This window comes from Phaeobacter inhibens DSM 16374 (assembly GCF_000473105.1).
Classification (GTDB): Bacteria; Pseudomonadota; Alphaproteobacteria; order Rhodobacterales; family Rhodobacteraceae; genus Phaeobacter; species Phaeobacter inhibens.
On record NZ_KI421498.1, the window covers coordinates 281,741 to 735,964 of the forward strand.

440 protein-coding genes and 6 tRNA genes (2 of these 446 only partly in view) are annotated in these 454,224 nt (G+C 60.5%); 233 read left to right on the forward strand and 213 right to left on the reverse strand.

The features are described 5' to 3' along the window. A protein-coding gene (locus INHI_RS0104935; RefSeq protein WP_027246932.1) for an FAD-binding dehydrogenase crosses the window boundary here: on the reverse strand, nt 1-1,610 show its 5' portion. 61 nt of this gene lie to the left of the window's left edge; only the first 1,610 of its 1,671 coding nucleotides appear in the window; the start codon lies at nt 1,608-1,610; its stop codon lies off the left edge, out of view. Nucleotides 1,611-1,722: 112 nt separating this feature from the next. Then, nucleotides 1,723-3,498 (reverse strand): SLC13 family permease, encoded by a 1,776-nt coding sequence (locus INHI_RS0104940; RefSeq protein WP_014880483.1) that lies wholly within the window; start codon nt 3,496-3,498, stop codon nt 1,723-1,725. Nucleotides 3,499-3,688: 190 nt separating this feature from the next. On the opposite strand from INHI_RS0104940, the gene INHI_RS0104945 reads away from it, so the two are divergent. Next, nucleotides 3,689-4,429, forward strand: a complete 741-nt coding sequence (locus tag INHI_RS0104945; protein WP_024096685.1) for a YebC/PmpR family DNA-binding transcriptional regulator — start codon at nt 3,689-3,691, stop codon at nt 4,427-4,429. Between the two features lie 108 nt (nt 4,430-4,537). Beyond that, on the forward strand, nt 4,538-5,008 hold the full coding sequence (locus INHI_RS0104950; protein WP_027246933.1) for a GNAT family N-acetyltransferase: 471 nt from the start codon (nt 4,538-4,540) through the stop codon (nt 5,006-5,008). A gap of 10 nt (nt 5,009-5,018) precedes the next feature. Here the strand turns inward: INHI_RS0104950 and INHI_RS0104955 are convergent, their stop codons facing one another. After that, complete coding sequence (locus INHI_RS0104955) at nt 5,019-5,939, reverse strand: COG3904 family protein (RefSeq protein WP_027246934.1); 921 nt, start codon at nt 5,937-5,939, stop codon at nt 5,019-5,021. Nucleotides 5,940-5,956: 17 nt separating this feature from the next. After that, nucleotides 5,957-6,841 (reverse strand): LysR family transcriptional regulator ArgP, encoded by an 885-nt coding sequence (locus INHI_RS0104960; protein ID WP_027246935.1) that lies wholly within the window; start codon nt 6,839-6,841, stop codon nt 5,957-5,959. Nucleotides 6,842-6,955: 114 nt separating this feature from the next. Here INHI_RS0104960 and INHI_RS0104965 point away from each other — a divergent pair, with 114 nt between their 5' ends. The 3 genes from INHI_RS0104965 (at nt 6,956) to INHI_RS0104975 (ending at nt 9,781) form a co-directional block, all read left to right on the forward strand. After that, on the forward strand, nt 6,956-7,561 hold the full coding sequence (locus tag INHI_RS0104965) for a LysE/ArgO family amino acid transporter (protein WP_014880478.1): 606 nt from the start codon (nt 6,956-6,958) through the stop codon (nt 7,559-7,561). 120 nt (nt 7,562-7,681) lie between these two features. Next, entirely contained in the window at nt 7,682-8,620 is a 939-nt protein-coding gene (locus tag INHI_RS0104970; RefSeq protein WP_081497220.1) for a DMT family transporter, read from the forward strand. 66 nt (nt 8,621-8,686) lie between these two features. Beyond that, the gene (locus tag INHI_RS0104975; protein WP_014880476.1) at nt 8,687-9,781 is read left to right on the forward strand and encodes a DUF1036 domain-containing protein; all 1,095 of its coding nucleotides are present in this window, start codon (nt 8,687-8,689) and stop codon (nt 9,779-9,781) included. 36 nt (nt 9,782-9,817) lie between these two features. Here the strand turns inward: INHI_RS0104975 and betI are convergent, their stop codons facing one another. Then, a complete protein-coding gene (betI, locus tag INHI_RS0104980; RefSeq protein ID WP_027246936.1) occupies nt 9,818-10,393 on the reverse strand; it encodes a choline-binding transcriptional repressor BetI in 576 nt (191 codons plus the stop codon). 160 nt (nt 10,394-10,553) lie between these two features. Here betI and INHI_RS0104985 point away from each other — a divergent pair, with 160 nt between their 5' ends. From INHI_RS0104985 to INHI_RS20335, 6 genes are all read left to right on the forward strand, one after another. Then, nucleotides 10,554-11,762 carry a choline transporter gene (locus INHI_RS0104985; protein ID WP_027246937.1) on the forward strand — a complete coding sequence of 403 codons (1,209 nt, stop codon included), beginning with the start codon at nt 10,554-10,556 and terminating at the stop codon, nt 11,760-11,762. A gap of 181 nt (nt 11,763-11,943) precedes the next feature. Then, nucleotides 11,944-13,452, forward strand: coding sequence for a choline-sulfatase (betC, locus tag INHI_RS0104990; protein ID WP_027246938.1), 1,509 nt, complete (start codon nt 11,944-11,946; stop codon nt 13,450-13,452). A gap of 66 nt (nt 13,453-13,518) precedes the next feature. Further along, nucleotides 13,519-14,976, forward strand: a complete 1,458-nt coding sequence (gene betB, locus INHI_RS0104995; protein ID WP_027246939.1) for a betaine-aldehyde dehydrogenase — start codon at nt 13,519-13,521, stop codon at nt 14,974-14,976. A 210-nt stretch (nt 14,977-15,186) separates the two neighbouring features. Continuing rightward, nucleotides 15,187-16,842 (forward strand): choline dehydrogenase, encoded by a 1,656-nt coding sequence (betA, locus tag INHI_RS0105000; protein WP_027246940.1) that lies wholly within the window; start codon nt 15,187-15,189, stop codon nt 16,840-16,842. A gap of 180 nt (nt 16,843-17,022) precedes the next feature. After that, a complete protein-coding gene (locus tag INHI_RS0105005; protein WP_014875165.1) occupies nt 17,023-17,262 on the forward strand; it encodes an HP1242/YdcH family protein in 240 nt (79 codons plus the stop codon). 344 nt (nt 17,263-17,606) lie between these two features. Continuing rightward, complete coding sequence (locus INHI_RS20335; RefSeq protein ID WP_014880472.1) at nt 17,607-17,795, forward strand: hypothetical protein; 189 nt, start codon at nt 17,607-17,609, stop codon at nt 17,793-17,795. A 101-nt stretch (nt 17,796-17,896) separates the two neighbouring features. On the opposite strand, the gene INHI_RS0105015 is transcribed toward INHI_RS20335, so the two are convergent. The 3 genes from INHI_RS0105015 to INHI_RS0105025 form a co-directional block, all read right to left on the reverse strand. Next, the gene (locus INHI_RS0105015; protein ID WP_014875164.1) at nt 17,897-19,285 is read right to left on the reverse strand and encodes a helix-turn-helix domain-containing protein; all 1,389 of its coding nucleotides are present in this window, start codon (nt 19,283-19,285) and stop codon (nt 17,897-17,899) included. Between the two features lie 131 nt (nt 19,286-19,416). Next, the gene (locus INHI_RS0105020; protein WP_014880470.1) at nt 19,417-20,628 is read right to left on the reverse strand and encodes a multidrug effflux MFS transporter; all 1,212 of its coding nucleotides are present in this window, start codon (nt 20,626-20,628) and stop codon (nt 19,417-19,419) included. Nucleotides 20,629-20,675: 47 nt separating this feature from the next. Beyond that, the gene (locus tag INHI_RS0105025) at nt 20,676-21,905 is read right to left on the reverse strand and encodes a M10 family metallopeptidase (protein ID WP_254656848.1); all 1,230 of its coding nucleotides are present in this window, start codon (nt 21,903-21,905) and stop codon (nt 20,676-20,678) included. Between the two features lie 217 nt (nt 21,906-22,122). Here INHI_RS0105025 and INHI_RS0105030 point away from each other — a divergent pair, with 217 nt between their 5' ends. From INHI_RS0105030 to INHI_RS0105060, 7 genes are all read left to right on the forward strand, one after another. Beyond that, a complete protein-coding gene (locus tag INHI_RS0105030) occupies nt 22,123-23,655 on the forward strand; it encodes an acyl-CoA carboxylase subunit beta (protein WP_014875161.1) in 1,533 nt (510 codons plus the stop codon). 416 nt (nt 23,656-24,071) lie between these two features. Further along, on the forward strand, nt 24,072-24,455 hold the full coding sequence (locus INHI_RS0105035) for a DUF6497 family protein (RefSeq protein ID WP_254656849.1): 384 nt from the start codon (nt 24,072-24,074) through the stop codon (nt 24,453-24,455). Nucleotides 24,456-24,738: 283 nt separating this feature from the next. Next, nucleotides 24,739-24,879 carry a hypothetical protein gene (locus INHI_RS21185; protein ID WP_014880466.1) on the forward strand — a complete coding sequence of 47 codons (141 nt, stop codon included), beginning with the start codon at nt 24,739-24,741 and terminating at the stop codon, nt 24,877-24,879. Between the two features lie 69 nt (nt 24,880-24,948). Continuing rightward, nucleotides 24,949-25,305: an SH3 domain-containing protein gene (locus tag INHI_RS0105045; protein ID WP_027246943.1), complete on the forward strand. Its 357-nt coding sequence runs from the start codon at nt 24,949-24,951 to the stop codon at nt 25,303-25,305. A gap of 552 nt (nt 25,306-25,857) precedes the next feature. Next, nucleotides 25,858-26,061 carry a hypothetical protein gene (locus INHI_RS0105050; protein WP_014875158.1) on the forward strand — a complete coding sequence of 68 codons (204 nt, stop codon included), beginning with the start codon at nt 25,858-25,860 and terminating at the stop codon, nt 26,059-26,061. Between the two features lie 201 nt (nt 26,062-26,262). Next, a complete protein-coding gene (locus INHI_RS0105055) occupies nt 26,263-28,308 on the forward strand; it encodes an acetyl-CoA carboxylase biotin carboxylase subunit (RefSeq protein WP_027246944.1) in 2,046 nt (681 codons plus the stop codon). Nucleotides 28,309-28,317: 9 nt separating this feature from the next. Beyond that, the gene (locus INHI_RS0105060; protein WP_247655942.1) at nt 28,318-28,842 is read left to right on the forward strand and encodes a hypothetical protein; all 525 of its coding nucleotides are present in this window, start codon (nt 28,318-28,320) and stop codon (nt 28,840-28,842) included. Between the two features lie 88 nt (nt 28,843-28,930). Here the strand turns inward: INHI_RS0105060 and INHI_RS0105065 are convergent, their stop codons facing one another. Further along, nucleotides 28,931-29,536, reverse strand: coding sequence for a DUF4174 domain-containing protein (locus INHI_RS0105065; RefSeq protein ID WP_014880464.1), 606 nt, complete (start codon nt 29,534-29,536; stop codon nt 28,931-28,933). A gap of 202 nt (nt 29,537-29,738) precedes the next feature. Between INHI_RS0105065 and INHI_RS0105070 the strand changes: the two genes are divergently transcribed. The 7 genes from INHI_RS0105070 to INHI_RS0105100 all read left to right on the forward strand — a co-directional run bounded on the left by INHI_RS0105070 (nt 29,739) and on the right by INHI_RS0105100 (nt 36,482). Then, a complete protein-coding gene (locus INHI_RS0105070) occupies nt 29,739-30,674 on the forward strand; it encodes a hypothetical protein (RefSeq protein WP_027246945.1) in 936 nt (311 codons plus the stop codon). Further along, nucleotides 30,637-32,760 carry a methylmalonyl-CoA mutase gene (gene scpA / locus INHI_RS0105075; RefSeq protein ID WP_027246946.1) on the forward strand — a complete coding sequence of 708 codons (2,124 nt, stop codon included), beginning with the start codon at nt 30,637-30,639 and terminating at the stop codon, nt 32,758-32,760. The genes INHI_RS0105070 and scpA overlap by 38 nt, the downstream gene beginning before the upstream one ends. Before the next feature lie 337 nt (nt 32,761-33,097). Then, the gene (locus INHI_RS0105080; RefSeq protein ID WP_027246947.1) at nt 33,098-33,700 is read left to right on the forward strand and encodes a VOC family protein; all 603 of its coding nucleotides are present in this window, start codon (nt 33,098-33,100) and stop codon (nt 33,698-33,700) included. Next, entirely contained in the window at nt 33,697-34,221 is a 525-nt protein-coding gene (locus INHI_RS0105085; RefSeq protein WP_027246948.1) for a GNAT family N-acetyltransferase, read from the forward strand. The genes INHI_RS0105080 and INHI_RS0105085 overlap by 4 nt, the downstream gene beginning before the upstream one ends. 9 nt (nt 34,222-34,230) lie before the next feature. Beyond that, entirely contained in the window at nt 34,231-34,929 is a 699-nt protein-coding gene (locus INHI_RS0105090) for a molecular chaperone DjiA (RefSeq protein WP_027246949.1), read from the forward strand. Then, the gene (locus INHI_RS0105095) at nt 34,910-35,905 is read left to right on the forward strand and encodes an endonuclease/exonuclease/phosphatase family protein (protein WP_027246950.1); all 996 of its coding nucleotides are present in this window, start codon (nt 34,910-34,912) and stop codon (nt 35,903-35,905) included. The genes INHI_RS0105090 and INHI_RS0105095 overlap by 20 nt, the downstream gene beginning before the upstream one ends. A gap of 136 nt (nt 35,906-36,041) precedes the next feature. Continuing rightward, entirely contained in the window at nt 36,042-36,482 is a 441-nt protein-coding gene (locus INHI_RS0105100; protein WP_014880457.1) for a hypothetical protein, read from the forward strand. A 71-nt stretch (nt 36,483-36,553) separates the two neighbouring features. On the opposite strand, the gene INHI_RS0105105 is transcribed toward INHI_RS0105100, so the two are convergent. From INHI_RS0105105 to INHI_RS0105115, 3 genes are read right to left on the reverse strand one after another with little or no spacing between them, the layout of a single operon-like run. Beyond that, nucleotides 36,554-38,098 carry a Ppx/GppA family phosphatase gene (locus INHI_RS0105105; RefSeq protein ID WP_014880456.1) on the reverse strand — a complete coding sequence of 515 codons (1,545 nt, stop codon included), beginning with the start codon at nt 38,096-38,098 and terminating at the stop codon, nt 36,554-36,556. Nucleotides 38,099-38,145: 47 nt separating this feature from the next. Next, nucleotides 38,146-38,916 carry a P-loop NTPase family protein gene (locus INHI_RS0105110; protein WP_014880455.1) on the reverse strand — a complete coding sequence of 257 codons (771 nt, stop codon included), beginning with the start codon at nt 38,914-38,916 and terminating at the stop codon, nt 38,146-38,148. Nucleotides 38,917-38,924: 8 nt separating this feature from the next. Continuing rightward, complete coding sequence (locus tag INHI_RS0105115; RefSeq protein ID WP_027246951.1) at nt 38,925-39,992, reverse strand: AI-2E family transporter; 1,068 nt, start codon at nt 39,990-39,992, stop codon at nt 38,925-38,927. A gap of 208 nt (nt 39,993-40,200) precedes the next feature. Here INHI_RS0105115 and proS point away from each other — a divergent pair, with 208 nt between their 5' ends. The 3 genes from proS to INHI_RS0105130 all read left to right on the forward strand — a co-directional run bounded on the left by proS (nt 40,201) and on the right by INHI_RS0105130 (nt 43,725). After that, nucleotides 40,201-41,556 (forward strand): proline--tRNA ligase, encoded by a 1,356-nt coding sequence (proS, locus tag INHI_RS0105120; RefSeq protein WP_014880453.1) that lies wholly within the window; start codon nt 40,201-40,203, stop codon nt 41,554-41,556. A gap of 170 nt (nt 41,557-41,726) precedes the next feature. Continuing rightward, complete coding sequence (locus INHI_RS0105125) at nt 41,727-43,019, forward strand: lipoprotein-releasing ABC transporter permease subunit (protein ID WP_014875144.1); 1,293 nt, start codon at nt 41,727-41,729, stop codon at nt 43,017-43,019. Then, a complete protein-coding gene (locus INHI_RS0105130; RefSeq protein WP_051338944.1) occupies nt 43,012-43,725 on the forward strand; it encodes an ABC transporter ATP-binding protein in 714 nt (237 codons plus the stop codon). Before INHI_RS0105125 ends, INHI_RS0105130 begins: the two co-directional genes overlap by 8 nt. Before the next feature lie 10 nt (nt 43,726-43,735). Here INHI_RS0105130 and INHI_RS0105135 read toward each other — a convergent pair whose 3' ends face one another. From INHI_RS0105135 to parE, 5 genes are all read right to left on the reverse strand, one after another. Beyond that, on the reverse strand, nt 43,736-44,422 hold the full coding sequence (locus INHI_RS0105135) for a hypothetical protein (RefSeq protein WP_027246953.1): 687 nt from the start codon (nt 44,420-44,422) through the stop codon (nt 43,736-43,738). 62 nt (nt 44,423-44,484) lie between these two features. After that, entirely contained in the window at nt 44,485-46,551 is a 2,067-nt protein-coding gene (locus tag INHI_RS0105140) for a molybdopterin-dependent oxidoreductase (RefSeq protein ID WP_027246954.1), read from the reverse strand. 101 nt (nt 46,552-46,652) lie between these two features. Beyond that, nucleotides 46,653-47,405 (reverse strand): hypothetical protein, encoded by a 753-nt coding sequence (locus INHI_RS0105145; RefSeq protein WP_027246955.1) that lies wholly within the window; start codon nt 47,403-47,405, stop codon nt 46,653-46,655. 601 nt (nt 47,406-48,006) lie between these two features. Beyond that, a complete protein-coding gene (locus INHI_RS0105150) occupies nt 48,007-49,020 on the reverse strand; it encodes a hypothetical protein (RefSeq protein WP_027246956.1) in 1,014 nt (337 codons plus the stop codon). Beyond that, nucleotides 49,017-50,975 carry a DNA topoisomerase IV subunit B gene (parE, locus tag INHI_RS0105155; RefSeq protein WP_027246957.1) on the reverse strand — a complete coding sequence of 653 codons (1,959 nt, stop codon included), beginning with the start codon at nt 50,973-50,975 and terminating at the stop codon, nt 49,017-49,019. Before parE ends, INHI_RS0105150 begins: the two co-directional genes overlap by 4 nt. A gap of 232 nt (nt 50,976-51,207) precedes the next feature. On the opposite strand from parE, the gene INHI_RS0105160 reads away from it, so the two are divergent. Beyond that, a complete protein-coding gene (locus tag INHI_RS0105160; protein WP_027246958.1) occupies nt 51,208-52,626 on the forward strand; it encodes a pyridoxal phosphate-dependent decarboxylase family protein in 1,419 nt (472 codons plus the stop codon). 102 nt (nt 52,627-52,728) lie between these two features. Further along, on the forward strand, nt 52,729-53,337 hold the full coding sequence (locus INHI_RS0105165) for a peroxidase-related enzyme (protein ID WP_014880444.1): 609 nt from the start codon (nt 52,729-52,731) through the stop codon (nt 53,335-53,337). Between the two features lie 39 nt (nt 53,338-53,376). Here INHI_RS0105165 and INHI_RS0105170 read toward each other — a convergent pair whose 3' ends face one another. After that, nucleotides 53,377-54,111 (reverse strand): DUF2461 domain-containing protein, encoded by a 735-nt coding sequence (locus tag INHI_RS0105170; RefSeq protein WP_027246959.1) that lies wholly within the window; start codon nt 54,109-54,111, stop codon nt 53,377-53,379. A 169-nt stretch (nt 54,112-54,280) separates the two neighbouring features. On the opposite strand from INHI_RS0105170, the gene INHI_RS0105175 reads away from it, so the two are divergent. After that, a complete protein-coding gene (locus INHI_RS0105175; RefSeq protein WP_014875134.1) occupies nt 54,281-55,675 on the forward strand; it encodes an MATE family efflux transporter in 1,395 nt (464 codons plus the stop codon). Nucleotides 55,676-55,941: 266 nt separating this feature from the next. Here INHI_RS0105175 and INHI_RS0105180 read toward each other — a convergent pair whose 3' ends face one another. Then, nucleotides 55,942-56,793 carry a helix-turn-helix domain-containing protein gene (locus INHI_RS0105180; RefSeq protein WP_254656850.1) on the reverse strand — a complete coding sequence of 284 codons (852 nt, stop codon included), beginning with the start codon at nt 56,791-56,793 and terminating at the stop codon, nt 55,942-55,944. Between the two features lie 51 nt (nt 56,794-56,844). Here INHI_RS0105180 and INHI_RS0105185 point away from each other — a divergent pair, with 51 nt between their 5' ends. From INHI_RS0105185 to INHI_RS0105215, 7 genes are all read left to right on the forward strand, one after another. After that, nucleotides 56,845-58,824 carry a CocE/NonD family hydrolase gene (locus INHI_RS0105185; RefSeq protein ID WP_027246962.1) on the forward strand — a complete coding sequence of 660 codons (1,980 nt, stop codon included), beginning with the start codon at nt 56,845-56,847 and terminating at the stop codon, nt 58,822-58,824. Nucleotides 58,825-59,098: 274 nt separating this feature from the next. After that, nucleotides 59,099-60,397, forward strand: coding sequence for an ABC transporter substrate-binding protein (locus INHI_RS0105190; RefSeq protein WP_254656851.1), 1,299 nt, complete (start codon nt 59,099-59,101; stop codon nt 60,395-60,397). Nucleotides 60,398-60,414: 17 nt separating this feature from the next. Continuing rightward, nucleotides 60,415-61,353, forward strand: coding sequence for an ABC transporter permease (locus INHI_RS0105195; RefSeq protein ID WP_027246964.1), 939 nt, complete (start codon nt 60,415-60,417; stop codon nt 61,351-61,353). A 13-nt stretch (nt 61,354-61,366) separates the two neighbouring features. Then, on the forward strand, nt 61,367-62,248 hold the full coding sequence (locus INHI_RS0105200) for an ABC transporter permease (protein WP_036766921.1): 882 nt from the start codon (nt 61,367-61,369) through the stop codon (nt 62,246-62,248). Continuing rightward, nucleotides 62,245-63,222, forward strand: a complete 978-nt coding sequence (locus tag INHI_RS0105205; protein WP_027246966.1) for an ABC transporter ATP-binding protein — start codon at nt 62,245-62,247, stop codon at nt 63,220-63,222. The genes INHI_RS0105200 and INHI_RS0105205 overlap by 4 nt, the downstream gene beginning before the upstream one ends. After that, the gene (locus INHI_RS0105210) at nt 63,219-64,148 is read left to right on the forward strand and encodes an oligopeptide/dipeptide ABC transporter ATP-binding protein (protein WP_027246967.1); all 930 of its coding nucleotides are present in this window, start codon (nt 63,219-63,221) and stop codon (nt 64,146-64,148) included. The genes INHI_RS0105205 and INHI_RS0105210 overlap by 4 nt, the downstream gene beginning before the upstream one ends. A 10-nt stretch (nt 64,149-64,158) precedes the next feature. After that, on the forward strand, nt 64,159-65,802 hold the full coding sequence (locus INHI_RS0105215) for an amidohydrolase (RefSeq protein ID WP_027246968.1): 1,644 nt from the start codon (nt 64,159-64,161) through the stop codon (nt 65,800-65,802). 223 nt (nt 65,803-66,025) lie between these two features. Here INHI_RS0105215 and INHI_RS0105220 read toward each other — a convergent pair whose 3' ends face one another. From INHI_RS0105220 to INHI_RS0105230, 3 genes are all read right to left on the reverse strand, one after another. Beyond that, complete coding sequence (locus INHI_RS0105220) at nt 66,026-67,246, reverse strand: NADH:flavin oxidoreductase/NADH oxidase family protein (protein ID WP_027246969.1); 1,221 nt, start codon at nt 67,244-67,246, stop codon at nt 66,026-66,028. 2 nt (nt 67,247-67,248) lie between these two features. Continuing rightward, entirely contained in the window at nt 67,249-67,548 is a 300-nt protein-coding gene (locus tag INHI_RS0105225; RefSeq protein WP_027246970.1) for an ArsR/SmtB family transcription factor, read from the reverse strand. 421 nt (nt 67,549-67,969) lie between these two features. Continuing rightward, nucleotides 67,970-68,974 carry a LysR family transcriptional regulator gene (locus INHI_RS0105230; protein WP_027246971.1) on the reverse strand — a complete coding sequence of 335 codons (1,005 nt, stop codon included), beginning with the start codon at nt 68,972-68,974 and terminating at the stop codon, nt 67,970-67,972. Nucleotides 68,975-69,108: 134 nt separating this feature from the next. On the opposite strand from INHI_RS0105230, the gene INHI_RS0105235 reads away from it, so the two are divergent. From INHI_RS0105235 to INHI_RS0105245, 3 genes are all read left to right on the forward strand, one after another. After that, a complete protein-coding gene (locus INHI_RS0105235) occupies nt 69,109-69,591 on the forward strand; it encodes a luciferase domain-containing protein (RefSeq protein WP_027246972.1) in 483 nt (160 codons plus the stop codon). A 30-nt stretch (nt 69,592-69,621) separates the two neighbouring features. Further along, entirely contained in the window at nt 69,622-70,701 is a 1,080-nt protein-coding gene (locus INHI_RS0105240) for an ABC transporter substrate-binding protein (RefSeq protein WP_027246973.1), read from the forward strand. A 69-nt stretch (nt 70,702-70,770) separates the two neighbouring features. Beyond that, a complete protein-coding gene (locus tag INHI_RS0105245) occupies nt 70,771-71,373 on the forward strand; it encodes a short chain dehydrogenase (protein ID WP_027246974.1) in 603 nt (200 codons plus the stop codon). 256 nt (nt 71,374-71,629) lie between these two features. On the opposite strand, the gene INHI_RS0105250 is transcribed toward INHI_RS0105245, so the two are convergent. From INHI_RS0105250 to INHI_RS0105260, 3 genes are all read right to left on the reverse strand, one after another. Further along, nucleotides 71,630-72,496 (reverse strand): delta-class carbonic anhydrase, encoded by an 867-nt coding sequence (locus tag INHI_RS0105250; protein ID WP_027246975.1) that lies wholly within the window; start codon nt 72,494-72,496, stop codon nt 71,630-71,632. A 248-nt stretch (nt 72,497-72,744) separates the two neighbouring features. Next, nucleotides 72,745-73,167 (reverse strand): hypothetical protein, encoded by a 423-nt coding sequence (locus INHI_RS0105255; protein WP_014875119.1) that lies wholly within the window; start codon nt 73,165-73,167, stop codon nt 72,745-72,747. Between the two features lie 14 nt (nt 73,168-73,181). After that, nucleotides 73,182-74,384 (reverse strand): pyridoxal phosphate-dependent aminotransferase, encoded by a 1,203-nt coding sequence (locus INHI_RS0105260; RefSeq protein WP_027246976.1) that lies wholly within the window; start codon nt 74,382-74,384, stop codon nt 73,182-73,184. A 109-nt stretch (nt 74,385-74,493) separates the two neighbouring features. Here INHI_RS0105260 and INHI_RS0105265 point away from each other — a divergent pair, with 109 nt between their 5' ends. The 3 genes from INHI_RS0105265 (at nt 74,494) to INHI_RS0105275 (ending at nt 75,717) form a co-directional block, all read left to right on the forward strand. Beyond that, nucleotides 74,494-74,889 carry a helix-turn-helix domain-containing protein gene (locus tag INHI_RS0105265; protein WP_014875117.1) on the forward strand — a complete coding sequence of 132 codons (396 nt, stop codon included), beginning with the start codon at nt 74,494-74,496 and terminating at the stop codon, nt 74,887-74,889. Next, nucleotides 74,886-75,146 carry a succinate dehydrogenase assembly factor 2 gene (locus INHI_RS0105270; protein WP_014875116.1) on the forward strand — a complete coding sequence of 87 codons (261 nt, stop codon included), beginning with the start codon at nt 74,886-74,888 and terminating at the stop codon, nt 75,144-75,146. Before INHI_RS0105265 ends, INHI_RS0105270 begins: the two co-directional genes overlap by 4 nt. Before the next feature lie 73 nt (nt 75,147-75,219). After that, nucleotides 75,220-75,717 carry a MarR family winged helix-turn-helix transcriptional regulator gene (locus tag INHI_RS0105275; RefSeq protein ID WP_014875115.1) on the forward strand — a complete coding sequence of 166 codons (498 nt, stop codon included), beginning with the start codon at nt 75,220-75,222 and terminating at the stop codon, nt 75,715-75,717. 513 nt (nt 75,718-76,230) lie between these two features. Here the strand turns inward: INHI_RS0105275 and INHI_RS0105280 are convergent. The 3 genes from INHI_RS0105280 to INHI_RS0105290 all read right to left on the reverse strand — a co-directional run bounded on the left by INHI_RS0105280 (nt 76,231) and on the right by INHI_RS0105290 (nt 79,158). Next, a complete protein-coding gene (locus INHI_RS0105280; RefSeq protein ID WP_014875114.1) occupies nt 76,231-76,659 on the reverse strand; it encodes a VOC family protein in 429 nt (142 codons plus the stop codon). Nucleotides 76,660-76,790: 131 nt separating this feature from the next. Then, nucleotides 76,791-78,215 carry a hypothetical protein gene (locus tag INHI_RS0105285; RefSeq protein WP_027246977.1) on the reverse strand — a complete coding sequence of 475 codons (1,425 nt, stop codon included), beginning with the start codon at nt 78,213-78,215 and terminating at the stop codon, nt 76,791-76,793. 4 nt (nt 78,216-78,219) lie between these two features. After that, a complete protein-coding gene (locus INHI_RS0105290; protein ID WP_027246978.1) occupies nt 78,220-79,158 on the reverse strand; it encodes a hypothetical protein in 939 nt (312 codons plus the stop codon). 300 nt (nt 79,159-79,458) lie between these two features. Here INHI_RS0105290 and INHI_RS0105300 point away from each other — a divergent pair, with 300 nt between their 5' ends. Continuing rightward, on the forward strand, nt 79,459-80,292 hold the full coding sequence (locus tag INHI_RS0105300; protein WP_027246979.1) for a thymidylate synthase: 834 nt from the start codon (nt 79,459-79,461) through the stop codon (nt 80,290-80,292). Nucleotides 80,293-80,304: 12 nt separating this feature from the next. After that, nucleotides 80,305-80,781, forward strand: a complete 477-nt coding sequence (locus INHI_RS0105305; RefSeq protein WP_014875110.1) for a dihydrofolate reductase — start codon at nt 80,305-80,307, stop codon at nt 80,779-80,781. Between the two features lie 99 nt (nt 80,782-80,880). On the opposite strand, the gene INHI_RS0105310 is transcribed toward INHI_RS0105305, so the two are convergent. The 5 genes from INHI_RS0105310 to INHI_RS0105330 form a co-directional block, all read right to left on the reverse strand. After that, complete coding sequence (locus INHI_RS0105310) at nt 80,881-82,038, reverse strand: M24 family metallopeptidase (protein WP_027246980.1); 1,158 nt, start codon at nt 82,036-82,038, stop codon at nt 80,881-80,883. A gap of 92 nt (nt 82,039-82,130) precedes the next feature. Continuing rightward, nucleotides 82,131-82,925: a maleate cis-trans isomerase family protein gene (locus INHI_RS0105315; RefSeq protein WP_027246981.1), complete on the reverse strand. Its 795-nt coding sequence runs from the start codon at nt 82,923-82,925 to the stop codon at nt 82,131-82,133. 324 nt (nt 82,926-83,249) lie between these two features. Beyond that, complete coding sequence (locus tag INHI_RS0105320; protein WP_027246982.1) at nt 83,250-83,672, reverse strand: carboxymuconolactone decarboxylase family protein; 423 nt, start codon at nt 83,670-83,672, stop codon at nt 83,250-83,252. Between the two features lie 13 nt (nt 83,673-83,685). Further along, nucleotides 83,686-83,979, reverse strand: coding sequence for a DUF1330 domain-containing protein (locus INHI_RS0105325; RefSeq protein WP_027246983.1), 294 nt, complete (start codon nt 83,977-83,979; stop codon nt 83,686-83,688). After that, nucleotides 83,972-84,682, reverse strand: a complete 711-nt coding sequence (locus INHI_RS0105330) for a GntR family transcriptional regulator (RefSeq protein WP_036766925.1) — start codon at nt 84,680-84,682, stop codon at nt 83,972-83,974. Before INHI_RS0105330 ends, INHI_RS0105325 begins: the two co-directional genes overlap by 8 nt. 102 nt (nt 84,683-84,784) lie before the next feature. Here INHI_RS0105330 and INHI_RS0105335 point away from each other — a divergent pair, with 102 nt between their 5' ends. Genes INHI_RS0105335 through INHI_RS0105355 form a run of 5 tightly spaced genes read left to right on the forward strand, consistent with a single transcriptional unit; the run spans nt 84,785 to nt 89,616 of the window. After that, nucleotides 84,785-85,387 carry an amino acid synthesis family protein gene (locus INHI_RS0105335; protein WP_027246985.1) on the forward strand — a complete coding sequence of 201 codons (603 nt, stop codon included), beginning with the start codon at nt 84,785-84,787 and terminating at the stop codon, nt 85,385-85,387. After that, the gene (locus INHI_RS0105340; RefSeq protein WP_027246986.1) at nt 85,359-86,177 is read left to right on the forward strand and encodes an alpha/beta fold hydrolase; all 819 of its coding nucleotides are present in this window, start codon (nt 85,359-85,361) and stop codon (nt 86,175-86,177) included. The genes INHI_RS0105335 and INHI_RS0105340 overlap by 29 nt, the downstream gene beginning before the upstream one ends. Next, entirely contained in the window at nt 86,164-87,087 is a 924-nt protein-coding gene (locus tag INHI_RS0105345) for a flavin reductase (RefSeq protein ID WP_027246987.1), read from the forward strand. Before INHI_RS0105340 ends, INHI_RS0105345 begins: the two co-directional genes overlap by 14 nt. A 13-nt stretch (nt 87,088-87,100) precedes the next feature. Continuing rightward, nucleotides 87,101-88,138 carry an LLM class flavin-dependent oxidoreductase gene (locus INHI_RS0105350; RefSeq protein ID WP_027246988.1) on the forward strand — a complete coding sequence of 346 codons (1,038 nt, stop codon included), beginning with the start codon at nt 87,101-87,103 and terminating at the stop codon, nt 88,136-88,138. An 11-nt stretch (nt 88,139-88,149) separates the two neighbouring features. Next, nucleotides 88,150-89,616, forward strand: a complete 1,467-nt coding sequence (locus INHI_RS0105355) for an aldehyde dehydrogenase (RefSeq protein ID WP_027246989.1) — start codon at nt 88,150-88,152, stop codon at nt 89,614-89,616. Between the two features lie 97 nt (nt 89,617-89,713). Here the strand turns inward: INHI_RS0105355 and INHI_RS0105360 are convergent, their stop codons facing one another. Next, the gene (locus tag INHI_RS0105360) at nt 89,714-89,920 is read right to left on the reverse strand and encodes a cold-shock protein (protein WP_014875099.1); all 207 of its coding nucleotides are present in this window, start codon (nt 89,918-89,920) and stop codon (nt 89,714-89,716) included. 220 nt (nt 89,921-90,140) lie between these two features. On the opposite strand from INHI_RS0105360, the gene INHI_RS0105365 reads away from it, so the two are divergent. Further along, nucleotides 90,141-90,461: an arsenate reductase family protein gene (locus INHI_RS0105365; RefSeq protein WP_027246990.1), complete on the forward strand. Its 321-nt coding sequence runs from the start codon at nt 90,141-90,143 to the stop codon at nt 90,459-90,461. Nucleotides 90,462-90,501: 40 nt separating this feature from the next. Continuing rightward, complete coding sequence (locus tag INHI_RS0105370) at nt 90,502-90,870, forward strand: hypothetical protein (RefSeq protein WP_027246991.1); 369 nt, start codon at nt 90,502-90,504, stop codon at nt 90,868-90,870. Between the two features lie 77 nt (nt 90,871-90,947). Here the strand turns inward: INHI_RS0105370 and INHI_RS0105375 are convergent, their stop codons facing one another. The 6 genes from INHI_RS0105375 to INHI_RS0105400 form a co-directional block, all read right to left on the reverse strand. Next, entirely contained in the window at nt 90,948-91,484 is a 537-nt protein-coding gene (locus INHI_RS0105375) for a DoxX family protein (protein WP_014875096.1), read from the reverse strand. A gap of 3 nt (nt 91,485-91,487) precedes the next feature. Beyond that, complete coding sequence (locus INHI_RS0105380; protein WP_027246992.1) at nt 91,488-92,243, reverse strand: HvfC/BufC N-terminal domain-containing protein; 756 nt, start codon at nt 92,241-92,243, stop codon at nt 91,488-91,490. Continuing rightward, complete coding sequence (gene bufB / locus INHI_RS0105385) at nt 92,240-93,088, reverse strand: MNIO family bufferin maturase (RefSeq protein ID WP_014880418.1); 849 nt, start codon at nt 93,086-93,088, stop codon at nt 92,240-92,242. Before bufB ends, INHI_RS0105380 begins: the two co-directional genes overlap by 4 nt. A 68-nt stretch (nt 93,089-93,156) precedes the next feature. Further along, nucleotides 93,157-93,462: a BufA1 family periplasmic bufferin-type metallophore gene (locus INHI_RS0105390; protein ID WP_014880417.1), complete on the reverse strand. Its 306-nt coding sequence runs from the start codon at nt 93,460-93,462 to the stop codon at nt 93,157-93,159. Nucleotides 93,463-93,696: 234 nt separating this feature from the next. Further along, nucleotides 93,697-95,643 (reverse strand): threonine--tRNA ligase, encoded by a 1,947-nt coding sequence (gene thrS, locus INHI_RS0105395; RefSeq protein ID WP_027246993.1) that lies wholly within the window; start codon nt 95,641-95,643, stop codon nt 93,697-93,699. 172 nt (nt 95,644-95,815) lie between these two features. Continuing rightward, nucleotides 95,816-96,820, reverse strand: a complete 1,005-nt coding sequence (locus INHI_RS0105400; RefSeq protein WP_027246994.1) for an Lnb N-terminal periplasmic domain-containing protein — start codon at nt 96,818-96,820, stop codon at nt 95,816-95,818. A 243-nt stretch (nt 96,821-97,063) separates the two neighbouring features. Here INHI_RS0105400 and INHI_RS0105405 point away from each other — a divergent pair, with 243 nt between their 5' ends. From INHI_RS0105405 to INHI_RS0105415, 3 genes are all read left to right on the forward strand, one after another. Further along, nucleotides 97,064-97,843 (forward strand): alpha/beta hydrolase, encoded by a 780-nt coding sequence (locus INHI_RS0105405; RefSeq protein WP_027246995.1) that lies wholly within the window; start codon nt 97,064-97,066, stop codon nt 97,841-97,843. A 104-nt stretch (nt 97,844-97,947) separates the two neighbouring features. Beyond that, the gene (locus INHI_RS0105410) at nt 97,948-98,391 is read left to right on the forward strand and encodes a VOC family protein (protein WP_027246996.1); all 444 of its coding nucleotides are present in this window, start codon (nt 97,948-97,950) and stop codon (nt 98,389-98,391) included. A gap of 6 nt (nt 98,392-98,397) precedes the next feature. Further along, nucleotides 98,398-99,273: an alpha/beta fold hydrolase gene (locus INHI_RS0105415; RefSeq protein WP_027246997.1), complete on the forward strand. Its 876-nt coding sequence runs from the start codon at nt 98,398-98,400 to the stop codon at nt 99,271-99,273. Nucleotides 99,274-99,293: 20 nt separating this feature from the next. Here INHI_RS0105415 and INHI_RS0105420 read toward each other — a convergent pair whose 3' ends face one another. Beyond that, a complete protein-coding gene (locus INHI_RS0105420) occupies nt 99,294-99,866 on the reverse strand; it encodes a DUF6151 family protein (protein WP_027246998.1) in 573 nt (190 codons plus the stop codon). 65 nt (nt 99,867-99,931) lie between these two features. Then, nucleotides 99,932-101,206 carry a polyhydroxyalkanoate depolymerase gene (gene phaZ, locus INHI_RS0105425; protein WP_027246999.1) on the reverse strand — a complete coding sequence of 425 codons (1,275 nt, stop codon included), beginning with the start codon at nt 101,204-101,206 and terminating at the stop codon, nt 99,932-99,934. 145 nt (nt 101,207-101,351) lie between these two features. Between phaZ and phaC the strand changes: the two genes are divergently transcribed. The 8 genes from phaC (at nt 101,352) to INHI_RS0105465 (ending at nt 110,843) form a co-directional block, all read left to right on the forward strand. Next, the gene (phaC, locus tag INHI_RS0105430) at nt 101,352-103,181 is read left to right on the forward strand and encodes a class I poly(R)-hydroxyalkanoic acid synthase (RefSeq protein ID WP_027247000.1); all 1,830 of its coding nucleotides are present in this window, start codon (nt 101,352-101,354) and stop codon (nt 103,179-103,181) included. Nucleotides 103,182-103,313: 132 nt separating this feature from the next. Then, the gene (locus INHI_RS0105435) at nt 103,314-103,757 is read left to right on the forward strand and encodes a hypothetical protein (protein ID WP_014875084.1); all 444 of its coding nucleotides are present in this window, start codon (nt 103,314-103,316) and stop codon (nt 103,755-103,757) included. A gap of 272 nt (nt 103,758-104,029) precedes the next feature. Next, a complete protein-coding gene (gene phaR / locus INHI_RS0105440; protein ID WP_027247001.1) occupies nt 104,030-104,590 on the forward strand; it encodes a polyhydroxyalkanoate synthesis repressor PhaR in 561 nt (186 codons plus the stop codon). Between the two features lie 209 nt (nt 104,591-104,799). Continuing rightward, nucleotides 104,800-105,810: an XdhC family protein gene (locus INHI_RS0105445; protein ID WP_027247002.1), complete on the forward strand. Its 1,011-nt coding sequence runs from the start codon at nt 104,800-104,802 to the stop codon at nt 105,808-105,810. Continuing rightward, entirely contained in the window at nt 105,807-106,811 is a 1,005-nt protein-coding gene (locus INHI_RS0105450) for a molybdopterin-binding protein (protein ID WP_027247003.1), read from the forward strand. The genes INHI_RS0105445 and INHI_RS0105450 overlap by 4 nt, the downstream gene beginning before the upstream one ends. A gap of 118 nt (nt 106,812-106,929) precedes the next feature. Beyond that, nucleotides 106,930-107,415, forward strand: a complete 486-nt coding sequence (locus tag INHI_RS0105455; RefSeq protein WP_027247004.1) for a (2Fe-2S)-binding protein — start codon at nt 106,930-106,932, stop codon at nt 107,413-107,415. Nucleotides 107,416-107,604: 189 nt separating this feature from the next. Further along, entirely contained in the window at nt 107,605-109,968 is a 2,364-nt protein-coding gene (locus tag INHI_RS0105460; RefSeq protein ID WP_027247005.1) for a xanthine dehydrogenase family protein molybdopterin-binding subunit, read from the forward strand. An 86-nt stretch (nt 109,969-110,054) separates the two neighbouring features. Beyond that, entirely contained in the window at nt 110,055-110,843 is a 789-nt protein-coding gene (locus tag INHI_RS0105465) for an FAD binding domain-containing protein (protein WP_027247006.1), read from the forward strand. Nucleotides 110,844-110,911: 68 nt separating this feature from the next. Here the strand turns inward: INHI_RS0105465 and INHI_RS21370 are convergent, their stop codons facing one another. Together INHI_RS21370 and infC are read right to left on the reverse strand one after the other, a co-directional pair. Continuing rightward, nucleotides 110,912-111,553 carry a methyl-accepting chemotaxis protein gene (locus tag INHI_RS21370; protein ID WP_027247007.1) on the reverse strand — a complete coding sequence of 214 codons (642 nt, stop codon included), beginning with the start codon at nt 111,551-111,553 and terminating at the stop codon, nt 110,912-110,914. A 200-nt stretch (nt 111,554-111,753) separates the two neighbouring features. Further along, the gene (gene infC / locus INHI_RS0105475; RefSeq protein ID WP_014875076.1) at nt 111,754-112,407 is read right to left on the reverse strand and encodes a translation initiation factor IF-3; all 654 of its coding nucleotides are present in this window, start codon (nt 112,405-112,407) and stop codon (nt 111,754-111,756) included. 205 nt (nt 112,408-112,612) lie between these two features. On the opposite strand from infC, the gene INHI_RS0105480 reads away from it, so the two are divergent. After that, nucleotides 112,613-113,392, forward strand: a complete 780-nt coding sequence (locus tag INHI_RS0105480; RefSeq protein WP_036766929.1) for a hypothetical protein — start codon at nt 112,613-112,615, stop codon at nt 113,390-113,392. A gap of 187 nt (nt 113,393-113,579) precedes the next feature. Here the strand turns inward: INHI_RS0105480 and INHI_RS0105485 are convergent, their stop codons facing one another. The 8 genes from INHI_RS0105485 to cobA all read right to left on the reverse strand — a co-directional run bounded on the left by INHI_RS0105485 (nt 113,580) and on the right by cobA (nt 121,051). Then, entirely contained in the window at nt 113,580-114,233 is a 654-nt protein-coding gene (locus INHI_RS0105485; RefSeq protein WP_027247010.1) for a metal-binding protein ZinT, read from the reverse strand. Nucleotides 114,234-114,525: 292 nt separating this feature from the next. After that, on the reverse strand, nt 114,526-115,818 hold the full coding sequence (locus INHI_RS0105490) for an MFS transporter (RefSeq protein ID WP_027247011.1): 1,293 nt from the start codon (nt 115,816-115,818) through the stop codon (nt 114,526-114,528). A gap of 224 nt (nt 115,819-116,042) precedes the next feature. Beyond that, entirely contained in the window at nt 116,043-116,930 is an 888-nt protein-coding gene (locus INHI_RS0105495) for a ferredoxin--NADP reductase (RefSeq protein WP_211233568.1), read from the reverse strand. A 136-nt stretch (nt 116,931-117,066) separates the two neighbouring features. Further along, entirely contained in the window at nt 117,067-117,465 is a 399-nt protein-coding gene (locus tag INHI_RS0105500; RefSeq protein ID WP_027247013.1) for a DUF934 domain-containing protein, read from the reverse strand. A 3-nt stretch (nt 117,466-117,468) separates the two neighbouring features. Beyond that, a complete protein-coding gene (locus tag INHI_RS0105505) occupies nt 117,469-118,248 on the reverse strand; it encodes a phosphoadenylyl-sulfate reductase (protein WP_027247014.1) in 780 nt (259 codons plus the stop codon). A gap of 4 nt (nt 118,249-118,252) precedes the next feature. Then, a complete protein-coding gene (locus INHI_RS0105510) occupies nt 118,253-119,917 on the reverse strand; it encodes a nitrite/sulfite reductase (protein ID WP_027247015.1) in 1,665 nt (554 codons plus the stop codon). Then, nucleotides 119,910-120,218 (reverse strand): DUF2849 domain-containing protein, encoded by a 309-nt coding sequence (locus INHI_RS0105515; protein ID WP_014880397.1) that lies wholly within the window; start codon nt 120,216-120,218, stop codon nt 119,910-119,912. Before INHI_RS0105515 ends, INHI_RS0105510 begins: the two co-directional genes overlap by 8 nt. Beyond that, nucleotides 120,218-121,051, reverse strand: a complete 834-nt coding sequence (cobA, locus tag INHI_RS0105520) for a uroporphyrinogen-III C-methyltransferase (RefSeq protein WP_027247016.1) — start codon at nt 121,049-121,051, stop codon at nt 120,218-120,220. Before cobA ends, INHI_RS0105515 begins: the two co-directional genes overlap by 1 nt. 146 nt (nt 121,052-121,197) lie before the next feature. Between cobA and INHI_RS0105525 the strand changes: the two genes are divergently transcribed. Further along, nucleotides 121,198-121,677, forward strand: coding sequence for an Lrp/AsnC family transcriptional regulator (locus tag INHI_RS0105525; protein ID WP_014875065.1), 480 nt, complete (start codon nt 121,198-121,200; stop codon nt 121,675-121,677). Nucleotides 121,678-121,880: 203 nt separating this feature from the next. Next, the gene (locus tag INHI_RS0105530) at nt 121,881-123,080 is read left to right on the forward strand and encodes an MFS transporter (protein WP_027247017.1); all 1,200 of its coding nucleotides are present in this window, start codon (nt 121,881-121,883) and stop codon (nt 123,078-123,080) included. Nucleotides 123,081-123,130: 50 nt separating this feature from the next. Here the strand turns inward: INHI_RS0105530 and INHI_RS0105535 are convergent, their stop codons facing one another. Then, the gene (locus tag INHI_RS0105535) at nt 123,131-124,315 is read right to left on the reverse strand and encodes a cytochrome P450 (RefSeq protein WP_027247018.1); all 1,185 of its coding nucleotides are present in this window, start codon (nt 124,313-124,315) and stop codon (nt 123,131-123,133) included. Between the two features lie 61 nt (nt 124,316-124,376). On the opposite strand from INHI_RS0105535, the gene INHI_RS0105540 reads away from it, so the two are divergent. The 5 genes from INHI_RS0105540 to INHI_RS0105565 all read left to right on the forward strand — a co-directional run bounded on the left by INHI_RS0105540 (nt 124,377) and on the right by INHI_RS0105565 (nt 131,266). Further along, nucleotides 124,377-126,167 (forward strand): sensor histidine kinase, encoded by a 1,791-nt coding sequence (locus tag INHI_RS0105540; protein ID WP_036766932.1) that lies wholly within the window; start codon nt 124,377-124,379, stop codon nt 126,165-126,167. Beyond that, the gene (locus INHI_RS0105545; protein WP_027247020.1) at nt 126,164-127,393 is read left to right on the forward strand and encodes a sigma-54-dependent transcriptional regulator; all 1,230 of its coding nucleotides are present in this window, start codon (nt 126,164-126,166) and stop codon (nt 127,391-127,393) included. Before INHI_RS0105540 ends, INHI_RS0105545 begins: the two co-directional genes overlap by 4 nt. Nucleotides 127,394-128,075: 682 nt before the next feature. Further along, nucleotides 128,076-129,077, forward strand: coding sequence for a DctP family TRAP transporter solute-binding subunit (locus INHI_RS0105555; RefSeq protein ID WP_027247021.1), 1,002 nt, complete (start codon nt 128,076-128,078; stop codon nt 129,075-129,077). Between the two features lie 108 nt (nt 129,078-129,185). Next, nucleotides 129,186-129,863, forward strand: coding sequence for a TRAP transporter small permease (locus INHI_RS0105560; protein WP_014875059.1), 678 nt, complete (start codon nt 129,186-129,188; stop codon nt 129,861-129,863). Next, nucleotides 129,863-131,266: a TRAP transporter large permease gene (locus INHI_RS0105565; RefSeq protein WP_027247022.1), complete on the forward strand. Its 1,404-nt coding sequence runs from the start codon at nt 129,863-129,865 to the stop codon at nt 131,264-131,266. The genes INHI_RS0105560 and INHI_RS0105565 overlap by 1 nt, the downstream gene beginning before the upstream one ends. Before the next feature lie 200 nt (nt 131,267-131,466). On the opposite strand, the gene tpiA is transcribed toward INHI_RS0105565, so the two are convergent. The 4 genes from tpiA to INHI_RS0105585 form a co-directional block, all read right to left on the reverse strand. Continuing rightward, the gene (gene tpiA, locus INHI_RS0105570) at nt 131,467-132,219 is read right to left on the reverse strand and encodes a triose-phosphate isomerase (protein ID WP_027247023.1); all 753 of its coding nucleotides are present in this window, start codon (nt 132,217-132,219) and stop codon (nt 131,467-131,469) included. Nucleotides 132,220-132,482: 263 nt separating this feature from the next. Continuing rightward, on the reverse strand, nt 132,483-132,842 hold the full coding sequence (locus INHI_RS0105575; protein WP_014875056.1) for a HesB/IscA family protein: 360 nt from the start codon (nt 132,840-132,842) through the stop codon (nt 132,483-132,485). A gap of 68 nt (nt 132,843-132,910) precedes the next feature. Then, nucleotides 132,911-134,170, reverse strand: coding sequence for a glycerophosphodiester phosphodiesterase family protein (locus INHI_RS0105580; RefSeq protein ID WP_027247024.1), 1,260 nt, complete (start codon nt 134,168-134,170; stop codon nt 132,911-132,913). A gap of 343 nt (nt 134,171-134,513) precedes the next feature. Beyond that, nucleotides 134,514-134,876, reverse strand: coding sequence for an SUF system Fe-S cluster assembly protein (locus tag INHI_RS0105585; RefSeq protein ID WP_014875054.1), 363 nt, complete (start codon nt 134,874-134,876; stop codon nt 134,514-134,516). 233 nt (nt 134,877-135,109) lie between these two features. Here INHI_RS0105585 and INHI_RS0105590 point away from each other — a divergent pair, with 233 nt between their 5' ends. Then, entirely contained in the window at nt 135,110-136,321 is a 1,212-nt protein-coding gene (locus INHI_RS0105590) for a GTP-binding protein (protein ID WP_027247025.1), read from the forward strand. A 26-nt stretch (nt 136,322-136,347) separates the two neighbouring features. After that, nucleotides 136,348-136,992 carry a DUF1826 domain-containing protein gene (locus INHI_RS0105595; protein ID WP_254656852.1) on the forward strand — a complete coding sequence of 215 codons (645 nt, stop codon included), beginning with the start codon at nt 136,348-136,350 and terminating at the stop codon, nt 136,990-136,992. Between the two features lie 89 nt (nt 136,993-137,081). Here the strand turns inward: INHI_RS0105595 and INHI_RS0105600 are convergent, their stop codons facing one another. Both INHI_RS0105600 and INHI_RS0105605 read right to left on the reverse strand, forming a co-directional pair. Further along, entirely contained in the window at nt 137,082-137,360 is a 279-nt protein-coding gene (locus INHI_RS0105600; RefSeq protein ID WP_027247027.1) for an NfeD family protein, read from the reverse strand. Continuing rightward, nucleotides 137,357-138,250 (reverse strand): SPFH domain-containing protein, encoded by an 894-nt coding sequence (locus INHI_RS0105605; RefSeq protein ID WP_014875050.1) that lies wholly within the window; start codon nt 138,248-138,250, stop codon nt 137,357-137,359. The genes INHI_RS0105600 and INHI_RS0105605 overlap by 4 nt, the downstream gene beginning before the upstream one ends. 347 nt (nt 138,251-138,597) lie before the next feature. On the opposite strand from INHI_RS0105605, the gene tgt reads away from it, so the two are divergent. The 5 genes from tgt (at nt 138,598) to lon (ending at nt 144,086) form a co-directional block, all read left to right on the forward strand. Then, nucleotides 138,598-139,728 (forward strand): tRNA guanosine(34) transglycosylase Tgt, encoded by a 1,131-nt coding sequence (gene tgt / locus INHI_RS0105615; protein WP_027247028.1) that lies wholly within the window; start codon nt 138,598-138,600, stop codon nt 139,726-139,728. After that, a complete protein-coding gene (locus INHI_RS21045; protein ID WP_123585427.1) occupies nt 139,725-140,501 on the forward strand; it encodes a hypothetical protein in 777 nt (258 codons plus the stop codon). The genes tgt and INHI_RS21045 overlap by 4 nt, the downstream gene beginning before the upstream one ends. Before the next feature lie 98 nt (nt 140,502-140,599). Continuing rightward, nucleotides 140,600-140,950, forward strand: a complete 351-nt coding sequence (locus INHI_RS0105625; RefSeq protein ID WP_254656853.1) for a hypothetical protein — start codon at nt 140,600-140,602, stop codon at nt 140,948-140,950. A gap of 275 nt (nt 140,951-141,225) precedes the next feature. Next, a complete protein-coding gene (locus tag INHI_RS21050) occupies nt 141,226-141,378 on the forward strand; it encodes a hypothetical protein (RefSeq protein ID WP_155805565.1) in 153 nt (50 codons plus the stop codon). A gap of 293 nt (nt 141,379-141,671) precedes the next feature. After that, nucleotides 141,672-144,086 carry an endopeptidase La gene (gene lon / locus INHI_RS0105635; RefSeq protein WP_014875047.1) on the forward strand — a complete coding sequence of 805 codons (2,415 nt, stop codon included), beginning with the start codon at nt 141,672-141,674 and terminating at the stop codon, nt 144,084-144,086. A gap of 219 nt (nt 144,087-144,305) precedes the next feature. Here lon and INHI_RS0105640 read toward each other — a convergent pair whose 3' ends face one another. Next, nucleotides 144,306-144,713 carry a hypothetical protein gene (locus tag INHI_RS0105640; RefSeq protein ID WP_014875046.1) on the reverse strand — a complete coding sequence of 136 codons (408 nt, stop codon included), beginning with the start codon at nt 144,711-144,713 and terminating at the stop codon, nt 144,306-144,308. A 66-nt stretch (nt 144,714-144,779) separates the two neighbouring features. Next, entirely contained in the window at nt 144,780-145,202 is a 423-nt protein-coding gene (locus tag INHI_RS0105645) for a MarR family winged helix-turn-helix transcriptional regulator (RefSeq protein WP_027247030.1), read from the reverse strand. Nucleotides 145,203-145,285: 83 nt separating this feature from the next. Between INHI_RS0105645 and INHI_RS0105650 the strand changes: the two genes are divergently transcribed. Further along, entirely contained in the window at nt 145,286-146,323 is a 1,038-nt protein-coding gene (locus INHI_RS0105650) for a bifunctional GNAT family N-acetyltransferase/class I SAM-dependent methyltransferase (RefSeq protein WP_027247031.1), read from the forward strand. 190 nt (nt 146,324-146,513) lie between these two features. On the opposite strand, the gene INHI_RS0105655 is transcribed toward INHI_RS0105650, so the two are convergent. Beyond that, nucleotides 146,514-146,786, reverse strand: a complete 273-nt coding sequence (locus INHI_RS0105655; protein WP_014880377.1) for a YrhK family protein — start codon at nt 146,784-146,786, stop codon at nt 146,514-146,516. Between the two features lie 246 nt (nt 146,787-147,032). Then, on the reverse strand, nt 147,033-148,088 hold the full coding sequence (locus INHI_RS0105660) for a Glu/Leu/Phe/Val family dehydrogenase (RefSeq protein ID WP_027247032.1): 1,056 nt from the start codon (nt 148,086-148,088) through the stop codon (nt 147,033-147,035). 129 nt (nt 148,089-148,217) lie between these two features. On the opposite strand from INHI_RS0105660, the gene INHI_RS0105665 reads away from it, so the two are divergent. From INHI_RS0105665 to INHI_RS0105710, 8 genes are all read left to right on the forward strand, one after another. Beyond that, nucleotides 148,218-148,673, forward strand: a complete 456-nt coding sequence (locus tag INHI_RS0105665) for an Lrp/AsnC family transcriptional regulator (RefSeq protein ID WP_014880375.1) — start codon at nt 148,218-148,220, stop codon at nt 148,671-148,673. Between the two features lie 133 nt (nt 148,674-148,806). Beyond that, a tRNA-Val gene (locus INHI_RS0105670) sits at nt 148,807-148,881 on the forward strand. Nucleotides 148,882-149,002: 121 nt separating this feature from the next. Further along, the gene (locus INHI_RS0105680; RefSeq protein WP_027247033.1) at nt 149,003-149,584 is read left to right on the forward strand and encodes a histidine phosphatase family protein; all 582 of its coding nucleotides are present in this window, start codon (nt 149,003-149,005) and stop codon (nt 149,582-149,584) included. 76 nt (nt 149,585-149,660) lie between these two features. Continuing rightward, nucleotides 149,661-149,736: transfer RNA gene (locus tag INHI_RS0105685), tRNA-Val, on the forward strand. Nucleotides 149,737-149,975: 239 nt separating this feature from the next. Further along, nucleotides 149,976-150,347 (forward strand): hypothetical protein, encoded by a 372-nt coding sequence (locus INHI_RS0105690; RefSeq protein WP_027247034.1) that lies wholly within the window; start codon nt 149,976-149,978, stop codon nt 150,345-150,347. 331 nt (nt 150,348-150,678) lie between these two features. Beyond that, nucleotides 150,679-150,755, forward strand: a tRNA-Asp gene (locus INHI_RS0105700). Nucleotides 150,756-150,805: 50 nt separating this feature from the next. Next, nucleotides 150,806-150,882 (forward strand) — tRNA-Asp (locus INHI_RS0105705). 87 nt (nt 150,883-150,969) lie between these two features. Then, nucleotides 150,970-151,046 (forward strand) — tRNA-Asp (locus INHI_RS0105710). Nucleotides 151,047-151,181: 135 nt separating this feature from the next. On the opposite strand, the gene INHI_RS0105715 is transcribed toward INHI_RS0105710, so the two are convergent. Further along, complete coding sequence (locus INHI_RS0105715) at nt 151,182-152,573, reverse strand: M20/M25/M40 family metallo-hydrolase (RefSeq protein WP_014875038.1); 1,392 nt, start codon at nt 152,571-152,573, stop codon at nt 151,182-151,184. Nucleotides 152,574-152,887: 314 nt separating this feature from the next. Between INHI_RS0105715 and hemA the strand changes: the two genes are divergently transcribed. From hemA to ispG, 3 genes are all read left to right on the forward strand, one after another. After that, nucleotides 152,888-154,111 (forward strand): 5-aminolevulinate synthase, encoded by a 1,224-nt coding sequence (gene hemA / locus INHI_RS0105720; RefSeq protein WP_027247036.1) that lies wholly within the window; start codon nt 152,888-152,890, stop codon nt 154,109-154,111. A gap of 131 nt (nt 154,112-154,242) precedes the next feature. Continuing rightward, the gene (locus INHI_RS0105725) at nt 154,243-155,466 is read left to right on the forward strand and encodes a helix-turn-helix domain-containing protein (RefSeq protein WP_014875036.1); all 1,224 of its coding nucleotides are present in this window, start codon (nt 154,243-154,245) and stop codon (nt 155,464-155,466) included. A gap of 201 nt (nt 155,467-155,667) precedes the next feature. Continuing rightward, complete coding sequence (gene ispG / locus INHI_RS0105730) at nt 155,668-156,789, forward strand: flavodoxin-dependent (E)-4-hydroxy-3-methylbut-2-enyl-diphosphate synthase (RefSeq protein ID WP_014880366.1); 1,122 nt, start codon at nt 155,668-155,670, stop codon at nt 156,787-156,789. A 182-nt stretch (nt 156,790-156,971) separates the two neighbouring features. Here the strand turns inward: ispG and INHI_RS0105735 are convergent, their stop codons facing one another. Further along, nucleotides 156,972-157,745, reverse strand: coding sequence for a DsbA family protein (locus INHI_RS0105735; RefSeq protein ID WP_014880365.1), 774 nt, complete (start codon nt 157,743-157,745; stop codon nt 156,972-156,974). After that, entirely contained in the window at nt 157,742-159,130 is a 1,389-nt protein-coding gene (locus INHI_RS0105740; RefSeq protein ID WP_027247037.1) for a M48 family metalloprotease, read from the reverse strand. The genes INHI_RS0105735 and INHI_RS0105740 overlap by 4 nt, the downstream gene beginning before the upstream one ends. Here INHI_RS0105740 and INHI_RS0105745 point away from each other — a divergent pair. The 6 genes from INHI_RS0105745 (at nt 159,129) to INHI_RS0105770 (ending at nt 168,155) form a co-directional block, all read left to right on the forward strand. Then, nucleotides 159,129-160,277: a pyridoxal phosphate-dependent aminotransferase gene (locus INHI_RS0105745; protein ID WP_014880363.1), complete on the forward strand. Its 1,149-nt coding sequence runs from the start codon at nt 159,129-159,131 to the stop codon at nt 160,275-160,277. The genes INHI_RS0105740 and INHI_RS0105745 overlap by 2 nt on opposite strands. A gap of 177 nt (nt 160,278-160,454) precedes the next feature. Then, entirely contained in the window at nt 160,455-161,765 is a 1,311-nt protein-coding gene (locus INHI_RS0105750; RefSeq protein WP_027247038.1) for an N-acetylmuramoyl-L-alanine amidase, read from the forward strand. A 224-nt stretch (nt 161,766-161,989) separates the two neighbouring features. After that, the gene (locus INHI_RS0105755; RefSeq protein WP_027247039.1) at nt 161,990-164,491 is read left to right on the forward strand and encodes a penicillin-binding protein 1A; all 2,502 of its coding nucleotides are present in this window, start codon (nt 161,990-161,992) and stop codon (nt 164,489-164,491) included. A 177-nt stretch (nt 164,492-164,668) separates the two neighbouring features. Beyond that, the gene (gene prfB / locus INHI_RS0105760) at nt 164,669-165,793 is read left to right on the forward strand and encodes a peptide chain release factor 2 (protein WP_014875029.1); all 1,125 of its coding nucleotides are present in this window, start codon (nt 164,669-164,671) and stop codon (nt 165,791-165,793) included. Nucleotides 165,794-165,936: 143 nt separating this feature from the next. Further along, nucleotides 165,937-167,361 carry an amidase gene (locus INHI_RS0105765; protein WP_027247040.1) on the forward strand — a complete coding sequence of 475 codons (1,425 nt, stop codon included), beginning with the start codon at nt 165,937-165,939 and terminating at the stop codon, nt 167,359-167,361. 23 nt (nt 167,362-167,384) lie between these two features. Further along, a complete protein-coding gene (locus INHI_RS0105770) occupies nt 167,385-168,155 on the forward strand; it encodes a DUF2189 domain-containing protein (RefSeq protein ID WP_027247041.1) in 771 nt (256 codons plus the stop codon). An 18-nt stretch (nt 168,156-168,173) separates the two neighbouring features. Here the strand turns inward: INHI_RS0105770 and INHI_RS0105775 are convergent, their stop codons facing one another. After that, a complete protein-coding gene (locus tag INHI_RS0105775; protein WP_014880358.1) occupies nt 168,174-168,980 on the reverse strand; it encodes a helix-turn-helix domain-containing protein in 807 nt (268 codons plus the stop codon). Between the two features lie 219 nt (nt 168,981-169,199). On the opposite strand from INHI_RS0105775, the gene INHI_RS0105780 reads away from it, so the two are divergent. Beyond that, the gene (locus INHI_RS0105780; protein WP_014880357.1) at nt 169,200-169,682 is read left to right on the forward strand and encodes a hypothetical protein; all 483 of its coding nucleotides are present in this window, start codon (nt 169,200-169,202) and stop codon (nt 169,680-169,682) included. 127 nt (nt 169,683-169,809) lie between these two features. Here the strand turns inward: INHI_RS0105780 and ilvN are convergent, their stop codons facing one another. The 4 genes from ilvN to INHI_RS0105800 all read right to left on the reverse strand — a co-directional run bounded on the left by ilvN (nt 169,810) and on the right by INHI_RS0105800 (nt 174,806). After that, nucleotides 169,810-170,370, reverse strand: coding sequence for an acetolactate synthase small subunit (gene ilvN, locus INHI_RS0105785; protein WP_014875024.1), 561 nt, complete (start codon nt 170,368-170,370; stop codon nt 169,810-169,812). Between the two features lie 66 nt (nt 170,371-170,436). Continuing rightward, complete coding sequence (locus INHI_RS0105790; RefSeq protein ID WP_014875023.1) at nt 170,437-172,188, reverse strand: acetolactate synthase 3 large subunit; 1,752 nt, start codon at nt 172,186-172,188, stop codon at nt 170,437-170,439. Nucleotides 172,189-172,652: 464 nt separating this feature from the next. Continuing rightward, entirely contained in the window at nt 172,653-173,297 is a 645-nt protein-coding gene (locus INHI_RS0105795) for a response regulator transcription factor (RefSeq protein ID WP_027247042.1), read from the reverse strand. A 75-nt stretch (nt 173,298-173,372) separates the two neighbouring features. Further along, complete coding sequence (locus INHI_RS0105800) at nt 173,373-174,806, reverse strand: cache domain-containing protein (protein ID WP_027247043.1); 1,434 nt, start codon at nt 174,804-174,806, stop codon at nt 173,373-173,375. Nucleotides 174,807-175,057: 251 nt separating this feature from the next. Between INHI_RS0105800 and INHI_RS0105805 the strand changes: the two genes are divergently transcribed. From INHI_RS0105805 to INHI_RS0105815, 3 genes are all read left to right on the forward strand, one after another. After that, complete coding sequence (locus INHI_RS0105805; RefSeq protein ID WP_014875020.1) at nt 175,058-176,140, forward strand: TRAP transporter substrate-binding protein; 1,083 nt, start codon at nt 175,058-175,060, stop codon at nt 176,138-176,140. 181 nt (nt 176,141-176,321) lie between these two features. Then, nucleotides 176,322-177,248 carry a TRAP transporter small permease subunit gene (locus INHI_RS0105810; RefSeq protein ID WP_014875019.1) on the forward strand — a complete coding sequence of 309 codons (927 nt, stop codon included), beginning with the start codon at nt 176,322-176,324 and terminating at the stop codon, nt 177,246-177,248. Between the two features lie 16 nt (nt 177,249-177,264). Next, a complete protein-coding gene (locus tag INHI_RS0105815; protein WP_014880354.1) occupies nt 177,265-179,622 on the forward strand; it encodes a TRAP transporter large permease in 2,358 nt (785 codons plus the stop codon). Between the two features lie 149 nt (nt 179,623-179,771). Here the strand turns inward: INHI_RS0105815 and INHI_RS0105820 are convergent, their stop codons facing one another. The 7 genes from INHI_RS0105820 to INHI_RS21055 form a co-directional block, all read right to left on the reverse strand. Continuing rightward, the gene (locus INHI_RS0105820) at nt 179,772-180,155 is read right to left on the reverse strand and encodes a VOC family protein (RefSeq protein ID WP_014875017.1); all 384 of its coding nucleotides are present in this window, start codon (nt 180,153-180,155) and stop codon (nt 179,772-179,774) included. Between the two features lie 4 nt (nt 180,156-180,159). Then, entirely contained in the window at nt 180,160-180,981 is an 822-nt protein-coding gene (locus INHI_RS0105825; protein ID WP_014875016.1) for an arginyltransferase, read from the reverse strand. Between the two features lie 214 nt (nt 180,982-181,195). Next, complete coding sequence (locus INHI_RS0105830; protein WP_014875015.1) at nt 181,196-181,627, reverse strand: RDD family protein; 432 nt, start codon at nt 181,625-181,627, stop codon at nt 181,196-181,198. A 125-nt stretch (nt 181,628-181,752) separates the two neighbouring features. Beyond that, nucleotides 181,753-182,223: a DUF2852 domain-containing protein gene (locus INHI_RS0105835; protein WP_014875014.1), complete on the reverse strand. Its 471-nt coding sequence runs from the start codon at nt 182,221-182,223 to the stop codon at nt 181,753-181,755. A 595-nt stretch (nt 182,224-182,818) separates the two neighbouring features. Further along, on the reverse strand, nt 182,819-184,075 hold the full coding sequence (locus INHI_RS20340) for a three-Cys-motif partner protein TcmP (RefSeq protein ID WP_036766938.1): 1,257 nt from the start codon (nt 184,073-184,075) through the stop codon (nt 182,819-182,821). A gap of 68 nt (nt 184,076-184,143) precedes the next feature. After that, nucleotides 184,144-184,920, reverse strand: a complete 777-nt coding sequence (locus tag INHI_RS0105850; RefSeq protein ID WP_027247045.1) for a DUF5131 family protein — start codon at nt 184,918-184,920, stop codon at nt 184,144-184,146. 132 nt (nt 184,921-185,052) lie between these two features. Further along, nucleotides 185,053-185,274 (reverse strand): hypothetical protein, encoded by a 222-nt coding sequence (locus tag INHI_RS21055; RefSeq protein ID WP_155805568.1) that lies wholly within the window; start codon nt 185,272-185,274, stop codon nt 185,053-185,055. A 413-nt stretch (nt 185,275-185,687) separates the two neighbouring features. Between INHI_RS21055 and INHI_RS20860 the strand changes: the two genes are divergently transcribed. Then, on the forward strand, nt 185,688-186,086 hold the full coding sequence (locus INHI_RS20860) for a thermonuclease family protein (RefSeq protein WP_254656902.1): 399 nt from the start codon (nt 185,688-185,690) through the stop codon (nt 186,084-186,086). A 39-nt stretch (nt 186,087-186,125) separates the two neighbouring features. On the opposite strand, the gene INHI_RS20865 is transcribed toward INHI_RS20860, so the two are convergent. The 45 genes from INHI_RS20865 to INHI_RS0106080 all read right to left on the reverse strand — a co-directional run bounded on the left by INHI_RS20865 (nt 186,126) and on the right by INHI_RS0106080 (nt 217,312). Further along, nucleotides 186,126-187,106 carry a phage late control D family protein gene (locus tag INHI_RS20865; protein WP_027247046.1) on the reverse strand — a complete coding sequence of 327 codons (981 nt, stop codon included), beginning with the start codon at nt 187,104-187,106 and terminating at the stop codon, nt 186,126-186,128. After that, a complete protein-coding gene (locus INHI_RS0105865; RefSeq protein WP_027247047.1) occupies nt 187,103-187,312 on the reverse strand; it encodes a tail protein X in 210 nt (69 codons plus the stop codon). Before INHI_RS0105865 ends, INHI_RS20865 begins: the two co-directional genes overlap by 4 nt. After that, nucleotides 187,312-187,737, reverse strand: coding sequence for a phage tail protein (locus tag INHI_RS0105870; RefSeq protein WP_051338946.1), 426 nt, complete (start codon nt 187,735-187,737; stop codon nt 187,312-187,314). The genes INHI_RS0105865 and INHI_RS0105870 overlap by 1 nt, the downstream gene beginning before the upstream one ends. Beyond that, nucleotides 187,737-190,574 carry a phage tail tape measure protein gene (locus tag INHI_RS0105875; protein ID WP_027247049.1) on the reverse strand — a complete coding sequence of 946 codons (2,838 nt, stop codon included), beginning with the start codon at nt 190,572-190,574 and terminating at the stop codon, nt 187,737-187,739. The genes INHI_RS0105870 and INHI_RS0105875 overlap by 1 nt, the downstream gene beginning before the upstream one ends. A 21-nt stretch (nt 190,575-190,595) precedes the next feature. Next, on the reverse strand, nt 190,596-190,724 hold the full coding sequence (locus INHI_RS20870) for a GpE family phage tail protein (RefSeq protein WP_081698684.1): 129 nt from the start codon (nt 190,722-190,724) through the stop codon (nt 190,596-190,598). 26 nt (nt 190,725-190,750) lie between these two features. Next, nucleotides 190,751-191,071, reverse strand: coding sequence for a phage tail assembly protein (locus INHI_RS20345; protein ID WP_036766940.1), 321 nt, complete (start codon nt 191,069-191,071; stop codon nt 190,751-190,753). 84 nt (nt 191,072-191,155) lie between these two features. Continuing rightward, the gene (locus INHI_RS0105890; protein ID WP_027247050.1) at nt 191,156-191,656 is read right to left on the reverse strand and encodes a phage major tail tube protein; all 501 of its coding nucleotides are present in this window, start codon (nt 191,654-191,656) and stop codon (nt 191,156-191,158) included. Nucleotides 191,657-191,668: 12 nt separating this feature from the next. Then, entirely contained in the window at nt 191,669-192,850 is a 1,182-nt protein-coding gene (locus tag INHI_RS0105895) for a phage tail sheath C-terminal domain-containing protein (protein WP_027247051.1), read from the reverse strand. A gap of 44 nt (nt 192,851-192,894) precedes the next feature. After that, complete coding sequence (locus INHI_RS0105900; protein WP_027247052.1) at nt 192,895-193,371, reverse strand: hypothetical protein; 477 nt, start codon at nt 193,369-193,371, stop codon at nt 192,895-192,897. A gap of 10 nt (nt 193,372-193,381) precedes the next feature. Further along, the gene (locus tag INHI_RS0105905; protein ID WP_027247053.1) at nt 193,382-194,275 is read right to left on the reverse strand and encodes a hypothetical protein; all 894 of its coding nucleotides are present in this window, start codon (nt 194,273-194,275) and stop codon (nt 193,382-193,384) included. Further along, on the reverse strand, nt 194,272-194,598 hold the full coding sequence (locus tag INHI_RS0105910; RefSeq protein WP_027247054.1) for a hypothetical protein: 327 nt from the start codon (nt 194,596-194,598) through the stop codon (nt 194,272-194,274). Before INHI_RS0105910 ends, INHI_RS0105905 begins: the two co-directional genes overlap by 4 nt. A 4-nt stretch (nt 194,599-194,602) precedes the next feature. Continuing rightward, entirely contained in the window at nt 194,603-195,217 is a 615-nt protein-coding gene (locus INHI_RS20350; RefSeq protein ID WP_051338947.1) for a phage tail-collar fiber domain-containing protein, read from the reverse strand. Next, nucleotides 195,217-195,921, reverse strand: coding sequence for a phage tail protein I (locus INHI_RS20700; RefSeq protein ID WP_051338948.1), 705 nt, complete (start codon nt 195,919-195,921; stop codon nt 195,217-195,219). The genes INHI_RS20350 and INHI_RS20700 overlap by 1 nt, the downstream gene beginning before the upstream one ends. Next, nucleotides 195,914-196,921, reverse strand: a complete 1,008-nt coding sequence (locus INHI_RS0105925; protein ID WP_027247055.1) for a baseplate assembly protein — start codon at nt 196,919-196,921, stop codon at nt 195,914-195,916. The genes INHI_RS20700 and INHI_RS0105925 overlap by 8 nt, the downstream gene beginning before the upstream one ends. Next, nucleotides 196,918-197,250, reverse strand: a complete 333-nt coding sequence (locus INHI_RS0105930) for a GPW/gp25 family protein (RefSeq protein ID WP_254656854.1) — start codon at nt 197,248-197,250, stop codon at nt 196,918-196,920. The genes INHI_RS0105925 and INHI_RS0105930 overlap by 4 nt, the downstream gene beginning before the upstream one ends. A 5-nt stretch (nt 197,251-197,255) precedes the next feature. After that, the gene (locus INHI_RS0105935) at nt 197,256-197,441 is read right to left on the reverse strand and encodes a hypothetical protein (protein WP_027247057.1); all 186 of its coding nucleotides are present in this window, start codon (nt 197,439-197,441) and stop codon (nt 197,256-197,258) included. Between the two features lies 1 nt (nt 197,442). Continuing rightward, entirely contained in the window at nt 197,443-197,733 is a 291-nt protein-coding gene (locus INHI_RS0105940; RefSeq protein ID WP_027247058.1) for a PAAR domain-containing protein, read from the reverse strand. Continuing rightward, nucleotides 197,733-198,131: a phage baseplate assembly protein V gene (locus INHI_RS20360; RefSeq protein ID WP_051338949.1), complete on the reverse strand. Its 399-nt coding sequence runs from the start codon at nt 198,129-198,131 to the stop codon at nt 197,733-197,735. Before INHI_RS20360 ends, INHI_RS0105940 begins: the two co-directional genes overlap by 1 nt. Continuing rightward, nucleotides 198,124-198,681 carry a hypothetical protein gene (locus INHI_RS0105950; protein ID WP_027247059.1) on the reverse strand — a complete coding sequence of 186 codons (558 nt, stop codon included), beginning with the start codon at nt 198,679-198,681 and terminating at the stop codon, nt 198,124-198,126. Before INHI_RS0105950 ends, INHI_RS20360 begins: the two co-directional genes overlap by 8 nt. After that, the gene (locus INHI_RS20705; protein ID WP_051338950.1) at nt 198,678-199,124 is read right to left on the reverse strand and encodes a phage virion morphogenesis protein; all 447 of its coding nucleotides are present in this window, start codon (nt 199,122-199,124) and stop codon (nt 198,678-198,680) included. Before INHI_RS20705 ends, INHI_RS0105950 begins: the two co-directional genes overlap by 4 nt. A 3-nt stretch (nt 199,125-199,127) precedes the next feature. After that, a complete protein-coding gene (locus INHI_RS0105960) occupies nt 199,128-199,571 on the reverse strand; it encodes a gp436 family protein (protein WP_027247060.1) in 444 nt (147 codons plus the stop codon). Nucleotides 199,572-199,667: 96 nt separating this feature from the next. Then, entirely contained in the window at nt 199,668-200,057 is a 390-nt protein-coding gene (locus INHI_RS0105965; RefSeq protein WP_027247061.1) for an HI1506-related protein, read from the reverse strand. A gap of 14 nt (nt 200,058-200,071) precedes the next feature. Beyond that, the gene (locus INHI_RS0105970) at nt 200,072-200,986 is read right to left on the reverse strand and encodes a Mu-like prophage major head subunit gpT family protein (RefSeq protein ID WP_027247062.1); all 915 of its coding nucleotides are present in this window, start codon (nt 200,984-200,986) and stop codon (nt 200,072-200,074) included. Between the two features lie 2 nt (nt 200,987-200,988). After that, nucleotides 200,989-201,972 carry a phage protease gene (locus tag INHI_RS0105975; protein WP_036766942.1) on the reverse strand — a complete coding sequence of 328 codons (984 nt, stop codon included), beginning with the start codon at nt 201,970-201,972 and terminating at the stop codon, nt 200,989-200,991. 337 nt (nt 201,973-202,309) lie between these two features. Further along, nucleotides 202,310-203,518: a phage head morphogenesis protein gene (locus INHI_RS20875; protein ID WP_081698686.1), complete on the reverse strand. Its 1,209-nt coding sequence runs from the start codon at nt 203,516-203,518 to the stop codon at nt 202,310-202,312. Further along, entirely contained in the window at nt 203,511-205,082 is a 1,572-nt protein-coding gene (locus INHI_RS0105985; protein WP_036766943.1) for a DUF935 domain-containing protein, read from the reverse strand. Before INHI_RS0105985 ends, INHI_RS20875 begins: the two co-directional genes overlap by 8 nt. Next, complete coding sequence (locus INHI_RS0105990; protein ID WP_027247065.1) at nt 205,082-206,524, reverse strand: phage terminase large subunit family protein; 1,443 nt, start codon at nt 206,522-206,524, stop codon at nt 205,082-205,084. The genes INHI_RS0105985 and INHI_RS0105990 overlap by 1 nt, the downstream gene beginning before the upstream one ends. Further along, nucleotides 206,514-206,720 carry a hypothetical protein gene (locus INHI_RS0105995; protein WP_027247066.1) on the reverse strand — a complete coding sequence of 69 codons (207 nt, stop codon included), beginning with the start codon at nt 206,718-206,720 and terminating at the stop codon, nt 206,514-206,516. Before INHI_RS0105995 ends, INHI_RS0105990 begins: the two co-directional genes overlap by 11 nt. After that, nucleotides 206,720-207,256, reverse strand: coding sequence for a phage protein Gp27 family protein (locus tag INHI_RS0106000; RefSeq protein ID WP_027247067.1), 537 nt, complete (start codon nt 207,254-207,256; stop codon nt 206,720-206,722). Before INHI_RS0106000 ends, INHI_RS0105995 begins: the two co-directional genes overlap by 1 nt. A gap of 2 nt (nt 207,257-207,258) precedes the next feature. Next, nucleotides 207,259-207,558 carry a VpaChn25_0724 family phage protein gene (locus tag INHI_RS0106005; RefSeq protein ID WP_027247068.1) on the reverse strand — a complete coding sequence of 100 codons (300 nt, stop codon included), beginning with the start codon at nt 207,556-207,558 and terminating at the stop codon, nt 207,259-207,261. Between the two features lie 6 nt (nt 207,559-207,564). Then, complete coding sequence (locus INHI_RS0106010) at nt 207,565-207,903, reverse strand: DUF2730 family protein (protein ID WP_036766944.1); 339 nt, start codon at nt 207,901-207,903, stop codon at nt 207,565-207,567. After that, nucleotides 207,900-208,469 carry a holin family protein gene (locus INHI_RS0106015; protein WP_027247070.1) on the reverse strand — a complete coding sequence of 190 codons (570 nt, stop codon included), beginning with the start codon at nt 208,467-208,469 and terminating at the stop codon, nt 207,900-207,902. The genes INHI_RS0106010 and INHI_RS0106015 overlap by 4 nt, the downstream gene beginning before the upstream one ends. A 67-nt stretch (nt 208,470-208,536) precedes the next feature. Next, nucleotides 208,537-209,148 (reverse strand): holin-associated N-acetylmuramidase, encoded by a 612-nt coding sequence (locus tag INHI_RS0106020; protein WP_027247071.1) that lies wholly within the window; start codon nt 209,146-209,148, stop codon nt 208,537-208,539. A gap of 85 nt (nt 209,149-209,233) precedes the next feature. Further along, nucleotides 209,234-209,620, reverse strand: a complete 387-nt coding sequence (locus tag INHI_RS0106025; RefSeq protein WP_027247072.1) for a hypothetical protein — start codon at nt 209,618-209,620, stop codon at nt 209,234-209,236. Next, nucleotides 209,617-210,072: a gp16 family protein gene (locus INHI_RS0106030; protein ID WP_027247073.1), complete on the reverse strand. Its 456-nt coding sequence runs from the start codon at nt 210,070-210,072 to the stop codon at nt 209,617-209,619. Before INHI_RS0106030 ends, INHI_RS0106025 begins: the two co-directional genes overlap by 4 nt. After that, nucleotides 210,072-210,323: a hypothetical protein gene (locus INHI_RS0106035; RefSeq protein ID WP_036766945.1), complete on the reverse strand. Its 252-nt coding sequence runs from the start codon at nt 210,321-210,323 to the stop codon at nt 210,072-210,074. The genes INHI_RS0106030 and INHI_RS0106035 overlap by 1 nt, the downstream gene beginning before the upstream one ends. 11 nt (nt 210,324-210,334) lie before the next feature. Continuing rightward, nucleotides 210,335-211,000: a DUF3164 family protein gene (locus INHI_RS0106040; RefSeq protein WP_027247075.1), complete on the reverse strand. Its 666-nt coding sequence runs from the start codon at nt 210,998-211,000 to the stop codon at nt 210,335-210,337. Nucleotides 211,001-211,039: 39 nt separating this feature from the next. Then, nucleotides 211,040-211,180 (reverse strand): hypothetical protein, encoded by a 141-nt coding sequence (locus INHI_RS0106045; protein WP_155805571.1) that lies wholly within the window; start codon nt 211,178-211,180, stop codon nt 211,040-211,042. A 50-nt stretch (nt 211,181-211,230) separates the two neighbouring features. Then, entirely contained in the window at nt 211,231-211,608 is a 378-nt protein-coding gene (locus INHI_RS0106050; RefSeq protein ID WP_036766946.1) for a hypothetical protein, read from the reverse strand. Beyond that, on the reverse strand, nt 211,608-212,471 hold the full coding sequence (locus INHI_RS0106055) for a hypothetical protein (RefSeq protein ID WP_155805574.1): 864 nt from the start codon (nt 212,469-212,471) through the stop codon (nt 211,608-211,610). Before INHI_RS0106055 ends, INHI_RS0106050 begins: the two co-directional genes overlap by 1 nt. A gap of 5 nt (nt 212,472-212,476) precedes the next feature. Next, nucleotides 212,477-213,223, reverse strand: coding sequence for an AAA family ATPase (locus INHI_RS20375; protein WP_051338951.1), 747 nt, complete (start codon nt 213,221-213,223; stop codon nt 212,477-212,479). Between the two features lie 57 nt (nt 213,224-213,280). Beyond that, on the reverse strand, nt 213,281-215,419 hold the full coding sequence (locus INHI_RS0106065; RefSeq protein WP_027247079.1) for a transposase domain-containing protein: 2,139 nt from the start codon (nt 215,417-215,419) through the stop codon (nt 213,281-213,283). Further along, nucleotides 215,416-216,264, reverse strand: coding sequence for a ParB/RepB/Spo0J family partition protein (locus INHI_RS0106070; protein ID WP_027247080.1), 849 nt, complete (start codon nt 216,262-216,264; stop codon nt 215,416-215,418). Before INHI_RS0106070 ends, INHI_RS0106065 begins: the two co-directional genes overlap by 4 nt. Before the next feature lie 107 nt (nt 216,265-216,371). Next, a complete protein-coding gene (locus INHI_RS0106075) occupies nt 216,372-216,947 on the reverse strand; it encodes a hypothetical protein (RefSeq protein WP_155805577.1) in 576 nt (191 codons plus the stop codon). Beyond that, on the reverse strand, nt 216,944-217,312 hold the full coding sequence (locus INHI_RS0106080) for a hypothetical protein (RefSeq protein ID WP_027247082.1): 369 nt from the start codon (nt 217,310-217,312) through the stop codon (nt 216,944-216,946). The genes INHI_RS0106075 and INHI_RS0106080 overlap by 4 nt, the downstream gene beginning before the upstream one ends. A gap of 160 nt (nt 217,313-217,472) precedes the next feature. Here INHI_RS0106080 and INHI_RS0106085 point away from each other — a divergent pair, with 160 nt between their 5' ends. The 6 genes from INHI_RS0106085 (at nt 217,473) to INHI_RS0106120 (ending at nt 223,427) form a co-directional block, all read left to right on the forward strand. Then, entirely contained in the window at nt 217,473-217,817 is a 345-nt protein-coding gene (locus tag INHI_RS0106085; protein ID WP_027247083.1) for a helix-turn-helix domain-containing protein, read from the forward strand. Nucleotides 217,818-218,046: 229 nt separating this feature from the next. Then, entirely contained in the window at nt 218,047-218,649 is a 603-nt protein-coding gene (locus tag INHI_RS0106090; RefSeq protein WP_302621423.1) for an autoinducer binding domain-containing protein, read from the forward strand. Between the two features lie 61 nt (nt 218,650-218,710). Then, on the forward strand, nt 218,711-219,418 hold the full coding sequence (locus INHI_RS0106095; RefSeq protein WP_027247085.1) for an acyl-homoserine-lactone synthase: 708 nt from the start codon (nt 218,711-218,713) through the stop codon (nt 219,416-219,418). Nucleotides 219,419-219,741: 323 nt separating this feature from the next. Continuing rightward, nucleotides 219,742-220,371 carry an ApaLI family restriction endonuclease gene (locus INHI_RS20710; protein WP_081698687.1) on the forward strand — a complete coding sequence of 210 codons (630 nt, stop codon included), beginning with the start codon at nt 219,742-219,744 and terminating at the stop codon, nt 220,369-220,371. Continuing rightward, the gene (locus INHI_RS0106110; protein WP_027247086.1) at nt 220,361-221,572 is read left to right on the forward strand and encodes a DNA-methyltransferase; all 1,212 of its coding nucleotides are present in this window, start codon (nt 220,361-220,363) and stop codon (nt 221,570-221,572) included. The genes INHI_RS20710 and INHI_RS0106110 overlap by 11 nt, the downstream gene beginning before the upstream one ends. Nucleotides 221,573-223,178: 1,606 nt before the next feature. Beyond that, a complete protein-coding gene (locus tag INHI_RS0106120; protein WP_027247087.1) occupies nt 223,179-223,427 on the forward strand; it encodes a hypothetical protein in 249 nt (82 codons plus the stop codon). A gap of 126 nt (nt 223,428-223,553) precedes the next feature. Here INHI_RS0106120 and INHI_RS0106125 read toward each other — a convergent pair whose 3' ends face one another. Both INHI_RS0106125 and INHI_RS0106135 read right to left on the reverse strand, forming a co-directional pair. Continuing rightward, complete coding sequence (locus INHI_RS0106125) at nt 223,554-224,495, reverse strand: hypothetical protein (protein WP_027247088.1); 942 nt, start codon at nt 224,493-224,495, stop codon at nt 223,554-223,556. Between the two features lie 519 nt (nt 224,496-225,014). Continuing rightward, entirely contained in the window at nt 225,015-225,917 is a 903-nt protein-coding gene (locus INHI_RS0106135; protein WP_027247090.1) for a LysR family transcriptional regulator, read from the reverse strand. Between the two features lie 96 nt (nt 225,918-226,013). On the opposite strand from INHI_RS0106135, the gene INHI_RS0106140 reads away from it, so the two are divergent. The 4 genes from INHI_RS0106140 to INHI_RS0106155 all read left to right on the forward strand — a co-directional run bounded on the left by INHI_RS0106140 (nt 226,014) and on the right by INHI_RS0106155 (nt 229,580). After that, entirely contained in the window at nt 226,014-226,793 is a 780-nt protein-coding gene (locus INHI_RS0106140) for a CmcJ/NvfI family oxidoreductase (RefSeq protein ID WP_027247091.1), read from the forward strand. A gap of 66 nt (nt 226,794-226,859) precedes the next feature. Beyond that, on the forward strand, nt 226,860-227,648 hold the full coding sequence (locus tag INHI_RS0106145) for an SDR family NAD(P)-dependent oxidoreductase (RefSeq protein ID WP_027247092.1): 789 nt from the start codon (nt 226,860-226,862) through the stop codon (nt 227,646-227,648). 100 nt (nt 227,649-227,748) lie between these two features. Beyond that, the gene (locus INHI_RS0106150) at nt 227,749-228,594 is read left to right on the forward strand and encodes an enoyl-CoA hydratase/isomerase family protein (protein WP_027247093.1); all 846 of its coding nucleotides are present in this window, start codon (nt 227,749-227,751) and stop codon (nt 228,592-228,594) included. Nucleotides 228,595-228,668: 74 nt separating this feature from the next. After that, on the forward strand, nt 228,669-229,580 hold the full coding sequence (locus INHI_RS0106155; RefSeq protein ID WP_027247094.1) for a 2OG-Fe(II) oxygenase family protein: 912 nt from the start codon (nt 228,669-228,671) through the stop codon (nt 229,578-229,580). A gap of 393 nt (nt 229,581-229,973) precedes the next feature. On the opposite strand, the gene INHI_RS0106160 is transcribed toward INHI_RS0106155, so the two are convergent. Continuing rightward, nucleotides 229,974-230,345 (reverse strand): DUF1353 domain-containing protein, encoded by a 372-nt coding sequence (locus INHI_RS0106160; RefSeq protein ID WP_027247095.1) that lies wholly within the window; start codon nt 230,343-230,345, stop codon nt 229,974-229,976. Between the two features lie 89 nt (nt 230,346-230,434). Here INHI_RS0106160 and INHI_RS0106170 point away from each other — a divergent pair. Further along, nucleotides 230,435-231,564 (forward strand): IS3 family transposase gene (locus INHI_RS0106170; RefSeq protein ID WP_155805531.1). Its coding sequence is split into 2 segments (ribosomal slippage): nt 230,435-230,669 and nt 230,669-231,564, totalling 1,131 coding nucleotides; the frame shifts between segments, so codons are not numbered across the junction. Here INHI_RS0106170 and INHI_RS21250 read toward each other — a convergent pair. Beyond that, entirely contained in the window at nt 231,561-232,070 is a 510-nt protein-coding gene (locus tag INHI_RS21250) for a hypothetical protein (protein WP_211233564.1), read from the reverse strand. The two genes, INHI_RS0106170 and INHI_RS21250, sit on opposite strands and share 4 nt — an antisense overlap. A 477-nt stretch (nt 232,071-232,547) precedes the next feature. On the opposite strand from INHI_RS21250, the gene INHI_RS0106185 reads away from it, so the two are divergent. The 6 genes from INHI_RS0106185 (at nt 232,548) to INHI_RS20880 (ending at nt 238,588) form a co-directional block, all read left to right on the forward strand. Continuing rightward, a complete protein-coding gene (locus INHI_RS0106185) occupies nt 232,548-233,423 on the forward strand; it encodes a hypothetical protein (protein WP_254656855.1) in 876 nt (291 codons plus the stop codon). A 178-nt stretch (nt 233,424-233,601) separates the two neighbouring features. Continuing rightward, on the forward strand, nt 233,602-234,954 hold the full coding sequence (gene rfbH, locus INHI_RS20385) for a lipopolysaccharide biosynthesis protein RfbH (protein ID WP_254656856.1): 1,353 nt from the start codon (nt 233,602-233,604) through the stop codon (nt 234,952-234,954). Continuing rightward, nucleotides 234,951-235,778 carry a glucose-1-phosphate cytidylyltransferase gene (gene rfbF, locus INHI_RS20390; protein ID WP_036766948.1) on the forward strand — a complete coding sequence of 276 codons (828 nt, stop codon included), beginning with the start codon at nt 234,951-234,953 and terminating at the stop codon, nt 235,776-235,778. The genes rfbH and rfbF overlap by 4 nt, the downstream gene beginning before the upstream one ends. Nucleotides 235,779-235,792: 14 nt before the next feature. Beyond that, nucleotides 235,793-236,896 (forward strand): CDP-glucose 4,6-dehydratase, encoded by a 1,104-nt coding sequence (gene rfbG, locus INHI_RS0106200; RefSeq protein WP_027247099.1) that lies wholly within the window; start codon nt 235,793-235,795, stop codon nt 236,894-236,896. Next, a complete protein-coding gene (locus tag INHI_RS0106205; protein WP_076615885.1) occupies nt 236,893-237,798 on the forward strand; it encodes an NAD-dependent epimerase/dehydratase family protein in 906 nt (301 codons plus the stop codon). Before rfbG ends, INHI_RS0106205 begins: the two co-directional genes overlap by 4 nt. A 493-nt stretch (nt 237,799-238,291) precedes the next feature. Beyond that, a complete protein-coding gene (locus INHI_RS20880) occupies nt 238,292-238,588 on the forward strand; it encodes an RNA polymerase factor sigma-54 (protein WP_081698688.1) in 297 nt (98 codons plus the stop codon). Here the strand turns inward: INHI_RS20880 and INHI_RS20395 are convergent. From INHI_RS20395 to INHI_RS20400, 6 genes are all read right to left on the reverse strand, one after another. Further along, nucleotides 238,496-239,911, reverse strand: coding sequence for an FAD-binding oxidoreductase (locus INHI_RS20395; protein ID WP_051338952.1), 1,416 nt, complete (start codon nt 239,909-239,911; stop codon nt 238,496-238,498). The genes INHI_RS20880 and INHI_RS20395 overlap by 93 nt on opposite strands. Nucleotides 239,912-239,938: 27 nt before the next feature. Continuing rightward, entirely contained in the window at nt 239,939-240,742 is an 804-nt protein-coding gene (locus INHI_RS0106215; protein ID WP_051338953.1) for an ABC transporter permease, read from the reverse strand. Further along, on the reverse strand, nt 240,739-241,566 hold the full coding sequence (locus INHI_RS0106220) for an ABC transporter permease (RefSeq protein WP_027247102.1): 828 nt from the start codon (nt 241,564-241,566) through the stop codon (nt 240,739-240,741). Before INHI_RS0106220 ends, INHI_RS0106215 begins: the two co-directional genes overlap by 4 nt. Before the next feature lie 22 nt (nt 241,567-241,588). Beyond that, nucleotides 241,589-242,692, reverse strand: coding sequence for an ABC transporter substrate-binding protein (locus INHI_RS0106225; RefSeq protein ID WP_027247103.1), 1,104 nt, complete (start codon nt 242,690-242,692; stop codon nt 241,589-241,591). Nucleotides 242,693-242,752: 60 nt separating this feature from the next. Next, complete coding sequence (locus INHI_RS0106230; RefSeq protein ID WP_367834105.1) at nt 242,753-243,865, reverse strand: ABC transporter ATP-binding protein; 1,113 nt, start codon at nt 243,863-243,865, stop codon at nt 242,753-242,755. Between the two features lie 87 nt (nt 243,866-243,952). Then, on the reverse strand, nt 243,953-244,882 hold the full coding sequence (locus INHI_RS20400) for a LysR substrate-binding domain-containing protein (RefSeq protein ID WP_162148081.1): 930 nt from the start codon (nt 244,880-244,882) through the stop codon (nt 243,953-243,955). Nucleotides 244,883-245,059: 177 nt separating this feature from the next. On the opposite strand from INHI_RS20400, the gene INHI_RS0106240 reads away from it, so the two are divergent. From INHI_RS0106240 to INHI_RS0106265, 6 genes are all read left to right on the forward strand, one after another. Further along, nucleotides 245,060-246,808, forward strand: coding sequence for an amidohydrolase (locus INHI_RS0106240; RefSeq protein ID WP_027247105.1), 1,749 nt, complete (start codon nt 245,060-245,062; stop codon nt 246,806-246,808). Continuing rightward, nucleotides 246,808-247,737: a CobW family GTP-binding protein gene (locus tag INHI_RS20405; protein ID WP_051338955.1), complete on the forward strand. Its 930-nt coding sequence runs from the start codon at nt 246,808-246,810 to the stop codon at nt 247,735-247,737. Before INHI_RS0106240 ends, INHI_RS20405 begins: the two co-directional genes overlap by 1 nt. 664 nt (nt 247,738-248,401) lie before the next feature. Beyond that, nucleotides 248,402-251,218, forward strand: a complete 2,817-nt coding sequence (glnE, locus tag INHI_RS0106250) for a bifunctional [glutamate--ammonia ligase]-adenylyl-L-tyrosine phosphorylase/[glutamate--ammonia-ligase] adenylyltransferase (RefSeq protein WP_027247106.1) — start codon at nt 248,402-248,404, stop codon at nt 251,216-251,218. Further along, complete coding sequence (locus tag INHI_RS0106255) at nt 251,208-251,498, forward strand: hypothetical protein (RefSeq protein ID WP_014880346.1); 291 nt, start codon at nt 251,208-251,210, stop codon at nt 251,496-251,498. Before glnE ends, INHI_RS0106255 begins: the two co-directional genes overlap by 11 nt. 121 nt (nt 251,499-251,619) lie before the next feature. Continuing rightward, complete coding sequence (locus tag INHI_RS0106260) at nt 251,620-252,834, forward strand: RSP_2647 family RNA methyltransferase (RefSeq protein WP_027247107.1); 1,215 nt, start codon at nt 251,620-251,622, stop codon at nt 252,832-252,834. A 21-nt stretch (nt 252,835-252,855) separates the two neighbouring features. Continuing rightward, complete coding sequence (locus INHI_RS0106265; RefSeq protein WP_014880344.1) at nt 252,856-253,398, forward strand: RSP_2648 family PIN domain-containing protein; 543 nt, start codon at nt 252,856-252,858, stop codon at nt 253,396-253,398. A gap of 8 nt (nt 253,399-253,406) precedes the next feature. On the opposite strand, the gene INHI_RS0106270 is transcribed toward INHI_RS0106265, so the two are convergent. From INHI_RS0106270 to mazG, 3 genes are all read right to left on the reverse strand, one after another. Further along, nucleotides 253,407-254,402: an LLM class flavin-dependent oxidoreductase gene (locus INHI_RS0106270; RefSeq protein WP_014880343.1), complete on the reverse strand. Its 996-nt coding sequence runs from the start codon at nt 254,400-254,402 to the stop codon at nt 253,407-253,409. Nucleotides 254,403-254,586: 184 nt separating this feature from the next. Continuing rightward, the gene (locus INHI_RS0106275; protein ID WP_027247108.1) at nt 254,587-255,279 is read right to left on the reverse strand and encodes a M48 family metallopeptidase; all 693 of its coding nucleotides are present in this window, start codon (nt 255,277-255,279) and stop codon (nt 254,587-254,589) included. Nucleotides 255,280-255,325: 46 nt separating this feature from the next. After that, entirely contained in the window at nt 255,326-256,162 is an 837-nt protein-coding gene (gene mazG, locus INHI_RS0106280) for a nucleoside triphosphate pyrophosphohydrolase (protein WP_027247109.1), read from the reverse strand. 64 nt (nt 256,163-256,226) lie between these two features. Between mazG and INHI_RS0106285 the strand changes: the two genes are divergently transcribed. From INHI_RS0106285 to INHI_RS0106300, 4 genes are read left to right on the forward strand one after another with little or no spacing between them, the layout of a single operon-like run. Continuing rightward, entirely contained in the window at nt 256,227-257,420 is a 1,194-nt protein-coding gene (locus tag INHI_RS0106285) for a M20 aminoacylase family protein (protein ID WP_027247110.1), read from the forward strand. Nucleotides 257,421-257,479: 59 nt separating this feature from the next. Next, on the forward strand, nt 257,480-258,448 hold the full coding sequence (gene speB, locus INHI_RS0106290) for an agmatinase (protein ID WP_027247111.1): 969 nt from the start codon (nt 257,480-257,482) through the stop codon (nt 258,446-258,448). Continuing rightward, nucleotides 258,441-259,388 carry an agmatinase gene (gene speB / locus INHI_RS0106295; protein WP_027247112.1) on the forward strand — a complete coding sequence of 316 codons (948 nt, stop codon included), beginning with the start codon at nt 258,441-258,443 and terminating at the stop codon, nt 259,386-259,388. The genes speB (INHI_RS0106290) and speB (INHI_RS0106295) overlap by 8 nt, the downstream gene beginning before the upstream one ends. Before the next feature lie 44 nt (nt 259,389-259,432). Beyond that, nucleotides 259,433-259,855, forward strand: a complete 423-nt coding sequence (locus INHI_RS0106300) for a DUF1499 domain-containing protein (RefSeq protein ID WP_014874976.1) — start codon at nt 259,433-259,435, stop codon at nt 259,853-259,855. 42 nt (nt 259,856-259,897) lie between these two features. Here the strand turns inward: INHI_RS0106300 and INHI_RS0106305 are convergent, their stop codons facing one another. Beyond that, nucleotides 259,898-260,296, reverse strand: a complete 399-nt coding sequence (locus tag INHI_RS0106305; protein ID WP_014880338.1) for a hypothetical protein — start codon at nt 260,294-260,296, stop codon at nt 259,898-259,900. A gap of 62 nt (nt 260,297-260,358) precedes the next feature. Between INHI_RS0106305 and prfA the strand changes: the two genes are divergently transcribed. The 3 genes from prfA to INHI_RS0106320 all read left to right on the forward strand — a co-directional run bounded on the left by prfA (nt 260,359) and on the right by INHI_RS0106320 (nt 263,212). Then, nucleotides 260,359-261,414 (forward strand): peptide chain release factor 1, encoded by a 1,056-nt coding sequence (gene prfA / locus INHI_RS0106310; RefSeq protein ID WP_027247113.1) that lies wholly within the window; start codon nt 260,359-260,361, stop codon nt 261,412-261,414. Continuing rightward, nucleotides 261,411-262,268, forward strand: a complete 858-nt coding sequence (gene prmC / locus INHI_RS0106315) for a peptide chain release factor N(5)-glutamine methyltransferase (protein WP_027247114.1) — start codon at nt 261,411-261,413, stop codon at nt 262,266-262,268. Before prfA ends, prmC begins: the two co-directional genes overlap by 4 nt. A 224-nt stretch (nt 262,269-262,492) precedes the next feature. After that, nucleotides 262,493-263,212, forward strand: a complete 720-nt coding sequence (locus INHI_RS0106320; RefSeq protein WP_027247115.1) for a DUF4167 domain-containing protein — start codon at nt 262,493-262,495, stop codon at nt 263,210-263,212. A 141-nt stretch (nt 263,213-263,353) separates the two neighbouring features. On the opposite strand, the gene rsmA is transcribed toward INHI_RS0106320, so the two are convergent. The 6 genes from rsmA to lptF all read right to left on the reverse strand — a co-directional run bounded on the left by rsmA (nt 263,354) and on the right by lptF (nt 270,980). Next, nucleotides 263,354-264,199, reverse strand: coding sequence for a 16S rRNA (adenine(1518)-N(6)/adenine(1519)-N(6))-dimethyltransferase RsmA (rsmA, locus tag INHI_RS0106330; protein ID WP_014874971.1), 846 nt, complete (start codon nt 264,197-264,199; stop codon nt 263,354-263,356). A gap of 123 nt (nt 264,200-264,322) precedes the next feature. Then, nucleotides 264,323-265,300: a 4-hydroxythreonine-4-phosphate dehydrogenase PdxA gene (gene pdxA, locus INHI_RS0106335; protein ID WP_014880335.1), complete on the reverse strand. Its 978-nt coding sequence runs from the start codon at nt 265,298-265,300 to the stop codon at nt 264,323-264,325. After that, a complete protein-coding gene (locus INHI_RS0106340; RefSeq protein ID WP_027247116.1) occupies nt 265,297-266,562 on the reverse strand; it encodes a peptidylprolyl isomerase in 1,266 nt (421 codons plus the stop codon). Before INHI_RS0106340 ends, pdxA begins: the two co-directional genes overlap by 4 nt. Next, nucleotides 266,547-268,736 (reverse strand): LPS-assembly protein LptD, encoded by a 2,190-nt coding sequence (locus INHI_RS0106345; RefSeq protein WP_027247117.1) that lies wholly within the window; start codon nt 268,734-268,736, stop codon nt 266,547-266,549. Before INHI_RS0106345 ends, INHI_RS0106340 begins: the two co-directional genes overlap by 16 nt. A gap of 1 nt (nt 268,737) precedes the next feature. Further along, a complete protein-coding gene (gene lptG, locus INHI_RS0106350) occupies nt 268,738-269,841 on the reverse strand; it encodes an LPS export ABC transporter permease LptG (protein WP_027247118.1) in 1,104 nt (367 codons plus the stop codon). Further along, on the reverse strand, nt 269,838-270,980 hold the full coding sequence (gene lptF, locus INHI_RS0106355) for an LPS export ABC transporter permease LptF (protein WP_027247119.1): 1,143 nt from the start codon (nt 270,978-270,980) through the stop codon (nt 269,838-269,840). Before lptF ends, lptG begins: the two co-directional genes overlap by 4 nt. A 226-nt stretch (nt 270,981-271,206) precedes the next feature. On the opposite strand from lptF, the gene INHI_RS0106360 reads away from it, so the two are divergent. Both INHI_RS0106360 and INHI_RS0106365 read left to right on the forward strand, forming a co-directional pair. After that, complete coding sequence (locus INHI_RS0106360; protein WP_027247120.1) at nt 271,207-272,682, forward strand: leucyl aminopeptidase; 1,476 nt, start codon at nt 271,207-271,209, stop codon at nt 272,680-272,682. A gap of 20 nt (nt 272,683-272,702) precedes the next feature. Next, the gene (locus INHI_RS0106365; protein WP_027247121.1) at nt 272,703-273,167 is read left to right on the forward strand and encodes a DNA polymerase III subunit chi; all 465 of its coding nucleotides are present in this window, start codon (nt 272,703-272,705) and stop codon (nt 273,165-273,167) included. A gap of 33 nt (nt 273,168-273,200) precedes the next feature. Here INHI_RS0106365 and INHI_RS0106370 read toward each other — a convergent pair whose 3' ends face one another. The 3 genes from INHI_RS0106370 to INHI_RS0106380 form a co-directional block, all read right to left on the reverse strand. After that, the gene (locus INHI_RS0106370) at nt 273,201-273,782 is read right to left on the reverse strand and encodes a retropepsin-like aspartic protease family protein (protein WP_014874963.1); all 582 of its coding nucleotides are present in this window, start codon (nt 273,780-273,782) and stop codon (nt 273,201-273,203) included. 67 nt (nt 273,783-273,849) lie between these two features. Next, nucleotides 273,850-274,470, reverse strand: coding sequence for a MarC family protein (locus INHI_RS0106375; RefSeq protein ID WP_014874962.1), 621 nt, complete (start codon nt 274,468-274,470; stop codon nt 273,850-273,852). Then, on the reverse strand, nt 274,470-276,323 hold the full coding sequence (locus INHI_RS0106380) for an ABC-F family ATP-binding cassette domain-containing protein (protein WP_027247123.1): 1,854 nt from the start codon (nt 276,321-276,323) through the stop codon (nt 274,470-274,472). The genes INHI_RS0106375 and INHI_RS0106380 overlap by 1 nt, the downstream gene beginning before the upstream one ends. Before the next feature lie 243 nt (nt 276,324-276,566). Between INHI_RS0106380 and ndk the strand changes: the two genes are divergently transcribed. After that, nucleotides 276,567-276,989 carry a nucleoside-diphosphate kinase gene (ndk, locus tag INHI_RS0106385; RefSeq protein ID WP_014874960.1) on the forward strand — a complete coding sequence of 141 codons (423 nt, stop codon included), beginning with the start codon at nt 276,567-276,569 and terminating at the stop codon, nt 276,987-276,989. Nucleotides 276,990-277,093: 104 nt separating this feature from the next. Here ndk and INHI_RS0106390 read toward each other — a convergent pair whose 3' ends face one another. The 3 genes from INHI_RS0106390 to INHI_RS0106400 all read right to left on the reverse strand — a co-directional run bounded on the left by INHI_RS0106390 (nt 277,094) and on the right by INHI_RS0106400 (nt 278,180). Continuing rightward, the gene (locus INHI_RS0106390; RefSeq protein ID WP_027247124.1) at nt 277,094-277,618 is read right to left on the reverse strand and encodes a DUF4112 domain-containing protein; all 525 of its coding nucleotides are present in this window, start codon (nt 277,616-277,618) and stop codon (nt 277,094-277,096) included. Next, nucleotides 277,611-277,781, reverse strand: coding sequence for a YqaE/Pmp3 family membrane protein (locus tag INHI_RS20885; protein ID WP_014874958.1), 171 nt, complete (start codon nt 277,779-277,781; stop codon nt 277,611-277,613). Before INHI_RS20885 ends, INHI_RS0106390 begins: the two co-directional genes overlap by 8 nt. Before the next feature lie 69 nt (nt 277,782-277,850). Further along, nucleotides 277,851-278,180, reverse strand: a complete 330-nt coding sequence (locus INHI_RS0106400) for a TfoX/Sxy family protein (RefSeq protein ID WP_014880327.1) — start codon at nt 278,178-278,180, stop codon at nt 277,851-277,853. 239 nt (nt 278,181-278,419) lie between these two features. Here INHI_RS0106400 and INHI_RS0106405 point away from each other — a divergent pair, with 239 nt between their 5' ends. Beyond that, nucleotides 278,420-279,769, forward strand: a complete 1,350-nt coding sequence (locus tag INHI_RS0106405; RefSeq protein ID WP_027247125.1) for a sugar phosphate nucleotidyltransferase — start codon at nt 278,420-278,422, stop codon at nt 279,767-279,769. 93 nt (nt 279,770-279,862) lie between these two features. Here the strand turns inward: INHI_RS0106405 and INHI_RS0106410 are convergent, their stop codons facing one another. The 3 genes from INHI_RS0106410 to INHI_RS0106420 form a co-directional block, all read right to left on the reverse strand. Next, nucleotides 279,863-281,617, reverse strand: a complete 1,755-nt coding sequence (locus INHI_RS0106410; protein ID WP_014880325.1) for a SulP family inorganic anion transporter — start codon at nt 281,615-281,617, stop codon at nt 279,863-279,865. A gap of 121 nt (nt 281,618-281,738) precedes the next feature. After that, the gene (locus INHI_RS0106415) at nt 281,739-281,951 is read right to left on the reverse strand and encodes a YgaP family membrane protein (RefSeq protein ID WP_014880324.1); all 213 of its coding nucleotides are present in this window, start codon (nt 281,949-281,951) and stop codon (nt 281,739-281,741) included. 112 nt (nt 281,952-282,063) lie between these two features. Beyond that, the gene (locus INHI_RS0106420) at nt 282,064-282,732 is read right to left on the reverse strand and encodes a Crp/Fnr family transcriptional regulator (RefSeq protein WP_027247126.1); all 669 of its coding nucleotides are present in this window, start codon (nt 282,730-282,732) and stop codon (nt 282,064-282,066) included. 297 nt (nt 282,733-283,029) lie between these two features. On the opposite strand from INHI_RS0106420, the gene INHI_RS0106425 reads away from it, so the two are divergent. The 3 genes from INHI_RS0106425 to INHI_RS20890 are packed head-to-tail and all read left to right on the forward strand — an operon-like array spanning nt 283,030 to nt 285,640. Further along, complete coding sequence (locus tag INHI_RS0106425) at nt 283,030-284,454, forward strand: cytochrome ubiquinol oxidase subunit I (protein WP_027247127.1); 1,425 nt, start codon at nt 283,030-283,032, stop codon at nt 284,452-284,454. 14 nt (nt 284,455-284,468) lie between these two features. Then, nucleotides 284,469-285,473 carry a cytochrome d ubiquinol oxidase subunit II gene (cydB, locus tag INHI_RS0106430; RefSeq protein WP_027247128.1) on the forward strand — a complete coding sequence of 335 codons (1,005 nt, stop codon included), beginning with the start codon at nt 284,469-284,471 and terminating at the stop codon, nt 285,471-285,473. Continuing rightward, nucleotides 285,473-285,640, forward strand: a complete 168-nt coding sequence (locus tag INHI_RS20890) for a DUF2474 family protein (RefSeq protein WP_014880320.1) — start codon at nt 285,473-285,475, stop codon at nt 285,638-285,640. The genes cydB and INHI_RS20890 overlap by 1 nt, the downstream gene beginning before the upstream one ends. Nucleotides 285,641-285,806: 166 nt before the next feature. On the opposite strand, the gene INHI_RS0106440 is transcribed toward INHI_RS20890, so the two are convergent. Beyond that, nucleotides 285,807-286,421, reverse strand: a complete 615-nt coding sequence (locus INHI_RS0106440; protein ID WP_014874950.1) for a response regulator transcription factor — start codon at nt 286,419-286,421, stop codon at nt 285,807-285,809. 262 nt (nt 286,422-286,683) lie between these two features. Between INHI_RS0106440 and INHI_RS20415 the strand changes: the two genes are divergently transcribed. Both INHI_RS20415 and INHI_RS0106450 read left to right on the forward strand, forming a co-directional pair. After that, nucleotides 286,684-287,316, forward strand: coding sequence for a putative pterin-binding protein (locus INHI_RS20415; RefSeq protein WP_036766950.1), 633 nt, complete (start codon nt 286,684-286,686; stop codon nt 287,314-287,316). A 50-nt stretch (nt 287,317-287,366) separates the two neighbouring features. Further along, nucleotides 287,367-290,006, forward strand: coding sequence for a hybrid sensor histidine kinase/response regulator (locus tag INHI_RS0106450; protein WP_036767243.1), 2,640 nt, complete (start codon nt 287,367-287,369; stop codon nt 290,004-290,006). Between the two features lie 241 nt (nt 290,007-290,247). Here INHI_RS0106450 and INHI_RS20895 read toward each other — a convergent pair whose 3' ends face one another. Then, nucleotides 290,248-290,421, reverse strand: a complete 174-nt coding sequence (locus INHI_RS20895) for a DUF1328 domain-containing protein (protein WP_014880317.1) — start codon at nt 290,419-290,421, stop codon at nt 290,248-290,250. A gap of 20 nt (nt 290,422-290,441) precedes the next feature. Then, nucleotides 290,442-290,909 carry a hypothetical protein gene (locus INHI_RS0106460; RefSeq protein WP_254656859.1) on the reverse strand — a complete coding sequence of 156 codons (468 nt, stop codon included), beginning with the start codon at nt 290,907-290,909 and terminating at the stop codon, nt 290,442-290,444. An 89-nt stretch (nt 290,910-290,998) separates the two neighbouring features. On the opposite strand from INHI_RS0106460, the gene INHI_RS0106465 reads away from it, so the two are divergent. The 4 genes from INHI_RS0106465 (at nt 290,999) to INHI_RS0106480 (ending at nt 294,818) form a co-directional block, all read left to right on the forward strand. Continuing rightward, entirely contained in the window at nt 290,999-291,730 is a 732-nt protein-coding gene (locus INHI_RS0106465) for a Crp/Fnr family transcriptional regulator (protein WP_027247132.1), read from the forward strand. A gap of 156 nt (nt 291,731-291,886) precedes the next feature. After that, nucleotides 291,887-292,918, forward strand: coding sequence for a tRNA dihydrouridine(20/20a) synthase DusA (gene dusA / locus INHI_RS0106470; protein WP_051338987.1), 1,032 nt, complete (start codon nt 291,887-291,889; stop codon nt 292,916-292,918). Between the two features lie 213 nt (nt 292,919-293,131). Next, nucleotides 293,132-293,998, forward strand: coding sequence for a sulfite exporter TauE/SafE family protein (locus INHI_RS0106475; RefSeq protein WP_036766951.1), 867 nt, complete (start codon nt 293,132-293,134; stop codon nt 293,996-293,998). A gap of 25 nt (nt 293,999-294,023) precedes the next feature. Further along, nucleotides 294,024-294,818 (forward strand): phytanoyl-CoA dioxygenase family protein, encoded by a 795-nt coding sequence (locus INHI_RS0106480; protein ID WP_027247135.1) that lies wholly within the window; start codon nt 294,024-294,026, stop codon nt 294,816-294,818. A 162-nt stretch (nt 294,819-294,980) separates the two neighbouring features. Here INHI_RS0106480 and INHI_RS0106485 read toward each other — a convergent pair whose 3' ends face one another. Genes INHI_RS0106485 through ccmI form a run of 3 tightly spaced genes read right to left on the reverse strand, consistent with a single transcriptional unit; the run spans nt 294,981 to nt 296,946 of the window. After that, nucleotides 294,981-295,214 (reverse strand): DUF1289 domain-containing protein, encoded by a 234-nt coding sequence (locus tag INHI_RS0106485; protein ID WP_027247136.1) that lies wholly within the window; start codon nt 295,212-295,214, stop codon nt 294,981-294,983. 5 nt (nt 295,215-295,219) lie between these two features. Further along, complete coding sequence (gene ruvX, locus INHI_RS0106490; protein ID WP_027247137.1) at nt 295,220-295,693, reverse strand: Holliday junction resolvase RuvX; 474 nt, start codon at nt 295,691-295,693, stop codon at nt 295,220-295,222. Next, nucleotides 295,690-296,946, reverse strand: coding sequence for a c-type cytochrome biogenesis protein CcmI (gene ccmI, locus INHI_RS0106495; protein WP_014880282.1), 1,257 nt, complete (start codon nt 296,944-296,946; stop codon nt 295,690-295,692). The genes ruvX and ccmI overlap by 4 nt, the downstream gene beginning before the upstream one ends. 233 nt (nt 296,947-297,179) lie before the next feature. Between ccmI and INHI_RS0106500 the strand changes: the two genes are divergently transcribed. The 9 genes from INHI_RS0106500 to INHI_RS0106540 all read left to right on the forward strand — a co-directional run bounded on the left by INHI_RS0106500 (nt 297,180) and on the right by INHI_RS0106540 (nt 305,231). Then, the gene (locus INHI_RS0106500) at nt 297,180-298,424 is read left to right on the forward strand and encodes a sarcosine oxidase subunit beta family protein (protein ID WP_014880281.1); all 1,245 of its coding nucleotides are present in this window, start codon (nt 297,180-297,182) and stop codon (nt 298,422-298,424) included. A gap of 85 nt (nt 298,425-298,509) precedes the next feature. Continuing rightward, nucleotides 298,510-298,839: a sarcosine oxidase subunit delta gene (locus INHI_RS0106505; protein ID WP_027247138.1), complete on the forward strand. Its 330-nt coding sequence runs from the start codon at nt 298,510-298,512 to the stop codon at nt 298,837-298,839. Between the two features lie 58 nt (nt 298,840-298,897). Further along, nucleotides 298,898-301,930, forward strand: coding sequence for a sarcosine oxidase subunit alpha family protein (locus INHI_RS0106510; protein WP_027247139.1), 3,033 nt, complete (start codon nt 298,898-298,900; stop codon nt 301,928-301,930). Next, nucleotides 301,923-302,495: a sarcosine oxidase subunit gamma gene (locus INHI_RS0106515; protein WP_027247140.1), complete on the forward strand. Its 573-nt coding sequence runs from the start codon at nt 301,923-301,925 to the stop codon at nt 302,493-302,495. The genes INHI_RS0106510 and INHI_RS0106515 overlap by 8 nt, the downstream gene beginning before the upstream one ends. 177 nt (nt 302,496-302,672) lie before the next feature. Continuing rightward, the gene (locus INHI_RS0106520) at nt 302,673-303,128 is read left to right on the forward strand and encodes a hypothetical protein (RefSeq protein WP_014874934.1); all 456 of its coding nucleotides are present in this window, start codon (nt 302,673-302,675) and stop codon (nt 303,126-303,128) included. A gap of 110 nt (nt 303,129-303,238) precedes the next feature. Further along, nucleotides 303,239-303,661: a hypothetical protein gene (locus tag INHI_RS0106525; protein WP_027247141.1), complete on the forward strand. Its 423-nt coding sequence runs from the start codon at nt 303,239-303,241 to the stop codon at nt 303,659-303,661. Between the two features lie 176 nt (nt 303,662-303,837). Continuing rightward, nucleotides 303,838-304,437, forward strand: coding sequence for a superoxide dismutase (locus INHI_RS0106530; RefSeq protein WP_014874932.1), 600 nt, complete (start codon nt 303,838-303,840; stop codon nt 304,435-304,437). Nucleotides 304,438-304,578: 141 nt separating this feature from the next. Beyond that, the gene (locus tag INHI_RS0106535) at nt 304,579-304,779 is read left to right on the forward strand and encodes a hypothetical protein (RefSeq protein ID WP_014880275.1); all 201 of its coding nucleotides are present in this window, start codon (nt 304,579-304,581) and stop codon (nt 304,777-304,779) included. Next, nucleotides 304,779-305,231 (forward strand): host attachment family protein, encoded by a 453-nt coding sequence (locus INHI_RS0106540; protein ID WP_014874930.1) that lies wholly within the window; start codon nt 304,779-304,781, stop codon nt 305,229-305,231. The genes INHI_RS0106535 and INHI_RS0106540 overlap by 1 nt, the downstream gene beginning before the upstream one ends. A 112-nt stretch (nt 305,232-305,343) precedes the next feature. Here the strand turns inward: INHI_RS0106540 and INHI_RS0106545 are convergent, their stop codons facing one another. Beyond that, on the reverse strand, nt 305,344-305,886 hold the full coding sequence (locus INHI_RS0106545) for an LOG family protein (RefSeq protein WP_027247142.1): 543 nt from the start codon (nt 305,884-305,886) through the stop codon (nt 305,344-305,346). A 165-nt stretch (nt 305,887-306,051) separates the two neighbouring features. On the opposite strand from INHI_RS0106545, the gene INHI_RS0106550 reads away from it, so the two are divergent. Both INHI_RS0106550 and INHI_RS0106555 read left to right on the forward strand, forming a co-directional pair. Then, a complete protein-coding gene (locus tag INHI_RS0106550) occupies nt 306,052-307,854 on the forward strand; it encodes a LysM peptidoglycan-binding domain-containing protein (RefSeq protein WP_027247143.1) in 1,803 nt (600 codons plus the stop codon). 135 nt (nt 307,855-307,989) lie between these two features. Beyond that, on the forward strand, nt 307,990-309,798 hold the full coding sequence (locus tag INHI_RS0106555) for an ABCB family ABC transporter ATP-binding protein/permease (RefSeq protein ID WP_027247144.1): 1,809 nt from the start codon (nt 307,990-307,992) through the stop codon (nt 309,796-309,798). 47 nt (nt 309,799-309,845) lie between these two features. Here INHI_RS0106555 and INHI_RS0106560 read toward each other — a convergent pair whose 3' ends face one another. The 3 genes from INHI_RS0106560 to INHI_RS0106570 form a co-directional block, all read right to left on the reverse strand. Beyond that, a complete protein-coding gene (locus INHI_RS0106560; protein WP_027247145.1) occupies nt 309,846-310,073 on the reverse strand; it encodes a hypothetical protein in 228 nt (75 codons plus the stop codon). A 90-nt stretch (nt 310,074-310,163) separates the two neighbouring features. Next, nucleotides 310,164-313,970, reverse strand: a complete 3,807-nt coding sequence (locus tag INHI_RS0106565; RefSeq protein ID WP_027247146.1) for an efflux RND transporter permease subunit — start codon at nt 313,968-313,970, stop codon at nt 310,164-310,166. Then, nucleotides 313,967-315,259: an efflux RND transporter periplasmic adaptor subunit gene (locus tag INHI_RS0106570; protein WP_027247147.1), complete on the reverse strand. Its 1,293-nt coding sequence runs from the start codon at nt 315,257-315,259 to the stop codon at nt 313,967-313,969. Before INHI_RS0106570 ends, INHI_RS0106565 begins: the two co-directional genes overlap by 4 nt. A gap of 297 nt (nt 315,260-315,556) precedes the next feature. Here INHI_RS0106570 and INHI_RS0106575 point away from each other — a divergent pair, with 297 nt between their 5' ends. The 5 genes from INHI_RS0106575 to INHI_RS0106595 all read left to right on the forward strand — a co-directional run bounded on the left by INHI_RS0106575 (nt 315,557) and on the right by INHI_RS0106595 (nt 321,162). Further along, nucleotides 315,557-316,228, forward strand: coding sequence for a tetratricopeptide repeat protein (locus INHI_RS0106575; RefSeq protein WP_014880268.1), 672 nt, complete (start codon nt 315,557-315,559; stop codon nt 316,226-316,228). 55 nt (nt 316,229-316,283) lie between these two features. Further along, on the forward strand, nt 316,284-317,606 hold the full coding sequence (locus tag INHI_RS0106580) for a PQQ-like beta-propeller repeat protein (protein ID WP_027247148.1): 1,323 nt from the start codon (nt 316,284-316,286) through the stop codon (nt 317,604-317,606). 99 nt (nt 317,607-317,705) lie between these two features. Then, nucleotides 317,706-319,166: a ribosome biogenesis GTPase Der gene (der, locus tag INHI_RS0106585; protein ID WP_027247149.1), complete on the forward strand. Its 1,461-nt coding sequence runs from the start codon at nt 317,706-317,708 to the stop codon at nt 319,164-319,166. Nucleotides 319,167-319,468: 302 nt separating this feature from the next. Then, entirely contained in the window at nt 319,469-320,482 is a 1,014-nt protein-coding gene (locus INHI_RS0106590; protein WP_027247150.1) for a fatty acid desaturase, read from the forward strand. After that, complete coding sequence (locus INHI_RS0106595) at nt 320,479-321,162, forward strand: helix-hairpin-helix domain-containing protein (RefSeq protein WP_027247151.1); 684 nt, start codon at nt 320,479-320,481, stop codon at nt 321,160-321,162. The genes INHI_RS0106590 and INHI_RS0106595 overlap by 4 nt, the downstream gene beginning before the upstream one ends. 90 nt (nt 321,163-321,252) lie before the next feature. Here the strand turns inward: INHI_RS0106595 and serS are convergent, their stop codons facing one another. Continuing rightward, a complete protein-coding gene (serS, locus tag INHI_RS0106600; protein ID WP_027247152.1) occupies nt 321,253-322,545 on the reverse strand; it encodes a serine--tRNA ligase in 1,293 nt (430 codons plus the stop codon). 109 nt (nt 322,546-322,654) lie between these two features. Continuing rightward, complete coding sequence (locus INHI_RS20715; protein ID WP_051338956.1) at nt 322,655-324,121, reverse strand: pentapeptide repeat-containing protein; 1,467 nt, start codon at nt 324,119-324,121, stop codon at nt 322,655-322,657. 179 nt (nt 324,122-324,300) lie between these two features. Between INHI_RS20715 and yajC the strand changes: the two genes are divergently transcribed. The 9 genes from yajC to INHI_RS0106655 all read left to right on the forward strand — a co-directional run bounded on the left by yajC (nt 324,301) and on the right by INHI_RS0106655 (nt 330,627). Continuing rightward, nucleotides 324,301-324,585 carry a preprotein translocase subunit YajC gene (gene yajC / locus INHI_RS0106610; RefSeq protein ID WP_027247153.1) on the forward strand — a complete coding sequence of 95 codons (285 nt, stop codon included), beginning with the start codon at nt 324,301-324,303 and terminating at the stop codon, nt 324,583-324,585. A 34-nt stretch (nt 324,586-324,619) separates the two neighbouring features. Continuing rightward, nucleotides 324,620-326,281, forward strand: a complete 1,662-nt coding sequence (secD, locus tag INHI_RS0106615) for a protein translocase subunit SecD (protein ID WP_027247154.1) — start codon at nt 324,620-324,622, stop codon at nt 326,279-326,281. 1 nt (nt 326,282) lies between these two features. Next, entirely contained in the window at nt 326,283-327,251 is a 969-nt protein-coding gene (gene secF, locus INHI_RS0106620) for a protein translocase subunit SecF (protein WP_014874914.1), read from the forward strand. 168 nt (nt 327,252-327,419) lie between these two features. Continuing rightward, nucleotides 327,420-327,773 (forward strand): Mth938-like domain-containing protein, encoded by a 354-nt coding sequence (locus INHI_RS0106630; RefSeq protein ID WP_014880259.1) that lies wholly within the window; start codon nt 327,420-327,422, stop codon nt 327,771-327,773. 95 nt (nt 327,774-327,868) lie between these two features. Further along, a complete protein-coding gene (gene ccmA / locus INHI_RS0106635; RefSeq protein WP_027247155.1) occupies nt 327,869-328,495 on the forward strand; it encodes a heme ABC exporter ATP-binding protein CcmA in 627 nt (208 codons plus the stop codon). Then, nucleotides 328,492-329,148, forward strand: a complete 657-nt coding sequence (gene ccmB, locus INHI_RS0106640; RefSeq protein WP_014874911.1) for a heme exporter protein CcmB — start codon at nt 328,492-328,494, stop codon at nt 329,146-329,148. Before ccmA ends, ccmB begins: the two co-directional genes overlap by 4 nt. 45 nt (nt 329,149-329,193) lie before the next feature. Further along, the gene (locus INHI_RS0106645) at nt 329,194-329,925 is read left to right on the forward strand and encodes a heme ABC transporter permease (RefSeq protein WP_014874910.1); all 732 of its coding nucleotides are present in this window, start codon (nt 329,194-329,196) and stop codon (nt 329,923-329,925) included. Continuing rightward, entirely contained in the window at nt 329,922-330,095 is a 174-nt protein-coding gene (ccmD, locus tag INHI_RS0106650) for a heme exporter protein CcmD (RefSeq protein ID WP_415837535.1), read from the forward strand. The genes INHI_RS0106645 and ccmD overlap by 4 nt, the downstream gene beginning before the upstream one ends. Then, a complete protein-coding gene (locus INHI_RS0106655) occupies nt 330,088-330,627 on the forward strand; it encodes a DsbE family thiol:disulfide interchange protein (RefSeq protein WP_027247157.1) in 540 nt (179 codons plus the stop codon). The genes ccmD and INHI_RS0106655 overlap by 8 nt, the downstream gene beginning before the upstream one ends. 75 nt (nt 330,628-330,702) lie before the next feature. Here the strand turns inward: INHI_RS0106655 and INHI_RS20425 are convergent, their stop codons facing one another. Both INHI_RS20425 and acnA read right to left on the reverse strand, forming a co-directional pair. After that, nucleotides 330,703-331,002 (reverse strand): putative quinol monooxygenase, encoded by a 300-nt coding sequence (locus tag INHI_RS20425; RefSeq protein WP_254656860.1) that lies wholly within the window; start codon nt 331,000-331,002, stop codon nt 330,703-330,705. A 274-nt stretch (nt 331,003-331,276) separates the two neighbouring features. After that, on the reverse strand, nt 331,277-333,964 hold the full coding sequence (gene acnA, locus INHI_RS0106665) for an aconitate hydratase AcnA (protein ID WP_027247159.1): 2,688 nt from the start codon (nt 333,962-333,964) through the stop codon (nt 331,277-331,279). A gap of 246 nt (nt 333,965-334,210) precedes the next feature. Here acnA and INHI_RS0106670 point away from each other — a divergent pair, with 246 nt between their 5' ends. Further along, nucleotides 334,211-334,942 (forward strand): DUF1223 domain-containing protein, encoded by a 732-nt coding sequence (locus tag INHI_RS0106670; protein WP_014880252.1) that lies wholly within the window; start codon nt 334,211-334,213, stop codon nt 334,940-334,942. A gap of 14 nt (nt 334,943-334,956) precedes the next feature. On the opposite strand, the gene INHI_RS0106675 is transcribed toward INHI_RS0106670, so the two are convergent. The 5 genes from INHI_RS0106675 to INHI_RS0106695 all read right to left on the reverse strand — a co-directional run bounded on the left by INHI_RS0106675 (nt 334,957) and on the right by INHI_RS0106695 (nt 341,148). Continuing rightward, complete coding sequence (locus tag INHI_RS0106675) at nt 334,957-335,892, reverse strand: lysophospholipid acyltransferase family protein (RefSeq protein WP_014880251.1); 936 nt, start codon at nt 335,890-335,892, stop codon at nt 334,957-334,959. Between the two features lie 357 nt (nt 335,893-336,249). Further along, nucleotides 336,250-337,443: a flagellar motor switch protein FliG gene (locus INHI_RS0106680; RefSeq protein ID WP_014874903.1), complete on the reverse strand. Its 1,194-nt coding sequence runs from the start codon at nt 337,441-337,443 to the stop codon at nt 336,250-336,252. 76 nt (nt 337,444-337,519) lie between these two features. After that, nucleotides 337,520-338,125, reverse strand: a complete 606-nt coding sequence (locus INHI_RS0106685; RefSeq protein ID WP_036766953.1) for a tetratricopeptide repeat protein — start codon at nt 338,123-338,125, stop codon at nt 337,520-337,522. A 187-nt stretch (nt 338,126-338,312) separates the two neighbouring features. Next, nucleotides 338,313-339,617 carry an adenylosuccinate lyase gene (gene purB / locus INHI_RS0106690; RefSeq protein WP_014880249.1) on the reverse strand — a complete coding sequence of 435 codons (1,305 nt, stop codon included), beginning with the start codon at nt 339,615-339,617 and terminating at the stop codon, nt 338,313-338,315. A gap of 274 nt (nt 339,618-339,891) precedes the next feature. Continuing rightward, a complete protein-coding gene (locus INHI_RS0106695) occupies nt 339,892-341,148 on the reverse strand; it encodes a bifunctional alpha/beta hydrolase/OsmC family protein (RefSeq protein ID WP_027247161.1) in 1,257 nt (418 codons plus the stop codon). A gap of 95 nt (nt 341,149-341,243) precedes the next feature. On the opposite strand from INHI_RS0106695, the gene INHI_RS0106700 reads away from it, so the two are divergent. Further along, the gene (locus INHI_RS0106700; protein ID WP_014880247.1) at nt 341,244-341,804 is read left to right on the forward strand and encodes an NUDIX hydrolase; all 561 of its coding nucleotides are present in this window, start codon (nt 341,244-341,246) and stop codon (nt 341,802-341,804) included. A 78-nt stretch (nt 341,805-341,882) separates the two neighbouring features. Here INHI_RS0106700 and dddP read toward each other — a convergent pair whose 3' ends face one another. Beyond that, on the reverse strand, nt 341,883-343,235 hold the full coding sequence (dddP, locus tag INHI_RS0106705) for a dimethylsulfonioproprionate lyase DddP (RefSeq protein WP_027247162.1): 1,353 nt from the start codon (nt 343,233-343,235) through the stop codon (nt 341,883-341,885). 187 nt (nt 343,236-343,422) lie between these two features. Between dddP and INHI_RS0106710 the strand changes: the two genes are divergently transcribed. Then, the gene (locus tag INHI_RS0106710) at nt 343,423-344,181 is read left to right on the forward strand and encodes a heme-dependent oxidative N-demethylase family protein (RefSeq protein ID WP_027247163.1); all 759 of its coding nucleotides are present in this window, start codon (nt 343,423-343,425) and stop codon (nt 344,179-344,181) included. Nucleotides 344,182-344,224: 43 nt separating this feature from the next. Here the strand turns inward: INHI_RS0106710 and INHI_RS20720 are convergent, their stop codons facing one another. From INHI_RS20720 to INHI_RS0106725, 3 genes are all read right to left on the reverse strand, one after another. Beyond that, the gene (locus INHI_RS20720; RefSeq protein WP_027247164.1) at nt 344,225-345,250 is read right to left on the reverse strand and encodes a hypothetical protein; all 1,026 of its coding nucleotides are present in this window, start codon (nt 345,248-345,250) and stop codon (nt 344,225-344,227) included. Between the two features lie 534 nt (nt 345,251-345,784). After that, a complete protein-coding gene (gene glnA, locus INHI_RS0106720; protein ID WP_027247165.1) occupies nt 345,785-347,191 on the reverse strand; it encodes a type I glutamate--ammonia ligase in 1,407 nt (468 codons plus the stop codon). 93 nt (nt 347,192-347,284) lie between these two features. Then, nucleotides 347,285-347,623, reverse strand: coding sequence for a P-II family nitrogen regulator (locus INHI_RS0106725; RefSeq protein ID WP_014874894.1), 339 nt, complete (start codon nt 347,621-347,623; stop codon nt 347,285-347,287). Nucleotides 347,624-347,815: 192 nt separating this feature from the next. Here INHI_RS0106725 and INHI_RS0106730 point away from each other — a divergent pair, with 192 nt between their 5' ends. Both INHI_RS0106730 and INHI_RS0106735 read left to right on the forward strand, forming a co-directional pair. After that, complete coding sequence (locus tag INHI_RS0106730; protein ID WP_027247166.1) at nt 347,816-349,486, forward strand: bifunctional ADP-dependent NAD(P)H-hydrate dehydratase/NAD(P)H-hydrate epimerase; 1,671 nt, start codon at nt 347,816-347,818, stop codon at nt 349,484-349,486. Nucleotides 349,487-349,601: 115 nt separating this feature from the next. Then, nucleotides 349,602-349,686 (forward strand) — tRNA-Leu (locus tag INHI_RS0106735). A 164-nt stretch (nt 349,687-349,850) separates the two neighbouring features. On the opposite strand, the gene INHI_RS0106740 is transcribed toward INHI_RS0106735, so the two are convergent. Beyond that, entirely contained in the window at nt 349,851-352,055 is a 2,205-nt protein-coding gene (locus INHI_RS0106740; RefSeq protein WP_027247167.1) for a methyl-accepting chemotaxis protein, read from the reverse strand. A gap of 405 nt (nt 352,056-352,460) precedes the next feature. Here INHI_RS0106740 and INHI_RS0106745 point away from each other — a divergent pair, with 405 nt between their 5' ends. Both INHI_RS0106745 and tig read left to right on the forward strand, forming a co-directional pair. Next, on the forward strand, nt 352,461-353,591 hold the full coding sequence (locus INHI_RS0106745; protein ID WP_027247168.1) for a porin: 1,131 nt from the start codon (nt 352,461-352,463) through the stop codon (nt 353,589-353,591). Nucleotides 353,592-353,862: 271 nt separating this feature from the next. Beyond that, complete coding sequence (tig, locus tag INHI_RS0106750) at nt 353,863-355,194, forward strand: trigger factor (RefSeq protein WP_027247169.1); 1,332 nt, start codon at nt 353,863-353,865, stop codon at nt 355,192-355,194. 213 nt (nt 355,195-355,407) lie between these two features. Here the strand turns inward: tig and INHI_RS0106755 are convergent, their stop codons facing one another. The 8 genes from INHI_RS0106755 to INHI_RS0106790 all read right to left on the reverse strand — a co-directional run bounded on the left by INHI_RS0106755 (nt 355,408) and on the right by INHI_RS0106790 (nt 361,917). Next, on the reverse strand, nt 355,408-356,676 hold the full coding sequence (locus INHI_RS0106755) for a calcium-binding protein (RefSeq protein ID WP_014880190.1): 1,269 nt from the start codon (nt 356,674-356,676) through the stop codon (nt 355,408-355,410). 298 nt (nt 356,677-356,974) lie between these two features. After that, on the reverse strand, nt 356,975-358,933 hold the full coding sequence (locus tag INHI_RS0106760) for a bifunctional 2',3'-cyclic-nucleotide 2'-phosphodiesterase/3'-nucleotidase (RefSeq protein ID WP_027247170.1): 1,959 nt from the start codon (nt 358,931-358,933) through the stop codon (nt 356,975-356,977). A 149-nt stretch (nt 358,934-359,082) separates the two neighbouring features. Further along, complete coding sequence (locus tag INHI_RS0106765) at nt 359,083-359,553, reverse strand: transglycosylase SLT domain-containing protein (protein ID WP_014874887.1); 471 nt, start codon at nt 359,551-359,553, stop codon at nt 359,083-359,085. A gap of 314 nt (nt 359,554-359,867) precedes the next feature. Then, nucleotides 359,868-360,050, reverse strand: a complete 183-nt coding sequence (locus INHI_RS0106770) for a hypothetical protein (protein ID WP_027247172.1) — start codon at nt 360,048-360,050, stop codon at nt 359,868-359,870. Between the two features lie 230 nt (nt 360,051-360,280). Continuing rightward, the gene (rplI, locus tag INHI_RS0106775) at nt 360,281-360,898 is read right to left on the reverse strand and encodes a 50S ribosomal protein L9 (RefSeq protein WP_014874886.1); all 618 of its coding nucleotides are present in this window, start codon (nt 360,896-360,898) and stop codon (nt 360,281-360,283) included. A gap of 12 nt (nt 360,899-360,910) precedes the next feature. Continuing rightward, complete coding sequence (gene rpsR / locus INHI_RS0106780) at nt 360,911-361,138, reverse strand: 30S ribosomal protein S18 (protein WP_005982441.1); 228 nt, start codon at nt 361,136-361,138, stop codon at nt 360,911-360,913. 28 nt (nt 361,139-361,166) lie between these two features. Continuing rightward, a complete protein-coding gene (gene rpsF / locus INHI_RS0106785; RefSeq protein WP_014874885.1) occupies nt 361,167-361,520 on the reverse strand; it encodes a 30S ribosomal protein S6 in 354 nt (117 codons plus the stop codon). Nucleotides 361,521-361,584: 64 nt separating this feature from the next. Next, a complete protein-coding gene (locus INHI_RS0106790; RefSeq protein ID WP_027247173.1) occupies nt 361,585-361,917 on the reverse strand; it encodes a hypothetical protein in 333 nt (110 codons plus the stop codon). A gap of 237 nt (nt 361,918-362,154) precedes the next feature. Here INHI_RS0106790 and INHI_RS0106795 point away from each other — a divergent pair, with 237 nt between their 5' ends. From INHI_RS0106795 to INHI_RS0106805, 3 genes are all read left to right on the forward strand, one after another. Beyond that, nucleotides 362,155-362,751, forward strand: coding sequence for an MBL fold metallo-hydrolase (locus INHI_RS0106795; protein WP_027247174.1), 597 nt, complete (start codon nt 362,155-362,157; stop codon nt 362,749-362,751). A 225-nt stretch (nt 362,752-362,976) separates the two neighbouring features. Further along, nucleotides 362,977-363,552: a YceI family protein gene (locus INHI_RS0106800; RefSeq protein ID WP_014874883.1), complete on the forward strand. Its 576-nt coding sequence runs from the start codon at nt 362,977-362,979 to the stop codon at nt 363,550-363,552. Nucleotides 363,553-363,742: 190 nt separating this feature from the next. After that, a complete protein-coding gene (locus INHI_RS0106805) occupies nt 363,743-364,501 on the forward strand; it encodes a hypothetical protein (RefSeq protein ID WP_027247175.1) in 759 nt (252 codons plus the stop codon). Nucleotides 364,502-364,587: 86 nt separating this feature from the next. On the opposite strand, the gene INHI_RS0106810 is transcribed toward INHI_RS0106805, so the two are convergent. After that, complete coding sequence (locus INHI_RS0106810) at nt 364,588-365,883, reverse strand: cytochrome b/b6 domain-containing protein (protein WP_027247176.1); 1,296 nt, start codon at nt 365,881-365,883, stop codon at nt 364,588-364,590. Between the two features lie 185 nt (nt 365,884-366,068). On the opposite strand from INHI_RS0106810, the gene fabD reads away from it, so the two are divergent. The 4 genes from fabD (at nt 366,069) to INHI_RS0106835 (ending at nt 369,602) form a co-directional block, all read left to right on the forward strand. Further along, nucleotides 366,069-367,001: an ACP S-malonyltransferase gene (gene fabD / locus INHI_RS0106815; protein ID WP_027247177.1), complete on the forward strand. Its 933-nt coding sequence runs from the start codon at nt 366,069-366,071 to the stop codon at nt 366,999-367,001. Between the two features lie 86 nt (nt 367,002-367,087). Then, nucleotides 367,088-367,825, forward strand: a complete 738-nt coding sequence (fabG, locus tag INHI_RS0106820; RefSeq protein WP_027247178.1) for a 3-oxoacyl-[acyl-carrier-protein] reductase — start codon at nt 367,088-367,090, stop codon at nt 367,823-367,825. A gap of 635 nt (nt 367,826-368,460) precedes the next feature. After that, nucleotides 368,461-368,694: an acyl carrier protein gene (locus INHI_RS0106830; protein WP_005982462.1), complete on the forward strand. Its 234-nt coding sequence runs from the start codon at nt 368,461-368,463 to the stop codon at nt 368,692-368,694. A 164-nt stretch (nt 368,695-368,858) separates the two neighbouring features. Beyond that, entirely contained in the window at nt 368,859-369,602 is a 744-nt protein-coding gene (locus INHI_RS0106835) for a 1-(5-phosphoribosyl)-5-[(5-phosphoribosylamino)methylideneamino]imidazole-4-carboxamide isomerase (protein ID WP_014874878.1), read from the forward strand. 219 nt (nt 369,603-369,821) lie between these two features. On the opposite strand, the gene INHI_RS0106840 is transcribed toward INHI_RS0106835, so the two are convergent. Next, nucleotides 369,822-370,742: a PilZ domain-containing protein gene (locus tag INHI_RS0106840; protein WP_254656904.1), complete on the reverse strand. Its 921-nt coding sequence runs from the start codon at nt 370,740-370,742 to the stop codon at nt 369,822-369,824. A 351-nt stretch (nt 370,743-371,093) separates the two neighbouring features. Here INHI_RS0106840 and fabF point away from each other — a divergent pair, with 351 nt between their 5' ends. From fabF to cysE, 21 genes are all read left to right on the forward strand, one after another. Next, nucleotides 371,094-372,359, forward strand: coding sequence for a beta-ketoacyl-ACP synthase II (gene fabF, locus INHI_RS0106845; RefSeq protein WP_014874876.1), 1,266 nt, complete (start codon nt 371,094-371,096; stop codon nt 372,357-372,359). Continuing rightward, a complete protein-coding gene (mltG, locus tag INHI_RS0106850) occupies nt 372,359-373,513 on the forward strand; it encodes an endolytic transglycosylase MltG (RefSeq protein ID WP_027247180.1) in 1,155 nt (384 codons plus the stop codon). The genes fabF and mltG overlap by 1 nt, the downstream gene beginning before the upstream one ends. Nucleotides 373,514-373,804: 291 nt before the next feature. Then, nucleotides 373,805-374,146 carry a hypothetical protein gene (locus INHI_RS0106855; protein ID WP_036767253.1) on the forward strand — a complete coding sequence of 114 codons (342 nt, stop codon included), beginning with the start codon at nt 373,805-373,807 and terminating at the stop codon, nt 374,144-374,146. Then, the gene (locus tag INHI_RS0106860) at nt 374,118-375,410 is read left to right on the forward strand and encodes a DNA-packaging protein (RefSeq protein WP_036766957.1); all 1,293 of its coding nucleotides are present in this window, start codon (nt 374,118-374,120) and stop codon (nt 375,408-375,410) included. Before INHI_RS0106855 ends, INHI_RS0106860 begins: the two co-directional genes overlap by 29 nt. A gap of 202 nt (nt 375,411-375,612) precedes the next feature. Beyond that, nucleotides 375,613-376,806, forward strand: coding sequence for a phage portal protein (locus tag INHI_RS0106865; RefSeq protein WP_027247183.1), 1,194 nt, complete (start codon nt 375,613-375,615; stop codon nt 376,804-376,806). After that, complete coding sequence (locus tag INHI_RS0106870) at nt 376,799-377,017, forward strand: GTA head formation protein, RCAP_rcc01685 family (RefSeq protein ID WP_014874871.1); 219 nt, start codon at nt 376,799-376,801, stop codon at nt 377,015-377,017. Before INHI_RS0106865 ends, INHI_RS0106870 begins: the two co-directional genes overlap by 8 nt. 35 nt (nt 377,018-377,052) lie before the next feature. Next, nucleotides 377,053-377,670, forward strand: coding sequence for an HK97 family phage prohead protease (locus tag INHI_RS0106875; protein ID WP_027247184.1), 618 nt, complete (start codon nt 377,053-377,055; stop codon nt 377,668-377,670). 48 nt (nt 377,671-377,718) lie between these two features. Continuing rightward, nucleotides 377,719-378,903 (forward strand): phage major capsid protein, encoded by a 1,185-nt coding sequence (locus INHI_RS0106880; protein ID WP_027247185.1) that lies wholly within the window; start codon nt 377,719-377,721, stop codon nt 378,901-378,903. 179 nt (nt 378,904-379,082) lie between these two features. Further along, on the forward strand, nt 379,083-379,730 hold the full coding sequence (locus INHI_RS20435; RefSeq protein WP_199537633.1) for a head-tail connector protein: 648 nt from the start codon (nt 379,083-379,085) through the stop codon (nt 379,728-379,730). Then, nucleotides 379,727-380,098: a head-tail adaptor protein gene (locus INHI_RS0106890; RefSeq protein WP_014874867.1), complete on the forward strand. Its 372-nt coding sequence runs from the start codon at nt 379,727-379,729 to the stop codon at nt 380,096-380,098. Before INHI_RS20435 ends, INHI_RS0106890 begins: the two co-directional genes overlap by 4 nt. Then, the gene (locus INHI_RS0106895) at nt 380,095-380,502 is read left to right on the forward strand and encodes a DUF3168 domain-containing protein (RefSeq protein WP_014874866.1); all 408 of its coding nucleotides are present in this window, start codon (nt 380,095-380,097) and stop codon (nt 380,500-380,502) included. The genes INHI_RS0106890 and INHI_RS0106895 overlap by 4 nt, the downstream gene beginning before the upstream one ends. Nucleotides 380,503-380,603: 101 nt before the next feature. Continuing rightward, nucleotides 380,604-381,017 carry a phage major tail protein, TP901-1 family gene (locus tag INHI_RS0106900; RefSeq protein WP_014874865.1) on the forward strand — a complete coding sequence of 138 codons (414 nt, stop codon included), beginning with the start codon at nt 380,604-380,606 and terminating at the stop codon, nt 381,015-381,017. 13 nt (nt 381,018-381,030) lie between these two features. Beyond that, nucleotides 381,031-381,435 (forward strand): gene transfer agent family protein, encoded by a 405-nt coding sequence (locus tag INHI_RS0106905; RefSeq protein WP_027247186.1) that lies wholly within the window; start codon nt 381,031-381,033, stop codon nt 381,433-381,435. Beyond that, on the forward strand, nt 381,432-381,689 hold the full coding sequence (locus INHI_RS0106910) for a rcc01693 family protein (RefSeq protein ID WP_027247187.1): 258 nt from the start codon (nt 381,432-381,434) through the stop codon (nt 381,687-381,689). Before INHI_RS0106905 ends, INHI_RS0106910 begins: the two co-directional genes overlap by 4 nt. After that, entirely contained in the window at nt 381,682-382,338 is a 657-nt protein-coding gene (locus INHI_RS0106915) for an RcGTA-type gene transfer agent tail tape measure protein (protein WP_027247188.1), read from the forward strand. The genes INHI_RS0106910 and INHI_RS0106915 overlap by 8 nt, the downstream gene beginning before the upstream one ends. A 15-nt stretch (nt 382,339-382,353) precedes the next feature. Beyond that, nucleotides 382,354-382,986, forward strand: coding sequence for a DUF2460 domain-containing protein (locus INHI_RS0106920; RefSeq protein ID WP_027247189.1), 633 nt, complete (start codon nt 382,354-382,356; stop codon nt 382,984-382,986). Continuing rightward, entirely contained in the window at nt 382,986-383,936 is a 951-nt protein-coding gene (locus INHI_RS0106925) for a phage/gene transfer agent baseplate hub protein (protein WP_027247190.1), read from the forward strand. The genes INHI_RS0106920 and INHI_RS0106925 overlap by 1 nt, the downstream gene beginning before the upstream one ends. After that, a complete protein-coding gene (locus INHI_RS0106930) occupies nt 383,933-384,403 on the forward strand; it encodes an NlpC/P60 family protein (protein WP_027247191.1) in 471 nt (156 codons plus the stop codon). The genes INHI_RS0106925 and INHI_RS0106930 overlap by 4 nt, the downstream gene beginning before the upstream one ends. Continuing rightward, nucleotides 384,403-388,383 (forward strand): baseplate multidomain protein megatron, encoded by a 3,981-nt coding sequence (locus tag INHI_RS0106935; RefSeq protein ID WP_027247192.1) that lies wholly within the window; start codon nt 384,403-384,405, stop codon nt 388,381-388,383. Before INHI_RS0106930 ends, INHI_RS0106935 begins: the two co-directional genes overlap by 1 nt. 12 nt (nt 388,384-388,395) lie before the next feature. Continuing rightward, the gene (locus tag INHI_RS0106940) at nt 388,396-388,692 is read left to right on the forward strand and encodes a DUF7742 family protein (protein ID WP_014880159.1); all 297 of its coding nucleotides are present in this window, start codon (nt 388,396-388,398) and stop codon (nt 388,690-388,692) included. A 292-nt stretch (nt 388,693-388,984) separates the two neighbouring features. After that, nucleotides 388,985-389,800 carry a serine O-acetyltransferase gene (cysE, locus tag INHI_RS0106945; protein ID WP_014880158.1) on the forward strand — a complete coding sequence of 272 codons (816 nt, stop codon included), beginning with the start codon at nt 388,985-388,987 and terminating at the stop codon, nt 389,798-389,800. Nucleotides 389,801-390,361: 561 nt separating this feature from the next. On the opposite strand, the gene INHI_RS0106950 is transcribed toward cysE, so the two are convergent. Next, nucleotides 390,362-391,234 carry a LysR family transcriptional regulator gene (locus tag INHI_RS0106950; protein WP_036766960.1) on the reverse strand — a complete coding sequence of 291 codons (873 nt, stop codon included), beginning with the start codon at nt 391,232-391,234 and terminating at the stop codon, nt 390,362-390,364. A 49-nt stretch (nt 391,235-391,283) separates the two neighbouring features. On the opposite strand from INHI_RS0106950, the gene INHI_RS20440 reads away from it, so the two are divergent. Beyond that, nucleotides 391,284-392,468: an aminotransferase-like domain-containing protein gene (locus tag INHI_RS20440; RefSeq protein WP_051338957.1), complete on the forward strand. Its 1,185-nt coding sequence runs from the start codon at nt 391,284-391,286 to the stop codon at nt 392,466-392,468. Further along, a complete protein-coding gene (locus tag INHI_RS0106960; RefSeq protein ID WP_027247194.1) occupies nt 392,465-393,370 on the forward strand; it encodes an AEC family transporter in 906 nt (301 codons plus the stop codon). Before INHI_RS20440 ends, INHI_RS0106960 begins: the two co-directional genes overlap by 4 nt. Before the next feature lie 309 nt (nt 393,371-393,679). Here INHI_RS0106960 and INHI_RS0106965 read toward each other — a convergent pair whose 3' ends face one another. The 5 genes from INHI_RS0106965 to INHI_RS0106985 form a co-directional block, all read right to left on the reverse strand. Next, nucleotides 393,680-394,999 (reverse strand): pyruvate dehydrogenase complex dihydrolipoamide acetyltransferase, encoded by a 1,320-nt coding sequence (locus INHI_RS0106965; RefSeq protein ID WP_027247195.1) that lies wholly within the window; start codon nt 394,997-394,999, stop codon nt 393,680-393,682. 291 nt (nt 395,000-395,290) lie between these two features. Continuing rightward, complete coding sequence (locus tag INHI_RS0106970) at nt 395,291-396,676, reverse strand: pyruvate dehydrogenase complex E1 component subunit beta (protein WP_014874853.1); 1,386 nt, start codon at nt 396,674-396,676, stop codon at nt 395,291-395,293. 16 nt (nt 396,677-396,692) lie between these two features. Then, nucleotides 396,693-397,706 (reverse strand): pyruvate dehydrogenase (acetyl-transferring) E1 component subunit alpha, encoded by a 1,014-nt coding sequence (pdhA, locus tag INHI_RS0106975; protein ID WP_027247196.1) that lies wholly within the window; start codon nt 397,704-397,706, stop codon nt 396,693-396,695. Nucleotides 397,707-397,994: 288 nt separating this feature from the next. Continuing rightward, nucleotides 397,995-398,294 (reverse strand): FtsB family cell division protein, encoded by a 300-nt coding sequence (locus INHI_RS0106980; RefSeq protein WP_014880143.1) that lies wholly within the window; start codon nt 398,292-398,294, stop codon nt 397,995-397,997. 256 nt (nt 398,295-398,550) lie between these two features. Continuing rightward, entirely contained in the window at nt 398,551-399,741 is a 1,191-nt protein-coding gene (locus tag INHI_RS0106985) for a phosphoglycerate kinase (RefSeq protein ID WP_027247197.1), read from the reverse strand. Nucleotides 399,742-399,922: 181 nt separating this feature from the next. On the opposite strand from INHI_RS0106985, the gene INHI_RS0106990 reads away from it, so the two are divergent. The 3 genes from INHI_RS0106990 to INHI_RS0107000 all read left to right on the forward strand — a co-directional run bounded on the left by INHI_RS0106990 (nt 399,923) and on the right by INHI_RS0107000 (nt 402,195). Continuing rightward, a complete protein-coding gene (locus INHI_RS0106990; protein WP_014874849.1) occupies nt 399,923-400,429 on the forward strand; it encodes a peptidylprolyl isomerase in 507 nt (168 codons plus the stop codon). Beyond that, a complete protein-coding gene (locus INHI_RS0106995) occupies nt 400,422-400,973 on the forward strand; it encodes a peptidylprolyl isomerase (protein WP_014874848.1) in 552 nt (183 codons plus the stop codon). The genes INHI_RS0106990 and INHI_RS0106995 overlap by 8 nt, the downstream gene beginning before the upstream one ends. Nucleotides 400,974-401,196: 223 nt before the next feature. Next, the gene (locus INHI_RS0107000; protein ID WP_051338958.1) at nt 401,197-402,195 is read left to right on the forward strand and encodes a DUF3179 domain-containing protein; all 999 of its coding nucleotides are present in this window, start codon (nt 401,197-401,199) and stop codon (nt 402,193-402,195) included. Between the two features lie 87 nt (nt 402,196-402,282). Here the strand turns inward: INHI_RS0107000 and INHI_RS0107005 are convergent, their stop codons facing one another. From INHI_RS0107005 to INHI_RS0107035, 6 genes are all read right to left on the reverse strand, one after another. Then, nucleotides 402,283-403,779 carry a calcium-binding protein gene (locus tag INHI_RS0107005; protein WP_027247199.1) on the reverse strand — a complete coding sequence of 499 codons (1,497 nt, stop codon included), beginning with the start codon at nt 403,777-403,779 and terminating at the stop codon, nt 402,283-402,285. A 241-nt stretch (nt 403,780-404,020) separates the two neighbouring features. Further along, nucleotides 404,021-405,265 carry a calcium-binding protein gene (locus INHI_RS0107010; protein WP_014880139.1) on the reverse strand — a complete coding sequence of 415 codons (1,245 nt, stop codon included), beginning with the start codon at nt 405,263-405,265 and terminating at the stop codon, nt 404,021-404,023. Between the two features lie 242 nt (nt 405,266-405,507). Then, a complete protein-coding gene (locus tag INHI_RS0107015; protein ID WP_027247200.1) occupies nt 405,508-406,050 on the reverse strand; it encodes a bactofilin family protein in 543 nt (180 codons plus the stop codon). Continuing rightward, nucleotides 406,040-407,371, reverse strand: coding sequence for a M23 family metallopeptidase (locus INHI_RS0107020; protein WP_014874843.1), 1,332 nt, complete (start codon nt 407,369-407,371; stop codon nt 406,040-406,042). Before INHI_RS0107020 ends, INHI_RS0107015 begins: the two co-directional genes overlap by 11 nt. A 405-nt stretch (nt 407,372-407,776) precedes the next feature. Then, the gene (locus tag INHI_RS0107030; protein WP_036766963.1) at nt 407,777-408,658 is read right to left on the reverse strand and encodes a ferritin-like domain-containing protein; all 882 of its coding nucleotides are present in this window, start codon (nt 408,656-408,658) and stop codon (nt 407,777-407,779) included. A gap of 141 nt (nt 408,659-408,799) precedes the next feature. Then, nucleotides 408,800-409,261, reverse strand: a complete 462-nt coding sequence (locus tag INHI_RS0107035; RefSeq protein ID WP_014874841.1) for a peroxiredoxin — start codon at nt 409,259-409,261, stop codon at nt 408,800-408,802. Nucleotides 409,262-409,448: 187 nt separating this feature from the next. On the opposite strand from INHI_RS0107035, the gene INHI_RS0107040 reads away from it, so the two are divergent. From INHI_RS0107040 to uvrA, 7 genes are all read left to right on the forward strand, one after another. Continuing rightward, a complete protein-coding gene (locus INHI_RS0107040) occupies nt 409,449-413,108 on the forward strand; it encodes a YhdP family protein (protein WP_415837514.1) in 3,660 nt (1,219 codons plus the stop codon). A gap of 102 nt (nt 413,109-413,210) precedes the next feature. Beyond that, entirely contained in the window at nt 413,211-414,281 is a 1,071-nt protein-coding gene (gene queA / locus INHI_RS0107045; RefSeq protein WP_027247203.1) for a tRNA preQ1(34) S-adenosylmethionine ribosyltransferase-isomerase QueA, read from the forward strand. 247 nt (nt 414,282-414,528) lie between these two features. Beyond that, entirely contained in the window at nt 414,529-415,803 is a 1,275-nt protein-coding gene (locus tag INHI_RS0107050; RefSeq protein WP_014880134.1) for an MFS transporter, read from the forward strand. A 137-nt stretch (nt 415,804-415,940) separates the two neighbouring features. Next, nucleotides 415,941-416,519, forward strand: coding sequence for a DUF924 family protein (locus INHI_RS0107055; RefSeq protein ID WP_014874837.1), 579 nt, complete (start codon nt 415,941-415,943; stop codon nt 416,517-416,519). Between the two features lie 191 nt (nt 416,520-416,710). Next, nucleotides 416,711-418,105 (forward strand): dihydrolipoyl dehydrogenase, encoded by a 1,395-nt coding sequence (lpdA, locus tag INHI_RS0107060; RefSeq protein WP_027247204.1) that lies wholly within the window; start codon nt 416,711-416,713, stop codon nt 418,103-418,105. 126 nt (nt 418,106-418,231) lie between these two features. Next, nucleotides 418,232-419,482, forward strand: coding sequence for an MFS transporter (locus INHI_RS0107065; protein ID WP_027247205.1), 1,251 nt, complete (start codon nt 418,232-418,234; stop codon nt 419,480-419,482). Nucleotides 419,483-419,592: 110 nt separating this feature from the next. After that, nucleotides 419,593-422,493 (forward strand): excinuclease ABC subunit UvrA, encoded by a 2,901-nt coding sequence (gene uvrA / locus INHI_RS0107070; protein WP_027247206.1) that lies wholly within the window; start codon nt 419,593-419,595, stop codon nt 422,491-422,493. A gap of 804 nt (nt 422,494-423,297) precedes the next feature. Here the strand turns inward: uvrA and mmsB are convergent. Genes mmsB through INHI_RS0107085 form a run of 3 tightly spaced genes read right to left on the reverse strand, consistent with a single transcriptional unit; the run spans nt 423,298 to nt 426,369 of the window. Beyond that, nucleotides 423,298-424,173, reverse strand: a complete 876-nt coding sequence (gene mmsB, locus INHI_RS0107075; RefSeq protein WP_027247207.1) for a 3-hydroxyisobutyrate dehydrogenase — start codon at nt 424,171-424,173, stop codon at nt 423,298-423,300. Next, on the reverse strand, nt 424,170-425,216 hold the full coding sequence (locus INHI_RS0107080; protein ID WP_027247208.1) for an enoyl-CoA hydratase/isomerase family protein: 1,047 nt from the start codon (nt 425,214-425,216) through the stop codon (nt 424,170-424,172). Before INHI_RS0107080 ends, mmsB begins: the two co-directional genes overlap by 4 nt. 7 nt (nt 425,217-425,223) lie before the next feature. Beyond that, a complete protein-coding gene (locus INHI_RS0107085) occupies nt 425,224-426,369 on the reverse strand; it encodes an acyl-CoA dehydrogenase family protein (protein WP_014880128.1) in 1,146 nt (381 codons plus the stop codon). A gap of 307 nt (nt 426,370-426,676) precedes the next feature. Here INHI_RS0107085 and INHI_RS0107090 point away from each other — a divergent pair, with 307 nt between their 5' ends. Beyond that, nucleotides 426,677-428,434 (forward strand): O-linked N-acetylglucosamine transferase, SPINDLY family protein, encoded by a 1,758-nt coding sequence (locus tag INHI_RS0107090; protein WP_027247209.1) that lies wholly within the window; start codon nt 426,677-426,679, stop codon nt 428,432-428,434. Between the two features lie 257 nt (nt 428,435-428,691). Here the strand turns inward: INHI_RS0107090 and INHI_RS0107095 are convergent, their stop codons facing one another. From INHI_RS0107095 to INHI_RS0107105, 3 genes are all read right to left on the reverse strand, one after another. Next, nucleotides 428,692-429,291, reverse strand: a complete 600-nt coding sequence (locus tag INHI_RS0107095; protein WP_014874829.1) for a L,D-transpeptidase — start codon at nt 429,289-429,291, stop codon at nt 428,692-428,694. 223 nt (nt 429,292-429,514) lie between these two features. Beyond that, on the reverse strand, nt 429,515-430,543 hold the full coding sequence (locus INHI_RS0107100) for a fatty acid desaturase (RefSeq protein ID WP_014874828.1): 1,029 nt from the start codon (nt 430,541-430,543) through the stop codon (nt 429,515-429,517). A 212-nt stretch (nt 430,544-430,755) separates the two neighbouring features. Beyond that, on the reverse strand, nt 430,756-432,255 hold the full coding sequence (locus INHI_RS0107105; protein WP_027247210.1) for a CoA-acylating methylmalonate-semialdehyde dehydrogenase: 1,500 nt from the start codon (nt 432,253-432,255) through the stop codon (nt 430,756-430,758). Nucleotides 432,256-432,387: 132 nt separating this feature from the next. Between INHI_RS0107105 and INHI_RS0107110 the strand changes: the two genes are divergently transcribed. From INHI_RS0107110 to coaD, 3 genes are all read left to right on the forward strand, one after another. After that, entirely contained in the window at nt 432,388-433,284 is an 897-nt protein-coding gene (locus tag INHI_RS0107110) for a LysR family transcriptional regulator (protein WP_014880124.1), read from the forward strand. A gap of 56 nt (nt 433,285-433,340) precedes the next feature. Next, nucleotides 433,341-433,775, forward strand: coding sequence for a CBS domain-containing protein (locus INHI_RS0107115; protein ID WP_014874825.1), 435 nt, complete (start codon nt 433,341-433,343; stop codon nt 433,773-433,775). Between the two features lie 142 nt (nt 433,776-433,917). Then, complete coding sequence (gene coaD, locus INHI_RS0107120) at nt 433,918-434,412, forward strand: pantetheine-phosphate adenylyltransferase (protein ID WP_027247211.1); 495 nt, start codon at nt 433,918-433,920, stop codon at nt 434,410-434,412. Between the two features lie 157 nt (nt 434,413-434,569). Here the strand turns inward: coaD and INHI_RS21190 are convergent, their stop codons facing one another. Both INHI_RS21190 and gap read right to left on the reverse strand, forming a co-directional pair. Then, complete coding sequence (locus INHI_RS21190; protein ID WP_027247212.1) at nt 434,570-434,713, reverse strand: hypothetical protein; 144 nt, start codon at nt 434,711-434,713, stop codon at nt 434,570-434,572. Between the two features lie 89 nt (nt 434,714-434,802). Further along, the gene (gene gap, locus INHI_RS0107130) at nt 434,803-435,804 is read right to left on the reverse strand and encodes a type I glyceraldehyde-3-phosphate dehydrogenase (protein ID WP_027247213.1); all 1,002 of its coding nucleotides are present in this window, start codon (nt 435,802-435,804) and stop codon (nt 434,803-434,805) included. 280 nt (nt 435,805-436,084) lie between these two features. Here gap and INHI_RS0107135 point away from each other — a divergent pair, with 280 nt between their 5' ends. Next, nucleotides 436,085-437,056 carry a DUF808 domain-containing protein gene (locus INHI_RS0107135; protein ID WP_027247214.1) on the forward strand — a complete coding sequence of 324 codons (972 nt, stop codon included), beginning with the start codon at nt 436,085-436,087 and terminating at the stop codon, nt 437,054-437,056. A 419-nt stretch (nt 437,057-437,475) separates the two neighbouring features. Here the strand turns inward: INHI_RS0107135 and INHI_RS0107140 are convergent, their stop codons facing one another. Both INHI_RS0107140 and INHI_RS0107145 read right to left on the reverse strand, forming a co-directional pair. Then, on the reverse strand, nt 437,476-438,063 hold the full coding sequence (locus tag INHI_RS0107140; RefSeq protein ID WP_027247215.1) for a YceI family protein: 588 nt from the start codon (nt 438,061-438,063) through the stop codon (nt 437,476-437,478). Between the two features lie 40 nt (nt 438,064-438,103). Then, nucleotides 438,104-438,934 (reverse strand): nuclear transport factor 2 family protein, encoded by an 831-nt coding sequence (locus tag INHI_RS0107145; RefSeq protein WP_027247216.1) that lies wholly within the window; start codon nt 438,932-438,934, stop codon nt 438,104-438,106. Between the two features lie 105 nt (nt 438,935-439,039). Here INHI_RS0107145 and INHI_RS0107150 point away from each other — a divergent pair, with 105 nt between their 5' ends. Then, on the forward strand, nt 439,040-439,414 hold the full coding sequence (locus INHI_RS0107150) for a winged helix-turn-helix transcriptional regulator (RefSeq protein ID WP_027247217.1): 375 nt from the start codon (nt 439,040-439,042) through the stop codon (nt 439,412-439,414). A 28-nt stretch (nt 439,415-439,442) separates the two neighbouring features. Here INHI_RS0107150 and INHI_RS20445 read toward each other — a convergent pair whose 3' ends face one another. Together INHI_RS20445 and INHI_RS0107160 are read right to left on the reverse strand one after the other, a co-directional pair. After that, nucleotides 439,443-440,615, reverse strand: a complete 1,173-nt coding sequence (locus tag INHI_RS20445) for an aldehyde dehydrogenase family protein (protein WP_102870027.1) — start codon at nt 440,613-440,615, stop codon at nt 439,443-439,445. Between the two features lie 196 nt (nt 440,616-440,811). Continuing rightward, a complete protein-coding gene (locus tag INHI_RS0107160; RefSeq protein WP_027247218.1) occupies nt 440,812-441,192 on the reverse strand; it encodes a nuclear transport factor 2 family protein in 381 nt (126 codons plus the stop codon). A 139-nt stretch (nt 441,193-441,331) separates the two neighbouring features. Between INHI_RS0107160 and INHI_RS0107165 the strand changes: the two genes are divergently transcribed. The 7 genes from INHI_RS0107165 (at nt 441,332) to INHI_RS0107195 (ending at nt 448,209) form a co-directional block, all read left to right on the forward strand. Next, nucleotides 441,332-442,279, forward strand: coding sequence for a helix-turn-helix transcriptional regulator (locus INHI_RS0107165; protein ID WP_027247219.1), 948 nt, complete (start codon nt 441,332-441,334; stop codon nt 442,277-442,279). Between the two features lie 181 nt (nt 442,280-442,460). Further along, nucleotides 442,461-443,741 carry an ABC transporter substrate-binding protein gene (locus INHI_RS0107170; RefSeq protein ID WP_027247220.1) on the forward strand — a complete coding sequence of 427 codons (1,281 nt, stop codon included), beginning with the start codon at nt 442,461-442,463 and terminating at the stop codon, nt 443,739-443,741. 3 nt (nt 443,742-443,744) lie between these two features. Beyond that, nucleotides 443,745-444,458 carry an ABC transporter ATP-binding protein gene (locus tag INHI_RS0107175; RefSeq protein WP_027247221.1) on the forward strand — a complete coding sequence of 238 codons (714 nt, stop codon included), beginning with the start codon at nt 443,745-443,747 and terminating at the stop codon, nt 444,456-444,458. After that, nucleotides 444,455-445,159: an ABC transporter ATP-binding protein gene (locus INHI_RS0107180; RefSeq protein WP_027247222.1), complete on the forward strand. Its 705-nt coding sequence runs from the start codon at nt 444,455-444,457 to the stop codon at nt 445,157-445,159. Before INHI_RS0107175 ends, INHI_RS0107180 begins: the two co-directional genes overlap by 4 nt. Next, nucleotides 445,156-446,025, forward strand: a complete 870-nt coding sequence (locus INHI_RS0107185) for a branched-chain amino acid ABC transporter permease (protein WP_027247223.1) — start codon at nt 445,156-445,158, stop codon at nt 446,023-446,025. The genes INHI_RS0107180 and INHI_RS0107185 overlap by 4 nt, the downstream gene beginning before the upstream one ends. Continuing rightward, the gene (locus tag INHI_RS20450) at nt 446,022-446,957 is read left to right on the forward strand and encodes a branched-chain amino acid ABC transporter permease (RefSeq protein ID WP_051338959.1); all 936 of its coding nucleotides are present in this window, start codon (nt 446,022-446,024) and stop codon (nt 446,955-446,957) included. The genes INHI_RS0107185 and INHI_RS20450 overlap by 4 nt, the downstream gene beginning before the upstream one ends. A 139-nt stretch (nt 446,958-447,096) precedes the next feature. Then, on the forward strand, nt 447,097-448,209 hold the full coding sequence (locus INHI_RS0107195) for a class II histone deacetylase (protein WP_036766965.1): 1,113 nt from the start codon (nt 447,097-447,099) through the stop codon (nt 448,207-448,209). A 506-nt stretch (nt 448,210-448,715) separates the two neighbouring features. On the opposite strand, the gene tkt is transcribed toward INHI_RS0107195, so the two are convergent. After that, nucleotides 448,716-450,737 (reverse strand): transketolase, encoded by a 2,022-nt coding sequence (tkt, locus tag INHI_RS0107200; RefSeq protein WP_027247225.1) that lies wholly within the window; start codon nt 450,735-450,737, stop codon nt 448,716-448,718. Between the two features lie 284 nt (nt 450,738-451,021). Between tkt and INHI_RS0107205 the strand changes: the two genes are divergently transcribed. Next, the gene (locus tag INHI_RS0107205; RefSeq protein WP_014880120.1) at nt 451,022-452,050 is read left to right on the forward strand and encodes a coiled-coil domain-containing protein; all 1,029 of its coding nucleotides are present in this window, start codon (nt 451,022-451,024) and stop codon (nt 452,048-452,050) included. Continuing rightward, a complete protein-coding gene (locus INHI_RS0107210; RefSeq protein ID WP_014874818.1) occupies nt 452,050-452,448 on the forward strand; it encodes a cell division protein ZapA in 399 nt (132 codons plus the stop codon). Before INHI_RS0107205 ends, INHI_RS0107210 begins: the two co-directional genes overlap by 1 nt. Nucleotides 452,449-452,524: 76 nt before the next feature. Here the strand turns inward: INHI_RS0107210 and INHI_RS0107215 are convergent, their stop codons facing one another. Further along, nucleotides 452,525-453,001: a TetR/AcrR family transcriptional regulator gene (locus tag INHI_RS0107215; protein ID WP_027247226.1), complete on the reverse strand. Its 477-nt coding sequence runs from the start codon at nt 452,999-453,001 to the stop codon at nt 452,525-452,527. 133 nt (nt 453,002-453,134) lie between these two features. Between INHI_RS0107215 and INHI_RS0107220 the strand changes: the two genes are divergently transcribed. After that, nucleotides 453,135-453,815: a DUF1295 domain-containing protein gene (locus INHI_RS0107220; protein WP_014880118.1), complete on the forward strand. Its 681-nt coding sequence runs from the start codon at nt 453,135-453,137 to the stop codon at nt 453,813-453,815. Between the two features lie 114 nt (nt 453,816-453,929). Here the strand turns inward: INHI_RS0107220 and grxD are convergent, their stop codons facing one another. Continuing rightward, nucleotides 453,930-454,224: the 3' portion of a Grx4 family monothiol glutaredoxin gene (gene grxD, locus INHI_RS0107225; RefSeq protein WP_014874815.1), read on the reverse strand. The gene runs 68 nt beyond the window's last position; only the last 295 of its 363 coding nucleotides appear in the window; its start codon lies off the right edge, out of view — the gene reads right to left on this strand; the stop codon is at nt 453,930-453,932.

Sequence of the window (454,224 nt, forward strand, 5' to 3'; positions counted from 1 at the left end):
CTGCCCTCCAGCGCGTTGTAGCCGTGATAGCCGCCACCGCCAAAGCCTGCGACCTCTCCAGCGGCAAACAGCCCGGGTACAGCCGTGCCATCCGCGCCAATCAGCTGCCCGTCGAGATCGGTCTGCAAGCCGCCCAATGACTTGCGCGTCAGAATGTTCAGCCGCACTGCAATCAGCGGCCCATTGGCGCGGTCCAGCAGGCGATGCGGTTTGGCGGTGCGGATCAGCCGGTCGCCCCGGTAGTTGCGCGCGGCATTGATCGCAATCAGCTGCGCGTCCTTGGCAAAGGGATTGTCGGCCTGTGCATCGCGCGCTTCGATCTGACGCCGCAGATGGGTTTCCTCCAGCGGCAGCTCACCCAGTTCATTCATGCCTGCGACCAGTTCGCTCAGCGTATCGGCGACCACAAAATCCGCACCATGTTTCTTGAAAGCCTCAACCGGGGCCGGGGCCTTGCCCCGCGACAACAGCCGCGCCCGCAACACCTCGCCCCATTTGCCAGAGGTCAGATCCGGGTTCTGCTCGGACCCCGACAGGGCAAATTCCTTTTGAATGATTTTCTGGCTCAGGATGAACCAGCTGTAATCCTGCCCGGTCTTGAGGATCTCGCGCAGGGTACCCAGCGTATCGAACCCCGGCAGATAAGGGGCGGGCAGACGGTCACCTCTGGCGTCAAACCACATGGACGATGGCCCCGGCAGGATGCGGATGCCGTGGTTGGGCCAGATCGGATCCCAGTTGCGCAGCCCTTCCGTGTAGTGCCACATCCGGTCGGCATTGATGACATGACCGCCTGCGGCCTCTGTAATGGGGATCATCCGCCCATCCACGTGAAAGGGCACACCGGCCACCATGCGGCGCGGCGCAGGCCCCAGCCGATCCACCGGCCAGTTCTTACGCACCGCATCCAGATTGCCGCCAATCCCGCCCGAAGCCACCAGCACCGACGGCGCATAGACCTCAAACTCGCCAATCTCCTGCCGGTTGGTGCGCGCGCCCTGTTGGGCATCGTCAGAGGCCAGAACCTCGCCCGACACACCTTTGACGATGCCGCCCTGGGTGATGATATGGCTGACCTGATGGCGAAACCTCGGCTGGATCAGACCCGCCTCGATATTGGCCTGCACCCGTTCGGCAAAGGGGGCGACCACGCCGGGCCCGGTGCCCCAGGTCAGGTGAAAGCGCGGCACCGAATTGCCGTGCCCTTCAGCATCACCACCGCCCCGTTCAGCCCAGCCGACCACCGGAAACCAGCGCATCCCCAGTCCATGCAGCCAGGCGCGCATCTCGCCGCTGGCAAAGTCCAGATAGGCCCGCGCCCAGCGTTGCGGCCAGTGATCCTCGGGGCGGTCAAACTGGGCGCTGCCAAACCAGTCGCGTCGCGCCAGATCGGGACAGTCGCGAATGCCCATGCGGCGCTGTTCCGGCGTGTCGATCATGAACAGCCCGCCAAGGCTCCAATGGGCCTGCCCGCCCAGGAAATGCGCAGGCTCCTGATCCAGCAGGATCACCCGTTTGCCCCGGTCGCCCAGTTCGGCTGCCGCCACCAGTCCGGCCAGCCCGGCCCCGACGATGATGACATCTGCGCTGTTGTCCGTCGGCTGTCCCATGGCGTGCCTCCGCTGTTGCTCCCGGTTGTGGGATCAGCCTAAGCGTGCAGAGGGCGTTTGCGCAAACCCTGCGCGCCCTGCCGTTGGGTCATATCCGCGTTGATCCGCGGGTTCAGAGCGGCCAGAACAGCAGGATTGACGGAATGGAGACCGCGATGATCAGCACCTCCAGCGGCAGGCCAATGCGCCAGTAGTCGCCAAAATGATAGCCCCCCGGACCCAGAACCAGCGTATTGTTCTTATGCCCGATAGGGGTCAGGAACGCCGCCGAGGCCGCCACCGCCACCGCCATCAGAAACGGATCCGGCGACACGCCAAGGCTGGTGGCCATCTGGATCCCGACAGGGGCCGCCACAATGGCCGTGGCGGTGTTGTTCAGCACATCCGACAGCGTCATGGTCACCACCATCAGCACGGTCAGAATGGCCCAGGCGGGCATGCCTGCGGTCAACGTCAGCAGGCTTTCGGCGATCAGAGCCGTGCCTCCGGCGCTGTCCAGTGCCGCCCCCAAGGGGATCATTGAGCCGAGCAACACAACCACCGGCCATTCGATATGGTCGTATAATTCGGCCAGCGGCAGGATCTTGGTCAGCACATAGGCCACCACCACCAGTCCCAGCGCAATCGGCAGGTAGATAATCCCCAGCGAGGCCGCGAGCACCGCGCCTGCAAAGAGGCCAATCGCCAGCCAGGTCTTGTCATTGGCGGTCACCGACAGACCGCGCTCCGCCAGCGGCAGGCAGCCCAGCCATTCGGTGACATCGGCGCCGCGATCGCGCGGACACAGCAGCAGCAGGATATCCCCGGCCTCAATCTGTTCCTGCCGGATATGCCGGGTCAGGCGGCGGCCCTGCCGTGCCAGCCCCATCAGCACGGTATTCTGCCGCCAGGCCAGCCCCAGCGCCTGCGCGCTGCGCCCCTTTATGCGGGCGGTTTCTGGCACCACCACCTCGACCAGCTCCAGCCCATCGCCCGCCGCGCCCAGTTTTTCCTGCCGTGCCGCATCGGCAAAATCGAGCGAGGCCGCGGTGCGGAATTCATCCAGCGCTTCCGGTGTGGCCTCCAGCACCAGCGCGTCACCGGCGCGCAGCATTTGACCCGCCGCGCGCCCATACAGGCGCTTGCCGTCACGGATCAGACCCAGGATCGCCACATCGGCCTTCTCGGCCTCTTTGTCGAATTCGCCCAGCCGCTGGCCGATCATGTCAGAACCTTCCGGCACGGTCAGCTCGGCTATGTACTGCGACAACTGCGCCTCAGACGCGCCCGCCGCATTCTGGCGCAGCGGGATCAGACGCCAGCCGATCAGCGCCACAAACAGCAACCCCGCCAGCGCCGCGATGCCGCCCACCGGGGCAAAATCGAACATCCCGAACGGCTCACCCAGGGTTTCGGCCCGGATCGAGGCAATGATGATATTGGGCGGCGTGCCGATCAGCGTGGCCATCCCGCCCAGAATGGTGGCAAAGGACAGCGGCATCAGGCTCATCCCCGGCGTGCGTCCCGCCTTGCGCGCGGTCTGGATGTCCACCGGCATCAGCAGCGCCAGTGCGGCCACATTGTTCATGAACGCTGACAGAACCGCGCCGATCCCGCCCATCAGCGTGATATGTGCGCCCAGACTACGGCTGCTGTCCACCAAAGTGCGGGTGATCAGAAACACCGCCCCCGAGCGCACCAGCCCGGCCGAGACCACCAGCACCAATGCCACCACCAATGTAGCGGGATGACCAAATCCGGCAAAGGCGTCATTGGCTGGCACCACGCCCAGAACAACCGCCACCATCAACGCGGAAAACGCTACGATATCATAGCGATACCTACCCCACAGCAGCAGGCCAAACACAGCGGCAAAGAGGGCGAACAAAACGATCTGGTCAAATGTCATGGCGCCACTCTAGCCGCTGGGGCGGGCGGGGCAACCGCCACATTGAGGTGATGGAGCACAGCCGAAGAGAGGTGCGCGCATGTGATCGGTTAGTGATGTGGGGGGCAGGGCGCATATGGGGCGCTTGAAAGCCCCCCGGTGTCGGGGCTATATGGGCGCCAGATCGAAATTGAAGCAGCAAGGATGCACCATGGCAGGCCATTCCAAATGGGCGAATATCCAGCACCGCAAGGGCCGTCAGGACGCCGCGCGGTCGAAATTGTTCTCGAAACTCTCCAAGGAAATCACCGTCGCCGCCAAAATGGGCGACCCCGATCCTGAGAAAAACCCGCGTCTGCGTCTGGCGGTAAAAGAAGCCAAGAGCCAATCCGTGCCCAAGGATGTGATTGATCGCGCGATCAAGAAATCCACTGCCGGTGAAGGCGACGATTACGAAGAAATCCGCTATGAGGGCTATGGCCCGAATGGCGTGGCCGTCATCGTCGAAGCCATGACCGACAACCGCAACCGCACCGCCTCCACCGTGCGCTCCACCTTCTCCAAGAACGGTGGCAACCTCGGGGAAACCGGCTCCGTCGGTTTCATGTTCGACCGCAAGGGGGAAGTGACCTATCCGGCGACGGTCGGTGATGCGGACACCGTGATGATGGCCGCGATTGAGGCGGGCGCCGAGGATGTTGATAGCTCCGAAGATGGCCATATCATTTACTGCGCCGACACCGACCTCAACGAGGTGTCCAACGCGCTGGAAGGTGAGCTGGGCGAGTCCGACTCGACCAAGCTGGTGTGGAAGCCCACCACCACCACGGAACTGGATCTCGAAGGCATGCAGAAGCTGATGAAACTGGTGGATGCGTTGGAGGACGATGATGACGTGCAGCGCGTGACCACCAACTTTGAAGCCTCGGATGAGGTGATGGAGCAGCTGTAATACGCTGCCCCAGACTGAACAGGGCTAAGACCCTCAGGCCCGCCGGATTGGCGGGCCTTTTTCGTCTGCACAATGGCTGCAGGCCCTATGCTGTAGAAGGATAAAGTCATGAATATCAGACCTTTCCGTCCCGAAGATGCCGCAGCGCTGGCGCAGATCTTTCATGCTGCCGTGCATGGGGTAAGCGCGCGGGACTACAGCCCGGAGCAATGCGCCGCCTGGAGCCCGCAACCGGCCCCGGCAGAGGCATGGCAGGGCCGCGCAGATGACGGGCGATCTGTCTTTGTCGCAGTAGACGACACGGATCAGCCGCAGGGCTTCATTGAGCTGGAGCGTGACGGTCACATCGATTGCTTCTATTGCCATCCGAAAGTTGCAGGCACCGGCGTAGGTCTTGCGCTTTATCAGCAGCTGGAAATCCGGGCGCAGGATCTGGGGCTGAGCAGCCTGTTTGTCGAGGCGAGCGAGGCGGCGAAGCGATTTTTCGTCCGGCAGGGGTTCACCGACGAGGGGCGCCGCGAGATTGAACGCCGCGGTGTCGCCCTGCACAATTACCGCATGACCAAGATCCTGAGCTGACCGCAGGATGTCAGGGCTGGGTCAACACGCCTTCGCGCCGCAACTCATCTCTGTCCGGCATCCACAGGTCACTGCTCGCGGTGGCAAACAGCTGGTCGGCAAACCCTGCGCTGATGCCCTGTTCGATCAGGAAGGCCCGGTCGCGGGCCTGTTCTCGTTTCAGATCCACCTGAGGCAACCCGCCGGGAAAATCCAGCGCATAGGCATGAAACCCAAGGGCGCCCTCAGTCGCGAGCCTCCGCTGTCGCCCTGCGGCAAAGATCAGCGTGCAGGCCGAGGCACATGTACCCTCCGCCACCGTATCCAGCGCGCGCTCACGGATCAGCCGGGCCACGCCGCGGGCCTCATAGATCAGGCCGCCGGGACCGCTCAGGGCGACCTCGCGCAGGGCGGGTGCGTCTTCCATCATCGCCTCTATGCGGCGGGTCAGCCCATGCGGAATCTCACCCGCAAAAATCAATCTCCGGCCATCCGGGGTGATCGACAAGTCATAAAGCGCCTCGCGCGCCAGCCGTTCCTGTTCGGCATAATCCGGCTCCACCGGGGCAGTGGCGATCAGGATCGCGTCCCACCACAAGGTCACCGTGGCAAAACCGGCAAAGAGAATGGCCAGATATCCGCCCCAGACCGGCGCCAGATGTCCGGTGTCGCGGATATGAGCATCCGCACTGCGGAGGAAACACCGCGCCTGCCACAGCAGCAGCAGCGCGTCGATCAGAACCAGCGCATAGAGCAACCGCATCGGCAGCACCACGACCGTATTCAACAGTACCCATGTCAGCAGCACCACGATCCTTGGCAGAACCAGCTGCCATAGAAAGCTGCGCCCCAGTGTCAGAATGCGCAACCGCTTTGGCGAGGTGCGGGCGGGGTCGGTTCTCAGGTTGGATAACCTGCCGTTCGTTTTGCTGGTGTCGTGATCCTCTGGCACTGCCGTGCCCCCGGTGGTTAGATCGGCGTCAGATGCCGACGCGCTGATATGAGCACGGCACGGGTCACATCGGCAAGGGCGGGGGCCAATACCCGGCTCACCTGCCAGGTCAATGGCACATCCAGCGGGGTGTCCGGGATCAGCGGGCAGAGCTGCTCTGCCGTCAGATAAGGTGCGGCCAGCTGTTCGGGGTTCATCCCCCAGCCCACGCCTGCCAAGGCGGCATCGACAAAGGCCTGACTGGACGGCAGGAAATGGGCGGGCGGTGCAATCCCGCTGCCGACATGTGCGCTGAGCCAGCGCCCCTGCAGCTGATCCTTGGCATTAAATATGAGACAGGGCGCGCGCGTTGCGGCCTCTTGTGTCACGCCGTTGGCAAACCAGCGCTCCCGAAACCTTGGTGAGGCCGTCGCAATATAGCGCAGCGCCCCTAATGGGTGGGCATCGCAGCCGGTCACCGGCTTGGCATGGGCGGTCACCGCCGCCGAAACCTCGCCCCGGCGGAGCCAGTCGGCGCTGTGATCCTGATCGTCGATCACCAGATCAAACAGCAGCCCGTCGCAGGCGGCCATCACCGGAACAAACCAGGTCGCCAGACTGTCCGCATTGATCGCCACCCGCAGGCGCGATGCACCGCGCGCGCGCTCCAGCCGCAGATCCTCTGACACAGCCGCTTCCAGCAAGGCCACATCCTCGGCGTGTTTGGCAATGCGAAGCCCAGCCTCGGTGCCAAGGCACGGGCTGCCACGCTGCACCAAGCTGCTGCCGATCCGATCCTCCAGCGCCTTGATCCGCTGCGAGATCGCTGAGGGCGTGACCAGCAGCGCCTGCGCCGCCGCCTCAAAGGAGCCAAGCCGCAGGACCGCCGAGAGCGCGGCAAGGTGATTGGGGTCGAATTTCATTAGCTCTGCTTAATTGAGGTTATTCGGATTAATTTGCGTACAGCACTCAGGCGGCGTAGTCAAAGTCGCAGATGCGGAGACCGATCCGCGCAGAGACCACCAAAGGATATCCCCATGCCCCCCAGCCTGATCGCCGGTTTCTTTCTTGGCCTCAGCCTCATTATGGCCATTGGCGCGCAAAACGCCTTTGTGCTGCGGCAGGGGCTGCGGCGACAGCATGTGTTTTGGATCTGTTTCACCTGTGCCAGCTCTGATGCGCTGCTGATCACTGCCGGTGTTTTGGGCTTCGGCTCTCTCGCGCTGGCGGTGCCCTGGTTCGAGCTGGCGATGCGACTGGGCGGGGCGGCGTTTCTGCTGTGGTATGGTGCGCGCAGTCTGATGGCCGCCTGGCGGGGCGGGGCGCATCTGGACAGTGCCGACGGGCAGGGGGCGCCGGTAACGCTCTGGCCGATGCTGGCAACGGTGCTGGCGCTGACTTGGCTCAATCCGCATGTCTATCTGGATACCGTGGTGTTGCTCGGCTCAATCTCGGCGCAATATCCGCAGCCGCTGGTGTTCGGCTTTGGGGCTGCCGTATCCAGCTTCGTCTTCTTCTTCACGCTGGGTTATGGCGCCAGCTTTCTGGCCCCGGTCTTTGCCCGGCCTCGGGCCTGGCAGGTGCTGGATGTGCTGGTTGGCCTAACCATGTGGGCCATCGCGCTCAAACTATTGCTGATGTAGGGTCTGCCGCGATGAAGATCTGCGCGTTACCCGACCAAACCAATGCAGATGGCCCATGCCTGAAGATATTTCATATGTGAAGGGTTGTTCTGCAGCGGTCCCGGTGGTCTCATGCCCGCCATGACCTCAACATCGCAAAACTCTCCATCGCCTGCACAAAGCACTGCCGCCAACCAGCCCTTGCGAGGCGTGTTCTGGATGCTGATGACGGGCTTCTGCTTTGTTGCGGTGACGGCGCTGGTCAAATATCTCGGCGATCGTGTCCCACCAGCAGAATCCGCCTTCCTGCGGTATCTGCTGGGGCTGGTGTTTCTGCTGCCGATGATTGGCGCGCTGCGCCGCAGCCAGCTGACACCGCGCCTCTGGGGGCTGTTTGCCATGCGGGGGTTTGTCCATACCCTGGGGGTGATCCTGTGGTTTTTTGCGATGACCCAGATCCCCTTGGCAGAGGTCACGGCAATGAATTACCTCTCGCCGATCTATGTCTCCATCGGGGCGGCGCTGTTTCTGGGGGAACGCATGGCGTTGCGCCGGGTCGGGGCCATTCTGGTGGCGCTGATTGGCGCGCTGATCATCCTGCGGCCCGGGTTTCGCGAGGTGGAGGCGGGCCATATCGCCATGCTATTCACCGCACTGGCCTTTGGCGCGTCTTATCTTCTGGCAAAAACCACCGTGGATGGCACCAGCCCGGTGGTGGTCGTGGCGATGCTCTCGATCTGGGTGACGGTGTTTCTGGCGCCGTTCGCCGCCGCGGTGTGGGTGACACCCACCCTGTGGGAGCTGGCGATCCTGTTTGCGGTCGCCTGTTTTGCCACCGCCGGACATTACACAATGACACTGGCCTTCGCGTCGGCGCCGGTAACGGTCACTCAACCGGTAACGTTTTTGCAATTGCTTTGGGCAACACTGCTGGGGGCGCTGGTCTTTGGTGAGGCGGTCGATATCTGGGTGGTGGCCGGGGGCTGCCTGATCCTGGCGGCTGTCAGCTTCATCACCTGGCGCGAGGCGGTGCTGAAGCGACGGGCGCTGACACCGGCCAGCCTCGCCACAAAAGTCTGATTTCGCAAAACCGTCACATAGCGCTGCTAGGGACCTCGAACGGATTCGGTAACAAAGGTGAAACACATGCGCGCCCGACTGATCTTGGCGTTTCTGCTGGCACCGCTGGGGCTGGCACTGCCTGCCCAGGGGGAGGCCGCGGGTCCGGACGGTCCAAGCTACGCAGGGCTGGAGATCTGCAACGACACCGCTGTGCCCCAATCCGTCAGCCTGGCCTACCGCGATGACGGGCGGTGGATGTCCCATGGCTGGTGGGCGCTGCCACCTGAAACCTGTGAACGGGTACTCGATGACCCGCTTAAGAACCGGTTCTACTATTTCCGCAGCGAGGCGGAGAACTGGCAGTTTCTGGATGAGCGGATTTCATTCTGCACAGCACCGGGCGAATTCACGATCTACGGCGACCGGGATTGCGCGATCCGTGGCTATGACAGCGCATTTTTCGCCAAGATCGACACCGATGTTCCTGCCCCCCCGTCCAACAGCGGTCAGCCCGTAGTGGCCTATGTGGCCCGGCTGAGCCATCATTCCCGTCCGAAGACCGGCGGTGCTGGCCCACTCAGCACGGTGCTATCGGGGGCGGGCGCGACGGCAGACAGCGCCTTTGATCAGGATGTGACCTTTCAGGGCTGCGAGGAGCGTGGCGATGGTCGGGTGATTTGCAAATTGGTCATGGGGGCAGGGCAGCTTTGCGTGACGAACGACGGGATGACGGATCCGGCCATCATCGACCGACTACAGGCGCTGGACCCCGGCACGCCCCTACGGGTGTCGGGAAAGAGCCTGACATCCGGCGATCGCGTGACCTTCGCCAGCCTGAACGCCCTGACCAAGCGTGAGGAAACCCGGCACGATCTGATGCTGGATGATCTGGCTGGCCAATGGGTCTCGCAGGCCGATGCTTATGACCTCTTTGTCATCGAAGGGGCGGCGCGGCGCAATTTCTACGGATCGGTCGAAACCATGACTGAGCTGTTGTCGGTACAGACCGCCTGCGATGACGCCACAGGGGCGGGTCCCTATCTGGTCGCCCAGGCCGAGGATGGTGGCCCCACCCATTGCTACCGGATCATCTCCCTGACAGAGAACGAGCTGGTGCTGTCATACATGCCGCGCGGGACTGAGCTGCGCTATCAGCGCCACGATCTGCCACTGAACTGAGTGGCGCGCGCTCCAGCTGTGCGGGGGAAGGGGGCGCTAGTTCAACGCCAGATCCACCACCCGATGCGCAGCGCGGCGGGCCTGGGCGGAATCCAGTGGCGTCTCGGACTGGGCGGCCTGGAGCCAGACCCCGTCCATATAGCACTGCAGGGCGTGACGGGCCGTCTCCACCCGGTCCGGCGGCAACAAGCCGTTCAACTCTGCCAGAAAATGGCTGCGCACCCGGCTGCGATTGATTCTGTGCAGCCGCGACAGACGCGGCGAATAGGGGGCGCTGGCCCAGAACTGCATCCAGAGACTGCATTGCGCGACGCTGAATAATTCATCGTCAAAATTGGCATCCATCACCGCATAAAGCCGCTCTTTCGGGCTCTTCGCGGTGGCATATCCCCGGATCATTGCCTCGCGCAACTTGTTTAGGAGATGGCGCATCGTGGCTTCCATGAGCCCTTCCTTGGAGCCGAAGTAATAGTTGATCGAGGCCGCCGAGGCCCCGGCCTCCCTCGCGATTTCTGCCATGGTAACAACACCATAACCACGTCGATGAACGGCGACGATGGTGGCTTCGATCAGCTCTTCATTGCGGATGTCGCGAATTCTTTTTCTACCCATTCTTCAGTCTTGCGTCAGGTCGCTCTGCGTTTCAACTCCTGTTATGCGCATTCCGGATCTTGAACGGCCATTTAAAAATAGGTTTAGAGATGACCTTTTTTCTGCTATGCCTCTCCCACACGTCAAAAGGGCGATCAACGCCCATCCAAGGGAGGGACGTATGACAACAATCATCTCAGCCGGGATCTTGCTGGCCTTTGCGCTGGTGATTTTCTGCGTGATCAAATGGTGGAACATGCGCATTGTCGGGGTCACCCCGGTGCCATTGTTCACCTTCATCGCAATCCTCTTCACCTCGGGTCTGGATGTGGGGCTTATCATGTTCCCGCTGGCCTTTGACTACCCGCTTTATGCGGATACCGCAGCAGAACCTGCCTATGCGTTCACCAATCCGCTGGCGCTTGAGTTCGGCTTCTGGGGCTTTCTGATCTGGGCTTTCTACTTCCTGACCTCATTCTACTTCTGCGCCATCGAACCGCGGGTGAAGTTCTTTGAGATCGGTATCGTGAAGCTGCTGAACAACTTGGTAATCATCACCACTTGTGCCTTCACCGGTGCGCTGTTCCTCATCTACATGCCTTATTATATCGCCGAAGTTGGCGACGGTGAGACGGTCATCCCGGCCTTCTACGTGATCTGCTTCCTGGTGATCCTGGCGGCGGCCTATTCCTCGACCGACATCAAATACGTCCGTATCCTGTCGGTGGGTTCGACCTTCCTGTTCTTCGCGCTGATCCTCGGCATGTGGGCTTATGCAGGTATGGGGCTTGGCGAATTCGTCTCGACTGCTGGCAATATCGGCGGCTACTTCGGCAATATCCATAAATTCATCCTGCCGCTGACCGAATACCATGAATTCTACCTGTTCTGGTGGTTTGCATGGTCGATCATGATTGGCCAGTTCACCTCGCGCTTTGTTGGCGGTCTGACCACATGGCAGCTGCTCGCCGCACTTCTGGTGTTCCCGTCGATCCCGCTCGCGGTGTGGTTCTCGGTGCTGTATTTCTACCACCTCAATACCATCCCGACCGCTGGTCTGATCAACTGGTCCATGACTGTCGTTGGCATCCTCTTCGTGATCAACTCGTTTGACTCGCTGATCCGCCTTTACACCGACAACATGAACCTCAGCGCCGAACGTCTGGGCAAGCTGCCTTATGTGCTTGGCAATGCGGTGGCGCTTTTTGCCCTGACGCTGGCCTTCCAGAGCCAGTGGTTGCAAATCCAGTGGGTCGGCACCGTGGTGATCGGCATCTACATCGCCTGCCTGATCTACATCTTCGTGAAGAAGCGTAGCGAAGTTGCGGCGATCACCACGTCGCCTGAGGAAAACACCCTCGATTTCGATCGTATCAAAACAGCCCACTAAAGACCGGGCGCCCCGGCCCGCCAGATGGCAGGGCCGGGGCCTTTAGCGGCATCGCCGCATTCAGACATCTGACAGGATTGGTTCTTTGTGTCGCGCGCCTCTGGCCCCGTAAAACACCACCTGTTGCAAGCTATCACCGGGCCCAAGGCCGCATTGCAAAGACAGAGGAGACGTTGGAAAGATGACCGCCCCGAATATCCTGATCGTGATGGTTGACCAGTTGAACGGCACACTGTTCCCCGATGGTCCCGCTGATTTCCTGCATGCGCCCAACCTCAAAAAACTGGCGGCCCGCTCCACCCGTTTCAAGAACGCCTATACCGCCTCGCCTCTCTGCGCGCCGGGCCGTGCCTCTTTCATGTCCGGTCAATTGCCGTCGCGCACCGGCGTCTATGACAATGCCGCTGAGTTCCGCAGTGATATCCCGACCTACGCCCACCACCTGCGCCGCGCGGGCTACTACACCTGCCTGTCCGGCAAAATGCACTTCGTCGGTCCCGACCAGATGCACGGGTTTGAGGACCGCCTGACCACCGATATCTACCCGGCCGATTTCGGCTGGACGCCGGATTATCGCAAACCGGGAGAGCGGATTGACTGGTGGTATCACAATATGGGATCGGTCACCGGCGCAGGCATCGCCGAGATTTCCAACCAGATGGAATATGACGATGAGGTCGCTTATCACGCCAAGGCCAAGCTTTATGATCTGTCGCGTGGCAAGGATGATCGCCCCTGGGCCCTGACCGTCAGCTTTACCCACCCGCATGACCCCTATGTGGCGCGCCGCAAATACTGGGATCTCTACGAGGATTGCGAGCATCTGCTGCCAGAGGTTCCGGCGATGGACTATGCCGACCACGACAACCACTCCAAACGGATCTTTGACGCCAACGACTGGCGCAGCTTTGATATCTCGGAAGTGGATATCAAACGCTCCCGCCGCGCCTATTTCGCCAATATCTCCTACCTTGATCACAAGATTGGCGAGATCCTTGAGGTGCTGGAAACCACCCGGCAAGAGGCGATTATCCTCTTTGTCTCTGATCACGGCGACATGCTGGGGGAGCGGGGATTGTGGTTCAAGATGAGCTTTTACGAAGGCTCCTCCCGCGTGCCGCTGATGATCTCGGCTCCAAATCTGCCTGCCGGGCTGATCGAGACGCCGGTGTCCACATTGGACGTGACCCCAACGCTGGGCGCGCTGGCCGGTGTAGATATGGCAGAGATCGAGCCCTGGACAGATGGGCAAAACCTGCTGCCGCTGGCGATGGGCACAGAGCGCACCGAACCTGTTGCCGTGGAATACGCCGGGGAGGCCTCTTATGCGCCGCTGGTGTCGTTGCGGTATGGCAAATGGAAATACAACCGCTGCGCGCTGGACCCCGATCAGCTGTTCGATCTGGAGGCGGATCCGCAGGAGCTCGACAATCTGGCCGGCGACCCGGCCCATGCAGGCACGCTGCAGACCTTACGCGCCAAGTCCGAGGCCCGCTGGGATCTGGGCCGCTTTGACGCAGAGGTCCGCGCCAGCCAGGCCCGCCGCTGGGTCGTCTACGGGGCGCTGCGCCAAGGCGGCTATTACCCCTGGGACTACCAGCCGCTGCAAAAAGCATCCGAACGCTACATGCGCAACCACATGGATCTGAACGACGTTGAGGACGGCAACCGCTTTCCTCGCGGCGAATAGACCACTCACACACACTCCTACGCCAGTTCTTCTGGCCCTAAATATCCCCGCCGGAGGCATAAAATCATGACACACCCCGCACAGCCCAAAGCCAGCCATTTCATCAATGGCGAATACGTCGAAGACACCGCCGGCACGCCGATCCCGGTGATCTATGCTGCCACTGGTGAGCAGATCACCACCGTCTACGCGGCCACCCCGGCAATCGTCGAACAAGCGCTCTCCACCGCCAAAGCAGCCCAGAAAGAATGGGCCAAGATGACCGGCACCGAGCGGGGCCGCGTGCTGCGCCGCGCCGCTGACATCATGCGCGAGCGCAACCACGATCTGTCGGTTCTGGAAACCTATGACACCGGCAAGCCGCTGCAGGAAACCCTTGTGGCCGACGCCACCTCCGGCGCTGACGCGCTGGAGTATTTCGGCGGTCTGGCAGCGAGCCTCACCGGCGAGCATATCCCGCTGGGTGAGGATTGGGTCTATACCAAACGTGAAGCCCTTGGCCTCTGTGTTGGCATCGGTGCGTGGAACTACCCCACGCAGATCGCCTGCTGGAAAGGCGCGCCAGCCTTGGCCTGCGGCAACTCCATGGTGTTCAAACCCTCCGAGACCACCCCGCTCTGCGCGCTGAAAGTCGCGGAAATCCTGATCGAGGCCGGCGCCCCGGCGGGCGTCTTCAACGTTGTTCAGGGCATGGGCGAGGTTGGCGGTGCGCTGGTCACCGACCCCCGCGTCGACAAGGTGTCGCTGACCGGCTCGGTGCCGACCGGCAAGAAAGTCTATGCGGCGGCGGCTGAGGGCATGAAGCACGTCACCATGGAACTGGGCGGCAAGTCGCCGCTGATCATCTTTGACGACGCCGACATCGACAACGCCGTGGGTGGCGCCATCAACGGCAACTTCTACTCCTCCGGTCAGGTCTGCTCCAACGGCACCCGCGTGTTCGTGCAGAAGGGCATCAAGGAGAAGTTCCTGGCCCGGCTGGCGGAGCGCACCGGCAACGCCATCCTCGGCGACCCGATGGATGAGGCGACCAGCTTTGGCCCCATGGTGACCGAGAACCAGATGAACATCGTCTTGGGCTACATCGAGAAGGGCAAGGAAGAAGGCGCGCGTCTGATCTGCGGCGGCAGGCGTGCAGACATGGACGGCTATTTCATTGAGCCGACCGTCTTTGCCGATGTGACTGACGATATGACCATCGCGCGCGAAGAAATCTTTGGCCCGGTCATGTCCGTCCTCGATTTCGACACCGAAGAAGAAGTTGTCGCCCGCGCCAATGACACCGAATTCGGTCTGTCCGCCGGTGTGTTCACCAAGGATTTCACCCGCGCTCACAGGGTGATCGGCAATCTTGAGGCCGGCAGCTGCTTCATCAACTCCTACAACGACGCGCCGGTTGAGGCGCCGTTTGGCGGTGTGAAGGCGTCTGGTGTGGGCCGCGAAAACTCGAAAGAGGCGATCAAGCATTTCAGCCAGGTGAAATCCGTCTACGTCCGCATGGGTGACGTCGAGGCGGCCTTCTGATTGCCCTTTTGGGCAACGCCCACCCACCCGCCCCGTTGCCCAAAAGGGCAAGAGGAAAGGGTTTGCTGAGAGGTCGCTGAGGGCGCTTTGCGTCCTCAGCAGACCAGAACAATGATGAGGCAGATTCGGGATGCCTCAAGGACAAGCCGCGCCAGGGCGCGGTGCCACAGGCATCCTTGACCCAGCCCGAATCCGCAATGGAGAGACGCAATGAACGCGGATTATGTGATTGTTGGCGCCGGATCAGCCGGCTGTGCCATGGCTTACCGGCTGTCAGAGGCCGGTAAATCGGTGCTGGTTATTGAACACGGGGGCACAGATGCGGGCCCCTTCATCCAGATGCCCGGCGCGCTGAGCTATCCGATGAATATGTCGATGTACGACTGGGGCTATAGATCCCAGCCCGAACCGCATCTGGGCGGGCGTGAACTGGTCTGCCCGCGCGGCAAGGTGGTTGGCGGGTCGTCGTCGATCAACGGGATGGTCTATGTGCGCGGCCATGCAGGCGACTACAACCACTGGGCCGAGTCGGGGGCCGCGGGCTGGTCCTATGCCGACGTGCTGCCCTATTTCAAACGCATGGAAACCTGGGATGATCGCGGTCATGGTGGCGATCCTGATTGGCGCGGCACCGACGGCCCGCTGCATGTGACCCGCGGCCCCCGCGATAACCCGCTGCACGCGGCCTTCGTCAAGGCGGGGGAGCAGGCCGGCTATCCGGTGAGCAAGGACTACAACGGCGAACAGCAAGAGGGCTTTGGCCCAATGGAAATGACCGTCTACAAAGGTCAGCGCTGGTCCGCCGCAAACGCCTATCTGAAACCGGCGCTGAAGCGCGACAATTGCGAGATGATCCGCGCCCTGGCGCGCAAGGTGGTCATTGAGGACGGTCGCGCCGTCGGGGTTGAGGTCGAGCGTGGCGGCAAGATCGAAGTCATCCGGGCAAATGCCGAGGTCATTCTTGCGGCGTCTTCGCTGAATTCGCCCAAACTGCTGATGCTGTCGGGCATTGGTCCGGCAAAACACCTGGCCGAGCATGGTATTGATGTGGTGGTTGACCGCCCCGGCGTCGGGCAGAACCTGCAGGACCATCTGGAATTCTATTTCCAGTTCGCCTCGAAACAGCCGATTACCCTGTTCAAATACTGGAACCTCTTTGGCAAGGCACTGGTGGGCGCGCAGTGGCTGTTCACCAAAACCGGTCTTGGCGCCTCCAACCAGTTCGAAAGCGCCGCTTTCATCCGCTCTGACAAGGGGGTGGATTATCCGGATATCCAGTACCACTTCCTGCCGATTGCCGTCCGCTATGACGGGCAGGCGGCGGCCGAGGGGCACGGGTTTCAGGCGCATGTCGGCCCGATGCGCTCGGACTCGCGCGGGGAGGTCACGCTGGCCTCTGCCGATCCCAATGATGCGCCGAAGATCCTGTTCAACTACATGTCCACGGAGAAGGACTGGGAAGACTTCCGCAAATGTATCCGCCTGACCCGTGAGGTTTTTGCGCAGGATGCAATGAAACCCTTCGTGAAGCATGAGATCCAGCCCGGCGACGCGCTGCAATCGGATGAGGAGCTGAACGGCTTCATCCGCGAACATGTTGAGAGCGCCTATCACCCCTGCGGCACTTGCAAGATGGGCGCAGTAGAGGATCCGATGGCGGTGGTTGATCCGGAATGCCGTGTCATCGGTGTTGAGGGGCTGCGCGTTGCCGACAGCTCGATCTTCCCCCGCATTACCAATGGCAACCTCAACGGCCCCTCAATCATGACCGGAGAGAAGGCCTCTGATCATATTCTGGGTCGCCGCCTGCCGTCTTCCAATGCGGAACCGTGGTTCAACCCGAATTGGGAAGGTTCACAACGCTGACCCCTATGTCGCGATCCCGGTATTGCGACTGCCGTTAATCACGATCCCTGAAACGCCCGCTGCACACCGTTGCGCGGGCGTCTTTTTTTAGCGCTGTCGCCGCGGGTTTGATCCGCGTCAAGGTGGCTGACGACCCGTCGCCCTACGCTCTGTCTGACGCTAAGAAAAAGGAGCGAACAGATGTCCAATACCCCGCATGAGCTGGCCGAAGAATTTCCCGATAAAACAGCGCAGATCAGCCAGCTGAAACAATCCGACGCGCATTTTGCCAAACTCTCGGACGAGTATCACGCGGTGAACCGCGCAGTGCATCGCGCCGAAACCAATGTGGAACCGGTCAGCGCTGAGGCGGAGACCGGCCTGCGCAAGCAACGCGCAGCACTGAAGGATGAGATTTGGGGCATTCTGTCCAAAGCATGAAGCCTATCGGAAGAACCGATTGGAAGGGCGCCTGAGGCGCCCTTTTGCTTTTGATCCTGCAAAACAGGCAATTCTGCAGGCGCCTTTTACCGGAAATTCAAAGCTGGTGCAGAGCATGGATCGGGCAGGAAACGGACCCAGCGCGCCACGATTGCACGGCTTGTGGAAACAATACGGCACTAGGGGCGGACTGTTTTCGCTAGGCCGCGAGTATTAACCAAATTTCATCAAATTTGAGGCAAAATAGGGCGATCTCCCGCACTTTCGTATAGTCTGAGTACAGCAAACGAATGTGCCCCGGCGCGGATCATTGCCGGAGCGGGTAGAGTTGAGGGAGATGCCAGATGGAACAGAGCTGCCAGACTGCTTTCGCTGAGGACATGTATGGAACCGCTGGGTCTGACAGCGATGCGGAAATTCTGGCGGCTGTGCGCCGGGTCCTGACCGCCGAAGAGATCAGCCATCCGGATGTTGTTGAGCCTCCTCGAAAAACCTCCCTTGTGTCCACGCTGCTAAACCGGCTGCGTAGCTGATCTGCCGGTTCGGGCGCAGACCGCTGCGCCCCCGGTGACCAAGGATTCTACAAAATCCTTGGCAACTTCCTTAGCAAGAAAATTGCGCGATGGGCGATGGGTCAGCTCACCTCATAAGGCAGCACGCCGCGTTGATCGGTATTGATGCTGAGCCTGCGTTCCAGCGGCGGCACCGAACGCTGATGACAGTCGCGCCGCTCGCAGATGCGACAGGAAATCCCGATCGGCTCATAGGCGCTGTCCTGGCTCACATCCAGCGTATCTGCATAGACCAGCGCATCGGCGTGGCGCACCTCACATCCCAGTGCAATGGCATAGCGACGCACCGGTGAGCCGAAGGAGCCACCGGGTTTCGAGACATCCCGCGCCAGCGAGATATAGCGCACCCCGTCCGGTGTCTCCGCCAATTGCCGCAGGAACCGGCCCGGCGTTTCAAACGCGCGGTGCACGTTCCACAAGGGGCAGGCGCCGCCGAAGCGGGCAAATTGCAGCCTGGTGGCCGAATGGCGTTTGGTGATCGTGCCCGCCTGATCCACCCGCACAAAGAAAAACGGCACGCCCTTGGCGCCCGGGCGCTGCAATGTTGAGAGCCGATGGGCCACCTGCTCGATTGAGGCGCCAAAGCGGGTGGAGAGCAGCTCCAGATCATGCCGACATTCGACCGCCGCGTCCAGAAACTGGCGATAGGGCATCATGGCAGCCCCGGCAAAATAGTTGGCCAGCCCGATCTTGGCGATCGACCGCGCCGCCTCGCTGTGGAATTTTGCGAAATCCAGCGTCGCCTCCAGCAGATCATTCTGATGCAGCAGCGCCACCTGCAGCAACAGCTGAAACAGCTGTGTCTGCGGCGAGGCCCGGTTGGACAGTCGCAGAACTTTTCCCGCCGGATCAAATTTGCGCAACCCGTCGATATCGCCGAACACCACGCTGATCCCGGCCTGATCCAGCGCCGCGATTGCCGCACTGCGGGCATCCAGCCGCCCGCAGAAATTCTCAGCGGCGCGGTCCACCGCATCAATGTAGTTGTCGCAATAGTGGAAGAAATCGCGCACTTCTTCCCAAGGAGAGGCCTGAATGCGCGCATCCTCGCGTCCCAGGGCCTCATCCAGCGAAGCCAGCCGCTCATGGGTCTGCCGATAGGCGCGGTGCAGGGTGAGTAAGGCCCGTGCCAGGGCAGGCGCGTTGGAGGCTGTCAGCCGCAGATCCGCCATCGGGGGCGTGTCATCGGCAAAAACAGGGTCGGCCATCACTTCGCGCATGTCACTGACCAGCCGCTCACTGTCTCCCGCAGACAGCTCAGTCACATCCAGACCAAATTCCTGCGCCAGCGCCAGCACCACGGTGGTCGAGACCGGCCGGTTGTTGTTCTCCATCTGGTTGAGATAGGGCAGGGAGACGCCCAGTTTGGCGGCAAACTCCTTTTGTGTCAGCGACAGGCGCAGCCGCATTTCCCGCAGCTTGGCCCCGGCATAGAGTTTCTGTTGCGCCATCCTGGTTACCTTTGCAAACTGAGGGTTCTGCAATTGTAGAATTGCAAATCAGTTGGCGCAATAGGGGGTGATCTTTCAACCTACCGTCGCTTGGTGCTACGCGCAGCACGGAAGGGACAGAAAGCTGCGCCTCAGAGTCCGAGCGTCTTCTCACGGCGGATCACCACCCGGATTGAGATAAAGCCCAGAACTGCGGTGCCCAGCATGATTGCCAGGAGGGGCACCGGAGTTGATCCCGGTACCAGCAGATAGCCGGCATAAGCGCTGAGGCCCGCGCCCACGCCAATCATGATCGCGCCGGCCAGCCCCGACGCTGTCCCCGCCAGATGCGGGCGCACGGAGATCGCGCCGGCGGTGGCATTGGGGATGGCCATACCATTGCCCAGCCCGACAAAAGTCATGAACCCGAAGAAGGAATAAACGCTGTCGGCTCCCAGCAGCGCCAGCACGAGCGACAGCGCCACGCCCACACCGTTGATCAGACACCCCCAGAGCACCATCTGGTTGAGGCCAATTCGCACGGAATAGCGCCCGGACAGGAAATTGCCGACGAAGTAGCCAACTGCCGGGGAGGCGAAGTACACGCCCAATTGCGCCGCCGACAGTCCATAGACCTGCGTCCCCATAAAGGGTGCGCCGCCGAGATAGGCAAAAAACGCCCCTGACGACAGGCCCGAGGCCAGCGAATAGCCCCAGAACCGAGGGGACCGCAACAATTCGGGGTATTCCCGGAACTGGGCCATCAGCGTTTTGCCACTCTTGCGAGCGGTTTCGCCCAGATCCAGATAGGCGATGGCAAATGTGCCGGCCCCCAGTGCCATCAACAGCCAGAAATTGGCCTTCCAGCCGATGGTCTCTTCCAGTGCGCCGCCAATCATCGGGCCAATCATTGGAACAACGGCCATGCCCATGGTGACATAGCCGATCATGCTGGCAGCCTGATCGCTGTCATAAATGTCGCGCACCGCAGCCCGGCTCAGCACCATGGCCGAGGCAACGATGGCCTGGCACATCCGAAACAACAGGAAAATCTCGGCTGAGGGCGCATAAAGACAGCCCAATGTCGCCAGAAGGAACAGCGCCACCCCCCAGAGGATCACCGGGCGCCGTCCCAGTTTGTCCGATATAGGCCCGACAAAGATCTGTACAATCGCGCTCACCGCAAGGTAGAGCGCGACCGAAAGCTGCATGAGACTGTAGTCAGCATCAAAATACCGCGCCATCCCGGGAAGGGAGGGCAGAAAGATATTCATCGCCAGCGCCGAAAGTCCTGACAGCAGGATCAGCGTGCCGATATTTGGGTTGGACCGACGGTCCAGAAATCGCCGCGGAATGGTTCGCATGTGAACGAGTTAGGTCACACCGCGGCGATTGTCCATATTCAGCGGTCTCAGACCAGCAGATCGTCGCTGATTTGATTCAACGTCATATTGCGCAGGGTGATGCTGTGGTTGCCCTCCAGATCGAAGTAGAGATCATCCCCCACCTCGCTGGCACGGGCCAGCACATCTGCTTTGCTGCCATGCCCGACAATCCGCAGGGTATCGATATCGTCCTGAAAATCGCGGATGGTGTCATTGCCGCCTTTGCGGGCAAAGATGAACAGATCAGCACCGCTGTTTCCCACCAGCCGATCGTTGCCGCCAGCGCCGTTCAGCCGGTCATTGCCGCCACCGCCGACCAGCAGATCCACGCCGCTGTTGCCGTTCAGCGCGTCATTGCCGCCGTCACCGCGCAACGTGTCACGCCCGCCGCCGCCGACCAGCCGGTTGTTGGAGTCATTGCCGGTGATGCGATCGCGTCCTCGCCCGCCAATGGCATTCTCAATGGTGACCCCCTGGGCGATGGTCACATCACTGTCGGCATCGAAACTTGAAAAATGCATCTCGCGCAGGTCCAGCGTCACCGCATTGGTTCGGTTGCTGGCGTTGAAAGTGTCCGTGCCTCCTGTGTCCCAGACCACATCGACCGTATCCGTGCGCGATCCGCGATACGTGGTGTTGCTGGTGTTGAAATCCGCAGCCCCCCAGATGTCCTGCAGCGCCAGCACGTCAAACAGCATCATCGCATCACTGTCCTGTCCGTTCAGCGGGTTTTCCCGGTAGGACATCACCGAATAGAGGTTGCTGTCATACTCTTCAGGCAGGTTTGAGTCATGGGTGTGCTGAAGACCAAGAGCATGTCCCAGTTCATGCAGGATCAGGCTCTCACGGTTGTCTTGTGACATATCCAGCGTGTTATCGAACACGGCATAACCATCCCACCGGGTGATATCATCGCCGCGGAAGCTCATGCTGTAGCCACCGATGCCCACCGTGCTGCCCGGAATAGTGACTGAGCCGAGGTTGAGATCCGGATCGCTGGAGCCCTGGACCTCGACGAAATCGACATTGAGGAAGGTTTCGATATGCGCGAACGCCTCGGCGAAGGCAGCTTGCTCGGCGGCGCTGAAGCTCTGCCAGCCGGAATAATTCGAGCCGGTGGGCAGGTCGCCCGGCGCGGAGTTGCCCGCGAACTGATAGGTGATGGTGAGGCGTGGGGCGTCATCCGTATTGACCGGGTTGCGGGTGTAGAACCCGTCGAATTGCATCGCCTGGATGATCTGGGAAGGTTGTAACATGGGGGGTGTTCCGTTTCCGTTAGTCGACCCCGGTGATACGAGTACATCCGTCAGCACATCAAGAACACCCGCCGCTTCGGCAGTTTCTGCGCGGTTCCGCGCTGATTTGCAAATTAGCGCATCCTCTACGCAAATGCTTTGCAAATTTGCCATTATTGCCTTTGGCTTCGCGTGTTCAGCGTCTATGGTCGCCTGAAATTCAACAGGGGGCATGGCCATGAAAGATATCCTTTCCGAGCTGGAAGACCGTCGCAACGCAGCGCGACTGGGGGGCGGACAAAAGCGGATCGACGCCCAGCACGGGCGCGGCAAACTGACCGCGCGCGAGCGGATTGAACTGCTGCTGGACGAGGGTAGTTTCGAAGAATTCGATATGTTCGTGGCGCACCGCTGCACGGATTTCGGCATGGAGAACCAGCGCCCCGCGGGGGATGGTGTGGTCACTGGCTGGGGCACCATCAATGGCCGGATGGTCTATGTGTTCAGCCAGGATTTCACCGTGTTTGGCGGCTCCCTGTCGGAAACCCACGCGCAAAAGATCTGCAAGATCATGGATATGGCGGTGCAGAATGGCGCGCCGGTCATCGGCATCAACGACTCCGGTGGCGCGCGCATCCAGGAGGGCGTCGCCTCGCTTGCGGGCTATGCCGAAGTGTTCCAGCGCAACATCATGGCCTCCGGCGTGGTGCCGCAGATTTCCGTCATCATGGGCCCCTGTGCCGGCGGCGCGGTCTACTCCCCCGCGATGACCGATTTCATCTTCATGGTGAAAGACACATCCTACATGTTCGTGACCGGACCCGACGTGGTGAAGACCGTCACCAATGAGGTGGTGACCGCCGAAGAACTGGGCGGTGCCTCGACCCACACCAAGAAGTCTTCGGTGGCCGATGGGGCCTTCGAAAACGATGTAGAAGCCTTGGCAGAGGTCCGCCGACTGGTCGACTTCCTGCCGCTGAACAATCGCGAAAAACCGCCGGTGCGCCCCTTCTTTGATGAGCCGGGCCGCGTTGAGACCTCGCTCGACACCCTGATTCCTGCGAATCCCAACACGCCCTACGACATGAAGGAGCTGATCCACAAAGTCGCGGATGAGGGGGATTTCTACGAAATTCAGGAAGATTTTGCCAAAAACATCATCACCGGCTTCATCCGCCTTGAGGGGCAGACCGTGGGTGTTGTCGCCAACCAGCCCACGGTTCTGGCGGGCTGTCTGGATATCGATTCCAGCCGCAAGGCCGCGCGGTTCGTGCGCTTCTGTGACTGTTTTGAGATCCCGATCCTGACGCTGGTGGATGTGCCGGGCTTCTTGCCGGGCACCAGCCAGGAATATGGCGGCGTCATCAAACATGGCGCGAAGCTGCTCTTTGCCTATGGCGAGGCGACGGTGCCGAAGGTTACCGTGATCACCCGCAAGGCCTATGGCGGTGCCTATGACGTGATGGCGTCCAAACATCTGCGCGGCGATTTCAACTATGCCTGGCCGACGGCGGAAATCGCGGTGATGGGCGCCAAAGGGGCGACCGAGATCATCCACCGCGCCGATCTGGCGGATGCCGACAAGATTGCCGAGCACACGAAGGACTACGAGGAGCGCTTTGCCAATCCCTTTGTGGCGGCGGAACGTGGCTTCATCGATGAGGTGATCATGCCGCAATCCACCCGCAAACGCGTCAGCCGCGCCTTTGCGTCGCTGCGGGGCAAGCAGCTGAAGAATCCGTGGAAGAAACACGACAATATCCCTCTTTGAGGTCCGGACCACTCCGGAATTCCTGAACCCAGACCCTTGCGGCCAAAGGTAAATATCGCCTTGGTTGCGAGGGGCGATGAGGATGCAACCTTGATGTCAGCGCTGCGATATGCCCGGATATGCTGCCGTGATGGCGGCGAAAGCCTGTGGGAAATCAGGGCCCTGGAACCAATCCTGCGTGATCAGGGCGGATTGTTCGCAAAATGCGATCAATTTGAGCGACCTCACGCGTTAGCGCCCACATTTGCGTCTTTGTTTGACACCGGAACCGAATCTGCTCCATGATCCGCGCCAGCTCATATCGGACAGCGCGCACCGCGTGTGCAGCGCCTGCAGCCCCGACAGGAGGAGCCCATCGTTTTTGGGGTCGGGGCTGCGGTATTGGGCCTGTCATTACATCTGTTTCCTGCCTTTCTTTGTCTGCGCTTGCCCTGTGCCTTGGCACCGCAGAGCGGGCGGATGCTGTCCCCCTTGATGTGCCCTCGGGGCAGAGCGTCAATCTCCATGAAGTGCTGCTGGACGAAACCACCGGTGAACTCTGGGTGCGATTCCGCTTCTTGGCGCCGCAGATTGCGCGCGATCTGGCGGGGATCACCTATGAACAGGCGGCGCCGGACATGGATCACCTCTGCCAAACACTTGCTCTGGCCTATCTGCGGCAGCATCAGCTGGCGCCCGCCCGCGTAGTGATTTCGCTGTCGGACCGTGAGGTGCCCTTTGGCCAGGCCGATACCGCCGCAACGCAGTTCTTCGAAAGCTACCGCCCCGAGGGTGACAACTGTATCTGGGAGGCCTTCTGATGATCTCCTGTCTGCCGCCCGATATCCGCACCGGCGACATCAGCGCGCCGCATCCGCTTCTGGTGGCGCCCGGCGTCACAAATATGCCGATCAAGGCTGAAAACTGGCGCTTTTTTGCAGCTTTATCCCGCGAACTGCCGTCCTGCTCGGCTTTGGGATGTGAAACCGCGCGCATCTCGGTTATTCTCGCGCCAGATCACATACGTGTGATCTGTTATTTGAGGATGAGGCAGGCGCCGGCCGTGGCCCGCGCAGGTTTCAAAGACACAATTGGGAGACAGAAATGTCCAAGAGCATCAAACTCGTTGCCCTCGCGGGCCTGCTTGCAGCCGCCGCAGCCTGTGCACAGCAGGAAGAAGAATACGTCGTTGTCGAGCCCGAGCCGATTTCGGCTGAGCCTGTCTACACCGGCAAATACAAGTAATCACTACAGGGGTCCGGCCCTGCGGCCGGACTCCACCGTCCCGCGGGGTGCCGGACCGGAGGCACCATCATGCTAAAACACCGCGGCTTTCCCGGTCGTCTGCCGGGCACCGATTTTCAATTCATCATCCGTCGTCCCAACCCCAAAGGGGTCACGCCGATCACCCGGCGCGAGCGGTTTCGCGACCGTCGTCCGGCGGACCGGCGCGCTGATGCCGGCTTCATGCAGGCGCTGTGGGACTGCTTTGGCGACCAGCCCTTTGAACGGGGCAATCTGGATGCCGGTCGTCTCAGCTGGCTGTTTGGCCGCGAGGTGATTGCTGCAGAAGACCCGTTTGATCCTGAAAGCTATGAGGCGCTGCTGGTCATCGACGTTGATGCCGCCCAGCTGTCCTTTCCCGAAGTCTTCGACGGAAACGCCCGCTAAGATGTCGGCCGGGATCCTTCATAACCCTGTCCGTTGCGACCGCCTCACGGGGTGGTTGCAGCGCGGCTGTGGCGACAGGATTTCGGCGAATCTGTTGCTGGCGTTTTCCACGGATCTGCGTGTCGCACGGGCCCAAAAAGGGTTTCCTCGACTGCGGGGCGGTGACACTAACTGGTGGTCAAATAGGCCTATTCTGGCGGATTTCGGCATAATTCTGCACGGGACTTCCCGGTTTGCGCGAGTTCTCGCCAAATCCGCGTGGTTTGCAACTCAGGGGATGTTTCTGCGCCGGACTGGGGGCAGTCTGACAGAGACAGGTCAGCCTGTCGTGCATCTGATCCAGCCCCTTCGCCTGGAAGGGCAGGTTTGCCCCCCCAATCGCGGCCTGCCCATTTTTTCCTTGGATGCAAAGGCGGAAGCTTGCCAATTGCCCCCCAGTGTTTGGCAGGCTTCTGCGCATCCTCTTGATGCAGACCGGATATCCTTGCCTCCTGTCCGGGGGGCTGCAAACAGTTGTGCAGAGCTTGGATCACACAACGAAGGATCACCCCCATGCAGGCAAAACTCATTCTCGCGGCCTTTGGCCTTTGCACCACACTTGCCGCCTGTGGCGACACCACGGGCGAACAGGTTGTCTATGGCGCCGGCGCCGGTGCGGTCGGCTCGGCGCTGCTCAACGGCAATCTCGTCGCAGGCGCTGCCGTTGGTGCTGCGGCCAATGTCATCTACTGCAAGGAAAATCCGCGCAAGTGTTAAGAAGACCGCTTGCCCGCAGACAGGCCTGACGCCTGATCGCTTACCCCGCGCGGGTAAGGGGCTGCGCCGCATATCCACCGCACAAAGGCTGCGCCCGGAGATTTCTCCGGCGTGGCCTTTTTTGTGCTCCGACGAAGCCAAGACCGTGGCGGGGGCATGTCCTCGCGCCTCACGGAAGACACCGAAGACAAGGGACAGCCAATGTTTGAGAAGATCCTGATCGCCAACCGGGGCGAAATCGCCTGCCGCGTCATCAAGACCGCCCGTAAGATGGGTATCAAGACCGTTGCCATCTACTCGGACGCCGACAAGCAGTCCCTGCATGTGAAAATGGCCGACGAGGCCGTCCACATTGGCCCGCCGCCCGCGAACCAGTCCTATATCGTCATCGACAAGGTGATGGAGGCGATCCGCGCAACCGGCGCGCAGGCGGTGCATCCGGGCTATGGTTTCCTGTCCGAAAACGCCAAATTCGCCGAGGCGCTGGCCGCTGACGGTGTCGCCTTTGTCGGCCCGCCGGTCGGCGCGATTGAAAGCATGGGCGACAAGATCACGTCCAAGAAAATCGCGCAGGAGGCCGGTGTTAGCACCGTGCCCGGCTACATGGGCCTGATCGCCGACGCAGATGAGGCGGTGAAGATTTCCAACGAGATCGGCTACCCGGTGATGATCAAAGCCTCCGCCGGCGGTGGGGGCAAGGGGATGCGGATCGCCTGGAGTGACGCCGAGGCCCGCGAAGGCTTCCAGTCCTCCAAGAACGAGGCCGCGAATTCCTTTGGTGATGACCGGATTTTCATTGAGAAATTCGTCACCCAGCCGCGCCATATTGAAATTCAGGTGCTCTGCGATGCCCATGGCAACGGCATCTATCTGGGCGAGCGGGAATGCTCGATCCAGCGTCGTAACCAGAAAGTGGTGGAAGAGGCGCCGTCGCCCTTCCTCGATGAGGACACCCGCCGCGCCATGGGTGAACAGGCCGTGGCGCTGGCCAAGGCGGTGGGCTACGCCTCCGCCGGCACCGTGGAATTCATCGTCGATGGCGACAAAAACTTCTACTTCCTGGAAATGAACACCCGCCTTCAGGTGGAACACCCGGTCACCGAACTGATCACCGGTGTGGATCTGGTCGAACAGATGATCCGCATCGCCGGTGGCGAGCCGCTGTCGATCACCCAGAACGATGTCAAACTGAACGGCTGGGCCATTGAAAACCGTCTCTATGCCGAAGATCCTTATCGGGGGTTCCTGCCTTCCATCGGTCGTCTGACCCGTTATCGCCCGCCCGCCGAAGTGGCTGCAGGCCCGCTGCATGACAGCGGCAAATGGCAGGGTGATGCGCCTGCGGGGGAACTCGCTGTGCGCAATGATACCGGCGTCTTTGAGGGCGGTGAGATCTCAATGTACTACGACCCGATGATCGCCAAGCTTTGCACCTGGGGCCCAACGCGCGATGCGGCGATTGCGGCAATGCGCGACGCGCTCGACGGGTTTGAGGTTGAGGGGATTGGTCACAACCTGCCGTTCCTCAGTGCCGTGATGGATCACCCGATCTTTATCGCGGGCACCATGACCACCGCCTTTATAGAAGAGCAATATCCCGAAGGTTTCAACGGTGTGGAGCTGCCGGAACAGGATCTGCGCAAGATCGCCGCCGCCTCTGCCGCCATGCACCGCGTTGCCGAAATCCGCCGCACCCGCGTGTCGGGCCGGATGGACAACCACGAACGCAAGGTCGGCAGCGACTGGGTTGTGACCCTTCAGGATGTGTCCTTCAACGTGACCGTTGACGCCGATCGTGACGGCTCTACCGTGCGCTTTGACGATGGCAGCGCGCTGCGCGTCGCCTCCGACTGGACGCCCGGCGACCAGCTGGCGCGGCTCACCGTGGGCGATGACAGCCTGGTTGTGAAAGTCGGCAAGATCTCAGGCGGCTTCCGCATCCGCTCGCGCGGGGCCGATCTGAAGGTCCATGTCCGCACCCCGCGACAGGCTGAACTGGCCAAGCTGATGCCTGAGAAAATCGCACCTGACACCTCCAAACTGCTGCTCTGCCCGATGCCGGGTCTGGTGGTGAAACTGGAGGTCGAAGTCGGCGATGAGGTGCAGGAAGGTCAGGCGCTTTGCACGATTGAGGCGATGAAGATGGAGAACATCCTGCGCGCCGAGAAAAAAGGCGTGGTCAGCGCGATCAACGCCGCCGCTGGTGACAGCCTCGCCGTTGACGAAGTGATCATGGAATTCGAATAACACGACATGATGTCGGTGCAGTCATATCACAAACTGGCGCGTGTCGCCTGTGTGGCGCTGGCCCTTTCGGGGCTGGCGGGCTGCGCCTTGCAAGATGAGGCGGCGGCCCGTGCCGCCGTCGGCGATTGGGTACAGCTGGGCGAGACGCAGTATTATTTCTCCCGCCGCAACTGCGCCGCTGGTGTGTTTGAGGTGAAGGCCACCCGGATTTCATCGCTGCTGACCAAGGCGCGCTCTATCCGGGCGGGGCTGCGTCACCTCGACAACAACATACCCGTCGCCTTCGAGGTTGAGGGACTGTCGCCCAATATGGTCTCAGTTCAGGTGATGACGATGGATCAGGGTCGCGGCAATGGCATCTTCGCAGCCGGGATTGTTGGCAAGGACTGTATGCTGGAGGAGGTCAGCCGCGCTTATCTCCTGGCGCTTCTCGATCCCACATCGGTGCTGATTTACGAACCACGTGCCCGCTTCATGGCGGTGGTGGATCGCAGCAACAGACGCCTGTTCTACGCGCAGGGCGGGGGGGCGTGATGCGCTCCCGCTCGTCCCTTGGCTCTCGGCAAATTGGTCCTGGCGGGTCCCTCAGCGGCCGCGTCGGCCGGTACCGGGTTGTGTCCACTCAGCTGCCGCGCCGCTCCTCCACCTCGCGCAGGCGGGAGGGGAATTTGTCGATGGTCCGGCTCAGCTCACGCACGGTCCAGGGTTGCGGTTTGCGTAGTTTGACACCGCCATCCTTGCCGATCAGCACCAGCATGAACCCCCTCGGCCGCAACTTCTTGCGCAGCGCGGATGTCACGCCGGGGTCGGTATCGGTCAGCACGATGACATCGCGCTCCAGCAGGGCCTCGGCCCCGTCCGCCAACCGCTCCATCTGTTCGTGGAAACGCGGGTCAGCAGGGCTGTCGGCAAAAACCACGATGGGCCGGTGCAGCCACATCAGATCGTCCAGCTCAACGCTGGCGCCGGGGCGCACCAGCTGCACCAGCGGGTCGGTGGGCGGATCGGCGACTTCCGCCATCGTCTCGGCGTCACGTGCCCCTTGCGATCCGGTCTCCTCCGCCACGATCGCGGAGTCATCCGCAGCGGCAGCAGCGGCCTGTTGTGCAACGCCCGCAGATGGCAGCCCCATGGCAAGCAGAGCCGCCAGCCCAAGTATCCCAGCCGATCCAAGCAGCGGTTCGGCCGGCCCAAAACGGGTTTTTCCAAAGACAAACAAGTGTTTCATCAGCTCTCCTGTAGCGATGAATATATGCCCCATCGCGGTAATTGCGATGGGCAATCCCGCGCGTGGGGCAAAAAAAACATGTCCCTGCAACACCCGCGCACGGCGCATTAACCGCATCGTCAGCCTCCCCGTGGCAGGCTCTTGGCCTCTGCAAACCCGGCAGTCCGCCTTGCGCGACGCCACCATCGGGACAGGACTGGCCATGGATATCATGCTGCATATCGGCGCGCATCGCTGCGCAACGGGGTATTTTCAGGGCTTCCTCGCCCATCACGCGGCGCGGCTGCGGCAGGACGGGCTTGCGATCTGGGGGCCGGAGCAGACCCGCAACGGGCTGTTCCACGGCATCCAACCCGGCCCGGCGCCGGTCACAGGGCGCGATCTGGCAACCCGCGCGCGGGGCCGTCTGCGGCTGCGGATCGCGACAGAGACCGCCGCCGGCGCCCAACGCCTGCTGATCAGTGACACGGATCTGATGGGCGGCGCCCATGACCTTCTGCAGCAGCGCCAGCTCTATGCCGGGGTTGGCGTGCGGCTCGCCCGCTTTGACGCGGCCTTTGACGGGCAGGTGCGCGACGTGATGCTGAACCTGCGCAGCCCGGATCGCTTCTGGACCTCGCTGCTGACCCAGATGGTGGCCAATGGGCACCCGCTGCCCTCGGCTGCGGTGCTGGGTCAGATCGCCGCCCATCCGCGCAGCTGGCGCGATGTCATCACGGATATCGCCTGCGCCATGCCCAATGCCCGCATCCGTGTGATGCCTTACGAGACCTATGGCGACCGGCCCGAGGTGCAGCTGTCCCTGCTCGCGGGCCTGCGTCTGGCGCGGATGCCCCGCGCAGATCGGCTCAACCGCTCCGACGGTCTGCCGACCCTGCGCCATCGCCTGGCGCCTGATGTGGCCCGCGATCTGCCGCGCGGGGAGGGCCGCTGGAGCCCGTTTTCCGACATTCAATCCGCAGCGCTGCGCGAGCGCTACGCCGACGATCTGATGTGGCTGCAAGGCGGTGCCGATGGTCTGGCAGAGCTGATGCGCGACCCTGACAAACACGCGGTGGGCTTGAACCCGCCCCCCTACGACCTGACAAGAGGAACTTCCGATGACGACCAAAACCGACGATTGGCGGGCTCTGGCTGAAAAGGAACTGCGCGGCCGCCCGCTGGACGCGCTGACCTGGAATACGCTGGAAGGTATTGATGTCAAACCACTCTATACCGAGGCCGATACCAAAGAACTGCCCCATATGGGCACCATGCCCGGGTTTGGCCCCTTTACCCGTGGGGTGAAGGCCACGATGTACGCAGGCCGCCCCTGGACCATCCGCCAATATGCGGGCTTCTCCACGGCTGAGGAATCCAACGCTTTCTACCGCCGCAACCTCGCTGCCGGGCAGCAGGGCGTTTCTGTGGCCTTCGACCTTGCCACCCACCGCGGCTATGACAGCGACCACCCCCGCGTGATGGGCGATGTTGGCAAGGCCGGCGTGGCCATCGACAGTGTCGAGGACATGAAAATCCTGTTTGACGGCATCCCGCTGGATCAGGTCTCGGTCTCGATGACCATGAACGGCGCGGTGATCCCGATCCTTGCCAGCTTCATCGTCGCGGGCGAAGAGCAGGGCCATGACAAATCGCTGCTGGCCGGCACCATTCAGAACGACATTCTGAAGGAGTTCATGGTCCGCAACACCTATATCTATCCGCCTGAACCCTCAATGCGGATCATCTCGGACATTATTGAGTACACCTCGAACGAGATGCCGAAATTCAACTCCATCTCCATTTCCGGCTACCACATGCAGGAGGCCGGCGCGAACCTGGTGCAGGAGCTGGCCTATACCCTCGCAGACGGGCGCGAATATGTGCGCGCGGCGATGGAGGCGGGCATGGACGTCGACAAATTCGCAGGTCGTCTGAGTTTCTTCTTTGCCATTGGCATGAACTTCTTCATGGAAATCGCCAAGCTGCGTGCGGCTCGCACGCTCTGGCACCGGGTTATGACCGACTTTGATGCCAAGAATGACCGCTCCAAGATGCTGCGCACCCACTGCCAGACCTCGGGCGTGTCCTTGCAGGAACAGGATCCCTATAACAACGTGATCCGCACCGCCTACGAGGCGATGTCGGCGGTCCTTGGCGGCACGCAGTCGCTGCACACCAACGCGCTGGACGAAGCCATCGCGCTGCCCACCGATTTCTCCGCCCGCATCGCCCGCAACACCCAGCTGGTGCTGCAGGAGGAAACCGGCGTCACCAATGTGGTCGATCCGCTGGCTGGCTCCTACTATGTCGAAAGCCTCACCAATGAGCTGATTGAGAAAGCCTGGGCGCTGATGGAAGAGGTCGAGGAGATGGGCGGCATGACCAAGGCCGTGGCCTCCGGCATGCCGAAACTGCGCATCGAGGAAAGCGCGGCCCGTCGTCAGGCGATGATCGACCGCGGCGAAGAGGTGATCGTCGGCGTCAACAAATACCGCAAGGAAAAGGAAGACCCGATCGACATTCTGGACGTCGACAATGTCGCCGTCCGTGACAGCCAGATCGCCCGTCTCGAAACCCTGCGCGCAGATCGCGACAGTGCCGCCTGCGAGGCCGCGCTGGAGAACCTGACTCGCGTCGCAAAGGAAGGTGGCAATCTTCTCGCTGCCGCTGTCGAAGCCGCGCGTGCGCGCGCCTCAGTCGGAGAAATCAGCATGGCAATGGAAAAGGAATTCGGCCGTCACAGCGCCGAGGTCAAGACCCTCGCCGGTGTCTACGGTGCCGCCTATGAGGGTGACGAAGGCTTTGCCGCCATTCAGAAATCCATCGAAGACTTTGCCGAGGCAGAGGGTCGTCGCCCGCGTCTTCTGGTGGTCAAGATGGGCCAGGACGGCCACGACCGCGGCGCCAAGGTGATCGCCACCGCCTTTGCCGATATCGGCTTTGACGTCGACGTCGGCCCGCTGTTCCAGACCCCGGAAGAGGCCGCGCAGGACGCCATCGACAATGACGTCCATGTGGTCGGGATTTCGTCGCAGGCCGCAGGGCACAAGACGCTGGCCCCGCAGCTGGTGAAGGAACTGAAGGCGCAGGGCGCCGAGGATATCATCGTGATCTGTGGCGGGGTGATCCCGCAGCAGGATTACCAGTTCCTCTATGACAATGGCGTCAAGGCGATCTTCGGCCCCGGCACCAATATCCCCGAAGCGGCGCAGGACATCCTGAAGCTGATCCGCCAAAGCTAAGTGCCGATGGTGCGCGTGGGGTCTCTCTGCGCGCACCCATCCGCACCGGCATTGCGACACCCATAGTGCTCCCGCCCCCGCAGGTGGGTTTGCCCTTGGGCAAACGCCCCCTTTGCGGCCTTGGGCGTGGCAGCCAGCCTATCCGGCTGGCTGCCTGCATCGCGCTTGGCGCGATGCGATCCCCAACGGGAGCGGCTGCGTCTGAGACGCGGTCGACGACGGGCGGGAGCGGCGCTGTCTGCCCCCTCACATGCCGCCAATATTGCCGCTTGCGCCCCGGCGATGTCCGGCTAGTCTCGCGCTGACGCAATGACAGTGCCGGAAGGGGGGAGACGTCATGGAGCTGGATCATCTTGCTGTGGCCGCAGATACGTTGGACGCAGCGGTCGCCCATATGGAGGAAAGCCTCGGCGTGCCGATGCAGCCGGGCGGCAGCCATGCGGTCTTTGGCACTCACAACCGGCTTCTTGGGCTTGCCGATGGCCTCTATCTCGAGGCCATTGCCATCGACCCAGCCGCCACACCGCAGCGCAGCCCGCGCTGGTTCGATCTGGACCGCCGCAGCGGCCCGGCACGGATCACCAACTGGATCTGCCGCTGCGCCGATCTCGCAGCCGCGCTGGCGGCAGCCCCGGAGGGCGCGGGCGAGATTGTCGATCTGCAACGGGGCAATCTCAGCTGGCAGATGGCGGTGCCGAAGGATGGCATCCTGCCCTTTGACAATATGTTCCCGGCCTTGATGCAATGGCACAGCCCCCATCCCGCCGCCGCGCTGATCCAGCAGGGCTGTACCCTGCGCCGTCTGCATCTGTCGCACCCGGACAGCACAGCACTGGCGCAGGCTCTGCCGCTGCGCGATGCACGGGTGGAACTGCATCATGGCCCCGCCGCCTTCGAGGCCGAGTTCGACACGCCCCATGGGCCAAGGGTGCTGCGATGATCGTCCGGGCGGCCACGGCAGCGGATGCAGAGGCAATCGCTGCGATCACCAATCAGATCATCCGCGACACGCTGATCACCTTCACCACGGTGGAAAAGACCAGCGCGCAGGTCAGGGATGAGATCGCCGAGAAAGGCGCATATGTGCGGGTGGCCGAGGAAGCGGGCCAGATCCTTGGCTACATCAGCCTTGGCGCCTTTCGCATCGGCCCCGGATATGCCCGCACCTGTGAACACGCAATCTATCTGGCTGAAACGGCCCGTGGTCGCGGGGCAGGGCGGGCGCTGATTGCCGCCATTGAGGCGGTCGCGCGTGCCGACGGGGTCCATGTGCTGGTCGCAGGCATCAGTGCCGTGAACGCAGGCGGTCTGGCTTTCCACGCCGCCATGGGGTTCGTCGAGGTGGGGCGAATGCCGGAAGTCGGGCATAAGGCCGACCAGTGGCTTGACCTGGTGCTGATGCAGAAAATTCTCTCCCCCAAAGGGGTTGGCCCCGCTGACAGCCCGGTCAAATCAGGGTAGTCTGCCCTTATGTCACTCTGGACCCGCATCACCGAAGCGCTCTCTGCGCTGGCCTCTGGCCAGAGCCTTTCTGAGGTGTTCGATAGCCTGCGCGCACCGCCGGAGCGCAGCGTCGCCTTTGCCATTGCGGTGATCGCGCTTGGTGCCAAAATGGCCAAGGCCGACGGGCAGGTTACCCGTGACGAGGTCACCGCCTTTCGCGAGGTGTTTCAGATCGCCGCCGAGGATGAGGTCGGCGCGGCGCGTGTCTTTGACCTCGCGCGGACGGATATCGCGGGCTATCAGGACTATGCCGCCCGCGTTCAGAAGATGTTTGCCAATGATCCCCAGACGCTGTGCGATCTGATGGAGGGGCTGTTTCACATCGCCATGGCGGATGGGTTTTATCATCCCGGCGAAAACGAATTCCTGTCAGAGGTCAGCCGTATTTTCGGCCAGAGCGAACAGCAGTTCATGGCGCTACGGGCACGGTTTGTCGCTGATGCGCCGCGTGATCCCTTCACGGTGCTGGGCGTGTCCCCGGATATGCCGCGCGATGAGATCCGCAAACACTGGCGCAAACTGGTGCGTGAAACCCATCCTGATTCCATGATGGCGCGTGGTGTGCCCGAGGAGGCGGTGCGCCTTGCGGAAAAGCGGATGATCGACATCAACCGCGCCTGGGATGAAATCAACGGATGCGGTGGCCATGCGGCTCGTCACCTATAACGTCGAGTGGTTCTCCTCGCTGTTCGGTGCGGACGACACGCTGCTGATGGACGGCGGCACATCGGGCCGCCACGGGGTCGACCGCGACAGCCAGACCCGCGCTCTCGCAGAAGTGTTTCAAAGGCTTGATGCCGATGGCATCATGGTGATCGAAGCCCCGGATACCAACAACCGCCGCAAAACCCTGCGCGCGCTGGAGCATTTTGCGCAGGAGGCCGGCCTGCGCAGCACCAAGGCGGTGATCGGCTTTGCCAATGACACCCAGCAGGAGATCGCCTTTCTCTACGATCCGAAGGTGCTGCATGTGGCCCATTCGCCGAGAGAAAGTGCGGCGGCACCGCGGTTTGATGGCGTCTTTCACATTGATCTGGATGTCGATGCGCAGAAAGACGCGGTGCGGTTCTCCAAACCCCCGCTGGAGCTGACCGTAACCACAAACGGGGGCCGCGAGATCTCGCTGATTGGGGCGCATCTCAAATCAAAGGCTCCGCATGGCGCGCGTTCTGATGATCATGCCGTCACCCTGTCGATTGCCAACCGGCGCAAACAGCTGGCACAGGCAATCTGGCTGCGCCGCCGGGTTGAGCAGCTTTTGGCCGAGGGGCGGGACGTTGTGGTGATGGGCGACCTCAACGATGGGCCAGGGCTGGACCAATACGAACAGCTGTTCAACCGCTCCTCGGTTGAGATCGCGATGGAGAGCGATCTTTATGATCCCAACGCCCAGAGCCTGCTGCAACCCCGGCTGCGGGTGATGCCCAGTTCCGCACGCTTCTATGACAAGGCAAACAAACGCTATTTCAGTGCTTTGCTGGACTATATCATGGTCTCATCCGGGCTGCGCCAACCAGCAGCCAACTGGCGGATCTGGCACCCGTTTGAGGATGCAGCCTGTTATGAGGACGTGGCGCTGCGCGAGGCGTTGCTGGCGGCCTCTGATCATTTCCCGGTCAGCCTTGATCTGGATCTGACGTGACAGTGGCCAGCTCCGCCAAGGGCCGCAGCGCATACCGCCGGGTCTGCGCCCTCTTCAATCCTGACGTGTTCTGCCTATATTGACGGCAAGCGATCCCTGCCCATGCCAACCTGTCCATGCCAAAGGGGGCAATACCATGATGCCTAAGTTTCAAATGACACCGCAATTGAGCCGTATCCTTGTGCTTTCAGGACTGTTGATGCTGCCGCTGGCGCCATCCGCGTTGGCGGAAAACGCGCCTGCGTCCGAGGATGAAGGCAGCAGCCTGATGCAGCGCGGGGCAGAGCTGTTCTGGGAAGGGCTGCGTCAGGAGATGGCTCCGGCAATCGACGATCTGCAGGCGTTGGCAGATGACTTCGGGCCAAGCCTGCAAGGGTTCCTGTCTGAGATGGGACCGGCACTGGCCGAAATCGCAGGCAAGGTCGAGGATTGGAGCGTCTATGACCGCCCCGAAATCCTGCCCAATGGTGATATCATCATACGCCGAAAACCCGAAGCCGCGCCGGATGCTACACCAGATGCCACACCCGAGGGGCAGCAGGGTGAGGTGTTGCCCGAGGGGACAACCGACCTCTGAGCGTCGCAGGGCGGCCCGGTCCGGGCGGCCCTGTGCCAAAGGTCGGTATCAGATTTGAAAGATGCGGAGGGTCACTTGCGGATCTTCACCCGCAGCTCCGCCTCCAGCGACCGGGCAAGGGAATTCAGCCGTGCCTCGGCCACCTCGCCAAACAGCGGCTCCGCCTCGCGCGGCAGTTCCAGCAGCAGATGTTTCTTGCGTGGCTGCCAGACCAGCTTGCCGATGTCGCCGTCTTTGCTGACCATCAGCATGGCACCAAATCGCATCGCCTTGCCAAGGATCTCTGCCTCTTTCTTGCCGCGCTCATCCAGGAGATCATAGAGGTATTCAAACGCCGTCCCCTGCCGCTTGTTGCGGTAGCGGTGTAGCAGCGCCAAACCCAGAAACACCCGTTCAGAGTGCTTCAGCCCGCCCAGATTGGCGCGGGTGGCATTGTCGAAACAGACCTCGGCACGGTAGTCGGGGTGGGCGCGCCAGCTGACGTCATGCAGCAGGCAAGCGGCCTTGACCAACCGGGTTTTTGCGTGGTCCGAGGCTTTGAACAGGGGCGAGACAAATTCATAGAGCGTGCGGCCAAAGCCGGGGATACGGGCGTCTTTCTTCTCAGCAAAGCGGCTGGCCTCAATCAGTGGGTCCCGGTTGCGCAGCCTCTGCGGCATCTGCTCATAGAGCAGCCCCTCGCGGATACCATAGCTGGAGACGGCAATATCCTTGGGTTTGAAGGTCTTGACCAGACGGGAGAGGACATCCGCCGCATAGGGCACCAGTGACATCCGGGCGGTGGATATGCCACATTCGCTGCGCAACGCTTCCAGATCATGGGTCTCGATATAGCGCAGGGTTTCGCGCACCGCCTGCGCATTCATACGATATTCGTGCAGCACCCGCAGCGGGTAGCCCCGCCGCGCCATGTCGATCCGCGCAATTGCCCGCCAGCTGCCGCCGACCAGAAACAGCCGGTCGTTCTGCTGACCCATCTCGTTGCGCAGGCCTTCCATAACTTCGGTGATATGCGCTTTGCGGCCCCGCCTGCCGCCGGGAATGTCGCGCAGCTTCAGCGGGCCGAGCGATGACGTCACGCGTTTGCCAACCTCGCCGTCATGGATTTCTGCCAGCTCCATGGAGGAGCCGCCGATATCGCAGACCAGACCGTAAGACCCCGGCCAGCCCAGCAGAACACCCTGGGCGGACAGGCGGGCTTCTTCCTGACCATCAATGACGTGAATTTTCAGCCCGGTGTCACGCAGCACCTCTTCGCAGAAGTCCTCGCCGTCGCTGGCATCGCGCACCGCGGCGGTCGCCACCACCGACAGTGGCGGCATGTCCATGCCCTCGGCCAGATGCTGAAACCGGCGCAGCGCGGACAGCGCGCGGGCGCGCCCTTCGGGGTTCAGGCGACCTGTCTCTGACAGGCCAGCCCCCAGCGCACACATGATTTTCTCATTGTAGAAATAGGCCGGGCTACGGGCGGCGCCGTCGAATATCACCATCCGCACCGAGTTGGAGCCGACGTCAACAACGCCCACCCGTGACAGGGCGCGGACGCCGGGATCGTCAAACAAGGGGCGCTCAAATGGCCCCCAATCGGCGGTGGCAGGCTCCGGTGTCACGTGCATGTTGGCTCCGTTACGTGTCGTCAGGATGGGGGATCGCAGGGCGCGGGTCAATCGCCGGATGTGGCCGGGTCGGCTGCGTCTGCGGCATCTGTTTTCGGATCGGTCTCTGCGCTATCGCCCGCGTCTGCCGATGCCGTTGCGGGCCGGGTCGGGCGGTCGGACATCAATTCCACCGCCAGCACGCGTGACACCATGCGCCCCTCAGTGAGGGAGAGACGATCCAGCTCCTCCACGATCTGCGAGGCGGCGGCAAAAGAGCGGTCCATATGGGCAACCAGATAGGGGATCACATCAGGCTTCGGGGTGATCTGGCGGTCATTGAACAGCTTGGCCAAAACGACTGACAGCAGGGCGTCATCGGGTGGTTGCAGCTGCGCATGTGGCGCGCCCTCGATCCGGCTTTGCAGGTCTGGCAGGGACATGCCCCACAGATGCGGTGCCGCCCGGCCGGTCAGCATCAGGGCGTGCCCATTGGCCAGCACCAGATTGTGCAGGTGAAACAACGCGTCCTGCGCAGGCGCGCTGTCGGCAATATCCGGCACATCCTCCACCGCAATCGGACCATCGGCCAGATGCGGGACATCTTCCTTGGTCAGCTGCCAGGCGGGAATGATCTGTGCGCCCGAATTGCTGGCCCAGACGTGCACCAGATGGGTTTTGCCAGAGCGTTTCGGCCCGCTCAGCACCAGCTTGCCGCCCGGCCATGCGAAGGAGGGATCCAGCATCGCCACGGCCATGGCATTGGAAGGGGCGACAAAGAAATCGTCCCGCCCAAGCGCCGGTTTCGCCGGGAGATCAAAGCTCAGTTGCTGTGCCATGGGGGAATTCAGTCCGCGTCGTGAAAGGCTTTGCCCTGATAGAGGCGACTGTCCAGATACTGCTCAACAAGGAAACGTGCAATCACCCCAAGTGCGGCGGCAACGGGCACCGCAATCAGCATGCCGACAAAGCCAAACAACGCGCCAAAGACCGACAAGGCCAGCAGCAACCAGACCGGATGCAGCCCGACCGAATTGCCCACCAGTTTGGGGGTGAGCAAATTGCCCTCAATCACCTGACCGATGGCAAAGACGCCGGCCACCATGCCGATCGACCACCAGTCACCCCAGAACTGAAACAGTGCCAGACCAATGGCCAATGCGCCGCCGATCAGGGCACCCAGATAGGGAATGAAGGTGACAAGACCAGCGATAAAGCCAACGGCCAGACCAAAGTTCAGCCCGACCAGCATCAGGGCAACGGCGTAGTAGGTGCCAAGGATCAGACAGACGGTGCCCATGCCACGGATGAAGGAGGCCAGCACCTTGTCAATGCGCGCGGCCAGTTCGCGGATGGTGGGGGCGTGGTCGCGTGGCAGCAGCTCATCAATGCGGGCGACCATCCGGTCCCAGTCCAACAGCAGATAGACCGCCACAACCGGGACGATCACAAACAGGATCAGCACATTGACCAGCGACACAGCCGAGCCGACAACGCCTTCCAGAACGCCGATGGCCTTGCTTTGCAGGGTCTGGGCAATGGATACGATGGTCTGTTGCGCGCGGCTGCCCTCGTCAAACAGGGACGGTGCCTGTTGCTGTACAAAGTCCCGCAGGTTCTTGAAGGCCTCCGGCAGCACCTTGGCGAGATCCAGCATCTGGTAGATCAGTGTTGGCACCACCACCAGCAGAATGACGACAAACAGCAGCATCGCAAAAACGGTGATCACCGCAGTGGCTGCCGTCCGGCTGAGGCCCATCGCCTCCAGCCGGTCGGCAATCGGGTCAATCAGATAGGCAATCGCCGCACCCAGCACGAAGGGCAGCAGCACATCGCCAAGCGCCCAAAGCACAACCGCGATAACAACCGCCGCAATGCCCCAGTATTTCATCTGTTTCTGTGCGGGAAGAGCCATGGTTGCGTCCTTGCTGTCAGCCCGAGCCTGCGGCGCGTGTTCGGCCCAAGTCTTCGCCGATGCGCCCCGCTGATGCAACCCGTTGATGTGGCCCGTTGTTGTGGCCCGTTGTTGTGGGCTGCAAAAGCTCAGACGACAAAGCGCGATTGCCCCAGACGCGCCGATGGCTTAGACCGCTTGAGAACCCAGATTGATAAATGAGACCGCCATGCGCCTGTCCCGCTATTTCCTGCCTGTTCTCAAAGAGAACCCCTCCGAGGCCCAGATCGTCAGCCACCGCTATATGTTGCGGGCTGGCATGATCAAACAATCCGCCGCCGGGATCTATTCCTGGCTGCCCTTGGGCTTCAAGGTGCTGAAAAAGATCGAAACCATTGTCCACGAAGAGCAGATGCGCGCGGGCCATATCCCGATGCTGATGCCGACGTTGCAATCGGCGGATCTGTGGAAAGAATCCGGTCGCTATGATGATTACGGTCAGGAAATGCTGCGGATCTCTGATCGCCATGGCCGTGACATGCTCTATGGTCCCACCAATGAAGAGCTGATCACCGATATTTTCCGCAGCCATGTCGGCAGCTACAAAGATCTGCCGCTGACGCTCTACCACATCCAGTGGAAATTCCGCGATGAGATCCGCCCGCGTTTCGGCGTGATGCGGGGGCGCGAATTCTACATGAAGGATGGCTATAACTTCGACCTGACCAAAGAGGACGCGCTGCACGCCTACAATCGTCATCTGGTCAGCTATCTGCGCTCATACGAGCGTATGGGGTTGCAGGCGATCCCGATGCGGGCTGACGGCGGACCTATTGGCGGCGATTATACCCATGAGTTCCTGGTTCTGGCCGACACCGGTGAGAGCGAGGTGTTCTACGATAGCGCCGTTACCGATCTGACCTTTGGCGATCGCGCGATTGACTATGACAGTGTTGAGCAGTGTCAGGGCGTGCTTGAGGAGTTTACCTCCAAATATGCCCGCACCGACGAGACCCATGACGAGGCGCTGTTCAATGAGGTGCCGGAAGAGCGTCGCCGCGTGGCGCGCGGGATCGAGGTTGGCCAGATTTTCTACTTTGGTACCAAATACTCCGAAGCACTTGGTGCCAATGTGCAAGGCCCGGATGGCAAGCAGTCGCCGGTCCATATGGGATCGCATGGCATCGGTGTTTCCCGTCTGCTGGGCGCCATTATTGAAGCCAGCCATGACGACAAGGGCATCATCTGGCCCGAAGGTGTGACGCCCTTCCACTGCGGTATCGTGAACCTCAAACAGGGCGACGATGAGGCGGACGCCGCCTGCGAGAGCCTCTATGAGGCGCTGACAGCTGCCGGGCTGGAGCCGCTCTATGATGATCGCAAGGAACGCGCAGGCGGAAAATTCGCCACCATGGACCTGATCGGTTTGCCTTGGCGCATCACCGTCGGCCCGCGTGGGCTGAAAAACGGTGTGGTCGAACTCACCTCCCGCCGCAGCGGCGAAAGCGAGGAACTCTCGCCCGAGGCAGCGGTGCAGAAGATCGTGGAGATCTACGCCAACCACCAGACCGGTCGCGGGTTCTGAAGCTAAGCTGACATCGCAAAAAAACGGTACAAACGGCCCGCACACCTATTTTTGGGATGCGGGCCGTTTTCATCTGGAGGTAGCGGGGAAAGCTGCCGGATGTGCAAGCAGATCTTGACCCCGGAGCTCAGGCAGCACAGGTTGCGCTGAACTTTACCGGCAGGATCATTATGGCCACACCACTCCCTTTTTCCCGTTTCGAATGGCTGATTGCATGGCGCTATCTGCGGGCGCGTCGCGCCGAAGGGGGCGTCAGCGTGATGACCTGGATCAGCCTCATCGGCATTGCGCTGGCGGTGTTTGCGCTGATCGCCACATTGGCGGTGCGCACCGGGTTCCGGTCGGAGTTTGTCGGCACCATTCTGGGGGCAAATGCGCATGTGACGCTCTATTCACATGGCACGGTCACCGAACAGGGCCAGATTGACCGCAAACTGACAGAGTATGACGCCCTGGCAGAAGCCGCCGCAGCTGTGCCCGGTGTGATCCGCACCGCGCCGCTGATCAAAGGGCAGGTGATGGCAAGCCTGCGCCAGCGCAGCGCCGGGGTTGAGGTCTTTGGCATCTCGGCCGCCAATATCGCCACCCTGCCGGGCATCGCCCAGAGCGAGGCGGCGATTGGTGACCTGTCGCGGTTTGACGAGGGCGTGGCGCTGGGCTCCGGCGTGGCCCGCGAGCTGGGTGTCAGCGTCGGCGACCGGATCAAGCTGATCTCGCCCAACGGGGTGAAAACCGCCTTTGGCACCAGCCCGCGCGTCAACGCCTATGAGGTGGTATATATCTTCACCGCCGGGCGCTATGACATCGACCGGACCCGGCTCTACATGCCCTTTGCCGAGGCGCAGAGCTATTTCAATCGCGAAGGCTTCGCCGACGAGATTGAGGTGATGGTGGAGGATCCCGAAACCGTGGATCGCATGGTGCTGCCGCTGTTGCAGGCCGGGGATGAGGTTGCCTCGGGCATCGGGGTCTGGACCTGGCGCGATGCCTCTGGCGGGTTCCTGCGCGCGCTGGAGGTCGAGGACAATGTGATGTTCATCATCCTGTCGATCCTGGTGCTGATTGCCACGATGAATATCGTCTCCGGCCTGATTATGCTGGTCAAGAACAAGGGTCGTGACATCGGTATCCTGCGCACCATTGGCCTGAGTGAGGGGTCGGTGATGCGGGTGTTTTTCCTCTGCGGGGCCTGTACTGGCGTTGTCGGCACCCTGTTGGGCGTGATCCTTGGCTGCCTATTCGCGATCTACATTGATCCGATTTTTTCCTTTGTGAACTATGTGATGGGGGGCGGGGTCTGGGATCCGGCGATCCGGGGCATCTACGCGCTGCCGGCTGAGCTGCGGCTGGCAGATGTGCTGTCGGCGGTGGCACTGTCGCTGACGCTGTCCTTTGTCATCACCATTTTCCCGGCACGGCGCGCGGCGCGGATGAATCCGGTGGAGGCGCTGCGCTATGAATAATTCCGAGACGCAGGCAGGCGCGCAATCTGCCGTACTGCAGCTGAGCCAGGTCGGCAAATCCTACAACCATGGCCTGCCGACGCAGGTGGATGTGCTGACCGGCATTGATCTGACGGTGAAACCGGGCGAGATCGTGGCGCTGGTGGCGCCCTCTGGCGCGGGCAAATCCACGCTGCTGCACACGGCGGGCCTGTTGGACACGCCCGATCGCGGCACCGTGCGGATTGCGGGTCAGGATCTGACCGGCAAATCCGAGCGGCGGCGTACGGCGGTGCGGCGGCAGGATGTGGGGTTTGTCTATCAGTTCCATCACCTGCTGGCGGAATTTACCGCGCTTGAAAACATCGTGCTGCCGCAGCTGGCCAATGGCATCGGCCAGGCCAAGGCAGAGGCGCGGGCGCAGGATCTGTTGGCGCGGGTGGGTCTGAAGGACCGCGCCGGGCATCGTCCTGCGGCGATGTCGGGCGGCGAGCAGCAGCGGGTTGCGTTTTGCCGGGCGCTGGCCAATGGGCCGCGTCTGCTTCTGGCGGATGAGCCGACCGGTAACCTCGATCCCGGCACGGCGGATCAGGTCTTTGCCGCGCTGATGGAGCTGGTGGCGGCCACCGGTATGGCAGCACTGATCGCCACCCATAATCTGGAGCTGGCGCAGCGGATGGACCGGGTGGTGCGGTTGGAAGACGGTCAGCTCCACGCCGGGATGTGAGTGGCGCGGCTCAGGCGCAGATACCCGTCACATTGACGTCTTTCCAGGGCAGGTAAACATCGCTCTCGCGGCTTTGCGGCAGGTCGGAGACGGGCATTGCGCCCTTCAGCATTCCATGCAGCCGCTTGGTGCGCGCGCCGGTTGGGTCCAGCGCGCGACAGCAGACGTATTCCTCAACGATGGCGCCCTGCTGTTCATAGGCATAGTCGATGAAGCGATCATTGCTTTTCAGATCAAACAGATAGGGGTCGTCGCTCGCGCGATGTTCAGCGGCGGCGCGCAGCGGGTGATAGCCGGTCTTGGCGCGTTGCTGCCATTGCCAGACATGGGTCGCCTCATGGGCCAGCAGCATCGCCTCCACCAGATAGAGCCGCTCGGGGTAGGCGGGCATGTAATCGTCGATATACCAGTCGCGCACGAAGAAGATTCGGTTGAACAGCGTCAGTGCCGCCGGGGAAGAGGTGACGATCTCATCTTTTACGGGCGGCAGGATGCGTTCACGGCAGGTCACGCGGGGACGCGGCTTGCGGCGAAATGTGACCTGCGACAGCGGCGCGCCCTTGACGATGCGCAGGCGGTTCATATCCAGCTCCGGTCCGTGGATGTGGATCAGAAACTGCTGTTCGCTTTCCGACAGTGGGCGTCCGCAGGACAGCAGGGTAAGACAGGCGATGAGCAGGAATAAACGCGCGATCATGGCCCCACCCTAGAGCAAGTTGCGCCGGGGTGGGAACCCGTTTCGCGGGCTTTGATCGCCGATCAGCTGGCGGCGGGGCGCAGGTCCACAAAGGTCTCGTTATAGCAGGCGCCATCCTCGGTATCGGTGCGGATATCGGCGGGGATCAGCGCATTCACCGTCAGGCCCGTGGCACTGCTGGCGCGCCAGGTGCCCTTGGGGCTGTAAAGCACACCGGGGCGGGTGGCATCGCTGATTTTCAGCCGCAGGGTCACGGTGGCTTGGACGTTGAACACCTCCAGCAATGCGCCGTCGGTGAGGTTGCGGCTGGCGGCATCCTTTGGGTGGATTTCGACCAGTTCGGCCCCATCGGAGGGTGGCTGGTCGCCAAAGGTGGCATTGGTGCGTTTTGCCGAAGACGGCGTGATCAGCACAAAGGGGGCGCTGCGCGGCACCGGATCATAGCGCGGCACGCCAAAGCCGTAGCGGGTCTCGTAATCCTCGCTGAACAGCTCAATCTTGCCCGAGGCGGTGGCCGGCGCAATCGTATCACAGAGGATCGGTGCAACGCCCTCGGCGGCGGTGATTTCCAACGCCCGGTCGAGGGGGATTTCACTGGGGCGGTGGCCCTGAAGCTGCGGATGATTGCCGTCCAGCGCCTGATCCATCAGCTCCGCATCGCTGGCCTGAAACATCGGATCATCATAGCCGAACCGTGCGGCCAGACGGCGGAAAATCTCAGTATTGGGCAGGCTGTCGCCCACCAGTGGGATCACCGGAGCGGCGCGTTGAATGAAGTTCTGGCCATAAGCACCATAGACATCGTCATATTCAAAATGGCTGGCGGCAGGCAGGATCACATCGCACATCCGCATGGAATCGGTCATCGCCACATCGCTGCCCGCGATAAAGATCTCTTCCTGACTGAGCGCCTCGATCAGGCGGGCCTGATCGGGGTGGGTGGCGACCGGGTTATGGTTGTAGATCATCACCGCCTTCACCGGGATGCGCATGTTCTGGTCCAACAGTTTGCGCGCCACATCAACGATGTTGAAGATACGGGTGTCTGGATCAATCAGGTGACTGGCCTGTAAGCGGTCTGGCGTTTTCGGAGCCGCAAGGCCGGGTTTGGCCAGCACCCCGGTACCCAGCCGCCCGTGATGACCGGTCAGCGCCTGTAGCGCCATAGCCGCACGCAGGCCGGAGCCGCCGGAGCGTCCGCGTTCGATCCCGTTTCCAAGCGAGGTGGACATGCAGCGGGCCTGCGTGATCCAATCGGCGAGCTGGTGGAACTGCGCCAGCGGGATGCCGCAGACCTCGGCCACCTGATAGGGGGTATAGCTGAGTGCGGCCTTCAGGTATGGTTCGGATCCCGTGGTCCATTGGGCGATAAACTCATGGTCCAACGCGCCGCGCCGCTCCAGCTCAGCCGCCAGTGCCATCGCCAGCACCACATCGGTGCCCGGCACCGGTTGCAGATGCAGGTCGCAGTGTTCGGCAATCTTGGTGCGCTTGGGGTCGATCACCACCAGCCGTGCGCCCTTGGCGCGGGCCTGTTTCAGCAGCGGCGCCATATGCAGGTTGGAGACGGTGACATTGTTGCCCCAGATCAGCACCAGATCGGAATGCAGCACCTGTTGTGGCGGCATGCCGGGCGCGGGGCCAAAGAGGCTCTCATAGGCGCCGCCGCGCACTCCGCCGCAGAGCGGCCCTCGGTTCAGCCGGGTTGCGCCCATATGGTAGAAAAACCGCCGGTCCATCGACCCGCCGGCCAGTTCGCCATGGGGGCCTGCGTAGTTGAAGGGCAGCACCGATTGCGGGCCGTGGGCGGTGATTGCGCGCGTGAACCCGGCGTGGATCAGGTCCAGCGCCTCCTCCCAGCTGATCGGCTCATAGCTGCCGCTGCCGCGCGGGCCACTGCGGCGCAGAGGCTGGGTCAGCCGGTTGGGACCATGCACAAAGCCTGCAAAACTGCGCACCACCTTGTTGCAGATCACCGCATCGGTCAGCGGATTGGCGCGCGATCCGCGCACCGCGGTGACCTCACCATCGGTGACACTGACGCTGAGGCTGCAGGTGTCGGGGCAATCCAGCGGGCAGACGCTGGGCAGATGGGTTGTCGGGCTATCGGACGGTGGGTTGTCGCGCATGGCTGGGCTCGCAAATCAGGACAGGTCTGTTGCGGTTAGCCTAACGGGTAATGTGACCTTGTCGAAATGGCCAGTTTGGCAGTTTTTGATAAGGCCAGGGCTTAGCGCAGATCCACCACCGATTTGCCCAGCCGGAACGGCGCGGCAAAGGCCACCATGCAGAGCGCGAGGATTTGCAGGACCAGAATATGCGCATTGTCCTGAAGATATTCCCATTCGCTCTTGAGCTGGGTAATCTGCTCAATCAGCGCATCATAGGCGCGCGCCAGGATCAGAAAATCGCCGGCAATGGTCGGCACCTTGCGGCGCAGGCTGTCGACGGCGGCTTCGGTCGGGGCGTCGAGCGCGGTAAAAACGGTGAAGGCGGCGGGATCAAACGCATCCGCCTTGGCGGCCATCGCCATCATCTCGCTGGTGTTTTCGGCACGGCCAAAGATCAGCTGTAGCCCCTGTAGCGGGGTGACCTGATCAGTCACAGCAATGAACAGCGGCAGTTCGGCATTGCCCGCGGTGGAGGCGGAGAGAAACTCGATCTTATCACATAGGGTTGCGATATCGCTGTCATAGGCCGGATCGCAGAACCGCAGGCGAAACCGCGCGGCGTCGCGGTCAAAAGAGGCGGTGGCGGCATAGGCAATGTCGATCTGGCGCTCCAGCCGCCCGGTGTCGGCCTTGTAAATACCCGCCAGCACAGCGACCAGCGCGCCGATACCGCCCAGCACCACCCAGCCCAGATCCGCCAGCCGCCAGACGCGGTGTCCGGCAGGGTGGCGAAACAGCAGTGCCGTGCCAAGGCTGCCCGCGCCGAAACACAGGAGGATCAGCAGCAGCTGATTGTCGGCAATGGTCATCATGGCGGCGGCTCCTGCGGGTGGGTCCGGGGTGGGCTGGCGTTGGGGAAGTGTAGAAAGACCAGCGCCTTGCAGGCAAGCGCTATCACCGCGCGGCCCGATGTGCCTAGGGGCGCGGTGGGGGATGTCCTGATTGTGATGTGCCCGGCGTGGTGGGGGCGGGGTTTTGGCCGTTGCTGCGGGCAACAAAAGGAGGCGGCGCCGCCAAGGGCCCAATGTGTCCATCGGGGCCAAAGGCGGAGGGTGGGATGGGGATTGCCCATCTTCGCGAGATATCTGCGAACCGCCCCGGTTGGTGGCCGTGGCGTCCGATCTCCAGGTGGTGTGGCGGGGTGTCAGTCCGCCCCGGATGTCGCGACCGGATCAGTCTGGCAGATCGGGTTTAAGCGAAGGTGGGGGCGGCGTGCGGTGGGTGCGCAACGGGGCGGTGAGGGGGAGCGTTTGAGGGGCGGACGGGCGGAGCCCTTCGCTGCTACCGGTGCCTTGGGAGGTAACGGCGTCGGCGTGCCCCCTTTGGACGTGGCGCGTAGCGGCACGGCCCGCGCCTGACCTTCCCCCCGGGAAGGCGCTTCACGCCTCCCCAAGGTCAGGCGCTGGCCTTGTGTCATTCAGAAATCGCTTCCTCTTGATAAAATTTTGCGATGTTTCCTAAATACAGAAGAGTTGCCAAATAGGTTTGTTGCAGCTCAAATTTAGAAATCTCTCCATGCACTCCCTTGTTACTTCTGTCACTGATGGTTCTTAGAAGTTTTTCGAGTTCTTTGCTGCTGAAGGAAATGAGCTTTGCACCTTTATTCTTCGCTTCAGTCTCAAGGAAGTATGAAATACGGTTTAGCGGTTTGTCTTGTTCCAGGCCATTGATGCCCGGTACAGGTTTTTGTATGGCGTCGGCTATCGTGTTTATGCAGCGTCGGATTAGAAGCGCAGCCTGCGACTTTTCTTCAATGCCTTCTGTGTTCAAAAGAGAGGAGGCTTTCTGAAGCTGGTTGAGAGACGCAGGCGATAGACGTTCTAAAAATGAGAAGACTGAATTTTCTATCTCAGCGATGGTCACGCTGTCATTCGCTTCCCACTCCACTTTCTGCTCAATTAGAGAAGCGTAGTCAAAAGCGGCTGACAAGAGCCTTTCCTTGACCTGCTTGATGGCGGAGCGTCGATGTATTTCTTTAAGTTTGATAAGCTCGTTTTCTTTGTAGAAAAACGCGGCATCAATGTCGTTTACATTGCTCGGGACTTTCAAGGAATCGAGGGTGTCTTGTGAGGCTTCTAATTCAAAGTCTATTTGCCCACAGCCAGCCCAGAAAAGGGTGTCCTCTCCAATTTCCAACATTTTACAAGTCTGCTTGCTAAATGTTCGGTTTCGCATCTTCCGATTTACGGCAATTTCATGAAGGACCTTGATTTGTTCTTTGGTTAACTCCCCAAGTGAACTAAGCAAGTGCCTCAGCGCTTCCTGATCTCCATGCTCTTGCTCATGAACAAAGTATGCGAAGCTCTGCAAATCACCGGACAGAAGCGATAACCGCTGGCACCCCCGGAATGCCGATGCAATGTCCTTTCTTCTAACGTCTTCAAATACTTCATCAATAATTTTGGTTTGACGTGAGCCTTTGCTCATACATCCAGCTCCTCCACGAACTTCGCGTTCTCCTGGATATACTGGTAGCGAAGCTCGGGTTTTTTGCCCATCAGCTGCTCGACCAGCTCGCTGGTCTCGCCCGGTTCGTCCTCGTCGATGGTGACGCGGATCAGCTTGCGGGTGGTGGGGTCCATCGTGGTCTCTTTCAGATCCTTGGCGTCCATTTCGCCAAGACCCTTGAAACGGGAGACGTCGATCTTGCCCTTGCCGCCCAGACCCTTTTCCAGCCAGAGATCACGCTCGGCCTCATCGAGGCAGTAAACGCGGCGGGCGCCCTGGGTCAGGCGGAACAGCGGCGGGCAGGCCAGATACAGGTGGCCGCCGTCAATCAGCGGGCGCATCTGGGTGAAGAAGAAGGTCATCAGGAGGGACGCGATATGGGCGCCGTCGACGTCCGCATCGGTCATGATGATGATCTTGTCATAGCGCAGATCGTCGAGGTTGAACTTGGTGCCGGTTCCGACGCCAAGCGCCTCGCAGAGGTCGCGGATTTCGGCGTTGGTGCCGATCTTGTTGGAGGCAGCGCCCAGCACGTTCAGGATCTTACCCTTGAGCGGCAGCAGCGCCTGATTGACCCGGTTGCGCGCGCCCTTGCCGGAGCCGCCGGCGGAGTCGCCCTCGACAATGAACAATTCGGTGCCGGCGCGGTCTTTTGATGTGCAGTCGGTCAGTTTGCCGGGCAGGCGCAGCTTTTTGGTGGCCGATTTGCGCTGGGTCTCTTTCTCCTGCTTGCGGCGCAGGCGTTCCTCAGCGCGCAAGACAAGAAAGTCGAGGATGGCGCCGGCCGATTTGGTGTCGGCGGCCAGCCAGTTGTCGAAATGGTCGCGCACCGAGTTTTCGACCATTTTGGCGGCGATTTCGGTCGACAGGCGGTCCTTGGTCTGACCAACAAAGGCCGGATCGGCGATAAAGCAGGAGACCAGCGCGCAACCGCCCGCCATCAGGTCGTCGCGGGTGATGCTGGCGGCCTTCTTGTTGCCGACAAGTTCGCCGTAGGCCTTGATCCCCTTGAGGATTGCGGCCCAGAAACCCGCAACATGGGTGCCGCCCTCGGGCGTGGGGACGGTGTTACAGTAGGACTGGGTGAAGCCGTCGCGCGAGGGCGTCCAGTTGATCGCCCATTCGACATAACCCGGCGCGTTGAATTTTTCGCGGAACTCAACCTTACCGGCAAAGGGCTGGTCGGCGTAGACGGAGGATTTGCCGAGCACCTCGGTCAAATAATCCTTAAGTCCGCCGGGGAAGTGGAAGGTGGCCTCGGTCGGGGTCTCATTGTCGTCGATTTCCGATTTCCAGCGGATTTCGACGCCGGAGAACAGATAGGCCTTGGAACGCACGAGGGTAAACAGGCGCTTGGGCTTGAAGCGGTGGGAGCCGAAGATCTGCTCATCGGCGTGGAAGGTGACGAAGGTGCCGCGTTTGTTCGGGGCGGCGCCGATTTTTTCCACCGGGCCCTGCGGGATGCCGCGCGAGAAACGCTGTTCGAACAGTTCCTTGTTTTTGGCGACCTGCACCACCATGGAATCCGACAGCGCGTTTACCACGGAGGAGCCGACGCCGTGCAGACCGCCAGAGGTCTGATAGGCCTTGCCGGAGAATTTGCCGCCCGCGTGCAGGGTGCAGAGGATCACCTCAAGCGCGGATTTGTCCGGGAACTTGGGGTGCGGATCGATCGGGATGCCGCGGCCATTGTCGGAGATGGTGACGGCGTAATCGGCGTGCAGCGTCACCTCGATCCGGTTGGCGTGGCCGGCGACCGCCTCATCCATGGAGTTGTCGAGGATTTCGGCGACCATATGGTGCAGCGCGCGCTCATCCGTGCCGCCGATATACATACCGGGGCGCTGGCGGACCGGTTCCAGGCCTTCCAGGACCTCAATTGAGGAGGCGTCATAGGTGTCGGATGCAGGCGTGCTGAGGAGGTCGTCGGCCATATGCGGGGCTGCTCTTGCTTGGTTTTGGTTAAGGCTATTATGGCAGGTGTTGGGGCCGGGTGGAAGAGGCACGCAAGGGGCTGTGGATAAGGCGGCCCTGCCGCGGCAGGGCGCCGAGTGACCAGCCCTTCGATGATAAGTTCCCGTATTCAGCCTGCGGCGATATTCTCCGTGCGGTGCCGGGGCTTGCGGGCTACACCTCAGGCCTGAGGCAGGCAGGAGGAGAACGCAGGTGGCTGAGACAGGGATCAAAACGCAGGATTGGACGGCGTTTCGGGCGGAGGCGCAGCGGATGCTGGAGGCGGCGCTGGATCAGATGCAACAGGCGGCGGAACGCCCCTGGCAGCCCGTGCCCGACGACATTGACGCGCGTTATGCCATCAGGGCCGAGGCGCAGGGGCCGCAGCAGACAGTGGACCGGATCATCGCAGATGTGCTGCCCTATCACGGCGGCAATATTCATCCGCGGTTCTGGGGCTGGGTGCAGGGCTCGGGGCTGGCCACGGATCTGATCAGTTCTCTGGCGACGGCGGCGGTCAATGCCAATATGGGCGGGCGCGATCATGGCGCGAACTATATGGAGCGCGCTGTGGTGGACTGGACCCGCCGCAAAATGGGGATGCCGGAGGGGGCCAGCGGCATTCTGGTGACTGGCACCTCGCAGGCGACGGTGATTGCCTTTCAGGCGGCGCGGCTGCGGGTGCTGAAGGATCTTCGCAAAGAGGGGCAGGGGGATGTACGGCTGACGGCCTATGCCGGCGCGGGCGTGCACAATGCGACGCTGAAGGCGGTAGAGCTGCTGGGCATCGGCTCGGACAATCTGCGTAAGGTGCCTTTGGTTGATGGCCAGATGGACTGTGCAGCCCTGGCCCGGATGGTGGCAGAGGATAAGGCCGCAGGGGCGCTGCCGTTTTTGGTGGTGGGCACGGCGGGGTCGGTGGATCTGGGGCTGTTTGATGATCTGAACGCGCTGGCCGATGTCGCTGCTGAGCTGGACCTGTGGCTGCATGTGGATGGCGCCTTTGGCGCCTGGACGCGGATTGCGGCGGAGCCGTACCGATCGCTGTCGGATGGCATCGGGCGGGCCGACAGTATTGCGCTGGATTTCCACAAATGGATGTATGTCGGCTATGACTGCGGCATGGCGCTGCTGCGCAATGAGGACGAACATAGGGCGGCCTTTGCAGCGCGGCCATCGTATTTGGAAGGGGCCGAGCGCGGGCTGGCAGGCGGTGAGCCGTGGTACTGCGACTACGGCATTGACCTCAGCCGTGGCAATCGTGCGTTGAAGGTCTGGACCGCGCTGGAGACCTATGGCGAAGCGGCGTTTGCGCAAGCGATCACTGGCAATTGTGATTTGGCGGCAGCGATGGCCGCCGCAGTCGAGGCGCAGCCGCTGATGGCGCTTGGCGCGCCTGTGGTGTCCAATATCTGCGTGTTTACGGCGCGCAGCGATTTGCCGGTGGCGGCACAGTCGCAGGTGAACGCGGATATTGCCCAGACCCTGCAGGAAAGCGGCGAGGCGGTGTTCTCCACCACGCGGATGGACGGGCGGGTGATGCTGCGCGCGGCCATCACCAACCACCGCAGCCGCGCGGCGGATGTGGATGCTGCCATTGCCGCAGTCGCACGGGAGGCCGCGCGGGTCTAGGGTTCAGCCGCCTGAGACATCGGCGGGGGGGATCACTGGTTTTTTGCTTCCATCGCGCAGGGCAGCCGCTACTCTGCGCGCCAGACAATCAGGGAGAGCCTCATGGCCTGGATCAAGACCATTCCGTTTGACGCAGCAACGGGCAAGCTGAAGACGCTGTACGACCGGGTGACCGGACCGGGCGGCAATGTCGATAACATCATGATGATGCACAGCCTGCGCCCGCAGTCGATGGAAGGGCATATGGCGCTTTATAAGGCGGTTCTGCATCATAGCGGCAACAGCCTGCCGAAATGGTATCTGGAGGTGCTGGGCGTCTGGGTGTCGTCGCTGAATGACTGCGCCTACTGCGTTGAGCATCACTTTGCCGGGTTGCAGCGGCTGTTGCGGGACGCGCCACGTGGGGAGGCCATTCGCGCCGCGATTGAGGCGCGCAACCCGCAGCTGGCGCCGCTGGAGAGCGCAGAGCGGGCAGGCATGGTCTATGCGCGCAAACTGACCGAGGCGCCTGCAGCTGTGATTGAAGCGGATATCAACGCCCTGCGCGCGGCCGGACTGGATGACGGGCAGATTCTGGAGATCAATCAGGTCACTGCCTATTTCTCCTACGCCAATCGCACGGTGCTGGGACTGGGCTGCTCGACCAGAGGCGACGTGCTGGGGCTCAGCCCCAACAACAGCGAAAACCCGGAGGACTGGGGCCACAGCTGATTGCGTCTGGTCGGCGGGCATGCACCGCGTCAGACCGGGCTAGGCCGCAACAGGATCGGCAAGGATCGGCTGCAGCAGCGTAAACAGCGGCGCCAGCACAAGGGCGGCGCTGCAGACTGCTGCCACGGGATCGGGCGGCGGCGCAAGCGCGACATCACGCCAGAGCGTCAGTGACTTGCGCCGCAGCAGATCGGCATGGGGATGGCTCTGCCCATGCGGAGCGGGCACGCGTTTCAACTCCGGTGCCTTGGGGTGAAACCCCTTAAGCGCGAGGATATCCATCAGGGCCGCCAGCTCATCGGCAAAGCCACTGTCGCGCGGGTTGGGATGCCCGGCGACCTGCGCCAGCCCGGCGGTGGGATAGGCCCGCGTCAACGGCTGCCCCGCGACCGCATCGCGCCAGCGGCTGAGCGTGGCGCCTTTCAGCGCCATGATGCCCCCACCTATGCGTGCGCCATCGGGATCAATGCCGAAAAACACCCCGCACCCGGGATGCTGTGGCAGCTGCCAGAGCAGATGCAGATGGGTGTGATATGGGGTTTTGTCCTTGGAAAAGCGCAGATCGCGCTGGGGGCGGAAGACTTTGCCCTGAAGGCCGGGATGATGCGGGCGCAGATAGTCCGCGACCTCTTTCAAAAGCGCCTCAGCCGGGGTGCGCAACTCTGCGTCGTAGCGCGCCTTTTGGGACTGGAACCAGCCCCGTGTGTTGGTCTCTGCCAGCTCTGTGAGAAAGGCCCGTGCGTCGGGGATCAGCTGGGGTGTGATATCGGACATGCGAAGGCTCCTCGTGGTGGGCTGGCTTTAAGAGAAGCCTAACACAGGTGCTGCAGTGTGCGTGCAGTGGAAAACCTGCAATCCCGGACCGGCTGAGAGCGAGGGGGCGACAACAACCAGCGGTAAGATCAGGCTTGCCGTTATGCCGGTCGATGCCTAAGGCTGGGGTATGACACAGAGAATACCCCCGCCCGCCCCGAATACGCTCCTTGGCCACAGCCGCGCGATCGCGGTGTTGGGGCTGCCGTTGATCGGCGGCCATGTGGCGCAGTTTGCCATCGGCCTGACCGATACGGTGATGCTCGGGTGGTACGGGGTGGAGGCGCTGGCGGCGGTGACGCTTGGGTCGACCTATTTCTTCACGATCTTTCTGCTGGGCTCCGGCTTTGCCTTTGCGGTGATGCCGATGGTGGCCGCTGCCGCAGGCGCCGGTGAGGAACGCCAGATCCGCCGAAGCACCCGCATGGCGCTGTGGCTGTCGCTGGCCTATGGCCTGTTGGTGATGCCGCTGTTGTGGTGGTCGGAGCCGATCCTGCTGCTGCTGGGGCAGGAGGCGGAGGTGGCCCATGGCGCGGCGGAGTATCTGCGGATTGCGGGCTGGGCGCTGTTTCCGGCACTGCTCTATATGGTGCTGAAGAGCTATCTTGCGGCGCTGGAGCGGACGCAGATCGTGCTTTGGGTATCCGTTCTGGCGGCGATGCTGAACGCGCTGATCAATTACGCGCTGATCTTTGGCAATTGGGGGGCGCCGGAACTGGGGGTGACCGGGGCGGCGCTGGCCTCTCTGGCGACCAATGTTTTTGCCTGCATCTTTGTGCTGTTCTACGCGCTGAAGGCGCTGCCCGAGCATGAGCTGTTGAAGAATTTCCAGCGTCCCGACTGGGAGATGCTGAGCCGGGTGCTGCGTCTGGGGCTGCCGATTGGCCTGACCAACCTGAGCGAAACCAGCCTGTTTGCCGCCTCTGCGATGATGATGGGCTGGCTTGGCACCGTGGCGCTGGGCGCGCATGGCATTGCGCTGTCGCTGGGCGGGCTGGCGTTCATGATGCATCTCGGGCTGTCCAATGCGGCGACAATCCGGGCGGGCAATGCCTTTGGCCGCGGTGACCGGGACCACATGGCGCGCGGTGCGCGGGTGGTGATGGCGATGTCGCTGGGGCTGTCGGTGCTGGGGATGATCCTGTTTCTGGCGGTGCCTGAGGCGCTGATTTCGCTGTTCCTGTCGCCGGATGACCCGGACCGGGCCGAAATCGTGCTGATCGGCAGCGTGCTGCTGGCGGCAGCGGCGTTGTTTCAGCTGATGGACGGGATGCAGGTGATCGCGCTGGGGCTGCTGCGCGGGGTGCAGGACACCGGCGTGCCGATGGTGATTGCGGCGCTCAGCTATTGGGCGGTTGGGATCCCGGCCTCTTATCTCCTCGGCTTTACCTTCGAGATGGGAGGGCTTGGGGTCTGGCTGGGGCTGGTGCTGGGTCTGACGGCGGCGGGGGTGTTCCTGATGATCCGGTTCTGGCGCCGCTCAATCAAGCTGGTCGGCACATCGAAGACCGCCGCCGCGCGGTAGCGGTCAGAGGGGCGGGCTGGTGGGCTGTGGAGGTGCAAGTCCCCTTTGTGATGGCGCGGCTATTTCAAGCCGAGTTTCGCGAGAGACCTTCGGGCGCCGTATGTGCTGAATGTCGGGTGTGCGGACCAAGCAGACTTTCGCAACTTTGGCATCAACGACTGGTTTCGGTGGTTTGCGCCATTTGATTTTGTGGAAGAAACGTTACTCCATATGTCTGTTTGGAGGTGCCTTTGACAAGAACGCGTCGGTAGACGGCAATGTTGATTTCAGTTCTCCCCTTGCAGCCCTGACTTTTCCAACAAGAAATTACGGATGATCGGGTCGATCACCTTATGTTCGATCGGATAGACGCCGCACAGATTGAACACATCGCGCACGGAAGCGGACACGTCCGCGCGTTTCCATATGACGCGCCCTGAATAGGGCATCCGCCTGGGTCGCCAGGCCAGCCCAAGTGTCATGCCGCGCAGATAGGTGCGTTGCTGGCGGTGTGCCGGATAGAGAACTGTCTCCGAGATGGAGCCCTCTTGCTCGCTCTCGAACTCGACAACAAAGATGCGGCTGCCGTGAAACCCCGCTTTGCCATCATATCTGGCCCGCTGAAGGTTGACCTGTTCCGGTCCAACGCCACGTTCAATGGTGCGCACGCTGATTTGCCCGCCAAGGTCGTCCAGAAACGATGCGCCAATCATCACGCAGTCCGGCCAGGACGGGGACATAAAGTGGATGTTGTAGGCACCGACATATTGGCGTAGGCGGGCGAGATCACCTGGAAAGGCATTTGCAAAGGGGTCTTCGCGGGCGGTGGGTCGGTTGCGGTTCAATTGGCCCCGCCTTTGGGCAAAGGCCTCGCTATCTGACAAAAGGTCACTTTCCTGCAAATCGAAATACAGGCAGATTCGCCGCAGATTGTGGGCTGAGGGCAGACCCGCGCCACTGAGGTAACGGTTGAACTGCTGTTGGTTAATCCCGATTTCGCGGCAAATTTGGGCAATCGACACGCGTTCGGCGCAGACATGCCTTAGGTTTTTTGCGAAGTTTTGGTTCATATCGTCATTCCATAAGCAAGTTATAGCGTAAGTGCTAATAGTCGCTAATAAATGTGTATACTTGTGCAATTGTGCGATGCAATCGAATCCGCTCTCATCTTACGAGGAAGAGGGGGACAGATGCGCCACATAGAGATCATCGAAAACGAATGGATCATGCTGCCGGACGGTCGCCGATTGGCGGCCCGCATCTGGATACCCCGTGGTATCGGCCGGGTTCCTGCAATCCTCGAATACTTGCCTTACCGCAAGCGCGATGGCACGGCGGCGCGCGATGAAACCACCTACGGCGTTTTCGCCAAGTCGGGCTATGCCGGTATCCGCGTCGATATCGCAGGCACCGGCGAGTCTGACGGGGATTTTGACGACGAATATTCCGAGCAGGAGCTCAGTGACGGTGAGGCCGTTCTGGAATGGATCGCGTCGCGCGACTGGTGTGATGGCAATATCGGGATGATTGGAATCTCTTGGGGTGGTTTCAATGGATTGCAATTGGCCTATCGCCAGCCAGAGGCATTGAAAGCTGTGGTCAGTGTTGCCTCGACCACGGACCGTTACGCTGACGACATCCATTACATGGGCGGCTGTCTGCTCAGCGACAATGCGAATTGGGCAGCGCAGATGTTTGCCTGTCTGTCGCGCCCGCCTGATCCTGCCTTGCGATCTGACTGGCGCGCAGAGTGGATCAAGCGTATGGAAACGCTACCTTTTATGGCAGCGGATTGGTTGGGCCATCCGACGCGGGACGCATTCTGGAAACTAGGATCAGTCTGCGAGGGTTACGCGAAGATCAAGGTGCCCGTGCTGGCTGTGACCGGCTGGGCCGACGCCTATGTTAACGCCCCCTCCCAGCTTGCTGCGAACTTGAGCGGTCCGGCCAAGGCGCTTATGGGACCGTGGGAACATCGCTATGCGCATATCTCCAAACTCGGCGCGGCAGATTTTCATTCCGAAGTGTTGGGCTGGTTTGATCGTTGGCTGAAGGGCGAACAGAACGGTGCTGAAGACCTCCCAGACTACCGTGTTTTCATGCAGGAGCATTTCAATCCTACAGCCCAGAATAAACCCCGCGAGGGGCGCTGGATCGCCGAAGCAGAATGGCCTTCCCCCAATGTAACACAACACAGTTTTTATCTGGGCAATTCCCGTCTGGAACAGCAGCCGCAATCCGGCGAGTGCATCGTGTCCACCCCCGCGCATGTCGGTCAGGCCAGCGGAGTGTTCTGCGCGGGCATGCGGATCGACAACGAACTTCCCGGCAATCAAAGCAGCGATGATGCGCTGTCGGTCTGTTTTGATCTGCCGCTAGATACGCCGCTGGAATTGCTCGGGCGCGCTGTCTTCAACTTCGTGTTCACATCGGACACGCCGGTGGCGCAGATCATGGCGCGGCTCTGCGATGTGTCCCCCGATGGCGTGTCGCAACGCATCAGTTATCGCCCCTTGAACCTGACCCACCACACCAGCCATGATACACCCGAAGCGCTAGTTCCGGGGCAACGCTACTACGCCAGTATCGCACTGAATGAATGTGCCCATAGGCTTCAGTCTGGCCATACGTTGCGATTGGCATTGTCCAACAGCTATTGGCCGATTGTCTGGCCGTCCCCGACTGCGACAGCCCTGACGCTTGATCTGGCCGAGTGTTCACTGGACCTGCCGGTGCGCACCGTCTCCACAGAAATTGCGACTTCGGCACCCGCAGCACCGCAGGAATTTCCAACTCTCGGAGCTGACAATCTGCGCGAACCTGCGGCCACAGCCCGCACCGAAACCTTAGCGGACGGCATGATCGTGCAGGAAACCTTTGACGATTACGGGGCCACACGCGACCCGCACCATGGGCTGGAAGTCGGAAGCCACGTGACAACCCGTTATGCCATCCTTCCTGACGATCCAACCGCCGCGCAGTTTGACTCGGCTTGGGCGTTTACTTTTCAACGTGGTGACTGGCGCGTCGAAATTGAAACCGAAAATTCTATGACCTGCGATGCGACAAATTTCTATCTACATCGCAATCTGCGTGCTGTTGAAGGCACCGAAAAGACCGAAATCCTGACAAAAGAATGGTCGCAGACCATTCCGCGCGGACTCTTATGACTCATCAACTGGGAGAACAGATATGAGACTAGAATGGAAAAAAGCACCCGTCGGGCGACGCAGTTTTTTGAAGGGCGCAACAGCGCTCGGTGCGGCGTCGATGCTGCCAATGCGCGCCATGGCCCAAGACGACGGTGTCCTACGCATCCGTAACTATGGCGATCTTAGTACGATGGACCCTGCTCACAGCGTTGGCGTTGTCGATGAAACCATTCACGCATCCGTCTACAACAAGCTAATCCAATACACGCCGGGCACCGAATGGGGCTGGCAGATGGATGCCGCTGCAATGATCGAACAGGGTGACGCGACCCATATCAACTTTGCATTGCGTGACGACATCGGGTTTACCAGCGGCCATGGTGCGATGACGGCAGAAGATGTGAAGTTCTCGTTCGAGCGCATCATCGCAGATGCCACAGGCTCCCCCAACAAGCCCGACATGGGCCCACTAAGCCATGTTGAGGTCACGGGCGAGCGTGAAGGCACAATCGTATTGAACGACCCCTTTGCGCCGCTTTGGACAATCGCACTGCCTTACATCACGGGCAATATCGTTTCTAAGGCTGCAACAGAGGCGGCAGGAGGGCGTATCGGGATTGATCCGGTCGCTGAATCCGGCCCCTATTTGCGCACCAGTTGGGCGGCGAAGGAAAAGACGGTATTGACGCGGAACCCCGACTGGAAGGGCGAAGCCCCTGCATGGGATTCCATCGAGATTCTGCCAATTGATGACGAAAGCACCGCCGAAATTGCATTTGATTCAGGTGAAATTGATTTGACACGGGTATCTTTGGGATCGGTTGAACGTTACCGCGCTGACGTCCCTAATGGCGGTACTTTGGTGGAAAACCCGTCGCTGTTCTACGTCTGGTTGGGGATGAACCTTGATCATCCGAAACTTCAAAACCAGAAACTGCGTCAAGCCATTCAGCACGCCATCGATGTGCCTTCAATCCTGCAGGCGGCCTATTTTGGTGCGGTCGAACCGTCGACCGGGATCATTGCACCGGGCCTTGCTGGCAACCGTCCAGCCAGCCTTGTGCCAGCGGCAGCTGACTTTGCCAAAGCGGCCGAGCTTTTGGCTGAATCTGGTGAAACGAACGTGTCGCTGACACTGGATGTACTCAACAAGACCGAGTTCACCACGACAGCGCAGGTTATTCAGGCGACTCTGGCGCAGATCGGCATCACGCTGGAAATCAACCTGTTGGAATCTGGCGCATTTTGGTCCAGCGGAGACAACGAAGACCTGCAACTTGTGCTCAACCGCTTCTCAATGGCGCCTGATCCGTCGTATGCGACGGCTTGGTTCACCACTGAACAAGCGGGCATCTGGAACTGGGAGCGCTTCCGCAACGACGAGTTCGACCAGTTGCACGCCGCCGCATCAGCGGAAACCGATGTAGCCAAGCGCGACGAGATGTATCGCCGTGCGCAAGACCTGATGGAAGAAAGCGGTGCCTACCGTTTCATCACCCATGAGGCCACGCCGGTTGTACATTCCTCGCGCATCACGCCAGCTCTGCGGCCTGATGGCCTGCCACTGCTGCGTTATTTCGGCAAAGCATAAAGAAAAGGAGCGTCGCAATGTTACAATTCACCCTTAAACGATTTGCCCTTGCGGCGCTTATTCTGGTCGTGGCCGTCACGGTCATGTTCTTGATGATCCGCGCGGTGCCCGGTGATCCTGTTTCGATCATGCTGGGGCCGCGCGCGACGCCTGAGCTCAAAGCGCGTCTCATCGCGGAAATGGGTTTGGATCGTTCGATTCCAGAGCAACTCATGCTCTATTTCGGCGGGCTGTTGCGCGGGGATTTGGGTGTTGATGTCTTTTCGGGCCGCGAGGTCACAACCATCGTGTTTGAGCAGCTGCCCCACACGTTAAGACTTATCTTCTCGGCTATTCTTTGGTCTGCGGTGCTCGGAATTGGTCTGGGGTGTTATGCCGCCGCACATCCAAACACGTGGATTGACCGTGTCGCCGCGACACTTTCGGTCAGCTTTATAGCCGCACCTGCCTTTGTCGTGGCGTTGCTGTCGCTGCTGTTGTTTGCCGTTCATCTGCAATGGTTCCCCGCGATTGGCGTCGGGGACGGATTCTGGGACACGGCATGGCACCTGGTGCTGCCGTCGTTTGCCATCGGCCTTAGCTGGGTCGGTTATATCGCCCGTTTGGTTCGCGCATCCATGCTTGAGGTGATGGGTGAAAGCCATATTCGCACGGCGCGTGCATTCGGGCTAAGTGAACGCCGCATCATTGGCATCTATGCCCTGCGCATCGCAATCTTGCCGGTTGTCACTGTCATTGGTGTGGGCATGGGTTTCTTGCTCAGCTCTGCCGTCTTTACCGAGATCGTCTTTGCCCGCCCCGGCCTTGGCAAGCTGGTGATCGACAGCATCACCACCCGAAATTACCCCATCGTCATGGGGGCAGTGCTGGTCTCAACCGCACTTTTCGTCATCTCAACCGCGATTGCGGATTTGATCAACGCAATCCTTGACCCGCGCGCGCGGTCAAGCACCTAAGGGAGGGCTGAACATGGCAAACATCACCACAAATGCACCCGCAGAAAGCCGCTCGGAAATGTCGATCATCCTTGAAGGCGTGGTCCGCGATCCACTGGGCCTGCTTGGCTTGATCATTGTCGGGGCAATCGTTTTTTCAGCGATCTTTGCGGCCTGGATTGTGCCCTATGATCCGATTGCGATGAATGTTCCTGACAGGATGCAGGGGCCATCCTGGAACCATCTTCTGGGCACGGATCAGTTAGGGCGCGATACGTTTTCACGTGTGATCATGGGCGGACAAGTCGCCCTAAAGGTCGCGCTGCCTGCCATTTTTGGGGCCATGGCCATTGGCCTGACCCTTGGCATGATCGCGGGTTACGGACCCAAATGGCTCGATAACCTTCTGATGCTGCTGTTCGACACGATCCGGTCTTTCCCAACTGTGATGTTTGCTTTGGCCGTTGTCGCGTTGGTGGGTCCCAGCCTGCAAACCGTGGTTTTCGTGGTCATGGCGACATCGATCCCGACCTATGGGCGGGTGGCACGCACCCAAACACTGACGCTACGCAACAGTGAGTTCATTCTGGCCGAACGCGCTATGGGGGCCAGCGTTGCCCGCATCTTAGGCGTGCATATGCTGCCCAATATCATTGGCGTTCTGGCCGTACTGGCGGCGATGGACATCCCCACAGTGATCGCACTTGAGGCGGGGCTGAGCTTTCTAGGCCTTGGGGTCAAACCACCCACCCCGAGTTGGGGGGTGTTGTTGAAAGACGGTTACGCCCTGATCCGCCAGACCCCATGGCTGGTTGTCGCGGGTGGTTTGCCAATCATTTTGGCGACCCTTGGTTTTACCTTCCTTGGTGAAAGCCTTCGCGATGTTGTGGATCCAAAATTGAGGAAGAACCGATGAGCGAGACCTTGCTGGAAATAGATAATCTCAGCGTCGACTATGAAACCGCCCGCGGCGATCTGAAGGCGCTGCGCAATATCAGCTTTGATGTGAACAAGGGTGAAATCGTCGGCATCGTTGGCGAAAGCGGATGTGGCAAATCTACACTCATCTCTGCGATCCTACGTCTGATTGCGCCAAACACACGGTTTCGCAGTGGCGAGGTGCGCTTCAAGGGCGAGGATCTGCTGACCCGTAGCGAGAGCGAGATGCGTGGTTTGCGCGGCGGGGACATCTCGATTGTGTTCCAAGACCCGATGCAGACCCACAATCCGGTCATCGCCATCGGTAAGCAAATGACGGACATCCAACACCGTTCCAACGCGACGAAGGCGGAAAAGCTGGCTACGGCTGCTAAGATGCTGGGCGCTGTAGGTATCCCTGATCCAGAAATGAGGCTGGGCCAATACCCACACGAATTTTCCGGAGGCATGCGCCAACGGATCGCGATTGCGATGGCATTGATGTCCGAACCCGATTTGCTGATTGCGGATGAACCGACAACCGCGCTGGATGCCACGCTTGAGGTGCAGATCATCGAGCGGTTGAAAGACCTTCAACGCGACCTCGGGTGCGCGGTCCTGTTCATCTCGCATCACCTTGGGGTCATCGCGGAACTTTGTGACCGTGTGGTCGTTATGTACGCGGGCGCTGTTGTTGAAAGTGGCACCGTGCGCGAGATTTTTCACAATCCCAAGCATCCCTACACCCGCCGTCTGATTGAGTGTGACCCGGGCCATATCAAAGAACGGGCGCGCATTCTGCCAACGATCCCTGGCGAAGTGCCAGATCTGGCGAACCTGCCAGACGGGTGCATCTTTCGGGATCGCTGTGATCAAGCGATGGATCGCTGTGCGCAGGTGCCCCCACTGGCGCGCCTTAGCGAAGGGCACAACGCAGCCTGTTGGCTGAACCACGCGGAGGAAGTGGCATGAGCCCGATCCTAGAGGTCAAAGACCTGCAAACCAGTTATGGCACTGTGAACGTTTTGGCAGGGGTCAGCTTTACCGTTGAACAAGGCGAAACCTACGCCATGGTCGGCGAAAGCGGGTCCGGCAAAACAACGGTTATTCGTGCCATCGCGGGGCTGGCCCCTGCGCAGGCGGGATCGGTAAAATTTGATGGTCAGGAAATTCGCGGTGTCGGAGAGCGCGCCATGCGTCCGCTGCGCAAAGACATCGCGATGATGTTTCAAGACCCAACGGGATCGCTGTCACCACGCCTAACGATCCGCAATCTGATCACCGAGCCGTACAAAATCCAAGGCATGAAGGACCGCGACCTTGATGCCGAGGCCAAGCGGCTGTTGGAACTGGTGAACCTGCCCGCGCATTTCGCGGAGCGCTATCCCTATCAGCTATCAGGAGGGCAGGCGCGCCGCGTAGGCGTGGCGCGTGCATTAGCATTAGAACCCAAACTCATCCTTGCGGATGAACCCACGGCGGGTCTGGATGTGTCGGTGCAGGGCGAGCTGTTGAACCTGCTTAACGATCTGCGCGAGCGCCTTGGCCTGTCGATGGTGATCATCACGCACAACTTGAACGTTGTGCGCCATGTCGCGGACCGTATGGGCATTTTGTACCTTGGACGCTTGGTTGAAGAAGGCACCACTGAGGCGATTTTCCATGAACCGCGCCACCCCTACACCAACTGCCTGCTGAGCGCGAACCCAGAACCAGACCCAGATGCGCGCCTTGATCGTATTGCCCTGAAAGGTGAACCGCCTAGCCTGGTGAAACGTCCTACGGGATGTGAATTCAGGGACCGTTGCCCAATGGCGAGCGACATTTGCACCCAAGTGCCACACTGGGAGGTCACCGATGGCCACGGCGTGTGCTGCTTAACGCCACGACATCTATGAGAGCCAAACCATGAGCGCAGCGGTCCTTTATTTCAACGGCCCAATCCTGACGATGGACGCGCAGGACACTGTGGTAGAAGCCGTGTTGACCATCGGCGAAAACATCGCCGAGGTTGGCGCATTGTCCGACCTTCGCGCGCGGATGCCCGCGGGCACCACGCAGGTTGATCTGGCGGGCAAGGCCATGCTCCCCGCCTTCATCGACCCACATGGCCATTTCCCTGATCCCGGATTCATCAAACTGTTTCGCGTTGATCTGTCTGCGCCACCTCGCGGGAATTGCGCCGATATGGCCGCCGCGCTGAAGCGGCTTGGCGAGAAGGCCAAAACCACGCCAGCGGGTGATTGGGTCATGGGCGTGCTCTTTGACAACACCGCCATTTCTGAACGGCGCATGCCGACCCGCGCCGAACTGGACGGGGTGTCCACCGATCATCCGATCTGGGTGCTGCATGCCTCGGGTCACAACGGGGTGGCCAATTCCGCAGCACTTGCTCTGCAAGGTTTCACACCGGACACCCCTGACCCGCTCGGCGGGCGCTTTGGCCGCAATCCCGCGACGGGTGAACTGACTGGGTTGATCGACGGCATCTCGGCCATGGGGGAGATGGGGGATACCAATTTTCTGATTGATCATGACAGGTTCTGGCAAGGGTTCGCTGCGGCGCGCGACGACTACCTCGCCCACGGTGTGACCTATGGGCAAAACGCATGGGCGAGCGCGGAAACACTGTCGCAATTCAACAGCTTGCCCGCCGATCAGGACCCCGGTTTCGATCTGACGATCCTGCCCGTCGCAGATTTGGAACCAGAGCTGAGCCAAGGCTCAAATGCGATGCGTGATTTCGACAATCCGCATTTCACACTTGGCCCGCGCAAACTGTTCTCAGACGGGGCGTTCCAGTTGCAGACGGCTTATTTGCGTGGCGATTATGCCAAACCCATTAACCCACAGGCCCCGCGTGGCGTGCCTTATATGGCGTCGGATGAGCTGAACAAACAGGTCAGAAAATTGCACGATATGGGTTTCCAGATCCATTGTCACTGCAACGGCGATGCGGGTGCCGATCTGTTTCTGGACGCAGTGGACGCGGCGCAAAAGGCCACGCCGCGCGAGGATCACCGTCACACAATCATCCACGGCCAAGTGCTACACGACGACCAGTTCGAACGCATGGCGCGCCTTGGGGTCACGGTCAGTTTTTTCTCGGCGCATATCCATTTCTGGGGCGACCGCCACTATGACACCTTCCTTGGCCCTGACCGCGCCGCACGTATCTCGCCAGCCAGATCCGCGCAGCAACACGGAGTACGCTTTACCTTGCACAACGACGCCTCGGTCACACCGACACGCCCGATCCATTTGGCACATTGCGCTGTGAACAGGGTGACGTTTTCGGGGCGCGAACTTAACGGAGGCCAGAAAATCACCGTCCTTGCCGCCCTGCGTGCCCTGACGATCGAAGCCGCATGGCAGGTTTTTCTAGAAGACAGCCGTGGCTCAATCGAATCCGGCAAAATCGCCGACTTCGCGATCCTGAATCGGAACCCACTGGATCAAGGCCAAAACATCCTTGGTCTTAAGGTGATCAACACAATCCGTCGTGGCAAAACAGTATTCGAACAATCTGACGAACAGCAGGTGGCGCAATAACGGCAACTCAAGGCGGTTTTTGGTCATTCATACGCTGCGCAGCATCGGTCATTATGGGCTCAGCGCAGCCGTTCTCTGCGCCGGTCGCGAGTGGCCGGTTCGGGAAACAACGCCGTTCGCTGCGCGGCGCACGAACTGCTAAGATGCGGACTTTGCTACCTTTCACCGCAAATGATTCAACGGCCGCTTTGCCAGAAATCGAGAAACAACCGTCACTCCGTTGTCATTCGCGTCTAGCTGTGAGCAGCTGGTCGGTGGCCAACTTGATTTGGTTCAAGTAGCTTTCATGCCCGTCGACAACTGACATTTCTAAGTCCGGTGCCCCTGTCCGTCCTGCAAGTGCAATCTGGGCGCAGAACCAATTGAGAACCGCGCCGCGCGGCAATGTCTCAGCAGGTGGAAAATTCTGCTCAACTGCGGGGGCTTTCGCGATCTCACCTTCGAGCAATTTTCTGGCAAAAGCCGGATCAGCAATAAAGGGACGCCCCATCCCGATCAGGTCTGTCTTTCCGCCTTCAATCGCATCGTTCATGACGTTGGAGGAACGAAACCCGCCGGTGACCATCAGGGGAATGTTCAATGCAGCTTTGATCGCAGCGGCATAATCCAGAAAGTAGGCCTCGCGTATCTGAGTTGATCCGCTTTTCGACGCATGTTGATACGCTGTCGGCTCTTCGAAATTGCCGCCCGAGATTTCGATAAAATCCACGCCCTCTGCTTCCAACATGACGGCCACTTGAACTGAATCCGCGTGGTCGAACCCGCCTTTCTGGAAATCGGACGAGTTCAGTTTGACGGCAACGATGAAGCCCGGATCAACCGCTTTCCGAACGGCTCTGACCACCTCGATTGCTAGCCGAGCCCTGTTTTCCAAAGCACCACCCCAGCGGTCGGTACGGGTGTTTATCCGAGGCGACAGGGCAGAACTAAGCAGGTAACCATGTGCGGCATGAACCTCGACGCCATCAAACCCAGCCTCCTGTGCAAGCCTTGCAGACCGCACGAATTTTGCGATGATCTCTTCAAATTCGGCCTCGCTTGCTGGTGTCGGCTTGCCATAGCCGGGTAAATCTAGCTGGACGTCTGATATCGATGTCGGATGGGCATTGATTGCCTCAGGCGTTTGTCGTCCTGCGTGGGCAAGTTGAGCAAGGATTTTCGCACCACCACTCTTGCCTGCTGCGGCAAGTGCTGAAACGCGCTTCATGTCCGAACTGGGGTCCAATACAAAGTTGCCAGCATGTTCGAGATGCATCCGATCAACGGGTGTGTTCCCTGTGATCAAAAGCGCGGCACCCCCTTTGCTCCATTGCGCAAAGAGGTCAATCTGGGCCTGCGTGGGATTGTTGTATTCGTCCGCAAGCGCTTCCGACATTGCGGATTTCACGATGCGATTTTTGAGTGTGACACCGTTTGGCAGTGTCAGGTGTTGGCCGATGTTCATTGCTACAGTTCCTCCGCCAGTATTTTCAGTGCTGCTGCGATTGCGTCTTCGTCCCGTCTGTAAAACGTCCATTGCCCATGCCGTTCTGACGTAACAAGCCCAGCGTCTTTGAGCAGGCGCATGTAGGTCGAGATTGTCGATTGTGAGAGGTTTGCCCTCTCCTGAATGTAGCCAACGCAGACCCCGCTAAGATCAGCGTGTTCCGGCAGAGCTGGTGGAAAATTAGAGCGATCCTTGAGCCATGCCAATATCTGGCGGCGAACCGGGTTGTTGAGGGCCGATAGTGTTTTATCAATATCCATATATCGGTATATCGCGATATACTGTTTCAGAGTCAAGTGACCTGATTAAGGTTTTTGAAAAAGCAGCCGTTAGCCACGATGCAGCAACGCGGTAGGTGTTGGGCTCACTGCCGACTTGCGGCGATGCGGCGGCAGGCTTGCAGCGAAACTTCACCAGGACGCTTCTCCCACGCGATGCCAGGCAGCCCGAAGCGGACATGGTGCCCAAAATCTCTTCTGACAAAAGCGGACCTTTGCGAAGACACTCGGCAGATGGAAAGGGTGGGACGAGGCCGCCGGTCGCCGGAGTCGCGAACAAGGCTGCGCCCATTGTCCGCTATTGGTGCTACGCTGCCAAAGCTCGTCTTAGTTTACGGCATGATCGAGCCCAATTCGCCTGGTGTTGTAAAGCAGACGATTGCCGGCTCTGCAGATCGTGCACTTAGAAGAAACCCTTGAACTCATCACGAATTTTTGCGGTCGCGAATTCGAAGAATGCATGAACCCTGGCGCTTCGTCGAATATCGGGATGTGCCAGCATCCAGAGACTTGTGTTGTTTTTTTGGTCGGGCGCGTGCAGCCGCTGCAGTTCCGGGCAGCTTTGGCCAAGGTAGCAGGGCAATACAGCTATACCGAGCCCTGCCCGGGCAAGATCGAACATTCCCATACCCGCACTGGTCAGTGTTACTGGCGCATGCTCCGCCTTGTGGGCCGCTGTAATCCGGTTCATTGGTGATTGCCGCAAGCTATCGTCCAGCTGCAGCCAGCGGTGCTGCTCCGGCGGCAGGTCCCGCATAGCCTCCACGTAATCCGTATGGGCATAGACCGCATAGGAAACCGGCAGCAGGTTGCGCCCTATCCAATGTTCGGGAGGGTTCATTGTTGGCCGCAACGCAATATCCGCGTCACGCTGCATCAGGTCTAGTGGCCGGGTTCCGGAGAGCAGGCGCAGTTCAACATCAGGGTATCTTTGCTGAAAACACCGGAACACTGGCGAAAACGTGTGCAGCAAAGAGTCTGTCGTCGTAACGGTAAGAATGCCCTCCAGGCGCAAATCCTGACCGCTCAGCTCGCGCTGAATAAGGGTCATGCGTTCCCGAAGCTTCAGCCCATGCTGAAGAAAATACTCACCCGCCGCAGTCATGACATAGCCGTGCGATTGGCGCTCGAACAGGGTGACGCCCAGCTTGCTTTCCACGTTTTCGATGCGCCGGAAAACGGTGGAGTGGTTCACTCCTAACCTGCGGGCCGCGCCGGACAGGCTTCCGGTTTCGCAGACGGCCAGCACAAAGGGGATATCACTCCATTCAAAGTTTTGTGCGTTCATGCAAGATACCTTCACGATGATGCCTAATTCCCTTGCAGGTATTAACGCTCGAACTTCGCTCAGCAAGTTTTTCGCATAGGCAGAGGGCGGCCCGTTTTCTGGCGCAGCTCTGGTCAGCATTGAAAAACCCGGCCCGTGTGGGCGCGCCGAGATTTCTGTCTGTGCGTATGTGCAAGGCTGATTTGCTTAGATTGCCAATTCCTGTGCACACCAGCGCAATCTATCTTCTGACCACACCGAATTGGAGAAACGCCATGAGCAAAACACTGAACCTCCCGAAGCGCGTTGGTCCGAAACCCGATACGACCCACGGGCTGCCGCATTCCCAAATCACTCAGCACGGGCCTGACCACATCGTTGACCAGATGCGCGAGTGGGCCTTTTCCCTGCCGTGTGTCGAAAACCGCGATAGCCTTGTTTCCGTTCCCGGAGCCCGCGCCATGGTCATGCACGACGGAGCCGCCTGCAATCATGACGCCTTCATGATCGGCCGCGAGTTCGCTCACATCCACCCGCATCCGGACAATGGCAGCATGCATGTGCAACTGCCCCACAATGATGCCTTGGAAGTTGTCGAAAAAGGCTGGGGTGAGCACCACACACTGGTCCTGGCAGGTCGCCGTCCAGTCGGGCTGGTGATGGTGTTTTCACCCCGTGATGAGGCTGAGCTAGACACCATTAAAACGATCCTCAGCCGCTCCTACGAAGCTGTGACCGCTCAGAAAATCGCGGCGTAGTCCCCCAACCGATACAGAAAGGGTAATCCAATGAAACACGCATTTATTGGTGCTGTTGCAGGAATTCTCTTTGCCAGTTCGGCACTCGCAACCGAAATCGAAACCAAATCGCTCGAAGAGCTTTATGCCGAAGCCGTTGCGGAAGGCGGTGAGCTGGTCATCCGCGCGGGCGGTGATAAGGACGATCAGGCCGACTACTACCTGGATATGTTCAAAGAGCGCTTTCCAGAAATCAATGTCACACACAGTGTTGACCTGAGCTTTTATCATGCATCGCGTTACGACAACGCCCGCAAGGATGCAGACAAGTCTGACGTGCCGGACGTTATCCAGCTGCAAACGCTGCATGACTACGAATATTATGCCGAGCGCGGGTTGCTGGAAAGATACAAACCCAGGAACTGGGAGAAGGTTTACCCGGACTACAAAGACCCGCACGGAAACTGGGTTGGCCTGTTCGGCGTGGCCTTCACCAATGTGTTCAATTCGGGCCTGATCAATGAAGATGACGCTCCGCGCGATGCCTTGGATTATCTGGACCCGGCGCTGAAGTGCAAAGTCATTCTGACCTACCCGCACACCGATGACGCCGTTCTGTACCAGTTCTGGAACCTGAAAGAGCAATACGGCTGGGAGTATCTAGAACAGCTTGTTGCCACTGAACCGACCTGGGTGCGCGGCACGTCGATGCCCTATGTCGCGATTGACAATGGCTGGTACGGCGCGAGCTTCACGACCTCCTGGGCATTTGTGCCATTTGAAGGCAGCGATACACGGCTCGTATTGCCCGAAGAAGACTACTTCCTGACTTGGTTTCAGACCGCAGCTATCCCGACCGATGCAAAACACAAGGCGGCGGCCAAACTCTATCTGAACTGGATGCTGTCTGAGGAATTCCAAGGCAAGTGGCTGCAATTCCCGGTGCGCATGGATGTTGAATCGCCCGATGGCTACAAATCGCACCTGCACTACAACACCTCTCCTGCAGACTTCCACCGGTTCATGCCGAAACGCGATCAGGTCGAGCGTTTCCGCCTGCAGATCGAACAGCTCGTTGGTCCGGCTGAAGGTCCAGCCCCTCTCGAACTGGACTACAGCGTCAAACCATAACCCCGCTCACGGCTTCGCGTTGCGATTAGAACGCGGCAACGCGAAGCCTTTCAATATCGGAGAAAATCCATGAAAATCCTTATCGTAGGCGCAACCGGTCTCATCGGCGGCGCAGTCGCAAATGCCCTCTCGGCCAACCACGAAATCATCAGCGCCGGATACAGCGACGGTGATGTGAAGGTCGATCTCGGTTCCAAAGCCTCCATCGAAGCGATGTTCCAGGCCATCGGCACCGTTGACGCCGTGATCAGCACCGCCGGGCTTGCCGGATTTGCGCCCTTCAACGAGCTGGACGATGCGGCTTACGACCTTGCGCTTGGCAACAAGCTGATGGGCCAGGTCAACCTTGTCCGTGTCGGCCGGAACCACATCACTGAAGGCGGTTCCTTCACGCTCACTGCTGGTATTCTGTCCCGCGATCCGATGCCGGGTTCTGTGGTGATCAGCATCGCCAACGGCGCGCTGGAATCCTTTGCCAAGGCTGCCGCACTGGAATTGGACCGCGGCTTGCGCGTCAACACTGTCAGCCCGGTCTTTGTCAAAGAGACCATGGAAATGATGGGTATGGACTCAAGCTCTGGCCTGTCAGCTGCGGATACTGCCAAAGCCTATGTCGCTGCTATCGAAGGCGCTATGAGCGGTAAAACGTTGGATGCACCTGACTACGTGTAGTCATTGAAACCAAAATATCGGTTCCTTCCTGCCGTTGCGTTACCAAAACAGAATGGCAGGTAGGAACCGATTGCGACGTACTGCAGGCGCGAGAGCGCACCTAATAGCCAGTGACCGCAACGGGCTCAGAGCGAACACTGTGCTCTGAGCGATGCAGTCATTTCCCGGCGTCATATTCTGTTGCCGGCTGTTTCTTCTGCGTTCCCTTTGCCGGGCAGTTTTCCGCTCCCGCTTTGGGCGGCAGCGGAAGATGGGATCAGTTGCTGATCGGTGACAGCAGATCCGGGTTGGTCACCAGATTGCGGACGCCGTGGGCGTGGGTCTCGTCGAAATGGTTGTGCTCCAGCCAGGTGCCGACGCTGTGGATATTGACCCGGATCACCTTGGGCCGGACGCTCCAGGTGACCTGAAACGGCGACCCTTTGGTGTTGTAACCCGGCCCGGTGGTGGAGCCGGCATAGCGCACCGGGGTGCCGGTGTTGCTGGGGATGTTCTGCGCCTGATAGAGATTGTTACGGACCGTCAGGCGGGTCAGTTCCTCGAAATCGGCAGCGCCGGGATCATTGACCAGGACATAGACCTGCGCCTCAACCCGCAGCTGCGGGTTCTTGATCGCGTCACTCAGGCAGGCGCCAAGCGTGGGGCCGGGGGTCACCTGCGCGGTGGTGTGGACGTAATGCACCTCAATCGTGTCGCCCGGCTGCAGATCGCCGTGGCCGCCCTCCGTCCCGATGGGGCTGTCCAGCGGGGCCAGTTCTGCCGCTGACAGCGTGCCGTCGAATTGATAGCCGCTGCCGTAACCCTTGCCATCGCCATTGCCTGCATAGGTGGTGAATTCACCGCCGCGATGTTCGGCATTCTCATGAAAGTGAATATTGCAGAGGTTCATTTGCGATGCCGGTGGTGCCTCTGTGAAGAAGCGCAGGTTATGTCCCCCGGCGTCGTCGATATCGCGGGGCGATTGCGGGCCAAAACCTGCGCCAAAGGTGGACATGGCCAGTGCGGCGCGTTGCCTGTCCATCTCGCCATCTTTTGCTGTTTCCGATGTGTCGGCGGCGATTGCTGCACCATGGGAAAAGGTCAGGGCGGCAACGGCGGGAACGATCAAACGATATGATGGCATCATGAATCCTGTTTTGACTGAGGTCACTGGTAACGGTAGCGGCAGACGTGGACTGGCGCGAAACCAAACAGGGGCGAGGTGATCACGTCACAATCCGCATTGCCGCCTTTGTTTCTTAAGTTGAGTGTGTGATAATTGTGTTAATCGACCTATGGTTGCAAATCAAGGCTTTGCCGGAGGGCTGCGGTCGGGATCGCTTTGTCAAAGACGCAGGATGCAGCGCATGATCTTGGATCAGCTGGATCAGATCAGGAGGCGTCGCTGTCCTTGGCGGCTTTCAGCAGCCGGTCGGCCTTCTTGCGGACCAGAACCGAGCGCAGGTCATGCATCGCCAGCAGCATCTGATCGGTGATTTCGTCCAGCTGTTCGTCACTGGCCTTGCTCTGGGCCCAATGGGCCGTGAGGTTCAGGTGGTCGATGGCGCGGTGGATGTCATCCATATCCCGCGCCGCCAGAGTGCGGCTGCGTTGCGCCATCCAGTCGCGGATGGCGCTCAGATCCTCGGGGCTGAGGCTGCGGTCGCCATGCGGTCGGATCTCACCATTGCGCAGCTTCACCACTGCGATCTGGTCCATCTCCAGCCGCCGCTGCCGGTTTTCACTGTCGATGCGGAACACAAAGGCGCCGTTGTCGCGCACGCGAAAGTAATAGTCCGGCAGGGCAGTGGACATGCAGGAGCCTCCGGTCAGCGCAACGCGGCGCAGAAGACCTGAATGCGGCGGCAGGCCTGGGTCAGGGTTTCATCGGCAGCGGCGTAGCTGATGCGGAAGTTTGGCGACAATCCGTAGGCCGCCCCATGCACCACAGCGACATCGGCCTCTTCCAGCAGCGCCTTGGCAAAGGCCTCGTCATCGGTGATCGCAACGCCCCCAGCCGATGTCCGCCCGATCAGCCCGGCAATCGACGGGTAGACATAGAAGGCCCCATCCGGCACCGGGCAGGCGACGCCTTCGATCTGGCTGAGCATCGAGATCACCAGATCGCGGCGGCGACGGAACACGGCGGTATTGGGCAGAATATAATCCTGAGTGCCGTTGAGTGCCTCAACCGCGGCCCATTGGCTGATGGTGCAGGGGTTGGAGGTAGACTGTGACTGGATTTTGCGCATGGCATCGATCAGCGGCTTCGGTCCCGCCGCATAGCCGATCCGCCAGCCAGTCATCGCATAGGCTTTGGAAACCCCATTGCAGGTGAGCGTGCGGTCATAAAGCTTGGGTTCGATCTGCGCCGGGGTGCAGAAGGTGAAATCGTCAAACACCAGATGCTCATACATATCATCTGTCATCACCCAAACATGAGGATGGCGCAGCAGCACATCGGTCAGCGCCTTCAGCTCATTCGGGTGATATCCGGCCCCGGTGGGGTTGGAGGGGGAATTGAAGACGAACCATTTGGTTTTGGGCGTAATGGCCGCCTCTAGCTGGTCCGGGGTGATCTTGAACCCGGTCTCCAGCGAGGATTCCACACAGATCGGGGTGCCGCCCGCGAGCCGTACCATATCAGGGTAGGACACCCAGTAGGGGGCGGGGATCACCACCTCGTCACCGGGGTTCAGCGTTGCCATCAGCGCATTGTAAAGGATCTGTTTGCCGCCGGTGCCGACCGAAACCTGCGCGGGCGTATATTCCAATCCGTTGTCGCGGGCGAATTTATCGCACACGGCCTGTTTCAGCTCGGCGATGCCGTCGGGGGCGGTGTATTTGGTCTTGCCTGCCTGAATGGCGCGGATCGCCGCTTCCTTGATATTGTCGGGGGTGTCGAAATCCGGCTCCCCGGCGCTCAACCCGATCACATCGCGGCCCGCAGCGCGCAATTCCCCGGCCAGCGTGGTGATCGCGATGGAGGGGGACGGTTTGACGCGGGCGAGGCTATCAGACAGGAATTGCATGGAAAGACCTCTGTTTGAATGTCATGTAGAACTGTCATAGGGTGCCGCTAACTGTCGATCAAGCGCGATCAAAGGGCAGGCAAACCGATAGGCCAACAGGAGCGGGCAAATGAGCAACGACGACATGAATTGGTATGGTCCGGAGGCCGCAACCTTTGGTGACCGCGTCGCGGCGGCGCGGGATGCTGCGGGCATGACACAGGCACAGCTGGCGCGCCGGCTGGGCATCAAAAAGACGACGCTGGCAGGCTGGGAGCAGGACCTGTCGGAGCCGCGTGCCAACAAGCTGTCGATGATGGCTGGGCTGCTGAATGTATCAATGCGCTGGCTGTTGACCGGTGAGGGCGAAGGCATGGAAGCCCCGGCCGGTGAGCAGGTGCCGCAGGATCTGGCAGCGGTCATGACTGAGCTGCGCCAGCTGCGCGAAGAGCTGCGCGGCAATGCTGACCGGGCAGCGCGGCTGGAGAAACGTCTGCGTCTGGTGATGGAAGGCAGCGCCCAATGAGTGAGCTGCCCGCCCATCGTCTGAAACGGCTGCAGATGCGTTCCATGCGCCGGGGGATCAAGGAGATGGATATTCTCCTGTCGGCCTATGCCGACCGGAATCTGGCTGTGATGGGCCCGGCTGAGCTGGATCTCTATGATCGGCTGTTGCAGGAAAACGATCAGGATCTTTACCAGTGGGTGACCGGCCAGGTGGCCGCCCCGGCGCAGTTCGCTGCGCTGGTTGGCGACATATCGCAAACCCATCAAAAAGAATAAAATTTCAGCTTAACGGATTTTTCGGGAATTTTCCGCATTGTGGCTCGCAGACACCATCGAGTCGGAGATGCGGATGAGTATGGAAATGCCAATCGGCCAGCAGGACACCAAGGGGTTCATGACTGGCTATCTTGAGGCGCTCGCAATGGTTGAGCGTCTTCACCGTCTGCTGCTGGACGTGATCAAGGACGAGTTTGAGCGAGTGGGCGTGCTGGAGATCAATGCGGTCCAGGCGCTGCTGCTGTTCAATATCGGCAATAACGAAGTCACGGCAGGCGAACTGAAATCACGCGGCTATTATCAGGGCAGCAACGTCAGCTATAACCTGAAGAAACTGGTCGAGATGGGCTATATGCACCACCAGCGTTGCGAGATTGATCGCCGTTCGGTCCGGGTGCGCCTGACAGAGCGCGGTCGTGAGATTCGCGATATCGTTGCGGCCCTGTTCTCGCGCCATGCCGAAGGTCTGGAAGGCAAAGGTGTGATCAGCGGTGACGGCATCGCGGATATCACGACTGCGCTGAAGCGGGTCGAGCGTTACTGGTCTGACCAGATTCGCTATATTTACTAAGCCTGACATTGCAGCGCCTGAAACGGGCGTGCGGAAATGGTCATAGACAGGTTTCTCAGTATCGGCAGAACGCCGTTTTTGAGGAAATGCCGACCCTTCTGATTTGCTGCGTGGCAGCTGATCTGACCAAGCCATCCCGATGCCCACCGTGCAGAATGCCGGATGTGTGATCGGATACGGGGACCAGAAGGCCCATCCGGCTTGGCATTTGTTTCGAGTGATCACAGCGTAGCTGAAACACCACCGGGGCAACCGGCTGGTGCGTTTTGGCGTGGCGTGATGTGCGCTTGCCGAGCTGCCTGAGATGTCGATTGATGTCCGGCCAAAGCGGCGCGGTTTTGGCAGTGTGAGATCGCGATGCCGGGCAGGTTCGGATCACCAGCATCGGCGCGGGTTTTCGACCTGTTCAGCTGCGCGCCTGTGGCCCGTCAGAGCGGGCAGCGTGGCGATAGATACCACAGGGCAGGCGGAAAGAGCGATCCGCCCTGTGGTGTTGGTTTTCAGCGGTCAGGTTTACCAGCTGCCGGTGTTTTCCATGCTGGCCCAGGGTTCTGCCGGGTCCAGCGCGTCGCCGTTTTGCAGCAGCTCAATCGAGATATTGTCGGGAGAGCGGACAAAGGCCATGTGACCGTCGCGCGGTGGGCGATTGATGGTGACGCCATTGTCCATCAGATGCTGGCAGGTGGCGTAGATGTCATCAACACCATAGGCCAGATGGCCAAAATGGCGGCTGTCGCTGGGCAGCGCGTCATCACCATCCCAGTTGTAGGTCAGCTCAATCGGGGTGTCTTCCTGGCCTTCGGCAGCCATGAAGATCAGCGAGAAACGGCCCTTTTCGCTGTCATAGCGTTTGGTCTCTTTCAGGCCCAAAAGCGCATAGAACGCCATGGATTTTTCCAGGTCTTTGACGCGGACCATCGTGTGCAGATATTTCAGCGGCATCGGTGTCTTCCTCATATCAGGACGGTTGGCCCAAGGGGCGCGGCGTCCGTGTCGTATATCTCAGGCCCCTGACCATAATGCGTCCGCTGGCGGTGACCAGAGCGATTGCGGGATCTGATTGTAATTAGGGCTTAAAACTTGGACTGGATGCCGAGGGAGAGAGACAATTCGCGAGACTGGAAGCGGCTGTGATTGCTATCTTTTTTGCCTGCGCGCAGGCGCAGTGTCGGGGCAAAACCCGCGTAATCATACTCCTCAAAGAACAGGTTCACATCGGCATAGAGCGATGTGTCCTCGCGCCCGTCAGGCAGGTAGCGGGCGGGAAAGCCTGCAATGAACTGCGGGTAGTCGGTCTGTCCCAGGATCAACCCGGTGCTGATTTTGGCAGGTCCCAGAGGTTTGGCAAACTGGTATCCCAGCCGCAGCGTCGCGGTGCGGCTGGAGGTGTTCACATGGTCCGAACGGGTGTCGCGCAGGGCGACGCTCAGATTGATCTGATCGCCGTTCAGCAGTTTGCGATTGACCCGCGCGCCAAGGCCGAACACCTCGCCATCCTGAGAAGGGCCGCGCGCATCCAGCCGCTGCTCGGCGATGCCATCCAGCGTCAGGCCGGTGCGCGCAGAGAGCTGCCAGCTGCGCCGGGCGGTCAGCTTGACCAGATCATAACTCTTGTCGCCGCCATACCAGGCGGTGCCAAAGCTGAGGCCGAGCACCGCAGATCCCTGCCGCTCAGGCGGGCCAACGGCAAAGGCATGGGTTAGGGAAATCTCGCCATAGGTGGAACCAAACTCGCTGTTGCGCGGCACTGTGGTGCCGGATTGCTGGGCGAGTGTGGCCGCTTTGGCCTTGGCATCCGAGGACAACGCGACCCGTTGCAGGTAGCCGCGCGCACTGAGAGTGGTGAGACTGGTGCGACTTTGATGCAGACGGCGGCTGAGCGACATGTCGAGCACCCCCACCGTACCCTCCAGCGCAACCGAGCGCGGCCCAAACCGCCCGAGCGTCGGCACGCCGTCAATCACCTCCAACGTGCTGTCGGCACCATTGTTGACATTGTTGGAGGGCTTCAGCTCTCCGCGCAACTGGAAGGACCAGGGGTTGATGCGCCGCAGCACCTTATAGTCGGCAGCAATGCGTTTTTCGCTGATTTCATCGGGGGCATGGACGGCGGTGCGGCGGAGCCAGACCTGAGCGAGGGTCGGGCGGGCGTCCTGAACGGCCAGTCGCGCCGCGAGCTGTGCAGCGCGGAATTTCCCGGCGCTGTCCGGGGCAAACCGATAGGCGCGCGCGGCGGAGCGCCGCCCGGCGCCCGGCGATTTCAGCTGCGCCTGAGCGGCGGCGCGCAGATACCATGCAAGGTGATCTTGCCGATCCGCCCGCAAGAGGGCTCGGGTCAGATCCAGCGTCAGTTCGGGCTTGCCAGTGCCAAGGGAATGCGCGGCCAGCAGGCGGCCCTGCTCCAGGCTCAGATGCTGCTCGGGTGTCGGCTCTGCCGCAGCGACTGGCGCCGCAGCAAGCAGCGCCAGGGTAAGGGCTGCGGCGAGTGTGTGCCGCATGGGATCAGGGAACCGGCTGGTCACAGACGGCTGAGCTGTCGGCCGTCCCGCATTGGCCCAGAACGAAAATCCCGTATTCCTCGATGCCGTCAATCCCTTCGACGTGGTTCTGGGCGAACACCGATCCGGCAACGGATGTGGCATCGGTCCCGGCGAAGATGCCGCCATAGGTGCCGACATTGGTGCGGGTGCCGTTGATCACCTGCGAGGCGGTGCCGGTAAAGGTGCCGTTGGCGGCAATATCGGTGGGCGCAAGGTCGAGGGTCACCAGTGTCTGCGGCACGGTGCCCGCGCTGGTCGGCTCAATCTGGCGGTTGTAGATGGTGCCATTGACGATGTTGTCGCCGAAATCGGCGTTGACGAAGGCATCGCCGGTGACTTCAGCCGTCTGGGCCGGGCGGATATCGCTGGGGGTGCCGGGGGTGACAGGCAGCAGATCACCGCCGTCGCCTGCGATATTCATCAGGCCCACATAGGTGCCGGCATAGCTGACCACACCGCCGGAGGCGACATCACCGGTTGGTGCGGAATAGCCGCCACGACGGCCATAGCTGGTGCCCGCGAAATAGTAGGAGAACTGACCGCCGGTGGCGACCGCAACGGCAAAGGCGCCGTCTTCGATTTCGCGGACATAGGCGGTGACATGACGGTCAAGCGAGCTGTCCTGCGCTGTATAGGCCTCATAGCCCTGCCGGTCGAGTGCGGGGCGGCGACGGTAGCTGGCGGAAAATGGGGTATCATCCAGGCTGAGACCGCTGATCACCAGCGTACCGGCGGCGGCGTCATAGGCGACGCTGTCGACATCGGAGGCCAGGACTTCGGGTACAATCGGATCGGTGGTGGTGCCCCCATCGGTGCTGTCATCGGTGTCAAAGGGGTTTGTCCCCCCGCCACAGGCTGACAGAAGGGTGGCTGCCGCAAGTCCTAGCATTGCCCGCTTCATTTGAACTGACCTCAAAATTTCTTTGTTTGCGGCAGTGTCTTGTCATGGTTGCGGAAAGTCAATTGAATTGCCGCGCCGGTCGCGTCGTTGCCGGGGGAGCGTGGCGGTTCGGTGACCTTTTTTTCGCAGGCGCACTGGCGCGTGCAGACAGGCTGGGCTCCAGCGACGCAGCGGCGCGTTAAGACGCCGTGATCCGACCGGACAGCCCTTGAGATCAGAGGCGCGGGCAGGCTAGACAGGAGGGACCTTGCGGGTGCCGCCAGCACCCCGCGCGGAGACGATCACGAGGGGGAGGTCACCATGCGCCAGTACCATGAGGCATTGCAGTATATTCTGGACCACGGCGAGGCGAGCAGCGACCGGACCGGCACTGGTACCATATCCTGTTTCGGGATGCAGACCCGCTATCCGCTCGCGGATGGGTTCCCGCTGGTGACCACCAAGAAGCTGCATCTGCGCTCAATCATTCATGAACTGCTGTGGTTCCTGTCCGGCGATACCAATATTGGCTACCTCAAGGACAATGGCGTGTCGATCTGGGATGAATGGGCGGATGAGAATGGCGATCTTGGACCGGTCTATGGCCACCAGTGGCGACATTTTCCGCGCCTGGAGCTTGCCCCCGGCACCAGCGGGGATGAGCCGCTCTATCGTGCGGGCACGGTGGATCAGATCACGAATCTGGTTGAGATGATCCGCAATAGCCCGGACAGCCGCCGCCTGATCGTGACGGCCTGGAACCCTGCGGATGTGCCCGATATGGCGCTGCCGCCCTGTCATACGCTGTGGCAGGTGCGGGTGCAGGGACGGCGGATGCATTTGCAGCTCTATCAGCGGTCTGCGGATATGTTTCTGGGCGTGCCGTTTAACATCGCCTCTTATGCGCTGCTGTTGAAAATGCTGGCGCATGTGACCGGTTATGAGGCGGGGGATTTTATTCACACCATTGGTGACGCACATATCTATTCCAACCATATGGATCAGGTGAAGCTGCAATTGTCACGGAAACCGCAGCCGTTGCCGGAGTTGCGTATAAACCGCGATGTCTCCTCCATTTTTGAGTTTAAATATGAAGATTTCGACGTGCTGAATTACACTCCGGACCCGGGCATCAAAGCTCCGGTTGCGGTTTAGGAAAGGATTGAGATGATCACCCTTATTGTTGCCCGCGACCAGAATGGCGCCATCGGCAAGGACAATACGATCCCCTGGCATGCGCCAGAGGATCTGCAATCTTTTCAGCGCGAAACGCTGGGCGGGGCTTTGATCATGGGGCGCAATACCTGGGATAGCCTGCCGGTGAAGCCTTTGAAAAACCGGCTCAATCTGGTGGTGTCTTCGGATCCGGAGGCTGCCGATCTGGTCTATCCCAGCATTGAGGCGGCGCTGGCGGAGGCGCGCGCGCAGGGCTATCACCGGATTTACGGCATTGGCGGCGCCGGCATCTACAAGGGCATGATGGAGGCGGCCGACCGGATGCTGATCACCGAGGTTGAGACCGAGGTGGAGGGCGCGGATACGTATTTCCCCAAGTTCCGGGCCGGTGAATGGGGGATCGCCAGCCAGACTCAGATCCGCAGTGAGGCGCCGGCCTGTGTGGTGGTAGAATATCTGCGCCGCTGAGGGCGGCGGGGCGCAGAGGCCGCTGGGATGGCGGCCTCCGAGAGATTGGTTTCTGACCCGCTAAGGTGTGGGCAAGATTCGCGTGCCGTAAGGTGGCCGTTAAATCACTGGCAGGTCGGGCGCGGCGCGGGTGCTCAGCAGGCGGCCGCCTTGTGGTGTCACCACGATGTTTTCTTCATGCACCATCATCAGCCCGTCCCCATAGGACAGCGATGGTTCCAGCGTCAGCACCATGTTTTCCTGCAGCGCGGTGGTGTCGAAGGCGGCGTGTGAGGGCTGTTCTGTCAGCTGCAACCCCAGCCCGTGGCCCAGACGGCCAATGTCGCCGCCGCTGTCGTCCATTTCTGCGATGACAGTGGACATGGCCTGAAACAGGTCGCGGCAACTGTTGCCGGGGCGGGCGGCGGCCAGTCCGGCTTCGGTTGCGCGCCACAGCACGTCATAGGCACGGCGCGCGGTGTCATCTGCCCGGCCAATGGCCCAGTTGCGGTCGAAATCGCAGTAATAGCCGTCCAGCACCATGCCACTGTCCAGCATCAAAATGTCCCCGGCCGCCAGCGGCGTGGCATCAGGGGGCGAAATCACATCGGCGTAACCGCCCTGCGCGCTGGCCCCGACCACATAGGGCGCGCCATCCGCGCCCTGCGCCAGCGCTTCGCGGCGAAAGGCGCGGAACACGTCGTCCAGCGGCACACCTTCGCGGGCGAAGTCCGGCACGGCGGCAAAGGTGGCTGAGCCGATGGCGCAGATCCGGGCGAGTTTGTCGATCTCAGCTGAGGATTTCACCATTCGAAGGCCCTGCACGAGATGCGTCGCATCGTGGATATGCAGATCGGGCAGTGCGGCCATCAGCCGTTCCCAATCGCCGAGCGGCATCCTCAGATGGGTTTCATGCCCCTTCATAACGCCCAAGTTGCGAAGCGGAGATAGTGCCTCCGTGAGCAGGCTGATGCCATCATCCTGAGGGGCGGGCGCAGACCAGGTGCGGATATCGTCGATCCAGCTGCGGCGCATCAGGCTGGCGCCGATTTCAGGAATGAGGGCGATGGGTTTGCCGCTGGCGGGGATCAGCACGAACCACGGGCGCGTTGGGCTTTGCCAGAACAGGGTCTGAAAGCCGGTGAAATATTGCACCTCCGGCTCGCTCATCACCAAAATCGCGTCCAGACCGGCCTCCGCCATATGGCTCTGGGCAAGCTGGGTGCGGGCGGCGTATTCGGCCTCGGGAAATCCGCGCAGGGCAGGGGCTGGTGTCATGGGGGCCTCATTGGTGGTGCGATGGTGGTGCGATTGCGTGTCGGGGGCGCGGTGCCCGCAAGCCGGGCCAGCGTCGAGGGGAGATAGGCGGTTTAGAGTGTTGGCGTCAGCGCCCGGCCCGGATGTTTGAACAGCTGGCCAAATCCATCGAGGTGATCCGCGATCCCGGCCCGGCGCAGGCAGGACCACATCAGCGCCTGATTGGATGTGATCACCGGTTTGCCTGCAGCCTGTTCGATCTCCTCCACCACTTCCAGGGTGCGCGTACCGCTGCAGGAGAGGAAGATCGCGTCTGCGTCCGGCTGGTCGATCTCCAGCGCGAATTCCTTCCAATAGGCGGGTTCCACCTGTCCAAATTCCATACCGGTTTCCAGCCGCAGCCCCTGAATGTCGAGGATATCAAACCCTGCCGCCACCAGATACTCGGCCTCGGCGGTGTTGATGTCGTCGAGATACGGTGTGCCCACCACGATTTGTTTCGCGCCCACCTCGCGCAGGGCATCCATTACGCCGGTGACGATGGACATGGGCTGGGTATAGGGCGCGCCCTTGTGGATCTCGCGAAAGACGTTCTCTTCCCGGCAGACGATTGAGCCTGAGGTGCAGCAATAAGCGATCACCGCAGGCTTCATGTCCGGTTGCAGCCGCCCGGCCGCATCGGCCATGTGATCGATATGGCGCGCCAGTGTTTCATTGGTGGTGTAGTCATCCGTCTTAAGCCGGGTAATGTGCACGCCGACGCCGTCGGGGGCCATGGCGAAGAGATCCGCCTCACAGGCCAGATCCGTTGACATCAGAATGAAGCCGAGACTGGCACGATGGGCCGTGCCCTTGCCCATCAGCGGCGTGCGGGGGCGGGACTGAACAGTTTGACCGGATCGGAACATCAAGGAGAGACCTCGCTTTGGACTTCGGAAAAAAACGGATGAGCATCGCATCCGTATTCGGGGGGGGCTGATGCGACCAACGGCCTGCCATAGATATCCTTCGGCGACAGGCGCACCGTCAATAGCCGGGATGACGCGCGTCCGAATTTGCGGATGGGATGCCCGCTTGCGACCCGCCGTGAAACCTGACGTCGCCACCCAAGAATATGCCCTTACGCGACCACTCTGGGTGACGCTGCAAAGCCGGTGGCAATTGGGGCGAACGACCATTTTGACCAATGTCCTGTGGTGGGCTGCGCCAAGCGCACTATGAGATGAAAGGTGTTAGCTTTGCTCGTGCTGATCCAGCACCCCTTTGGCGGCACGGAAACATTCCAGCCCCTGCGGGACGCCGCAGTAAATCGCGATCGCATGGATGATGGCGCGAATTTCCTCGCGGCTGACCCCGTTGTTCAGCGCCCCCCGGCAGTGCAGTTCCCATTCGTGCATCTTGCCCAGGGCGCCAATCATGGCGAGGTTCATCATCGACCGAGTCTTGGCATCAATGGTGTCATCGCCCCAGCCAAACCCCCAGCACCAGGCGGTCATGGCCTCCTGAAAGGGGCGGGTGAACTCATCGGCGGCGGCGAGGTTGTTTTCCACATACGCGGCACCTAGTGTCGCCTTGCGATGCTCCAGACCTTTCAGAAACAGATCTTCGTCAAAGCTGCTGGTTTTCGGCGCGGCGTCAGAGGGCGTGCTGCTCATTGGGATTGGTCCTTCATGGCTCTAGCCCCTCGACGATAGCGATCTGCGCGGTGCAGGCGGCCTGTCGGTGGGTGCGGGCGGCTTGATATTCGGGCGAGTGGTAGCAGGCGAGGGCGGTGGCCTTGCTGTCAAATTCGATGAGGACATGACGCTGATAGGCCGTGCCCTCCAGCGTCTCAGCCGCGTCACCCCTTGCCAGGAACCGCGCGCCATAGTTGGCAAAGGCGGCAGGTGCCTGCTGTTGATAGCCCGCATAGCGGTCAGGATCGGTGACCGTGACAAACGCGATCCAATAGCCTTTAGCCATTTGGCGCCTCTCCAGCTGCTGGCGCAGGGTCTTTCAGAAACCGCTGCGCAGTTTGGGCCGCATCGGCAATATGCGCCTCAACCGCCTTGCGCGCCCTGTCAGGATCGCGGCTGAGGATGGCGTCATGGATCGCGGTCATATGGCTCATCCCAGAGGTTTCGCGGTCCTTTGCCGCGATGGTCAGGGCCCGCAACCGGCTGATCCGCCCATTCAGACGCTGTACAATGTCCCAGGCAATACTGTGGCCCGCTTCCAGAAAGATAAGCTGGTAAAAATCGGTGGTGGCCCGCAATAGGCTTCCCCATTCGGTATCATTCATCGTGACCCTGACCGCCGCCAGCGCGCGGCCAAGGGCGGCGTCAAATTCCGGGCCCTGGGCGGTGGCGCAGACCGCTGCGGCAGAGCCTTCCAGCTGGCGGCGTACGTCATAGATCTGCTGCGCCTGATCCCAGGACAGCCGCGCGACCACAGGGCCGCGATTGGGGATGATCTCGACCAGGCCTTCTGCCTCCAGATAGCGGATGGTTTCGCGCACGACGGTGCGGCTGACACCCAGCTGATCGCAAAGAGGACGTTCCACCAGCCGTTCACCGGGTGCAAAATGTCCGTCGATGATGGCCTCGCGCATTCTCTCCTGCACGATATCACGCAGGGTTTGCGGGGCTTTGTCGATTTTGCGGAGCGTTGTCTGGTTGCTGTTCATAGGGATCTCAATAGCAGCGCGGTTTCCGGCCGACAAGTATGATTGACATATAGTATAATGGTATACCATAATATTATTTAACCGAGCGACCAGGAGATTCCCATGCCCGCAGAAATCCGCAAAACGCTGCTTCATGTTGAAAAAACACTGATTGAGGGCGGCAAGGCGGCGCCGACACCATTGACGATGATCGCGGCTATGGCGGTCATTCGGAACCCTTGGGCCGGGCAGGGCTTTGTTGAGGATCTGGGTCCGATGATCCGCGACTGCGCACCGGGTCTGGGCATCCTGCTGACAGAGATGATCCTAGAGGCCGCAGGCGGCGGTGACCGGGTCGAGGGCTATGGAAAATCCGCTATCGTTGGGATGAATGGCGAGGTTGAACATGCCTCGGCGCTGATCCACACACTGCAATTTGGCAATCACTATCGCAACGCGGTGGGGGCGAAATCCTATCTGTCGTTCTGCAACACGCGCGGGCCCGCAAATGCGCCCTTGATGATTCCGCTGATGGACAAGAACGACGGGGGCAGGCGGTCGCATTATCTGACGATCCAGACCTCGGTTGCGGATGCGCCCGCCGCGGATGAAATCCTGATCGCGCTGGGGGCCTCCATCGGGGGGCGTCCGCACCACCGGATCGGCGACCGATATCAGGACCTGAAAGAGCTTGGCCATGACGTTGACAACCCTGCAGCTGTCTGAGGCTGGACCTACCGTCGCCCTGCGGGAGGCCGGGGCGGGTGCGCCGCTGGTCCTGCTGCACGGTGTCGGCATGCAGTCCGCCGCCTGGGGGCCGCAGATTGAGGATCTGAGCCGCAGCCACAGGGTCATCGCCCTTGATCTGCCGGGGCATGGCGGCAGCGACCCCTTGCCTGCGGGCAGTGACCTGCCGGATTTCGTGAGCTGGCTGCATGATGTGGTTCTGGCGCTGGATATTGGCCCTGTCAGCCTGGCAGGCCATTCGATGGGAGCGCTGATCGCGACTGGTTTTGCCGTAGACCATCCTGCAATGACCCATCGGGTGGCGCTGCTGAATGGCGTCTACCGCCGCACACCGCAGGCGCGCGCGGCCGTAGTGACCCGTGCTGCCGAAATCGGTGCGGGTCAGGTGGATCTGGCAACGCCGCTGGCACGCTGGTTTGGTAAGACGCCTGCTGACATCAGCGCCCGCGACCGGGTTGCGGGCTGGCTGCGGGCTGTTGATCCGGCAGGCTATGCCACCGCCTATGGCGCATTTGCGCGGGGCGATGCCACTTACGCCGACCGTCTGGACGAGATCACTTGTCCCTTTCTTGCCATCACTGGCGACGGCGATCCCAATTCCACACCGGTCATGGCGCAGGAGATGGCCGCGCAAGTGCCGCACGGACGCGCCATCGTCATCACCGGCCATCGCCATATGGTGAACCTGACGGCGCCTGATGTGGTCACCGCTCATCTGCGCGACTGGCTGGCAATCCCCTCTGAGGAGACGTATCATGACATCGCTTGATCCGCGCGCCTTGCGCCATGCCTTTGGCAGTTTTATGACCGGGGTGACGGTTGTGACCTCGCATGACCAAAGCGGCCAGCCAATTGGCTTTACCGCCAACTCCTTTACCTCTGTCTCGCTTGATCCGCCGCTGGTGCTGGTGTGCTTGGCCAACCAGTCGCGCAATTATGATGCGCTGGTCAACGGCGACGGGTTTGCCGTCAATGTGCTGGCGGAAACCCAGATTGAGATATCCAACACCTTTGCCCGACCGGCCGAAGATCGCTTTGCCGGGGTCAACTGGCACAAGGGGCCAGCGGGATCACCGCTGATCGACGGGGTGTCTGCCTGGTTCGACTGCACCCTGCACAAGACGGTTGAGGCGGGCGATCATGTGATCCTGATTGGCGAGGTGAAGGCCTTTGACGTCAGCCCGCATCCGGGGCTGGGCTACGCACGCGGTGCCTATGTGACGGCGGCCACCACGGCAGAGCCTGCCGGAACCGGCCCCGATCTGGTGGTCTCAGCATTGATTGAGCGCAACGGAGAGGTGCTGCTGGTCGATGATGGTCAAGGTGGCGCGACGCTGCCGGAGGCGCTTGCAGGTCCCGATGGTGCCTCTGCCACGGTGCGCCAGCTGATCGCCGACACCGGGCTCACGGCTGAGCCGGGCTTTGTCTATTCGGTGTTTGAGGATGTCGCGCGCAAACGCCAGCATATCGCCTTTCTCTGTCAGGCAGGGGCAGGCGCGCCGACGCGCGGAACCTTTGTGCCGCTGGCGCAGGACGGGGCGGGTGAAGCGGGTCTTGAGGACATCAGCGATCCGGCGATCCTGATCATGCTGGAGCGGTTCGCCCGCGAGGCAACATTGGGAGATTTCGGGATCTATTCCGGCAATCAACGCAGCGGCGAAATCCGCCAGATCGCATAACGATAGGTGACACATGCGCTTTTCTCTTTTTGTCCATATGGAACGGACCTCGGCGGAACAGGATCAACAGCGGCTCTATGACGAGTTCGTCGCCCTGGCAAAGATTGCCGACGATGGCGGAATGCACGCGGTCTGGACCGGGGAGCATCACGGGATGGATTTTACCATCGCGCCAAACCCGTTTCTGAACCTTGTCGATCTGGCGCGCCAGACCCGGCATGTGCGATTGGGTACCGGCACGATCATCGCCCCATTCTGGCATCCGATCCGTCTGGCTGGAGAGGCGGCGATGACCGATCTGATCACCGAGGGGCGGCTGGAACTTGGCATTGCACGCGGGGCTTATAGCTACGAATACGAACGGATGGTGCCGGGTATGGATGCCTGGGACGCAGGCCAGCGGATGCGTGAGCTGGTTCCGGCGATACAGGGGCTATGGCGGGGCGACTACGCACAGGAGGGCACCTATCATTCCTTCCCGGCCACGACGTCCTCACCCAAGCCACGACAGGAAAACGGCCCCCCCATCTGGGTGGCTGCCCGCGATCCCAACAGCCATGAATTTGCCGTCGTCAATGGCTGCCATGTGCAGGTGACGCCGCTGTGGCAAGGGGATGAGGAGATCACCCGGCTGATCGAGACGTTCAATGATGCCTGCGCCAAATACCCTGACGTGCAGCGCCCGGATATCATGCTGTTGAACCACACCTATATTGCTTCAGATGCCGCCGATGCGCAGCAGGCGGCAGAAGAAATCAACCGGTTTTACTGCTACTTCGGCGCCTGGTTCAAAAACGAGCGCCCGGTGTCGCAGGGGCTGATTGCGCCGCTGAGCGAAGCCGAAATCGCAGCGCATCCCTTCTATTCGCCGGAGGCGATGTTGCGTGACAATGTGATCGCCACCGCCGAAGATGCGATTGCCCGGATCCGGGGATATGAGGCACTCGGGTATGATGAATACAGTTTCTGGATCGACAGCGGCATGAGTTTTGAACGCAAGCGCGCCTCGCTTGAGCGGTTCATCCGCGATGTCATGCCAGCCTTTGCCTGAAGGGGATCACCATGCAGCAATTCCAGCAATATATCGGCGGGGTGTTCTCCGATGGCTCCGCCCGTTTTGAGAGCCGCGATCCGGCAACCGGAGAGGTCTGGGCGATGATGCCGGAGGCCCGCGCGCCGGATGTGGACGCGGCGGTTGCAGCCGCGTGCGCGGCATTCCACGCGCGGGATTGGGCGGGCATGACCGCCACTGTGCGCGGAAAGCTGCTTTATCGGCTGGCGGATCTGATTGCCGAGAATGCTGAGACCCTGGCCCAGTTGGAGGCCCGCGATACCGGTAAGATCATCCGCGAAACCTCGGCCCAGATTGCCTATGTGGCCGATTACTATCGCTATTACGCGGGCCTCGCGGACAAGATCGAAGGCGCACATCTGCCGATTGATAAACCGGATATGGAGGTCTGGCTGCGCCGCGAACCGCTTGGGGTGGTGGCAGCCGTGGTGCCGTGGAACTCGCAGTTGTTTCTGGCGGCGGTCAAGATCGGCCCGGCACTGGCGGCGGGCTGCACTGTGGTGCTGAAAGCGTCTGAGGAAGCGCCTGCGCCGCTGCTGGAATTTGCCCGCATCTTTGATCAGGCCGGTTTTCCACGCGGTGTGCTCAATGTCATCACCGGATTTGGCGCCGATTGCGGCGCGGTGCTGACAGCCCATCCTGGCATTGATCACATCGCCTTTACCGGCGGGCCGGACACCGCCCGCCATGTGGTGCGCAATTCGGCGGAAAACCTTGCCTCCACCTCGTTGGAACTGGGCGGGAAATCTCCCTTTATCGTGTTTGAGGATGTCGATATCGACAGCACCGTAAATGCCCAGGTCTCTGCCATCTTTGCCGCTACGGGACAGAGCTGTGTTGCCGGTTCACGACTGATTATTTCCAATCAGATCAAGGATGTGTTTCTGCGCAGCCTCAAGGAAAAAGCCGAGCGGGTGCGGATCGGTGCGCCCCAGATGACGGAGACGGAGGTCGGTCCACTCTGCACCGACGCGCAAATGCGCCGGACGGTAGAGCTGGTGGCAGCGTCACTTGCAGCGGGTGCGCGGATCGTGACCGGGGGCCAGCCGCTGGAGGGGGAGGGCAATTTCTTTCCGCCCACCATCCTTGACTGCTCCAGCGCACCGGACGCGCCCTGTCTGCGCGAGGAGTTTTTTGGCCCGGTTCTGTCGGTGTGTGGATTTGACACTGAGGCAGAGGCGCTGGCGCTGGCCAATGACACCGCCCATGGGCTGGCCTCTGGCGTGTTTACCCGCGACCTGACACGGGCGCACCGGATGATCCGGGGTATTCGTGCAGGCATTGTCTGGGTGAACACCTATCGCGCGGTCAGCCCGATTGCGCCCTTTGGCGGGCAAGGGTTGTCGGGACATGGTCGTGAGGGGGGATTGCAGGCGGCGCTGGATTATACAAGGGTCAAAACGGTCTGGTTGCGCACCAGTGATGAGCCGATCCCCGACCCTTTTGTGATGCGGTGACCTTCAGACGGCAGACACACAGGCGCGCGCTGACAGGGCCATTTGGTGGCGCGGCAGGCTGCGCCCGAGGGTTAACCTCGGCGCAGCCGTATCGCGATCATTGGGGGCGAATGTCGCTGGCCATCTGGCGGCCATCGCGCCCTTCGGTCATCTCGAAATCAACTTTTTGATTATCCGCCAGGCCGGTCAGCCCCGACCGCTCAACCTGAGAGATGTGCACAAACACATCCTTACCGCCGCCTTCGGGTTCGATAAAGCCATAGCCCTTGGTTGTATTGAACCATTTCACGGTGCCACTCGCCATGTTCCCGTGTCTCCTTCCTGCTAGTGAGCCGCCCTGAATACACGATAATTTCGCTGCGCAGAGCGGTGTGATCGGTTTTGCCGCAGTGCGCAGACAAAACAGGCCGGGGAAGTTGTCCCAACCCGGTTCCAACTTTTGCACGGACCATGTAAAAATCAAGCAAAACAGTGCGGCTCTACCATAAATTGTGCTGAGCCGCCCCCTCGGGAAAGGAAAAAACGTGCAACTCTTTGGATTGAAGGCCTGTGACACCTGCCGTAAGGCGCTGAAACAGCTGCCGGAGGCGGAACTGGTCGATGTACGCGCCGATGGCGTACCGGAGGCCATTCTCACAGCGGCTCTGGCGCAGTTTGGCGACCGTCTGGTCAATACCCGCTCCACCACATGGCGCGGATTGAGCGAGGCGGAGCGGGCGGAGGATCCCATGGCGCTGCTTAAGGCCCATCCTACGCTGATGAAACGTCCGCTAATCAAATCAGGGGACGATCTGCATCTCGGCTGGGATGCCAAAACCAAGGCGGCCCTTGGCGTTGAGGGCTAGGATCCCCATGTCAGTTCCAGAGTAGATGAGGAGAGCGGCAATGCGCAATGCAGCGCTGGTGCTGGGCATCGTGGCCGGGCTGATTGGGATGGTGGTTGGGTTTGCGGGTTATGGTTATACCGCCGCCGTGGAGTATTTTGGCGAAATCGACGGGATTGCCCGGCAGGTCGATGATGTTGATCAGCTGCGGCTTTTGGCAGTGATCTCGCCTATTCTGGCGCTGGCGGGCGGTGCGATGGCGCTGTCCCGCGCGCTGTGGGGCGGGGTGCTGTTGCTTGCGTCGGCGGCAGGGCTCTATGCCGGGTTCGGGCTCAATGTCTTTACCATCTTCCCGATCTCACTGGCGCTTTTGGGCGGGCTGCTAGCGCTTGCTGCCGGCAAACCGGATGAGCCGAAGGCGCATTTCTGACCCGAGGTGACTAACGGTCATGAAAAAAGGCGCCGCTGCGGATACAGGGCGCCTTTTGTGTTTGAGAGCTCAGCAGATCAGGCGGCGGCAGGTGCCGTGGCGCGCCGCGCCAGCGCATCCAGCGACAGGGGGCCGGCACCCTTGAAGACGAGAACGAGCAGCAGGAATGTCCACATAACCCGCTGATCCACCAGACCGATGGAATTGTCAAAGAGACTGCCCAGTTTCACACCATGCCCGGTGACATCGACAATGGTCTGCACCCAGATGAAGCCAATGGTGCCAAGCGCGGCCAGACGGGTGAACAACCCAACAAGGATCAGCGCAGGCAGCACGTATTCGGCAATCGTCCCGGCAAAGATCACCAGCCGCTGAAGGATATTGAGCTGGGAGACATCATAAAGCACAGCCTCGGCAGCTTTGGGAAAGATCTGACCAAACGCCCCGGCAGAGGGCGAAAAGATCGACCCGTCAATCTTCAGCCCGGCTGAGTTCCAGTAATAGACCAGTAAAACAGCGGCAAAGACCAGCCTCGCCAGGGTCGGGATGATGAACGCCGACAATCTGTCAGCCCTGCCGGTGAGAGAGGTATAAGAGGAAACAAGCGCGTGCATCGGTTATCCTTTGCGATCTAGGTCAATGATTGCACCGCCTTGCAACAACAGGGCGAGCGTATGAGAGAGGTCAAAATCCGGGTGGTCGGCCTGCACCTCGGTCAGGGCCTCTTCCAATGTGGCACCGGAGGTGAGGGCGGTGATCCAGTCCGCGCCACCCGGAGGTAGCTCCTGAATGATGGGGTCGAATTCGGGCCGGGTGATCAGCACATCCTGCGCCATATGCCGGGGCTTGGGAGCGTTCTCTTCGGTGTTGAAGCGCCAGATATCATAGATCGGCCAGGGTGAGCCCAGCAGGGCAACGGCGGGGGCCAGCGTCAGCCGGGTCGCCATCAGCGCCTCCGGGGGCAGGGCTGCCAGACGCGCCGGGGCAACCGCTGTGGCGTCGCCTGCGTGATACGCCCGGCGAAGGGCGAGGTCGAGCCGCGCCGCATCGGGCAGATAGCCGAGGTGTTTCAGCTGCTCCATCCCGGCGAGAAACGCGGGAAATTCAGCGCCATAGTGCATCATCAGCGGCGAGGAGGGCGGATGGGCGCGCAGGTACATGCCCGCCAGCCCGTCGAGGTTCTGCTTACCCAGCAGTTTGCCAATCAGGGGAAAGGCGCTGTGCATCGCCTCGGAAAGGGAGACCGCGATATTATTGCGATAGACGCTGAACCGCCGCCCGGCGGGCTGGCCTGTCGCATCCAGCAGTCCCTCCGGCACCGGCTGGCCCGCGTCCATCATGGCGTGGGTGAATTCTGTCTGGCTTACAGTCATGCCGACACGCGCTCCAGCGCGGTTGCGGCGCGGGTGGCCTCGGCTGCCAACACAGGCCAGTCGGGCACATCGGTGTCCCATTCGACCAGCACAGGTTTGGGGCCGGATTTCGCCAGCGTATAATCCAGCAGCGCCCAGACCGGATCCACCACCTCAGCGCCGTGGCTGTCGATCAGCAGCGGCTTGCCGTGGTCGTCTTCATCCTCGTCATGGCCGCCAAGGTGGATTTCACCGACCTGATCCAGAGCAAAGGCGTCGATATAACCCTGAGGCGAAAAATCGAGATTGGTGGCGGAGACAAAGACATTGTTCACATCCAAGAGCAGCCCGCAGCCGGTGCGGCGGGTGATCTCGGTCAGAAACTCCGGCTCGGACCAGCTGCTCTCGGCAAAAGCGAGGTAGCTGGAGGGGTTTTCCAGCAGCATCCGGCGGCCGATGGTGTCCTGCACCTGATTGATATGATCGCAGACCCGCGCCAGCGTGGCATCCGTATAGGGCAGCGGCAGCAGATCGTTGTAAAAATGGCTGTCATGGGTGGACCAGGCGAGATGCTCAGAAAAACTGGCGGGATTGAGCCAGCCGACCAGATGTTTCAGCCGTGCCAGATGATCGGCGTCCAATGGCCCTTCGCCGCCGATAGAGAGGCCGACGCCATGGACGGAGATGGCAAACTGTTCGCAGAGGTGGCGCAGCTGCGCGATCGGGCGGCCACCGTCGCCCATGTAGTTTTCGGCGTGGATTTCCAGCCATTTCACCGGGCCTGCATCGGCGAGGATATCGGCAAAATGCTGCGGCTTGTAGCCAACACCTGTGGCAGCAGGCAGGAAAGGGGCGGCGTCCAGCATGGCAGGTCCTCTGATCCGGTTACAGAAAGGGCGGGAGACTACCCCCGCCCTCGGCCTTAAGCCTTTGCTTATGCAGGCAGGTCACGCTCCAGCGGCTCCAGCGAGCCCTTGCGGTCGCCGCCATCCGCCATTGCAGGCAGGTCCATGCCTTCACAGCTGCCTGCGTCCACCAGGGTCCAGGCGTTGCCTTGATAGTCAACGGTGGAGGTGCCGGCGCAGGTGGTGCCGGGACCGGCGGCGCAGTCATTCTGGCCAGCCAGGGAGACGCCATAGCATTTCTCTTTGGACTGAGCGGCGGCTGGGGTGACCATGGCAGAGGTCAGCGCGGCAGCAACGGCACCAGCGACGGCGAGGGATTTTGCAGTGTTGGACATCGGTGTCTTCCTTCTTTGGAATTTGGTTGCGAGGCGGTTGTTACAGGTCAGACATTAGCTCAGGCCGAGAAGTCTTTGAATTCACGAGCCTGTGTCTCACGCGGGCGTCAGCAGCTGTGACCGTATATTACAACCTTCCGGCTGCTGAACCCTTAAAACCATGCGCAAAAAGAAACCGGCCCCGCAAGTGGGGGCCGGTAAATCGGTAAAGATCAGCAAAAGACCGCAGAAATGTTACAGAAGATCCGGCGGAGTTGCCTCAACCGCCAGTGCTTTTGTTACAGCGTCCAGCGCCTCGACCTTGGTCTGCTTCTCGCCAAGACGCCGGACGGAGACGGTGCGCTCCTCGACTTCGCGGTGGCCCACGGCCAGAATGACAGGCACCTTGCCCACCGAATGCTCGCGGACCTTGTAGTTGATCTTCTCGTTGCGGATGTCGGCCTCGGCCCGCACACCGGCGGCGCGCAGGGTTTCAACCACTTCGTTCACATAATCATCCGCGTCCGATGTGATGGAGGCGACAACCACCTGACGCGGGGCCAGCCAGAACGGCAGCTTGCCTGCGTGTTCTTCGATCAGGATGCCAATGAAACGTTCGAAACTGCCCAGCGTGGCGCGGTGCAGCATGAACGGGCGATGCTTGCTGCCGTCCTGACCGATGAAATTCGCATCCAGCCGTTCCGGCAGGTTGGGATCCACCTGCAGGGTGCCGCACTGCCAGTTCCGCCCAATGGCGTCGGTCAGGGTGAATTCCAGCTTGGGACCGTAAAAGGCACCTTCGCCCTCCAGCAGCTCATACTCATAGCCCGCCGCCTTGCAGGCATCACCAAGCGCCTTTTCCACCAGATCCCAGCTTTCATCGCTGCCGATCCGCTTTTCCGGGCGGGTCGAGAGCTTGATGGTCCAGTCATGGAAACCGAGGTCGGCATAGACTTTGGACAGGAAAGCGATGAATTTTGCAGTTTCAGATTCGATCTGATCCTCGGCGCAGAAGATATGGCCATCATCCTGAGTGAACCCACGCACCCGCATAATACCATGCAGCGCGCCCGAGGGTTCATAGCGCGCACAGGAGCCGAATTCGGCCATGCGCAGCGGCAGATCGCGGTAGGATTTGAGGCCCTGATTAAACACCTGCACGTGGCAGGGGCAGTTCATCGGCTTCAGCGCGTTCACGGCCTTTTCACGGGCGTGATCCTCGTCGACCTCAACGATGAACATGTTTTCCTGGTATTTGTCCCAGTGGCCCGAGGCCTCCCACAGTTTGCGGTCCACCACCTGCGGGGTGTTCACCTCCACATAGCCGTCGCGGTCCTGCATGCGGCGCATGTAGTCCTGCAAGGTGGTATAGATTTTCCAGCCGTTGGGATGCCAGAAGATCTGGCCGGGTGCCTCTTCCTGCATGTGGAACAGGTTCATCTCGCGGCCAAGCTTGCGGTGGTCGCGCTTGGCGGCCTCTTCCAGCATGTGGAGGTGGGCTTTCAGCTTCTCCTTGCCGGTGAAGGCAACGCCATAGATCCGCTGCAGCATGGCGCGGTCGCTGTCGCCGCGCCAATAGGCGCCTGCGATGGACATCAGCTTGAAGGCATCGCCCGGCAGCTGGCCGGTGTGCTGCAGGTGCGGGCCGCGGCAGAGATCCTGCCAGTCGCCATGCCAGTACATCCGCAGAGGTTCATCACCGGGGATGCTCTCGATCAGCTCGACCTTATAGGGTTCGTTCAGGTCGGTGTAATGCTGGATCGCGCGGTCGCGGTCCCAGACCTCGGTCCGGACTTCATCACGTTTGTTGATGATCTCTTTCATCTTTTTCTCGATGGTGCCGAGATCTTCGGGGGTGAAAGGCTCGGCGCGATCAAAGTCGTAGTACCAGCCGTTTTCAATAACCGGGCCGATGGTGACCTTGGTGTCGGGCCAGATATCCTGCACAGCACGCGCCATCACATGGGCCAGATCGTGACGGATCAGCTCATTGGCCTGCTCTTCGTCTTTCATGGTGTGGATGGCGATGGCGGCATCGGAATCGATGGGCCATTGCAGGTCCCAATGCGCACCGTTCACGGTGGCGGAGATCGCCTTCTTGGCCAGCGAGGTCGAGATGGACGCGGCGACCTCGGCAGGGGTGACGCCTGCGTCATAGGATCGTGCATTGCCATCGGGGAAGGTGAGAGAGACTTGGGCCATATATCGGCACTCCTCGTCGGTTTGGCGCCCACAGAACGCCCGGTTGCGGGTTATGGTGTTTTGTCCGTTTGGCAGGGGCGCGCGAGGCTGTCAAGCGGGCGAGGGGCCTGCCCCGCGCACTCCCTGGGATATTTTGGGCCAGAAGATGTAAAAGCCGGATCAGGGGCCTAGATCAGGGGGCGGGGGCTGGCACGCCTTCGCGGATCATGGCTGAGTAGTCTGGCGTGATGCCCTGCGCCTGCGCCCTGGCCGTAATACTGCCGCGTTTGCGCAGCTCCTCGGTGCTGTAGCCTGCCGCCAATACCCCCTGATCATGGGCGTATTCGGGCAGGTAGCCATTGGCCAGCACCCGCCAGTCCAGCGGCACGTCCTGCACGATGGTGCGGATCATCGTCATCACCACGGTGGTGCAGTTTGAGGTGAGCGAGTTGTACCACTGCGGCTGTGCGGCCAGCCGGTTGGCGGCCTCGACATATTGCATCAGCAGCGCTCGGGCGGTGTCCGGATCTGTGTCGATACGAAACAGCTGCACATCCTCGCCACGGGCATTTGTGCGGGTGCCCACCACATCGCGCTCATCGGCGGCGATCAGCACCAGCGTGTTGGTCTTGAACAGATCCGCGATTGGGGAGAAACCGCCGCCGACCTGACGCCGCACCTCAACCGACCAGGCAATATGCGCACCCTCCTCAAAGCCGAAGCTGACCACCATATGGGCCATCTCCGGCCCCGCCCAATAGGACATGAAGAGATCTACGCTGTTCAGTTGACTGAGGTCATAGCTGCGGGTTTCCCAGCGGGGGGTGAACTCGGTTGGGGTGGACCAGTCGAAATTGCGCACGTCTGTCAGCGTCAGAATATCGCCGTCGCGGGTGCCAGTGACCTGCCGCGCAACATCGGGCGACCATTGCGCCTCGGCCGGTGGGGTCAGGCTCGCCCACCACCAGATCAGCGCCGCAAGTGCGAGACAGAAGGTCGAAAGCCCACGCAGCGCGCGGCCCCGGATCACCGCCCAGAGGGTTGCCAGACCGAGGCCCGCAAAGCCGGAGGCCGCAGCCGTACGCCAGAGGCTGTCAACCGGCAGCCGATACCACAGCGCCATGGCCCCCCAGAGGGTGGTCAAAAGGATCAGCAGGCAGAGGAGACCGAGACAGAAAAGACGAAGGGCACGGGGCAAGGGCTGGCTCCTGATTGTGGGGCAAAGGCGAATATCGCGCGGACCCTAGGCAGGGCGGCGATGGGTCGCAAGGCTCCTGCGCCGGACAAAAGTCGCCAAATGTGAAGGCGTTGCCTCACTGCATCTTGGTGACCTGTGCCGGAAGGGCATGGGGCAGCGCTGAAACACGCCATTGCCGTGGCGCCGTTGCCGTGGCAGATCTGGGGGCCTGTGATTTGGCAAATTTTTTGCGCGGGGGAGACCATGGCCGCACCTCAATTTCTGGACACCGATACGGGCCGCCGCCTGGCCTATCATCTGACCCCCGCAAGCGGCGATGCAACGGCGCCGATGGTGGTGTTTCTGGGCGGGCTGAAATCCGACATGGAAGGCACCAAGGCGATACATCTGGAAGCCTGGACCAAGGCGCGGGGCTTGGGCTTTCTGCGGTTTGACTATTCCGGCCACGGTGAAAGCTCCGGCACGTTTGAAGAGGGCTGCATCGGCGACTGGCATCAGGACACGCTGGCGGCGGTACAGGCGCTGACGAAGGGGCAAATTCTGCCTGTTGGATCCTCCATGGGGGGGTGGCAGGCGCTGCTCTTGGCGCGGGCCCTGCCCGAACGGGTGGCCGGTCTGGTCACCATCGCCGCCGCACCCGATTTTACCGAGGATGGCTATTGGGCCAATTTCACCGATGCCCAGAAGGCGGAGCTGGAGGCACACGGACAGGTCGAACTGCCAAGCGACTATATGGAGCCTTATGTGATCACCAAACGCATGATCGAGGATGGGCGAAATCATCTGGTGTTGCGCGATCCGCTGGTGCTGTCGATGCCGGTGCGTTGCCTGCAAGGCACCGCCGATACCGCCGTCAGCACCGAAACCGCACTGCGGTTGCTGGATCATGCCACCTGCGCCGATATGCGCCTGCAACTGGTCAAAGATGCCGATCACCGGTTTTCGGATCCCGCCTGTCTGGCCCTGATCGAAACGGCTGTTGCAGAGGTTCTGGGGCTATCTGGCGCGGATGCGATCAGCTAAGCTATGGGGAAGGCCTCGCTACAGGTTGCAATCTAACCCGCAGCAGGATCTGTAAATATTATGAGGCCTCCCTCGTTTGGGGGCCGCGGGCAGGAGAGGACGCGATGGAACAACGCATCAGCCTGATCACCCTCGGGGTGCCGGATATGGAGCAGGCCGCCGCCTTCTACGAGGCGCTTGGCTGGCAGCGGGCGGAGAGCCCCGATGGCGTCATTGCGTTTGACCTGATTTCGCAGACCTTGGGGCTTTATCCGCTCTCGTCCTTGGCCGAGGATATTGGTCTGCCGGTGGAGGAACTGGGCACCGGGGCGATGACACTCAGCCACAACACCCGCAGTGCTGCGGATGTGGCCACGCTTCTGGCCAAGGCCGAGGCGGCGGGCGCGAGTGTCCTGCGCCCGGCAGGAGAGGTGTTCTGGGGGGGCACCATCGGCTATTTTCGCGCGCCCGACGGCCATATCTGGGAAATTGCGCATAACCCGTTCTCGCCGCTGTCTGACGCAGGCGCGTTTCGCTGGAACGGCTACGGGACCGAGGCAGGGGGATAGGCGCGGGTGGCGGATCAACTGGGCAGAGCAGGGCAGACCGAAACGCGCGCAGGCGGGCAGGGCATTGCCCCCTTAGTGATGCTGCCGGGGCTGATGGGCACGGCAGAGGTCTTCGTGCCGCAGCTGCGGGCGCTCTCTGGTGTGATGCCAACCATGGTGGCGCCGCTGCTGGGGGGCGAGCGGATTGAGACCATCGCCGATCATCTGCTGACACAGCTGCCAGCGCGGTTTTCGCTGGCCGGGCTGTCGATGGGCGGCATCGTTGCGATGGAAATCCTGCGTCGCGCGCCGGAGCGGGTGAGCAGGCTTTGCCTGATATCGACCAGCCCCTTGCCCGATACGCCGACGCAGGCCGCTGAGTGGGAGCCGCTGATCATCGCAGCCCGCAGTGGTCGGCTGGAGGATGTTCTGCGCAGCTGCCTGCCGGTGGAGTGTCTCGCGCCGTCGCCGCAGCGGCTTGATATCCTCAACATGATCTACCAGCAGGGCTGCACACTTGGGTCGGAGCTGTTCGTGGCGCAGGCGCGGGCCTTGCAACGGCGCACCGATCAGCAGGCGGCGCTGCGCCGCTTCAAAGGGCCAACGCTGATCCTCTGCGGTGCGCAGGACCGGCTGACCCCGCTGAAACGTCATGAATTCATGGCCGCCCTGATGCCAAACGCCCGGCTACGCGTGATTGAGGGAGCAGGCCATCTGCCAACGCTGGAACAACCGGATCAGGTGACCGGCGCCATGGCCGAGTGGTTGGCCGAGGTCGCTCCCCGTCAGGACGCAAGGTCGGACCCGGCGCCAGATATCGCAAGCGCCGCAGCGAGCGAGGCGCAGTCCTCAGCGCCGCCGTTGCCACCATTGACGCTGACAAACCCGCTAAAGACAAACTAAATCAGTGGATTGTAAGAGGTCTAGCGGAGCAGGGCAGCGCGTTCTTCCTTGCTGATCACCTCTGGTTTTGACACCGGTTCACCGCTTTCGATGTCGAAAAACGGTGTCTCTTTCCAACGGCCCGACAGCCGCGCCGAGATCATTCGGCTCAGCAGCGACATGACCATCCGTGCGGCACCTTCGGTGCGGGGCTGTTTGCCCTGTTTCGGGACAAAGGCCCGCGCGCGGATCTTGCCAAGCGCATCTTTGTTGGCAAACCGGTCCGATCGCAGTCCGGCAAAGGGCAGCGTGGGTTTCGCCAGCGTATTGGCCATTGGTGTGCCACAGCAGCCCGCGTACCAGCGAAACAGCCCCTTCGGGCTGAGCCGCATAAGCCGCAGCAGATCCTCACCTTGATGAAATGTCAGCCCGTCGGGATTGACCTGAAAAAGATCAACCGGGCCAGGGGCCGGGTCTGGCTGTTTGTGATAGATCTCATTGGCGCGGCAATCGGCACAGAAACAGACGATGCGGGTGCCTGCCTTGCGCGCCTCTTGGGACAGCTCGCCACGGATTTTGCCGCAGTCACATGCAAATATCAGCGGATCAGCCATCGCCAGAAAATCCTCGGTGGGGGCGCAACGCCCGTTTATGAGTGGTTGCGCCCGACCTCAACCGATCAGGCGTTGGCCTTGGCGCGTTTTGCCGCCGGTTTCTTTGCCTTGCGGGCATTGGCGTTCATGAATTCGATCACCAGCGGGCGGATGTTATCGCGCCAGCTGCGCCCGGCAAAGATGCCATAATGTCCCGCACCCGGCTCCACATGGCTGGCCTTCTTCGCCTCCGGCAGACCGGTGCAGAGATCCAGCGCCGCGATGCACTGGCCGGGGGCGGAGATGTCATCATTGGCACCTTCGACCGTCTTAACCGCCACATCGGTAATCTTGCCTATGTCAACCTTGTGCCCGGCCACAACAAATTCATTGCGGGCAATCTCACCACCCTTAAAGACGCGCTCTACCGTCGACAGATAGAATTCCGCCGTCATGTCCATCACCGCGAGATATTCATCATAGAACCGGTTATGGGCATCGTGATCCGATGCCTCGCCCCGGCTGACCCGCTGGATCTGGTCCATGAACGCCTTGGAATGGCGCTCGCCGTTCATCGACATGAAGGAGCTGAGCTGCAACAGGCCCGGGTAAACCTTGCGGCCCACCCCTTTGTATTTGAAGCCGACCCGCTGGATCATCGTCTCTTCCAGCTGGCCCATGGTGACCCGGCGGCCAAAATCGGTGACATCGGTGGGGGTCGCATCGGGGTCCACCGGCCCGCCGATCAACGTCAGCGAGCACGGCTGCGCCTCCGGATCCTGTTCCGCCAGATAGGCGGTGGCGGCCAATGTCAGCGGGGCTGGCTGGCAAACCGCAATCACATGGGTGTCGGGGCCCATCTCGCGCATGAAATCAACGAGGTAGAGCGTATAGTCCTCGATATCGAACTTGCCTTCGGACACCGGAATATCGCGCGCATTATGCCAGTCGGTGACATAGACTTCGCAATTCTCGATCAGGCTCTTGACGGTGGAGCGCAGCAGGGTTGCGTAGTGCCCGGACATCGGTGCCACCAGCAGCACCTTGCGCGGCTGTTCAGCGCGGCCTGCCACGCGGAAATGGATCAGATCGCCAAAGGGGCGTTCCACCACCGTGTCGATCTCCACCACGTGATCGCGGCCATCGGCACAGGTCTGGGTGTAGATGCCCCAGTCCGGCTTGGTCACCATACGCTGATAACTGCGCTCCGTGACCTCGCCCCAGGCGGCCATCCAGCTGAGCGCCGGATTGGGGATCGCCGCAAAGGCAGGGTTCGACGCCATAGACAGGGCCGTTGCGCCAAGCCACTGGTTGGTGTTGCGCATGGTTTCCATCAGATCGTACGACATCATGTAACGCATGTTATATCTCCATTGCGTTGGCCGCTTGGATCCGATCTGAATCCACGTGCGGTTGTGTCACAACCCATCGGACGTTTCATAGCTTTGTCGTATGATGGGCGGACAGTATTCTGCATAGCAGAAAGATTACGGGGGATTTGTTAAGATGACAACAAGCGACAGTACGGATCCGGCAGTCTCGCCGGAACATATTGAACGAATTAAAAAAAATATGGAGCAGGTTGAGCAACTTTCAAAACGCCTGATGGATGTTCTGGCTCAGAAAAAATCTCACCCCCCGTCACTGGATGGTCCGAATCAAGAGCTTTTTGCACGCGCAGCAACGGCCTATTGGTCGGAAATGGCAAAAAACCCGGCGAAACTGCTCGAAAAACAAGTGTCGTATTGGGGGCAGGCGGTGGTGAATTTTGCCGAAGCTCAGTCGCTTTTGGCCAAATCCCTGGACGGCGACGGTGCAGAGGACACCGCGCCCAGCTCCCCCACTGATCGCCGCTTTGTCAATCCGATGTGGCAATCGAACCCCTATTTCCACTTTATCAAGCAGCAGTACCTCACCAATGCCGAGGCAATCCGCAACGCGGTGGCCGAGGTCGAGGATATCGACGACATCGACAAACGGCGGCTTGGCTATTTTGCCGACCAGATCGTGCAGATGATGGCGCCCACCAATTTTCTGGCGACGAACCCCGACGCGCTGGAAAAGGCGGTGGAGACGGAAGGCCAGTCGCTGATCAAGGGTCTGGAGAATCTGGTCGCCGATCTGGAGGCCAACGACGGCGAGCTGGTGGTGCGGCTGGCTGATGAGAGCGCCTTTGAAATCGGCCGCAATATCGCCACCACCCCTGGTGAGGTTGTGTTTCGCAACGAGATGATGGAGCTGATCCAATATCGCCCCACCACGGAAACCGTGCATGAGACCCCCATCGTGCTATTCCCGCCCTGGATCAACAAATTCTACATTCTGGACCTCAAGGCGCAGAACAGCCTGATCAAATGGGTCACCGAACAGGGCTATACCCTGTTTGTGGTGTCCTGGCTCAACCCCAGCGCAGAGCACGCGGATCTGGGGCTGGAGGACTATGTCGAGAAGGGCTATCTGAGCGCGATTGAGACCGCCAAGTCGATCTGCAAGGTCAAGCAGGTCAATGCCGTCGGCTACTGCATCGCGGGCACCACTCTCAGCCTGACGCTATCGCTGCTGAAGCAGCGGGGCGATACCTCGATCAAATCAGCGACGTTTTTCACGGCGCTGACGGATTTCTCCGATCAGGGGGAATTCACGCCCTTCCTGCAAAATGATTTCATCGATGGGATCGAGGAGGAGATCACCAACAACGGTCTGCTGCGATCCTATATCATGGCGCGGACGTTCTCTTTCCTGCGTTCCAACGATCTGGTCTACGGGCCTGCGATCCGCAGCTATATGATGGGGGAGACGCCTCCAGCCTTTGACCTGCTATACTGGAATGGCGACGGGGCGAACCTGCCGGGCCGAATGGCGATGCAATATCTGCGTGGCCTGTGCCAACGCAATGAATTTGTGCGTGACGGGTTTGAGCTGATGGGCCACACGCTGCATGTGCGCGACGTGACCGTGCCGGTGATGGCAATCACCTGCGAGACTGACCATATCGCGCGCTGGAAAGACTGCTATCGCGGCGTGCAGCAGATGGGATCGCGCTCCAAGACCTTTGTGGTGGCGCAGTCGGGCCATATTGCAGGCATCGTTAATCCGCCGACCCGCAACAAATACGGTCATTACACCAATACCGATCTGAAGGTGGATGCCGACACCTGGCGGGAGGGGGCCACCTTCAACGAAGGGTCCTGGTGGCCGCGTTGGGAAAGCTGGCTCAAAAAACGCTCAGGCAAACAGGTTCCGGCCCGTGATCCGGGCGATTCTCAGCATCCACCGCTGACGCCAGCGCCGGGTGACTATGTCCGCGTGAAGGCCCGCGGTCAGGCAAGCGATTGATTTTTAGAGGTTCTCAAAAATATTCTGCATTGCAGCAATAAAAATCTTGAAATGCTGCGATGCAGAAACAATATTGGTGTCATGCGAAGGCGGCAGAACGATCTGGCCGCGTAACCAAGAGGAACCAGTACAATGGCTAAGACCCAAGATTTTACCGCGATGATGAAAGACATGATGGGTGCGTTTCCGGTTGATACAACCGCGATGGAAGATGCGTTCAAAACCACCGCAGCCCTGAACGAAAAACTGTCCAGCGTTGCCCTGCAGGCTGCTGAGAAATCCGCTGAGATTTCCAACAGCTGGGCCAAAGAAACCCTGACCAAGCTGAGCGACGTCTCCAAGGCACAGGCTGAACCCGCAGACTACGCCAAAGCGGCAACCGATTTCGCTTCCGCCTCCGCTGAAGTGGCTGCCGAGAACATGGCCGCCTTCGCTGAAGTTGCGAAAAAGGTTCAGATGGACACCGTTGAGCTGCTGATGTCGGCTGGCAAGGACATGTCCGAAGAGGCATCCGCCGCTGTGAAGAAGGCCACAAACGACGTGACCTCCGCTGCGAAAAAAGCCGCCGCTAAGTAAGCGCCGCGCGCATTTGCAAAGGGGTTTTATACTCCTCCCAATGAAATCTCTTTGCACCGAAGGGGGCAGGTCATCGGACCTGCCCTTTTTCGTTTGCCCATTTCGCTCGTCCAGTCTGGGCTTGCGCCGGGGCGGGCAGACCTGCGGGGGAACGAGTCAGGCTGGTTATTGGATCCGACGATCAATTATTGCGCCGCATGGCGTAACGCTTCCCTTTTGTTCTGCGCTCGCATAGGCTTTGCTGCAACGCATCATGTCTGGGGAGAAGTGACATGTCGGATCAGGATAAACCCTTGTTGATCAAACGATATGCCAGCCGGCGGCTGTATAATACCGAGACCAGCGACTACGTCACGCTGGAGGATATCGCCGGCTTCATCCGGGAGGGGCGCGAGGTTCAGATTGTTGATCTCAAAACCGGTGACGACCTGACCCGCCAGTATCTCCTGCAGATCATCGCCGAACACGAAAGCCGGGGCGAAAACATTCTGCCGGTGAATGTGCTCAACGACCTTGTGCGCAGCTATATGGTGCCGGGCGGCGGGGTGATGCCGCAGTTCCTGCAAAGCTCGTTTGAGATGCTGCGCGAAAACCAGAGCAAGATGGTTGAGAATATGAACGCGATGAACCCAATGGCACAGATGCCGGGGTTCGAGGCGATCAAGGCCCAGCAGGAGGCCTTTCTGAAGGCGATGGCCGGTGGATTCTCCGGCGGTTGGCCTGTGGGGGGGGAATCATCCGGTGACGCGGAGACTGCTGAGGACGGCGACGGGCTGGATGATATCAAACGCCAGCTGGCCGAGTTGCAGGATAAGCTGTCCAAGCTGAAGTGATCCGACGCACACCCTGCGCGCCTTCCTGCGACCAAAGTCGCAAGGGCGCGCGCGTGTTTTTGATCCCGCTGTCTGCGCTCCGGCGCTAGACTAAACCCGTCAGGTCACGGCCCGTTCTGTTTATCGTCGGCCTTGCCCGTCCTGTCTGCGTCGGGCCTTGTCCGGTTATGGACCACCACGCGGCGACCGCCCCAACCCAGAGGTTTCAGATGTCGGCACCCGGATTGCAGCGCTTTGATAACATTCCTGAAACGGCGCTCGACTGGCACCGTGCAGCCAAGGACAGTGGCCAGCAAGGCGGCCGAGGCGCGGCATTGGCCACGGTGGTGGAGACATGGGGATCCGCCCCACGCCGCACCGGGTCCCAACTGGCGGTCGCCAGCGATGGCCGGATCGAAGGCTCCGTTTCAGGCGGCTGTGTCGAAGGCGCGGTAATCCTTGCGGCGCAGGAGGCGATTGCCTCAGGGCGCCATCAGATCCTTGAATTTGGCGTCAGCGATGAGGATGCCTTTGCCGTGGGGCTTGCCTGTGGCGGCACCATCCGCATTCTGGTTGAACCCATCGGCGGCACGCTGGCCGAGGACACGCTGGCTGATCTGGTCACCGCCCGCGCCGAACGTCGCGCGGTGGCCTATGTTGTCGATCTCGACAGTGGCGCGGGGCATCTGGACGCGGATGGCTACACAGATCGCAAGCGCATGGACCAATCAGGGGTCGAGGCGGACGGTAAGACCTTTGTGGCGGTCCATAATCCCCCGTTGCGGCTGATCGTGGTGGGGGCGGTGCATATCGCACAGGCGCTGGTGCCGATGGCCCGCATTGCAGGTTATGACCCCGTCATTATCGACCCGCGCGCCGCCTTTGCCTCCGCCGACCGCTTCCCGGGAGAGACACTGACGGAGGATTGGCCGGATGAGGCGATGGCGCAGCTTGCGCCCGATGCACGTACCGCCGTTGTGCTGCTCACCCATGATCCGAAGATTGACGACCCCGCGCTGGAGGTCGCCCTGCGCTCGGAGTGTTTTTACATCGGTGCGTTGGGATCAACCCGCACTCATGCCAAACGGGTCGCGCGGATGCAGGAGGCCGGATTTGACGCAGCCGCTATTGATCGCATCAACGGCCCCATCGGCCTGGATATCGGTGCCGCTGGGCCGGCTGAAATCGCTGTGTCCATCATTGCCGAGATGACGGCCACCCTGCGCGGGCGCAGCCTATGATCTTTGGCGCGCTGCCCCTGAATGAGGCGTCAGGCTGTTATCTGGCGCATTCCCTGCAGGGCGCGGAGCATCGTATCGCCAAGGGCACCAGACTTGCGGCGCAGGATCTGGCCGATCTTGCCGCCGCTGGCCATCGACAACTGACCGTGGCGCAGCTGGAACCGGGTGATATCCACGAGGACCGCGCCGCAGAGATGCTCGCCGAGGCCTTGCTGCCCGACCCGGAGGCGCTTGGACTGCGGATTTCCGGTGCGGGGGCAGGTCGGGTCAACCTTTATGCGCTTGGCCCCGGTCTGATCCGGGTCGATGCTGAACGGATCAATGCGCTGAACGCGGTCGATCCGATGATCACATTGGCCACTGTGCCCGATTATCACCGCGCAGATGCGGGAGGGATGGTGGCAACGGCCAAGATCATCTCCTACGCGGTGGAGGACAGCGCGCTTGCAGCCGCCACCCGCGATGTGGCCGGGGCGCTCCGCCTGATCCCGCCACAACTGCATCGCGCCACCTTGATCGAAACCCGCACCAGCACGGAGACCCCGCCGGACAAGGGGCGCGCGGCGATGATCGGGCGGCTCGACCGGTTTGGCATGTCGATGGCCCCCCGGCAGGTGGTGCCGCACCGCGAGGGGGAGCTGGCGACGGCCCTGCAAACGGTTGGCACTGACAGCGATCTGATCCTGATCCTCACCGGGTCTGCCACCTCGGACCCGCTGGATGTGGCACCCGCTGCCGTACGTGCCGCGGGCGGAGAGGTCACGCGCTTTGGCATGCCGGTGGATCCGGGCAATCTGCTGTTCCTCGGTCATCTGGCCGGGCGTCCTGTGCTGGGCCTGCCGGGCTGTGCGCGCTCGCCCGCCTTGAATGGCGCCGATTGGGTGCTGGAACGGCTGGTCTGCGGGATCGATGTGAGCAGCGCCGATATCGCCGCCATGGGCGTTGGCGGCCTGCTGAAAGAAATCCCCACACGCCCCCGCCCACGCCGCAGCGACGTCTGAGCGGGTCTTGGCGGTTCCCTGCGACTTTAGTCGTGGCGCTGCGATTAATGCTTCGCGCCAGCAACCTCCCCGTGCTTAACTTCGTTCAGCGAGTTTATGCGAGCCAAGGGAGGAGTTGATGGTGAAAGTCACAATGACCGTAAACGGTCGGACTGCCAGCGGAGAGGTCGAGGGGCGCACGCTGCTGTCCGGTTTCCTGCGAGAGGAACTGGGACTGACCGGCACCCATATCGGTTGCGACACCAGCCAATGCGGCGCCTGCGTCGTCCATGTGGATGGTAAGGCGGTGAAAGCCTGCACCATGCTGGCGGCAGAGGCTGACGGCGCAGATGTTGCCACGATCGAGGGGCAGGCCGCCCCAGATGGCACGTTGAACACGATCCAGCAGGCATTTCAGGACCACCACGGGTTGCAATGCGGGTTTTGCACGCCGGGCATGGTGATGTCTGCCGCCGCGCTGTTGAAGGACAACCCAAAACCCAGCGAACAGGAAATCCGCGAATACCTTGAGGGCAACCTGTGCCGCTGCACCGGCTACCACAATATCGTCAAGGCGATCATGGCGGCCTCGGGTCAGGATGTGTCTGTCCTTGCCGCGGAATAACGCGCGACAGGATGCGGGCGATGCAAAGAGGCATCTGACCGCAGCAACCCAGCAGATTTCGCAACAGGCCGCCACAAGACGCGGCCGGGCATCGGACAGATCCCGCAAGGGGCATCCGGCGACAGACAGAACCAAAGCATGACCAAGAGGTCTGCCCTGCGCAGACCGTCCAGGGAGGAGATTTGGACAATGCCAAAGGATAGCGGCATCGGCGCCAGCCCAAAACGGCGCGAAGACGTGAGGTTCCTGACCGGAACCGGCAATTACACAGATGACATCAATATGCGCGGCCAGGCCTATGTGCATTTTCTGCGCTCGGACGTGGCCCATGGTCGGTTGACTTCGGTTGACACCTCTGACGCAGCCGCCATGCCCGGTGTGGTGCGGATCTTTACCGGGGCTGATTTCGAAGGCGTCGGCGGGCTGCCTTGCGGTTGGCAGGTCACCGACCGCCATGGTGAGGTGATGCAGGAACCGGCCCATCCGGTGCTGGCTCAGGGCAAGGTGCGCCATGTGGGCGATCCCATCGCCGCCGTGGTGGCGGAGACACCCGAACAGGCCCGTGATGCCGCCGAGGCCATCGTGTTGGATATCGAGGATCTGCCCGCCGTCATCAATATGAAAGAAGCGGTCAAGGACGGTGCCACCAAGGTCCATGACGATCTGACTTCAAACCTCTGTTATGACTGGGGATTTGTCGAGGAAAACCGCGATGCTGTGGACAAGGCCATCAAGGATGCCGCCCATGTCACCACGCTGGAGCTGGTCAACAACCGTCTGGTTGCCAACCCGATGGAGCCGCGCGTGGCGGTTGGGGATTTCAACCGCGCCACCGGCGACAGCACGCTGTACACCACCTCGCAGAACCCGCATGTGATCCGTCTCCTGATGGGCGCCTTTGTGCTGGGTATCCCCGAGCATAAACTGCGCGTTGTGGCCCCGGATGTGGGTGGGGGCTTTGGCTCCAAGATCTTCCACTATGCGGAAGAGGCCTTCTGCACCTTTGCCGCCAAGGCTCTGAACCGGGCGGTGAAATGGACCTCCTCGCGGTCCGAGGCGTTTATGTCCGATGCCCATGGCCGCGATCACGTGACCAAGATTGAGCTGGCGCTGGACGCGGACAACAACTTCACCGCGCTGCGCACCGAAACCTACGCAAATATGGGCGCGTATCTGTCGACCTTTGCGCCCTCGGTTCCGACCTGGCTGCATGGCACGCTGATGGCTGGCAATTATAAGACGCCACTGATCTACGTGAACGTGAAGGCTGTGTTCACCAATACCGTTGCCGTTGATGCCTATCGTGGCGCTGGTCGACCGGAGGCGACCTATCAGCTGGAGCGCGTGATTGATAAGGCCGCGCGCGAGCTGGGTGTCGACCCGATTGCACTGCGTCGCCAGAACTTCATCACTGAATTCCCCTATGCCACGCCGGTGGCGGTGGAATATGACACCGGGGATTATGTGGCGACGATGGACAAGCTGGAAGAGATCGCTGATCTCAGCGGCTTTGATTCGCGCCGTGCTGCCAGCAAGGCCAAGGGCAAGCTGCGCGGCCTTGGCGTCAACTGCTATATCGAGGCTTGCGGCATTGCGCCGTCGAACCTCGTGGGGCAGCTGGGGGCCCGTGCCGGTCTTTATGAAAGTGCGACAGTGCGTGTGAATGCCACCGGTGGCATTGTGGTCATGACTGGTAGTCACAGCCACGGGCAGGGGCATGAGACGTCCTTCCCGCAGGTGATTGCCGATATGATCGGCATCCCGGAGGATATGGTCGAGATCGAACATGGCGACACCGATAAGGCGCCGATGGGCATGGGCACCTACGGCTCGCGCTCGCTGGCGGTGGGTGGCTCTGCCATGGTACGCGCCACCGAGAAGATCATCGCCAAGGCCAAGAAAATCGCCGCCCATATCCTGGAGGCCTCGGATGCGGATATCGAGCTGAAGGACGGTCAGTTCACTGTTGCCGGCACAGATAAATCGCTGGCCTGGGGGGATGTGACCCTCGCCGCCTATGTGCCGCATAACTACCCGCTGGAGGATATCGAGCCGGGGCTGGAGGAAACGGCGTTCTATGATCCGGCGAACTTCACCTATCCTTCGGGCGCCTATGCCTGCGAGGTGGAGGTCGATCCCGACACTGGCAAGGTCACCATCGAGAGCTTTGCTGCGGCGGATGATTTTGGCAATATCGTCAATCCGATGATCGTCGACGGCCAGGTCCATGGTGGCATTGGTCAGGGCATCGGTCAGGCATTGCTGGAGGGCTGCGTCTATGACGATGACGGTCAGCTCCTGTCGGCGTCTTTCATGGATTATGCCATGCCACGGGCGGATGATCTGCCGTTCTACAAGGTGGATCATTCCTGTCAAACGCCGTGTACCCACAACCCATTGGGCGTGAAGGGCTGCGGTGAGGCTGGTGCCATCGGCACGCCGCCTGCGGTGGTCAATGCGGTGGTGGATGCGCTGCAATCGGCCGGCAAGGATGTCACCCATATCGACATGCCCCTGAGCCCGGCACGGGTCTGGGCGGCGATGAATGGCTAAGGGTTCATGGGGGCGCTGCCCCCATACCCCCGGAGTATTTTCGGAAAGATGACAGCCGGTCAGCCGGTTTTCGGAAAGGATACGACATGTATGAATTCGAGTTCGAGAAGCCCTCGACCATCGCCGATGCGGTGAAGGCATTGGGCGAAGAGGACGCGCAGGCGCTTGGTGGGGGACAGACGCTGATCCCGACGCTGAAACAGCGTCTGGCGATGCCCAGCACCTTGGTGAGCCTCAGCGGTATTGAAGAAATGAAGGGGGTCTGCCCGGATGGCGACGGGCTGGCCATTGGCGGGGCCACCACCCACGGCGAGGTCGAAGCGGCCACCGCTGACAGCTATCCGGCGCTGTCTGCGCTGGCAGGGCAGATCGGCGATCCGGCGGTGCGCAACCGCGGCACCATTGGCGGCTCGCTTGCCAATAACGACCCGTCTGCCTGTTATCCGGCGGCAGCACTCGCCAGCGGGGCCACCATCGTGACCAACACCCGCGAGATTGAGGCGGATGATTATTTTCAGGGGCTGTTCACCACCGCGCTGGAGGAGGGGGAAATCATCACCAATATCCGCCTGCCGGTGCCACAATCAGCGCATTACGAGAAATTCGTTCAGCCGGCCTCGCGCTTTGCCCTTGTTGGGGTGTTCGTCGCGCGCTTTGCAGACGGTGTACGCGTGGCGGTCACCGGCGCCTCTGAGGAGGGGGTTTTCCGCTGGAGCGCGGCGGAGGCGGCGCTATCGGCGAATTTCTCACCCGATGCCATTGATGGGCTGACTGTGGATCCGGACGGGATGATCGGCGATTTGCATGGCACCAAAGCCTACCGCGCGCATCTGGTTGGGGTGATCACCAAACGGGCGGTGGCTGCTGCGGGATAATCGCGCCATTTTGTAACAAGAAACAGCCCCGGCGCCGCGCCGGGGCTGTGTTCTGATGTTGGGTTGGTTCAGGCGCGCAGATAACCGGACATGGTGTCGAGCAGCGTCTGTGTGCGTCCAGAGAGATTGCGGATTTCCGACGCGATCACGGCAAAGCCTTTGCCCTGATCGCCAATGCGCGCCGCCTCGATTGAGGCATTGAAGGCAATCAGCTGAATATGACGGCCCACGGTTTCAGCATTCTCGATCGCATCACGCATCCCCTCGTCGCGGGCGCTGTCGCGGGACTTCTGCGCCTCGAACATGTTTTTGGTCATGTCGATCAGGAACTGCGAGACAATTGGCTCCACCTTATAGAGCGCTTGAGCTGTGAGCGAAGGCATCTCGCGCACGCGCTCCAGGATCTGGCCATCAGATTGCGTGCTCAGCACTTCGGCAAAGGGGGCCAGCGCATCAATGGATTTCTTGCGCTGTGTGCCGAGATCGCCGGGCAACTCGTATTCACTTTCGGCCAGTAATTTATCAAGCCCTTCGGTCAGCATCGCATAGGCAGATTTGATCCGGCGTACCGACTGCTCCAGCAGCTCCTTCATGGTGTCTGGGGCGTGTTGGCTGTCTTCATTGGCCAGAACCACCAGCGCCAGAGATGCGGCGCGGCAGGGGGCGATGGCCATGAAGGCACTGTTTTGGACGTCGCTGAGAGGCTTCAAGGGAGGCTCCATATTTGCGGTTGTTTTGTGTCGGAAGCGACCGAACTCCCTTCAGGAGCTAAGGGGGGAGCGTAAAGAAAACGTGAGTATTGAATGCATCAAGCGCAATTCCGGGGGAAATCCCCCTGCGGTCGATGCAGACACGAAAAACCCCGCACCGGAGGGAGCGGGGTTTTGCATAACAGATGGTGCAGCAGGGATTATTTCTGCGGCAGCGGGCCGATCATCATGATCATCTGACGGCCTTCCATCTTGGGCATGTTTTCGACTTTGCCCAGTTCCTTGATATCCTCTGCAACACGCAGCAGCAGCTCACGGCCCAGGTTCTGGTGGGCCATTTCGCGGCCACGGAAACGCAGGGTGATCTTCACCTTGTCGCCGTTTTCCAGAAACTTGTACACGTTGCGCATTTTCACTTCGTAGTCATGGGTGTCCGTGTTGGGACGGAACTTGACCTCTTTGACCTCGATGATCTTCTGCTTCTTGCGTGCTTCGCTTTCCCGCTTCTGCTGTTCATATTTGAACTTGCCGTAATCCATGATCTTGCACACGGGCGGGGTGGCGTTGGGCGAAATCTCGACCAGATCGAGACCGGCCTCTTCTGCCATCTGCATCGCCTTGGCGGGGTGAACCACGCCAACATTTTCCCCTTCGGCGCCAATCAGGCGAATTTCAGGAGCACGGATTTTTTCGTTGGTGCGCGGGCCGGTGTCGCGTTGCGGCGGCGCATTATGGGGTCTGCGGGCTATGACGTCTATCCTTCTGTCACTTCGGAAAAGTGCCCGGAAAATAACGGTCCCGGGCCTGCGATTCAAGTCAATTGCGGGTATGACCGCGCATATCGCGGTTTTCAAGGTTTGTTTGCACCTGAGAGCGTCAGCAAAGGGTTAATTCTGCGCTGCGCTGATCTTGGCGGACCGGTTATGCCAGACTGGCAGGGTTTGGCCGATGCGACGCTTTGACGTTTATTCCCCTTGTAGTTTCAGTCCCCTAAGCCCAAGTGCTATGCCGCAAGCTGCACCCATGTGCGCAGCATTTGGAGAGAGAAGGAGATCTATCATGAAACCGATCGTCATTGGCCTGGGTGTGGGAGCCGTCGCATTGGGCGGATATTTCTATGTCTCCTCCATGGAGACCGCAGAGCAGGCGCCGGAGACCGTCATCGTGACGCCCGAAGCAGAGACCCCCGCAGAGGAGGCTGCTGAGGTTGCCGCAGAGGTCGAAAGTGATATCGCTACCGCAGCTGAAGACGCTGAAAGCGCGATCGAAAGTTCCGTTGATGCCGCGGCAGATGCGGTGAATGAGGCTGCCGCCGCCGTGACTGAGACGGCAGAGGAAACTGTGAACGAAATTGCCGAGGGGCTTACCGACAGCGCCAACCAGCTTCAGGACAGCGCGGCAGCTGCGGTTGACGAGGCCAACGAGGGCGCAGCGGCGCTGAGTGAGGAGGCCTCCGCGACGGCTGAGACCGCTGGTGATGCGGTTGCGGATACCGCAGCTGCGGCAGCGGATGCGGCAGAAGGTGCGGTCAATGAGGTTGCGGAGACCGCCAATGACGCGGCGGCAACTGTGAGCGAGACCGCTGAGGCCGCGACAGAGGGTGTGGCGAATGCTGCCGCTGATGCGACTGCCGCCGCAGAAGAGGGCACAGAGGCCGCCAAGGATGCGCTGCTGACACCCGAAGGCTTCGACTATGACAAGGTGATCACGATGATCGAGGAATCGTCGATTGAGGCCACGCAGAAGGCGTTGCTGATCACCACCCTGGGTCAGGCCCGCGACAACCCGGCTCTGCTGGAGGCGACGCTGAAACGCATCAAGGACGCGCTGCCGCAATAAGCGGATTTAGACAGCTATCAAACAGCAAGGCCCCCGCCAGAGATTGGTGGGGGCCTTTCTTATCTGGAGATCTGTCAGGCATCGGCGGGGGCTGCGACAGCTGGTCAACCGGCCCTCAAATGGCAAGGGGGAGCGGACCTTGCCAGATGTGGGGCCATTACGGCCTATGAACCGACAGCGCTGGCGCTTAATGGGCCATCATGCCGGCCGCGATCTCTGCGCCGTTCAATTCAGCATGGAAATAGGTCGGCCAGTTGGTCACCTCTGTCAGCAGTTCTGCACGGTCATCGCCCCAATAAAGGTGATAGTGATCAACTTTGGTGGGCACGATTTCATGGTCGCTGAACTGAATGAACTGAGGCGCGGCAGCGTCTCCCCCTGACTTTTCAAAGATGAAGCGCACACCTTGGTTGCCTGATGCGTAGGTCAGGATTTCATATCCGTCATTGGTGTAGTGGCCTTGCACGGGCTGGCCATCGCGAAAGAATGTAACGCTGGAGCCGTCAATCAGAATGCGCTCGACATCCGTTTTGTAGCCGGCCTCATAGTACGCGCGATATTCTTCGGCGGTCTTTTTGCCACTCTCTGCTTTGTGCTCCATCACCGGATCCAAAGTGCCGTCCTGCAAAAACGGATAGACCGATTGCCAGTCGGCCTCCCAGTCAGACAGCTCACGGGGCTGAATCTCTGCTTCGTTGATCAGCACAGGCTCTTTGGCCTGATGGCTGTGATTGTGGGTCGAGGTGGAGCCGGTCGCGGTTTGGGCCGGGGCCTGCGTGGACAGGGCAACCAGCGCGGCCACGGCAAGGAGGTCAGGTCGTTTGAGGATTGTACGTAGCATTTACGTCTCCAGCGGTTTTTGAATGAGTGAATGTAATGTTACAACATGACATTTGCCGTTTAAGCTGAAAGCCGATGTTTGGCAAGGCCCGCGAAAGCATCAGAGCGCGGCATGGCATGATCGGCATTTTACCGCCTGCCACAGGGCCTTTTCTGCCGCGCAGCACAAACGTCGGCCCAAGGACCGGAATGGGTAAGATGGGAGCCTGCAGGTTTCGCCCCTCAGTGGGTGAGGTGGGCCGGCGTGGGCAGTTAAGGCTGTCAACTGTTTGGCGCTGTCTGCTGCACAGACGTCAGCTCTTCGGCTCCGCTATTAGTCGCTTGGCCAGCAGCAAACTCAGCACCGTCGCCATAAGCAGGAACACGGCGCCAAAACCCCATGCGACAGGCGTGGAATAGACATCGGCCACGGCTCCGGCCAGCACCAGTCCCAATGCCGCCCCAAGCTGCTGTATGAGAGATCGCAAGGACAGCATCGTCGATCTCTGCCGATCGTCCACGCAGCGATGCAGGATGCTACTAGCGGGCGTCTCGCTTGCTCCAAGAAGGATGGAGTACAGAAGGAAGACACCGATAAATCCCACGATATCGCCCTGCATCGCCAGCATGAGCTGAACACCGGCAAGACAGGAAAAAAGCACCGCAAGCGTGACCGCATGGCGGCGTTGAAAGACACGGCTGATATAGGGTGACAGCGCCGCACCAAACGCGATTGCAAAAAAGTAACCCGCCGTCAGGGTGCCAATGGCGGTGTTGGCGTAGCGCTCGTCCAGCATGGGCTTTGCGTAGGTCGGCCAGATCACCTCAACCGGATTGGTGGCCATCAGGACCAACGCCAGTGCCGCCAGAAGCATGGAAAGTGTCGGGTGTTTCAAGGCAAGTGCGCCCGCCTGTGCGATCACGGAGGGGACGCTGGTGAACCCTTGTCTCAACGCGCTGGCATTCAACGGGCGTGGCTCTTCGGTGATGGCAAACATCGTGTAGATCAACACTGCGATCATCACTGCGAAGCTTGTCACGTAGGATACATCATAGATGCTGATCCCATACCTCAGCGCTGTCGTGCCAAACACGTCGGGGAGCAAACCTCCCAAAACGGCACCGAAGGCGAGGCCCATGGCATTGGCCCACTGCGCCTTCGCGAGAGCGGGTTGAACATCCACATTTGGGGCAGCGGTTTTGAATGTTTCGACAAACCACGCATCAAGCGTGCCTGACCGCAAGGCACGTCCGAACCCGATAAAGCTGAACGAAAGAGCCAGGACAGTGAAATCACTCGATGACAGAAACAGGATGAGCGAAATCAAACTGGCGATGACCGCTGCCAGAAAGACCGGTTTGCGGCCAATGTTGTCGGCCAGACCGCCAAACGGCAATTCCATCGCCATCGTCGTGAGCGAGTAGACCCCGAAGAGCAGCGAAATCTGCAACAGATCCATGCCCCGGTCCGTCAGTGCAAGCGCGACGACGGCCACTGTCAGACCCATGGCAAACCGGTCCAGAAACTGGTGGATCTGAAACACCCGGATGTGCCGTTGTGCGATGCCGGTCAAGGTTTTGAAAGAGAACTCAATTTCCGTTGCCATGGCGCTACCATGTACCTTTGCACCTCCCTGCGCAATAGCGGGACCGCAGGAGGGGCGATTGAACAGGCATAGAGCCAATCTCGCGGCTGCAGCGAAGGGAGGCGTCGTTCCGTACTGCGGCCAGGACAGGTCATGACGCCTGATCCAGTCGGCCCAAATAAAAAGCCCCCATCAGAATATGACGGGGGCTTTTTGTCACTTGAAGAGCATCGGCCGACTTGGGATCAGTCCAGAAACGCCTTTTCCACCACGAAATGCGCGGGCTTGGAATTGGCGCCTTCTTCCAGACCATAGGTGTTCTCAAACAGGTCTTTCAGTTCCAGATTGAACGCCAGATTGCCGCAGATCATCGCGCGGTCGCTTTCCGGGTTCAGCGGCGGCACGCCAAGATCGGCAAACGCCTCGCCGGAGCGCATCAGATCGGTGATGCGGCCCATCTTGGCGCTCTCTTCGCGGGTGGTGGTCGGGTAATATTTGATCTTCTTCCAGAAGCCTTCGCCAATCACCTCATTGAGCAGCTCATCGGTCTTCAGGCTCTCGATCAACTCACGGCCATAGGTCAGCTCACTGGCTTCGCGGCAGGTGTGGGTGATGATCACCTCGTCGAATTTCTCATAGGTCTCCGGCTCGCGCAGCAGGCTCGCAAACGGCGCAAAACCGGTGCCGGTGGCAAAGAACCAGATGCGTTTGCCGGGGATCAGCGCGTCATGCACCAGCGTGCCAACGGGTTTCGGGCGCAGGATGATTTCATCGCCTACCTTGATGTGCTGCAAGCGCGAGGTCAGCGGGCCGTCCTGCACCTTGATCGAGTAGAATTCCATTTCCTCGTCCCAGTTGGGGGAGGCGATGGAATAGGCGCGCAGCAGGGGTTTCACCTTGCCGGTCTTGGGATCGGGATCGTTCATCAGACCGATCATCACAAACTCGCCCGAGCGGAAGCGCAGGGAAGCAGGGCGCGTCACCTTGAAGGAGAACAGCCGGTCGGTCCAGTGCTTGACCTCCGTCACGGTCTGGGCGTCGGGCAGGGCGGGCACGGCCTTGGCCGGTTTCGGGTCGGTTGCAGCTTCGGTCACAGCTTCGGTCACGGGTGTCATCTCGTTCATCGGATCCATTACCGGAGGAATATCCGGCACCTCTGATTAATCTTTGATACAGGTCAGGAAAACCCCTGTTTTCAGAAACCGGCTCCGCGCGGGGCGCAACGGAACCGGATCTGAAGGGGTTTCCCAGAAAGCGGAGAGGGCTGGCTTAGCGCGCGGCGGTGCCGCGCAGGCGGGCCTGGTAATCATGCGCCTGCCAATTGGCACGGGCAAGCCATTGATCCTGCGGCTGACGGGCGGCCAGATCGTCGCTGATCTCCACCTCGTCAAACCCGGAGCGCCGCGCCATCGCATATTGATCGGCCAGCACATGGCCATAGGCGCGCAGACGCCCGGTGTAACCTGCCAGCCGCAGGCGGCGGGCGAGGGTAAAGCCCCGGCCATCGGCAAAGCTGGGGAAATGAATACGGATCATCTCCAGCCCCGGCAGTTGGTTGGACAGGGCCGCCGGATCGGCATCAGGCTGCATCTCAATGGCGGTTTCGCTGTCAAAGCCCGCCGTCCAGCTGTCGGGGCCAAAGCCCGTATCGGTCACAATCACGCTCATCTATCAGGCTCCTGTGCGAATGAATTTGCCATCCACCACGTGGATGCCGCATTCTTCCTTGTCTTGGTTGCGCCAGCGCCCGGCCCGCGGATCTTCGCCTTCCTTGACGGGCGAGGTGCAGGGGGCGCAGCCGATTGAGGGGTAGCCCTTGGCCACCAGCGGGTGACGGGGCAATCTGTTTTCATCCATGTAGGCGCGCACATCCTGTGGCGCCCAATGGGCTAGCGGGTTGATCTTCAGCCGACCGGTGGGGCCGGTGGCGGTTTCTTCCACCTCGAAGAAGTCCAGCGCCGCGCGCGATCCGGCCTGAAACCGCTTGCGCCCGGTGATCCAACCGTCAAAGCCGGACAGCGCCTGTTGCAGCGGCGCCGTCTTGCGCAGGGCGCAGCAGGCGTCGGTATCCGAGAAGCGCAGCGCGCCATAGGGGTCTTTTTCGCCGATATCAGCGGCGCGGATCACCTGTACGTTGCGCAGGCCCAGCCGCTCGCTCACCTCCTGCTGATAGACCAGCGTTTCGGTGAACAACAACTCGGTGTCGACAAAGACCACCGGCGTCATCGGATCAATCACCGCTGCCATATGCAGCAGCACGACGGATTCCGCGCCAAAGCTGGAGACCAGCGCGATATGGCCCGCATCCTTGAGCGCGCCCTCCATTACGGAGGTGGCAGAGTGGTGGCGGAAGCGCGCATTGAGCGCATCCACTTTTGTTGCCAGTGCCAGCTGATGCGCACTGCTCGGGCCTTGGCGTGTGTCAGTCGGTAGTGCCGCTGCATTGACCATGGTGCTAAGCAACCTTTTTCTGGGCCTCGGGGTAAAGCGCGGCCTTGAACGGATCCATGCCGACGCGACGATAGGTCTGGAGGAAGGTTTCCTCGGCGCTGTCGCGCAGAGAGAGATAGGCGGTGATCAGACGTTCCACCGCAGGCACGATTTCGTCATAGGCGAAACCGGGTCCGGTGCGGGTGCCAATGGCGGCGGTCTCAGTCGCGTCGCCGCCAAGGGTGATCTGGTAGTTTTCCACCCCGGCCCGGTCGAGGCCAAGAATGCCGATGTGGCCGACATGGTGGTGACCGCAGGCGTTGATGCAGCCGGAAATCTTGATCTGGAGGTGGCCCACATCATGTTCCAGCTTCAGCTCATCAAAACGGCTGGCGATTTCCTGCGCCACCGGGATCGACCGGGCGGTGGCCAGCGCGCAGTAATCCATGCCGGGGCAGGCGATAATATCGGAGATCAATCCGACATTGGCGGTGGCCAGCCCGTGGTCTTTCAGCGCGGCGTGCAGCGCAGGCAGGTCCGATTTATGGACATGCGGCAGGATCACGTTCTGCTCATGGCTGATGCGCAGCTCGTTATAGCCGAACCGTTCTGCCAGATCGGCCATTGCCCGCATCTGCGCGGCGGTGGCATCGCCGGGTGTCTGGCCATGCGCCTTGATCGAGATGGTGACGATGGCGTGGTTGTCATCGCGGTGCGCCGCCAGATTGGTATCCGCCCAGGAGCGGAACACCGGATCTGCATCATAGGCGGCCAGATATGTTTCCACATTGCCACCGCGCAGTTTGGGCGGGGTGAAATGGGCCTTGATCTCCTCCAGCAGCAGCTGATCGGTGCCGTCAAAGGCCCTGCGGCGCTCTTCAAACCGCTCTTCAACCATCTCGCGGATGGTGTCGATGCCGTTTTCCAGCACGGTGATCTTGATGCGGGCCTTATATTTGTTGTCGCGCCGACCGAGCAGGTTGTAGACCGCCAGCACAGATTCCAGATAGGGCAGCAGATCGGCTTGCGGCAGGTAATCGCGGATCACCTTGCCAATCAGCGGCGTGCGGCCAAGGCCACCGCCCACGATCACCTCAAACCCCGGCACACCGTCGCGTTCGACCATGCGCAGGCCGATGTCATGCGCGCGGGTCACGGCGCGGTCGGTGGAGCTACCGGTGATGGCGATCTTGAACTTGCGGCCCAAGAACTGGAATTCCGGGTGGTCGGTGGACCACTGGCGGATCAGCTCGGCATAGGGGCGGGGATCGGTCAGCTCATCCTTGGCGGCGGCGGCAAAATGATCCGACGTCACATTGCGGATGGTATTGCCGGAGGTCTGGATTGCGTGCAGGCCAACCTCAGCCAGCGCGTCCAGCATATCAGGCACATCGCGCAGCTTGGGCCAGTTATACTGGATGTTCTGACGGGTGGTGAAATGGCCGTAGCCCTTGTCCCACTTCTCCGCCAGCAGCGCCAGGGCGCGCATCTGGTCAGAGTTCAGCGTGCCATAGGGGATCGCCACCCGCAGCATATAGGCGTGCAGCTGTAGATAAAGGCCGTTCATCAGGCGCAGCGGCTTGAATTCATCCTCGGTCAGCGATCCGTCAATGCGGCGTTCAACCTGGGCGCGGAACTGGGCGTTGCGTTCTGCCAGAAAGGCGGTGTCGAAGTCGTTGTACTTATACATTTGCTGCGGCCTCCTGTTTGCCGTGGCGATAGTTGGATGGGCCGGTGCGGCGGAAATCTTCGCGGAAATGAGTGGGTTCCGGGCCATTGTCGCCGGATTTCGCATCGGTGAGGTAGATGCCCACCACGCGCAGCGCGTCTTTCTCCGCTTCCAGAAGGCGCAGCTGGGCTTCGGCCTCATCTTCGATCAGCTCGGCCTCTGTCAGCTCACGGCTCCAGCTGTTGGTGTCGGTAAAATAGATCACGTCGCCCTCAAGCAGGTCGTTGGCGGTGATGATTTTCGGGGTAAAGGGGCGGGGCATCAGGCAAGCTCCAGTTTCAAATTTGTCAGGGCCTGGGCGCTGGCGCGCGGGGCAAGGCCAAGGAATGTCAGCGCCGGGCCGGTCAGTTCGGCGGCGGCAAGATCGGTGGGCAGACGCTCCAGCGTGGTTTCAATCACCCGCTGATTGGCGCGCGAGGCGTTTTCAACAATAGTCATCGGCGTGGCGCGGTCGGCGCCGTGCATGATCAGGCGGCCCTGCACGAAACGCGCGGATTTCTTGCCCATGTAGATGGCGGCAACCTCACCCGGACGGGCGAGAGTGGCCCAGTCGTGATCGGCAAAGCCCTTCATGTCGTGGCCGGTCAGAAACCGTACCGAGGCATTGCGCCCGCGCTGTGTCAGGCTCTGGCCGATGGAGGCCACGGCAGCCGAGGCCGCAGTAATACCCGGCAGGATCTGATAGGCGACGCCGGCAGCCTCGCAGGCGGTGAGTTCCTCATCGAGACGGCCATAGACGGTCGGGTCGCCGGATTTCAGGCGCAGCACTTTCTTGCCCGCGCGGGCATGGGCCAGCATGCGGACGCAGATTTCTTCCTGGCTGACCTGTGGGCCAAACCCCTCCTTGCCGACGTCCTCCAGCTGGGCCTGCGGGCCTGCCAGCGCCATGATCTCGGCGCTGACCAGACGGTCAAACAGGATCACATCCGCCTGCAACAGCGCGCGCGCCACCTTCAGGGTCAGAAGATCAGGGTCACCGGGGCCGGAGCCTGCAAAGGCGACCTCACCAGCCACCAGAGCTGAGGAGGCAGGACCACAGATGTCGCTCCGCATCGGGTGCGGTGCAGGGGGTGTGGTTGGGGCTGGACCGGTCATCTGGGGCCTCGTCTGGTTTGTTTGACTTACCCCTGAATATAGGAAATATTCCCCCTTATCCGCTATATGGCGCGGCAAATAAGGAAGATTGTTCCAGCTGGTGTCAGATGCAGGCGGGTTGATCCCCAAACAAGGAGAAAACAGGAATGACAGTGCGGATCGACGGCACGGACAGGAAAATTCTGGCGGAGCTGCAACGCGATGCAGGCCAGTCGCTGGATGAAATCGCCCGCCGTGTGGGCAGTTCCAAGACCCCGGTTTGGAATCGTATTCGCAAACTGCGCGAGGGGGGGGTCATTGGGCGCCAGACCATGGTGCTGGATGCCGAGGCGCTGGGATTTGAGGCGTGTTTCTTTGTGCTGATCCGCACCTCGGCCCATGAGGCAGAATGGCAGGCCAAGTTCCTGAAGGCGCTGCAGGATCGCCCGGAGGTGCAGGAGGCGCACCGGCTGGCGGGGGATATTGATTACATCCTGAAGGTGCGGGTGAAGAACGCCCGTGCCTATGACAACTTCTATCAGGCGCTGATCTCCGAGGTGCGGGTGCATAATGTCACGGCACTCCTGTCGATGGAGGAGATCAAATCCACCACCCTGCTGCCGCTTGAGGCCATCGCAGAGGAATAAGCGCGCGGTTGTCTGATGGCGCCAAAGGAAAGGGGGCGCTGCCCCCTTTTTCGTGACCTGCGCCTGCGGCGCAGGTCACATCCCCCGGAGTATTTCTGGAAAGATGACGGGGCGTGTCGCGCGACACCTGGCCTGGACTGAAGGCTTGCGCGCGAGGGGCGCTCCGGCAATGGTGAGGCATTTGCTGTTGAGTTGACTTAATCATGCCCATTTCCCCATCCTCTACGGCACCTGTAGGTGCGGTGACGGCGCGCCTGATGTTTCTGTTGCTGTTGTTCTGCGGCACGATTTGCACCGCCATGATTGTGCCCTTCATGAGCTATTTTCTGGTCAGGGGGTTGGGCTATGAGCCCTGGATCATCAGCGTTTATGCCGGGATGGCGATCGGCCTGACCCTGGTGGCCAACCGGCAGTTTGCCCGCCGCATCGATGGCGGCGCGCGGGTGTTTCCGCTGGTTGGACTGGCAGCGGCGGGGTTTGTGTTTGCGGCCGGAGCGCTGGCGCTGCTGCCCGCGCTCTGGGTGGTGCTGACGGCGGGTGTTATAGGGTTCGGGATCAGTTCCAGCGCGGTGTCGACCATGTTCAGTCTGGGCGGCAGTCTGGCCGAGCGTCACAAGGTGGAGCGGGTGCGGTTCAATGCGCATATGCGGGCCACCACATCAACGGCCTGGATGATCGGCCCGGCTGTCACGTTTCTGATTGCGGATGGGATCGGTCTTCGGGCGGTGTTTGTGATGGCGGTTGCGGTGTCGATGGTCTGGATCGGTCTGTGGTGGTTTACGCTGCCCCGTGACATCACCGCGATGCCGGGCCGTGCGACCGCGCAGGACAGCGCTGGCCAGACCGCAGTGGCGCCGCAGGGGTTGTGGCTGGCGGCCGGGTTTGTGTTCTGCCTGTCGAGCGCGCATTCGCTGACGTTTTCCGCCTTGCCGATCTTTTACGTGGAAGAGGTGGGGCTGCCCGGCTATGCGCCGGGTTTTGCCTTTAGCATCAAAACCTTTGTCGAGGTGATTGCGATTTTCTCCACCCCTTGGGTGATTGCGCGCATCGGCATGTGGCGGGCGCTGCTGGCGGTGACCGGGCTGGCGGTTGTGACGATCCAGCTACTGGCGGCGGTGCAGAGCTTTCCGCAGATGCTGGCGGGGGCGGCGCTGGAGGGGCTGTATTACGGGTTCTACGCCAGCCTTGGCATCAGCTATGTTCAATCCTTTGCGCCAGCCACACCTGCCCGCGCGACGGCGATTTACTGGAATACGCTGATGGTGAGCGGGGTGATGGCGGGCCCGGCTGTGGGGCTGATTGCGCAGGCCTATGATTTTCAGACCGTGATCCGCTGCGCGTCGGGTGTGGCTGTTGTGGCCGCCGCTGTGCTGATCGTTGGGCGTCCGCGAAGCCCAGCCTGAGGTGGGGGCGTGGTGTTGTGGCAGGCCGCGCTGGCCCGCCACGAGGGGGATCAGACCTGCACCATCAGGCCTGTCAGCCCGTGGAAATGGTAGGTGTTGTTATATTCCGGCGCGGCGGCCAGTTTCAGGTCCGGGCAACGCTCAAACAGGATCGGCAGGGCGATCTGCATTTCCATCCGCGCCAGCGGCGCGCCGACGCAGAAATGCAGCCCTGCGCCAAAGGAGGTGTTCACCTTCGCCGGGCGCGTGGGATCGAAGCGTTCGGGATCCTCCAGCATTTCGGGGTCGCGATTGGCCGCCGCCAGCAGCAGCGCCACCTCGTCGCCGCGCTGGAAGGTGTGGCCGAACAACTCAACCTCCTCATAGGCGTAGCGGGTGAACATATGCAGCGGCGGGTCATAGCGCAGGATCTCCTCCACCAGACCGTCGATGCCGTCGGGGGCAAGCCAGCTTTTGTCCCAGCCCTGTTGCAGCATGGTTTTCACGCCATTGCCCAGTGAATGCACCGTGGCCTCGTGCCCGGCATTGAGCAGCAGGATACAAGTGCCGATCAACTCATCGGTGGAGAGGCTTTCGCCGTCTTCCTCGGCCTGAATGAGACGGGTGATCAGATCCTCGCCCGGGGTCTTGCGGCGTTTGTCCACATAGGTGGTCAGGAAGTCGATGAATTCCTGGCTGGCGCGGGCAGCGGCATGTTCGGTTTCAACCGTTTTGGAGGCCTGATACATCGCCACCATCTTGTGCGACCAGTCCAGGAGCTGCGGCGCCATATCGGTGGGCACGCCCAGCAGGCGGCAGATCGCGATCACGGGGACCTGGGTGCAATAGGCGGTGAGCAGATCAAAGGGCGCATCCTGAGGGAAGGCGTCGATCAGCTCATGGCAGAGGGTGTCCAGCCCCGGCGCCAGCGCCTTGATCTCGCGGCTGGTGAAGGCGCGCAAGACAAGGCGGCGCAGGCGGGTGTGGCGGGGTGGCTCTGCATCCAGGAGCGAATGCGCCTCAACCTGCAGGAAGGGTGCGAGATGGGCGGGGCTTTCGCGGGCCATCTCCGGCGGGATCTCGCGGCCAAAGCGACGGTCGCGCAGCAGGGTATGAACAGCCGGGTGCGAGAAGGCCGCAACCATATTGTAGTCCTGCCAGTGGTGCAGATGTCCCATCGCGCGGGCCTCGGCGTAAAAACCGTAGGGCGATTGGACAAAATCGGGATCGGTGGGGGATTGGGTCAATGTCTTCATCCGCGCAGCTTTTCCTAAGGCGGCTGGTCAATGCAAGGGGGGCTTTGCTAATGTGCGGCCAATGACGCAGTTTCACGCACATCGGTGGATCATTCTGGCGCTCCTTTTGGGGGCGGTCGCAGCTGTTGCGGGCGGGGTGTACCGGCTGGGGTATCGTCAAGCGCTTGATTCGCTTGCGGAACGCAGTACGGCGGACCTGGCGCTGGCCTCGGACCGGGTGACGACGCAGCTGCAGGTCTATCAGGAACTGGCCGTTCTGATGGCCGATCACCCGACGCTGAAACGTCTTGAGCGGGCAGAGGCCCGCGCGGCGGCGCAGGGCCTGTTGCGCGAGGTGGCGGATAAGACGGCGGCGCTGGATGTGTTCTTTGTCGACCGGGCGGGACGCGTGGTGGTCGCTGCTGAGGGGGTGATGGGGCGCGATGTGACCCAGACCGGTTATTTTCACCGTGCCATGCAGGGCGCGCTGGGCACCGGCTATGGTGTGCTGCAACCGGATGGGCGGCGCGCCTATATCTATGCGGCACCTGATTTCGATGTGGATGGTCGGGTGCGCGGTGCCTTGGTGGTGGTTGCTGATGTCGAAGATGTGGAACAGACATGGCGTGGCTCGCTCCCGGCGGTGTTTTTCACCAATCGCGGCGGCGAAGTGTTTATCGCCAACCGGCGGGAGCTGTTGTTCTGGCAACGCAGCGCCGAGGGACCGGGGCTGTCGCCGCCGGATGGACGACAGGTGGCGCTTCGGTCCTGGCTGGAAGGGCCGCATGAGATCTGGGATCTGCGCTGGTCGCCCTATCTGCCGGAGCGGGCGCTGCATCAGGCGGTGAACCTGCCGCAGATCGGCATGGTGGGCGAAATTCTGGTGGATGTCGCCCCGGCGCGGCGTCTGGCGGGGTTGCAGGCGGCGGCGATGGCGGCAATCGTGCTGGCGCTGGGGGCGATGCTGGTACTCGCGATTGAGCGGCGTCGCACGCTGGCGGAGGCGAATACGGTGCTGGAAAGCCGGGTTGCGGCGCGCACGCGGGCGCTGTCGGCGACCAATATGCGGCTGACCCGCGAGGTGCAGGAACGTCAGGAGGCCGAGGCGGCGTTGAAACGTGCGCAGCAGGATCTGGTGCAGGCGGGCAAGCTGTCGGCGCTGGGACAGATGTCGGCGGGGATCAGCCATGAGCTGAACCAGCCGCTGATGGCGATTCAGCAATATGCCGAGAACGGCGAGGCCTTTGTGGCGCGCGGCAAACCGGAGCGGGCGGGAGAGAACCTGGGCCGGATTGCGCAGATGGCCGGTCGGATGGCGCGGATCATCAAGAACCTGCGCGCCTTTGCCCGCAATGAGAGCGAGCCGATGGGGCGGGTGGATCTGGGGCAGGTGATTGCCTCGGCGATTGAGCTGACCGAACCGCGCCTGCGTCAGGATGGCGTGCATCTGCACTGGCAGCCGCCTGCGGAGCCGGTTTTTGCTTGGGGCGGTGAAGTGCGTCTGTCGCAGGTGTTTGTGAACCTGATCAACAACGCAGCTGATGCCATGCTGGAGCAGGAGCAGCGCGAGATCCGGATTGCGATTGAGACACGCCACGACGAGGGTGATGCGCGGCTTGCGGTGATTGTGCGCGACATTGGCCCCGGTCTGAAGGAGCCAGAGAAGATCTTTGATCCCTTCTACTCGACCAAGGCGGTTGGCAGTTCCGAGGGGCTGGGGCTGGGGTTGTCGATCTCCTACGGGTTGGTGCAGAGCTTTGGCGGTCATATCCGGGGGACAAATACCGGTGATGGCGCGGAGTTCACGGTGGAACTGGACCGCTGGCACGCGCAGGCGGGCACGGGCCTGCAACAACAGGATGAGGTGGCATGACCAATCGGGTTTTGGTGGTGGATGACGATGCCGCGGTGCGGGCCGCGCTGGGCCAGACGCTGGAGCTGGCGGATTGCGATGCGATCACGGTGGGATCCTTTGTTGCGGCCAAGGATCTGATCACGACCGATTTTGACGGGGTGATCCTGTCGGATATGCGGATGCCGGGGCGCGATGGGTTTCATCTGTTGCGCTATGTGCGCGAGGTGGACGGTGATCTGCCGGTGATCCTGCTGACCGGTGAGGGAGACATCCCGATGGCGGTGCAGGCGATGGGAGAGGGGGCGTTTGACTTCCTTGAGAAGCCCTGCGCCAGCGTTGATTTGATGGCCGTGGTGCGCCGGGCGTTGAAGACGCGGGCGCTGGTGCGGGAAAACCGGGCGTTGAAATCGCGACTGGAAAGCGGCGATCCGGCGGCGCGGATGATCTTTGGCACTTCGCCGCAGATGGAGGAACTGCGGGCACGGGCGCGCGGGGTTGCTGCCACCGGGGCGGAGGTGCTGGTGACCGGCGCGCCGGGCGGTGGGATTTCCAAGGTGGCAGAGGTCATTCACCTGATGTCACCGCGTGGTCAGGGCGCGTTTGTGAAACGTCCGGCTGCGGGGCTGACCCCTGACGGGTTTGCGGATCTGTGTCGCGAGGCAGCGGGCGGATCGCTGTATCTGGATGAAATCGCGGCCCTGCCAAGCGAGACGCAATATGCTATGCTAGAGGCGCTAGAACAGGGGCTGGAGGCGCGGGTTCTGGTCGGCTCAGTCGCGGATCTGGCAGAGGAGGCGGCGCAGGGTCGGTTCCTGCCGGATCTGTTCTATCGGCTTGATGTGATGCGGGTGCGCATTCCGGCGCTGTCGGAACGGCCCGAAGACATCCCGGTGCTGTTCAGCCATTACGTCGCACAGGCGGCAGAGCAGGCGGGCATTGCCGCGCCGGATATCCCGCAGGAGCATCTGGCGGCGCTGATGGCTCAGGATTGGCCGGGCAATGCGCGCTCGCTGATGTCGGCAGCGATGCGGTTCGTGCTGGGGATGCCTGAGGAGGCGGCGCAATCGGCAGAACTGGGGCTGGCGGAGCAGCTGGCGCAGGTGGAGCGGTCCTTGCTCATTGCGGCGCTGGGCCGACAGAACGGCCATGCCTCTGCCGCGGCCAAAGCCCTGAAGCTGCCGCGCAAGACGTTTTATGACAAGCTGGCGCGCTATGGCATCCGGCCTGAGGACTATCGCCGCTGAGGGCGATGTCTTGTTTTCATCTGTGGTCCGCGTCCTACGGGAGGTCGCGGGGCAGTGAGGTGGCGGCGCCGCCGGGAGCCCCGCAAGGGGGCTAGGGCGGAGGGGGATGGAGCCCGGGTGTCAGCCGGTCCCATGTTCGTCAACCTTTTCGTCAACTTCGGTCATCTGAACGCCCGACCTGCGGAGGGTATCCGAGGGCGGGCCGATCTCCTGCCGGGGCATATGCCAGATGCCCCGGATCGGTGGGCTGCTTGTCAGGCGGCCCGAATGTCGCGACACGCCCAATCTGACAGATCGGCGTTAAGCGAACGCGAGATCACCGTGCGCCGCCTGTGCAACGGCCCAGTGTCGGTGTCGGTGTTGGGTCCCGTGGCGGGCGGCGGGATTTGAGTATTTGAGGAAAGGTGACGGGCGCTGATTCCGCCTGATGAAATGTCTGGCGCTAACAGAGTGTGCGGATTTCCGCACAGGCGTAGGATCACCCTGTGCGGAAAATCGCACACCAAATCTGGCAAGCCGGTGCATAAGATGAACGTCACCGCGCAAGCATTTGTTCATAATTGATAAATGATGTTTATTTTTGGTGGATAACAAAGACTTGAGCGGGGCAGCTTTGCCCGTGATGCTGCGTCTGGGGTCTTCGCCTGAGCGGAGGCTATGGAGATATTCCGGGAGGGAAGACATGAAATTCGTAACTGCTGCTGCCACCGCTGTGGCGCTGACCATGAGTGCCGGGACCGCAATGGCGGCCTGTGATGATGGTGAAATTGTCGTCAAGTTCAGCCATGTGACCAACACCGACAAGCACCCTAAGGGGATCGCCGCCTCGCTGCTGGAAAAGCGCATCAATGAAGAGATGAACGGCACTATGTGTCTGGAGGTCTATCCGAACTCCACGCTTTACAATGACAACAAGGTGCTGGAAGCGATGCTGCAGGGCGACGTGCAGCTGGCCGCACCAAGCCTGTCGAAATTCGAGAAATTCACCAAGCAGTTCCGCCTGTTCGATCTGCCGTTCATGTTCAAGAACATTGATGCGGTCGATGCCTTCCAAGGCTCCGAGAATGGTCAGGCGATGCTGGATTCCATGCAGCGCCGTGGCCTGCAGGGGCTGTCCTACTGGCACAATGGCATGAAGCAGATGTCGGCCAACAAGCCGTTGATCAACCCGTCGGACGCCAATGGTCTGAAATTCCGCGTGCAGTCCTCGGACGTGCTGGTCGCGCAGATGGAAGCCATTGGTGGCAGCCCGCAGAAAATGGCCTTCTCCGAAGTTTACGGCGCGCTGCAACAGGGCGTTGTGGACGGGCAGGAAAACACCTGGTCCAACATCTACGGCAAGAAGTTCTTTGAGGTGCAGGACGGTGTGACCGAGACCAATCACGGCGCGCTGGACTATCTGGTTGTGACCTCCGTGGATTGGCTGGACAGCCTGGATCCGGCGGTGCGCGAGCAGTTCCTGACCATTCTGGGCGAGGTCACCGCAACGCGGAACTCCGAATCCACCAAGGTCAACGCAGAGGCCCGCCAATCGATCATCGATGCCGGTGGTGTGGTGCGTGAACTGACGGCTGAGCAGCGCGCGGCCTGGGTTGAGGCGATGAAGCCGGTCTGGGAGCAATTCGCAGGTGATGTCGGTCAGGACATGATCGACGCAGCCCAGGCGATCAACGCGGGCATGTAAGGGCTTCGGCCTTAAGATCCGGGGCAGGCGCGACGGCGCGCCGCCCCAATTTGCACGGTGCGCCATCCGCGCCGGTATCCCATTATCCAAACATCGAGGGAGAGAGATATGGCGGGGGCAAAACCTGGCCCGACCGGGCTTATCAATACACTCGAAGAGACGCTGATTGCGCTGCTGCTGGGGCTGATGACCCTGATTACATTTGCCAATGTGGTGGCGCGATTTGTGTTCAATTCCAACATTCTGTGGGCGCTGGAGCTGACGGTGTTCCTGTTTGCCTGGCTGGTTCTGCTGGGCGCATCCTATGCGGTAAAGGTCCATGCCCATCTGGGGGTCGATGCGATCCTCAACATGGTGTCGCCGGGCGCGCGCCGGGTGATCGGGCTGATCTCGGTCGGCTGCTGTCTGGTGTTCTCGCTGCTGCTGCTGAAGGGCGCCTATGACTACTGGGCGGTGTTTGCCGATCTGCCGCCCACCTCTGGGCGCTGGTTTCCCACCGGCTTTGACATGAAGGCGCGCAGCCAGAGTTTTTATGAGGTACAGGATGTACCGATGGTGGCGATCTTTGGGTTTCTCGAAGATCTGATCAACTACGGCGATTCCTACGAGAAGCTGCCCAAGGTGGTGCCCTATGTGGTGCTGCCGCTGTCGATGCTGCTGATGTTGCTGCGCTTTGCCCAGGCGGCGATGCAGATCCTGCGCGGCGATGTGGACCGGCTGGTGGCCAGCCATGAGGTCGAAGATGAAATCGCCGAGGTTCAGGCGCAGCGCGGGGAGCACGACTGATGGATGTCGTCCTATTGTTTTCCATGGTCATCGGGCTGTTGCTGATCGGGGTTCCGATTGCGGTGGCGCTTGGCCTCAGCTCGACACTGTTTCTGCTGATCTATTCCGACAGCTCGCTGGCGTCGGTTGCTGGCACATTGTTCGAAGCCTTTGAGGGGCATTTCACGCTGCTGGCGATCCCCTTCTTCATTCTGGCCTCAAGCTTCATGACGACGGGCGGTGTGGCGCGGCGGATCATCCGGTTCTCCATCGCCTGTGTCGGTCATCTGCCGGGTGGTCTGGCGATTGCGGGCGTCTTTGCCTGTATGTTGTTTGCGGCCCTGTCCGGGTCCTCACCGGCCACCGTGGTGGCCATCGGATCCATCGTGATCGCGGGGATGCGGCAGGTGGGGTACTCCAAGGAGTTTGCCGCTGGTGTGATCTGTAACGCAGGCACGCTGGGCATCCTGATCCCGCCGTCGATTGTGATGGTGGTCTATGCGGCGGCGGTTGAGGTCTCGGTGGGGCGGATGTTCCTGGCGGGCGTTATTCCGGGTCTGATGGCGGGTCTGATGCTGATGGTGACCATCTATGTGATGGCCAAGGTGAAGAACCTGCCCAAGGGTGAATGGCTGGGCTGGGGGGAAGTTGCGGCCTCGGCGGCCAATGCCTCGGTTGGTCTGCTGCTGATCGGCATCATTCTGGGCGGCATCTATGGCGGGATCTTCACCCCGACAGAGGCGGCGGCGGTGGCCTCGGTCTATGCCTTCTTTGTGGCGACCTTTGTCTACCGCGACATGGGGCCGTTGAAATCTGCGCCGAAACCCAAGGATATGGGGCAATTCCTGTCCATGCTGCCCAAGATGCTGGGACAGACGGTGGTCTATTTTATCCCGTCCTTCTTTCACGCCGATACGCGCCACGCGCTGTTTGAAGCGGGCAAGCTGACTGTGACACTCTTGTTTGTGATCGCCAATGCGCTGATCCTGAAACATGTGTTGACCGATGAGCAGGTGCCACAGCAGATTGCCACCGCGATGCTGTCGGCGGGCTTTGGCCCGGTGATGTTCCTGATCGTGGTCAATGTGATCCTGCTGATCGGGGGGCAGTTCATGGAGCCGTCGGGTCTGTTGGTGATCGTGGCGCCGCTGGTGTTCCCGATTGCCATCGAACTGGGCATCGACCCGATCCATCTGGGCATCATCATGGTGGTCAATATGGAGATCGGTATGATCACCCCGCCGGTTGGTCTGAACCTCTTTGTGACCTCCGGGGTTGCAGGAATGCCGATGATGGCGGTGGTGCGGGCGGCGTTGCCGTTCCTGGCGGTGCTCTTCGTGTTCCTGATTATGATCACCTATATTCCGTGGATTTCAACCGTGTTGCCGAATGCGGTGATGGGGCCGGAGATCATCACCAAATAGAGCAGGTGTTCAGTACCCAGACAGAAAAAGGCCCGGGAGCAGTTCTCGGGCCTTTTTCTGTCTGGCGTTATGTCAGGGGCTTTGCCCCTCTGCGCTGGCGCGCATTCACCCCAGAGTATTTTGTGAAAGGTGAAGGCGGGGTGCGGGGGCTGTCATCTTTCCCCAAATACTCCCGCCGGAGGCTGCGCCGTGAGGCGCATTTATGCGCTAGCGTCGAGAGCCGCGACGATGGGGGCGAAATCCGCAGCCTTGAGGCTGGCGCCGCCAACCAGGGCGCCGTCGACATGGGCCACCGCGAAGATTTCTTTGGCATTGCTGGCTTTGACAGATCCGCCATAGAGCAGTCGGATGGCGTTTGCGGTCTCGCCGCCGAAGCGTTTCACGAGGCTGGCGCGCAGGTCGTTGTGCACTTCGGCAATCTGTTCGACCGTGGGCACCTTGCCTGTGCCGATCGCCCAGACCGGTTCGTAGGCCACCACCACGGTTGTGCCGCTGGCGTCATCGGGGAGGGAGCCTGCCAATTGGGCCCGGACCACATCAAGTGTTTTGCCCGCCTCGCGGTCGTTCAGGGTTTCGCCCACGCAGATGATGGCGGTCAGCCCCGCAGCGATGGCGGTCTTGGCCTTGGCCCGGACTGTTTCATCCGTCTCATCGTGGTCGGCCCGGCGTTCGGAATGGCCGAGGATCACGGCGGTGGCGCCCGCATCATGCAGCATTTCCGCGCTGAGATCGCCGGTATGGGCGCCATAGGTGGCGTCGTGGCAATCCTGGGCGCCAATGCTCACCTTGCTGTCGACGCAGACATTGGCCGCGCGGTAGAGCAGGGTTGCAGGCGGGCAGATCAGCACCTCGGCCTTGGCGGATTTGCAGCTATAGGCAAGATTGCCCAGCTCTGTCAGCGCACTTGCGGTGCCGTTCATTTTCCAATTGCCTGCGGCCAGTTTCCGACGCATCTGCGTATCTCCCTCAATCTTCTGTTGCTGCCTGCGAAGCCCTGTCGGGGCGCGGCAGCTTGCTGCTGGGTCTGTCCTAACATTGTTCGGAATAGGGAACAATTCGCCTGTTCACCACCAGCGGTGGTCAGCACATGTTGAACAATATCGAAGTGCGCCAATAACCCGGCGCAAAAAAAGAGGCAGAAACTGCCTCTTTTTTGGTGTTGTCTGCGCGCCACCACTCGCAAATCGGCGAGATGACAGGGACGCCGTACTGCGGATCAGCCTGCGGGCATATCCTTGAAACTGATTGATTCTCCGCAGCCGCAGGCCTCGGAGACATTGGGGTTGTTGAACTTGAACCCGGCCTCCAGCAGCGAGACCTCATAGTCGATTTCGGTGCCGAAGAGGAACATCTGCGCCATCGGCGCGATCAGCACGCGGGCACCATCCTGTTCGACCACTTCGTCGTTGGGGTCGGGCTGGTCGACATATTCCATGGTATATTCCATGCCGGCACAGCCGCCCTTCTTCACGCCGATGCGCAGGCCGGAATGGCCGCCCTTGTCCATCAGCTTGGCAATCTGGGCCGCTGCCTTGTCGGTGATGGTCACCGCTTGTTTGCCGGGAATGCCGAACATGTCTGTCTCCACTATCGCGCGTTACCCCTAATCTAGGGGGGGCGTGGCGCAGGCTCAAGGGGCTGCGGTCACAGCCCCATGCAATTGGCGTAATAGGTCACGGTTGCGGGCCAGTCGGAAAATACCCCGACAACCCCCACATCCTGCGCCAGCACATCAAGCACCTGATAGGTGGCCGCGTCCGATTGCACCGCAGCTGCGACCGATTGGAAATACCAGCCACCGCCATTTTTCAGCGGACCGGAGCGCTCCAGGGTCCAGGTGATGATATTCAGACCGGCGGCGCGTGCGGCTTTGGCATAGGGAGAGGGGACCATGCGGCCATCCTCCAGCGTCAGCAGCATCCAGATCGGCGGCGCGATATAGTTGAGCCCCATGTCCTTCAACTCCTGCATCGACGGGCGGAAGGTTGCGGGGTCCATCGGATCAATCTGGCCTTCATCTTCGTCGTGGCGGGCGAAGCGATCATCGAGGTAGACCGCCTGACGGCCAAATTCCGGCGTTTGGGTGAGCCAGTATTTGATGTCGTCGAGGTCAAAGCTCTGCACCCAGACATCGCTGGCGGGGATCTCGGCGCTGACATAGGCGTCGATCAGTTTCTGCGCATAGGCTGCCTGCGTCATCCCGTTGAAGGGCATGGCGACGGTGGGGGCCTTCAGCTCGGGGGTGAATTTTGCGCCGAGGTCGCGGAACAGCCGGATACTGTCGGCATGGCTGAGCAGAGTTGCGCCGTTCTGATGCAGGCTGCTGCGCCAGGGGGCGAGGCCGCCCTGAAAGGCGGCAGCACTGGTGGCTGTGGGGTCACGGCTGTCCATCTTGGGGCGCAGGGTCATCAGCTCTGCCAGCGTCAGATCGCTGGTGCGGCACTCGGCGCTTGCGGGGGCATCGGCGGTGGCCGGGGCAAAGGGCTGGGTGCAGCGGTCGGCGAGATCGGTGGTGAGGATATCGGTTGTGGTGTGCAGATCGTTCTGCGAGTGGCGGCAGACCAGCTCCAGATCGCTGGTGAAGGTCACATCGCATTCCATAACCCCTGCGCCCATGGAGGCGGCGGCGCGATTGCCCTCTACCGTATGTTCGGGAAACATCAGCGGCGCGCCCCGATGTGCAATGGAAAAATCGCTGCGTTCCGGGGTTTGCCCGGCACAGGATTGCAGTTTGGTCTTCAGCGCGCCATCGGGCAGGGCATGAACCAGATAGGCCGGGCGCGGACCGTAGCTGAGCGCAATGGTGGCCTCAGCGGTGATCTCTGCTGCGGCGGGGCTGGCGCATAAGGGGGCGGCAAGAGCAAGGGAGATCAGACGCGCGCAGATGTGAAATGTGCGGGGCAATAGGGTAACTCCAAATCATTTGGGGGCGCTCTTGGGGCGTGTTGCGGCATTAATCCGCGGGTCGCGCCAAGAACGGCTGCGGATGACCCGCAGCGGCTTATAGTTCTGATGTTACGGGGGCTTGCCTCTCTGGGGCAAGAGGGGGCGGGCGGATTGCTGCGGTCTTGCGCAACGTTAGCGTGCGTGTGACGCAAGCCAGGCGCGCGTGCCCCGGGACTGTGTCAACGGCCTGAACCGTGCAGCGGGTCATAAAAAACGCGGCAGGCGAGGGGCCGTGCCGCGTTGTGTCTTGTGGAAAGGACGGGAGCAGGCGTGGTTTGTGCTGCACCATCTTCGGCTGCGGCTACATGAAGCCGAGTTCGAGCCGTGCCTCATCCGACATCATGTCCATGCCCCAGGGCGGCTCCCAGGTCAGTTCGACATCGCAGCTTTTGACGCCGGGGACGGGAGAGACGGCGTCCACGATCCATCCCGGCATCTCACCGGCGACGGGGCAGCCGGGGGCGGTGAGGGTCATAATGATCTTCACATCATTCTCGGCTGTGATGTCGATGGTGTAGATCAGGCCCAGTTCATAGATATTCACAGGGATTTCAGGGTCATAAACAGACCGGCACGCGTCTACCACCGGCTCGTACAGCTCATGGCTGACAGAGGAGGGGGCGATCAGCGGTGTGCCTTCCAGTGGTTCGGATGCGTTGGTCATAAGGGCCTCGGTTCGTTTCCTGACTGTTTATATAGGGAAGCCGGGCGCGAGGGTCCAGTGGCGGATCGCATGCGGCTTGTGATCAAGCGTCGCAGGAGAGGCAGGTATCTTGCTATAAGTGAATGATACGTTATAGCGTAACATCTCCTGCGACTCATGAGGGATTTGTCTGCTGACGGTGTCAGAGGCACTCTCATCCGTCGCTCTGTGCTTTAGACTGGGTATCAAGATCGATGAAAGATAATCGCCTTCCTGTAACTGTTCTGTCCGGGTTTCTGGGAGCCGGAAAGACGACGTTGCTCAATCGTATTCTTAACAATCGCGACGGGCGTCGGGTCGCCGTGATCGTGAATGACATGTCGGAAATCAATATTGATGCGGATCTGGTGCGGGCGCATACGGAGTTGAGCCGCACCGATGAAACATTGGTGGAAATGTCCAATGGCTGTATCTGCTGCACCCTGCGCGATGATCTGCTGGCGGAAGTGCGGCGTCTGGCGGGGGAGGGGCGGTTTGACTACCTCTTGATCGAGTCCACCGGCATCTCCGAGCCTCTGCCGGTCGCTGCTACCTTTGAGTTTCGCGATGAGGGGGGCGAAAGCCTCTCGGATGTGGCGCGGCTTGATACGATGGTGACGGTGGTGGATGCGGTCAATCTGCGCCGGAACTTTTCCTCGCATGATTTCCTTGCGGACCGGGGCGAGACCCTGGGCGAGGAAGATGAGCGCACGCTGGTACATCTGTTGACCGATCAGATCGAATTCGCCGATGTGGTGATCCTGAACAAGGTGGCTGACGCAGGCCCTGATGAGGCCGATGCGGCGCGCAAGATCATTCGCAGCCTGAATGCGGATGCCGAAATCATTGATGCCAATCATAGTGCGGTTGCCGCAGATAAAATTCTGGACACCGGATTGTTTGACTTTGAGCAGGCGCATGAGCATCCGATGTGGGCCAAAGAGCTCTACGGGTTTGCCGATCACGTGCCGGAGAGCGAGGAATACGGTGTCGCGTCATATGTTTACCGGGCACGGCAACCCTTTGTGCCGGAGCAAATTCTGGCGCTTCTCAATGGGGATTTGCCGGGTGTGATCCGGGCCAAGGGGCATTTCTGGATCTCCACCCGGCCTGATTGGGTGGCGGAATTTTCGCTGGCCGGGGCCTTGTCCAGCGTGAAACCGCTCGGCACTTGGTGGGCTTCGGTTCCGGTGGAGCGGCACCCGACTCATGAGCAGTCGCGTGCCTACATAAAAGCCCATTGGCAGGAGCCCTGGGGGGATCGGCGTCAGGAACTGGTGTTCATTGGTTCAGAGATCGATTGGCCCGGGTTAAAGGCGCAGCTGGACGGATGTCTTGTGCCAGCTGACGTGGCCACCGGTCCCGATCAATTGCCCGACTATACTGATCCTTTTCCCATCTGGCGGCGACCGGAGGCTGCGGCGTGATCGCGCTTTGCAAGAGCGCCCCAGACGTGGCGCAAGACGTCGATATGGTACGGGATGAGACAGGGCTGCGGCGGTTTCTGGAGCCTGATTGCGCCGCGCTGATCTGGCAGCGGGAGACGCCCGCTGACGTCCAGCATTGGCTTGACCGGGTTGACCCCGACCGGCTGCCCCGAGGGCGGGTCATTGTGCAGCCAGAGATGATCGCACGGGTCTTGGCGGAGTTCTGTGTCATGTCCGGCCTGCCGCAGGGGCCGGAACAGGACTGGCTTCAGGCGGATGTTACGCGGTTGGCGGGCGCGTTTTCATCGTTGATGGCGGCAAGATACCTGCGGTTCCGGCTGGACGTGGTGGCCACAAATGCCTGCCGTAAGTTCCATGTCGATGCCATCACGGCGCGATTGGTCTGCACCTACCGGGGGACCGGAACCCAGCTGGGTGTGTCTCGTCAGGGCGACACCCCGGCCCATGCTCAGACGGTCGCGACCGGGTCACCCCTATTGCTGCGTGGCACCCGCTGGCCCGCGCAACCGGCGTCCGGTCTGCTGCACCGGTCCCCGCCTATCGAAGGTACCGGAGAAACCCGTCTGGTTCTGGTGCTGGATCCCGTGACCGACCCGGGGGATGAGGTGGAAAGCCATCTGACCACTCCGGCCGCGGCGCCGCTGCATTAACGAGGCGTTTGCCGACTGCGTATTCACACCACAGGTGGCCTGCGAACCCAGACTGACCCCCGCCCGACGTCTATCGGGCGGGGCTTTTGTCAGTCGTTGATATCGCGGTCGAAGTGTTTCACCTGCCCCTTGGGTCCCTTGAAGAAGTGGCGGAGCACCAGCCAGGCGATCAGGGAGAGGGTGGCGTAGATGAGTAGGAGCACGGGCAGGGTGATGCTGCCTGCCGGGGTGAACGCCAGCAGCAGCCCCACAGCAACGGCCCCGATGGCAAACCCTACGAAGATGAACCCCGGTGCCAGGACCTCAACAATGGCGAGGCCGATGGCTATGGCGATCCAGACCCACCAGACCGAGAGCAGCGAGGTCATTTCCCGCTACCTTTCAGCATGTTGAAGGCATTGCCGAAAGCCTCGATCGCATTTGCGGGCACCAGAATAGTCTGTTTGCCTTCACCGGCGCCAAGGGCGTTGAGCGCCTCAACCTGTTTCAGGGCCACCTGATATTGCGCGGCTTCGATGCCGTGGTCGGAAATGGCTTTGGCGACCACCTGGGTGGCGTAGGCTTCGGCGTCGGCCTGAATGCGGCGGGCTTTGGCGATCTGCTCTGCGGCGTAGAGTTCGGCGTCGGCGTTCAGCTCAACCGCGCGCTTTTGCCCCTCAGCCTCGGTCACCTGGGCGCGGCGGGCCCGCTCTGCGTTCAGCTGCTGCAACATGGCGTCGCGGGTGGCCTGATCAAGGTTCACATCCAGGATCTCGGCGCGGGTCACTTCGATGCCCCAATCATCCACAGCGCTTTCGACGAGATGCTGGATCTGGCCGATCAGCTGCGAGCGGTTGGACTGCACCTCATCCAGGTCCATCTTGCCGATCTCAGCCCGCACGATACCGGCCACAGTGGTGGCAATGGCGCCGTCCACGTCACGGATCCGGTAGACGGTCTTTTCCGGTTCCAAAATGCGGTAGAACACCGAGGTGTCGATCTGCACCAAAACGTTGTCCTTGGTGATGGCGTCCTGGCTGGCGTTGGGCAGCTGGCGTTCCAGGATGGAGACCTTATGGGCGACGGCGTCCAGCAGCGGCACGATAAAGTTGATGCCCGGCCCCAGCACCGCATGCAGGCGGCCAAAGCGTTCAACCACATATTTTTCGGACTGCGGCACGATGCGGATGCCTTTGAAGATCAGGATCATCAAGAAGATCGCGCCCAGAATATATATGATATTCTGTGTCAGCAGAGAGAGCAGGAGTTCTTCGGACATTTTGCCTCACAATATATTTGTATACTATAGTATGCACTTGAGGGCCTGTGGGCGTGATTTCAAGATCAGCCGCCAGACCCTAGGTCCCGATCTCTATGGCCCGCGCAGTGTTGGCAAACAAGGGGAAGCGGACGCGGCGTGCCGCATCGCTGCTGTCTGAGAGCCAAGCGCAGTGATCGGGAAAGGCGCACTGCAGGCTTGAAAACCAGCCAGAGATCGGGCACATCCGGCAGGCTGTGCCGGTTGGGTTTCTGATCGCGCAGAGCAGGGTTCAGGTGGCAGATGATCCCGTTGGAAAATCACCCGCGGTGGCGGGACCTCGCGTACGACAGCCCAAGGAAGATATCATGGCACCCAAAATCTCGTTTGACCTGAAAGCCACCGATGGCAAGGCCCGCACCGGTGTCATCAATACGCCGCGCGGAGAGATCCGCACGCCTGCGTTCATGCCGGTGGGCACAGCGGCGACGGTGAAGGCGATGATGCCGGAGAGCGTGCGCGCGACCGGGGCAGATATCCTTTTGGGCAATACCTATCATCTGATGCTGCGCCCCACAGCGGAGCGGATCGACCGTCTGGGCGGGTTGCACAAGTTCATGAACTGGGAGCGGCCGATTCTGACCGACAGTGGCGGGTTTCAGGTGATGTCGCTGGCAGGACTGCGCAAGCTGACGGAAAAGGGCGTGACCTTCAAAAGCCATGTGGATGGCTCCAAGCATGAGCTGACGCCGGAACGCTCGATGGAGATCCAGAAGCTGTTGGGATCCGACATCGTGATGTGTTTTGACGAATGCCCCGCGCTGCCTGCGGACCGCGACCGCATTGCTGAATCGATGCGTCTGTCGATGCGGTGGGCCGAGCGGTCGCGCGAGGCCTTTGGCGACCGTCCGGGCCATGCGCTGTTTGGCATTATGCAGGGCGGGCTTGAACAGGACCTGCGTGAGGAGAGCGCCGAGGCGCTGACGAAGATCGGCTTTGAAGGCTATGCCGTCGGCGGCCTAGCGGTGGGTGAGGGGCAGGAGGCGATGTTCGATTGTCTTGACTATGCCCCCGGTTTCCTGCCCGAGGATAAGCCGCGCTATCTGATGGGCGTGGGCAAGCCCGACGATATCGTTGGCGCGGTGGCCCGTGGCATCGACATGATGGACTGCGTGTTGCCGTCGCGTTCTGGTCGGACGGGGCAGGCGTTCACCCGCTACGGCGTGGTCAATATCAAGAACGCCCGCCATCAGGACGATCCGCGCCCCTTGGACGAGAAGTGCTCCTGCCCGGCGTGCAGCAACTATTCCCGCGCCTATCTGCACCATGTATTCCGCTCCAACGAGATGATCTCCGGCATGCTGCTGACCTGGCACAACCTGCATTACTTCCAGGAGATCATGGGCGGTATGCGCGACGCGATTGCAGCGGGGACGTTTGAGGCCTGGCAGAAGGATTTTCACGACACCCGCGCGCAAGGCGATATTGAGCGGCTTTGATCACAAGCCAAAAAATCGACTACGCACCAGCAGTGAATTTGAAATTACGTCTTTTTCTCCAGTATGGAATTGATCCGATGAATTTTTTGACACGCGTCACAGTTTGTTTGGGCACTGTTTTGAGCCTCTCTGCATGCATGGAGGGCGGCAGCTCATCATCCCGACCGCCTAAACAGCTGAGCTTTCAAGATGTTGCCGCGATGGAGCTCTATCAGCGCGGTGGCGATAGACCCTTTTTTGATGGTGGCCTTGCTGCCAAGAGAGTCTCGGCTGCAGTGCTTTTTGTTCCGGGTGGTGCAGCGCGGCATGATGCCGTCAGGGGTAACGCCGTCTACTTTCAAGTTACCGTAGGCACATCAGAAAGCACTTTCCGTCCGCCTGCGCATTTGCCGAGCAGTGTTTTTGCCGGGCTATCAAAGCCTGAGTTGGTTGCCCTTCACAGTGACCTGACTTCAGGCCGGGCGTCAGGGCGCGTCTTGGAACTGGCGAAAACGGCCGCACGCCAGACAATTTGTGCCGCTGGCACGGTGAGCCTTGATGACAGACCGGTTCGCGAGGGCGTTCCGTTGACACCCCAGCAACAGGCCCGTGTGAATGCGGCGCTAGGAGGTCGTATGGATCGAATTTTGGAGATGAAAAAAGCGGACTTAGACCGGCTCGGAATTGGTTTTGTCCTGAATAGTAAAACCAGACCGGTACCGAATTTCTACTACAAAACTTATCGCTACAGCGGCACCAAATCAGCCTTACTGAGGATGAAATGCTTGTTCTAGGGAGGAGTGTCGGGCTTATTGCGCTATGTGTTGCCGCGTGCAGCGGGCACGAGGTTACCAAACTCAATCCCTCCGTAGACCGGATCTCTGAGGAGGGATTGACCTATCCCACAGCCGGTATAACCTATCTGCACTGGGACAAGGGGCATGGCTACCAAGTCACCTACTACAGCGAAAAGCATGTCTGGCTTTGGTATCCCGGAAACAGGGCTGCGCTTCGTGGGGATTGGGTTCAAGAGCTTGTCGCAGGCGAGTATTACCTCTGCTTCACCTATCCTCACAGCTCCTACAATCCCGTGACGGGTGTTGTCGGTGGTCAAAAAGAATGCCAGTTGCAGACCGTTCTGGGTGGGTCGCTAGAGGGTGCGTTGGCTGGTGATGTGTACAACTTGTCATCGGGCATGGTCCCGTACGTGCTTCGTAAGGACAAACGGCCCGCAGAGTTTTGAGATGCGGGCAGACCGCGTTTGACACTGGCGAGGCGCCGCTTTGAGGCCTGGCAAAAGGACTTCCACGACACCCGCGCGCAAGGCGATATTGAGCGGTTGTGATTTAAGGTGGAGGCGCGCGCGTCGGAGTTTGCCTGTGTTCCCTTTGCGTTGTGCTCGTGTTGTCGAAAACTTGAGCGAATGTTCATCGGCGGGACCCGCCCTGAACACCTTTGCGCCACAAATCAGCAGTGAACTGCGAGGCAGGCATATAACGACCCAAGTGGAGAGATCCGATGAATGACACCGCTTCGACTGGACTGGCGCATTGTTCGCTGATGATATTACTGGCCACGGGGGTGGCGATTTTTGCGCTGATGGATGACCGCTCGGATCCGGTGGCGCGCGGCGGTAGTCTGGGCCATCTGAGTGTCACGGCCATCGACTAGCACTGCAGCGGAACGCGGTGTGGATGTCCCTTGACCGATGGTATTTTGGGCAGATCTGTTAACAGACTTTGTGAATGGGCGGCCTCTCGGGGTCGCCTTTCATCATTTGGTATCCTTGTGCCCATTTGCGCCCTTGTGGTCCGGACGCGCTGCGGGCAATGTGATCCCAAACATTGAGGCACGGCGGTTGAAATCCTTCTCCTGCTGCACCAGATAAAAAAGCCAATGAGGAGACGCACCAAAGCTGCCGGTTGATCGGGGCGGGGGCGTCTTGCCAAATCGAAGGACCGAGTATGCAAGAGCCACTCAATTCATCCTACCCCGTCCTGCCGCTGCGCGACATCGTTGTGTTCCCGCATATGATCGTGCCGCTGTTTGTCGGGCGGGACAAATCGGTGCGTGCCCTGGAAGAGGTGATGACTGACGACAAGCAGATCCTGCTGTCCAGTCAGATTGACCCGGCGGAGGATGATCCACAATCCGACGGTATCTACAACGTTGGCGTGCTGGCCAATGTGCTGCAGTTGCTGAAACTGCCCGACGGCACTGTGAAGGTGCTGGTCGAAGGCCACGCGCGGGTGAAGATCACCGAATATCTGGAAAACGACAATTTCTTTGAGGCGCGCGCAGAGTATCTGACCGAGATGCCCGGCGATGTGACCACCGTTGAGGCGCTGCTGCGCACCGTCGGCGATGAGTTCGAGCGCTACGCAAAGGTCCGCAAGAACATCCCGGAAGAGGCGCTGAGCGCCGTTGGCGAGACCACAGAACCGGCCAAGCTGGCCGATCTGGTCGCCGGTCATCTGGGTATCGAGGTCGACAACAAGCAGGACCTGCTGGAGACCCTGTCGGTCTCTGAGCGTCTGGAGAAGGTCTACGGCCTGATGCAGGGCGAGCTGTCGGTGCTGCAGGTCGAGAAGAAGATCAAGACCCGCGTCAAGACGCAGATGGAGAAGACCCAGCGCGAATATTATCTGAATGAGCAGATGAAGGCCATTCAGAAGGAGCTGGGCGACAGCGAGGACGGCTCCAACGAGGTCGCCGAGCTGGAGGCGAAGATCGCTGAAACCAAACTCTCCAAAGAGGCGCGCGAAAAGTCTGAAGCCGAGCTGAAGAAGCTCAAGAACATGTCGCCGATGTCGGCCGAGGCCACAGTTGTGCGCAACTACCTCGACTGGATTCTGGCGCTGCCCTGGGGCACCAAATCGCGTGTGAAGAAAGACTTGAGTCGGGCTCAGGACATTCTGGACGCCGATCACTACGGTCTGGAGAAGGTCAAGGAGCGCATTGTCGAATATCTCGCGGTGCAGCAGCGTTCGGCCAAGCTGAAAGGCCCGATCCTGTGTCTTGTTGGCCCTCCGGGTGTTGGTAAGACCTCGCTTGGTAAATCCGTCGCCAAGGCGACCGGTCGTGAGTTTATCCGCATCTCCCTTGGGGGGGTGCGCGATGAGAGCGAGATCCGCGGTCACCGCCGGACCTACATCGGCTCCATGCCCGGTAAGATCATTCAGGCGCTGAAAAAGGCGAAGACCACCAACCCGCTGATCCTGCTCGATGAAATCGACAAGATGGGGCAGGATTTCCGTGGCGATCCGGCATCGGCGATGCTGGAGGTGCTGGACCCGGAACAGAATGCGACCTTCATGGACCACTATCTGGAAGTGGAATATGACCTGTCGAACGTGATGTTCCTGACCACATCGAACAGCTACAACATGCCGGGGCCGCTCTTGGACCGGATGGAGATCATTCCGCTGTCGGGTTATACCGAGGACGAGAAGCGCGAGATCGCAAAGCAGCACCTGATTTCAAAGCAGGTGAAAAACCATGGTCTGAAGGCCAAGGAATTCGAGCTGACCGATGAGGCGCTGACCGAGATCATCCGCACCTACACCCGTGAGGCGGGCGTGCGGAACCTGGAGCGTGAAATCGCCAAAGTGGCGCGGAAATCGCTGACCAAGATCGTGAAGAAAGAGGCAGAGACCGTCTCTGTCACCGGGGATAATCTGGATGATTTCCTTGGCGTTGCGAAATATCGCTACGGTCTGGCCGAGAAAGAGGACCAAGTCGGTGTTGTGACCGGTCTGGCCTATACTTCGGTTGGCGGTGAACTGCTGAGCATCGAGGCGCTGCGCCTGCCGGGCAAAGGTCGGATGAAGACCACCGGCAAGCTGGGCGATGTGATGAAGGAGTCGATTGAGGCGGCCTCAAGCTATGTGCGTTCGATTTCACCGCAGCTTGGCGTGAAACCGCCGAAGTTCGACAAGATCGACATCCACGTGCACGTCCCGGATGGCGCCACGCCAAAAGATGGTCCAAGCGCGGGTCTGGCGATGGTGACTGCGATTGTGTCGGTGTTGACCGGCATTCCGGTCCGCAAGGACATCGCCATGACTGGTGAGGTCACGCTGCGTGGCAACGCGACGGCCATTGGCGGCCTGAAGGAGAAACTGCTGGCAGCACTGCGTGGTGGTATCAAGACTGTACTGATCCCTCAGGAGAATGAAAAAGACCTGCCGGATATCCCGGACAATGTGAAAGAGGGGCTGACCATCATCCCCGTCAGCCACGTGTCCGAGGTGCTGAAACATGCGCTGACCGATACGCCCGAACCCATCGAATGGGATGAGGCCGCAGAGGAAGCTGCCGCCGCAGCCAAGGCCGCCTTGGGCGCGCCTGACGATGCGGCAGGGGCCACGGCCCATTGATCCGGCTGCGGGCGCTGCTCGTATGATCTGAGATCAATCCGCAACGGATAATGATAAACGGTCGACCCTTCCGGGGTCGCCCGATGTCGTTTACGGTGTTGAGAAGGCGAGATTATATGTGTCTTCCGGCACAACGTGGATGACAGCGTGGTGCCTAGGCGGAGCAACCCGGCAGGCCACGCGGACAACCGCTTCACGGCGCCGATCGACGACATATCGTCAGTCCGTTGTCGCCGATCCGTCCCCAAAAGCTGAGGTCAGGAAATCTTCCTTCATCATATGTGCTTTCATCGCGGGCAGACCTACGGCCTTTAGGGCGATGATCGCTGTATAGATCAAAGTTGCTGTTGCCAGAGCGTCCAGGATCCATGCGACAGGGGTTCCCACCGTCCCCAGACGAGTGGAGAGTTCATTCAGCTCGGGAATTGTCCAGAAGCCGGTCATCCAGTGAAGAGCCAATGCGATCCAAAATCCAGCGCAGAACGGGCAATGCCATTGCTCGTACAGCGTGCGAAGGGGACTTGGGAGCAGCGAAATGAGGGTTTTGAACCAGGTACCCCATTCTGGCAGCTTCTCCCAAATCAAGATGTGGATGGCGGTGCCCAAGAGTGTGAGTTCGAACGTCATTTCATTTCCTATTTAGGTAGTTAGTAGGACGTACTAATTTGGATAAATGCTGCCTTTTCGATTTTATCACTTTTGATCAAAGGCCCGGGCTATGCTGCCGGGCAGTTCGGAGGCCAGCTCACGTGCGACGGCCTCATAGACCCTCTCACCACTCGCCAACAATGCCTGGCCGGCTTCGGTCAGGATGATGTGCTGTGCGCGGGCATCATAGCGGCAGGGGAAGCGGGCAACCAAGCCTCTGTCTTCCAGCTTTAGGACCATCGCACTGGCGGATGATTTCCTCACCCCCAGATCATTCACAACATCCTGAAGGTGTTGGCCGTGGTTGTCTTTGTCGGTGGTATTGTCTTCCTGATCTCGGATGGCGCGCAGATACTCAAACTCGTTGTGACTTAATCTGAGCTCTGCGCTGAGTTCAGCCCATGAGCGCTGGCAGCGCCGATGCGCCAACTGGAGGAATTGTTCGAGGGTCACCTTGACATCCATCATTTAGTACGTCTTCCTAACTAACGTATAATTCCACCGTGTCAAGTCCACGTGTGGGGAACATCACCGAAGTTGGAGGGCGCCCGATGGTCCGTGAAATGAAGTTTGAAACCGACAGGCTTTGCATTGAATCCTGGGATGCGACCCTTGGCTCTGAGCAAGAAAAGCAGGCATTTGCAGCGGAACTGGCAGCCATTTTGACACCTCCTGTCCTGAAGAGCCTGCCGGAACCCATGCAGCTCGCTGATGGCGAGGCCGCTATTTCGGACTGGATTGCTGCCAGACATGCAGAGAGCCATGTGCTTGCGATCCGCGATGGCAATGCGAGCCTCATTGGCCTCCTCATCTTGGCACCCTCCGGTGACGCGGAATATCCGCCGACGGTTCATATCGGATATCTCTTTTCCGAAATTACGTGGGGCAAGGGCTTCGCATCAGAATTGATCGGCGGATTGGTCGCCTGGTATCAGGATCTGGGGGAGGGGACCCAGCTGTTGGCTGGTGTTGCACATGGGAATGTTGCATCCGCAAAAGCACTGCAAAAGAATGGTATTAAACAGGTCCCCGACCATTCCGACCCCGACACCGCGATGTTTCGCAAAGACACTCAGTTCAATTTTGATCGACTTTACAGTTCCACAGCGCATGCGCTCGGCGCTCCGTCGTCGGAGATTGTGGAGTTTTTCAGCACGCTGGCGGGCAATAGTCTGCGCGTTCTTGATATTGGCTGCGGTCAGGGGCGTGACGCTCTTTTTATTGCGAGATTGGGCCACTCTGTCGTTGGTGTTGATATCGCACCAAGTGGGATCAAAGATCTGGTCGCGGCGGGCAACCGTGAAAACCTCAACGTCGACGGGATCGTTGCAGATATCACAAATTTCCAGCCGGTCGGGCAGTTTGACGTTCTATTGATAGATCGCACCTTGCACCTTCTGTCTGCCGACAACAGGGTTGCGGTTCTTAGGCGCCTGATAGGCCATGTTGCCCCGCAGGGCTGGGTGATTATCAGCGATGAGCCTGAAAACATGGCCGCTTTCAAAGAGGTCTTTGATGCGGAGGAGGCTCTCTGGAAACCCCATATGGAGACGGCCGAGCATCTCATGCTTCAGCATGACGCTGGATGATTGGGGCATTGGATCTTAGAGCGGCTGTTTGAAGTCCCGCAGTGAATGACGATTCCGCCCTGCGCCGTCGATGATCGAATTGACGCCCCCCGTGCATCGGATTGCAAGGATGGGCGTCATTGGAGCCACTGGTGCCCTGTGCGTGCGGTTTCAGGGGTCAATACGTCAGAGAGGCAAAGCGGGCGCTATCTTACATGCGGGTGATATCCTCATAGTCGCCCATCCGCAGATAGGTATATTCGCGGTAGAGTTTGATGGTAGGACGCAGCCCGAAGAGGATGGATCCGATCAGAAACAGCCAGGTGCCGACATCGGTCGTCGTTTCCTGAAAAAACAGCACACTGCCCACCACGAACAGCACTGCAGCCGAGACATCGACAATGGTGTAGGCAATTTCGCAATAGGCGTAGATCTTCTTGTGTTGATCGCTGCGGTTGCGATTGTCGGGGTGGAACAGGGGCATGCGGTTCTCCTTGGGGTGTTCTCTGTGCTGGTGTCATCAAACGCCTGAATGGCGATCTGGTTCAACGCCTGTCTGCACGGGGATCCTCTGGCCACAAAAAAAAGGGCAACCCATCTGGGCTGCCCTTTCTCTGCTTGGTGTTATTCCCCCGAATATACCGGGGTCTTCCGTCTGGCGCCCGCTCTTTGGTGGCGGGGTTGAACGACAGCCCCGCAGCAGTGGGGCGTCGATTGGCGTCACCGTGGCCTAGGCGGCCTTTGGCGTCATCTTCGCCTGCACCGTGGCGATGGCGACCGCGTCGGGGCTGACATCATCCGCGGCAGCCTGAGCCAGGATTGCTGCCATAGTCACCTCAAGCGCCTCCAGCCGGTCCGCGACAAAGCTGTTGCGGTTGCCGATTTTCTGGATTTCTGTCGCCACATTGATGATGCCGCCACCATTGGCCACGAAATCGGGGGCGTAGAGAATGCCGCGCTGGTGCAGGGCGATCGCGTCCTCGGAGGAGGCCAGCTGGTTGTTGGCGCCACCGGCCACCAGAGCCACCTTCAGCTGCGGGATGGTGTCGCTGTTGAGGATGCCGCCAATGGCGCAGGGGGCAAAGATATCCGCCTCAACCGCATAGATCTCATCCGGGGCGACGGCTGTGGCGCCGAAGGCCTCTACCGCGCGGGTGACCTGCGCCGTGTTCACATCAGTGACGATCAGCTTGGCACCGGCCTTGTTGAGGAAGTCGCAGAGGTACCAGCCCACGTGACCCAGCCCCTGAACGGAAACAACCCGATCGGTGAGGTCGATCTGACCGGTCTTATGTTCCCACGCCGTGCGGATCGCGTTGAAGATGCCGCGCGCGGTGATGGGGGAGGGGTCGCCGGAGGCGTATTCACCATCGGCCAGCCCGGCGACGGAGGTGGTTTCCTCGGCCAGGATCGCCATATCCTCAGGGCTCATGCCCATATCTTCGGCTGTGATGTAGCGGCCATCCAGACTGTCGATTGCGCGGGCAAAGGCGCGCAGCAGCTCAGGGGTTTTCTGGGTCGCAGGGTCGCCGATGATCACCGCTTTGCCACCGCCGAGCGCGAGGCCCGCAGCCGCGTTCTTATAGGTCATGCCTTCGCTCAGACGCTTGACATCGGTCAGGGCCTCTTCGGCGCTGGCGTAGGGGCGCATCCGCAACCCGCCAGCCGCCGGGCCAAGCAACGTGGAATGCACGGCAATAAAACCAGTGAGGCCAACCGAGGCATCCTCGACCCGGTAGATTTCTTCATGTGTCGATGTGGCGACGGGGGTGATTGTGGCTGTCATTTTTGGATTGCTCCTCCATTTCGCCAGAGAATACCGTCAGGGAACCGCGAATTTCCTCCAAAATGGCGCGCCCCAATTGTCAATTTTAGAGCTAATCGCTAATATGTGGCGATAAACGAGGGAAAAGACGTGGATACCATTGACCGCAAGATATTGGCCGCGCTTCAGGAGAACGGGCGGATGAAAATTGCCGAGCTGGCGGAGAAGGTCGGCCTGTCCGCGACGCCCTGCGCCCGGCGGGTCGCCAATCTGGAAGAGAGCGGGGTGATTTCGGGCTATTCGGCGCGGGTGGACCAGACCGAAGTGGGGTTGCCGGTCACCATCTTTGTCGCGGTGGAGCTGGAGCGACAGTCCACCGAGGGGCTGCAGGCCTTTGAGGCGGCGGTGCGGCGCTTTGATCAGGTGATGGAATGCTATCTGATGACCGGGAGCCGTGATATTCTGCTGCGCGTCGTCGCGCAGGATCTGACCGATTTCGACCAGTTTCTGGAGCATCGCCTGATGCGCGTCCCCGGCATTCGCAACACCCGCTCCAGCTTTACCCTGCGCACGATGATCTGTCGCAATGTGCTGCCGCTGGACTAGTGGTTGGCAGGCAGGGCTGTTGGTCCGGCAGTGTCGGGCGACCTCGCGGGTCGGGCAAAAATGACGGGGCAGTTGGTTTTTTCGATCCGGCCCTCTTGCAGTGGCGCGCATCGGGCGGTATGACCGCCGCCAAGGGTGATTAGCTCAGTGGTAGAGCGCTTCGTTCACATCGAAGATGTCAGGAGTTCAAATCTCTTATCACCCACCATTCTCTTTCGATTTGATGGTTTTCTACGCTTTCCGATGGCGCGTCGTCTTGCTGCGCGCGCTCTTCCCTGCCCCAGAAAACCTGTCTAGATGTTGCGGCAACGCCTAGGGGCGAAGCAGCAATGAGGGCAGGCATGGCATATCCGAAAATCTGGTTTCTGCGGCATGGGCAGACGGAGTGGAACGCCGAAGGGCGGATCCAGGGGCAGCTGGAATCAAAGCTCAGCCCCTTGGGGATTGAACACGCCCAGCAGCAGGCGGGCCTGATGGCGCCGATCCTGGCGCAGGGGCCTGCCTGCTACGTCTCGCCGTTGGGGCGGGCGCAGCAGACCGCGCGGATTGCGCTTGGCGATCAGCCCTTCATCACCGATGCGCGGCTGGCCGAGGCGCAGGCCGGCGTGTTTCAGGGGCTGACACGACAAGAGGTCGCGGCTGAGTACCCGGAGATCTATGCCGCCAATCCGCTGAACCTTGACTTGTTCTGCGCCGCGCCACAGGGCGAGGGGTTCGACGCGTTTCAGGCCCGGATCACGGATTTCCTGACCGGGCTGAGTGAGCCGACTGTTGTGGTGGCGCATGGGCTGTGGGGGCAGGTTCTGCGCGGGGTGATCTGCGGCTTGTCACGAGCGGAAATGGCGGCGCTGCCGAATGAGCAGGGCTGTATCTATCAGCTGTATAACGGCAGCGAGCAGGTGCTGCGCTAAGGCGATGACTTTTTCGCAGATTTCTGCGATTTACCTCTTGCGTCCAGCGCGCGGATTCTCTAAATCCCCGCTCACCGGGTCGTTAGCTCAGTTGGTAGAGCGCTTCGTTTACACCGAAGATGTCGGGAGTTCGAGCCTCTCACGACCCACCATATACCCCCTTGAATTCCTGAAGATTTTGCTCTGCCAACGCCTGATGCCTGCGATTTGGTTGTGGCCTGCGGTCGATCGCTGACGTCCTTAAATCATTCTTTTTTGATCATTGAACGGCGGGGCGGCGGCTGAATTTGCGGTTACGCCATCTCGCGCTAGGCTGTTGGTTCTCCCCTGATGATTTTGTCAGCTGACGTCGGGAGAATTTGTATCAAGTCTATGATTTGGAGTTTCTGTGATGACGTATAAGGCGATCCTTTCAATTGTTGTGTCTGTTCTGCTGGCTGTGCCGGTCGCAGGCGAGGCGGGGTCCTTCAAACATGTGAAAACCGAGGCTGATTTCCTCGCTCTGGTTCGCGGCAAGACGCTGAGCGCTGATTGGGGGAGCATGCAGATCCTGCCCAATGGTAAGATCAAGGGAAAGACACAGCAGGGCAAGATGGTTGGCGCATGGCAGTGGAATGGCGCCCTGTGGTGCCGCAATGTGCGGATCGGTAAGCAGCCGGAGCGGGGTACGGATTGTCAGAAAATCGGCGTCTCTGGAAACCAGCTGCAGTTTATCCGTGAGCAGGGCCGGGGGACGGCCGGTGTCATGGTGATCTCCAACTGATCAGGAATGACCGGTGGCGCGGCTCTGGTGTGGCGTGCCACCGGGGCTGTCTGTGGCACCTTGCGGCTGGATGGCGCTGTTGTTGTCGCCGGTTGGGTCCGTGATCCGCGTGGCCTGAGGCCGACTGTGATTTTCTGGATGGATTATCCCTGGTCTCCGGCGGGGCGCGAGATGGGAATTTCGGAAAAACAATGAGTTAGTCGGCTTGTTGGCGGTGGTTTTGTTTTTTTTCACGGAAACCGGAGAAAATGCCAAAACACCGCTTGACGATCCCTCGGTGCTGCGAATATTACAGCCCAACATTCAGCGGCGACGTTGGATGGAACAGCAAGCGGTTGTAGCTCAGTTGGTTAGAGTACCGGCCTGTCACGCCGGGGGTCGCGGGTTCGAGCCCCGTCAACCGCGCCACTGCTGTCCGCCCCGGATCTGGGTTAAGGGATCCAAATGAAAGTAAATGCGCGGTTGTAGCTCAGTTGGTTAGAGTACCGGCCTGTCACGCCGGGGGTCGCGGGTTCGAGCCCCGTCAACCGCGCCACTTTCAAATCTGCCCTGATGATCAGGGTCCGCCCCGGAGGGGAACATATGTCAGGCGCCTGCGTCTGATCTGCCGAAAGGCCCATGCGCGGTTGTAGCTCAGTTGGTTAGAGTACCGGCCTGTCACGCCGGGGGTCGCGGGTTCGAGCCCCGTCAACCGCGCCACTTTCTTCCCTAAATTTGTGGATGAACGCACCCTTCTTCGGAAGGGTTTTTGCGTTTGTGGTGATGTTCTGTTGTGCTTTTGATCTGCCTGAGGGGCGGGTCAGTGGTGCGCGCCGGGGCGCACCACTGGTGATCTTATGCCTTGGTCAGCGCGTCCAGCACGCGGGCCCAGGAGCGGATGCCTTTGTGGAAGCTTTCCAGATCGTATTTCTCATTGGGGGAGTGGATCGCGTCATCTTCATTGGCAAAGCCGATCAGCATCGCATCCATGCCCAGAATCGATTTGAAGAAGCCTGCAATGGGGATCGAGCCGCCCATACCGCAGAACACCGCTTCGCGGTTCCATTCATCCGACAACGCACCACGGGCGGCCTCGAACTCGGGGCGGGAGATGTTCATCACCGAGGCGCGCGAGCCCTCCAGATCATTGTCCCATTTTACCTGGGTGTCGGGCTTCAGCCGGTCCTCGACATGTTTGCGGATCTTCAGGCGCAGCGCATCCGGGTCCATGTCCCCGACCAGGCGGCAGGTGATCTTGCAATGGGCCTCAGACGGGATCACGGTTTTGGAGCCAGCACCATTATAGCCACCCCAGAGGCCGTTCACCTCCAGCGTCGGCCGCGCCCACTGCTGTTCCAGCACCGAGCGGTCCTTTTCGCCGTGGGATTGGGTGTAGCCTGCGTTCGCGAGATAGTCCTGCTCTTCAAAACCGCAGCCCTCCCACTGGCGCAGCTGGTCCTCTGGCACCTCATGCACGCCGTCATAGAAGCCCTCAACCGCGACCTTGCCGGTGTCTTCGTCATAGAAAGACGCGACAATGCGGCTGAGTTCGCGCAGCGGGTTCAGGCCGGGGCCGCCGTAGTGGCCGGAGTGCAGGTCGATCCGCGGGCCGATCAGGGTGAATTCGTCCTTCAGCATGCCGCGTAGCTGCGAGGAGATCGAGGGGACGCCACGAGAGACCATGGAAGTGTCGCAGATCAGAGCAAGATCCGCCTTCAGCTCAGCGGCGTGCTGTTCCATGAAGGGGACGAGGGAGGGGGAGCCGCTTTCTTCTTCGCCCTCAAAGAAGAAGGTGATGCGGCAGGGCAGAGTGCCATTGACCGCCTGCCAGGCGCGGCAGGCCTCGACAAAGGTCATCAGCTGGCCTTTGTCATCGGACGCTCCACGGCCGCGAATGACGGTGCCACGCGCGGTCTCTTCCAGCTGCGGCTCAAACGGCGGGGTGTTCCACAGGTCCAGCGGATCCACCGGTTGCACGTCGTAGTGACCATAAAACAGCACATGCGGCAGGTCTGCGTCCTGCGGGCCGACGTGGCCCACCACCATCGGATGGCCGGGGGTGATGCGTTTTTCCGCGTCAATCCCGATCGAGCGCAGGTCGGCCACCAGCCAATCGGCGGCTTTGTCGCAATCGGCCTTATATGCGGGATCGGTGGAAATCGATTGGATGCGCAGCAAGTCCATCAGCCGTTTGGTGGCAGCATCAAGATCGGTGTCAATCCGGTCCAGGACGTCGTTCAGAGACATATTCAGGGGGCTCCTGCAGTTGTTGATTGGCTTTGGCCGGACCCTAGCAGCGCCTGTGGGCAGGGGCCAGAGCGGCGCAAAAATGATCCGGAGGGGCGGGGATGCGTCGGATTGTAGCGTCAAACAGGCGTTACAATTCTTGCTGCCCGGGGCGCAAAGGTCTATTTGACCTGCATCAAGGCTGTGTCCGCTCCCTCGGCGTATTTGATTGATCAAACGGAGGGTTCGGGTTATCTATTCGGTAACGTGAATATATCAGCCTGACCACAGCTTGCACCAGATCCGTTGGTGCCAACTATGCCATGGAGATGCCGGTGGACTATACCGCGAAACTCGACCAAGCGATTGATCAGCTCCACACGGAAGGTCGCTATCGGACATTCATCGACATCGAACGGCAGAATGGCCAGTTTCCACATGCCGTCTGGACCCGTCCGGATGGCAGCAAACAGGATATCACCGTCTGGTGTGGCAATGACTATCTTGGCATGGGGCAACACCCTGTTGTGCTGGAAGCCATGCATGGCGCCATTGACGCCACCGGCGCAGGGTCCGGCGGCACCCGCAATATTTCAGGGACCACTGTCTATCACAAGCAGCTGGAAGCCGAGCTGGCGGATCTGCACCAGAAAGAAGCGGCGCTGCTGTTCACCTCAGCCTATATCGCCAATGATGCGACGCTGAGCACGCTGCCGAAACTGTTTCCCGGCCTCATCATTTTCTCCGATGCGCTGAACCACGCCTCGATGATCGAAGGGGTGCGGCGCAACGGTGGTGCCAAGCGTATTTTCCGCCACAATGATGTGGCGCATCTGCGGGAGTTGCTGGCAGCGGCGGACCCTGCTGCGCCGAAGCTGATCGCCTTTGAATCGGTCTACTCCATGGATGGGGATTTTGGTCCGATTGCGGAGATCTGTGATCTGGCGGAGGAATTTGGCGCGCTCACCTATATCGATGAGGTGCATGCGGTTGGCATGTATGGCGCGCGTGGCGGCGGCGTCACTGAGCGGGATGGTCTGATTGACCGCATCGACATCGTAAACGGCACCCTGGCGAAGGCCTATGGTGTGATGGGGGGCTATATCGCCGCATCGGCAAAAATGTGTGACGCGATCCGCTCTTACGCGCCGGGCTTCATCTTTACCACCTCGCTGGCGCCTGCGGTTGCGGCAGGGGCGGCGGCCTCTGTTGCCTATCTCAAGACCGCGCCGGAATTGCGCGAACAGCATCAGCTGCAGGCGCGTATCCTGAAGATGCGTCTGAAGGGGCTTGGCCTGCCAATCATTGATCACGGCAGCCATATTGTGCCGGTGATCGTTGGCAATCCGGTTCATACCCAGAAGCTGAGCGATATGCTGTTGTCAGATCACGGGATTTACGTCCAGCCAATCAACTTCCCGACAGTGCCGCGCGGCACCGAACGGCTGCGCTTTACCCCCTCTCCGGTGCATGGCCCAAAAGAGATCAACGCGCTGGTCAAGGCGATGGACGCGCTCTGGTCACATTGTGCGCTGAATCGTGCCGAAATGGCGGGCTGATTCATAGCTCTGTGTCAAATTGGTAAGATTATGGTAGTATGATCATAATCAAAGGGCGCAGGCGAATCGCATAAGGCGGATCCGTGACGTCCTGAATGTCGAATACGGCAGGCTAAAATGGGACAGCAGGCATGATCGGGCGCCTTACTCAGCGCAAATCGAAGACGCACGACGAATCGACAGGGCCGCGAAGCTTTGACGATTACGAGCTTCGATTGGGTGACATTATGCGTGGTGAACGGGCCACGATGGGCAAGTCGCTGCTGGATGTTCAACGTGAGCTGCGGATCAAAGCCTCCTATATCGCTGCTATCGAGAATTCTGACCCGACTGTCTTTGACACGCCGGGTTTTATTGCGGGCTATGTGCGGTCTTATGCGCGTTACCTCAATATGAACCCTGACACCACGTTCGACAGTTTCTGTCAGGAGAGCGGGTTTCAGGTGGCGCATGGTATGTCGGCAGAGGCCTCGGTGCGCAAATCCGCCGGTGCGCCGATTGCAACCGGCATGGGTGGGTTGCGCAGTGATGCGTTCACCTCGCCCAATACCCCCTTTGTTCCCGCAGCCAGCGGCGTCTTCAGCCAGATCGAGCTGCGTGCGGTAGGCTCACTTGCGGTGCTGGTCGCGCTGATCGGTGGCATCGGCTATGGCGGGTGGGCCGTCCTGAAGGAAGTGCAGCAGGTGCAGATGGCACCGGTTGAGCAGACCCCCATCGTGTTGGCCGATCTGGATCCGCTGGCGGGGGCGAGTCGTGACGCGGAAGTTCAGAATGAGGATCCCGCACTGGAGGCGCTTGACCGGCTCTACCGTCCGCAGGCGTTGGATGTGCCGGTTCTGGTGCCTCGCGACGGCCCGATTGCCACCCTTGATCCGCGCGGCTTTGGCAATTTTGCCATGCCGGAGCTGCCGTCGGTTGTGCTGGCGGATGCCAGCCTCAGTGCCGAGGCGCCGCTGCCTGCGATGCCGCAGGTTGTCGAAGAAACGGCGCCGGCCCTGCAGATGGTTGCGGTGCGCCCCTCCTGGGTTCAAGTCACCGCCGTGGATGGCAGTGTGATTTTCGAAACCATCATGGAACCGGGCCAGCATTTTGAAATCCCCGCCACCGAAGAGGCACCGTTGCTGCGCACAGGCGAAAGCGGCGCGATCTATTTTGCGGTGAACGGCGCCCATTACGGCCCGGTCGGCGATCGGGGGCAGGTGACCAAGAATGTGGTGCTGTCCTCGGATGCGCTCACCGAGCGTTTTGCGCTCGCCGACCTCAGCGAAGATCGCAACAGTGCGCTCGCCACGCTGGTGGCGGAATTGCAGGCCAGCAGCCTGCCCGTCGACCCGGTCGAGACCATCAGCGAGTAGACCATAGGCGAGTTGACCGTCAACGTGCCGACCGGCAATCGGGTGGTGTCGCGGCGCCCGTATCACCTGCACCATCGATCTGATTGCCTGCCCGCTTGCGACATCTGGCCCGATCCTTGCAGGAATGCCCACCCACCATTGAAGCCGCGCCAGACTGCGCGTATCTATGCCCGGAACCCTGAACAGCGCGGACCGGACCTCATGTCGATCAACCATATTCGCCCCTGGCGCCATATCGAACGCCGCAAGAGCCGCCAGATCCATGTGGGCAATGTGCCTGTCGGCGGCGATGCGCCGATTGCGGTACAAACCATGACCAATACGCCGACCACCGATGTGGCCGCAACGGTGGCGCAGGTTCAGGCCGCAGCAGAGGCCGGCGCGGATATTGTCCGGGTGTCGGTCCCGGATGAGGCGTCCTCCAAGGCACTGAAGGAGATCGTTCGCGAAAGCCCGGTGCCCATCGTTGCCGATATCCATTTCCACTACAAACGCGGCATCGAGGCGGCTGAGGCCGGGGCCGCCTGCCTGCGCATCAACCCTGGTAATATCGGTGATGAGAAACGCGTGGCCGAGGTGATCAGAGCGGCCAAGGATCACAATTGCTCCATTCGCATCGGGGTGAATGCGGGGTCGCTGGAAAAACATCTTCTGGACAAATACGGGGAACCCTGTCCGGAGGCGATGGTGGAGTCGGGCCTCGATCATATCCGCATTCTGCAGGACCATGATTTCCATGAATTCAAGATCTCGGTGAAGGCGTCTGACGTCTTCATGTCGGCGGCGGCCTACCAGCAGCTGGCCGAGGCAACCGATGCGCCGATCCACCTTGGCATCACCGAGGCGGGTGGCTTTGTTTCCGGCACCATCAAATCGGCGATCGGCCTGGGCCAGCTCTTGTGGATGGGCATCGGCGACACCTTGCGGGTCAGCCTTTCTGCCGATCCGGTGGAGGAAGTGAAAGTCGGCTTTGAGATCCTCAAATCCCTCGGCCTGCGCCACCGCGGCGTCAATATCATCTCCTGCCCCAGCTGCGCTCGGCAGGGGTTTGATGTGATCAAGACGGTGGAGGCGCTCGAAAAACGCCTGGAGCATGTGAAAACCCCGATGAGCCTCAGCATCATCGGCTGTGTGGTGAATGGCCCGGGGGAGGCGCTTATGACGGATGTCGGCTTCACCGGCGGCGGCGCGGGTTCCGGCATGGTCTATCTGGCGGGCAAGGCCAGCCATAAGATGTCCAACGCGCAGATGGTGGATCATATCGTCGAAGAGGTGGAGAAAAAGGCGGCTCAGCTGGATGCTGAGGCAGCTGCGGCGGAATAGATGCGTCACCACCAACTGACAACCAGATGAACAAAAGGGCGCTGTGATGAGATCAGTGCCCTCTTTCTTTTGTCTGTTTCGCCTGTCATCTTTCCCGAAATACTCCGGGGGTCTGGGGGCTGGCCCCCAGGTCGCCCTGGGTTCTGGGGTCGACCTACGCTGCGCCCCAGAACCCAGAAAAGTCAGCTGCGCTTTTCGCGAATATCGGCGACCATGATTTCCATCTGGTCAGCAGGCAGATAGCCACGCAGCAGCTCATCACCCAGAACGAAGGTCGGCGTGCCGGAGATTGCCAGCTGCTGCGCCAGCGCGCGGGTGTCTTGCAGCTGACGCGCAATCTCGGGATCGGACATCCGCGCGAGGATCGCATCCGCGTCCAGATCCAGCCCTTCGGCGAGACGGCGCAATGTGCCCTCATTTGGCTCACCGCTGAGGGTGATCAGCGCGTCATGGACGTCCTTGTAGGCATCATCCCCAGCCACCAGCCGGGTGGCGATGGCAAAGCGGGAGGTCAGCACCGAGGCCTCGCCCAAGATCGGAAATTCCTTGATGATCAGGCGGATATTGCCGTCACCTGATACCAGCTGTTCGACCTCGGGGGCGGCGCGACGGCAGTAGCCACAGCGATAATCCATGAATTCCACCAAGGTGATATCGCCATTGGGATTGCCGCCGACCCAGGAATAGCCGTCATCATGCAGGGCTGTCAGGTTTTCAGAGACCAGCGCATCATCACGGGCAGCCTCATCGGCGGCTTGCTGTTGTTCCAGCTTGTTGACGGCTTCCAGGATCACCTCCGGATTTTCCAGCAGATAGGCGCGGACCTCGGCGCCAAATGCGGCACGCTCGTCGTCGCTCATCTTGCTGAGATCCAGTGCCTGAACAGCAGGGGCAACCATCAGCCCAAGGGCCAGTGCCGCGGCAGAAACTGCGGGGAGGCGGGTCAAACGGGTCATCTTGATTTCCTTTTTTCGTTTTGTTCAGCAGCGATCAGCACGTCTTGTGCACGTCGCCAGGCAGTGGATCCGGTGGGCAGTTGGGCGGTTGCGCGTTTGGCATGCAGCCCTGCGTCCTTCAGCCGTCCCTGTAGCGCATAGCGTTCGGCGGTGGCCAGTGCAGCCATGCCGGACTGGCCAAGTTTCGCGTAGGCCTGCGCCATGTCCCGCAGCATTGCGGCATTGCGAAAATCCCGTGCGCGGGCGGCTTCCAGCGACTTGATTGCCGCCTTGGGCTGGCCTGCGGCCAATTGCGCGCGCCCAAGACTGGCGAGGATCAGCGGGTCACGCCCCGCCTGCTGCACCGCGCGACTATAGGCGGCAAGGGCTGGTTGCCAGCGGCGGTTCTCCATCAGAATCTGGCCCTTCAACTCCTGATAATAGGGATCAGAGGGGCGCAGGGCGAGGGCGCCGTCGATAGCGCGCAGAGCCTTGTTCAGGTTGTTGCGCCGATGGTGGGCGATGGCCTCTCGCATAAGGCGTACGTCCTTGTAAGGTTCATCCGCGATCCGGCGCAGGGTCCATTTGGGTGAGCGGGTAAAGGCCGACAGCTTGCCGCGCACCCGGGCGAACCAATAGATTGCATTGGCATCGGGTTTGGCAGTGTCGCCGTGGCTTGCCAGATAGGCTTCGGCGGCGCGGATCCGATCCCGGCTCAGCGGATGCGAGCGCATGTAGGGATCCTGATTGACCGGGCTCAGCAGCTCTTGCCCGGCAAAGATCTTATGGACATCGACCAGCCCGCGCGGGCTGACCCCGGCTCGTTGCAAGATGCCTGCAGCGGTGCGGTCGGCGGAGGCTTCCTCGGCGCGGGTGTGGGCCAGAAACCCGCGCAGGGCAGAGGATTGCGTGCCAAGGGCGATGCCTGCTGCGGCCTCGCCTGCGCCAGCGGCGGCAGCCAGGACAGCAAGTGCAGCCCCAAGGCCAGCTGCAGAGCGGGCCGAACGCATGTTCTGCATCCGCCGCGACAAGTGGCCATTGGTGATATGGGCCGCCTCATGGGCGATCACGGCTTGCAGCATCTCGGGGCGGTCTACCTTTAGGATCAGCCCGTAATGGATGAAAATCGTTTGAGAATCGACGACAAAGGCATTGAAGGAACCATTATTGACGACCAGCACCCGGACCCGTTTCGCATTCAGACCTGCGGCGCGCAGCACTGGGGCTGCCAGCTCATTCAGTCCGCGTTCAATATCGGGATCGCGCAGCAGCGAAATCGAGGCTGTCTGCGCGGAGGACGCCAGGGATCCCGCGACGAAACAGAGCGCAGCAAGGGCCAGAGCCGGGATTGACGCGAGGCGGGAGAAGCGGTCAAAGGTCATGGCCGCACCATGGGAGATCAACATGCGAAACTCAAGCCGGTCCAACGTCGATCCCTTCATTGTGATGGATGTCATGGAGGCCGCCCGCCGCGCCGAAGAGGCAGGGCGCCACATCATCCATATGGAGGTGGGCCAGCCATCCACTGGCGCGCCCGTTGCCGCGCGTGAAGCGCTGGCCAAGGCCTTGGATCACGACAGTCTGGGCTACACTGTGGCGCTGGGTCTGCCTGCGCTGCGCAAACGGATCGCGCAGTTATATGGCGAATGGTATAATGTTGATCTGAACCCTGAGCGGGTGGTGATTACCCCCGGATCATCCGGAGCTTTCCTGCTCAGCTTTACTGCGCTGTTTGACAGTGGTGATCGGGTGGGCATCGGCGCGCCGGGCTATCCCTCCTACCGTCAGATCCTGCATGCGCTGGGGCTGACACCCGTTGATATTGAAACCTCGCTGGATCACCGCCTGCAACCGGTGCCGCAGGATTTGACGGGGCTGGATCTGGCGGGGCTGATGGTGGCCTCTCCGGCCAATCCCACCGGCACCATGCTGGACAAGCCTGCGATGGCGGCCTTGATCGACGCGGCACAGGGGCAGGGGGCGGCGTTCATCTCGGACGAGATCTATCACGGCATCGAATATGAGGCGAAGGCGGTGACGGCGCTTGAGGTGACGGATGAGTGCTATGTGATCAACTCGTTTTCCAAGTATTTTTCCATGACCGGCTGGCGCGTTGGTTGGATGGTGGTGCCGGAGGATCATGTGCGGGTGGTCGAACGCATCGCGCAGAACATGTTCATCTGTGCGCCCCATGCAAGTCAGGTTGCGGCCTTGGCAGCGATGGATTGCCGCGACGAGCTGGAGGGCAATCTTGCCGTTTATGCGCGCAATCGCGCGCTGATGCTGGAAGGTCTGCCAAAAGCAGGCTTTGATCGGATCGCGCCACCGGATGGGGCGTTCTATGTCTATGCGGATGTGTCTGAGCTGACCCATGACAGCCGCGCCTTTGCCCAGGAAATTCTGGACGAGGCCGGGGTGGCGGTGACGCCGGGGCTGGATTTTGATCCCAAGCGTGGCGCGACCACATTGCGGTTTTCCTATGCGCGCGCCACGGCGGATATCGAAGAGGGCCTGACGCGGCTCGCCGCGTTCATGGCAGCGCGTCGGGGCTGAGCCTCCGCGTCTTACTATCAGGCAGGCGACACCGCAGCATGAGGCTGGCCATCAGGTCACGCAATGGCCTAGTCTGCCAGCAAAATATTTGCGTAGCCAAAGCGGCGTATCCTCTTCCCTTGCTCCGGACCGGGCGCAACTGGGGCGGGCAGAAATGGATCCAGGCAGAACAGCACAATGGGCAGAACAATAGCCATGAGCAGAAAAACAATGGTCCTTGCGGCGCTGCTGCCGGTCTTGATGGCGGCACCGCTGGCGGCGCAGGATGCCGCCGAGGCGGTCGGCACGCCAACACCGCAAGTGATCTCACAGGTGCCACAGGGGTTTAGTGGCCTCGCGCGGATCGAGCCGCAGGAAACCCGGGCGGAGGACCGTCGCTCCGGGACGGATATCACCTTGGGGCTAAGCCAGGGCGTGCCGTATCGGCTGTTCACGCTGGCCGCGCCGCCGCGTGTGGTGCTGGACTTTCAGGAGGTCGACTGGAGTGGGCTGAGTGCTCAGGCACTGGTCACGGAAGATGGCATTACCGCTGCGCAATTCGGAACCTATGTGCCGGGGTGGTCGCGGCTGGTGCTGGCGCTGGCGCAGCCGATGCAGATTGAGACGGCAGCGATGGATATCGATCCGGTGACGGCGGCGGCCCGACTGTCGATGGCGTTGCGCGAGACCACGGCCGAGGAGTTTGCCGCTACGACCGGCGCGCCACGCGATGCCCGCTGGGATCTGCCCGCGCCCACCCCGATGATCGCGCGCGAAGCGAAGGATTCGCTGGCCCCTCTGCTGATCGTCATTGATCCGGGCCACGGCGGCATTGATCCGGGGGCGGAAGCCTTCCTTCAGGGAGGGCTGGTGCAGGAAAAGGATCTGATGCTGCAATTCGCCATTGAGCTGGGGGAGATGCTGGTTCGCTCTGGGCAGTTCAATGTGCAGCTGACGCGGGATGACGATTATTTTGTCTCGCTTGAGCGGCGGATTGCGCTGGCGCATCAGGCCAAGGCGGATCTGTTCCTGTCGCTGCATGCTGACAGCCTGTCGGAGGGACGTGCCCATGGCACCACGGTGTATACGCTGTCTGATGATGCCTCTGATGCGGCATCTGCGACGCTGGTGGAGCGGCAGGTGCGGGGCGACCTGCTGGCGGGCACCGATCTGAGCCAGGCCGATGACCGGGTGACGGATGTGCTGCTGGATCTGGCGCGGGTAGAGACTCATCCCCGCAGTCAGGCGCTGGCGCGGGCGTTGGTAAAGGGGCTGAAGAGCCAGGGCGGGGCAATGAACCGCCGACCGCTGCGCGAAGCCGGGTTTTCTGTGCTAAAATCTGCCGATATCCCATCGGCTCTGGTGGAAGTTGGTTTCCTGTCCAGCCCCCGTGATCTTGCCAATCTGATGGACCCGGAATGGCGCGAGCGCACGGCACGGGGCATTCTGAACGGGCTGTTGTCGTGGCGCATCGCGGATGAGGAGACCCGCCCGCTGGTGCGTCAATAACCTCCGATGGTTGGTTGTTGCCAAAGGCGAGTCCGTCTGTCGATGTCGGTCCGCTGCGTGAGAGCGGAACCAATGAGGCGGATGTGAGGTTTGTTATCCGGGGACAGCCATCCATGCTTTCCCCCTGTTTTCTCCGGGTCGGCGGCATCAATATGCCGTTTCCCGTTTTGACCCCACGCGCCGCTGCACCTATATAGGCGGCACTGCGCGAGAAAGGCTCTACAGTGGTCAGATTTATTCTATCGTTCTTTGGTTCCATCTTCAGCACCATCACGCTGGGCATCGCAATGATTGCCCTGACCATTGGTGCGGTGTTCTGGATCTATGGCCGGGATCTGCCCAGCCACGAATCCCTGGCGCAGTATCAGCCGCCGACCATCAGCCGGATCTACTCCGGCGAAGGGGCGCTGATTGACGAATTTGCCCAGGAACGCCGCCTGTTCACCCCGTCGGAAGAAATTCCCGATCTGGTGAAACAGGCCTTCATTTCGGCTGAAGACAAAAACTTCTACAGCCACAAGGGCTATGACATGCGCGGCATCGCCGCTGCTGCGGTTGAGGCGGTTCGGTCGCGAGGATCAAACGTGCGCGGCGCCTCCACCATCACCCAGCAGGTGATGAAGAACTTTCTTCTGTCCGGCGACCGCAAGGCAGAGCGTAAGGTCAAGGAACTGATCCTCGCCTCCCGGCTTGAGGAAACGCTGAGCAAAGACAAGATCCTAGAGCTCTACATGAACGAGATCTTTCTGGGGCAGAACTCCTATGGGGTGACAGCTGCGGCGCAGACTTATTTCAACAAGACGCTGAGCGAACTGACTCCGCATGAGGCCGCGACGCTGGCATCCATGCCCAAAGCGCCCTCCGACTACCATCCGGTGCGTCAGAAACAGCGCTTGCTGAACCGCCGCAACTACGTGCTGCGTGAAATGCGCGAAAACGGCTATATCTCAGATGCGGTTTACAAGGTCGAGGTCGATCAGCCGCTGCGCTCGGTCCAGAATGGTGATTTCGACAGTTTCCGCACTGCGCTGCCGCCGCGGGATTACTTCACCGATGAAATCCGCCGCCAGCTGTCCGAAGACTTTGGTGAAGGGGAATTCTTCACCGGTGGTTTTACTGTGCGTGCCACCATCGACGAGGAAATGCAGACCGAAGCCGCCGTCGCCCTGCGCGGAGGGCTTGAGAAATACGACCGGTCGCGCGGGAACTGGCGCGGCACCGGTGTGACCCTTGATGCGGAGGCGCTGGCCTCGGAAGAGAGCTGGCGTGCGGCGTTGAGCAACGCTTCGGTGCCCCGTGACATCAATCTGGGCGGCAAGTGGCATCCGGCGGTGGCGCTGGAGGTCGGCGACCAGAGCCTGCGTGTGGGGATCGAAGAGGTGGCTGAGATCGGATCGGTCCCGCGCTCGGATATCAAATGGATGAAAGGCAGCTTCAAGGACAATATTTCCGCTGGTGATGTGGTACTGGTCCGGGCGGTCGAGAAGGACGGCGCACTGCAACATTGGTCGCTGCGTCAGGTGCCCGAGGTCCAGGGTGGCTTTGTCGCGATGGATGTGAATACAGGCCGCGTTCTGGCCATGCAGGGTGGGTTCTCCTATCAGCATTCGGTGTTCAACCGCGCCACACAGGCGCAGCGCCAGCCGGGGTCCAGCTTCAAACCCTTTGTCTACGCGGCAGCGCTGGACAGCGGCTATAGCCCCGCCACAATCGTCGTGGATGCGCCGATTGAGATCAACACGCCGCAGGGGTTGTGGCGTCCGAAAAACTCTACCAATAAATTTTACGGCCCAACGCCGCTGCGCACCGGGATCGAGATGAGCCGGAACCTGATGACCATTCGTCTGGCACAGGAAGTCGGAATGGAAGTGGTCGCAGGCTATGCCGAACGCTTTGGTGTATATGACAATATGGGGGCGTTTCTGGCCAACTCACTCGGGGCGGAGGAAACCACGCTGTATAAGATGGTGGCGGCCTATGCGATGTTTGCCAATGGCGGTGAACGGGTGCAGCCGACGCTGGTGGACCGGATTCAGGACCGCCGGGGCGAAACCATCTATCGCCATGATGACCGCGACTGCGTTGACTGTGCCTCGCCCGCGCTGGCGGCGGGACAGGCGCCCCGGATCGTGGACAACCGCGAGCAGGTCATGGATCCGATCACGGCTTATCAGCTGACCTCAATGATGCGGGGGGTGGTCGATCGCGGCACCGCCTCAAGCGTGATCAACCTGCCGGTGCCCACTGCGGGCAAAACCGGGACGACCAACGACTCGCGCGATGTGTGGTTTGTCGGCTTTACCTCAAATATTGTGGCGGGGTGCTACATGGGCTTTGACCAGCCGCGTCCGATGGGGCGTGGTGCCTACGGCGGCACAATGTGCGGCCCGGTGTTTCAGCAGTTCATGCAGAAAGCGACTGCAAAATACGGTGGGGGTAAATTCGCCGTCCCGGAGGGCGGTCATTTCATCAAGATCGACCGCTATACCGGCGCACGCCTTGCCGATGCGGCCTCGGGTGGCAATGTGGTGGCAGAGTATTTCCGCGATGGCGCCGAGCCGATCTTTGGTCTGGCGTTTGACGGTGGCTTTGCGATGGGGTCAAACCTGCCGCTGTTTGAGGAGGCCGCGCAGTCGGCGCGCCGTGTGACTACATCGGATGGCGGCACTGCTGTTCTGGGACCAAAGGCCACGTTTGGCACCATCAGTTCCGGCGGGCTTTATTGACGCCTGCTAAGGTGAGCGGACTTATCTGAGGGGCGGGGCGTGGAAATCATGACCCCGCCCGTTTATGCCGTGCGGTGGCGTGGCGCGCCAATCGCGCCGCGCTCTGCCGCCCCGGCTTGCCCGCAGAGCGCGGGTGGTTTATCACGCAGGCCTGATACGTGATTTCAAGGGATTGCCATGCGCGCCGAAACTCAGAACATCGTGGCCGATATCGAAAAGTCGCTGGAGCTTTTGGCACAGCGTCTGGATTGGGAAACCGCCGAGTTCCGCCTGGAAGAGTTCAACGCCCGCGTTGAGGATCCCAACCTGTGGGACGACGCCGATGCGGCGCAGGCCCTGATGCGCGACCGGCAGATGCTGGTGGACGCCATCGACACCTACAAGTCCATCAAACAGGATCTCAGCGACAATATGGAGCTGATCGAACTGGGAGAGATGGAAGAGGATGCCGAGGTCATTTCCGACGCCGAAGCAGCCTTGAAAACGTTGAAAGAAAAAGCCGCCGAGAAGGAGCTGGAAGCGCTTCTGGATGGTGAGGCCGACAGCAACGACACCTTTCTCGAAATTAACGCCGGGGCCGGGGGCACCGAGAGCTGTGACTGGGCGTCGATGCTGGCGCGGATGTATGTCCGCTGGGCAGAGAAGAAAGGCTACAAAGTCGAACTGCAGTCCGAAAGCGCGGGCGAAGAGGCGGGTATCAAATCCGCAGCCTACAAGATTTCCGGCCACAACGCCTATGGCTGGCTGAAGTCCGAAAGCGGCGTCCATCGTCTGGTGCGAATTTCGCCTTACGATTCAGCGGCCAAGCGCCACACCTCGTTCAGTTCGGTCTGGGTCTACCCGGTCGTGGATGACAATATCGAAATCGACGTGAACCCCTCGGACATCCGCATCGATACCTATCGTTCATCGGGCGCGGGCGGCCAGCACGTCAACACCACCGACTCGGCGGTGCGGATCACCCATGAACCCACCGGGATTGTGGTGACCTCCTCCGAGAAGTCGCAGCACCAGAACCGCGATATCGCCATGAAAGCGCTGAAATCGCGACTGTATCAGCTGGAGCTGGACCGCCGGAACGCGGACATCAACGCCGCCCATGAGGCGAAAGGCGATGCCGGTTGGGGCAACCAGATCCGGTCTTATGTGTTGCAGCCCTATCAGATGGTAAAGGATTTGCGCACCAGCCATGAGACCTCGGATACCAAGGGGGTGCTTGATGGTGATCTGGACGGCTTCATGGCGGCTACACTGGCACTGAATGTGGCGGGCAAGAGCCGCTCGGAAGCGCAGGGCGACTGATCGCGCCACCGCGCTGGCCCGGTTTCGCAAGCGCCAGACCTACTGGTTGAATTCATCGAGACCCGTTTGCCCCGGCAAGCGGGTTTTCTTTGTGTTTTGGCCCGGCTAGGCTGCGGCTAACGGCTATCCAGGAGCGCCTTTCGATGAGTGAGACCACACCCAGCGCCCGCGAGACCCTGCAGGCTATTTCTGCCGGTCGGCGCACGGCAGTTGCGCTGATGGAGGAGACGCTGGCGCGCATTGATGCGCTAAATCCCAGCCTCAACGCAATCGTGGCGCTGCGGGACCGCGAGGTGCTGCTGGCGGAGGCCGCGGCGGCAGACCGATCGACGACGCGGGGGCCGCTGCATGGGCTGCCGATGGCGATCAAGGATCTGGCCAATGTGGCAGGCGTGCGCTCCACCCAAGGCTCGCCTTTGCTGGCGGATTTTGTCCCACAGCAGGATGACCTGATGGTGGCGCGGCTGCGGGCGGCGGGGGCTCTGTTTATCGGCAAGACCAACACCCCGGAATTCGGGCTTGGCTCGCATACGTTCAATCCTGTCCATGGGGCCACGGCGAACCCCTATGACCACAGTCGCAGCTGCGGTGGCTCGTCAGGTGGCGCGGCGGTGGCGCTGGCGACAGGGATGGTGGCGCTGGCCGATGGCTCCGACATGATGGGATCTCTGCGCAACCCTGCGGGGTGGTGCAATGTCTACGGCTTCCGGCCCAGCTGGGGGCGGGTGCCGGGGGAGCCGCGGGGTGATCTGTTTCTGCATCCGCTCTCGACCAATGGTCCGATGGCGCGCTGCCCGGAAGATCTGGCGTTGCTACTGGATGTGATGTCAGGATCGGATCCACGCCAGCCGCTTGCGGCCACTGCCGGGGCAGGGCGTCGTGTCTCGCCTTTGCCGGAGGCGCGCCCGATGCGCATTGGCTGGCTGGCGGATTGGGGTGGGGCCTATCCGATGGAGTCAGGTATCCTGGAGACCTGCGAAACGGCGCTGGAGACCCTGCGCACTCTGGGTCATCAGGTTGAGACGCTGGCGCCGCCCTTCGCCGCGGAGCGGATCTGGCAAAGCTGGAGCACGCTGCGCTCGTTCTCCGTGGCTTCGGGTCTCCGGGTTTTTGGTGGGCAGATGCAGCAGCTGAAAGACAGTGCCCAATGGGAGCTTCAGCGTGGGCTCGCCCTGAGCGGGCAGGAAATACAGGCGGCGTCGGACCTGCGCTCGGACTGGCAGCGGGTCGCGGCACGCCTGTTCTCGCAATATGACGCACTGGTATTGCCGACCGCACAATGCTGGCCGTTCGACATTGCGCTCGATTACCCGCAGGTGATCGGGGAAACCGCAATGGACAGCTATCATCGCTGGATGGAGGTGGTGACACCTGTCAGCCTTATTGGGGTGCCCTGTCTGGCTGCCCCCGCTGGGTTTGGCCCGGCCGGTCTGCCGATGGGGATACAGATTTTTGCGGCACATGGGCGGGACCGGGAATTGCTGACGTTGGGAAAGCAGTATCACTGCGCAACCCGTTGGCCAGAGCGTCGCCCGCCGCAAACGCCATCAACAACTGCCGCCCGCTGAACAGCCGCATCAGGAGACCCCGCATGGAAGAAAAAGCCTTTGGAGTGCCCGATTTGCAGCCGATGACGCTGGCAACGCTGGGACAGGCGTTGCGGCACGGCTGGGAGGATTTTCGTGCCAAACCGGGCTACGGGTTGTTTTTCGCCAGCGTTTATGTGCTGGCGGGATGGATCATGGCCTGGATCACCGTGGCGACTGGCACCACCTTCTGGCTGGTGCTGGCGGCGATCGGGTTTCCGCTGATCGGGCCGTTTGCGGCGGTCGGGCTTTATGAGGTGTCGCATCGACTGGAGCGGGGGGAAGCGCTGGGGTTTGGCGCCATATTGGGGGTGGTCTGGCAGCAAAGTCGTCGTCAGCTACCGTCGATCTGCGCCATTATCATCATCGTATTCCTGTTCTGGTTCTTCCTCGGACACATGATTTTTGCGCTGTTTCTGGGACATTCCACAATGACCAATATCTCCAGCTCGCCGGAGGTGTTCCTGACCGCGAACGGGGTGATCATGCTGGCTGTGGGCAGTACCGTTGGTGCGATTTTTGCACTGCTCCTTTATATGATTACAGTGCTGTCGCTGCCGCTTTTGCTGGATCGCGAGGTGGATTTTGTCACTGCAATGATCACCAGTTTTTCCTATGTGCAGAGCAATTTTGTGCTGATGATCCTCTGGGCGGCTGGCATTGCTGCGGCAACATTCGTGGCGATGCTCCCGGGGTTTCTGGGTTTGCTGCTGGTGCTGCCGCTGCTGGGCCACGCCAGCTGGCATGTCTACCGGCTGATCGCGGCACGGACCTGAGGAGCGGCGCTGCCTCTCCTATCTGAACCGGGTGCCGACACCCAGCAACCGCTGTTGAAAGGGGCTGAGTTCGTGTTGTTCGACAAATCCTGCCCGTCGCGCCGTGCGCAGGATGACACCGTGGTTCTGCCCCAGATATTCATAGACCATACGCGTGACGCGATCTGCGGTCTCGCTTTCGCGACTGGTGCGTGCGACATAGCCGGCCCAGACATTGGCCTCCATCGCAGGCACGTTGGCCAGATAGTTGAAGGATGAGGTGCGCCCGCCGCGCCGCGCCAACGTGAAGGCGACCCCATCATCATAGGCCGAGGCGTAGCCACGAAATTCACGGGATTTCGCATCGGCTGGCAGTCCCTGATAGCGCATGGCGGATTTTGCCTCGTAGCCGCGGATATAGGTGATACCTTCGCTGCGAAACACCCGCACCAGCCCCAGAATGTAGCGATCCGTTCGCACGAAGCTGCGGCGTAGAAACTGGTAAAGGCCGGACGGAAAAAACGCTTCGGTCATATTGGTGACGCCGGGACCCAGAAAATCGTTCAGAAAGGGTCCCTGCAGGATTTGTCCCTTGCAGGAGAGCTGCGCGACCGGGTCCAGCAGGATGCGGGCATCCACATCAAAGAAATTGCAGATCCTGTCCAGAACATCGGGCCGTGGAAAGCTCTCACCGGTCAGGTATCGGTTGAACTGCGTGCGGTTGATGCCCAGACGCCGCGACAGTTCTGATATCGATGGGTAATCCCTGGCCAGTTGCCGCAGGTTGGCACCAAACATATTGCGCAGCTCGGCAGGGGAGCGGTCGGGCTGGCTGGGCTGGCTCACGAAGGTCTCCTCTATGTTGGTAAGTGGGGTTAATACCAGATCTTGCGATTACCCAAGGGAAGGCATATCCCATTTGTAGATAATAGTCGCGAAGCTGACGCTACATAGCATCAATTCTGCGCAAAACGACACAAATTGGTACAGGTTTTTTCAGATGTTTTTGGTGTTCCTCCAGCATGATTTATCTCAGAATGGGTCGGGTCCAATGTGAGGTATGATATGATTGGTGTCGTTCTGTGGACCGACTACGACCTACGGCAGGCTGTGATCTGGTGTGAAGATCACGGGGATCTGGTCTACTATCGCTGGACCTCTCTGGATGAGCCGGTAGTGCTCAGCAAGGGGGATTGTGTGGCATTTCAGGTCGAGACGAAAGGCGCACTGCGGTTGGCCTGCGATCTGCGCCTCATCGAGGAAAGCCAGAGCCCGGAGTTGGCCGCCAAACTGGTCCGGGCAGAGCATGAGGCCAATCTGTACCCGCCGAAGTCCCGGTCCAATGCAACTGTCATGTCTTGGGAAGATGCGCGCCGCGATCCGCTATATCCCACCGCTGAGGAGGCGGAGCGGCAGGAGTATGGGCCGTCGCAGAATAGCCTCCACGATGTGTCGGATCCCCGCCCAACCGGCGGTGCGACAGTGGTCTCTTTTCCGGATAAGAAGGCAAGAGAGGCCCGCGCGCAGGCAAAGCGGCGCAGCGGCTAACGCTCGGGACGCACGGGCGCTGCAAGCCATTATGAGGCCTTGGGTCAGGTGCCGTCAGTACCTAGGTTTGTCCAGCAAAAAGGGGCCGCGCGGACGCAACCCCTATCTGGTATTTCAACGGATCTGATCAGTTGCCGCGCAGCAGCGCTGCGACACCGGTGCGGGCGATTTTGGTCAGCCCCAAGGGCCGCATCATCTCCGCAAAGGCGTCAATCTTGTCCGGTGCGCCGGTCAGTTCGAAAATGAAACTGTTGAGCGTGGTATCAACCACTTTCGCGCGGAAAATCTCGGCCAGACGCATCGCCTCGACGCGTTTTTCGCCCTCGCCGACCACTTTCACGATGGCCAATTCACGCTCGACAAAGGGACCTGCCACGGTGAGATCGGTGACCTCATGTACGGACACGATCCGACCCAGCTGCGCCTTGATCTGCTCAATCACCTGCGGGGTCCCGGTGGTGACAATGGTGATGCGCGACAGATGGCCGGTGTGGTCGACCTCGGCCACAGTGAGGCTATCGATATTGTAGCCGCGACCGGAGAACAAACCGATGACGCGGGCCAGAACCCCGGGTTCGTTTTCCACCAGAATGGTGATGGTGTGGCGTTCCTGAACATCCGAAAAATTCGGACGTAGGTTATAGGCGGAGTGGCTGGTGGAGCCTTTTTTGATGTGTAGGGCAGACATTTAAGTCCCTTTCCTAAATTCCGGGGCAGGGCGATAACGCCCCGCAGAATCTGTTCATAGCCTGGGTTAAACCAGCACCGCGCCGCCAGACTGGATGACGCCTTGGGTTTCGGCTTCGCCCAGCAGCATCTCGTTATGTGCCTTGCCCGAGGGGATCATCGGGAAGCAGTTTTCGTGCTTTTCCACCAGACAGTCAAAGATCACCGGCCCGTCGTAGTCGAGCATCTCCATGATTGCGTCGTCCAGGTCCTTGGGATCCTTGCAGATGATGCCCTTGGCCCCGAAAGCCTCGGCGAGTTTCACGAAATCGGGCAGCGCTTCGGACCAGGAATGGCTGTAGCGCTCGCCGTGCAGCAGTTCCTGCCACTGGCGCACCATGCCCAGGCGTTCATTGTTCAGGATGAACTGTTTCACCGGCAGGCGGTATTGCACGGCAGTGCCCATCTCCTGCATGTTCATCAACCAGGACGCTTCGCCCGCGACGTTGATCACCAGCGCGTCCGGGTGTGCCACCTGCACCCCAATAGAAGCTGGCGTGCCGTAGCCCATAGTGCCAAGACCACCGGAGGTCATCCAACGGTTGGGGTCCTCAAAGCCGAGGTATTGCGCCGCCCACATCTGATGCTGGCCTACTTCGGTGGTGATATAGCGATTGCGGTCCTTCGTCAGGGCCTCAAGCCGTTCGAGAGCGTATTGCGGTTTGATGGTGGTTTCAGAGCCGGTGTAGGCGAGGCAGCGGATATCGCGCCACTCAGTGATCTGTTCCTGCCATTTGGCAATGGCGGCGCTGTCCACCTTGCGGCCGCGGCTTTTCCAAACCTTCAGAACATCTTCAAGCACATGGCCGATGTCGCCGACAATCGGGATATCCACGCGGATCACCTTGTTGATCGACGAGGGATCGATATCAATATGCGCCTTGGTTGAATTCGGGCTGAAGGCATCAAGACGGCCGGTGATGCGGTCATCAAACCGCGCGCCGATATTGATCATCAGATCGCAATCATGCATCGCCATATTGGCCTCATACAACCCGTGCATGCCCAGCATCCCCAGCCAATTCTTGCCGGAGGCCGGATAGGCGCCGAGACCCATCAGGGTCGAGGTCACCGGAATGCCCGTCGCTTCGGCGAGTTCGCGCAGCAGCTGGCTGGCGCCGGGGCCGGAGTTGATGACGCCGCCGCCGGTGTAGAACACCGGGCGCTTGGCGGTTTCCATCGCGGCGACCAGCTCGGTGATGGCCTCCAGATCGCCCTTTACTGGCGGCTGGTAATGCGACGCGGCGGGTTTGGGACCCTGATAGGTGCCGGTGGCAAACTGCACATCCTTAGGGATGTCGATCAGTACAGGACCGGGGCGGCCGGCAGTGGCCACGTGAAAGGCCTCATGCAGGGTACCTGCCAGCTTCTCGGTGTCCTTCACCAGCCAGTTGTGTTTGGTACAGGGGCGGGTGATGCCCACGGTGTCTGCCTCCTGAAAGGCGTCGGAGCCGATCATGAAGGTCGGCACCTGGCCGGTCAGAACCACCAGCGGAATGGAGTCGAGCAAGGCGTCTGTGAGGCCGGTCACCGCATTGGTGGCACCGGGGCCAGAGGTTACCAGCACAACACCGGGCTTGCCGGTGGAGCGGGCATAACCCTCGGCGGCGTGCACCGCGCCCTGTTCGTGGCGCACCAGAATGTGCCGGATATCATTCTGCAAAAAGATCTCGTCATAAATCGGCAGAACAGCACCGCCGGGATAGCCAAAGACCGTGTCCACCCCCTGATCCTTCAGGGCCTGAACAACCATTTTTGCGCCGGTCATCTCACGTTTCATCTGCTTTAGCTCCAATTGGCGGCATCGTTCTGTTTCGCATAAAAAAAGCCCCCGATTTCTGGTCGGAGGCGCATGGGTTCGATTATGGTGTACCGTTACCGGCCCATGCGCGTGGTTCCTACGACTACGACTAGGATTTTCATCGTCTTGGCTCCTTTAGCGTTGAAGCGGACCTTAGGACCGGTGGCGGGGGGCGTCAACAGGGAAATGAACCGAAAACACCCCAGTTTGGGACATTTTATTGCGCGAATGTGCAGTGTGGCGACATTATTACGGTTTTGGGCGGTGTGAATCGTGCCATTTCGGTCCTGATTTCCCAATTCAGGGCAGGCCAGCCCCAGTGTTTTGATTGATGTCAGGCGTCTTTCGCCGACGATATGTCCGGCTGTGGACCTAAGTTTTCGATATTTCTGCTGCACTGCAGTGTTACGAGGAGCCTTTATGCGACATAACCGGCGGGCGGGTCAGAAACTGTGACCGGTGCCCTGCAACACACCATGTTCCAGCGCATAGCGTGTCAGCCCTGCAGTGGAAGAGATGCCAAGCTTGCGTTTGATGTTCTTGCGATGGGTTTCCACGGTGCGCACAGAAATATCCAGCACCAGCGCCACATCCTTATTGGATTTGCCCTGAGCCAGCTCCAGCAGGATGGTCTGCTCGCGCCCTGTGAGCGCCTCACGGTCAGGATCATCCTTGGGTTTCAGCGAGCCTTCGGCACCGGTGCAGAGATAGGTCTCGCCGCGCATCACGGTGTCGATGGCCTGACGGATCTCTTCGGTCGGGACATCTTTCAGCACATAACCCATGGCGCCATGGGCCAGCGCGCTGGAGATATATTCCGGACTGTCATGCATCGACAGAATAAGGATACGGGTGGCGGGGGATTGTTCCAGGATGATTTCTGTCGCGCTCAGCCCGCCCAGTTTCGGCATGTTCAGATCCATCAGGATCACATCCGGTTTCAGCGCGCGGGCCTCGGTCACGGCCTCTTCGCCATTGCTGGGAATGCCCACCACTTCGATGTCGTCATAGCTTTCGAGGATGGACTGAATGCCCTCGGCGACCATTGGGTGATCGTCTACGATCAGAACGCGAATGGTGTTTGGCATGATCGCCCCTCATGTGGCTTGCGCGGTTCCTGTTGCCCTATGCTGCGATGGCAGATCGGCAGGGCGCGGTTTGGCTCAGGACACCCGTTTGGAGGTCGCGTTTGCCGCGTCTCCGGGCGGCAGAAGATGGCTCAGCGGCAGCAGAACCTCAATCACCGTGCCACTTTGCATGCCCCGTGATGACAAAATCCTGAGGGTTCCGTCAAGCTGTTCGATCCGTTCCTGCATATTGCGCAGCCCGATACCCGGCCCACCGCGGTCCTGCACTGGTGGGAGGCCGCGGCCATTATCGGTGATCCGCATGGTAGCACCGCGGGCATGGCCACGCAGGTCCATACTGACCTCGGTGGCCTCGGCGTGGCGTTCGATATTGGTCAGCGCCTCCTGCGCAATACGGTAGAGCGCGATCTTGGCATCCGCGTCCAGACGGTTGCGGAACACCACGGTGCTGAACCGCGTTTCAATGCCGGTGCGGGTGGCAAAATCATCGGTCAGCGCCTTCAGCGCCGGTCCCAGACCCAGATCATCCAGCACACCGGGGCGCAGGTCGCGGCTGATGCGGCGGACCTCGGTGATGGCAGTACCCAGATGCGAAATCCCCTTGTTCAACGGGGCATCGACGTGGTCGAAGTCGCCGCGTGACAGTCGCCTGCGGGCATTGTCCAGAGCGTAGCGCACCCCGACCAGAAGCTGGCTGATCCCGTCGTGCAGTTCGCGCGCGACGCGGCCGCGCTCCTCTTCCTGGGCGTCAAAGACCCGTTGGGTCAGTTCTTTCAGCTTGGCATCGGCCAATCGGCGTTCGCGAATGTTCAGCACCATGCCGGAGGCAAAGACCAGACCCAGCGCAAAGAGCGTGATGCCGCCGATATAATAGAAGGTGCGGCGAATTCGGGTCTCCACCTCGGCGCGGGAGGCCGCGACAGAGGCCAGCACATCGTCAATAAACACCCCGGTTCCGATCGCCCACCGCCAGTCCTGTAGCCCTAGTACATAGGCCACCATCTGCGCCTCTTCGCCGGTAGAGGGCTTTTCCCACATGAAAGTGTGCCAGCCGGCCCCCTGACGGGCCAGGTGAATGAATTCATCCACCACGGGCGTGCCGCGACTGTCGGTCAGACCGCGCCAATTCTTGTTGATATATTCAGTTTGCCGTGGGCTAACCAGATTGGTGCCGTCGTAATCATAGACAAAGAAGAACCCGTCCCGGTCATAGATCATCGCGCTGAGGATCTGGGTTACTTTTTCTTTGGCCTCTTCGTCATCGGGCGCGGCCAGCCCGTAGATATGCGAGAACCCGTTGCGGGCCTGGGTCACATAATTGCGCAGTTCGGCCTTCTTGGCCTGCAACAGCTGCTGTTCCAGCGCCTTGATTTCCCGTTCGGCAAGCGCGCGGGACTGTATGGCGACCAGAACCGCAATGGCCGCCCCGGCGACAATCAGCGGCAAGGTGGCCAGCAGAGAGAGTTTCTGGGCGTAGTTCGGTCGCAGGAAATCGGGGATCAGACGCATGGTCGAATCGTTACGCAATCCGATTTGAGAATCAAAGCCCCCATTGGTGCGGTCACCGCACGAAAGTCCGACGCCTCCGCGCCGCAGTCACAGCCTGCCCGGATTTTGGCCAAAAAATTTGGCCAAATTGCGGTTTTCTACGCAGTAGTAGGTATTCACATGACGCAGGGTGCGGCTAGGCTTGCCCCACTCGACAAGACCCGCCTTGGGCGCAGACCCAAGGCAATCCAATTAAATGGGAGGAGAAACCTATGGATCGTCGTTCCTTTTTGAAGACATCCGCGCTGGGGGGCAGCGCCGCTGCAGCAACCACTCTGGCCGCACCAGCCTATGCACAGGGTAAGCGCACCCTGACCATGGTCACCACCTGGGGTCGTGGCCTCGCAGGCGTGCATGACTCGGCGCAGTATGTTGCCGATGCGATCACTGCCATGTCCGGTGGCGACCTGACCGTTGATGTGAAAGCCGCAGGCGAGCTGGTCGGCGCGTTCGAAGTGTTCGACGCCGTGACCGCAGGCCAGGCCGACATGTACCATGGTGCCGACTATTATTTCACCGGCCAGCACCCGGGCTATGCCTATTTTACCGCCGTGCCCTTTGGCATGACCCCGCAGGAACTGACCAACTGGTACTACCATGGTGACGGCCATGCGCTGCATGACGAACTGGGCCAGATTTTCGGCCTTAAGTCCTTCATCGGCGGCAACACTGGCCCACAGGCCGGCGGCTGGTACAACAAGGAAATCAAGGGCCCCGAAGATTTCAACGGCCTGAAATTCCGGATGCCGGGTCTGGGCGGCAAGGCTCTGGGTAAACTGGGCGCCTCCGTGCAGAACATCCCTGGTTCTGAAGTGTATCAGGCGCTGTCCTCCGGCGCGATTGACGGCACCGAGTGGATTGGCCCCTGGGCGGACGAGAAAGCCGGCTTCCAGGAAATCACCAAGACCTACTACACCGCTGGCTTCCACGAGCCGGGCGCGGCACTGTCGGTTGCCACCAACCGCGATGTGTTCGAAGGCCTGTCGCCTGCGCACCAGAAGGTCATTGAAATGGCGTCCGCCGCTGGCCACCAGTGGAGCCTGGCTCAGTTCATGAACAACAACGGTGCAGCGCTGCAGCGCCTGCAGTCCGGTGGCGTGAAGACCTTGGAATTCCCTGACAGCGTCTGGGATGCCTTCGGTTCCGCGACCAAGGAAACCCTGGACGAGTTCATGGGCGATGAGCTGTTCGCGAAAATCCGCGGCAGCGTCGAAGAGTCCATGAAGGCCTCCTCCGGCTGGATTACCAAATCCGAAGGTGCCTATCGCGTTCAGCGCGACCGCGTTCTGGGCTAACCCTCTTCGAGTGGTTTCAATCGGATCCTCCGCAGCGGCGGGGGATCCTTTCGCAATTGCAGCCGGCAGGGATGGTCGTGACCATCTATGCCCATCGGGTCCAATGATCCGTGCGCGCCTGATTTTATCCCAAAGATGACAATCAAAAGGCCTGCGCTGCACGCATTTATTCGAGGGAAAAATGCAGGACGAAAGTGGCGTTTCCTTTTTTGGAGCCTTACTGGGCGGCCTGATCTGGCTGGTCCAGAACATCGCGGGCGCCTTTTATAATTTCGGCTATGCCGTCGCCAACCCGCAGCTCTGGCTCGATTGGTCGGACAAGGCCTCCGTCATGCGGTTTGTCTACTATGGCGGGTCGGTTGAGTTCTTCTTTGTGGTGTTCACCGCGTTTCTGGTGCTGACGGCTGTCGGCATCTATCGCCATTCCATCATGTGGGGTGTCGTGCGCGGGCTGGAGGGCTTTGCCAACACGCTGGGTCGACTGTTTGCCTGGGCGGGCCTGCTGATGGTACTGCAGCAGATTGTGATCGTGTTCATGCAGCGGGTGTTTGCGCGCCCGGATATGAGCTTTGGTCTGGGGATCGCGTTGGAAAAAGACATCAGCTGGTTCGCCGAAGAACTGAAGCTTTACAATGCTTTGGTGGTCTGTCTTTGCGTGACCTACACGTTCGTACAGGGCGGTCATGTACGGGTGGATCTGATCTATTCCGGTATCAGCTTCCGCGCCAAACGCGTTGTGGACATGCTGGGATCGCTGATCTTCATGATGCCTGCCGCGGTGCTGACGTGGATGTATGGCTGGTTCTTCCTGTGGCGCCATCTGATCGTGCCAAAACCCTCTGCCTCTGACACTCTGGACCGGCTGGTGATGAAGTCACGTGCCCTGCGCTGGAACGTGGAAACCATCGGTTTCAGCCCCAACGGGTTCAACGGGTATTTCCTGTTCAAGATCCTGCTGGTGATCTTCGCCGGTATCGTCTTCCTGCATGCCATCGCGTTTTTCTACCGCTCGTTCCTTGAGTTCGTGGAAGGCCCCGGCAGTGAGAATAAACACCTCGACAAGGACAGCCTTGGTGAAGGTGAAGAAGCCTATGAAGGCGCGCATTAAATAAGGGACAGCCCCCATGCTATTCGGACTTGATGGCGTTGAAATCGGCCTGATCATTGTCTTCTTCTGCCTTTTTGGCGGTATTCTCTCCGGCTTTCCGGTGGCTTTTGCCATCGGCGGTGCCGGGGTCATCTCCTTTGGGATCATTGCGGCGCTGGACAGCGCCGGGATCCTTGTTCACCAGGCCATCGATACCTCGTCGCAGGTCTATCGGGATCTGGTGAATTCCGGCGTGAAGCCGGATTCTGTTTCGGTCTTCCGATACCCCGACCTGCCACGCGTCGCCGAGGCCGTCTTCCCACAAGGCTGGGAAGTTGCGATGGACCGCAACATCTCCTTCATTGTGAACCGGATGAACGAACGCGTTCTGGCGGGGGCGTCGATTGAGACCCTGCTGGCCGTGCTGATGTTTGTTCTGATGGGGATCACGCTGGAACGCTCCAAGATCGCCAATGATCTTCTGACCACCATGGCGCGCGTCTTTGGCCCGCTTCCCGGCGGTCTGGCGGTATCGATTGTGGTTGTAGGCGCGTTTTTGGCAGCCTCAACAGGGATCGTGGGTGCAACCGTTGTGACCATGGGCCTGCTGGCGCTGCCAACCATGTTGCGCAACAACTATTCGCCAGAGCTGGCGACAGGGGTGATTGCGGCCTCCGGGACACTCGGCCAGATTATTCCGCCGTCGATCGTGATCGTTCTGCTGGGCACACTGGCGGGGGATCTCTACTCCACCGCGCAGGAAGCCCGCGCGCAGGAGTTCGGTTGTTCTGACGCGCTGACCTATCTGGGGGAGCCTGCGGTTGTGTCGGTCGGCACCCTGTTTCAGGCGGCACTGTTGCCGGGCATCATGCTGGCATTGCTCTATGCCCTCTATGCCTTTGGCTATGCACTGCTGAATCCGGAAAAAGCCCCTGCGGTGGTTCTGGAAGGCGGCACCGGTGAGCCAATCACCCGTGGTGAAGGCCTGACCTGGTTCCTTGGTGTACCGGTCGCGCTGATTGCAGGTGCTATGTTGCTTGGCCAGGTGAACCTGATCGGCAGCCAGAACGTCAATGTTTCGGCCTTCTCCGATGCAGGTCAGACCGCAGCGCTGCGCACCAACGTTGGTGATCAGTGCAAGGCGGCGATGATTGACCTGCATGGTCAGGAGGCCTGGGACGCGGCGGTTACCGAACAGGACGCAATTGATGCGGCTGGCGGCGTGACCCAAGCAACCAAGCTGACAGAGGAAGAGCTGGAAGCTGCCAAGATCGCCAAGATTGACGCCGCAGCGCCAATCGGCACCGGTCTGACCGTGCTGATGGTTCTGATGGGGCTGGTTCTTGCTGTGGGGCGTGGCGTCTCGCCTTCGTCTGATCCCAAGCCGCTGATCCTTGGTGCGATTGGTGTTCTGCTGATCGCGTTGGTAGATGTTGTGGCAATTGCTCCGACCACCAGCCCGGGTATCACCGTTCTGCTGATCGCGCTGCCGACGCTTCTGGCCCTTTACGGGTGCAGGATCGCTGCGGGACGCAGTGCCAGAAACGATCTGATCCGGGTTGTATTCCCGCCGCTGATTCTGATCGTTGCGGTGCTGGGGTCCATTCTGGGCGGTATTACCAACCCGACGCCGGCTGCGGCGCTGGGGGCAGGTGGCGCCATTATGCTGGCGGCTTACCGCAAGCTTCAGGATCAGGGCAAATCCGGCAAGATCATCATCTGGGCAACCTTTGCGGTGGCCATCTGTATTCTGGTGGGCGTGAACTTTGACCTGCGTATCAACGGTCGGAGCGGCGTGTCGGCCGAAACGGTCATCGCCTTTGGCGTGGCCTACGGGGCCTATCTGTTTGCGCTGTTTGGTCTGCTTTATGGCTGCTGGGTGCTGTTCAAGGGCGGGGTTCTGACCCCGGTCGTGCGCGAGACGGCCAAGGTCACATCGATGGTGTTCACCATCCTGATCGGCTCGCAGCTGTTGAACCTTGTGGTGATCTCCTTTGGAGGGGAGCATTATATCCAACAGTTCCTGAAGAGCTTTGACAGCGAGTTGAAGGTCTTTTTGATCGTGATGGTGGTGCTGTTCATCCTAGGGTTCGTGTTGGACTTCCTTGAGATCATCTACATCGTGATCCCCATTGTGGGGCCGGTGATCTATGGCGGGTCTTTCGATCCGAAGTGGGTGACCATCATGGTGGCAGTGAACCTGCAGACGTCGTTCCTGACGCCTCCCTTCGGATTTGCGCTGTTCTATCTGCGTGGGGTGGCCCCAAAAGAGGTGACAACGGCGCATATCTACCGTGGGGTCCTGCCGTTTGTGCTGATCCAGGTGGTGGGTCTGGGAATCCTTTGGATGTTCCCGTCGATCGTGACCATCGTGCCGGCGCTGATGCCAAACTGATCTCGTCTCAATCGTCAGATCAAAGGGCCCTCCACGCGGAGGGCCCTTTCTTATGCCTGCAGGATGTTGTGGAGGGGCGCTGTCTCTCTGTGCCATGGGGGCAATCACCATGGCATATTTCAGACCAGAAGACGGGTGCGTGCACCTGCTCAGGTAAGCTGAAGTAGATCCCAGCGATTGCCGAATGGGTCGCGCCAAACAGCGACGCAGCCATAGGGTTCGTGGCGCGGCGCCTCCTCGAACTTGACACCTGCGGCCAGCATCGCGGCGTGATCGCGGGTGAAATCGTCGGTGCACAGGAACAATCCGACGCGCCCACCAAATTGATTGCCAATAATTGCCTGCTGCGCAGCGCTGTCTGCGCGTGCCAGAATGAGGCTGCCTTGGCTGGCACCGGGCGGCAGGATCCGCACCCAACGTTTGCGCCCCTGGTCAATGTCCTCGGCAAGTTGCCAGCCAAGCGTCCCGCAATAGAACGCAATCGCCTCGTCGTAGTCGGGGATCACAAGGGTGACGGCGTGGAGGGTCTGCACCGTGTTACCTGCTGTGGTTGCGCGAATCCGGCAGGTGGATATTGGCGACCTGTTCTGCGATCGGATCGGTCGACAGGGGATGCGCCGTGTCGTCGAAGGCGTCGGGGTCGGTCATCGGCTGCCAGGCACCGCGGTGATAGACCTCAAGTCCGGTGAACTTCGCCTTGTAGCCCATCTTGGCGCTGCCCGGGACCCAATAGCCGAGGTAAACATAAGGCAACCCGGCCTCACGCGCGATTTCGATATGATCTAGGATCATGAACGTGCCAAGTGAATTCTGTGGCAGATCGGGCTGGTAGAAGGAATAGACCATGCTCAGCCCATCCTCGAGCACATCGGTGAGCGATACGGCGGTCAGCGCATTGGTCTCGCGATGATTGTATTCCACCACCCGACTGCGGATCGGCGTTTCTTCGATCATGGCAGCGTATTCAAAGACATCCATATCGGCCATCCCGCCATCGGCATGGCGGCTGTCCAGATAGGTGCGGAACAGCGCGTATTGATCTTCCGTCGCCCAGGGAGAGGTGGCGCGCCGCTCCAGTTCGGAATTGCGTCGCAGAGTTCGTTTCTGACCACGGCTCGCTTTGAAGTCGGCAACATTGATCCGGGCCGACAGGCAGGCGGAGCAGTCCGAGCAGGACGGCCGATAGAGGACATTCTGGGAACGGCGAAAGCCCTGTTGTGATAGGCTGTTGTTAAGCTGTTCAACCCCGTCGCCCTGAAGTGCGGTGAACAGCTTACGCTCCATCCGATCTGCCAGATAGGGGCAGGGCTGCGGCGCAGTCACGTAGAACTGTGGGGCAATCGGCAGAGTATGGCGCATCAGGCGGGTGGGTGTCCGTTTGGTCTTGGCGCAAAAAGCCCCGTTGTCGCGCTGGTGCGCTGACAGAGCGGGGCACTCTGGCCACTAGGTTGGCTTCGATGATAGCAACGCCGCCGCCATGCGCCAAGAGGCCAGTTTCGATTAAGGTTTACAGATTTTGATTGTCTGTTTGGGTCCGCGTTTTGGGCCGTTGTCCTGTAGCTCAGCTTGCCGGTTATCTGCGCCGGTTCAGCATCACCGTGCCAAGCACCGCATCCGTCAGCCCCTGACCGCGCGCAGACATCAGCATCATCAGGATCGAGATAATCTGCAGCACCGGAAAGGCCATTGAGATCGAATATCCGGCGGTATGCAGCAACGCACCCTGACCATCAAGCTTGCGCCCTGAGAGGTCCCGCAACTCAATCCCTGCGATGAGCATCCCCCAGGTGGCGGAGCCTGCTGCGATGGTGACCGCGCGGTAGATGAAGCCGATGACCAGATAGAGCAGAGGCCAGATGAACAGCCCGGTAAAGGCGGTGAAAACCACCGCGACACTGGCCAGAAGCGTGATCAATACGCTGTCCATCAGCCAGGCGAACAGGCGTTTTGAGGCAACAAACTGGTAAAAATCGGCCTGATAGTCCGGGTCGGGCAGGGCGGTCATCAAAGCCTCCTTCTGGCTTTATCTCGGGATAGTTTTTGGGGGCTGTAGCCTGCGAGAGGCGGCGGCGGTTTGGGTGCGCATTTGCCCCGCCCCTGATGGGGCGAGGCGGGGGGGGGCGGCGGAGGTCAGTGACGCTTGCTGCGACGGGAGCCGCTGTCGTCGTCGTTCTCGTCGTCGATTTCGATAGCCTCATCGTCGTTCTGCAGCGCGCGCTCATGCATGAACTCATCGAATTCGGATTTGTCCTTCGCGGCGCGCAGGCGCTGCAGGAAGGCTTCGAAATCATGCTGCTCCTGTTCCAGGCGCTGCAATGTGTCGGCTTTGTAGGCGTCAAAGGCGCTATTGCCGGACGGGGTCATCGCCGACATACCATGGCGGGCCCAGGATTTACGGCGCGTGCTGCAGGATTTTGAGAACATACGTTTGCTCCAGATCATGTAAAACAAGAGGGCCAGGCCAACCGGCCAGAAAAACACGAAGCCAAGGACCATCGCTGCGATCCAGGCGCCTTTGCCCTTGCTGTCCAGCCAGGATTCGCTGCGGGAAAACCAGCCCTGTTCGGACGGCTGCGGGGCGGTTGAGGTATAACTCGTCATCGGGGTCTCCAGGTTAACGTTGCAAGGTGCGGCGTCTATGTAAATGCGCTTCACATTATGGAATATCGGAGTCCCCGGGCTTGGTTTCAAGGCTTGATGTAAATCTTTTTCACATACTGGGTGTGGCGTGGGGTTAAGTATTTGATTTTGATGATTAAATTTAGTTGTAGCTGTAGCTGTAGCGGGACACTTCCGTTTGCAAACTCGGACACTTCAAGTTGCAGCAATTTTTTTGAAGTTGGACAGCGTGCTAAATAGCGGTTTTAGCGGCGCACGAAGCTAACGCGACGTGGGAGCTGGACTTGGCGCGCAGCCTATGCTGCCAGACAGTAAACGCGTAGCGGATCACTACGAGCATACTGCCCACCGACAGTATCGCCCATCAGCGCAGAAAACAGGCGCTGCACAGTCACACGATCTGCCTACAGGAGGCACGCCACGCCAACCAATCTCGCCGTGCATGCCGCTCGCATTATAGAGCTTCGCTGCGCTCGCGAATTTACGCCGTAGGTCAGCTCACACATTGCGGAAGAAACGACGTTCAATTTTCGCTTCAAGCTAATGATCTAAAATTACAAGAAGGCCCCGATTTTTGTTAGAACTTGGTGAAAAGCGTTCTCTGGCTGGGTCGGATCAAAATGTCAGATACTTCAACCCTCGTGCTTGCTTTCTTTTTGCCTCCATCTTTCTTTCCGACTTCAATCTCACCGTCCGAAGAAAGTTTTTGAAGCACTTTGAAAATCATATCGTTTTGGGCAGCAGTAAGATTTCCGATCTGCGATAGCAACTGCTCCACAGTGAGGATGTCATCGGTCATGTTGTCCATGACTCGCTTTGGAAGCTCATTTTCAAGTTCGCCCAGCAGCGTAACCTCGTCCTCATCGCGGAAGGAAAATAGAGATTCTTTGCTTTCTATAAGTCGATGGTCGAAACCAAGTTCGAACAGACTCCCTCTGCCAATATGACGGAAATGGTTTTGCTTATCCCAATGCACGGAAAGCATTTTATCCCGAGCGGCTTGGTGTTTTGAAAGGTGCGCCAACAACATCCAGCGCTTGTCAGTTTTTGAGTACATCATAAAGGGAGTGAAAAAATGTGCTCCGCTATTTTTGCGAAGGTTTTCCATTACCGTTCTCTGAGCCGTTGCTCGACCGAATTTCTCATCGTCCTTAAGCGTTTGCCAGGTAGAGACGAACTCCTCCGAAATGCCAAACTGTCTCAGCCCCTCCAGGCCGCTTCCATCCGTCCGCAAATAGTTTAACAACGCATCGATCGAAAAGGTGAGAATGGCCTCTGGTTTATCCAAGTTGGAAAAAATCTGTTGAAGGCAAGTTACTGGGACGTCAACGTATCCCCATTGATCCAGGACAAAGAAGCTTCGCCCTTGTCTTTGACGTTTTTTTATGTCCGCAATTATTCGTGGGAGTAACACTTCAAACTCTCCCGTTTGCAACACAATGGTGTCACCAACCTGCTCCGAAAATTCACTCTTGGACAGTTCATGGCGTAGAGCCGCCATGTGCAAAGCATTTGCATCACTAAAATAGAAGTGCGCTACAATTTCCAGCGGCTTGTGCCGCTCGGCATTGATTCGAGTTTTTGCTCTTTCTACCGCGTTCAATAGCGCAAAGGGGCTGCCATACCTTGTTTCATGACCCCTTTGATAAAGCCCTCCGCCACAGAAGCCATCAACAATAGTTATTCTGAGTGTTTCCATGCGGCGATTGGCAGTCACCGTATCAAAATAGACATCCAAATACTGCTCAATAACTTCAAGTTTTCTCTCTGTATGAGCTTCGATGCCAGGTAGCGGTTCGCCAACTTTCCATTTGAAATTATTTTCTTTAGACACGCGTCACCATTTGGTCAATGATATTTCCTCTTTGGAGGTCGAAAAGTAGAAGGCAAAATTAATAAATTTTAAGGTTGAACTTGAGGTGGCATTTCATCCCAAGTTCGCCCTCGATAGTCGCGGCCATTCAGTTTTTTTGATCGCTTTTTGTTGTCTTTACCCCAAGTGCCCCACTGTTTGAAGAAAAAGGCCGTTTCATACAGTCGGCAAGCATGATGGATATCATCGATCCAAACTTCTTTAATGGGTCGCGCGTCTTTGCCACTCTCCCCACCTACGATTGCCCAATCAATCCCAGTCAGATCAATATCCCCGACACAGGCAATCAGCGGTTCAAACGAAATGAAGCGGATTGATGCTGGAACCGCTCTGAGCTCATCAATTCTATGAACAACAGCTTGTCCTTCGACGCTTGTTCCGAGCCAAACATTTTCTAACGGCATCGGACAAATCCGTGACAATATGTCGGCCATTCTATCAGGGCGTTTGGTGAGAATTTGATAGTGGTGATGCGGTGTGGAGTGCATCACTTCCCACACCTTGGCCACAAATGCTTCCGACACATTTGGGTGGAAGAGATCACTCATGGAGTTTACAAATATCTTCCGCGGCTTGCGCCACTTCTTGGGGATGTCGAGAGATTTATGGTCTTCGTGGACGACGCCGTTCCAAATGGTCCGCTTGCCAGACTTCCTCGTAAGGCCTTTGTATTTGTCCACTCCCATTGCCTCGAGCCGCTTTGCCATACTCATGGCGTAACAGTTCGTACATCCAGCAGACATGATCGAGCAGCCCGCAACCGGGTTCCATGTCGCATCGGTCCATTCAATTTGAGTGTCGGCCATTTGATCAATGAGTTCTTTTGTCAGAAGTTCTGTTCCTGTCTAAGCGATAGGGAACATTGGGGCAACAAAATTGGTTAGATTCTCATTTAGTCAGAATCAATGTGGGATCTAGAACCTGCATTGCTGCTGACATCATTGGTCGGTCTGTCCCATGAATTTCCGGTGATCGGTTCGCGATGGCAGTAATACGGTCACTTCCTGCCGTTCGGTGTAGGTGGCCTTTGTCCGATATGGGCTGTGGCTGCCTTTACCATGGGCCATGATTTCTGAAGAAAAAGGGCTTTTGTCATCCATCACAAGCGCACCCTCGGCCCTTACGACAGGCTTTGCTGCGGCTGATACAAGAGTTTCCACAGGCTTTCCCCTTGCGGCATGTCTTACAGCAGGCGGCATTCCAGATCGTTGCCTCAGTGTCGATGCCAAGCGCACGAAGGCGCTCCCAAGTTGCCGCTGTGTAGGCTGCTGGGTTGGTACTTTCTTGTAGATCGGACATGCTGTGGTTCAGATCAGCCGCAACTGCGATGTCCCCAACACCAACGACTGCGAAAACTGCCAGAACGTTTATGAATTTGCGCATGGTTTCCCCCCCGGAAAATGAATCACCTATAAATTGCATGGATCGTGCGGCATTAAACTGACCCATATCAAGTCGGGATGGGAGCGGAGGCAGCAACTTTAGGCTGTTCGCGGCTGGGTTCGATGCTACGAGAGGGCAACAGTTTTAAATACTAGGGCTTAGCAGAATGAGACTATCCAGTGCGGTCGCGATGAGACCAGCAATTGCTGTGGCGCTCGCTCTTGTGGTTTCAATTCCCGCTTCGGCTGCTGGGCTACGGGTGCGCGATGCTGACACAATCGTGGTTGACGGAACACCAGTTCGACTACAGGGCGTAGATGCGCCAGAGTTGAAAACGAGAGCCGGGAAGGACGCCAGGCGTTGGATGGTCAACTTCCTTGCCGGTAAGAGTATTGAATGCAGCCTGAATGGCGAACGTTCCTATGACCGCTACATTGGTGTCTGCTATGCTGAAGGCCAAGATATAGGGGCGGCGGTTATCGCTGCGGGCCACGCGCTAGATTGTCGCCGCTATTCTGGTGGGCGATATCGTCATTTGGAGACCCCGGCGGCGAAGTCCCGAATACGCCGTGCTTCTTACTGCCGTTGAAACGGTTCGGTACCGTGCGGGCTGATCTCAGCGCGAGATCTATTTCTTGGCCTTCTCGTTGTCGCGTTCTGCTTTGAAACTGGTTGTGAGTGTGGTGTCGAGGCGGTGGGTGACGCTGGTGATCAACCATTCGCCCTCCAGTTCGGGTTTGATGCCGGTCAGGTTGACCTTGGCCTCGGCCATCAGATCACCCCAGAAGCCGCCGAGCTGAACATTAACAGAGCCGCTGGCGCGGGCGGCGCGGGATAGGGCGGCGTCGGCGGCGCGCTGTGCCTCTGCCTCGTTCGGGTAACGGTGGCGCAGCTTCAGCTTGGGTTCTTTGTCTCCGGCCTTGCAGGTGCGGATCTCAGCGCTGCCAAGGTCGGTCCATTCCACGATGACGCAGCCATATTTACCGCGTCCTTTCAGTTGCCAATCGCAAGACGACATCTGTGCGCGGTTCACCTCAAACACCGGCAGGGCAGAGCCATCAGCGGCCTTGTTTTCTCCGCGCTTGGCCACAACCAGAGCACCGCCCGCTGGCTTGGCGACGGCGTCCAGATCCTTGGCCAGGCGGGTCAGGAAGTTGAGGTCGCTTTCGGTGGTCTGCGCCAGATAGGCATAGCGGTGGGATTTCAGGCTGTCGCTGATCACCGGTTTCAGCCCGTGTTCGCCCGCAATCTTGGTGATGATGTCGGCAAGGGAGACGTTGCGCCAGGACCGGGATTTGCGCGCCCGGATACCGCTCAGCATATCTGCGGCCTTGGCACCAATGGTCATGATATCCGGCGCAATGCTGCCGCTCAGCTCATCCACCACAAAGCGCCCGATTTCCACCAGATCACCGGTGAAGCCAAGCGAGATTTGCAACGCGGCGCCGGTTTCAGGCAGGGCGATGGCATAGTCGCGGTCGTCCACCGTGATCTCGGCCCGGTCTGATTTGCTGCCCGCCTCATCAATGACGGTCAGACCGATCAGGCGGTCGGCAAAATTGCCGGTGACATCCTCACCATCGGCGATGATCTGATAAGCAACTTTCATGACGTGCCCCAGAGGCGCAGCGGCTTGCGGACGGGGGCCGGGGCCGGATCGGGCAGGGCGATCAGCACCCCCTTGGGGAGGATAGGGCCAAGCCGCGCCAGCCCCGGATTGGCCTCATAAACGGCAACGGTCATGTCCTCGCGGCCATAGTGATCCTTGCAGATTTCGTCGATCATATCGCCCTCGCTGGTGCGGTAGGTCTGCATCACAGCCCCCCGAGGAATGAGGACAGGACGCCATTGTCCTGGCCATAGGCTTGCAGGGTTAGCGAGAACTCAATTTTGCGCGGGGCACCATCGGCCAGAAAGACGCTTTTGCGTTCCTCAACATGGGTGATCACCCAGCGGTCCCAGACCCAGCCGAGGCCATCGACCATCATCATGGGCTTGGCCACTTTGGCTTGTAGGCGCATCATTTCAACCTGTCGTAAACCGCCTTTGAAATGGGGATAAATCACCCCTTCAAGCCGCAGTTCCTCGGCGTCTGGTCCGGTAAACTGAAGGGCCGGGGCACGTCCGATCCGATTCACCTTTTCCCAGCGGTAAGCGGCGGTGCGGGCAAACTGCTGGTAGGAATCCCCGCCCATACCAAAGCGAAAGCCACCAAGGGCCATCATGACCATGCTCAACATCAGTAATCCAATCCGTCATGCAAGTCGGCGCGGCGCGCGCTTTCCCGTCGGTTCAGCTCTTGCATCACCATCCGCGCAATCGCGGCCTCATCGGTGCCCTGCGGCGGTGCGATGGTGATATTGATCGTGTCGCCTTGGCGGGTGATCTGCGGTGCGGCGTCTTGCGCCGACAGGGCCGGGCGCGGGTCAATCTGGCGCTGGATGTCGCCGGGGCCTGCGACGGCGGCCGCTGGGATCGACAGCGAGGTCGCCGCCATTGCCGCCTTCAGAACCCGCGTGGGCAGGATGCTGCCGGATACGCCAGGCACAAAGATCTCGGCGCTGCGTTCCCCGACCAGATAGGGCATCCCTGCGCGCACCGGCCCGCCCGCGTCTCGCTGTCCACTCAGGGGATGCGCTTTGGGCGAGCGTTCACGCCCGTCGCCGGTCGCTGCCTTGGCGGTGGGGCTATCGCCGCTGGCCCAGGCTTGCAGATCTGTCAGCCATTGCGGCTTGAGATTGGCCAGCTTGTTGGTGATGAACGTCACCGCCTGATCCACGATTGAGGCCATGCCGTCCCAGAGCGATTTCATCAACGTGACGCCGCTGGCAAAAAGAGAGATCTCTTGGAACTTGGCGATGATCTGCTGCGGGACGCCCAACAGGTCCATGACATAGGCCACCAGCCCGATGGCGCCCTCTATCGCCAGCGTGAAGGGGTTGAACTCGGCCAGCAGCTTAAACACCCCTTTGATTAGCCCCTCGTCAAAGGCCGCGCGCACCAGTTCTATTTTCTCGGTGACGGTGCCGACTATCTTGTCCCAATTGTCATAAACGACATAGGCAAGTGCGGCGACGGCTGCGATGACCAGGCCAATGGGATTGGCCATGGTCAGAGCGCCGAGGCGGACAAAGGCACCACTCAGCAGTTTGACCCCGCGCAGCAGCAACAAAAGTGGACCTTTGCCAACCCACATCAGCAGTTTTCCCGCCGCGAAGATGGGGGCCATGGGTAGCCACCAGATCAGGCGCAACGCAGCAAAGCCCGCATAGAGGGCTGCGGCTGAGGCAATGACCCGGCCTAAGCTGCCGTTCCATTCAAACAGCGAGGCCACCATTTGACCAAGCGCGGCCCCGGCATCGGTGCCCCAGAACGTCCAGGCGTCGCGGCTGGCGTCCAGCGGCCCCAAGAGATTGCTAAACCACTCCCAAAGATCACGCGCGGCCTGGATGATTGCGTCCAGCATTGGCGCGGCGGGGCCAAGGGCGGCACGGAACCCTTCCCAGAATCCGGTAAAGAATGCGCCAAGGCCGGACCAGTTGTTGTAGATCCACACGCCCGCCATCGCGACACCGGCCAGGAGCGCGCCAATGCCGGTGGCCAGAAACGCCCAACGGATCGCGATCAACGCGCCGCGTACCAGCTTTAGCGGGTTCAACAGCGCCAGCAATCCACGCGCCAGAAGTGGCGCCAACATCAGTAAGCCGCTGCCCGCCCGGATGATGTGCAGGAACACCGGCAGGATCGAGAACAGCGACCAGCGCAGGGCAATGGATGCGACCCGCAAGCTGAACAGTGCGAGTGCCGCTTTCATCACGCCGTTGATCAGAGCGGGGTGGGCGGCGGCCCAATCGGTCATCGCAGCCACAATCGGCATCAGCGCGGCCATCAGCTCATTCATCTGCGGCAGAACGGCAGTGCCGACGACAACGGCCAGCCCCTTGGCAAACTCCAGAAGGCGCTGGCGCTGCACAAAGGTGGTGGCCGCCTGTCGGCTATATTCTTCCTCCATCAGCCCGAGCAGGCTGGCGGTGTCGGTGGCCTTGGCAAAGGCGGTTTCCAACATTTCGACATTGGTGATCAGGGGGGTGATTGCGCCCTTGGCTTCCTCACCAAAGAGAATGCCGACCATCGAATTGCGCTGATGAACCGGGATGCTGTCAAACGACTTGATCACCTTCAGGATGGCGCCGGTTGCATCGTCCTGCATGTCTTTTGCGAGTTGTTCCGGGTCTAGGCCGAGGGCCTTATAGACAGCGCGTTGGCGTTTGGTGACATTGCCGCCACGGGTCAGCGCGTTGGTGAAGTTCTTCAGCCCGGTTGCGGCCACTTCCGGGGCCGCGCCTGCGGCCAGCAATGTGGCGCTGAGTGCGGCGATTTCATCGGCGGCAAGACCGGCGGATTTGGCAACGGTGCCTTGCCGGTTGATCACGGCCAGAATGTCGGCCTCGCTGGTCGCCATCGTATTGCCGAGCAGGTTCACGGTATCGCCCAGAACCATGGCTTCCGTGTGGGTCAGTTTCAGGTTCTGACGCCACCGCGCCAGCGCCGTTCCGGCCTCATCGGCAGTGATGCCAAATGCGGCACTCATCTTCGCGGCGTCAGTGGCAAATTCCAGCAACTGGCGGCGCTTCTCATCGTCGGGCAGGTTTTCCTCTACCACGCCCATCCGGCCAGCGGCGGCGATGATATCGGTCATGCCTTCGGCAGTGGCAGCCAACCCGCCAGAGGTCACCAATTCGCGGATCTGCGTTTGAAGGATATTCAGCCCATCGGCGTCCTTGAATGACACCACCTTGGACACTTCGGCCAAACGCCGCTCGGCCTGAATGGCGGGTTCGGTCAGGCCGAGCAGGGTGCCGCCCAATGCGGCCAACCCCAGAACCTCGCCTTGCAGGGCAGAGCGGCGCGCCTTGTTGGCTTCAAGCTGTTGATTGGCCCATTCCACACCACGGCGCCCGGTCTGTTCGGTGACGTGGCCGATCTTGTCCAGCGCCGCAGTTGCCTGCCGCGCCGGGGCCGATACCTGGTCGACCAGTTTCAAGATCAGGGCAATGTTCAGATCGCCTGTGGCCATGCCACTCACTCCAATATCAGCCTATTGCTGCGCGCCGTTCTGGGCCTCGGATCGCTCGCGCGCTTTTTCCCGCCACATAGCCAGCTCCTCGATGCTCATGCTGTCCATCACATCCGGGGGCCAGTGGAACACGAGGGCGATATCCGCCATCGCGTCCTCTACAAATTCGGGCAGTTTTAGGGGCTCGCCTCCAGTTCCAGAAGCTGCCCCTCCAACTGTTCTTTCTTCGCGAAAAAAAGCAGGGTTTTCGTCGCCAGTTCTGTGAAGTCCTCCGGTGCTAACTCAGAGGACAATTGCACAGGCGACAGCGGCGGCTGGGTGATGCGGGGCAGCAGTTTGAACATGGCGTCAACTTCCATCCGCAGAATATCCACCATCGACAGGCCGCGCAGTTCCCCAGGCGAGGGGCGGCGCAGGGTGATTTCGGTGATCTTTTCGCCGTCGATGGTAACGGGCGAGGACAGGGTGACAGCGTTTAGTTTTTGGGTCTGGCTCATGGGTCAGGCTTTCAAAAAAGTAGGAGAGAGGGCAGGGCAGATGAGCCGCCCTGCGGGGGTGTTCAAGGGGTCTTAAATGCTGCTTTAAAAACCCATTGAGGCGCGCAGGCTTGCCAGTTGATCAACGCCGCCGATGATGCGCTTGCCCGCGCGCACGTCGATCTCGAACAGTTCTTCGCCATCGTGCAACATGCGGAAATAGTCGGCTTCAAGCGTGAGCTTCATTGGTACGTCAGAACCGGGCTTGAGGTCGGCAAAGTTGGTGACGGCGAACAGACCGCCAACGGTGGCGACATAGGTGTCAGAGGAAAAGTCTTCTTCGCCCATCGCGCCGGGGCGCAGTGTCAGCCGCTTGCGAGTGCCAAACATCTTGATCAGCTCCGGCGGCCATTCCGCCAATGTCAGCTCACAGCGCAAAGCCTCCATGCCCATGTCCTGGGCAACGGTGCCGTCCATGCCGGAACCGCGATGATTGGCAAGCTGGAGTTTCAGTTCCGGCAGCTTGCCTTCGGTGACGCGCCCGCAATAGCTGCGCCCGTCCACGAACGCGCCGAAATTGCGGATTTTGCGGGGGTATTGGATCATCGTTCAGCCTCCTTATGCTGCCTGTTTCACGCCGGAAACGAGGTCGTCGTAATAGGCGCCATTGCGGTGGCCCCGGAAAATCAGGTGTTCCAGCGGGGCGGGCGGCTCCAGGTCGTAATCCAGATACAGTTTGCCCGCTTTCAGGGTGGCCTCGGTGTTCAGTTCCGCGTCCATCCAGCAGTTGAAACCCAAGAGGGCACCGCGCTGAACCAAGCCCCGGCCAAAGGCCAGAACACCATCGCGAATATCCATGATGAGCTGCGCCGACAGCGGGCGGTCCATGGCCCAATCGTGGGCTTCGGCGATGCTCTGGGCCACGATGTCAGCCGTCCGCACAACCGACAGAAACGCCCATTGCGCATCTGCTGAGGTCGTGCGGTTACCCCAGAGACGGAACCCATTGTTGCGGATGATCGTGGCGACTTCGGCCTCGTTCATCCGGTTGGCTTCGGTCGCCGCCGAGTTGATGTGGAACCCAACCGGGCGCGCGGTGCCGTTGATGCCGCGCAGGATCTTGTTTGACGGGGAATGCCAATAGCCGTTTTCCACGTCATTCTTGGCAATCAACCCCGCGACATAGCCCGATGCCGGGCGGGTCACATTGCTGGCGCTGTCGGTGTCAAACGCGGTCACCGCTGGGTCGATGATGAACAGACGGTCGGAGCCGTAATTCTGCCGGTCCAACTTTGCGTCTTCTTCGGTGGTGTTGGGGCCGTCCTTCAGCACCACGGCGCGGGTCTTTTCCGCCAGGGTAATGAGATTGGACACAACCGGATTGACGCCCTCACCGGGCAGGCCAGAAGTGAAACCAGGTGCCGCCGTGATCCGGGGGGTCATGTCCAAAACGCTGCGGGCATGTTCCAGGGCAAAGACGCCGGTTCCGGTGGTCGGATCGCCAACCACATTGGCCTTGGTTGCAGCCGCGTTTTCCCCTTCCGGGGCCGCTACAACAACCACCTCGGTTGCGCCGTTCTGATAGGCCGCCAGATAGGCATCGCGCAGGGTGCCGCCGACGCCCAGCTCACTGGCGTGGCGCGGGCCTTTCAAATGAACCGGCTTATTACGGGGAAAGCCGAGGGGCGCATCGGGCGCGGTGCCGACAAGCCCGATAACGGAGCTTTTGGCCGAGCGGATCGGGCGGAGGCCGTCGTCAATGCGAAGGACTTCGACCCCGTGAAGAAACATGTCAGGCATTGTGAGCCTCCTTTGGTTGGGTTCGGGAAGAATGGGCCATGTGATCAGCCCTCGGTTGGCCAGGCGGCCAGCATGGCGGCTTTGTGTTCGGCGGTGGCGTGGCCCTTGTCGATCAGCTCATCCAGAAAGAAGCCGACAACTGGGTTGTCGCGGTGGATGCTCTGAGGCACATCGGTTTCCCATTTCATCCACAGCAACTTGACGTTTTCAGCCTCGCGCAGGGCCAGTTCACCAGCGTCATCCATGCCGGTGATGTGCCGGAACAGGGTCATGGCTTCCAGCTTGGTCAGGGGGAGGTAGACCGGATCGCGGGGCGGCAGCGGTTCAACGGTCCAGTTGCCATCCTGCCAGTCCAGCCGCTCGGTGGCCGGATCATAGGCGGGTTTAGCCGGGGCCGGTGCATATCCCGCAGCCGTCAGATCCGCCTCGGTGTAGGGGGCAGTCCGCCAGCGACCATTGGGAAGGCGCAGTTTTTGAGGAAGAGACGCGGGACGCGCGCCATTCAGCGTGTATTGGCTCACAATGGCCTCCTTAATATTGCTCGGTGAGGTAGCCCCGGTTCTCAACCAGCCAGAGCGTTCGGTCAGGGGCATAGGCGAATTGTTCGCTGCTGGAGTTATGCGGATCCGGGCGCTGCCCTTGATAGGTCAGCGTGTCCAAGTCGCCATTGGTGCCAAATCTCAGGGTCTGCACCCCGTAACCAAGACCGACGTCTGACGAATTGAAACAGCACAGCTCATCGTCCGCAGGCATGAAAATTCCGGCACCGCCGTTGTTCTTTATCTCGCTGGGCACAAGCACGCTTTGATCGGGGGTCGCGGTGTCAATGCCGGAGAAAACCCAAGGGCTGGCGGCGTTCCACTTGTCGAGATAGCTGATGTAATCCGGCGACCCGGTCTCTTGGCGAAAACGCAGCAAGTAGCCGCCGTCGCGGGCAAAACAGGCATATTTGCTGGCATGTGAAATCGGATTTCCCACGGACCAGTCCAACACCATCGTGTTGACGTCCCAAGGGGTGGTCAGCCGGTACACGCTGATCGGAGAGGCAGATCCGAAAAATGCAAAATGCGATCCATCAGCAGCGGCCACCATCATTCGGTTTCCGGGCGAGACTTGCCCATGGCTCACAACCGAATTGGCAGGATCCGAAAGATCTTCCCAGTTTCGGATATCGTAGACGATGAGGGCACCGCCGGTATCCTCCGATGACACGATCAATTTGCCGCCTCCGGTGGCGTCTGGGACGACACAGATGCCCTTCAGGATGCTGAGGCTTGGGCTACCAACAATGCCCGAAAGAGACAGCTGTCGCCGAAAGAGGCCGGTCGCCGCACCTATGCTGCCGCCGCCCCCGGCCTGACCGGCGCTGCCCAGCGACAGCAGCGGGCTGCTTAACGCGCCGTCATGTCCGACAACGCGTCTCATGCGGGCACCGGACGGTCATGATAGCTGACCCAGACATCAAGGGCGGCATCGTCGCTGGCAACAAAGCGCAGCACGTCACCGGCCAAGAGGGTTCCGGGGCCGACCATACTGGCGCGGGCGTCGCCCTCGGTGATGGTCTGGGCGGGCGTCACCTTATAGGTCTCGCCGCCTGCGTCGATTTCGCAGGTCAGAATAACGCCGGATGCCGCGTCATTGCTGGTCTGGATGGTGGCAATATGGCGGGTGTGATCCGCCGGAACCGGAGGCATGGCGACACCGGCTTGCGTGACATGCGCCAGAAAACGGCTTGGGATGATGCTCATGGGTTCAGGCTCCTGCAATCATGGCGAGGTGTTCGGTGTCGGACAGCGCGTCAGAGGGCGACACCCATTTGGTGCTGCCGTTAGGGCCGCCTTGCAGCATGGCCCCCGGTGTCGGTGCGCCTTCGGGCAACAGGCGGGGGTCCAGCGCGTTCAGGTCTTGTTTGGTGGCGAGGGTCAGCAGCTTATTAATCTGGGCCGTGACGGTCTGGGCCTGGCCAATCATGGTGATCAGATCAAAAGTCTGTTCAATCACGGTTGCGCCGCCTTCAGCAGGCATAAAATCCGGCGTATCGGCGGCATGGGTGTAGCCATAAAGGTGCTCGTCACCGGTAGCCGGATCGCGGGCAAACACACCCAGCTCGCGGATATAGAACCCCTCGGCCAGCCCTTGATTGGTGACAAAGGCGCGGATGCGTGATGTGCCATCGCCCAGAACTTCCATCGACTGAATGCCAAGCGATAGCCGTTCATTGACCAGAGCGTTTAGTGGCTTGATCTCTGCCGGTTCCGCGCCGTCGCCCAGGGCAACGCGGGTGAACTCCAGGGGCTGACCGATCTGGGCCTTGGCTTGCAGGTTGTCGCCTGCGGCGGTGGTGACTGTGCCGGAAAAATTCGCCATCAGATTGACCTCGGTTGAATGGTGGTTTTGGCGGTGATGTGGGCGGCGGTGCCGCGCATGAGCTGGGCAGGTGCGACGGCAATGCTGGGCCGTGCCGGGCGGATCTCGGTGCGCTTGACCTGGTGCAGTGCCGCACCGATGGTCCGGTAGGTCGGTGCGACCTTCAGGCGAAAGCGGATACCAACGCGCAGATGTGTTCCGCTGTGCAGGGCGGTGGCCTTGTAGAACGTGGTCACTGCGGATCGGGTGACGCGGATTGCGCTCAGGCGTGACCGCACGGGTTTCACGCTCTCAACAACACGGATCAGCTCCGCATAGCTGGCGGCTTGCAGCCCCTGATTGGGGGCAAGGGAGAGCGCGAAAGCGTGGGGCGCAAGGCGTGCGTCATTGCGCGGTTCAGCAATGCTGATTTGACCGACGATGCCCTCCAAAACGCGACGCAGTGCCGTGATCGTGCCCTTGCGACGGTGGACCTCGAGCGCGGCCTTGATCACCCGGCGTTTGGTCGCCTCATCCCAGGACGGCTCCCAGACATCCACCGAGAACGCCCAGGCCAACCAGCCCAGCAAATCGGCGGGGCAGGTATCAGGGTTCATCAGCGTGGCAACGGGCGACAGATCCGGGCGTGTGCTTTGGATCAGCCGCTCCAGGGACCGCTCCAGCGATGTGCTGTTTGGTGGCAGGATGGACGGCTGGTCAGACATGCTGCCCCCCAACGGTCAGGGACACGTCTTCGGGCGCGCAATAGGCCGCTTGCCAGTCTCCAACCTCGATGTCGGCGGCAGGGCTGATGAGATTCACGCGCTGCACACCTTCGACAAACAGCGCGGCATAGATTGCGCCGCGCGTGACGTCGTGACCAAGCCGGTGATTGCGGTTGATGTAGTCGGCCAGTGAGGCTTGCGCGGTGGCCAAAACCAAGGCGCGATCGGGGCCGTCCTTCAGGGTCAATTCCGCGGTGATCTCATAGGATAGAATACCGGCGCTGCGCGGGCGCGGGTTGTCGGTGACCGGGCGGACGTCTTCGGCATTCACAGAGGTTTCAACGGCGCTTAAAACCTCGTTTGAAGCGCTGCCATCGCCGGTTTGGCTCAATACCGTAATGGCCACGTCACCCGGCATCGGATCCACCAAACCGGCATCATCCAGAACGCCCAGCACCAGGGCACCGGCAGGCAATTGCGCGGCCAGTTCGGGCGCGATTTGCAGGCGCGTAAAGGCGGGCGCCGCCACGTCCACGTCTTTGATGCCGCCCGCCGCTGACAGCGCCCAGTAGATGTAGGATCCGCGCGGCCCGGCGGTGCTGCGGCCTTCCATAGATAGCTGGATGCGGTGGCGGAATGCGTCGTCGCTTTCCATCAATTCGGGGATCGGCGGGATGGTGCTGTCGTCGGCGTCCTGAACAGTCAGGCGACCAACGCCCCAAAACGCGCCGAGGTGATCCAGTGTCGCGCCGGTAGAAAGTGCCAGCAGCAGGCCGCGCGCATCGTCGTTAAACTCCAAACGATCCAACAGGCGGTAATAGGCAAAGACGCGGATCAATTTGGTGACCGGCTCGCTTTCAAGCTGAAGAAATGGCGCCAGCTCCGGCTCCAGGCGGATCGCCTCTGCCTTCATATCGGCGAACAGTACGTCAAAGCCGACCGAGCGCAGGATTTCCGGCGCGGGAAGTTTGCTGTGGTCGATGGCAGTAAAGCCGCTCATTGGCTGGCCTCCGGTGACAGATCCACGGGCAGGGGCAACAGGTTGCCGTCGGGGTCGCTCAGTTCCAGAACCGCATAGCCGGGGCGCGCCTCGGTGACCTGTATCCGTGCAAGCGTGATGCGTGGCTCCCAGAGGGCCAGCGCCTCGGCAGTGGCCTGGTAGACGTCAATGAGGGTGTCCCCGTTCAAGGGCTGGTCGATGATGAAGGGCAGGTCCGAGCCGTAGTCCCGCAGCATCACCGTTGACCCCTTTGGGGTGGTCAGGATGTCGTGGATCGACTGGGCAAGATGCCCGTCGCCCTGCAACGCCCGCCCGCTATGTCGGCTCATACCGGTCACGACTTGGCGCGCTCCGGCTTGCCTGCGCCCGATTTGGCAGCTGGTTTCGGGGCCTCATCCGCCAGGACAACATTCTCATATTGCGCCTGGGCGGGGGTCAGTTGCAAAGGCGCGCCTTTGAGGCGCCATTCGCCAGCCGTCCAGCCTGCGGCGGTGGTCACATAGTCCAGTTTCAATGGCATCTTAGCCTCCTACAATCACGGTTCCGGCGCCGGTCGCGATGGATGAGCCGCAGCCCACCGCATCGCCAACGCGGGCCAAGGGTTTGCCGTTCACAAAAACGGTGGATGAGCCTGTCGCCTGGCTTGCACCGTGGCAGAGCAGGTCGGGGTTACAGTGGGTTGCCCAGCTATCGCCCTGGCGCAGGGCGGCGAGGCCCTCGATGTCCACATTCGGGCTGCCGCCAGTGGCGGGCCGGGGTGGAAAATCGGCATGGCCGGTGCAGGTGTCGGTTTTGCGGGCTGCTTTTGGCATTAGTTGATCCTTACTTTGGCGCCTTGCAGGAACAGCTCACCAACCGCTTTGATGGTGATATTGCCACCAGCAGCTTCGATGTATGAGCCGCCCTCAAAGCTGAGACGGAATGTGTCTGGCGCCCCGTGGGGCGGGTTCTTTCCAGTGGGCAGGGCGCCCAAAATGACAGCCTGGGCCAGATCACCGAATGGGGCGGCCAGCATCACCCATTCGCCGGTCTGCAAGGGCCACCACGAATGGTTGCTCGCGGCGCGCTGTGCCATCCAGGGGATCAGGTCAGTCTCAATGTCACCGCATTGGACGCGCGCCCGGCCTGAGGCCGCATCAACCGCAATGACCTTTCCGGTCATCAGCAAGTTTTCAATGCGGCGGTCTGCTTCTGCGAGGTGTTCACTCATCGTCAGAGCCTCCAACGTGCTCGTAGTCATCGACATGATCCGCGCCGACCTTGGGCGCGATGCCGACATGCAGCTCCACGCCCAGAGAGCGGGGCACGGGCTGAAAAAAGCTGATGGGCTGAAGCCAGGTGACCGCCCAAAGGGAAACCGCTTTCGATTTGACCTTGGTCGATATCAACGTGTGCATCGCCGTGGTTCGGGCGGGGCCGATGCCGTCCAGGCCCCAAGTCTGTTCGGGGATGGCGGCCAGCAGCGTCTGGCAGATCCGGGCGGCAAGAATATCGCGACTGATGCCGAGGCCATCACGGGTGACCACATATGCCGCCATCAACAGCAGAAAGGTTGCCGGTGCCCCTGCATAGGTTTGATCCTGCTTTGCGCCCAGACACGAGACCTTGACCGCTGGCGCTGGAATGCCTTCGCGTTTCAGGTCATCAAGGGAGTACTTGCCCTCATGCGGCGTACACTCGCGAAGATCCGGCAACAGGGCGTTGAGCCGGGCGCAGACCCGGGTGGGCAGATCAGCCATAGCGTTGTTCGGATCGCTCATTGCAACAGATCCTCCAGCGTCACCGTGACGAGGTCGTGCAAGTCCAACTCATCCTCATCAGAGACGCCAAGGTAGGGCCGGGCCGGAATGCCGCTGTCGATTTCATCACCGCCGATCTGGTGGTGGGCGGCATAGACAAGATTGGAGCCGACCTGGACCTCGCTCTCGCTGGCATAGCTGGCGATGCTGTCCCGCAGATCGCCCTCATCAACCAAAAGCGAATGCACGTCATGGTCGCGGGTTTCGTCATAGCTTTCTGACCAGGGCGCCCAACGGTCGCCGACGGGGGCGACGGCAGTGTCAAACCGGCGCCGGGTAGAGCTTTCCAGAACCGCACCGGCATCATCTGCCAGTTCGGCCAAGCGAAAGCCCTCAAGGCGGCGGACCTTTGCAATGGCTTCGGTCAAGCCCGTGGATGTGAGAGTTGCAGCAACACCGGCCATGGATCAAAGCCCCCGCATTTTATCACGGGTGAACTCGCGTTCCGGGCCGACCGAAACCACCGGGCGGGGGCGGGCGGGGGCAACAGGATCGTCTCCGTCGCCGGATTGCGGCGCGCCTGTGTTCAGGGTGGCGGTGCCGCGCGCGATGTCCTTCAGGTGTTTCTGGGCGTCCTCGTAGCGGGTGCGGTGTTCGTCCGACAGCACGTCGCTGGACAGCGCAAGACGGTAAAGAGCGATATCCACGCTGAACTGAACCAACAGGCCGGGCACGGTCTCCAGCGGCAAGCTGAACCGGACGCCCAGATAGCTGTCGATCTCATCACCCGCCGTTTGCAAGGCGCGGGCAATGGCGGCCTCATCGGGTACGCCGTCGCCGTCGCGATCCGCCACATAGAGCGCGTCCTGCGAATAGAGCGTCACGATATCTGTCTGAGTGGCGTAGGCCATCAGGTCACCTTCGGTTACTGGTCTTGGATAAGTCGTCGGGGCAAGAGGCTCCCCAATGCAGCACCCCGTGGCCGCGTCGGATCATCGCCCCCCGGTTTAAGCCGGTGCAGTGGCGGCTGGGGTTTCAAACCCGCCACTGGTAAGTGCGTCCCAGGCCGCGTTGCGCTCGGCGGTGGTGATCTTGCCCAGGTCATCGCCCAGAAGGTCGAACAAGGCGTCGATTTTCGGCTTGCCGTCCTTCTGGAAATCCTCAGGGCTGAGACTTTTGATGGCCTCGCGGATCTGAGCGTCACGCACTGCCGCGTCTGAAGCCGGGTCGGCCTCGGCCAGTGCCACCCGCAGGTTTGGCTCTGTCTTCAGGCGCCGCCATTGATCGGCGTCGAAATCCTCGGCGTTGACCAGGATGCCCGCGTTGGGAAAGAAGGTGCCGCAGCGGCAAAACCCCTCTTTGGGTACGCCCGAAATTGTATAGCTCTTGGATGTCATAGCGCGGCCCTCCTTTAAGGCAGCCAGGGGTTCACCAGAACCTTGACCTCGTTGTAGTTGGGGTTGGATGCGCCGCCTTCGCCGAGCATCATCTTGACGACCTTGTTGGCCTTGGAGCGGTTGGACCGGCCCACCATGATGTGCGAGGGCATCAGGCCCAATTCGCGCCCGCCGTCGCCGGTCACGCCCATCATGGTCTCAAAGGCGGCATCAAAATTGTCGCCGTTCAGTTCGGCCTTGGACATATGGGCCATTTGCCAGAAGCCATAGCCAGCCGCCCAATATGCGTCGGCGCCGTAGAGGTATTCGTTACGCATGAACACATGGTCGCTGGTCTTGGGGTCTTCCTTGCCAATGAGGCTGACCTTTTCGCGCTCTTGGAAAATGAACGGGCGCAGGACGGAATTCAGATCCAGCATATACCAGGGCGACCCGGCGCCATCGGTCATGTTGGAAACGGTTGTAACCGCACCGGTGCCGTCATGCCCGGCATAAACCGGGTGGTCAGTGTCAAAGAAGTACTGGCCGTCATAGCAGGTCTGCCTTGCTCCGTTGATGATCAGATCGCGGACCATTTGGTCGGGCTTGCGGGCGGCGGCTTCACCAAGGCGGCGGAAACGAGGTCCGTAGGTGCCCAGCTTGTCGTTCTTGATGTCCTTGGCTTTGACGCCGATGGTTGTCTCGAACTCCTGGTTGATGATCTGGTAGCCGTGCGACTTGATATCTTTGACCACTCGGTCGCCGATCCATTCCCGCATTTCCGGCGCATCGCCCAACCAGTCGTAGGTCTCGCGATCATCATTGGAATTCACGATGGTGCAGACGTCCTTGTAAAAGGACTGGTTGGCCATCGCCTCATAGCCATCATTGAAGTTCTTTTTGGCGCCTGTCCAAAGTGCCGACAGCACCGCTGGGGTAATTGCAGCCATGATCAGCTCTCCTCGGTTTCAGCTTGCGCCGCGTGGAATTCTTCAGGGGTGAGGCCCATCTGGCGGCAGATTGCCAGCTCGTCGGGCGACAGCGCCTTGTTCTGGGCAGTGGGGGTCTTGTCGCGCAGCTCGCTGTCTGCGGCGATGACGGGGCTGGCATCGACCAGTTGCTGGAATTTCTCCAGCCCGCCCTCAGAGCGGCAGGCCGCTACGTGATAGTCGCGGCTGCTTGGCGCAATTTTACCCGCCTCAATGGCGGCGCCGACGGCAGTGTTGATCGCTTCGTCCTGGCGTTCTTTCTCAGCGGTTTCAAAGGCGCTGAGTTTGTTCATCGCCAGATCGTAATCGGCGCGCGGTATGAATTTGCCGCTGTCAGGGTTTTCGGCCCGATTGCGGGCGGTCGCCTCATCCGTTTTCATTTTGTTGATCGCCGTCACCACATCCAGATCGGACGCGTTTTCTGGCAGGCCGAGGGCCTCAAGGATCGCCTTGTTCATCGGCAGTACCTCATCAGCGCCACCCTGACGGTCTTCAGTGTTCAGGGCGGCTAGTTCCAGGTTGGGTTGGTTGGTCAGGCCCGCTGAAATCATCTTGCTGATTTCCTTGGCCGCCTTGGTGAAGGTGAAAACGGGGCTCACATAGCGGTATCCTTTCGACGCGATGGAATTGCGGCCTGCGTCATTCCATTCAACGCGCCCCCAGATCGCCCCGTTGCGCGCTTCCAGTTCCTTGATCCAGCCGACCGCAGGGGCGGCATCGCCCTTTGCGCCCTTCACTTGGGTGGCATGTTCAAAATCAACGGGGAGGTCAGCACGGTTGCGCGCAAATTCAGCGACAACCGCGTCGGGATTGGTCAGCCGCCATTGGCGCCCGTCACGGCCCGTCAGGTGCGGGCCGGGTGGCGTGAGCTGGATCCAATCGGGTACGCTGTCGCCCTCTGCGTTCAGCGCTAGCGCAATAGTGGTTATGGAGTTGGCCTGTGTCATGAGGCCACAATGCCCCGCCGTGCCGCACTACTCAGCCCTGGCAGGTGTCGGGGGCAAGATCGAAGGCCAGAAAGAGGTTGCCGAAAGAGGGGGCTTAGACGGGCGTAAGGGCTGATCTCGCATGATGCCGCCCGAAAACCCGTTCCACCCCTTTCTACCCCCTTTAACCCCCCTTTAAAAACGATCCTCGCAGCATGAGGTCGGGGCGATCAGCGGCTCGCGGGCACTATTCGGGCCAGTATTGAAAATTTCATCCCTGATTGCTATCTTTGAAGTGCGCGTGAGCCTAGGGAAGCCGGTCTTGAGCCGCGAGGGAATTTCCGCCCCTCCACGCGCGTCACTCCCTCATTATGGTTACGGTTTTTCCGCGCAGCAGCTTTGCCCATTTGGCGGGTGTGCTGCGATGGAATGTGCTCAGGAAGATCTCATCCCCGGCCACAGTGCGCTTTAGAACCAGCCGCCAGCGCTTCGCGCCTTGGCCTTCAAAGATCAGGCTTTCGGTTCCGGTGCCTGATATCTCATGCGCGATAGATCCTGTTTCCAGCAGCTCCGCAACGCGTCTGAATTGGTCGGCGGTGGCCTCACCATGTTTGCGCCGGGTCTTCTCGGCTGTGTAATCGGAGAACTGGACCACGCGGGTTTTGGCGCCGATCCGGTCTGCCAGCTCCTGCGGCAGCATGGCGACGGGGGCCGAACCGGTGGCTGAACCGTCATGGATGCGCCGCACACGCCAGCTTGTCGCCATATCGCGGGCGGCGGCGTGGGCAATGGCCGGATCGGCGGCGTTCAGTTTGTCTTGCAGGAATTCAGCCATGCGGCGTTGGCGGTAGAGGCCGGGATTGCTTTCCCATCCGGGGTCAATGCCGACCGGGATTTTCTTCAACTCGCCGGTACGCGGATTGAACACCTCGCGACTGGGGGTGTTGGGGTTTTCACTGATGCCGATTTCTTCAGCTTCGCGGCGGGTGATCTGGCGGACATGGCATTTGCACCCAAAGCCATTGGGCGGATACCAAACCTGCCAGGCCGGATCATCGACCGGCAGCACCATGCCGTTGCGGGCCGCGTGGCTGGGCCGGTGGCGGACGCTCGGGCCGAGCAGATAGACCAGATAGGGCAGGGCGCGCTTGCTGCGCTGGATGCGTTGCCATTGGCCGGCCGCGCGGGCTGAGCGCATATTGGCGCGATAGATGGTCTTGAGGCGGCGGGGCGATCCAAGGCGAACTTTCTTCACGTCACCGGTAAGCGGATCCACCTGTTCTTTGACGCCCCACCAGCCCATGCGACGCAGGCGTGGGGTCAAAGTCTTCTGGAACTCTTCAAAGGGAATGCCCTTGTCCAGGGCCGCTTGCAGCTCGTCGCGGATGGTTTGCAGGACATCGACCTGCATGGCCTTGGCCACGGTGAAGGCGACAGCGTGTTCTTCAGGCTCAACATCGCGAAAGCTGAAGCTGGGGCGCATGGCCTTATTGCGGAAAAAATTCGCCACCTCAGGCGGCGCGCCGGGATTGAAGCTGTAGCCGGGCCGGTCGCGAAACTCAGCCATCGCTGATGTCTCCCAAGGCGCGGGATTTCACGGCGGATTTAACCAGGCTGTCCAAGAGCGGGCGGGTGTCCATTTTGGGGAACGCATCTGCCAGTGTCGCAAGCGCATCCTCATAGGAGGTGGCTGTCTCCAGCAGTTCCAGAACCGGGGCAACAACTGGCCCCATGATCGCCTCCCAATCTTCTGCCAGTTCGGCCTCCAGATCGTCCAGCGGCGCATAAGGATTGCTTGCACCCGTCGGCGTTTCAGATCGGTTGGCGGCGGTTTCGGTGGGCGGCGCTGGCGGCTTTGCATCTGCGGCGTTGGATTTCGCCCGTGATGGCGTCAGGATCTCGTCTCCCGCATCGGGTTCAGAATAGCCAAGCTTACCGCGCACCTCGGACTGGCGCACCCGAACGCCCCGATCCACCATCTCAGCGGTGTGACGCAGGATCATGTCCACGTCCTCGATCTCGTCAATCGTGATCACCAGGCGTGGATATCGCTTCTGGACCCCAAAATGCAGATCTACATAGGGCTTCACCAGATCCCGGTTCAGAGTGGTGGTGACAGATTTGGCATCGGCCTTGGCAACGTCGTGGCGGACGTCATTATGCACCTCGGCCTGGGCCATGGATGAGCCATTGTCCGAGGTCATGGTCTGGCCGAGCACGGCCTTTGATGTCTGTTCATCGACCCAGCGGGCGAGACTTTCAAACACCTCGGCACTGGCGCTGCCGCTCATGGCCTGCACAAACTCAATTTTCATGGCCTCGGGGATAACCGCCGCTGCGTCGGTGCCGATATTGGCTACAGCTTGAAAGAGCACCTCGACGTCGTCGGGCGTGGCGCTTGGCCCGTATTTACCCAGACGCAAAGGCAGGCCGTAGGTTTCAACAAAAGCCATCCAGTCTTTCACCGTATAGGCTTTGCACATCCAGCCAAAGGACACGAGCCGGGCCAGACCGCCCCGGATCGGCAGACCGGACTTCAGTTTGGCTTTGTGAGAAATCCACTTGAAGGGCTCCAACTCAACCCCGTCGATCATATCCCGCTCGTCCAGCATTCGGATCTTGCGGCCTGTCTCGCGGTCCACGGTGAAGAACCTCGGGTCGTGATGCAGGAACTCTTTGATCGACCACTCTGTCTTGCTTCGCTCCCAGATAATTTCGGTTTGGGAGAACCCCTTTCCGAGGGCGTCCAGCATATCCTCAACCAGGTCGGAAAACCCGTCATGCTCTGCAATGTTTTCGCGGACGGCGTCGGCGATTTTTTCGTCCTGAGCGTCGCCGGATGCCGGAGTGACAACAGGGTCAACGCCCGAAATCGCGCGCTTTCGGATGCCCAGTACCGAACCATAGTGCTGGTCTCGCTCTTCCATTTCTTCAGCTAGAACAAGATAGTCCTGAATATTGCCCTCATTGGCCGCCAGCAGGATCCGCGACAGGCGCTGCGGCGTCAGGCCGAGCGCGACCGACGGCGCCCACGCGTTGCGGATGGATGTTATCCCCGGTTCGGGCACCCGCTGCGTCAGGCTCTGGAGTTTGATCGGGCGCCCATAGGCGTCAAGCAGGCGGGGTGTCATCACCAAATTCCCTTTCTGGCATTAAAACCTGCGGTCAGGTTGATGAGCCGTTTTGTGTGTTTGTCGCCGCCGGGTGCGACGGGGCGATAGACCAGCGGCTGGTATTCGGTTTCTGCGGCTTCGCAGGCCAGGGCTGCCGCCCAGAAGCGGTCGGCGTGGCCGTCGGTGTCGGTGTCCGCCACGAGGCGCCGGATGCCCGTGGGGCCGGTCACAGACTTGATGGCATGAAGATCCGCGCGCAGCTTGGGGTCGCCTTCAGGGATCAACATTGAGCGATCCTGAAAGCGGTCTTTCATACCGGTGGCCAGATCCAGCTTGATCGGTGCGCTGAACAACACGCCGAGAACACGGTCCTCGCCGTGATTGCGCTTGGCATCTTCCACCGGCTTTTCGCCCATGCCGGTCTGATCCATGCAGCAACGCGCCACCCGGTAGCGGCGGAACACATCGGCTAAAAGCTTGTCCTGCCGCGCGAAGCTGATACGGCGCTCGGCGATGACTTCGCGAGTGATCAACTGGCCTTCGACCAGTTCCATCACCCAGATCACAAAGAGGTCGTTTCGTGCCGCGATATCTACGCCGACGTAGCAAAGCCCGCCACGATAGAGCGCAGGGTGACCGGCGCGCACATCTTCACAGGATGAAATCAGATCGTAGTCCAGCCAGGCCGAGGCCGCGTCCAGCCATTTCAGCTCAAATTCCTGTGCCCAGGCGTCTTCGTCGGACATACCGGCGCGCAATTTGTCGATATCAACGTCCAGTCCCTGTTTGACCGCCTCGTAGATATCGACGTGGTGTTTGGAAAACCCGTTATCGAGCGTGGTCATCAGCTCATGGAACTTGTTGCCCTTACCATTGGGGGTGCTGATCACCCGGATCTTATGGCCGTCCCGTGCTGCCACGGGGTATGCAGACCCCCAGATCCTGCGGCTGTCGGCATGAAAGGCAAATTCGTCAAACAGTATGTTGCCGCCAAAGCCACGGGCGGCGTCGGGTGAGGCGGAAATCGCCGTTACGCGGGAGCCGCCCGGATAGCGGACTTCCTGCGCCTTGTAGGTTGCAGCCTCAACATCAACCAGATGGACAGCGCCATTCTGGACGACCTCGCGTTTGTGGGCGGGCACGTGGAAATCTTCCTCGGAAAACTCTGGCCGACCCTTGCGCGCCAAGGTGGAGAGGGCCGCGTAATAGCCCTCAGTCATGGGTTTTACGGCGTCTTCAATAGCCTCTTTGGCGGTTGCCTCTGATCGTGACAGGATCGTCCAACGCGTTTTGCGCCCTTCAATCTCGGCATCAACGCAGTCGCCCACGATTTCGCCGCCTGAGCCGAACGTTTTACCGCCCCGCCTGGTAAACATGCCAATTTTTAAACGGGATGTGTCGGCGATCCACGCCTTCTGGTAGGGCAGGAAATCAATGACCGGCCCAACGCTAACCGCCATTTTTGGCCTCGGGCGCCTCACGCATTGCAATCAGGTAGGGCTGTTCTTTGTACCACGCGATTGTACAGCGCATTCCAAGGTGAACGAAGCTTTCGCGTCGCCCGAAGAACAGCGCAGCTATTGAGGGCCACATCGGCCCCTTGCGCCAATTGTAGTCACCGACCAGGACAACAGTTCCAATTGCCATATCGCTCATCAGACAAACCCCATGATTTCGCGGGCCTTCTGCGCGGCCTCTTTTTCCACGTCTCCGGCTTCCACCGCCTCATCCAGTTTGCGCGCCATTGCGTCGCGTTCGGCCTTGGCGATTTCATCACGCAGCGAGGTGCTGCGGATCAGGTTGTTCAGGGCGGTGGTCAGATCCTTCAGCCCGCGCGGATCGGGAAGCTGATCGGGGTTGACCATGGCCATCTGTAGCCGCCATTGAATCGTGGTGAGCTGCTGGAACAGGGCCGAGGTGACGTCGACCTCATCTTGCAGGCTGGCCTCTTCAAGAAAGGCGCGGATTTCGTCCTGGGCCTGTTCCTGCATCTTGGCGTAGTCGCGAAACTCCTGCCCATAGGCGTGAACGGCGGACTTGCCGATCCGCATTTCCAGCCCGGCGTCTTCAAGGCGAAAATTCAGCGCCTCGGTGACATCCTCATAGTCCGAGAAACCACGCGCCTTCAGCTCATCTTGCAGCCAATGGCGCATCTCGCTTGGCAGTAGGTCGATCTTGCGGGGTGGGGGCATGATTACGGCCCAGGCCGGGGGCGTTGGACGCCTGATTGGCGCGCTTTGCCTTCGGCCACCTCAACACCGCGACTGGTCGCAGTGGCAATGCGGAATAACCCGTTATCAGTGACACTGGCCAAGCCCTGTTCGCTCAGCCAGTCCAGCTCGCCCATGACCTGGTCGCGGGTGGTAGCTACGCCGTAGCTATTGCAGACGTCCACGAGGATGGATGCGTTGGACGTATATTCCGGGCTGTCTGACAGGAATTTTAGAATTGTCAGGCGACGGTGTTTGGACAGGGTGTCTTGGTATGCGCTCATGGTCTCTTAGGTCCCGATTAGATGGTCTTCGTGTCGGCTGACGATGGTTTCAAGGCGGGCCATAATCTTGGCGTTGCCGTCCATCACAGCGCGGATTTCAGCCAGCGATCCTGTCTGTTTGACCAGCTCCAATTGCAGGGCGTGAATGTCGCCCGTGCCGGGGAGGATCTGCACCGTTTGCTCAAGTGCCGCGATACGGTTTTCGTGGCGGTCCATCCGCTTGGACCCTTCCTTGAACCGTTCGTCGGTGTCTTTCTGACGGGTGGCAAAGAATGTGTAGATGATTGCGCAGACCGAAATTCCGAGATTGGTCAGCTTTAGAATGGTCTCAAGATCCAGGGTCACCGTTTCTGCCCCGCTTCCCACCAGTCCGTCACGGCTTGATTATCCCCTTTCGGTTGCGCCTTGGCGACGTCATTGCCCGCCACGCCGCCCTCAGCGGCGCCGGGTGTGTCATGCCGCAGAGCGTCGATTGCGCTGATGTTTTCCAGAACCTGCGGCAACAGCGCGGTGCCCTGGTTCAGCGACTGGCGGAACTGCTGCGACTTCACCTGAAACCGCCCGCCGAAATAGAAGGCGACGATTGTTCCGGCCAGCCACCAGAGCGGATCCGGCACCAGGGCAAGCCCTTGCATCCGGGCAGCAAACCAAAGCGGGTCGAACATGGCCGAGGCAAAGAGGGCAAAGGTGGCAATCACCATCAGCGGACGGGGCAGGCGGTTCATGCCATCCATAAAGCGATCAAAACGCCCCAGGGCGGGACGGCTGAACTCGGCGCCATGTTGAGCCAGCGCGGACTGGATGTAAGCGGCGTCGCGCTGTGCGCTTGCCTCAGCATGTGGGCGAAATACACCTGCTGTTTCGGCGATCACATTGCGACCACCGCCAAAGAGCCATTTCAAAAACTGCATATCTTGCCTCCTAAGTCGCAGCCAAACCGATGCGTAAACTGCGAAACCTGCCAATTGCCCGGCGCGCTCATCCCCATGCCGCTGTCCGTTGCCGGAAAGCGGCTTTGCTCAGGTGGTAGCGGGGTGAAATGAATTCCTCGGCGCGTTTGATCCAGCCGCCTTTGCCGCCCGCACGGGTCCGGGCAAACTTGCGGGATGCAGGCCGACGGTCAGCGAGGCGCAGATAGTAGTCCCGGCGGGCAATACCGTAGGCATCGACCAGATAGTGCCCGGCCTTTTCATAGGCCCGGTGGGCTGCTGCGGCGGTCTTTGGGCCGAGCGCGCCATCGACCGGGACCGGTTCCTGAAAGCCCGCCAGTAGGCGCTGGAGGATCTTTATGGCATTGGCACCGGCATTGACCTGCATATCAAAGACGCTGGCTTGCAGGGGCTCGGGCAACAGGCCGATCCGGGGTCTTGTGAAATAATGCTGGATGAAAATCTCAACGGCCTGCGCGCGGCTCAAAGCGCGCACATCCAACACGTCAACATCGCCGTCACGGTCAAGGTCCAATCCCAGACGGCGCATCGTATGGATCGTGACGCCGTAATTGGTCGCGCCGCCGGGGTCGGCGGGATCATTTACGAACCCGCCTTCGCGCGCGACGATTTCCTCTGCAATAGTTTGGACTGATGGCATGGCCAGTGGCTCCGTCTGTGTAAGACAAAACTACCTGTGCCATTGGGTGATTGCCGTCCCGGCGGGTGTCGGGGGCAATGCAATATTAGATGAAAAAGTCGCCTTGGTCGTCGTTGCGTCTGCGCAGACTGGCTGCGACACGCTCGACTGTTCGCAGGGTCACGTCAACCTCGGCGGCGACCACCGAGTGACTTTTACCTTGGCCCAGCAACATGGCGATCCGCTGGCGGCGCCCGGCTTGACCGCCAAAGTTTCCGGCGGGGACAACCAGTTTTCCGCCACCGAGTAGTTTGTAAAGGCGGAGGGCATCCTCTGCGCCCACCAGTTCCGCAAGGCTGGAGCCTGCCTTATCCGAGATATAGACCTCACGCCCGCCCTTTGCCTCTGCCAGGCGCACGGCCAGATCAAGGCTGATTTCCTCGGCGATGTAGGACAGCACACCGGGCAGATATGGGCGGAAATTGCGGCTCATCTCTGATGGTCTGACCAATCAAAGTCGATGTCCTGGCGGTGGCCCCAAGACTTCAACGCCTGAATGACCTGGTCGATCTGATCATGATCGCGGAGCATATCAACGTCAGCGGGCACCGACTGCCAAGCGGAACCAAACCGCTTGCGGATGAATGTGTTCAACCCCTTGCGGCTAGGGTCACGCAACGCGTCGGCCTCGCCGAGCTTCCGCCAAAGGACATGGACCAAACGCAGGTCAGCACGGGGGGCTTTCTTGTGGCGGTGGTTCCCGGCTGTCGCGGCCATGAAACCATCGTTTTTAAGGCGCTTTAAAACGCTTTTTAACTCAGCCTCGGTCATGTCTTTCATCGACGTTTTGCCCGTGACGGCCAGTTGCAGGCCGCGCCGTGCATCGCTGTCCATGCCAAGCTGACGACAGCCGATGTGGATTTTCTGTTGCAGGGCGCGGCTCATCACACAGCCTCGGCTATCGGGGCGGCAATCGGGTGCCGGGCTGCATCGTCCCGCATCCGCTTGTCAGCTTGGTTCATTTCCACACGGGCCATCGCATCGAATGCCTCAGGCGGGATCTTGGCAATCTCCGCCTCACGCCGCAGAACGACCAAGCTATTGCCCAGCACCAGATTGGCGCGCCGCATTTTGGTGGCATAGCTGCTGAATGCACGGTGCAGAGCGGTTTGGATTTCGTTTTGGGTCATTGCCATCAGACGCGCTCCTATGCCTTTGCCAAATCAATCGTGATATGTTCCCAGGGCGCATCAACGCTGGGACGTTGGTAGCAACGCGTATAGCTGGCGGTGCCGACAACGCGCATGGCGTCTTTGATGGCCGTCATTGCCCGTTTCCAGCGCTCATCGGTGATGTCGAGCCGCAAGAGCATCATCACCTCACCGCGATTGATCTGGCCGGGCTTTTCGGTGTTGAACGCACGGGTGACGATGGCGCGCAGCTCTGCCGGGGCATCTGCGGACCATTCGTTCAGGCATTCGTCCAGCAGTTGCTTGGCCACCTGCAATTCCGGGCCAAAGTCGATCTTATCGGCGACGGACACGGTGATTTTGAACAGACCGTCAAAAGAGGTCAGGGTCATATTACCCTTAGCACCGCCAAGCTGTGCGCCGTATTCCTGAGCCAGCAGGGCCTGCAAATCGGCGACGTCGCGGCCAGTATGGGCTTTGAAACGGGCAACTTGGCTACGCAGCGGCAGGGCATAGCTGATGATCTTGCGGACGGTTTCGTCCTGGAGTTTGTCGCGGGCGTTGACCGTTTCCAGTGGCACCAATTTGCCCTTTGCGTCGGTCATGTATTTGTTGCCATTGGCCTCGACGATGCCGTCGGGGATGTCTGCTCTTTCGAGGGAGGTGGGCTGAGTTTGGGTCATTGCAATTGCTTTCGTTGTGGGGGCGTTTCGGGGGGCGGGCTATGCGCCCTCTGGGTCCAGCGCGTCAGCAAGGCTGCGCAGGACGATACCTGCGTGAACCGGATCCTTGATCATGATGGCGTCTGCGAGCGCGTCGGCGGTGCCGATGGGAACGTGCGCGCCTGATACGAGGTCATTCACAGCGGCGCGTATCTTTTCGGGCGTTGGACGGCAAAAAGGGTGCGGAGTGATCATGTCTCACCTTCTGTTTTTGTGAATTTCGGGCAGGCGCGACAGGCGCGGGTCATGCGGACGCGAAAAGGGTTGGAGTGGGACCAGGTCTCAGCGCGGCGACGGTGGCCGAGGCAAGCCGCACTCGAAATTTCCACCTGCAAGGCGGGGCAACTGACCGGTGCGTTCATGAAGACATCACGCACCGTAGATTCAATGCGGACCATATTTCCGGCATAGCGGTTGCGGATTGCTTGGCTGACGACGGTGGCACTCACGCCGAGCTGCTTTGCGACCACGTTTTGCGAAGTGCGGTCGCATTCGGCGATCAGGACGGCGACCCATTCGGGTAGGGCTTCGCCCCAACCATCTTGGGCAAGGATCAGGCGGTCGCTCATCACAGACGCCCTCCGGGAGCGTAGACGATCTTTTCGTCGTTGCTGTCCACGACCACCGTCATGCTCCGTTTCACAGGGGGTAGGGGGCCGCTATCTTTGATGAGCCGCAGGGGCGTATCCTCGCCCAGGCCACGATTGTTGGCGGCGGCGCGCAGGTATCCAGCCAGCCGCAGGGTGCGGCAATAGGCCAGAATGCCTTTCTTCGACACATCAGGCCGCGCCGGTATAAGGGCTGCGTATAAGTCGATGGGGCGAAAGCGCTTTTGCCGACGAATAGCCGTCCACATGATGCCTTCCAGGCTGTCGCGTTTGCTCTTGGAACTGTCACGAACCTCACTTGGCAGCTTGGTTGTATAGAAGGTTTCACCGTTGCCGCGCCCGAACACCCGTACGGCTTGAGCTTGCTTAAGGCGCTGGAAGAACCGCGTTCTGATAGTCTCCGATGCGCAGACGGTTTTCAGATCCTTTGCAGTGAAATAGGCAAGGTCGCTGATATACTTCCAGATCTGCTTTTCTTCAGGCGAACGCGGCTCGGCACTCGGTAGCTCCAAATTGCGCGCGTCGTTTTCATTCATGGAGGCGATCAGCGATGCAAGACGGGCTTTGGACCGTTCCGTATCTCGGTCATGCTTGTTGCCATCGGCTTCAAACCGCCGGGCTTCCTCGGGATCGAAAACAGTATAACAGGTTGCGTACCCGTCCTTGCCGCATTCGCGCACCACACCTTGGCGCTGGAGCGCGCGCAGGTAGTTTTGACGGGTCCACTCGCTGGCGCCGCAGTAGGTTGCGACCTCTGCATGGGTGAAACGCAGGCGGGTGCTGATGTAATCAAGGATTTCCTGTTCAGCGCTGTTGTTGGCCACTGCGTTCACCATTTCAGCCCCCGGCGCGGAGCTGGGGCCTCGTTGGCCATGAACTCAATACCGCCCCACTCATCAGCCCCCATGGATTTCAGGCCAAGCTTGATGGCCTCTTCTTTGACCTGGGCAATGTTCACCACCATCAGGCGCGGGTTGCCGGTGTTGCGTTCGATGATAGACCCCAGCAGATCGTCACGGATCTCAACGCCTGCCGCGTAGATATTCGCCAGCAGGCGGGCGTCTTTCAGGGACGCCGGTTGCGCGGCGACATAGCTCAACACTCGGCTGTCAATGACCGGGAATTTCTTCAATTTCTGAGGGAAGCTCTCGTTGCCGATCATAACCACCGGCGTGTCAGATCCGTCATGCAGATCACGGATCAGCTCAATGACACCGCGATTGAGCGCATAGTCGGCTTCGTCCACAACCAATGTACGGCCATTCAACGCCAAAGCTTCACAGGCTTGCAGGGCCATGTCTGGGATCGTTTTATGGGCTGACACGCTCAACTCTCCGAGCAAACGGGACAGTAGTGTTTTCTTGGTCCAGTCCGCCTGCATGGAGATATGGATCACGTCGAATTTTGACGCGCAGTAGATGGCCCCAAAGGTCTTGCCGTAGCCGGGATGGCTATAGAAAACCGCGAGGCCGGGGACGCCAAAGGCACGGTCCTGCAACTGGTTCACCAGCGTTGCCAGTTTCGCGACATTGGTCAGCGGCTGGATGCTATTGCCGACCTCGATAAGTTGTGACATAGTTTGCTCCTACTCAATATTGACCGTCGCCTCGGGGCCAGCCGGGCGGCGGTTTTCTTATCCGGCGCTGTTGCTGCCGAAATCTCCGAAAATCGCCGAATATGCCTTGTATTCAGCGTGTTCTAAAAACCCCTCCAGCCAACCGGCTTCGGCCTCACCAACAGGTTTTCCCTGCCGCTGCCGCTGAGCAATGTCTTCGGCCTGGCGGAACCGTTCCTCGGGGCTGTCGGCCACCGAGAACCCACTGTTCTGCGGTTCTGATTTGGCCGGGGGCTTGGCACTCATTTGCAAGATCAGTGCCTCTTGCTCGCGTTCCGCCGCCGGGTCCATGTGATCGCGGAACGTGGTGACCGCAGCGGGTTTGCGGAACACCGGCTTCACCACTTTGGCCTTCAGATCTGCCAGGGCCTCAGACGGCGACGGGACCGAGTTGGTCATATCGGCGGCAAGTTGTTCGACCGGGATGGGTCGTTGCAGCTCTGCCAGGGCTTTTTCCGCTTTGACGATCTGGCGGTTGCGGCGGGCTGTAGACCGCGCGCCGTCCAGATCGAAGAAACCAACCTTTTGCTGGCATTCGGCAAAGCCCAAATATTGGCCGTCGAGCGCTGAAAGATGTACACCGCCGTGCAGGTCTTCGGGATCAAAGCGGATGATCACTTTGCGACCCGCTTCCTGGCTCATCCAATCGCAATGGTAGACATTGCCGTGCAGGGTGAGCTTGCCGCTGTCCTTGTGCAATTTCCCGTCTGCCTGGCCCATCAACCAAAGGTGCCGCTGTTCTTCGGTCGCCTTGATGATCGGCGCGGTCGCATAGCTTTCGGCAAAGGTCTCATCAAAGGACCGGCCCTTGGCGGTATCAGACCGGCGACCCGTGCGGGAGTTGTGTTCGGCAATACCTTCCGCCAGGACTTCCAGAAACTCAGCGGCCTTGATTGCTCGGCTACCGTAGTTTTCCGGTTTGGCGTCGGGCCGGTTGCCGACATAGGCGCCAGCAAAGCGCACATCCTTGGCCACATCACTGGCCAGATCGCGGAATGCGCGTTCAATGGGTTTCGCCTGACCGTGGGCCGGGGTGGCCCAGTGCATGTCGATGCCGAGCAAGGGCAAAACACCGATTGGATCGTCTTCCCGGACTTTGAAACGGAACCGGGTTGGCGCGCCTGCTGTCATCCATTTGTTGGCAAATTCGCGCCCGTTGTCGAACAGGCATCGTTTTGGAATGCCCCAGTTGTCGACCAATTCACCGAATGCCGCCATCACCATGACTTTGTTCGGGTCGTGATCCACGCGCCAGGACAAAAACTTGCCGGAATAGAGGTCTTGAAACGCAACGATTTGGGGGCGGTTGACGGTGCCGTCGGGCCATTCGACAAAGACGTCGATCTTGTGACAATCGGCGTTGACAGCTTCCAGCGCATGGAGGCTCGACCGGTCGCGAGTTTGGGCGGGGTAGCAGCGCATCAGGCCATTAACGCCCTCGCGGAGATAGACTTGCGTTGTGCGTGGCACCTCGGCATCTACCCAGCGCTTTGCGGTCTTCTCAATCGGGATGGGCCATCCCATCTGGCCCGCTTGGCGCTCGGCCATGCGGAAGCATTGCGCAAACGTTGGGCGTTCAGGACGCAGCCAGGCGCTCTTGAGCCAATCCATAAACGGCTGATAGGCGGCACGATTTGCCTGTTGGGTGCGTTTCTTTGGCGCTTTGGGCGCGACGAATGCAAGCCGGTCCTCTGATGCTGCACCGGCGACAAGGTCGATCCAGTTATAGATCGTCCGGGTACTGGACCCGATTTCTGCGGCGACAGTGTCGACGGCGTGGACATGGCCCGCACCGCTGGTGTGAAGCAATTCAACCTTGGTGATCGCATCCAGGCGGCGCGCGGCCTCGTCTTTGGATTTCTGGGGCAGGGCTGCATAGGCGGCCCAGGCGCTGTTACGGTCGAGCTTTTTGACCGGGCGGCTGGCGTCATGCTTGATCAGCTTAGTACGTGCGGCCAGCGGCAGCACAGACCAATGATAGAGCAAACCACCACCGCGACCGACCTTGCGTTTGATCGCACCGGACACGTCCCGCCAGCCTTCACGGTCGGCTTTTGCAGTCACCCCCCGTGCAGTGCCAGGAATGCCGGGCAGGCGGGCCGCAGCCAGCTCAGCCACAGACCACCATTCCTGTTTGGGCGAGACGGGCGTTGTCATACCTGTGCCCCGCCTTTGGTATCTTCGATCAACTCGACCAAGACGTCGCCATACTGCGCGACAAACTGGCGGCGCGCTTCTTTGCTGGCGCGGATGAACGCGTCTGCCAGCTTTGAAAACTGTTGCTCAACAGGTGTTTTGAGCGCGGCACCGGGGGCTTTTTTCCGGCCCAAAACCTCTTTAGCGGATTTGGCAGTCCCATCGCCTAAAGCAGCGCAGATGGCGGTCCTGTCCGCTTGTTCGCCGCATTTGGCGATGTGCTCTAAGTCTTTGAATTGGACCTTTTGCGGGGCGTCCCGGAGCTGGGCGATTTCACTAGGTGAGAGTTTTTCGCCGACGCTGATCAGGCGAAAAATCTGGCGTTCACCCTTGCCGAACACCTCGGCGGCGTTGGCGGCGAATGATCGTACTGACATTTTGTCAGTATGATCAGACAGGCGGGCTTGCCTCGCTTTGTGTGCTCTGGTCGCTTCGGGATTTTCGCGCTCGTATAGCTCTTTGTGTGCGGCCAGAAACACCGCCATATCCAGCGGCGTCAAAGGCGCGCCGGCCACATTGGCGTCCACCTCAATACGGATCGCCTGATCGTTGGTGCATTCGCTGACTTTGACCGGCACCTCGGCCAATCCTGCTTCTTTTGCGGCAGTTAAGCGATGCAGGCCATCCAGTAGGCGATAGCCGTCTTTGACCCGCCGGACCAAGAGTGGTTGCAGGATGCTGCCAACCTCTTGAATAGAGGATACAATGCTTGCAACCGCTGTTTCAGAGGCGGTGCGCAACCGTTCCTCTACCTGAATATCTTCCACGGGCAGGGTTTGGATTTGTTGCCAGACGGGTGGGGTCATTGGGGATGCTCCATCGTAACTGAGGGTCGTATTTGTTGGCCTGCCGTTCTGTGCGACATGGCAGATGAGGTTGCGGCGCTTCACCTGGGCCGCATGGCCTGCGTGGGTCAGCGCGCCGGGCACCACGGACGCCCGCTTGTTTCGAGTTTCAGAAGGTCGGCGAGGCAGTCCAATGAACCGCGACCATTTAGGTGGGCGACAAGATCGGCGACGCGTTCTTGGGCCGCGCCAACCGCCTCAGCGGCGCTATCCACGGCGTCGGCCAAAGTACCGCAGTCACGGCTTCCAAGGGTTCGGGCCTCTTGATGGGCCGTAATCGCTTGTTGCAGTGCTGCCCGGCATCGCGCGTAGTTGGCGGCGTGTTTTGTCAGCTCACCCGCAAGCCGGTGCTGGGGGAATTGGATCAATTCAAAGTCAGTCGCGCTCATTGCAAAAGGCTCCAAAGCAGGGGGGGCGATGGGCAGGACGAAGACGCAAACAGCGCCAACAAGATCGCCCCAGAAGTCAGCGGGGGTGGGGAAATAGTATTTGAAACCATCGCGCAACCTTCGCCGCACGGCTGCTGGGGCGCGCTGAAAAGCCCCCAGCGGCGCATCCCCATGGCCGCTGGGGTAGTTACCCGACTTAGCGGCGAGGACATTGTCGCCGCAGGCTATCGGGAAAAGAACCTCAGGCGTTCTCATGTCGGCGCACATGCGCTCTCGGCGCTTAACGTAATGTCGTTTGCCGTGAGTTGCTTACGGGGGCGATTTGGACTGTGCAGTGCATCAATGTAACAATTTTTGCCTTGCAGGTGAGGAACAACATCTTCCTCAGGTCCATCGACCTCATAGCCCAAGGTGTAGAGCACCAGTCGTATGGTCAGGGTTGAAGGCGTACCTTGCTGCTCGGCAAGCTTGCGTAGCCACTTACCTGTCACACCACATGAGCGGCCCAGCTCGGCATAAGAGAGTTTTCCCAACCCACGGTTTGCGGCTGTAAACTCTCTGTTCAAGAGTTTGGCAAACTGTCGCCCGCTCATCTGTGAAATAATCGTGTTCGGCGTCATCGCATCCTCCTGTAGTTCGGTAGGATAGAACTAAACTTCTATCAACTCAACACAAGAAGTCGATTAGATAGAATTATAGGGCGATTTATTGTGGCCAGACGTACTCCAAGGGATTTATATTCCCGATTGCGGGAACTATAATTCCCTGTATGATGCAATCATGGTTGGACCGATTGATAGAAGCCAAGCGGTGAGTGGTGCCGACACTGAGATTTGGCGCAAACGCCTAAGACAGGCGTTGGATGACCGCGGCTTGGACTACGGAGAGGTCTCAGTAGCGGCGGGTAATAACGACGAGTACGTCAGCAAGATCCTGAATGGTCGCTTCAATCCAACGGTGGCAAGAATTCTGAGAATCTGCGAAGTCGCAAATATAGAGATGGCCTATCTTTTTTCAGATAGCCCCTCCGCTGGCGAGCGCGAGGTTATATCAAAGTCGAGTGACCTTACTGAGAGTGATGCCGACTTAGTCAGTCGGTTGGTCGCAAGCTCCCGATCTCTCTGACAGAGCGGTTTCTATCGCGTCTCTAAACGCCTGTATTCCTTTTCCTGGCTTGGCCGCATTCTGCTCGGCTACGCGCTTAAGAATGAGTTCGAGGGTGCGAGCCGTTATTCCGTTGCTGTTCATTGTCTCGCCTGGTCCAGAAAAGTATTACTTGTGATAATACCGTAATGCGGTATTAAGTATGGTCATTACATATGTAGCGTGTGTGTCCAATATGATTAATGATATAATGAGGGTGCATTTGCGTACCCTGGAGGAGATTTCGGACAAAGGCTTCTCGCTCGGTGTTGGCTTCGACGGCGCAGAACCTGTGTTCATGAAGTCTACTTACTCAAGGGAGTGGATCGATCACTATCTAGTGCAACGATATTTCGACCTAGACCCCACCATCCACTTTGGCAAATCTGCAACTGGCTTCACAACTTGGGGCGATCTGAGACGACATTACCCAACTTCCAACAAGTTTTTCGATGATGCGGCTCGTTTCGGCCTGGACTACGGTAATACACTGTCCATCCACGTCGATGGTCAGGTATCCATATTAAGTTGTTCAGGGTCGAAATGGGGAGATACGGAGCGTCGGTTGGCGAAAGCGGCGCTCTATTCGATCCATGCCGTCCACCATCGTGAGTCCTGCCGGTATACGATCAAAGAGAAGTCAAAAGATGTTATCAGACTGATGTGTACAGGATACCAGGACCGGGAAATTGCAGAGAGGCTAGGGGTCAAGCTTGAGACAGTTCGGCAACGACGGCAAACTGCGATGCAGGCGGTCGAAGCGACATCCACCGCTCAGCTTATATCACTTGTGATAAAATATGGCTTGATTTAGCGCTTATCGATTCACAAGATTGTCGACCGGATGAACATGGCGTTTCTATTAGGAGAGCGCCATGAAGCTACATGTTTTTTCATTTGCACAGAGATCGAGTTATTCAGGGGTTCTAGAGGGTTTTTATGCCCTTAGGAAGCGCAAGCTGGTTGACGAGCTGGGTTGGGCGTTAGCGCACGACGGCGGGCTGGAGAGCGACCAGTATGACAGGCCGGGTGCTGTGTACTCTATTGTCACCAATGACGATTGTGTTGTCGCCGGTGCGCGGGCGTTGTCCTGTGGCGCAGCGTATGGCCATTGGACCTACATGTTGAAAGATGCAGCCGATGGGAAGCTGGAGGGTATTCCTGACGGGTTGATGGACGTTTACCCGACGGATCATTCCGCGTGGGAATGTACACGCTTTGTCACCGACGACAGATTGGCGGAAAACTCTCCTTATAGCGTCGAAGCCAAGTTGGTTGTGGCTGGTTTGTGTCGGGGCGCACATTGGCTCGGGGCTACTAGGCTACTGTCACTTTCGCCCCGAGCACTTGGCGTACTGCTTAAAAGGTTTGGATATAGGGTTCAAAGGCAGGCGAACCGCTACTTGTGCGAAGATGATCAGCGTGAGTACTGGGCATTTGTGATGGGCTGCGATCCTGCTGTGAATGAAAAGCTATTCCTCACGTATGCTACGCCCGCAGCGCTTGCCAATTCATCGGGGCGGCATAATTCGCGTGTACAGCCTCTGACTCGTTGTCACCATGAGCGAGCCGATGTGGTCTAGGTCGCGGCGAAAACTGCTCTCAGGTTCGGCGAAGCTGTCGCTGATCGAAAACTTGACATAATGGCGCTTATTATGAGGGGGGATGTGAAAGGCAGCCGCCAGCCCAAAGCGGAACTTGGACCAGGGCGCGATGCTGCACAGGTCCCTCGAAAGTGGAGCGGGAGAGCAGCCGTTCGTTGCGCGGAGCGCGAATGGCCGCTTGTGTTTCGATCCCCCTAAACGGCACACGCCAGATCACAGTCCGGGTGACACGATATGTGGACATGCCACAACAGATAGGTAAAAGTCTAGTCTAACTCACTAGACGGCGAATGATGGAAAACATGACGATTGAGCAAGAGATACGCCGACTGGCGGATAAGTATGCCGACAACCTCAAAGCCAGAGTTGACGAACGGGTCGAGGAGATGGAGGCGGACGACAACAGCCACTACATGATCTATAAGGTTTTAGGCATAACAAATGAAGAAGGCCGCCTTATCGACGTCTACCAAAATAAAGGCCGATTTCTGTATAAGTATGCTGGCTCATTCTTGGAAGAAGCCGCCAAAGCCTGCTTTCTTGAAAAGTTTCCCGAATCGGGTTCGGTCAAGATTCCTAACACTATAGGTCAACGTCCCAAAACATTTGAAATAGACTGTCTGGTAGAGGGACGGGATGCCATCGAAATTAAGTGGCGTGACGCTACAACTGACGGCGATCATATTACAAAAGAACACACCCGTATGCAAAACATCAAAGACGCTGGCTACAAGCCAATTCGAGTGATGTTCTACTATCCCAACCGCACCCAAGCACAGCGCATCCAAAAGACGCTAGAAACGCTCTATGCTGGTGCAGATGGCGAGTACCACTATGGCGATAACGCTTGGGAATATGTCGAGCAGTGCACCGGAATAGCCTTGAAGAGGATTCTAGAAGCCATAGCGACAGAGCGAACCAATGGAAGTTAAAGCCAAAACATATACAGGCGACTGTCTAGATCTCTTGCTTGACATGCCTCGTGAGTCTGTCGATTTAATTTATGTCGATCCGCCTTTCTTCACCCAGAAAGTGCATAACTTGGCAACAAGAGACGGCTCACATTCATTCAGCTTCCGCGATATTTGGGACAATGATAACTCATATGCGGACTTCGTATATCAGCGTGTCGCCAGAATGCGCGACGTTCTAAGGGGATCTGGAAGCATCTTCTTCCATTGTGACAAGTCTGCCTCTCACATTGTTCGGTTGATGCTGGATAGCGTATTCTCACCAGAAAATTTCAGGTCAGAGATAATCTGGTACTATAAGCGATGGTCTAACTCAAAAAAGGGTCTTCTCCCAGCGCACCAAACAATATTTTTCTATTCCAAGACGCCTGACTTCAAGTTCAAGACAGCCTTTCAGGAGTATTCACCCTCCACCAACATAGATCAGATCATGCAAAAGCGCGCTCGTGATGAGCGAAACAAATCTGTTTATGCGCGAAGCGATGACGGGGCAATAATTGGAAGCGGAAACAAGAAGGGTGTTCCACTCTCGGACGTTTGGGAAATTCCGTTTTTAAATCCAAAAGCCAAAGAGCGCGTTGGATATCCGACGCAGAAACCCGTGCTACTTCTAAATCAGATCATAAAACTTACAACGGACGAGGGCGACGTTGTACTTGATCCATTTTGCGGAAGCGGCACGACCCTTGTTGCAGCTCAACTTCTAAAACGAAATTCGATAGGCATCGACATTTCCAGTGAAGCTATCGAGTTGACAAAAGACAGGCTCAAAAACCCTGTTGTCACAAGCTCAGCGCTTCTTGCGAAGGGCGCTGACTCCTATCGTCAACATGACGCGGATGCATCAAAGCATCTCGTCGGTATCGACTATCTACCTGTACACCGAAACAAGGGCATAGACGGTTTGCTCAAGCAGGAGCTAAATGGCCTCCCTACGTTTGTCCGCGTCCAGCGAGATTGCGAAACCCTTCACGAGACAATAGCTGCAATACAAAAAGCGGCGAAGAACAAAGGCGCTTGCAGCTTGGTTGTCATCGCAACCAACAGCGATCTGTTAGGTAATAGCTCAAGTTCTGACGTGCTGGTAATACCCTCAACTGCGTTGTCTCTCTCTGGGCATTTGACCGCCAGCAAAAAGCGAAATGCAGCACTGACAGGATAGACGTTGCGCCAGTCAACTAGTCGGCCAAGCGCTGCGCCCTTTTCTAGGTCGTGATCCTGACGGCTTTGTGGCTGCGTCCCTTCTTCCAATTCGAATCTCTGAACCTTGATGATGGCCTCCCGCAAGCGATGGTGGTAGCGCCGGAGCATTGCGTGCTCTTGGATTGAATGGCCAACCTCCGTTAATCTCGCGATGTTTTGGATCGAATGGGCTCACTGGTGTCGAAGCCGACGTCCGCCGGAACGCAGTGCACAGGCCGCTATGGGCCGTCCGGTCGATCCCGAACGCCTTGTGGCCCCGACTTTGCAAAGGTCACTAACTGCGCAGTACTGACGTTGGGGGCTACAAAACTGCACTTACGAAGAACTTCGGCGAAGTGTGCAAGTCTGTCAAAATCAGTTCCAAGTTAAGGGCGATGGATAAGATAGTCGTATTCGGTTATCTGTTTGATTTTATGTCACTAATCTCGTTCTCGGAACTGACCCTTCCGATAGCGCGCTAATTCCAAGTTCGGTGGACCACATGGCGGTTAGGAACTTAACATAAGTGCGCTTATTGGGTTCTTGCGGCGCTGCTGTGGTGGCGCCGCTTTGGCTGGGGGGCTGTGCCCTCTCAGCCTTATAATAATGGCCAGCAGGGCAGGCGGGCGCAGTCGTGTAAGGCAGCGGGGACTTGGGCGGGACCGAGGCGGGCAGCCCCGGATAATTTGAAACTTGAACTGTCTCAGTTTTCGTCACCGGCCCAATATTCTCCCCATTTTCGAGTTGTGCAAGACAAGCGCCATTTTGGGCCGTGTCCTTGAAGCCTGCTTGAAAACCCAATTTTTTATGGCTCATCCGGGTTTGTCCGGCTTCTCCCGGCTTCTTCCGGTTACTGCAATATAAAGTGTCTCCTAACAGTAGCTGTAGCGGGACACTTCCGTTTGCAAACTCGGACACTTCAAGTTGCAGCAACTCATTTTCATGATTTCCCTGCTTTTTAGGCCAAATCCCGGTGCCCAGCCAGCTCCGAGAGCTTCGGCTTCCCCGATCCGGCGCTGCGGTTTTGGGACACTTCCCATTGCAAACTTGAACGTTCGCCGCCCAAACCGTTAAAGAACGGCGGGGCGGCAGAGAGTTTTAAAGGGCGTTAAAAGGGTCATCTAAAGAGCTGGAACGCTGGAACCGAACCGACACAGCGATTGCGGACCATGTTGGCAGTGACCCAGAAGGCAACAACGCGGACAATGCGGTCACTCGCCTTTTTGAGGGCAAGGAACGCAGGCAGCCCAATCACGACATTCGCACGAGGCCTGCGACGCCCTCGCTGCAGACGCGAAGGATCCCGCCAGACTTCCCGAGAGCGGACCTTCAGGCTAGCTCAGCTGGCCAGGTCGATGCTGCACCCCGCTCGAAGGTTAGAGATGCGCAGGTTGCGGACTTCGCAAAGCCGGAGCGGCTAGCCAGGCCCGAAGACGTGACCGGCCCAGAGCCGACATCCAGCGGCGAACTCGGATGCTGCGCTCGCAGCCCGCATTGCTGACATTCGAGTGCTTGCACCCTGCAAGCATCAAGTATTTAAGCTCGACTGGTTCGCAACAGTCTACTTTGAGCATGGGAGACGCAAAATGGTGACTCGAATCGAGAAAATCGAACACGGAAAAAAAGTTCAAACAGCTGAACGCGGCACCGATGGTTGCTACCACTGCTACCCGGAAGGCCAGACAATGTCGAAGTATATGACCCGCTTCTCAAATCTGGATGAAGCCGCTAAATTTCTTATCGACAACCAGAGGGGCCGTATTCGAATGAACCCAGATTGGTCCTTGATTGTCGACAATATTCACATCGACGGCAGACCGCGCGAAAGCTTCTAACTTTCGGCCCGTTGCGGACATTCGTTCCTGTATTAGAATGCTGCAGTGCAGTTCGTTAAAGCTGCCCTCCGCAGCACGTGTCAATTTATCCAGCGCCCGCGAAGTGAAAAGGCCGTAGGGGGGATGTCAATCATGAAGACTTATCCAGCCGCGAATACTGGCGCTATTTCTTCTCCAAGCATCTTTGAAGTTTACCCATTCTATAGATTCCCGTTTAGGATGCTCAAATTTCTTAATATGCGTTCGCGTAGCTTGCATAAGCAACTTTCCGCCGTTGGACGGCGGCGGAATTAGAAAAGTGGATCCAGTTGGCGAAGCCTCGTCGCCGACCCGCTCAATTGCGACGCCAATGAATTGGTCATTATACGTACCTATGATTGCAACCTCTGTGTTGTGAAATTCCAGTAGCATGAAGTTTCTTTCGCGGAAAGCGGTTCGATTTCCCGCCCAATGCCCAAGCAAGGACGTAGCGCCTATTAGAAGCATAGCCAGAAGGAAGACGCCACCAAAACGGCTATCGGTAATTACGGCTCCCAGCAAATGGGTGCGAAATTTATCATCTTGGTCAACGGATTCTTGGAGAACTTCCCGCCATAGAGTTCCGCTTCGAAACTTTCGGCGCAGCCAAGTCCCAGCTAACAGCCCAGTAACAAGTAGATAAACTGCCAGAGCTTGCGAGGTGTAAGAATACCCAGAGATCCATATCGAAAATATCAAAAATATTAGCGGAAAAAATATATACGGGAAGACAAAGCTAGCTTCCAGAAATCTGCCGAGAACTGGCAGCGGCAACATCGATGTCATTTGATAGATGAATAGCGACAGAAAAATCACACCGGCTGCGGAGGCGATAACTTTCGATAAGCCCAAATCCACAAATGTTTCAGAGACGCCAAAGTAACTCAAATATGATGAATGGAAGCTATATGTTAAATAATAGCTAAGTCCCGTAACTAGGGCGATAAGAACAGATTCCTTCTTTATGAATTCCGCGAGAGAATTAGTAATTAAACCGAGTGGAGGGTCTCTTTCTTGTTTCGGGGCATCGAAATCGTTATCCTGCTGCACAGTGATCTATCCTCAAAATTCTATCTTCCTCCGACATTCCCCAAGTGGCATGCCGTTTGACAGCAAGATCTCTCGATTGGGCCAGTCGATCAAGTTTTTTCCCGATCCGTTGCAGGCGGTCGCGAAAACACCCGGAGTTGGCCAGATTGGGCCGATATTATTGCAGCGCAGCTTCGCTACCACAGCGAACTCATTTCGCCTGACCAAAGTTAATATGGTCTCGGTGACATCATGCGGCGATACAGCACAGACCTCGATCTTGGTCCGCTCTGAATGTCGGCTTCCATTTTAGTTGGGTGATCCGATTGCCCGCGCAGCAAAGGTCCGCTCCCCGCCCGACGTGCTAGGGGCTTCCTGTCAAGCGGCATCGAACGAATGTCTGCTTTGGGCTGCCTGCGGTGATCCCATGATAGGCGTAGGTACGGGATCTACTGCAACTTTGGTGCTGCAACGCCGCAAGTCGGCAGTGAGCCCAATTTGACCAATGCTGCATCAACCACGAATGACCGCTGATCACCTTTAAATCCATACCGGTGCCTTTCCGACATGCTCGATGAGGAAGTCCATAAAGACGCGTACTTTGGCGGATACGACGTTGCTTTTGGGGTAGATCAACCAGAGGGCGGGTTGTTCTGCCAATGCGTAGTCGGGCAGCACGTGCATCAGCGCGCCGCTTTTGATCTCCTCATGGACCAACCAAAGCGAATTCACAGAAATACCTGCGCCGTCCAATGTCGCGCGCTTTTGTGTCAGTCCGTCATTCAAAACCAACGGATGTGCGGACTGTTTAGGGTCCAATTCTGCCCGCTTGCCATCTTTCGATAACAAGCGGCGCGGTTCTAGGTTGCGGAACGCGATCACGCGATGCGACTTCAGATCATCTAAGTCTTCTGGCGCGCCGTACTCTTCGATATAGCCTGGCGATGCACATAAGATGCGCGTGTCGTCGGCCAGTTTTCGGGCTGTTAGACTGCTGCTTTCAAGGACCGCGTTTCGCAGGGCAAGATCGTAGCTTCCTTCGATCAGATCAAATTGCGCATCCGACAGATGCATGTCCAACGTCAGGTCGGGATAGGCGTCTATGAACTTTGGCAACAATGGCGCGATGTACATCTGCGCGAACGTGCTAGAGGCGGCGAAGCGCAACGTCCCGCTGATCTTTGTCTGCCCTTGGCCAAGCGCCGCCAAAGCTGCCTCTTCCTGGGCAATCATTTCACGGGCGTAAGGCAGAAAATCCTGACCCTCCGACGACAGTGAAATTTTCCGCGTTGAACGATGCAGCAACTCTGCACCCAACAGGCGCTCCAGTTTGGCGATCCGCGTGCTTGCGACGGCGGGGGCCATCCCTAGCGTACGCCCCGCTGCGCTGATGTTCAGTGTCTCGCTGGCGAGAACGAAGAGGCGGAGGCTCTGTGTGTCCATTTTATACTTTTTCGGAATAGTGAAATCATATTCTGCTAGTTTTTATATTTATTGCGGGGTGTATCTACAAGCGCAAGAGACAGAAAGGACCACCCGATGACACAGACAGCGGCAGTCAACTACCACGTACACAAACCCGAGCGTCAGGCGTTTGAGCTGGATGCGGGTGGCATAGTCGGCAATCTCATCGCGCCGGAACTTGCACCCACGCAGGTCGCTGTCACAGATGTCCGCAGCGCAGGTGTCGCACCGCGCTTTGCGGATGCGTCCGTGGGTTTCGCCGCAGTCCCCACCGAAGTTCAGGCGTTCGATGCGAATGACGACTGGCAGCCTGCTTATGATGCCGAAATCACAAAGCTGCTGGCCGACAAGATCGGTGCGCAAGAAGTTATCGTGTTCGACCACACCGTGCGCGTCGATGATTCAGATGCGGTCCGTAAACCGGCGCGCAATGTTCACAGCGACTACAGCGCTGAAGGGGCCGAGCAACGGTTGATCGACATTCTGGGCGATGACAAAGCTGCTGAATGGCGCAAAGGGCATTACGCCTTTATCAATGTCTGGCGTCCGATAGGGGCAGCGATTAACTCGGCACCCTTGGGGTTCATCCGACCGGATAGCGTTGCAGCAGAAGACTGGATCCTGCTCGACCTGATCTATCCAGATCGCAAAGGACAGATCATGGGGCTGGCGGCAAACCCCGATCATGAGTGGGTCTACATGTCCAGGATGACGCCCGACGAGGTGGCTTTCTTCAACATCTACGACAATCAGAACCGACCTTCGATCGCACACAGCGCGCTGGATATGGTCGAAGACCCGACACTTCAAACCATCCGCAAAAGCATCGAGAGCCGGACGCTCGTCCGCTACTAACTACCTAATCCTTCGAACGGAACCCTCAGCGATCCGTTCCCCACACAACAGATGAAAGGGACCACCATGACCAAGACGATCCTTATCACAGGTGCTACTGATGGTATCGGCCAATTGACCGCCAAGACGCTGGCCGCCGAAGGACATACGATCCTGATCCACGGTCGGACTACCGAAAAGCTGGAGAAAGCCGCTAAGGAAATCGGCGGGACAACCGAAAGCTATGCGGCCGATCTGACGCATATGGACCAAATCCATGCGATGGCGGCAGACATCCGCAAAGCCCACGACAGCCTTGATGTCATCATCAACAATGCGGGTGTGCTTAAGCTGCGCGATACGATGACAGATGACGGTTATGATGTGCGCTTTGTGGTCAACACCGTTGCGCCCTACGTCTTGACGCAGGCGTTGCTGCCGATCCTTGCGGAGGATGGCCGTATCGTGAACCTGTCCTCAGCCGCACAAGCCCCGGTTGATATTGAGGCGCTGCACGGGCGCAGACAACTTGATCACAACCCAGCCTATGCCCAAAGCAAACTGGCGCTGACAATCTGGACCCGTGAATTGGCGAAAACCCTGCCCGCCGGACAGGTTGCCGTTGCCGTCAATCCCGGATCACTGTTGGCGTCGAAAATGGTCAAAGAGGGCTACGGCATGGAAGGGAACGACTTGCAGATTGGTGCAGACATTCTGCGCGAAGCCGCCCTTGGCGCGTCGTTTACAGATGCCAACGGCAAATACTTCGACAATGACAACCGGGTGTTTGCCAACCCCCACGCCGCTGCGCTTGATGCGGACCACTCCGCGCAAGTGATGCAGGGGATCAAGGACGTCATCGCCAAAATCGGGTGACGCAAACGCCCGCAAGACAACGGGCGTTAAAATAAAACGAACCACGCAACCAAAGCAATCCGGCAGACCCCTCTGCAGGAAACAGGAAAGGACTGTTCAAATGAAGTACGAAAATTTCTCCACCTTTGACGTTAAAGTCGAAGACGCCATCGCGACTGTTACATTCGATTTTGGCACTGTGAACGTGCAGGGTCAGGAAATGCTGGCCGACCTCAATAGCCTCGCTATGCGCCTTGAGATGGACCGCGACGTAAAGGTCGTTGTGTTTGAATCGGCCAACCCCGAAGTTTGGGTCTGCCACTACGACACCGAATTGCTGCAACATCTCAGCACTGAAGAGGTGTCCCGCGACGAAGCACAGCTTCTCGACCTTCAGGCCGTTTGCGAACGCATTTCTAAAGTCCCACAAGCGACCATCGCCAAACTCGAAGGCTTTGCACGCGGCGGCGGTCACGAGTTGGCGCTTGCGCTCGACATGCGCTTTGCCGTGCGTGGCAAGTTCAAGTTTATGCAGATGGAAGTCGGCATGGGTATTCTGCCTTGCGGTGGCGGTGCGTCGCGTATGGCCCGCCAGACAGGTCTGGGCCGCGCCTTGGAAATCATCCTCAGCGCGCGGGACTTTGATGCGGATGAGGCCGAAGCCATGGGAACAATCAACAAGGCGTTCGAGGCAGAGGAGATTGACGCCTATGTCGACACCCTCGCCAAGCGGATCGCCAGCTTTCCGGCGGAGTCCATCAATGCCTGCAAACAGATGGTGTACGAATCCATCGACAAGCCGATTGATGACGCGCTCAAGGCCGAAGCCTATTGGCTGTATCAGGCGACCAGTAAGACGCCAGCCGTCAAGCGGTTTACCGTTGCTGAAGAACAAGGGCTGCAACACGACATGGAAAATCAACGCAACTGGGAAAAAATGGTCATGGATGTGCAAGAGATCAACTGACCCTGTGATCCCAAGAATGACGAAATCTGTTTCGGCGTCACAGACGCCGGAACCATTTTGAATGGAAAACAATCATGCAAGCAAACGCACTCGAAACTGCCCGCGCTGTGGACCGTCCATCGCGTGAGGCCATGCTGCAACGCCATCCGTCAGTCAACACGTTCTGGAACCAGAACAGCGACCTGTTCGCTCAGGCTTGGGTAGACTGGGAGAAGACAGGCGATGGCGCGGACCTGACACTCGATAGCGCCCTATACGACGCAAAACTGCGTACTGCGGTCGAGGCCGCATGGGACGACCCCACCAAGGAAGACGCGGTGCGCGATCTTTGGGAAGAGGTGTTTCCGGGCGTCTACAAGACCCAGTTCTTTGACCCACAAAAACTTTCCGCGCTGCGCGCATACCTCGAAGCGGCGGCTGATGCCGACATCCCATTGCGTCCACCTTATGGGATTTCCTTGAACCGTGGTGGTGCGATGCTCGATAGCCGGTCCGAAGGGTATCTCGCTGCACCCAGCTTTCAGAATTTCTACAAAGGCCTGATGGACCGCTACATGCGTCCGGTGTCGCGGATGCTGTTCCCGGATGTGATGGGCTATGACACGCAAACCTTCGGGTTCTCGATCCAGTGGCAGGCGGATGCAGACACTTCGCTGCGCGCCCACACGGATGCGTCGTCGGTCACGCTAAATATCAACCTCAACCTGCCGGGTGAGGGCTTCTCAGGCTCCGGCGTGCGGTTCTTCGACCCCGCAACAAGGCAAGTGAGCGAGCTGTTCTTCGAGCCGGGCACTGCGCTGATCCACCACGGCACTGTACCGCATGAATCTATGCCTATTACAGAAGGTGAGCGGTCCAACTTTGTGCTGTGGCTATATGGCGAGAACGGTCAGATCCCACAGCCGAACGCGGCCCCAAAAACGGTCAGTGCAGCAGAACGGTGGACGATACCATCAGCGGCAAGCGATGGGTTTGCACCGTTCTAAAAGGGCTGAGCACTGAAGACCAAATCTATGGGTAGCTTTAGACGGGGGCTGCCCATAGGTCGCAAATAACGCCAAAGGACCTCATAATGTGGGCCTCACAGGCATAAAGCAGACATCGAGATGACTGATGCGTAGGTCGGGTTTGTCCGCTCTGCCGCCCTCCAACCCCAAAATTTCGCTCCACCTCTGATCAATGACCGCTTTTCACGCGGCATCGCAGCGGTCACAGGCTGTGTTCCGAGGTCGAAAGGCGGACTTTGCAAAGGTCGCTTCCTGCGCATTGCTGTCGCTGAGCCAAGGGGGCGGCCATAAGCTTGAGCTGGTCGGCGGGGGCAAGTGTCAAAGCTGGACCCCGTGCAAAAGGATGCGTCAGCGCCCTTTTGCCTCCCGGTTTCATGCGGGAATACGTAGTGCCCATTTCCAGAACCGACGGGCGCGCATGGCGCCGTAGGCGGCCCAGGTGCGCAGGGCGGGGGCGTGTTCGCTTAGTGCTGCCTCAAACCACTGGCTGTCGGCAAAGGCCACGCGATAGCCTTCTTCCAGCAGTGTGTCGTGGATGACGGCGGATTTTAGGAAATAGGGATCGTCAGGGGAAAACAGCCAGTGCAGCCAGGCGGGAACCGAGCTTTCAAACTCCCGGCCTGCCGGGATGGTCAGGAGCCAGCCGCTGTCTTTCTTGCCAATGCTCCAGGTCAGATCGCGCGTGGTGACATAGCCGCGTATGCCGCCCCGGCGATACCATTCGGTGTCCAGATTTACGTTCATGTCTTACCCTTCTCGTTGTCGCGTTCTGGACCTGTCGCGGTTTGATGCCGCTCCTTTGATAGCATTTACTGCACCAAAGGAGATGAACTATGGGACTAAAACGGACGGACGAATTTCGCCAAGATGCGGTGCGGATTGCGTTAACCAGCGGGCTAACGCGTAAGCAGGTGGCGGATGATCTTGGCGTCGGTATGTCGACGCTGAACAAATGGATCACCGCGCACAGAGATACAGACGTGGTGTCGAAAGAAGATTTGAGCCTTGCTCAAGAGAATGACCGGCTTAGGCGTGAGAACCGCATTCTCAAGGAGGAGCGGGACATCCTAAAAAAAGCAACGCAGTTCTTCGCGAGCCAAAAGCCATGAGGTTTAGGTTCATCGAAGAACACCGGGATGCGTTTCCGGCAGCGCGCCTGTGTCAGGTTATGGATGTCAGCCTGCGCGGTTTGCGTGCGTTCCGCAGTCGGCCAGCCAGCCGCAGACAGCGATCTGACCTGGTCACGCTGGCGCATATCAAAGAACAGTCGCGTCTCAGTTTAGGCAGTTATGGCAGGCCGCGTATGACCGAAGAGCTGAAGGAGATCGGCTTGGATGTTGGCCATCGCCGTGTGGGCAGATTGATGCGTCAGAACGGCATATCTGTTGTTCGGACCCGCAAACACAAGGTGACCACTGACAGCGATCATAAGCTCAATATAGCACCCAACCTGCTGGATCGTGACTTCAACGCTGATAAACAAAACCAGAAATGGGCGGGTGACATCAGCTATGTCTGGACGCGCGAAGGCTGGTTGTATTTGGCTGTTATCCTGGACCTACATTCCAGGCGGGTAATCGGTTGGGCCGTTAGCAACCGCATGAAACGCGACTTGGCAATCCGAGCGTTGAACATGGCCATCGCGTTCCGGCAACCGCCCAAGGACTGCATCCACCACACCGATCGCGGATCGCAATATTGTTCTCATGATTATCAGAAGATCCTGCGCCAGCACGGCTTTAAGGTGTCCATGAGCGGCAAGGGTAATTGTTACGACAATGCTGCCGTCGAAACCTTCTTTAAGACGATCAAGGCGGAGCTGATCTGGCGGCATCCTTGGGAGACACGGCGGAAGGCTGAGATGGCAATCTTCGAATACATCAACGGGTTCTACAATCCACGACGCCGTCACTCAGCACTGGGCTGGATAAGCCCGGTCGCTTTCGAACGGAAGGTGGCTTAAACGAGCACTTGGAGCGGCACGAAAGCGTGACAAGACCATTCTGCTTTGAAACTGGTTGTGAGTGTGGTGTCGAGGCAGTGGGTGACGCTGGTGGTCAACCATTCGCCTTCCAGTTCGGGCTTGATGCCGGTCAGGTTCACCTTGGCCTCGGCCATCAGGTCGCCCCCAAAAGCCGCCGAGCTGAACATTGACTGACCCGCTGGCGCGGGCAGCGCGGGGTACCAGAACCGAGCTAAAACAGCGGCCGATGCGTGCACCGCGATCCATTGTCGAGGCGAGATCATATACCGCCTCTCGCCTTTCTGAAAATGGGACTGCGGGGTTCCGAGAATACCTTGATTGCCTCGAAGAAGTTTGTGCATTTGTACCGCCCCAAGAGCTGGCGAATTCTGGAAGCTGACATTCTGATGTGTTACTTTCGGCGGCTTCTTTTGCGTATGCTCTTTTTTGATACGCTGGTCATATGGCCATCGCTCCGAAGTCGATCCTCTTTTCCAAATCGACATCGAACCGGCCATACGGGTTAGTGTGGGAATACGCCGCTGACCTGCACAAGTTTACTGATGCGACACGTCATATCAATGGATGCAGGTCTTAGCGCAGGAGATCGCCCCTATACGCAACTGGTCTCGGTGACCGATGACGCAGCGAAGCTCGTCGAGCTGGCTATTCCTTTGCTCTATTGCCAGAGCGATGACCACGGAGAAGCCACTGGCGCAGAGTTAGCTGCATGCGCGGTCTAAGGGCGTTCTTGTTCACATCAGTAAACTTTGTCACGACAGAGCCATCCTGAATTACTGATAGTAGGCTCATCAAACGACGACTTTAGACGAATTTTTTACGATTTCCTCCTAGGAAGAAGACCTAGTTGTAGCCACACGATTTACTCTCAGATCCGCAAGGCCCGGCAGCGCCTTTCAGGCTTGCCGAGCTACCTATACTAAAAATCTATCAAGTTTCAAAATGAGTGGAGGAGCCCCCCTGTGAAGATATGTATCGTCATCCCGACATATAGGCGGAATGTTCAACTCGTGCGTTTATTGTCTCAGCTTGCGGAACTGCGCGAAACATACATGGGACAAGCAGAGTACAGCGTTTTCGTTACGGACTCCGACCTGAATAACCCTGCTAGTGACATCATCCAACAGCTTTGCGACCGTTACATCCTGAACAAGGGAACAGGTTTCGACGACAACCTGTTCTACTTCTACAAGGATTATGCTGGGGCTTTTGATTTTGTGTTTAGCTGCAGCGACGACGACCTATTTAACTGCGGGCCGGTCAATGTGCTGGATCTTCTCGAAGTCGCGGTGCGGCAAGACAAGGCAGCTGTTCATTTTAATCACTTCGAATACAAAACCGACTGCCCAGACAGTATGGATATGTCATACACGCTTAGCCCGGCGGCCTACCACCTACCCGCCTTAAGCGATGACCCGGAAAAATTCCGGGCAAGGTTCCTGTGGGGGCCGCCCAGACATGTCGGGCTCCTCTATAAATCCAGCCACATCGCTGGTCTGCTGGACACAATGACTACGTTCAGGGGAACATTGCACCTTTATGCTGTGCCCTTCATGTGCGCTCTGGAAAGCGAGGATGCCTCTTTTTTTGATTACCCTCTCAACTATTTTTCGGCTGCAGTAGCAAAAGACGGTGCATGGGAGAACACAGCAAACGTGTTTCACGGCTTATTACAGTACCTTATCGCATCCAAACAGCTGTTAAATCCGGAGAGCTTCGAGATAGCGCAAAGAGGCTTTATGAGAACCTACTTCGGAAAATCTGCCTGGTTGAGGAAAATGATTTCTGCCCCCTTGCCGACCGAGACAGAGGTGCTGGCCAGCATTGAGCAGGCTTAGTTAATACCCACGAATATAGTGTACAATCAGCCTACATTTGAGCTTTCGCGAAAGGATGTATTAACCAAATTTGGATTACGAATGTTCGAACATAAATGCAGCGGGCTGAAGCCCGCATGTTGCAACTAAGATGACAAGTCTCTCAACCTGTGCAGCATCAGCCAGAAGGTCAGTGAATGTGAACGTTAGATCCCGCGAACAAATCGTCGCAGATGCCAAGGCCTATTTTGAGGCTCAGCCGCTGCCTGAATTCCAGCCCGGTGAGACTTACATTCCACCGTCAGGGAAAGTACTGGACGGAGAAGATTGTGCTAGCCTGATAGACGCCGGCTTGGACATGTGGCTGACAGCGGGACGTTATGCTGACAGTTTCGAAGATCGCCTGGCAGCCAAATTTGGTACGAAGCTTTCTAAACTCACGGTGTCCGGCTCGGCTGCGAACCTGCTGGCCTTCTCGACGCTGACATCATGGAAACTTGGATCAAAGCGGATCGAGCCAGGATCGGAAGTCATCACTGTTGCAGCCGGCTTTCCGACAACTGTGACTCCGATCATCCAGAACGGCTGCATACCCGTTTTTGTGGATGTCGATCTTGAGACGCACAATGTGAATGTCGATCTAGTGGAAGCGGCAATTACCTCTAATACACGCGCAATCATGATTGCACACAGCCTTGGCAACCCATTCGATGTCATCCGGATCTCAGAGCTTTGCAAAGCGCATGACCTTTACCTGATCGAAGATTGCTGCGACGCCTTTGGCGCCAGCGTTCTGATGCCGGACGGCTCCGAAAAGGGGGTCGGCACCTTTGGAGACCTAGCGACACTCAGCTTTTATCCCGCACATCATATCACTATGGGTGAAGGCGGAGCCATATTGATGAACAGCATCCGCCTAGCCCGCATTTGCGAAAGCTTCCGCGATTGGGGGCGGGACTGCTATTGCGCGCCTGGGAAGGATAATACCTGTGGCAAACGGTTTGATTGGCAACTCGGGGACCTGCCGGACGGTTACGACCACAAGTATATTTACAGCCACATTGGGTACAATTTGAAAGTTTCCGACATGCAGGCGGCCGTCGGGCTAAGCCAGCTTGGGAAATTGGACAATTTCGTTGAAATAAGGCGGAAGAATTTCATTGGTCTAACCGAGCGGATGAAACGAGCTGGCCTGGATGAATATTACCACCTGCCTCAGTCGACCCCCGGTACAAATCCATCGTGGTTCGGATTCCTGCTGACGATACGGGATGGGGTACCGCTGCTACGGCGCGATGTAACCGCCGCATTAGAGGACCAGAAGGTCGGGACACGGATGCTTTTTGCCGGCAATCTGATCCGCCAGCCTGCTTTCGCACGGGCCAACTACCGCGTGAGCGGGCCGTTGGACGTGACGGATAAGGTCATGGCGGACGCGTTCTGGATCGGTGTCTGGCCGGGCCTGTCCGGTGACCATTTAGACTACATGGTGGATACACTCGCAAAGGTCACAAAAAGCCAACTTCAATCTGCAAAGGTTGCCGTAGAATGAAAGCCGTCATCCTCGCGGGCGGGCTGGGCACCCGTCTCTCAGAAGAAACCAGCCTGAAACCAAAGCCTATGGTCGAAATCGGCGGCCGTCCGATCCTGTGGCATATCATGAAAATTTACACATCCTTTGGTATCACGGATTTTGTGATCTGCCTCGGCTACAAAGGATACGTCATCAAGGAGTTTTTTGCCAATTACGCTCTACAGACCTCCGACGTTACTATTGATATGTCATCCGGCTCTGTCGAAGTACACCGCGCAGCGGTAGAGCCTTGGCGCATCAGCCTGATTGACACCGGCGAGCACACAATGACCGGCGGCCGCCTGAAGAAAATATCCCATTTGATCGATGGCACATTTTGTATGACCTACGGCGACGGGGTCGGGGATATCAACATCGAGGAATTGGTTTCCTTCCATCGCTCTCACGGCCTGAAGTCGACAGTTACAGCGGTTGCTCCTCCGGGCAGGTTTGGACTGCTTGATTTGGACGACACCCGGGTCGCCGGTTTTGTCGAGAAACCGAAAGGGGAAGGCGGACGGATCAATGGCGGTTTTTTCGTGCTCGAACCGGAAGCCTTGGATGTGATCGATGGAGACGCTGACATGTGGGAGGATAATCCTATGCGGCGGCTTGTTTCGCAGGGGCAGATGGCGGCTTTTCATCATGACGGATTCTGGCAACCCATGGACACCCTAAGAGATAAGAATCACCTAGAACAACTCTGGAACGAAGGCCGGGCCGCCTGGAAAACTTGGGATCCGCACCCTGTGAAGCCGGCGACCGGTAGTACGCTGATCCGCCCATCGCTCAGCTTGCATTGAAGGAGCCTGCTGTTATGAGCTGGGAGACACAAAGTGCGTTCTGGAAAGGGCGCAGAGTTTTTCTGACCGGGCACACAGGGTTTAAGGGAAGTTGGCTTGCCCATTGGCTTCTTATGCTCGGTGCGGAAGTCCGAGGGTTTTCTTTAGCGCCCGAGAGTGGCCAGGTGCCCGACGGGTTCAAGCCTTTGTTTGAAGAACTGGGCCTAGGCGCCAGGCTTGATCATCTCATCGGAGATGTCCGGGACGAGGAAACCCTCAAGAGATCCCTGCGGGCCTTCAATCCTGAGGTTGTTTTGCACCTTGCTGCACAGCCTTTGGTTCGCGCCTCCTACCAAAACCCGGTTGAAACCTACGCGACGAATGTCATGGGAACGGCACATCTATTGAATGCTTGTCGTTCTGTAGCTGATCTGCGGAGCATTGTGGTTGTTAGCAGCGACAAATGTTATGAAAACCGTGAACAGCTTTGGGCCTACCGCGAAATTGATCCGATGGGTGGACATGATCCATATTCGAGCAGCAAAGGCTGCGCGGAGCTGGTTACTAGCGCGTTTCGAGATTCCTATTTTCCCACAGAGCGCGCGGACGAGCATGGCGTGTCCATCAGCAGCGCACGGGCGGGGAATGTGATCGGTGGCGGAGATTGGAGTGAAGACCGGTTGATCCCAGATGCCATGCGGTCAATGCTGGCCGGATCACCTCTGGAGATTAGGAATCCACGGGCTGTACGCCCTTGGCAGCATGTCCTCGAGCCCCTTCAAGGATACTTGAAACTGGCGTACAAAGGCGCAGAGGATCCGGCTCTCTTTTCAAAGGGGTGGAATTTCGGTCCCGTGGATGGAGACGCCCTTCCCGTCGGCGACTTGGCAGACCGCCTTGCAGCCAAAATGCATGGGAAGTTTTCCTGGAAAACAGCTGCAGAGAGCGGGCCGCATGAAGCCCAGCTCTTGGCGCTGGACAGCACGGCCGCCCGTGCGCTGTTGGATTGGAAACCGGCACTATCCTTACAAGGCATGATGGACTTCACAGCAAGCTGGTACAGTTGCCGCAGCCTGGAGCAGCGGGTAGAAATGGTGTCTGGGCAGATAACCCAGTACACCCGAAGACTGAAGCTATGAATGCGCTTGAAGGAAAGAGGGTTTTGCTGACAGGGGCAACAGGTTTCCTGGGCGGCAAACTTCTTGAGCGTTTGTGCCGTATAAATGCCGTAACTGGCTGTTTGATGCGAAATAACCGGAACATAGCGCTTTGCGTAGGAGCTGAGCGACTGGAAACAACTGGTTGTGCGGCTGACACTATTGAAACAATCTGTCAATTCCGCCCGGACGTAATGATCCATTGCGCTGGCTTGGTTCAAACAACACACGGTCCAGACGACATCGATACGATGCTGCAAAGCAATGTTCAACTGGCTGCAGCATTGTTTGAGGCTGGACGGCAGCTTGGAGAGCTTCGCATCGTTAACCTTGGAACTTACCTAGAGTACAGCAGCGACGGAAAGATCGCACCAACCAGTCTTTATGCCGCGAGCAAGCGTGCTGTGACTGAACTGCTGAACTATTACACTCATGCGGTGCCTACCCGTGCAATCTCAATCAAACCGTCCGTAATTTACGGAGCTGGAGATCCGCGTCCGAGATTGCTGCCGTCGTTGGCTAAGGCTATTGCCAATGGACAGACGCTTTGCCTTTCAGAAGGGCTGCAGAAACTGGACCTGATTCACATTGATGATGTTGTCGAGGCCTTGATTCAGGCATCGGTTCACCTGCTATCATCTGAATCAAAGACCGGGCACCAAGAGTACTTTGCTGTCTCCGGCAACAGATTGAGTATTCGTGAGCTGGCCCAGAAGCTTGAGCAGATTGTCGGCCGGGAAGCTGATTTGCACTGGGGCGCACATTCTTACAGACCTGAAGAGGTTATGGAGCCATTTTCTGGCGGTACCCCTTTACCGGGATGGTCTCCGGTAGTCCCCTTGGAACTAGGATTAGCTGAGCTAGTTTTTCAGCAAGGCAATTAAGAGGAGTTGCGAAGGGGCATCGGGTCACTGAGACTGGACGCTTAAGTTCTAAAACATACCCTGCCTAACAAAAGTAGTTCTGGCATTCATCTGGCGTGTAAAGGTCGCAAATTTTACTGATTGCTTCAAAGAGGCTGAGTTGCTGCCGGTCAACGGACCGTGCGGTGGGGCTGATCTCCATAGAGTAAGTGTCAGTCACAGAACGGATCTCGATAAGGCAGCTTCGGCTGTGTGGCGGCTAGCAGAAGTTGAAGCCCGGGAAGCTGCTGACTTTTTTGGTATTTTCCGGGTGGATTACAGGCTGACGGGTCGGCACTGTCGCGAAGTCACTCCCCGGATCAGCTCAAAACCACGTGGCGACGGTGCTGGCTAGCCCATCCATGACCTGCACCTCTCTACTTCCGACAAAAAGCACAGCTGCGGGCCAGTGATTGTAAGAAGGGCCATCCCGACGTTGCGGCGGTAGCGTGCGGGAAAAGGGGTAGTTGGTGAAATCGTGGAACGCAAGGGCTCCTATTTCCGTCTTGGCGACCGCGCTCTTGCTCCGATGACACTGTCTGAGATTGCGCGTGAAACTGGATTTCACCTGAGTACCGTCAGTCGGATTCTGAATGGTTTGCTGATCGAAGGACCGAACGGCATTGTGCTTGCGCGTATCCGGGCATCTGACATTTGGCGAGTATTCAGACTGGTCAAATCACACATCCTCCTTCGAGAGGGCGAGGCAGGGCAGATCATCAAACACTTTGGAGGGGTTGAGCGTAGATTGGGGGTCAAACGCTGTCTTTAGCTGTCGCATGGCCGCGAGAGCCGGTGTGGGGCGGCTAAGCGGCAGATGCATGCGTTTTTCGAGTCCTATGCCGTGTTCTGCCGAAACGGTCGTGCCTGTGAATTGCTGCAGCACGCCGTAGACAGCGCCGTCAATTGTGGCGTGACTAGCGGGGTCATGGGCAGGCCCTACCATGATGTGCAAGTTGCCGTCGCCCATGTGGCCGAAAACGTAGCAGGTGACTCCCTTGCAATCCTTTGCGATCCGCATTTGCAGCTGTTCAACATAACCGGGGATATCGTGAAGGCGCAGGCCGACGTCGTAGGACAGGCAGGGGCCGTTCGGACTTTCTATCACGTCTGCGTCCTCGCGCAGCTGCCAGATGGTGCGGCGCTGTGTTTCGGACTGGGCGAGGGTGCCGTCCTGCAGAAGGCCATCCTCGAAACATCCGGCCAGAAAGGTCGTCAGAGCATCCTCGTGCTCTTTGTCGCCCCAGTGGCCGGTCTCGATCACCCCGTAGATACCGCAATCGGGTGACACCAAGCTGCTGCCCAAATGCGTGGCGATTTGGATGAAGAACTCCGGCCACATGGCTTCAAATGACAAGAGGCTGCCTCCAAAGGCTTTGCGGGCGCTGGCCAGCACTTGGAACAGATCTTCGGTTCCGGCGCAGCCGATCAGCGCAGTTTGCACCGAGGACGGGCGGCTGTGCAGGCGCAGGGTGAGTTTGGTGATGATGCCAAGCGTGCCTTCGGAGCCGATGAACAGCTGCTTCAGGTCATAGCCTGCGTTGTTCTTGAGCAGAGTGTTGTTCAGATCCAGGATCGTACCGTCCGCGAGCACCGCTTCCAGCCCCAAAATGTTGTCGCGCGCCATGCCGTAACGGATCGCCTGGATGCCGCCAGCATTGGTCGAGGCGAGGCCACCCAGGGTGCAGCTGCCGCGCGACGGCAGGTCGACACCGGGGGCGAGGCCGAGGGGCTCGGCGGCGTCGATTACCTGCTGCAGGGTGACGCCGGCCTCAGCGGTGATAATGCCCTGCACCGGATCGAGCTCCAGAATCCGGGTCATCTTCTCTAGCGACAAGGCCACCTGCCCGGGGGCCGTGGCAGTGCCCTGCACCAGCCCGGTCAACCCGCCTTGCGGAACAATTGCCAGTCCATGTTCGGCAGCCAACCAGCAAATTTTGCTAACGTCCTGCGCCGAGCCGGGAGTCAGCAGCACGCCACCGTCATAGCTCGCGGCGCAATAGCCGGTGTTGCGCAAGGCGAGCCGCTCGCCGGTGATCACATTCTGCGTGCCGATCACCGGAGCGAATAGAGCGGAAATCTGACTGATATCCATTGGATGTGCTTTCGATTGTGCCTGATCTCAACTGCCGGACTTGTCTTTACGGTGCTCGTACAGGGCCTTGGCGACGATGGCGATGGTGGTCAGCACCATCAGGATCACCGAGACCGCAGCGATGATCGGGTCAACGTTGAGGCGCAGCCCATCCCAGATCCGTTTCGGCAGGGTGATCACGTCGATGCCACTGACAAACAAGGTGACGGCGATCTCTTCCCAGGACAGAACCAAGCTAAGGAACCAGGCCGAGAACAGCCCGAATTTGAGGTTCGGCAGCACCACCCAGAAGGTGGTTTGCAATCGCGAGGCGCCAAGGTTGCGCGAGGCAAGCTCCAGCGATTTGTCCAGCCGTGAGGTGGCGGTCAGCATCACGATCACCGCAAAGGGCGTCACCATGATCACATGGGTCAGGATCAGCCCCGCATAGGTATCGATCAGGCCGATGCGCGCTTGCAGGAAGTAGATGATTACCGCCGAGACCACCGGAGGCACCGCCATCGGCAACAGCGCCAGTCCCACCAGCGCCCCGCCATAGCGCGGCTGGCGGAACCAAAGGCCCAAGGCAAAAGCGGTGGCTAGAACCGTGGCGATCACGCTGCTGGCCATAGCCACCAGCACGCTGTCGGATATGCTGGCCAGCCAGGCCTCGTCTGTCAGCAGCGGCCGATAGTGGCGCAGGGACCAGTCGCCCTTTGGCAGAGACAGGAACCGCTTGGGGGTGAAGGTGACCGGGATCACAGCCAGCAGCGGCATCAGCAAGAAGAGGCCGGTGAGGATGGCGGCAAGTTTCAGCAGCCAGCCTTGCAGGTTCCGGGGCTTGCGCATCATTTGACCAGCCTTTCCGGATGGATGACCCTGAACAGCAGGCCCGCCATTGCCGCGACCACGGCCAGCACCCCGATGCTGAGCGCGGCGCCAAAGCCCCAGTTCGATGTCTGGAACATCTGGATGTAGATGTATTCCGCAATCATCACGATTTTACCGCCACCGAGGATCGCCGGGGTGATGAAGAAGCCAAGGGCAAAGACAAAGACGATGATCACCGAGGCTAGGATGCCGGATACCGTGAGTGGTAGGAACACATTCCAAAAGGTGAAGGCCGGGCTGGCACCCATACCGCGCGAGGCCAAGAGCACCCGAGAGTCGATCTGGCGCATGATCGAGGCAATCGGGAAGACTGCAAAGGGCACCAGAAAATGCACCATGCCTAGGACCACGGAAAATTCAGTGCGCACCAGCGTCAGCGGTTCGGCGATGGCGCCAATGGACAGCAGGGTCTCGTTCAGGATGCCCTTGTTGCGCAGGATCACCACCCAGCCGAAGGCGCGGATCAGCACTGAGATCCAGAAGGGGATGAAGATGCAAAGCTCCATGAACAGCTTGCGCGCGGGTGAGCCGAAGACCCAGTGATAGGCCAGAAGGTAGGCCATCAGCACTGAGGTAAGGGTGACCAGAATGCAGACCCGCGCGGTGCGCAGCATTATGTTGAGCGCATCCGCATCAGTCAGCATCCGCACATAGTTCTGGGCTCCGGGCTCAGGCCGAGAGACAGACCAGCCAAAGATGCCCAAGAGCGGTGCCAGATAGACCGCCAGGAAAAGGGCGGGCAGCAGCCACATGGCTATGGTGTGTATATTGAGCCGTGCGGCCATCCTGCTGCCCCTCCCCGAGTGCTTAGCTGCTGACCAGGGCCAGATATTTATCCAGCGCGGTGCCGTAGTGGTCGGCGTACCATTCCGCCTGCAGCGCGATCTGCCGCTCCAGGTTCTCTTTGGAGCTCGCATCCACCGGCTTCATTTCTTCCGAAACCAGCGCATGGGCGGCAGGGTTGGCTGGGCCGTTACCCAGCTCGTTCAGCAGGGTCACCTGATTGTCCGGATTTTGAGCCAGGGCGATGAACTCCATTGCAGCCTTTAGCCCGGCCGGGTTGCCCTTGATCACAGTCCAGCCGGAAGGCGACACCAGACCCTGATCAAAGGTCCAGTCGACCTCGCCTTCGGTGTCCTGCTTGGTCAGGTTGGCGCGGGTGTGCCACAGCAGGCCCATCGAGGCCTCGCCGTCGCGCAACAGCTGCTGACTTTCGGCGCCGGAGGACCAGAAGCTGACGATATGCGGCTTCAGCACCTCGATCTTGGCCAGCGCGCGGTCCACATCCAGCGGATAAAGCTCAGCAGGCGCCACGCCATCGGCCAGCAGCGCGGCCTCCAGTACGCCGGTCATCCATTTGTAGAGGGTGCGTTTGCCCGGGTACTTCGCGACATTCCAGAAATCGGCCCAGGTGCTGGGCGCGTCATCGCCGAAGCGGGCGGCGTCATAGGCGATGACATTGCTGTAGAAATAGGAGGGAACGTAGAATTCGCCGTCGAAGCCGGGCTCGATCTTGCTGCGGTCGACGATGGAATAGTCGATTTTCTCCATCATGCCTTCGCGGCCCAGGCGGATCGCGGAATAGGGTTCGGCGTCGCAGACGTCCCAGCGGACCGAGTTGCTTTCGAATTGGGTCTTCATCGAGCCTTCGAGAGGTCCGGAGCCGTCGATCTTCAGCTTGTTGCCAGTGGCGGCCTCGTAAGCCTCGGCAAAGGCGGCGGAGTAGGCGTCAATCGCATCCCCGCCCCAGTTGACCACGACCAGCTCCTGGCCTGCGGCCCGGGCACCCGGCGCGGCCATAGTCGCTGCCCCCAAGGCAACCAGCCCGGTCAGAAAGCCGCGACGGTCCAGCTTGCCACTCCGGAAGCGCTCAGCCAATAGCTCGCAGCAGTCTCGTTGAAAGTTGCTCATTGTTTTCTCCCTGGTCATGTCGCGCCGACTGCCGCTTCGGGCAGCGCAGTCCTGGTCCTGTTAGTCGGCAATCACGATGCTGTTTTCGGGGGACCAGCTGACCCACAGTTCACTGCCAACACTGGGCAGCGTGCCATTGGCGCTGTGGGTGGAGGCACTGATGGTGCGGCCCTGCGGCGTCTGCAGCATCAGGTCGCTATGCGAGCCCTGATAGGTGGTCTGGACCACCCGGGCGGGCAGTATATTGGTCTGATCTGCAGGGTGCTCGGAGCTGAGTGTCATGTGTTCAGGCCGCACGGCGATGTTGACGGTGCTGTTCACGCGGTTTCCCGGATTGGCGGCCGAAAGCGTCGTGCCGTCCAGATTAGCGCGCAAGAGGTCGCCATCCATGCCGGGGCTCGTTACCGGGAAGATATTGATCTGGCCCAGGAATTCTGCGACAAAGCGCGAGTCCGGCGCGCTATAGATCCGGTCAGGCGAGTCCAGTTGCATCAGTCGACCCTTGTTGAAAATGGCCACCTTGTCGGACATCGCCAGCGCCTCACCCTGGTCGTGGGTGACAAAGACAAAGGTGGTTCCGGTTTCCTCATGCACCCGCTTCAGTTCGCTCTGCATCTGTTCGCGCAGATTGCGGTCGAGCGCCGACAGCGGCTCATCCAGCAGCAACACATCCGGCTGGAACACCAATGAGCGCGCCAGGGCCACCCGCTGCTGCTGCCCTCCGCTGAGTTGCGAGGGTTTCTTGTGATCATGTTCAGTAAGGCCAACGGTTTCGATGATCCGCCCAACCTTCTGCTTGCGTTCGGCGCTGCCCATCTTACGCACCCGCAGAGGGTAATCGACATTCTGCCAGACCGTCATATGAGGAAACAGCGCATAGCCCTGAAACACCATGCCAAAGTTTCGCTCTTCTGCCACCAGTGCGCTGATGTCCCGGCCGTCTTTCATCAATTGGCCGGATGTTTGTTCGGTAAAGCCTGCAAGAATCATCAGAAAAGTGATCTTGCCGGAACCGGAGGGGCCGAGAAAGGTCAGGAACTCGCCTTTGTTGATCTCCATGCTGACATCATGAAGAGCCTTGAAGTTGCCATATGACTTGCAGGTGCTGCTGGCCGCGATTTGTGACACTGACTGGTTCCCCATCGTTCCTGGCCCCGGTAAGGCCCTGAGCATTGGCGAAAGGACTGCAGTCAGTTTTTTCACGTCAAATGAAAGAAACTTCCGTATTTACTTGAGATTTTTTCATGAATTTGCGTATTACTAACTCTGCGTTTGCAGTGTGTATTCCTGGAACCAGCGCGACAGCCAGTCGATCGCCAGCTGGCAAACCCGGCGTTCCATCCGCTCTTTCTGGGTAACGATGTAATAGGCGTGGGGGCCGCGAATATCGGTGTCAAACAGGCGTACCAGCTTACCCTCGCGCAGCGCGTGGCGGCCCAGGATGTCGTCCCCGATTGCTATCCCGGCTCCGGCAATAGCTGCGTTGATATTTTGGGTCACGTCCGAAAACATGATGCCCTTGCTCAACTCAAAGCTCTTCTTGCTGGCGGCAGACAGCCAGACCACCCAATCGCTTTGATTGCGGTGGTGCAGTAGCGGCAGTTTCACTAGATCCTCGGGCGTACGGATGCGGCCGTGGCGCTCTAGGAAGGCGGGCGAACAGACTGGGAAAGCGCGTGGGGTGAACAGGTGCTGGACGTGCTTGCCCGGCCAGGCGCCGTCGCCGTAGATGATCGAGAAATCAGTTTGATCGTTGAGGATATCGCTGCGATCGGTCTCGTTGGTGATTTCCAGGTCTATGTTGGGAAAGAGGTCCAGGAACTCGGTGATGTGGTACGCGAGCCAATAGCTGCCCAAGCCTGACGCACAGTTGATCCGCAAGGGTCCGAAGGGTTCGCTGCCGCCCAGTGGAGCGTTGGCGCGTTCGACGATCTCCAGCGCCTTGCGGATGTCCTGCACATAGCGGTTGCCGGCTGAGGTCAGCTCCACTTTGCGGCCCGCACGGCTGATCAGTTTGACACCCAGCATTTGCTCCAGATTTCGCAGCTGATGCGAAACCGCGCTGGGGGTCACGAACATCGCCTCTGACGCCTTGTGCAGGCTGCCCAGCCGCGACACCGCCTCCAGCATCCTGAGCGCGGTCATCGACGGGTAGACCCGGCGCGCATCGCTTGCGTCTCTTTCGGCCATGCTACCCATGTTCGGGATCTCTCCATGCAGGGTTTCGGGCATATTGCATGAGAAAAATTTTAAATGCAGCGGAATTTCTTTCATTTGACGTGAGAAATCCTGCGTTCTTACTGTGCCCGGACAGGGCAGCCGCATGCCGGTGTGGTGCGGGCCCAGGACAGAAAAAGGACAACTAGCATGGTTTCGAGCGCCGGAATCCGGTCGACCAACACGCCTGAAGGGCTGCCTGCGGCGGATATGGTGCTGCGGAACGGGCGGATTTACACCGTTGATCAGGATCAGCCCTGGGCCGAGGCGGTGGCAATCAAACACGGGCGGTTCATGGCGGTTGGCAGCAATGCCGAGATAGAGCCGCTGATTGCCGATTACACCCATGTGCATGATCTGAACGGCGCCTTTGCGATGCCGGGGCTGTACGATATGCACACCCATCCGGATCTGGCTCTGGGGCCGAAATACTCCGACTATCTGGACGTGGGACTGGAGACGCCCTCCCTGGATCAGGTGCGCGAGGCGACCCTGCGCTATGCAACCGAAAACCCCGACCGCGAGTGGATTTTCGGCAAGCATTTCGTCCACTACGCCTTCCGCAAGGCGGGGCTGAAGCCGGGGCGCGACTGGCTCGACAGTTTTATCCCCGACCGGCCGGTTGCGATCATGGACCGGATGTGGGGCAGCTGCATGGCCAACTCAAAGGCGCTGGAGCTGGCAGGCGTCAGCAAGGACACAGTCGATCCCAACAACGGCTACATCGTGCGCGATCCGCTGACCGGCGAGCCGGACGGCATTCTGGTCGATGGCGCCTATGCGCTGATCATGGCGGCGATGCCGCCGCCGCCGATGCATGCGCTGACCCGCGCCTACCGCGAGGGCGCGCGGTTCCAGTCTGCCCGCGGGGTGGTGGCAACGAAATACGTGCATGTGTGCGAGCAGCGTCTGGATGCGCTGCGTGCTATCGACCTCGCGGGTGAGCTGCCGGTGCGGGTTGAGGCCGCGATCAGCTGGCAGGACGACATCTTCCCGGTGTGCCGCCGTTGGGAGCTGCTGGCGGGCGAGCGGCATTACTACCGCTCCAAGCGTCTGAACGCGAATGCCGTAAAGTTCCACTTTGACGGCACCGCCGAGCCGCGCACCTCTTACCTGATCACCCCATGGCCGAACGAAAAGACCTGGCAGGGCTCGCTGAACCTGACGCCTGAACATATCTACGACATGGTGGCAGAGATGGACCGCAAGCGGATCCTGGTAATCGCCCATTGTACCGGTGATGGCGCCTCGGACATTTTTCTGGATGCAGTAGCTGAATGCCGCCGCCGCAACGGTCCCGGTGGCATGCGCCACCAATGCGCCCATTCCACCCTGCTGGACGAGGGCAATCTGGCCCGTTTTGCTGAGCTGGACGTGATTGCCGAGTTCTCGCCGGTGGGCTGGTTCCCGTCGGAGTTCACCATCGGTGCGCGCTCGTCTTTCGGGGAGCGACTGCAGGAGGCCTATAACGTGCGCGGCGTGCTGGATGCGGGCGGAGTTACCGTAATGGGCACCGATTGGCCGGTCAGCAGCATCGACCCTTGGTTCGGGTTCGAAACGCTTGTCACCCGCGAAAACCCGCGCGGGGAGATGGAGGGCAAACTGGGCCGGTCGATCACCCCGCAAGAGGCGATCCGGATGCTGACCCTCAACGGCGCCTATGCGATGGGCTGCGAGGATGTGTCCGGTTCGATCACCGCAGGCAAGACCGCCGATCTGATCGTCCTGGACCGCAACCTGTTGGAGATTGACGCCAAGGGCAACTGGCACAAATCGCAGGTGCATCTGACAATGGTGGATGGCGAGATTGTGCATGACCCAAAGGGCTGGATGCAAGGCACAGATTTTGAAAGCCGCATCACCTCTCCGGTGCCTGATTTCACTCCGGTGGACATCTGATGGACACGCGCGTTCCGGTGACCATCGTCGCGGGCTTCCTCGGCTCTGGCAAAACCACTCTGATCAACACCCTGCTGCAGGGGGATCACGGGCTGAACATCACCGTGCTGGTCAATGATTTCGGCGCGGTCAATATCGACTCCGACCTGATCCTGAAGCGCGAGCGCGAGGTGATGGAGCTGTCGAACGGCTGCGTTTGCTGCTCGATCCAAAGTGATCTGGTGGCGCAGCTCCAGGCCCTGTTCCGCTCAGGCAACTCGCCTGAGTATCTGCTGATCGAGGCCAGCGGGGTTTCTCAGCCCGGCCGCATCGCGTCTGTCTTCGGCTATCCCCAGCTGCGGAACTATGCACGGCTCGACGCGGTCGTAACTTTGCTGGACGCCGAAAACACCGACATGCTGTCGGACAACTGCCAGCAACTGGTACAGGCGCAGATTGAGGCGGCGGATATCGCGGTGCTGACCAAGACAGATCTTGTCGACGCGCAAAGGGTCGGAGATTTCCGCGAGCGGTGGCTGTTCCCGGATTTGCCCAGCTATGAGGCCCGTGATGGACATGTTCCCCTGCAGTATCTGTTGGACACCGGCCTGCATGACCCAAGCAGTGCGGCCCTGCTGCAATCCAACCCGGCGGCCGGATTTTACTCGCAAAGCTGGTCATCGCAGAAGCCGTTTAGCTACGCCAGCTTCAAATCTGCGCTGGGTGCCTTGCCCGCTTCGGTGTTCCGGGCAAAGGGCGTGCTTTATTGCATAGACTTCCCCGACACTCGGATTGTGTTCCAGAAGGTTGGTTCCCGTTTGGAATTCCGCCACGACGGCCCATGGCGCGGGACCCCGGAAACCCGGCTGGTTATCATAGGTGAAGACGGACTTGACCAGGACGGTTTCCTGCAAAAGCAAATGGAACAATCCCTGGCCGCCCGCTCTTAAGTTTATGCGGGGCTCTGCCGGACGAACGGCTGGAACAGGGCCAAGGAGATAACGACTTCATCTTGCGGGGCGGGGATATTTAACCGCCCTTGGTCCGGGGGTGTTGCACGATGGTGTGGCGTGTTTTCCCTTGGCAATGTCCATCCCTCGGCTGGTCGCCGTGGCGGTGCGGAACGTCGCAATATTGGTGACAGTTACCAAACTGTGTTCCGCGAACAGTTGCAGGCTGGTCGTCTTGCAACCGCTGGACGCGGGAATAGACGGTCACAGCGCCTCAGGATCCTGGCGGTCTGGCCGGTGATCTTGGATGCACGCGAGGAAGATTCTGCCGATCTGGTCAAGGGGGGTGGCCCAAAGAGAGGAGGAGAAAGCATACGGCTGCGCTTTGCCGTCAGACGATGTGAAATATACCTGATGAGGGCGACAGGACGGTGCCGTCCGATTCTGGACGTCTGCGTGCCGCTGATCACCGTATCACTCGTTACTACAAAGCTGTCTGACAGGCCCCCGGAACGTGAGCGCAGCCGCAGAAACAGCATTAACCTATCGTTAACCAGGGGGCTATTCCGGTATTCCTTACCTTACGTCATCCTTTGCTATATGGCAGCGCGTTAGTGTGGTTTCGCCGATTGACGGCGACTACATCTGATCGCAGTGTCACCACATGGGACAGTCAATTGAAATTCAGCGCCTTCCACGGGCATTTGATGCAGATCTGGGACAGGATGCGCTGGCACTTGTGCCTGCTCTTCACGGTGATCAGGCCCGTCTGGTGGCCGGTGCGGCAGGGTCCAGCCCTTATCTGAAGGAGTTGATTAGCCGCGAGGCGGATTGGCTGGCGCCCGCGCTGGCGGACCCGCAGACAGCTCTTGCAGGCATTTTTGCGGATGTGCGGGCTTTGGCGCCAGACCAGCTGAAGCCGGGGCTGCGGCGGGCCAAGCGCCAGCTGGCGTTGCTGAGCGGGTTATGTGATCTGGCCGGGGCCTGGGATCTCATGCAGGTGACCACCGCGCTGACACAGTTTGCAGAGCTTTGCGCAGATGTTGCCATCAAGGCCGAGATCGCCGCCCTCATCCGCCGTAAGAAATTGCCGGGACTGACAGAAGCGGATGTTGACACAGCGGGCGGGCTGACTCTTTTGGCGATGGGCAAAATGGGCGCCTATGAGCTGAACTACAGCTCGGACATCGACATGATCTGCCTCTTTGATGAGACACGGTTTGACCCTGATGATTTCTATGAGGCGCGTCAGGGCATGGTTCGGGCCACCCGCAATATGTGTACGGTGCTCAGTGAGCGCACCGCTGATGGCTATGTGTTCCGCACCGACCTGCGGCTGCGGCCCGACCCGTCGGTGACGCCGGTTGCCATGGCGATGGAGGCGGCGGAGCGCTACTATGAGAGCCTTGGTCGCACTTGGGAACGGGCGGCCTACATCAAGGCGCGCCCCTGCGCCGGTGATCTGAAGGCGGGCGCGGATTTCTTGCAGACGCTGCGCCCCTTCGTCTGGCGGCGGCATTTGGATTTCGCAGCCATTCAGGATGCCCATGATATGCGTCTGCGGATCCGCGAGAACAAAGGCACCGGTGGCCCGCTGACTGTGCCCGGCCATGATATGAAGCTGGGGCGTGGTGGCATTCGCGAGATTGAGTTTTTCACCCAGACCCGGCAGCTGATCGCGGGTGGGCGTGATGAAAGCCTGCGTCCGCGCGGCACTCTGGACGGGCTGCGGGCGTTGGCCGCAAAGGATTGGGTGCCACAGGATGTCTGCGACCAGCTTGGCGCGCATTATGTCGCCCACCGAGAGGTGGAGCACCGGATCCAGATGGTGCATGACGCCCAGACTCACCGGATGCCACAGTCTGAGGATGGCATCGCCCGGATTGCCTGCCTGATGGACCGTGACCCGGCGGCGCTGCTGGCGCAGACCAAGGCGCGGTTGCAGGAGGTGCATGAGTTGAGCGAAGGGTTTTTCGCGCCGGATGCACCGCCGGAGGTTGCGCCTCAAACCCTGCCGGATGCATTGGACAGCGATATCCTGGCCCGTTGGCCCACCTATCCGGCGCTGCGCTCGGCGCGGGGGGCGCAGATCTTTGAGCGGCTGAAGCCAGAACTGCTGGCGCGGTTGTCGCGCACCGCCCAACCGGCAGAGGCCTTGGTGGCGCTGGACGGGTTTCTGGCCGGGCTGCCTGCGGGGGTGCAGCTGTTTTCGCTGTTTGAGGCCAATCCGCAGCTGATTGATCTGCTGATTGATATTGTTGGCACCTCTGGCACGCTGGCGAGCTATCTGTCGCGCAATTCCAGCGTATTTGACGCGGTGATCGGAGGGTCGTTTTTTGATGACTGGCCCGGACGTGAGGCGTTGGGTCAGTTGCTGGCGGCGGTGCTGGCGCAGGAAGAGGATTATGAGACGCAGCTGGATGCGACCAGACGCTGGTGTAAGGAATGGCATTTCCGCATCGGCGTGCACCACCTGCGCGGGTTGATTGATGCCGCAACAGCCGGGGCGCAATATGCTGAACTGGCAGAGGTTGTGATTGCTGGGCTGGCGCCGGTGGTGGTGCAGCAGTTCGCGCAAAAGCACGGCCCCCCGCCGGGGCGCGGCGCAGCCGTTCTTGGAATGGGGTCGCTGGGCGCGGGGCGGATCAATGCGCTGTCAGATCTGGACGTCATTGTGATCTATGATCCGGGAACGGCAGAGGCTTCGGACGGGCCGCGACCACTGGCGACGCGCCCCTATTATGCGCGGCTGACGCAGGCGCTGATCACGGCGCTGACGGCGCGGATGTCGCAGGGCCAGCTCTATGAGGTGGACATGCGGCTGCGCCCCTCGGGCACGCAGGGGCCGGTGGCCACCAGTCTGGAGAGCTTCTGCCAGTATCAACGCAATGACGCCTGGGTCTGGGAGCATCTGGCACTGACCCGGGCACGTGTGGTCGCAATCGCACCGCTGCCTGCGGCCGCTGGTCTGGCGCAGGATATCGCTGCGTTTCGCCGTACATTTCTAGCAGCCCCTCGCAGTCGGGATGCGATCCTGCCGGATGTCGCGAAGATGCGGGCGCGTCTCGCTGCTGCCAAGGCGCCAAGCGGCCCCTGGGACGCCAAGACTGGCGCGGGGCGGATGATGGACATCGAGCTGATCGCTCAGGCAGGGGTCTTGCTCAGCGAGGCGACCGGACAGGATGTGGCCGCTGGTCTGGAGGGCGCTGTCGCCTGTGGCTGGCTGGATGCCGCAGATGCGGCTGAATTGCAGCGCGGCTATGATCTATTCTGGTCGGTGCAGACAGCGGCGCGACTGGTTTCGGGCAAGGCCATTGATGCGCAGACCCTGGGAGAGGGCGGTGCGTTGTTTCTTTGCCGCAGCACCGGCTACGCGGATCTTGCCGCATTGGAAGCGGATTTGACGGCGCGCTACGCGCGGTGCGGTGATATCATCGCCGCCGCATTGGAGAGAGAAGGGGCCAGCGGCCATGACGACTGAGGCGACACCACATGCACCGCTTGCCCAGCTTGATCCCAAGGGGCTGATCCGGGAGAGTTTTTGCATCGACGGGATTCAGAACGGGGAATGCCGCAGCATTTTTCTGGATTGGGCGCTGAGCCTGCCCGATGGGGTTGATAGCCGTCAGGCAATGTCAGCCCTGCTTGAACAGGTGGCAGCGGATCACCCGGATCATCCGATGACGGCGGTGCTGCGCGAGGGACTGCAGAGCGCCGCCAAACCCCGCAGGCGCGGCGGCTGGCGGTCGCGCGCGCGGTAACCGGACGGGCGCCGCGCAGGTGCCGACCGCAACGCGTGCCGCAAGGCCCTGCGACGCAGGTGATCTGCGCCTGATCCAACACGCTCTTTCAACGGGCAGAGGTTGGGGGTAAGAGGGGCATATGACAGCTTCTCCCTCCGCGCCCGAGCGCGCCCGCGTAAAACTGAAACCCAAAGCCAATGCCCGCGCTCTGCGTCACGGCTTCCCATGGGTCTATGCCAATGAGCTGGTCACCGACCGGCGTACCCGCAAGCTGGCCCCCGGCACGCTCGCGGTGCTGGAAGATGACGGCATGACGTCGATGGGTCTGGTCGCGATCAACCCCGAGAGCAAGATCATCGCGCGCATGCTGGACACGGATCCGGCGGCTGAGATCAACCAGGATTGGTTCGAGACCCGCCTGAGCCGCGCACTGGCGTTGCGCGAACAGCTTTATGATGCGCCCTATTACCGGCTGGCCCATGCCGAATCCGACGGCTTGCCCGGCGTGGTGATCGACCGGTTTGGCGATACCTGCGTGGTGCAGCCCAATGCAGCCTGGGCCGAGGCCCATCTCGATGCGCTGACCGACGCGCTGGTTGCGGTCACCGGGGTCACCACCGTTCTGAAAAACGCCTCCGGCAGGGCGCGCAGCCTGGAAGGGCTGGATGATGTCAGCACAACCCTGCGCGGCACGACCCCGGAGGCCCCGGTGCAGGTCACGATGAATGGCGCGACCTATATGGCGGATCTGACCGGCGGGCAGAAAACCGGGTTGTTCTACGACCAGCGCGACAACCACGCCTTTGCTGCGAAACTGGTGAAACCCGGTGCCAAGGTGCTCGACGTGTTTTCCCACGTGGGTGGCTTTGGTCTGGCGATGCTGGCTGCGGGTGCTGCAGAGGCAACCTGCGTTGATGGCTCCGCCCCGGCGCTGGACCTGGCTCGCGAAGGGGCTGCGGCCAGTGATTTTGCGGATCGGTTCGCGGCGCGGCAGGGCGATGCCTTTGAGGTGTTGACACAGCTGGCCGAGGAAGGCGTGCAGTTTGACGTGGTGATTTGTGATCCGCCCGCCTTTGCCCCGTCGAAACAAGCACTTGAGGCGGGCCTGCGCGCCTATGAGCGGATTGCCAAACTGGCTGCGCCGCTGGTGGCTCCGGGTGGGTATCTGGGCCTCTGCTCTTGTTCCCATGCCGCTGATCTTAGCCGCTTCCGCAATGCTTCTGCGCGCGGGATCGGGCGCGGTGGGCGGCGCAGCCAGCTGCTGCACACCGGATATGCGGGTGCAGATCATCCGCAGCTGCCTCAACTGGCTGAAAGCGGCTATCTGAAGGCCGTTTTCTTCCGGCTCGACTGATCTGGCGCGGGTGTTCTGGCGATGAAACTGCTTCTGGATGCCTGCGTGCTCTATCCGACGGTGATGCGGGAGATGCTGCTGGGCACGGCCCGGATCGGCCATTTCACCCCGCTGTGGTCGCCGCGTATCCTGGAAGAATGGGCGCGGGCCGCGCGCAAGATCGGCCCCACGGGCGAGGCGCAGGCGCGGGGTGAAATCGCCCTGATTACCGCCGCTTGGCCGAGAGCAGCCATCACCCCCACACCCGCAGTAGAGGCGCGGCTCTGGTTGCCGGATCTGGCGGATATTCACGTGCTGGCGGCGGCGATTGTTGGCCATGCGGATGCGGTCGTGACGGTCAACAACAAGGATTTTCCCCGCCACACACTGGCTGAGGAAGGGCTGGAGCGGATTGGCCCAGATCAGCTGCTTTATGATCTTTGGCTGAAGGATCCCAACGGTCTGTCAGAGGTGGCAACCTCGGTGCTTGCCGAGGCCAACCGGCTCTCTGGTGGCGGCTGGGAGCTGCGTCCGCTGCTGAAAAAAGCGCGCTTGCCGCGGCTGGCCAAGGCTTTGACGCGCTGACGACAGCTTTAAACGCTGCTCAGGATGTCAGCGGCAATTTCAAAGGATCTGAGCCGTGCCGCATGGTCATGGATCTGCCCCGTGATGATCACCTCATCGGGGCGATAGCGCTCAAGAATGGATGAGAGTTCTGCGCGCACGGTGTCCTTGCTCCCCGTGGCTGAAATGCGCAGCGCCTCATTCACGCCTGAGAGCACCGGCGCGGGGATGTGGTCAGTGATGTCATCCACCGGCGCGGGCAATTTGCCTGGCTTTCCAAGACGCAACCGGGCGAAGGCCTGCTGCATCGTGGTTCGCAGGCGGCGGCCCTCGTCGTCGCTCTCGGCGGCAAAGACATTGATCGCCATCATCGTATGGGGGGCAGAGAGGTTGGCAGAGGGCTGGAACTGGCGGCGGTAGACCTCCAGCGCCTCTTCCAGCGCCGCAGGGGCGAAATGCGAGGCAAAAGCATAGGGCAGCCCGAGATGCGCCGCCAGCTGCGCGCCATAGAGGCTGGAGCCGAGCATCCAGACCGGCACATGGGTGTCCTGTCCCGGGAAGGCGCGCACCGCGCGCGATGGATCATCAGCGCCCAGAAAACCCATCAGATCAATGACATCCTGCGGGAAGCTGTCACCGGAGGCATGGTCATGGGCCATGCCCCGGCGCAAGGCGCGCGCCGTCTGCATATCAGTTCCGGGCGCGCGGCCTAATCCCAGATCAATCCGGTCGCCATGCAGGCTTGCCAGCGTGCCAAAGGCCTCCGCGACCATATAGGGTGCATGATTGGGCAGCATGATGCCGCCAGCCCCGACCCGGATTGAGCGGGTCTGCGCGGCGATATGGCCAATCAGCACTGCCGTCGCGGCACTTGCGATGCCCGGCATGTTGTGATGTTCGGCCAGCCAATAGCGGTGATAGCCCCAGCTTTCAGCCCGCTGGGCCAGCTCGGTGCTATTGCGCAAGGACTGGGCAATCGTCTGGCCTTCGGGCACGGGAGCAAGGTCAAGAACAGAGTAGCGCATGGGGGCTCCTATGAATTCCCAGTGCCGTTGCTTAGGGGGAGCTGGCAATGTGACTGAATGGGGCAGAAGGATAACTGTTACCTTCCCATGTGGGGAAGGTTTCCCGCCTTGGCAAGAGGCAGGGATCTACTGGGATCTGTTACCTCTCATTAACCATATCTTGCAGGTGGTTACAGGGGGAAGCTTATGCTTTGGGGCCGTCCCACTTTGCTTCCAACCGGTCGAGGGCGGCGATGCGCTCCTCGGTCTTCGGGTGGCTCATCAGCCAGGCGGGAGCCATGCCGCTGCGGGCCTGTGTCAGATCTTCCAGCTTACGAAACAGGCTCTTTTGCGGCGCGATTCCAATGCCGGATTTGGTCAGCAAGGCGGCCGCATATTCGTCAGCCTCATACTCATCGCTGCGCGACAACCGGGCGGCCAAAAGCGAGGTGAGCACATTGGCGATCCACGGCCCGACAAAGGGCACAAAGCGACCGATGATCAGCATCAGGGCGGTGCGCAGAGCGTTCTGTCCAGAGAAATCGATCATGCGCTTTTTGGCGTGTCCCAGTGCCACATGGCCCAGCTCATGGGCGATGACCGAGGCCAGTTCGGCGTCGCTGACCTCGCCACTGCGGTATTTGCGATAAAACCCGCGGGTGATGAAAATCCGGCCATCAGGTGCGGCCAGCCCGTTTACCGGATCGACCTCGTAGATATAGACCGGGATATGAGTGATCCCGAGAGCCGCTGCCATGCGGTCGGTCAACTGACGCAGGCGGGCGTCGGCTAACTCGGTGGATTGCTGGTCAAGGGCGCGATGGGTGCGCCAGACCGACAGGCGATACATCACCAACCCGTAGATCACGGCCAGAAGGATGGGGGTCAAACGCAACATGATTCAGGATATGGGGCTGTGACAGGGCAGGGACAAGGCGTGGGGGTCAGCTGTCGCTGGTGCGATTGGCGGCGCGGCTCTCGGCCTTCACCTCATCCCAAAGCGCATCCATTTCGGCCAGATCGCTGTTTTCGGGGCGTTTGCCACGGGCGGCCAGCTTGGCTTCGACGCCCTCAAACCGGCGGGTGAACTTGGCATTGGCAGCCCGGAGCGCTGCCTCCGGTTCTACACCCAGATGGCGGCCCAGATTGGCCATCACAAACATCAGGTCTCCAAACTCTTCCTCCACCTCGGCCTGGCTCAGGCTGTCGCGCGCCTCGACCAGTTCGGCAGATTCTTCGGCGATCTTGTCGATCACATTCGCTGCTGAGGGCCAGTCGAAGCCGACACGCGCGGCGCGTTTTTGCAGCTTATAAGCGCGCAGAAGGGCGGGCAGGCCGACCGCAACGCCATCCAAGGTGCCCTGTTGTGCCTTGTCAGCGCGTTCCGCCGCCTTGATTGCCTCCCAGTCGGCGGTCTGCTGGTCAGCGGATTTTTCGCGGCTCTCATCGCCAAAGACATGCGGATGGCGCGACACCATCTTGTTGGACATGGTGGTGACCACATCCTGAAAGGTGAAATGACCGGCCTCTGCCGCCATTTGGGCATGAAACACCGATTGAAACAGCAGATCGCCCAACTCCCCCTTCAGCTCATCCCAGGCTTCACGCTCAATCGCGTCGGCAACTTCGTAAGCTTCTTCAATGGTATAGGGTGCGATGCTGGTAAAATCCTGCTCGATATCCCAGGGGCAGCCGCCCTTTGGATCCCGCAAGCGGCGCATGATTTCCAACAGCCGTTCGATGCCGGCAGTTTCATTGTGGATGAGATTGGTTTCGGGCATTGCGGCGGCTCTTGTTCCAGTGTCAGATGCATCAATCCCGAGTCTGACCAAGGAGTCCACCCCAATGCCGGTTGTGAACCGAATTGCCGACTATGCCGAAGAGATGAAGACCTGGCGCCGGCATCTGCATCAAATCCCCGAACTGGCGCTGGACCTGCCGAAAACCGCGGCCTTTGTGGCTGAGAGGCTACGCGAATTTGGTGTGGATGAATTGCATGAGGGGATCGCGACTAGCGGTATGGTGGCGATCATCAACGGACAGGGAGACGAGGTGGGCGAGGGGCCGACCATTGGTTTGCGCGCCGACATGGACGCGCTGCCCATCCCCGAGGAAACGGGGGTAGACTATGTCTCGGGTCATGATGGCAACATGCACGCCTGTGGTCACGACGGTCACACCACCATGCTTTTGGGGGCCGCGAAATACCTCGCGGAGACGCGGAATTTCAAAGGTCGCGTGGCGCTGATCTTCCAGCCTGCGGAGGAGGCCATCGGCGGTGCCCGCATTATGGTCGAAGAGGGCATCATGGAGCGTTTCAACATTGGTGAGGTCTATGCGCTGCATAATGCGCCGGGTCTGCCTGTGGGCGCCTTTGCAACCACGCCGGGGCCGCTGATGGCGGCCGTGGATACATTCCACATCAATATTCAGGGTGTTGGCGGCCATGGCGCGATGCCGCATGAAACCCGCGATCCGGTGATGGCGGCCTGCGGCATGGCGCAGGCGATTCAGACAATTGTATCGCGCAACCACTATGCGCTGGATGATCTCGTGGTTTCTGTCACCCAGATCCACACTGGCACCGTCGATAACGTGATCCCCGACACCGCCTATATCAACGGTACCGTGCGCACCTTCGATCCGCGTGTGCAGGAGATGGTGATGCGGCGGATGAAGGAAATCGTCGCCGGGCAGGCGGCCAGCTATGGGGTTGAGGCTGAGCTGGACTATGAGGTGGGCTACCCTGCCACCATCAACGACGCGGCCAAGACCGGTTTCGCTGCCACCGTCGCGGGTGAAATCGCAGGCCGTGAGAATGTCGAGGCGGAGGCCGGGCGCGAAATGGGGGCAGAGGATTTCTCCTACATGCTGCAGGCCCGCCCCGGCGCCTATCTATTTTTGGGGCAGGGAGACAGCGCCGGGCTGCATCATCCCAAATATGATTTCAACGATGAGATCGCGCCGATTGGAGCGTCATTTTTTGCCCGTCTGGTCGAGAGAGCACAGCCCATGGTCAACGCATCCAACGACGGGTGACAAGGACAATGTGACCCGCTATTTGATCAAACAGCAGGTGCATCACAAGGAGGCGCAGAATGGCGCTAGAAGACGCAAAGCACATGATCGATCACGCCTTTACGCGTGAGGATATGAAAGGTCTCAGCTTTGAGATCACCTTTGGTGGGGCGACCTCTTTCCTGCGACGCAAATATACCAAGGATCTGACCGGGGTGGATATCGCGGTTACGGGCGTGCCGTTTGATCAGGCGGTGACCAATCGGCCCGGAACACGGCTGGGCCCCCGCGCCATCCGCGAGGCGTCTTGTTTGCAAAGCCCGGATGAACCCTATGGCTGGCCCCATAGCCCGCTCAGCACGCTGGCCATCGCCGACTATGGCGATCTGGCCTTTGACCACGCCGATGTTCCGGCTTTTCCCGCCGCGCTGACGGAGCATATCCGTGGTATTCTGGCCTCCGATACGGCCTCGGTCGTCTTGGGTGGCGATCACTATATCAGCTTTCCGATCCTGAAGGCCTATGCAGAGAAATACGGCCCTATCTCGCTGCTGCAGTTTGATGCCCATACCGACACTTGGCCCGATGACAATATGGACCGGATCGACCATGGGACCATGTTCTACAAAGCGGTGAAAATGGGCCTTGTGGACCCCAAAACATCCGTTCAGGTCGGGATCCGCACCACCAATGACGACACATTGGGCGTGAACATCATCGATGCGCCCACCGTGCATGAAATCGGCCCGGTTGAGACCGCAAAGCGGATCAAGGCGATCCTTGGCGACCGGCCGACCTATCTGACCTTCGATATCGACTGTCTTGATCCGGCCTATGCGCCGGGCACCGGCACGCCGGTCTGGGGTGGGCTGACCTCGGCGCAGGCGGCCCGTATCCTGCGCGAGATTGCAGGCATCAATATCAAAGGCGGCGACGTGGTGGAGGTTTCCCCTCCGTTTGACACCACCGGCGCCACCGCCATCGCAGGTGCCCATGTGGCGACCGAAATTATCTGCCTTCTTGGCTGGAATATGAGAGACAATGACTGATTTCAATCAACCGATCAGCGGCAATGATCTGGCGCGGTTTTCCGGTCCGAACACTTTTATGCGGCTGCCGCAGGCGACGTCGCTTGACGGGCTGGATGTGGCCATTCTGGGTGTGCCGATGGATATCGGCACCTCCTGGCGCTCCGGCACCCGCTTTGGCCCCAAGCAGATCCGCGCCGAAAGCGCGATGATCCGCCCCTACAACATGACCTCCGGCGCGGCACCGTTTGACAGCCTGAATATCGGCGATATCGGCGATCTGGCGATCAATACGTTCTCCCTGTCCGACAGCCTGCGCATCATTCAGGAAAGCTACAGTGCAATCCTGTCCAGCGGGGTGACACCTGTCGCGATGGGCGGGGATCATTCAATTACCCTGCCGATCCTGCGCGCCATTGCTGAAAAATACGGACCTGTTGCGCTGGTCCATGTCGATGCCCACGCGGATGTGAACGACGATATGTTCGGCGAGCGTGAAACCCATGGCACCGTGTTCCGCCGCGCCTATGAGGAGGGTCTGATCGTCGCCGACAAGACCTATCAGATCGGGCTGCGCGGTACCGGCTATGGCGCTGACGACTTCAAGGAGGCGCAGCGCTGGGGCTTCCAGCACTTCCCGGCCAGCGAATTGTGGAACCGCTCCCTGCACGGCATGGGTGCGGAAATTCGTCGCGATATCGGCAATAGGCCGGTCTATGTCTCCTATGATATTGATAGTCTTGACCCGGCTTATGCGCCGGGCACCGGCACGCCGGAAATCGGCGGGCTGACAACGCCGCAGGCACTGGAGTTGATCCGGGCCTTGCGGGGGCTGAACATTGTGGGTTGCGACATGGTCGAAGTGTCGCCGCCTTATGACACATCGGGCAATACGGCGCTGACAGCGGCCAACCTGCTGTATGAGCTGCTCTGTGTGCTGCCGGGTGTGACAACAAAATAAGGCAGGCTGTCCAGTGGCAGCTGCCACCAGGGAGAGCGGACCATATGGGTCGAGTGATGATATTTGTCTGGTTGAGCATTGCGGCACTTGTCGTGGTGCTCGGCTTTATCCGGCTGGCGCCCAGCGACCCGCTGGACTGGAACACGCAGCCGGAGTTCAGCGAGGACAAGACCTTTCGCGGGGGGGTGTTTCGGGTGCTGCGCAGCGGCGAGGACGGGCTAGAGCGGTTTCACGCGGTCGCCAGCAACGCACCGCGCACCCGTGTTCTGGCAGGCTCGGTCGAGGATGCGATGGTTACCTATGTGACCCGCACCCGGTTTCTGGGGTTTCCCGATTACACCACGGCGCGGCAGCATGGCGAATTGCTGAAGGTCTATGCGCGGCTGCGTTTTGGCCGCTCTGATCTGGGCGCGAATAACGACCGGATCAACAGTTGGATCGCGCAGATGGAGCCCGCGCCGCAATAGTTCTAAGGCAGGGGTAGGTTGGCAAAGCGATTGTCTGCAGGGTCAGATCCGGGGCAGGGGAGCGGTCGCAACCGACAGGCCGGGTGCCGGATCGGCCTCAGCCGCAAGGCAACCTTTCTGCACCTCGCGCCACATCGGCACATTCAGCGACATCTGGCATTGCGCCGTGAACATGCGCCCATCAACCTGAAGGCAGATAAATTCACCCAGTTCGATCCGGCTGCCGCTCTTGTCGGTGCAATAGCAGTCAATCGTGCGCCCGTTCGGGGCGGTAACATCTGCTTGGACCGTGGTCGCGGCAGCATAAGACAGCAGCACAAGACCAAGAAGCCGCATCAGCTGCCGACCCGGCGGCACAACAGTGTGTTCCGGGGGAGTAACGGCAAGGGCGCAGCGCTGCAGGCGGCCCGTTCCCACGATATGAGGACTGGCATGTTGCATGACCCTAGCATATCACAAGGGCAGCTTTCCGCCAAAGACAGATCAACACGGACATTGCACGCATGATCCCCGAAGACCGCCTTGAACAGATTTTGCAACGGTTCCAGTATCTTGAGGCCGCAATGGCCGAGGGTGTTGCCGGTGCGGATATCGCGGCTTTGGCCAAGGAATATTCCGATCTGCGCCCGGTTGCGGAGCAGATCACCGCCTATCGCCGCTTGCTCTCCGATCTGGATGAGGCCGAACAGATGCTGGCTGATCCCGATATGGCAGAGCTGGCCGAAGAGGAGCTGCCGCAGCTGCGCGCCGCCCTGCCTGAGGCGGAACACGCGCTGCAACTGGCGCTTCTGCCCCGCGATGAGGCGGACGCGCGCCCGGCTATGCTGGAAATCCGCCCCGGCACCGGCGGCGATGAGGCAGCCCTTTTTGCCGGTGATCTCCTACGCATGTATCAGCGCTACGCCGAGGCACGGGGCTGGGGGTTTGAGATCATTGAAGAGCAGACCACCGAATTGGGCGGGCTGAAAGAAGTGGTGGCCCATGTGAAGGGCGAAAACGTCTTTGCCCGGCTGAAGTATGAATCCGGTGTCCACCGCGTGCAACGGGTGCCCGTGACAGAATCCGGGGGCCGCATTCACACCTCCGCTGCTACCGTCGCCGTGTTGCCCGAGGCGGAAGATGTGGATCTGCGCATTGATCCCGGCGACCTGCGGATCGACACCATGCGGGCCTCCGGCGCCGGCGGTCAGCATGTGAACACCACCGATTCTGCCGTGCGGATCACCCATATTCCGACCGGCATCATCGTTGTCAGCTCTGAGAAATCCCAGCACCGCAACCGCGAGATTGCCATGCAGGTGATGCGGACGCGGCTCTATGATCTGGAACGGCAGCGGATTGACAGCGAACGCTCAGCGGATCGCGCCAGTCAGGTCGGTTCCGGGGATCGCTCCGAACGGATCCGGACCTATAACTTTCCGCAGGGGCGGATGTCGGATCACCGCATCAATCTGACGCTCTATAAACTGGATCAGATCATGCAGGGCGATCTGGATGAAATCATCGACGCGCTGACGGCGGATGATCAGGCGCGGCTTCTGGCCGAGATGGGCCAATGAACGCGCCGCAGACAGCCGCTCAGGCGATGGCCGCTGCGGCTGCACGACTGCGCGCGGCTGGCGTTCCGGATCCCGCGCGTGATGCGCGTGTTCTACTCGCCCACGCCGCCCGGATCGAGGCCAGCCGTGTCACGTTGATTGCACCCGAAGATCTGGCGCCGGAGATTGCCGAACGCTATGAGCAGCTGATTGCCCTGCGCGCCATCCGGGTCCCGGTCTCGCATCTGATCGGCGAGCGGGAATTCTACGGGCGACGGTTCAAGGTCTCCGGCGATGTGCTGGATCCGCGCCCGGAAACCGAATGCCTGATCGAGGCGGCACTGGCCGAACCCTTCTCGCGGGTTCTGGACCTTGGCCTCGGATCCGGGTGCATTCTGGTCACCCTGCTGGCAGAGCAGGCCAACGCAACCGGTGTCGGCGTGGACCTGAGCGAGGCCGCCTGTCTGCAGGCTAGCGCCAATGCGGTGCTGCACAGGGTCGAGCCGCGCGCCGAAGTCCTGCAATCAGACTGGTTTTCGGCGGTGGACGGCCAATTTGATCTGATCGTCTCCAACCCGCCCTATATTGCGCTGGATGAAATGTCCGACCTGTCAGATGAAGTGCGCGGGCATGAGCCTGAGATGGCGCTGACCGATGGTGGCGACGGGCTTGCGGCCTATCGCGTCATCGCGGCGGAGCTTGGCGGCTATCTGGCGCCGCAGGGGCGGGTGTTTTTGGAAATCGGCCCGACACAAGGCGCCGCCGTGAGCGATCTTCTGTTGTCGGCAGGGCTAAAAGAGGTCCGTATCATCCAGGATCTCGATGGGCGCGATCGGGTGGTTTGTGGCCGCGGCTGTGGCGAAAACACCTCCTAAATTCGTGAAAATGGCCAGAATTCGCAGTTTCGTAAGAAAAAGCACGGATAATAGCGCCTAACCCCTTGTCTGAACGGGCGTAACATGATTACTCAAAGAGGTCGCCTTCGGGCGAGGTCAAGAATACCTCCCGGCGACATCAAGCCCAAAATGGTCGATGATCCGGCGCAGAGGCGCGCCGATATGGGTCCACGACAAATACAATCAAGGCTGACGTTAGGCATATGAGATCGTCCAAATCACGTTCGCGTTCCAAGTCGAACCGGAATCGCCCAGCAGGCGCAAATGTTGTCAACCGTGTGTTCGACAGCTCTGGCCCTGAGGGTAAGGTTCGCGGAACGCCGCAACAGATCATCGATAAATACAATCAACTGGCGCGCGATGCCCAGTTGAGCAATGATCGTGTTGCCACCGAGAATTTTCAACAGCACGCCGAACATTACCTGCGCATGCTAAATGAAGCCCAACGCGAAATCGATGCGCGCCGTGAAGAGCAGGAGCGGCAAAACCGCGAGCGCCAGGCAGAGCGTGATCGCGAACGCGCCGAGCGGCTGGAGCGTCAGGAGCGCGAGGCGGGCAGCCGCAGCGATGATCCGGCAGCAGCCCCTCAGCCAGAAGTCATGGACCCGCGCGACAGCAACGGTGACAGCGGTCTGGTGGAAACCCCCGAGAGCCGCGATCAGGCCGCAGCGGAGGGTGACAGCAAGCCGCAAAAGCCTCAGGTCCGCAAACCGCGCAGCCGCAAGCCCAAGGCAGAGGGCGGCAAGGCTGAAGGTGGAAAAGCAGACGAGTCCAAAGGCGATGACACTGCAGAAACTGCAAGCACGCAGAGCGCGCCAGCAGACGCAGGCGAGGCTGCCCCGGCACCGGAGCGCAAACCTGCGCCTCGTCGCAAGCCGAAGCCGAAACCCTCGGCCGAGGATGCGCCTGAGGCCGCAGAATAACGCAGTGCGCATGGCCGCATTGCATGAGACAAAGAAAAACCCCCGGCCTGAGATCAGGCCGGGGGTTTTTCTTTTTGATCATCTGTTCTGCTTGCCGATCAGCAGCACCGCGGCCAGCTGTTCAGCCCAGCCTATTAATCCCTAGTCCAGAGGCTTCAGGCTGCGGGCCAGAGCACAGAAGGCCTCCAGCCCGACCTGCTCGGCGCGCTCGGTTGGCGGAATACCAACGGCATTCAGGTGATCCTCGATATCTGGGCTGACGCTCTTGAGACTGGCGCGCAGCATCTTGCGGCGCTGGTTGAAGGCTGCGGCCACCACCTTGTTCAGGGTTCCGGCATCTGCCGGATAGCGCGGCGCCTCAAGCGCTTTCAGATGCACCACCGCGCTATGGACCTTGGGCGGCGGGCTGAAGGCTTCGGGCGGCAGCGACAGTACGATACGGGCATCCGCGCGCCATTGCGCCAGCAACGCCAGTCGCCCATAGGCCTTGCTGCCCGGCACGGCCACGATCCGCTCCGCGACCTCACGCTGGAACATCAGGGTCAGGCTCTGCCAGAACGGCGGCCAGGCCTTCGGCGTCAGCCAGCGCACCAGCAGCTCGGTGCCGACGTTGTAGGGCAGATTGGCGGCGATGCGGATCGGCGGTGTCAGATGGGTAAGGGGGTTCACCTCCAGCGCGTCGCCCTCGATCACTTGTAACCGCCCGGGATAGGCGTCGGAAATCTCCGCCAGCGCGGGAATGCAGCGACTGTCCTTCTCCACCGCCAATACGCGGCGCGCACCCTCTGCCAGCAGACCACGGGTCAGACCACCGGGACCAGGGCCGATTTCCAGCACATCACATTCGCTGAGATCGCCGGCCTGACGGGCGATTTTTGCGGTCAGGTTCAGATCCAGAAGAAAGTTCTGGCCCAGCGATTTGCGCGCCAGAAGCTGGTGAGTCTCGATCACCTCACGCAGGGGAGGAAGGGAGTCGATAGCGCTCATATCATCGGTACCTTGGGACGGGACGCAGCGGGCTGCGCCAGAGTGTTCATGCCTCCGGCGGGGATATTTCCGGCCAGAAGAAGTTGCAAGGGCCAGCGTTCAGTCTGCAGACCGTGCGCCGGGTCAACTGCACGCCATAGACTGTGCCAGCCGCAGCGCCTCGATCAGGCTGGAGGGGTTGGCAATGCCCTGTCCAGCGATATCGCAGGCGGTGCCATGGTCCGGCGAGGTGCGGATGAAGGGCAACCCCAGCGTGACATTGACGCCGCGGTCGAAATCCAGCGTCTTGATCGGGATCAGCGCCTGATCGTGATACATGCAGATCGCCGCGTCGTAGCGGGCGCGGGCCGCTGCATGGAACATCGTGTCGGCAGGGTGCGGCCCAGAGAGCGTATAGGCGCCGCCCTGCATATCGGCAATCAGCGTGCGCATCCAATCCAGTTCTTCGTGGCCCATGGCGCCCTCTTCGCCGGCATGGGGATTTAGGCCCGCAATTGCGATCCGGGGGTGCGCCAGGCCAAACTGATCGCGCAGCCCCTGGGCGGTGATTTCGATCGTGGCCCGCAGGCGGTCGGCGGTCAGCGCCTTTGGCACCTCCGCGAGGGCAATATGGATGGTGGCAGGCACCACCCGCAGCGCCGGGCTGGCCAGCATCATCACCACATTCTGCACATTGCCGAGATGGGCAAGGAATTCGGTATGGCCGGGGAAGGGAAACTGCGCCCCATCCATCAGCGCCTTCTTGTGGATCGGCGCGGTACAGAGCGCGCTGGCCTCGCCGGATTGCACCAGCGCGACACCGGCCTCAATAGCACGGATGACACCGGCGGCATTGTCGGGGTTGAGCTGTCCGGGCACGGTTGGGGCAGCAAAGTCGACCCGCAACACAGGCATAGCGCTGGCACTGACATCGACGGCCTCAGCGGCATTGTCGATCTCTTGCCAGTCTGTTCCCGTGGGCAGGTGTCGAGGATCGCCCAACCACAGGAACGGGCAACTGTCGCGCAAGTCCTGCCAGGCCTTCACCGCCAGTTCCGGGCCAATGCCCGCCGGTTCCCCACAGCTGAGCGCGATGGGCAAGGGGCGGGCAGGGCGGCTCATTCGTCGCTGATCCGCGCGTCAGCTTTCAGCTGCTCCAGCAGGCTGTCGGCAAAGGCCCCCAGCCGCTGCTGGGTCAGCGCGTTGCCGACGCTTTCGCGGCTGGCTTCGGCGTTCACCTCTGCGGTGCGGCCACACAGCATCAGCAGCATCAGGGTCTGGCCATTGTTGCGGGTCAGCGCCAGCGAGGTCTCATTGGGATCCAGTTTGGCCAGTTCAATGGCGATATCCTGCGGGATCTCCGCAGGGGCCAGCGTTTCACGGTCCAGCACAGACGGATCCTGATCCTTGGCCACGCCGTAAAGATCGTCACAGGTGTCGATGGCGTTTGCAACCTTGGTGCCTGCGGCCAGCGCCTCGGGGGTGCGGCCTCCGGGCAGGTAGTAGGCTGCGTATTCGATAGCGGCGTAGCTGGGCGCTGCACCGCTGGTTTCGCGCAGATCACGCAACTGGAACAGGGCGACGGCCCCATCCAGCGGCAGCGGGGCGGTCACCTCGCCCGGGCGCAGGCCCAGAACCACTTGTTGCAACTGCGGCGGCAGGTTGGTCAGCGGCATCCAGGGCAGCCGACCGCCGCTTTGCCGGGTGGCCGTTGCGGAATATTGCTGTGCTGCCTGTGAGAAGGCGCCGGTGGTGGTGATCCGGCTCACCTGTTGGGCGATTTCCTCAACCTGGGCTGCGTTCTGCGCGTTGATCGGCATGATCAGCTCAGACAGAAGCACCTCAACCCCGCCAGAGCCGGCCAGCCCCATGGCGCGGTCGATCTCTTCCTCGCTGGGGCGGGCCTGTGCCAGATAGCGGGCGGCGACATATTCGCGCCATGCGATGCCCACGCGGGTGAAATCCCGCAGGGTTTCAGGTGCCACGCCGTTCTGACCCAGCACATTCAGGAATTCCTGCAGGCTGAGATTGGCACGCCCGGCCAGCTCGGTCATGCCTTCGACGATCTCTTCTTCCGTCGGTTCAATCCCGGCCTGCGCCAGCACATCCAGCTTCAGCCGGTCGAGGATCAGATCCTCGCGGGCCTTTTTCTGCGGATCGCCCGGATCGCGCAGCAGCGTCAGGAAGCGGGCGCGCTGCTGCAGCTCATAATTGGTGACCACTGCGTCGTTTACCGTCACAGCCGGGGCGAACAGCCCCTGCGCCGCCGCAGGCGCCGGGCCAAACATGACCGCCGTTGCCAAGGCAATGGCTGCTGCGCTCTGGGTCAGGCGCTGAACGAAGGGGGCCGAATCTTGGGGCCGGAAACTCAGGTGTTTTTGCATGATCGCCTGTACTTCTTGCTGCCGCTGTCCACGGAAAACCCGTTTAACGCGATGGTAAAGCCGAAATCCGTTGTCGGCTCAACACTTGTTGTCGATGTATAGCGCCGGTTGACCGAAAGATCGACCGTCACGCATTCATTGGAATAGACCAGTCCCAGCCCGGCGCGGGTGGCGCGGGCATCTGAGATGTCGTAGCGCAAACTGGCGCTGGCGGTCCAGCCGGGGGTGACCTCATAGGCGCCGTCGAACCAGAGTTCGGAGACCTCTTCGGAACGACCTTCGGCGGGGTCGGTCCCCAGCCACATATAGGTGCCGGTCAGGCGGCTGCGGTCAGTCATCCAGTCGCCGCGCACCTCTGCCTTGGAGAAGTTGAAAGACCCGTTGAGCAGCCCGCGCGTGGTGATCGCAAGGTCGTCGTTCAGCTTCAACTGCGCGGCCATCAACAGGTCGGAGGAGGTGCCGCCAAGGCCGGAACTCTTGGTGAACCGGCCATCGTCGCTGTCGCGGAACACCTGACCGATGGTGGCAGAGGCCTGCCAGCCACTGGGCGAGAACCGCGCCCAGTTCAGACCGTAGACCACGGTGACCCCGTCCTCGCGCGCATCCGTGGCCGGAAACCGTGAGAGTTCCAGCAGGTTGCCACGATCAAACTCGACAAAATTGCTCTCGTCGTTGGGCACAGCCGTGTCACCGGTATCGGTCCAGCCGATTTGCAGGATCGGTTCCAGATATTGTGTTGCGCCGGATTGTTCGCGCCGGGTCATCGGCAGCCGGAAGGTCAGAGCGCTGCGCGGGCTGAAGCGCGAAGTCTTATTGGCAAATACGCTATCATCATAAACCGCGAAAGCATCCGCCGCCGCCCCCAGCGACCATTCCGCGACCAGACCGCTGCCAAAGCGCCAGCTGCGCTGCCAATCCACGTCGAAGGTCGCCCGGCCAACATCCCGCCCGCCCGGATCGGTCAGGTTGCCCTTGATGTCCGAGGTCCGGTTGTGGCCATGGGTTTCCAGTGACAGCCGTAGCTCGCCGCCGATCTGGGTCGGGAAAAACCGTCGCTCGTAGTAAAGATTGCCGATCGAGGAGGGGATCAGATCCTGATTTTCACTATCCCGCAGGGTCTTGTAGGAAATGGCACTGGCGCGGAACAGGCTGTCGCGCTGCACTTTGGACACCACCACCTCAGAGCGCAGCCGGTCCAGATCGCGCAGGCCATAGTCCACCAGATAGGCGTCATCCGACACGGTCTTGAGGTCAAAGCGCAGTTTGAACTCATTGCGCAGATCAAATGTCCCCTCGGCAAAGACATAGCCGCGATCTTCGCCCCGGTAGAGCTCATCGCGGGTATAAGCGCCGTTGATCTCGATCTCACCGCGCCGGAATGCCTGCCGATAGCGCATGTCCAATGTCCGGGTGCGTGACGACAGATAGGGCGATAGCGTCAGATCGCGGTGGGGGCCGATGGTCAGGAAATATGGCACCTTCACCCCGGTGCCGAGGTTGGAGGTGGTGCGGATTGACGGGATCAGAAAGCCGTTGGCGCGCTCCAGCGTTGGGTCGGGCAGGCGGATGCCGGGAAAATAAAAGATCGGCGTATCCAGCACCCGTAGCTGGGCATTCTCAAGATAGAGCTGGCGCTCCTGCTGGTCGTGGGTGATCCGCTCGGCTCGGATCTGCCAGAGCGGCGGTCGCCCATCGTTGCAGACATGGCAGGAGGTGACAGCGGTTTTGTACAGTTGGGTGTAACGCCCGCCGACCCGTGTCATCTGCAGCGAGGCCAGTTGCAGCTGCTGCTGGAACACCATTCGCGCGCCCACCAGCAGACCGTTGCGCAGGTCGCGGTCCAATTCGGCGGCATCCGCCAGAATGGTGATATCGCCGCCTTCGTCGATGCGGATAGGGCCCTCGATTTGCAAGGCGCCCTGCGTCTGGTCAAAGGTAATCTTTCGCGCCGTCAACCTGATGTCGCCCTGAAACGCCTCGACATTGCCCTCTGCCACCAGCGTACGGTCCGGGGTGATAAACAGCTGATCGGCGACAAGGATGGCCGGGGCCTGCGATGATTGTGCGCTGGCAGAACCCAGAGGCGCGCTCTGGGCGTGGGCCACATTGGTGGTGGCCAGCTGGGCAACCGCCAGCCAGGGCAAAACCGTCGAAAGCAACAGGGCGCGGCGCATGTTATCCGTCCTCGGCATGTAAGAGTAACCCCATCGTCAGCAGGATCGCGGCCACCGGCGGTGCCCAGCCGGCCAGCGCCACGGGGATCTGACCATTCTCCCCCAGGATCTGCGCGAAATTGCGCAGGAAATAAAGCCCAAACCCCAACAGCACAGCTGTCAGCACCGCCAGTCCCGTGCCGCCAAACCGCGCATGGCGCATGGTGAAGGCCGCGCCGACAAGCGCCATGGCGATCAGGAACAAGGGCCGCGCCAGTTCGACTTGCAACCAGACCTCATAGCGTTTGGTGGAAAAGCCCGCCTCCGAGAGTTCGCGAATGGTGGCGGGCAGATCGTAGACTGAGATCCCAGTCGCAGTGCCCAGCGTGTCGCGGATCCGTTCCGAGGTCAGCGTGGTCGACAGGCGCAGGGTGGAGTGACGTTCGGCATTGGTCTCCGGGTTTACCCCCACGATCAGCGGCCAGACCTTGGCCTTGGTCAGAACCCAGTCACCGCCATCCAGCGCGGCCTCTTCCGCCAGCGTCTGACGGATCGGGCGGCCTTCCGGGCCGTAGGACAGGATCGTCAAATCAAAAAGTGTGATATCGTCGGTATCGCCGCTGTAGCCGGTGGCATGAATGACCGATTGCCCCTGTGCGCCGCCCTGACGCAGCCACAGCCCCTCACCGGTGAGGGATAGCGCCGCCGGGCCGCCGTTGCGATAGGTCTCCGCTAGGTCGCGGTAGCGGTTGGAGGTCGCCGCCACAATCGGGTTCAACGTGCTGACCGCCAGCACACCGATCAGTGCTGCCAACAGGACAGGCGCCGCCAGCGCCCGGATGCCGGAGCGGCCAATGGCGCGGGTCACCACCAATTCGCTGCTGCGGGCAAGGCCGATGAACAGCACGATGGTGGTCAGGATCATGATCAGCGGCAAAAATTCACTCAGCGCGGCGGGCGTGTTCAGCAACGTCAGGCCAAACAATTGGCCCAGAGACAGATCCTGAGCCTCAAACCGGCGAATTTGCTCGTTCAGGTCAATCAGCATCACAAGGGTCAACAGAACCCCGCAAATCACTGCAAACCATTGAAGAAACCGGCGCGCGTAATAGAAATCAAGGGTCATGTCGCACGCTCCCTGCGGGTATGGCGGCTGCGAGCCAGAACTGGCCCCAGTGGCTTCGCTGCCAGTTGCAGGAAGACCAGCCCGACCAGCAGCCCGATCAGCGTTGGCAGGTAGATCAACGGCCAGAGATCCGCGTTCTGTAGCACCGGTTCCGACACCACGCCGCGCAGCCCCTCAACGAAGATCAGCAGGACAAAGGCCAGCAAGGCCTGCCGCCAGACCCCAAAGCGCGAGAACCCGCCCAGCATCAGCGCCGCAAACCCGATCAGCACAACCGCCACACAGACCAGCGCCCGCGCAAACCGAAGGTGTAATTCCTCTGCCAGCGCACCCGCACTGTAGGGACCATCGGCTACCAGCTTGGCCCGGTCACCCAGCAATTCCAGGCTGGGAATGGCACGGATATTGCGGGTTTTCTCTTCAGCTTTGTTGGCAAGGCTGCTGATATCATAGGAGAAGTCGGAGAATATGGTGGAGGAAAGTCGCTGCGTTTCCGTATTGATACGCTGTGACATGCCATCGACCATCACCAGATGGGTCCTCTCGCCGTCGCGCACCAGATAAGCCTTGCCCCCGGTGTAGGTCACACTTTCGGCAGCGTTGCGGCGGTCAGATAGGAACACGTCATTCAGGGTGCCATCGGGATCAATCCGACCGATGTAGAAGGTCACGCCGCGCGCAGGATGCAGGAAATCTCCTTCGCTCAGCAGCTTGGCGGTGACATTGCGGGCAACTTCGGATTCGCGCTGCTCCAGCGTGGCAATTGAGGCTGGCAGCAGCACATGGGTCAGGATCGACATCATCACCGCCGTGATGAGGCCAAAGACCATCGCCGGTTTCGCCATCTGCCAGGGGCTGGTGCCGGTGGCCCGCAGCACCGTCAGCTCACTCTCGCTGTTGAGCCGGTTGGTCACCCAGACCGAGGCGGCAAAGGCCGCGACCGGCAGTACCATACGCACCAGATTCGGCAGCGCGAGCGCGGTAAATTCGAGGAAAACCAGAGCCGACTGTCCGTCACCTATCAACCGGTCAAACAGCACTACAGCGCGGTTGATCCAGAACACGGCCACCAGAATCAAGGCAAAGAACCCGAAGAACAGCAGGTATTGGGACAGCACATATCTGTCGTATCGTGACACGCGATCCCCCCAGATCCTACTGCCCTTGTTTTGAGGTGACCTTAGAGGATTTGTTTGCCGGGGAAAACTGCATTCTGAGCACGGGCGACAGTCGGCTGGTGATCGCAGAACCAGCCATGCCTTGTACTAGGGTCTCACGTCCAAAACACATCTGTCTCTAGTCATCGTCGCACAGGCAGGCTACCTGTTGGTGATTGAGGAATTGACCCTGACAGGAGCCCCGAATATGCGTCCGCTGACCCCTACACGTTTTGTCGAATTTGATCCCAAGACCCTCTCCGATATCGAGGGCCGCGTGGTGGTACAGATCACCCCCGAAGGGACATTGGGGCAGGCCGCGCGCACCGCAAACCGGCTGACCAAAGGCGCGCTGGCGCGTCTGGTGGAGGCCAAGAGCTTTGAGAAGGCCAAATCCGGCGATGTCATCTCTCTGGCCTGGCCCGCAGGTATGAAGGCCGAAGCGCTGGATATCCTCGTCACCCCGCGCAAGATCAGCCCGATTGAGGCGCGCAAAGCGGGTGCCAAGCTGGCCGCGCGCAGCGGTGGCAAACCCGTGACCGTGATGGCGGGCTCCATGCCGCGCGCCGCAGATCTCGCTCTGGGGATGGCGCTGCGGGATTACCGCTTTGACGATCATAAAACCGGTGACAAGGACCCGTCCGAGGCCGAAGTGGTCATCGCCCATAAATCCCCTGCCGATATCGAGGCCAGCTACGGTCCGCTGGCAGCTGTGGCAGAGGGCGTGCATATGACCCGCGATCTGGTCAATGAGCCTGCGAATGTTCTGACCACCACCGAATTCGCCAATCGTCTGGCCGAGATGGAGAGCCTCGGGCTCAAGGTTGAGGTGCTGGAAGAGGACCAGCTGGAAGAGCTGGGCATGCGGACGCTGCTCTCGGTCGGGCAGGGCTCTGACAGCCCCTCCAAGGTGGTGGTGATGCAGTGGAACGGGGGCGAAGATGATGCCGCCCCGCTGGCGTTGGTGGGCAAGGGCGTTGTCTTTGACACCGGTGGCATCTCGCTGAAGCCTGCGGCGGGCATGGAAGATATGACCATGGATATGGGCGGCGCCGGCGTCGTTGCAGGCACCATGCGCGCCTTGGCCCTGCGCAAGGCGAAGGCCAATGTGGTTGGCCTTGTCGGGCTAGTGGAAAACATGCCGTCGGGCAACGCGACCCGTCCGGGCGATGTCATCAAATCCATGAAGGGCGACACGGTTGAGGTGATCAACACCGACGCCGAGGGCCGCTTGGTGCTCTGCGATGTGATGTGGTACGCGCAGGAGCGGTTCAAACCTGCCGGGATGATCGACCTCGCCACCCTGACCGGTGCGATCATCATTGGTCTCGGCCATGAAAATGCCGGTGTGTTCTCCAACGATGATGCGCTCTGCAATGCATTCCTCAAGGCTGCCGAGGCCGAGGGCGAGGGAGCATGGCGCCTGCCGCTGGGCAAGGCCTATGATGATCTGCTGAAATCGCGCATCGCGGATATGAAGAACATCGGTGGCCGCGCCGCGGGGTCCATCACCGCAGCCCAGTTCCTGCAACGGTTTGTGCAGGACGACACCCCATGGATCCATCTTGATATCGCCGGTGTGGCGTCCGTCAAAACTGATACTGATTATGCGCCCAAAGGCGCCACCGGCTGGGGCGTCATGGCGCTGAGCCGCCTGGTGCAGAACATGTTTGAAGCGGACTGAGGCAGGCTGAGACACAGACCATGGGGGCGGCCTATTTCTATCACCTGACCCGGCGTTCGCTAGAAGAGACGCTGCCGGTTCTCCTCGACAAGGCGCTTGGCGCCGGGTGGCGCATTGTTGTGCGCGGGGTAGACCTGCCGCGGATCACGCGGTTGGACGAACGCTTGTGGCTGGGGGCGGAGGATCAGTTCCTGCCCCATGGTCTGGTCGGCGGCCCCCATGACGCGCTTCAGCCTGTCCTGCTCAGCCATGAGACCACGCCGGTGCCCGGCACAAGCTGCCTGATGACGGTGGATGGCGCGGAGGTCACGGCGGAAGAGGTAACAGCGCTGGAGCGTGTCTGCATCCTGTTTGACGGCACCAGCCCGGACGCAGTGGCCCGCGCACGGGTGCAGTGGAAATCGCTCACCGATGCGGGGTGTTCCGCGCAATATTGGTCCGAAGAGAGCGGGCGCTGGGAGAAAAAGGCCGAGAAAGCCACCTAAGGCACCAACCCGCGCAGGGCGGCGGCGCTGGCCTCAGCGGGTCAGGATCAGCGATCCGTTGCGGATCTCGATACTCGACCAGCGTTGCAGATAATCCATGCCCAGCAGCGATTGGTCCATCTGCCCCTCGTTCACTGACAAGCTGATGTTGCGGTCTGTGATGCCGCCCAGTGACATGCTGTCCACCTTGGCCAAGGCGGTGCGCACCTCGCCATTGGCGGTCCGTGCGCGTCCCAGATAGGCCAGATCATCGGGGTTCAGGCCAACCCGTCGGGCATCTTCATCGTTCAGCACCACGGCGCTGGCGCCGGTATCGACCAGAAACTGTACTGGCACGTCATTCACATCCACGGTCAGGTAATAATGTCCGTCGCGCGCGCGGGGCACATCGACACGGCCCGCGTCGCGCATAACCACCTGCTGCGGCTGAACCGTACTGCGGATATCTTCCCACAGGCCGTAACCGGCAATCACCCCAAGAAAGATGAACGCCCAGATCGCCAGCTGTTGCACGGTCTTGCCCAGCCCCTGCCGGTTCTGCACGAACACCCAGGAGCCAACCGCGACCAGCAGCAGCACCAGATATATCAGCCGTGGGGTTTCGATGCCGTCCAACTTGCTTCTCCTGCGCTATTCGGGCTTCACCGCCTAATATGGGAAGGAAATCACCTGTTACGAGGGGTTACCCCCCGGCAAAGCCAAAGGCCCGCAGACCGTCCAGCACAAACTGCACCGACAGCGCCGCCAGCAGCATCCCCAAGAGGCGGGTCACGACGGTAATGCCTGTCTTACCCAACAGTCGCTCAAACAGGCCCGAGAACAGGCACATGATCAGCAGGATACCCAGCACTGCAAAGACGACACCCATCACCATGGCAAACCCGGCAAAACCCGGCTGTTGGCCGGTCAGTAGGATCACCGTGGCGATGGAGCCGGGACCGGCAATCAGCGGGATGGCCAGCGGAAATACCGATGGGTCGTCGAAGTCATCTTCTTCGCTGCGGTCCTCGCGCCGCTTGTTGCGGCGCTCAAACAGCATGTCGAGGGCGGTCAGAAACAACAGAACGCCGCCCGCGATGCGGAATGCTGCCATGGAAATCCCGGCAAATCCCAGCACCGCCTCACCAAAGGCAGCAAACACCGCCAGCAACACGGCGGCGGTCACGGTCGAGCGCAGGGCAATCGCCCGGCGCTGCGCCGGTGTCATACCCTGCGTCAGCGCCAGAAAGATGGGGGTCAGGCCAATCGGATCCACGATCACGAACAGCGTGACAAAGGAGGTGATCAGAAAGGCGGTGTCCATCACAGGGCCTCCGCTTTCTCAAGCTTCTCCACCGCCTTCAACCACAGATCCTCTGCCCGGTCCTGCGCTTCCATCACTTCCGCGTATTTGCGTTGCCAGACCACGGCCTCATCCTTCCGCTCTTCGTCATAGAGGGCCGGATCGGCCAGCTTCTTGGCCAGTTTGTCACGCATTTCACTGACCTTCTCCAGCCGTGCCTCACCTTTGCGGACCTCGGCCCGCAACGCAAGCAGCGCATCGCGCGACGGGCGTTTGGGCTTTTCGGCTTTGGTCTTGGATTTGCCCGCCGGTTTGTCGCGCGTCAGCAGCAGATCACGATAGGAGGGCAGATCGCCCTCATAGGGTTTCACCGTGCCGCCGGAGACCAGCCACAACCGGTCCGCCACAAGGCTCAGCAGGTGCATATCGTGGCTGACCAGAATGACCGCACCAGAATAGGCGGTCAGGGCCTCCACCAGCGCCTCGCGGCTTTCGATGTCCAGGTGGTTGGTCGGCTCATCGAGGATCAGGAGGTGCGGCGCGGGCAGGGTGGCCAGCAGCAGCGACAGACGCGCCTTTTGCCCACCGGACAGCCGCCCCACCTCGGTATCGGCCTGATCCGACCCGAGACCAAAACCCGCCAGCCGCGCGCGCAAACGGGCCTGTCCCTCATTGGGGCGCTCGCGTTGCAGATGCTGCAACGGGGTTTCGTCAATATGCAGCTCATCCACCTGATGCTGCGCAAAAAAGCCGATCCGCAGCTTGCTGGACTGGGTCATCTTGCCGGTCATTACACCCAGACGCCCAGACAGCATCTTGGACAGAGTGGATTTGCCCTCGCCGTTCTTGCCAAGCAGCGCGATGCGGTCGTCCTGATCAATGCGCAGGTCCAGACGGCTCAGGATTGTGGTGCCGTCATAGCCCACCGATGCGCCTTCGGTGGCGATGATCGGCGGCGAGAGTTCTTCGGGTTCGGGGAAGGTGAAGACCGTGCGCGCAGCGTCTTCGGGCGCGCGGATGGTTTCCATTTTCTCCAGCATCTTAACCCGGCTTTGCGCCTGTTTGGCCTTGCTGGCCTTGGCTTTGAAACGGTCCACAAAGGCCTGCAGATGGGCGCGGCGGGCGTCCTGTTTCTTGGCCTGAGCCGCCTGATTGGCGCGATTGGCGGCACGCTGACGGGCGAATTGATCGTAGTTGCCGGAATAATAGGTCAGGCCCAGCTCTTCGAGATGCAGGATGCCGTTCACTGACCGGTTCAGCAGCTCGCGGTCGTGGCTGATGATGATCACCGTGTGCGGGTATTTGACCAGATAGGCCTCCAGCCACAACGCGCCTTCAAGGTCGAGATAGTTGGTCGGCTCATCGAGCAGCAACAGATCTGGTTGCGAAAACAGCACGGCTGCCAGTGCCACCCGCATCCGCCAGCCGCCGGAAAAGTCCGAACAGGGGCGCTGCTGCGCTTCATAGTCAAACCCCAGCCCCTTCAGGATCGAGGCGGCGCGCGCCTCCGCCGACCAGGCGTCGATATCGCTCAGCCGCGTCTGGATTTCGGCGATCCGATTGGGATCCTGTGCCGTCTCGGACTCCGCCAGCAGCTCTGCCCGCTCGGTGTCCGCCGCCAGAACCGTCTCGATCAGCGACACATCAGAGGCCGGTGCCTCCTGCGCCACGCCGCCGATCCGTGAGCGACTGGGCAGGGAGATGCTGCCGGATTCCAGAGACAGCTCATTGCGGATAAGGCGGAACAGGGTGGTCTTGCCGGTGCCGTTGCGGCCCACCAATCCGACCTTGTGGCCTGTGGGGATCGTGGCGCTGGCGCCATCGAAGAGAAGACGGCCTTCGACCGCATAGGAGATATCGCTGATACGTAACATGGCAGCGGTGTGACCCAGTGACCCGGTGCTGTCAATTGGCCTCAGGGCGTCCAATGGGCCAAAGCGTGCCGCGATACGTCTGAGCGGGCATATATGTCGCGACTTTGGCCTGCGGATGGCCCGCGCCGGGCAGGGGGAGTGCAACAACCCCCTTCCCATGAGGCGCAAGCCATGTTAGGCGGCGCGCGAAGTTTCCGGCCCCGGGAGGTCCTTTCCGCGGCCCAATATGCAGGAGTATGCCTAATGGCTCTGGAACGTACCTTTTCGATCATCAAACCCGATGCAACCCGCCGCAACCTGACCGGCAAGATCAACGCCAAGTTCGAAGACGCAGGTCTGCGCATCGTTGCACAAAAGCGCATTCACCTGACCAAAGCACAAGCGGGCGAGTTCTACGCCGTACACGCTGAGCGTCCGTTCTACGACGAACTCTGCGAATTCATGGCATCCGCGCCGATCGTTGCTCAGGTTCTGGAAGGCGAAAACGCCATCGCGAAAAACCGCGAAGTCATGGGCGCCACCAACCCGGCCGACGCAGCTGCGGGCACCATCCGCGCTGAGTTCGCCGAATCCGTTGGCGAAAACTCCGTTCACGGCTCCGACGCACCGGAAACCGCAGCGGTTGAGATCGCATATTTCTTCTCCGGTCTGGAGCTGGTCGGCTAAGCCACCGCTGTTTCAGCATGAGAACATGAACAAAGGCCGCGCCGGAACATCCGGGGCGGCCTTTTTCGTAACGCGCCTCCGGGCGCGATCGCCGGTGATATCGGTCAGCTATGGCGCAGCCGTGCATCGGCTGGGCCGTTCGTGGATGCTCTGCCGCTGCGGCTGTGCAGGCGTTGCGGCAGATTACGGGCGGCCTTCAATGTCCTGCGGGTTGGGGCGTTGATATGCTCGAACCCCCTGCGGGCCAGCCGTTTGGCCAAGGGCTCGCCCGCCATCGTCTTTTTTTCGAGATGCCGCCTCAGGATGGCAACGTTGCGCAGATTGGCCTTCCAGCCGATGTCGAATAGGTCACCCACCAGGGGGATCGTACCGATCACAGCGTCAACGCCGATATTGCCAACCATCCGCGCCAGCGTGCCGGTTGAGGCGCCCATGCGGTAGCCGGATAGCACAATGTATCCCGCAGGCGCCAGCGCCAGCGCATCACCGACGCCCGGCACAAGTCCAAGGATACTGTCCCAGCCGACCCGCGCACCCAGAACAGGCAGGCGGAAGGCGCGGTCCATGCCATGCGCCAGCCGCTCAAGCGACTGCAGGCGCTCCTCGTGCGGGGTGTCGACATTAGGCATGTTGGGGCTCCCGTGCGATGACCCAGACGGCGTGCACGATGCCGGGGATATAGCCGAGCAGGGTCAGCAGGATATTCAGCCAGAAATGTTTGCCCAGACCGACCTGAAGAAAAACGCCCAGCGGCGGCAGAATGACGGCGGCGATAATACGAATAAGATCCATGATAGCTCTCCCAAAGCGTTGGTTGCTGTTACAGATACAACTCGCAAAGCTCGGGAATGGTTCCCGTTCTCACCGCCGCTCGATCACCCCGATCTCATTGAGGGCGCGCTCGAATTCAGACCTGCCGGCATCAAAGCTGCCAGCTTTCAGCGCATCAAATCGTTTGCGCAGGGCCGCTTTCTCTGCGCCTTTGCAATCATTCCAAGGTCGCCCCTGCAGGGCCATCACCAAAACGTAATAGCCGATGAAATGCGGTCGGTTGCCCGCTTCAAGCAGTCGGGTATAGGCCGCATCCGCCCCCAGCGTGCGCAGCGCTTCGGCAGAGGGGATGCCCGCCTTGGTACAGGCCGCCTCAAAGGCGGGGCCAAGATTGCGGATGGAGGAAACAGGCGTGGACATACCGGGAACATATCCGCCAAAAGCGCTGCTGTCACGGTAGGATTTTAGGGAAATTTGAACCACTTCTATGATGAATTGCACAGAGGTCGAACGCTAAGGTTGTGCAGGTGCTATCCTTTTTCGCGCCCAGAAACACCCACTGGATAGAAGATCGTGATCGCTGAAACCCCTAATGTGAAATCAACACGCCCGCTCTGGGTCATCCCAGAACCGCCAGGATACACCGAAAGGACTGCAGCATGATCTTCCCTATCGTTCTCGCCGGAGCCACAGATGCCGATATTGCCAGCAGCGCAGATATGGTGCCGATGCATTTTGAAGACGCCGCCGGCGTCGAGAGCCGCTTTCAGACTGTCCTGTCGGCCATTGCCGCACCTGAATTTCACGCTCCGACGGTGCTGACCAGCGACACCTTTGCGGAGGTGGCACACTCCCAGTTGGAGGCCACAGGCATCACCGGCCAGTTGCTGCTTGAACCCGGAGCCACCAAAACTGCTGCAGGTGTGATCGCGGCTCTGCATTGCCTGCGGGCTTCGGCTGACAGCGTTGTTCTGATCCTTCCTGCGGATCAGGATTTTGATGACGCCAACCAGCTTCAGGATGCGCTGGCTCAGGGGGTTCTGGCGGCACAGCAGGGCGATATTGTGATGCTGGGGGTGCAGACGGATCGTGCCTGCCGCAGCCATGGCTATATCGAATGTACGCAGAGCCTCACCGCAGAGGCTGCAACCCCGGTGAGCAAGTTCCTCGATCAGCGCAGCCCAACCTTTGATGGCTGGCGTGAGCAGCCTGCCGCAAAGCTCTGGAACACTGGCATTTATCTTGCCCGGCTCGACACGCTGCTGGCGGTCTATAAGAAGCACGCTGCCCGGATCCTGATGCCCAGCAGGACGGCGGTTGCCCGGGGCCTGCAGGTGAATGGCATCCTGACTCTGGATCCCGAAAGCTATCGCCGGTCCCGTGGCAGCTCCTTTGAAAATGCGGTTCTGCGCCACCTTGATGGTCTTTCGGTTGTGGAACTGGATGCAGGCTGGAATGAACTCGACGCTTGGCAGGTTGAGCCTGAGGTCGCCAGCGATGCCGAATGGGAAGCCTGGCTGTCCGGTAGCATCTCGGGTGAGGCTGGCTGGTGCAAAACCCTGCCACATAGCCGCAAGGCGTCTGCAGAACGCCAGACCGCAACCCTGCACGAGAGCAACGATGCGGCGACTTTGGCCAGCTGGTACGGCGATCAGCTGCGCGAAGGGGGCGCCCGCACCGCCAAGCAAGGCACCATGGAGAGCTGGGGCCACAGCGAGACCCTCGATATGGGCGCGCAGCACATCGTCAAACATCTGACTGTGTTGCCCGGACAAAGCCTGCCGCTTTCTGTGGCAACGCTGGGCACCCATTGGCGGGTGGTCGAAGGCTCCGCAATGGTTTCGTCGCAGGAGCGGGTGCAGATGGTCTGGCGGGATCAAAGCCTGACCAGCGGCGGCGAAATCCAGCAGATCGACAATATCGGCATTCGGCCCCTGCACCTGATCGAAGTGGCGCCGACCCGCAGCATCCGGATGGCAGAACGCAGGGTCCTCTCCGGCGTTGCTTAGGGGCCCCGCCGGAACACCGGCTGACCACCACCGACAAGGCAGACCCGGGCCGCGCTATTTCGCGGCCCGGTTTGCGTTTGGTGGGGGTTGTGCCTAACCACCAAGGGACGGCACGGAGAGACGTGTCTCGCCCCCGGCAGGCCGCAATGCCTCCACGGCGTCATGCTGGCTCAGAAACACCTTACCGGTCAGGTGATCCAGCAGCGCCCCGCGCCGCAACCGGTCCATGACCGGTCCCTTCACCTCCGACAGATGCAGCATCACGCCCATCTCTGACAGCCGGTGCATGATCTCCTCCAGCGATTCCAGCGCACTAAGGTCGATGTCATTGATGGCCGAGCATTGCAGCACAACGTGATCAATCTGCGGATCATCGGCCACCCGACGATGGATGCAATCCTCCAGAAACCGCGCATTGGCGAAAAACAGGCTCTCATCCACCCGCAGGGTCAGCAGGCCGGGGTGGGTCTCCACCTCGTGGCGCAGGATATTGCGGAAATGTTCGGTGCCCGGCACCCGGCCCACCTCGGCAATATGCGGGCGGGACGATTTATAGAGATGCAGCAGGATCGACAGAACCACCCCAGCCGAGACACCCGCCTCGACCCCCATCAGGAGCGTCAGCGCAATGGTGGTCAGAACGGCGGCGAAATCGGCTTTGGAGTAGCCCCAGCTCTTGCGCAGGATGGAGAAATCCACCAACCCCAAGACGGCGGTGATGATGGTCGCGGCAAGGGTCGCCTTGGGCAGAAAATAGATCAACGGTGTCAGGGCCACGGCGGCAATCGCCAGCCCGACCGCAGTAAAGGCACCCGCTGCCGGGGTTTCCGCTCCGGCGTCAAAATTCACCACCGACCGGGAGAATCCGCCGGTCACGGGAAACCCACCGGTGAAGGCCGCGCCGAGATTGGCGGTGCCCAGACCGATCAGCTCCTGATCCGGATCGATCCGCTGGCGCCGTTTGGCGGCCAGAGTCTGCGCCACGGAAATCGATTCCACAAATCCGATGACGGAAATCAGCACCGCTGGCAGCAGCAGCTGTGCCAGCAGGTCCTGTGATAGATCTGGCAGGGTGAGGGGCGGCAACGCCTGCGGCACCGCGCCGACAATCTTCACGCCACGCTCCGCCAGCCCCAGTCCCCAGACCGCCAGCGTGGTGACGACAACTGCGGCAACCGGCCCGGCCTTGGTCAGAAAACCCGCAAGGCGCGCGCCGATCCCAAGCCGACGCAGGGTCGGGTTCAGCCCCCGCCGCACCCAGAACAGAAATACTGTAGCGCCGCCGCCGATTAGTGCGGTTGGCCAGTTGAGCTGCGGCAGATGCTCAAGCAGCGACAGGATCAATTCAGGCAGGGTGTGCCCCTCAGCACTGATCCCCAGCAGATGCTTGATCTGACTGGTGGCGATCAGCACGCCGGAGGCGGTGATAAATCCGGCAATCACCGGATGCGACAGGAAATTTGCCAGAAACCCCAGCCGCAGCAGCCCCATCGCCAATAGGATCGCGCCGGACAGTGCGGCCAGCGACAAAGCCGCGACCGCGTAACCCATGCTGCCCTGTGCGGTGATCTGGCTCAGGCTGGCGGCGGTCATCAGGGAGACCACCGCCACCGGCCCCACGGCCAACGCGCGGCTGGTGCCAAATACCGCATAAAGCAGGATCGGCACGATTGAGGCATAAAGCCCGGCCTCAGGTGGCAAACCCGCCAGCAACGCATAGGCCAGCGACTGCGGGATCAGCATGATGGTGACGATCACCGCCGCAATCAGGTCATTGGTCAGGGTCAGGCGGTCATACTCCCGCCCCCAGGTCAAAAGCGGGACATAGCGGGTCAGGAGAGAGGGCATTCAGGTCTTTCTTTGCGTGTGACGTACAGTCTTGCAGCGGGGGTGGGTCTCAAGCCGGTGCATCACCTTGAACGCCAGCGCGGCGCCGTGGTCAAGCGGTAGACAGCGCGATAGGCCGGGATCAGAGCTTGCAGCTGCGCCAGCCAAGAATCGTGTAGACCGGACAGCTGCGGGTGAGCGCCACCAGAAGCATCACCACTCCGGCAGCCACCGACAGCACGGTTGTCCAGGTTGCGGTAAAAATGGCAAATCCGCTGACAAAGGGCGCGGCGATCAGGGCAACGCCCAGCATCAGGCGCATAATCCGGTCGAGGGTGCCGACGTTTCTGGTCATCTTATCTACTCCTTGGCGATATCTCCTCGCCAGAAACCGCAGATCGCCCCGTTCTGTCTGTGACAAAGTCACCCTTGCGCCCAACCATCGCCAAAAACCGGGGCGGTGCGGGTCAGCGCCCGGCCAGCTGCCGCAGCGCGTCGCGATTCACGATGTCGACACTGCCGCGCGCCAGCTGCACCCAGCCCCGGCGCTGAAACTCCTGCATCTGGCGCGACACCACCTCGCGTGCGGTGCCCAGATCCACGGCCAGCTGCTGATGGGTCACCGCCAGATGGTCGCCTGCTCCGGCCAGATCCAAAAGCCCCTGCGCCAGCCGTACGTCAACGCGCTGAAACGCGACCTCGTCAATCACCAGAAACAGATCGGTGATCCGCTTGGAAAAGGCCGAGAAGACAAAGCTGCGGAACTCCGCAGAGGCGGCAACCAGCGCGTCAAACACCGATCGGGGCAGGGCGGCGGCGGCCACATCCGTCTCGGCAACGCCTTCTGCAGCGTAATCCTCATAGGCCAGCAGGCAGGCGGTGGTCAGCACACAGCTCTCGCCCGCATTGATCCGGTAAAGCAGGATCTCGCGCCCGCTGTCGGAGACCTGCTGCACCCGGACCGTGCCGTCCAGCAGGAACAGCATGTTTTCGGGTGACTTGCCGGGACCAAAAATCACTGCGCCCTTCGGCACATTCACCAGCGCGGCCTCAGCGAGGATATGCGCCTTGGTCTCTGCATCCAATCTGGCCAGTCCGGCGAAACGATCAATCCAGAGAGGGTGTGCCGGGGTCATAGCTGTCATTCCGTTCTCGCCTGCGCCATTCTGCCACCTTCACCTGCGGACCAAAGGTCTGGCCCGGATCAGCCCTGTCAAAAGCTCGTTGAAACTGGCTGTGCAATGACTTTTTCAGGAACTAGCATAGATTGGCGCTGTGCGGAAAACCTGAGACCTGTCGCCGCGCTGCGGCTTTCTGCCACCTGCAATTCTGCGCTCCAGTATTAGCTTTGTCACAAGAAGAAGGCCGTCCAACCACGGTTGGCACTCCTAACCGGTCAGGGGCGGCGCCGAATTCTAGGAAAGAGACCAGATATGTTTGATGGGCTAACAGCCGAGACACTGGCACGTATGCAATTTGCGTTCACTGTCTCGTTTCACATCATCTTCCCGGCATTTTCCATCGGCTTGGCCAGCTATCTGGCCGTGCTGAATGCACAGTGGCTGCGCACCCGGGATGAAACCTACTACACCCTGTTTGAATACTGGAAAAAGATCTTCGCGGTCGCCTTTGGCATGGGGGTCGTCTCCGGTATCGTAATGTCCTACCAGTTTGGCACCAATTGGTCGGTGTTCTCGGATAAGACCGGCCCGGTTCTTGGCCCGTTGATGGCCTATGAGGTGCTATCTGCGTTTTTTCTTGAGGCCGGGTTTTTGGGTATCATGCTGTTTGGCCGTGCCCGCGTCGGGGACAGGCTGCATATGTTCGCCACCGCCATGGTCGCCTTTGGGACGCTGATGTCGGCCACATGGATCCTGAGCGTGAACAGCTGGATGCAGACACCTGCAGGCTACAGCATCAATGAGGTTGGCCAGTTTGTGCCGGAGGATTGGTGGCAGATCGTCTTTAATCCCTCCTTCCCCTACCGCTTGGTGCATATGGTGCTGGCGGCCTTCCTCACCACTGCGCTGGTGGTGGGGGGTGTCGGCGCGTTGCACTTACTGCGCGACAAAACCGATGCAGCGGCGCGGCGGATGTTCTCCATGGCGATGTGGATGCTGGTGGTGGTTGCCCCGCTCCAGATCTTTGCCGGGGATATGCACGGGCTGAACACGTTGGAACATCAACCGGCCAAGGTGATGGCGATGGAAGGTCACTATGACAGCCACCCAGAGGGGGCTCCGCTGATCCTGTTTGGCCTGCCGAATGCCGAAACAAAATCAATCGACTACGCTATTGAGATCCCCAAACTCTCAAGCCTGATCCTGAAACATGATCTGAATACGCCGCTGGCCGGGCTCGACACCATCCCGGACGAGGACGAGCCGCCAGTCGCGATCCTGTTCTGGAGCTTCCGGGTGATGGTCTGTCTTGGCTTTGCGATGGCGGGTCTTGGGCTCTGGTCGCTTTGGGGGCGTCTGCGTGGGCAACTTTATGACAGTCGCTGGCTGCACCGCGCCTCGATTGCGATGGGGCCGATGGGGTTCGTTGCGGTTCTGGCTGGTTGGATCACCACCGAGGTCGGGCGCCAGCCGTTCACGGTCTATGGTCTGCTGCGCACCTCTGACAGTCTGGCGCCGGTGTCCGCACCTGCGGTCGCGGCCTCCCTCACAGCGTTTGTGATTGTCTACTTCTTCATTTTCGGGGCTGGAACCTTCTACATCCTGCGCATGATGAACAAGGCACCTGCGACCCGCAATCTTGGCCTGCGTGATGGCCCTGTGCGCGCGGCGGGGATCACTCCGGCGCAGCAGGTCGACCGAGACATCACCGATGATCCCACCCCGCAAGGCAACTGAGAGAGGTCCTTACTATGTTGTTTGATCTATCCTTCATCTGGGCCGGAATCATCGCCTTTGCGGTGCTGACCTATGTTGTCCTCGACGGGTTCGACCTTGGCGTCGGCATCCTGTTCCCCTTCGCCACCTCGGAGCGCGACCGGGCCACCATGATGAACTCCATCGCGCCGGTCTGGGACGGCAATGAGACATGGCTGGTGTTGGGGGGCGGGGGGCTGTTTGCGGTCTTTCCGCTCGCTTATGCGGTGATCATGCCGGCACTCTATATGCCCATCACCCTGATGCTGCTGGCGCTGGTGTTTCGCGGTGTGGCTTTTGAATACCGCTGGCGCACCACCCGCTGGCGCGGCGTCTGGGACAGTGCGTTCTTCGGTGGATCCGTGGTCGCCGCCACCATGCAGGGCATTGCGCTGGGCGCGCTGGTGCAGGGGGTCGAGATTGAAGGCCGCGCCTACGCAGGTGGCTGGTGGGACTGGCTGACGCTGTTCTCGGTTCTCACCGGGCTGGCGGTGTTGACCGGCTATGCGCTGCTGGGCGCGACCTGGCTCAATATGAAGACCGAAGGCGAGCTGCAATGCCAGATGCGCGGCTACGCCCGCTGGCTTGGGGCAGGAACGCTGGCCGCTATTGGGCTGGTCAGCCTGCTGACACCGTTTCAGGACCCGGAGTATTTCCGCCGCTGGTTCAACCTGCCCGGCAGCCTGTTCAGCCTACTGGTGCCAGGACTGGTTGCGCTGTGCAGTTACGCGCTGTTTCAGGGATTGAAAGGGTCGCGGGACGCGCAGCCATTCCTCGCCGCGCTTGGACTTTTTGTCCTCAGCTTCATCGGGATCGGTATCAGTTTTTATCCGTTCATCGTACCGCCGGGCCTGACCATTGCCGAGGCCGCGGCCCCGGATGAAAGCCTGATGTTCACATTGGTCGGCGCGGTGGTGCTTGTGCCGCTGATCCTGGGCTATACCGCCTATGCCTATTGGGTATTCCGCGGCAAGATCAACCCGGAGGAGGGGTATCACTGATGCGGGGAAAGCCCTTGAAAACACCAGCCAATAGCCCGAACCCGCAGCCCGAACCGGGCGCCTCGCGCCCTGTTGGTCGGCTGTTGTGGTTTGCTGCGATCTGGATTGCCAGCGTCGCTGCCCTGGGCTGCGTGGCCTACGTCATTCGCTGGGCGGTGGTTCCCTGATCTTGGCAACTCGATCGGATCTAGGTGTCCATGAACAGGTCCGGATCCCAGTCTCAAGGTGACGAAAGCGCACTCAACCACCAGGTTGGGTGCGCAATCATAGTGAGGTCACGGCAACCAAGGCCTGCAACAAGGCCGGTAGCCCGTTGGCGTGGGTTGCCCCCCCTCAGAAGAGGCCGGCCTCCTTCGCCGTCAGCGCGGCCTGGGTGCGGTTCTTGGCCTCAAGCTTCCGGCAGAGCGTGCGGACATGCAGCTTGATTGTCACCTCTTGCAACTCCAGCTCGCGAGCGATTTCCTTGTTCGACAGACCGCGACACAGCCCGTTCAGAACCTCAATCTCGCGCGGGCTCAGCTTGTCGGCAAGCGGATGGGCAGGCGCCTCGGCCTCCTTGCGCATCAGCTCAACCGGGACGTAGATTTCCCCGGCGCTCATGAACCGCACGGCATTCAGAAGCGACTGCGCGCCCATGGTTTTCGGGATGAAGCCAATGGCCCCGGCATCCAACGCCTCCTGCGCGGTACGGCTGGGCGCACTGCCTGAGATGATTGCAACGCCCTTGCCACCATTGGCCTTCAGCGCGGTGCCCAACCCGGCCAGCCCCTGCATGCCGGGCATGTTGTAATCTAGCAGGACCAGATCATAAGGCCCGTTCTCTTCAATCTCGCTCAGCGCGCCGGGCAGATCGATGGTCGAGGTCACGGCAGCGCCGCCTTCTGATTTCAGATAGGCGGATATTGTTTCGCGAACCATGTCGTGATCGTCCGCCAAAAGAATACGCATGTGAGCTCCTGCTAAGTACCGGCTTGGCTGTTAGGATAACCGTAATTTGGTTGATAAAATGTCAATCGCACCCGGCCCCGGGCGCAGTGGTCTATGGACTTGGGTCTGGCAGTCGTTTGGGCGCGGTGCAAATCCCGATGCTATAGGCCATTTTGCCCTTCTGCGGGCGCAACCGCACGTAAAATCGACCTCAGGTGGCAAAAAATCGCGGTTCTGGTTACGAATCCTATACCAAAGAATAGCAGTCTATCCGCAGGAACAGATGCCCGACGCGGCGGTTTGTGACAGGTTGGACCCAGATCAGAGATGTGCATTACCGCGGAACACCACCTTGGATACGCTGGGGCGCACGGGCAAAAGGATTGACGCTATGAAAAACTGGCACCTTCACATCGCGGCACTGCTCGCAGCTGTCACATTGCTTTGCGGCCTGCCGTCCGGCGCAGCGCAGGCCTCCCAATCGGATGCGGCCGTGCTGACCGTGGCCATCAAACCTGCCGATGGCGGTGACCTGCAGCGGCATGAATTCTCCATGGAGGAGCTGCGCAACCTGCCGGTGGCCCAATTTGATACCCGGACCATCTGGACCTCGGGAGAGCAGGCCTTCACCGGGGTGAGCCTGGCCGCACTTCTGGCCCATGTCGGCGTCGCCGAGGGGCAATCAGGTGTTGTCGTGGCCCGGGCGATCAACGACTACGCCGTTGAAATTCCCGTCTCCGACGCCACGAACGGTGGCCCGATGGTCGCCTATGAACGCAATGGCGCGTCCATGTCGGTGCGCGACAAGGGGCCTTTGTGGATCGTCTACCCTTATGACAGCGACCCCACATATCGCACAGAGGCGGTTTATTCCCGCAGCATCTGGCAGCTTGAGGAGATCACAGTAGGCCAATGACCGGCACAGACAGAGGCCCTTCATAGGTGCGGCTCAGGGAGAACCCTTTGGTGTCGCGCAGCGTCCTGATCACCGTGGGCTTGGTTCTTGCCTTGCTCGCGGTGCAGTCTGTTCGGCTGGGACGCGAGGTGCTGGTGCGCCTGGAGGTCCTCTCAACCGCCGCAACCGACAGCCTGCAGTGGACCTTGTCTCAGGCCGAAATTGAACAGCTGAAGCTGGAGAATGCAGTTCTGTCAGCGCGCGATGCGCAGGATCTGTCGCAGGTCCGCCGCGAATTCGATATCCTCTATAGCCGCGTTGCCACCATCCGCGAAAGCCGGACCTTCAAATCTGTGCGCGAGGCCCCGGAAAACGCTCAGATCCTGCAACGGGTCATGGCGCGGATCGACACGTTGATCACCTACATTGACGGCCCGGATGAGGCGTTGCTGTTCGGCCTGCCGCAGGTGAGCAAGATCCTGAGGAAGAACCGCGATGACCTGCGGGTGCTGGCGCTTGCGGGGCTTGCTGAACATGCGCGCATAACGGAGGAGAAACGCCTCAACCTCTTTGCGATCCTGTCTCGGTTGGCCTGGGTCGTGCTGGCGCTCTGCGTGGCGCTGGCGCTGACGGCGCTGATGATGGGGCGGCTGTATCAGCGTGGCAAACGTCTGGCCGAACGCACCCGCTTCGCCGTTGCGCGGATGCGCGCCATGATCACCTCCTCCCTGGATGCCATTCTGGTTGTCGGCGACGATGGGCGCATCCAGGAGGTGAACGGCGCGGCGGAGACGATTTTTGGCTATTCAAGGGGGGAGGCGACCGGCGCCGATATGGCGCAGCTGATCGTCCCCGACCATCTGCGCGATGCCCACGAACAGGGCATGCAGGCCTATCGCGCCGGCGGCACGGCCAAGGTCATCGGCCAGGGGCGTGTGCAGTTGGAGGCCAAGCGCAAGTCGGGTGAGATCTTCCCGGTGGAGCTGTCGATCACTGCCAGCCAATCAGCGGAAGAAACCGTCTTTGTCAGCTATCTGCGCGATATCTCGGACCGGATCGCCGCTGAGGAAGAACTGACGCGCACCCGCGATGAGGCGCTGGCAGGTGAGCGGGCGAAGGCAGATCTTCTCACGGTGATGAGCCATGAAATGCGAACACCTCTGACCGGTGTCCTCGGAGCGGTTGAGCTGCTGGAGGGCACCGCCCTGTCACCGGATCAGCACGACTATGTGTCGGCGATCCGCACCTCAGGCGACCGTTTGATGGCCCATGTCAATGACGTCCTGCAATTGTCACAGTTGGAAACCAGCGTCGATTATGAACATCAGCGCATTTTCAACCTCAGCGATCTGGTGCAGGAACTGATCGACGCACATCAGAGCACCGCCCGCCGTGGTCGCAACGATCTGAGCCTGCATTGCAGTCTTGGCGCCAGCGGAGGAGATGTGCTGGGGCGTCCGGTCGCGCTGAAGAAGGTCTTGGTCAATCTGATCGAGAACGCATTGCAATTCACCACCGATGGGGCGGTGTCGGTCGATGTGCAACGCCTCGGGCAGAGTGACACCGTCGAGATCAGCATCGCCGACACCGGCGCCGGAATCGCTGAACGTGATCTGGACCGGATTTTTGAGGATTTCATTCGCCTTGATGCGAGTTACGCGCGCAGCAGCGAGGGCACCGGGCTAGGTCTTGCAATCACACGCCGCATCGTTGTGGCACTTGGGGGCGACATCTCCTGCGAAAGTGAGCTGGGGGAGGGGAGCCTCTTCACCATCTCGTTGCCACTGCCGGCCTCCCATACCGGGGGGGTGATAGATGCGGCACACGCCGAACCTGCGCCTGTGCCGCAAGCACCTGCGGCGCTGCAGAACGCGGGTAACATTCAGGTCGGAGACGACGCGGCGCGTATCCTTGTGGTCGAAGACAACGAAATCAACCGGCTTCTGGTGGAGCGGATGCTGACCAATCTTGGCCATCAGGTGGTGCTGGCCCCCGGCGGGGCTGAAGGTGTCGCAGCCGCGCGCGCCGAACGCTTCGATCTCATCTTCATGGATATCAGCATGCCGGAGGTGGACGGGATTGAGGCCACCCGCCAGATCCGCGAGCAGAGGTTGGCAGAGGGCACGCAGATCGTGGCGCTCACCGCGCATGTGGCCCCACGTGATCATGCGAGGATACGTGACGCCGGGCTGGCTGAGGTGGTGACCAAGCCGGTCAGCAAATCGACTCTGGCTGAGGTGATATCGCGCCAGGTCCGCCGGGATCGGCCCGGCGGCAATGCGCCCGCTGCAGGGCATCAGCCAGGATCAGGATCGGCGCCGACGGCGACCATAGTGCAAGAGCAGGCGATCGTGGCAGCACCGGGGCAGGCAGAGGCAGTTTCCTCTGATCAAGGTTCTGATATTACGCAATTTTTTCAAGCCCTTGGCGCCGAGCGCGGTGCGCAGTTCCTTGCGGGGTATTGCGAGGAGGTGGATCAGTTTCTCAGTGACCTGCGCGCGGCACAAACGCTGGATCCTGACCAGCGGCAGGAGGCCCATCGGCTGGCTGGATCGGCGGCTGTGCTTGGCTTCACTGAGTTGAGAGAGGCGCTGCTGACCATTGAACATATCGAGACCGAAGAGATGCCGGACCTGATGACCCTCGCGTGTGAGTGGGAACAGGCCAGCCGCGAGATCTCGGCAGCGCTTCCGGGGAAGGCTGCGGGCTGATCCCCCGGGGCCTGATCTCCAGCGGGCCAAGCACAAACGGACGAAACCCTGATTTGACCGGCAACAGTGCTCCGGCCAGCTGCGGCGCGGGCCGCAAATAGATCAGAGGCCTGCCAGTCAGCGAATGACCTTCTGCACAAGTGATAAAAACACCAATGGCCCGCCATGGCTCCGATAGGACGCCGATGACGGGCCAGTTTCTCAATCTGAAATCAGGATGCGCTGCGGGTTATGCTGCGGGTTATACCGGCGGCTTTCCCTTCAGTGCGCGCATGACCATGGCCACCACGAAGAGGACAAGGAAAATAATGAAAAGGATCTTTGCGATACCAGCCGATGCCCCCGCGATACCACCGAAACCAAGCAAGCCCGCGATCAGTGCCACGACCAGAAATGTAAGTGCCCAACCAAGCATCTTCTCTCTCCTTCAAAAGGTTAGTCCACAATGCGTAGATGTAGGGGTAACGTGTCAGGCCCCGCATTGTTCCCAGCTGTGGCTTTCGGGGCCGTATGCCGGGACGGTAGCCAGCTTTTGATCACCGCAGCAGAAAACGGGCGACACAGCACCGGCCAAGGGTAGGAGCCAATCTCTGCCGCCTCCAGTTCAGCCTCCGCCGCGGTGCCCATCAGCACCAGTTTGCCACCGCGCGTCGCAATGATCTGATCCAGCTGTAGCTGATCCACCAGCGCGACCCCGGCCTCGGCAAACACCACGGCGATGGTGCTGTAACGACAGATGTCGGCCATCGCCGCCTCAATCGACAGATGGCAGATCACCTGCGCATCGGTGTGAAGCTCAAAAATCGTGTCAGAGATATCGCAGGTGGTCAAATAATCTTTCGACGCAACAACATAGACAGCGCTCTTGGCTGTGGTCGAGGTGACCGGCGGATCGTCTTGCATAGGGGAGTGGCCTTTCGTTTCGTGCATCTTGCGCCGAACTGGGCTAGGCTTGCATTAATCTATGACATACCGCCGAAGGGGATTGCGCATTGTTGACCACCGACTGTCAGGATTGCCCCCTGCGAAACCGCGACATTTTTAATCCGATGAGCAAGGAAGAACTGACCTTCACTCAGGGGTTCAAGACCGGCGAATTGGTGGTCGATCCCGGGACAACCATTCTGCTGGAAGGCTCAAACAGTCCGCAGGTCTATACGGTGCTCAAGGGGATGGGCACCCGCTACACCACGCTTGAAAACGGGCGCAGGCAGGTGATCAATTTCATCTTTCCGGGCGATTTCATAGGCTTGCAGGCCGGTCTTATGGGAGAGATGAAACACTCCGTTGAGGCGACAACCAGCATGACCCTCTGCGTGTTTCGGCGTTCTGAAATCTTCCGCCTGTTTGAACAATATCCGGCGCGTGCGTATGATCTGACCTGGATTGCAGCGGTGGAGGAGCATTTCCTGGGCGAGACGATTGCATCCCTGGGACAACGCGATGCCTCGCAGCGCATTGCATGGGCCTTGGTGCGGATTTACCTGCGTCTGCGCGCGGTCGGGCTGGAGGAGGGGCACACGGTTCCGCTGGCCTATCGCCAGCAGGATCTGGCGGATGCGCTTGGCCTGTCGCTGGTTCATACCAACAAACGGCTGAAGGCGCTGCGCGATGCGGGATTGGCGGACTGGCAAAATGGCCTTTTGTCGATCACCGATCTGGATACCCTTGCCGAGCGTGCATTGATTGATCTGGAAAAGCCAGAACGCCGCCCGCTGATCTGATTGCGCGTCTGCCGCATGCGGTTGCGGCAGGGTGCTGGATATCCGTCGGGAATTGATGATATGCGGCGCGGAACCTGCCTGTTGCGTGGAACCACAGCAATCAGTCCCGACGAGAAGAGCCCAGTTGAGAAAAGTCCTGACGAAAAGAACCCTGACATGACCGATCAGATCAACGCCCCATTTCCGCGACCCGCCGACGCCAACGCCATTCGCCAAGCGGCGCGCCTGTCGGTTGCGCCCATGATGGACTGGACCGATCGCCATTGCCGTTACCTGCACCGGCTGCTGAGTCATGAAGCGTTGCTGTATACGGAGATGGTAACGGCGCCTGCCTTGGTGCGGGGCGGGGCTTTGCATTTGCTCGACCATTCCCCGCAGGAGCATCCTGTGGCGTTGCAGCTGGGCGGCTCTGACCCGGCGGAGCTGGCGCAGGCTGCAGCGTTTGGCGCCGAGGCGGGCTATGATGAGATCAACCTCAACTGTGGTTGTCCCAGTGACCGGGTGCAGTCGGGGGCCTTTGGCGCGGTGCTGATGAAATCACCGGATCTGGTGGCAGAATGTGTCGCGGCCATGCGGGCGAAGGTTGATGTCGAGGTCACCGTGAAGTGCCGCATTGGCGTCGATGATCAGGACCCGCAAGAGGTGCTGCCGGTGTTTCTGGAGCGCATCGCGGCGGCAGGCTGTGAGCGGGTCACCATCCATGCCCGCAAGGCCTGGCTGAAAGGGCTCAGCCCCAAGGAAAACCGCGATATTCCGCCCCTCGACTACGAGATCGTGCATCAGATGAAGGCGGAGTTCCCACAGCTGCATATCTCTCTCAACGGGGGGGTGGCCAGTCTGGATGAGGCGTTGCCGCATCTGGAGCGGGGCCTTGATGGTGTCATGATTGGCCGCGCCGCCTATCACCAGCCCAGCGATATCCTGTCACAGGCGGATCCGCTGATCTTTGGCAACGGCAGTGCCACAGATCCGGTGGCCGTTGTGGGGCATATGCTGGGGTATATCGACGATCAGATGGCGCAGGGGGCCCGGTTGCATCAGATCACCCGGCATATGCTGGGGTTGTTCGCCGGACGGCCCGGTGCGCGCAACTGGCGGCGGGTATTGTCAGAGGGCGCAAGTCGCCCGGGGGCGGATACCCGACTGGTGGAAACTGCACTGGAACAAGTGACGGGGATTGCTGCCTGATCCGGCAGGAGCCTGCGCGTGACCTGCCAAATGGGGCAGGCCTGCGATGCCCTGCGACCACGGGTCACTGCTGCAATCGGCTGAACCGCAAGAAATCCTGAGACAAATTTGCGCTCACCCTGTAGGGGAGGGATCGGACTTGCGCCCCGCACCGTCATCCACGATGGAGCCATGTCGGGCCGGAATGCCGACCGCCAATGAGGAGAGCCGCCGATGTCAGCCCTGACCACCAGTCTTGTGACCACTGCCGCCCTGCTGCCGGAGCCTGCTGTGCTGGCGCAGATGGCAGGTTTGCTGGTCGTGACAGGCGCGGTGGCCGGTGTTCTGGCAGGCCTGCTGGGGGTTGGCGGCGGCATCGTTCTGGTGCCTGCGTTTTTCTATGTCTTCCAGACGCTGGGTTATGGCGGCGATCAGTTGATGCAGATGTGCCTGGCGACGTCTCTGGCGACGATTATCGTGACCTCTCTGCGCTCGGTGATGAGCCACAACAAAAAGGGTGCAGTGGATTGGGATATCCTGCGCGGCTGGGGGCCGGGGATTGCTATCGGGGCGATCATTGGCGTCATGGTTGCGTCCTCGTTGCGCTCCACCACATTGCAGGCGCTGTTTGGCGTGCTGGCGCTGGTGATCGGCTGTTACATGGCCTTTGGCCGCGCTGATTGGCGGCTGGGGAGCGCGATGCCTAAGGGCGCGCGCCGCATGATACTGTCGCCCATGGTTGGGTTTTTATCGGTTCTGATGGGCATTGGCGGCGGCAGTTTCGGCGTGCCATTGATGAGCCTGCATGCCACGCCCATTCACCGGGCTGTGGCCACGGCGGCGGGCTTTGGTGTCATTATCGCAGTGCCGTCGGTTATTGGGTTTCTGTTCCTGCCGGTTGAGGCGGCAGTGCGCCCGCCACTCACCGTTGGAGCGGTCAATCTCGTCGCCTTTGCCGTGGTGATTGCGATGACGCTGATCACCGCCCCCTGGGGGGTGAAGCTGGCCCATGCGATGGACCCTAAACCGCTGAAGCGGGTGTTTGCGGTGTTCCTGATCCTTGTGGCGCTGAATATGCTGCGCAAGTCTCTGGGATTTTGATTTCTATCTTTGCTAAGGTTTTACAATGGATTGGCAGCGGTTCTTAACAAAGGGTTGGTGTGATTTTCCGGCGAATGCGGAGACGCTGGCCTGGGCGCGCCATGCGCATCAGGCAGGCGTTCAGGCGCTGCAGGATCCGGCCAATGCGGACTGGCTGCAATGTGAGGGGACGTGGTTCATCGGTGTGGATGCGCTGCCCAATGATGCGCGTGGGCAGCTGCCCGCCGGGCCGGAGCTGGAAGGCCCGGCTATCGATTTCATCACAGCGCATCTGGGCGGTTTACCGAATCTGCATCGCGCGCAGGTGTCCTCCGTCTTTCCCGGTTATCCACGACCACGCCCTGGTGAGGGAGAGGCTGCGCTGCGCTACCGGATCAATCGCGACGCGGCCCATGTGGACGGGGTGAAAATGTTCGGCGATGCCCGTCGCCGCCGGGTGGAGGAGCCGCACGCCTGGGTTCTTGGCCTGCCGCTGAATGAAAGCAGTCCCGATGCCTCTCCGCTGGTGATCTGGGAGGGCAGCCATGTGATCATGCGCCGTGCCTTCGCAGCGGCATTTGACGGTATCCCACCGGGGCAGTGGGGAGAGGCCGATGTAACGGATGCCTATACCAATGCCCGCAAGGAGGTGTTCGAGACCTGTCCGCGTGTCACGGTCTCAGCAAAACCGGGTGAGGCCTATCTGATGCACCGCCTGTGCCTGCACGGTGTTGCGCCATGGGGAGAGGGCGCCCGCGCACCTGAAGAGGGCCGCATGATCGCCTATTTCCGCCCCGAGATGGCGGACTGGACCGACCCGGCGCGGGGGTGGCTGACTTAGGTCAGTAGTCCTGCCCGAATGTTTCGCGTGCGAAACAATGGGTCAGGGGTTATTCCGCATGATTATCAAAAGGTTACGATGGCGTGCGCAGCCTCTGATGGCAGAAATTGGAGGCTCTTCAGCCCGCTATCCGTTGCCGCGCAACATGTGCCGCGCGCCGCGTTAGCTGCGGTTTAGGCGGGCGCTGCGGCCGCCGCGGCGCTTGGTCAGGTCCTTGGCGCGGTCGGGCAGAGTCTCCAGCAGCTCAGCGCGTTCATCGTTGCTCATCTTGGACCAACGGGTGATTTCGTCGATGGAGCGATAGCAGCCGGTGCAGATCCGCGCCTCCGGATGGACGACACAGATTTGAATGCAGGGCGATTGCACCTCGTCACGTTTCCAGACCTCGTCGCTCATCAGCTTTATCCTGCCTTGATATGGCGCATGCGATCCAGCGCCCCCTGTAGGATATACGAAGCGGCGACTTGATCGATCACCTCTGCGCGACGTTTTCTGCTCGTATCCGCCTCCAAAAGCGCCCTTTCGGCGGCAACGGTGCTCAAACGCTCGTCCCAGAAGCCGATCGGCAGCTCTGTCAGCTTGGCCAGATTGCGGGCAAAGGCGCGGGTTTTCTGACAGCGGGGACCTTCGGTGCCATCCATATTGCGGGGCAGGCCCAACAGCAGCGCGCCGACCTCACGGTCTTTGACGATCTCAAACAGGCGTGCGGCATCCAGAGTGAATTTCTTGCGTCGGATAGTTTCGAGCGGTGTTGCGACGGTGCCCATCCGATCAGAGATGGCGACGCCCACGGTTTTGTCGCCAAAATCCAGCCCGGCGATCGGGGTGAAATTCGGGACCGCCGCGGCGAAGGTTTCAAAGTCGTCGTAGATCATTGGGACAGTCCTGCCTGTTTGGCGGCGGCGGTGATTGTGGCGAGGGCTTCGGGCACCTCGGCGAAGACCTCTTGCGCCTCAGCGTAGATGGCCTGTGCGCGCTCGGTCTGGTTCAGCACCGTAAGGGCGCCGATCAGCCGCGCCCACTCCTGCGGCGTGCCGCCGGTGGTGGCAAGCCGGTCGGAGAGGCCCTCAACCATGCCACGGATCATCTGCTGGCGGTCTTCGGCATTCATGTCCTCAGCGGCGGCGATATCTTCGGCGCTGGGACCAGCCGCGGGGGAGGCAGGGGCGCGGCCCGGTGCAGGCACGCTGCCGGGGGTGATCGGCGTGTACTCAACACCGGCGCGATAGGCGATATCCTCAATCTGGGCGCTGATGGCGGTGACCCAGGGGGCGCCCTCCGGTCCCATGGCGAGGGTTTCGCTCCAGACCTCATATGCGACGTCCGGGCGGCCGATCTGCGCCATCATCAGCCCCCAGTAGTAGCGCGCGCCGCCGTCAAAACGGTCGAGGGTCAGCGTGGTGCGCAGGGCGTCCTCCGCCTCGGGGGAGACATAGCCGCCGGCGGCCATGATCTGCAGCTCTGCCAGCTCGCCGAAATCGCGGGCCTCAACATCGCCGGACATGATGCGGATATAGTTTGCCTTGGCCTTGGCGGCGGCGGCGAAGTTGCCGAGATTGGCCTCATGCTGGGCCAGCAGCGCCTGACCCTGGGCATCGTCAACACGTTTGCTGGCGGTGTCGCGCAGCTGATCGACCAGCGTGGCATAACCCGGTTCTACCACGCGGGCGGGGCGTTCCGGGGCGTCGGCTTCGGCCTCGGCCTGTGTGGGGCGGGTGGCGGCGCGTTCTGCCGCGGCATCGATGCGCAGTTGCAGGCCCAGGTCGTTGTATCCCGGCGCGCCGAGATTGGCATAGAGCAGGTAGGTGCCGCCGCAGACCAGCCCAATCAGCGCGATGGCGGCGGCGCTGGTCAGGGTGCGGGGCTGGGTGTGGCCGCTGGCGGCGGCCTGGACCTGAGCGTCGGCGCTCAGGATGCGGCGGGAGATTTCGGTGCGGATACGCTCTGCGTCGGCTGCCTGCAGGACCCCGCGCGCCAGGTCCTTGTCCACATCGCGCAATTGCTGGCGATAGACCTGCAGGTCATAGGCGGCGGCCGGTTCGCCGCTGTCGCGTCCGCGCAGCAGCACAAGGGACAACAGCGTGGCGGTGGCCAGCGTGATGAGGCTGATAACGATCCAGAAGGTCATGGGGGCTCCCGCAGTTTGAAACCCATGTATAGCGGTCTGGGGTCAGAAAAAAGGCCAAACGGCTGCGGCGCGCTGTCCCGGCAGATGGCGATGAGGACGCGAAGGGCGTGTTGAGCCTGTGACGTCTTTGCGTGCGGATGTCGCAACCATGCATGATTGCGACGATAAACGGCGCAAGTCAGCCCTGCCTCTGGTGCATACCCGTTAACAGTCTCGAACCATCGGATTCGCCCATGAAACGTTATTCTGCCTTTGCTGTCGCGCGTGAGGCGCTGCGCTACCACACCGGATGGGGCCGCGCCTGGCGCTCTCCCGAACCGAAACGCCACTACGATGTCATTATCGTCGGGGCCGGGGGGCATGGCCTGGCCACAGCCTATTTCCTTGGCAAGAACTACGGCATCACCAATGTCGCAGTGCTGGAAAAGGGCTGGCTGGGCGGCGGCAACACCGGGCGTAACACCACCATCATCCGCTCCAACTATCTGCAGGATCCGTCGGCAGCGATCTACGAGAAATCGCGCTCGCTCTATGAGACGATGAGCCAGGACATCAACTACAACGTGATGTTCAGCCCGCGCGGCGTGATTATGCTGGCCCAGACCGAGCATGAGGTGCGCGGCTACAAGCGGACCGCCCATGCCAACGCGTTGCAGGGGGTTCCGACCGAGTGGATTGACCCCAAACGTGTCAAAGAATTGGTGCCGATCATCAACCTTGAGGGGCCGCGGTATCCGGTTCTGGGTGGGCTCTGGCAGGAACGCGGCGGCACCGCGCGCCACGATGCGGTGGCCTGGGGCTATGCGCGGGCCTGTTCCAACATGGGCATGGACATCATCCAGCAGTGCGAAGTCACCGGCGTGCGCAATGAGAATGGTCGTGTCGTTGGCGTCGACACCACCAAGGGCGCCATCGACTGCGACAAGCTGGGCATGGTGGTTGCGGGCAATTGTTCGCATCTGTCGGAAATGGCGGGTTTCCGTCTGCCGGTGGAAAGCGTGGCGCTACAGGCGCTGGTGTCTGAGCCGATCAAACCCTGCATGGATGTGGTTGTGATGGCCAATACCGTGCATGGCTACATGTCGCAGTCCGACAAAGGTGAGATGGTCATCGGCGGCGGCACCGACGGGTTCAACAACTATACCCAGCGCGGATCCTTCCATCATATCGAGGAAACCGTGCGCGCCCTCAACGAGACGTTCCCGATGGTCAGCCGCCTGAAGATGCTGCGCCAATGGGGCGGGATCGTGGATGTGACCGGCGACCGTTCGCCGCTGATCTCCAAGACGCCGGTGGGCAATATCTTTGTCAACGCAGGCTGGGGCACCGGCGGTTTCAAGGCGATCCCTGGTTCCGGCTGGGCGATGGCGGAGCTGATGGCCACAGGTCATTCGCCGCTGGCCGAAGAGTTTTCGATGATGCGCTTCAAAGAAGGCAAATTCATCGATGAGAGCGTTGCTGCCGGTGTGGCACACTGATGCCGCGCACCGTCGCAAAATTCTTGGAAGAATTTTGCCAAGGGTATTCTAACATCCTTGGCCCCCAGTTGGAGAGGTCCGCACAATGCTGATCCTTGAATGCCCATATTGCGGCGTCAAAGCCGAAGAAACTGAACTGCACGCAGGTGGCGAGGCGCATCTGAAGCGTTTTGGTCCCGGTTCGTCAGATGACGAGTTTCATGACTATCTGTTCATGCGCGAAAACCCCAAGGGTGTGCATTTTGAACGCTGGCGCCATGCCAATGGCTGCGGCAAGTGGTTTCACGCCGCGCGCTGCACCACCACGCTTGAGGTCTTTGGCACCTATTCTGCGCAGACCTATGAGCCGCCGCAGGACATTCAGGATGCGGTCACGGCCAAACGCCCCGGTTGGACATGGCGGGATCTGAAATGATTGCCTGTCTGAACGTTATCTCCCTTTTCGTCGCCCTCTCTTGCGAAAGGTCCGCCACATGAGCACGCGCCTTGCCAAAAATGGCCGGTTGATCGACCGCTCCAAACCGATCGAATTCACCTTCAACGGCAAGCGGATGAAGGGCTATGCAGGCGACACGCTGGCGTCTGCTCTGTTGGCCAATGACCAGATGATGGTTGGCCGCTCGTTCAAATACCATCGCCCGCGCGGCTTGGTTGCGGCCGGCCCGGAAGAGCCTAACGCATTGGTGGGTTTGGGGACCGGTGACCGGTTTGAACCCAATCAGCGCGCCACCACGACCGAGCTGTTTTCTGGCCTGTCGGCGCAGTCGCAGAACCACTGGCCGAGCCTTGAGTTCGACGTGGGTGTGGCCAACAACGCGCTGGCGCGATTCCTGCCTGCGGGTTTCTATTACAAGATGTTCATCCACCCGCGTCCCCTGTGGAAACATGTCTATGAGCCGATCATCCGCCATTCTGCTGGTCTGGGCAAAGCGCCGGACAAGGAGCTGAAGGACGCCGATACCTACGAGCATTTCTACTATTTCGCCGATGTGCTGGTGATTGGTGGCGGTGTTGCGGGTTTGCAGGCGGCCAAGGCTGCGGCGATGTCCGGTGCCAAGGTGCTGCTGTTGGAGCAGAACAACCACTGGGGTGGCCGTGCGCCGGTTGATGGCGGCACCATCGACGGAATGGAGCCGGACGCCTGGGTCGAGAAAACCCTCGCCGAGCTGCGGGGCATGGACAATGTGCTGCTGCGGGACCGCTGCATGGGCGCAGGCGTCTATGATCACGGCTATGCGCTGGGGTATGAGCGTCTGACCGATCATGCGCCGGGGCAGGGTGGTCCGCGCCATCGTCTGTGGCGGATCCGCGCCAGCCAGATCGTGACGGCGACGGGTGCGATTGAACGGCCTTTGTCCTTTGCGTGCAATGACGTGCCGGGCGTGATGCTGGCGGCGTCGATGCGTGACTATGCGGTAAACTGGGGTGTGACCCCGGGCCAGAAGGTCGTTGTCGCCACCAATAATGACGACGCTTATCGCACCGCGATTGCGCTGCACGCCGCAGGTGTTGAAGTTGTCCGGGTGCTGGACGCCCGTGACAGCGGCGGCGGCGCCTTGATGGAAGAAGTCCGCCAGCTGGGCATCCGCGTCGAATGTGGCCGGGCCATTGCCAAGGTGAAAGGCGGCAAGCGCGTCACCTCGGTGGCGATCTGCGCCCAGAACGGCGAGGGCGGCGCGCAGGAGGAGGTCGAGGCCGATGCGGTCGCGATGTCCGGCGGCTGGTCGCCGGTTGTGCATCTGTGGTCCCATTGCGGTGGCAAGCTGGTCTGGGATCAGACCCATGCGAACTTCCGTCCCGATGCCTCCCGTCCGCCGCTGGGTGCGGATGGCAAGGGCTTTGTCATTGCGGCCGGCGCTGCCAATGGTGCCGCTGGTCTGGCAGAGGCGCTGAGCGATGCGCAGGCCGCTGGCGAGGCGGCGGCGAAGGCTGCTGGTCGCAAGGTCAAGGCGGGCACCGCGCCCGTTGGTGACGCGCCGACAGAGACGGCAATGGAGCCGGTCTGGCTGATGCCGGCCAAGGCCGACATCAAGCTGCGCATGAAAACCTGGCTGGATTATCAGAACGACGTCAAAGTGTCGGACGTGCAGCTGGCGGCGCGCGAAGGTTACGAGAGTGTCGAACACACCAAGCGTTATACCACGCTGGGCATGGCGACCGATCAAGGTAAGCTCTCCAATATCAACGGCTTGGCGATCCTTGCTGATGCGCTGGGGTCTGAAATTCCGCAGGTGGGCACGACCACATTCCGTCCGCCCTATCACCCGATTTCGATGGGGGCGATTGGTGGTGAGGCCCGCGGGGAGATCTTCCAGCCGCTGCGCAAGACCCCGATGCACGACTGGCACGACAGCAATGGTGCGGATTGGGAACCGGTTGGCCAGTGGCGTCGCCCCTATGCCTATGTCCGGTCTGGTGAAAGCCTGCATGACGCGGTGAACCGCGAGGTGAAGAACACCCGCGAGAACCTTGGCCTGCTGGATGCCTCAACCCTCGGCAAACTGGTCGTCAAAGGGCCGGATGCGGGCAAGTTCCTCGACATGATGTACACCAACATGATGTCGACGCTGAAGATTGGCAAATGCCGTTACGGTCTGATGTGTTCGGAGAACGGTTTCCTGATCGACGACGGTGTGGTTGCGCGTATTGATGATGATACCTGGCTCTGCCACACCACGACCGGCGGTGCCGAGCGGATCCATGGCCACATGGAAGAATGGCTGCAGACCGAATGGTGGGACTGGAAAGTCTATGTTGCCAATGTCACCGAGCAGCTGGCGCAGGTCGCCGTGGTTGGCCCCAACGCCCGCAAGGTGCTGGAAAAGCTGAACGAGAAATCGGGCGGCGGCATGGATCTGTCCAAGGAGGCGCTGCCCTTCATGGAGTGGCGCGATGGGGATATCGGCGGCTTCAAGGCGCGGGCCTATCGCATCTCCTTCTCGGGCGAATTGTCCTACGAGATCGCGGTTGCGGCGTCCGAAGGTCAGGCGTTCTGGGCCGCATTGATGGAGGCGGGCAAGGAATTCGGGGTTATGCCCTATGGCACCGAATGTCTGCATATCCTGCGGGCCGAAAAGGGCTTTATCATGATCGGGGACGAGACTGACGGGACCGTTATCCCGCAGGACCTGGGCTTGAACTGGGCACTGTCGAAGAAGAAAGAGGACTTCCTCGGCAAGCGGGCGCATACGCGCAGCCATATGGCCGATCCCGACCGCTGGCAGCTGGTGGGGCTGGAAACCACCGATGGATCGGTTCTGCCGGATGGCGCCTATGCGGTGGGCAATGGTGTCAACGCCAATGGCCAGAAAAACACCATCGGCCGCGTGACCTCGACCTACTACTCGTCGAACCTGGGCCGTGGCATTGCCATGGGTCTGGTCAAGCATGGTCCCAAGCGGATGGGCGAGGTGATCGAGTTCCCCGGCACCGACGGGACAATCTACAAGGCCAAGATCGTCGATCAGGTCTTTTACGACAAGGAAGGGGAGAAGCAGAATGTCTGATCCTGTCAGCACAATGAATGGTGCGAAGTTCTCCGGTCTGGCACAGGTCGAGGACAGCGGGTTGCAGGGGATGATCACCCTGCGCGGCGATCTGGCCTCTGCCACCTTGAAGGCGGCTGTAAAGGCCGCCACCGGGGCCGAGGTTCCGACCAGCGGTCAGGTGTCACTGGCAGAGCAGGGCGGTGTGGCCTGGATGTCGCCGGATGAGCTGCTGCTGCTGGTGCCCTACGCCGAGGTTGAGGCGAAGGTCGCTGAGTTGTCAGAGGCGCTTAAGGGCGAGCATGCGCTCGCGGTGAACGTCTCTGATGCGCGCGGTGTGTTCCGCCTGTCCGGTGACGGGGCGCGTGAGGTTCTGGCAAAGATTTGCCCGGTGGATATGTCAGCTGAGGCCTTCAAACCCGGTCAATTCCGCCGTACCCGCATGGCGCAGGTGGCGGCGGCTTTCTGGCTGGACAATAACGGTGCATTTCACATCGTTTGCTTCCGCTCAGTGGGCGGATATGTCTACAACTTGTTATGCACAGCCGCGCATCCACAATCTAAGGTAGGTGCGTTAACTGGTTAAGGCAATTTAGCCTTGTAGTGAGTTTTACGCGCATATAAAGTGTCCCTGGATTTCCGGGGGCACTTTTTATTTGGTTTTGTTGGTCCTTTGCCAACCTTGATTCGCTAACACCGCCAAATCGGGAGTTTCTATTTACAGTGTGGACTGCCACGCTGCCTTAACTGGTGGGGAGACGATATGCCCAAGGGTGCTGACCTTTTGCTGCCAACTATGCGGCGGTTTGGCCTCGTGGCCGGGCTTGCGGTTGGTAGCGGTTTGGCCACCCCCGCGATGGCGCTGGAGGGCATGTATACCTGTGCTGTGACATCGCTGTCGGGCCGGGGCTGGATCCCGCCGCAGATCAGCCTGCATTTTCACGATGAATGGACTGCGGAAGTGGTGCATTCCGGCAATGTCAGCGCCCTGTCGGGGCGCCCGCTGAAAGCGGGTTTTTTCCGCATCAGTGATGTGTCCTATCGGGTCAGCTGGACGGTGGTCAGTGCCTCGGTCGGCAATGGCGCCGAGGCGGTGAAGACCCATTATCGCGCCGTGTTCAATACCCAGAACAAGAAGCTCTCAGTGCAGGTGATTTCTCTCGACAGCGGGGCAAAACCGCCACGCGGGATCGGGCAATGTGTCCAAGTGACCAGTTAGCTGATGATGTCGCGTCTGCGCCGTAAGGATAGCGATTGACAATTCGGGGTGCAACTTTCAAGAGAGTCCCTGAATTTCTACACGTCCAAAAGAGAGCTCAGGCTTTACCGATGAAAACACTGATTAAAACCGCAGCCGCCGTCTGCACCCTGTTTGCTGCAGCGCCTGTTGCCGCGGCGCCGGTGACTTATGATTGCACCATTCAGTCTTATGAGAAACACGGCTGGATCGCGTCGCGCGTGCTTGTTTTTGTGGATCACGATGAGAAAGTGACTGGCGTGATGGATGGCATCATAGCCACCCGGCAGAAGACACCGATGATTGTGCCCTATGACCAGCGGTCCAAGCAGCGGCTGAAGCTGAAGTGGACCCTGAGCAATCTAGGCTCGAGCCAGGGGTCAACCAAGGTCAGCTATTCCGCGACGATGGATGAGCCGCGGATGAAGTTGTCGATTTCAGCTCGTGTGCACGGCGCTGACAACCGCCCGTCGGGCAGCGGCCCTTGCAAGCGCAGCAACATCAAGCTGAACTGAAATGGGAGCGCGCCAATGGCGCGCCAGAAGCGGATCGTGTAACAGGCGATCAGGCAACGGTGTTTTGCAAAATGCCGCGGATATTTTTTGGTGTTTCCCCGGCTTGGTCTTGACCAATGGGGGCACCAGCCGCATGTATCTGCTTAGAAACGCAACAGATACTACAGGGGGCCCAGATGGCTTTTGAACTTCCCGATCTTCCCTATGCCCATGACGCGCTGGCATCCAAAGGCATGTCTGCCGAAACGCTGGAATATCACCACGACCTGCACCACAAGGCTTATGTCGACAACGGCAACAAGCTGATTGCGGGCACTGAGTGGGACGGCAAGTCCATGGAAGAGATCATCAAGGGCACCTATGACGCAAATGCCGTCGCCCAGAGCGGTATCTTCAACAACATCTCGCAGCTGTGGAACCACAATCAGTTTTGGGAAATGATGGGGCCGGGCGAGAGCAAGATGCCGGGTGAGCTGGAAAAGGCGCTGGTCGACAGCTTTGGCTCCGTTGACACCTTCAAGGAAGAGTTCTCTGCCGCAGGCGCGGGTCAGTTCGGCTCCGGCTGGGCCTGGCTGGTCAAGGACACCGACGGTGGTCTGAAAGTGACCAAAACCGAAAACGGTGTGAACCCTGTCTGCTTTGGCCAGACGGCGCTGCTGGGCTGTGATGTGTGGGAGCATTCCTACTACATCGATTTCCGCAACAAGCGTCCTGCCTATCTGACCAACTTCCTCGACAATCTGGTCAACTGGGAAAACGTTGCATCGCGCATGTGATCGCTGCACAGCAGTGCTAGAATTTGGGCCTCGTCCGCTATCGGACGGGGCCTTTTTTGTGCCGGGATCATGGGATCCAGCGGAACAAATCCCTGCTCTCAGCGGTTGTGTTGGTGAACCCACAATACATGGAGGACCGACATGGCAGACCGCGTCAGATCAAAAGATGGCCGTCAGGAGACCAAGGAGATCCTTGGCGCTGAGGGCAGCGTCTCTCACGGCGGGCGCACCGGTGGTCGGCTGGCCCGGGAGGTTGCGACCGAGGATGAGGAGAAACGCGCCATGGAACGCCCGGCAGGTGCGACACGGGTGACCAAATCCAATGAGCAGGAGGACCAATAATGGCACAGCTTGACCACGGCACCTTTGTGCTGGTGACCGACAGCGAGAAGGCATTGCTGCTGCAGAACACCACCGATGCACAGAACCCGCATCTTGAGGTGCGCCGGAAGGAAGAGCAGGACAACCCTTCCGACATTGAGCAATCCGCCAACCGGCCCGGCCGGATGCATGACGGCGGCCCCGGCCAGCGCTCTGCCCTCGATGATACCGACTGGCATGAATTGGCGAAAGAACGGTTTGCAGATGACATCGCCGATCTGCTCTATGAGCGGGCGCATAAGGGCAAACTGGGGAATATCGTTCTGGTGGCCTCGCCGCAGGTTCTGGGCAACTTGCGTGGCAAGCTGCACAAAGAAGTTCAGGATCTGGTGATGGCTGAAATTCCCAAGACGCTGACCAACCACCCGATTGATGAGATTGAGAAGATTGTCCAGCAGGAGCTGGCAGCCTGATCCGTCACAACAGATCGGTGACGAATGGACATATGAAAACGCGGTGCTGTGAGGCGCCGCGTTTTTCCATGATCCGAGGCGGCGCCCGCAGCGCTGTCGCAGGGTCGGGGCGTCAGCCGCGCAGGCTCGCCAGCGCGTCGTCTACATTGCTGACCCAAGTTAGGGCGGCGGCCGTTTCCGCCCCGGCAAACCCTTCTGCCACCACATGCTCCACCAGGGCCTTCAGCGGATCCCAGTAGCCGTCGATATTGAGGATCAGGATCGGTTTCCCATGCAGCTCCAGCTGACGCCATGTCAGCGCCTCGAACAACTCGTCCAGCGATCCGGCGCCGCCGGGCAGCACCACCACCGCATCGGCATTGTAGAGCATCACTTTCTTGCGCTCATGCATGGTCTCGGTGACCACATAGGTGTTCAGGTCGGTCTTGGCGACCTCACGGCGGACCAGATGCTCGGGGATGACGCCGAAGGTGCGCCCGCCTGCGGCCTGTGCCGCACGTGCTACCCGGCCCATCAGACCGACATCACCGGCGCCGTAGACCAGTCGCTGCCCCTGCGTTGCAAGCCCGGTTCCGAGCGCCTCGGCGGCATCGGCATAGGCCGGGCGGACCCCGTCGCGCGATCCACAATACACACAGACGGAATGAATACGCATGGCAGTCACCTTTTTTGTTGTGTTCGGAACGGAAATAAGTCGTCCTTTGGTCCCTGATAGCGGCATTGAATGGCTGGCTCAAGCAAGCGGGGGGCACATCCCGCAGGATCGACAGCGACGGGGCCTCGGGAGGGGTTGGTCGGTGGTCGGAAGGGAAGGAACAGAATGACGGATGTAACGGGCAAAGGCGGGCTGTCCGCAACCGCCATCGGTGGGATTGCGGCGGTGGTCGTGGTGCTGGGCGGGGTCATTTTCCTGCAATGGGGGGGGCCCTCAGAGCAGAAAGAAGAGCTGCGCAGCGCGGCGGGCAAGGGGGATGGCGCGGTTATTTCGCCTTCGGCCGGCTCCGATGGCGCGCTTAGGGTGCCTGTTCCCGTCAATGAGACCCCTGTTGCGGAGTCCCCCGCAGTTGATGCGGAGACGGACAGCGCTGAAGCCGCTGTGCCCGCTGGCGATGTGGACGCAGCGGAGCTGCCCGGCGGTGATACCTCAGCGCAGGCGGTGACGGATGAGGCCGAAGGCGAGGATGCCGCGCCGACCCTTGGTGCGCCGCAGATGGATCTGGCGCGGTTTGAGACCGACGGCAGCGGCATGGTGGCGGGACGGGCGACGCCCGGCGCGGTCGTGTCGTTGTTGCTGGATGGGGTCGTGGTGGAGCAGCTGACGGTGCCCTCTGATGGCAGTTTCGTGCTGTTCACCACCGTTGCCCCCTCAGCCCGCCCACAGGTGATTTCGCTGGAGGCGGCGCTGGGGGAGGCTGTACTGCCTTCGGATGCGCAGTTCATTCTGGCACCGGTGGCGCCGGTTGTGGTGGCTGAAACGCAGCTTGCAGAGGGGCAGGTGGCAGAGGAGGCGGCGACAGATGAGCAGGCTTCGGGCGAGCAGACGACCGGCGAGCAGACGACCGGCGAGCAGGTGACCGGCGAGCAGGTGACCGGGCAGCCTGCGGCAGACGTCGCTTCGGCGGCAGCTCCCGAGGGGGATCGTCCCGCTGTCGATCCTGCTGACGCGGATACAAAACTATCCGGGGCGCAGGCGGCCAGTGACAGTGATACAGCAGTGGCCGTAGCGCCATTGGCGGAGGCCGCCCAAGAGGCGGCGGATGCGCCAGATTTGCCTACTGCTCAGGCCAGCGAGGCGGGCAGCGCATCCGAGGAACCCGCCGTCGCGGCGACTGCGGCTGATGGCTCTGACGTGACGCAGGGTGAGACTGTGACAGCCTCCAATGACACACAGGTTCTTGAGACGCAGGTTGCCGTTGCCACGGGTGAGAGCGGCGATGAGGCACAGGACGCGGCATCTGCGCAGGTTTCCGAGGCTGGGGCGGCGCAGTCAGATGAAACACCGGCGGCCGTGACCGCGACAGCGCCAGAGACCGCGCCGGAGCAAAGGGCGGTGCTGCGCTCTGATGCCAGCGGTGTGACGCTGGTGCAGCCGCCGACGCCAACCCTTGCCGATGCACCGGAGACCGTGGCGCTGGATACCATCTCCTATGATGCGGAGGGTGCAGTGGTCCTAAGCGGCAGGGTGCGATCCGATGCGGTTGTCCGGGCCTATCTGGACAATGCAGCCGTTGCCGACCTGCCGGTGGATGAGGAAGGCCGCTGGTCCGGCGTCCTGCCGGATGTGGCGCCGGGGATTTACGCGCTGCGACTGGATGCGTTGGACGGTGAGGGCAAGGTGCTGAGCCGTCTTGAGACCCCGTTCAAACGGGAGGCGCCCGAGGTGCTGCAGCCATCGCTTGAGGCAACTGCCACCGATGCCACATCGCCGGACGCGGCACCCACCGGGGCGAAACCGCTGGTACGATTGGTCACTGTACAGGAGGGCGATACCCTCTGGGCGATTTCGCGGGAGCGTTATGGTGACGGGCTGCTTTATGTGCGGGTGTTTGATGCCAACCGAGAGGCGATCCGTGACCCTGATCTGATCTATCCCGGTCAGGTCTTCTCCGTCCCGGTACAGTGAGACCATATGTCTAATCCCGCCAAGAGGCTGCACCCGCTGCGGCCCCTCAGCCAGAAGACGGGCCTGGGATAGGGGCTGCGCTGGTCAAAGTGCCAAACGGCCCCTATGTCATAGGTCTTGCAATAAGGACATGTGATGACAGACAGCGATATGACAACCGCGCAGGAGGAGCGCCGCTCCGGTCTGCGCACGTTGCGCCGTGTTTTTCCCTACCTCTGGCCCGAGGGGCAGGCCTGGGTCAAATACCGTGTCGTGGCAGCGCTGGCGGTGCTGATTTTGGCAAAGCTGGTCGCGGTTTATACGCCGATGCTCTACAAGGGGGCGGTGGACAGCCTCGCAGGGGAGGGCGTGCCGCCGCTGGCGCTTGGGGCGGTTGGTCTGACCGTGGCCTATGGCATGGCGCGGATCCTTACCAACGGGTTTCAACAGCTGCGCGATGCGGTGTTTGCGCCGGTGGGCCAGCGCGCCTTGCGGCGTCTGGCACTGGAGACCTTTCGGCATATCCATCGCCTGTCGATGCGCTATCATATCACCCGCAAGACCGGCGGGCTGAGCCGCATTATCGAACGCGGCGTGAAGGGCGTGGAGTTCCTGCTGCGCTTCCTGCTGTTCTCCATCGGCCCATTGGTGCTGGAGCTGACACTGGTCGCCATCATTCTCGCGGTGATGTTCGACATCTGGTATCTGGTCGTTGTGGTTGTGACCATCGGGTTCTATGTCTGGTTCACCTTTGCCATCACCGAATGGCGGGTGAAGCTGCGTCGCGAGATGAACAAGCAGGACACCGACGCCAATCAAAAGGCGATCGATAGCCTGCTGAACTATGAAACCGTTAAATATTTCGGCGCCGAAGAACGCGAGGCCGCGCGCTATGATGTGGCCATGCGCGCCTATGCCAAGGCGGCGCTGAAGACGGCCTATTCACTGGCATTCCTCAACTTTGGCCAAAGCCTGGTAATCACCGGCGGTCTGGTTGCGGTGATGGTGATGGCGGCAATCGGCGTCCAGCAGGGCAATCTGACGGTTGGCGATTTTGTAATGGTCAACGCCTATATGATCCAGATCACCGTGCCTTTGAACTTCCTAGGGACTGTATACCGTGAAATCCGCCAGAGCCTGGTGGATATGGGCGAGATGTTCGATCTGATCGAACAGGCGCCGGATGTGACCGACGCTCAGGATGCCAAACAGCTGACTGTGAATGGCGGCGCCATCAGGCTGGATGCGGTGGAATTCGGCTATGACAGCGATCGCCAGATCCTCAAGGGCGTCAGCTTTGAGGTGGCAGCCGGGCACACGGTGGCCATTGTTGGGTCAACCGGGTCGGGAAAATCCACCATCGGCCGCTTGTTGTTCCGGTTCTATGATGTGACGCGCGGCGCGCTGCGTATCGACGGGCAGGATGTGCGTGATGTCACACAACAAAGCCTGCACGCCGCCATTGGTGTGGTGCCGCAGGACACGGTGCTGTTCAACGACACCATCCGCTACAACATAGCCTATGGCCGGGACGGGGCGACGCAGGACGAGGTCGAACAGGCGGCGCGCGATGCGCAGATCCACGATTTCATCATGCGGCTGCCTGAGGGGTATGAGACGCAGGTGGGTGAACGGGGACTGAAGCTGTCGGGCGGTGAAAAGCAGCGGGTGGGCATTGCCCGCACCCTTCTGAAGAATCCGCCGATCCTGCTGCTGGATGAGGCAACATCCGCGCTCGACAGCGATACCGAGCAGGAGATCAAGGAAGCCCTGTCACGGGCCGGGCAGGGGCGCACGGTGATCACCATTGCGCACCGACTTAGCACGGTGGCGGAGGCGGACCAGATCATTGTGCTGGAACAGGGCGAGATTGCTGAGCGCGGCACGCATGACGAGCTGCTGGCCAAGGACGGGCGTTACGCGCATCTGTGGCAGCGCCAGCAGTCGGATCAGGATGCGGCATAGCCACTGCGTTCTGGATACCTGCTATCACGGGGTCTACGTCTGCGCGTCTAACCGCTGACGTAGACCCCGTCCTTGGGTTTGTAGAAAATCTTTTGATTGTGTAGCCGTCCGAGCAGATCGTGGATCTGGCGCAGACTGTCCTCGCGGCTGTGACCGGCGATGCCCTGCACCTGCTGACTGGCATCGGCCAGGCTGTCGCGGGTGCGCTGCAGCGCCGCCTCGATCAGGTCGACATCGGCGATGGTCAATTCAAACATATCGTTGAAATCGGGCATGGGCTGGGTCCTCTCTACTGGGGCGGCTCTGGCGGTGATGATCTGCCTTCCGAAACGAACAACGCCCCGCGAGGGCGGGGCGTTGTCAGGTTATTCAGCGGCGCGAAGCGGTGTTGACGGCGGGGTCTCGCGGTCGCCGTCGCGCTCGGTGGTCTTGGCTGGCGGGGTGTCAGGGCCCGGCTCTGCCTCCCAGAGGATTTCCGTGGTGGGCAGGGTGCGGGCCTTGGTGGCCAGCCGCATATCACGGGCAATCCGGCTGGACCGACCACGGGTGATCCGGGCCAACAGGCGGCCAAGTGCCCCAACGTAGATCCAGAGCCAGACCCGGATCGCCAGCAGTGAGGGCGTGACCAATAGGGTCAGGATCGTTGCGATCCCCAGACCGAAGACCACCGCGGTTGCCAGCTGTTTCCACCACAGCGAGGTCGGGCTGTCGATCGAGTAGCCGCCATTGATGAAGTCGAGGCTGAGCCCGAACATCATCGGTGCCAAACCGGCCATCGTGGTGATGGTGGTTAGCAGAACCGGGCGAATGCGGGCCTCGGCGGTGCGAATGATCGCCTCAATCCGGGGCATCTTCTGGGCGTATTCCTGATAGGTGTCGATCAGAACGATATTGTTGTTCACCACGATCCCCGCCAGCGCGACGATGCCGGTGCCGGTCATGATGATGGAGAACGGCTGCTGCATCACCATCATGCCGATCAGCACGCCGGTGGTGGAGAGCACCACCGCCAGAAGCACCAGCACCGAGTTGTAGAAGCTGTTGAACTGCGCCAGCAGGATCACGAACATCAGCGCCAATGCACCGGCAAAAGCTTTCATCAGGAAGGCACCGGATTCGGCCTGTTCTTCCTGATCACCGGTCCATTCCCAGGTAATGTCCTTGGGCAGCGGATCGGTCTCCAGCCATTTCGTCAGGGCGGCGATACGTTCATTGGCGTTGAGTGCGACAACGCGGGCGTCATCGTCCAATGCGCTTTGCACCGCCTCAAGATTATCGGCGCTGGCAAGGCTGCGCAGCTTCAACGGCGCGCCGCTTGGTCCGGTCAGGTCGCTGGCGCTGGTGTCGCTGCCCTCGGCGAAGGATTTGACATAGGCCAGCGTTTCTTCTTCACCGCTGTTCCCGCCGGTGGTGATCACCTTGGAGAGGCCGGGCTCGATATCCGCTTTCACGTCATAATAGCGCTGCTGCTGGACACGGTTGATCTGTTCCAGTTTCGGCACCGGCTGGCGGGAGATGAAGTTTGACAGCGGCACCAGACCATCCTCGGTGCGCAGTTTCATCACATCAAGGGTCGAGAGCACGCGGTCCTCTTCCGGCAGGCGGACGCGGATTTCGATTTCCTCATCCGAGCTGTCCACCCGCATGGTATCCAGAAGGATCCCGCGCGTGACCAGCTGAACCATGGCGCCGACACTGGCGACATCGGCGCCGTAGCGGCCGGCCTTTTCGACATCGACGTCGATCTGCCAGTCAATGCCGGGCAGGGGCAGGCTGTCCTCGATCAGGTCCAGACCGGGGGTGTTATCGAACCGGGCACGGGCGGACTGCGTGGCAGCGGTCAGCGTGTCCCAGCGGTCACCTTTCAGGCGCAGATGGATCGGTTTGCCAGAGGCAGGCCCCTGCGCCAGCGCACGGATCTCAGCCTCGAAACCGGGGAGCTTGGCCAGCTCGGTATTGATCTCCTCAATCACGGTGTCGCCGTCGAAATCGGTTGCTGTTACCTCACGGGTGAACCAGCCGTTGAACCAGGTTTCGGTCTGGGTGGGGCGATCTTCCCAAGGGATGATTTCGAATTGCACCTGACCCACGGTGTCGGGCGGTGTCTGCGCGCCAGAGGCATCGGTGTTGAGCCCGCCCTCACCTGCGAAGGAGAAGACATTGACCACCGCCGGATGCGACAGGATAACCTGTTCGGTCTGGCGCACCATCTCGTCCTCTTCCATCAGCGAGGTATTGCCGCGTGCCCGGACATAGGCAGTGGCCTGTTCCGGTTCGGATTCGACAAAGAACTCAACGCCGTAGTTGTTGGTTGAGAAGAGCGTGAACACGGTCATGATAGAGAAAGCAACAGCCCCGATGGCGACAAGCGGCATCACCGGATTACCGACAATGAACTTGATGAAATGACCGAAGGGGGTGTGTTTGTAACCCGCGCCGACGGATGTCTCGCGGCGGTGCAGGCTAGCAGCCCCCAGCGTGACGGAGGCGCCGAAGGACGCCAGCACGAAGATCAGCGCGCCAAAGATCAGCGCGGCGACATCCGACACATCCGCAGGCAGCAGGTAGCTGCCGTTGAGCATCTGCATCGCCCCTGCAAACATGCCCCAAAGCATGACAGGCACCAGCGCGGCCCGCAGCCACCAGGGCGCAACGGCGCGCAACCCATCGGAGAGGTTCTCAAACAGGCGGCTCATCCGACCGGTGACGCCGCCCATGACGGGCAGGTAGATCAGCGCCACCACCAGCGACGCAGACAGAACGAAGATCAGGGTGACCGGCAGCATGCCCATGAATTCACCGGGGACACCTGGCCAGAACAGCATCGGCAGGAATGCACAGAGTGTGGTCGCGGTGGAGGACACCACCGGCCAGAACATGCGCTGTGCCGCCTCGACATAGGCATGCATCGGGCCGCTGCCCTCTTTGATGCGCTTGTCCGCGTATTCAACTACCACGATGGCGCCATCCACCAGCATGCCCACCGCAAGGATCAGACCAAACATCACGATGTTGGAGATGCTGATCCCCATCACCGCAAGCAACGCAAAGCAGAGCAGGAAGGAGGTCGGGATCGCAAAGCCGACCAGCAGGGCAGCCCGGCTGCCAAGCGCCGACAGCACCACGATCATCACCAGTGCGACAGCGGTCAGAACCGAGCCTTCGAGCTGGCCGACCATGGAGGCCACAACGCGGCTTTGGTCGTTTGAGGTGCCGACGGAGACAGCGGCTGTCAATTCCGGCGGCCATTTGGTTTTGGCTTCGGCGAGGGTTTCCTTCACCAGATCCACTGTGTCGATCAGATTGTAGCCCTTACGCTTCACCACCTGCAGGGCAACGGTGTCCTCCCCGTTGAAACGGGCGGTGCCGCGACGATCCTCGAAGGTGAAGTTGATGGTTGCCAGCTCTCCCAGGGTGACAACGCGATCGCCATTGGTCTTGATCGGCAGTTCGTAGATGTCGCGCACCTCATCAAAGGAGGAGGGGATCTTCACCGAGAAGGTGCCCTGATTGCTCTCGACTTCGCCTGCCGCAATCAGCTGGTTGTTGTTCTGCACAACGGTGATCAGCTCAAGCGCTGTGACGTTATAGGCCTCCAGCCGCAGCGGATCGATCAGCACCTCGACCATCTCGTCGCGATTGCCGGCGATCCCGGCCTCAAGCACAGGTTCCAGCGCCTCAAGATCGTCCTGCAGGTCCTTGGCAATCCGCGCCATTGTGCGTTCCGGCACGGCGCCCGTCAGGTTGACGATAACGATAGGGAATTCGGAGAAGTTGATTTCGTTGATCGTGTATTTCTCGGCACCTTCGGGGAAGTCCGCCTCGGCGGCATCCATCGCATCGCGGACGTCGGCCATGATGGCGGTCTTGTCCCAGCCGAAATCGAACTCCAGCGCCACACCGCCATAGCCTTCGGCGGCGGTGGAGGACATTTTGTCGAGCCCGTCCAGATCAGCCAGCTCGGTCTCCATCACCTTGACCAGCAGCGTTTCGGCATCCTCGGCAGAGATGCCGGGGAAGGGGACAGAGATGAACAGAGCCGGGATTTCGATGTCCGGCTCGCCCTCTTTCGGGAGGCTGGCATAGGCAAAGCCGCCGACCAGCAGCGAGATGGCAATGAATGCCAGGATCATACGGGCCCGTTCTGCGGCCCAGCTGACGATACCGGTCATTGGGATACCTCTTTATAGGTGGGCGCAACAGAGACGCCCGCAACAACAAAATCTTGTCCCACAACAATCACATCGGCCTGTTCCGGCAGGCCGCCCAGCCAAACGCCGCTTGCTTCGTCGCGCAGCAGCTGGATGTGGTAGAACCCGACGGTCATGTCGTCTTCTACCACACGCACGCCCAATTGACCGTCGTTATTCAGGGTCAGCGCCGACTGCGGCAGGTAATGGGCCTTGGAGCCTTCGGCAGAGATCACGATGTCGGCGGTCTGGCCGTCGCGGATCGCCAGATCCGGGTTGGGCACGGTGATTTCCACCTCAAACGTGCGGGTGGTCGGGTCTGCGGAGCGGCTGATAAAGGTCACCTTGCCCTCAACATTGCGGCCATTGGCCAGCTCAGCGCGAGCGCCCGCCCCGATGGTGACGCGGTTCACCTCGGTTTCGGGCACATAGCCAACCAGCTTGATGGTCTCCAGCTGGATCACGGTCGCACAGAGGCTGCCGGGCTGCATCAGGCTGCCCAGCTCGGCGGTGTCGCTTTCCAGTAGCCCGTCGAAGGGGGCCAGAATATCCAGACGCGCCAGTTCTTTCTCGGCGGCGGCGACTTGGGCAGAGGCTGCCTCAATCCCCGCACTGGTGGTCTCCAGACCGGTTTCCGCAGTGGCCACGCCAGCCACGGCCGAGCGCTCTGCGGCCTGGGATGAGGCCAGGCGGGTTTCGGAGGCAAAGCCACCTTCGGAGAGTTTGGCGGCTGCTGTCAGGTTGATCTGTGCTTCCTTGAGGCGGGCGCGGGCCTCGTCCAGACGGGCCCGCGCCTCGGGCACGCGGATTTTCGCCTCGCTCAGCCGGGCTTTGGCCTCCAACAGGGTGGAGGGGCGGGTGCCGGGATCCAGTTTGCACAGAAGATCGCCAGCCTTCACCTGCGCGCCTTTGCGCAGCGGTTCGGACAGCACGGTGGAGGTGGTTTCGGAGCGGACTTCGACCTGGCGAATAGCCTGCGTCTGGCCGCGCAGCACAACCGCGCTGTCGATGCCGCGGGCGGTGCTGCGCAGGGCGACAACTCGGACGCCTGAATTGTCGGCCTTGTCCGCGCCGGCGGCTTGCGGGGCCACAGTTTCTGATGCTGCGGCGGTTGTTGCGGATGCATCGGTCGGTTCGGAGACATCAGAGGATGCGGTCTCATCGCTGACCTGCTCGCCACGGGCAAAGGCCAGAAGCGCATCCCGCTCAATCACGGCATAATACAGGCCTGCCGTCACAACAGCAGCAGTCATCAGTGGAATTACACGCATCTTGGGCCTTCCTAATACATAGTCATCCCATTCGGGACATATAGAGCCACTCAACAATCATACCATTAATGGGCATGTTCGGGCGAACTGGCGCTAAGTGATATGGGCGATATAAGTATTGTCCATACTAAACTCTGTAGTTCAGTTCACATTTTTTGCCTTTTTGGAGCGGTTTGTGCCCATACCGGGGTATCAGGGCCACTTGGCTTGGCATCGGTTGCACTGTAAGAGAAGCAGAACACAGGAAACTTTCCGGCGACTGCGGGGGCGGTTGCGGGATCTGCCAGGGACATTTTCATGAGCGACACCGACAGCTTTATCGATGAGGTGACAGAAGAGGTCCGCCGCGATCGCCTGTTCAAGATGCTCAAACGTTATGGCTGGATTGGCGGCATTGCGGTGGTGTTGATCGTCGGTGGCGCCGCCTTGCGCGAATATAACCGGGCCCAGACCGAAGCGGCATCCCAGGCGCTTGGCGATCAGATGATTGCGGCGCTGGACAGTGATGACAGTGCGGCACGGGCGACGGCCCTGGATGCGATCACCGCTGAGACCGCAGGTGGCGATACCGTTTTGAAGCTGTTGCAGGCGGGTGCTTTGGCGGATGCCGGAGACCGTGCGGCGGCTGTTGAACGGCTGAATGCGGTTGCGCGCAACGGGGAAATGCCACTGATCTATCGTCACATCGCGACGTTCAAGGCGCTTGGCCTGCAGCAGGAGAGCCTGCCCGCGGCAGATCGCCGGATTCAGTTCGAGGCGCTGGCCCAGCCGGGCGCGCCGCTGGCGCTGCTGGCACAGGAACAGCTGGCACTGATTGATATCGAAGAGGACAACACAGACGCCGCCATTTCGCGGTTGCAGGAGATTATTGCCTCCGCCGGTGTCACCTCGGACTTGAAAGACCGTGCTTCGCAAGTGATTGTGGCGCTTGGGGGAGCGCTGGAGCCGGTGTCGGCGACAGAAGGCTAAGATCAATTCGGCGCCGATGGGCGCCACGACAAACGTGCAGTAATGGGGCAGGGCAATGATGGCAGTAACAAGCTTTTGGAGCGCGAGGGGCATTCTGACGGGAACCGCATTGGCGTTGATCCTGTCCGCCTGCGCCGAGCCTGAGGTCATCCTGCGCGGCGAGCGTCTGGATCTGCGCGATGACAGCGTCACGGTTGTCAGCAATGAGACCCGCGCCATTGCGCTGCCTGCAACACGCAACAATGCCAGCTGGCCACAAGGGCCGGGTGTCGAAGGGCTGCGTCCCGCACATCCGGCGCTGGCCGCTTCGCCAAACGCGATCTGGTCCACCTCCATCGGCGACGGGGACAGCCGCCGCCAGCGCATCACCGCCACACCGGTTGTGGGCGATGGTCGCATCTACACGCTGGACAGTGGCGCCAAGGTTTCGGCCGTCAGCCCGGCAGGGGCGTTGCAGTGGCAAAGCGAGCTGCTGCCTGCGTCTGACAGTTCAGGGCAGGCCACCGGTGGCGGCTTGGCCTATGATGGTGGCGTGCTCTATGTGTCTTCCGGCTATGGCGTGCTGACCGCTCTGGATGCGGCCAGCGGTGCAACCATCTGGCGGCAGGAGCTGGAGGCCACCGGCTCCGGTCAGCCTACTGTGCGCGACGGTCTGGTCTATCTGGTGGCGGGGGATGATACCGGCTGGGCGGTCCACGCCAAGGATGGTCGCATTGCCTGGCAGGTTCAGGCCACACCCAGCCCGTCGAACATTCTGGGCGCACCAGCGCCTGCGGTCACATCTGATCTGGCGATCTTTGCCTTTGGCTCGGGCGACCTGACCGCAACCTTCCGCAAGGGCGGTCTGCGGCGCTGGAATGCCTCGGTTGCGGGCAAGCGGATTGGCCGGACAATTTCCCGCATCAGCGATGTCACCGGCGCACCCGTCGTGTCCGGCAACCGGATGTATGTCGGCAACCAGTCTGGGCGCACGGCGGCTTTTGACCTTGGTTCCGGAGATCGTTTGTGGACGGCCCCTCATGGCGCGGTGGATCCGGTCTGGGCAGTTGCGGGCAATGTGTTCCTGATCAGCGACCTTGGCCAATTGGTGCGGCTGGATGCTGACAGTGGCGATGCAATCTGGGCCACGAACCTGCCCGGATACCTCAAGGATAAACCCCGCAAACGCGGCGCGGTGGTGGCCCATCACGGGCCGGTTCTGGCCGGTGGTCAGGTGGTGATTGCGTCCAACGACGGGCTGTTGCGCTTCTTCAGCCCCGAAAGCGGCGCGCTGCTGCGCAGTGTGGCGGTGCCCGGCGGCGCCAGCACCGCGCCCGTTGTGGCGAATGGGACGCTTTATGTTGTCTCCACCAAGGGTGAATTGCACGCTTTCCGATAGCGCTTTGATGCGGTAGGAGAGATTTACGCAGCGATGTGCTCTGGCAGGGCGCGCGCAGATGCGCTATGGGGCGCGTCTGAATCGCAGAAAGTTGGTCTGATGTCTTTTACCCTCGCTATTGTGGGCCGCCCGAATGTGGGCAAATCCACATTGTTCAATCGTCTCGTCGGCAAGCGGCTGGCGCTGGTGGATGACCAGCCCGGCGTCACGCGCGATCTGCGCGAAGGGGAAGCGCGTCTCGGCGACCTGCGCTTTACCGTGGTGGACACCGCCGGTCTGGAAGATGCCACCGACAACTCGCTGGAAGGGCGGATGCGCCGCCTGACCGAGCGGGCCGTTGATATGGCCGACGTTTGCCTGTTCATGATTGATGCACGCGTTGGGGTAACGCCCATCGACCAGATGTTTGCGGAAATCCTGCGCAAGAAGTCTGCCCATGTGATTCTGGCTGCCAACAAGGCTGAGGGCAACGCCGCTGATGCCGGTGTGCTGGATGCCTGGGGCTTGGGTCTGGGAGAGCCGATCCGCCTGTCCGGTGAGCATGGCGAAGGTCTGAATGACCTTTATTCGCAGCTGATGCCCTTGGCGGATGAGTTCGAAGAACGCGCTAAGGATGACAGCCCAGAGATTGACGTCGCTCTGGACGAAGACGATGACGAAGAAGATCTGTCGGTGCCGATGCCAACCCGCAACAAGCCGTTGCAGGTTGCTGTTGTCGGGCGTCCGAATGCGGGTAAATCCACGCTGATCAACAAGATCCTCGGTGAGGACCGTCTGCTGACCGGGCCCGAGGCCGGGATCACCCGCGATGCGATCTCGCTACAGATCGACTGGCAGGATGTGCCCATGCGGATCTTCGATACCGCGGGTATGCGCAAGAAGGCCAAGGTGCAGGAAAAGCTGGAGAAACTCTCCGTGTCCGACGGCCTGCGCGCGGTAAAGTTTGCCGAGGTTGTGGTGGTCCTGCTGGACGCGGCAATCCCGTTTGAACAGCAGGATCTGCGCATTGCCGATCTGGCCGAGCGCGAAGGCCGCGCGGTTGTGGTCGCGGTGAACAAATGGGACATTGAGGACGAAAAGCAGGAAAAACTGCGCAATCTGAAAGAGGCCTTTGACCGGCTTCTGCCGCAGTTGCGCGGCGCGCCGCTGATCACCGTGTCGGCCAAAACCGGCAAGGGGCTGGACCGGCTGCACGCCGCCATCATGCGCGCCTATGACGTCTGGAACCGCCGGATACCAACAGCGGCGCTGAACCGCTGGCTGACGGGGATGCTGGAACAGCACCCGCCGCCAGCCCCGCAGGGTAAGCGGATCAAGCTGCGCTACATGACCCAAGCCAAAACCCGTCCGCCGGGCTTTGTGGTGATGTGTTCGCATCCCGACAAGATGCCCGAGAGCTATAATCGTTATCTGGTCAACGGGTTGCGCCAGGATTTTGATATGCCCGGCTCGCCGATCCGTCTGACGCTGCGCTCGCAGTCGGACAAGAACCCCTACAAGGGCAAGAAAAAGGCGCCGCCGTCGAAGCTGCGCAAACATCTGGAAGGCCGCCGCAACTAAGCGCGCAGGTGCCTGCTCCAAGAATGACAAGAGGCAGCTTTCCATGTTGGAGGCTGCCTTTTTTCATGGCAAACGCGGGTTTGCGCCTGCGCTGACTACGTAGAATTTGACCGCAAGCCATTGGCCTTGCTAGGCTTCACTGTAATTTATTGAAATGCCGGTGGGCTGTTGCCAAGTTTGTTAGGCGCAGTATGGCCATGACCGGGATATTAACAGTGGCGTCGGGTCGCCGCGCGCTTGGTGACATATCACCTGAGTGCCGCGTCATCGTGGCGTCACACTGCGTCTCTAGGGAACATCCCATGGATTTGAGAGCATATACGCGGACATATTGTGACAAGGATAACCGGCTGGCCGCGCTCAGCTATTTCGGGACATTCGCAGTCTACTTCCTGTCGCTGACGGTTGCGATCCGCTACGCCGAGATCTGGTATCTGATGCTGCCTGCGGGGGGTGTGTTTGCCTTTGCGGCGGTGCGGCTATACGTGCTGCAACATGACACCGGGCATCATTCGCTGTTTGAAACCCGGATCCAGAATGAAGTTGCCGGTCATGTGCTGTCGCCCTTCACCTTTGCCCCGTTTGAGGTGATGAAACAGAACCACAATGAGCATCATGCCTATGTTGGTAATCTGGAACACCGCGAGTCCGGTGAGATCCACACCATGACGCTGCGCGAATGGCATGCGGCAGGCTGGGCACAGCGGCTGGCCTATCGGCTGTATCGCAATCCGCTTGTGCTGGTGCCGCTGGGGGCGGCGTTCACCTATTTCATTCGCTACCGCTGGCCCAAAAACACGCTGCGCTTTGGTGTCTTGGGGGTGGTGCTGCACAATGTAGTGATCGTGCTGCTGCTTGCGCTGCTCTACGCCATCGCGGGTACGACCGGTGTCTTGGTCTGGCTTGGGTTTTCCTTTTTGGGGGGCATGATCGGCGTGTTCCTGGTTTATCTGCAGCATAATTTCGAGGACACTTATTGGGATCGTCGGCCTGACCTCAACCCGCAGGTTGCGGCGCTTCAGGGATCATCCTGCCTCGATTTTGGCTGGTTTTTTGACTTTGCAGTCGCCAATATCACGCTTCATGATATTCACCATTTTAACGCCCGCATTCCCAGTTACCGGCTGCGCCGCTGCCACCACAACCTGCCGCCGGAGATTGCACCGCGCCGGATCAAATTTGGCGAGGCGATCCGCGCCATGGGGCTAAAGCTTTGGGACGAGGATCAGCAGCGGCTGGTGCCATTCCCGCCAGCTAATGCGCCGGGGACACTGGTCACGGCCACTGGGCAAACCAACACGCAGGAGCCTTCATGACATCTATCGCCAAACTTCCCGGTGTTGGCCCTGCGCTGGCCCGAATCCTATCGGAAAACGGCTACGCCACGATCGAGGCTGTGGCTGGAAAATCGCCAGAGGAGCTGAGCAAGATCCCCAAGATCGGCAAGCTGCGTGCGACGCGACTGTCCGCAGAGGCACAGAAGGCGCAAGCGGAGGCCAGCCCGGAGCGTGGCAAACCCGCCCGCCGCGCCAATGGTGCCGCACCGACAGCGCCGAATGGCGCAACGCCGGAGCAACCTGCCGACCGCGCCGAGGCCGATAAACTCAGTTCCGCGCTGGCCGCTGCCGAGGCCGCCCGTCGTGCGGCAGAGGCCAAGGCGGAGAAAGCGGTTCTGAAAGCGAAGAAATCCGCCAGGAAAGCCGCCGCCCTTGCCGAGGAATTTGCCGCCGCAAAGGTGAAAGCCAAGGCGAAGGCCAAGCGGGTGAAGGCGAAGGCCAAACGCGCGATTGAAAAGGAAAAGGCCAAGGCGAAGGCCATCCTTGAGGCCAAGCATAACCCGAAGAAAGAGGCGCCCAGGAAAGACAGCGGCAAGAAAGATCCATCCAGGAAAGAGCCGACCAAGAAGGTCGCCGCCAAGAGGGACGGAGTAAAGAAGCCAATAGTCAAGAAGCAGAGAGAGCCGAGCGTTCCTGCGAAGGGTAAGAAAAAGAAATAGCGCCGCCGGGAACACTGTGCCGAGAACAAAGAAAACCGACGCTGTGAGGCGTCGGTTTTTTACTTCTTATTAAGAGATTGTGCGTGGTTGTTAAACCAATGCGCCTTCTGCCGTCAGGGTCAAGCGACCGCTCAGATAGGGGGCCAGAACCTCTGGCAGTTTGACGGATCCGTCTTCCTGCTGACCGTTTTCCAGCACAGCAATCAGGCAGCGCCCGACCGCCAGACCAGAGCCGTTCAGCGTGTGCAGATATTCCGGCTTGCCACCGTCCGAAGGTTTGAACCGGGCGTTCATGCGGCGGGCCTGGAAATCACCTGTGGTGGAGACTGAGGAAATCTCGCGGTAAGTGTTCTGACCGGGCACCCAGGCCTCGATGTCAAAGGTGCGGCGCGCGCCAAAGCCCATGTCACCGGTGCAGAGCACCACGGTGCGATAGGGGATGCCCAGTTTTTCAAGGATCCCCTCGGCGCAGCGCAGCATGCGTTTTTGTTCATCGTCGGATTGGGTCGGATGCACGACAGAGACCATTTCGACCTTCTCGAACTGGTGCTGACGCAGCATGCCGGAGGTGTCCTTGCCAGCGCTGCCCGCCTCGGAGCGGAAACACAGCGTATGCGCGGTCATGCGGATCGGCAGGGCGGCCTCATCAAGCGTGTCGCCCGCTACGGAATAGGTCAGCGGCACCTCGGAGGTCGGCACCAGCCACCAGCCATTGGTGGTCTGATAGCTGTCATCGCCAAATTTGGGCAGCTTATCGGTGCCATACATCGCCTCGTCACGCACCAGCACCGGGGAGTTCACCTCCGTAAGGCCGTTTTCATCCACATGGGTGTCGACCATGAACTGCGCCAGCGCGCGGTGGATGCGCGCCACAGCGCCCTTCAGCAGCACAAAACGCGCGCCGGAGATCTTTGCAGCGGTTTCAAAATCCATCGCAGCCGCGACGCCCTTGATTTCAAAATGCTCTTTCGGGTCAAAGGCGAAATTGGGGATCGCCCCCCATTTGCTGACCTCGACATTGTCGTCCTCATCGGCGCCCGCTGGCACGTCCTCTGCGGGCAGGTTGGGGATGCGCGCCAGCACGTCGGTCAGCTTGGCGTCCAGCTCCTTGGCCTCGGTCTGCAGGGCCGCGACTTCGGCTTTCTTGCCAGCCACCTCGGCGCGCAGACGTTCGAATTCGGCGTCATCCCCTTTGGCCTTGGCCGCACCAATGGCCTTGGCCGCCTTGTTCTGATCAGCCTGCGCGGTTTCAGCTGCCTGGATTTTGGCCCGGCGGGATTCATCCAGCGCCAGGATGTCGGAAGACATCGCCGCATCCCCACGCCGCGCCAAAGCGGCGTCAAAAGCGGCAGGGTTCTCGCGGATCGCGCGGATGTCATGCATGGGAGGTGCTCCTAAAGCGTTGAATCAGTGCCGCCAGCATATGCCGGATGGGGGCGGGAAGGGGAAGAGGGCGCGCACGTTTGCCGCCGGGGTGTTGTGGGATGGCACGTTAGGGGGCGGTGGGAGGCGTGTAGTTGTCGGGGTCCGTTTGCCATTTCTTCCATTGTCGGAATGTTTGGCCATGGCCCATTGCAAGTTTTGGCCAATGGGCGGGCCAATCCGAGCTGTCCGGTCCGTTGCCGTTCGGAAGAATAGTATCTGTTGTGCCAAATCCGCTATTAAGCTGTTCTAGGCCTATATTAGTACGAGAAAAATCCACTTGGCTCAGCAAAGAGCCCGAAAGATCGGCTCTGTTGAGAGCGCTGGCGCCATCGATGGTTGTTGCGCTAATATCTGCGCCCTGCATATTTGCGCCTCCGAGTCGTATTCCCTGCATCTTTGCTCTGCTGAGGTTTGCACCCCGCATATTCGTCGAAGTGAGGTCTGCTTTTTGCAGCTCCGCATCGGAGAGTTCAGCACCCTGCATGTCGGCATGGCGAAGACTCGCGCCACGTAACATCGCGCATCCAAGAAATGCTTGTCGTAGATCCGCCCAGCCAAGGTCAGCCATCATCATCTTAGCATTGCCCAGATTGGTACCTTGCATCTTCGCAAATGGGAGACTGGCATTCTGTAACTGTGTATCTCTTAGAAATGATCCTTGCAGATGGCTCCCCGACAATATGGCACCTGACAGGTCTAGACCTGTCAGGTCGAATCTTTGAAGATTGGCGTGTCGCAGATCAATAGAGATGCTTACGCAGTTCACTGCTCGGATCCGTTTCATCCGGCCTAGAACCTGAACCGCATTTTCCATGTCTGAGCGTTTAACAGTTAGCCCAAATAGCCAGCGGTGCAATTCGTTAGGTGTCAGTTCTTCTGGAGGTATCTCAGCGGGTACTTCGCGAGAGAGTTCGCGCACATAAACGCTGAGCAGTCGCGAAACTCGGGGAGCTGTGTCCGGGCGCTCCTTCACCAGCCCTTCCAGTCGATCAATGGCAGCGTTGCGGCGGGTTATGTCGTCTTCCCAGATATTTTGCTTCTGCTCACCGTCCCAGCGCTGGCGCATGGCGTGAAGGTCTTCGGTGGCGGCGTTGATCTTGTCGTTGAACAGGGCTTCATCAGCTGTCTTGTTGGCCTCGCGCGTCAGTCTCACCCGGATCAGGGTGAAAGGCAGCGCCACCACCGCGCCAAGGGTTGCAGTCATCGCCGCCAGTCGCAGTAGGGCGAACCGGGCAGATGCCTCTGCCAGCGGATTTTGCGGGACCACAAACCAGATCAGCTCCCACAGCATCAGCAGCAGACCGGCGAACAGCGCCAGAAACAGGCCGGACCACATCAGGGCAAGCAACAGAAACAGCCCGTCGCCGAACTGCGCCAGCCCCAGAATATCTTTGAGGCGGTCTAGCGGATTGGTGTGCTTGCCATCCGTCCGGGGCATGACGGCATAGACGACGGCCACCGCCAGTGCAAAACCGGCAAGGGTCACAATCGCCCAGAAATACTTGGGATCAATCGGCAAAGTAAGTTCGGTCATACGGGCAATCTGAATCTGAAATAGGGTGCAAAAACCCTCTCATCGCGCTCGCCGTGGGTCAACTGCGTTTGCGGTATCAGATAAGGCCCCCTTAGCCTTGCAAAGCCCGGGGCCAGCGCATAGGTTCCCCTGCAAAATTAAGGGCGTCACAAGCGCCTGTCACATAGAAGGAATATCCCATGGATGGTGGCGCACTCGCCCAGTTTCTCCCGCTCATTCTGATCTTTGCAATCATGTACTTCCTGCTGATCCGTCCGCAGCAGAAAAAGCTGAAGACCCATCAGTCGATGGTCGAAGCGCTGCGCCGTGGCGATCAGGTGGTGACCCAGGGTGGGATCATCGGCAAGGTGGCCAAGGTCAAGGAAGACGGTGAAATCGAAGTGGAAATCGCCGAGGGTGTCAAAATCCGCGTGATCAAATCCACCATCGCACAGGTTCTGAACAAGACCGAGCCGGCAGCGTAAGTATCCCCGCTTAACCAACTGAAAAGGCAGGGCAATGCTGCAAATTGATCTCTGGAAGCGGGTTCTCATCTGGCTGGTCTGTGTGACCGGCCTTTTGCTTGCCCTGCCAAATGCGTTTTACACGCGCGTCGAGCAGGCCAATGACGCCGCCGCAGAAATAATCGCCAAGGGCGAAAGCCCCGCGCGGCTGGACGTGGCGGGCCAATGGCCGTCGTTCATGCCGTCGTCGCTGGTCAACCTTGGTCTGGACCTGCGCGGTGGTGCGCATCTTCTGGCCGAGGTGAAGGTGGCCGACGTCTACGGCGCGCGGATGGATGCGCTCTGGCCCGAAGTGCGTGACGCGCTGCGCCCTGAGCGCGGTGAGGTTGGCACCTTTCGCCGCCAGCAGGCACCGGAAGGGCAGATTCGTCTGAAGATCTCCAAGCCCGAGGGCATGGCCCGCGCGCTGGAGGTTGTGCGTGGTCTGGCCAATCCGATCACCAGCCTGACCGGCGCCGGGGCCACGGATATCACCGTGTCCGGGACCGGTGACATTCTGACGGTAGAGCTGAGCGAGCAGGAGAAGCTGGCCTCTGATGACCGCACCGTGCGTCAGGCACTGGAAATCATCCGCCGCCGGATTGACGAGGTGGGCACCCGCGAGCCGACCATTCAGCGCCAGGGCAGCGACCGGATCCTGATCCAGGTGCCGGGCATCGGGTCAGCGTCTGAGCTGAAAGAGATTATCGGCACCACCGCACAGCTGACCTTTAACCCCGTCGTAGGGCGCGGCACGGACGCCGATGCCAATGCGGGTGTCGGCAACAAAGTCGTGCCGTCGCTGGACGAAGACGGCGTGTTCTACACCGTTGAGGCCGCACCCGTTGTGACCGGTGAGGAACTGGTGGACGCGCAGCCGTCGTTTGATCAGAACGGCCGCCCGGCGGTCAGCTTCCGCTTCAATACCACTGGCGCGCGCAAGTTCGGGGATTATACGGCCGAAAACATCGGTTCGCCCTTTGCCATCGTGCTGGATGAGGAGGTGGTCTCCGCCCCAGTGATTCAGTCGCATATCCCGGGTGGCTCTGGCATTATCACCGGCAACTTCACCATCGAGGAAAGCACCAATATGGCGATCCTGCTGCGTGCAGGTGCGCTGCCTGCGGGGCTGGAGTTCCTGGAAGAGCGGACCATCGGCCCGGAACTGGGTCAGGACAGCATCGACGCGGGCAAGGTTGCGACCATCGTCGCCTTTGTCGGGGTGCTGGTGTTCATGGCGCTGAGTTACGGTCTGTTCGGGGTCTTTGCCAATATCGCGCTGATCCTCAATATTGCGCTTATCTTTGGCGCGCTGAGCCTGATTGGTGCCACGCTGACCCTGCCGGGGATTGCGGGTATTGTTCTGACGGTTGGTATGGCGGTGGATGCCAATGTGCTGATCTTTGAACGGATCCGCGAGGAGCTGAAGGCCGGTCGTGGTCCTGCACGGGCCATTGACGAGGGCTACTCCAAAGCGCTGAGTGCCATTCTTGATGCCAATATCACCACCTTCATCACGGCGGTGATCCTGTTCGCCATGGGGTCCGGCCCGGTGCGTGGCTTTGCGATCACGTTGGGGCTGGGGATCATGACCTCGGTGTTCACCGCGATCTTTGTGACACGGGTAATCATCGTGATGTGGTTTGAACGGCGTCGTCCGAAAACGATCGAGGTATAATATGCGGCTGAAACTTATTCCCGAAAATACCTCGTTTGATTTCTTCAAGCGCTGGAAACTGTGGCTGGGCATCTCTGCCCTGATGATTGTTGTCGGTTTTGCCTCCTTTGCCTTGCAGGGGCTGAATTTCGGCATCGATTTCCGGGGCGGTACCACCATCCGCACCGAAAGCACCACGGAGATTGACGTGGGCACCTATCGTGCTGCGCTGGAGCCGCTGGAGCTGGGCGACATCACCATCAGCGAGGTGTTTGATCCGACATTCGCCGAGGATCAGCATGTCGCCATGGTGCGTATTCAGGCGCAGGCCGATGGCGAGTCGATCTCTGGCGAGGTGATCGCTGATGTGAATGCCGCATTGGATGCGGTGGCACCTGGCATTAAGTTTGTGTCGGTGGAATCCGTAGGTCCCAAGGTTTCGGGTGAGCTGGTACAGACGGCGGTGCTGGCAGTGGCGCTCGCGATTGGCGCGGTTCTGATTTACATCTGGCTGCGCTTCGAATGGCAGTTTGCACTGGGGGCCGTCGCGGCGCTTGTTCATGACGTCGTTCTGACCATCGGCGTGTTCTCGGAACTGCAGATCAAGTTCGATCTGGCCATCATCGCGGCGCTGCTGACCATCGTCGGCTATTCGCTGAATGATACCGTGGTGGTTTTTGACCGGGTGCGCGAGAACCTGCGCCGCTACAAGAAGAAGCCGCTGGCCGAGGTTCTGAACATCTCGATCAACGAAACCCTCAGCCGGACGGTGATGACCTCGGTGACGACGCTGCTGGCGCTGATCTCGCTCTATGTTCTGGGCGGGGATGTGATCCGGGGCTTTGTCTTTGCGATGATCTGGGGCGTTATTATCGGCACCTATTCGTCGATCTTCGTGGCCTCCACCATCTTGCTGTGGCTGGGCGTGAAACGCGACTGGACCAAACCGTCGAACACCGCAGGCAATCAGTTCGCCAATATCGACGCCTGAGCCTTCGGGCAGATTTCAAATGTCAGAGGCCGCATCCCACACGGGTGCGGCCTCTTTTTATTGGCATCAGCCGGGCTGGTGTTTTGTCAGGGGGGCGAACATGTTATGCAGCCGGGCAGGGCGCAGCACCACGCGCCCGCCGCCGACCACGAACAGAGGATGCACGCCATGCGTTTGAACGAAGTTGCCTATACGGACGCCCTGCCAATTGACGGCTACGGGCCGGGTTTCTTTCGCGTGGGCGGTGAGGTGCATCAGGGTCATATCCTAACCGGGGCAACCGGGACCACCGGGTGGGGCGGCTATGAGGATGCGGACCCGCTATTGGCGCTTGTCGGTGAGGTTGATGTGCTGTTCATCGGCACCGGGGCCGAGGTTGCGCATATCCCCGCAAGCCTGCGTCAGCAGCTGGAAGGGGCCGGGATCGGGGTTGAGGCGATGAACTCTCCCGCCGCCTGCCGCACCTATAACGTCCTCCTGTCCGAGGGGCGCCGGATTGCCCTTGCGGCCCTTGCGGTCTGACACACTGCAGTTGCGAGCCGGGGCTTGATCTTGCGCAAGGACAGGTCGCCCCGGATCGGGTTTTTCGACAGGAACCAAAGAGGTAGGCGGATTTCATGACAGTGACCATCGCAGGGCTGAGCATCGCGCGTGGCGGCGTTCCGGTGCTGGAAGGCGTGAGCTTTGCGCTGACGTCGGGTCGGGCGCTGATCCTGCGGGGGCCGAACGGCTGTGGCAAGACCACGCTGTTGCGCACCATCGCCGGGCTGCAACCGCCACTGGCAGGGGATATTACGTTTGACGGGACCGGGGATGAAGACGACATCGCCTATGCAGGCCACGCCGATGGGATCAAGCTGACGCTGACGGTGGCGGAGAACCTGCAGTTCTGGGCGGCAATCTTTGCCACAGGCGCGATTGATGCCGCGCTGGATGCCTTTGATTTACGCGGTCTACGCGATCGTCCTGCGGGAGCCTTATCAGCGGGTCAGAAACGCCGTTTGGGCCTTGCACGACTGATGGTCACCGGGCGGCGCTACTGGATATTGGATGAGCCGACCGTCAGTCTGGATCGCGCATCAGTGCAGCAGTTCGCGGGCGTGGTGCAGGGGCATCTGGACAGCGGCGGTGGGGCGTTGATTGCCACCCATATCGACCTTGGCCTGGATGGCGATACGCTGGATGTCAGCCGGTTTCGCGCCAAGCTGTCGGATCTGGATAATTTCGACGGAGCCTTCCTATGAGGGCGCTGTTGCTGCGGGATCTGCGGCTGGCCCTGCGCGCGGGCGGTGGCTTTGGTCTGGGGCTGGCGTTTTTCCTGATCGTGACGGTACTGGTTCCGTTTTCCGTCGGACCGCAATCGGAGCTGCTGGGCCGGATTGCTCCTGGTGTGCTGTGGCTGGGCGCGCTCTTGGCTTGTCTGTTGTCCTTGGACCGGCTGCTGGCGCTGGACTGGGAGGACGGAACGCTGGATCTGATGGCCACCGCCCCGCTGCCGCTGGAAGCGGTCGTGACGATCAAGGCGCTGGCCCATTGGATCACCACCAGCCTGCCGCTGGTGCTGGCGGCGCCTGTGCTGGGGGTGCTGCTCAACCTGCCGACGGCGGGCTTTCTGTGGCTGGTGGTCTCGCTTCTGCTGGGCACGCCTGCGCTGTCGGTGATCGGCACCTTTGGCGCCGCACTCACAGTGGGGCTGAAGCGGGGCGGGCTGTTGATGTCGCTCTTGGTGCTGCCGCTTTACGTGCCGACGTTGATATTCGGCGCAGAGGCCGCGCGGCGCGGCGCGGCGGGTATGGCGGTGGAGACGCCGTTGTTGATGCTGGCCGGTATTTCGGCCGCCACGCTGGCGCTGCTGCCCTTTGCCAGCGCCGCCGTCCTGCGCGTCAATTTGCGCTAGGATGAATGAATTGAGATCCCTTCAAGCAAGAGCTAAATAGCCACTATGTCGATCTGGGAATACGCCAATCCAAAGAAGTTCCTGACCACGTCGGAACGGGTGATGCCCGCACTGTGGGTCTCAGCCGCTGTGCTGTGCACGGTTGGGCTGATCTGGGGGTTCTTCTTCACGCCGGATGATTACCGGCAGGGATCCACCGTCAAGATCATCTTCCTGCATGTGCCCGCAGCACTGATTGCGATCAATGCCTGGTTCATGATGCTGGTCGCCTCGCTGATCTGGGTGGTACGTCGCCATCACGTGAGCGCGCTGGCGGCGAAGGCTGCGGCCCCCATCGGGGTGGTGATGACGCTGATTGCACTGATCACCGGGGCGCTTTGGGGTCAGCCGATGTGGGGAACATGGTGGGAATGGGATCCACGACTGACCTCCTTTCTGGTGCTGTTCCTGTTCTACCTTGGCTATATTGCCCTCTGGGAGGCGATCGAGGACCCGGATACTGCCGCTGATCTGACCTCCATCCTATGTCTGGTAGGCTCGGTCTTTGCGGTGCTCAGCCGCTATGCGGTCAATTTCTGGAATCAGGGGCTGCATCAGGGGGCCTCGCTGTCGCTGGACAAGGAAGAGAACGTGGCGGATGCGTTTTCCAACCCGCTGTATGTTTGTATGATCGGGTTTGGCCTCTTGTTTCTGGCTTTGGTGCTCTATCGTACCGGCACAGAGATCCGGGCCCGGCGGATGCGCGCCCTGATGCTGCGGGAAAGGATGCAAGCATGATGCCAGATCTTGGAAAATATGCGGTTGAGGTGCTGTCGTCTTATGCCGCTTCCCTGTTGCTATTGTTGGCGCTGCTGCTGATGACATTTGCCCGTGGTCGCCGCGTACGGCGGCAGATGCAGGAGATGGAACAGCAGATGCAAGGCCCGGGAGGAACGCCCCGTGGCTAAGATCTCCCCTGTGATGGCACTGCCCGTGCTGGTCTTTGGCAGTTTTGTTGCACTGGCCTTTGCTGGCATGTTTCGCAACGACCCCGAAAGCCTGCCGTCTGCCCGTGAGGGGCAATCCGCGCCACCGGTGGTTCTCACCAGCTTTGCCGATGATCCCGGATTTGATGATGCCACCCTGCGGGACGGCACCGTGAAACTGGTGAATTTCTGGGCCAGCTGGTGCGGCCCCTGCCGGGTGGAACATCCGAGCCTTGACGCATTGTCCAGCGAAGGGCTGGCGATCTATGGCGTCAACTACAAGGATCAGGAAGACAATGCCGTCGGGTTCTTAGAGGAACTGGGCAACCCCTATCGCGCAATAGGCCGGGACGACGCCGGGCGGATGGCGCTGGACTGGGGTGTTTACGGCGTGCCAGAAACCTATGTGATCGACGGGAAGGGGACCATCATCCTGCGGTTCGCCGGTCCCATCACGCAGCGGGTGATCGACACCACCCTGCGCCCGGCGCTGGAGCGTGCCGCGCAGAACTGATCCGGGTCCAATGCCGGAAGGCAGGCGATTGGAAACACACTCAAGCGGGGCCGCATTTGGCTCCGCTTTTTGGTGTCAGCCAAGCGTATAGGTGCGGAAGATCTGCTCGTCGTGGATCAACTCGCCCAGGCGCTCAAAGTCGCCCCGTTCCGCACGCCAGGTCAGATAGGCGCTCTGGGCCTCGCTGCTTTCCCAGATCTGAAAAATCACCATCTCTTCGCGCTCCGGGGCCAGCAGCAGATGCGCCTCGATACAGCCGGGAAACGCGCGGGTTTCCGGCATCATGGCCTGGGTTGCTGCGACCAACTCCTCGAACAGGCTGGGCACTGCTTTTACGGTGACAACAATGGCTTCTTTTTCAGGGGTCTTGGTCACGGGCTGTCCGTTTGTGGTTGTTGTTCTGCCGGGGATGGCAGTGTGTGTTGGTGGCGACTGTCGCAAAGAGAGGGTACGGCGGAGTGCCCACCATCAACATGAATGCTAGACCGCTGAACAGTGCGCCGTCCAGATGGAAGTTGACGTTAGGGAAATTACCATTGCCGGTGCTCTTTACGCGGGTGCTGGGAGCGGGTCATTTTACGGGAACAAAAACGGGCACCGCAATGGCGCCCGTTTTCTGTGTTAGGGTCGCAGGAAACCTGCGCCGGTTTTACGATTTGGCGAGGTTGCGCAGCACGTAGTGCAGCACGCCGCCATGTTCGATGTATTCAATTTCCGGCGCGGTATCGATGCGGCACTTCAGGGTGATGGTCTTGGATGTGCCATCGCCATAGGTAATGTCGCAGGAGACCTCTTCCTGAGGTTTGATGGTATCCAGACCGTGGATCGAGACGGTTTCATCCCCGGTGAGGTTCAGCGATTTGCGGGTGTCGCCGCCGGTGAACTCAAACGGGATAACGCCCATGCCAACCAGGTTGGAGCGGTGGATCCGCTCAAAGCTCTCGGCGATCACGGCCTTGACGCCCAGCAGGGCTGTGCCCTTGGCCGCCCAGTCGCGCGAGGAACCCGCGCCGTACTGCTCACCACCGAAGACCACAAGCGGGATACCCTGTTCCTGATAGGCCATGGAGGCCTCGTAGACAGAGGTCTGCTGACCATCGGGGCCTTTGGTATAGCCACCTTCGACACCGTCCAGCATCTCGTTCTTGATGCGGATATTGGCAAAGGTGCCGCGCATCATGATCTCGTGGTTGCCACGACGCGAACCGTAGGAGTTGAACTCACGCGGTTGCACCTGACGGTCCAGCAGATACTGGCCAGCCGGGGTGGTGGTTGCAAATGAACCTGCGGGCGAGATGTGGTCTGTGGTGACCATATCGCCAAGGATCAAGAGCGGTTTTGCGTCCTTGATGTTGGAGATGGTGCCCGGCTCAGAGCCCATACCCTGGAAGTAGGGCGGGTTCTGGATGTAGGTGGAGGCTGCAGGCCAGTCGTAGGTTTCTGCATCGGTGGTTTCCACCGCCTGCCACTTCTCGTCACCTTTGAACACATCGGCATATTTCGACAGGAAGGCTTCGCGGGTCACGGTCGCTTCGACCAGATCTGCGATCTCTTTCTGGCTCGGCCAGATGTCCTTCAGGTAGACGTCATTGCCGTCCTTGTCCTGTGCGATCGGATCTGTCGCCAGATCAATGTCCATGGTGCCCGCCAGCGCATAGGCGACGACCAGCGGCGGCGAGGCCAGGTAGTTGGCGCGCACATCGGGGCTGATACGGCCTTCAAAGTTGCGGTTGCCGGACAGGACGGAGGTCGCGACCAGATCCCCTTCGGCGATGGCGTCGGACAGTTCCTGCTGGATCGGGCCGGAGTTGCCGATACAGGTGGTGCAGCCATAACCCACGAGGTTAAAGCCGATCTTGTCCAGATCTTCCTGAAGGTTTGCGGCCTCCAGATAGGCGGACACAACCTGCGAACCGGGCGCGAGCGAGGTTTTGACCCAGGGTTTGCGATCCAGACCCAATGCGGCGGCCTTGCGCGCCACAAGGCCCGCACCGATCATCACATAGGGGTTGGATGTGTTGGTGCAGGAGGTGATCGAGGCGATCACGACCTTGCCGCTTTCCATGGTGTAGTCCTCGCCCTTGACGGCGATTTCCTTGCCCATGGGACGCTTGAAGGTCTCTTCCATTTCCTTCTGGAAGGCCGCCTTGGCACCGGTCAGGGCGACATAGTCCTGCGGGCGTTTCGGGCCGGAGATCGCAGGCACGATGGTGCCCATGTCGAGGCTCAGCGTATCGGTGTAGATCGGGGCGTAATCCGCATCGCGCCAGAAGCCGTTTTCCTTCGCGTAGGCTTCAACCAGCGCGATACGATCTTCGTCGCGGCCGGTGTTGCGCAGGTAACGGATGGTTTCATCATCGATCGGGAAGAAGCCACAGGTGGCACCATATTCAGGCGCCATGTTGGCGATGGTGGCACGGTCTGCCAGCGGCAGCGTGTCCAGACCCTTGCCGTAGAATTCCACGAATTTGCCAACCACGCCTTTGGCGCGCAGCATTTCCACGACCTTCAGCACGAGGTCGGTGCCGGTGGTGCCTTCGACCATGGCGCCGGTCAGCTCAAAGCCGATGACCTCAGGGATCAACATGGAAATCGGCTGACCCAGCATCGCAGCCTCGGCCTCAATGCCGCCAACACCCCAGCCCAGAACGGCCGCGCCGTTGACCATGGTGGTGTGGCTGTCGGTGCCAACCAGCGTGTCAGGGTAGGCAACCATATCGCCGTTCTGATCCTCATCCGACCAGATGGTCTGGGCGAGATATTCCAGGTTCACCTGGTGACAGATGCCGGTGCCCGGCGGGACAACGCGGAAGTTGTTGAACGCGCCCTGGCCCCATTTCAGGAACTGGTAGCGCTCCATGTTGCGTTCATATTCGCGGTCGACGTTCATCTGGAATGCGCGCGGGTTGCCGAACTCGTCGATCATGACCGAGTGGTCGATGACCAGATCAACCGGGTTCAGCGGGTTGATCTTCTGGGCGTCGCCCCCCAGCGCCTTGATACCATCGCGCATGGCGGCGAGGTCCACAACGGCGGGAACGCCGGTGAAATCCTGCATCAGCACGCGGGCCGGACGATAAGCGATTTCGCGGGGGTTTTTGCCGCCATTGGCGCCCCATTCGGCGAAGGCCTTGATATCGTCAGTGGAGACGGAGAAGCCGCCGTCCTCAAACCGCAGCATGTTTTCCAGCACCACTTTCAGCGCGGCAGGCAGCTTGGCAAAATCGCCAAGACCGGCTTCGGTGGCGGCGGGAATCGAGTAATAGGAGATCGACTTGCCGCCTGCGCTCAGTTTGCGGCGCGTCTTGGCATTGTCCTGTCCGACGGTGATAGGCATGTTTGGCCTCCCTCTGGGATGTGAATACAGGGAATTCGCTACCGGCTATCTGCAACAGGTCGGGCGTGCATTCAATAGCTGAAACGCCGCAGGCGGTATTTTTGTATGCAATAGTACACAAAATTTGCACCAACGTCGCATTTTGCCTCAAATTGCCCTGCGCACGACGGTCTCAAGAATGATTGATTGGTCATTTCAACCCGGCGCCGCTACATCGGTAGATCAGAGCAAAAAAGGGTTCGTTGCATGAAATTTATCGCATCGCTTTTTCTGGCCGTGTGGATGACGCTGCCAATCGGGGCCGCCGCCCAGAGCGGTCGACCGGCCACGGATCTGGTGGTGGTGGAGCTGTTCACCTCGCAGGGGTGCTCCTCGTGTCCGCCGGCCGATGCGTTGCTGCGGCAGCTGACGGCGCGGCCTGATGTGCTGCCGCTGGCGCTGCACGTGGATTACTGGGATTATATCGGCTGGAAAGATCAGTTCGCCGATCCCGCCCACACCCGCCGCCAGAAAGGATACGCCCATGTCGGCGGGCGTCAGATGGTCTACACTCCGCAGATGATCGTGAACGGTCAGGACGATGTGGTCGGGGCCAATGCGATGAAACTGAGCGAGACCATCGCCGCGCATCATGCACGCCCAACCCCGGTTGCGATCACCATCGAGGGCACCCAAAGCGGTACGGGTGGGATCGCGGTTCAGCTGCGCCGCGCCGATGCCGCACCGCTATTGTCAGGGCCGATTTCCATCCAACTGGTGCGCTATGCGCCGTTGAAAACGGTTGATATCTCTCGTGGTGAGCTGGCCGGTCGACGGCTGGACTATGCCAATGTGGTGGAGCAGATCGACCGGGTGGCGGACTGGGACGGGCAGGGCACGTTGGAGCTGACCGTGGCGCTGACCGATACGCGTCCGGCGGCGCTGCTGGTTCAGCAGGCACCCTACGGCGCTATCCTTGCGGCGGCGACGCTCAACTAAGCGGCGCCTCGCTCTCAGTCAGGGCTGGAACCTGGCCCGCTCGGCGGGGACTTCGGGATCGGCACATAGGGTTTCCAGCGGCGATGAACCCAGAACCATTGCCCCATGTGCTGGCGTACCAGATCTTCCAGCCGCTTGCAGACGGTAGTGGTCATGGTGATCGGATCAGACGGGGCGATCTCCTCCTGCACGACAATCTCAAAATCGAGACCATTGGGCTGGCGAATGGCATAGACCGGGATCATCGCGGCTTTGTATTTCAGGGCCAGTTCCGCAGGCACGATGGAGGTCACGGCAGGTTCGCCGAAGAAGTCGATATTGACCCCGCCATGGGCGTGCAGATCCGCGACGATCGCAATGATGCCGCCCTGTTTCAGGTGACGGACCATCTCCATCATGCCGCGTTTGCCCTGTTCAAACATCGGTTTGCCGGTTTTTTCAATCGCCTGCACGTAGTGGTCGTTGAAATAGGGGTTGGCCATCCGGCGATAGAGCGCCCCCATGGCAAAGCCACGCCGGATCAGATTGGCGCGGGCGGCATCGTAATTGCCAAAATGCCCGGTGACCAGAATGACCGGTCGCCCCTCGGCGCGGGCGCGTTCCAGTGCTGGCAGGCCCGGGCCGGAGACGGGTGCCGCCCAGGCGCGCTCAAGGAAGGGCTGTCCGGCATAGAGCTCGGCCACCACGCGGCCCACGTTGTCGCTCACCTCATCACAGAGCCGCGCGACATCCGCCTCCGGCAGTTCAGGACGGGTGAGCGCAAGATTATCCCGGACACGTTTGTGAAACCCCACCAATGGGGCAGCCTTGCGCATCACCCAGCCCATTGCCGGAACACGCTTTTCATAAGGGATCAGCCGAAGCGCCCCGATCAGGCCACGCAGTGCCAGATTGCTGGCGTAGTAACTGGCGCGACGGCCTGGGGACAGGGTGGAGGGATCGACGGGCATGTCCGGAGGGCCTGCAATTGGAGAGACAAAATCAACCGCGACCATAAACGGCAGCGCGCAGAGGCACAAGCAAGCCCGGCGGCGATCCGCAGTCGCGGGCTGACCTTAGCGGAGCCGCCTCACCGGCAGAGACCTGGCGTGCCGTGTGGCGGGTATAACCTTTGGACCATTAGGCGAGGGGGTGGCTGGCGGCTGTCCGTGTTGCGCGCCGTTGGCCGGATCAGCCGTGGTTCGGACCCGCAGTCGCGGATCAGCTGCCGCGCCCGTCATTGCTCCTGGGCCTTGCGGCTACGACGGGCGGCAATGAACACCGGGCGAGATCACCCCGGGGGGTCGCAGCGGCGACGGGTTGCAGGCTTAGTCTTCTTCGTCTTCCTCGGCTGAGCGAAGCTCAACCTCGCCGGAGTTCACCAGCTCCCGCAGGGCGTTGACGATAGTGCTCATGGCGCCTTCTCCGACACTGCGCTTGACCTTGCCGCGCTCGCTCACCTCTTCGCGGATGTTGTTGGCCATGCGGCTGGACATATTGGCCAGCATGAATTCGCTGGTTTCGACATCTTCCTCGTCAGTGGCAAAGGCGATGGCGGTGACAAGATCCTGCTGCGCCAGAACACGGGCGATTTTCGGCACGTCCACCGGGCTCACCCGCTGGGCAATCAACGCATAGGTGAAGATCGATTTGCGGACGTCGCCGGCAAATTCCTCATCTTCCTCATCAAGGGCGGTCAGCACCTCGTCGCGCTTGCCAGCTGCGGCCTGGGTCAGGATCGCGCCCATCCGCTGGCCCGGGGTCTCGTCAAAGGCGACCTCGGGCCGCGCCTCGATCTGCGCGGCGAGGGACAGGCCAATGCGATCCACCGTATCCGGGGTTACGGCGGCGGTCTGGCTGACGGCATAGGTAATGCGGCGGGCAACCGGGCCGGGCAGGTGGATCAACATCTGCGCCGCCTTGGTGGTGTCCAGCTTCGACAGCAGAACGGCGGCGACTTCTGTGCTTTCGGCCTCAGCCAGCTCGGCGAGATCCTCTGGCGGCAGGGCGCGCAGACGCTCCCACGGGTCGCCAAACTGGCGTACGCCAGCTTCCTTGCGCAGGCGGCTGGCGGTCTGGCGGCTGATCTTGCCCTCCATTGCGGAGAGCGCACCGGCCAGCCCGTTGGGAAAGGACAGCCCGACATTGTCCAGCATTTCGGCAAATTCGCCGGCCACCTCATGCAGGGTGTCACGGTCGATCAGCCCCATGCGGCCCATCTGCTGTGTCAGTTCGATCTGTAGATCATCGGGCAGGGATTCCAGGGGGATATCCGCACCTTCATTCAGCAGCAGGCGCACCACGATGGCTGCTTTTGCTTTGCCGCTAAGCTTGGATTTGGCGGGCATGCCGCCACCCATTGCGGGCATATCCAGCGCGCCGCCACTCATTCCGCCCATTCCCAGATCGCCGCCGAGGTCCCCGCCGAAATCCATTCCGCCAAGCGGAGCAGGGGCGGAAAAATCACCCAAATCATCTGAGGAGGCCGCCATGGGAAGCGCCAAAGCATTTTCATTCTGCATTTATGAGCCCTAGCCAAAAAGATTCTCTTTCTGTTGTCTCCAATCTAGGGCCCAAGCAGTAAATAAATGCTGAAAATCAGTAGCTTTGCGTCTGCCCGGACAAAAGAGCCTCGCGCAGGGAGACTTCGGCCCAGCTGTCGCTGCCACCCGTGGCGCGGATGATCTTCCACTGTTCCAGCGCAAGTCCATATTTTCCTTCGGTTACAAAACCTTGACCCATATACGAACGCGCAAGGTGGTTCTGGGGATCCTGCGCGATGGCCTGAGTGTAATAGGACAGCGCCTGTTCAGAATAGCCTTGCTTACGATAGGTGAAGCCCCAATAGGTCAGCACCCGGCTATCCGTTTGGTCAGGCATCGCAGCCAGTACCGCCTGCGCGTCGCCATAGCGCCCGGCATAGGCGAGTTCGCGCACCGCATCATACATCTCGTCGGGGTCCAGCGAGGATTGTTTGGGCGCAACGCAGCGCTGTTTCTGATCATCCCAGACCTTGGCGCCCTTGCAGGTCTTGGTGGTGTTGGTTGGCTTTGGCGCGGCGCTGTCACCGCCTCCGGCTGCCAGGGCGCCGCTGGCAAATGCCGCAGAGAGCACCAGCGCGGGCAGGGTGGCGCAGCTGGCGCGTATTGCAGATGCGGGCAGAGAGCGGGCATGAGTGGCGTTACGTGTCAGCATGGCAGGCATTAGTTTGTCCTTTTGTCGCGCGCGCCGCAGGTCTGCGGCCTGTTGGATCGCTTCACCTTAGACGGTTGATCGCTGCCGCGCGATAACAAGACGGTGAGACGTGATCCCAGCGCTGTGTGACCAAAGAAAAAGGGCCGCCTGTCTGTGACAGAACGGCCCCGGGTCTGTAGTGCAAATCGCCGACGGCTTAGGCGCCGAAGACCCGCTTGAAGATCGTGTCGACATGTTTGGTGTGATAGCCCATGTCGAATTTCTCGTTGATCGCCTCTTCGCCAAGGGCGGCGACCACATCCGCATCCGCCAGCAGCAGTTCACGGAAATCAACGCGATCTTCCCAGACCTTCAGGGCGTTGCGCTGCACCATGGAATAGGCGTCCTCGCGGCTGACACCCGCCTGCGTCAGGGCCAGAAGAACCCGCTGCGACATCACCAGACCGGGGAATTTATTCATGTTGTCCAGCATGTTCTCTGGGAAGACCAGCATCTTGTCGATGACGCCTGCCAGACGGTTCAACGCAAAATCCAGGGTCACGGTGGCGTCGGGGCCGATACCGCGCTCAACGGAGGAGTGCGAGATATCGCGCTCATGCCACAGGGCCACGTTTTCCATAGCCGGGATCACCGCCATGCGCACCAGACGGGCAAGACCGGTGAGGTTCTCGGTCAGAACCGGGTTCTTCTTATGCGGCATCGCAGAGGAGCCTTTCTGCCCCATGGAGAAGAACTCGGCCCCCTCCAGCACTTCGGTGCGCTGCATGTGGCGGATTTCCACCGCGATGTTTTCAATCGAGGAGGCAATCACCCCAAGCGTGGCAAAAAACATTGCGTGGCGGTCGCGCGGGATCACCTGGGTCGAAATCGGTTCAGGGCTGAGGCCGAGCTGCTCGCAGACATGTTCTTCAACGCGGGGGTCGATATTGGCAAAGGTGCCAACCGCGCCGGAGATCGCGCCTGTGGCAACTTCGCTACGGGCGTTCTGCAGGCGCTGTTTGTTGCGGTCCATCTCGGCGTAGAAACGGGCGAAGGTCAGACCCATGGTGGTCGGCTCGGCGTGGATCCCGTGGGACCGACCGACACGCACGGTGTCCTTGTGCTCCAGCGCGCGTTTTTTCAGCGCGGCCAGAACCTTGTCCATGCCACCCAGCAGGATGTCGGCGGCGCGCACCAGCTGCACGTTGAGGCAGGTGTCCAGCACGTCAGACGATGTCATGCCCTGATGCACGAAGCGGGCTTCCTCTGATCCGACATGCTCGGCCAGATGGGTCAGAAAGGCGATGACGTCATGTTTGGTGACGGCCTCGATCTCATCAATACGCGCGACATCGAATTCGACATCTTTGGCTTTCCATACCGCGTCGGCATTCTCGCGCGGGATCACACCCAGATTGGCCATGGCTTCGCAGGCGTGGGCCTCGATCTCGTACCAGATCTTGAATTTGGTTTCCGGCGACCAGATGGCAACCATTTCAGGACGGGAATAGCGGGGGATCATGGGCAGCAGCACCTTTTCATAGCAGGGCAGAAGGGAAGCGGATGATGCCGCGCGTCTTAGAGCAGCGCGCCCTACAGGGCAAGGGTGGGGGCGCGCGCCGCGACAGAAAGCCCGCAAATTCAGGTCTCTTATGGTACAAAGGCTGACGTCCGGCCTGCACAGGACACGGAATTGCCCAGGGCCTGCCGATAATTGGGCAGTGCCTCAGGCTGGGGAGGAGCCCCTTTTCGGAAGGGGGTCAGGCTGGTGTCATCAGGGCCGACGGGTTTTCGGATCAGAACGGCAGATGGGCGGGATCGACATCTGTCTCGCTTTCAGGCTCATCCAACCGGGTGGTCACCTTGGCGCCATGTTCCAGCGTGCGATGCACCGGGCAGCGGTCGGCAATCTCCAGCAGCTTGGCGCGCTGATCCTGGGTCAGATTGCCGCTGAGGTAGATCACGCGGGTGAACTGGTCGATCTGCGCGGGACCGGAGGGTAGCGCGTCCTGTGCGTGAACCTTGTCATGGCAGACATCGACGCTGACGCCTTCCAGGGGCCACCCCTTGCGGCGGGCATACATGCGGATCGTCATGGAGGTGCAGGCTCCAAGCCCGGCAGAGATAAACCCATAAGGCGTCATGCCGCGATTGCTGCCGCCATAGGCCAGCGGCTCATCCGCGTAGGTGTGATGGCGCGGGCCGGACTGGATATCCTGCAGAAAACCGTTCGGATCAGCTTCGGTGACGCGCAACACACCCTCAGGCGCGCCGGGGGGCGGTGCCGGGGGGGACAGATCGATATAGCGCCCGGCCCAGGCGGCAATGACATCAGCGGCATATTCCGCATCACGGGGCCGCGTGATCAGATGATCGGCATCATCCAGGGTAATGAAGCTCTTGGGGTGTTTCGCGGCAACAAAGATATCGGCGGCATTGTCGATACTGACCGTGGCATCCAGAGGGGCGTGCATCACCAGCAGGGCGGCATCCAGACCGGCAAGGGCGCTGGTCAGCGCCTCGGCGCGGATATCATCGACAAACTGCTTGCGGATCAGGAACGGGCGGTCAGCCAGACAGACCTCCGCCGCGCCTTCGGCCTCAATGACCTCCAGCGCATCTCCAAACTGATGGGCCACATGAGAAGGGTCAGAGGGCGCGCCCAGCGTAACAACGCCGCGCACCGATGGCAGCCCGGCCCGCGCCCGCAACACCGCAGCGCCGCCCAGCGAATGACCGATCAGCAATGATGGCGCCAGCCCGCGCCCGGCCAGATACTGGCCCGCCGCCACCAGATCGGCGACATTGGAGCTGAAGTTGGTATTGGAGAACTCACCATCGGAATGGCCAAGACCGGTGAAATCAAACCGCAATACGGCGATGCCCATGGCCGCCAGACGGGCCGAGATGCGCCGCGCGGCGGGGATGTCCTTGGAACAGGTAAAACAATGGGCAAAGAGTGCTGTGGACAGGATCGGCCCTTCGGGCAGGTCCAGCCGCGCAGCCAGCTGGTCACCGGAGTGTCCGGAAAAAGAAATGCGTTCGGTGGGCATCAGGCTCGCCTTTATCTGGGGGTCACCCTAAGGTGCGGCGACAGGCGGGCGGGCACAAGGCATCCGCCGCCCACGTCACGGGAAGGTGAGGGATATTGACAACAGACCGTTTGGCCGAGGCCTGCGCAGGCATTGGAAGTTTCGCGCCGCAGGATAAGCGCGATCACGAGATGTGGCAGCGCCTGACCGCGTTTTGCGCGCGCGAACCAAAGGCGTTTGACCGGGATCCAGCCTCCGGCCATGTGACCGGATCGGCCTTTGTCCTTTCGGCGGATCTGGACGCAGTGCTGCTGACCCATCACGTCAAACTGGACCGTTGGCTACAATTGGGGGGACATTGCGATGGCATCGCCGATGCCCGGTTTACCGCCCTGAAAGAAGCCTATGAGGAAAGCGGTCTGGCCCGGATCAGCCTGTTGTCTGATCAGGTGTTTGACATTGATATCCACGAAATCCCTGCCAACAGCCGTGAGGCGGCGCATCTGCACTACGATGTGCGCTATCTGTTTCGCGCCGAGGCGGGGGATATCCGTGCCAGCGCCGAATCAAAGGCACTGGCCTGGGTGCCGCTGGCAAAGCTCTCGCAGTACAGTCGCGCTGACAGTGTGCTGGTCCTACAAGAGAAATTGGCCCGGTTACAAAGCGGAGGCGCCTGACGGCGCCACAGGTTCAGCCGTCTCTCCCCAATTGGGAGAGCAGCCGTTTGGTCGTCGCACCCGCAGGCAGCAGAAACCTCAAACCCAACGGGTGGTGCCCATCAGAGCCGGATCAAACGGGTAGGTGGTGAGGTTTTCATAGCCAGTTTCCGTGATCAGCACCTGATCCTCCAGCTTGATCGAGAAATCGCCGCCTTCGGGGCTGACCAGCGCCTCGACACAAAGCACCATGCCCGGCTCCAGATCATAGTCGAAAGCGCCCTCGACCATGGCGTCCGGGTAGGCCACCAGCGGCCATTCATCGCAAAGCCCGACGCCGTGCATCATGCAGCCGTATTTCTGCTTCTGGAACTGGGCATCCAGCAGATGGCAGTTGCGTGACAGCTCCTGCAGGTTCACGCCGGGTTTCAGCATCTCCATATTGCTCTGGATATGGTCAACCCCGTGTTGCATGGCATAGACCATATCGGCAGGCGGCGCGCGGTCGCCAATCCACCAGCTGCGCGAAATATCGATGCAGATCCCGTAGGCACCGACCAGATCGGTGTCAAAGCTGACGATTTCATTGTTCTGGATGATGCGCCCGCCGCATTCCTGAAACCAGGGGTTGGTGCGCGGGCCTGAGGTCAGCAGCCTTGTTTCGATCCATTCACCGCCCCGGCGGATGTTTTCGGCGTGCAGAACGGCCCAGACGTCATCTTCACTGACGCCACCGCCGGGAATGGCGCTGCGGGCAAAGCGTTCCATCTCTGCGACGGCGGTTTCACAGGCGTGATTGGCGCAGCGCATGGCGAGGATTTCATCCGGCCCTTTCACAGCACGGCATTTTTCGGTCAGTTCTTCGCCGGGGACCACCTCAAGCCCCTGTGCCTCAAGCGCGCGCAGCCCGTGCAGCATGATCTTGTCAACCGCGAGACGCGTGTTCTGGCCGCTATGTTCGGCCAGCAGACTGCGCACCTCATTGGCAAAGACGTCCGCCGCCACATCCACCTTGTCGCCACGATCAAAGTAGAACAGATCGGCCCCGGCCCGCTGTTCACGCACCAGAGGGTTGAATTCACTCAGGAACGGCGCCTGTTTGTAATCCCACATCACCATGTAGCCATCGGCGCAGATCAGCAGCGCGCGAAACGGATTATGGGTGTTCCACAGCTGCATATTGGTGGAATCCGTCGCGTAGCGGATGTTCATCGGATCAAACACCAACAGCCCGGCATAATCGCGGTCATTGATGAACCGGGTCAGCCGTTCCCAACGATAGCGGCGCATCGCCTGAAGGTCCGGCAGTTGCAGCCCTGCGGCGGCCCATTCACCAAAGGCCAGCTGGGTCGGCCCAATCTCGACGCGGTCCTGATCATTGGGGGTGTTGTCCCCAAGGGTGGCACCGCGTGTCGGGTCGATCTTGCGTGTATCGCGGTAATGCTCGTTCATCTCTGGCTCCGTATTCGACATCGTCTCGAAGGTATCGCTGGACATCTCTGTCCAATGTTGTGCGGAGCGCGGAGGGGAGTCGCCACCAAATGCGACCGCGCAGACGGTCGTTTTCAGACAGATGTGTTTGGGGTAGCGTGTCGCATGTAGCGGGTGGTGCTGCGCGTCGGGCTTGCTACAAAGTGTCATGACCGAGATTCTGCAGACCCGCCTGTCGTATAATCCGCTGGAAAAGCGGAAGTTGCCCGGTATTCAGCCATTGGCATCGGAGGACTGGCTGCATTTTGATGACGCTTACGCCGGGCAGATGGCGGAGCGGGAGCGGCTGTTGCAGCAGTGCCGCGCGCAAGTTGTGTATTGCGCGCCCGAGGCCACCCCGGCTGCTTCTGAGCTGTTGGAGGCGGTTCTGGCCCAGCTCTACCCAGATGCCACGGGTCACAATGTGGTGCGGCCGGATGGGGGCGAGGTGACGGTAGATTGGGAGGATCCGCTGGGCACGCTTGGCCGGATTGCCCAGCAGGATTTCTGTATCCTGGAAAAACCGGAGGGCGCGCAGGAACATGTGCTGACCGGCGCGGTTCTGTGCTTTCCCGCAAATTGGACCCTGGCGGAGAAAGCGGGGCGGCCATTGATTGCCATCCACGAACCGGTCGACAGCTATGATACTGGCATTGCTGCGCGGGTGCAGCGGCTGTTTGACGGGGTGCAGGTGGGGCGGCCCATGTGGCGGTTCAATGCGTTGTGGTACGCCGATGCGACACTGCATCAGCCGCGCCGCGTCAGTGGCGATCGCCCGCGTCCCGGCGCCGAAACGGCAGGCTATATGCGCAGTGAGCGCCAGACTATCCTTCGCCTTCCGCGCAGCCGCGCCGTTATTTTCAGCATTCACACCAGTGTGTTACGTCGTACGGATGTGATGGCCCAATGGGGGGCATCGCCGGCCTAGCCCGAATTCTCGGGCTGGCTGATCGTGAGACCGGGAAAGCGGTCTAAAAGGCGACGGCGGCCGAGCTTTGCAAGGCAAGAAGGGCCGTTGCGCCGCAGACAATGTGTAGATGGCCACGCAGCTGGGGGCTGCGCAGGAGATGGCTGGTGGTTGCGATCATTCGCTGCGGCATGGCCGCGAGAAGACCGCCCAGCCGGGCAACGGCGGTTCCGCTGCTGCGGGGAGGTGTCATAACAGCTTTGGCACGCGCCCGGGCGCGATTGCGCGCCTCCAGAGCATGACGCCCGGTGGCGCGGGTGTCTGGGGACTGCAACATCGCGGCGTAGTGTTCCTCCAGCTGAGCAATCGTTACCTCGACCGGCTCAAAACAGGCGCGTCCGCGCAGGCGCCCATCTGCAACCGGCTTGGCGCCGTTCGTGGGCTGGGGGAGAGGCGGCGGCGTATCAAGTGCAGCGTCAATCGGTGTCGCAGCAGGGGGGGGCGCTTCGGGCGTCGTTTGCGGGCTGAGGGGCGCGCTCGACTTGGCGGCATGGATGCCGGCGATATCTGCGGCGATTTCGGTCACCGGGTAGGCGTCCGGTGCGGCGTGATCTGCTGCTGACTGCGGGTGGGATTCCGCCTGCGTTTCGGCATCTTCAAAAACCCCGAGGAAGGCGGCACGGGTCAGGGTGAAGGGCACGTGCAGCCAATCCACCGTCGCCACATCCAGATCCTCGGCCAGGCGACGCAGGACCATTGCCAGCAACAGCTCGCTCAGTTCCACATCACAATGGTCCGGGTGGTTTGGGGTCAGCGTCACGCCAAGTGAACTGCGCAGCGGTGTCTCGGTGCTGTCAGCACCGGCAGCGCTGGCCTGCGTCGGTTTGATTGGATGGCGGCGATAGCGCAGCTCGACCCGGTAGTGATCACAATCAAGGCGGATCAGGTTGGGGTTTCGCGATTGGAACTGGCGCACGCTGTGGCCGTATTCCTCCAATGTATCGACCACAGCAGTCGAGCCGCTGGACAGCGCATCTGGGTCTCGAATTTCAAAACCCAGCTTGCCTTTATACTGATCTACCTGTGTCACCGTCAGGGTCCTCCGCTCAGGTGCTTCAGCAATTAAGTTAAAATTTGAAATGGCAGAAAGTGAGGCGGTGACAGCTGAGGGGTAAAAAATTCCTTTCCAATTTTGCGATTGTATTGCGATTGATTTAACGCATTGAAAATTAACATTAAAATAATCATCCGCCCTAAGCGCCTCTTTGAATTTGGGCAAGAACTGGGCAGCTGACGGCCATATTGATGCCGTAGCCCTTACAAATTGGGCGTGAGGCTAGCAGTGTTTCCGATTGAGTGACGTTGGGTCAACACTGAGGGCTTGCGCGGAACGATCAGGCTGCGCCGGGGAAGGGGGGACAGTGTTGAAAATATGAAATCCAGAGCGTGCGACAGCCCGGTCGGCAGCCAATGCGTCAACCAAGGGCAGTGCCCCAGGCGGTCGGGGTGCATCTGTCAGACAAGGTTTGGCCGGGGGCTGGGGTTTCAAAAGGCGTGGGGCTCTGCAAACTAAAAAGGCGCCCCCAACAGATGGGAGCGCCCAGTAATTCCGCGTGATCGGGGATCAGCAGCTGTAGTACATGCCGTATTCCACTGGATGCGGCGTGTGTTCGTAGGTTTCCACCTCTTCCATCTTGAGGGCGATATAGCCTTCGATCTGGTCTTTGGTGAACACGTCGCCCTGCAGCAGGAAGTCGTGATCGCCAGCCAGCGATTCCAGCGCTTCGCGCAGGGAGCCGCAGACGGTGGGGATATCGGCCAGCTCTTCTGCCGGCAGATCATAGAGGTTCTTATCCATGGCTTCGCCCGGATCGATTTTGTTCTTGATGCCGTCCAGACCAGCCATCAGCAGCGCGGCAAAGCACAGGTAGGGGTTCGCGGCCGGATCGGGGAAACGGGCCTCGACGCGTTTGGCTTTCGGGCTTTCGGTCCATGGGATCCGCACGCAGCCGGAGCGGTTGCGGGCGGAATAAGCGCGCAGAACCGGCGCTTCAAAGCCAGGGATCAGGCGCTTGTAGGAGTTGGTGGACGGGTTGGTGAAGGCGTTCAGTGTCTTGGCGTGCTTCAGGATACCGCCGATGAAATACAGCGCCTCATTGGAGAGATCTGCGTATTTGTCGCCCGCAAAGAGCGGCTTGCCGTCTTTCCAGATCGACATGTTCACATGCATGCCGGTGCCGTTGTCACCATAGATCGGCTTCGGCATGAAGGTCGCCGATTTGCCATAGGCGTGGGCCACATTGTGGATCACATATTTGTATTTCTGCAGCTCGTCAGCCTGTTTGGTCAGGCTGTCAAAGATCAGACCCAACTCGTGCTGGCAGGAGGCCACCTCGTGGTGGTGCTTGTCGACCTTCATGCCCAGACGCTTCATGGTGGACAGCATCTCGGAGCGCAGATCTTGAGCTTCGTCGATGGGGTTCACTGGGAAGTAGCCGCCCTTGAGACCGGGGCGATGACCCATGTTGCCCATCTCATATTCAGTGTCGGTGTTCCAGGAGGCGTCGGTTGCGTCGACCTCAAAGGACACTTTGTTGATGGTGTTGGAGAAGCGCACATCATCAAACAGGAAGAATTCCGCCTCGGGCCCCATATAGGCCACGTCACCGATGCCGGAGGACTTCAGATAGGCCTCTGCCTTCTGCGCGGTGCCGCGTGGGTCACGCGGGTAGGCTTCGCCGGTGTCGGGCTCAACCACGGAGCAGTGGATGCAGATGGTTTTCTCGGCATAGAAGGGATCAACATAGGCCGAGGTGGTGTCGAGGATCAGCTTCATGTCGGAGTTTTCGATCGACTTCCAACCTGCGATGGAGGAACCGTCGAACATGAAGCCTTCTTCGATAAAGTCTTCGTCCACCAGGTCGACATCAACGGTCACGTGCTGGAGCTTGCCCCGCACATCAGTGAAACGGATGTCGACATAGGCGATGTCTTCGTCCTTGATCATCTTCAGAACTGCGTCTGCGCTCATTTCCAATGGTCCTTCTGATCTTGTAATCTTGAGTGTATCTGGGCTGCCGCGCCAATCAGCGACGGCGGACAACCGCGTGTTCTGGTGTCAGGCTCAGAGGGCGTCCGAGCCGGTCTCACCGGTGCGGATGCGGATGGCCTGCTCCACGGGGGAGACAAAAATCTTGCCATCGCCGATCTTGTCAGTCTTGGCCGCTGCCACGATGGCCTCGATGGCGGCGTCCACCTGATCGTCGTCCAGCACGACTTCGATTTTCACCTTCGGCAGGAAGTCGACGACATATTCGGCACCACGATAGAGTTCGGTGTGGCCTTTCTGACGGCCAAAGCCCTTGACCTCGATCACCGACAGGCCTTGCACGCCGACGTCCTGCAAGGCTTCCTTCACCTCGTCCAGTTTGAACGGCTTGATGATGGCTTCGATCTTTTTCATCGGGATGGCTCCTCGCAACCTTGTCGAGAGAGGTCAGATCACTTCTACTGAGCCGGGACAATAATAGCCGCAAGCGCTGCGGCGAAACTGCGCATGATTTCGCGACGACTGCCTAAAAATTAATCACAACGCCTGATTTCTGCGCAATTTTGAATCGCTGCATGACCACGACATGAAAAAGAGGCTCCTGACATGACCGAATTGCTGACCGCCGCCCAGATGCAGGCGATTGAGCAGGTCGCCATCAGGTCCGGTGAAGTCACCGGGCTGGAGCTGATGGAACAGGCCGGGCAGGGGGTGGTCGAGGCCATCTTCGAGGAATGGCCGGAACTGGCTCAGCCTGTTGAAAGCGGGCGAGGGGCCAGCCCCTCGCGCTCCCCGGAGTATTTGGGGAAAGATGACGCGCCGCGCCGAGCAGTGGTCCTGTGCGGGCCGGGCAACAACGGCGGCGATGGTTTTGTGGTGGCGCGGCTGCTGAAGGAACGCGGCTGGGCGGTGGAGGTGTTCCTGTATGGAGAGCCTGAAAAACTGCCGCCGGATGCGAAGGTGAATTATGAGCGGTGGCAGCCGATTGGGCGCGTAGCTGAATGGGACGGGCGACGGATTGGCGAGGCGGTTGCGGACCTGTTTGTTGATGCGCTTTTCGGCGCTGGACTGAAACGGGCGCCATCGCGCGAAATACTCGAACCCCTGACCAAGCTCTACACCGAGGGCAAGACATTCGGGCGTATGGTCGCGATTGATGCGCCAACAGGTCTTTCTATGGACAGCGGGCGCGTGCTTTGTTCAGAGTTCGGGGCGGTCTGGAGCTGGCTCACAGTGACCTTTCATAGTCCACGTATAGGTCATTTCATTGATGAGGGGCCGAGTTACTGCGGGGCAGTGAGGACCGTCGACATTGGGCTCGGGAACGTCGATTGCGGGGGAGCGGCTCGAAAAGCCCTGAACGGATTACACAACCTTGAAAATGGAAAAGGGCTGGGCCGACATGTTGCCAGTCTGATTGGGACGGTTGAGTTATCATCAAATCTTCCAAAAGAAACGGAGGAGCATAAATACAGCTACGGCCACGCCCTTCTCCTCTCCGGCGGACATGGCCGGACCGGAGCGGCCCGGCTGGCCGCCCGGGGCGCACTGCGGATCGGGGCGGGGCTGGTCACGGTTGGCTCACCGCGTTCGGCGATGATGGAAAACGCCTGTCAGCTTACGGCTATCATGTTGCGACAGATTGATGGGCCGAATGAGCTGGATCAGCTGTTGGAGGATCGGCGCATAAATGCGGTTTGTCTCGGTCCGGGGCTTGGGCTGGGAGCAGAGACGCAGATGTTGGTGATGTCTGTGCTGAAACAGGAGCGCGGTACGGTCTTGGATGCGGATGCGCTGACACAGTTTGAGCAGAATCCCGGGGTCTTGTTTGAGGCGCTGCATGGAAACTGCGTGATCACGCCCCATGGCGGCGAATTTGCCAGGCTGTTCCCGGACCTCGACGAAAAGCTGAACGCGCCAGCCACCACCGGCCCCGCCTATTCCAAGGTGGACGCCACCCGCGAGGCCGCCAAACGCGCGGGCTGCGTGGTGCTGTTCAAGGGGCCGGATACGGTGATCGCTGCGCCGAATGGATGTTGCTCGGTCAACTCTGCCCATTACCAGCGCTCTGCGCCCTGGCTGGCGACGGCCGGGTCCGGCGACGTGCTGGCTGGATTCATCACCGGATTGATGGCGCGGGGATTGTCCCCGATGCAGGCGGCAGAAACAGCTGCATATCTGCATGTTGAATGCGCGTTGAACTTCGGCCCGGGGCTAATCGCTGAGGATCTGCCGGAGCAAATTCCTACTGTTCTTCGCAGGCTCGATATCCCGTAGATGGAGGATGGAGTAAAAGTATGGAAAAGTTTGCCCGAAGGTCGCTTTCCCTTTTGCATCCGCCGAAAAGCTTTGCTATTGAGCGCCTCACGATGGGTCAGCCCATCGTCAGGATGCGGGTGTGGCGGAATTGGTAGACGCACCAGATTTAGGTTCTGGCGCCGCAAGGCGTGGGGGTTCAAGTCCCTTCACCCGCACCATTTTTTCTCAGTTCAACTAGACTGAGGCGGCCTTGGTTCGTCGCGTACTCGGGCCCTTTTGCCGCTGCCTGTGCCGGACGGTTGCCTTGAGCTGAGAGACATCCGTGACGTCGGATGTCTCTCTACCTGTGCATGTCCAATGGATGCAGTGTTGCCTTCCCCAATCAGGCTGAGCGGGCGTAGGCGTCCCTGTCATCAAAGGCGGTGTCGGCCCAGTCGTCGGAGGCGGGCGGAGGGGCGCTCGCCTTGGCCTGGCTGGCGGGATCGATGCGAAAGCCGGAGACTGCCTGCACCAATGTCTGGGCCTCCTCGCGCAGCATCTGGCCGGCAGCAGCGGTCTGTTCCAGCATGGCGGAGTTTTTCTGCGCGTTCTGATCCAGGCTGACAACCGCTGTGTTCACCTCGGAAAGCCCGTTGGATTGTTCGACCGTGGTGGCGGCGATCTGTTCGACCTTGCCCACCACTGCTTCGACCGAACTTTGGATGGAGGCGAGTGCTGTGCCGGTCTGATCGACCAGTTTCACGCCCTGCGCCACCTCATGGGTGCTGACCTCAATCAGCTGGTTGATCTCCTGCACCGCATCTGCGGAGCGCTGCGCAAGGCCACGCACCTCGGACGCGACGACCGCAAAACCGCGACCGGCCTCGCCGGCGCGGGCGGCCTCGACCCCGGCGTTCAGCGCCAGAAGGTTGGTCTGGAAGGCGAGATCTTCGATCAGGTCCGTAATCTTGGCGATGGCGCCGGAAGAATCCTCAATCCGCTGCATGGCGCTGATGGTCTGGCTGGCCAGTTCGCTGGTGGTACGGGCCTGGGTGAAGGCATCGCGCACGATGTCCTTGGCCTGTTCTGAGCCTTCGGCGGTGCCCCGCACGGTGTCATCGAGCGTTTGCAGCGCGGCGGCCGTTTCTTCGAGGGAGGCGGCGGAGGTTTCGCCCCGGCGCGAGGCGTCATCTGCGGCTGCGGCGATTTCTGCGGCGGTGGAATTCAGGACCTCACTGCTGTGCGACAGTTGCTTTACCATTCCGGTCAGATTGTCACTGAGGTTGTCGACCGCGTTGGCGATTTCCTTGAAGATACCCTTCTGTCCATCCGGCATCCGCTGGGTCAGATCGCCGGCGGCCAGCGTATCCAGAACCTGGCGAATGTCGCCCAGCCCGCCCTCGGCGGCATCGCCAATGGCATTCACGCCGCGGCCCAGCTCAGCAAAGGAGCCACTGGCCCCCTCCACCTGCAGGCGTTTGGAGAAATCGCCGGCGGCGCAGGCGCGGATCACCTCCGAGATGTCGCGAGTCAGCCGGTCCTTCATCTCATTGTCGGCCCGCAGCTCCTCAACGGCGGTGGCAATGGTCGATACCTCCCTGATGCGCGACTGCGGCGCCGGGGTGGAGAAATCACCGGCCATGATTTTCTGAAGGACGACATTGACCCGCGACAGCGGGCGCGAGATGCCGATGGCCAGGAAAAACGCGACCACGACAAAGATGCCGAGCCCGCCAAATCCAGCCTTCAGCGCATTGGAATTGGCTGTGGTGATCGCCTCGGCGGCGCTGGCATGGATCCTGTCCAGTCGGGCAGTCGTCTGCTCATTCATGGCCGCGAGCACCGGTTCAGCGGCTTTTTCGATGGCGTCCAGCGCCTTGTAATGGCCATCGATATTGGTGACTTCCTCAGCATAATCGTTGAAGGAATTCTGATAGCTGGTCAGCAAGCTGCCAATCCGGGCGCGCTGCGATATGTTCTTGTAGTAGCTGCCGGGAAAGGCACGGAATTCATCAACCCGCGCGTTCAACCGCTCAGTGTATTTTGCGGCGTGGCGCATGATGAAGTCTTTCTCATGGCGACGCATCATCAGCATTTTGACTGTCATCTCGGGTTCGGCGGTGTCTTTCAGCGCCGTCTCAATGCTGCGAACGGAGCTGCGCAGGGCCCCCTGCAGCCCATCAGTTTCGTCAAACCCCAACCGATCCTGACTGGCAACAACCTCTGCAAAACCAGCCTCATAGGCCGTGATCGCCGCCGCCAGCTGGCGCAGATTATCCGCAGCGTCCGCCATGCCCTCCAGCTCCGCGATCTGCATTTTTGCGACCTCAATCCGGTTGGAAAGATGCGCCATCGTTTCAGCCTGCGTGGCAAGAGTGTCGTGGCTTGGTTTCAGGCGAAAGCTCATCTCCACCAGACGGGTGCTTTGAAAGTCGGCGCTCACCTCAGACAGCGTCTGTGCAAACCCTTCGACTGCCGTGACCTCCGCCTCGATCTCCGTGCGCAGCTGTTCCGTGTAGCGTGACAGCCCAATCAGGGCGAACATGACTGCGCTGGCCAGGAAAACGATCAGAAATACGGCCGTCTTGATGGAAGTCTTGAATTTCATAGTCTCAGTACCTGCTTTGTCGATCTGTCACGACTATCGGCGGGCTGTTAATAAATCATGGAAACTTGCGAAAAAGCTGCAGGTTTTCCACTCACAGCCGACCGCGGCCCACACAGGTTTTACGTTCCGTGATGACCGCCGGATGGTTGACCGGTTTTTTTGCCCGAACAGATGATTGTTGTCGTGGCCTGAGGTATCGGCAGGGGAAGGGGAGAACGGGCAGGGGGCAGAAAGCTGGGTGCGGCGATCACAATTCTGAGAGAATTTCCCCGGCTGCTGGCAAGGGAAGCAGCGCGGTATATTTCAAGAGTACTGCCGCGAAAAAACGCGTGATAGCACCTGCGCCAGGTCAGCCCCTCAGGGATGGAGAGGGAGCTGCCCTGAACAATATTGGAGCATCTCCTCATGAACACCAGATTTGCCTCTCAACTCGGGGTGACGGCCTTGGTTTCCGGGCTTTTTGCCGGTCTTGCAGCGCCTGCGGTGGCCGGGCCAACCTACGAGAACAACTTGGGCGGAACCTTCCGCTACTATGGTCAGTTCAACCCCTCCTTCCAGTCGTTTGACGATGGCGGCGACGATTTCAGCACGCTTGTCGACAACGCCAATTCGAACTCCCGTATCGGGTTCTGGCTGGAACAGCCTTTTGGCGAAAACACCCTGCGGTTCAATTTTGAGACCGCGCTTGGCCTGCGCTCCTCTGACGGGGTGGACCAGAATGGGCGTCCACAGAATATCAGCTGGGATCGCACCCGAATCCGCAAGGTCGATCTCCAATACGCCACGGCGCGTTATGGCACGTTTTCCTTTGGTCAGGGGTCCATGGCGTCGGATGGGCTGGCGGAATCTGATCTCTCCGGCACCGGCGTGATCCAGACGTCCTCGATTGCGGATTCTGCTGGGGGCTTCCTGTTCCGCACCTCTACAGGCACGCTTTCCGGTGTCAGTATCGGATCTGCCTTCCGCAGCCTTGACGGCGGTCGCCTGGGCCGGGTGCGCTACGATACGCCTGAATTCAGCGGCTTCACCGTATCGGCGTCTTACGGCGAGGAAATCCTGCGCTCGAATTCTGACCGCGAAGCCTATGATGTTGCGGTGCGTTACACCAATGATGACCTTGGCGACTTTACCATCAATGGCGCGTTGGGCGCGGTGTGGAATGAGAACGGTCCCGGTACCAAAACCCGCGATATTGTTGCCTCTTTCGCAGCACTGCACGAGCCGTCGGGCGTGTCCTTCGCCGTTGCCGGCGGTGACAGGGACACCGGCGGCGACTATGCCTTTGCCAAGCTGGGCTATACCGCGAATTTCCTGTCCGTTGGCGCGACGTCCTTTGCCATCGATTACTATGACGGGTCGGATATGGTCACCAGCGGCGACAGCGCCGAATCCTGGGGCATCGCGGCGGTTCAGAATTTCGACAATCTGAACCTTGAGACCTATGTCGCCTACCGTGACTACTCCTACTCGGACACCAGCGCGACCAGCTATCAGGACAGCTCGTCCATTATGGCCGGGGCCCGCTGGAAGTTCTGATCCGACCAGTCGAGACAGCGCGATCCCGTGAGGGCTGCCGTACCGGCGCGCGCCTTCTGACCGATTGGGCCTTCACCGGGTCGCATAGCCTCAAAACACGCCCCTCTGGGCGTGTTTTTCTTTTTGAGGGGCCAAAAAACGCCGCATCCGCCCCGGTCTGAGCCGCTCTGGAGGCAATCCCTCTTGCGCCGCCGCTCATGTGCAAATAGAAGGCCACAAATTGTCTGGGGGAGCGCCTGCGCGCGCGCCCCGAATCTCTATGGGGAATATGATGCAGGTCACCGAGACGCTGAACGAAGGTCTGAAACGCGGTTACGCGATCACCGTCACCGCCGCCGAGCTGGACGCAAAGGTCAATGAAAAACTGGTCGAGGCACAGCCCGAAGTCGAGATGAAAGGCTTCCGCAAGGGCAAGGTTCCCATGGCGCTGCTGAAGAAGCAGTTCGGCCAGCGTCTGATCGGCGAAGCCATGCAGGAAACCATCGACGGTGCGATGAACAAGCACTTCGAGGAAAGCGGCGACCGTCCGGCCATGCAGCCCGACGTGAAAATGACCAACGAAGACTGGAAAGAGGGCGACGACGTCAACGTCGAGATGTCCTATGAGGCGCTGCCTGAGATCCCCGAAGTTGATCTCTCCGGTGTTGAGCTGGAAAAGCTGGTTGTCAAAGCAGACGGCGCAGCGGTTGACGAAGCGCTGGCCAACCTCGCGGAGACCGCGCAGGACTTCGAAGCCCGCGAAGACGGTGCCGCAGCAGAAGATGGTGATCAGGTTGTCATCGATTTCGTTGGCAAAGTTGACGGCGAAGCCTTTGACGGCGGCGCAGGCGACGACTACCCGCTGACGCTGGGCTCCAATTCCTTCATTCCCGGTTTCGAAGAGCAGCTGGTTGGCACCAAAGCGGGTGAAGAAAAAGACGTCACCGTCACCTTCCCCGAAGAATATCAGGCCGAGCATCTGGCTGGTAAGGAAGCCGTGTTCTCCTGCACCGTGAAAGAGGTGAAAGCCCCCAAAGCGGCAGAGATTAACGACGAGCTGGCGCAGAAATTCGGTGCCGAAGACCTCGCTGGCCTGAAAGGTCAGATCTCCGAGCGTCTGGAAGCGGAATACGCCGGTGCGGCCCGTGCCGTGATGAAGCGTGGCCTGTTGGACAAGCTGGACGATCTGGTCTCCTTCGACCTGCCGCCGTCGCTGGTCGAAGCAGAAGCCAAGCAGATTGCACATCAGCTGTGGCACGAGGAAAACCCCGAGGTTCAGGGCCACGATCACGACGAGATCGAAGCCACTGACGAGCACAACAAGCTGGCCGAGCGCCGCGTGCGTCTGGGCCTCCTGCTGGCAGAACTGGGCCAGAAAGCCGAAGTCGAAGTGACCGACGCGGAAATGACCCAGGCGATTATGCAGCAGGCACGCCAGTACCCGGGTCAGGAACGTCAGTTCTTTGAGTTCATTCAGCAGAATGCCCAGATGCAGCAGCAGCTGCGCGCGCCGATCTTTGAAGACAAAGTGATCGACCACATCGCCGAGCAGGCGAAAGTGGACGAGAAAGAAGTCTCCAAGGATGATCTGCAAGCCGCCGTTGAGGCACTGGAAGACGAGTAATCAGACCTCGGGCCTGCGCGTTGGCGCAGGCTCTTGCTTCTGACTATGGAACAGGCCGCCTCTCAGGGGTGGCCTTTTTCTTTGTCAGCTCAAACGGTCCCACCCGGACCGGTGGGGCTGCCCCTCACAAGCAGAAACCGCCCCCCGGGTCTATCCAAGGGCGGCGCGGCATGACGTTGACTTGGGTTTTCCGATCGACGCCGGAAACAGGTATCAGAACAAGAAGTTATCGGAACTTGACAGCTCCGCTGCTGAGACATTCTCCACCGTCACAACCACGTTGTCGAAGGAGATTACAACGTGATCGCCCTTCGCGGTGAAATCAATCTGACTGAGAGACTCTGCCCCGCTGATAATGTCGATTTTGTCGACACCCACCTCGAAGTCGCGGATCCGCGCACGCCCGTGATTGCTGCCGAAAGCAAATGTATCGGCGCCGTCACCGCCGATCAGCAGGTCGTTTCCCTGCTGGCCGAACAGTTTGTCATTGCCGTTGCCGCCAATCAGTGTGTCGTTGCCTGCGCCGCCACGGATCGTGTCAGCCCCGTGGGAGCCGTTCAGCTTGTCGTCACCATTCTGACCGATCAGCCGATCACGTCCGCCACCGCCGCGCAGGTCATCGTCGCCGGCGCGTCCGGCAAGCCGGTCATTACCACCTCGGCCTGAAATCAGATCATCCGCTCCGGTCCCATCGAGAATATCGCGGCTGACGGTTCCCAGCAGCGTTTCACCGACCTCAGGCTCTCCCATATCCAGCGGCGCGTTGCCACCTGCTTTGCGGTCCTGCCAGAAGGCGATCAGCGCGTCCGCAGTGGGGCTGTCGTAGCCGCCGAAATCCTTAACGTATTTCAGAATTGAGGTGCCGTATTCATCCGTCGACGCGGTATCGCTCAGCAGCAGCGTGGCCAGCCCTGAAGCGCCGCGCAGATGCGCCGCCGCCATCAGCCCGGTCAGGGACAGGGTGACGTCGACCATAGCACCATTCACATCGCGGTAAGAGACTGTTTCGCCCACGTAGTCGGCAATACTGCGTCCCTGCTGGCCCAAGTAGTGGGTGAGCATTTCGAAATTATAGCCAAAGGCCTCATTGATAGCGGTGTCCTGCGCGGCGTGGGTTTTGAAGTCATCCAGACTGTTGACGCCATTCTTGCCGGTCCAGGTGCCATCCCAGCGATTGATCGTATCACCGCCCAGGTAGTAAACATCATCCCTGTAGTAGCCGAGATCAATGAGCAGCGCCTCGCCGAATTGATAGCCGACAAAGCCCAGAGAGTTGGTCGAATGATACGCCATATCGCGCCACTGGGTGGCGTCCAGCTGACCCCAGCTGCTCAGGCCAGGATAGAAACTGCCAACCGGCGCACCGGCCCATTGTGTCAGCTGCGCATCGCTGATCTGCCCCGCATCATAGCGGTCCCGGTCCCAGCCGGATTCAAACGCCAGAAGCGCATTGCGAAAATCATTGAAACTGCCGTTTGGCATCGTAACTGCTCCTCTTGCGTATCAACCGTCTTGACGCGGACTGCTGGTGTTCAGCGTTGTCCGACACATGGCATGTCAGAAAACTCTGTCGCAAGAAGGGGGCAGAAATTTGGCAAACAAATGCCTAAAAAAGAGTAAGGACAGCGTAATTTTGCTCGAAATTTGTAAAAATTAACCTTTAGGGCGCACCTCAATAAATAGTGTGCAAGCGGGGCGTGTACGCCTAAATATGCCGCCCGACTACGTTTGGCCGGGCGGCGAGAATCATTTCATTTTGCACAAATCGGAAACAGTCTGTTCACAGCGAGATTCTATAGCGTGCAAAGCCATCCGGGCCTTCACCTGCAGGTTCAATCGCAATGCTCTCGACGCTGTCGACATAAGCCGCCGCCTTTGGACCGGTGTCAAACAGAACCGATGTGTCCGCCAGCGGCGCAAAGCGCCAATTGGCATCCGCACGCGGGCTGATGGTGCCTTTCTCAACGATATAGCGCACGATCACATCGCGGTTGGTGTCCGGCCCCTCAAAGACAACGGTATCTCCCATCGCGCCCGGGAAGGCGCCACCGCCGCCTGCGCGGTAGTTGTTGGTGGCGATAATGAACTCCTGCGCGGGATCAATCGGCGCGCCGTCGAACTCAAGATTGACGATGCGATTGGCGTCGGGGTTTTCCAATGCGCCCTTGGGGCCGAACTTGGAGGGTTGCGACAGATCAATCTGATAGGTCACCCCGTCGATCACGTCAAAGTTGTAGCTGGGGAAGACGGGATTGAGCAGCACCTGATCCGCCGCACCGGGGGTAATCTGATTGAACATACCGGCAGAGCGTTCCAGCCAATCCTTGACCTGCGCGCCGGTTACCCGCACCGCACGGGCAGTGTTGGGATAGAGGTAGAGATCCGCGACATTCTTGATCGCGACATCGCCCTTGGGCACATCGGTGTAATACTCCGCACCACCGCGACCGCCAGCTTTGAACGGGGCCGCTGCAGAGAGGATCGGCAGGCCTTCATGTTCGGTGCCTTTGAGCATCTGCTCAATGTACCAGGTCTGCGCAATCGACACGATCTGCACCGATGGATCATCGGCGACCAGTGCAAAATAGCTGTGCAGCGGCGCGTCAGTCTTGCCCACGGCGCGGCGCACATATTGCAGCGTCTCGTCATGTTCTTTCTGCGCGGCCGCCAGCACCGCAGGGGCACTTTCGACCAGGGCGGTGATCGACCGGTCCTCTTCGCGCTGAGAAATCGGGCGCGCCTCTGACGCGTGGCCGACGACGCGCCAGCCGCTGCCATCGCGTTCCAGCATCAGATCAATCAGACCCATATGGCTGCCCCAGAAACCGCCCATGGTGGCGGGGGTGCCGTGGATGGTGCCCTTGTCGACATCCACTCCGGCAAAATCGGCATAGGTGGAGGAGGGGAAGACCAGATGCGAATGGCCGGTCATAATGGCATCGATGCCCTCAACCGCCGCCAGCGGGACCGAGGCATTCTCCATCCCGTCGACTTCCTGTGCGCTGCCAATACCGGAATGCGAGAGCGCGATAATGATGTCAGCGCCTTTCTCCTTCATCTCCGGTACATAGGCGCGGGCAGTTTCCAAAATGTCGCGCGCCTGAACATTGCCCTCCAGATGGCGGCGATCCCAGTTCATCACCTGCGGGGGCACAAAACCAATCAGGCCGATCTTGATCGGATGGGTGTTGCCCGCGCCATCGGTCAGTTCGCGCTCCAGGATCACATAGGGCGGCAGCAGGGTTGTGTCGTCGCGCGGACCGGCGCCGGTTGATTTGGCGACATTGGCGCAGACCACGGGGAAGTCGGCCCCGGCGAGGGATTTCATCAGGAAATCCAGCCCGTAGTTGAACTCATGATTGCCCAGCGTCGAGCCATCAAACCCCACGGCATTCATCGCCTGAATGACCGGGTGGGTGTCGCCTTCCTTCATGCCCCGCTCATAGGCGATATAGTCGCCCATCGGATTGCCCTGTAGAAAATCGCCATTGTCTAACAGCAGCGAATTGGTCGCCTCGGCGCGGATATCGCCAATCAGCGAGGCCGTACGGGCCAGTCCGACCGTGTCGCGGGGTTTGTCGGCATAATAGTCATAGGGAAACACATGCACATGCAGGTCCGTGGTCTCCATCAGGCGCAGATGCACCTGGTTGGAGGCCGCCTGAACAGAAAACGGATGCAGTGCAATAAGCCCTGCGCTGCCAGCCAGAAAGGACCGGCGATCAAGTTGGATAGGCATTTTTCACTCCGACGTCTTTTTATAATAGACATCTATGCTAGCAGAAAAATGCGTATCGTCATGTGACAGTTTTGCGCTAACAGGTTTTGCGGCAGCCTGTCGCGCAATTCTGAAATAGATTATGGTTTTCAGATGGTTGTGCGTGCCGCCTAGGGGCGCAACCCGGTTTCACGCAACATGCCACGGCGTTTGGCGGCGTAATAGTAGCCGCGCGAATAGTGCTTTACCGCCTGATCATAACTGCCATCGGAGAGGAGCCAGGCCCCGCGCAGATATTTCACCGCATACTTCAGGTTGGTATCCGCATCCAGAAGATCCTTCGGTTTGCCCCGAAACCCCATGGAGCGGGCTGTGGCGGGCAGGATCTGCAGCAGACCATAATAGGGCCGGTTGATGGCCCAGGGGCGATGCGTGCTCTCCCGGATGGCGAGCCGATGCACCAGCGGGCGCGGCACCTCATAGTGGTCAGCCCAGAAATTGATCTTGCGCCGCAGTTCGGGTGTTTCATTGGGATAGAGCGGCGGTTTGGCGGCGCGTTTTGTTGCGGCGGGTGCATCGCCACAGGCCGCCAGAGCGAGCGGGCTGAGAAGGAAGGCCAAAGCCGTTCTGCGATCAATCATGGAAACTGCCTGTTATATCCCCGGTCTGGCCAGGTCGGCGGCAGATTAGGCGGGGGATGGGATTTGGGCAAATGGCAGATATGGGCATCGGCGGATATCCCCCCCTGTCGGGGACCGGGGGCGAGGGGCGGGTGTCGCTGGCTAAAATTTTAGCGGCTATTCAATTGTGCCGGGCCGCCGGACACCGCAGGATTTTGACGCGCATGAACCGGGCACAGAGCCCCGTCCCAACACGGCTCCCGTGCCTGCGGCCCGCTTGGGATGCACATGCAAAGGGGCCGCGAGGGGGAGCCTTCGCGGCTCCGCCTGCGCTGTCAGGGCTGAATGAACCTGTGCGGATTGTGTTGGGTCAACTCCGCCGTGATCAACTCCGGTGGCACCAGATTGCTGATTGCCTCGCCCTTATGGCGCGGATTTTCAAAGCTGAATCCCCGCAGCAGCCGCAACAGCAACCGGCGGCGCAATGCAGTTTCTTCCCGGATCAGTTCCTCTTCCATGGTCACCCCCAGATGACTGAATATCGTCGAGCACAGATGCGAGGGCACAAGCCCACGGCGGGGTCCAAGACTGGCAGAAACCACCGAAGATGAGATTACCAGCGCAGAGTTTATGCGGCGAGTTTGAAGCGAGTTTGATCTGTCTGCGCCCGCAGGATATCAGGCGGCATACGAAAAAGGCCGCCCCGGATGGAGCGGCCTTTCTCAATGTCGGATAGATCCAATGCCGATCAGGCGTTGGTCTCTTCGTCGTCGCTTGCAGCCGGGGCTGCATCATCGTCGTCGTCCGAAGCGGCAGAGCCGATATCGTCGAACAGCTCGGAGATTTCGAATTCAGCAGCGGCTTCTTCTTCAGCGGCCAGCTCTTGAATCGATTTGCCCGAGGCCTGCAGCTCAGCTTCTTCAGCCGAACGTGCAACGTTCAGTTTGATCTGAACTTCGACTTCAGGGTGCAGCTTCACAACAACGCTGTGCAGGCCCAGATCCTTGATCGGCGAGAGCAGAGCGATCTGCTTCTTGTCGACCGAGAAGCCTTCTTCGGTGGCTGCGTCTGCGGCGTCACGGGGGGTGACGGAACCGTAGAGCGCGCCCGCGTCAGAAGCGGAGCGAATCACGATGAACTGCTGACCGTCCAGCTTTTCAGCCAGAGCTTCCGCTTCTTTTTTGGTTTCCAGGTTGCGCGCTTCAAGCTGCGCTTTCTGGTCCTCAAAACGAGCGATGTTGTTCTGCGACGCGGTCAGCGCCTTGCCTTGCGGCAGCAGGAAGTTGCGAGCATAGCCGGGCTTGACGTCCACGACTTCGCCCATTTGGCCCAGCTTGGCCACACGTTCCAGAAGGATAACTTGCATGTGCTTATCTCCTTACTTCACGGCGTAGGGCAGCAGGGCGAGGAAGCGGGCGCGCTTGATAGCACGGGCCAGTTCACGCTGCTTCTTTGCCGAAACGGCGGTGATGCGCGAAGGCACAATCTTACCACGTTCGGAAATGTAGCGCTGCAGAAGACGGGTGTCTTTGTAGTCGATTTTCGGCGCATTGTCGCCCGAGAACGGGCATACTTTACGACGACGGAAAAACGGTTTGGCTGCCATGGTTTAGCGTCCTTTTCTCAAGCGTTGATCAGCGGCGCTCACGACGCGAGTCGCGCTCATCGCGCTTCTGCATCTGAACCGAGGGGCCGTCTTCATGTGCGTCAACCTTGATGGTCAGAACGCGCATAACGTCATCATGCAGGCGCATCAGACGCTCCATTTCCTGGATCGCCGCTGCGGATGCATCGGTCTTCAGGAAGGAGTAGTGGCCCTTACGATTTTTGTTGATCTTATAGGCCATCGTCTTGACGCCCCAGTACTCGCTGTCGACCAGGCTACCGCCGTTGTCGGACAGAACAGCACCGAAATGTTCGATGAGGCCTTCAGCTTGCGAGTTGGACAAGTCCTGACGCGCAATCATGACATGCTCGTAGAGTGGCATGTGAACTCCAGTTTGTGTCTAGGCGCATTTCATAGACGGGGCGGTTGATCCTTCCGCTGCCCTGTCACGAGAGTCTGCGCGGATCGAAAATGTCGCGGAAGGAAGCCCCCATATACAGGTTGCCGACAAAAGGGCAAGACCCGTTTCCCGGCAGCCCTTGTCCGCACGGGTTTTCGGCGGCGATTACACCTTGCGGGGCTGGTTCAGCGCATGTGAACCAAATTTTAGCAAAATCATGCCATTCTGAAGATGGCCAGAAGATTTTGAATGGATCCAGTGCGGCAACCACGGGCGCCGCCCCCATCAGCCCCCGCCTGAGGGGGCGTTGATCAAGGCAGTCAATGATCCGGGCAGCCAGCGGGAAACGGCGGGAAACGACGGCGACCACCAGATCCACAATAACCGCCGCTCTGCTGAAATCGTGTCAAAGGCGGGCAGGGCAGGACCAACCACTGGGCAATCGCATGGGCGCGACCTGTATTTACCGCAACTCCGCCCCATTTCAGCCCCAATGCTGGCGTCAATCTTGGTTAATGAAGCGTTAACCGGCCAGCCAGACCCAGACCAAAGGCGCAGAAAGCGCCGCCGAGAAGGCAGGGCAGACCGACCGCGTTAAGAGTGAGAAGGACCAGAGATGAGCATCATCGAACCATCCGACATCGGGTTTCAGCCTGCGCATCAGCCTCGTTTTGGTCATGCCATGCACGGTACGTCAGCTCAATCCTATGTCAGACAGTCTCGTGCCGCGCGACGTCTGGCGGATCTGGCCCGCTCCACGCCTTTGAACCTGCAAGTGCAGGCCAATTGGCCGGTTCGCTCCATTCTGCTGCGCATTCTTGGCGGTGGCATGGTGCTTGGCTCCACGGGGCTGTGGCTGCTGCCCGATGCCGGGGTTGATCCGCAGATGTCGCTGATCCGGATCGGGATTTCCATCGCCTTCCTCTTTGTCGGTCTGATCCTTCTGACCACACATCACCCCGACAGCCAGCCGGAGGCCTGTTTCGACCCGGTTCGCCGCGAGTTGCGGATCCTGCGCAAATCCCGCAATGGAGCCCCCCGCGTTGTCCTGCGCCGCAGCTACGCCAGCCTTGGCGGCGTGCGCCTTTCGGCCAATGCCATTTCGGTGCTGGACAGCGATGGCTCCGTTCTGATGGACCTGCCGATTGACAGCGCGGACACCCGTCTGCGGCTGCGCGATCAGCTCAATGGCGCCTTGCCCATTCTCAGCTGACCGCCCCGGCAGAAACCACCCCAACAGGCGGCGCTCTTGCCGATCTGTTCCGGCCCATTTCATACCGCGACCCATCACAACTGCGCGAGAACCCGCCGCTCTGCACAGATGCAGCTTTGGTTGTTCATCTGAACACAGATAGTGTTGGGTTTTGCGGGCTTCCCTTTCGGGCGAGAAAATCCTCAACTGGGAAGTGATGTTACACGGTCCAATGGAGCCAAAATCATGAAAACCACTCTTCTCGCTGCCGCCCTGATGGGCGCTGCCGCCACCACTGCCTTTGCTGCGCCCGAAGCCTATAACCTGGATGCAAGCCACAGCCAGGTGGTGTTCAGCTACAACCACCTTGGGTTCTCCACCACCTATGGCATGTTCTCCGGCTTTGAGGGTGAGATTGCCTTTGATCAGGAAAACCCCGAAGCCTCCAGCGTCTCCGTCTCGATGCCTGCAAAATCCATGCTGACCGGCTGGGAAGGGCGTTTTGACCACTTTATGTCGAAGGATTTCTTTGGTGCCGATGACAAGGAGATGATCACCTTCACCTCCACCGGCATTAAGGTGACCGGCGAGAATACCGCTGAAATCACCGGCGATCTGACCCTGAACGGCGTCACCAAATCCGTGGTTCTGGACGCCAAACTGAACCAGGTCGGCGATCACCCGATGGCGGGCAAGCCCTGGGCCGGTTTTGACGCCACCACCACGCTGCTGCGCTCCGACTACGAACTGGGCAAATTCGCCCCCTTCGTCAGCGATGAGGTCGATGTGAAGATCTCGGTTGAGGCGATGAAGGCCGAATAAGCCGGAGACCACATCACGGTGCGACCATAAGGCTCACTGCGCGTAACCAGAAACCGCCGCCCCAAAGGGTGGCGGTTTTTTCTCGACACAGCACGTTGATCCACTTTGAGCCCAAACTGTAAGATGCTGCGCTTGACGCCAATGTCTGCTAACTTCGAATTCAAGGGTTTCAGCTAGGGTTTGTTTTGAATTGAGACTATCCATCGCCGTTTTCGCTGCGCTCTTTTGGTTTGGGGTTTCATCACCCGTCCAAGCGCATTCGCCCTACTTTGGCCAAAGCGAGAGGATTGAACATCCAAAATTTGGCGTTGTTGAGTTCGCCGTTCTATACGGCGACGGCATATTCTTCGCTGATCCCTCGCAAGTAGTAGCACTTGATAGCGAAGGATATTTGCTTGCTGCAACGCCGCAGTCAAAGGCATTACTCATCCAATGCGACAGATCAGTCAGCCCACCAGATTGCCGGATTTACGATGAATTGCAGGGCGTTGTTCTTGAGCCCGACTACAAACAGTGGGCGCGGGGCAGAATAATTGAAGAAGAAGGCAGGCCGCCCCGTGACGCATATCCAGAATACATGGACATACATTATGGTTTTTCCAAGCGCCCCGCGACGCCTATAGAAAAACTCAGATTTGAGATGGCCGGGGTTTGGGGTTCCCTTACGGGTAGCGCTTTGTCAGTGCTCTGGTGGGTTGTGACTTGGTCGCTTTTAACGCGTCTCACGTGGAAATGGAAACGCAATGGCTGGCAGCTAAGACCTTTCAAAATTACGGTGTTCGCACTGGCTGTTCTTGGTCTTGCAGTGTTCATAGGAATGAGCTTCTTGGCCGCCTACGGCTGGCTGCTATCGCCGTACTCACCCTACTTCTTCGCATTTGCTTTCATATTGGGGGCGCTGATCGCTACAATCCTGACGCGACCCAAAGCAGTCGTTCAGCGAGATTGACCCAGCGTCCGGTTTGTCCCGCATAGCTAACCAAGACTCTGTGTGAATACCCTCATCCACCGGCCGTGTGCCTGCTACAGTCCCCCTCACGGCGCGCGGCTGGCGGTCAGGTCAACGACGATGGTCACCGCATAGGCCAGAGAGCCTTCGTCCTGCACACCGCGCCCGATGTTGAAATCCAGCCGGTTCACTTCGGCGCTGCCGGACATCACCGCGGTGTCACCGTTCAGATCCAGCGTGAAGGGCAGGCGCAGTGGCACCTCCTGGTCGCGGATGCGCAGGGTGCCCTCGGCAATATAACCCTCCGCCAGCTTTTCAATCTCGGCGCGGAACTCGGCGGTGGGGTAGCTGGCACTGTCGAAATAATCCGGCCCCATCGCCTGATCGGTGACCGATCCCAGCATCAGCGACGGGATTGCCACGGAGACGGTGACCGTGCCCGCAGGGCCGGGGGCGTTTGGCTCCTCAAACGCGATGCTCGCCTGCCACTGGTCGAACTGACCGCGCACTTCGCTGCCCATCTGTACGATGGCGATGGCCAGCGTACCGTCCTGAACCACCCAGCTGCCAGCGGGCATTGTGTCGGTATCTGTGCCTGCCTCGTGGTCATGGTCATGCCCGTGGCCAGCAGCGGTGTCGGCCGGCGCGTGGCTATGCGGCGCATAAAGCCCGAAGGCCCCACCGCCCGCCAGCACCAGACCCCAGATTGCCAGCGCCACCAGAAACGGCAGGGCACCATGAGGCGTCTCGGTCTGGGCGGTGACCTCAGGTGCGCGCCCCGGCAGCATCCGGCGCAGGGTGGCGTCGCGGTCAACCACCTCATGTTTCAACGCACCGGCAATATGCAGCCCCAACGCCACCGCAAGGGTCCAGACAAACAGCCAGTGCAGCCCGCCAAACACTGCAGCCACCGCCTCTGATTTCGGCACGAACGGCAGATCCTGACCAAACGGCCACCAGATCGGCGCAAAGCCGGTGGTCGCTGCGTGGTGGATCCAACCCGTCAGCGGCGCGGCAACCAGTGCACCATACAGCAGCCAATGCACCACCTCAGCCAGCACTGTCTCCGCCCGTCGCTCCGGATGCAGCGGCACCGGCTTGGGCTGGCTCAGCGCCCAGAGAATGCGCAGCAGCGCGGTCAGGAACAGCGCCAGTCCCAGGGTTTTGTGCAGCGAGAACAGCAGCGCCGCGCGGGTCAGCGTCGCCTGCGCGCCGTCGAAATCGGCGCTCTGGATGTGATGTGCCAGATCATTCGCGAAATACCCCAACGGGAACACCGCCAGCATCAAGAGGGCGGTCAGCCAGTGAAACCCCTTGGCGACGCTGCCATAATGGCGGGCGGTGTTGTGGCGGACGGCGGGAGAGCTGGCAGGGGAGGACACGTCAGGGAAAACCTTCTCTTCTGGAGCGACAGGATTACCCTATCTTCTCAGCAGGCTGAGACAACACGCATCTCTGTCACCTGATGCACAGGCTTGGTGCGCCCGCGCAAGGCTGTGCTTGTACGCAGCGTCACCTGCGTCTAAACCCGGTGCAACGCAGATGTGCAGAGAAGATGAGGTCTCAGATGACAATTGCATTCGTGTTTCCAGGGCAGGGCGCGCAGACCATCGGGATGGGCAAGGCGCTGGCCGAGGCCTATCCGGCAGCCAAAGCGGTCTTTGACGAGGTGGATGCCGCACTGGGAGAGGCGCTGAGCCAGCTGGTCTGGGAAGGGGATATCGAAACCCTGACCCTTACCCAGAACGCTCAGCCGGCGCTGATGGCGACCTCGCTCGCCGCTATGCGCGCGCTTGAGGCGGAGGGTGTCAGCATCGATAAGGCCGCCTTTGTCGCCGGTCACAGCCTTGGTGAATATTCCGCATTGGCCGCAGCCGGTGCGATTTCGGTGGCCGATACAGCACGCCTGCTGCGCACCCGTGGTCAGGCCATGCAAAGCGCCGTGCCGGTGGGGGAGGGCGCAATGGCCGCCATTCTGGGGTTGGACCTTGAGGCGGTGCGTGCTGTCGCTGAGGAAGCCGCACAGGGCGAGGTCTGCCAGGCCGCCAATGACAATGATCCCACCCAGGTGGTGGTCTCCGGCGCCAAGGCTGCCGTCGAGCGCGCCGCTGAGATCGCCAAGGAAAAAGGCGCGAAACGCGCCGTAATGCTGCCGGTCTCCGCCCCGTTCCACTGCGCCCTGATGCAGCCCGCAGCTGATGTGATGGCCGAAGCGCTGGCAGATGTCGCTATTACATCCCCCGCTGTGCCTCTGATCGCCAATGTGCGCGCCGATGCGGTGACGGACCCGGATGAGATCCGCAAACTGCTGGTCGAGCAGGTGACCGGATCCGTGCGCTGGCGTGAAAGCGTGCAGTCCATGGCCGCCAAAGGTGTGACCGAGTTCTGGGAAATCGGCGCGGGCAAGGCGCTGTCCGGCATGATCCGCAAGATCGACCGCAATCTCACCAGCCGTCAGGTCGGCACCGCTGAGGACGTGGCAGCCATCACCGCGGGCTGAACGCGGAATTTTCATTAAAATTCCGGCCCGTTTTCTTCCAAAGAAAATGGCGGACCGCGGGCCGGGGATGAGACAAAGGAAACCATATGTTTGATCTGACTGGCAAATCTGCCCTCATCACCGGGGCATCTGGCGGCATCGGTGGTGATATCGCCCGTGCGCTGCACGCCGCTGGCGCCACGGTTGGCCTCTCTGGCACCCGCGAAGCGCCGTTGCAGGAACTGGCGGCCGAACTCGGGGAGCGCGCGCATGTGCTGCCTTGCAATCTCTCGGATGCAGAGGCGGTAGAGGCGTTGCCGAAACAGGCCATCGCGGCGATGGGATCGGTTGATATTCTGGTCAACAACGCCGGTATCACCCGTGACAATCTCTTCATGCGGATGAAGGATGAGGAATGGGCCAGCGTGCTGGAGGTGAACCTGACCTCTACCATGCGCCTGTGCCGGGGTGTTCTGCGCGGCATGATGAAGGCGCGCTGGGGCCGGATCATCAATATCTCTTCCATCGTGGGGGCGACGGGCAACCCCGGTCAGGGCAATTATGCCGCCGCCAAGGCCGGTATGGTCGGCATGTCGAAATCGCTGGCCTATGAGGTCGCCAACCGGGGCATCACCGTCAATGCCGTGGCGCCCGGCTTTATCGCCACCGCCATGACCGACAAGCTGAACGATGCCCAGAAAGACGCGATCCTGACCCAGATCCCCAGCGGTCGCATGGGCAATCCTGAGGAAATCGCCTCAGCCGTGTTGTATCTGGCCAGCGCTGAGGCTGGCTATGTCACCGGCACCACGCTGCATGTGAACGGCGGTATGGCCATGCTCTGATCCGGGGGCTGATAGCTCTTTGGATGAGGCGCCAGACGCTCGAGTCAGTTGCCCCGTCTCCGGTTCGTCCGGCGGCGGGGTTTTCATTGTAGACCCCCGCTGCAACCGAACCGATATGTGACGCGGATGCCTCAGGACTTGTGCCGGATGCCGGCCTGCCTCGGTGATGATTTGCGTAAGATTTCGGGTCATTTTGCGATAGGTTTGCGTATGATTGCAGGGCGCACGCGGGCGAAACGCTGCCTTGCGAACCGGTGTGTCTGGCTGAAACCCGCTGAAAAATAATGTAAAAATCATACCGTCGATCCACATGGGATGAAAAATATCGCATACAAGTCTTGCATGTGCCGCCGCCTGTGGCCAAATGCTCACCCTGTTGCCTGAGCCCCAGGTGACAGGCTTCGGGTCGGCGGGTGCAGTGATGCTGCGAAATCGTTTGCCTCTGCGTCGGTCTGTGTTATAGGCGGCGCATATTCGCCATCTGCGGGTCCATGCCGGACCGGCAGGGGCACGTTCCGCTATGCGGAACACGATCGCCCGCATCGGGCACAACCACGCCGCCCCGAGCGGGCAAGGGCAGAACCGGGCGAAGGCCTGACAAACCGGGCGAATGCCTGAAAAGATGAGGAATTGACATGAGCGACGTCGCAGACCGCGTAAAAAAGATCGTTGTGGAACACCTGGGTGTTGAAGAAGACAAAGTGACCGAGAACGCGTCGTTCATCGATGATCTGGGCGCAGACAGCCTGGACACCGTTGAGCTGGTTATGGCTTTCGAAGAAGAGTTCGGCATCGAAATCCCCGATGATGCAGCCGAGACCATCCAGACCTTTGGCGATGCGGTGAAGTTCATCAGCGAAGCTTCCTGATCTCACCTAATTGGTGACGATTGCAGACGGCGCTTTCCAAGCAGGAAGGCGCCGTTTTGCGTTTGTGGACGTTTCCGACCCATGCGAGGTCGGGTTTTCTCCTTAGGGGTGATCGGTCTCCGTGCTAGCCTTGGCGAAACTGCCGACGACAGGAGGGCATTGCGATGATGATCTACCCCACGATGGAGCTGAAGGACGGGCGCTGCGTGACGCTGGACAAGGGGCGGCTTGATACCGCCATGGTCTGGCATGTGGACCCGGTGGCCACCGCTTGCAGCTTTGCGGCGGATGGTGCCGAATGGATGCATCTGACAGATTTCGATGCGATCGAAGGCGACAACCGCAATGCCGGGCTGGTGGAGGAAATCATCCGCACCGCAGGCATTCCAGTGCAGTTGGGCGGCGGGATGCGCAGCCGCGAGCATGTCGAACATTGGATCGACAAGGGGGCAGGCCGGGTTGTGGTTGGTACCCTGGCCGCGCAGGATCCGGAGATGGTGCGCATGTTGACCCGTCTCTACCCCGATCAGATCGTGCTGGCGGTGGATGTCTGGGAAGGTCAGGTGATGACCGATGGCTGGCGTCAGGCCGGGTCATTCACGCCCGAAGCCTTTATCGAAGCCTTTGCCGATTGTCCCTTTGCAGGGATCATCATCACCGACATCGAAAGCGATATGAGCGATGTCGAGGCGCAGCTGGGTCTGATCGCGGGGCTGGCAGAGAAGGCCCGCACACCGGTGATCGCCAGCGGTGTCGTGCGCACTGCTGATGATGTGGCGCGGTTGAAATACATCGGCTCGGTCTCCGGAACGCTGGTCGGGCGGGCGCTGTTCCGCAAGACATTGACCCTCGCCGAAGCGCTGGAGGAGGCGGCCCCCAGCCGCGAACCCGTGGCTGAGTTCCGCTGATCCAATCAGGGTCGGGCCAGGATCGTGCTAAGAATGTACGACGATGGTGCAAGGATCGCAGGATCCACTACCCAAAGGAGGCTGCGTAGGCGACTGCGCAGCCTTTCGCCATCTTGCGTTGCCGTGTTCTGGTGGCGGCGCAACCCGCGCATCAGGCCGGGTGTGATGATCTGGGGGTGATGATCTGGGTGCGATAATCCGGGTCTGGGCGTCCGGGGGTCAGCCAGAGACGGCGCTGTTGGTCTCCAGGTCCGGTGGCGTGTCGCCGCGCGCAAACCCTCGCTTGGCAGGTGACGGCGCCCGGCGGAATCCAGCCAGAGTTTTCACCACATCTCGGGGCAATCGGTCCTTGAACTGAATGCCAAAATAGTTGGCGTTGCACCATTGGACCTGGCCAGACAGGTCAACCTGAGGCGCATCTTTGGGCAGATTCAGCGAGATCTTATCCCCGACAGCACAGATAACATCGGATTTGATCTTTGCTCCTTCTTGGCTGATGTCCAGAAGTGTGGCCCCCGCTTCCTCTTCTGCATACAGCAGATGGCAGTCCAGATTGCAGGTATGGCGCTTGCGCCGCCGCTTCAGCGTGGCCATGCGCCGCTCAAACAGGATAAAGCAAAGCGCTCCGAACGCCACCAATCCCAGCGAGCCCGCCGCTGCGGTGGTGCTGGAAATCTGCCCAAGCGCGGGCAGCGCGCCTAAATTGCCATCCGTGGTCCCTTTCTTATGGGCGTTCTGGCAGGGCATACGTGCCAACTCCCGGCGATAGGCGGCCAGGGTTTCGCGGGCGAACAGCTTGATCGATGTCCGCTCCGCCGTGCGCCGATCCTTGATCGACAGAACCCGCAGCAGGCTGCGCTGCTGGGCGATCAGGTTGTGCGTGGCCTTGGACAGCTCATTCAGCTCTTCGCGCTGCATGCCACGATGCAGCTCCGTCTTGGTGGTATTGGACAAAAACCGTTCCAACTCCTGCACGGCGCGCGAATTGCTGCCAGTACGCAGGTAGTTCAGCATCTCCTCACTGGCGAGTGTCAGGGTCATCAATTTGTTGAACACCCGGCATTCCCGCGCGGCCAGCGGTTCGGCGCCCAGGAAAAAACTGGTCACTATCAGAAGGGCGAACAGGCTCACCCCCCACATGCGCGAAGGGCGGCGCTGTGCTGCTCGCCGCCCCTGTTGCAAATCGGGGTCCGATGACGCGGGGCGTCTGAATAATAACTGAATATACACCATTTACGCCTTGCCCCAGAGCCGTAGATCCAGATTTTGCGCCCCGTCAGTCGGGCGCGACATGTTGCGTCGCAGATGCCGTTGAGCCGGGATGACCCGGAGAGACGCCGCGAAACACCCTAGGGATACCTTCGTGAGGTTAATTGCAATCTAAGGGCGTCATTAAAATACCGTAAAACCGCGCGACTGTTCCGGCTCTTGCACCTTTGCGCCAATCCAAGCTATTTGGAGACAAATTGCCGAGGCAAAGGAGGGCAAGAAATGCGTCGAGTAGTAGTCACCGGACTGGGCCTGGTCACACCGCTGGCCAGCGGCGTCGAAGAAAGCTGGTCACGGTTGCTGGACGGGCAGTCCGGCGCGGGTCCGATCACGCATTTTGATGCGGTCGAAAGCGGTGTCGCCACCACATATGCCTGCGAAGTGCCGCGTGGCGATGGCTCCGAGGGGACCTTCAACCCTGACGATTGGGTGGTGAAGAAAGACCAGAAGAAGATTGATGATTTCATCCTGTACGGCATTGCCGCCGCTGATATGGCCGTGCGTGATGCAGGTTGGACTCCCGAGGATGAGGCAAGCCGCCTGCGCACCGGCGTGATGATCGGCTCCGGCATCGGGGGTCTCAGCTCGATCGCGGACACCGCCGTGATGATCAAGGAAAAAGGCCCGCGCCGGGTCTCGCCCTTCTTTATTCCCGGCGCGCTGATCAACCTGATTTCCGGTCAGGTCTCGATCCGCTTTGGCTTCAAGGGTCCGAACCACTCCGTCGTGACCGCGTGCTCCACTGGCGCCCATGCCATTGGCGACGCGGCCCGGCTGATCAAATCCGGCGATGCGGATGTGATGATTGCAGGCGGTGCCGAGGCGGCAATCTGCGAAATCGGCATCGCGGGCTTTAACGCCTGCAAGGCGCTGTCCACCAAACGTGCCGATGACCCGAAGGCAGCCTCGCGCCCCTATGACGCCGACCGTGACGGTTTTGTCATGGGTGAGGGCGCCGGCATTGTGGTGCTGGAAGACTATGAGCACGCCAAGGCCCGTGGCGCCAAGATCTATGCCGAGGTGCTGGGCTATGGCCTGTCCGGCGATGCCTATCATATCACCGCGCCGTCTGAGAACGGCGAAGGCGGCGAACGCTCCATGCGGGCGGCGCTGGCCAATGCAGGGCTTGAGCCGAAGGATATCGACTACATCAACGCCCATGGCACGTCCACGATGGCCGATACCATCGAACTGGGCGCGGTTGAGCGGATGATGGGCGATGCCGCAGGCAAGGTCACTATGTCTTCCACCAAATCCGCCACCGGCCATCTTCTGGGCGCGGCTGGCGCGATTGAGGCGATCTTCTCCATTCTGGCGATCCGGGATCAGGTGGCACCGCCCACCATCAATCTGGACAATCCGGCTGTGGATACGGCGGTTGACCTTGCCCCCAATGCCAAGCGTGAGCGCGAGATCAACGTGGCGCTGTCGAATTCCTTCGGGTTTGGCGGCACCAATGCGTCGGTCCTGTTCGGAAAGCCTGAGTGATGTGGCGCAGCCTCGCCTCTAATATGCTGACTATCCTGGTGGTGGTGCTGTTCCTGCTAGGCGGCGTCATCCTCTGGGGGCAGTCGCAATACACCTCGGAAGGTCCGCTCGAGAGCGCGATCTGCCTGCGGGTGCCGTCGGGCAGCAACATGACCAAGGTCAGCCGCAACCTGCAAGAGCAGGGCGCGATCAGCTCTGGTCCGTTGTTTCGGATCGGGGTGCGTTATTCTGAAAAGACTGATCAGCTGAAGGCCGGCAGCTACCTGGTGCCTGCCGGCGCCTCCATGGATGCCATCGTTGAGCAGATCACCCGGGGCGGTGCCAGCAGCTGCGGCACTGAGATCGTCTATCGCGTGGGCGTGACCCGCGTGCTGGCCGAAGTGCGCGAACTGGATCCGGCCACCAACCGCTTTGTTGAGCGCGCGGAATTCGTGCCCGGCGTCGATGAGGTGCCAGCCGTCTATGAAGAGAAGAAAGCCGACGCCGACACCCGCTACCGCATTGCGCTGGCAGAAGGGGTGACCAGCTGGCAGGTGGTGGAATCGCTGAAGGCGATGGATATCCTTGAAGGCGAGCCAGGCGATCGCCCTGCGGAAGGGATGCTGGCACCGGACAGCTATGAGGTCTCCCCCGGGGACAACCGTGCTGAGATCCTGGCCGAGATGCAGGAACGTCAGGTGCTGCGCATCAATGCCGCCTGGGAGAGCCGCTCGGACCGCGCGGCGGTCACCAGTCCGGAGGAGATGCTGATCCTTGCCTCGATCATCGAGAAGGAAACCGGCGTCGCCGAAGAACGTCGTCAGGTGGCTTCGGTCTTCACTAACCGTCTCAATCGCGGCATGCGGCTACAGACGGACCCGACGGTGATCTATGGCGTGACCAAGGGTGAGGGCGTGCTGGGCCGTGGGCTGCGCCAGAGTGAACTGCGCCGGGCCACCCCCTGGAACACCTATGTGATCGAAGGGCTGCCGCCGACCCCCATCGCCAATCCCGGCATGGCCAGCCTTGAGGCTGCGGTGGATCCTGATCAGGGTGATTATCTGTTCTTTGTTGCGGATGGGACTGGCGGTCATGCCTTTGCCGTCACTCTGGAAGAGCACAACCGCAATGTTGCCAAATGGCGCGAGATCGAGGCCGAGCGCAACAGCAACTGATCGCAACCGCAGCATAAACCAAATCTGGAAAGGGACGCTTTGGCGTCCCTTTTTTCGTGTGCGAACCCGTTAACTCCATCGTAGGGAAGTTAGGCATTTCCTTAATAAATTCGGTAGTTTGCGCCCGATACTTCAGGTGGTGAATTTTGACTTTTGCGCTGCTTTATGCCATGCTCTCTGGGCAGCTGGGAAACTGATCGATCCGCCGTGCAGAGGCCTCCACTGGTGCCTGCGCCTATGGCTGGATCCGTGGTTTTGCGGATGGAGGTCCATCACTATGAGGCCCCAACCATGAGCACCTACACACCGGAAAATCGGCTGGCGAAGACCGCCGATCTTCTTTTCTCACTCCACAGCTCCATCGAACGGCTCCGGCAGGAGGCCGAGCAGATGCTCGAACGCCTTGCCTGCGATGAGGATGAGGGCGGCAGCACTCCGCGCATCGCCAAATTGGAAAGCCTGATCCGTGACAGCCAGAAAGTGGAGAAAACCCTTGTCGAACAAAGTGAACAGCATCAGGCCGCAGCCGGTCTCGACATCAAGGCCGCCCGCGATGAAATCGAAAACCGGTTGGCTCGCCTGCGCGCCAGCCTCGACGCAGAAGATGTTTCTGGACCGGCTCAGCGATCATGACCTCTGTGCGATGCCCTATGTCTTTGATCTCTGGGCGCTGCCGCATCAACTGCCGCCGGCGGGGGACTGGCGCAGCTGGGTCATCCTTGGCGGACGGGGAGCGGGAAAAACCCGCGCCGGCGCCGAATGGGTGCGCACGCTGGCCGAAGGGGCAACACCGCTGTCCGCTGGCCGCGCCCGCCGCATCGCGCTCCTTGGGGAAACCTACGATCAGGTGCGCGATGTCATGGTGCAGGGCGACAGCGGCCTCCTTGCCTGCACGCCCCCCGACCGCCGCCCAACGTGGAAAGCCACCGAAAGACGGCTGATCTGGCCCAACGGGGCCACCGCGCAGGCGTTTTCGGCCCATGACCCAGAGGCGCTGCGTGGCCCGCAGTTTGATGCCGCCTGGGCGGATGAGCTGGCCAAGTGGAAGCGCGGGCAGGACAGCTGGGACATGCTGCAATTTGCGCTGCGGCTGGGACAGGACCCGCGTGTCTGCGTCACCACAACGCCGCGCAATGTGGGTGTGCTGCGCGATCTGCTTGCCAGCCCCTCCACCGTGCAGACCCATGCCGCGACGGAGGCCAACCGCGCCAATCTGGCAGCGTCCTTCCTGCAAGAGGTGCGCAATCGCTACGCCGGGTCGCGGCTGGGCCGACAAGAGCTGGACGGCATCCTGTTGCAGGATGTCGAGGGCGCGCTCTGGACCAATGCCGGGCTGGTTGCAGCGCAGATCGCAAAGGCCTCGACACTGGACCGGGTGGTGGTGGCGGTTGATCCGGCGGTGAGCGCGGGCAAACGCTCCGATGCCTGCGGCATCATGGTGGTTGGGGCGACGTTGCAGGGGCCGCCACAGGACTGGTGCGCCTATGTGCTGGCCGATTGCACCGTGCAGGGGGTTGGCCCGCTGACCTGGGCGCAGGCCGCCATTGATGCGCGCGACCGCTACGGCGCCGACCGCGTGGTCGCCGAGGTCAATCAGGGCGGCGCATTGGTCGAAAGCCTGCTGCGCCAGATCGACCCGCTGGTGCCCTTTACCGCGCTGCATGCCAGCCGGGGCAAGGGCGCGCGGGCGGAACCGGTCGCCGCCCTCTACGAACAGGGCCGGGTGCGTCATGTGCCGGGGCTTGGCGCGCTGGAGGACCAGCTTTGCCAGATGACCCCGCGCGGCTATCTGGGGCAGGGATCGCCCGACCGGCTGGATGCGCTGGTCTGGGCCGTGCAGGAGCTGATCCTGACCCCGGCCAACCGCCACCGGATGCCCCGTGCGCGCATGTTGTGAGCTGACAACATCCCGCTGACAGCCCCCGAAACGCCCGCAGTGATGCGGGCGTTTTTCGTTTTATCACAGGCGTTTGCCCTGGGTGTTGCGCGCCCGGCGCGCGCCTCGCTCAAATCTTATTCAATTACAGCCGTCATAAAGGATCACAGCAAACAGGGGCAGGCTTTGCCCCGTCCCGCAAGTTCAATCAAAGGAGTGGCCCATGGTCTTTGACCTCCTGCGGCGCAAGCAACAGCCCGTCGAAACCAAGACAAGCGCCGCCGCCCGTGTGGTGGCCTGGCATGGCAGCACCGGTGGCGCCGGCTGGAGCCCCCGCGACAGCAGTTCACTGACCCGCAGCGGCTTTGCTGGCAATCCAGTCGGTTACCGCGCCGTCAAGATGATTATTGAGGCCGCCGCCGCCCTGCCGTTGGTCTTGCAGGACGGCACGCAGCGCTACGACAGCCACCCATTGCTGGCGCTGCTGGCCCGGCCCAATGCCGCCCAAGGCCGCGCAGAGCTGTTGGAGGCGCTGTTTGGCCACCTGCTGTTGTCGGGCAACGCTTATATTGAGGCGGTTAGCGATCCCGACGGTCGCGACGTATTGCCGGTCGAACTGCATGTACTGCGCCCCGATCGGATGAGTGTTGTGCCTGGCAGCGATGGTTGGCCCGTGGCCTATGATTACAGCGTGTCGGGCCGGAAACACCGCTTTGATGTGACCATGCCCTGCGCCCCGATTTGCCATCTGCGCAGCTTTCACCCGCAGGATGATCACTACGGGCTGTCGCCGATGCAGGCCGCCGCCATGGCGGTGGATGTGCATACCTCTGCCTCGCGCTGGTCCAAGGCGCTCTTGGACAATGCAGCCCGGCCTTCTGGCGCGCTGGTCTGGAGCGGCAGCGATGGTCAGGGGTTGATGGCAGAGGATCAGTTTCGACGCCTAAGTGACGAAATTGAAATGAATTTCCAAGGTGCGCGCAATGCCGGCCGTCCGATGGTGCTCGAAGGCGGGTTGGATTGGAAACCGATGGGCTTCTCGCCATCGGATATGGAATTTCACCAGACCAAGGACGCCGCTGCGCGTGAAATTGCGCTGGCCTTTGGGGTGCCACCGATGCTGTTGGGACTGCCCGGAGACGCCACCTATGCCAATTATCAAGAGGCCAACCGCGCCTTTTACCGACTCACCGTGCTGCCGCTTGTGACCCGTGTCACGGCCACGCTGTCGGACTGGTTGTCGCGCTATCAGGGGTCTGCGGTGACGCTGAAACCGGACCTTGATCAGGTGTCTGCATTGGCCTCCGAACGTGAGGCGCAGTGGCGCCGTGTGGCCAGCGCCGACTTTCTGACCGTTGCAGAAAAACGCCGCCTTCTGGGCCTGCCGCCGCAAGAGGAGGCCGAGCGCGATGACTGAGATCCCGATCCCGCCGTTTGAATGCTCTCCGGGGCTGCGGCTCACCGCCCATGAACGCATTGCTGAAATCCAGCAAGAGGCGATGAACCGTCGGCTCGACCGGCTGGAGATGATGATGGAACGGATGGAAAAACGGCTCTGGCTCACCGTCTACGGCGTTGCTGCGGTCATTCTTGCACAGGCTTTTCAGTCCTTTCTGGTGGTGCAGTAATACCCATGAATTCAATGAGATATAAGGGGAAGATGATGCGACATGATGAGCATCTGGAACATAAATTCGCCCGCTTCGGCGAGGATCTGACCATCGGGGCTGAGGCCGACGATATGGTTGTGATCAGCGGCTACGCCAGCCTGTTCGGCTGCGTCGATGGCGGCGGTGATCTGGTGCAACCCGGCGCCTATCAGGCGTCCCTCGACCGTCTCTCAAAGGCGGGTATCGCGGTGAAAATGCTCTGGCAGCATGATCCGGCCCGGCCTATCGGCGTCTGGGACGTCGTGCGCGAAGATGCCCGTGGCCTGCATGTCAAAGGCCGCATTCTGACCCGCACCCAAAAGGGCGCCGAGGCTGCGGCGCTGATCGCGGTTGGCGCGCTGGATGGTCTTTCCATCGGCTATCGCGCCCGCCGCGCCACGCAGCGCAAAGGCGGCGGTCGCTGCCTCGCGGAACTGGATCTCTGGGAGGTGTCGCTGGTGACCTTCCCGATGTTGCCCACCGCCCGTGTCACCGCCACGGCACAGCCCGTGACTGCCGCCAAATCAACATCCGCTGAGCCGGATCTGAGCGATCCGGGCGAGACACCGCAGATCTGGCGCGAGGTGATCGAGATGTTGCGCAGCGGGGCCAGTCTCGCCCCCCTCGGCTGAGCACATCGCCGTTTCCCGTCTTCTCCAACCGACCCAAAGGACAGACAGATGAGCCACACCCAACCCCATCCGGACCCAACGGCCCACTCCCATGCGGCCCCGCAGGAGGTCAAGCAGGCCGTTGCTGACTTCGTGCATAATTTCAATGGGTTCAAAGATGACATTGCCCTGAAACTGAAACAGACAGAAGAGCGTATGACCATGCTGGATCGCAAATCCCACTTTGCCAATCGTCCCCCTCTGGCCGCAGCTGATGCGGGCACGGCCCCCCATCAAAAGGCGTTGGATGCCTATCTCCGCTCCGGTGATGATGCCGCCCTGCGCGGCCTGGATCTGGATGCCAAGGCGATGAGTTCAACCGTCAACGGCGATGGTGGCTATCTTGTCGACCCTCAGACCGCCGAGACGGTCAAATCGGTGCTGACCAGCACCGCCTCCATCCGCGCCGTGGCGTCGGTGGTGATGGTAGAGGCGACGTCTTATGACGTGCTGATTGACCATGGTGATGTGGGCCATGGCTGGGCCAATGAGACCGGCGCCGTGATCGAGACATCCACCCCGGTGATCGACCGGATCACCATCCCGCTGCATGAGCTGAGCGCGCTGCCCAAGGCGTCACAGCGGCTGCTGGATGACAGCGCCTTTGATATCGAGGGCTGGCTGGCGGGGCGCATCGCGGATAAATTCTCCCGTGCAGAGGCCGCCGCCTTCATCATGGGGGACGGCAATGACAAGCCGACCGGCATCCTCTACCACCCGGTGGTGGCCAATGACAGCTGGAGCTGGGGCAACATTGGCTATGTCACCACCGGTGTTGAGGGCGATATCGGCGATGGGGATGCGATCATTGATCTGGTCTATGCGCTTGGCGCGCAGTATCGGGCCAACGCCAGCTTTGTGATGAACTCCAAAACTGCCGGCCTCCTGCGCAAGTTGAAGGACGCCGATGGCCGCTTCCTGTGGTCCGATGGTCTGGCTGCCGCAGAACCGGCGCGGTTGATGGGGTATCCCGTTGTCATTGCTGAGGATATGCCCGACGCCGATGTGAACGGCTATGCGGTGGCCTTTGGCGATTTCGCGGCTGGCTACACCATCGCCGAACGCCCGGATCTGCGGGTGCTGCGCGATCCCTTCAGCGCCAAACCCCATGTGCTGTTCTATGCCACCAAACGTGTGGGCGGTGACGTCAGCGATTTTGCGGCCATCAAACTGCTGAAATTCGGCCTGAGCTGACGCTTGGACCGATGGCGGTACCGGCTCGTCGGTGCCGTCTGCGGATGCGCGCCCCGGCCACTGTCGTCCAGCTGCTCCCCTTCCGTCCCGCGGCAGCAGCCCGGCGCGCATCCGCCCCAACCCATCCGGCAACAGCCAGCCCGAGCAGCCCCCGAACGAACAGCCGTTGGAGTGAAATGATGATGTTGAGTGAAATGACACCGGTGCCAGAGGCAGTCCTGCCGCAAGAGGCGTTCAAGGCGCATCTGCGTCTGGGCACCGGGTTTGACGAGGCGGGGTTGCAGGAGGCGGTGTTGATCAGCTTCCTGCGCGCGGCCATCGCGGCGATCGAGGCACGCACCGGCAAGGTGTTGCTGGCGCGGGATTTTCTGCTGACCCTTTCGACCTGGCGCGACCTGCAGGTGCAGGCACTACCGCTGGCGCCGGTGCAGATGATTCAATCGGTAACTCTGGTGGATGGATCAGGCAGTGAACAGCTGCTGGCCCCGCAGCGCTATCGGCTGGAACCCGACAGCCAGCAGCCCCGGCTGCGCCCGGTGGGGGGACCGCTGCCGATGGTTGCCAGCGGTGGTGCGGTGCGGATCGCGATCCGCGCAGGCATGGCCAACAGCTGGGCGGCGTTGCCCGGTGATCTGGCGCAGGCGGTGCTGATGCTGGCGGCGCATTACTATGAATTCCGCGATGACACCCGGCTGCAGGGCGGTTGTATGCCCTTTGGCGTCACCAGCCTGATTGAACGCTACCGCGCCCTGCGGGTGAGCCTGGGGGTGGGGGCCGCTGTGGACCGTGGGTTTGGTCGCAACTTCGGGCCGGGGGCAGGCGCATGAGCCGCCGCACCACCTCCCGCCGCGCATCCGCCACGACACCACGTCTCAACCGTTGTCTGGCGCTGGAAGATCCGCGCCGCACCTCGGATGGCGCGGGCGGGTTTCTTGAGGCATGGCAGCTGCTTGGCCACCATTGGTGCGAGCTGCGTGCCCTCAGTGGCCGCAGCACCGACCAATCCGGCACCAGCCTGTCGCTGCAACGCTACCGCATCACCCTGCGTGCCCATCCCACCGGCAGCCCTGCGCGGCCCCGGCCGGACCAGCGGCTGCGCGATGGTGCCCGGATCTTTCGCATTGATGCGGTGGCCGAGGGCGACCCCGACGGCCGCTACCTGACCTGTTTCGCCACCGAGGAGACCACCGCATGACCTATGCCCTGGCCCTGCCATTGCAGGAATCCCTGTTTCAGCACCTCAGCGCGGACCCCGATCTGACCACCGCGCTGAGCGGCGCCATCTATGACGCGCTGCCCGCAGGCACGCTGCCGCAGACCTATGTGACCCTTGGCCCGGAGGAGGTGCGCGACCGCTCTGATCGCAGTGGCGCCGGTGCCCATCACCGGGTGGAGATCACCGTGCATACCGATACTGCCGGGTTCGCCGGGGCAAAGGCGATTGCCGCCATGCTCTGTGACAGCCTCGCCAGCGCCTCGCTGACCCTGTCACGCGGGCGGCTGGTGGGCCTGTGGTTTGAACGCGCCAGCGCCAGTCGCAACTCTTCCGGTGGCCGTCAGATCCGCCTGCGCTTTGCCGCGCGGCTGGAGGATGTCTGACCGCAGTCACTCCATAACAGTTTTATAATTCAGATAATTACGCGGTTCAGCTCATGTCTTTCATGCCGTGCCGCCCCCTTCAACCACAGGAGATCACCACGATGAGTGTCCAAAATGGCAAGGATCTATTGGTCAAGGTCGATATGACTGGCGACGGTCAGTTCGAAACCATCGCAGGGCTGCGCGCCACGCGGATCAGCTTCAACGCCGAAAGCGTCGATGTCACCAGTCTGGAAAGCCAGGGTGGCTGGCGCGAGCTGCTGTCCGGCGCGGGGGTGCGCTCGGCCAATATCTCCGGCTCTGGCATCTTTCGCGATGCCGGGACGGATGAGCGGGCGCGGCAGCTGTTCTTTGACGGGCTGACCCCGGCGTTTCAGGTGATCATCCCCGATTTCGGCATTGTCGAAGGCGCGTTTCAGGTGACCGCGCTGGAATATGCCGGCAGCCACAATGGTGAGGCGACTTATGAGCTGTCGCTGGCCAGCGCCGGGGCGCTGGTCTTCACCGCGATCTAAGGGGGGACCGACCATGACCTCCTCTCAACAGTCAGCCCCAGCCGTTAACGCCTATGGAGCCAATCCCTATGCGGGCGAGGTGGCCCTGCGGATCAATGGCGAGGTACTGGCGCTGAAACTCACCCTCGGGGCGCTGGCGACGCTGGAAACGCGGCTCAGGACAGGATCGCTGATTGATCTGGTGACCCGGTTCGAAAGCGGCGGATTCTCGGCGGCGGATGTGCTGGCGCTGCTGGCGGCAGGGTTGCAGGGCGGTGGTCACCGGCTGAGTGAGGCCGATCTGGCTGCTGCCGATATCGACGGTGGTCCGATGCAGGCCGCACGGACCGCCGCACAGCTCCTGGCACGCAGCTTCGCGCTGCCGGGAGAGGCGGGCGCGCAGGTTCCGGGACAGGGGCCGGGATCGGTGGCCCCATGACGCCCCGGCAGCGCACCACAGACGGGCAGAGCACCGGCCTTGACTGGCCGGCGCTGATACGGGCGGGGCTGGTGGGGCTGCGCCTCACGCCGGACCAGTTCTGGCGCCTCACCCCGGCAGAGCTGCGGCTGATGCTGGGGCAGGACACTGGCGCCGTCCCTTTGGGGCGGGCAGGTCTGGATCGGCTGATGCACGCCTTCCCGGATCCCGCCGCGCCGAAATCCCCAGAAACAGGAGCAGTGAGCGATGAGTGACACAGGACTGAACCAGCTGGAACAACAGGGCGAGGCGCTGAGCGACAGCCTTGGCGATGCGGCGGGCATGGCCGCCACATTCGACGCCGAACTGCGTCGGGTGCGTGCCGCCTTTGCCGCCACCGGCAAGGATGCCGATACACTGGAGCGCGGCATGTCCAAGGGGCTGCGCCGTGCTTTTGACGGTGTTGTCTTTGACGGCATGAAACTCTCGGATGCGCTGGATACCATGGCGCAGTCAATGATCCAGACCACCTATTCGGCGGCCATCAAACCCGTGACCAGCCATGTGGGCGGGTTGCTGTCGGATGGGGTGGGCAAACTGATGAGCGGCATTCTCCCCTTTGCCGACGGGGCGGCGTTTTCGCAAGGCCGGGTGATGCCCTTTGCCAAGGGGGGGATCGTCAGCGGCCCGGTGAGCTTTCCCATGCGCGGCGGCACCGGGCTGATGGGCGAGGCAGGCCCAGAGGCGATCCTGCCGCTGACCCGTGGCGCCGATGGCGCGCTTGGTGTGCGCAGTCAGGGCGGGCGGGCAACCTCAGTCGTGATGAACATCCAGACCCCCGATGTGCAGGGATTTCAACGCAGTCAGGGCCAGATCGCGGCCCAGCTGAGCCGCGCCCTGTCGCGTGGCAATCGCAACCGCTGAGCCGGAGGACAGCAGATGAATTTTCACGAGGTCAGATTTCCCGCATCGCTGAGCTTCGGCTCAATCGGCGGCCCGGAGCGGCGCACCGATGTGGTGACGCTTGCCAACGGGCATGAGGAACGCAACACCCCCTGGGCGCATTCGCGGCGCCGCTATGACGCGGGGCTGGGCCTGCGGGGGCTGGAGGATATCGAGGCGCTGATTGCCTTTTTCGAGGCACGGCAAGGCCAGATGTACGGCTTTCGCTGGAAAGATTGGTCCGACTACAAATCCGCCCGCGCCACGCTGGACGTGACCTTTGGGGATCAGGTGATCGGCATGGGCGACGGGGCGCAGCAGGTGTTCCAGCTGAGCAAGACCTATCGTTCCGGCAGCTTTGCCTATCAGCGTCCGATTACCAAACCTGTGGCGGGCAGCGTGCGCATCGGGATTGAGCAGGACGCCTTGCAGGAGACGGTGGATTACACGCTAGACAGCACCCTTGGCACCATCACGCTGGCGCATCCGCCAGAGGCGGGCCTGTCGGTGAAGGCGGGGTTTGAGTTTGATGTGCCGGTGCGCTTTGACACCGACCGGATCCAGACCAGCGTGGCGTCCTTTCAGGCGGGCGACGTGCCCAATGTCCCAGTGGTGGAGGTGCGGGTCTGATGGCGGGGGTAAGCGAGGCGTTTCAATCCCATGTGGCCAGCGGTCTCACCACGCTGTGTCGTTGCTGGCTGGTGACCCGCAGCGATGGCGTGCGGTTCGGTTTTACCGACCATGACCGCGACCTGCGGTTCGAAAGCGCTGCCGAGGGCGAGGCCGGTCTGCTGTTTCGCGCAGGCACAGGCCTGACGGCGCGCAGCCTGCAACAGGTCACCGGGTTGGCGGTCGACAACACCGAGGCGCTTGGCGCGCTGAGCGATGCCGCCATCCGCGAAGACGAGATCGAGGCCGGGCGCTTTGACGGCGCTGAGGTGCGCTGCTGGCTGGTGAACTGGGCCGATGTCTCGGTGCGCTGGTTGCAGTTTCGCGGCAGCTTTGGCCAGATCCGCCGTGCTGGTGGTGCCTTTGAGGCGGAGCTGCGCGGCCTGACGGAGGCGCTCAATCAGCCGATGGGGCGGATCTACCAGAAACCCTGCACGGCGGTGCTGGGCGATGGCGCCTGCCGCTTTGACATGACAACGCCGGGCTACACGTTGGAGCTGGCCGCCGAAGAAATCCGCGAGGGGCAGTATTTCGGATTTGCCGCCCTGCCGGGGTTTGAGCCGAACTGGTTCACGTCGGGTCGTCTCACGGTGATGAGCGGTGCAGCATCGGGCCTGTGGGGCTGGATCAAGCAGGACCGTCAGCAGGTCGGACGGCTGGGACAGGACGCAAGCGCGCCGGATCCGAACGCAGAGCACCGCCAGCTGACCCTCTGGGAACCGCTGCGGGCGCAGATCCGACCCGGTGATCTGCTGCATCTGGCAGCGGGTTGCGACAAGCGGCTGAAGACCTGCCGGTTGAAGTTCAACAATGGCGTCAATTTTCAGGGCTTTCCGGATATCCCCGGCGAAGACTGGGTGATGAGCGTGCCGCGCCAGAGCGGCAATAACACTGGCGGCAGCCGCAGATGAGCGGCGCCACGGGGATATTGCGCGCCCAGCTCGTTGCGGCGGCGCGGGGTTGGTTGGGCACGCCCTATGTGCATCAGGCCGCCCGGCGCGGGGCGGGCTGCGATTGCCTCGGCCTGATCCGGGGTCTCTGGCGCGAGGTCTACGGGCAGGAGCCGGAGGCGGTGCCGGGCTATACGATGGACTGGTCCGAACCCCAGGGCGAGGAGGCGCTGTGGCAGGCGGCTCTGCGCCATCTCAGCCCCCGACCGCTAGAGGATGCGCGCGCCGGAGACGTCCTCCTGTTTCGGATGCGCCGGGGGGCGGTGGCCAAACATATCGCGCTGCAAACTGAAACCGGCGCCATGCCGCGGTTCATCCATGCCTATAGCGGCCACGGTGTGGTCGAGAGCGCATTGAGCCAGCCGTGGCGACGGCGGATCGTGGCGCGGTTTTCCTTTCCTGATGTTGATGCTGATGAGGTGACGTGATGGCGACCATTCTTCTTTCTGCGGCGGGGGCGGCCCTTGGCGGCTCGGTTGGGGGGGCTGTGGCGGGTCTGTCCTCGGTAGCGATTGGCCGCGCACTTGGCGCCACCGTCGGGCGTGCCATCGACAGCCGCCTGCTGGGGGCGGGCAGTGAGCCGGTGGAGACCGGCCGGGTGGAACGCTTCCGCCTGACCCATGCCAGCGATGGCCAGCCGATTGCGCAGGTCTATGGCCGGATGCGGGTGGGCGGGCAGGTGATCTGGGCGTCTGAGTTCCGCGAGACCTCCACCACCAGTGGCGGCGGTGGCAAGGGCGGCGGTCCGCGCCAGCCCAAGGTCACCAGCTACAGCTATGATGTCTCGCTGGCGGTGGCGGTCTGCGCCGGAGAGGTCGCCTCCATCGGGCGGGTCTGGGCTGATGGGGAGGAGGTCGCGCCTAAGGATTTGAACATGACCGTCTATCGCGGCACCATGGACCAGCTCCCCGATCCGGTGATTGAGGCGGTGGAGGGTGCGGGCGAGGTGCCCGCCTATCGTGGCACCGCCTATGTGGTGATGGAGAACCTGGCGCTGGAACGCTTTGGCAACCGGGTGCCGCAATTCTCGTTCGAGGTGCTGCGTGCCGAACAACCGGCCTCCAGCACCTATGATCTGGATCTGCCGCAGCTGGTGCAGGGGGTTGCCCTGATGCCGGGGACCGGGGAATACGCGCTGGCCAGCACGCCGGTGCATTACGACCACGGGCCGGGACAGGCCAAGCCCGCCAATTCGCACAGCCCCTCGGGGGAGACCGATCTGGTCACCTCGCTGACGACCCTTGGCGAGGAGCTGCCCGCCTGTGGCGCGGCCTCGCTGATTGTGTCGTGGTTTGGTAATGATCTGCGCTGTGGGGCCTGTACCGTCAAACCGAAGGTGGAGCGGCAGCATATCGAGGGGGCGAATATGCCCTGGTCGGTGGCCGGGCTGACCCGCACGGAGGCCGAGCTGATCGCGCGACAAGAGGACCGGCCGATCTATGGCGGCACCCCAACTGATGCCTCGGTGATTGAGGCCATTCGCGCACTGCAGGAGCAGGGCAAGCGGGTGATGTTCTACCCGTTTATCCTGATGGATCAGATGGCGGGCAATGATCTGCCCGATCCCTGGAGCGGTGAGCCGGGACAGGCGCATCTGCCCTGGCGGGGACGGATCACCCTGTCGCGGGCACCCGGCCAGCCCGGCAGCCCCGATGGCACGGCTACGGCGCGGGCTGAGGTGCAGCAGTTCTTTGGCACGGCAACCGCGGCGGATTTCACCGTGGCTGACGGGAGCGTCACCTATAGTGGCCCGTTGGAGGATTGGGGGCTGCGGCGGTTCATCCTGCATAATGCCGCGCTTTGTGCCGCAGCGGGCGGGGTGGAGGCGTTCTGCATCAGCTCGGAGATGCGTGGGTTGACCCAGATCCGCGATGAGGCAGGCTTTCCTGCGGTGGCAGAGCTGCGGGCGCTGACACAGGAGGTGCGCCAGATCCTTGGTCCGGACACCCAGATCGGCTATGCCGCCGACTGGTCGGAATACTGGGGCTACCAGAGCCCGGAGGGGGATCGCTATTTCCACCTTGATCCGCTGTGGGCGGATGAGGAGATCGACTTCATCGGCATCGACAATTACATGCCGCTGTCCGACTGGCGCGAGGGGGAGGATCATCTGGACGCCAAGGCCGGCACGCCCAATATCTATGACCTCAGCTATCTGCGCGCCAATATCGAAGGTGGCGAGGGCTATGACTGGTATTACCACTCGCCCGAGGCGGAGGCGGCCCAGATCCGCACACCAATCACCGATGGGGCGTATGAGGAGCCGTGGATCTGGCGCTACAAGGATCTGCGCAGCTGGTGGTCGAAGCCGCATCATGACCGGATCAACGGGCAACGTGCCGCGCTGCCCACCGCATGGGAGCCGCAGAGCAAACCGATCTGGTTCACCGAACTGGGCTGTGCTGCGATCGACAAGGGCACCAATCAGCCGAACAAGTTTCTGGATCCCAAAAGCTCCGAATCCAAACTGCCGAAATTCTCTGACGGGCAGCGCGATGACATGATGCAGCTAGCCTATCTGCGTGCATTACTGGGCTATTGGCAGGAGGAGGGGATGAACCCGGTCTCCGAGGTCTATGGTGGCCCGATGCTGGATATGTCGAACGCCTATGTCTGGGCCTGGGACGCGCGACCGTTTCCGACCTTTCCCAATGCGGTGGAGGTCTGGAGCGACGGGGAGAATTACCTGCGCGGCCATTGGCTGAACGGACGGGTGGGGCAACGCACGCTGGCCTCGGTGCTGGAGGAGATCTGTGCCGCCTCGGGTGTTGCGGCGATTGATGTCAGCGACCTGCCTGCGCTGGTGCGCGGTTATGCGATCAGCGATGTCGGGGAGGCGCGCGCCGCGCTGCAGCCACTGTTGCTGCGCCACGGGGTGGATGCCATCGAACGCGACGGGCTGCTGCGGTTCCGCCTGCGCAATGGGCGACAGGACGCAGCGCTGGATCTGGCGCAACTGGTTGAGGGGCAGGAGCTGGACGGGGTGCTGGAACAGACCCGCGCGCCGGAGGCCGAGCTGGCCGGGCGGATGCGGCTGCGTTTTGTCGAATGGGGCGGGCGCCATTATCTGCGCGGCGAGGAGGCCGTGCTGCCTGATGAGGCCACCCATGCGGTCAGCGACAATGAGCTGCCGATGGCGCTGACCCGCGCCGAGGGGCGGCAGGTGGTGGAGCGCTGGCTGAGCGAGGCCCGTATGGCCCGTGATACCCTGCGGCTGGAATTGCCGCCCTCCGCCATGGCGCTGGGCGCGGGCGATGTGATCCGCCTGCCGCTTGCGGGGACAGAGGCAGGTCCGGAGGCAGGCCCGGAGGCGGGTGCGGAGGTCGGCAGCGGTGCGCAGGCGCGCTACCGGATCGACCGGGTGGAACAGGGCGCGGCGCAGCTGATCGAGGCGGTGCGGATCGAGCCGGAGAACTACCACCCCGCACCGGTGCCGGAGGAATTGCCCGGTGTCATCGCCTTTGCGGCGCCAGTGCCGGTGCTGCCGCTGTTCATGGACCTGCCGCTGATTGGCGGCGATGAGGTGCCCCATGCGCCGCATCTGGCGGTCACGGCGCAGCCCTGGCCGGGGAGCGTTGCCCTGTATGGCGCACAGAGTGATGCGGATTATGTGCTGGAAGAAGTTCTGGCCGCGGCCTCAACCATTGCCATCACCAACACGGTGTTGCCTGCGGGTGCGCTGGGCCGTTGGGAGCGCGGTGCAGATCTGGAAGTCGATATGATCACCGGTCAATTCCAGAGCCGGGACCGGACATCGGTGCTGAACGGGGCCAATCTGGTGGCGATTGGCGATGGCAGCCCCGGCAATTGGGAGCTGCTGCAATTTGCCAAGGCCGAGCTGATTGCGCCGGGGCGCTATCTTCTGCGCGACCGGCTGCGTGGGCAGCAGGGCAGCGATGCGCGGATGCCGGTGGCCTGGCCCAAGGGGTCTTATGTGGTGGCGCTGGATGGCACGCCGCAGCAGATCACTCTGGCTGCCAATCAGCGCGGCCTTAGCCGTCACTACCGCATCGGCACCGCCCGGCGCCCCTATGATGATCCAAGCTATGTGCATCTGGAGGCGGCCTTTGCCGGTGAAGGGCTACGGCCCTATGCGCCGGTGCATCTGCGCCAGAAAGGCGTGTTGGGCAGCGGTGCGGTCGGGCTGGACTGGATCCGCCGCAGCCGCACCGACGGCGACCGCTGGGATCTGGCGGAGATCCCCTTGGGCGAGGATCTGGAGCGCTACCGCCTGCGGGTGCTGCGCGGCAGTGACGTGCTGCGCGAGGAGCTGCTGGACAGTCCCGGCTGGAGCTATCCGGTGGCGGCACAGACAGCGGATGCGGTGGCGCCGGGCGATCGCGTCGAGGTGGCGCAAGTCTCGGCCCGCTACGGGGCGGGCGCGGCCACCGCCCTGCGGCTGGTCTGAGGCGGGACGGGGATGCGGCGTCCTGTCCTGCCCGGTGACATCACCAGCACCGCCCGCGCGTTGCTGGCGGTGGCCCCGGCGCAGCGGCGCGTGCTGTGCGAGCGGATCTTTGCCGGGGCCGGGCAGGCGTTGCGCCATTCGCGCCGCCATCGTCGGCTCTGTCCGGACTGGGGGGATGGCTCCCTGAGTGCTGCGGCGCGGAGATTCCCGCTGGCGGATGAGCCGTTTTACGATGCGCCGCAATATCTGTCCTGTACCCGGCTGGTGCTGGCCCAATTGGCGCGTCATGTCAGGCATAATCCGGAGTGATCCGGTGCCACGCTGCGCTGACGCCACCGGGTGTCGCGGCTGTGAGGGTCGAAGGGGGTAGCGCGCTGGCGCAGGCCGTCAGCGCGATCACATTGCGTGCCGCACAGAGGCTGTGCGGATACGCGTGTGGCCTGATCTTGCGCGTGGATGGCCTTAAAATCAACGGGCTGCCCGACCATATCTGCTGAACCTAGGCGAAAGATCAGCAGATCCGATGGCTGTCATCACGGATTTGCGGTTGGCCTTTTTGCGCTTACATAGGTAATCTGGTCGCAACACAGGAGGCAGAGCCATGCTTGAGACGCGCCACGCCGTTAGTTCCGTTGATCCGGTTTGGGATCAGATCACCACCGAGGCGCAGGACGCCGTGCGCCGCCAGCCGCTGATGGGCGGGCTGATCCATGCCTGCATCCTGCATCACACCTCGCTTGAGAAGGCGCTGTCCTATCGCATTGCGGCCAAGCTCTGCTCCAATGAGATGTCGATGGTAATCCTGCGCGAAATCGTTGACAAGGCCTATGGGGAAAACCCGGATCTGATTGCCGCTGGACGCGCCGATCTGATGGCGGTCTATGAACGTGATCCGGCCTGCCATCGTCTGTTGCAGCCGATCCTCTACTTCAAGGGCTATCAGGCGGTGCAGGCCTACCGGGTCGCCCATTGGCTGTGGCAGAAGGGGGATTACGACCTGTCCTATTTCTTCCAGATGCGAATTTCCGAGATCTTTGGCGTCGATATCCATCCGGCGGCCAAAATCGGACGCGGCATCATGATCGACCACGCCCATTCCATTGTTATCGGTGAAACCGCTGTGGTTGGTGACAATGTATCGATGCTGCATTCGGTGACCCTCGGCGGCACCGGTAAGGAAGAGGAAGACCGCCATCCGAAGATTGGTGATGGTGTGCTGATCGGGGCCGGTGCCAAGGTTCTGGGCAACATCAAGGTCGGCCATTGCAGCCGCATTGCGGCCGGATCGGTGGTGCTGCAGGAGATCCCGCCCTGCAAGACCGTGGCGGGCGTGCCGGCCAAGATCGTCGGCGAGGCAGGCTGCGATCAGCCGTCAGTGAGCATGAATCAGGTGCTGGGAGGCGGCAAGCCGCAATAGGCCGCGCCGCTCTGCGGGGTTGAACATGGCGGGCGATGCGCGTGCCGCCATTGGTGCATTTGTGAGTATTTTTGGAAAGATGACGATGGAGAGGGGCGGCGCTGGCGGCCCCTTTTTTCGTGGGGTGGGGGAGGTGTGCAGTCAATCGCAGGGCTGTTGCTATCGGCGTTTTTCGTCGGTGGCCGGGACGTCATAATGCGGCCCTCGTGTCAGCCCCGTTCGCGATGTTGCACTCGGAGTGAATGGTGTGATTGGGCTGGCTGCGATCAACGAGCGGCTGCGACGAGTTGCGGTATCGCTGCAACCCTGCTGTCGCACCGCCGCAAGTCGGCAGTGAGCCCATAATGACCGATGCTACAGGATCTACCAATGTCGGCTTTCGCGGTGCTAGCGCGATTGCATTGGAATGGATGCGCCCCAGTTTGGTTTAATGGATGCGCCCCAGTTTGGTTTGTAGGTCTCTTGCGTGATAAGCTCGTGGAGCCGTAGAGCGCTTATTGCAAAAAAATCGACCGGCTCGCCCACTTGATAGCCGAAGCTCAAACGAACCGCAGACGTATCTCAGATCAATTCCCAAAAGGCTGACAGTGCCTCGGATGCAGGACCACCAGCAAGGCGGGCAAGGACGATTTCGCGGGGGGCTGGTGGGTCAAGAGGCACCTTCAAGAGGCCAGGATGATGTTCTGGCGCGGCAAGATCGGCAATGATGGCCGCGCCCAGACCCGCGCGCACAAGCGCCAGAAGCGATGTGATCTGTTGTGCCTCATGCCGGATATCAGGCGTAACGCCGGCAAGGGCGAACCAGGCCCGCACCAAAGGCTCTGATCCGCCTTTCGTCATAACGAAAGGCAATGTCGCAAGGTCCTGCGGTGTAAGACGTTCAGGCCAGACTCGGTCATCGGGCATAAGGGCGACTAAGTGGTCATCAGTAAGTGGCAGCTGTTCCAGCGAAGGGTCGTCCTGCGCCAATGTGATGGCGACATCGACGACCCCGGTTTTGAGCGCTTCGGCCATCGCGGTCTCGGGAATTTCGCGGACAGCAAGGCGGATTTCCGGACATCGGCTCTGATAGCGCCCCAGCAGTTGAGGCAAGAGCCGGGTCGAGGCGGAAGCACCAATAGAACCGATGCGCAAAGCCCCCGCTTTTTTGCGTTTCAGGGCGGTCACATCCTCCCACGCGTCCTGGCGCAGCAGTGCCTCGCGACGGCCGAGCTCCGCAAGGCGCTCACCCTCCGCCGTCAGTCTGATTTGCCCGCCCATGCGGCGCGTCACCACGACCCCAGATTTGTCTTCTAGTGCTGCAATGGCTCGGCTGATGGCGGGTTGCGAAACACCCAAGGCCATTGCTGCGCGGGTCATGCTGCCGGTCTCCCGGATCACGGGCAAGGCACGTAAAGCGATGATTGGAACGGTATCGAGAGGACGCACATTCATAACTATTGGTTATTTGATTATGGCGAGCTTGTCACGCAAAGCATGATATATGACTTATCTGACCCCTTATACGACTGCACTGTCCCGCGCCGCAGTGGCGCTTCCTGAAAATCCGTTGCGCGCGCTTTATCCCGTAGCAGCGCGCGATGGCATGATTTCGCTGGCCAACGGCCATCCGTCGCCCGACGCCTGCGATTACATCGGTTTGCAAGACGCGCTTCAAGCGGTAGCGGCTGACCCGATGGCGTGGCTCTATGGCCCCACGGCAGGTGATCCACGGCTGCGGCGCGCGCTTGCGCATCTGTCGGGGGACCAGCCGGACAGCGTGATCGTTACGTCTGGCGCACAACAAGGGATCGATTTGGCAATACGAACGCTGTGCGATCCTGGCGACACTGTTTTGGTGCCAGAGGCGCTCTATCCTGCTACGTTGTCGGTCTTGGCGGCTTGCGGTGTCAGCGCCAAACCTGTGTCCGAAGACGCCGACGGCCTTTGCCTCGACGCGTTGGAGAAAGCCTTTCAGGCGACGCATGGGCGTATGCTTTATCTCACGCCAACGTTTGGGAATCCAACCGGGTCGGTTCTAAGCGAAGAGCGCAGATGCGCGCTGTTAGCGCTCTGTGCCCGGATGGGTGTGTCGATCATTGAGGACGACCCTTATCGCGATCTATGGTTCGATGCGCCGCCACCGCCATCCCTTTGGAAGATGGCCGGGGAGAGCGGCGCACGGGTGATTTCGCTGCGATCTTGCTCCAAATCCATCGCTCTAGGCCTACGGATCGGCTGGATGCTGGTCTCTCCCGAGATTGCGCCGCACATCACGGCAATGAAACAGGCAAGCGACCTGCAATCGAGCGGCACAGCACAAATGACCGTTCTGGCCTATCTGTCCTCGGGTCGGTTCGATGACTGGCTGATCAAGGTACGCGCGCTTTGCCACAGGCGGCACGATACCTTGCGCGAGGGGTTGATTGCGGCAGGGTTTGACGCACCTGCCGTAGCGGGCGGAATGTTCCTGTGGGCGCGACTGCCTGAACGCATTGACGTATCGCGGCTGTTCGAGACAGCAGTTGCCCAAGGCGTGCTCTACGCGCCTGGCGCGGCCTTCGACGCCAGCGGCCAAGGTGTCGAGATTGCGCGCTATGCCCGGTTCTGTTTTGCCTCCAATGATGTGGCGTCGTTGAAACAGGCAACTGACCGCCTGGCCGGGGCCGCACGCTTGGTCGCCCGATGACCGGGGCAAGCTCAGTCGCGCTGGCCCTTGCGCCAGATATCCTCATCATCGCGCTCGGCATGCTGCTTGGACGATTTTTCGACAACACCCTATGGGTCGCCCTCGATAGGCTCTGCTTTTACGTCTTCTTCCCCGCCCTCATGTTCACTGCGGCGGCCGCACGTCCGATTGGCCTTAGCGACATCGCCTCTATCGGCGTTGCGGTCTGGGTCTTGATGGGGCTCGGCTTTGTCTTGGCCTTGCCGTTACGGAGGATTGGACCCGCGTCCTTCCTGGATTTCGCCGGTGTTTGGCAGACGGCCTGGAGATTCAATGCGGGGCTTGCCTTTGTGGTGGCTCAGACGCTGCCGGAAGAGGCGGCTGCCTTGATGGCGGTTGCCATCGGCTTGGCTGTACCGCTGGCCAACGTCCTTGCCGTGGGCGCGCTGGCACGCGGCGCGGGCCAGACCATGGGCCCCATATTCAAAGCGATTGTGACGAACCCCTTCTTTCTGGCCAGCAGTGCAGGATTGCTTGTCGGAGCCACAGGCCACGCCGTGCCGGGCACAGCTGAATTGGCGCTGGACCGTCTGGCCAATGTCGCAATTCCGGCAGCACTCCTGTCTATCGGAGCATCCTTGAGCTTGCGTGTGCTCTGTGGGCTCAATGGCCTCACAGGCGGATTCCATCTGATAAAATTGGTTCTGCTGCCACTTTGCGCTCTTGGGCTGGCTGAGCTCATGGCGTTAAGTCCGACGCAAACATCTATCATCGTTCTATTCGCCGCCTTGCCAACCGCCGCCGCCGCGCAAACGCTAGCGGTGCGCTTCGGCGCAGACCGACGCGCGCCAGCAGCCATCATTGCCCAATCTACGGGCTTAGCTTGCGTGACCCTACCCGTATGGATTGCGCTCATTGTCTAGTGTGCTCTTCGCGTGTCGGCACCGTGTACCGCAAGCCAGTTCAGACTGGGTTGCGGACATTAGAATAAGCACGGGGAATGTTCGCTTCGTCCGCTTAGCAGAGATTGCATGATATTTGGTCGCTGCAGGCAGAGCGACTCCGGAAATTGCGCGCTTCGGATACTGGTGCACACTCAATTTTGCCTGAGGTCTATCGCGGGTGCCCTCGTGGGCCATCTACACAGGCGCAGTCAACCCAACACCCGAGCCGTATAAAAGGGACCGGAGCAATGCCCCGCTCCCTTTTATATCTCCGTTGATTTACGGGGCTCAGGCCAGCATCATCATCGGGTTTTCGAGGTTGTCCTTGATCGCGTTCAGCAGTTCGGCGCCAAGCGCGCCGTCGATGACGCGGTGGTCGACGGACATGGTCACCGACATCACGGTGGCCACGGCCAGTTCGCCGTCTGCACCGACAACCGGTTTCTTGACCCCTGCGCCCACGGCGAGGATGCCTGCGTGCGGCGGGTTCACGATGGCGTCGAAATTGTCGATGCCGAACATGCCGAGGTTGGAGATCGCAAAGCTGCCACCCTGATATTCATGCGGCGCAAGCTTGCGGTCGCGGGCGCGTTTGGCGAGGTCTTTCATCTCGGTCGACAGGGTCGAGAGCGATTTGGTGTCGCTGTTCTGCAGGACGGGCGTGAACAAGCCGCCCTCAATCGCGACGGCGACCGCCACATCGGAGGCTTCCATCTTCAGCACGCGATCCCCGGCCCAGACGGCGTTTGCGTCCGGCACGGCCTGCAGCGCCAGGGCACAGGCCTTGATGATGAAGTCATTGACCGAGAGTTTCACACCGCGGCCCTCGAGCTGTTTGTTCAGCTCGCCGCGGAACTTCAGCAGCGCATCCAGCTGGATGTCGCGGCGCAGGTAGAAATGCGGCACGGTTTGCTTGGCTTCGGTGAGGCGGGCGGCGATTGTCTTGCGCATGCCGTCCAGTTTGACCTCCTCATAGGTGCGGCCTTCGTACATGCGGGCGACCTGATCGGCGGAGGGGCCTGTGGGGGCGGCAGCTGCGGCAGAGGCTGCGGCGGTTGCCGGAGCGGCTGCTGCCGGGGCGTCGGCGGCCTGCGGTTTGGCGTTTTCCACGTCGGCCTTCACGATGCGGCCACGGGGGCCGGAGCCGTTCAGCTGGGCCAGATCCAACCCCTTGTCAGCCGCGATACGGCGCGCCAGAGGCGACGCAAAGATGCGGTTGCCATCTGCCGCGGTTGGTGCGGCAGGCGCTGGTGTTGCCGCAGCTGCCGCTGGTGCAGGGGCGGCTTCCTCGGGCGCCACAGGGGCGGCCTCGTCTGCCGCGGCTGCGGGTGCAGCCGGGGTGGTGCCGATGTCGTCGGCGCTTTCGCCATCTTCCAGCAGCACGGCGATGGGGCTGTTGACCTTCACGCCTTCGCTGCCTTCGGGGATCAGGATCTTGCCGATGGTGCCTTCGTCGACGGCCTCAAACTCCATCGTCGCCTTGTCGGTTTCGATTTCCGCCAGCAGGTCGCCAGAGGCGACGGTGTCGCCTTCCTTCACGAGCCATTTGGCGAGCGTGCCTTCTTCCATAGTGGGGGAGAGGGCGGGCATCAGGATTTCTGTGGGCATTTTATGATCCCTCACCTTTCGGAACAAACGGTCCTTCCGCTTCTTTGCCGATAACTCGGAACTCACTTTCATGAACCAACCGGCAAAAGTATGGTGCAGAAGTTGGGAGCGGATAGTCAGCGTGTGCCATTGAAGTCATGGCGTCGGTTCGAACCTCGCTAGAGTTGCCTAGTTCAGTATAGGTTACAAACACGGTTACAGGTTCAAAGAAAACTTCCCCTGACATTGCGAACGCAGCCCACCAACCGCTTGCGGATGCTGTGCTTATTACACTGATATCATTCAAGTTGTTCATCGATAAGTCACTTGTTTCACTGCTTCGATCACCTCATCGGTGGTGACCAGCGCGTGTTTTTCGAGATTGGCGGCATAGGGCATGGGGACGTCCTTGCCGGTGCAGGTGATGACGGGGGCGTCGAGGTAATCAAACGCCTCCTGCATCACCACGGAGGAGATATAGCTGCCAACAGAGCCCTGCGGCCAGCCTTCCTCAACTGTGACCAGACGGTTGGTCTTCATCACCGATTTGATGATGGAACCGGTGTCCATCGGGCGCAGGGTGCGCAGGTCGATGACCTCGGCGCTGATGCCATCCTCGGCCAGTTTCTCCGCCGCTTCCAGCGCATAGGTCATGCCGATGCCAAAGGAGACGATGGTGACGTCAGTGCCTTCCCGCCAGATCCGGGCCTTGCCAAAGGGAACGGTGTAATCATCCAGCTTCGGCACTTCAAAGGACTTGCCGTAGAGGATCTCGTTCTCGAGGAAGATCACCGGGTTGTTGTCGCGGATGGCGGTTTTCATCAGACCTTTGGCGTCGGAGGCGGAGTAGGGCATCGCCACCTTCAGGCCGGGGATCTGCATGTACCAGGCGGCATAATCCTGGCTGTGCTGTGCGCCCACGCGCGCGGCGGCACCGTTGGGACCACGGAACACCATCGGTGCACCCATCTGACCGCCGGACATATAGAGCGTCTTGGCGGCAGAGTTGATGATGTGGTCAATCGCCTGCATGGCGAAGTTGAAGGTCATGAATTCCACAATCGGGCGCAGACCGCCAAAGGCCGCGCCGGTGGCGATGCCGGCAAAACCATGTTCGGTGATCGGGGTGTCGATCACCCGCTTGGCGCCGAATTCGTCCAACAGGCCCTGAGAGATCTTATAGGCGCCCTGATATTCGGCGACTTCCTCGCCCATCAGGAAGACATCATCGTCACGGCGCATTTCCTCGGCCATGGCGTCGCGCAGGGCTTCGCGGACCGTGGTCTGCACCACTTCGGTACCCTCGGGCCAGTCGGGGGTGGTGTCCACCTCCGGTGCGGCGGGGGCTGCGGCAGCAGCGGCGGTGGTTGCGGGCGCCGCAGGTGCCTCTGCCGCCGGCGCTTCGCTTGCGGAGGGCGCGGATGCTGCAGGGGCCGCGTCGGGGTCGTAGCTTTCGCCCTCTTCCAGCAGCACGGCGATGGGGCTGTTGACCTTCACGTTTTCGCTGCCTTCACCGATCAGGATCTTGCCGATGACGCCTTCGTCAACGGCTTCGAATTCCATCGTCGCCTTGTCGGTTTCGATCTCGGCCAGAATATCGCCGGAATTTACGGTATCGCCCTCTTTGACCAGCCATTTGGCCAGGGTGCCTTCCTCCATGGTCGGCGACAGGGCGGGCATCAGGATTTCAGTTGCCATATCGTGTTACGTCCCCTCAGGCGGTTTCTTGCGGCAGATCGTCCGCATAAATATCGGTCCAGAGTTCTTCGAGCGCCGGTTCCGGGCTCTCTTTGGAGAAGTCTGCGGATTTGTTGACGATGTCCTTGATCTCTTTGTCGATCGCCTTCAGATCATCCTCGCTGGCGTGGCTGCCGGTCAGCAGCATTGAGCGGATTTGCTCGATCGGGTCGCGTTCCTCGCGCATTTTCTGCACCTCTTCGCGGGTGCGGTATTTGGCGGGGTCGGACATAGAGTGACCACGGTAGCGGTAGGTCTTGACCTCAAGGATATAGGGGCCTTTGCCCGCGCGGCAGTGGGCAACGGCGCGTTCGCCGGCCTCTTTCACCGCCAGCACATCCATGCCGTCCACTTCTTCACCCTTGATGCCGTAGGCTTCGCCGCGTTTCCACAGGGCGGGGGATTTGGTGGAGCGCTGGACCGAGGTACCCATGGCGTATTGGTTGTTTTCAATGACAAAAACCACCGGCAGATCCCAAAGCTGCGCCATATTGTAGGTCTCGTAAACCTGGCCCTGGTTGGCCGCGCCATCGCCGAAATAGGCGAATGTCACGCGGTCGTTGCCTTTGTATTTGTCAGAGAAGGCGAGGCCTGCACCCAGTGGTACCTGAGCGCCGACGATGCCGTGGCCGCCGTAGAAATGCTTCTCCTTGGAGAACATATGCATGGAGCCGCCCTTACCCTTGGAATAGCCGCCTTCGCGACCGGTAAGTTCTGCCATCACGCCGTCCGGGTCCATGCCACAGGCCAGCATATGGCCGTGATCGCGATAGGAAGTCACGCGTTTGTCGCCATCTTCGGCGGCGGCCTCAAGGCCGACAACAACCGCTTCCTGGCCGATATAGAGATGGCAGAAGCCGCCAATCAGACCCATGCCATAAAGTTGGCCGGCCTTTTCCTCGAATCGCCGGATGAGCAGCATCTCGCGGTAGTATTCGAGCAACTCATCGGCAGAAACATTTGGTTTCTTGACACTTTTTCTCGCAGCCATAGTGGCGGGCTCCCCCTTAAGGCTAGATAGTTTAATGCTAAACTAGTTCATAATGGATTTTACGACGTCATGCGAGTGTTATTATGACGTGCCGTCACCAAGGGGTAAAGGCGATGGTGTTATCCGGGGGTAACCTGAGGGCAGCAGGCCAGGCCGGTGACCGTTTGCACGGTAACTGTGTGGTGCTGGGGTAAGGATGGTGGTCCTATTGCTGGCGGAACAGCAAAACGCCCGCGAGCGGGGCTGCGGGCGTTGGTCATGAGACGAGATTGTCAAATTCTGGTCAGATCAGCGAATGACGATTTCATCCGCGCGCAACAGCCCCAGCACCGAGCGCGCCTGCTCATCCAGCAGATCCAGATCGAGGTAGTCATCAGACAGCCGGTGGGTGAGATTTTCCATCTGCGCGGTTTCGCGTTTCAGCTGGTCGAGATCCTGACGCAGCGCTTCGGCCTCGGCCTGGATCTCGACCCGCCTGAACAACCCGAAGTCGCCCTGCACGGCGGCAAAGGTAAAATATGCGCTGAGTGCGAATGCAATCGTTGAGAAAACGAATGCGCCCAGAGAGGGTCGGTTGCTTCGGGTCACGGTGGATAGCCTGTATGATCTGCTGCTCAAGTCTCGCGCCAGTTTGCCCGGCGTCTGCAACAATACTGCCACAGGCAACATGGTTTGTGAAACGTAAAAATTGTTAATTTTGAACATTCTCAGGCAAAACCGCACCCCAACCGCGTGGCAGGGGTGCGAATGGTAAACAGATGGTTAATGCGTTCTGCGGATCGCTGCGATCTTAACCTTTTGCGGCAGCGATGGCGTCAGGTCGACGCCAGACCGAGCGGCTGATTCAACCTTCGAGGGCGGCAACGCCGGGCAGGGTCTTGCCCTCCATCCACTCCAGAAAGGCGCCGCCTGCGGTGGAGATATAGGTGAAATCAGCTGCAGCCCCGGCCTGATTGAGGGCGGCCACGGTGTCGCCGCCGCCTGCCACGCTGACCAGCGCGCCGGATTTGGTGAGGCTGGCGGCCTGTTGTGCAGCGGCATTGGTGGCAGCATCAAAGGGCGCGATTTCAAAGGCGCCCATCGGGCCATTCCAGATCAGCGTTTTGGAGGCGAAAAGCGTATCGGCGACGGCAGCGACAGTCTGCGGGCCTGCGTCCAGGATCATTGCATCGGCGGGGCAGGCGTCAGCGGCGACGGTTTCATTGTCGGCACCTGCCTTGAACTCGCGCGCGACCACGACGTCGATGGGCAGGATGATCTTACAGCCCTGAGTTTCGGCCTTGCTCAGGATCTCGCGGGCGGTGTCGGCCATATCATGCTCACAGAGGGATTTGCCCACGTCGATGCCCTGTGCCGCGAGAAAGGTATTGGCCATGCCGCCACCAATCACCAGATTGTCGACCTTGCCGACCAGATTGCCCAGAAGCTCGAGCTTGGTAGAGACCTTTGCGCCGCCGACGACGGCTGTCACCGGGCGCTGGGGTTGGCCAAGAGCGGTTTCCAGCGCTGTCAGCTCGGCCTGCATCAGACGACCAGCACAGGCGGGCAGCAGACGGGCCAACGCCTCAGTCGAGGCGTGGGCGCGGTGGGCGGCGGAAAACGCATCATTGCAGTAGATATCGCCCAGCTTGGCCATCTCAGCGGCAAGATCGGCGTCGTTCTTTTCCTCGCCCGCGTGGAAACGGGTATTTTCCAGCAGCAGCACGCCACCGGCTGGCAGGCCCTGAACGGCGGCTTCGGCAGCGGGGCCACGGCAATCCGCAGCAAAGGTGACGGGGGCGCCGAACGCGGCCTCAAGTGCCGGCACCAGCGGGCGTAGCGACATCTCTGCGACGACCTTGCCCTTTGGACGGCCGAAATGGGCCAGCAGAATTGGAGTGCCGCCTGCGGCGAGGATATCCTTGATCGTGGGGGCGACGCGCTGGATGCGGGTGTCATCGGTGACCCGGCCATCCTCAACCGGGACGTTGATATCGACGCGCACCAGAACGCGCTTGCCTGCCAGGTCCATCGTGTCGAGTGCGTTCCAGCCCATGATCATATCCTTCTTTGGTCTTGGTTTGATGCGCCAGCGGCGGAAACTGTGCCGCTGGCGGTGTTGGCGCGATGTTTCGGGGCTTTTTGCCGCTCAGTCAATGCTCTGTGACCAAAGCTCCCTTGGCAATTGCGGGCGCTGGCCTTAACTATCGGGCAAATGCAAAGAACAGGAGCGCCACATGGCCGAGATCAAAGACCCCGAAAACACCATCATCATGGAGCTGAAAGACGGCAAGGTGGTGATCGAACTGCTGCCCGACGTGGCCCCTCAGCACAGCGCGCGCATGAAAGAACTGGCCCGTAGCGGCGCATATGACAATGTGGCGTTTCACCGGGTGATCGATGGTTTCATGGCGCAGACCGGCGACGTGCAGCACGGCGACATGGAAGACGGGTTCAACCTGCGTATGGCGGGCACCGGTGGCTCTGATCTGCCGAATGTTCCGGCGGAATTCTCCAAGCTGCCGCATGACCGTGGCACGCTGGGCGCGGCGCGCTCCGCCAACCCGGATTCGGCCAACTCTCAGTTCTTCATCAACTTCAAGGACAACCACTTCCTGAACGGTCAGTACACGGTCTATGGCCGCGTGATCGAGGGGATGGAGCATGTCGATGCGATCACCCGGGGTGAGCCGCCTGCGAACCCTGACCGCATGGTCAGCGTCAAGGTGGCAGCCGATGTATAAGCTGGCAGCGGTATTTGCGCTGATGGCGGGTCCGGCACTGGCCAGCGGTCTGGAGATCGCGGTTGAGGGCGAGGGCGCCAATGGCACCATCAAGATCGACCTGTTCGAGGACGTGGCCCCCAAGCATGTCGAGCAGATCACCGCACTGGCGGCTGAGGGCAAATATGATGGCGTGGTCTTTCACCGCGTGATCGAAGGCTTCATGGCGCAGACCGGTGATGTGGAATTCGGCAAGCTGGGTGGCGATATGCGCCGCGCCGGCATGGGCGGTTCCGAGCGGTCGGACCTGCCGGCCGAATTTTCCGATCTGGAGTTTGATCGCGGTGTGGTCGGCATGGCCCGCTCGCAGGATCCCGATAGCGCCAATTCGCAGTTTTTCATCATGTTTGCGCCGGGGCATTTCCTGAACGGTCAGTACACCGTTGTGGGCAAGGTGACCGAGGGCATGGATGTGGTCGACGCGATCAAACGTGGCAGCGGCAGTCAGAACGGCGCCGTTGTCGGTCAGCCCGATGTGATGAAAACGGTCTCTGTGACTGAGTGAGCCTTGCTTCGCGTGATCTTGTGGTCCGCAGGTCATTGTTTGAACGGCCCGTACCTTGAATGGTGCGGGCCGTTTGCTGTTTTCCGCCTAGGACGCGCGCGCCTGTCACGGGCTTGTGCGGTGCATGTGAGGTGGGTTTGCGGCAAGCTGTGCCCCTGATTTGGGCCGGGGAACCCATGGGAGACCTCTTGGGGACACAGGGAGGAGGCCTGCGGTGTCACAAATGACTGCAAAAAATATATTCTTATTGCAAAACAAAGCGGTGGCGGGACTGTCGCTGCTGTTGATGCTATCCTGGCTGGCGGTGGCCCGTGCGGATCCCGCCGTCTGGGCGCGGGAATGGCCGACCACGGATTTTAGCCGCACCACTGTTGCGGACTGGGGCGAAATCAAATCCGGTGGCCCACCAAAGGATGGCATTCCGGCCCTGAGCGATCCGGCGTTTCACCCTGCGGCGCAGGTGAAGGGGCTGAGTCCCGCCGAGCCGGTTGTGGTGCTGGATCTGCCGGGGCAGGTGGCGCGTGCCTATCCGCTGCGCTACCTGATCTGGCATGAAATCGTCAATGACCGGGTGGGCGGCACGCCGGTTGCGGTGACCTATTGCCCCTTGTGCAATTCCGCGATGAGCTTTGACCGGCGGGTGGCTGGTCGCACCCTGAGTTTTGGTGTCACCGGCAAGCTGCGCCAGTCCGATATGGTAATGTATGACCGCGAGAGCGAGAGCTGGTGGCAGCAGGCCACCGGCACCGGGATCGTGGGCGAGATGACTGGCCGGGAGCTGCGGCAACTGCCCAGCTGGCTGGACAGTTGGCAGGGATTTCAGGCCGCCTACCCATTGGGGCTGGTGATGGCCGAGCCGCGCCACAACCGCAGCTACGGGCGCAATCCCTATCAGGGCTATGACCGGTCGAATTGGCCGTTTCTTTATGATGGCGCGCCACCGCCCCATGGTATCGCGCCGCTGGCGCGTGTGGTGCGGGTGGGGGATCGGGCCTGGCCCTTGGCGCGCTTGGCCAAGGCCGGGGAAATTCGCGAGGCCGGGGTGATCCTCAGCTGGCGGGCCGGGCAGGCCTCGGCGCTGGATGCGGGGCATGTCGGCAAGGGGCGCGATGTGGGATCGGTGCGGGTGCAGGGGCGCAATGGCGCGGATCTGCCCCATGATGTGATGTTTGCCTTTGCCTATCACGCCTTCTGGCCCAAGGGGGACTGGATGCTGGAGTGAGGGGGCGGCGCTCAGCTGAGTTCTGTACAAAAAATGGGCGCACCGACAAAGGCGCGCCCAAGGCCATATTCTGAGAGCGGTAACTGATCAGAACAGGAAGTTATCGGTATTCATCAGCTGGTCGACGGTCACGTCTTCGACCAGGATCGAGACATTGGCGAAAGTGATGCGCACATCCGCGCCCAGCTGTGCAAACCCAAGATGGTCGATCCGGTCGGCGCCACGGGTGATCTGGATCAGATCCTCACCCAGCTGGAAATCGGTGATGGTGTCACGGCCGGAGCCGCGGGCAAAGACAAAGCTGTCGCCGCCGCTGCCACCGGTCAGACGGTCGTGACCGGACTGGCCTATCAGCCGGTCGGCCCCATCGCTGCCAAACAAGGTGTCGTGGCCACGCCCGCCAATCAGCAGATCGTCGCCTGCATCGCCGCGCATCACGTCATGGCCTGCGCCGCCGCTCAGCCGGTCGTTGTCGGCGCCCCCGGTCAGCGTATCATTGGCGCGGCCCCCGGCCAGGGTATCGCGCCCGTCATCGCCGGTGATCAAATCGCGCCCACGCCCACCATTGAGCATGTCATCGCCTGCGCCGCCATGCAGCGTATCGGCGCCATTGCCGGCCTTCAGCGTGTCATTGCCGGCGTTGCCGTCGAGGCTGTCGTGGCCGCTGCCGCCGATCAACAGGTCATCGGCGTTGTCATCGGGGCCCACATCATTGTCGCCGCGCAGCGTGTCATTGCCCGCGCCGCCGATCAACGTGTCATTGCCGAGGCTGCCGCGCAGATTGTCATCACCTGCATTGCCGGAGAGGTGATCATCATCAAGCCCGCCATCAAGGAAGTCGTCGTTTTTTCCCCCGGAGAGCCTGTCTTCCCCGGCGCCTCCCAGCAGGAAATCCTTGCCCGCACCGCCGGTGATCGTGTCATCGCCGCCCCGGCCATGGATCATGTCAGAACGGTTGGTGTCATCGACATTGGTGCTGAGGAGGGCCTCATCCGTGGCGCTGCCTTCCTGAATATGCAGGGTCTGGTTGGCGAGCCGGACGGTTTCCACATTAAAGAGCATGTCGCGCCCCTTGGTGGTGGTCAGCAGTGCCCCGGCGCTGTCGTCAAAGGCGAAACTGTAGGTATGAACACCGTCTCCCAGAACCAGCTCATCCTGACCGGCGCCGCCAAAAATGGTGTCATCGCCGTCACCGGCGCGAATGGTGTCATTGCCGGCAAACCCGGTGATCCGCTCCCCGCCGTTCCAGGCAGAAGTGATGATGTCATCCCCGGAGAGGGCCACCGCCAGCAGCGCGTAGAGATCCCCATCCGCAATCATCTGCGAGGGCAGGGTGAAGCCGCTCACCGACATGATCAGCGACTGGTCATAAAACAGGCCAAAGCCATTGAGCGGGCTGTCGGGGCTCAGATTTCCACTCTCGTCAAAGCTGAAGCTGCCCTGAAACACCATGACAAAGGCACCATATTGCACCGCGATCTGGGTGTCCGTGGCGCTGAGAACCGCGACCTTGGTGAAATCGAAGTCACTGAAATCGAACGGCGGCGCCACATTTGACGCAGCCGTGACGAGAAGTTCTGCCATGGTCTGACCTACTGCTTGAATGCCTGACGCATCTTTTCGATGCTTTTGCGGTCAGCCTAGGCGGGAGGTTTTGGTCTGGGAAGGTTGTCGTTAATGAATTCTTAACCTTTGTTAAGCCTGTTGCGCAAATTCTTCACACCCGGATCTGTGTTTGTGCCGTCGACGGTTAGGAAAAAGGCGCATCCCTTGCGGGATACGCCTGTGATCTCGGGTAAACAGTCTGCCTCAGCAAAGATGAGGCTCAGAACAGAAAGTTGTCCGCATCCTCAATCTGCGCCAGCGTGCTGTTCTCCACCATGATGGTGACATCGGCAAAAGTGATCTGAACACTATTGCCTTGGCTGGTGAAGGTCAGATCATCGATCCCGTCAGCCCCGCGACCAATCTGGATCCGATCTTCGCCGACGGTGAAATCTGTGATGATGTCGGTGCCATAGCCGCGATGGAAGACAAATGTGTCGGCATGTGCACCGCCGGTCAGGGTGTCATTGCCCTCTTGGCCGATCAGCCGATCCTGCCCGCCATCGCCATAGATGCGGTCGTTGCCGCGCCCGCCCAGGAGCTGATCCCAGCCGGAGTTGCCGCGCAGTACATCGTGACCATCCTGTCCGCGCAAAGTGTCGTGACCACCACCGCCGATGAGCTTGTCACCGTGAGAACCGCCGCTGATGGCGTCCTCGCCGAGGTCGCCGGCCAACCAGTCCCGTCCGGAACCACCCAGGAGGATATCGTGCCCATCGCCACCTTTTAATGTGTCGTGGCCCTCGCCGCCCATCAGGTGGTCGTTACCCTCTTCGCCCAGCAGCATATCGCGCCCGGAGAGCCCGGCCAAAGTGTCAGCGCCAAGGCCGCCCAGCATGATGTCGCTGGTAAGGGTGCTGTCGCGATCGCCGCTCATTGAGGTGCTGCTGCTGGTGTCCACGCTCAGGGAAAAACTACGGTTGCTGAACTGCAGCTGTTCGATCGACAGCAGGGTATCTCTTCCGTCGGCAGAGTCGATCCAGACGCCGCCGTAGACCGAGGAGATGTCCGCCCGGCCATAAGTGTCGTGAATGATCAACCTGTCGGTGCCGTACCCTCCGTGGACGTAGTCATCGCCGATACCTAGGCTGATGACGTCATCACCGCCGTAGGCCAGCCAGCGGGTTCCTTCGGCCATATTCGAGGTGATTGTGTCATCACCTGTGAGAATGGCTGCTTCCAAGGCAGCGCCGCTGCTGGCGCTGAAGCGATAGAAGTTCATTGAGAACTCACTGATTGCGTAGACCGGTGTACCACCGGAGTTAACCGCCATCGACTCAATCGTCCAAAAATAGGGTGATGAAGATGAAAAATCCCCAGTCAGCGTGATGCTGGTGCCAGTGGGGCTGGTAAAAAACAACTGATTGACCGATCGGCTGTTCAGGCTGATGTTGTCAAAGCCAAGGTCGCCGAGGTTATTCAGCGACAGCGTGCCTGTCGGGTCATTTACGGTGAAAATAGCCATTGTCGAAAATATATGTCCTGATTGTGAGGGCGGCACGCATGATGCATGCAAATTTACCTATTTCCTACATTCGGCAACTTATAGGTGCAAGGCCCAGTATTTCAGGTTGCGCACTCTCCATATGCGACGTTGCGTTCGCTCTGCCTGCCAGTAACGTAACGTGCGCAGCACACAAAAAACGCCGCAGGGGGTGACCTGCGGCGTTTGGCTATTCTTGGCTGCCTGAATAGGCAGGTTTGGGATCAGCTGTCGGATTTATGTGCCGCGGTGGCTGCGGTGACGGCGGCTGAGGGGGCTGGTGCCGGGGCTGCGGCGCGGGGCGCTGCAGCTTTGCCGGGGTTCAGCGGATCGTCCTGACGCTGAACGGAGCCTTCGAAATGGGCGCCGCTTTCGATCGCGATGGTCTTGTGGATGATGTCGCCTTCGACGCGGGCGGTCGAGGTCAGGCGCACCTTCAGGCCGCGCACGCGGCCCACAATACGACCGTTGATCACCACGTCATCGGCAGTCACTTCGCCTTTGATGGTCGCGCTCTCGCCGATGGTCAGCAGATGGGCCCGGATGTCACCTTCGACGGTGCCTTCGACCTGAATGTCACCGGTGGTCTTGAGGTTGCCGGTGATGTGCAGATCCGAGCTGAGCACGGATGCCGGCGGCTTCGCCTTGGGGACGGTTGCCTTGAAATCGCTGGCGGGCGGAACCGGAGCGGAAGACGGCGCGGGCGCCGCAGGGGTTGCTTCGGCCGCTTTCTGGCCGGGCTCGTTGATTTTGCTCTTAGAAAACATTTCTCGCAGCCTTGATATAGATCATCGGGTTTACGGGGTTGCCATTGACCCGAACCTCGTAGTGGAGGTGGGTCCCGGTGGACCGTCCGGTGTTACCCATATCACTGATGTGATCGCCGCGCGAGACCCTTTGACCGACCTTGACGCGGATGTTGGAGTTATGGGCATATTTCGTCTCAATGCCAAAGGCATGTTGAATTGTAACAAGTTTTCCGTAGCCGGATTGCCAGCCCGCATGGGTCACAACCCCATCAGCGGTGGCAAAGATATCGGTGCCGGTGCGGCCAGCGAAATCGGAGCCCTTGTGCAGGCGGCGACCGCCTGTTTTGGGGTCACGGCGATAGCCGAAGCCGGAGCTGCGGCGCACCAGATTGAGGTTCACCGGCGAGGCAAAGGGCGCCTTTTGCGCGGCCAGCCGATAGAGGTTCAGCTGATTCATCTGATGCAGCAGGTTATTGGCGCGCAGCTCCTCGCGGGTGGGTTCCTCACCGCGCGTGGACAGGGCTAAAGGGCTGAGCGGACCGCCCTGACCGCTATATCCGCGCCGTACCTGTTCCAGAATACGGTCGGTGGGCATTCCGGCGCTGCGGAACATTTTGTCGAGCGGTGCGACAGACACTTCCATCGCCTCTTCCAGCTGGCGGAAGATCTGATCGTTGCGTTCATCCAGCAGACGCAGTTCCAGTTCAAGCGCGTCGCGCTGCTCAAGCGCGGATTGGGCGTTGGCCTCAATCTGGTCGCGCTGTGCGGCGGTTTCGGCCAGCGCGTCGGCCATGAATTCCATCTGAACCGGAGCGCTGACGGCCATCATCTGGGCGGGGCTGTCGGCGGCGGTTTCCTGCTTCAGCGCCACCAGTGCGTCGCGGGCGGTTTCGCGTTCCTTCATGGTCTGGCGCAGCGTGGTCTGAATCACCTCGATACCGGTTTCGAGTTCGCGGCGACGGGTCTCTGACGCGAGCAGTTCCGATTGCATGGAGGAGATCTGCGTCAGGGCGGCGTTGAACCGTTCCTGAGCGGCCAGCGCCTCGGCGGCGCGATCGTCGCGTTCGCCTGACAGCGCATTCAGGCGGGCGCGGTAGGTCATCTGATCGCGCTTGGCCTGTTCCCGGAAATTGCCGGAGCCGATGCTGTCCATCAGAACAATCGCAGTGGCAACAATAGACCAGGCCACCAGCAGCGCCATGCCCGCAAAGGCGATGAGCTGGGTTTCGGACCGGAGCCGAATGAAACGTGTATCTGAGTCAGACTTGAGGAACACCCGCCGTTCCGGAAACCGGCGTTCGAGAAATGCGTGAATTTTGATTGCCAGACGTGTCCGCACGCTTTGGTCCTTAGTCCTGCCCCAGTTGCGGCGCTGCTGTCACCGGCGCTCCTCCTGCCGGTTTCTTCTGGCCAGATCCGGTCCCATCGGAGCTGCCCTGCTGCAGTGCCAGGCCGCGTTAGCGCGCCATGGCGAAAGGGAATAGCCAGCCGGATGGGTTTGGGCAAGCCTGTTGACCCGCTGTTCGGCGGGTCCGCGCGGAAACGGCGCGGCAGCTGTGGGGATCAGCTGCGAAATGAGCGAAAATTCGCCGATATCTGACGGGGTTGGCGGGATCATGACGGCGCAGGCAGGGTGCCGGTGCGTACGATAAAGAGCGGCCCGCCGATGATAGGCAGGCCGATTTTATCTGTGGCGGGCAAAGGTTGCGCGGAATGCACCGCTGAAGGCCCGGCTGGGCGAGGCCTAGCGCAGGGCCGGGGGTTTGACCGGGATTTCGTCAGCGAGCGGCCAGTAGAAATCCGGCGGTATCCCGGCCTCGGCGCGTTTTTCCTCGTTGAAGGGCGGCTTCAGATGGCCATGGAAATATCTGCCGACGAGATCATGAAAGACCTCCTTCGGGTCCAGATTGTCGCGCCCACAAAGGAAGTGGAACCATTTTGATCCATAGGCCACATGGCTGACCTCTTCGGCATAGATCACCTCCAGCGCGTCAACCGCCTGAGTGAGCTTTGCCTTGCGGAAAACCTCGATCATGCCGGGGGTGACGTCCAGACCGCGCGCTTCCAGCACCATCGGCACGACGGCGAGGCGGCCCATCAGATCCTCGGCGGTGTCTTCGGCGGCGCGCCACATGCCGATATGGGCCGGCAGCTCTCCGTAGTAGCTGCTCAGGGCTTCAAGACAGTCGCACATCAGGTTGAAATGTTTGGATTCTTCATCCGCCGCCTTAACCCAGTCGTCAAAGAAGCCGAGCGGCATCGGCACATGGGAGAACCGCGCGATGATGTCCCAGTGCAGATCAACCGCGTTCAGTTCGATATGCGCCACGGCGTGCAGAAGCGCCTTGCGCCCGGCCTCGGACCCGGGGCGACGACGGGGCACATCGCGCGGGTTCAGAAGTTCGGGCTTATCGGGACGCGCGGGGTGCAGTGGCGGGCTGGCGGTGCCGACCTCAATCTTTGCCGCATCACCGGCGCGATAGGCAAACCAGTGCGCGGCATGGCGGCGCGACAGGGTGGTTTTCTCGCGGCCATCGGCGGTGGTCAGCACCTGCTGCGCCATCTGCGCAAGGCTGAGCGGGCGGTCAGGGCTGTCTGCGTTGGTCTGTGATGCGTCGCTGGTCATCTTCGCGGATCCGTTTCGGCGGTGGGCTGTTGAGTTGGGCTGATCTTGGCCATTCCCTGCCACCGGGCGCGCTGACCTGCAAGCGGATAGGCGACCCTGCGCCCGGCCACAGGGCATATGCAGGGCTGCCAGAATGGGCGATCAGAGCGCTTTGGCGGCCTCCAGCACTTCGGCGACATGGCCGTCGACCTTCACCTTGCGCCAGATCTGGGCAATGTTGCCCTCGGCGTCGATGAGGAAGGTCGAGCGTTCGATCCCCCAGTGTTTCTTGCCGTACATGTTCTTTTCCTTCCAGACGCCATAATCCTCGCAGGTGGTGCCTTCGGCATCAGAGAGGAGCGGCGTGGTCAGGCTGTGTTTGGCGACAAATTTGTCGTGTTTTGCGACCGGATCCTTGGAGATGCCATAGACCACCGCCCCGGCATCGGCAAAGGCCTGCAGATGCTCGGAAAATCCGATGGATTCCTTGGTGCAGCCCGGGGTATCATCGCGGGGGTAAAAGAACAGCACGACGGCCTTGCCGCGCAGCTCCTCCAACGTCACGGTGCCACCGCCATCGCGGGGCAGGTTAAAGGAGGGCGCGGGGTCTGAGGGGGCGAGCATAATTCGAGGTCTCCAAAACGGTTTCGCAGGGTTTGCGTGCCACAGTTAGGCCATCACAGGCAAAGGGAAAGCAAGGATTAAACCAGCCTCATCCAAAGCGGTGGATTCTGAACAGGAGCCATCTTCCTCTGCGTCGGCGGATGCCGTGCAGGATGCCGGGCCCAGTGGGGCCGCGGCCGCGGAGGGTGTGGCTGTCGCAAAGGCGGTGCCGCCGCCGGACGGGCCGGGGTTTCTGGGGCCGGATGAGGAGGCGCCGGAGGTGACCGCAGCGCCCGAAGGGGAAGAGGCCGAGGCGGAACGCATAATGCAGGACGAGGCGGTGCCGGTGCCGGTTCCGGGGCCACGGGCGTCCGATGGCATTTCCGCCGGGGATCTCGTCAAACCTGCTGACGAGGATGCAGAGACAGTGGCCGCTGCAGTGTCACAACCCGCTTCGGATGTCAGAGCCAAACCGAAGCCCCGCATCCTGCCCCGCATCCTGCCCCGCATCCTGCGCCGGATGCTGCGCAGTGCAGCCATCACCGCCGTGGTTCTGGCATTGCTGGCAAGCGGGGTTGTTTTCCTTGGGCTGGGGACGCGGCTTGACGCGCCGGATTGGCTGCGTGACCGGGTGGAGCGGCGGATTGAGCGGCATCTGGGCGGGTTGAGCATTGAATTCGGCGCCATTCATCTGGTGGTGAACCGGGGCTGGCGGCCCCGCATCAGCCTGCGCGATGTGACCCTGCGTGATGAAACCGGCGCGCGGGTGGCGCGGCTGGCGGATGCGCAGGCCTCGCTGGCGATGCGGCCGCTGCTGCGCGGTCAGATCCGGCCTAAGACCATCATGTTGAGCGGGCTTTACGGAACCCTGCGGCGGGACAATAGTGGCGGTCTGGCACTGAGTTTGGCCGAGGGGGAGGCACCGCTACGGCAGGCGGCCACCCTGCCTGCGCTGATTGAGCAATGGGACCGCCAGCTGGAGTTACCGGTGCTGTCAGCGCTGGTCGAGGTTGAGACCGACGCGCTGACCCTGCGCTATGAGGATGCGCGTCTGGGGCGGGTCTGGACGCTGGATGGCGGCAGCATTCGCATGAACCGCAGCGGTCAGGACATCGAACTGGCCGCCGGGTTCTCGCTACTGAGCGGGCGCGACTACGTTGGGACTGTTGAGGCGAATTACAGCTCCGCGATCGGCGACAAGGCGGCGGAATTTGGCGTGCTTGTCAATTCGGTGGCGAGCAAGGATATCGCTGCCCAAAGCGCAGCACTCGGCTGGCTGGATGTTCTGGACGCGCCGATTTCGGGGTCTCTGCGCGGCGCGATCAGCAGCGAGGGGGCCTTGCTGCCGGTCTCTGCCAGCTTGCAGATTGGTGAAGGGGTGATCCAGCCCACCGCCGCCACCCGCCCGGTGCCGATCACCGGCGCGCAGAGCTATTTCACCTATCTGCCGGACCGGCAGGAACTGCGCTTCAACGAGCTGTCGGTGAACAGCGGCTGGGGCTCCGGCACGATGGAAGGGCGGGCGCGTCTGATCGGGGTGGAAAACGGCCAGCTGACTGATCTGGTCGGACAATTGCGGTTTCAGGGACTGAGCCTCAACCCGGCGAAACTCTATGATACGCCACTGGATCTGGCCGGGGTGACGGCGGATTTCAAGCTGGAGATGGCGCCGTTCCGGCTGCGTCTGGGCGAGATGCTGGTGCGCGACGGTGAGACGCGGATCTTGCTGGATGGCGAGATTTCGGCGGGGCAGACGGGTTGGGATTACGCGCTGAACGGACGCGCCAACCGGATGACTGCCGAGCGGCTGAAAGAGGTCTGGCCTGCCGCAGCGCCGCCAAAGCCGCGCGAATGGGTGCGCGACAACCTGTTGGGTGGTTATGCGCGGGATGTGAATTTTGCCATGCGCGGCAGTGGCACGGCGAAACCCTTCGTCTATCTCGATCTGGCCTTTGAAGATGCGGCGGTGAAATTCCAGAAATCGCTGCCCCCTCTGCGGGAGGCCGCCGGGCAGTTCAGCCTTTACGGCAACCGGTTGGTGGTGATGGCGACAAAGGGCTGGGTGACGGCGGATCAGGGCGGGCGCGTGGATGCGGCGGGTACGTCGTTCATTATTCCTGACACTTCGGTGAAGGACGGCGCGCCGGGGATCGCCCGGATTGAGGCCTCGGGCCCGGTGACGGCGGCGCTCTCGCTGCTCAACCGTCCGCCGCTTTCGGTGATGGACAAGGCGGGGTTGCCGGTGGATCTGGCCTCCGGACAGGTGGCGCTGAGCGGGACGCTGTCCCTGCCGCTGCGCAAAGGGGTGACACCGGAGGAGATCACCTATCACTACAGGGGGCGTATACGCGATGCGGCCAGTGCTGTGCTGGTGCCGGGAGAGAGCCTCTCGGCTGAGGTGCTGGGGCTGAGCGGGGATCAGGGCCACGTGCAGATTGAGGGGGACGGAGCGCTTTCGGGGGTGCCGGGCAGCCTCGTCTGGCGGCAGGCGGTCGGTCCGGCAGTGGAGCGGGCGAGTGCAGCGGCGGGTCAGGCGCCACCTGTGCGGGTCAAAGGCACGATTGAGCTGTCGCAGGACACGGTTGATAGGTTTGATATCGGGCTGCCTGCGGGATCGGTATTCGGTCGCGGTGTGGGCCGGTATGAGGTGGTGATCGACAAGGGCGTGGCGCCGAAGCTGACGCTGGAGAGCGATCTGAGCGGGCTGGGCCTGCGGATCCCGGCGCTGAGCTGGCGGTTGAGCGAAGCCACCACCGGCCAGCTGCGGATGCGCGCCACTCTGGGAGAGACGCCACGGGTGGAGGCGCTGTCGCTTGAGGGGGCGGGGTTGCAGGCCTCGGGCAATGTGACATTGGCGCCGGGGGGCGGTCTCAGCCGGGCGTTGTTTGATCGGGTGGAATTGCGAAACTGGTTCCGGGGGGCGGTTGAGCTGGTCGGGCGCGGTACGCGGGCGCCGGGCATTAATATCCGTAGCGGTGTGCTGGATCTGCGACAGATGCCCGATGGATCGGGCGGCAGTGGCAGCAGCGGTGGCTCCTCAGGCGGGTCAGGACCCATCAACCTGCAACTGGACCGGATGCAGGTCACGGACAGCATCGCGCTGACAGGCTTTCGCGGGCGGTTTTCCACCACCGGCGGGTTGAATGGCAATTTTACCGCGGCGCTGAACGGGCAAACCGGGGTCAATGGCGTTGTGGTGCCGAAGGATGGCGGTTTTGCCACCCGGATCCAGTCGCAGGATGCCGGCGGCGTGTTCCGCGCGGCGGGGGTGTTGCGCCATGGATCGGGCGGAACGTTTGATATGTCGCTGGTGCCCGCCCCCGGCGCGCCCGGTGAATATGACGGCCAGATTGAGGTGAAGAACACCCGCATTAAGGACGCGCCATCCATGGCGGCGCTGCTGAACGCGGTGAGCGTGGTCGGGCTGATTGATGCGCTGGCGGGGCAGGGCATTCTGTTCACGACGGTAGAGGCCAAGTTCCGGCTGGGGGCGACCCATCTGATCGTCCATGAAAGCAGCGCGGTGGGGCCGTCGATTGGTCTGTCGATGGATGGCAATTATGATCTGGAGCGCAGTGTTCTGAATATGCGGGGCGTGATCTCTCCGATCTATCTGCTCAATGCGGTTGGCCGGGTCTTTACCCGCAAGGGGGAGGGGCTGATTGGCTTTGCCTTCACTTTGAAGGGGGCGGCGGATGATCCGCGTGTTCAGGTGAACCCGCTGTCGGGGCTGGCGCCGGGGATTTTCCGCGAATTGTTTCGGGGTCCGGCGCCAAGCCTGCCGGGGGAGGAGCCACCCAGCACCGTGGTGCCACGGGCCGAGCGGGAACGGCCGCCCTATTCCGTCTCACCCGGCGAAGATCGCTAGTGGGCGGACCTGGGGGCGGAGGCCGATTTCGGCGCGGTGTTTGGCGGTTATCTGCACAAAACCTGTTGGCCAAGGGCGGCGCAACAGCCTATATCGCAGCCTATGAAACTCAGTGATTTTGACTTCGATCTTCCCGATGACCGCATTGCCACCCGTCCGGCAGTGCCGCGCAGCTCCGCGCGGCTGCTGGTGGCGGAAGGCGACCGTATCAGGGATGCGCGCGTGGCCAACCTGGGCCAGTGGCTGCGGTCCGGCGACCGGCTGGTGCTGAATGACACCAAGGTGATTCCCGCGCGCCTCAGCGGGTTGCGTCACCGCGACACCGCACAGGGGCCGATGGCCGCCAAGGTGGAGGTCACGCTGCTCGATCCGGGCGCGGATGGCAGCTGGGCGGCGCTTTTGAAACCGCTGAAGAAGGTCAAGCCGGGCGAAGAGATCATTTTCTCCGACGCGCTTAGCGCGACATTGGAGCGGATTGAAGACGGGCAGGGCCATCTGAAATTCAATCTGAGTGGTACCGATTTTGATGCCGCTTTGGCGGAGGCCGGCGCAATGCCGCTGCCACCTTATATTGCCGCCAAACGACCAGCGGATGAGCAGGACAAAACCGACTATCAGACCGTCTGGGCGCGCAATTCCGGTGCGGTGGCGGCCCCCACGGCATCCTTGCATTTTGACGATGCGCTGTTGGCGGAGTTGCAGGCCAAGGGTGTCGAGATCAGCTATGTCACACTGCATGTGGGCGCGGGCACCTTCCTGCCGGTGAAGGTGGAGGATGTGACCACCCACCGGATGCATGCCGAATGGGGCCGCGTCAGCGCCGAGGCGGCGACGGAGATTGCCGCGACCAAGGCGGCAGGCGGGCGGGTGATCCCGGTTGGCACCACGGCATTGCGTCTGATCGAAAGTGCGGCACAATCGGGTGCGATCCAGCCCTGGGAAGGGGATACTGATATCTTTATCTATCCCGGTTTCACCTTCCATGTGGCGGATGCGCTGATGACCAATTTCCACCTGCCGAAATCGACGCTGCTGATGCTGGTGTCGGCGCTGATGGGGCAGGACCGGATTCGGGCGATCTATGATCATGCGCTGGCCGAGGAATACCGGTTCTTTTCCTACGGCGATGCGTCGCTTTTGATCCCGCCTACGGCGGAGATGTCGCAGACCTGAGGCGCAATTTCAGCGAAAAGCAGATTTAACCGGTTGGTCCTATGGTCTTGCCGGATTCTGTCGTCACCGGGTCTGCCATGGGCACACCCGGTTTTTTGGCTCTCTTGGTCATGAAAACGCCATGGGATTTCGTTCATAACGGCGCGCGGTGATGGCGATGTCCGTGACCAATTCAACACCCCCAGCGAGGGGCCAGAGCCTGTTAGGCGTGCTCTGGCACAGATAAGCGAAGTAGGAGATACGGGCGATGTGGCAGGTGCTGTCGAGCGCATGGGCGCTGCTGTTGGGCATGGGAATGCTGATGATCGGCAACGGTCTGCAGGGCACTCTCTTGGGTGTGCGAGGGGATATCGAAGGGTTCTCTACGTTACAGATGTCCTTTGTTATGTCGGCCTATTTTGTGGGCTTTCTGGGCGGGTCCCGACTGGCGCCGGAGATGATCCGGCGGGTTGGTCATGTGCGGGTCTTTGCGGCGCTGGCCTCGTTCATCTCGGCTGTGATGATTCTATACCCGGCTGTCACCAACCCGGTGGCCTGGATGTTGTTGCGCGTGGTGATCGGTTTTTGCTTCTCCGGCGTGTATGTGACCGCAGAAAGCTGGCTCAACAACGCCTCCGACAATGCCAACCGGGGCAAGGCGCTGTCGCTGTATATGATCGTGCAGATGATCGGTATCGTCAGCGCTCAGGCGTTGCTGCTGGTGGGGGATCCGTCGGGCTATGAGACCTTCGTGATTGCCTCGGTGGTGGTTTCGGTGTCCTTCGCGCCCATTTTGCTGTCGATTTCGCCGACGCCTGCCTTTGACCGGACCAAACCGATGTCACTGCGCCAGCTGATGGATGCCTCGCCCTTGGGCTGTGTTGGCATGTTCCTGCTGGGTGGTGTGTTCTCTGCCCAGTTCGGCATGAGTGCGGTTTATGCGGCCTCTGCGGGGCTGAGCCTCACCCAGATCTCGATCTTTGTTGCGACCTTCTACGTGGGGGCCGTGGTGATGCAATATCCGCTGGGCTGGATGTCGGACCGGATGGACCGCCGGATTCTGATCCTGTTTGGCGCGGCTGTAGCGGGCGCTGCGGCGATTGGTGCGATGATCCTTGGGACCGATTTCAATTTCCTGCTGATTGCGGCCTTCCTGATTGGCGGCATGACCAACCCGCTTTACTCATTGCTGATCGCCCATACCAATGACTACCTCGACTATGATGATATGCCGGCGGCCTCTGGCGGGCTGGTGTTCATCAACGGGCTGGGGGCTGTGGCCGGACCGCTGATCACGGGCTGGATGATGGGTGACAGCGTGTTTGGCGCGCCGGGGTTCTTTTTGTTCATGGCGGTGCTGCTGCTGCTGCTGGCGGTCTATGCGGGCTATCGCACGACTCAGCGCCCGGCCATTCCGACGGATGAGACCGGGATCATGTCACCCATGGCCCCAACCGGGTCACCTGTTGTGGTTGAGTTTGCCCAGGAATACGCAATCGAAACGGACATTGAAGAGCAGGAAGCCGCCGCCGAAACGAGCTGATTGCGCTAACTTGCGGGATTTGTGATGAAATTTTCACGAAACTGTCGTGTATGACGCAAATCGTGACGGGCTTCCCCTTGTAAAATCTCTGCAAAAGCGTCTGAATTTCAGGACGGTATCTATGTGGAGGCAGACCTATGACAGGTCCTGAGGAGATCCTAGACTTCTGGCTCGTGAGCACGGGTGAGAAGGGCTGGTATATGCAGGATGACGCACTGGATCAGGAGATCCGGCGCCGGTTCGAGACGACGTGGGAGGCCGCCTGTGAGGGCAAATGCGACCACTGGCGCAGCGGGCCGAAGGGGGTTCTGGCCTATATCATCCTGACCGACCAGTTCCCGCGTAATATGTTCCGGGGCGAGGCGCAGGCCTTTGCCACGGATACGCTGGCGCTGGCGGCGGCGAAATGTGCGATCAGCAAGTCCTGGGACATGAAGATTGATGAGCCGCAGCGGCAGTTTTTCTACCTGCCGCTGATGCACTCGGAGAACCTGTGCGATCAGGAGCGCTGTGTGCGGCTGATGCTGGAGCGGATGCCCAAGAACGGCGCGTCCAACCTGCTGCATGCGCGGGCCCACCGCGAGGTGATCCGTCAGTTTGGTCGCTTCCCCTATCGCAATGAGGCGCTGTCGCGCAGCAGCACGGCGCCGGAAATGGATTATGTGATGGCTGGCGGTTATGGCAGCACCATGCGCAGTCTTCAGGCCGCAGGCTGAGGCAGTTGCCTTTCGGGCTTGCCTGAAACGCATCCTGCCCTGACACTGGTTTTGCGCCGCGCCCCAAGGATCGGGGCGCGGCGTAGCTGTTTCTTGCATGGCCGCTATGAGCCTGCACTGGATGATTGCAGTGCTGCGGGAAATAGTTTAACGGTGAACTAGTTTTTGATCCAGCTTGGCGAGGAACCACCATGGCCGCAGAAACCTATGACGTGATCGTAATCGGCGCAGGGCCGGGGGGCTATGTGGCCGCCATCCGCGCCGCTCAGCTGGGGCTGAAGACCTGCATTGTCGAGCGCGAGCATATGGGTGGCATCTGTCTGAACTGGGGCTGCATCCCAACCAAGGCGCTGCTGCGGTCGTCGGAAGTGTTTCACCTGATGGAGCGGGCGAAGGATTTCGGGCTGAAAGCCGACAACATCGGCTATGATCTGGACGCGGTGGTCAAACGCTCACGCGGGGTCGCCAAACAGCTCAGCTCCGGCATCGGCCATCTGATGAAGAAGAACAAGATTGCCGTGGTCATGGGCGAGGCGACGCTCCCGACCAAGGGCAGGGTGTCTGTGAAAACCGAAAAGGGCACGCAGGAACTGGCGGCGAAGAACATCGTGTTGGCCACCGGCGCGCGAGCACGGGAGCTGCCGGGGCTGGAAGCGGACGGCGATCTGGTCTGGACCTACAAACACGCGCTGGATCCGGTACGGATGCCGAAAAAGCTGCTGGTCATCGGTTCCGGCGCCATCGGCATCGAATTTGCAAGTTTCTACAATACCTTGGGCGCCGATACGACTGTTGTCGAAGTCATGGACCGGGTGCTACCGGTGGAAGATGCGGAGATTTCCGCCTTTGCCAAGAAGGCCTTTGTCAAACAGGGCATGAAGATCATGGAGAAAGCCATGGTCAAACAGCTGGATCGTGGCAAGGGCAAGGTCACCGCCCATATTGAGGTCGGCGGCAAGGTCGAGAAACAGGAATTCGATACCGTGATTTCTGCTGTCGGTATCGTCGGCAATGTTGAGGGGCTGGGCCTGGAAGGTCTGGGCGTCAAGGTTGACCGTACCCATGTTGTGACAGATGAATACTGCCGCACCGGGGTCGATGGGCTTTATGCCATCGGCGATATCGCCGGCGCGCCCTGGCTTGCGCATAAGGCGTCGCACGAGGGCGTCATGGTGGCCGAGCTGATCGCGGGCAAACACGCGCACGCTGTAAAGCCCGAAAGCATTGCCGGTTGCACCTATTGCCATCCGCAGGTCGCCTCCGTCGGCTACACCGAGGCCAAGGCGAAGGAACTGGGGTACGATATCAAGGTTGGTCGCTTCCCCTTCATCGGCAACGGCAAGGCGATTGCACTGGGCGAGGCCGAGGGCATGGTGAAGACCATCTTTGACGCCAAAACAGGTGAGCTTTTGGGTGCGCATATGGTTGGTGCGGAAGTGACCGAGATGATTCAGGGTTATGTGGTGGGTCGCCAGCTGGAGACCACCGAAGAAGATCTGATGAACACTGTCTTCCCGCATCCGACGCTCAGCGAGATGATGCATGAGAGCGTGCTCGATGCCTTTGACCGGGTGATCCATATGTAAGCTGGTCTTCGGGCCTGCTTAACTGAGATGACAGAGACGCCCGAGGCTATGCTTCGGGCGTTTTGCATATGGTTTTGGCGGCAGCGCTCAGTCTGTCTGGTGCTTCGCGATGGGGCAGGGTATGCCATGCGCTTCGGCCGGTCCTGGCGGATTCCATGCGCGACGCGCGATTGCAATGAGGGCAGCCCCATGAACACATCCCATATCAGCCAGCCGCAGACCCGTTGGGGTGTGGTGATGATCATCTGGGCCGCCGGTCTGGGGGCCGCGGCGCAATATGGCAAGATCAGCGTCATCTTCGACCAGCTTGAGGTATTGTACCCGGGGGCCGGTTCGACGCTCAGCCTGACGGTGACCATGGTCGGGGTGCTGGGCATTCTGTTGGGCGTGGTAGCGGGCGGGTTTGTCGCCTCGTTCGGCTATCGCCGCAGCCTTGTCTGGGCGCTGTGGATCGGGGCGGCGATGTCGGCACTTCAGGCGCTGAATCTGCCCTATGGTCTGTTTCTGGCAACACGGCTGATCGAAGGCCTGTCGCATCTGGGGATCGTGGTGGCAGCCCCAACGCTGATCCCGCAGATCTGTAGCCCGCGCCACCGTGGCACGGCGCTGTCGATCTGGAGTACCTTCTTTGGTGTCTCCTTTGCGCTGCTGGTATGGTTTGGCCTGCCGCTGGTTGCCGGGTTTGGCCTGTTGTCGCTGTTTGGCGCCCATGCGCTGGTGATGGCAGGTCTGGCGCTGGTGCTGGGACGGGTGTTGAAGACGGTGCAGGTGCCCCCCCGTTTGCCGCTGGCCAAGCTGGCGGATCTGCCGGGCCTGCATCTTGAGATCTACCGCTCTGCGGCGAAAGTGGCCCCGGCGGCGGGCTGGCTGTTCTATACCACCTGTTTCGTGGCGCTTCTGACGGTGTTGCCACCGCATCTGGACCCTGCGGTGCGGGTGGGTGTGATCAGTGCCATGCCGCTGGTCAGCATTGCCACCTCGATGACGCTGGGCGTTTGGCTGCTGCGCCGGATGGCGGCAGTACGTGTGGTACAGGCCGGGTTTCTGTTAGCCGCTGGTGGTGCGGTCTGGCTGCTGCTGATGCCCGGTCTGCCGCTGGCCTGCATGGCGCTGGCGGTGGCCTTTGGGCTGGTGCAGGGGGCCAGCTTTGCCTCGGTGCCGCAGCTGAACGCTGAGGCGGCGGAGCAGGCGCAATCCAATGGCGCGATGAGCCAGGCCGGAAATATGGGCAATGCTATCGGTACGCCGCTGATGGTGGCCGCCGTTGCTGTTGGCGGATACCATGGAATGATGATGCTGGCGCTGGTGTTGTTCCTCGGCGGCTTTGCCGTGCATGCGATGCTGGCACGGCGGCGCGGGCAAACCGCAGCAATCTGAGCGTGTTCGCGCTCCGTTCTCATTTTTCTATTGGAGACTCGGCGCGCAGTCCCTATCTGTAGGGTCGGACACCGGCTGCAAGGGCGACTGGCGTTGAATCTGGGGGCAGTATGGCTGAGTTGAAATCGATCGAAGTGCGCGGTGCGCGCGAGCACAACCTGAAAAACATCGACGTGGATATCCCGCGCGATCAGCTGGTGGTGATCACCGGATTGTCCGGCTCGGGCAAGTCCAGCCTCGCGTTTGATACCATCTATGCAGAGGGTCAGCGCCGCTATGTCGAGAGCCTGTCGGCCTATGCGCGCCAGTTTCTTGATATGATGGAAAAGCCGGATGTGGATCATATCAGCGGCCTCTCGCCTGCGATCTCCATCGAGCAAAAGACGACATCGAAAAACCCGCGTTCGACTGTGGGCACCGTGACTGAGATTTACGATTATCTGCGTCTGTTGTTTGCCCGTGCGGGGACGCCCTATTCGCCGGCCACCGGAATGCCGATCGAGGCGCAGCAGGTGCAGGACATGGTCGACCGGATCATGACGCTGGAGGAGGGCACCCGTGGCTTCCTGCTGGCGCCCATCGTGCGGGACCGCAAGGGGGAATACCGCAAGGAATTCCTGGAGCTGCGCAAGCAGGGGTTCCAGCGCGTGAAGGTCGATGGCGAATTCTACGAACTGGATGAGCCGCCGACATTGGACAAGAAGTTCCGCCATGACATCGACGTCGTTGTTGATCGTCTGGTTGTCCGTGAGGGTCTGGAAACCCGGCTGGCCGACAGCCTGCGGACCGCGCTGGATCTGGCCGATGGGATTGCCATTTTGGAAACCGCCCCGCGTGCTGCCGAGGGTGAAGAGGCGCCTGAGCCGGAGCGGATCACCTTTTCCGAGAATTTTGCCTGCCCGGTCAGCGGTTTCACCATCCCCGAGATCGAACCGCGGCTGTTCTCCTTTAACGCGCCGTTTGGCGCCTGCCCGGAATGTGACGGTCTGGGGGTTGAGCTGTTCTTTGACGAGCGTCTGGTGGTGCCGGATCAGAACCTGAAAATCTATGACGGGGCGCTGGCGCCCTGGCGCAAGGGCAAATCGCCCTATTTCCTGCAGACCATCGAAGCCATCGCCAAGCATTATCAGTTCAACAAAAACACCAAGTGGAAAGACCTGCCGAACAAGGTGCAGCAGGTGTTCCTGCGCGGCTCCGGCGACGAGGAAATCAAATTCCGCTACGATGAAGGCGGCCGCGTCTATGAGGTGACGCGCGTCTTCGAAGGGGTCATTCCGAATATGGAACGGCGCTACCGGGAGACGGATTCCAACTGGATCCGCGAAGAATTCGAACGCTACCAGAACAACCGGTCCTGCGGTGTCTGCGAAGGCTATCGTCTGCGCGAAGAGGCGCTGGCGGTTAAAATCGGTCCTGCTGGCGGCCGCCCGGATCAACTGCTGCATGTGGGGCAGGTGGTGCAGATGTCGATCCGCGAGGCGCTGGCCTGGATCGAGGATGTGCCCAATCAGCTGTCGGCGCAGAAGCAGGAAATCGCCCGCGCCATCGTGAAGGAAATTCGCGAACGGCTTGGATTTCTGAACAATGTCGGTCTGGAATATCTGACCCTGAGCCGCAATGCCGGCACGCTCTCCGGTGGGGAGAGCCAGCGGATCCGTCTGGCATCGCAGATCGGCTCTGGTCTGACAGGCGTTCTTTATGTGCTGGATGAGCCGTCCATCGGGCTGCATCAGCGTGACAATGACCGGTTGCTGGAAACACTGAAAAACCTGCGGGATCAGGGCAATACGGTGATCGTGGTCGAACATGACGAGGACGCGATCCGCGAGGCGGATTATGTCTTTGACATCGGGCCGGGTGCGGGTGTGCATGGCGGGCAGGTGGTTAGCCACGGCACGCCAGAGATGGTGGCCGCTGATGAAGGCTCGATCACCGGGCAGTATCTGTCCGGCACACGCGAGATCGCGGTGCCATCGGTGCGCCGCAAAGGCAATGGGAAATCGGTGAAGGTGGTCAAGGCCACCGGCAACAACCTCAAGAACGTCACGGCGGAGTTCCCGCTGGGCAAGTTCCTTTGTGTGTCGGGCGTGTCGGGCGGCGGCAAGTCCACGTTGACCATTGAAACCCTGTTCAAAACCGCGTCCATGCGCCTCAACGGTGCGCGCCAGACGCCGGCCCCCTGTGAAACCATCAAGGGGTTGGAGCATCTGGATAAGGTGATCGACATTGACCAGCGGCCCATTGGCCGGACACCGCGGTCAAACCCGGCGACCTATACCGGGGCCTTTACCCCGATCCGCGAGTGGTTTGCCGGGCTGCCGGAATCCAAAACCCGTGGCTACAAACCGGGGCGGTTTTCCTTCAACGTGAAGGGCGGGCGCTGCGAGGCCTGTCAGGGCGACGGTGTTATTAAAATCGAGATGCATTTCCTGCCGGATGTCTATGTGGAATGTGAGACATGTAAGGGCGCACGCTACAACCGCGAGACGCTGGAAATCCAGTTCAAGGGCAAGTCGATTGCCGATGTGCTGGATATGACGGTGGAGGATGCGCAGCAGTTTTTCCAGGCGGTGCCGTCGATCCGTGACAAGATGGATGCGCTGATGCGGGTGGGCCTTGGCTATATCAAGGTCGGCCAACAGGCGACCACCTTGTCGGGCGGCGAGGCGCAGCGGGTCAAACTGTCGAAGGAACTGGCCAAACGGTCCACCGGGCGAACGCTGTATATTCTGGATGAGCCGACCACAGGTCTGCATTTCGAGGATGTTCGCAAGCTGCTGGAAGTGCTGCATGAATTGGTCGAACAGGGCAACTCCGTGGTGGTGATCGAGCATAATCTGGATGTGATCAAAACCGCCGACTGGATCATTGATATTGGGCCGGAAGGCGGCGATGGCGGCGGCGAAATCGTGGCCGCAGGCACGCCGGAGGATGTGGCTGCAACGAAGGGCAGCCATACCGGTCACTACCTCAAAGAGATCCTCGACGCCCGCAGTCTCGCGGCGGAGTGATCCGCCGCAGGCTTTGCAGTATCCCTCGACGGATTTGACCCCAAAAAACGAAGCGCCGCCGACGTTCTGTCAGCGGCGCTTTCCACAGAGCTGGATTGGGACGGTGCGACACCCGTTGGGGGTGGGGGAGAGCCTGCAAACGAGGACATGCAGGCAGCAGATGTCGCAAACCAAAGTCTTTAATCCAATTGGCGTGGAAGTCTTCTTTTCAGAAGCCAAACGAACCTGTGTAAATGCGACGAAATAGACGAAACCGGTGGGGGATCAGTGTCGTTTCTTACGTATTCGCAAAGGATCGCTTCTGTTAATTGTTTCCTTTCTCATTCTATTTCCATTGTTAATTTCCACAGTTTACTGGCCTGATGCCAATTGACAGGTGGTGTCCGGATTGCTTCCAGAGGGAGGGGCCGTTTCTAGCCGCATCGTCGGGGGTGATCAGATATGTTGTTGATCTAATGGTAGGTTGGCATATGGGTTTTCATGCGTCTAGGAAAAAGTTAACGCGCCCGGCGGCGTAAAAATGAGAATTTTATATTTCCTAACGGCGGTTCTGGCGTGTTAGGAGAATATTAACGACAATTTCGCGATCCGCTGTTGCAGGTTTCACGGCGGTTTAGTCGAAATAATGGGGTTGGCATATTTTCGATGTGAAACGCCAATTTAAAGCAAAACACCGCAGCCGGGATATAGGCTGCGGTGTTTTGCTTTTTTATGAAAGCGCGGATGATCTGCGCAGGCATCGCTGGCTGGCCGGTATGGCGGCGCATAGGCCGCGGTAGGCTGTGCCCTGCGGTGCCTGCGGGGTCAATCGTGGCGGCTGCGCGCCTCAAAGCGGGGCAGCATGGCGCTGAAATCCTTGCCTGCGCCGCCTTCTTCCTCAACAAACATGGAATAGAGCGCCTGTGCCAGCGCCCCCATCGGGGTATCGGCATCCGCACTATGGGCGGCTTGCTGTGCCAGGCGCAGATCCTTCAGCATCAGCTCTGCGGCAAAACCGGGCTGGTAGTCATTATCGGCAGGCGATTGCGGGCCAACCCCCGGCGCCGGGCAATAGGCGTTCATCGACCAGCTGTAGCCAGAGGAGGTGGAGACCACATCGAACATCTTCTGACGGTCGAGGCCCAGTTTGTCGGCAAGGGCAAAGGCCTCGCAGGTGCCGATCATGGTAATGCCGAGGATCATGTTGTTGCAGATCTTGGCGGCCTGACCGGCGCCGGCATCGCCACAATGCACAGCCTTCTGACCCATGATGTCAAACAGCGGCTTGGCGGCGTCGAACGCGGCCTGGCTGCCACCGGCCATAAAGGTCAGCGTGCCACCTGAGGCGCCACCAATACCGCCGGAGACCGGCGCGTCGACAAACATCAGGTTGGCGGACCCTGCCTGATCGGCCACGGCACGGGCGCTGTCGACATCGACGGTGGAACAATCCACCAGCGTGGTACCCTCTGCCATGGCAGGGATGACGTCATCTGCAACCGCGCGCAGGATCTGGCCATTCGGCAGCATGGTGATCACCACGTCGGCGCCGGTCGCGGCCTCAGCGGCGGAGGCCGCCATGGTGACACCCTCGATCGAGACATCCGCCATGTCAAAGCCGGTGACGGTGTGGCCTGCCTTGGCCAGATTGGCCGCCATCGGGCCGCCCATATTGCCAAGACCGATAAATCCGATGTTCATGTGTTCTCCTCCTCAAACTGCAGCGTCTGGGTCGCCAGCGGCATCAGCATCTGGCTGACAGCGGTAGCAGGCACATCACGATCTGCATATTGCCATTTGGGCTGGCGGTCCTTGTCAATGATCTGGGCGCGGATGCCTTCCAGAAAGTCGCCCTTCTCCATCGCACGATGGGTGAAGCGGTATTCCAGTTCAAGCGCCTTGCGAATGCCCATGGTGCCGAGGCGCAGTCGGTGCAGCAGCTCAACGGTGCAGGCCATCGACAGAGGGGCGTTGCGCCGCAGGGTTTTCAGTGTCTCATCGGCGAAGGCGCTGCCGTCCTGATCAAGTGTGGTCAAAATAGCGCCCAGTGTTTCGCCGGCAAAACTGTGGTCGATGGTGTCGCGCAGCGCCTCCAGACGGCCTTCGGGTGCGGTCTCTGCGGCGTCTGCAAGCTGATTGGCGCGGCCTGAGTGTTCCAGTTCGGCGATTAGCGTAGGCCAGCGGGTTTCGGGAATGTAATGGTCGGCAAAGCCTGCATAGATCGCATCCGCCGCCGTCATCCGCGCCCCTGTGAGGCCGAGGTATTCTCCCAGCCGCCCCGGCGCAAGGGCCAGCATCAGGGTGCCGCCAACATCAGGAATAAGGCCGATGCCGACCTCGGGCATGGCGATCTTCGTATTGTTGCCGACGATGCGATGAGTGCCGTGGCAGCCAAGACCGACGCCGCCACCCATGACGAACCCCTGCAGAAAACTGACCACCGGTTTGGGGTATTCAAAGATTCGGGCGTTCATACGGTATTCATCGCGCCAGAACCGGCGACCATAGTCGTAATCGCCACTGGTGCCAGTCTGGTAGAGTTCGGCAATGTCACCGCCCGCACAGAAGGCTTTCTCGCCCTCGGCGTCCATCACCACCAGATCAACGGCGTCGTCATCGGCCCAGGCTTTCAGCGCGGCGTCGACGGCCATGCACATGTCATAGCTCAGCGCATTCAGCGCCTTGCTGCGGGTGAGGGTAATCCGCCCGGCGCGGCCAGTGATGCGGATATCAATATCGCTCATGGCTGCCTCAGTGGTTTTCGGCCAGAAGATGGCGCGCGGTGATCACGCGCATGATCTCATTGGTGCCTTCCAGGATCTGGTGAACCCGCAGATCGCGCACCAGTTTTTCGATGCCATAGTCCGCGAGATAACCGTAGCCGCCATGCAGTTGCAGACATTGATCGACCACTTTGGAGCCAGCTTCGGTGACAAACTTCTTCGCCATAGCGCAGTGTTTGGAGGCATCCGGCGCGCCCTGATCCAACTTCCACGCGGCCTGACGCAGGAACACACGGGCCGCCTGAAGTTCGATTTCCATATCCGCAAGGCGGAATTGCAGGCCCTGGAACTGATCGATGGATTTGCCAAAGGCCTTGCGCTCGGACATATATTGCAGGGTCATTGTCAGCGCCTGCTGGGCCGCGCCGAGGGAGCAGGAGGCGATATTCAGACGCCCGCCATCCAGACCTTTCATCGCGTAGGTGAACCCTTTGCCTTCTTCTCCGACCAGATTGGCGGCGGGGATTTTGCAGTCGTCGAACTGAACCTGGGCTGTGGGCTGGCTCTTCCAACCCATTTTCTCCTCAAGCCCGCCAAAGCTGAGCCCTGCGGTGCCATCCTCGACATAGACGGTAGAGACACCTTTGGGGCCGTCCTCACCGCTGCGCACCATGCAGACATAGGCGTCGGAGTAGCCGCCACCGGAGATGAACGCCTTGGTGCCGTTGAGGGTATAGCCCTCGTTGGTTTTGGCAGCACGGGTTTTCAGCGCTGCGGCATCAGAGCCGGAACCGGGCTCGGTGAGACAGTAGCTGAGCACGGTCTTCATCGACAGGATATCAGGCATGATCCGCGCCTTCATCTCGTCACTGGCAAAGCTGTCGAGCATCTTGGCGCACATGTTGTGGATCGACAGGAAGGCCGCAACAGACGGGCAGGCCATCGACAGCGCCTCAAACACCAAGGTGGCATCCAGTCGCGACAGGCCCGCGCCGCCGGTTTCTTCGGAGACATAAAGCGCGCCAAAGCCCAGCTCGCCGATCTGCGGCCAGAGCGATTTCGGAATGGTGCCCTCGGCCTCCCACTGGCGGGCGAAGGGGGCGATATGCTCCTGTCCAAAGGCAAAAGCCATATCGAAAATGGCGGTCTGTTCCTCGGTCAATGCGAAATCCACAGCGTGTCCTCCCTCGTGTGAACGCAGCCCGGCCCGGATATGACCCGCCGGAGTCGTCATGAATTGAACGGTTGTTTATTTTTCTAGCGACCCAAGCGCGACAGGGCAAGCGGCAGCGGTGCAAAGCTGCTGTGCAGAAATGTCGGTTTGCCCTTGGTTCTGGCGGATAAGTAAGGGCATTGCTGCAAGAAGTGCGACAGGAAGTGAAGTGAACCGTTTCTTAGGCATTTTCTTTCAAACTGACCGAAATTTGTCAAAACCCGTGGCGCATTGCAGCCGCGGAGGATCAGCTAAGGGCAGACTTTCTATGAACAAGCCATTGCGCACCAAACATCTTTCGAAATCGGCGCGTCGCAAACTGGAAGCGGAGGCGCAATCGCCAGCTGTATTTCTCAAGGCAGAGGCTGGCCAGGCATTTATTGAGGGCGATTACCAGCGTGCGCGTGAGTTGACGATGCAGGCGCTGGTCTTCGAGCCAGAGAATGCCACGCTGCATGCAGAGATTGCGTCGAGCTTTATGCAGGAAAAGAAATACGAATTGGCGCTAAAGCACCTGATGGGAGCGCTCAAACTGGAGCCGACCAGCCCCAAATGGCTGAGCGCGATCGGGACCATTTTATTCCTGATGGACAAGCTTAGCGATGCAGTGGGTTTTTTCGAAGCCGTATATCAGCTGGACCCGGAAAATGCGATGAATGTATCACGGCTGGTACAGTCGCAAATGAATCTCTGCGACTGGGCGGTCTATCAGGACCAGAAAAACAAGTTGAGGATACTGGACAATGATCCGGCCAATGGTGACCCGTTCACCACGCTGCTTTATGTTGATGACGGTGCATTCCAGAAGAAACGCGTGGTTATGAAAACCAAGAAGAAGGCCACAATTTCTGAGCAGAAGGTCGCGCGCAAATTTGACCGTACCCCGGTTGCTGATCGAAAAATCAGAGTGGGGTATTTCTCATGTGATTTCTTCAATCACGCGACAATGTTCCTGATGGCGCGCCATTTTGAGCTGCATGACAGGGACAAATTCGAAATCTACATCTACGACTATAGCGAAGAACCGGACAATGTGATGCGCCAGCGTGTGCTGCGCTCAGCCGATTGTTATCGGCAGATCCAGGGTGTGAAAGACGAGGATGTGGCCGAACTGGCGCGGGCGGATGGTCTCGATGTTGCCATTGACCTGAAAGGCTACACCAAACATGCCCGACCTGCGATTTTCGGTTTTCGCGCAGCGCCAGTGCAGATCTCCTATCTGGGGTATCCAGGCACAACAGGCATGCCGACGATGGACTACTTCCTCGCGGATCCCGTTACCGTCCCAAAGGAGGGGCGACGTCATTTCTCAGAAAAGATTCTCTATATGCCGAACTGTTATCAGGTGAATGACAACAGCCGCGCGCATCCTGAGGAAAAGCCGACAAGGGCCGATATGGGGCTGCCCGAGAACGCGGTAGTGTTCTGTTCCTTCAACAACCACAACAAGGTTACCCCGGCAGAATTTGATATCTGGATGGACCTGCTGAAGGACGTGGATAACAGCGTTCTGTGGTTCCTGGCTGCCGCTGATGTCGTCCGTGCCAATATTCTGAAGGAAGCAGAGGCGCGCGGGGTTCCTGCGGATCGGATTGTCTTTGCCGGGCGCTGCAGCACTCCGGATCACGTTGCGCGCCTGCCTCTGGCGGATATCTTCCTCGATACGTTTGCCTGTAATGCCCACACCACGGCGAGCGAGATGTTGTGGTCCGGCGTGCCCGTGGTCACCAAACCGGGAGAGCAATTTGCGGCCCGGGTCGCGGCGAGTATCGTGACGGCTGTCGGCTGCCCGGAGCTGATTGCCGAGACGGATGAGGAGTATCGTGCGCTGGCGCTGCGGCTGGCCACCCAGCCGGAAGAGCGGCAGGCGCTGCGTGAAAAACTGAAAGCGAATATCCCGTCCACGCCGCTGTATGATACTGAGCAATATGTTCGCGATTTCGAGGCGCTGATGGAGAAGGCGATCCAGCGGTATGATGACGGTCTGAAACCGGATCATCTGAGCCTCGCGGAGGGCAAGGTCTAGGCCCTACATATCCGTGTGCTGCATGGCCAGCCACGCGCCGTCTCGGATTGGCCCGCGTGCTATGGAGTGATCTGACTGGCTATATAAAAGCGCGCCCCGCAATGCCGGTGCGCGCTTTGCCGGTTTGCAGCCTGTTGGGGGCCACGGTCTGAGGCGGGGCCTCAGCCGTCACCTTGTCAGGTAGAGCCGCGTTGGTGGCATTCCTCGTTATGCGCTGGCGAAATGGCCGCGGGTCCAGCTGCTGGGTGCGTCTGCGCTTAGAGCAGGCGGACCTGGGTGCCGACCTCCACCATCTCATAGAGCGCTTCGACGTGCTGATTATAGAGGCCGATACAGCCGGAGCTGCTTTGGCGACCGATCTTGCGGGTATCATGGGTGCCATGAACCAGATAGGCGGGCCAGCTGAGGTACATGGCGCGGGTACCCAGCGGATTGCCAGCGCCGCCCTCCATGCGCAAGGGCAGCGAAGGGTCGCGTTCGCGCATTGAGGCTGTCGGGGTCCAGCTTGGATTCTTGGCCTTGCGCACCACTTTGGTGTAACCGCGCTTGGTCAGTTCCTCTGTCATCGGCACAGAAGAGGGGAACAGCCGGTAGGTGACCCCATCGCCGCCCCAGTAATGCAGCGCGCGCGAAGAGATATCGGCCAGCATACATCCCACGCCAAGCTCATCGAAATGATCCTGCCAGGCTTGTTGCTGGAAAGAGGAGATATTGCGTTTGACCGGGATTTCGGTCTCGATCTTTGGCTCTTCCACCGGGAAGGCATCGCTTGACTGCGCGCGCAGCAGGGTCGGTGTGGCCAATGTGGCGCCAAGCCCGGACAGGGCGGCGCGGCGGGTCATGTAAATTTTGGTCATGGTATCCTTCGGCGGTCTGCTCGGGCATGCGTCGTTAAACTAAGCATGGCGCCGCAATTTCCTAGGGGGGCAGGTTGCGAAAATTGCTGGTCTCACAGGGTTGTGTAGCCCGATGAGGCTTGGGTCAGCGAAAATTTGCCACAGCTTGGTATGCGCTGTTGGAGATGCGCACCGGGACAGCTCCACTGGAGTATCCGGACGGGGACAGCCGCGCAGGGGCCGGTCAGCCGTAGAGCTGACGGACCTGAGCGAAGGACAACAGGCGTTTGCTGTTCTCGTCCCACAGATGCAGCCTGGCGTTGGCGAGGCTCTCGCGGATGGTCATCCGGTTACCCTCGGCCAGTTCGGCATGGTCGCGCAGCACCTGCGGCAGACGGTAGAACGGGATGCGGCTGTAGAGGTGATGCACATGGTGGATGCCGATATTGGCGCTGATCCATTGCAGCACCGGCGGCAGCACGTAATGTGAGCTGCCGTGCAGGGCGGCATCATGCAATTGCCAGTCGTCTTCCTGTTCCCACTGGGTGGTTTCGAACTGGTGCTGGACGTAGAACAACCACAGCCCGGCGGTAGCGGCAAGCAGGGTTGCAGGGACAAAGATCAGCAAAAGCGGCATCAGACCGCCAAAATACCAGATCGCAGCGAGCGCAATCACGATGGTGAGGTTGGTGCCCATCGCGCTGATCCAGTAGCGGGCCTGTCCCATCAGACCGTAGGGAATACGGTTCTGCAGGAAGAACAGATAGCCCGGGCCAATCGCAAACAGGGTGATCGGATGGCGGTAGAGGCGATACATCAGACGGCCCCAGCGGCTTTCGGCGCGGTATTCGGCGACGGTCATGGTGTGGATATCGCCCATGCCACGTTTGCCGAGGTTGCCATGGGTGCTGTGATGGATCGAATGGGTGCGGCGCCAGACGTCATAAGGCGTGAGGGTCAGCACACCAATGATGCGTCCGACCCAGTCGCTGAGCCGACGGTTGCTGAAAAACGAACCATGGCCGCAATCGTGCTGAATGGTGAAGAGCCGCAGAAGGAAGGCCGCGATCAGAACTGAGAGGCCCAGTGTCAGCCAGTAGCTGACCGAGAGTGACCACCAGGCCAAGGCCCAGAGCAGCACAAAAGGCACAACGGTGACGGTCAGTTCAAACAGGCTTCGCAGCATATTGGGCTCGCGGTATTGCGCGAGGATCTTGACCCAATCACGTGCCGTTTTCTCAGCCGTCTGCGGCCCGTTCTGCTTTTGGGACATACTTATCTGCCTGTCGTTTCACTACCTCTGGCAGACCGGATAGACTACCGGTGATATTGAGCAAGTAAAATCCGGGCCAAATGCGATGAAATCACGCGCAAGTGCGCAGAAATACGGGGAGTGCGGCGCGGCAACATCAATTGCGGACCATACAATGAGAAAAGGCCCCGGCAGCGCCGGAGCCTTGAATTGCCAGCGGATTGACCTGAAAATCAGTCCATCGCCTTGAAGTTGAACTCGCCACCTTCCTTGATGCCCGAGGGCCAGCGGGAGGTCACGGTCTTGGTCCGGGTGTAAAATTTGAAGCTGTCCGGGCCGTGCTGATTGAGGTCGCCGAACATGGATTTCTTCCAGCCGCCGAAGGTGTGATAGGCCAGTGGCACAGGGATTGGCACGTTGATGCCGACCATGCCGATGTTGACACGGGACGCGAAGTCACGCGCGGTGTCGCCATCACGGGTAAAGATCGCGGTGCCGTTGCCGTACTCGTGATCCATCGCTAGTTTCAGCGCGTCTTCATAGCTGTTCGCACGCACGGTAGACAGCACCGGGCCAAAGATCTCCTGCTTGTAGATGTCCATGTCGGGGGTGACATGGTCGAACAGGTGGGCGCCGACGAAGAAGCCGTCCTCATACCCCTGCAGTTTGAAGTCGCGGTTATCGACCACCAGCTTGGCACCCTGATCGACACCGGACTGGATCAGGCCCAGGATCCGTTCTTTGGACGCAGCGGTCACAACCGGGCCGAGGTCGACGTCGTCGCCAGCCGTGTAGGGGCCGACTTTCAGCTTTTCGATGCGCGGGATCAGCTTTTCGATCAGCTTGTCGGCGGTTTCTTCACCGACGGGGACGGCAACGGAGATTGCCATGCAGCGTTCGCCAGCCGCGCCGAAACCGGCGCCAACCAGCGCATCTGCGGCCTGGTCCAGATCGGCGTCTGGCATCACGATCATGTGGTTCTTGGCACCGCCAAAACACTGCGCGCGCTTGCCGTTGGCGGTGGCGCGGGAATAGATATACTGCGCAATCGGGGTGGAGCCGACGAAGGACACGCCCTGAATGATTTCGCTGTCCAGAATGGTGTCCACGGCTTCCTTGTCGCCGTTCACAACCTGGAACACACCTTCGGGCAGACCTGCCTCAACAAACAGCTCCGCCAGCATCAGCGGCACGGAGGGATCGCGTTCGGAAGGTTTCAGCACCACCGCGTTGCCGCAGGCCAGCGCCGGGCCAACGTGCCACAGCGGCATCATGGCAGGGAAGTTGAACGGCATGATGGAGCCGACAACACCCAGCGGCTGGCGCATGGAATACATGTCGATGCCGGGGCCTGCGCTGTCGGTGAATTCACCCTTCAGCATCTGCGGTGCGCCAACGCAATATTCGATGACTTCCAGACCGCGCTGCAAATCGCCTTTGGCGTCGGGAATGGTTTTACCGTGCTCGCGGCTCAGAGCCTCGGCCAGCTTGTCCATGTCGCGGTTCATCAGCGCGACCATTTTCATCATCACGCGGGCGCGTTTTTGCGGGTTGGTGGCGCCCCAGGCCGGCTGCGCGGCAGCAGCCTTTTCAATGATATCGGTGGTTTCTGCAGCGCTGGCCATCGGGCACTGGTACTGCACGCCGCCGGTGGCGGGGTTGAAAACATCGTCAAACCGGCCCGAGGTGCCGGAGACAAGTTTGCCGTTGATAAAGTGGCCGAGCTCTTTCATCGGATCCTCCTCTGTTCATGTTGTCGCCATCCTAGGCTTGCAAAAAACACTGGAAAAGAGGAAAGATCTCAAAGAGGCTTTGCAGGAACGCAAAGGTTAACAGAATGTTGACGGCAGGAGGAGGGAAAGCTCATGGATCCACAATGGGATGACATGCGGGTGTTCCTGGCAGTGGCGCGTGAGAGCAGCCTGTCAGGGGCCGGGCGGATCCTGAAAATGGACCCGGCAACGGTTGGGCGGCGGATTTCCCGCTTTGAAGAGGCGCTGGATACGCCGCTGTTTGTAAAATCGCCGCAGGGCTATGCACTGAGTGCCGCCGGGGACCGTCTGTTGGGTCATGCGGAGGCGGCAGAACAGGCGATGCGCGCGGGGCAGGAGGCGCTGGTGGGGCCGAGCGATACGCTGTCCGGGCAGATCCGTATCGGCGCACCGGATGGCAGCGCAAATTATCTGCTGCCGCAGGTCTGTGCCAAGATTGGCGCCGAGAACCCGGATCTGGATATCCAGATCGTCGCCTTGCCGCGGGTGATCAACCTGAGCCGTCGCGAGGCCGATATGGCCGTAACTGTCAGCGCGCCCACCGCGGGCCAGCTGCTGGTGCAGAAGATCACCGACTACAAACTGCATCTTGTGGGATCGCGTCACTATCTGCGCGAGCATCCGCCGATCGAAAAGCTGGACGATCTGAAGCATCACAAGATGATCGGCTATATTCCCGATATGATTTTTGACCGCGAACTGGATTACCTTGCCAATCTTGGCGTCGAGCGGGTGGCGCTGGCCTCCAATTCAGTCTCGGTGCAGATCAAACTGGCGGCGGAGGGGACAGCGCTGTGCGTGGCGCATGATTTCACGCTGCCGTCGCACCGCTCCCTGCGCAAAGTGCTGACCGACAAGATCAGCCTGACGCGTAGTTTCTACCTTGTGCGCCACCAGGGGGATCAGCGCAGCGACCGGCTCAATCGGTTTGCGCAGGCGTTGTCGAAAGGCATACGCGACGAAGTGGTCCGGCTGGAAGGCTTGACTTGATGCCGCGATAGGGCAACCCTTGGTGGTACGCAAGAAAATTACAAAAAGGAGCGCCTATGCTGGTTCAATTGATTCTGAAGTCTAAGGCAAGCTCTGGGGTGGTGACCATTGCTCCTGAGGCAACGATATCTGAGGCTGCCAAACTGCTGGGCGATCACAAGATCGGGACCGTAGTGGTCTCCAGCGATGGCGAGACCGCCGAAGGGATCCTGTCCGAGCGCGATATCGTGCGTGAACTGGCCCGCAGTGGCTCCGGCTGTCTCAGCAAGGCCACCAGTGAGTATATGACCCGCAAGCTGGTCACCTGTACCAGCCAGTCCAATGTCGAGGATGTGTTGAAACAGATGACCGAGGGACGGTTTCGCCACATGCCGGTGGTGGAAGATGGCAAGCTGATCGGTCTGGTGTCGCTGGGCGATGTTGTGAAGGCACAGCTGGCCGAGGTTGCGATGGAGAAAGATGCCCTTGAGGGCATGATCATGGGTCACTGACCCTGCGCTTCGACACTGGCCGTGGCCGCTGTCGAAGCCCTGACGTCACGGCGCAGGAGCGGCTCGGTATTTCCACGCTCTTGCGCCCCGATGACAAAAATGTTTGCTTGCGCGCATCCAACCAGCAGGCAGGAGAGGCCCCATGCGTATTGGCTTGTATCCCGGCACATTCGATCCCATCACATTGGGGCATATAGATATTATCCGCCGAGCCAGCGCGCTGGTGGACAAGCTGGTGATCGGCGTTGCGATCAACCGTGACAAGGGGCCGTTGTTCTCATTAGAAGAACGCGTCGCCATGATCGAGGCCGAATGTGCCAAGCTGAGCGAACAGACCGGCACCGAAATTGTGGCCCATCCGTTTGAGAATCTGCTGATTGACTGCGCCCGCGACGTTGGTGCGCAGATCATCGTGCGGGGGCTGCGGGCGGTGGCCGACTTTGAGTATGAATTCCAGATGGTCGGCATGAACCGTGCCCTCGACAGTTCGGTCGAGACGGTGTTTTTGATGGCCGAGGCACGGCATCAGGCGATTGCGTCAAAACTGGTCAAGGAAATCGCGCGGTTGGACGGGGATGTGTCGAAGTTCGTCACACCGCTGGTTGCCTCAGAGCTACGCCGCCAACTGGCGAAATAAGCGGCTGCCCACAGCGCAATGCACAAAAGGGAAGTCCATATATGAAAGCGGTCCCAAGTGGCCGCTTTCTCTTTGGGGCGATATAGCAGATGTCAGCGCCGATCCTGCAACGCCGAGGTTCTGCCGCTGCTTTAAAGTTATAGCGCAGCGACCGGTATCAGCGCCAGAATGCGATCCAGTCGAGCAATTCAAACAGGCGCTTGCCCAGAAACACCATATGCACCTGGCCGTAGATCCAGATATCTATGGCGACTGCTGTGATGATCAGCAGCGCTAATATGATCGCAATTCGATTGGTCATAGGCCCGGCCCAAAAAATACGCCCGGTCAGATATGCCTGACCGGGCGGTGTGTTACAAGCGATGCCGGTGGTACTGGGGGCTGTCTGAATTATCCCAACCGGCCCATGGCGACGGCGACGTCCGCCATCCGCACGGAGAAGGCCCATTCATTGTCATACCAGGCCAGAACACGGACCAGGCTGTTTGCCACTACGCGGGTCTGATCCGGGGCAAAGATCGAGCTGTGTTCTGTGTGGTTAAAATCAATCGACACCAGCGGCGCAGGTTCATAGCCGATGACGCGAGACATATGGCCCTTGGCGGCTTCGCTCATGATGGCATTGATTTCGGTAACGCTGGTCTGTTTGCTCGCGTGGAAGGTCAGATCCACGGCGGAGACATTCGGCGTTGGGACGCGGATGGCCGAACCATCAAGACGGCCCTTCAGATTTGGCAACACCTCACCCAGTGCCTTGGCCGCACCGGTGGTGGTTGGGATCATCGCCATGGCAGCAGCGCGGGCACGGTAGAGATCGTCGTGGCGGCGGTCCAGCGTCGGCTGATCACCAGTATAGGCGTGGATCGTGGTCATGATCCCGCTTTCGATGCCGACGGTTTCATCCAGCACCTTGGCGAGTGGGGCGAGACAGTTGGTGGTGCAGGAGCCGTTGGAGACCATGCGGTCGCCCGCCCGCAGCTTGTCGTCATTGACGCCAAAGACGATGGTCTTGTCGACATTGGTGCCGGGGGCGGACAGCAGAACCTTCTTGGCACCGCGCGCCAGATGGGCCTTGGCCTTTTCGCCGTCGTTGAATTTGCCGGTGCATTCCAGCACCACGTCACAACCCGACCAGTCCAGATCGTCCATGTTGTAGGTGGAGAACATCTGCATATCACCACGGCCGAGGTTCATGGTGTTTTCACCCAAGGTGACCTCGCCGGGGAAACGGCCATGCACGGAGTCGTATTTCAGCAGATGCGCTGCGGTCTCCAGCGGGCCGGTGGCATTGACCTTGACCACTTCGATATCGTCCCGGCCAGAGGCTGCGATATGTGCCAGGGTGCAGCGGCCGATGCGGCCAAACCCGTTGATCCCGACTTTGATGGTCATATGCGTATCTCCAAGCGAGCAAGAATTGCCCTCGCTATAGCGACCATTCCCTCGGGTCAAAAGCTTAAAAACGGCATTATTCCAGACTGTTAGCGCAAAACTTGACTGGTTGCGGTAACGGAATTGACTGATTGCGATAACGTTTCTGCCGGCGTGCAGCAGCATAAGGTGACGGTGTTTGACGCAGGGCGGGAACAAACGGGCCGCTCAACGGCTTGTACCTGATAGACGATAGGATAGGGTGGGCCAAAATGCGCGCGAATGGAAAAGGGGACCGGGTATGAGCGGATTGTTGGCTTTGCTCGATGATGTGGCAGCGATTGCAAAGGTGGCGGCGACCTCGGTCGATGATGTGGCCGCAGCAGCGAGCAAGGCGGGGGCCAAGACGGCGGGCGTGATCATCGACGATGCGGCGGTGACACCCAAGTATCTGCAAGGCTTTGCCCCTGCGCGCGAACTGCCGATCATCTGGCGCATCACCCGCGGGTCGTTGTTCAACAAACTGATCTTGCTGCTGCCGGTCGCCATGCTGCTGGCCAATTTCGCGCCCTGGCTGATTACGCCGCTGCTGATGCTGGGCGGATCCTATTTGTGTTTTGAGGGCGCCGAGAAGATCTTTCACGTGCTGTTCCCCCATGCCAGCCACGAGATCGAACAGGATATGTCGGTGAAGGATCCCGGCCATCTGGAGGAACAAAAGATCAAAGGCGCGATCAAGACCGATTTCATCCTGTCGGCTGAGATCATGACCATCGCGCTGGCCGCCATTGAGGCCCCAAATGTCTGGATGCAGGCGGCAACGCTGGCGGTGGTCGCCATCGGGGTGACGCTGGCGGTTTACGGATCGGTGGCGGTGATTGTGAAGATGGATGACGTGGGGCTGTATCTGGCGGGCAATGCACCAACGCCTATCGGGCGCGGTCTGGGCCGTGGGCTGGTGAAATTCATGCCGGTGCTGATGTGGATCCTGTCGGTGGTCGGCACCGCTGCGATGCTGTGGGTCGGCGGCTCCATCATCATCCACGGGCTTGAGGTGCTGGGCTTTGGCTGGCTGGGCCATCACATCCACGACTGGGCCTATGCCGTCGGCCACGCGGTGCCGGTGGCCTGGACCGGTTTCGCCGAGTGGAGTGCCAAGGCCACAATGGATGGCGTGTTTGGGCTGGCCTGGGGGCTGGTCCTGATTCCGCTGGCGACGAAGGTTGTGGGGCCGGTGCTTGCGACTGTGTCGGGGAAGTCAGCGGGGCATTGATCACCTATTGGTGAGTAGAACGATGTCGGCTTCGAGCCCAAATCGGACCTCTCCCAACCGTGCTGCGCGAGCTCGCAGCGTGCTACACCGCCGCACTACCCAAAAAGATTGTGCTGTAAACTTGGAGGTAAAGCGGTCGTTCAAGAAAAATGCCGCGATGTGGTTGCAGATCAGGCCGTGGAAGCCGGGCGGCACAGGCGCATTTCTTATCAGTTGTCATTGTTTCTTTTGGCTCCAAGTCGCGACAAGAGGCAAGAAGCCTGTCGTTTAGATGCATGGGGTTGGCTGTTTGCCTATGCAGCCGACCGGGCCGCCTGAGTGTCTTGAAAATCTGCGAAATGACCTGACTGCTCTCGAAATGGTTTTCCAACCAGCCCCGGAGCAAGGCCCCGGAGCCTTTGTGCTGTCAGATCGCCGGATTACTTGGCTGCTTTGAGTTCAGTGTCGATGTTGATGGTCAACTGTCCCACCGGGATGCTGCTGCCGACACCGAAGTCTGCCGGGTCAATCTGCCCCTTGGCGGAGAAGGCCACCCAGTCGCCCTTGTAATAATCGAAGAACTGGCCGACCGGATGCGCGCCAAGATGGGTCAGGCGCGCGTCCAGCACCAACGGTTTGGTGACACCGTGCAGCGTCAGGTCGCCGGTGATCTCTGCAGTGTCCTCACCGGTGAGCTTCAAGGCGGTGCTGACAAATGTGATTTCCGGGTAGGTGACGGCGTCCAGGAAATCCGCGCTTTTGGCATGCTGATCAAGCGCATCGACACCGGAGAAGAAGCTGTCCGCCGCGATTGTGGCAGTCACGCTAGCGGTTTCTGGGCTTTCGGCGTCCAGTTCCAGAGTGCCGCTGGCGGTGGTGAATTCGCCGTGCTGCATGGAGACGCCAGCGTGGTTCCAGCCGACGCGGACCTCAGTGTGGCCGGGGTCGGTGATGTAGGTTTCCGCGGCTGCGGCGCCAGCAGTTGCAGCGAGAATGGCCAGGGTCCAGAGAAAGCGGGTTTCGGTCATGGTATATCCTTTCTGTTGGGTGTGAAGTGGAAGAGGGGGATCAGAACATGCCGTTGCCGTGGGCGAACTCGGTAGGAATTTCCTGCACCGCGTCCCAGTGCTCGGCGATCAACCCGTCTTCGACGCGCCACAGGTCATAGAAGGCGGTGGGTTTGCCGTCGTAGATGCCTTCGGCTTGGGTCATCACAAAATTGCCCTCTGCCACCACGTTGTGCAGCTTCGTGTAGCCGAAGGAGATTTCGTTCTCGGCCAGATAGGCAATGAACCCCTTCAGCCCATCGCGGGTGTCTGGCACATAGGGGTTGTGCTGCATGTAGTCGGCGCGGATGTAGCTGTTGATCTTGGCAAGGTCGCCGCCCATCAGCACGTCGATGACGAGGCCGGTAACCAGTGCCTTGTTGGCTTCGGTCTTGCCCAGATCTGTGATTTCGGTGGTGCCATCAATCATCGAACGGCCGCTGGCGGTCTCAGGCACTTCATCCTGGATCGCATCCCAATGCTCCACCAGCTTGCCGTCTTCAAAGCGGAACAGGTCGATGATCACCTTCGGCCCGAAGAACTCTGCAGTCTGGTGGATCACCACGAAATTTTCATCGCCGAACACCCTGACCGGGTTCACCTGCACTGGCGGATCCAGGGTCTCAAGAAAATCAACAAAGCCCAGCAGCCCTTCGCGCCCATCGGCGGCCTGCGGGTTGTGCTGGATGTAATCCTCTGCGACATTCGCGCGGATGAACTTGCGGTCGCCTTTGGCGAGGCCCTGCTCCAAGAGGGCTACAGCGGTGGCCTTGTTTTCTGCAGGCCCTGCGGCAGCGCTGGTTGCGGCGGTGGAGGCAAGCACAGCTGCGGCTGCTTTTTTAAGAAGTGTCATGGTGGTATCCATCGTGTCAGTTGCGTGAGTTGGGCTCATTGGTTACTATTAGGAAGCGTGGTTCCGATTCAGAAGTAGGCACTTTTTAGTAACCAGGAAAAACCTATGAAGCGGCGTGAAGAAATCGAACGGGAGTTGGGATTGGATCTGTGCCCGATCCGGACCGTACTGGCGCAGATCAGCGGCAAGTGGAGCCTGTTGGTGATCCTGCTGCTGCGAGACGGGGAACACCGGTTTTCCGAGATTCAGCGGTCAATCCCGGATGTCTCGCAGCGGATGCTGACCCAGACCTTGCGGCAACTCGAGCGGGATGGGCTGGTGGCGCGCAGGGTCACTCCGGTGGTCCCGCCGCGGGTTGATTATGCCATCACGGAGCTGGGCAAGTCGTTGTTTGAACCGATAGGCGCAATGGCCGCCTGGGCGGTGGCGAAACAGCCGGAAATCATGTCGGCGCGGGAGCGTTACGACAGCGCAGGCTAGGGCCGGGACCGCTGTCCCGGCCGCCGGTTCAGGCGAATACCACTTGGATATCGGTGTATTCCGCCAGCCCCTCCTCGCCGAACTCCACGCCGAGCCACGAGGATTTCACCCCGCCAAAGGGCGCGTTGGGCTGGATCGCGCCGTGCTTGTTGATCCGGACAGAGCCGCATTCCAGCCGTGCCGCGACGGTGCGCGCCTTGGCAATGTCGCTGGACCAGATCGATCCGCCCGACCCGTTGGGGTTGTCGTTGGCGGCGGCAATTACCTCTTCCACGTCACTGTATTTGATCACTGGCAGGGCTGGGCCAAACTGCTCTTCATTCACCAGCGGGTCGCCATTGGTAAGACTGGCAATGATCGTGGGCTCAAAAAACAGCCCTTCACCAGGATGTCCGCCCAGCAGAATCTGGCCCTTTTCACGGGCAGCGGCAACGAGACGGGAAACCTTGGCGTGCTGCATCGGGTTTTGCAGCGGGCCAAGGATGGAGGACTCGTCGGATCCCGGACCCACAGGAATGGTGCGGGCAAATTCGACCAGCGCGGCACAGACTGCATCGTGAATGTCTTCATGCACATAAAGGCGCTTCAGCGCAGCGCAGGTCTGGCCGTTGTTGATGACGGCGCCCCAGAAAAGGTCTTCGGCGATTGCCTGCGGATCGGCGTCCGGCAGCACGATGCCCGCGTCATTGCCACCCATTTCCAGCGTCAGCCGCTTCATTGTCGGCGCAGCCGCGGCCATAATCTTCTCTCCGGTCGTGCAAGAGCCGGTGAAAACAATCTTGCGGATGCCCGGATGGGCAGACATTGCCGCTCCCAGTTTGTCAGTCTGGTCGTCGCCGGTGATACAATTAAGAACACCCGCAGGCAGCACTTCGTTTAGCAAAGCCACAAGCCGCAGCGTGCTGAGCGGAGTCAGCGGCGAGGGTTTGATCACCACTGTATTGCTGGTCCGCAGCGCGGGCAGGATGTGCCAAACCGTTATCATAATTGGGTAGTTCCAGGGGGTGATCGAACCGACAACACCAAGCGGTTTGCGATGCAGCTCAATCCGGACTTCGGCGTCGTCTTGCAGCACCTTGACCGGCAGCGACAGCTCAGCGGTGTATCCAGCCCAAGCTTGGGCGCCGCCCATCTCAAAACGTGATCCGAGGCCATTGAGCGGCTTGCCCTGTTCAGCCGTGATCGCGCTGAAGGTCGGCATGGGACAGCTGCGACCAGCTGGCAAAGGCGCTCCTGCGCGGCTGCTACCGCACGGTCTAGGTCCGCCAGTGTTCCGTTTGGTGCTCGGCCTGCCAGCCCGCCTGCCGGATTGGCCACATCGAAGCGGGCAGCCGCGGGAGTGGGGCCGCCGCCGATTGTCATTTCAAATTTCATGGGGTGTTCTCCTCGCCAGCGGGTCAGGCGGCGGCGGGCATGAAATAGTCCATGTGGACCTTCCAGCCGTCCTCGCCGTTCTGCCAGACCACCACATAGGCCAGATGGATATCACCTGCGCCCCCAGCACGCGGTGTCAGCACCACCCGACCGGTTTCAATGGCGCTGCTGCCCTCATGCTGCACCGATGTGGTGGATAACTGCGCCGTCTTCATGTCTTGCACCGCGCCCAGGAAGTAGGCTGAGGCACCATCGGGCCCGGTAAAGGTTCCAATCCCCTGGCCAATCACCACCGGGTCGGCGGTGTAGTAGCCTTCCACCAGCGCGGCGACATCGCCAGCGGCAAAGTCTGCCTCGAACTGGCGTGACTTCTCGGCGATGACGTCTTTTAGGGTTGCAGTCATGGTGTTATCCTCCCTTGGATTTGCGCATGCCCTCTGCAGTTCTTGGGCACTGACGCCAACGCTAGCCAGGGAAAGAGAGGTGCTGTATAGTGCAGATGCACTATGTGCTTGGCAGCTTGGCGCGGGATATCCGGACCCCATGAACCGCTATGATCTGAGTGAATTTTTGCTGAGCCTGATGAACAAGGCCAACACCCACACGCCGCTGCGTTTCCAGCAGTACATGATCGGGTTGATGCGCGGCATTACGGTGTTTGATTCCGCCTGGTGGGGCTGGTCGGTGTTTCGGGGCGGCAAGATCGCCATGGTGCATACGATGGTCAGCGGTCTGCCGGAGGGGTTCGAGCCCAAGGTCAAGGCACATCTGGTGAATGACCCTTTTGTGCGCACCGGTCGTTCCCTGAAACGGTACGCCCGGTCGCTGTCGGTCGAGGATGCTGTGACAGATCCCGGGTTTAAGGTCTTTGCTGAGGAATTCGATCTGACTCAGATGCTGAACGGCCATTGCAAGGTGCGCGAAGGTCCGTTCAACTTTTTCATGTCGCTTTACAGGCATGGCCAGAACCCGGCCTTTACCGATACGGAGACAACGGATTTTCTGGCCATCCTGCGGCATCTGGAACAGGCCCTGTCGATGTGCTTGCAGCTGGATCTGGGTTTGCGTGTGGATCCATGCAACGAATGGGCGCTGCTGGACCATGAGGGCGAATTGTTCTTGTGCTCTTCCGGCTTCAATGGCGCGGTGAAAGACGGACTGGCACCAGAGCAGAAGCCGACCGCAATGTTGCGAGAATTTGCCGGGCAAGCGGTGGTTACCGCACCTTCCGGGACCACTTTCAGCCGCGTTCGCTATTCTGACGATCTGTGGCTGGTTTCCGCCCAGCCCGTCAGCCCGCTGAACCGGCTATCTCCAAAGGAACGCCGGGTGGCGGAGCTGCTGATTGCCGGGGCGACCATGCGGGTGATTGCCGAAGAATCTGGCGTATCAGTAAATACCGTGCGGAATCAGGTGGCCTCCGTTTACCGGAAGACTGGCGTTCACAACAAAGTCGAACTGCTTCGCTTGGCGGGCGGCCTGCCGCGCTAGAGCTGCGCCCGGCCTTTTGCAATTGAGTTGAACCCGGGACTAGGCTGCTGATTTTCCGCAGCTTCTTTCTGTATCCGGAAGCGCTGCAGGATCAAACAAAAGCCTGCAGTTGGATAGTGCATCTGCACTATGTCTGGCCCGTTCGCCCTTCCATACCGTTTAGGAAACAGGGAGGATCACCATGACCAAACTCACATCTTTCAGCCGCCGCAGTTTCCTGGCCGGAACGGCCGCCGCAACCGGCGCACTGGCGATGCCACCCATTGCAACCGCTGCGTCCAAGAAGGTGCGGATCGGTTTCATCTCGCCGTTGAGCGGGCCGCGCGCCTCGTTCGGGACGTCTGATCAGTGGATGGTCGATAGCATCCGGAAGCAGCTGGAGGGCGGGCTGAACTCAGGTGGCAGCACCCATGAGGTCGAGGTTATCGTGAAGGACAATCAGTCCAACATGAACCGCTCAATCTCCGCTGGCAATGAGCTGATCCTGCGCGATCAGGTCGATTTGCTGTTGATCAACGACGGCGATGCGGCGGTGGCACTGGGAGAGATCGCCGATATTCATGGCATCCCGACGATGAGCACGATGCAGCCCTGGCAGGCCTGGATGTTCCCGCGCGGCTCCAACCCGGAACAGGGCTTTCCCTGGAGCTTCCATTTCTTCTGGGGGGCTGATGACGCCATGAGCACATTCGTGCGGCTTTGGGATCAGCTCGACACCAACAAGAGCGTTGGCGATTTCTATCTCGACAATCCGGTCGGACAAGCCTTTGCGGATCCGGCGATGGGGCTGCCGGGCTTCATGGAACGGGGCGGCTATTCGCGCATTGAGGGCGGCATGTTCAAGATCGACGCGGATGACTATTCCGCCCAGGTCAGCCGCTTCCGCGACGCCAGCGCAGATATTGTGACCGGCTTCGGCTTTCCGCCGCATTGGATCACCTTCTGGAACCAGGCGGGGCAGGCGGGCTACACCCCCAAGGCCTGCACCTTTGCTGCGGCCTTTCTGTTCCCGCAGGCGATCGAGGCGATGGGCGCGCGCGGCGATGGCATGACGACTGAGGTCTGGTGGACCCCGAATGTCCCCTTCGTCTCTTCCTTCACAGGGCAAAGCGCCCGCGAACTGGCTGACGCCTGGGAAGCAGACAGCAATGCGCAATGGGTGCAGACGCTGGGCTACAGCCATGCGCTGTTCGAGGTGGGTCTGAACGCACTGGTGCAGTCCGGCGCGCCCAAGGATCGGGCGGCAGTGCGCGACGTGTTTGCTACCACAAAACTGGACACGGTTGTGGGGCCGGTGGATTTTGCCTCCAGCCCGATCCGAAATGTGGCCAAGACCCAGCTGGCGGGCGGTCAGTGGCGCAAGTCATCGGGCAAGCATGCGTTTGAACTGGTGATTACCGAAAACACCCTCGCGCCTGACCTTCGCGTCGAAAGCGAAACCATCGCACTGCCCAAGGTCTGAGCCATGTTGGAAGCACGCAATCTCAGCAAGGCGTTTGGCGGCCTGCGGGTGATCGAGGATGTCTCGGTCACCGTCGCACCGGGCAACTGCCTTGGGATCATGGGGGGCAATGGCGCGGGCAAGAGCACGTTCTTTGACCTCCTGACCGATGTTACACGCGCCGCTGGCGGATCGGTCCATGTGGCAGGGCGTGATGTAACCGGGCTGGACACGGCCGGTCGGGTCCGTGCCGGGCTGGCACGTGCCTTTCAGGTGCCCCGGGCCTTTGCCTCTCTCAGCGTTCAAGAGACACTCTATCTGGCACAGCACGCCAGCCACGGCATTGCGCCTCGGGCAGCGCGGGCGCGGGTGGAGGAGATCCTGGAGATCACCGGCCTGGGGCCACACAGCAACAGCCCCGGCACCGCGCTGCGGTTGTTGGACCGCAAACGGCTCGAACTGGCCAAGGCGCTGGCCTCAGATCCCAAAGTGATCCTACTGGACGAGGTGTCCGGCGGGCTGACCGATCAGGAAACCGCCGAGATGGTGCTGCTGGTCAAGCGGCTGAAGGAAGCGGGGCTGGCGGTCCTATGGATTGAGCATATCGCCCACGCACTGCAGGAGGCCTCGGATCGGATCATGATGCTGGCGCTGGGGCGCAAGCTGATGGAGGACCGCCCGGAGGTGGTCGCCGCCGACCCGCAGGTCCGCGCGCTGTATCTGGGGGCGGCGGCATGAGCTTGCTGCAGATGCAGAACTTGACCGCGCGCTATAGCGATTTCCAGGCCCTGTTTGGAATTGATGCGTATGTAGCGAAAGGCGAGACCGTCGCGCTGATCGGTGCCAATGGCGCTGGCAAGACCACGCTGCTGCGGGCGATTGCAGGCTTGGGCACACGAGAGGCCGGACAGCTGACCTTTGCCGGGCAGGACATTCTGGCGCTGGACCCCGGCGCGCTGGCGCAGCGCGGCATTGCCATGGTGCCGGAGGGGCGGCGGCTGTTCCCCAGCCTGACCGTGGCGGAAAACCTGATGATCGGCGGCGACGTGGGGCGCCGCGGGCACTGGACCCTGCCACAGGTGCTGGAGCTGTTCGACGAAATCTCGCCAATGGCACAGCGCCCTGCGGGGCTGCTGTCAGGCGGTCAGCAGCAAATGGTGGCCATCGGTCGCGCGCTGATGACCAACCCGGAGCTTTTGCTGGTGGATGAGGCTTCCCTCGGTCTGGCGCCCGTGATCGTGGACCGTGTCTATGAGGCGCTTACAGACCTAAAGGCGCGCGGCACCACCATTGTGCTGGTCGAACAGGATATCCGCCGGGCGCTGGCAGCCTCTGACCGTTTTTACTGCATTCTTGGCGGGCAAGTATCGCTTACAGGCGCTTCGGATGGCGCCTGTTTCGAGCAGGTGAGCCAAGCTTATTTCGGAGAGAACCAATGAGTGCAGCCATAGAAATCCTGATGAACGGGCTGTTCTTGGGCGGGCTTTATGCGCTGTTCGGACTGGGATTGTCGCTGATCTTCGGTGTCATGCGGATTGCCAATATCGCCCATGGGGAACTGGCCATCGCCGGCGCGCTGGCGCTGTTCACGCTCAGCTCGGGCTGGCCGTTCAGCCCGCTGCTGCTGATGCCGCTGGTCTGCGCGGGCGCTTTCGTCTTTGGTTGGCTGCTGCAGACCCAGCTGCTGAACCGGGTGCTGAGCCCCGATCCGATGCCCGCGCTGCTGGTAACCTTCGGCCTGTCGGTGGTGATGCAGAATGCGATGGTCGGCCTATACGGCGCCAACAGCCGCAGCATCGACCTAGGCGCGGTCAAAACCGCAAATCTCACCATTGCCGGCCAGACAATCGGCTGGCTGCCGCTGGGCATCTTCCTGCTGTCGCTGTCGCTGTTCGGCGGGTTGCATCTGGTCCTGCGCAAGACCCGGCTGGGGCGTGCCGTGCGCGCAACCTCCGATGATGCGGAAACCGTGGCGCTGTTTGCCATCCGCCGCCGCCGCATCTTTGCCATCGCCATGGCGGTCTCTGCCGCCTGCGCGGCACTGGCGGGAATGCTGCTGGCCTCACGCAGTTCGATCACGCCGTTTTCCGGGGCGGAGCGGTTGCTCATCGCCTTTGAGGTGATCGTGATCGGCGGCCTTGGCTCCATCTGGGCCAGCTATCTTGGCGGCATCGCCCTTGCGCTGGTGCATGTGGTGGGATTCTACTTTGATCCGGCGTCAGGACTGCTCTTCGGGCACCTGCTGCTGCTGGTCTTCCTTCTCATCCGCCCGCAGGGGCTTGCCGGAAAGGTGGTGACACGATGATCCGCGCAATTCTCGCACTTGTACTTACGGCGCTTGCCGCCGCGCCTCTTGCGCTCAATGCAGGCGGGCTGGCGCTGCTGACCGAAATGCTGGTTCTGCTGGCCATCGCCCAAAGTTGGAACCTTCTGGCGGGCTATGGTGGCCTCCTGTCACTTGGCCACCACGCCTTTGTCGCCACCGGTGCCTATCTGCTGTTTGCCGTCACACGGGACCTGCCAGTCTCTCCCTACATAATGGTCCCGTTGTCCGGGGCCGGGGCGGCGCTGCTGGCGCTTGCCCTAACCCCGGTTCTGTTCCGCTTGCGCGAGGTCTATTTTGCCATTGGCATGTGGGTGGCGGCAGAGATCATCAAGATCGTTGTCAGCCGGCTGGACTACTTCGGAGGCTCGTCCGGCCTGCCGCTTTATGCGGCGCGGCGGATCGACACCAGTTGGCTGCCCGCAACCGCCCATTGGTTTGCGCTGGCACTGGCCGCGGGGCTGTGCCTGGGCCTGTGGCTGCTGCAGCAAAGCCCTTATGGCCTGCATGTCCATGCGATGCGCGACGATGAAACCGCCGCCCGCTCGCTGGGGGTCAAGACCCGGCGGATCAAAGGGACCATCTTTGTGCTCTCTGCGGCAGGCTGCGGGATGGCCGGGGCAATCAGCTTTCTTGGCACGCTCTATGTCTCGCCGGTTGCCGCCTTCGACATCAACTGGACAGTGAATGCGATCTTCATCTGCGTGATCGGGGGGCTTGGGACCATCCGCGGCCCGGTGCTGGGCGTGCTGCTGTTCGTACTCCTGCGGGAGGGGCTCGCTGCCTATCCCGGCTGGAGCCAGATTGCCCTCGGCGTCATCGCGGTTGCGCTGATGCTGATAGCGCCGCGGGGGCTGAGCGGCCTGCTGGATCGCCTGCTTCCCAGAGCCAGAACGGCTGTCAGAGACCCATAGTCCACAACCTCGGGGATGAGACGATGACTAGGACTTTGACGCGCGCCGCTTTGCTGGCCGGATCGCGTCTGCATGCCTAGGCCCGCGCCAAATATGCGCCGCCGCGCTTCTGCAACCTGAAAATTGAGGAGGGAAGATAATGCCGGATACAGGATTCTACTTTGACGAACACTGCCTGTGGCACACGACAGGTGAACATGCGCTGATCATGCCGGTCGGGGGCTGGGTGCAGCCGCCCGCGGGCGCCGGTCATGCAGAATCGCCGGAATCTAAACGGCGACTGAAGTCGCTGATGGATGTATCCGGGCTCACCGCACAACTGGGCGTGCAGTCGGCCCGGCCAGTAAGCGAATGCGAAATGGTGCGGGTCCACAGCAGTGACTACATTGAGCGTTTCAAGGCACTCAGCGATGCGGGTGGCGGGAATGCTGGTCTGTTCTCACCTTTTGGAGCTGGCAGCTACGAAATAGCGGCGTTGTCGGCCGGGCTGGCGCGGCAGGCGGTTTTCGATGTGCTGGACGGGACCTATCAGAACGCTTACGCCCTGTCGCGCCCGCCGGGGCATCACGCTGGGCGGGATGGTTCCATGGGGTTCTGCCTCTTGGCAAATATCCCGATCGCGATCGAGGCTGCCAATGCTGAAAAGGGGCTAGGCCGGGTCGCGGTGCTTGACTGGGATGTGCATCATGGCAACGGCACCCAGGACATCTTTTATGAGCGCGATGATGTTCTGACGATTTCGATTCACCAGCAAAGCTGCTTCCCGCCCGGCTCCGGCTTGGGGGAGGAGCGCGGCGCGGGAGCAGGAACCGACTGCAACTTGAACGTCGAGCTGCTGCCGGGCGCGGGCCACCAGTCTTACGCCGATGCGATGGAGCTGCTGGTGTTGCCCGCGCTTCATGAATTCAAACCGGATCTGATCATCATCGCCTGCGGGCTGGATGCCAATAACTTCGATCCGCTCAGCCGAATGACGGCCCACAGCGGTACATTCGCCTATCTCACTTGCGCAGTGATGAAGGCTGCGCGCGATCTATGTGGTGGCAGACTGGTGGCGGTACATGAAGGCGGCTACGCGGAGGCGGTGGTTCCCTTCTGCGCCCACGAGGTGATCGCAACGATGGCAGGCATCAAGAGCGATGTCGAAGATCCGTTCCGCGGCGTTGCCGAAGCCAACCAGCCGCCGGCGGATTTCGTGCAGTTTCAACGGGAGCGGTTGGAGACATTTGCCGCCGAGCTGATTGCAGATTAGGCAGCGTTTCCAACAGCTGTGAGTAGCAACGGGTGGTCGATTACCTGTCTGCCGCCCTGAAAGGCGTATTGGTGGTCACATTGCCAGCAATCCACCGCTGTGGCCAATGCGCCTTCACAGGACGAACGTGAGCTGTTCGACCAATTTGCTTTCGTCTTCTCTGCAAAGTCGGCTGCGTCAGGGAAATACCGTTGCTGCGAGTGGAAAATAGGTGTCGCGTGCCTTTGCACTTGCATTCGTTACAATAGTCTATGTCCGACTTCGCCTCGCTGGTCGATCCAGGCTGCGGAGAAAGATCGGTTTCGAACCTTCCATGTCGGCTTAGATCAAAGACCGGTTCGGCAATTTGGTCCGCTACGCAACAACGTGCTCGCGGCAAACGAACATATTTTTGCGCCAGCAATAGCCAAAAGAGCAAACAGCGGCTTTGCCTACACAGTCGCCACCCGACAACAAAGAAGGGCACCCGATTGGGTGCCCTTCGTATTTTCGCGTTATGACAGCTATTACCCCAGCAGTTCTTTCACCTTCGCGACGGTGTGGTCTGCGGTGATGCCGAACTTCTCGAACAGCTCGCCTGCGGGGGCGGAGGCGCCGAAGCTGTCCATACCCACGAATGCGGCTTTCTTTTCCTGGCCGCGTTCGCCCATCAGCAGGCGATCCCAGCCGCCGGCGCGCATGGCGGCTTCGATACCCACGCGGACGGGGCCTGCGGGCAGGACCTTGCGGCGGTAGGCTTCGTCCTGCTCTGCGAACAGTTCCATGCAGGGCATGGAGACGACGCGGGTGCCGATGCCGTCGGCTTCCAGCTTCGCCTTCGCCTCCATCGCGACGGAGACCTCAGAACCGGTGGCGATCAGAATGACCTGACGCTTGCCCTCGGCCTCGGCCAGAACATAGCCGCCCTTGGCTGTGAGGTTGCTGAGCTTATGCTCGGTCCGCACGGTGGGCAGATTCTGACGGGTCAGGGTCATCACCGAGGGGGTGTCCTTGGAGGTCAGGGCGATTTCCCAGGCCTCTGCGGTTTCCACGGTGTCGGCGGGACGGAACACATAGGTGTTCGGGGTCGCGCGACAGATCGCCAGATGCTCCACCGGCTGGTGGGTCGGGCCATCTTCGCCAACGCCGATAGAGTCATGGGTCATGACAAAGACGGTCGGGATCTTCATCAGGGCCGCCAGACGCATCGCGGGGCGCGCGTAGTCGGTGAAGCAGAAGAAAGTGCCGCCATAGGGGCGCATGCCGCCGTGCAGCGCCATGCCGTTCATCGCCGAGGCCATGCCGTGCTCACGGATGCCCCAGTAGACGTAGCGGCCCTTGCGGTTGTCCGTGTCAAAGATGCCCAGATCGCCGGTCTTGGTGTTGTTGGAACCTGTGAGATCCGCAGAGCCGCCCACGGTTTCCGGCATGATCGGGTTGATCACTTCCAGCGCCATCTCGGAAGATTTCCGGGTGGCCACTTTGGGCTGGGTTTCGGAGACCTGCTTTTTCAGCGCCTTGATGGTGGCCGACAGTTTCTTAGGCGCGTCCAGCGCATAGGCGCGGTTGAAGCGGTCCTGTTTCTGCTGCGAGGCTTCGGCAAAGCGGGATTCCCAGGCTTCGCGCTCGGCGGCGCCGCGCTGGCCGATAGCTTCCCACTGGGATTTCACATCTGCGGGCACCTCAAACGGGCCGGTGGTCCAGCCGTAGGCGGCCTTGGCGTCCCGCATCTGATCCGCATCTGTCAATGCGCCGTGACCCTTGGAGGTGTCCTGTGCGGCGTGACCCAGCGCGATGTGGGTCTTGCAGGCGATCATCGAAGGTTTCTTCGATTTCTTCGCAGCTTCAATTGCTTCGTCGATGGCCTTGGGGTCGTGGCCGTCGATTTCCAGCACCTGCCAGCCGGAGGCCTTGAAGCGCTGCACCTGGTTGGTGCGATCCGACAGATCAACGGTGCCGTCGATGGTGATGTTGTTGTTGTCCCAGAACACGATCAGTTTGCCGAGGCTGTGACGACCGGCAAGGCCGATGGCCTCCTGGCTGATGCCCTCCATCAGGCAGCCGTCGCCTGCGATCACATAGGTGTGGTGATCGACCAGCTTGCGGCCGTAATGCGCGCGCTGCATCTCCTCTGCCATGGCAAAACCCACGGCATTGGCAATGCCCTGACCCAGCGGACCCGTGGTGGTTTCCACGGCATCGATGAGGAAGTTTTCCGGGTGACCGGCGGTCAGCGCGCCCATCTGGCGGAAGTTCTTCACCTGATCCAGCGTCACCTGCGCGTCGCCCATGAGATAGAGCAGCGAATAGATCAGCATGGAGCCGTGACCGGCAGACAGGATGAACCGGTCGCGGTCGGGCCACTGGGGATTGGCCACATCGAACTTCATGTGTTTTTCAAACAGGACGGTGGCGACATCGGCCATGCCAATCGGCATGCCGGAATGGCCGGAATTTGCCGCAGCAACGGCATCAAGGGTCAGGGCACGGATGGCCGCGGCCTTGGTCCAATGTTCGGGGTTTGCGTTGCGCAGGGCTGTCAGATCCACTGGATTTTTCCTCTGGGTTTTCGGCAGACTGAGCGCTCAATAGCAGTGATATGGCAAAGATCAAGCGTTTGCGCGGCTTCCTGCGCGAAGTTGACGCTGCAAGTGGTTGAAAGCAAACAGGGGGTAATTTATCCCTGCATGAACTAAGCTGGATGTGTAGCGTCAGATCCGCCTTGATTCGCGCCCTGGATGCAAAAACAGGCCGCCGAGCGGGGGATCAGCGCGCTGCATATGGACCGGCGGACAAGACCGGCAGACACTCACGGGGTCGTAAAGGGGCAGGCATGGAGCAGATCGAAGAATTGCAGGGTCGGATCCTGGCGGCAATGGATCGGATTGGTAGCGGTGCGGCGGCGTTGCAGGCCAATGCGCGCGCCTCGGCGGAGGCCCATGCGGAGGCCCAGGCAGAGGCCCAGTCCAAGACGGATGCGGCGCAGAGTGACCTCAGCCGCGCGCTGGAAGAGGAAAAACTCGCCAATGCCCAGCTGGAAGAGCGGCTGAAAGTGCTGCGGGCCAAGCTTGAAGAGGCCGAGGCCAACGCAGCACCGGCGCCCGGCGCTGACATCGGTGAGCTGGCCGCGCTGCAATCCGAAGTGGAGCTGCTGCGCAATGAGCTGAGCAATACAAGCGAGAAAGATGCGCTGAAGGCGGAAGTGGCGCGCCTGAAACAGGAAATGGAAGTGCAGGGCAATGAGGCGGCGACTGCCCGCGAAGCTCTGCAAGATGAGCTCGACGAGGCACAGGCCTCGCTGGCGCGGCTTCAGGAGGAACTGGCCGAGCAGCCAGATGATCTGGGGGCGGCGGTGGATACCGCTGCGCTGGAGGCTGAGATGGAGGCGTTGCGGCGCCAGCTGGAGGCCGCGCAATCCGAAGCCGCGCGCGCCGCAGCCGCTCTGGCGGAGCGTCCCGCAGGCCCGAGCGCTGAAGACATCGCGCAGCAGAATGAAACGCTGATGCGTCTGGATGCTGCGCTACAGGAGCTGCGGCAGAGCAACGATCAGCTGCGCGCGTCCAATGCGGCCCTGCGGGAGGCAAATGCTGCGGGTGTTGGGGATGCGACGCTGATCAACGCGGCGCTGCAGACCGATATCGATGCACTGACGGCGGCGCGGGCCAGCGATCAGGCTGAGGTCAACGCTGTATTGGCCAAGCTGGAGCCGCTGTTGGGGGCGGAGCAGACCGTCGCTGCAGCGGTTGAGCCGCCGGTTGCGGATACCGCAGTCATGTCCGCTGCGCCAACGCCAGCAGCGCCGATGCCAGCTGCGCCGCCACCGCTCACCGCCCAGCCTATGCCCGAAGGGGAGGATATCTGATGCCCGAAGTTACCATTCATATCGGGGGTCGCGGTTTTGAGGTCTCCTGCCAGGAGGGCGAAGAGAGCTATCTGCATTCCGCCGCCAAAATGCTGGACGATGAGGCGCAGGTGTTGTCCGATCAGATCGGGCGGATGCCTGAGGCACGGATGCTGTTGATGGCTGGGCTGATGCTCGCGGATAAAACGGCGGCTGTTGAGGACCGCATCAAGGAGGTTGAGGCCGAGTTGGCGGAGCGCAATGCCGAGTTGGCGGAGCTGCGCGCGGCCCCCGCACCGGAGCCGGAACGGATTGAGGTGCCGGTGGTGCCGCCGCTGGTGACCGAAACATTGGCGGAGCTGGCCGCGCGTACCGAAGCGTTGGCGCAGGAGCTGGAAGAGCAAACCGCGGCGGGCTAGCTCGTCCAGCCTTAAAGTTGTTACATGATATAATCGCCGCAAGCATCTGGGCTTGCGGCGATTTTTTTGGGCCAGCTTATCGTCCGGACATGAATTCGAGCAGCAGCGTGCCGAGCAGCTGGGCGAGGGCGGTCTCTGCCGCGTCCTCTCCGACAATGTCGGCAATCGCGCTGCGATAGGTCGACAGCGCAAGCTGAATCGCCTCATCCGCCGCGATCTCCTCGGCGGTCTTGCCGCGCAGATAGTCGAAAATCAGCGCCATCTCACGGGCAAAACTAGGCCGTAGCAGGTCCCTCAGCTGCGCCAGTTTCTGTGCCTCGGTCGCATCTGGCGCGATGGCCAGGGACGTGAATGCGCCCATGACCTGATGCGTGCACGCCAGAAACAACGCCTCCTTGGTCGGGAAATAGTGATAGAGCGCGCTTTTGGACAGCCCCAGATGCGCGCCAATCTTGCGCATACTGCTGCCGGCATAGCCATGGCGTGAAAAATACTCTGCCGCGCGGCGCGCGAGGTCCTGGCTGTAGGCGTCGTGGTCAACAATCTTTGGCATTATTTCGTCCGGTTGGTCGAAATAGAATTGACAGAGCTCAATCAAGCTGTCCAATTGTTTTTGTAGACCACTTGGACGAAATAACAGCCCGTCTTGAGCAAGAACGCGGCGAAGATCACGAAAGGGCATCTGAATGAGCAGCAGTTATGGCGGTGTCGACCGCTCCCATGGACGGTCCTTGCGCACCAAACTGGGCTTTGCAGCCCTGCATGCGGGATCGGTGTCGATCTGCCTCTGGCTGGCCTTTGGTGGGGCGGGTTGGCCGGACCCTTTGCGCGTGAAAATCCTCGCCGGGGCGGCTGTGCTGTATTTTCTGCGCCATCTGGTAACGCTGTTTGTCCTGCTCCAGCGTAAGGTCGATCTGTCCGAAGGGCTGGGGTTGGCGGTGTTTATGGCGGCCTTTGAAATCGGGTTTCTGTTGCTTGGCACCGGCATCATCTCTGGTGAGGCGACGCCGTTTGGCCCCTGGGATATGCTGGGCGGTGCGCTGCTGCTGATCGGTTCTGTGGTCAACACCGGATCAGAGCTGCAGCGATGGCACTGGAAAAAGCGACCAGAGAGTAAGGGCCATTGTTACACCGATGGCCTGTTTGCCTATTCGATGCATGTGAATTACCTCGGCGACAGTATTCTGTTCACCGGATGGGCAATCCTGACAGCATCGCTTTGGGCGGCGGTTGTTCCAATGCTGATGACCGGCATGTTTCTCTTCTACCATATTCCGGCGCTGGACCGGTATCTGGCGGATCGCTACGGGGCGGAGTTTCGGGCCTATGCTGCGCGGACGGCGAAATTCCTGCCCTTCGTCTACTGAGGCGGCGCGGTCGCGGAGTGCTTGCAGGACGCAAGAAAAAGCCTGCCACACAGAATGTGGCAGGCTTTTCCATCGTGTCGCTACGCTGATCGTCTCAGATCCGCCGCCGCAGGTTTAGCCGTTGGCTTCGCGGATCTTGTCAGCGGCGTCTTTGTCGAAGGTGACGCCGTTCTGTTCAAACATGCCGTCCAATTCACCCGACAGGGTCATCTCGGTGATGATGTCGCAACCGCCCACAAACTCACCTTTGACATAGAGCTGGGGAATGGTCGGCCAATCGGAATAGTCCTTGATGCCCGCGCGGATTTCCTCATCGGCCAGCACATTCACATCGGTGTAGTCAACGCCGATATAATTCAGGACGCCAGCCACGCGGGAGGAGAAGCCACATTGCGGCATATCCTTGGTG

Coding starts and splice junctions, on each gene's coding strand:
- INHI_RS0104940 (WP_014880483.1), bottom strand. CDS start 3,498: ATGACATTTGACCAGATCGTTTTGTTCGCCCTCTTTGCCGCTGTGTTT.
- INHI_RS0104945 (WP_024096685.1), top strand. CDS start 3,689: ATGGCAGGCCATTCCAAATGGGCGAATATCCAGCACCGCAAGGGCCGT.
- INHI_RS0104950 (WP_027246933.1), top strand. CDS start 4,538: ATGAATATCAGACCTTTCCGTCCCGAAGATGCCGCAGCGCTGGCGCAG.
- INHI_RS0104960 (WP_027246935.1), bottom strand. CDS start 6,841: ATGAAATTCGACCCCAATCACCTTGCCGCGCTCTCGGCGGTCCTGCGG.
- INHI_RS0104965 (WP_014880478.1), top strand. CDS start 6,956: ATGCCCCCCAGCCTGATCGCCGGTTTCTTTCTTGGCCTCAGCCTCATT.
- INHI_RS0104970 (WP_081497220.1), top strand. CDS start 7,682: ATGACCTCAACATCGCAAAACTCTCCATCGCCTGCACAAAGCACTGCC.
- INHI_RS0104975 (WP_014880476.1), top strand. CDS start 8,687: ATGCGCGCCCGACTGATCTTGGCGTTTCTGCTGGCACCGCTGGGGCTG.
- betI (WP_027246936.1), bottom strand. CDS start 10,393: ATGGGTAGAAAAAGAATTCGCGACATCCGCAATGAAGAGCTGATCGAA.
- INHI_RS0104985 (WP_027246937.1), top strand. CDS start 10,554: ATGACAACAATCATCTCAGCCGGGATCTTGCTGGCCTTTGCGCTGGTG.
- betC (WP_027246938.1), top strand. CDS start 11,944: ATGACCGCCCCGAATATCCTGATCGTGATGGTTGACCAGTTGAACGGC.
- betB (WP_027246939.1), top strand. CDS start 13,519: ATGACACACCCCGCACAGCCCAAAGCCAGCCATTTCATCAATGGCGAA.
- betA (WP_027246940.1), top strand. CDS start 15,187: ATGAACGCGGATTATGTGATTGTTGGCGCCGGATCAGCCGGCTGTGCC.
- INHI_RS0105005 (WP_014875165.1), top strand. CDS start 17,023: ATGTCCAATACCCCGCATGAGCTGGCCGAAGAATTTCCCGATAAAACA.
- INHI_RS20335 (WP_014880472.1), top strand. CDS start 17,607: ATGGAACAGAGCTGCCAGACTGCTTTCGCTGAGGACATGTATGGAACC.
- INHI_RS0105015 (WP_014875164.1), bottom strand. CDS start 19,285: ATGGCGCAACAGAAACTCTATGCCGGGGCCAAGCTGCGGGAAATGCGG.
- INHI_RS0105020 (WP_014880470.1), bottom strand. CDS start 20,628: ATGCGAACCATTCCGCGGCGATTTCTGGACCGTCGGTCCAACCCAAAT.
- INHI_RS0105025 (WP_254656848.1), bottom strand. CDS start 21,905: ATGTTACAACCTTCCCAGATCATCCAGGCGATGCAATTCGACGGGTTC.
- INHI_RS0105030 (WP_014875161.1), top strand. CDS start 22,123: ATGAAAGATATCCTTTCCGAGCTGGAAGACCGTCGCAACGCAGCGCGA.
- INHI_RS21185 (WP_014880466.1), top strand. CDS start 24,739: ATGTCCAAGAGCATCAAACTCGTTGCCCTCGCGGGCCTGCTTGCAGCC.
- INHI_RS0105045 (WP_027246943.1), top strand. CDS start 24,949: ATGCTAAAACACCGCGGCTTTCCCGGTCGTCTGCCGGGCACCGATTTT.
- INHI_RS0105050 (WP_014875158.1), top strand. CDS start 25,858: ATGCAGGCAAAACTCATTCTCGCGGCCTTTGGCCTTTGCACCACACTT.
- INHI_RS0105055 (WP_027246944.1), top strand. CDS start 26,263: ATGTTTGAGAAGATCCTGATCGCCAACCGGGGCGAAATCGCCTGCCGC.
- INHI_RS0105060 (WP_247655942.1), top strand. CDS start 28,318: ATGTCGGTGCAGTCATATCACAAACTGGCGCGTGTCGCCTGTGTGGCG.
- INHI_RS0105065 (WP_014880464.1), bottom strand. CDS start 29,536: ATGAAACACTTGTTTGTCTTTGGAAAAACCCGTTTTGGGCCGGCCGAA.
- INHI_RS0105070 (WP_027246945.1), top strand. CDS start 29,739: ATGGATATCATGCTGCATATCGGCGCGCATCGCTGCGCAACGGGGTAT.
- scpA (WP_027246946.1), top strand. CDS start 30,637: ATGACGACCAAAACCGACGATTGGCGGGCTCTGGCTGAAAAGGAACTG.
- INHI_RS0105080 (WP_027246947.1), top strand. CDS start 33,098: ATGGAGCTGGATCATCTTGCTGTGGCCGCAGATACGTTGGACGCAGCG.
- INHI_RS0105085 (WP_027246948.1), top strand. CDS start 33,697: ATGATCGTCCGGGCGGCCACGGCAGCGGATGCAGAGGCAATCGCTGCG.
- INHI_RS0105090 (WP_027246949.1), top strand. CDS start 34,231: ATGTCACTCTGGACCCGCATCACCGAAGCGCTCTCTGCGCTGGCCTCT.
- INHI_RS0105095 (WP_027246950.1), top strand. CDS start 34,910: ATGCGGCTCGTCACCTATAACGTCGAGTGGTTCTCCTCGCTGTTCGGT.
- INHI_RS0105100 (WP_014880457.1), top strand. CDS start 36,042: ATGATGCCTAAGTTTCAAATGACACCGCAATTGAGCCGTATCCTTGTG.
- INHI_RS0105105 (WP_014880456.1), bottom strand. CDS start 38,098: ATGCACGTGACACCGGAGCCTGCCACCGCCGATTGGGGGCCATTTGAG.
- INHI_RS0105110 (WP_014880455.1), bottom strand. CDS start 38,916: ATGGCACAGCAACTGAGCTTTGATCTCCCGGCGAAACCGGCGCTTGGG.
- INHI_RS0105115 (WP_027246951.1), bottom strand. CDS start 39,992: ATGGCTCTTCCCGCACAGAAACAGATGAAATACTGGGGCATTGCGGCG.
- proS (WP_014880453.1), top strand. CDS start 40,201: ATGCGCCTGTCCCGCTATTTCCTGCCTGTTCTCAAAGAGAACCCCTCC.
- INHI_RS0105125 (WP_014875144.1), top strand. CDS start 41,727: ATGGCCACACCACTCCCTTTTTCCCGTTTCGAATGGCTGATTGCATGG.
- INHI_RS0105130 (WP_051338944.1), top strand. CDS start 43,012: ATGAATAATTCCGAGACGCAGGCAGGCGCGCAATCTGCCGTACTGCAG.
- INHI_RS0105135 (WP_027246953.1), bottom strand. CDS start 44,422: ATGATCGCGCGTTTATTCCTGCTCATCGCCTGTCTTACCCTGCTGTCC.
- INHI_RS0105140 (WP_027246954.1), bottom strand. CDS start 46,551: ATGCGCGACAACCCACCGTCCGATAGCCCGACAACCCATCTGCCCAGC.
- INHI_RS0105145 (WP_027246955.1), bottom strand. CDS start 47,405: ATGATGACCATTGCCGACAATCAGCTGCTGCTGATCCTCCTGTGTTTC.
- INHI_RS0105150 (WP_027246956.1), bottom strand. CDS start 49,020: ATGAGCAAAGGCTCACGTCAAACCAAAATTATTGATGAAGTATTTGAA.
- parE (WP_027246957.1), bottom strand. CDS start 50,975: ATGGCCGACGACCTCCTCAGCACGCCTGCATCCGACACCTATGACGCC.
- INHI_RS0105165 (WP_014880444.1), top strand. CDS start 52,729: ATGGCCTGGATCAAGACCATTCCGTTTGACGCAGCAACGGGCAAGCTG.
- INHI_RS0105170 (WP_027246959.1), bottom strand. CDS start 54,111: ATGTCCGATATCACACCCCAGCTGATCCCCGACGCACGGGCCTTTCTC.
- INHI_RS0105175 (WP_014875134.1), top strand. CDS start 54,281: ATGACACAGAGAATACCCCCGCCCGCCCCGAATACGCTCCTTGGCCAC.
- INHI_RS0105185 (WP_027246962.1), top strand. CDS start 56,845: ATGCGCCACATAGAGATCATCGAAAACGAATGGATCATGCTGCCGGAC.
- INHI_RS0105190 (WP_254656851.1), top strand. CDS start 59,099: ATGGATGCCGCTGCAATGATCGAACAGGGTGACGCGACCCATATCAAC.
- INHI_RS0105195 (WP_027246964.1), top strand. CDS start 60,415: ATGTTACAATTCACCCTTAAACGATTTGCCCTTGCGGCGCTTATTCTG.
- INHI_RS0105200 (WP_036766921.1), top strand. CDS start 61,367: ATGGCAAACATCACCACAAATGCACCCGCAGAAAGCCGCTCGGAAATG.
- INHI_RS0105205 (WP_027246966.1), top strand. CDS start 62,245: ATGAGCGAGACCTTGCTGGAAATAGATAATCTCAGCGTCGACTATGAA.
- INHI_RS0105210 (WP_027246967.1), top strand. CDS start 63,219: ATGAGCCCGATCCTAGAGGTCAAAGACCTGCAAACCAGTTATGGCACT.
- INHI_RS0105215 (WP_027246968.1), top strand. CDS start 64,159: ATGAGCGCAGCGGTCCTTTATTTCAACGGCCCAATCCTGACGATGGAC.
- INHI_RS0105220 (WP_027246969.1), bottom strand. CDS start 67,246: ATGAACATCGGCCAACACCTGACACTGCCAAACGGTGTCACACTCAAA.
- INHI_RS0105225 (WP_027246970.1), bottom strand. CDS start 67,548: ATGGATATTGATAAAACACTATCGGCCCTCAACAACCCGGTTCGCCGC.
- INHI_RS0105230 (WP_027246971.1), bottom strand. CDS start 68,974: ATGCTGACCAGAGCTGCGCCAGAAAACGGGCCGCCCTCTGCCTATGCG.
- INHI_RS0105235 (WP_027246972.1), top strand. CDS start 69,109: ATGAGCAAAACACTGAACCTCCCGAAGCGCGTTGGTCCGAAACCCGAT.
- INHI_RS0105240 (WP_027246973.1), top strand. CDS start 69,622: ATGAAACACGCATTTATTGGTGCTGTTGCAGGAATTCTCTTTGCCAGT.
- INHI_RS0105245 (WP_027246974.1), top strand. CDS start 70,771: ATGAAAATCCTTATCGTAGGCGCAACCGGTCTCATCGGCGGCGCAGTC.
- INHI_RS0105250 (WP_027246975.1), bottom strand. CDS start 72,496: ATGCCATCATATCGTTTGATCGTTCCCGCCGTTGCCGCCCTGACCTTT.
- INHI_RS0105255 (WP_014875119.1), bottom strand. CDS start 73,167: ATGTCCACTGCCCTGCCGGACTATTACTTTCGCGTGCGCGACAACGGC.
- INHI_RS0105260 (WP_027246976.1), bottom strand. CDS start 74,384: ATGCAATTCCTGTCTGATAGCCTCGCCCGCGTCAAACCGTCCCCCTCC.
- INHI_RS0105265 (WP_014875117.1), top strand. CDS start 74,494: ATGAGCAACGACGACATGAATTGGTATGGTCCGGAGGCCGCAACCTTT.
- INHI_RS0105270 (WP_014875116.1), top strand. CDS start 74,886: ATGAGTGAGCTGCCCGCCCATCGTCTGAAACGGCTGCAGATGCGTTCC.
- INHI_RS0105275 (WP_014875115.1), top strand. CDS start 75,220: ATGAGTATGGAAATGCCAATCGGCCAGCAGGACACCAAGGGGTTCATG.
- INHI_RS0105280 (WP_014875114.1), bottom strand. CDS start 76,659: ATGCCGCTGAAATATCTGCACACGATGGTCCGCGTCAAAGACCTGGAA.
- INHI_RS0105285 (WP_027246977.1), bottom strand. CDS start 78,215: ATGCGGCACACACTCGCCGCAGCCCTTACCCTGGCGCTGCTTGCTGCG.
- INHI_RS0105290 (WP_027246978.1), bottom strand. CDS start 79,158: ATGAAGCGGGCAATGCTAGGACTTGCGGCAGCCACCCTTCTGTCAGCC.
- INHI_RS0105300 (WP_027246979.1), top strand. CDS start 79,459: ATGCGCCAGTACCATGAGGCATTGCAGTATATTCTGGACCACGGCGAG.
- INHI_RS0105305 (WP_014875110.1), top strand. CDS start 80,305: ATGATCACCCTTATTGTTGCCCGCGACCAGAATGGCGCCATCGGCAAG.
- INHI_RS0105310 (WP_027246980.1), bottom strand. CDS start 82,038: ATGACACCAGCCCCTGCCCTGCGCGGATTTCCCGAGGCCGAATACGCC.
- INHI_RS0105315 (WP_027246981.1), bottom strand. CDS start 82,925: ATGTTCCGATCCGGTCAAACTGTTCAGTCCCGCCCCCGCACGCCGCTG.
- INHI_RS0105320 (WP_027246982.1), bottom strand. CDS start 83,672: ATGAGCAGCACGCCCTCTGACGCCGCGCCGAAAACCAGCAGCTTTGAC.
- INHI_RS0105325 (WP_027246983.1), bottom strand. CDS start 83,979: ATGGCTAAAGGCTATTGGATCGCGTTTGTCACGGTCACCGATCCTGAC.
- INHI_RS0105330 (WP_036766925.1), bottom strand. CDS start 84,682: ATGAACAGCAACCAGACAACGCTCCGCAAAATCGACAAAGCCCCGCAA.
- INHI_RS0105335 (WP_027246985.1), top strand. CDS start 84,785: ATGCCCGCAGAAATCCGCAAAACGCTGCTTCATGTTGAAAAAACACTG.
- INHI_RS0105340 (WP_027246986.1), top strand. CDS start 85,359: ATGACGTTGACAACCCTGCAGCTGTCTGAGGCTGGACCTACCGTCGCC.
- INHI_RS0105345 (WP_027246987.1), top strand. CDS start 86,164: ATGACATCGCTTGATCCGCGCGCCTTGCGCCATGCCTTTGGCAGTTTT.
- INHI_RS0105350 (WP_027246988.1), top strand. CDS start 87,101: ATGCGCTTTTCTCTTTTTGTCCATATGGAACGGACCTCGGCGGAACAG.
- INHI_RS0105355 (WP_027246989.1), top strand. CDS start 88,150: ATGCAGCAATTCCAGCAATATATCGGCGGGGTGTTCTCCGATGGCTCC.
- INHI_RS0105360 (WP_014875099.1), bottom strand. CDS start 89,920: ATGGCGAGTGGCACCGTGAAATGGTTCAATACAACCAAGGGCTATGGC.
- INHI_RS0105370 (WP_027246991.1), top strand. CDS start 90,502: ATGCGCAATGCAGCGCTGGTGCTGGGCATCGTGGCCGGGCTGATTGGG.
- INHI_RS0105375 (WP_014875096.1), bottom strand. CDS start 91,484: ATGCACGCGCTTGTTTCCTCTTATACCTCTCTCACCGGCAGGGCTGAC.
- INHI_RS0105380 (WP_027246992.1), bottom strand. CDS start 92,243: ATGACTGTAAGCCAGACAGAATTCACCCACGCCATGATGGACGCGGGC.
- bufB (WP_014880418.1), bottom strand. CDS start 93,088: ATGCTGGACGCCGCCCCTTTCCTGCCTGCTGCCACAGGTGTTGGCTAC.
- INHI_RS0105390 (WP_014880417.1), bottom strand. CDS start 93,462: ATGTCCAACACTGCAAAATCCCTCGCCGTCGCTGGTGCCGTTGCTGCC.
- thrS (WP_027246993.1), bottom strand. CDS start 95,643: ATGGCCCAAGTCTCTCTCACCTTCCCCGATGGCAATGCACGATCCTAT.
- INHI_RS0105405 (WP_027246995.1), top strand. CDS start 97,064: ATGGCCGCACCTCAATTTCTGGACACCGATACGGGCCGCCGCCTGGCC.
- INHI_RS0105410 (WP_027246996.1), top strand. CDS start 97,948: ATGGAACAACGCATCAGCCTGATCACCCTCGGGGTGCCGGATATGGAG.
- INHI_RS0105420 (WP_027246998.1), bottom strand. CDS start 99,866: ATGGCTGATCCGCTGATATTTGCATGTGACTGCGGCAAAATCCGTGGC.
- phaZ (WP_027246999.1), bottom strand. CDS start 101,206: ATGCGTTACATGATGTCGTACGATCTGATGGAAACCATGCGCAACACC.
- phaC (WP_027247000.1), top strand. CDS start 101,352: ATGACAACAAGCGACAGTACGGATCCGGCAGTCTCGCCGGAACATATT.
- INHI_RS0105435 (WP_014875084.1), top strand. CDS start 103,314: ATGGCTAAGACCCAAGATTTTACCGCGATGATGAAAGACATGATGGGT.
- phaR (WP_027247001.1), top strand. CDS start 104,030: ATGTCGGATCAGGATAAACCCTTGTTGATCAAACGATATGCCAGCCGG.
- INHI_RS0105445 (WP_027247002.1), top strand. CDS start 104,800: ATGTCGGCACCCGGATTGCAGCGCTTTGATAACATTCCTGAAACGGCG.
- INHI_RS0105450 (WP_027247003.1), top strand. CDS start 105,807: ATGATCTTTGGCGCGCTGCCCCTGAATGAGGCGTCAGGCTGTTATCTG.
- INHI_RS0105455 (WP_027247004.1), top strand. CDS start 106,930: ATGGTGAAAGTCACAATGACCGTAAACGGTCGGACTGCCAGCGGAGAG.
- INHI_RS0105460 (WP_027247005.1), top strand. CDS start 107,605: ATGCCAAAGGATAGCGGCATCGGCGCCAGCCCAAAACGGCGCGAAGAC.
- INHI_RS0105465 (WP_027247006.1), top strand. CDS start 110,055: ATGTATGAATTCGAGTTCGAGAAGCCCTCGACCATCGCCGATGCGGTG.
- INHI_RS0105480 (WP_036766929.1), top strand. CDS start 112,613: ATGAAACCGATCGTCATTGGCCTGGGTGTGGGAGCCGTCGCATTGGGC.
- INHI_RS0105485 (WP_027247010.1), bottom strand. CDS start 114,233: ATGCTACGTACAATCCTCAAACGACCTGACCTCCTTGCCGTGGCCGCG.
- INHI_RS0105490 (WP_027247011.1), bottom strand. CDS start 115,818: ATGGCAACGGAAATTGAGTTCTCTTTCAAAACCTTGACCGGCATCGCA.
- INHI_RS0105495 (WP_211233568.1), bottom strand. CDS start 116,930: ATGGATCCGATGAACGAGATGACACCCGTGACCGAAGCTGTGACCGAA.
- INHI_RS0105500 (WP_027247013.1), bottom strand. CDS start 117,465: ATGAGCGTGATTGTGACCGATACGGGCTTTGGCCCCGACAGCTGGACG.
- INHI_RS0105505 (WP_027247014.1), bottom strand. CDS start 118,248: ATGGTCAATGCAGCGGCACTACCGACTGACACACGCCAAGGCCCGAGC.
- INHI_RS0105510 (WP_027247015.1), bottom strand. CDS start 119,917: ATGTATAAGTACAACGACTTCGACACCGCCTTTCTGGCAGAACGCAAC.
- INHI_RS0105515 (WP_014880397.1), bottom strand. CDS start 120,218: ATGCCCCGCCCCTTTACCCCGAAAATCATCACCGCCAACGACCTGCTT.
- cobA (WP_027247016.1), bottom strand. CDS start 121,051: ATGACCGGTCCAGCCCCAACCACACCCCCTGCACCGCACCCGATGCGG.
- INHI_RS0105525 (WP_014875065.1), top strand. CDS start 121,198: ATGACAGTGCGGATCGACGGCACGGACAGGAAAATTCTGGCGGAGCTG.
- INHI_RS0105530 (WP_027247017.1), top strand. CDS start 121,881: ATGCCCATTTCCCCATCCTCTACGGCACCTGTAGGTGCGGTGACGGCG.
- INHI_RS0105535 (WP_027247018.1), bottom strand. CDS start 124,315: ATGAAGACATTGACCCAATCCCCCACCGATCCCGATTTTGTCCAATCG.
- INHI_RS0105540 (WP_036766932.1), top strand. CDS start 124,377: ATGACGCAGTTTCACGCACATCGGTGGATCATTCTGGCGCTCCTTTTG.
- INHI_RS0105545 (WP_027247020.1), top strand. CDS start 126,164: ATGACCAATCGGGTTTTGGTGGTGGATGACGATGCCGCGGTGCGGGCC.
- INHI_RS0105555 (WP_027247021.1), top strand. CDS start 128,076: ATGAAATTCGTAACTGCTGCTGCCACCGCTGTGGCGCTGACCATGAGT.
- INHI_RS0105560 (WP_014875059.1), top strand. CDS start 129,186: ATGGCGGGGGCAAAACCTGGCCCGACCGGGCTTATCAATACACTCGAA.
- INHI_RS0105565 (WP_027247022.1), top strand. CDS start 129,863: ATGGATGTCGTCCTATTGTTTTCCATGGTCATCGGGCTGTTGCTGATC.
- tpiA (WP_027247023.1), bottom strand. CDS start 132,219: ATGCGTCGGAAACTGGCCGCAGGCAATTGGAAAATGAACGGCACCGCA.
- INHI_RS0105575 (WP_014875056.1), bottom strand. CDS start 132,842: ATGTTCGGCATTCCCGGCAAACAAGCGGTGACCATCACCGACAAGGCA.
- INHI_RS0105585 (WP_014875054.1), bottom strand. CDS start 134,876: ATGACCAACGCATCCGAACCACTGGAAGGCACACCGCTGATCGCCCCC.
- INHI_RS0105590 (WP_027247025.1), top strand. CDS start 135,110: ATGAAAGATAATCGCCTTCCTGTAACTGTTCTGTCCGGGTTTCTGGGA.
- INHI_RS0105600 (WP_027247027.1), bottom strand. CDS start 137,360: ATGACCTCGCTGCTCTCGGTCTGGTGGGTCTGGATCGCCATAGCCATC.
- INHI_RS0105605 (WP_014875050.1), bottom strand. CDS start 138,250: ATGTCCGAAGAACTCCTGCTCTCTCTGCTGACACAGAATATCATATAT.
- tgt (WP_027247028.1), top strand. CDS start 138,598: ATGGCACCCAAAATCTCGTTTGACCTGAAAGCCACCGATGGCAAGGCC.
- INHI_RS21050 (WP_155805565.1), top strand. CDS start 141,226: ATGAATGACACCGCTTCGACTGGACTGGCGCATTGTTCGCTGATGATA.
- lon (WP_014875047.1), top strand. CDS start 141,672: ATGCAAGAGCCACTCAATTCATCCTACCCCGTCCTGCCGCTGCGCGAC.
- INHI_RS0105640 (WP_014875046.1), bottom strand. CDS start 144,713: ATGACGTTCGAACTCACACTCTTGGGCACCGCCATCCACATCTTGATT.
- INHI_RS0105645 (WP_027247030.1), bottom strand. CDS start 145,202: ATGATGGATGTCAAGGTGACCCTCGAACAATTCCTCCAGTTGGCGCAT.
- INHI_RS0105650 (WP_027247031.1), top strand. CDS start 145,286: ATGGTCCGTGAAATGAAGTTTGAAACCGACAGGCTTTGCATTGAATCC.
- INHI_RS0105655 (WP_014880377.1), bottom strand. CDS start 146,786: ATGCCCCTGTTCCACCCCGACAATCGCAACCGCAGCGATCAACACAAG.
- INHI_RS0105660 (WP_027247032.1), bottom strand. CDS start 148,088: ATGACAGCCACAATCACCCCCGTCGCCACATCGACACATGAAGAAATC.
- INHI_RS0105680 (WP_027247033.1), top strand. CDS start 149,003: ATGAGGGCAGGCATGGCATATCCGAAAATCTGGTTTCTGCGGCATGGG.
- INHI_RS0105690 (WP_027247034.1), top strand. CDS start 149,976: ATGACGTATAAGGCGATCCTTTCAATTGTTGTGTCTGTTCTGCTGGCT.
- INHI_RS0105715 (WP_014875038.1), bottom strand. CDS start 152,573: ATGTCTCTGAACGACGTCCTGGACCGGATTGACACCGATCTTGATGCT.
- INHI_RS0105725 (WP_014875036.1), top strand. CDS start 154,243: ATGATCGGGCGCCTTACTCAGCGCAAATCGAAGACGCACGACGAATCG.
- ispG (WP_014880366.1), top strand. CDS start 155,668: ATGTCGATCAACCATATTCGCCCCTGGCGCCATATCGAACGCCGCAAG.
- INHI_RS0105735 (WP_014880365.1), bottom strand. CDS start 157,745: ATGACCCGTTTGACCCGCCTCCCCGCAGTTTCTGCCGCGGCACTGGCC.
- INHI_RS0105745 (WP_014880363.1), top strand. CDS start 159,129: ATGCGAAACTCAAGCCGGTCCAACGTCGATCCCTTCATTGTGATGGAT.
- INHI_RS0105740 (WP_027247037.1), bottom strand. CDS start 159,130: ATGTTGATCTCCCATGGTGCGGCCATGACCTTTGACCGCTTCTCCCGC.
- INHI_RS0105750 (WP_027247038.1), top strand. CDS start 160,455: ATGGGCAGAACAATAGCCATGAGCAGAAAAACAATGGTCCTTGCGGCG.
- prfB (WP_014875029.1), top strand. CDS start 164,669: ATGCGCGCCGAAACTCAGAACATCGTGGCCGATATCGAAAAGTCGCTG.
- INHI_RS0105765 (WP_027247040.1), top strand. CDS start 165,937: ATGAGTGAGACCACACCCAGCGCCCGCGAGACCCTGCAGGCTATTTCT.
- INHI_RS0105770 (WP_027247041.1), top strand. CDS start 167,385: ATGGAAGAAAAAGCCTTTGGAGTGCCCGATTTGCAGCCGATGACGCTG.
- INHI_RS0105780 (WP_014880357.1), top strand. CDS start 169,200: ATGATTGGTGTCGTTCTGTGGACCGACTACGACCTACGGCAGGCTGTG.
- ilvN (WP_014875024.1), bottom strand. CDS start 170,370: ATGTCTGCCCTACACATCAAAAAAGGCTCCACCAGCCACTCCGCCTAT.
- INHI_RS0105790 (WP_014875023.1), bottom strand. CDS start 172,188: ATGAAACGTGAGATGACCGGCGCAAAAATGGTTGTTCAGGCCCTGAAG.
- INHI_RS0105795 (WP_027247042.1), bottom strand. CDS start 173,297: ATGCCAAACACCATTCGCGTTCTGATCGTAGACGATCACCCAATGGTC.
- INHI_RS0105800 (WP_027247043.1), bottom strand. CDS start 174,806: ATGCGTCTGATCCCCGATTTCCTGCGACCGAACTACGCCCAGAAACTC.
- INHI_RS0105805 (WP_014875020.1), top strand. CDS start 175,058: ATGGATCGTCGTTCCTTTTTGAAGACATCCGCGCTGGGGGGCAGCGCC.
- INHI_RS0105810 (WP_014875019.1), top strand. CDS start 176,322: ATGCAGGACGAAAGTGGCGTTTCCTTTTTTGGAGCCTTACTGGGCGGC.
- INHI_RS0105815 (WP_014880354.1), top strand. CDS start 177,265: ATGCTATTCGGACTTGATGGCGTTGAAATCGGCCTGATCATTGTCTTC.
- INHI_RS0105825 (WP_014875016.1), bottom strand. CDS start 180,981: ATGCGCCATACTCTGCCGATTGCCCCACAGTTCTACGTGACTGCGCCG.
- INHI_RS0105830 (WP_014875015.1), bottom strand. CDS start 181,627: ATGACCGCCCTGCCCGACCCGGACTATCAGGCCGATTTTTACCAGTTT.
- INHI_RS0105835 (WP_014875014.1), bottom strand. CDS start 182,223: ATGACGAGTTATACCTCAACCGCCCCGCAGCCGTCCGAACAGGGCTGG.
- INHI_RS0105850 (WP_027247045.1), bottom strand. CDS start 184,920: ATGGCCGACACTCAAATTGAATGGACCGATGCGACATGGAACCCGGTT.
- INHI_RS20860 (WP_254656902.1), top strand. CDS start 185,688: ATGAGACCAGCAATTGCTGTGGCGCTCGCTCTTGTGGTTTCAATTCCC.
- INHI_RS20865 (WP_027247046.1), bottom strand. CDS start 187,106: ATGAAAGTTGCTTATCAGATCATCGCCGATGGTGAGGATGTCACCGGC.
- INHI_RS0105865 (WP_027247047.1), bottom strand. CDS start 187,312: ATGCAGACCTACCGCACCAGCGAGGGCGATATGATCGACGAAATCTGC.
- INHI_RS0105870 (WP_051338946.1), bottom strand. CDS start 187,737: ATGTTGAGCATGGTCATGATGGCCCTTGGTGGCTTTCGCTTTGGTATG.
- INHI_RS0105875 (WP_027247049.1), bottom strand. CDS start 190,574: ATGGCCACAGGCGATCTGAACATTGCCCTGATCTTGAAACTGGTCGAC.
- INHI_RS20870 (WP_081698684.1), bottom strand. CDS start 190,724: ATGGCGGATATCGCCCTCGTGTTCCACTGGCCCCCGGATGTGATGGAC.
- INHI_RS20345 (WP_036766940.1), bottom strand. CDS start 191,071: ATGAGCCAGACCCAAAAACTAAACGCTGTCACCCTGTCCTCGCCCGTT.
- INHI_RS0105890 (WP_027247050.1), bottom strand. CDS start 191,656: ATGATCCAATACCCCCGCAAAATCCGCAATTTCGGCGCGTTCGTGGAC.
- INHI_RS0105895 (WP_027247051.1), bottom strand. CDS start 192,850: ATGCCTGACATGTTTCTTCACGGGGTCGAAGTCCTTCGCATTGACGAC.
- INHI_RS0105905 (WP_027247053.1), bottom strand. CDS start 194,275: ATGAGACGCGTTGTCGGACATGACGGCGCGTTAAGCAGCCCGCTGCTG.
- INHI_RS0105910 (WP_027247054.1), bottom strand. CDS start 194,598: ATGAGCATCATCCCAAGCCGTTTTCTGGCGCATGTCACGCAAGCCGGT.
- INHI_RS20350 (WP_051338947.1), bottom strand. CDS start 195,217: ATGGCGAATTTTTCCGGCACAGTCACCACCGCCGCAGGCGACAACCTG.
- INHI_RS20700 (WP_051338948.1), bottom strand. CDS start 195,921: ATGTCTGACCAGCCGTCCATCCTGCCACCAAACAGCACATCGCTGGAG.
- INHI_RS0105925 (WP_027247055.1), bottom strand. CDS start 196,921: ATGAGCGGCTTTACTGCCATCGACCACAGCAAACTTCCCGCGCCGGAA.
- INHI_RS0105930 (WP_254656854.1), bottom strand. CDS start 197,250: ATGAGCCGACATAGCGGGCGGGCGTTGCAGGGCGACGGGCATCTTGCC.
- INHI_RS0105935 (WP_027247057.1), bottom strand. CDS start 197,441: ATGCCATTGAAACTGGACTATGTGACCACCGCCGCAGGCTGGACGGCT.
- INHI_RS0105940 (WP_027247058.1), bottom strand. CDS start 197,733: ATGCCAAAAGCAGCCCGCAAAACCGACACCTGCACCGGCCATGCCGAT.
- INHI_RS20360 (WP_051338949.1), bottom strand. CDS start 198,131: ATGAGTGAACACCTCGCAGAAGCAGACCGCCGCATTGAAAACTTGCTG.
- INHI_RS0105950 (WP_027247059.1), bottom strand. CDS start 198,681: ATGAGCGATCCGAACAACGCTATGGCTGATCTGCCCACCCGGGTCTGC.
- INHI_RS20705 (WP_051338950.1), bottom strand. CDS start 199,124: ATGGCCGGTGTTGCTGCAACTCTCACATCCACGGGCTTGACCGAAGCC.
- INHI_RS0105960 (WP_027247060.1), bottom strand. CDS start 199,571: ATGGCCTACGCCACTCAGACAGATATCGTGACGCTCTATTCGCAGGAC.
- INHI_RS0105965 (WP_027247061.1), bottom strand. CDS start 200,057: ATGACATCCAAGAGCTATACAATTTCGGGCGTACCCAAAGAGGGGTTT.
- INHI_RS0105970 (WP_027247062.1), bottom strand. CDS start 200,986: ATGGCTGCAATTACCCCAGCGGTGCTGTCGGCACTTTGGACAGGCGCC.
- INHI_RS0105975 (WP_036766942.1), bottom strand. CDS start 201,972: ATGACACAGGCCAACTCCATAACCACTATTGCGCTAGCGCTGAACGCA.
- INHI_RS20875 (WP_081698686.1), bottom strand. CDS start 203,518: ATGGCTGAGTTTCGCGACCGGCCCGGCTACAGCTTCAATCCCGGCGCG.
- INHI_RS0105985 (WP_036766943.1), bottom strand. CDS start 205,082: ATGACACCCCGCCTGCTTGACGCCTATGGGCGCCCGATCAAACTCCAG.
- INHI_RS0105990 (WP_027247065.1), bottom strand. CDS start 206,524: ATGGCGGTTAGCGTTGGGCCGGTCATTGATTTCCTGCCCTACCAGAAG.
- INHI_RS0105995 (WP_027247066.1), bottom strand. CDS start 206,720: ATGAGCGATATGGCAATTGGAACTGTTGTCCTGGTCGGTGACTACAAT.
- INHI_RS0106000 (WP_027247067.1), bottom strand. CDS start 207,256: ATGCCCCCACCCCGCAAGATCGACCTACTGCCAAGCGAGATGCGCCAT.
- INHI_RS0106005 (WP_027247068.1), bottom strand. CDS start 207,558: ATGAGCGCATACCAAGACACCCTGTCCAAACACCGTCGCCTGACAATT.
- INHI_RS0106015 (WP_027247070.1), bottom strand. CDS start 208,469: ATGCAGTTTTTGAAATGGCTCTTTGGCGGTGGTCGCAATGTGATCGCC.
- INHI_RS0106020 (WP_027247071.1), bottom strand. CDS start 209,148: ATGCCATCAGTCCAAACTATTGCAGAGGAAATCGTCGCGCGCGAAGGC.
- INHI_RS0106025 (WP_027247072.1), bottom strand. CDS start 209,620: ATGAGCCGCAATTTCCGCCCATATCTGCCCGGTGTGCTGTCCTACATC.
- INHI_RS0106030 (WP_027247073.1), bottom strand. CDS start 210,072: ATGAGCCGCGCCCTGCAACAGAAAATCCACATCGGCTGTCGTCAGCTT.
- INHI_RS0106035 (WP_036766945.1), bottom strand. CDS start 210,323: ATGGCAATGACCCAAAACGAAATCCAAACCGCTCTGCACCGTGCATTC.
- INHI_RS0106040 (WP_027247075.1), bottom strand. CDS start 211,000: ATGACCCAAACTCAGCCCACCTCCCTCGAAAGAGCAGACATCCCCGAC.
- INHI_RS0106050 (WP_036766946.1), bottom strand. CDS start 211,608: ATGAGCGACCGCCTGATCCTTGCCCAAGATGGTTGGGGCGAAGCCCTA.
- INHI_RS20375 (WP_051338951.1), bottom strand. CDS start 213,223: ATGTCACAACTTATCGAGGTCGGCAATAGCATCCAGCCGCTGACCAAT.
- INHI_RS0106065 (WP_027247079.1), bottom strand. CDS start 215,419: ATGACAACGCCCGTCTCGCCCAAACAGGAATGGTGGTCTGTGGCTGAG.
- INHI_RS0106070 (WP_027247080.1), bottom strand. CDS start 216,264: ATGACCCCACCCGTCTGGCAACAAATCCAAACCCTGCCCGTGGAAGAT.
- INHI_RS0106075 (WP_155805577.1), bottom strand. CDS start 216,947: ATGAGAACGCCTGAGGTTCTTTTCCCGATAGCCTGCGGCGACAATGTC.
- INHI_RS0106080 (WP_027247082.1), bottom strand. CDS start 217,312: ATGACGCCGAACACGATTATTTCACAGATGAGCGGGCGACAGTTTGCC.
- INHI_RS0106085 (WP_027247083.1), top strand. CDS start 217,473: ATGGTTGGACCGATTGATAGAAGCCAAGCGGTGAGTGGTGCCGACACT.
- INHI_RS0106090 (WP_302621423.1), top strand. CDS start 218,047: ATGAGGGTGCATTTGCGTACCCTGGAGGAGATTTCGGACAAAGGCTTC.
- INHI_RS0106095 (WP_027247085.1), top strand. CDS start 218,711: ATGAAGCTACATGTTTTTTCATTTGCACAGAGATCGAGTTATTCAGGG.
- INHI_RS20710 (WP_081698687.1), top strand. CDS start 219,742: ATGACGATTGAGCAAGAGATACGCCGACTGGCGGATAAGTATGCCGAC.
- INHI_RS0106110 (WP_027247086.1), top strand. CDS start 220,361: ATGGAAGTTAAAGCCAAAACATATACAGGCGACTGTCTAGATCTCTTG.
- INHI_RS0106120 (WP_027247087.1), top strand. CDS start 223,179: ATGGTGACTCGAATCGAGAAAATCGAACACGGAAAAAAAGTTCAAACA.
- INHI_RS0106135 (WP_027247090.1), bottom strand. CDS start 225,917: ATGGACACACAGAGCCTCCGCCTCTTCGTTCTCGCCAGCGAGACACTG.
- INHI_RS0106140 (WP_027247091.1), top strand. CDS start 226,014: ATGACACAGACAGCGGCAGTCAACTACCACGTACACAAACCCGAGCGT.
- INHI_RS0106145 (WP_027247092.1), top strand. CDS start 226,860: ATGACCAAGACGATCCTTATCACAGGTGCTACTGATGGTATCGGCCAA.
- INHI_RS0106150 (WP_027247093.1), top strand. CDS start 227,749: ATGAAGTACGAAAATTTCTCCACCTTTGACGTTAAAGTCGAAGACGCC.
- INHI_RS0106155 (WP_027247094.1), top strand. CDS start 228,669: ATGCAAGCAAACGCACTCGAAACTGCCCGCGCTGTGGACCGTCCATCG.
- INHI_RS0106160 (WP_027247095.1), bottom strand. CDS start 230,345: ATGAACGTAAATCTGGACACCGAATGGTATCGCCGGGGCGGCATACGC.
- INHI_RS21250 (WP_211233564.1), bottom strand. CDS start 232,070: ATGTCGATTTGGAAAAGAGGATCGACTTCGGAGCGATGGCCATATGAC.
- rfbF (WP_036766948.1), top strand. CDS start 234,951: ATGAAAGCCGTCATCCTCGCGGGCGGGCTGGGCACCCGTCTCTCAGAA.
- rfbG (WP_027247099.1), top strand. CDS start 235,793: ATGAGCTGGGAGACACAAAGTGCGTTCTGGAAAGGGCGCAGAGTTTTT.
- INHI_RS0106205 (WP_076615885.1), top strand. CDS start 236,893: ATGAATGCGCTTGAAGGAAAGAGGGTTTTGCTGACAGGGGCAACAGGT.
- INHI_RS20395 (WP_051338952.1), bottom strand. CDS start 239,911: ATGGATATCAGTCAGATTTCCGCTCTATTCGCTCCGGTGATCGGCACG.
- INHI_RS0106215 (WP_051338953.1), bottom strand. CDS start 240,742: ATGATGCGCAAGCCCCGGAACCTGCAAGGCTGGCTGCTGAAACTTGCC.
- INHI_RS0106220 (WP_027247102.1), bottom strand. CDS start 241,566: ATGGCCGCACGGCTCAATATACACACCATAGCCATGTGGCTGCTGCCC.
- INHI_RS0106225 (WP_027247103.1), bottom strand. CDS start 242,692: ATGAGCAACTTTCAACGAGACTGCTGCGAGCTATTGGCTGAGCGCTTC.
- INHI_RS0106230 (WP_367834105.1), bottom strand. CDS start 243,865: ATGCTCAGGGCCTTACCGGGGCCAGGAACGATGGGGAACCAGTCAGTG.
- INHI_RS20400 (WP_162148081.1), bottom strand. CDS start 244,882: ATGGCCGAAAGAGACGCAAGCGATGCGCGCCGGGTCTACCCGTCGATG.
- INHI_RS0106240 (WP_027247105.1), top strand. CDS start 245,060: ATGGTTTCGAGCGCCGGAATCCGGTCGACCAACACGCCTGAAGGGCTG.
- INHI_RS20405 (WP_051338955.1), top strand. CDS start 246,808: ATGGACACGCGCGTTCCGGTGACCATCGTCGCGGGCTTCCTCGGCTCT.
- glnE (WP_027247106.1), top strand. CDS start 248,402: ATGGGACAGTCAATTGAAATTCAGCGCCTTCCACGGGCATTTGATGCA.
- INHI_RS0106255 (WP_014880346.1), top strand. CDS start 251,208: ATGACGACTGAGGCGACACCACATGCACCGCTTGCCCAGCTTGATCCC.
- INHI_RS0106260 (WP_027247107.1), top strand. CDS start 251,620: ATGACAGCTTCTCCCTCCGCGCCCGAGCGCGCCCGCGTAAAACTGAAA.
- INHI_RS0106265 (WP_014880344.1), top strand. CDS start 252,856: ATGAAACTGCTTCTGGATGCCTGCGTGCTCTATCCGACGGTGATGCGG.
- INHI_RS0106270 (WP_014880343.1), bottom strand. CDS start 254,402: ATGCGCTACTCTGTTCTTGACCTTGCTCCCGTGCCCGAAGGCCAGACG.
- INHI_RS0106275 (WP_027247108.1), bottom strand. CDS start 255,279: ATGTTGCGTTTGACCCCCATCCTTCTGGCCGTGATCTACGGGTTGGTG.
- mazG (WP_027247109.1), bottom strand. CDS start 256,162: ATGCCCGAAACCAATCTCATCCACAATGAAACTGCCGGCATCGAACGG.
- INHI_RS0106285 (WP_027247110.1), top strand. CDS start 256,227: ATGCCGGTTGTGAACCGAATTGCCGACTATGCCGAAGAGATGAAGACC.
- speB (WP_027247111.1), top strand. CDS start 257,480: ATGGCGCTAGAAGACGCAAAGCACATGATCGATCACGCCTTTACGCGT.
- speB (WP_027247112.1), top strand. CDS start 258,441: ATGACTGATTTCAATCAACCGATCAGCGGCAATGATCTGGCGCGGTTT.
- INHI_RS0106300 (WP_014874976.1), top strand. CDS start 259,433: ATGGGTCGAGTGATGATATTTGTCTGGTTGAGCATTGCGGCACTTGTC.
- INHI_RS0106305 (WP_014880338.1), bottom strand. CDS start 260,296: ATGCAACATGCCAGTCCTCATATCGTGGGAACGGGCCGCCTGCAGCGC.
- prfA (WP_027247113.1), top strand. CDS start 260,359: ATGATCCCCGAAGACCGCCTTGAACAGATTTTGCAACGGTTCCAGTAT.
- prmC (WP_027247114.1), top strand. CDS start 261,411: ATGAACGCGCCGCAGACAGCCGCTCAGGCGATGGCCGCTGCGGCTGCA.
- INHI_RS0106320 (WP_027247115.1), top strand. CDS start 262,493: ATGAGATCGTCCAAATCACGTTCGCGTTCCAAGTCGAACCGGAATCGC.
- rsmA (WP_014874971.1), bottom strand. CDS start 264,199: ATGAGCGCTATCGACTCCCTTCCTCCCCTGCGTGAGGTGATCGAGACT.
- pdxA (WP_014880335.1), bottom strand. CDS start 265,300: ATGAGCCGCCCTGCCCGCCCCTTGCCCATCGCGCTCAGCTGTGGGGAA.
- INHI_RS0106340 (WP_027247116.1), bottom strand. CDS start 266,562: ATGCAAAAACACCTGAGTTTCCGGCCCCAAGATTCGGCCCCCTTCGTT.
- INHI_RS0106345 (WP_027247117.1), bottom strand. CDS start 268,736: ATGCGCCGCGCCCTGTTGCTTTCGACGGTTTTGCCCTGGCTGGCGGTT.
- lptG (WP_027247118.1), bottom strand. CDS start 269,841: ATGACCCTTGATTTCTATTACGCGCGCCGGTTTCTTCAATGGTTTGCA.
- INHI_RS0106360 (WP_027247120.1), top strand. CDS start 271,207: ATGCGTCCGCTGACCCCTACACGTTTTGTCGAATTTGATCCCAAGACC.
- INHI_RS0106365 (WP_027247121.1), top strand. CDS start 272,703: ATGGGGGCGGCCTATTTCTATCACCTGACCCGGCGTTCGCTAGAAGAG.
- INHI_RS0106375 (WP_014874962.1), bottom strand. CDS start 274,470: ATGGACACCGCCTTTCTGATCACCTCCTTTGTCACGCTGTTCGTGATC.
- INHI_RS0106380 (WP_027247123.1), bottom strand. CDS start 276,323: ATGTTACGTATCAGCGATATCTCCTATGCGGTCGAAGGCCGTCTTCTC.
- ndk (WP_014874960.1), top strand. CDS start 276,567: ATGGCTCTGGAACGTACCTTTTCGATCATCAAACCCGATGCAACCCGC.
- INHI_RS0106390 (WP_027247124.1), bottom strand. CDS start 277,618: ATGCCTAATGTCGACACCCCGCACGAGGAGCGCCTGCAGTCGCTTGAG.
- INHI_RS20885 (WP_014874958.1), bottom strand. CDS start 277,781: ATGGATCTTATTCGTATTATCGCCGCCGTCATTCTGCCGCCGCTGGGC.
- INHI_RS0106400 (WP_014880327.1), bottom strand. CDS start 278,180: ATGTCCACGCCTGTTTCCTCCATCCGCAATCTTGGCCCCGCCTTTGAG.
- INHI_RS0106405 (WP_027247125.1), top strand. CDS start 278,420: ATGATCTTCCCTATCGTTCTCGCCGGAGCCACAGATGCCGATATTGCC.
- INHI_RS0106410 (WP_014880325.1), bottom strand. CDS start 281,617: ATGCCCTCTCTCCTGACCCGCTATGTCCCGCTTTTGACCTGGGGGCGG.
- INHI_RS0106415 (WP_014880324.1), bottom strand. CDS start 281,951: ATGACCAGAAACGTCGGCACCCTCGACCGGATTATGCGCCTGATGCTG.
- INHI_RS0106420 (WP_027247126.1), bottom strand. CDS start 282,732: ATGACCCCGGCACACCCTCTCTGGATTGATCGTTTCGCCGGACTGGCC.
- INHI_RS0106425 (WP_027247127.1), top strand. CDS start 283,030: ATGTTTGATGGGCTAACAGCCGAGACACTGGCACGTATGCAATTTGCG.
- cydB (WP_027247128.1), top strand. CDS start 284,469: ATGTTGTTTGATCTATCCTTCATCTGGGCCGGAATCATCGCCTTTGCG.
- INHI_RS20890 (WP_014880320.1), top strand. CDS start 285,473: ATGCGGGGAAAGCCCTTGAAAACACCAGCCAATAGCCCGAACCCGCAG.
- INHI_RS0106440 (WP_014874950.1), bottom strand. CDS start 286,421: ATGCGTATTCTTTTGGCGGACGATCACGACATGGTTCGCGAAACAATA.
- INHI_RS20415 (WP_036766950.1), top strand. CDS start 286,684: ATGCCCGACGCGGCGGTTTGTGACAGGTTGGACCCAGATCAGAGATGT.
- INHI_RS20895 (WP_014880317.1), bottom strand. CDS start 290,421: ATGCTTGGTTGGGCACTTACATTTCTGGTCGTGGCACTGATCGCGGGC.
- INHI_RS0106460 (WP_254656859.1), bottom strand. CDS start 290,909: ATGCAAGACGATCCGCCGGTCACCTCGACCACAGCCAAGAGCGCTGTC.
- dusA (WP_051338987.1), top strand. CDS start 291,887: ATGACCGATCAGATCAACGCCCCATTTCCGCGACCCGCCGACGCCAAC.
- INHI_RS0106475 (WP_036766951.1), top strand. CDS start 293,132: ATGTCAGCCCTGACCACCAGTCTTGTGACCACTGCCGCCCTGCTGCCG.
- INHI_RS0106480 (WP_027247135.1), top strand. CDS start 294,024: ATGGATTGGCAGCGGTTCTTAACAAAGGGTTGGTGTGATTTTCCGGCG.
- INHI_RS0106485 (WP_027247136.1), bottom strand. CDS start 295,214: ATGAGCGACGAGGTCTGGAAACGTGACGAGGTGCAATCGCCCTGCATT.
- ruvX (WP_027247137.1), bottom strand. CDS start 295,693: ATGATCTACGACGACTTTGAAACCTTCGCCGCGGCGGTCCCGAATTTC.
- ccmI (WP_014880282.1), bottom strand. CDS start 296,946: ATGACCTTCTGGATCGTTATCAGCCTCATCACGCTGGCCACCGCCACG.
- INHI_RS0106500 (WP_014880281.1), top strand. CDS start 297,180: ATGAAACGTTATTCTGCCTTTGCTGTCGCGCGTGAGGCGCTGCGCTAC.
- INHI_RS0106505 (WP_027247138.1), top strand. CDS start 298,510: ATGCTGATCCTTGAATGCCCATATTGCGGCGTCAAAGCCGAAGAAACT.
- INHI_RS0106510 (WP_027247139.1), top strand. CDS start 298,898: ATGAGCACGCGCCTTGCCAAAAATGGCCGGTTGATCGACCGCTCCAAA.
- INHI_RS0106515 (WP_027247140.1), top strand. CDS start 301,923: ATGTCTGATCCTGTCAGCACAATGAATGGTGCGAAGTTCTCCGGTCTG.
- INHI_RS0106520 (WP_014874934.1), top strand. CDS start 302,673: ATGCCCAAGGGTGCTGACCTTTTGCTGCCAACTATGCGGCGGTTTGGC.
- INHI_RS0106525 (WP_027247141.1), top strand. CDS start 303,239: ATGAAAACACTGATTAAAACCGCAGCCGCCGTCTGCACCCTGTTTGCT.
- INHI_RS0106530 (WP_014874932.1), top strand. CDS start 303,838: ATGGCTTTTGAACTTCCCGATCTTCCCTATGCCCATGACGCGCTGGCA.
- INHI_RS0106535 (WP_014880275.1), top strand. CDS start 304,579: ATGGCAGACCGCGTCAGATCAAAAGATGGCCGTCAGGAGACCAAGGAG.
- INHI_RS0106540 (WP_014874930.1), top strand. CDS start 304,779: ATGGCACAGCTTGACCACGGCACCTTTGTGCTGGTGACCGACAGCGAG.
- INHI_RS0106545 (WP_027247142.1), bottom strand. CDS start 305,886: ATGCGTATTCATTCCGTCTGTGTGTATTGTGGATCGCGCGACGGGGTC.
- INHI_RS0106550 (WP_027247143.1), top strand. CDS start 306,052: ATGACGGATGTAACGGGCAAAGGCGGGCTGTCCGCAACCGCCATCGGT.
- INHI_RS0106555 (WP_027247144.1), top strand. CDS start 307,990: ATGACAGACAGCGATATGACAACCGCGCAGGAGGAGCGCCGCTCCGGT.
- INHI_RS0106560 (WP_027247145.1), bottom strand. CDS start 310,073: ATGCCCGATTTCAACGATATGTTTGAATTGACCATCGCCGATGTCGAC.
- INHI_RS0106565 (WP_027247146.1), bottom strand. CDS start 313,970: ATGACCGGTATCGTCAGCTGGGCCGCAGAACGGGCCCGTATGATCCTG.
- INHI_RS0106570 (WP_027247147.1), bottom strand. CDS start 315,259: ATGCGTGTAATTCCACTGATGACTGCTGCTGTTGTGACGGCAGGCCTG.
- INHI_RS0106575 (WP_014880268.1), top strand. CDS start 315,557: ATGAGCGACACCGACAGCTTTATCGATGAGGTGACAGAAGAGGTCCGC.
- INHI_RS0106580 (WP_027247148.1), top strand. CDS start 316,284: ATGATGGCAGTAACAAGCTTTTGGAGCGCGAGGGGCATTCTGACGGGA.
- der (WP_027247149.1), top strand. CDS start 317,706: ATGTCTTTTACCCTCGCTATTGTGGGCCGCCCGAATGTGGGCAAATCC.
- INHI_RS0106590 (WP_027247150.1), top strand. CDS start 319,469: ATGGATTTGAGAGCATATACGCGGACATATTGTGACAAGGATAACCGG.
- INHI_RS0106595 (WP_027247151.1), top strand. CDS start 320,479: ATGACATCTATCGCCAAACTTCCCGGTGTTGGCCCTGCGCTGGCCCGA.
- serS (WP_027247152.1), bottom strand. CDS start 322,545: ATGCATGACATCCGCGCGATCCGCGAGAACCCTGCCGCTTTTGACGCC.
- INHI_RS20715 (WP_051338956.1), bottom strand. CDS start 324,121: ATGACCGAACTTACTTTGCCGATTGATCCCAAGTATTTCTGGGCGATT.
- yajC (WP_027247153.1), top strand. CDS start 324,301: ATGGATGGTGGCGCACTCGCCCAGTTTCTCCCGCTCATTCTGATCTTT.
- secD (WP_027247154.1), top strand. CDS start 324,620: ATGCTGCAAATTGATCTCTGGAAGCGGGTTCTCATCTGGCTGGTCTGT.
- secF (WP_014874914.1), top strand. CDS start 326,283: ATGCGGCTGAAACTTATTCCCGAAAATACCTCGTTTGATTTCTTCAAG.
- INHI_RS0106630 (WP_014880259.1), top strand. CDS start 327,420: ATGCGTTTGAACGAAGTTGCCTATACGGACGCCCTGCCAATTGACGGC.
- ccmA (WP_027247155.1), top strand. CDS start 327,869: ATGACAGTGACCATCGCAGGGCTGAGCATCGCGCGTGGCGGCGTTCCG.
- ccmB (WP_014874911.1), top strand. CDS start 328,492: ATGAGGGCGCTGTTGCTGCGGGATCTGCGGCTGGCCCTGCGCGCGGGC.
- INHI_RS0106645 (WP_014874910.1), top strand. CDS start 329,194: ATGTCGATCTGGGAATACGCCAATCCAAAGAAGTTCCTGACCACGTCG.
- ccmD (WP_415837535.1), top strand. CDS start 329,922: ATGATGCCAGATCTTGGAAAATATGCGGTTGAGGTGCTGTCGTCTTAT.
- acnA (WP_027247159.1), bottom strand. CDS start 333,964: ATGCCTATCACCGTCGGACAGGACAATGCCAAGACGCGCCGCAAACTG.
- INHI_RS0106670 (WP_014880252.1), top strand. CDS start 334,211: ATGAAATTTATCGCATCGCTTTTTCTGGCCGTGTGGATGACGCTGCCA.
- INHI_RS0106675 (WP_014880251.1), bottom strand. CDS start 335,892: ATGCCCGTCGATCCCTCCACCCTGTCCCCAGGCCGTCGCGCCAGTTAC.
- INHI_RS0106680 (WP_014874903.1), bottom strand. CDS start 337,443: ATGCAGAATGAAAATGCTTTGGCGCTTCCCATGGCGGCCTCCTCAGAT.
- INHI_RS0106685 (WP_036766953.1), bottom strand. CDS start 338,125: ATGCCTGCCATGCTGACACGTAACGCCACTCATGCCCGCTCTCTGCCC.
- purB (WP_014880249.1), bottom strand. CDS start 339,617: ATGATCCCCCGCTATTCCCGTCCTGAAATGGTTGCCATCTGGTCGCCG.
- INHI_RS0106695 (WP_027247161.1), bottom strand. CDS start 341,148: ATGCCCACCGAACGCATTTCTTTTTCCGGACACTCCGGTGACCAGCTG.
- dddP (WP_027247162.1), bottom strand. CDS start 343,235: ATGAACGAGCATTACCGCGATACACGCAAGATCGACCCGACACGCGGT.
- INHI_RS0106710 (WP_027247163.1), top strand. CDS start 343,423: ATGACCGAGATTCTGCAGACCCGCCTGTCGTATAATCCGCTGGAAAAG.
- glnA (WP_027247165.1), bottom strand. CDS start 347,191: ATGAGCGCAGACGCAGTTCTGAAGATGATCAAGGACGAAGACATCGCC.
- INHI_RS0106725 (WP_014874894.1), bottom strand. CDS start 347,623: ATGAAAAAGATCGAAGCCATCATCAAGCCGTTCAAACTGGACGAGGTG.
- INHI_RS0106730 (WP_027247166.1), top strand. CDS start 347,816: ATGACCGAATTGCTGACCGCCGCCCAGATGCAGGCGATTGAGCAGGTC.
- INHI_RS0106740 (WP_027247167.1), bottom strand. CDS start 352,055: ATGAAATTCAAGACTTCCATCAAGACGGCCGTATTTCTGATCGTTTTC.
- INHI_RS0106745 (WP_027247168.1), top strand. CDS start 352,461: ATGAACACCAGATTTGCCTCTCAACTCGGGGTGACGGCCTTGGTTTCC.
- tig (WP_027247169.1), top strand. CDS start 353,863: ATGCAGGTCACCGAGACGCTGAACGAAGGTCTGAAACGCGGTTACGCG.
- INHI_RS0106755 (WP_014880190.1), bottom strand. CDS start 356,676: ATGCCAAACGGCAGTTTCAATGATTTTCGCAATGCGCTTCTGGCGTTT.
- INHI_RS0106760 (WP_027247170.1), bottom strand. CDS start 358,933: ATGCCTATCCAACTTGATCGCCGGTCCTTTCTGGCTGGCAGCGCAGGG.
- INHI_RS0106765 (WP_014874887.1), bottom strand. CDS start 359,553: ATGATTGATCGCAGAACGGCTTTGGCCTTCCTTCTCAGCCCGCTCGCT.
- INHI_RS0106770 (WP_027247172.1), bottom strand. CDS start 360,050: ATGGAAGAGGAACTGATCCGGGAAGAAACTGCATTGCGCCGCCGGTTG.
- rplI (WP_014874886.1), bottom strand. CDS start 360,898: ATGCAAGTTATCCTTCTGGAACGTGTGGCCAAGCTGGGCCAAATGGGC.
- rpsR (WP_005982441.1), bottom strand. CDS start 361,138: ATGGCAGCCAAACCGTTTTTCCGTCGTCGTAAAGTATGCCCGTTCTCG.
- rpsF (WP_014874885.1), bottom strand. CDS start 361,520: ATGCCACTCTACGAGCATGTCATGATTGCGCGTCAGGACTTGTCCAAC.
- INHI_RS0106795 (WP_027247174.1), top strand. CDS start 362,155: ATGAGCATCATCGAACCATCCGACATCGGGTTTCAGCCTGCGCATCAG.
- INHI_RS0106800 (WP_014874883.1), top strand. CDS start 362,977: ATGAAAACCACTCTTCTCGCTGCCGCCCTGATGGGCGCTGCCGCCACC.
- fabD (WP_027247177.1), top strand. CDS start 366,069: ATGACAATTGCATTCGTGTTTCCAGGGCAGGGCGCGCAGACCATCGGG.
- fabG (WP_027247178.1), top strand. CDS start 367,088: ATGTTTGATCTGACTGGCAAATCTGCCCTCATCACCGGGGCATCTGGC.
- INHI_RS0106830 (WP_005982462.1), top strand. CDS start 368,461: ATGAGCGACGTCGCAGACCGCGTAAAAAAGATCGTTGTGGAACACCTG.
- INHI_RS0106835 (WP_014874878.1), top strand. CDS start 368,859: ATGATGATCTACCCCACGATGGAGCTGAAGGACGGGCGCTGCGTGACG.
- INHI_RS0106840 (WP_254656904.1), bottom strand. CDS start 370,742: ATGTGGGGGGTGAGCCTGTTCGCCCTTCTGATAGTGACCAGTTTTTTC.
- fabF (WP_014874876.1), top strand. CDS start 371,094: ATGCGTCGAGTAGTAGTCACCGGACTGGGCCTGGTCACACCGCTGGCC.
- mltG (WP_027247180.1), top strand. CDS start 372,359: ATGTGGCGCAGCCTCGCCTCTAATATGCTGACTATCCTGGTGGTGGTG.
- INHI_RS0106855 (WP_036767253.1), top strand. CDS start 373,805: ATGAGCACCTACACACCGGAAAATCGGCTGGCGAAGACCGCCGATCTT.
- INHI_RS0106860 (WP_036766957.1), top strand. CDS start 374,118: ATGTTTCTGGACCGGCTCAGCGATCATGACCTCTGTGCGATGCCCTAT.
- INHI_RS0106865 (WP_027247183.1), top strand. CDS start 375,613: ATGGTCTTTGACCTCCTGCGGCGCAAGCAACAGCCCGTCGAAACCAAG.
- INHI_RS0106870 (WP_014874871.1), top strand. CDS start 376,799: ATGACTGAGATCCCGATCCCGCCGTTTGAATGCTCTCCGGGGCTGCGG.
- INHI_RS0106875 (WP_027247184.1), top strand. CDS start 377,053: ATGCGACATGATGAGCATCTGGAACATAAATTCGCCCGCTTCGGCGAG.
- INHI_RS0106880 (WP_027247185.1), top strand. CDS start 377,719: ATGAGCCACACCCAACCCCATCCGGACCCAACGGCCCACTCCCATGCG.
- INHI_RS20435 (WP_199537633.1), top strand. CDS start 379,083: ATGATGTTGAGTGAAATGACACCGGTGCCAGAGGCAGTCCTGCCGCAA.
- INHI_RS0106890 (WP_014874867.1), top strand. CDS start 379,727: ATGAGCCGCCGCACCACCTCCCGCCGCGCATCCGCCACGACACCACGT.
- INHI_RS0106895 (WP_014874866.1), top strand. CDS start 380,095: ATGACCTATGCCCTGGCCCTGCCATTGCAGGAATCCCTGTTTCAGCAC.
- INHI_RS0106900 (WP_014874865.1), top strand. CDS start 380,604: ATGAGTGTCCAAAATGGCAAGGATCTATTGGTCAAGGTCGATATGACT.
- INHI_RS0106905 (WP_027247186.1), top strand. CDS start 381,031: ATGACCTCCTCTCAACAGTCAGCCCCAGCCGTTAACGCCTATGGAGCC.
- INHI_RS0106910 (WP_027247187.1), top strand. CDS start 381,432: ATGACGCCCCGGCAGCGCACCACAGACGGGCAGAGCACCGGCCTTGAC.
- INHI_RS0106915 (WP_027247188.1), top strand. CDS start 381,682: ATGAGTGACACAGGACTGAACCAGCTGGAACAACAGGGCGAGGCGCTG.
- INHI_RS0106920 (WP_027247189.1), top strand. CDS start 382,354: ATGAATTTTCACGAGGTCAGATTTCCCGCATCGCTGAGCTTCGGCTCA.
- INHI_RS0106925 (WP_027247190.1), top strand. CDS start 382,986: ATGGCGGGGGTAAGCGAGGCGTTTCAATCCCATGTGGCCAGCGGTCTC.
- INHI_RS0106930 (WP_027247191.1), top strand. CDS start 383,933: ATGAGCGGCGCCACGGGGATATTGCGCGCCCAGCTCGTTGCGGCGGCG.
- INHI_RS0106935 (WP_027247192.1), top strand. CDS start 384,403: ATGGCGACCATTCTTCTTTCTGCGGCGGGGGCGGCCCTTGGCGGCTCG.
- INHI_RS0106940 (WP_014880159.1), top strand. CDS start 388,396: ATGCGGCGTCCTGTCCTGCCCGGTGACATCACCAGCACCGCCCGCGCG.
- cysE (WP_014880158.1), top strand. CDS start 388,985: ATGCTTGAGACGCGCCACGCCGTTAGTTCCGTTGATCCGGTTTGGGAT.
- INHI_RS0106950 (WP_036766960.1), bottom strand. CDS start 391,234: ATGAATGTGCGTCCTCTCGATACCGTTCCAATCATCGCTTTACGTGCC.
- INHI_RS20440 (WP_051338957.1), top strand. CDS start 391,284: ATGACTTATCTGACCCCTTATACGACTGCACTGTCCCGCGCCGCAGTG.
- INHI_RS0106960 (WP_027247194.1), top strand. CDS start 392,465: ATGACCGGGGCAAGCTCAGTCGCGCTGGCCCTTGCGCCAGATATCCTC.
- INHI_RS0106965 (WP_027247195.1), bottom strand. CDS start 394,999: ATGCCCACAGAAATCCTGATGCCCGCCCTCTCCCCCACTATGGAAGAA.
- INHI_RS0106970 (WP_014874853.1), bottom strand. CDS start 396,676: ATGGCAACTGAAATCCTGATGCCCGCCCTGTCGCCGACCATGGAGGAA.
- pdhA (WP_027247196.1), bottom strand. CDS start 397,706: ATGGCTGCGAGAAAAAGTGTCAAGAAACCAAATGTTTCTGCCGATGAG.
- INHI_RS0106985 (WP_027247197.1), bottom strand. CDS start 399,741: ATGGGCTGGAACGCACTCGACACGATGGACCTGGCAGGCAAGCGCGTT.
- INHI_RS0106990 (WP_014874849.1), top strand. CDS start 399,923: ATGGCCGAGATCAAAGACCCCGAAAACACCATCATCATGGAGCTGAAA.
- INHI_RS0106995 (WP_014874848.1), top strand. CDS start 400,422: ATGTATAAGCTGGCAGCGGTATTTGCGCTGATGGCGGGTCCGGCACTG.
- INHI_RS0107000 (WP_051338958.1), top strand. CDS start 401,197: ATGACTGCAAAAAATATATTCTTATTGCAAAACAAAGCGGTGGCGGGA.
- INHI_RS0107005 (WP_027247199.1), bottom strand. CDS start 403,779: ATGGCAGAACTTCTCGTCACGGCTGCGTCAAATGTGGCGCCGCCGTTC.
- INHI_RS0107010 (WP_014880139.1), bottom strand. CDS start 405,265: ATGGCTATTTTCACCGTAAATGACCCGACAGGCACGCTGTCGCTGAAT.
- INHI_RS0107015 (WP_027247200.1), bottom strand. CDS start 406,050: ATGTTTTCTAAGAGCAAAATCAACGAGCCCGGCCAGAAAGCGGCCGAA.
- INHI_RS0107030 (WP_036766963.1), bottom strand. CDS start 408,658: ATGACCAGCGACGCATCACAGACCAACGCAGACAGCCCTGACCGCCCG.
- INHI_RS0107035 (WP_014874841.1), bottom strand. CDS start 409,261: ATGCTCGCCCCCTCAGACCCCGCGCCCTCCTTTAACCTGCCCCGCGAT.
- queA (WP_027247203.1), top strand. CDS start 413,211: ATGAAACTCAGTGATTTTGACTTCGATCTTCCCGATGACCGCATTGCC.
- INHI_RS0107050 (WP_014880134.1), top strand. CDS start 414,529: ATGTGGCAGGTGCTGTCGAGCGCATGGGCGCTGCTGTTGGGCATGGGA.
- INHI_RS0107055 (WP_014874837.1), top strand. CDS start 415,941: ATGACAGGTCCTGAGGAGATCCTAGACTTCTGGCTCGTGAGCACGGGT.
- lpdA (WP_027247204.1), top strand. CDS start 416,711: ATGGCCGCAGAAACCTATGACGTGATCGTAATCGGCGCAGGGCCGGGG.
- INHI_RS0107065 (WP_027247205.1), top strand. CDS start 418,232: ATGCGCTTCGGCCGGTCCTGGCGGATTCCATGCGCGACGCGCGATTGC.
- uvrA (WP_027247206.1), top strand. CDS start 419,593: ATGGCTGAGTTGAAATCGATCGAAGTGCGCGGTGCGCGCGAGCACAAC.
- mmsB (WP_027247207.1), bottom strand. CDS start 424,173: ATGAACATCGGATTTATCGGTCTTGGCAATATGGGCGGCCCGATGGCG.
- INHI_RS0107080 (WP_027247208.1), bottom strand. CDS start 425,216: ATGAGCGATATTGATATCCGCATCACTGGCCGCGCCGGGCGGATTACC.
- INHI_RS0107090 (WP_027247209.1), top strand. CDS start 426,677: ATGAACAAGCCATTGCGCACCAAACATCTTTCGAAATCGGCGCGTCGC.
- INHI_RS0107095 (WP_014874829.1), bottom strand. CDS start 429,291: ATGACCAAAATTTACATGACCCGCCGCGCCGCCCTGTCCGGGCTTGGC.
- INHI_RS0107100 (WP_014874828.1), bottom strand. CDS start 430,543: ATGTCCCAAAAGCAGAACGGGCCGCAGACGGCTGAGAAAACGGCACGT.
- INHI_RS0107105 (WP_027247210.1), bottom strand. CDS start 432,255: ATGAAAGAGCTCGGCCACTTTATCAACGGCAAACTTGTCTCCGGCACC.
- INHI_RS0107110 (WP_014880124.1), top strand. CDS start 432,388: ATGGATCCACAATGGGATGACATGCGGGTGTTCCTGGCAGTGGCGCGT.
- INHI_RS0107115 (WP_014874825.1), top strand. CDS start 433,341: ATGCTGGTTCAATTGATTCTGAAGTCTAAGGCAAGCTCTGGGGTGGTG.
- coaD (WP_027247211.1), top strand. CDS start 433,918: ATGCGTATTGGCTTGTATCCCGGCACATTCGATCCCATCACATTGGGG.
- INHI_RS21190 (WP_027247212.1), bottom strand. CDS start 434,713: ATGACCAATCGAATTGCGATCATATTAGCGCTGCTGATCATCACAGCA.
- gap (WP_027247213.1), bottom strand. CDS start 435,804: ATGACCATCAAAGTCGGGATCAACGGGTTTGGCCGCATCGGCCGCTGC.
- INHI_RS0107135 (WP_027247214.1), top strand. CDS start 436,085: ATGAGCGGATTGTTGGCTTTGCTCGATGATGTGGCAGCGATTGCAAAG.
- INHI_RS0107140 (WP_027247215.1), bottom strand. CDS start 438,063: ATGACCGAAACCCGCTTTCTCTGGACCCTGGCCATTCTCGCTGCAACT.
- INHI_RS0107145 (WP_027247216.1), bottom strand. CDS start 438,934: ATGACACTTCTTAAAAAAGCAGCCGCAGCTGTGCTTGCCTCCACCGCC.
- INHI_RS0107150 (WP_027247217.1), top strand. CDS start 439,040: ATGAAGCGGCGTGAAGAAATCGAACGGGAGTTGGGATTGGATCTGTGC.
- INHI_RS20445 (WP_102870027.1), bottom strand. CDS start 440,615: ATGCCGACCTTCAGCGCGATCACGGCTGAACAGGGCAAGCCGCTCAAT.
- INHI_RS0107160 (WP_027247218.1), bottom strand. CDS start 441,192: ATGACTGCAACCCTAAAAGACGTCATCGCCGAGAAGTCACGCCAGTTC.
- INHI_RS0107165 (WP_027247219.1), top strand. CDS start 441,332: ATGAACCGCTATGATCTGAGTGAATTTTTGCTGAGCCTGATGAACAAG.
- INHI_RS0107170 (WP_027247220.1), top strand. CDS start 442,461: ATGACCAAACTCACATCTTTCAGCCGCCGCAGTTTCCTGGCCGGAACG.
- INHI_RS0107175 (WP_027247221.1), top strand. CDS start 443,745: ATGTTGGAAGCACGCAATCTCAGCAAGGCGTTTGGCGGCCTGCGGGTG.
- INHI_RS0107180 (WP_027247222.1), top strand. CDS start 444,455: ATGAGCTTGCTGCAGATGCAGAACTTGACCGCGCGCTATAGCGATTTC.
- INHI_RS0107185 (WP_027247223.1), top strand. CDS start 445,156: ATGAGTGCAGCCATAGAAATCCTGATGAACGGGCTGTTCTTGGGCGGG.
- INHI_RS20450 (WP_051338959.1), top strand. CDS start 446,022: ATGATCCGCGCAATTCTCGCACTTGTACTTACGGCGCTTGCCGCCGCG.
- INHI_RS0107195 (WP_036766965.1), top strand. CDS start 447,097: ATGCCGGATACAGGATTCTACTTTGACGAACACTGCCTGTGGCACACG.
- INHI_RS0107205 (WP_014880120.1), top strand. CDS start 451,022: ATGGAGCAGATCGAAGAATTGCAGGGTCGGATCCTGGCGGCAATGGAT.
- INHI_RS0107210 (WP_014874818.1), top strand. CDS start 452,050: ATGCCCGAAGTTACCATTCATATCGGGGGTCGCGGTTTTGAGGTCTCC.
- INHI_RS0107215 (WP_027247226.1), bottom strand. CDS start 453,001: ATGCCAAAGATTGTTGACCACGACGCCTACAGCCAGGACCTCGCGCGC.
- INHI_RS0107220 (WP_014880118.1), top strand. CDS start 453,135: ATGAGCAGCAGTTATGGCGGTGTCGACCGCTCCCATGGACGGTCCTTG.